Annotated in this window: 298 protein-coding genes, 3 tRNA genes and 1 pseudogene; 141 read left to right on the top strand and 161 right to left on the bottom strand. The window is 65.8% G+C overall.

Features of this window, described 5'->3' with window-relative positions; genetic code table 11:
- Positions 1–433 (bottom strand): annotated as a pseudogene (locus AC1RDJ_RS16710) (hypothetical protein); the annotation flags it as partial.
- Between the two features lie 239 nt (positions 434–672).
- Between AC1RDJ_RS16710 and AC1RDJ_RS16705 the strand changes: the two are divergent.
- From AC1RDJ_RS16705 to AC1RDJ_RS16665, 9 genes are all read left to right on the top strand, one after another.
- Positions 673–2,892, top strand: coding sequence for a TonB-dependent receptor (locus AC1RDJ_RS16705; protein WP_493028153.1), 2,220 nt, complete (start codon positions 673–675; stop codon positions 2,890–2,892).
- A 102-nt stretch (positions 2,893–2,994) separates the two neighbouring features.
- The gene (locus AC1RDJ_RS16700) at positions 2,995–3,870 is read left to right on the top strand and encodes a hypothetical protein (RefSeq protein WP_156894813.1); all 876 of its coding nucleotides are present in this window, start codon (positions 2,995–2,997) and stop codon (positions 3,868–3,870) included.
- Between the two features lie 68 nt (positions 3,871–3,938).
- Positions 3,939–5,090 (top strand): sensor histidine kinase, encoded by a 1,152-nt coding sequence (locus tag AC1RDJ_RS16695; RefSeq protein WP_071323664.1) that lies wholly within the window; start codon positions 3,939–3,941, stop codon positions 5,088–5,090.
- 149 nt (positions 5,091–5,239) lie between these two features.
- Positions 5,240–6,694: a circularly permuted type 2 ATP-grasp protein gene (locus AC1RDJ_RS16690; RefSeq protein ID WP_493028152.1), complete on the top strand. Its 1,455-nt coding sequence runs from the start codon at positions 5,240–5,242 to the stop codon at positions 6,692–6,694.
- The gene (locus AC1RDJ_RS16685) at positions 6,688–7,632 is read left to right on the top strand and encodes an alpha-E domain-containing protein (RefSeq protein WP_071323666.1); all 945 of its coding nucleotides are present in this window, start codon (positions 6,688–6,690) and stop codon (positions 7,630–7,632) included. The genes AC1RDJ_RS16690 and AC1RDJ_RS16685 overlap by 7 nt, the downstream gene beginning before the upstream one ends.
- Positions 7,632–8,441, top strand: coding sequence for a transglutaminase family protein (locus tag AC1RDJ_RS16680; RefSeq protein WP_493028151.1), 810 nt, complete (start codon positions 7,632–7,634; stop codon positions 8,439–8,441). The genes AC1RDJ_RS16685 and AC1RDJ_RS16680 overlap by 1 nt, the downstream gene beginning before the upstream one ends.
- Positions 8,442–8,531: 90 nt before the next feature.
- On the top strand, positions 8,532–9,410 hold the full coding sequence (locus AC1RDJ_RS16675) for a proteasome-type protease (RefSeq protein ID WP_071323668.1): 879 nt from the start codon (positions 8,532–8,534) through the stop codon (positions 9,408–9,410).
- A gap of 108 nt (positions 9,411–9,518) precedes the next feature.
- A complete protein-coding gene (locus AC1RDJ_RS16670; RefSeq protein WP_493028149.1) occupies positions 9,519–10,886 on the top strand; it encodes an alpha/beta hydrolase in 1,368 nt (455 codons plus the stop codon).
- A gap of 104 nt (positions 10,887–10,990) precedes the next feature.
- A complete protein-coding gene (locus AC1RDJ_RS16665; RefSeq protein ID WP_071323670.1) occupies positions 10,991–11,416 on the top strand; it encodes a Fur family transcriptional regulator in 426 nt (141 codons plus the stop codon).
- A 27-nt stretch (positions 11,417–11,443) separates the two neighbouring features.
- On the opposite strand, the gene AC1RDJ_RS16660 is transcribed toward AC1RDJ_RS16665, so the two are convergent.
- The 4 genes from AC1RDJ_RS16660 to zigA form a co-directional block, all read right to left on the bottom strand.
- Complete coding sequence (locus AC1RDJ_RS16660) at positions 11,444–11,839, bottom strand: GNAT family N-acetyltransferase (RefSeq protein WP_493028148.1); 396 nt, start codon at positions 11,837–11,839, stop codon at positions 11,444–11,446.
- A gap of 192 nt (positions 11,840–12,031) precedes the next feature.
- Positions 12,032–12,823: a HoxN/HupN/NixA family nickel/cobalt transporter gene (locus AC1RDJ_RS16655; protein WP_071323672.1), complete on the bottom strand. Its 792-nt coding sequence runs from the start codon at positions 12,821–12,823 to the stop codon at positions 12,032–12,034.
- A complete protein-coding gene (locus AC1RDJ_RS16650; RefSeq protein ID WP_493028146.1) occupies positions 12,820–13,860 on the bottom strand; it encodes a CobW family GTP-binding protein in 1,041 nt (346 codons plus the stop codon). Before AC1RDJ_RS16650 ends, AC1RDJ_RS16655 begins: the two co-directional genes overlap by 4 nt.
- Positions 13,861–13,879: 19 nt before the next feature.
- Complete coding sequence (gene zigA, locus AC1RDJ_RS16645; RefSeq protein ID WP_071323674.1) at positions 13,880–15,106, bottom strand: zinc metallochaperone GTPase ZigA; 1,227 nt, start codon at positions 15,104–15,106, stop codon at positions 13,880–13,882.
- 153 nt (positions 15,107–15,259) lie between these two features.
- Here zigA and AC1RDJ_RS16640 point away from each other — a divergent pair, with 153 nt between their 5' ends.
- The 7 genes from AC1RDJ_RS16640 (at position 15,260) to AC1RDJ_RS16610 (ending at position 23,122) form a co-directional block, all read left to right on the top strand.
- Positions 15,260–15,916 (top strand): ABC transporter ATP-binding protein, encoded by a 657-nt coding sequence (locus tag AC1RDJ_RS16640; RefSeq protein WP_493028145.1) that lies wholly within the window; start codon positions 15,260–15,262, stop codon positions 15,914–15,916.
- Positions 15,913–17,115, top strand: coding sequence for an ABC transporter permease (locus tag AC1RDJ_RS16635; protein ID WP_493028144.1), 1,203 nt, complete (start codon positions 15,913–15,915; stop codon positions 17,113–17,115). The genes AC1RDJ_RS16640 and AC1RDJ_RS16635 overlap by 4 nt, the downstream gene beginning before the upstream one ends.
- A 12-nt stretch (positions 17,116–17,127) precedes the next feature.
- Positions 17,128–17,634 carry a DUF3299 domain-containing protein gene (locus AC1RDJ_RS16630; protein WP_493028143.1) on the top strand — a complete coding sequence of 169 codons (507 nt, stop codon included), beginning with the start codon at positions 17,128–17,130 and terminating at the stop codon, positions 17,632–17,634.
- Positions 17,631–18,083 carry a TlpA disulfide reductase family protein gene (locus AC1RDJ_RS16625; RefSeq protein WP_493028142.1) on the top strand — a complete coding sequence of 151 codons (453 nt, stop codon included), beginning with the start codon at positions 17,631–17,633 and terminating at the stop codon, positions 18,081–18,083. Before AC1RDJ_RS16630 ends, AC1RDJ_RS16625 begins: the two co-directional genes overlap by 4 nt.
- A gap of 83 nt (positions 18,084–18,166) precedes the next feature.
- On the top strand, positions 18,167–20,269 hold the full coding sequence (locus AC1RDJ_RS16620; protein WP_071323679.1) for a bifunctional 2',3'-cyclic-nucleotide 2'-phosphodiesterase/3'-nucleotidase: 2,103 nt from the start codon (positions 18,167–18,169) through the stop codon (positions 20,267–20,269).
- A 65-nt stretch (positions 20,270–20,334) separates the two neighbouring features.
- Positions 20,335–21,030, top strand: a complete 696-nt coding sequence (locus AC1RDJ_RS16615; protein WP_493028141.1) for a tetratricopeptide repeat protein — start codon at positions 20,335–20,337, stop codon at positions 21,028–21,030.
- A 655-nt stretch (positions 21,031–21,685) separates the two neighbouring features.
- Positions 21,686–23,122: a catalase gene (locus tag AC1RDJ_RS16610; RefSeq protein ID WP_493028140.1), complete on the top strand. Its 1,437-nt coding sequence runs from the start codon at positions 21,686–21,688 to the stop codon at positions 23,120–23,122.
- A 272-nt stretch (positions 23,123–23,394) separates the two neighbouring features.
- Here AC1RDJ_RS16610 and AC1RDJ_RS16605 read toward each other — a convergent pair whose 3' ends face one another.
- Both AC1RDJ_RS16605 and AC1RDJ_RS16600 read right to left on the bottom strand, forming a co-directional pair.
- Positions 23,395–23,733, bottom strand: coding sequence for a hypothetical protein (locus tag AC1RDJ_RS16605; protein WP_071323681.1), 339 nt, complete (start codon positions 23,731–23,733; stop codon positions 23,395–23,397).
- Between the two features lie 163 nt (positions 23,734–23,896).
- Positions 23,897–25,078, bottom strand: a complete 1,182-nt coding sequence (locus tag AC1RDJ_RS16600) for a chymotrypsin family serine protease (RefSeq protein WP_071323682.1) — start codon at positions 25,076–25,078, stop codon at positions 23,897–23,899.
- A 237-nt stretch (positions 25,079–25,315) separates the two neighbouring features.
- Between AC1RDJ_RS16600 and AC1RDJ_RS16595 the strand changes: the two genes are divergently transcribed.
- The 4 genes from AC1RDJ_RS16595 (at position 25,316) to AC1RDJ_RS16580 (ending at position 31,996) form a co-directional block, all read left to right on the top strand.
- A complete protein-coding gene (locus AC1RDJ_RS16595) occupies positions 25,316–27,352 on the top strand; it encodes a serine protein kinase (protein WP_493028139.1) in 2,037 nt (678 codons plus the stop codon).
- 2 nt (positions 27,353–27,354) lie between these two features.
- Complete coding sequence (locus AC1RDJ_RS16590) at positions 27,355–28,662, top strand: DUF444 family protein (protein ID WP_493028138.1); 1,308 nt, start codon at positions 27,355–27,357, stop codon at positions 28,660–28,662.
- Positions 28,656–30,260 carry a SpoVR family protein gene (locus AC1RDJ_RS16585; protein WP_493028137.1) on the top strand — a complete coding sequence of 535 codons (1,605 nt, stop codon included), beginning with the start codon at positions 28,656–28,658 and terminating at the stop codon, positions 30,258–30,260. The genes AC1RDJ_RS16590 and AC1RDJ_RS16585 overlap by 7 nt, the downstream gene beginning before the upstream one ends.
- Before the next feature lie 467 nt (positions 30,261–30,727).
- The gene (locus AC1RDJ_RS16580; protein ID WP_493028136.1) at positions 30,728–31,996 is read left to right on the top strand and encodes an STAS-like domain-containing protein; all 1,269 of its coding nucleotides are present in this window, start codon (positions 30,728–30,730) and stop codon (positions 31,994–31,996) included.
- A gap of 165 nt (positions 31,997–32,161) precedes the next feature.
- On the opposite strand, the gene AC1RDJ_RS16575 is transcribed toward AC1RDJ_RS16580, so the two are convergent.
- Both AC1RDJ_RS16575 and AC1RDJ_RS16570 read right to left on the bottom strand, forming a co-directional pair.
- Entirely contained in the window at positions 32,162–33,412 is a 1,251-nt protein-coding gene (locus AC1RDJ_RS16575; protein ID WP_493028134.1) for an SDR family oxidoreductase, read from the bottom strand.
- Entirely contained in the window at positions 33,412–34,704 is a 1,293-nt protein-coding gene (locus tag AC1RDJ_RS16570) for a nucleotide sugar dehydrogenase (protein ID WP_071323683.1), read from the bottom strand. The genes AC1RDJ_RS16575 and AC1RDJ_RS16570 overlap by 1 nt, the downstream gene beginning before the upstream one ends.
- A 394-nt stretch (positions 34,705–35,098) precedes the next feature.
- Between AC1RDJ_RS16570 and prsT the strand changes: the two genes are divergently transcribed.
- From prsT to AC1RDJ_RS16555, 3 genes are read left to right on the top strand one after another with little or no spacing between them, the layout of a single operon-like run.
- Positions 35,099–37,882 (top strand): XrtA/PEP-CTERM system TPR-repeat protein PrsT, encoded by a 2,784-nt coding sequence (gene prsT, locus AC1RDJ_RS16565; RefSeq protein ID WP_493028133.1) that lies wholly within the window; start codon positions 35,099–35,101, stop codon positions 37,880–37,882.
- Positions 37,883–37,885: 3 nt separating this feature from the next.
- The gene (locus tag AC1RDJ_RS16560) at positions 37,886–40,351 is read left to right on the top strand and encodes a hypothetical protein (protein ID WP_493028132.1); all 2,466 of its coding nucleotides are present in this window, start codon (positions 37,886–37,888) and stop codon (positions 40,349–40,351) included.
- Positions 40,348–41,121: a S1 family peptidase gene (locus tag AC1RDJ_RS16555; protein ID WP_493028131.1), complete on the top strand. Its 774-nt coding sequence runs from the start codon at positions 40,348–40,350 to the stop codon at positions 41,119–41,121. Before AC1RDJ_RS16560 ends, AC1RDJ_RS16555 begins: the two co-directional genes overlap by 4 nt.
- A 3-nt stretch (positions 41,122–41,124) precedes the next feature.
- Here the strand turns inward: AC1RDJ_RS16555 and AC1RDJ_RS16550 are convergent, their stop codons facing one another.
- Both AC1RDJ_RS16550 and AC1RDJ_RS16545 read right to left on the bottom strand, forming a co-directional pair.
- Entirely contained in the window at positions 41,125–41,871 is a 747-nt protein-coding gene (locus AC1RDJ_RS16550) for an N-acyl amino acid synthase FeeM domain-containing protein (RefSeq protein ID WP_071323687.1), read from the bottom strand.
- Between the two features lie 200 nt (positions 41,872–42,071).
- The gene (locus AC1RDJ_RS16545) at positions 42,072–42,692 is read right to left on the bottom strand and encodes an XrtA/PEP-CTERM system exopolysaccharide export protein (protein WP_071323688.1); all 621 of its coding nucleotides are present in this window, start codon (positions 42,690–42,692) and stop codon (positions 42,072–42,074) included.
- A gap of 262 nt (positions 42,693–42,954) precedes the next feature.
- On the opposite strand from AC1RDJ_RS16545, the gene AC1RDJ_RS16540 reads away from it, so the two are divergent.
- The 14 genes from AC1RDJ_RS16540 (at position 42,955) to AC1RDJ_RS16475 (ending at position 63,870) form a co-directional block, all read left to right on the top strand.
- Positions 42,955–44,484: an XrtA system polysaccharide chain length determinant gene (locus AC1RDJ_RS16540; RefSeq protein ID WP_071323689.1), complete on the top strand. Its 1,530-nt coding sequence runs from the start codon at positions 42,955–42,957 to the stop codon at positions 44,482–44,484.
- 26 nt (positions 44,485–44,510) lie between these two features.
- The gene (locus AC1RDJ_RS16535; RefSeq protein ID WP_232251273.1) at positions 44,511–45,338 is read left to right on the top strand and encodes an XrtA-associated tyrosine autokinase; all 828 of its coding nucleotides are present in this window, start codon (positions 44,511–44,513) and stop codon (positions 45,336–45,338) included.
- A 16-nt stretch (positions 45,339–45,354) separates the two neighbouring features.
- On the top strand, positions 45,355–46,857 hold the full coding sequence (locus tag AC1RDJ_RS16530) for a TIGR03016 family PEP-CTERM system-associated outer membrane protein (RefSeq protein ID WP_493028129.1): 1,503 nt from the start codon (positions 45,355–45,357) through the stop codon (positions 46,855–46,857).
- 9 nt (positions 46,858–46,866) lie between these two features.
- Complete coding sequence (locus AC1RDJ_RS16525) at positions 46,867–47,715, top strand: XrtA system polysaccharide deacetylase (RefSeq protein ID WP_493028127.1); 849 nt, start codon at positions 46,867–46,869, stop codon at positions 47,713–47,715.
- Positions 47,715–48,833 (top strand): FemAB family XrtA/PEP-CTERM system-associated protein, encoded by a 1,119-nt coding sequence (locus AC1RDJ_RS16520; RefSeq protein WP_493028155.1) that lies wholly within the window; start codon positions 47,715–47,717, stop codon positions 48,831–48,833. The genes AC1RDJ_RS16525 and AC1RDJ_RS16520 overlap by 1 nt, the downstream gene beginning before the upstream one ends.
- A 2-nt stretch (positions 48,834–48,835) precedes the next feature.
- A complete protein-coding gene (locus AC1RDJ_RS16515) occupies positions 48,836–50,173 on the top strand; it encodes a TIGR03087 family PEP-CTERM/XrtA system glycosyltransferase (RefSeq protein ID WP_493028126.1) in 1,338 nt (445 codons plus the stop codon).
- Positions 50,170–51,786, top strand: a complete 1,617-nt coding sequence (xrtA, locus tag AC1RDJ_RS16510; protein ID WP_493028125.1) for an exosortase A — start codon at positions 50,170–50,172, stop codon at positions 51,784–51,786. Before AC1RDJ_RS16515 ends, xrtA begins: the two co-directional genes overlap by 4 nt.
- Positions 51,776–52,990, top strand: a complete 1,215-nt coding sequence (locus AC1RDJ_RS16505) for a TIGR03088 family PEP-CTERM/XrtA system glycosyltransferase (RefSeq protein ID WP_493028124.1) — start codon at positions 51,776–51,778, stop codon at positions 52,988–52,990. Before xrtA ends, AC1RDJ_RS16505 begins: the two co-directional genes overlap by 11 nt.
- A 10-nt stretch (positions 52,991–53,000) precedes the next feature.
- On the top strand, positions 53,001–54,953 hold the full coding sequence (locus AC1RDJ_RS16500) for an XrtA/PEP-CTERM system amidotransferase (RefSeq protein ID WP_493028123.1): 1,953 nt from the start codon (positions 53,001–53,003) through the stop codon (positions 54,951–54,953).
- A gap of 3 nt (positions 54,954–54,956) precedes the next feature.
- Positions 54,957–56,174: a TIGR04063 family PEP-CTERM/XrtA system glycosyltransferase gene (locus AC1RDJ_RS16495; protein WP_493028122.1), complete on the top strand. Its 1,218-nt coding sequence runs from the start codon at positions 54,957–54,959 to the stop codon at positions 56,172–56,174.
- Positions 56,171–58,618: a glycosyltransferase gene (locus AC1RDJ_RS16490; protein ID WP_493028121.1), complete on the top strand. Its 2,448-nt coding sequence runs from the start codon at positions 56,171–56,173 to the stop codon at positions 58,616–58,618. The genes AC1RDJ_RS16495 and AC1RDJ_RS16490 overlap by 4 nt, the downstream gene beginning before the upstream one ends.
- 44 nt (positions 58,619–58,662) lie before the next feature.
- A complete protein-coding gene (locus AC1RDJ_RS16485; RefSeq protein ID WP_493028120.1) occupies positions 58,663–60,594 on the top strand; it encodes a sulfatase-like hydrolase/transferase in 1,932 nt (643 codons plus the stop codon).
- A 484-nt stretch (positions 60,595–61,078) separates the two neighbouring features.
- Positions 61,079–62,569, top strand: a complete 1,491-nt coding sequence (locus tag AC1RDJ_RS16480; RefSeq protein ID WP_493028119.1) for a hypothetical protein — start codon at positions 61,079–61,081, stop codon at positions 62,567–62,569.
- 32 nt (positions 62,570–62,601) lie between these two features.
- Positions 62,602–63,870, top strand: coding sequence for a zinc metalloprotease (locus AC1RDJ_RS16475; RefSeq protein WP_493028117.1), 1,269 nt, complete (start codon positions 62,602–62,604; stop codon positions 63,868–63,870).
- 218 nt (positions 63,871–64,088) lie between these two features.
- On the opposite strand, the gene AC1RDJ_RS16470 is transcribed toward AC1RDJ_RS16475, so the two are convergent.
- Together AC1RDJ_RS16470 and AC1RDJ_RS16465 are read right to left on the bottom strand one after the other, a co-directional pair.
- Positions 64,089–64,568: a MepB family protein gene (locus tag AC1RDJ_RS16470; RefSeq protein ID WP_493028116.1), complete on the bottom strand. Its 480-nt coding sequence runs from the start codon at positions 64,566–64,568 to the stop codon at positions 64,089–64,091.
- Positions 64,565–64,798: a hypothetical protein gene (locus AC1RDJ_RS16465; RefSeq protein ID WP_071323700.1), complete on the bottom strand. Its 234-nt coding sequence runs from the start codon at positions 64,796–64,798 to the stop codon at positions 64,565–64,567. The genes AC1RDJ_RS16470 and AC1RDJ_RS16465 overlap by 4 nt, the downstream gene beginning before the upstream one ends.
- Before the next feature lie 127 nt (positions 64,799–64,925).
- Between AC1RDJ_RS16465 and AC1RDJ_RS16460 the strand changes: the two genes are divergently transcribed.
- Positions 64,926–65,309 carry a TfoX/Sxy family protein gene (locus AC1RDJ_RS16460; RefSeq protein WP_493028114.1) on the top strand — a complete coding sequence of 128 codons (384 nt, stop codon included), beginning with the start codon at positions 64,926–64,928 and terminating at the stop codon, positions 65,307–65,309.
- 3 nt (positions 65,310–65,312) lie between these two features.
- On the opposite strand, the gene AC1RDJ_RS16455 is transcribed toward AC1RDJ_RS16460, so the two are convergent.
- The 6 genes from AC1RDJ_RS16455 to AC1RDJ_RS16430 all read right to left on the bottom strand — a co-directional run bounded on the left by AC1RDJ_RS16455 (position 65,313) and on the right by AC1RDJ_RS16430 (position 73,937).
- Positions 65,313–66,317: a 2-hydroxyacid dehydrogenase gene (locus AC1RDJ_RS16455; protein ID WP_071323702.1), complete on the bottom strand. Its 1,005-nt coding sequence runs from the start codon at positions 66,315–66,317 to the stop codon at positions 65,313–65,315.
- 139 nt (positions 66,318–66,456) lie between these two features.
- A complete protein-coding gene (locus AC1RDJ_RS16450) occupies positions 66,457–67,647 on the bottom strand; it encodes a hypothetical protein (protein WP_071323703.1) in 1,191 nt (396 codons plus the stop codon).
- A 13-nt stretch (positions 67,648–67,660) separates the two neighbouring features.
- Positions 67,661–69,220 (bottom strand): MBOAT family O-acyltransferase, encoded by a 1,560-nt coding sequence (locus tag AC1RDJ_RS16445; protein WP_493028112.1) that lies wholly within the window; start codon positions 69,218–69,220, stop codon positions 67,661–67,663.
- Entirely contained in the window at positions 69,210–70,301 is a 1,092-nt protein-coding gene (locus AC1RDJ_RS16440) for a glycosyltransferase family 4 protein (protein ID WP_493028111.1), read from the bottom strand. Before AC1RDJ_RS16440 ends, AC1RDJ_RS16445 begins: the two co-directional genes overlap by 11 nt.
- Before the next feature lie 48 nt (positions 70,302–70,349).
- On the bottom strand, positions 70,350–71,837 hold the full coding sequence (locus AC1RDJ_RS16435; protein ID WP_493028110.1) for an oligosaccharide flippase family protein: 1,488 nt from the start codon (positions 71,835–71,837) through the stop codon (positions 70,350–70,352).
- A gap of 15 nt (positions 71,838–71,852) precedes the next feature.
- The gene (locus tag AC1RDJ_RS16430) at positions 71,853–73,937 is read right to left on the bottom strand and encodes a glycosyltransferase (protein ID WP_493028109.1); all 2,085 of its coding nucleotides are present in this window, start codon (positions 73,935–73,937) and stop codon (positions 71,853–71,855) included.
- 180 nt (positions 73,938–74,117) lie between these two features.
- Here AC1RDJ_RS16430 and AC1RDJ_RS16425 point away from each other — a divergent pair, with 180 nt between their 5' ends.
- A complete protein-coding gene (locus AC1RDJ_RS16425; RefSeq protein WP_493028108.1) occupies positions 74,118–75,428 on the top strand; it encodes a putative O-glycosylation ligase, exosortase A system-associated in 1,311 nt (436 codons plus the stop codon).
- Entirely contained in the window at positions 75,425–76,369 is a 945-nt protein-coding gene (locus AC1RDJ_RS16420; protein ID WP_493028107.1) for a polysaccharide deacetylase family protein, read from the top strand. The genes AC1RDJ_RS16425 and AC1RDJ_RS16420 overlap by 4 nt, the downstream gene beginning before the upstream one ends.
- On the opposite strand, the gene AC1RDJ_RS16415 is transcribed toward AC1RDJ_RS16420, so the two are convergent.
- The 3 genes from AC1RDJ_RS16415 to AC1RDJ_RS16405 are packed head-to-tail and all read right to left on the bottom strand — an operon-like array spanning position 76,278 to position 81,327.
- Positions 76,278–78,485, bottom strand: a complete 2,208-nt coding sequence (locus AC1RDJ_RS16415; RefSeq protein ID WP_493028106.1) for an asparagine synthetase B family protein — start codon at positions 78,483–78,485, stop codon at positions 76,278–76,280. The two genes, AC1RDJ_RS16420 and AC1RDJ_RS16415, sit on opposite strands and share 92 nt — an antisense overlap.
- Entirely contained in the window at positions 78,482–79,720 is a 1,239-nt protein-coding gene (locus AC1RDJ_RS16410) for a pyridoxal-dependent decarboxylase, exosortase A system-associated (protein ID WP_493028105.1), read from the bottom strand. The genes AC1RDJ_RS16415 and AC1RDJ_RS16410 overlap by 4 nt, the downstream gene beginning before the upstream one ends.
- Positions 79,717–81,327 (bottom strand): acyl-CoA ligase (AMP-forming), exosortase A system-associated, encoded by a 1,611-nt coding sequence (locus AC1RDJ_RS16405; RefSeq protein ID WP_493028104.1) that lies wholly within the window; start codon positions 81,325–81,327, stop codon positions 79,717–79,719. The genes AC1RDJ_RS16410 and AC1RDJ_RS16405 overlap by 4 nt, the downstream gene beginning before the upstream one ends.
- 197 nt (positions 81,328–81,524) lie before the next feature.
- On the opposite strand from AC1RDJ_RS16405, the gene AC1RDJ_RS16400 reads away from it, so the two are divergent.
- The 6 genes from AC1RDJ_RS16400 to AC1RDJ_RS16375 are packed head-to-tail and all read left to right on the top strand — an operon-like array spanning position 81,525 to position 86,286.
- Positions 81,525–82,298 carry a GNAT family N-acetyltransferase gene (locus AC1RDJ_RS16400; protein ID WP_493028103.1) on the top strand — a complete coding sequence of 258 codons (774 nt, stop codon included), beginning with the start codon at positions 81,525–81,527 and terminating at the stop codon, positions 82,296–82,298.
- On the top strand, positions 82,277–82,522 hold the full coding sequence (locus AC1RDJ_RS16395; RefSeq protein ID WP_493028102.1) for an acyl carrier protein: 246 nt from the start codon (positions 82,277–82,279) through the stop codon (positions 82,520–82,522). Before AC1RDJ_RS16400 ends, AC1RDJ_RS16395 begins: the two co-directional genes overlap by 22 nt.
- A complete protein-coding gene (locus tag AC1RDJ_RS16390) occupies positions 82,519–83,379 on the top strand; it encodes a hydrolase 2, exosortase A system-associated (protein WP_493028101.1) in 861 nt (286 codons plus the stop codon). The genes AC1RDJ_RS16395 and AC1RDJ_RS16390 overlap by 4 nt, the downstream gene beginning before the upstream one ends.
- A complete protein-coding gene (locus AC1RDJ_RS16385) occupies positions 83,376–84,263 on the top strand; it encodes a hydrolase 1, exosortase A system-associated (RefSeq protein WP_493028100.1) in 888 nt (295 codons plus the stop codon). Before AC1RDJ_RS16390 ends, AC1RDJ_RS16385 begins: the two co-directional genes overlap by 4 nt.
- Positions 84,257–85,534 carry a glycosyltransferase gene (locus AC1RDJ_RS16380; RefSeq protein ID WP_493028099.1) on the top strand — a complete coding sequence of 426 codons (1,278 nt, stop codon included), beginning with the start codon at positions 84,257–84,259 and terminating at the stop codon, positions 85,532–85,534. Before AC1RDJ_RS16385 ends, AC1RDJ_RS16380 begins: the two co-directional genes overlap by 7 nt.
- Complete coding sequence (locus AC1RDJ_RS16375; RefSeq protein WP_493028098.1) at positions 85,531–86,286, top strand: tetratricopeptide repeat protein; 756 nt, start codon at positions 85,531–85,533, stop codon at positions 86,284–86,286. Before AC1RDJ_RS16380 ends, AC1RDJ_RS16375 begins: the two co-directional genes overlap by 4 nt.
- Here the strand turns inward: AC1RDJ_RS16375 and AC1RDJ_RS16370 are convergent.
- The 10 genes from AC1RDJ_RS16370 to AC1RDJ_RS16325 form a co-directional block, all read right to left on the bottom strand.
- The gene (locus AC1RDJ_RS16370; protein WP_083411812.1) at positions 86,273–87,016 is read right to left on the bottom strand and encodes a hypothetical protein; all 744 of its coding nucleotides are present in this window, start codon (positions 87,014–87,016) and stop codon (positions 86,273–86,275) included. The genes AC1RDJ_RS16375 and AC1RDJ_RS16370 overlap by 14 nt on opposite strands.
- A 22-nt stretch (positions 87,017–87,038) precedes the next feature.
- Positions 87,039–87,476: a DUF6678 family protein gene (locus AC1RDJ_RS16365; protein WP_493028097.1), complete on the bottom strand. Its 438-nt coding sequence runs from the start codon at positions 87,474–87,476 to the stop codon at positions 87,039–87,041.
- Positions 87,476–88,711 (bottom strand): formate-dependent phosphoribosylglycinamide formyltransferase, encoded by a 1,236-nt coding sequence (gene purT, locus AC1RDJ_RS16360; RefSeq protein ID WP_083411813.1) that lies wholly within the window; start codon positions 88,709–88,711, stop codon positions 87,476–87,478. The genes AC1RDJ_RS16365 and purT overlap by 1 nt, the downstream gene beginning before the upstream one ends.
- Positions 88,712–88,842: 131 nt before the next feature.
- Complete coding sequence (locus AC1RDJ_RS16355) at positions 88,843–89,340, bottom strand: VOC family protein (protein ID WP_071326466.1); 498 nt, start codon at positions 89,338–89,340, stop codon at positions 88,843–88,845.
- A 106-nt stretch (positions 89,341–89,446) separates the two neighbouring features.
- Positions 89,447–90,895: a TolC family protein gene (locus AC1RDJ_RS16350; protein WP_493028096.1), complete on the bottom strand. Its 1,449-nt coding sequence runs from the start codon at positions 90,893–90,895 to the stop codon at positions 89,447–89,449.
- Positions 90,885–92,228 carry an HlyD family type I secretion periplasmic adaptor subunit gene (locus AC1RDJ_RS16345; protein ID WP_493028095.1) on the bottom strand — a complete coding sequence of 448 codons (1,344 nt, stop codon included), beginning with the start codon at positions 92,226–92,228 and terminating at the stop codon, positions 90,885–90,887. The genes AC1RDJ_RS16350 and AC1RDJ_RS16345 overlap by 11 nt, the downstream gene beginning before the upstream one ends.
- Complete coding sequence (locus AC1RDJ_RS16340) at positions 92,225–94,420, bottom strand: type I secretion system permease/ATPase (protein WP_493028094.1); 2,196 nt, start codon at positions 94,418–94,420, stop codon at positions 92,225–92,227. The genes AC1RDJ_RS16345 and AC1RDJ_RS16340 overlap by 4 nt, the downstream gene beginning before the upstream one ends.
- Positions 94,421–94,509: 89 nt before the next feature.
- Complete coding sequence (locus tag AC1RDJ_RS16335) at positions 94,510–97,548, bottom strand: calcium-binding protein (protein WP_493028093.1); 3,039 nt, start codon at positions 97,546–97,548, stop codon at positions 94,510–94,512.
- Between the two features lie 340 nt (positions 97,549–97,888).
- Positions 97,889–98,542, bottom strand: coding sequence for a DUF6000 family protein (locus tag AC1RDJ_RS16330; protein ID WP_493028092.1), 654 nt, complete (start codon positions 98,540–98,542; stop codon positions 97,889–97,891).
- Positions 98,539–99,432 (bottom strand): LysR family transcriptional regulator, encoded by an 894-nt coding sequence (locus AC1RDJ_RS16325; RefSeq protein ID WP_493028091.1) that lies wholly within the window; start codon positions 99,430–99,432, stop codon positions 98,539–98,541. The genes AC1RDJ_RS16330 and AC1RDJ_RS16325 overlap by 4 nt, the downstream gene beginning before the upstream one ends.
- 110 nt (positions 99,433–99,542) lie before the next feature.
- Between AC1RDJ_RS16325 and AC1RDJ_RS16320 the strand changes: the two genes are divergently transcribed.
- Positions 99,543–101,042 carry an MFS transporter gene (locus AC1RDJ_RS16320; protein WP_493028090.1) on the top strand — a complete coding sequence of 500 codons (1,500 nt, stop codon included), beginning with the start codon at positions 99,543–99,545 and terminating at the stop codon, positions 101,040–101,042.
- Here the strand turns inward: AC1RDJ_RS16320 and AC1RDJ_RS16315 are convergent.
- The 3 genes from AC1RDJ_RS16315 to AC1RDJ_RS16305 all read right to left on the bottom strand — a co-directional run bounded on the left by AC1RDJ_RS16315 (position 101,024) and on the right by AC1RDJ_RS16305 (position 103,924).
- A complete protein-coding gene (locus AC1RDJ_RS16315; RefSeq protein WP_071323721.1) occupies positions 101,024–101,560 on the bottom strand; it encodes a CPBP family glutamic-type intramembrane protease in 537 nt (178 codons plus the stop codon). The two genes, AC1RDJ_RS16320 and AC1RDJ_RS16315, sit on opposite strands and share 19 nt — an antisense overlap.
- An 81-nt stretch (positions 101,561–101,641) precedes the next feature.
- A complete protein-coding gene (locus AC1RDJ_RS16310; protein ID WP_071323722.1) occupies positions 101,642–103,222 on the bottom strand; it encodes a methyl-accepting chemotaxis protein in 1,581 nt (526 codons plus the stop codon).
- A gap of 267 nt (positions 103,223–103,489) precedes the next feature.
- Positions 103,490–103,924, bottom strand: a complete 435-nt coding sequence (locus AC1RDJ_RS16305; protein ID WP_071323723.1) for a hotdog fold thioesterase — start codon at positions 103,922–103,924, stop codon at positions 103,490–103,492.
- A gap of 141 nt (positions 103,925–104,065) precedes the next feature.
- Here AC1RDJ_RS16305 and lpxO point away from each other — a divergent pair, with 141 nt between their 5' ends.
- The 5 genes from lpxO (at position 104,066) to fdx (ending at position 106,789) form a co-directional block, all read left to right on the top strand.
- The gene (gene lpxO, locus AC1RDJ_RS16300; RefSeq protein ID WP_046685160.1) at positions 104,066–104,965 is read left to right on the top strand and encodes a lipid A hydroxylase LpxO; all 900 of its coding nucleotides are present in this window, start codon (positions 104,066–104,068) and stop codon (positions 104,963–104,965) included.
- Between the two features lie 129 nt (positions 104,966–105,094).
- Positions 105,095–105,490 carry a DUF6331 family protein gene (locus AC1RDJ_RS16295; protein ID WP_493028088.1) on the top strand — a complete coding sequence of 132 codons (396 nt, stop codon included), beginning with the start codon at positions 105,095–105,097 and terminating at the stop codon, positions 105,488–105,490.
- A gap of 69 nt (positions 105,491–105,559) precedes the next feature.
- Positions 105,560–106,192, top strand: a complete 633-nt coding sequence (locus AC1RDJ_RS16290; protein WP_099664103.1) for a carbonic anhydrase — start codon at positions 105,560–105,562, stop codon at positions 106,190–106,192.
- Complete coding sequence (locus AC1RDJ_RS16285; protein ID WP_198043925.1) at positions 106,189–106,380, top strand: hypothetical protein; 192 nt, start codon at positions 106,189–106,191, stop codon at positions 106,378–106,380. The genes AC1RDJ_RS16290 and AC1RDJ_RS16285 overlap by 4 nt, the downstream gene beginning before the upstream one ends.
- A gap of 76 nt (positions 106,381–106,456) precedes the next feature.
- Positions 106,457–106,789: an ISC system 2Fe-2S type ferredoxin gene (fdx, locus tag AC1RDJ_RS16280; protein ID WP_071323727.1), complete on the top strand. Its 333-nt coding sequence runs from the start codon at positions 106,457–106,459 to the stop codon at positions 106,787–106,789.
- A 50-nt stretch (positions 106,790–106,839) separates the two neighbouring features.
- Here fdx and AC1RDJ_RS16275 read toward each other — a convergent pair whose 3' ends face one another.
- Positions 106,840–108,882, bottom strand: a complete 2,043-nt coding sequence (locus tag AC1RDJ_RS16275; protein WP_493028087.1) for a M13 family metallopeptidase — start codon at positions 108,880–108,882, stop codon at positions 106,840–106,842.
- A gap of 211 nt (positions 108,883–109,093) precedes the next feature.
- On the opposite strand from AC1RDJ_RS16275, the gene AC1RDJ_RS16270 reads away from it, so the two are divergent.
- The gene (locus AC1RDJ_RS16270) at positions 109,094–109,315 is read left to right on the top strand and encodes a DUF7661 family protein (protein ID WP_071323729.1); all 222 of its coding nucleotides are present in this window, start codon (positions 109,094–109,096) and stop codon (positions 109,313–109,315) included.
- 55 nt (positions 109,316–109,370) lie between these two features.
- Here AC1RDJ_RS16270 and AC1RDJ_RS16265 read toward each other — a convergent pair whose 3' ends face one another.
- The 6 genes from AC1RDJ_RS16265 to AC1RDJ_RS16240 all read right to left on the bottom strand — a co-directional run bounded on the left by AC1RDJ_RS16265 (position 109,371) and on the right by AC1RDJ_RS16240 (position 116,493).
- Positions 109,371–109,940, bottom strand: coding sequence for a DUF1439 domain-containing protein (locus AC1RDJ_RS16265; protein ID WP_493028086.1), 570 nt, complete (start codon positions 109,938–109,940; stop codon positions 109,371–109,373).
- A gap of 204 nt (positions 109,941–110,144) precedes the next feature.
- On the bottom strand, positions 110,145–111,092 hold the full coding sequence (locus AC1RDJ_RS16260) for a hypothetical protein (RefSeq protein ID WP_493028085.1): 948 nt from the start codon (positions 111,090–111,092) through the stop codon (positions 110,145–110,147).
- A 45-nt stretch (positions 111,093–111,137) separates the two neighbouring features.
- Positions 111,138–111,581 carry a hemerythrin domain-containing protein gene (locus AC1RDJ_RS16255; RefSeq protein ID WP_071323732.1) on the bottom strand — a complete coding sequence of 148 codons (444 nt, stop codon included), beginning with the start codon at positions 111,579–111,581 and terminating at the stop codon, positions 111,138–111,140.
- Positions 111,582–111,685: 104 nt separating this feature from the next.
- Positions 111,686–113,041 (bottom strand): PEP-CTERM-box response regulator transcription factor, encoded by a 1,356-nt coding sequence (gene prsR / locus AC1RDJ_RS16250; RefSeq protein ID WP_071323733.1) that lies wholly within the window; start codon positions 113,039–113,041, stop codon positions 111,686–111,688.
- Between the two features lie 15 nt (positions 113,042–113,056).
- On the bottom strand, positions 113,057–115,108 hold the full coding sequence (prsK, locus tag AC1RDJ_RS16245; protein ID WP_493028084.1) for an XrtA/PEP-CTERM system histidine kinase PrsK: 2,052 nt from the start codon (positions 115,106–115,108) through the stop codon (positions 113,057–113,059).
- Positions 115,105–116,493: a TIGR03013 family XrtA/PEP-CTERM system glycosyltransferase gene (locus AC1RDJ_RS16240; RefSeq protein WP_071326468.1), complete on the bottom strand. Its 1,389-nt coding sequence runs from the start codon at positions 116,491–116,493 to the stop codon at positions 115,105–115,107. The genes prsK and AC1RDJ_RS16240 overlap by 4 nt, the downstream gene beginning before the upstream one ends.
- A gap of 229 nt (positions 116,494–116,722) precedes the next feature.
- Between AC1RDJ_RS16240 and nadB the strand changes: the two genes are divergently transcribed.
- Complete coding sequence (gene nadB, locus AC1RDJ_RS16235; RefSeq protein ID WP_071323735.1) at positions 116,723–118,336, top strand: L-aspartate oxidase; 1,614 nt, start codon at positions 116,723–116,725, stop codon at positions 118,334–118,336.
- 35 nt (positions 118,337–118,371) lie between these two features.
- Here the strand turns inward: nadB and AC1RDJ_RS16230 are convergent, their stop codons facing one another.
- The 5 genes from AC1RDJ_RS16230 to AC1RDJ_RS16210 are packed head-to-tail and all read right to left on the bottom strand — an operon-like array spanning position 118,372 to position 124,893.
- Positions 118,372–119,760: a toxin-antitoxin system YwqK family antitoxin gene (locus AC1RDJ_RS16230; RefSeq protein WP_493028083.1), complete on the bottom strand. Its 1,389-nt coding sequence runs from the start codon at positions 119,758–119,760 to the stop codon at positions 118,372–118,374.
- Positions 119,742–121,091: a toxin-antitoxin system YwqK family antitoxin gene (locus tag AC1RDJ_RS16225; protein ID WP_493028082.1), complete on the bottom strand. Its 1,350-nt coding sequence runs from the start codon at positions 121,089–121,091 to the stop codon at positions 119,742–119,744. Before AC1RDJ_RS16225 ends, AC1RDJ_RS16230 begins: the two co-directional genes overlap by 19 nt.
- Before the next feature lie 9 nt (positions 121,092–121,100).
- Positions 121,101–123,440, bottom strand: a complete 2,340-nt coding sequence (locus tag AC1RDJ_RS16220; protein ID WP_493028081.1) for a hypothetical protein — start codon at positions 123,438–123,440, stop codon at positions 121,101–121,103.
- Positions 123,437–124,195: a PP2C family serine/threonine-protein phosphatase gene (locus tag AC1RDJ_RS16215; protein ID WP_493028080.1), complete on the bottom strand. Its 759-nt coding sequence runs from the start codon at positions 124,193–124,195 to the stop codon at positions 123,437–123,439. Before AC1RDJ_RS16215 ends, AC1RDJ_RS16220 begins: the two co-directional genes overlap by 4 nt.
- Before the next feature lie 14 nt (positions 124,196–124,209).
- Positions 124,210–124,893 (bottom strand): vWA domain-containing protein, encoded by a 684-nt coding sequence (locus tag AC1RDJ_RS16210; protein WP_493028079.1) that lies wholly within the window; start codon positions 124,891–124,893, stop codon positions 124,210–124,212.
- Positions 124,894–125,169: 276 nt separating this feature from the next.
- On the opposite strand from AC1RDJ_RS16210, the gene AC1RDJ_RS16205 reads away from it, so the two are divergent.
- From AC1RDJ_RS16205 to AC1RDJ_RS16185, 5 genes are all read left to right on the top strand, one after another.
- Positions 125,170–126,096: a helix-turn-helix transcriptional regulator gene (locus AC1RDJ_RS16205; protein WP_493028078.1), complete on the top strand. Its 927-nt coding sequence runs from the start codon at positions 125,170–125,172 to the stop codon at positions 126,094–126,096.
- A 187-nt stretch (positions 126,097–126,283) separates the two neighbouring features.
- Positions 126,284–126,733: a hypothetical protein gene (locus AC1RDJ_RS16200; RefSeq protein WP_493028077.1), complete on the top strand. Its 450-nt coding sequence runs from the start codon at positions 126,284–126,286 to the stop codon at positions 126,731–126,733.
- Between the two features lie 84 nt (positions 126,734–126,817).
- The gene (locus AC1RDJ_RS16195) at positions 126,818–127,213 is read left to right on the top strand and encodes a hypothetical protein (protein WP_493028076.1); all 396 of its coding nucleotides are present in this window, start codon (positions 126,818–126,820) and stop codon (positions 127,211–127,213) included.
- A gap of 179 nt (positions 127,214–127,392) precedes the next feature.
- Positions 127,393–127,836 carry a hypothetical protein gene (locus AC1RDJ_RS16190; protein ID WP_493028075.1) on the top strand — a complete coding sequence of 148 codons (444 nt, stop codon included), beginning with the start codon at positions 127,393–127,395 and terminating at the stop codon, positions 127,834–127,836.
- A 175-nt stretch (positions 127,837–128,011) separates the two neighbouring features.
- Entirely contained in the window at positions 128,012–128,536 is a 525-nt protein-coding gene (locus AC1RDJ_RS16185) for a hypothetical protein (RefSeq protein ID WP_071323745.1), read from the top strand.
- A 93-nt stretch (positions 128,537–128,629) separates the two neighbouring features.
- Here AC1RDJ_RS16185 and AC1RDJ_RS16180 read toward each other — a convergent pair whose 3' ends face one another.
- From AC1RDJ_RS16180 to AC1RDJ_RS16160, 5 genes are all read right to left on the bottom strand, one after another.
- Positions 128,630–129,085 (bottom strand): tellurite resistance TerB family protein, encoded by a 456-nt coding sequence (locus tag AC1RDJ_RS16180; protein ID WP_493028074.1) that lies wholly within the window; start codon positions 129,083–129,085, stop codon positions 128,630–128,632.
- Between the two features lie 101 nt (positions 129,086–129,186).
- Positions 129,187–131,208: a hypothetical protein gene (locus AC1RDJ_RS16175; protein ID WP_493028073.1), complete on the bottom strand. Its 2,022-nt coding sequence runs from the start codon at positions 131,206–131,208 to the stop codon at positions 129,187–129,189.
- A 204-nt stretch (positions 131,209–131,412) separates the two neighbouring features.
- Entirely contained in the window at positions 131,413–135,462 is a 4,050-nt protein-coding gene (gene purL / locus AC1RDJ_RS16170; protein ID WP_493028072.1) for a phosphoribosylformylglycinamidine synthase, read from the bottom strand.
- 174 nt (positions 135,463–135,636) lie between these two features.
- Positions 135,637–136,686, bottom strand: coding sequence for a GGDEF domain-containing protein (locus AC1RDJ_RS16165; RefSeq protein WP_493028071.1), 1,050 nt, complete (start codon positions 136,684–136,686; stop codon positions 135,637–135,639).
- 173 nt (positions 136,687–136,859) lie between these two features.
- Entirely contained in the window at positions 136,860–137,912 is a 1,053-nt protein-coding gene (locus AC1RDJ_RS16160; protein ID WP_493028070.1) for a GGDEF domain-containing protein, read from the bottom strand.
- A gap of 239 nt (positions 137,913–138,151) precedes the next feature.
- Between AC1RDJ_RS16160 and AC1RDJ_RS16155 the strand changes: the two genes are divergently transcribed.
- From AC1RDJ_RS16155 to AC1RDJ_RS16145, 3 genes are all read left to right on the top strand, one after another.
- A complete protein-coding gene (locus tag AC1RDJ_RS16155) occupies positions 138,152–139,777 on the top strand; it encodes a response regulator (protein ID WP_493028069.1) in 1,626 nt (541 codons plus the stop codon).
- Between the two features lie 141 nt (positions 139,778–139,918).
- Entirely contained in the window at positions 139,919–141,250 is a 1,332-nt protein-coding gene (locus AC1RDJ_RS16150; RefSeq protein ID WP_493028068.1) for a S41 family peptidase, read from the top strand.
- Positions 141,243–141,728 (top strand): MarR family winged helix-turn-helix transcriptional regulator, encoded by a 486-nt coding sequence (locus AC1RDJ_RS16145; protein ID WP_156894819.1) that lies wholly within the window; start codon positions 141,243–141,245, stop codon positions 141,726–141,728. Before AC1RDJ_RS16150 ends, AC1RDJ_RS16145 begins: the two co-directional genes overlap by 8 nt.
- Positions 141,729–142,009: 281 nt before the next feature.
- Here AC1RDJ_RS16145 and AC1RDJ_RS16140 read toward each other — a convergent pair whose 3' ends face one another.
- The 4 genes from AC1RDJ_RS16140 to AC1RDJ_RS16125 form a co-directional block, all read right to left on the bottom strand.
- Positions 142,010–142,399, bottom strand: a complete 390-nt coding sequence (locus AC1RDJ_RS16140) for an immunity protein PIM1 family protein (RefSeq protein WP_493028067.1) — start codon at positions 142,397–142,399, stop codon at positions 142,010–142,012.
- A gap of 235 nt (positions 142,400–142,634) precedes the next feature.
- Positions 142,635–143,270 carry a TetR/AcrR family transcriptional regulator gene (locus AC1RDJ_RS16135; protein ID WP_493028066.1) on the bottom strand — a complete coding sequence of 212 codons (636 nt, stop codon included), beginning with the start codon at positions 143,268–143,270 and terminating at the stop codon, positions 142,635–142,637.
- A gap of 11 nt (positions 143,271–143,281) precedes the next feature.
- Positions 143,282–145,720 (bottom strand): membrane-bound PQQ-dependent dehydrogenase, glucose/quinate/shikimate family, encoded by a 2,439-nt coding sequence (locus tag AC1RDJ_RS16130; protein ID WP_493028065.1) that lies wholly within the window; start codon positions 145,718–145,720, stop codon positions 143,282–143,284.
- 453 nt (positions 145,721–146,173) lie between these two features.
- On the bottom strand, positions 146,174–147,220 hold the full coding sequence (locus AC1RDJ_RS16125; RefSeq protein WP_071323754.1) for an NAD(P)-dependent alcohol dehydrogenase: 1,047 nt from the start codon (positions 147,218–147,220) through the stop codon (positions 146,174–146,176).
- A 173-nt stretch (positions 147,221–147,393) separates the two neighbouring features.
- On the opposite strand from AC1RDJ_RS16125, the gene AC1RDJ_RS16120 reads away from it, so the two are divergent.
- A complete protein-coding gene (locus AC1RDJ_RS16120; RefSeq protein WP_493028064.1) occupies positions 147,394–148,341 on the top strand; it encodes an AraC family transcriptional regulator in 948 nt (315 codons plus the stop codon).
- On the opposite strand, the gene AC1RDJ_RS16115 is transcribed toward AC1RDJ_RS16120, so the two are convergent.
- Complete coding sequence (locus AC1RDJ_RS16115; protein ID WP_493028063.1) at positions 148,323–151,907, bottom strand: hydantoinase B/oxoprolinase family protein; 3,585 nt, start codon at positions 151,905–151,907, stop codon at positions 148,323–148,325. The two genes, AC1RDJ_RS16120 and AC1RDJ_RS16115, sit on opposite strands and share 19 nt — an antisense overlap.
- A 140-nt stretch (positions 151,908–152,047) precedes the next feature.
- On the opposite strand from AC1RDJ_RS16115, the gene AC1RDJ_RS16110 reads away from it, so the two are divergent.
- Positions 152,048–153,586 carry a bifunctional ADP-dependent NAD(P)H-hydrate dehydratase/NAD(P)H-hydrate epimerase gene (locus AC1RDJ_RS16110; protein WP_071323757.1) on the top strand — a complete coding sequence of 513 codons (1,539 nt, stop codon included), beginning with the start codon at positions 152,048–152,050 and terminating at the stop codon, positions 153,584–153,586.
- Positions 153,587–153,687: 101 nt separating this feature from the next.
- Here AC1RDJ_RS16110 and AC1RDJ_RS16105 read toward each other — a convergent pair whose 3' ends face one another.
- Positions 153,688–154,440 carry an ABC transporter ATP-binding protein gene (locus tag AC1RDJ_RS16105; RefSeq protein WP_442905922.1) on the bottom strand — a complete coding sequence of 251 codons (753 nt, stop codon included), beginning with the start codon at positions 154,438–154,440 and terminating at the stop codon, positions 153,688–153,690.
- A 61-nt stretch (positions 154,441–154,501) separates the two neighbouring features.
- Between AC1RDJ_RS16105 and AC1RDJ_RS16100 the strand changes: the two genes are divergently transcribed.
- Positions 154,502–155,152 carry an arylesterase gene (locus AC1RDJ_RS16100; RefSeq protein WP_493028061.1) on the top strand — a complete coding sequence of 217 codons (651 nt, stop codon included), beginning with the start codon at positions 154,502–154,504 and terminating at the stop codon, positions 155,150–155,152.
- 199 nt (positions 155,153–155,351) lie between these two features.
- Here the strand turns inward: AC1RDJ_RS16100 and AC1RDJ_RS16095 are convergent, their stop codons facing one another.
- From AC1RDJ_RS16095 to AC1RDJ_RS16045, 11 genes are all read right to left on the bottom strand, one after another.
- Positions 155,352–157,274 carry a SurA N-terminal domain-containing protein gene (locus AC1RDJ_RS16095; RefSeq protein ID WP_198043929.1) on the bottom strand — a complete coding sequence of 641 codons (1,923 nt, stop codon included), beginning with the start codon at positions 157,272–157,274 and terminating at the stop codon, positions 155,352–155,354.
- Between the two features lie 442 nt (positions 157,275–157,716).
- Positions 157,717–157,793 (bottom strand) — tRNA-Asp (locus tag AC1RDJ_RS16090).
- A gap of 17 nt (positions 157,794–157,810) precedes the next feature.
- A tRNA-Asp gene (locus AC1RDJ_RS16085) sits at positions 157,811–157,887 on the bottom strand.
- A 125-nt stretch (positions 157,888–158,012) separates the two neighbouring features.
- Positions 158,013–158,285, bottom strand: a complete 273-nt coding sequence (locus AC1RDJ_RS16080) for an HU family DNA-binding protein (RefSeq protein ID WP_010398442.1) — start codon at positions 158,283–158,285, stop codon at positions 158,013–158,015.
- Positions 158,286–158,489: 204 nt separating this feature from the next.
- Positions 158,490–160,901 (bottom strand): endopeptidase La, encoded by a 2,412-nt coding sequence (gene lon / locus AC1RDJ_RS16075; RefSeq protein WP_071323759.1) that lies wholly within the window; start codon positions 160,899–160,901, stop codon positions 158,490–158,492.
- Positions 160,902–161,174: 273 nt separating this feature from the next.
- Positions 161,175–162,443, bottom strand: coding sequence for an ATP-dependent Clp protease ATP-binding subunit ClpX (clpX, locus tag AC1RDJ_RS16070; RefSeq protein ID WP_010398446.1), 1,269 nt, complete (start codon positions 162,441–162,443; stop codon positions 161,175–161,177).
- A 200-nt stretch (positions 162,444–162,643) separates the two neighbouring features.
- Positions 162,644–163,261 (bottom strand): ATP-dependent Clp endopeptidase proteolytic subunit ClpP, encoded by a 618-nt coding sequence (gene clpP / locus AC1RDJ_RS16065; RefSeq protein ID WP_374106380.1) that lies wholly within the window; start codon positions 163,259–163,261, stop codon positions 162,644–162,646.
- An 85-nt stretch (positions 163,262–163,346) separates the two neighbouring features.
- Entirely contained in the window at positions 163,347–164,687 is a 1,341-nt protein-coding gene (tig, locus tag AC1RDJ_RS16060; protein ID WP_071323760.1) for a trigger factor, read from the bottom strand.
- A gap of 754 nt (positions 164,688–165,441) precedes the next feature.
- Positions 165,442–165,524: transfer RNA gene (locus tag AC1RDJ_RS16055), tRNA-Leu, on the bottom strand.
- A gap of 175 nt (positions 165,525–165,699) precedes the next feature.
- Complete coding sequence (locus AC1RDJ_RS16050; protein ID WP_071323761.1) at positions 165,700–168,798, bottom strand: efflux RND transporter permease subunit; 3,099 nt, start codon at positions 168,796–168,798, stop codon at positions 165,700–165,702.
- Positions 168,795–169,958 (bottom strand): efflux RND transporter periplasmic adaptor subunit, encoded by a 1,164-nt coding sequence (locus AC1RDJ_RS16045; RefSeq protein WP_289886852.1) that lies wholly within the window; start codon positions 169,956–169,958, stop codon positions 168,795–168,797. The genes AC1RDJ_RS16050 and AC1RDJ_RS16045 overlap by 4 nt, the downstream gene beginning before the upstream one ends.
- 291 nt (positions 169,959–170,249) lie before the next feature.
- Here AC1RDJ_RS16045 and hpnC point away from each other — a divergent pair, with 291 nt between their 5' ends.
- The 6 genes from hpnC to AC1RDJ_RS16015 all read left to right on the top strand — a co-directional run bounded on the left by hpnC (position 170,250) and on the right by AC1RDJ_RS16015 (position 175,313).
- Positions 170,250–171,131, top strand: a complete 882-nt coding sequence (gene hpnC, locus AC1RDJ_RS16040; RefSeq protein WP_289886853.1) for a squalene synthase HpnC — start codon at positions 170,250–170,252, stop codon at positions 171,129–171,131.
- A gap of 46 nt (positions 171,132–171,177) precedes the next feature.
- Positions 171,178–172,011 carry a presqualene diphosphate synthase HpnD gene (hpnD, locus tag AC1RDJ_RS16035; RefSeq protein WP_071323763.1) on the top strand — a complete coding sequence of 278 codons (834 nt, stop codon included), beginning with the start codon at positions 171,178–171,180 and terminating at the stop codon, positions 172,009–172,011.
- A gap of 7 nt (positions 172,012–172,018) precedes the next feature.
- A complete protein-coding gene (hpnE, locus tag AC1RDJ_RS16030; protein ID WP_493028060.1) occupies positions 172,019–173,383 on the top strand; it encodes a hydroxysqualene dehydroxylase HpnE in 1,365 nt (454 codons plus the stop codon).
- 130 nt (positions 173,384–173,513) lie between these two features.
- Positions 173,514–173,678, top strand: coding sequence for a hypothetical protein (locus AC1RDJ_RS16025; protein WP_156894820.1), 165 nt, complete (start codon positions 173,514–173,516; stop codon positions 173,676–173,678).
- Between the two features lie 28 nt (positions 173,679–173,706).
- Positions 173,707–174,495 carry a DUF1700 domain-containing protein gene (locus AC1RDJ_RS16020; RefSeq protein WP_493028059.1) on the top strand — a complete coding sequence of 263 codons (789 nt, stop codon included), beginning with the start codon at positions 173,707–173,709 and terminating at the stop codon, positions 174,493–174,495.
- Positions 174,496–174,506: 11 nt separating this feature from the next.
- The gene (locus tag AC1RDJ_RS16015; protein ID WP_071323766.1) at positions 174,507–175,313 is read left to right on the top strand and encodes a head GIN domain-containing protein; all 807 of its coding nucleotides are present in this window, start codon (positions 174,507–174,509) and stop codon (positions 175,311–175,313) included.
- Here AC1RDJ_RS16015 and AC1RDJ_RS16010 read toward each other — a convergent pair.
- Positions 175,300–176,574, bottom strand: coding sequence for a TIGR03862 family flavoprotein (locus tag AC1RDJ_RS16010; protein WP_493028058.1), 1,275 nt, complete (start codon positions 176,572–176,574; stop codon positions 175,300–175,302). The genes AC1RDJ_RS16015 and AC1RDJ_RS16010 overlap by 14 nt on opposite strands.
- Positions 176,575–176,737: 163 nt before the next feature.
- On the opposite strand from AC1RDJ_RS16010, the gene AC1RDJ_RS16005 reads away from it, so the two are divergent.
- Positions 176,738–176,980: a hypothetical protein gene (locus AC1RDJ_RS16005; protein ID WP_071323768.1), complete on the top strand. Its 243-nt coding sequence runs from the start codon at positions 176,738–176,740 to the stop codon at positions 176,978–176,980.
- 44 nt (positions 176,981–177,024) lie between these two features.
- Here the strand turns inward: AC1RDJ_RS16005 and moaD are convergent, their stop codons facing one another.
- The 3 genes from moaD to thrC are packed head-to-tail and all read right to left on the bottom strand — an operon-like array spanning position 177,025 to position 180,039.
- Positions 177,025–177,291, bottom strand: coding sequence for a molybdopterin converting factor subunit 1 (moaD, locus tag AC1RDJ_RS16000; protein WP_289886857.1), 267 nt, complete (start codon positions 177,289–177,291; stop codon positions 177,025–177,027).
- A 10-nt stretch (positions 177,292–177,301) separates the two neighbouring features.
- Positions 177,302–178,528: a molybdopterin molybdotransferase MoeA gene (locus AC1RDJ_RS15995; RefSeq protein ID WP_493028057.1), complete on the bottom strand. Its 1,227-nt coding sequence runs from the start codon at positions 178,526–178,528 to the stop codon at positions 177,302–177,304.
- 14 nt (positions 178,529–178,542) lie between these two features.
- Positions 178,543–180,039 carry a threonine synthase gene (thrC, locus tag AC1RDJ_RS15990; RefSeq protein WP_493028056.1) on the bottom strand — a complete coding sequence of 499 codons (1,497 nt, stop codon included), beginning with the start codon at positions 180,037–180,039 and terminating at the stop codon, positions 178,543–178,545.
- A gap of 284 nt (positions 180,040–180,323) precedes the next feature.
- Here thrC and AC1RDJ_RS15985 point away from each other — a divergent pair, with 284 nt between their 5' ends.
- Positions 180,324–181,064: an AAA family ATPase gene (locus AC1RDJ_RS15985; RefSeq protein ID WP_493028055.1), complete on the top strand. Its 741-nt coding sequence runs from the start codon at positions 180,324–180,326 to the stop codon at positions 181,062–181,064.
- Positions 181,065–181,248: 184 nt separating this feature from the next.
- On the opposite strand, the gene AC1RDJ_RS15980 is transcribed toward AC1RDJ_RS15985, so the two are convergent.
- From AC1RDJ_RS15980 to kbl, 3 genes are read right to left on the bottom strand one after another with little or no spacing between them, the layout of a single operon-like run.
- Positions 181,249–182,649 carry an L-serine ammonia-lyase gene (locus tag AC1RDJ_RS15980; RefSeq protein WP_071323773.1) on the bottom strand — a complete coding sequence of 467 codons (1,401 nt, stop codon included), beginning with the start codon at positions 182,647–182,649 and terminating at the stop codon, positions 181,249–181,251.
- A 50-nt stretch (positions 182,650–182,699) separates the two neighbouring features.
- Complete coding sequence (locus AC1RDJ_RS15975) at positions 182,700–183,665, bottom strand: NAD-dependent epimerase/dehydratase family protein (protein WP_071323774.1); 966 nt, start codon at positions 183,663–183,665, stop codon at positions 182,700–182,702.
- Between the two features lie 20 nt (positions 183,666–183,685).
- The gene (kbl, locus tag AC1RDJ_RS15970; RefSeq protein WP_071323775.1) at positions 183,686–184,906 is read right to left on the bottom strand and encodes a glycine C-acetyltransferase; all 1,221 of its coding nucleotides are present in this window, start codon (positions 184,904–184,906) and stop codon (positions 183,686–183,688) included.
- Between the two features lie 227 nt (positions 184,907–185,133).
- On the opposite strand from kbl, the gene AC1RDJ_RS15965 reads away from it, so the two are divergent.
- The 6 genes from AC1RDJ_RS15965 (at position 185,134) to AC1RDJ_RS15940 (ending at position 191,225) form a co-directional block, all read left to right on the top strand.
- Positions 185,134–185,709 carry a helix-turn-helix domain-containing protein gene (locus AC1RDJ_RS15965; protein WP_071323776.1) on the top strand — a complete coding sequence of 192 codons (576 nt, stop codon included), beginning with the start codon at positions 185,134–185,136 and terminating at the stop codon, positions 185,707–185,709.
- Positions 185,710–186,067: 358 nt separating this feature from the next.
- On the top strand, positions 186,068–186,994 hold the full coding sequence (locus AC1RDJ_RS15960) for an STM4015 family protein (protein WP_493028054.1): 927 nt from the start codon (positions 186,068–186,070) through the stop codon (positions 186,992–186,994).
- Positions 186,995–187,023: 29 nt separating this feature from the next.
- Positions 187,024–188,112 (top strand): STM4014 family protein, encoded by a 1,089-nt coding sequence (locus AC1RDJ_RS15955; protein ID WP_493028053.1) that lies wholly within the window; start codon positions 187,024–187,026, stop codon positions 188,110–188,112.
- Entirely contained in the window at positions 188,105–188,926 is an 822-nt protein-coding gene (locus tag AC1RDJ_RS15950) for an STM4013/SEN3800 family hydrolase (protein WP_493028052.1), read from the top strand. The genes AC1RDJ_RS15955 and AC1RDJ_RS15950 overlap by 8 nt, the downstream gene beginning before the upstream one ends.
- Before the next feature lie 32 nt (positions 188,927–188,958).
- Entirely contained in the window at positions 188,959–190,338 is a 1,380-nt protein-coding gene (locus AC1RDJ_RS15945; RefSeq protein WP_493028051.1) for an STM4012 family radical SAM protein, read from the top strand.
- On the top strand, positions 190,332–191,225 hold the full coding sequence (locus tag AC1RDJ_RS15940; protein WP_493028050.1) for an STM4011 family radical SAM protein: 894 nt from the start codon (positions 190,332–190,334) through the stop codon (positions 191,223–191,225). The genes AC1RDJ_RS15945 and AC1RDJ_RS15940 overlap by 7 nt, the downstream gene beginning before the upstream one ends.
- 56 nt (positions 191,226–191,281) lie before the next feature.
- Here the strand turns inward: AC1RDJ_RS15940 and AC1RDJ_RS15935 are convergent, their stop codons facing one another.
- On the bottom strand, positions 191,282–193,480 hold the full coding sequence (locus AC1RDJ_RS15935; protein ID WP_493028048.1) for a prolyl oligopeptidase family serine peptidase: 2,199 nt from the start codon (positions 193,478–193,480) through the stop codon (positions 191,282–191,284).
- 404 nt (positions 193,481–193,884) lie between these two features.
- Between AC1RDJ_RS15935 and AC1RDJ_RS15930 the strand changes: the two genes are divergently transcribed.
- Positions 193,885–195,672 (top strand): GGDEF domain-containing protein, encoded by a 1,788-nt coding sequence (locus tag AC1RDJ_RS15930; protein WP_071323779.1) that lies wholly within the window; start codon positions 193,885–193,887, stop codon positions 195,670–195,672.
- 24 nt (positions 195,673–195,696) lie between these two features.
- On the opposite strand, the gene AC1RDJ_RS15925 is transcribed toward AC1RDJ_RS15930, so the two are convergent.
- From AC1RDJ_RS15925 to AC1RDJ_RS15905, 5 genes are all read right to left on the bottom strand, one after another.
- Positions 195,697–196,146 (bottom strand): DUF6386 family protein, encoded by a 450-nt coding sequence (locus AC1RDJ_RS15925; protein WP_493028047.1) that lies wholly within the window; start codon positions 196,144–196,146, stop codon positions 195,697–195,699.
- A complete protein-coding gene (locus AC1RDJ_RS15920) occupies positions 196,146–196,622 on the bottom strand; it encodes a DUF4262 domain-containing protein (protein WP_493028046.1) in 477 nt (158 codons plus the stop codon). The genes AC1RDJ_RS15925 and AC1RDJ_RS15920 overlap by 1 nt, the downstream gene beginning before the upstream one ends.
- Positions 196,623–196,731: 109 nt before the next feature.
- Positions 196,732–198,120: a tetratricopeptide repeat protein gene (locus AC1RDJ_RS15915; protein ID WP_493028045.1), complete on the bottom strand. Its 1,389-nt coding sequence runs from the start codon at positions 198,118–198,120 to the stop codon at positions 196,732–196,734.
- A 275-nt stretch (positions 198,121–198,395) separates the two neighbouring features.
- Positions 198,396–199,025, bottom strand: a complete 630-nt coding sequence (locus AC1RDJ_RS15910; RefSeq protein ID WP_493028043.1) for a 3'-5' exonuclease — start codon at positions 199,023–199,025, stop codon at positions 198,396–198,398.
- Between the two features lie 94 nt (positions 199,026–199,119).
- Positions 199,120–200,370, bottom strand: coding sequence for an Hsp70 family protein (locus AC1RDJ_RS15905; RefSeq protein ID WP_071323782.1), 1,251 nt, complete (start codon positions 200,368–200,370; stop codon positions 199,120–199,122).
- 179 nt (positions 200,371–200,549) lie between these two features.
- Between AC1RDJ_RS15905 and AC1RDJ_RS15900 the strand changes: the two genes are divergently transcribed.
- Positions 200,550–202,610, top strand: a complete 2,061-nt coding sequence (locus tag AC1RDJ_RS15900; RefSeq protein WP_493028042.1) for an Ig-like domain-containing protein — start codon at positions 200,550–200,552, stop codon at positions 202,608–202,610.
- 173 nt (positions 202,611–202,783) lie between these two features.
- Positions 202,784–203,899, top strand: a complete 1,116-nt coding sequence (locus AC1RDJ_RS15895) for a LacI family DNA-binding transcriptional regulator (RefSeq protein WP_493028041.1) — start codon at positions 202,784–202,786, stop codon at positions 203,897–203,899.
- A 176-nt stretch (positions 203,900–204,075) separates the two neighbouring features.
- Here the strand turns inward: AC1RDJ_RS15895 and AC1RDJ_RS15890 are convergent, their stop codons facing one another.
- Positions 204,076–204,462: a YidB family protein gene (locus AC1RDJ_RS15890; RefSeq protein ID WP_198043932.1), complete on the bottom strand. Its 387-nt coding sequence runs from the start codon at positions 204,460–204,462 to the stop codon at positions 204,076–204,078.
- Positions 204,463–204,757: 295 nt separating this feature from the next.
- Here AC1RDJ_RS15890 and AC1RDJ_RS15885 point away from each other — a divergent pair, with 295 nt between their 5' ends.
- From AC1RDJ_RS15885 to AC1RDJ_RS15875, 3 genes are all read left to right on the top strand, one after another.
- Positions 204,758–204,970 carry a hypothetical protein gene (locus AC1RDJ_RS15885; RefSeq protein ID WP_034751103.1) on the top strand — a complete coding sequence of 71 codons (213 nt, stop codon included), beginning with the start codon at positions 204,758–204,760 and terminating at the stop codon, positions 204,968–204,970.
- Between the two features lie 110 nt (positions 204,971–205,080).
- A complete protein-coding gene (locus AC1RDJ_RS15880) occupies positions 205,081–205,809 on the top strand; it encodes a hypothetical protein (RefSeq protein ID WP_493028040.1) in 729 nt (242 codons plus the stop codon).
- 73 nt (positions 205,810–205,882) lie between these two features.
- Positions 205,883–206,356 carry a DUF6328 family protein gene (locus AC1RDJ_RS15875; protein WP_071323787.1) on the top strand — a complete coding sequence of 158 codons (474 nt, stop codon included), beginning with the start codon at positions 205,883–205,885 and terminating at the stop codon, positions 206,354–206,356.
- On the opposite strand, the gene AC1RDJ_RS15870 is transcribed toward AC1RDJ_RS15875, so the two are convergent.
- On the bottom strand, positions 206,353–207,255 hold the full coding sequence (locus AC1RDJ_RS15870; protein WP_493028039.1) for a LysR family transcriptional regulator: 903 nt from the start codon (positions 207,253–207,255) through the stop codon (positions 206,353–206,355). The two genes, AC1RDJ_RS15875 and AC1RDJ_RS15870, sit on opposite strands and share 4 nt — an antisense overlap.
- Before the next feature lie 102 nt (positions 207,256–207,357).
- Between AC1RDJ_RS15870 and AC1RDJ_RS15865 the strand changes: the two genes are divergently transcribed.
- The 3 genes from AC1RDJ_RS15865 to AC1RDJ_RS15855 all read left to right on the top strand — a co-directional run bounded on the left by AC1RDJ_RS15865 (position 207,358) and on the right by AC1RDJ_RS15855 (position 210,354).
- Positions 207,358–208,374, top strand: coding sequence for an aldo/keto reductase (locus AC1RDJ_RS15865; RefSeq protein ID WP_493028038.1), 1,017 nt, complete (start codon positions 207,358–207,360; stop codon positions 208,372–208,374).
- 25 nt (positions 208,375–208,399) lie between these two features.
- Positions 208,400–208,828: an SRPBCC family protein gene (locus AC1RDJ_RS15860; RefSeq protein WP_071323790.1), complete on the top strand. Its 429-nt coding sequence runs from the start codon at positions 208,400–208,402 to the stop codon at positions 208,826–208,828.
- A 308-nt stretch (positions 208,829–209,136) separates the two neighbouring features.
- Positions 209,137–210,354: an MFS transporter gene (locus AC1RDJ_RS15855; protein ID WP_083411828.1), complete on the top strand. Its 1,218-nt coding sequence runs from the start codon at positions 209,137–209,139 to the stop codon at positions 210,352–210,354.
- Positions 210,355–210,404: 50 nt separating this feature from the next.
- Here AC1RDJ_RS15855 and AC1RDJ_RS15850 read toward each other — a convergent pair whose 3' ends face one another.
- The 5 genes from AC1RDJ_RS15850 to AC1RDJ_RS15830 form a co-directional block, all read right to left on the bottom strand.
- Entirely contained in the window at positions 210,405–211,103 is a 699-nt protein-coding gene (locus tag AC1RDJ_RS15850; protein ID WP_493028036.1) for an aspartate/glutamate racemase family protein, read from the bottom strand.
- 66 nt (positions 211,104–211,169) lie between these two features.
- Positions 211,170–211,574: a hypothetical protein gene (locus AC1RDJ_RS15845; RefSeq protein WP_493028034.1), complete on the bottom strand. Its 405-nt coding sequence runs from the start codon at positions 211,572–211,574 to the stop codon at positions 211,170–211,172.
- 20 nt (positions 211,575–211,594) lie between these two features.
- Complete coding sequence (locus AC1RDJ_RS15840; RefSeq protein ID WP_493028033.1) at positions 211,595–212,116, bottom strand: hypothetical protein; 522 nt, start codon at positions 212,114–212,116, stop codon at positions 211,595–211,597.
- A gap of 43 nt (positions 212,117–212,159) precedes the next feature.
- On the bottom strand, positions 212,160–213,695 hold the full coding sequence (locus tag AC1RDJ_RS15835) for a hybrid sensor histidine kinase/response regulator (protein ID WP_493028032.1): 1,536 nt from the start codon (positions 213,693–213,695) through the stop codon (positions 212,160–212,162).
- Between the two features lie 11 nt (positions 213,696–213,706).
- Positions 213,707–214,537: an alpha/beta fold hydrolase gene (locus AC1RDJ_RS15830; protein ID WP_071323796.1), complete on the bottom strand. Its 831-nt coding sequence runs from the start codon at positions 214,535–214,537 to the stop codon at positions 213,707–213,709.
- Positions 214,538–214,775: 238 nt separating this feature from the next.
- Here AC1RDJ_RS15830 and AC1RDJ_RS15825 point away from each other — a divergent pair, with 238 nt between their 5' ends.
- Both AC1RDJ_RS15825 and AC1RDJ_RS15820 read left to right on the top strand, forming a co-directional pair.
- Positions 214,776–216,035: a PepSY-associated TM helix domain-containing protein gene (locus tag AC1RDJ_RS15825; RefSeq protein ID WP_493028031.1), complete on the top strand. Its 1,260-nt coding sequence runs from the start codon at positions 214,776–214,778 to the stop codon at positions 216,033–216,035.
- A 358-nt stretch (positions 216,036–216,393) separates the two neighbouring features.
- Positions 216,394–218,697, top strand: coding sequence for a TonB-dependent receptor (locus AC1RDJ_RS15820; RefSeq protein WP_493028030.1), 2,304 nt, complete (start codon positions 216,394–216,396; stop codon positions 218,695–218,697).
- 141 nt (positions 218,698–218,838) lie between these two features.
- On the opposite strand, the gene AC1RDJ_RS15815 is transcribed toward AC1RDJ_RS15820, so the two are convergent.
- From AC1RDJ_RS15815 to AC1RDJ_RS15805, 3 genes are read right to left on the bottom strand one after another with little or no spacing between them, the layout of a single operon-like run.
- Positions 218,839–220,722 carry a glycoside hydrolase family 15 protein gene (locus tag AC1RDJ_RS15815; protein WP_493028029.1) on the bottom strand — a complete coding sequence of 628 codons (1,884 nt, stop codon included), beginning with the start codon at positions 220,720–220,722 and terminating at the stop codon, positions 218,839–218,841.
- On the bottom strand, positions 220,706–221,500 hold the full coding sequence (otsB, locus tag AC1RDJ_RS15810) for a trehalose-phosphatase (RefSeq protein ID WP_493028028.1): 795 nt from the start codon (positions 221,498–221,500) through the stop codon (positions 220,706–220,708). The genes AC1RDJ_RS15815 and otsB overlap by 17 nt, the downstream gene beginning before the upstream one ends.
- Positions 221,500–223,773, bottom strand: coding sequence for an alpha,alpha-trehalose-phosphate synthase (UDP-forming) (locus tag AC1RDJ_RS15805; protein ID WP_493028027.1), 2,274 nt, complete (start codon positions 223,771–223,773; stop codon positions 221,500–221,502). The genes otsB and AC1RDJ_RS15805 overlap by 1 nt, the downstream gene beginning before the upstream one ends.
- Positions 223,774–224,033: 260 nt before the next feature.
- Here AC1RDJ_RS15805 and AC1RDJ_RS15800 point away from each other — a divergent pair, with 260 nt between their 5' ends.
- The 5 genes from AC1RDJ_RS15800 to AC1RDJ_RS15780 all read left to right on the top strand — a co-directional run bounded on the left by AC1RDJ_RS15800 (position 224,034) and on the right by AC1RDJ_RS15780 (position 228,032).
- Positions 224,034–225,149: a mechanosensitive ion channel family protein gene (locus AC1RDJ_RS15800; protein ID WP_071323800.1), complete on the top strand. Its 1,116-nt coding sequence runs from the start codon at positions 224,034–224,036 to the stop codon at positions 225,147–225,149.
- Between the two features lie 49 nt (positions 225,150–225,198).
- Positions 225,199–225,771 carry a cation:proton antiporter domain-containing protein gene (locus AC1RDJ_RS15795; RefSeq protein ID WP_493028026.1) on the top strand — a complete coding sequence of 191 codons (573 nt, stop codon included), beginning with the start codon at positions 225,199–225,201 and terminating at the stop codon, positions 225,769–225,771.
- 81 nt (positions 225,772–225,852) lie between these two features.
- Positions 225,853–226,494, top strand: a complete 642-nt coding sequence (locus AC1RDJ_RS15790) for a cation:proton antiporter domain-containing protein (protein ID WP_493028025.1) — start codon at positions 225,853–225,855, stop codon at positions 226,492–226,494.
- 108 nt (positions 226,495–226,602) lie between these two features.
- Positions 226,603–227,784 (top strand): serine hydrolase domain-containing protein, encoded by a 1,182-nt coding sequence (locus AC1RDJ_RS15785; RefSeq protein ID WP_493028024.1) that lies wholly within the window; start codon positions 226,603–226,605, stop codon positions 227,782–227,784.
- Positions 227,785–227,870: 86 nt separating this feature from the next.
- On the top strand, positions 227,871–228,032 hold the full coding sequence (locus AC1RDJ_RS15780) for a hypothetical protein (RefSeq protein ID WP_198043933.1): 162 nt from the start codon (positions 227,871–227,873) through the stop codon (positions 228,030–228,032).
- A 15-nt stretch (positions 228,033–228,047) separates the two neighbouring features.
- On the opposite strand, the gene AC1RDJ_RS15775 is transcribed toward AC1RDJ_RS15780, so the two are convergent.
- Complete coding sequence (locus AC1RDJ_RS15775) at positions 228,048–228,431, bottom strand: YkvA family protein (RefSeq protein ID WP_071323803.1); 384 nt, start codon at positions 228,429–228,431, stop codon at positions 228,048–228,050.
- A 100-nt stretch (positions 228,432–228,531) separates the two neighbouring features.
- Between AC1RDJ_RS15775 and AC1RDJ_RS15770 the strand changes: the two genes are divergently transcribed.
- The gene (locus AC1RDJ_RS15770; protein ID WP_493028023.1) at positions 228,532–229,641 is read left to right on the top strand and encodes a DNA topoisomerase IB; all 1,110 of its coding nucleotides are present in this window, start codon (positions 228,532–228,534) and stop codon (positions 229,639–229,641) included.
- On the opposite strand, the gene AC1RDJ_RS15765 is transcribed toward AC1RDJ_RS15770, so the two are convergent.
- A complete protein-coding gene (locus tag AC1RDJ_RS15765) occupies positions 229,601–229,831 on the bottom strand; it encodes a hypothetical protein (protein WP_156894827.1) in 231 nt (76 codons plus the stop codon). The genes AC1RDJ_RS15770 and AC1RDJ_RS15765 overlap by 41 nt on opposite strands.
- Before the next feature lie 302 nt (positions 229,832–230,133).
- On the opposite strand from AC1RDJ_RS15765, the gene AC1RDJ_RS15760 reads away from it, so the two are divergent.
- Positions 230,134–233,571, top strand: a complete 3,438-nt coding sequence (locus AC1RDJ_RS15760) for a hypothetical protein (protein ID WP_493028021.1) — start codon at positions 230,134–230,136, stop codon at positions 233,569–233,571.
- A 24-nt stretch (positions 233,572–233,595) separates the two neighbouring features.
- Here the strand turns inward: AC1RDJ_RS15760 and AC1RDJ_RS15755 are convergent, their stop codons facing one another.
- The 8 genes from AC1RDJ_RS15755 to AC1RDJ_RS15720 all read right to left on the bottom strand — a co-directional run bounded on the left by AC1RDJ_RS15755 (position 233,596) and on the right by AC1RDJ_RS15720 (position 243,344).
- On the bottom strand, positions 233,596–234,408 hold the full coding sequence (locus AC1RDJ_RS15755) for a ferritin-like domain-containing protein (protein ID WP_493028020.1): 813 nt from the start codon (positions 234,406–234,408) through the stop codon (positions 233,596–233,598).
- A 43-nt stretch (positions 234,409–234,451) separates the two neighbouring features.
- A complete protein-coding gene (dsdC, locus tag AC1RDJ_RS15750) occupies positions 234,452–235,375 on the bottom strand; it encodes a DNA-binding transcriptional regulator DsdC (protein ID WP_493028019.1) in 924 nt (307 codons plus the stop codon).
- Positions 235,375–236,709: a D-serine ammonia-lyase gene (gene dsdA / locus AC1RDJ_RS15745; RefSeq protein ID WP_493028018.1), complete on the bottom strand. Its 1,335-nt coding sequence runs from the start codon at positions 236,707–236,709 to the stop codon at positions 235,375–235,377. Before dsdA ends, dsdC begins: the two co-directional genes overlap by 1 nt.
- An 89-nt stretch (positions 236,710–236,798) precedes the next feature.
- Positions 236,799–237,461 carry a HEAT repeat domain-containing protein gene (locus AC1RDJ_RS15740; protein WP_493028017.1) on the bottom strand — a complete coding sequence of 221 codons (663 nt, stop codon included), beginning with the start codon at positions 237,459–237,461 and terminating at the stop codon, positions 236,799–236,801.
- A 353-nt stretch (positions 237,462–237,814) separates the two neighbouring features.
- The gene (locus tag AC1RDJ_RS15735) at positions 237,815–238,354 is read right to left on the bottom strand and encodes a hypothetical protein (RefSeq protein ID WP_071323811.1); all 540 of its coding nucleotides are present in this window, start codon (positions 238,352–238,354) and stop codon (positions 237,815–237,817) included.
- A 138-nt stretch (positions 238,355–238,492) separates the two neighbouring features.
- Positions 238,493–240,589: a TonB-dependent receptor gene (locus tag AC1RDJ_RS15730; protein WP_493028016.1), complete on the bottom strand. Its 2,097-nt coding sequence runs from the start codon at positions 240,587–240,589 to the stop codon at positions 238,493–238,495.
- Between the two features lie 92 nt (positions 240,590–240,681).
- Positions 240,682–241,080 carry a DUF2946 domain-containing protein gene (locus tag AC1RDJ_RS15725; RefSeq protein WP_493028015.1) on the bottom strand — a complete coding sequence of 133 codons (399 nt, stop codon included), beginning with the start codon at positions 241,078–241,080 and terminating at the stop codon, positions 240,682–240,684.
- A 119-nt stretch (positions 241,081–241,199) separates the two neighbouring features.
- Positions 241,200–243,344, bottom strand: coding sequence for a TonB-dependent siderophore receptor (locus AC1RDJ_RS15720; RefSeq protein ID WP_493028013.1), 2,145 nt, complete (start codon positions 243,342–243,344; stop codon positions 241,200–241,202).
- Positions 243,345–243,591: 247 nt separating this feature from the next.
- Here AC1RDJ_RS15720 and AC1RDJ_RS15715 point away from each other — a divergent pair, with 247 nt between their 5' ends.
- Both AC1RDJ_RS15715 and AC1RDJ_RS15710 read left to right on the top strand, forming a co-directional pair.
- Complete coding sequence (locus AC1RDJ_RS15715) at positions 243,592–247,089, top strand: DUF748 domain-containing protein (protein WP_493028012.1); 3,498 nt, start codon at positions 243,592–243,594, stop codon at positions 247,087–247,089.
- A 168-nt stretch (positions 247,090–247,257) separates the two neighbouring features.
- Positions 247,258–248,349 (top strand): hypothetical protein, encoded by a 1,092-nt coding sequence (locus tag AC1RDJ_RS15710; protein ID WP_493028011.1) that lies wholly within the window; start codon positions 247,258–247,260, stop codon positions 248,347–248,349.
- 77 nt (positions 248,350–248,426) lie between these two features.
- Here AC1RDJ_RS15710 and AC1RDJ_RS15705 read toward each other — a convergent pair whose 3' ends face one another.
- Positions 248,427–250,847 carry a membrane-bound PQQ-dependent dehydrogenase, glucose/quinate/shikimate family gene (locus AC1RDJ_RS15705; RefSeq protein WP_493028010.1) on the bottom strand — a complete coding sequence of 807 codons (2,421 nt, stop codon included), beginning with the start codon at positions 250,845–250,847 and terminating at the stop codon, positions 248,427–248,429.
- A gap of 382 nt (positions 250,848–251,229) precedes the next feature.
- On the opposite strand from AC1RDJ_RS15705, the gene AC1RDJ_RS15700 reads away from it, so the two are divergent.
- The 4 genes from AC1RDJ_RS15700 to AC1RDJ_RS15685 all read left to right on the top strand — a co-directional run bounded on the left by AC1RDJ_RS15700 (position 251,230) and on the right by AC1RDJ_RS15685 (position 253,168).
- Positions 251,230–251,883 (top strand): hypothetical protein, encoded by a 654-nt coding sequence (locus AC1RDJ_RS15700; protein WP_493028009.1) that lies wholly within the window; start codon positions 251,230–251,232, stop codon positions 251,881–251,883.
- Positions 251,884–251,965: 82 nt separating this feature from the next.
- Positions 251,966–252,586: a response regulator gene (locus AC1RDJ_RS15695; RefSeq protein ID WP_493028008.1), complete on the top strand. Its 621-nt coding sequence runs from the start codon at positions 251,966–251,968 to the stop codon at positions 252,584–252,586.
- Positions 252,587–252,598: 12 nt separating this feature from the next.
- Entirely contained in the window at positions 252,599–252,961 is a 363-nt protein-coding gene (locus tag AC1RDJ_RS15690; protein ID WP_493028007.1) for an Hpt domain-containing protein, read from the top strand.
- An 81-nt stretch (positions 252,962–253,042) separates the two neighbouring features.
- Positions 253,043–253,168 carry a hypothetical protein gene (locus AC1RDJ_RS15685; RefSeq protein WP_257786887.1) on the top strand — a complete coding sequence of 42 codons (126 nt, stop codon included), beginning with the start codon at positions 253,043–253,045 and terminating at the stop codon, positions 253,166–253,168.
- Positions 253,169–253,174: 6 nt separating this feature from the next.
- Here AC1RDJ_RS15685 and AC1RDJ_RS15680 read toward each other — a convergent pair whose 3' ends face one another.
- The 9 genes from AC1RDJ_RS15680 to AC1RDJ_RS15640 all read right to left on the bottom strand — a co-directional run bounded on the left by AC1RDJ_RS15680 (position 253,175) and on the right by AC1RDJ_RS15640 (position 265,794).
- Positions 253,175–254,395, bottom strand: a complete 1,221-nt coding sequence (locus AC1RDJ_RS15680; RefSeq protein WP_493028006.1) for an NnrS family protein — start codon at positions 254,393–254,395, stop codon at positions 253,175–253,177.
- Positions 254,396–254,552: 157 nt separating this feature from the next.
- Positions 254,553–255,215, bottom strand: coding sequence for a response regulator (locus AC1RDJ_RS15675; RefSeq protein ID WP_071323820.1), 663 nt, complete (start codon positions 255,213–255,215; stop codon positions 254,553–254,555).
- 46 nt (positions 255,216–255,261) lie between these two features.
- Positions 255,262–257,163 (bottom strand): type IV pili methyl-accepting chemotaxis transducer N-terminal domain-containing protein, encoded by a 1,902-nt coding sequence (locus AC1RDJ_RS15670; protein ID WP_289886927.1) that lies wholly within the window; start codon positions 257,161–257,163, stop codon positions 255,262–255,264.
- 26 nt (positions 257,164–257,189) lie between these two features.
- Positions 257,190–258,176, bottom strand: a complete 987-nt coding sequence (moaA, locus tag AC1RDJ_RS15665; RefSeq protein ID WP_289886928.1) for a GTP 3',8-cyclase MoaA — start codon at positions 258,174–258,176, stop codon at positions 257,190–257,192.
- 88 nt (positions 258,177–258,264) lie between these two features.
- Positions 258,265–259,011, bottom strand: coding sequence for a peptidylprolyl isomerase (locus tag AC1RDJ_RS15660; protein WP_493028005.1), 747 nt, complete (start codon positions 259,009–259,011; stop codon positions 258,265–258,267).
- A 139-nt stretch (positions 259,012–259,150) separates the two neighbouring features.
- The gene (narI, locus tag AC1RDJ_RS15655; protein WP_071323824.1) at positions 259,151–259,837 is read right to left on the bottom strand and encodes a respiratory nitrate reductase subunit gamma; all 687 of its coding nucleotides are present in this window, start codon (positions 259,835–259,837) and stop codon (positions 259,151–259,153) included.
- 28 nt (positions 259,838–259,865) lie between these two features.
- Positions 259,866–260,534 (bottom strand): nitrate reductase molybdenum cofactor assembly chaperone, encoded by a 669-nt coding sequence (narJ, locus tag AC1RDJ_RS15650; protein ID WP_232251283.1) that lies wholly within the window; start codon positions 260,532–260,534, stop codon positions 259,866–259,868.
- A 9-nt stretch (positions 260,535–260,543) separates the two neighbouring features.
- Complete coding sequence (narH, locus tag AC1RDJ_RS15645; protein WP_493028004.1) at positions 260,544–262,094, bottom strand: nitrate reductase subunit beta; 1,551 nt, start codon at positions 262,092–262,094, stop codon at positions 260,544–260,546.
- A 1-nt stretch (position 262,095) separates the two neighbouring features.
- On the bottom strand, positions 262,096–265,794 hold the full coding sequence (locus tag AC1RDJ_RS15640) for a nitrate reductase subunit alpha (RefSeq protein ID WP_493028003.1): 3,699 nt from the start codon (positions 265,792–265,794) through the stop codon (positions 262,096–262,098).
- A gap of 242 nt (positions 265,795–266,036) precedes the next feature.
- On the opposite strand from AC1RDJ_RS15640, the gene AC1RDJ_RS15635 reads away from it, so the two are divergent.
- Positions 266,037–266,408, top strand: a complete 372-nt coding sequence (locus AC1RDJ_RS15635) for a ribonucleotide reductase subunit alpha (RefSeq protein ID WP_493028002.1) — start codon at positions 266,037–266,039, stop codon at positions 266,406–266,408.
- Between the two features lie 101 nt (positions 266,409–266,509).
- On the opposite strand, the gene AC1RDJ_RS15630 is transcribed toward AC1RDJ_RS15635, so the two are convergent.
- From AC1RDJ_RS15630 to AC1RDJ_RS15620, 3 genes are read right to left on the bottom strand one after another with little or no spacing between them, the layout of a single operon-like run.
- On the bottom strand, positions 266,510–267,202 hold the full coding sequence (locus AC1RDJ_RS15630; protein WP_071323828.1) for a carbonic anhydrase: 693 nt from the start codon (positions 267,200–267,202) through the stop codon (positions 266,510–266,512).
- 56 nt (positions 267,203–267,258) lie between these two features.
- A complete protein-coding gene (locus AC1RDJ_RS15625; protein WP_289886933.1) occupies positions 267,259–268,644 on the bottom strand; it encodes a NarK family nitrate/nitrite MFS transporter in 1,386 nt (461 codons plus the stop codon).
- The gene (locus tag AC1RDJ_RS15620) at positions 268,641–269,885 is read right to left on the bottom strand and encodes an MFS transporter (RefSeq protein ID WP_071323830.1); all 1,245 of its coding nucleotides are present in this window, start codon (positions 269,883–269,885) and stop codon (positions 268,641–268,643) included. Before AC1RDJ_RS15620 ends, AC1RDJ_RS15625 begins: the two co-directional genes overlap by 4 nt.
- Before the next feature lie 287 nt (positions 269,886–270,172).
- Here AC1RDJ_RS15620 and AC1RDJ_RS15615 point away from each other — a divergent pair, with 287 nt between their 5' ends.
- Together AC1RDJ_RS15615 and AC1RDJ_RS15610 are read left to right on the top strand one after the other, a co-directional pair.
- Positions 270,173–270,619, top strand: a complete 447-nt coding sequence (locus AC1RDJ_RS15615) for a GNAT family N-acetyltransferase (protein ID WP_071323831.1) — start codon at positions 270,173–270,175, stop codon at positions 270,617–270,619.
- A gap of 84 nt (positions 270,620–270,703) precedes the next feature.
- Positions 270,704–271,081: a SirB2 family protein gene (locus tag AC1RDJ_RS15610; protein ID WP_071323832.1), complete on the top strand. Its 378-nt coding sequence runs from the start codon at positions 270,704–270,706 to the stop codon at positions 271,079–271,081.
- Positions 271,082–271,085: 4 nt separating this feature from the next.
- Here the strand turns inward: AC1RDJ_RS15610 and AC1RDJ_RS15605 are convergent, their stop codons facing one another.
- The 7 genes from AC1RDJ_RS15605 to AC1RDJ_RS15575 form a co-directional block, all read right to left on the bottom strand.
- Positions 271,086–273,557, bottom strand: a complete 2,472-nt coding sequence (locus tag AC1RDJ_RS15605; RefSeq protein ID WP_493028001.1) for a TonB-dependent siderophore receptor — start codon at positions 273,555–273,557, stop codon at positions 271,086–271,088.
- A gap of 86 nt (positions 273,558–273,643) precedes the next feature.
- Positions 273,644–274,645: a FecR domain-containing protein gene (locus AC1RDJ_RS15600; RefSeq protein WP_493028000.1), complete on the bottom strand. Its 1,002-nt coding sequence runs from the start codon at positions 274,643–274,645 to the stop codon at positions 273,644–273,646.
- Positions 274,618–275,130, bottom strand: a complete 513-nt coding sequence (locus AC1RDJ_RS15595) for a sigma-70 family RNA polymerase sigma factor (RefSeq protein WP_493027999.1) — start codon at positions 275,128–275,130, stop codon at positions 274,618–274,620. Before AC1RDJ_RS15595 ends, AC1RDJ_RS15600 begins: the two co-directional genes overlap by 28 nt.
- A gap of 325 nt (positions 275,131–275,455) precedes the next feature.
- Entirely contained in the window at positions 275,456–276,769 is a 1,314-nt protein-coding gene (locus AC1RDJ_RS15590) for a DUF3472 domain-containing protein (protein WP_071323836.1), read from the bottom strand.
- 127 nt (positions 276,770–276,896) lie between these two features.
- A complete protein-coding gene (locus AC1RDJ_RS15585; protein ID WP_071323837.1) occupies positions 276,897–278,288 on the bottom strand; it encodes a Gfo/Idh/MocA family protein in 1,392 nt (463 codons plus the stop codon).
- Between the two features lie 81 nt (positions 278,289–278,369).
- Entirely contained in the window at positions 278,370–281,411 is a 3,042-nt protein-coding gene (locus AC1RDJ_RS15580) for a TonB-dependent receptor (protein ID WP_071323838.1), read from the bottom strand.
- A gap of 89 nt (positions 281,412–281,500) precedes the next feature.
- Positions 281,501–284,851: a TIM-barrel domain-containing protein gene (locus AC1RDJ_RS15575; RefSeq protein WP_493027998.1), complete on the bottom strand. Its 3,351-nt coding sequence runs from the start codon at positions 284,849–284,851 to the stop codon at positions 281,501–281,503.
- Positions 284,852–285,203: 352 nt separating this feature from the next.
- On the opposite strand from AC1RDJ_RS15575, the gene AC1RDJ_RS15570 reads away from it, so the two are divergent.
- From AC1RDJ_RS15570 to AC1RDJ_RS15535, 8 genes are all read left to right on the top strand, one after another.
- Positions 285,204–286,340: an AgaS family sugar isomerase gene (locus tag AC1RDJ_RS15570; RefSeq protein WP_493027997.1), complete on the top strand. Its 1,137-nt coding sequence runs from the start codon at positions 285,204–285,206 to the stop codon at positions 286,338–286,340.
- Positions 286,327–287,289: an ROK family protein gene (locus AC1RDJ_RS15565; RefSeq protein ID WP_071323840.1), complete on the top strand. Its 963-nt coding sequence runs from the start codon at positions 286,327–286,329 to the stop codon at positions 287,287–287,289. The genes AC1RDJ_RS15570 and AC1RDJ_RS15565 overlap by 14 nt, the downstream gene beginning before the upstream one ends.
- A gap of 5 nt (positions 287,290–287,294) precedes the next feature.
- Entirely contained in the window at positions 287,295–288,638 is a 1,344-nt protein-coding gene (locus tag AC1RDJ_RS15560) for a D-tagatose-bisphosphate aldolase, class II, non-catalytic subunit (protein ID WP_493027996.1), read from the top strand.
- A gap of 35 nt (positions 288,639–288,673) precedes the next feature.
- Positions 288,674–289,441, top strand: a complete 768-nt coding sequence (locus AC1RDJ_RS15555; RefSeq protein ID WP_071323842.1) for a DeoR family transcriptional regulator — start codon at positions 288,674–288,676, stop codon at positions 289,439–289,441.
- Positions 289,442–289,444: 3 nt separating this feature from the next.
- Positions 289,445–290,539 carry an N-acetylglucosamine-6-phosphate deacetylase gene (locus tag AC1RDJ_RS15550; RefSeq protein WP_493027994.1) on the top strand — a complete coding sequence of 365 codons (1,095 nt, stop codon included), beginning with the start codon at positions 289,445–289,447 and terminating at the stop codon, positions 290,537–290,539.
- A 29-nt stretch (positions 290,540–290,568) separates the two neighbouring features.
- Positions 290,569–292,362 (top strand): MFS transporter, encoded by a 1,794-nt coding sequence (locus AC1RDJ_RS15545; protein WP_493027993.1) that lies wholly within the window; start codon positions 290,569–290,571, stop codon positions 292,360–292,362.
- A gap of 209 nt (positions 292,363–292,571) precedes the next feature.
- Positions 292,572–293,969 (top strand): branched-chain amino acid transporter BcaP, encoded by a 1,398-nt coding sequence (gene bcaP, locus AC1RDJ_RS15540; protein WP_071323845.1) that lies wholly within the window; start codon positions 292,572–292,574, stop codon positions 293,967–293,969.
- Positions 293,970–294,044: 75 nt separating this feature from the next.
- Positions 294,045–295,331 (top strand): DUF445 domain-containing protein, encoded by a 1,287-nt coding sequence (locus tag AC1RDJ_RS15535; RefSeq protein ID WP_493027992.1) that lies wholly within the window; start codon positions 294,045–294,047, stop codon positions 295,329–295,331.
- A gap of 7 nt (positions 295,332–295,338) precedes the next feature.
- Here the strand turns inward: AC1RDJ_RS15535 and AC1RDJ_RS15530 are convergent, their stop codons facing one another.
- From AC1RDJ_RS15530 to AC1RDJ_RS15520, 3 genes are read right to left on the bottom strand one after another with little or no spacing between them, the layout of a single operon-like run.
- Positions 295,339–296,361 (bottom strand): LLM class oxidoreductase, encoded by a 1,023-nt coding sequence (locus AC1RDJ_RS15530; protein ID WP_493027991.1) that lies wholly within the window; start codon positions 296,359–296,361, stop codon positions 295,339–295,341.
- 18 nt (positions 296,362–296,379) lie between these two features.
- Positions 296,380–297,003 carry a glutathione S-transferase family protein gene (locus tag AC1RDJ_RS15525; RefSeq protein WP_493027990.1) on the bottom strand — a complete coding sequence of 208 codons (624 nt, stop codon included), beginning with the start codon at positions 297,001–297,003 and terminating at the stop codon, positions 296,380–296,382.
- Positions 297,000–298,397, bottom strand: a complete 1,398-nt coding sequence (locus tag AC1RDJ_RS15520) for an MFS transporter (RefSeq protein WP_493027989.1) — start codon at positions 298,395–298,397, stop codon at positions 297,000–297,002. The genes AC1RDJ_RS15525 and AC1RDJ_RS15520 overlap by 4 nt, the downstream gene beginning before the upstream one ends.
- A 124-nt stretch (positions 298,398–298,521) precedes the next feature.
- Between AC1RDJ_RS15520 and gcvA the strand changes: the two genes are divergently transcribed.
- The 5 genes from gcvA (at position 298,522) to AC1RDJ_RS15495 (ending at position 304,171) form a co-directional block, all read left to right on the top strand.
- The gene (gene gcvA / locus AC1RDJ_RS15515) at positions 298,522–299,427 is read left to right on the top strand and encodes a transcriptional regulator GcvA (RefSeq protein WP_493027987.1); all 906 of its coding nucleotides are present in this window, start codon (positions 298,522–298,524) and stop codon (positions 299,425–299,427) included.
- Positions 299,428–299,489: 62 nt separating this feature from the next.
- Positions 299,490–301,283, top strand: a complete 1,794-nt coding sequence (locus AC1RDJ_RS15510) for a PHA/PHB synthase family protein (RefSeq protein WP_493027985.1) — start codon at positions 299,490–299,492, stop codon at positions 301,281–301,283.
- Positions 301,284–301,328: 45 nt separating this feature from the next.
- Positions 301,329–302,177, top strand: a complete 849-nt coding sequence (locus AC1RDJ_RS15505) for a universal stress protein (protein WP_493027984.1) — start codon at positions 301,329–301,331, stop codon at positions 302,175–302,177.
- Between the two features lie 109 nt (positions 302,178–302,286).
- The gene (locus AC1RDJ_RS15500) at positions 302,287–303,354 is read left to right on the top strand and encodes an alpha/beta fold hydrolase (protein ID WP_493027983.1); all 1,068 of its coding nucleotides are present in this window, start codon (positions 302,287–302,289) and stop codon (positions 303,352–303,354) included.
- Between the two features lie 118 nt (positions 303,355–303,472).
- On the top strand, positions 303,473–304,171 hold the full coding sequence (locus AC1RDJ_RS15495) for an alpha/beta hydrolase (RefSeq protein WP_071323853.1): 699 nt from the start codon (positions 303,473–303,475) through the stop codon (positions 304,169–304,171).
- Positions 304,172–304,402: 231 nt separating this feature from the next.
- Here AC1RDJ_RS15495 and AC1RDJ_RS15490 read toward each other — a convergent pair whose 3' ends face one another.
- Complete coding sequence (locus AC1RDJ_RS15490; protein WP_289886956.1) at positions 304,403–305,389, bottom strand: magnesium and cobalt transport protein CorA; 987 nt, start codon at positions 305,387–305,389, stop codon at positions 304,403–304,405.
- 90 nt (positions 305,390–305,479) lie between these two features.
- Positions 305,480–306,112, bottom strand: a complete 633-nt coding sequence (locus AC1RDJ_RS15485) for a hypothetical protein (protein WP_493027982.1) — start codon at positions 306,110–306,112, stop codon at positions 305,480–305,482.
- Positions 306,113–306,355: 243 nt separating this feature from the next.
- On the opposite strand from AC1RDJ_RS15485, the gene AC1RDJ_RS15480 reads away from it, so the two are divergent.
- The 3 genes from AC1RDJ_RS15480 to AC1RDJ_RS15470 all read left to right on the top strand — a co-directional run bounded on the left by AC1RDJ_RS15480 (position 306,356) and on the right by AC1RDJ_RS15470 (position 310,309).
- Positions 306,356–306,868, top strand: a complete 513-nt coding sequence (locus AC1RDJ_RS15480; RefSeq protein ID WP_493027981.1) for a sigma-70 family RNA polymerase sigma factor — start codon at positions 306,356–306,358, stop codon at positions 306,866–306,868.
- Positions 306,847–307,827: a FecR domain-containing protein gene (locus AC1RDJ_RS15475; protein WP_493027980.1), complete on the top strand. Its 981-nt coding sequence runs from the start codon at positions 306,847–306,849 to the stop codon at positions 307,825–307,827. The genes AC1RDJ_RS15480 and AC1RDJ_RS15475 overlap by 22 nt, the downstream gene beginning before the upstream one ends.
- 61 nt (positions 307,828–307,888) lie before the next feature.
- Positions 307,889–310,309, top strand: coding sequence for a TonB-dependent siderophore receptor (locus AC1RDJ_RS15470; protein WP_493027978.1), 2,421 nt, complete (start codon positions 307,889–307,891; stop codon positions 310,307–310,309).
- 41 nt (positions 310,310–310,350) lie between these two features.
- Here AC1RDJ_RS15470 and AC1RDJ_RS15465 read toward each other — a convergent pair whose 3' ends face one another.
- Entirely contained in the window at positions 310,351–311,559 is a 1,209-nt protein-coding gene (locus AC1RDJ_RS15465; protein WP_493027977.1) for a hypothetical protein, read from the bottom strand.
- Between the two features lie 563 nt (positions 311,560–312,122).
- Here AC1RDJ_RS15465 and AC1RDJ_RS15460 point away from each other — a divergent pair.
- Positions 312,123–313,220: a serine hydrolase domain-containing protein gene (locus AC1RDJ_RS15460; protein WP_493027976.1), complete on the top strand. Its 1,098-nt coding sequence runs from the start codon at positions 312,123–312,125 to the stop codon at positions 313,218–313,220.
- A gap of 118 nt (positions 313,221–313,338) precedes the next feature.
- Here AC1RDJ_RS15460 and paoC read toward each other — a convergent pair whose 3' ends face one another.
- From paoC to AC1RDJ_RS15420, 8 genes are all read right to left on the bottom strand, one after another.
- Positions 313,339–315,543 (bottom strand): aldehyde oxidoreductase molybdenum-binding subunit PaoC, encoded by a 2,205-nt coding sequence (gene paoC / locus AC1RDJ_RS15455; protein ID WP_493027975.1) that lies wholly within the window; start codon positions 315,541–315,543, stop codon positions 313,339–313,341.
- A 4-nt stretch (positions 315,544–315,547) separates the two neighbouring features.
- Positions 315,548–316,516 (bottom strand): FAD binding domain-containing protein, encoded by a 969-nt coding sequence (locus AC1RDJ_RS15450; protein ID WP_493027974.1) that lies wholly within the window; start codon positions 316,514–316,516, stop codon positions 315,548–315,550.
- The gene (gene paoA, locus AC1RDJ_RS15445; RefSeq protein WP_493027973.1) at positions 316,513–317,181 is read right to left on the bottom strand and encodes an aldehyde dehydrogenase iron-sulfur subunit PaoA; all 669 of its coding nucleotides are present in this window, start codon (positions 317,179–317,181) and stop codon (positions 316,513–316,515) included. The genes AC1RDJ_RS15450 and paoA overlap by 4 nt, the downstream gene beginning before the upstream one ends.
- Positions 317,182–317,289: 108 nt before the next feature.
- Positions 317,290–318,000, bottom strand: a complete 711-nt coding sequence (locus AC1RDJ_RS15440) for a sigma-70 family RNA polymerase sigma factor (RefSeq protein WP_493027972.1) — start codon at positions 317,998–318,000, stop codon at positions 317,290–317,292.
- Positions 317,997–330,617, bottom strand: a complete 12,621-nt coding sequence (locus tag AC1RDJ_RS15435) for a filamentous hemagglutinin family protein (protein WP_493027971.1) — start codon at positions 330,615–330,617, stop codon at positions 317,997–317,999. The genes AC1RDJ_RS15440 and AC1RDJ_RS15435 overlap by 4 nt, the downstream gene beginning before the upstream one ends.
- Positions 330,618–330,761: 144 nt before the next feature.
- Positions 330,762–331,751 (bottom strand): FecR family protein, encoded by a 990-nt coding sequence (locus tag AC1RDJ_RS15430; protein ID WP_493027969.1) that lies wholly within the window; start codon positions 331,749–331,751, stop codon positions 330,762–330,764.
- A gap of 8 nt (positions 331,752–331,759) precedes the next feature.
- Positions 331,760–332,335, bottom strand: a complete 576-nt coding sequence (locus AC1RDJ_RS15425; RefSeq protein ID WP_156894832.1) for an RNA polymerase sigma factor — start codon at positions 332,333–332,335, stop codon at positions 331,760–331,762.
- The gene (locus tag AC1RDJ_RS15420; RefSeq protein ID WP_493027968.1) at positions 332,332–333,057 is read right to left on the bottom strand and encodes a hypothetical protein; all 726 of its coding nucleotides are present in this window, start codon (positions 333,055–333,057) and stop codon (positions 332,332–332,334) included. The genes AC1RDJ_RS15425 and AC1RDJ_RS15420 overlap by 4 nt, the downstream gene beginning before the upstream one ends.
- 208 nt (positions 333,058–333,265) lie before the next feature.
- Between AC1RDJ_RS15420 and AC1RDJ_RS15415 the strand changes: the two genes are divergently transcribed.
- From AC1RDJ_RS15415 to AC1RDJ_RS15405, 3 genes are read left to right on the top strand one after another with little or no spacing between them, the layout of a single operon-like run.
- A complete protein-coding gene (locus tag AC1RDJ_RS15415; RefSeq protein ID WP_071323869.1) occupies positions 333,266–334,282 on the top strand; it encodes a M14 family zinc carboxypeptidase in 1,017 nt (338 codons plus the stop codon).
- Complete coding sequence (locus AC1RDJ_RS15410; protein ID WP_493027967.1) at positions 334,279–335,094, top strand: alpha/beta fold hydrolase; 816 nt, start codon at positions 334,279–334,281, stop codon at positions 335,092–335,094. Before AC1RDJ_RS15415 ends, AC1RDJ_RS15410 begins: the two co-directional genes overlap by 4 nt.
- Positions 335,085–336,143, top strand: a complete 1,059-nt coding sequence (locus tag AC1RDJ_RS15405; RefSeq protein WP_493027966.1) for a serine hydrolase domain-containing protein — start codon at positions 335,085–335,087, stop codon at positions 336,141–336,143. Before AC1RDJ_RS15410 ends, AC1RDJ_RS15405 begins: the two co-directional genes overlap by 10 nt.
- A gap of 82 nt (positions 336,144–336,225) precedes the next feature.
- Here the strand turns inward: AC1RDJ_RS15405 and AC1RDJ_RS15400 are convergent, their stop codons facing one another.
- Together AC1RDJ_RS15400 and AC1RDJ_RS15395 are read right to left on the bottom strand one after the other, a co-directional pair.
- A complete protein-coding gene (locus tag AC1RDJ_RS15400) occupies positions 336,226–337,317 on the bottom strand; it encodes an agmatine deiminase family protein (protein ID WP_493027965.1) in 1,092 nt (363 codons plus the stop codon).
- A 12-nt stretch (positions 337,318–337,329) separates the two neighbouring features.
- Complete coding sequence (locus tag AC1RDJ_RS15395; RefSeq protein ID WP_493027964.1) at positions 337,330–338,502, bottom strand: agmatine deiminase family protein; 1,173 nt, start codon at positions 338,500–338,502, stop codon at positions 337,330–337,332.
- 165 nt (positions 338,503–338,667) lie between these two features.
- On the opposite strand from AC1RDJ_RS15395, the gene AC1RDJ_RS15390 reads away from it, so the two are divergent.
- Entirely contained in the window at positions 338,668–339,528 is an 861-nt protein-coding gene (locus AC1RDJ_RS15390) for a LysR family transcriptional regulator (RefSeq protein WP_493027963.1), read from the top strand.
- 159 nt (positions 339,529–339,687) lie between these two features.
- On the top strand, positions 339,688–340,587 hold the full coding sequence (locus tag AC1RDJ_RS15385) for a hypothetical protein (protein WP_071323873.1): 900 nt from the start codon (positions 339,688–339,690) through the stop codon (positions 340,585–340,587).
- Between the two features lie 33 nt (positions 340,588–340,620).
- Here AC1RDJ_RS15385 and AC1RDJ_RS15380 read toward each other — a convergent pair whose 3' ends face one another.
- Together AC1RDJ_RS15380 and AC1RDJ_RS15375 are read right to left on the bottom strand one after the other, a co-directional pair.
- Complete coding sequence (locus tag AC1RDJ_RS15380; RefSeq protein ID WP_493027962.1) at positions 340,621–341,418, bottom strand: TOTE conflict system archaeo-eukaryotic primase domain-containing protein; 798 nt, start codon at positions 341,416–341,418, stop codon at positions 340,621–340,623.
- Between the two features lie 64 nt (positions 341,419–341,482).
- Entirely contained in the window at positions 341,483–342,979 is a 1,497-nt protein-coding gene (locus AC1RDJ_RS15375; RefSeq protein ID WP_493027961.1) for an MFS transporter, read from the bottom strand.
- Positions 342,980–343,154: 175 nt separating this feature from the next.
- Here AC1RDJ_RS15375 and AC1RDJ_RS15370 point away from each other — a divergent pair, with 175 nt between their 5' ends.
- Entirely contained in the window at positions 343,155–344,018 is an 864-nt protein-coding gene (locus AC1RDJ_RS15370; RefSeq protein ID WP_493027960.1) for a LysR family transcriptional regulator, read from the top strand.
- Between the two features lie 273 nt (positions 344,019–344,291).
- Positions 344,292–344,900, top strand: coding sequence for a glutathione transferase GstA (gstA, locus tag AC1RDJ_RS15365; protein WP_071323876.1), 609 nt, complete (start codon positions 344,292–344,294; stop codon positions 344,898–344,900).
- A 21-nt stretch (positions 344,901–344,921) separates the two neighbouring features.
- Here gstA and AC1RDJ_RS15360 read toward each other — a convergent pair whose 3' ends face one another.
- Positions 344,922–345,368, bottom strand: a complete 447-nt coding sequence (locus AC1RDJ_RS15360; protein WP_493027959.1) for a PaaI family thioesterase — start codon at positions 345,366–345,368, stop codon at positions 344,922–344,924.
- A gap of 178 nt (positions 345,369–345,546) precedes the next feature.
- Here AC1RDJ_RS15360 and AC1RDJ_RS15355 point away from each other — a divergent pair, with 178 nt between their 5' ends.
- From AC1RDJ_RS15355 to AC1RDJ_RS15340, 4 genes are all read left to right on the top strand, one after another.
- Positions 345,547–346,644, top strand: a complete 1,098-nt coding sequence (locus AC1RDJ_RS15355) for an acyl-CoA dehydrogenase family protein (RefSeq protein ID WP_493027958.1) — start codon at positions 345,547–345,549, stop codon at positions 346,642–346,644.
- A gap of 129 nt (positions 346,645–346,773) precedes the next feature.
- Positions 346,774–347,607, top strand: a complete 834-nt coding sequence (locus tag AC1RDJ_RS15350; protein WP_493027957.1) for an HDOD domain-containing protein — start codon at positions 346,774–346,776, stop codon at positions 347,605–347,607.
- 111 nt (positions 347,608–347,718) lie between these two features.
- Positions 347,719–348,150 (top strand): hypothetical protein, encoded by a 432-nt coding sequence (locus AC1RDJ_RS15345; RefSeq protein ID WP_071323880.1) that lies wholly within the window; start codon positions 347,719–347,721, stop codon positions 348,148–348,150.
- Positions 348,151–348,170: 20 nt separating this feature from the next.
- Entirely contained in the window at positions 348,171–349,091 is a 921-nt protein-coding gene (locus tag AC1RDJ_RS15340; protein WP_493027956.1) for a DUF2145 domain-containing protein, read from the top strand.
- Here the strand turns inward: AC1RDJ_RS15340 and AC1RDJ_RS15335 are convergent, their stop codons facing one another.
- The 5 genes from AC1RDJ_RS15335 to AC1RDJ_RS15315 form a co-directional block, all read right to left on the bottom strand.
- Entirely contained in the window at positions 349,092–349,676 is a 585-nt protein-coding gene (locus AC1RDJ_RS15335) for a flavin reductase family protein (protein WP_289886985.1), read from the bottom strand.
- Positions 349,677–350,147, bottom strand: a complete 471-nt coding sequence (locus AC1RDJ_RS15330; protein WP_071323883.1) for a GNAT family N-acetyltransferase — start codon at positions 350,145–350,147, stop codon at positions 349,677–349,679. It lies immediately after the preceding gene.
- 45 nt (positions 350,148–350,192) lie between these two features.
- Positions 350,193–350,822 carry a Rossmann-fold NAD(P)-binding domain-containing protein gene (locus tag AC1RDJ_RS15325; protein ID WP_493027955.1) on the bottom strand — a complete coding sequence of 210 codons (630 nt, stop codon included), beginning with the start codon at positions 350,820–350,822 and terminating at the stop codon, positions 350,193–350,195.
- A gap of 46 nt (positions 350,823–350,868) precedes the next feature.
- Positions 350,869–352,149: an arsenic transporter gene (locus tag AC1RDJ_RS15320; protein ID WP_289886990.1), complete on the bottom strand. Its 1,281-nt coding sequence runs from the start codon at positions 352,147–352,149 to the stop codon at positions 350,869–350,871.
- Positions 352,150–352,269: 120 nt separating this feature from the next.
- Positions 352,270–353,916 carry a DUF4394 domain-containing protein gene (locus tag AC1RDJ_RS15315; RefSeq protein WP_493027954.1) on the bottom strand — a complete coding sequence of 549 codons (1,647 nt, stop codon included), beginning with the start codon at positions 353,914–353,916 and terminating at the stop codon, positions 352,270–352,272.
- A gap of 213 nt (positions 353,917–354,129) precedes the next feature.
- On the opposite strand from AC1RDJ_RS15315, the gene AC1RDJ_RS15310 reads away from it, so the two are divergent.
- From AC1RDJ_RS15310 to AC1RDJ_RS15300, 3 genes are read left to right on the top strand one after another with little or no spacing between them, the layout of a single operon-like run.
- Positions 354,130–354,402: a 7(1) septoil knot domain-containing protein gene (locus tag AC1RDJ_RS15310; protein WP_071323887.1), complete on the top strand. Its 273-nt coding sequence runs from the start codon at positions 354,130–354,132 to the stop codon at positions 354,400–354,402.
- A 41-nt stretch (positions 354,403–354,443) separates the two neighbouring features.
- Positions 354,444–355,013, top strand: a complete 570-nt coding sequence (locus tag AC1RDJ_RS15305; protein ID WP_493027952.1) for an Hcp family type VI secretion system effector — start codon at positions 354,444–354,446, stop codon at positions 355,011–355,013.
- Positions 355,014–355,017: 4 nt separating this feature from the next.
- Complete coding sequence (locus tag AC1RDJ_RS15300) at positions 355,018–355,572, top strand: contractile injection system tape measure protein (RefSeq protein ID WP_493027951.1); 555 nt, start codon at positions 355,018–355,020, stop codon at positions 355,570–355,572.
- Between the two features lie 21 nt (positions 355,573–355,593).
- Here AC1RDJ_RS15300 and AC1RDJ_RS15295 read toward each other — a convergent pair whose 3' ends face one another.
- The 3 genes from AC1RDJ_RS15295 to AC1RDJ_RS15285 are packed head-to-tail and all read right to left on the bottom strand — an operon-like array spanning position 355,594 to position 361,336.
- Positions 355,594–356,982 (bottom strand): efflux transporter outer membrane subunit, encoded by a 1,389-nt coding sequence (locus tag AC1RDJ_RS15295; protein WP_493027950.1) that lies wholly within the window; start codon positions 356,980–356,982, stop codon positions 355,594–355,596.
- Entirely contained in the window at positions 356,982–360,128 is a 3,147-nt protein-coding gene (locus AC1RDJ_RS15290) for a multidrug efflux RND transporter permease subunit (protein ID WP_071323891.1), read from the bottom strand. Before AC1RDJ_RS15290 ends, AC1RDJ_RS15295 begins: the two co-directional genes overlap by 1 nt.
- A 41-nt stretch (positions 360,129–360,169) precedes the next feature.
- Complete coding sequence (locus AC1RDJ_RS15285; RefSeq protein WP_493027949.1) at positions 360,170–361,336, bottom strand: efflux RND transporter periplasmic adaptor subunit; 1,167 nt, start codon at positions 361,334–361,336, stop codon at positions 360,170–360,172.
- Positions 361,337–361,469: 133 nt separating this feature from the next.
- Between AC1RDJ_RS15285 and AC1RDJ_RS15280 the strand changes: the two genes are divergently transcribed.
- Positions 361,470–362,219, top strand: a complete 750-nt coding sequence (locus tag AC1RDJ_RS15280) for a response regulator (protein ID WP_071323893.1) — start codon at positions 361,470–361,472, stop codon at positions 362,217–362,219.
- Positions 362,219–363,304 (top strand): ATP-binding protein, encoded by a 1,086-nt coding sequence (locus AC1RDJ_RS15275; protein ID WP_071323894.1) that lies wholly within the window; start codon positions 362,219–362,221, stop codon positions 363,302–363,304. The genes AC1RDJ_RS15280 and AC1RDJ_RS15275 overlap by 1 nt, the downstream gene beginning before the upstream one ends.
- Before the next feature lie 9 nt (positions 363,305–363,313).
- On the opposite strand, the gene AC1RDJ_RS15270 is transcribed toward AC1RDJ_RS15275, so the two are convergent.
- Positions 363,314–364,207, bottom strand: coding sequence for a LysR family transcriptional regulator (locus AC1RDJ_RS15270; RefSeq protein ID WP_493027948.1), 894 nt, complete (start codon positions 364,205–364,207; stop codon positions 363,314–363,316).
- Between the two features lie 99 nt (positions 364,208–364,306).
- Between AC1RDJ_RS15270 and AC1RDJ_RS15265 the strand changes: the two genes are divergently transcribed.
- Both AC1RDJ_RS15265 and AC1RDJ_RS15260 read left to right on the top strand, forming a co-directional pair.
- Positions 364,307–365,305, top strand: a complete 999-nt coding sequence (locus tag AC1RDJ_RS15265) for an aldo/keto reductase (RefSeq protein WP_493027947.1) — start codon at positions 364,307–364,309, stop codon at positions 365,303–365,305.
- A 109-nt stretch (positions 365,306–365,414) separates the two neighbouring features.
- Positions 365,415–366,053 carry an NAD(P)H-dependent oxidoreductase gene (locus tag AC1RDJ_RS15260; RefSeq protein WP_071323896.1) on the top strand — a complete coding sequence of 213 codons (639 nt, stop codon included), beginning with the start codon at positions 365,415–365,417 and terminating at the stop codon, positions 366,051–366,053.
- A 57-nt stretch (positions 366,054–366,110) separates the two neighbouring features.
- Here the strand turns inward: AC1RDJ_RS15260 and AC1RDJ_RS15255 are convergent, their stop codons facing one another.
- The 11 genes from AC1RDJ_RS15255 to AC1RDJ_RS15205 form a co-directional block, all read right to left on the bottom strand.
- Positions 366,111–367,421: an ATP-binding protein gene (locus tag AC1RDJ_RS15255; RefSeq protein WP_071323897.1), complete on the bottom strand. Its 1,311-nt coding sequence runs from the start codon at positions 367,419–367,421 to the stop codon at positions 366,111–366,113.
- Entirely contained in the window at positions 367,415–368,080 is a 666-nt protein-coding gene (locus AC1RDJ_RS15250) for a response regulator (protein WP_493027946.1), read from the bottom strand. The genes AC1RDJ_RS15255 and AC1RDJ_RS15250 overlap by 7 nt, the downstream gene beginning before the upstream one ends.
- A gap of 100 nt (positions 368,081–368,180) precedes the next feature.
- A complete protein-coding gene (tssA, locus tag AC1RDJ_RS15245) occupies positions 368,181–369,374 on the bottom strand; it encodes a type VI secretion system protein TssA (protein ID WP_493027944.1) in 1,194 nt (397 codons plus the stop codon).
- Between the two features lie 2 nt (positions 369,375–369,376).
- Entirely contained in the window at positions 369,377–370,057 is a 681-nt protein-coding gene (locus AC1RDJ_RS15240) for a formyltransferase family protein (RefSeq protein WP_493027943.1), read from the bottom strand.
- On the bottom strand, positions 370,054–374,274 hold the full coding sequence (locus AC1RDJ_RS15235; RefSeq protein ID WP_493027942.1) for a type VI secretion protein IcmF/TssM N-terminal domain-containing protein: 4,221 nt from the start codon (positions 374,272–374,274) through the stop codon (positions 370,054–370,056). Before AC1RDJ_RS15235 ends, AC1RDJ_RS15240 begins: the two co-directional genes overlap by 4 nt.
- Positions 374,268–375,134 (bottom strand): DotU family type IV/VI secretion system protein, encoded by an 867-nt coding sequence (locus AC1RDJ_RS15230; RefSeq protein WP_083411838.1) that lies wholly within the window; start codon positions 375,132–375,134, stop codon positions 374,268–374,270. The genes AC1RDJ_RS15235 and AC1RDJ_RS15230 overlap by 7 nt, the downstream gene beginning before the upstream one ends.
- Before the next feature lie 3 nt (positions 375,135–375,137).
- Entirely contained in the window at positions 375,138–376,472 is a 1,335-nt protein-coding gene (gene tssK, locus AC1RDJ_RS15225; protein ID WP_493027941.1) for a type VI secretion system baseplate subunit TssK, read from the bottom strand.
- Between the two features lie 17 nt (positions 376,473–376,489).
- Positions 376,490–377,020 (bottom strand): hypothetical protein, encoded by a 531-nt coding sequence (locus AC1RDJ_RS15220; protein WP_232251287.1) that lies wholly within the window; start codon positions 377,018–377,020, stop codon positions 376,490–376,492.
- A 32-nt stretch (positions 377,021–377,052) separates the two neighbouring features.
- Positions 377,053–378,462: a cation:dicarboxylate symporter family transporter gene (locus AC1RDJ_RS15215; protein WP_493027940.1), complete on the bottom strand. Its 1,410-nt coding sequence runs from the start codon at positions 378,460–378,462 to the stop codon at positions 377,053–377,055.
- Complete coding sequence (locus AC1RDJ_RS15210) at positions 378,459–379,802, bottom strand: dicarboxylate/amino acid:cation symporter (RefSeq protein WP_198043670.1); 1,344 nt, start codon at positions 379,800–379,802, stop codon at positions 378,459–378,461. The genes AC1RDJ_RS15215 and AC1RDJ_RS15210 overlap by 4 nt, the downstream gene beginning before the upstream one ends.
- A 3-nt stretch (positions 379,803–379,805) precedes the next feature.
- Positions 379,806–380,641 (bottom strand): substrate-binding periplasmic protein (locus tag AC1RDJ_RS15205; protein WP_493027939.1); only part of this gene is annotated, 836 nt, incomplete at its 5' end.

The following is a 380,641-nucleotide window of genomic DNA, read 5'->3' as shown; positions in this document are numbered from 1 at the left end:
GCCACGGCTTGTCTTTCTGCAATTCGGCGCGCAGGGCCTTGTCGGCGGCGCCCGCCGCCAGCCTGGCGCGCGTGCGCAAGTCTTCCGTGGGCGCGGCAGGCGGCGCATCGACGGGCGCGGTGATGGTTTCCGCCGGCGCGGCGACGGATTCGGCCAGGACGGGCGGCAAGGCGGGCGGCGCCACGGGCGCAATCGCGCGCGCGCGGGGCATGGGCATCGGCAAGGGCATCGGCGGCGTGCGCGGCAAGGCCCGGGGCGGCATCAGGGTCAGGAAGGCCACTTCCGTGTATTGCTTGAGCTGGCGCGCCGGCAGCAGCAGGAAATACAGGCCCAGCGCATGCATGGCGAGGATCAGCGCGACGGCGGCACCTTTCAGGCTGAGCCAGCGCGGCAGGCGCGGGCGCGGCGCATCAGGCGGGGAATGGCGAAGCATGGGCATGCGGTGTCCTGTGGGCGCAAGGCGCGATGCTGCATTTTAGCGGGAGCGCCTGGCATGGGTTGATGAATTCGCAAGGTATCGTCTGGCGCGCCTTTTTTATGCAGAATCCGGTGCCTGACGCGTCAAGTGTTGTGCTACGCACCATTTTTTGACTGCCAGGCGCACGATTTTGCACGCTATCCCGCGCGGCGGAATATAATGATAATCATTCTCATTAATATCCAAACAACATCATGCGCAAGTTCCACCTCGCCCCCACCCCGTTCGCCCTGGCCGCCTTCCTGCTGGCCAGCACCGCCGCCCACGCCCAAACCAGCGCTGCGGCGCCAGCCAGCGGCGACGCGCAAAGCATGCCCACCGTCGTCGTGAATGCGTCGGCCGATGCGTCGGCGGAAGGCTTATCGAAGGCGTATGCGGGGGGGCAGGTGGCGCGCGGCGGGCGCATGGGTATCCTCGGTTCCGTGGACATGATGGATTCCCCGTTTGGCAGCACCAGTTACACGCAGCAGTTCATTGCCGACCAGCAGGCGCGCAGCGTGGGCGACCTGCTGCAAAGCGATCCGGCCGTGCGCATGTCGCGCGGCTATGGCAACTTCCAGGAAGTCTATGTGATCCGTGGTTTCGCCCTCGATTCCGATGACGTGGCTTACAACGGCCTGTACGGCGTCTTGCCGCGCCAGTACGTGTCGCCGGAACTGCTCGAGCGCGTGGAAGTGTTCCGCGGCGCCAGCGCCTTCCTGAATGGTGCGGCCCCTGGCGGCAGCGGCCTTGGCGGCGCCATCAACCTGATGCCCAAGCGCGCCGGCAACGCGCCATTGACAGAGCTGACGGTGGGCGTGGAGTCGGGCGGTCATGCCTACGCGGCCATCGACGTGGCGCGCCGCTTCGGCGACAACCAGGAATTCGGCGTGCGCGTGAACGCCGCCAAGCGCCAGGGCGAGACCAGCATCAAGCGCGAAGACCACGACGTGGGCATGTTCTCCGTCGGCCTCGACTATCGCGGCCGCAACTACCGCCTGTCGGCCGACGCCGGCTACCAGAATTTCGATCTGACGGCGCCGCGTCCTTCCGTCAGCACAGGCAGCCTGACGGCCTTGCCCGGCGCGCCCGACGCGGCGAAGAACTTCGCCCAGCCGTGGAGCTACTCGAAGGAGCACGATGTGTTTGGCACGGCACGCGCCGAGGTGGACCTTGCCAAAGATGTGGTGGCCTGGGCCGCATTTGGCAGCCGTTCGACGAAGGAGTCGAACAGCCTGGCCCAACCGACGTTGAACTCGCTCAATGGCGATGCCAGCGTGTACCGTTTCGACAATGCGCGCAAGCAGGAAATCCGCACGGGCGAACTGGGTATCCGGGGCAAGGTCCGCACGGGCGCCGTCCAGCATACGCTGGTGGCCAGCTGGTCCGGTCACTGGAACGAGGCGAAGAATGCGTATGCGATCAGCGATTACGCAGGCTTGCCGACGAATATCTACCGTCCGTTGGACGTGGCCATGCCGCCTACCCTGCCCGCGAACTCGGGTGGCGTGATGAGCGACCCGCGCCTGACGCAAAAAACCATCCTCAACAGTTACGCCGTGGCCGATACCATGGCCTTCCTCGACGAGCAGCTGTTGCTGACCGTGGGCCTGCGCCGCCAGCAGATCCGCGATGCGGCGTATGCCTACGGCACGGCCGTGCAGTATTCCAGCTATGACAAGAGCGCCACGACGCCCGTGGCCGGCATCGTCTACAAGGCCAGCAAGAACGTGTCGCTGTACGCCAACTACATCGAGGCGCTGGTCAAGGGACCAGTTGCCAGCGGGACCTACTTTGATGGCAAGAACGACATGCCGGTGAGCAACAAGGGCGAGGTATTCTCGCCATACAAGACCAAGCAGAAAGAAATCGGCATCAAGTACGATGGCGGCAGGCTGGGCATGAGCGCCGCCCTGTTCTCGACGGCCAAGCCCTTGCCGGCCGTGGTCGGCTCGCGCGCCACCCTGTCGGGCGAACAGCGCAACCAGGGCCTGGAACTGTCCGTCTTCGGCACGCCGATGGCCGGCGTGCGCCTGCTGGGCGGCCTGACCTGGCTCGATACGGAACAGCGCAAGACGGACAAGCCGGCCAACAATGGCAAGAACGCCATCGGCGCGCCGAAAACGCAGCTGAGCATGGGCGGCGAATGGGATGTACCTGGCGCGCCTGGCCTGTCGCTGAACGCACGCACCGTCTACACGTCGACGCAGTATGCGGATCTGGCCAACAGCAAGCAGCTGCCATCCTGGACCCGCGTCGACATCGGCGCGCGCTACCTGACCCAGGTGGCCGGCCATGACGTGACCTTGCGCGCGCGCATCGACAACGTGGCCGACCGCAGCTACTGGGCCTCGGCCGTCTCCTCGTTCGACGCGGGCAGCCTGGTGCTGGCTGCGCCGCGCACCTTTGTCGTCTCGGGCAGCGTGGCGTTCTAAATCAGCCTGCGCCGGCCTGCGATAAAGCTGCCCTTCCCCGTGGCAGCTTTTTTTTCGCGTGCGCGCCTGTGCCGGCACGCCCGGTTCGGCGACAATGCCCGCATGAAACTCTCCCCTGCCCTGCTCGTGTCACTGGCCCTGTCCCTGCCCGCAGCTGCCCAGCAGCAAGTTGCCTGTCCGTATGCTGCCTGGAAAAGCGGCTTCAAGGGCGATGCGCGGGCCCAGGCCACGTGCTTGTTACGCCCCGTCAAGCTGTATGCGCGCCTGGGCGCCAGTGCGCCGCTGCCCGCCTTTCTCGACAGCCACGTCGGCCAGCGCACGGACATCGCCCCGGCCAGCCTGCGCGCGTATCTGTCCACGCACGGCATCGATGAAATGGCCGTGGGCGGCGCCGTCGACGCGCCGCTGTCGCGCGCCGTGGGACGGCTGGTGGCGCCCGTGGCCCGCTATTTCGTCATCCACGACACCAGCTACCCGAATTTCCTGCTGGACGCGATTCCCGCCCACATCAACGACGCCAGCTGGGATTTCAACGACTTTACGCTGCGCAATCCCGCCCTGGGCGGCGGTCCGAAAGGCCATGTGTATGTGAACCGCCTCGGCGATTCGCTGGCGGTGCGCGACTTTGGCACGGCCGGCTACGCCAGCAAGCTGGAAAAGGACAAGCCGTCGCTGACGGGCCTGTTCCTGCACGTGGAGCTGGTGCAGCCGCGCCGTTCCGTGCCCGGCGGCGGCAAGGGCAACGATGGCCTGGCGCCCGACCCCGGTTTCACGCCGGCGCAGTATGACCGCCTGGCCCTGCTGTACCTGGCCGCCAGCGTGCGCAAGGGCACGTGGCTGATTCCCGCCTTCCACGCCGTGCTCGACACGGGTTTTGCGAACGGTCATGATGATCCACAGAACTTTTCCCTGGCCGATTGGTCAGCCTCGCTTGCGCGCCTGGAGGCGGCCCTGCGCCAGGCCAATACTGGACAATAATGCGTTTCCCTGACGGCTGATTTGGCGCATACTATTAAGCGCATAGCCATTCCTGCCAGGGAGTTCAGGTGAGTAACGCCACGCATCATCACGCGGATCGTCGGGCAGCCGCAGGCCCGCCGCTGGCGCGCGCGCAGCGCATCTTTGCCATGCGCGACGCCGTCCTCACTGCCTGGGAAGACCGCGTGCGCGCCTGCGTGCGCGGCGCCGACCAGCTGCTCACGCCCATCCTCATCAATACCTTGCCGGCCTTTTTCGACAACCTGGCCGAGGCCCTGACGCCTGGCCATCCGCGCGAAAACGCCGCCAGCAACAGCAATGTGCCGGCCGTACATGGCAACGAGCGGGCGCGCATGACCAATTACGGGCCGGAACAGGTGATCCAGGAATACCAGATCTTCCGCGACTGCTTCGCCGCCGTCGCCCACGAGTCCGGCATCACCTTGCGCCGCAAGGACTGGTGCGTGATCAACGAATCGATCGACGTGGGCATCCGCGAATCGATACGCGAATTTACCAGCATGCATGAAGGCTTCCGCCGCCGCATCGCGGCCGGCCTGTCGCACGACATGCGCAATCCGCTGGCCGTGATCAGCACCAGCGCCCAGTTGCTGCTCAGGCCAGCCGAACCGGAACGGGTGGCCGTGCTGGCGCACAAGATTGCCGAACACAGCAAGCGGCTCGACAGCATGATCGAGGAATTGCTCGACACCCTCAGCTACCACCAGGGCCAGCAGCTGCCGCTGGTGCTGAGCCAGTTCGACGTGCTGCCGCTGGTGCGCGCCGTGGCCAGCCAGGTCAACCTGCAGCGGCCCGATAAATGTATTGTCAATGGGCAATCTGTCGTCGGCTGGTGGTGCGAGAATTCGCTGCGGCGCGCGCTGGAAAACCTGCTCAGCAATGCCCTCAAGTACGGCGATGACGCCGCCATCGGCTTGCATGTGGAACAGACGCACGAACGCATGATCATCACCGTGCACAATGGCGGCCACCCGATCGCACCGGAACAGGCCGAGCGCATCTTCGACTACCTGCGGCGCGAAAACCATGGCCCGGCGCCAGGCTGGGGCATCGGCCTGCCCTTCGTGCAGAACGTGGCCGAAAGCCATGGCGGCAGCATCGCCGTCGACAGCTCGCCCGAGACGGGCACGAGCTTCATCTTCGACTTGCCCGTCGATTGCCGGCCCTTCGTCCATCCGGCCGACTTCCCCAGAAACTGACAAGTAACGCACCAATACGGTGCAGATGACGGATTTACGCCACAAAAGTGGTCATTTTTTACACAATTTCACGCGTGCGGCATTGCTGCGGCATTGGCACACTTCCTGCTGAGCTATAGTCAGACCAAGGCTCAAGGGGAAATCACAACATGGCAAATTTTTTCAATGAAATGACTGCAGATGACGTGGGTACGGACGGCATGGTACGTGAACACTATCGTGAATTTAATAGCTGGCTGGAGCAGCAATCCCCCGACACCATCGCCCGCAAGCGGGCCGAAGCCGACCTCACCTTCCGCAGGGTCGGCATCACCTTTGCCGTGTATGGCGACGATGCCGGCACGGAACGCCTGATACCGTTCGACACCATCCCGCGCATTATCCCGGCCGCCGAATGGGCGCAGATGCAGACGGGCCTGGTGCAGCGCGTGCAGGCGCTGAACATGTTTATCCATGATATTTATCATGAACAAAACATCATCAAGGCCGGCATCATTCCCGCCGAGCAAATCTACAAGAATGCCCAGTACCGCCCGGAAATGCAGGGCATCGCCGTCGCTTCCGACATTTACGCCCACATCGCCGGCGTCGACATCGTGCGTGCCGGCCAGGGTGAATTCTATGTGCTCGAAGACAATCTGCGCGTGCCATCCGGCGTCTCCTACATGCTGGAAGACCGCAAGATGATGATGCGGCTGTTCCCGGAACTGTTTGCCCGCAACCGCATCGCCCCCGTCGACCACTATCCGGACATGCTGCTCGACAACCTGCGCTCCGTGGCGCCGATGGGGATCGATGACCCCACGGTCGTCGTCATGACGCCCGGCATGTACAACTCCGCCTATTTTGAACACGCGTTCCTGGCCCAGCAGATGGGCGTGGAATTGGTGGAAGGCAAGGATTTGTTTGTCAACGACAACTCCGTCTACATGCGCACGACGCGCGGTCCGAAGCGCGTCGACGTCATCTACCGCCGGGTCGACGACGATTTCCTCGATCCGCTGGCGTTTCGGTCGGACTCGTCGCTGGGCGTGCCGGGCCTGCTGTCCGTCTACCGCGCCGGCAGGGTGACGCTGGCCAACGCCATCGGCACGGGCGTGGCCGACGACAAGTCGATCTACCCTTTCGTGCCCGACATGATCAGGTTTTACCTGTCGCAGGAACCGATCCTCAACAACGTGCCCACCTACCAGTGCCGCAAGCCGGCCGATCTGTCCTACGTGCTGGCGAACCTGGCGCAACTGGTCGTCAAGGAAGTGCATGGCGCCGGCGGCTACGGCATGCTGGTGGGCCCGGCGTCGAGCGCCGCGCAGATCGAGGACTTCCGCCAGCGCCTGCTGGCCAATCCGGGCGGCTACATCGCCCAGCCCACCCTGGCCCTGTCCGCCTGCCCCACGTATGTGGAGGCCGGCATCGCGCCGCGCCACATCGATTTGCGTCCATTCGTGCTGTCCGGCAAGACGATTTCCATGGTGCCCGGCGGCCTGACCCGCGTGGCGCTCGGCGAAGGTTCGCTGGTGGTCAATTCCTCGCAGGGCGGCGGCACCAAGGATACGTGGGTGCTGGAACCATCGTCCGTCTTTGCAGGAGAAAAAACATGCTGAGCCGCACCGCCGATCATTTGTTCTGGATGGCCCGCTACACGGAGCGGGCGGAAAACACGGCGCGCATGCTCGACGTCAACATGCAGACCTCGATGCTGCCGCAGTCCGAGCAGGATGCCGAACAGGGCTGGCGCGCCACCCTGGGCATTTCCGAACTGCAGAGCGCGTATGACCACAAATATGGCCGCTTCCACACGCGCGACGTGCTCGACTTCATGGTGCGCGACCCGAACAACCCGTCGTCCATCCTCGCCTGCCTGACGGGCGCGCGCGAAAATGCCCGCGCCGTGCGCGGCACCCTGACGACGGAAGTGTGGGAAATCCAGAACGCCACCTGGCTCGACATGCAGAAACGCCTGAAAAGCAATCTGCTGGAAACGGACCCCAGCCAGTTCTTCGAATGGGTGAAGTACCGCTCGCACCTGTCGCGCGGCGTGACCCTGGGCACCATGCTCAAGGATGAGGCCATCCATTTCATCCGCCTCGGCACCTTCCTCGAGCGGGCCGACAACACGGCGCGCATCCTCGACGTGAAGTTCCACGGCGCGCGCGACACGTCAAAAGACATCACGCAGCGCGATTTTTACTACTGGGCGGCGCTGCTGCGCTCCGTCTCCGGCTTTGAAATCTACCGCAAGGTGTACCGCGACGTCATCACGCCGGCCAGGGTGGCGGAATTGCTGATGCTGCGCGGCGACATGCCCAGGTCCCTGCTTGCCTGCATGGAAGACGTGGTGGAAAACCTGAAACATATCCGCAACGATGTCTCGGCCGATACGGAGCGTTTCGCCGGCAAGCTGCATGCGGAGCTGAAATTCGGCCATATCGACGACATCATGAAGGCGGGCCTGCACTTGACCCTGACGGAGTTTCTGGAAAACATCTATGACCTGGGCAACCGGGTCAGCCGCGACTTCCTCGTTCCCTTGGCGGCCTGATGCAGCTCACCATCCGCCACGAAACCCATTACGCCTACAGCGCGCCGCTGGCCTACACCATCCAGCAGCTGCACCTGACGCCGCGTATCGAGCCGCAGCAGCGCGCCCTGTCCTGGCAGATCACGACGCCGGGCCGGTGCCACGCCTACACGGATGCCTACGGCAACCTGTCGCACATGCTGACCATCAATGGCAGCCATCAATCGCTGAGCCTGGTCGCCCAGGGCGTGGTGGAAACCATCTACCCGCACAAGGGACGGCTGAACCTGGTCGATACCCTGTCGCCGCTGTTGTTTACCATGCCGACGCCGCTGACGCAGGCCAACCCGGCCATCCTGGAGCTGGCTTGCGCCAGCCTGCCGGACCGGCGCGTGACGGCCGGCACGGGCCACTTGCTGCGCCTGGCCGAAAGCATCGTCGGCAAGGTGGCCTATGAAAGCGGCGCCACCATGGTCACCACCACGGCCGGCGACGCCCTGGCCCTGGGCCGTGGCGTGTGCCAGGACCACGCGCACCTGTTCCTGGCCTGCTGCCATGCGTGGGGCATCCCGGCCCGCTATGTCTCCGGCTATATCGACCCGGAAACGACGGGCCACGCGGCCAGCCACGCCTGGGTCGATGCCTGGGCCGAGGATACGGACTTCGCGGGCTGGGTCAGCATCGACGTCACGCATGCGCGCCTGATGACGGATGCGTATTGCCGGCTGGCCATCGGCCGCGACTACGATTCGGCCGCCCCCGTGCGCGGCGTGCGCCAGGGTGGCGGCACGGAAACGTTGCGCGTCGATGTACAGATAGTACCCGTGTAACCCTGCAGGAATGAGGCTGGCCGGGCCTTGCGGCGGATCGCCTGGGCCTGGCTGGTGTAGAATGCTTCCCCTTTTACTCGATTTGCTACGATGACTTATTGCATAGGCGTGCGCCTGAACGAAGGCCTGGTCTTCCTGTCCGACTCCCGCACCAACGCTGGCGTGGACCAGGTGGGCACCTTCCGCAAGATGAGCGTGTTTGAAAACCCGGGCGACCGCATGCTGGTGTTGATGACGGCAGGAAACTTGTCGATCTCGCAAGCCATCCGCCAGCTCGTGTCCGAACACGTGGATGCGGACGGACGCAGCATCTGGAACGTGGCCAGCATGTACGACGCGGCCCGCATCGTGGGCGAAGCCGTGCGAACCGTACACCAGCGCGAAGCGAAGGCCCTGGCCGAGTGCGGCATCGATTTCAATGTCAGCATCATTCTAGGGGGCCAGATAGGCGCCGAGCGCTGCCGTTTGTTCCAGGTGTATTCGGCCGGCAATTTCATCGAATCGCACGATGAAAACACGTATTTCCAGATCGGCGAAGCCAAGTACGGCAAGCCCATCATCGACAGGGTCATCAACCCGACCACGCGCCTGGACGAGGCGGCCAAGTGCGCACTCATTTCCATGGACTCCACCTTGCGCTCGAACATTTCCGTCGGTTTGCCGCTGGATCTGCTCGTCTACGGGACGGACAGCCTGGCCGTCACGCGCTTCGTCACCATCGATGAAAAGAACCAGTATTTCCGCATGATCCGCGACACGTGGGGCGAGCAATTGAAACATGTGTTCGAAGGCATCGCCGATCCCGTGTGGAATGCCACGCCGGAAACCACCACCAACGTGCTGTCGTCGACGAATATGCACAGCAAGCCCGTGCGCGTCAGCATTCCCGGACACGTCAGCCGTGGCGGCCTGAGCGTGGCGCCCCTGCAATCGCTGGCGCAGCAATTCAGCGACGACAAGCAGCATTGATCTGCCGCGCACCGCCTGCGCGCGGTGCTGGACAAGTCGCCTTCCGCGTGCTTTTATGGCAATATGGCTAGCCAGGCTATCCATATTGCATAGAGAGGCAGGTGGCGCATGGACTTGATCACTTCCGCCGTCGTCGCGGCCATCGGGCATGGCGCCCCCAGCCACGCCGCCGAGGCCATCAGCAGCCGCTACCGGCAGCTGAAGACGGCCATCGCAAAGTTCGACAGTGCGGCCGCCATCCTGGCCGCCATCGCCGGGCTGGAAGCCGACCCCGCCTCTGCCCCGCTGCGCCTGGCGCTGGCGGCGGCCCTGTCCACGGCGAAGGTGCCGGACGACATGGAAACCCTGTTCGCCGCGCAAGGCTTGCTCGATGCCCTGCAACGCCCCGTCACCGCCATCGACATCACGCCGGCCAGTGTGCCCACGCCCGCGGACAAAAGCGCCGTCGTCTCCAATTATGCCGTCGTGAAAGTGTATTTCGCCACCGACCGCCAGCGCGACGTGGGCAAGCCGGCGGCCCTGCGTTTCAGCGGCGAGCGCAGCACAGGCGCGAGCACAGGCAGCGGCAATGGCGGCGGCGATGGCCCGCTCAGCTATGGCAGCTGCGACATCAGCATCCCGCGCGACCACCGCATGGGCCAGCTGGAATCGCCGTCGCTGTGGCGCCTGGAATTGCGCGAAGACCCGGCCAAGCACGTCGTGCTGCTGGAAACCGAGGTGCAGGACCGCGATAATTTCTTTGCGGCATTGAGGACGCAGGTACGCGCCTCGGCCGGCAAGAGCGCCTTTATCTTTGTACACGGCTACAACGTGACGTTCGAGGACGCGGCGCGGCGCACGGGGCAGATGGCCTACGACCTGGGCTTCGATGGCGCGCCCGTGTTCTACAGCTGGCCGTCGCGCGGCGAACTGGCGGCCTACACCGTCGATGAAAACAATATCGAATGGAGCACGCCGCACATCGCCGCCTTCCTGGCCGATTTCCTCGCGCACAGCGAGGCGGCGCACGTCTATCTGGTGGGCCACAGCATGGGCAACCGGGGCCTGGGGCGCGCCGTGGCCGAGCTGATGGCGGCGCAGCCGCAGCTGGCGCAAAAGATCACGGACATCATCCTGACGGCGCCCGACATCGACGCGGCCGTCTTCAGGCACGATATCGCGCCGAAACTGGCCGGCGCGCGCAACCCCGTCACCCTGTACGCCTCGTCGCAGGACCTGGCCCTGGCCGCCTCGAAAACCGTGCACGGCTACGCGCGCGCGGGCGACAGCGGCGCCGGCATGCTGATCATGGCCGGCGTGGAAACCATCGACGCCAGCGGCGTCGATACCAGCTTCATCAAGCATTCCTACTTCGCGGAAAAGCGCTCGGCCCTGTCCGACATGTTTTATTTGATACGCAACAATGCGCGTGCCGACCAGCGCTTTCTCGACCCCGTCGATACCGTGGCCGGCCGCTATTGGACATTCAAACCGTGACGCGGCTTCATGCACGGGGGCACGCATGCTAAGATACGGCCATGAGGGTGCCAAAGGCACGGCGATGACGCCGCCAGCCCGTCCACCCGTAAGCAGGCCATATCATGTTGACATCTTCTTTTACACCGCAAGCCGAATCGCTGATCCGCAACACCAACGCCCGCGTCACCAAGACGCGCGTGAAGGTGCTCGACTTTTTAATGGCGCAAAGCCGCTCGCTGACCCACCATGAAATCCAGCAGGCGCTGTCGCAGGACAGCGATATCGATTCCGTGACCCTGTACCGCGTGCTCGAGTGGCTGACGGAAAATGAACTGGTGCACCGCATCGCGGGTGCCGACCAGGTGTGGCGCTTCAGCGCGGGCGCCGGTCACCAGGCGCACGAACACGCGCACTTCCAGTGCACGAAATGCGCGAACGTCACGTGTTTCAACGAGGTCAAGCTGCCCACGCCCGTCGCCCTGCCGGAAGGCTTTAGCGGCGACGAGGTCGATTACCTGATCAAGGGCCTGTGCCCGCGCTGCAAGTAATTTCCCAAAAGACATCACCTGTAGACATCACCTGAGCAGCAAGGCCAGGTGATGCTCGTCATAGAACAGCTCGCCGACGCGCATCGAGCGCGGTTCCGTGCCATAGCCGATAAAGCCCAGCGATTCATACAGGCGCAAGGCGGCATTGTTTTCCGCGTTCACGCTCAGATGCACTTGCAGGATGGCGGGATCATGTTCGGCCAGCGCGATGCAGGCATTGACGAGGCGGCGCGCCACGCCCTGGCCCCGGTAAGCGACGTCCACGAAGACGCCCCACAGCAGGGCCTTGTGCGACAGCTGGCGCATCGGCTCGCGGCGCAAGCCCGCAAAACCGACGAGCCGGTCGCCGTCGAAGGCACCAAACGCCCGCTGCATGGCGCCGCCGGCGATGCGCTGCACGTGTTCGTCTGGCGTACGGGCCAAGTTCATCCTCGCGCGACGAGGAAAACGCACTGGGCGCCTCCTGGATCGCGCGCAGGCGCAGCGCGCAAAAGGCGGTGGTGTCGGCCGGCAACAGCAGGCGGATGGCGATATCGTGGGCGCTGGCGTTTGTCATGGCGGGATCCGGCTGTTTTTGCCCATTATACCCACGCCGCCCGCCCCTGCAGCGCACGCCTAGTGCACCTTGACGGCGCGCAAGCCGTACAGGGTCCAGCCATACAGGATCGCCATCAACAGCACCATGGCCGCGCCCAGCGCCACGGTCCAGCTTTCCGGCATGGACCACGCAGGCTCCAGCTTGCCGGCCGCCATGTAGCCGGCCATGGCCACGCAGATGGCGACGATGGGCCAGCCCAGGCGGCGCCGGAATGCGCGCACGATATCCTCCTTGCCGGTGCGCATGACCCTGGCCGTCACCCAGCCATCGAAGGTATCGGTCACGCCCATGCCCACGGCAAACACCAGCCCCGTCAGCAAGGCCGGCCCCATGCCACCGAGGGCCACGGCCGCATAGCCCCAGGCGGCCGCCTGCAGGGCCGTATCGAAGACCAGCGCGAACAGCATGCCGACGAGGATGCCGCCCAGCGGGCCGGCAGCGCCTTTCAGCCATCCGGGCAACATCCGTGCGCGCACATTGGCCAGTTGCGCGCCGGCCAGCAAGGTGCGCGCATTCATGGCGGCAATGAGCAGCAGCAAGGCGATGGGCAGCCACTCGAGCCAGCCGAACACGGCTTCCGACGGCGTGAACTGTTCCGCCGCCAAGGCGGCCACGGCGACGATGGCCAGCACGGTAATGCCATGCCCCAGCGCAAACATCGCCCCCATCCACGGCGCCCAGCGCGGGTGCGCGGGCAGGCTGCGCAGGGTCAGGCCGTCGACGGCGGCCAGGTGGTCCGGTTCCAGGCCGTGCCGCATGCCCAGCAGGAAGATCAGCGCCAGGGCGGGCAAGCCCGCTTCCACGCTCATGCGGCCACCCCGGCTGCCGCCCCCGCCACGACCTCGGCCATCATGTTGGCCGGACTGGCGGCGCCGGCCACGCAGCGGTCCAGGCCACGGATCAGCATATCCTGCGGCAAGTCGCGGCCGATGAAGATCATGGTGCTGGCGCGCGTTTCATCCTCGCGCCACGGCGCACCCAGTTCCGAACCCATCAGCATGTGCACGCCCTGGAAGTCGGCGCGGCATGGCAGGTCGGCGACATGCAGGATGCCCTTGTAGCGCATCAGCTGGGTGCCGAACAGCTGCACCACGGCATCGAGAAAATTTTCCACCTGTAGCAGGTCGAGGGCCTGGGACTGGTGATACACGAACGATTGCACGCCGTCGCCATGGCGATGGCCCAGCTCGCCGAGGAAATCCGGCTCCAGCTCGACGATGGCGTTCAGGTTGAAGCCACGGATGTCCAGGATGTCGCGCAGCGGCACATTGCCAAAACTCAGCTTTTGCATGCCGGCGCGGCAATTGATGGCCGCCAGGCGCTGGCGCAGCGCGGCCAGCTCGGCCTTGCTGACCAGGTCCGTCTTCGACAGCAGCAGGCGGTCGGCAAAGCCCACCTGCTCCTGCGCCTCCCTGTGCGCCGTCAGTTGCTGCTGCGCGTGGCGCGCGTCGACCACGGTCAGGATGGCGTCGAGCATGTAAAACTCGCTGACGGATGGTTCCGCAAAGAAGGTTTGCGCCACGGGACCCGGCGCGGCCAGGCCCGTCGTCTCGATGATCACGTGGTCGAAATCGATGGCGCCCGCCGCGCGCCTGGCGTGCAGTTCGCCCAGAATGCGGATCAGGTCGCCGCGCACGCTGCAGCAGATGCAGCCATTGTTCATTTCCACGATCTGCTCGTCGCTGTCCTGCACCAGCAGTCCATGGTCGATGCTTTCGGCGGCGAATTCATTTTCGATCACGGCGATGCGGTAGCCGTGATCGCCCTGCAATATGCGCTTGAGCAAGGTGGTTTTCCCGCTGCCGAGAAAACCCGTGATGATGGTGACGGGGATCAGTTCTGTCATGCTTTTTTCCTCTTCAAGGTTAGTCTTCCAGTTCTTCCATGCGTTGCCATTGGGGAAACGGGTCGGGCAAGCTGCGCCAGGCCGCCATGCCCTTGCGCGTTTCCGTATAGTTCAGTTGGCATTTTTTCAAGTCCGCCTCGATGGCGGCCTGGTCCATGTCCTGGCCGATGAAGACGATTTCCTGGTAGCGGTCGCCATACGTCTCGCTCCAGCCCGCCCGCATTTCCGCCAGCGACTCGGCATCCGTCGGCCAGCGCTCGCGCGGCACGGCGGCCCACCACAGGCCCACCGGTTCGATATTCATCAGCTTGCCCGCGCCGGACAGGCTGGCCACCCATTCGGGGCGGCTGGCCAGCCAGAAATAGCCCTTGCTGCGCACCACGCCGGGTATCGGCCGGGAAATGTAATCGTGCAGGCGCTGCGCGTGGAACGGTTCCTTCGCCCGGTACACGAAACTGGCTATGCCATAGGCTTCCGTTTCCGGCGTATGGATGCCCGCCAGCTCTTGCGCCCAGCCCGGCATGCTGGCCGCCTGCTCCAGGTCGAACAAGTTCGTGCCCAGGATGGCGTCCAGCGGCACGACGGACTGGTTGGTTTCGATGACCGTGGCGCCCGGATTGAGGGCGTGGAGGATGGCCAGCACGCGCCGGCGCTCGTCGGCCCCCACCATGTCGACCTTGTTGAGCACGATGACATTGGCAAACTCGATCTGTTCCGTGAGCAAGTTGGCCAGCTGGCGGTCATCGCCCTCGCCCGCGATTTCGCCACGCTGCTCCAGGCTGTCTTCGCTGTGGAAATCGTTGAGCAAGTTGGCGCAGTCGACCACGGTGACCATGCAGTCGATGCGCGCCACGTCGTTCAGGCTGTCGCCATGCTCGTCCTCGAAGTCGAAGGTGGCGGCCACGGGCATCGGCTCGCCCACGCCCGTCGATTCGATCAGCAGGTAGTCGAAGCGGTCCTCCGCGGCCAGGCGCCGCACTTCCAGCAGCAGGTCGTCGCGCAGGGTGCAGCAGATGCAGCCGTTCGACATTTCCACCAGTTTTTCTTCCGTGCGCGACAGGGCCGCACCGGCCGCCTCGGCGCTGTCCTTCACCAGCGAAGCGTCGATATTGACGTCGCTCATGTCGTTGACGATGACGGCCACGCGCTTGCCTTCGCGGTTGCGCAGTATGTGGTTGAGCAAGGTGGTCTTGCCGGCGCCGAGAAAGCCGGACAGGACGGTGACGGGGAGTTTGCGCTGGGTCATGGGTATCTTTCGGATGGGGGTGTTGATAGGGGCAAGCAAGGGGTGCAATGGATGCGGATTTTTAAATGCAAGTCGATTGCGTTTTGAATTATAATGCAGCTCACTTGCATTTGTGCGGCAATCTTTGCTTGCCTGCTACCGGAAAGAGAAACCATGCTCCACCTCGCCTCACTGACGTACGGCTATGACGACGCGTGCCCCGTGCTCGACATCGCCGCCTTCCACTTGCCCGCCGGGCGCCATGCGCTGCTGCTGGGACCGTCCGGCTCGGGCAAATCGACCTTGCTGCATCTGCTGGCAGGCATCCTGGCACCGCAGCAAGGCCGCCTGGAAGTGGCGGGCACGTCGCTGCCGGGCCTCTCGCCGCGCCAACGCGACAGCTGGCGCGGCAGCACCGTCGGCTTGCTGCCACAGCAACTGGCGCTGGTGCCCAGCTTGAACGTGCTCGACAATGTTTTGCTGCCCGCCTATGCCAGCGGCAAGCGGCCCGACCGGAACCGCGCGGCCAGCCTGCTGGGCCAATTGGGGCTGGCCGACAAGCTGGCCGCCTATCCGCACGCATTGAGCGGCGGCCAGCGGCAACGAACCGCCATCGCGCGCGCCGTCTTCATGCGCCCGCGGCTGATCCTGGCCGACGAGCCGACGGCCAACCTCGATGACGGCGCCTGCGCGGCCGTCGTCAACCTGCTGGCGCGGCAGGCGGCACAGGCTGGTGCCTCGCTCGTCATCGCCAGCCACGACGCGCGCGTGCTGGCCGCCTTGCCGGACGCCGCCGTGCTGCGCCTGCCTCGCGCCGGGCTGGCGCCATGAACGCGGTGACGCTGGCCTGGCGCGCCCTGCGCCACAAGCCGCTGGCATCGAGCCTGAATCTGCTGCTGGTGGCGATCGGCATCGCCATGATGACCTTCATCCTGGCCGTCTCCAGCCAGCTGGAGGAGCACGCCGGGCGCGATGCGCAGGGCATCGACCTCGTGGTGGGCGCGAAAGGCTCGCCGCTGCAGCTGATCCTGTCGTCCGTGTATCACGCTGACATTCCGACCGGCAACATTCCCGAGACCACGCTGGCGGCGGTCGCCGCGCAGCCATTGGTGAAGTCGGTCATCCCCCTGGCCCTGGGCGACAATTTCCACGGTTTCCGCATCGTCGGCAGCACGACGGCGCTGCTCGATCATTACGGCGCACAACTGGCGCAAGGCCGGCCGCCCTCGCAAGCGATGCAAGCCGTGTTCGACGCCCAGGCGGCGCGCGCCACGGGAGCGACCCTGGGCGCCACCTTCGCCGGTTCGCACGGGCTGGCGGCGGGCGGCGAACTGCACGACCACGCGCCCTACACGGTGGTGGGCATCCTCAAGCCGACGGGCACGGTGCTCGACCGCCTGATCGTCACGCCCGTCGCGTCCGTGTGGCGCGTGCACGAAACAGACCCCGACGAGCAGCCGGCCGAACCAGCCGCGACAACTCCCGAGCGCGAACTGACAGCCGTGCTGGTGCAATACGCGTCGCCGCTGTCCGCGATCACGCTGCCGCACTGGGTGAATAGCCAGCCAGGGTTGCAGGCGGCCCAGCCGGCGTTCGAGGCGGCACGCCTGTTCAACCTGCTGGGCGTGGGTATCGCCGTGCTGCGCGCCATCGCCGCCGGCGTGCTGCTGGTGGCGGCCTTGTCGCTGTTCGTCGCCCTGTATGGCGCGCTGGAAGAACGCAGGATGGATCTGGCCATCCTGCGCACCCTGGGCGCCTCGCCCTCCAAACTGCTGGGCCTGCTACTGACGCAGGGCTTGCTGCTGTCGTCGACAGGAGCGGCGCTGGGCTGGCTGCTCGGGCATGGCGGCGTCGCGCTGTTGCAGTGGAATATGGATGGCGAGCAAACGCTGAACTTGCAGGCCTGGCGCCTTGCGCCCGATGAAGCGTGGCTGCCCGTCATCGCCGCAGCCGTGGGCTTGCTGGCGGCCGCCCTGCCCGCCGCGCGCGCCTACCGCACCGATATCGCCGCCACCCTGGCGCGCCCGTGAAAGGAAAACGCAATGTTGCATCGCCTCTTGTTGAAACGCCTCGTACTGGGCGCTGGCGCACTGGCCGGCGCCAGCCTGCTGGCCAGCGCCTCCGCTTCCGCGCTGGCCGGCGCGCTGAACGAGCCGCCCTCGTTCTTCGCCCCCTTGACGGATATCCCGGGAGTGGTCTCGTGGAAACTGCTGGGCAAGGCCACCACCGTGAAGGCAAGCAAGGGCCGCATGGTGCCGAAGTACACGCCGGACATCCGCGCGCTCGACAATACGGACGTGAAAGTGCAAGGCTTCATGATGCCCCTGGAACCGGGCCAGAAGCAGAAGCATTTCCTGCTGACCGTCACTTCGGCCAGCTGTCCCTTTTGCCTGCCTGCCGGCCCGGAAGGCGTAGTCGAGATCAAGAGCCGCACGCCGGTCAAGTTCAGCTACGCGCCCTTCATCCTGCAGGGCAAGCTGACAGTGCTGGCCAGCGACCCCATGGGCCTGTACTACCGCATGACGGACGCCATCGTGGTGCCGCCATGAAAGCGTGGCTGCTGCCGCTGCTGATCTCCGGCAGCGCGACCGCCGCGCCGCTGCGCTTCGACCTGCCCCGCCTCGATGCGGACGGCAGCCTGGGCCTGCGCCAGTACCGGGGCCAGGCCGTGGTGCTCAATTTCTGGGCCAGCAATTGCCCGCCCTGCGTCCGGGAGTTGCCGATATTGAATGCCTACGCCGCCAGCGCGCCCCGGCAACGTCTGATCGGCATCGCCATCGATACGCGGGCAGCCGCGCAAGCGTTCCTGCGAAGCCACCCTGCCAGCTATCCCCAGGCCTTGGCCAGGCCAGACTTGTTGCCCATCTTTGGCAATCAAATCAATGGCTTGCCGTACACAGTGATTCTAAACTCTCAACATCAGGTCTGCACGCGGCGGCTGGGGCCCGTCGATGCGGCCTGGCTGGCCGGCGCCGTGGCCGCCTGCGCGCGCCCCTGATTCCATGCGCCCCGCGCGGCTGTCATGGTGGCGTCACATGGCGGCGTTACAGTCGCGTCCTTTGAATCTTTCCGAGGGCGGTAATGAAAACAAATTGGGTCATGCTGGCGGCGCTGGCAAGTGTGGGTCTCGTCGGTTGCAACGGCAGTTCGAATACGCCGGCGGTGCCGGCCATTCCCGAAGGCACGACGGTCACCGTGGCGCTGCTGGAAACGACGGACATCCATTCGAATGTCCTCAGTTATAACTACTATGCGCTGGCCGAGGACACGAGTCTGGGCCTGGAGCGCACGTCGACCCTGATCCAGGCGGCGCGCGCGGAAAATCCGAACAATGTCTTGCTCGACGATGGCGACGTCATCCAGGGTACCCTGCTGGCCGACCTGCAGGCCGTGGCCGCGCCCGTGCCTTGCAGCGGCACCCTGGCCGTGCACAAGGCCATGAACGCGCTGAAATACGACGCGGGCGGCATGGGCAACCATGAATTCAACTATGGCCTGGCTTACCTGAGCCAGATCACCAATACGGACTTCGGCATCCCCGGCGTGGTCAAGCCGACGGGCACTTGCGGCGCGCCCGCCTTCCCTTCCGTGCTGAGCAATGTCGTCGGCGTGGCCAGCGGCAAGCCCATCTTCCAGCCCTATACCGTGCTGCCCCGCGATTTCGATGCAACCGCGCCCGATGGCAGCAAGCTCAAGGTCAAGATCAATGTGGGCGTGCTGAGCTTTGTGCCGCCGCAAATCCTCGAATGGGACCAGAAGGTATTGGCTGGCAAGGTCAGCGTGACGGGCGTGCAGGAAGCGGCGAAACAGTACGTGCCGGAATTGCGCAGCAAGGGCGCCGACCTGGTCGTGGCCCTGTCGCATGGCGGCCTGGACACCAGCGCCTACAGCCCGAAGATGGAAAACGGCAGCTATCACCTGACCAGCACCGGCATCGATGCGCTGATGATCGGCCACTCGCACTTGATCTTCCCGAAAGGCAAGGAAGTGGGCGCGGCCGCGCTGGACGCCTCGTTTGCCGCCTTCCCCGCCAGCGCCAAGATCGACGCCGTCAACGGTTTCGTCAACGGCGTGCCCACCGTCATGGCGCAAAGCTGGGGCCGTCGCCTGGGCATCATCAAGCTGACGCTCGCCTACCAGGGCGGCAAGTGGGTGGTGCAGCCGGCCAAGACGACGGTCGAGTCGCGCGGCTTCAAGTACACGGATGGCACGACCCTCGTGAAAGCCGACCCGGCCATCGCGCCGCTGGTCGCCACCGAGCACGCGGCCACCATCGCCTACGCCAGGCAGCCGCTGGGCATCAGCACGGACTTCGAGATGTCGGCCTACTTCGCGCTGGTGGGCGATGTCAGCGCCATCCAGCTGGTGAACCAGGCGCAGCTCGACTACGTGAAGAACTTCATCGCCACCAGCACGGACGCCACTTTGTCGAGCTACAAGGACATCCCCGTCATCTCGTGCAGCGCGCCGTTCAAGGCGGGCCGCAACGGGCCGTCGGACTTCACGGACGTGGCCGCGGGCGCGACGCCGGCCGCGCCGATCGGCTTGCAGGTGCGCAATCCGGGCGACCTGTATTTGTATAGCAACAACAACTTGCAAGCCGTGAAGATCAAGGGGGCGGACTTGAAGGCGTGGCTGGAAACGTCGGCCAAGCAATTTGCCCAGATCGACCCGGCCAAGACGGCCGAGCAGGACCTGGTGCCGTCGTATGGCACGATCTATAACTATGACGTGTTCTATGCGGAAAACAATGCCCTGACGTACCAGATCGACGTGACGAAGCCGGCCGGCAGCCGCATCGTCAACCTCAGCTACAAGGGCGCGCCCGTGGCCGACAGTGCCGACTTCATCGTCGCCACCAACGATTACCGCGCCGGCGGCGGCGGCGCCGTGCCCGGCATCGACGGCAGCAAGACCATCATCAAGTCGCCCGATGCCAACCAGGCCGTGGTCAGCAACTACCTGGCCTCGCTCAGCACCAAGGGCGGCAAGGTGACGCTGGCGGCGAACGGCAGCGCGCGCAGCTGGAGCTTCGTCAAGACGGCCACGGCCGGCCCCGTGATCCTGCGCTCGGCGCCGGGCCACCTGGCGCTGGCGCAAGGCAGCGGCATCGTCAACGTGGCGTCCGAAGGCGGCCTCGACGCCAGCGGCTTTGCCAAGTACAACATCGATCTGTCTAAATAATCCGTTGTGCAACTCAGGCGGGCCGGGACAGCGGTGGTCCCGGCCCGCCTTGATTGAAGGTAATCATGATGAAACACGCACTCTCCCTGCCCGCCGTCGTGCTGGCCGCAGCGCTGGCCGCCTGCCAGGCGTCGCCGCCGCCCACCTCGGCCGAGATCGAAGCCGTCGCCATGCATGCGCGCCAGGCGGGCGACCACAAGGCCGAGCGCCGCGTGCGCGGCTGGGCCAGCAAGGACATGCCCGTCGCCGAGCGCGAACTGGCGCTGATTTACCAGGCCAGGCCCGAGCGCCGCGCCGATGCCCTGACCCTGTTCGAACAGGCGGCCCGCGCCGGCGACACGGAAGCCGCGTTCGAACTGGGCCAGATGCTGCGCGCGGCCGCGCCGGAACAGGCGTGGCCATGGTACCGCCAGGCGGCGCAGCAAGGCCACGCGAAAGCTGCGCTAATGCTGGGCCTGCTGGCGGCGAATGGCGAAGGCGTGCCGAAAGACCAGGCGGAGGCGGCGCGCTGGCTGGACAGATCGAGCGCGCTGGGCAATGCACACGCCATGTTTTTGCTTTACAACGCCTACCGCGAAGGCCGCGGCGTGGCGCGCGACCCGGCCAAGGGCCGCGAGTTGCTGGAAGAAGCGGCCCACCACGAATACCCGCCCGCCATCCAGGAACTGGCCATGACGCTGCAGGCCGACGATGCGCTGCGCGCCGGCCACCTGATGAAGGAAGCGACGGAGCACCGGCACAACAACTGGAACCGGTTTTAAGCCGGCTCAAGGCCAGGCCCTATTTGCGAGTGGAAAGCAGCTTGCAGGCATAAGCTGGCCCGGCACGCACAGGTGTCCGTGCGCCATCGGATCGCGAGGCAAGCATGGCAGACCAGCGGACGGGCCCGATGAAGCACGGCGACTTGCCATTCAGCTATCCGGACGGCCCGGCCCCGGGCGACGACCCGGCAGCGGCATCCCCGACAGCGCGCTGCTGAACCGCCACCATGGCATGCGGTGCGATACAGCGGCAACAGCTGGTCGGGCGGCAGCCTGCAGACAGCATTGAAATGCGAACGCCTGATCCGGCGCCACTTGCCGGCCGGAATACGCGGCCATGCGGCCGTGCCGGACTGGCTGCGAACGAACTGGGTCAACTATCCCCGACACGGCAGGCATGCTGCCGCAGCTTTGCGCTGCGTCAACGGTGTTGGGGTAGACATTGCCGAAGGGCTATGATGGACGCGCCGCCTCCACGGAGGCGGCGGGGCTGCTGCCGGCCCCGAAATGGATTACACTGAATTTGCTTTTTAGAAATTGATTGCTCTGGACCAGCCTCGGTGAGTCGGTACGTCAGTACTGCCTGCTCAACCCAGCCAGTGTTTGGGTAGGCGCCTTGGCTCGTCCGTTGACCTCCCTATAAAGAAAGAGTCCAATGAAAAAGCTGACCACCGCCTTTGGCGCGCCTGTTGTAGACAATCAAAATATCCAGACGGCCGGTCCGCGCGGCCCGGCCCTGTTGCAAGATGTCTGGTTCCTGGAAAAGCTGGCCCACTTCGACCGCGAAGTCATTCCGGAACGCCGCATGCACGCCAAGGGCTCGGGCGCACACGGCACGTTTACCGTCACGCACGACATCACGCGCTATACGCGGGCGAAAATCTTTGGCGAAGTGGGCAAGAAAACGCCGATGTTTGCGCGCTTTTCCACGGTGGCCGGCGAACGGGGCGCGGCCGATGCGGAACGCGACATCCGCGGCTTCGCCCTGAAGTTTTACACGGAAGAAGGTAATTGGGACCTGGTCGGCAACAATACACCCGTCTTCTTCATGCGCGACCCCTTGAAATTTCCCGACCTGAACCACGCCATCAAGCGCGACCCGCGCACCGGTTTGCGCAGCGCCAACAGCAACTGGGACTTCTGGACCTCGCTGCCGGAAGCCCTGCACCAGGTCACCGTGGTGATGAGCGACCGCGGCCTGCCGCGCAGCTTCCGCCACATGCACGGCTTCGGTAGCCATACCTTCAGCTTCCTGAATGCGCAAAACGAGCGTTTCTGGGTCAAGTTCACGTTTAAAACCCAGCAAGGCATACAGAATCTGACGGATGCGCAGGCCGAGGAACTGGTGGGCAAGGACCGCGAAAGCTCGCACCGCGACCTGTATGAAAGCATCGAGAACAAGGACTTCCCGCGCTGGACCCTGTACGTGCAGATCATGCCGGAAAAAGAGGCAGGCACTTACCACATCAACCCGTTCGACCTGTCGAAAGTGTGGCCGCACGGCGACTATCCATTGATCGAAGTAGGCGTGCTGGAATTGAACCGCAATGCCGACAACCACTTTGCCGAAGTGGAACAGGCGGCCTTCAACCCGGCCAATGTGGTGCCCGGCATCAGCTTTTCGCCGGACAAGATGCTGCAGGGTCGCTTGTTTTCGTATGGCGATGCGCAGCGCTACCGCCTCGGCGTCAACCACAGCCACATTCCCGTCAACGCGCCGAAGTGCCCGTTCCACAGCTACCACCGCGACGGCCAGATGCGCGTCGACGGCAACCAGGGCGGCACCCTGGGCTATGAGCCGAACAGTCAGCAGGAATGGGCGGAGCAGCCCGATTTCCGCGAGCCGCCGCTCAGCATCGAGGGCGCGGCCGACCACTGGAACCACCGCGTCGACGAGGATTACTATTCGCAGCCGCGCGCCCTGTTCCGCCTGATGACGCCGGCACAGCAGCAAGCCCTGTTCGAGAATACGGCGCGTGCCATCTCGGGCGCGTCCGACGAGGTCAAGCAACGCCACATCGGCAACTGCACCCTGTGCGACCCGGCCTATGGCGCCGGCGTGGCCGAGGCGATTAGCCGCCTGAGCAAGTAAGACCCGCACGCAAGACCCGCACCTCCTGCCGCGGCGACAGCCTGCGGCAGGAAATGCCTGCTCGCGCCTCGGGCAATACGGGACGGCGGCCAGGCGGCGGTCGGATAAGCGTCCGATGGCGATCTGATGGCTATCTAATAACGCGAGCTGGCGACGCGAGCTGACACCGGCCAGGCAAACACACGACAAGCTGCAGCGGCAGCCGCCGCGTGCAAGGACGCCGCCCGGTGCCTGACCAGGCGCCCGCGCCCGCCACGGTCCCGGAATGCTGCTTACCAGCGCTGGATATCGATCTGGCCCGTGATGCTCGTTTCCACCGGATAACCTTCTACTTGCAGCGGCACGCGCGGCTTGACGGACGAGTCGCGCAGGTACACGACGATGGCTTCCCGGCCGATGGCCGTTTGCCCAAGGCTGACGCCTTCGACGCCGTCGATGGCCATCAGTGCCCGCTCATTGCGCCGCTTTGCCGCTTCCAGCCGGCCGTGCGGCTGCGTTTGCCCGCCCAGGCCGCCGCCCGCCGCGGCCTGTCCGCCGCCGTCCGGCAGGTAAGGCATGGCCGCATCTTCAAAGACGGCGTACGGCGCCTGTACGAATTTACTGTTTGACATGACAAGCCCTCCTGATGCTGTCCATGATACACCCGGCAAACCGGCGTCGCCACCGCCGCCGCCTGCCGGGCAGCAGCATGCGCGGCAGGCGCCACTGACAAGTTCATCATCGTGCAAGGAGCGGCGTTATGCAAGGTGGCGTCACGCCGCCGCGTCACTGCACTCAGGTGTACAGGTTGATGTCGAGGGCCACCACCACCCGGCGCATCTGGTTGGCGAACGTGATGTTGCCGCCGCCGGCAAACAGCAGGCCGACGGGATTGCGCTGCTGGTTCCAGGTCCAGATGGACGAGCCGGAATCGCCGCCCGCACTGAAGGCCCCGCTGACGCCCGTGATGGCGATCTGGTCCTGGAACAGCGCGATCCTGCCGCCGCCATAGTTGACGTTGATGGTGGCGCCCAGGCCCGTGATGCGGCCCTGCGTCAGTTGCGTCGTGCGCCCTGACTTGCCGACCAGCATGCCCAAGGCGGGCGCCACCAGCGCGTTGCTGATGCGGAAATAGGCAGGCACGCCGCCGCTGAGGAAGACCAGTTCGGGACGCACGCGGTCTGGCCAGGCCCAGCCGGTGGCACAGTCGACGAAATTGACGCCGCCGCTGAAATTGATGGGCACGAAGCGCTCGAGTACCGCCACCTGGTCTTGCGGACACCTGCCGCCATCGATGGGGCCAGGCTGCACGATGCAATCGTTGAACACGGCATTGTTCGAGTTGGCCAGCACGTGATTATTGCTCAGTATCATCAGGCGGTTGTTGCGCGGCGCGCTGCGGCCCACGGCCAGGCAGCCGATGGTGCCGGCCGTGATGCGGAAATGCCCGACCGAAACCCCGCCCGGCGCCGGGCGCAGGCGGAAACGGTGCGGCTGCGCATCGATGATGCCCGTGACGACGATATTCACGGGCACACTGTCGCTGGCCACGGCGCGCACGCCCATGGCGCCCACGATGGCCGCCTTGGCGCGGTCGACGGAGGTCGGCTCGGCTACATACAGGGTCAGGGCCGGCATGCCCGGCTCGCCGGACGAACTGTCGCTGGCGCCCTCGCCCAGGCCGATCGACACGCCCTGGATATTGCCCGAATCGCTGAAGGCGTCGGCGGCGCGCACGCCCCCCGCCTGCAGGATGGCCTGGCGCATGCCGTCCTCGATGCTGCGCTTGATTTCCAGTAACTCCATGCTGACGCCGCTCAAGGCATCGGATACTTCCGATACGGACGCGCTCTCGATATTGCCGTCGCCGTCGCCGGGATCGGCAAACTGGTTCACTGCCTCTTCGTCGTCCGCACTCTGTCCCTTGCCAGCCGCGCCGCCCGGCGGCGCGCTGAAACCATTGTCATTGCCGATCATGTCGTTCTCCTCGTGGGTCGCTCTGGAAGTCCAGTGTGGGCCGGCCACGGCACCCGGTATTGATCTGGATTCAACTGTGCTGCGCAGGAGCGCCGTGCGCCACCTGTGTTCAATGCGCCGTAAATAGTTCCGTTTTTAAGCTTGAGCGAGATCAGGCGTGCGACTAGAGGCTGCGCCGTATACTGGGTCAATCAACTAGCCGCAGCGCCACCGCGTGACGGCAGGGATGGAAAAACAATGACGAGCCCAGGCAGCACTCACCAGCCCCCCGACGATGCGCGCAAGTCTGCAACGCCGGCAATGGCGCCGCTACTCGATGGCGCCCCGCAGGCGGGGCATCAGGACGATGCGCCGCGCGCCCGCTTCGCCCATGACATGGCGGCCTATGCGGCGCAACACCGCATCACGCCCTGGCGCGGCCAGTTTGCCGATTTTCTCGAGCAAATCCTGCCCACGGGCGCCACCTTGCTGGCACGCAACGCCCACCAGTACCTGTGGGACATGATGCGCTGGAACGGCCAGACGGATGGCGGCGGGCGTTTCCGTTGCCGCCTGTTCGACGACGAACTGTTCGGCATCGACGAAGCGATCGATCGCGTTGCCGCCTATTTCAAGGCGGCCGCCGCCGGTTCCGAAGTGGGCCGGCGCATGCTGCTATTGCTGGGGCCGCCGTCGGGCGGCAAGTCGACCATGGTGATCCTGCTCAAGCGGGGACTGGAGGAATACAGCCACAGCAGCGAAGGCGCGCTGTACGGCATCGATGGCTGTCCCGTGCATGAATCGCCGCTGCACCTGGTGCCGCACGGCATGCGCGCCGACTTTCGCGCCAGCTACGGCGTCGAGCTGCAGGGCGAACTGTGCCCCCATTGCCGCGCACGGCTGGAAGAACAGTATGCGGGCGACTTCCTGCGCATGCCCGTCGAACGCATCCACATCTCCGAGGCCGGCCGCTGCGGCATCGGCACGTATGCGCCGCACGACCCCACCACGGCCGACCTGGCCGACCTGGTCGGTTCCGTCGACCTGTCGAAGGTGGCGCAATACGGCGACGAGGGCGATCCGCGCGCCTGGTCGTGGTCGGGCGCCGTGTACGCGGCCAGTCGCGGCATGCTGGAAATGATCGAGATCCTCAAGGTCAAGCGCGAATTCCTGTACCTGCTGCTGACCTTGACGCAGGAAAAAAACGTCAAGGTATCGCGCTTTCCCCTGATTTACCTCGATGAAAGCATCGTGGCCCACACGAACCTGGCGGAATTTCGCAAATTCCTGCAAGAAAGTGAAAACGAGGCCTTGCTCGACCGCATGGTCATCGTGCAAGTGCCGTACACGCTCAACTATCGCGAGGAAGCGCGCATCTACCGCAAGCTGATCCTGTCGGCCGCGCCCGCCTTCCGCGGCGTGCACCTCGATCCCCACGTGCTGCATGCGGCGGCCGTGTTCGCCATCCTGAGCCGGCTGCCCGAAGCCGAAGACAAGGAAGCCGAACTGGTCAAGAAGCTGCGCATCTATGCGGACGAAGACGTGGACGACTTGCCGCATGCGGAAATCCGGCGCATCCGCGAGCGCGACAAGGCGCCCGACGAGGGCCTGGCCGGCGTCTCGCCCCGCTTTGTCATCAATGCCCTGTCGCATGCCATCATCGCGGCCCGGCGCAACAGCCTGTCCACCATGGACGTGCTGCTGGCCCTGAAGGATGGCATCGAAAGCGATGCCCGCATCGAACCCCGGCGCAAGCGCAAGTGGATCGATTATCTGGTGCTCACGCGCAAGGATTTCTATAACCGCTGGGTCAAGGCCGACGTGCACAAGGCACTGTTTGTCTCGTTCGAGCAGGAAGCGCAGGATTTGCTCAACAAGTATCTCGACGAAGTCGAGGCCATGCTCGACAACCGCCAGATCCGCGACCCCATCACCAGCGAGGAACGCCGCCCGGACGAGCGCTTCCTGCGCGCCGTGGAAGAAAAAATCCATATCAGCGACTCGGGCAAGCAGTCGTTCCGCCAGGAAGTGGTGCGCAAGGCCATGGGCGCCTTCAAGCGGGGCGAAGTGTTTGGCCTGGGCAGTCACGCGCAGTTGCACGATGCGATACAGCAATATCTGTTCGAGCAGCGGCGCGACGTGCTGCGCCTCGTCAGTTCAGCCAAGCGTCCCGACGATGACGTGCGTGCGAAAATTTCCGCCGTCGAGCAGCGCCTGGTCGACGAATACGGCTATGACGCCCACAGCGCGCGCGAAGCGCTCAACTACGTCACCACCTTGCTAGCGCAGGAGTAGCGATGCCCACCACCAACACGCCAGGCAGCGGCAAGCACGACGGGGGGCCGCTACCGGACGACGCGATGGGTGGAGCGGGTGCGGCGTTGCCGGCGGATACGAACGCCAACGCGGACGGGAACGCGGGTCTGGCGCCGGCCGGGCATGGCCGCGACTTCAGCCGGCCCTGGTATGCGCTGTTCTCGCGCGGTGCGCGCGACTGGCTGCGCCACAACCAGAAAGTGCGCGAAGCCGTGCAGGCGCACTTGCCCGAGCTGATTGCCGGCCCTGACCTGATCGGCGGAGCGCAGCAGCGCACGGTGCACGTGCCCGTACGCCTGCTCGAGCATGCCCATTTCCGCCTGGCGTCCGCGCGCAACAGCATCGGCGCGGGCCAGGGCGAAGGCCAGCCCGGCGATATCCTGCGCGCGGCGCGCCCGGCTGTCACGGGCGAAGGCGAGGCGCAAGGTGAAGGCGGCAATGGCGAGGGTGAAGTGCGGCTGCTGCTGGAATTTGCCGTTGACGACATCCTCGACTGGCTGTGGGATGAGCTCAAGCTGCCGCATTTGCAGCCGCGCCACCTGAGCGCTATCGACGAGGTGCAACTGGTGCGCACCGGCCTGGACCGGCATGGCGCCCGCTCGCGCCTGGACCGGCGGCGCACGGTGAAGGAAGCCATCAAGCGACGCGCGCTGCAAACGCAGGCCGTGCCCTTCACCAACGATGACTTGCGCTATCGGCAAGTAGCGCAGCAAGCACGGCCCAGCGCGAATGCCGTCGTGTTTTTCGTGCTCGACGTGTCGGCCAGCATGGCGCAGGCCGAGCGCAAGCTGGCCAAATCCTTCTTCTTCTTTGCCTTGCAGGGCTTGCGCCGCAGCTATGCGCGCGTGGAAACGCGCTTCATCGCCCACACGACGCGGGCCTGGGAGTTTTCCGAGGCCGAGTTTTTCCAGGTCAATGGCATGGGCGGCACTATGGCGTCGAGCGCCTTCCGCCTGAGCCGAGAACTGTTGCAGGAACGCTATGCGCCCGGCCGCTACAATGCTTATCTGTTCTACGCCTCCGATGGCGAAAATTTCAGCGAAGACCGTGACGCCAGCAACCTGGCCCTGGGCGAACTGGCCGCCTTGCTCAACTATATGGGCTATGTGGAAACGCTGCCCGGCGTGGCGCGCAGCCTGGAAACGGAAATGCACCGCCTGTGCGCCGAACTGGAACGCCGGGGCTTGCCCTTGTACAGCAGCATACTGGCCAAGCCCGACGATGTCTGGGCCGCCATCCAAACCTTCTTCCAGCACGAAGCCGCCGCGACCGGAGAGGCGCCATGCTGACGCGAAGGCCAGCGCCGGGCCACGCGCCCCAAGGTAGCAGCCATGGTGGCGACAGCCACGGCGGCGATGCCGGCGCCTTGGCCAGCTATGCGGCGCGCATCGAGGCGCTGGCGCTGGAGGCGGGCCTGGTGTTTCCCCGCGTCGATTTCGAGCTCGTACCCGACAGTTTCATGGCTGAAATCGCCATCTATGGCTTGCCTGTGCGCATGCGCCATTGGTCGTTCGGCGTGCGCTACATCCACCAGCTGGTCCACCAGAAGATGGGCAATTCACATATCTTCGAAGTCATGTTTCCCGGCGACCCCTGTCATGCGTACATGGCCGAACATAATTCCGTGGCAGAAAACACCCTCGTCACGGCCCATGTGCTGGGCCATGCGGACTTTGCCAGCCGCAACGAGCTGTTCATCCGCTTCGGCGCCATGGCGGGCCAGCACATTCTGGAACAAAGCGCGGCGCGCGCGCAGCGCATCGAGACGGCGCTGCAGCATCATGGCCAGGACCAGGTCGAAGCCGTGCTCGACGCGGCGCTCGCCCTCGAACAGCACGTGGACATCCATGCCGCCCTGCATCGCCCACCCTACCCCGATGCGCCGGACGCATCCGCTGCCACCGCCTGGCGCCACGGCCCTGCCGCCAGCGGGGGCGCCGGCGATGCCGTTAGCAGTACCGCTGCCGCCCTGCCCGGCCCGTTTGCCCGGCGTTACCAGCGCTTGCCGGGCGAAGCGGCCGCGCGCGCGGCGCAGGAGGCGGCGCGGGCGCGGTTGGCGCAGCGTCCGCTGCTGCCGCCCCGGCCGGAATACGACTTGCTGTGGTTCATCGCCCATCATGCGCCGGAGATGGCCGATTGGGAACGCGACATCTTCCTGGCCGTGCGCGAAGAGTCGTTTTACTTCTATCCCGTCTATGCCTGCCAGATCATGAACGAAGGCTGGGCTTCGTACTGGCATGCGCGGCTGCTGCGCGAGGCGGATTTTTTGCCGCCGGAACTGTATCTGTCCGCCATCAAGTCCCATTCGGACGTGGTGCGCCCGTATGCGGGCGAGCATCAACTGGCGCTGGCCGTCAATCCCTACCACCTGGGTTTTTGCATGTGGGAACAGATCATCGAACGCGAAGGATTGGCGCGCGCCCGTCAAATTTGCCAGGAAGACGATGATTTCAGTTTCATCCGCAATTATCTCGATGCGGAACTGGCCGACCGCCTGGGCCTGTTCGTGCATGAAAGCCGGCGCGATGGCGAAACGCGGCTGGCCAGCCGCGAGCTGCCATCGATCCGCGAAGCGATCCTGGCGCCCAAATACAATTATGGCGCACCCAGCATTGCCATTACCTTGCTGAAAGACGATGGCAGCCTCGTCCTGCGCCACGAACACCAGCGCGATGGCCGTGGCCTCGACCTGGAACAGGCGGAACGGGTGCTAGCCTACATCGCCCGCGTCTGGCGCCGCCCCATCAGCCTGCACACGGCCGACTTCCGCGGCACGCCACGGGTGCTCAACAGCAAGATGGATGGCACTGCGGCTCTGGCAACCAGTGCCTCCGTTTCACCATTAACCCATACAAAACACGGCAGCATGCAAAAGCCGTGCGCCTGATGCTTGCTCGACCTCCAGCACCTAAACCACATCCCCCAGCGGGCCATGTCCGCTGATACTACAAATGGTTACGGGTGTTGTGGCACGCCGTCAGAGGATATCAACTGTAAAAATATAGGGAGGCTGATAAGAATTTAAGGCCGAACGGTTAAAACCATAAAGGTTCGCGGCAAGGAACTCAGCAGCCTGGCGAGTTTGCGGCGAATTTCTGCTCCGAAAAAGTAACATTGCATCAGTCGCGCAGTTTACGACCAACGTCGCGAGATTGGAATTTCTAAATCTTCAACTTCCCTCCATATCAAAAATACCGCTAGACTTCGCTTCGCAATAAATGTGAGAATGTGTGACTATTCAAAGATTTTATACCTGTAAAATCCTTAATATTTTACAGATTAGGATGATTTTCACCAATTATTTACACCATCATAATTTAATTTATTAATTAACACTTAATTCATAATATAACAATGGCACTTACACTGACAATTGGACGAGAGCGAGAGAGAGTAACCTTTGATGGAGCCATATCACTCCAAGATCTTCGAAGGGTATATGCCGTACTCCACGAAACAGTTAATATTCGTGGCTATACAGAGATTTCACTTGATTTTACAAGATGTTCAAATGCTCAAACAAGCGCAATGGTGCCTTTATGTGCACACATTCTATCTTTAAGGCACAATAGAATTGATTTCTCAGTGATACTTCCTAGCGATGATAGAGTTAGGCGTGTATTTATAAACGCAGGATGGGCAAATTTTATGTGTCCACGGCAATTTGATGCCCCTCGCAGAAATACACTTAATAGACAATACCCCGCTGTGCAATACAAGACGCATGAAGAGCAGGAGGAACTCCTTAATGATATATTGGAAAAAATACTAGAAGTTATTCCAAATTTAAATCGATCTACTTTCGCGGCAGTAGAGTGGGCATTAAATGAAATTTCAGACAACGTAATAAATCATAGCCAATCATCCATCGGTGGAATTCTTCAAATAAATGTTTTTGATAGGACAACGAATAAAGTTGAGTTCACAATTGCTGATGCGGGGATTGGGGTTCCTGCCACTCTTCGACAAGCCAAACCAGAAATACAGTCTGATGCTGATGCATTAATGCAAGCAGTGAAATCTGGCGTCACCAGAAATTCAAGTGATTTTCAAGGAAATGGCCTTTACGGCACGCTAGAGATTTGCAGAGTAAGCAATGGGCGTTTCTCGTTAAATGCAGGGAATGGCTTCCTATTAAGATCAGTTGATGGCGTGGTTACAGCGAGAAATGAATCTGTTCCTTTTAATGGTACAAGCGTAGATGCAATAATCGACTTTTCTGAACCTGCACTTTTAGAACGAGCACTTGCAATAGAAGGGAGAATACACAATCCCGTTGACTACATCGAGCTAAAATATGAAAGAGAAGATCTAACATCGATTCCCTTCAACCTAAATGAACAGTCAATATCATATAGGTCCAGGCCGGCTGGCCGTCCAGTATTCACAAAACTTGAAAATATTATAAATGCATGTCCCGGGCAAACTATTGTCGTTGACTTTAATGGAATCGCTGTAGTTTCAAGTAGTTTTGCCGATGAAGTTTTTGGAAAGCTATTTGTTAGCTTAGGTCCAATGAAATTTATGCAGGCTATTCGAATGATAAATATCAACTCTACAGTCCAGGCCCTAGTGGATCGAGCGATCACTCAACGGATGCAAAATCCACAGCAGAGCAGATAGGGCAACCGAATACACTCCCTCCCCAAAAAAAATTTCATGCAACAATCATGACTAAATAGCGATCGACAAACGGCTCAGAAGCAACAATAGTTCAGTCCATGTATATGCGTCCTACCTTGGGCTTTCTTCTCAGCATCATCACATACACGCTATGACTCATCGATGTCACATCGGTGCGACGTGTGTGGCCTGCGCCGCGTACCAGGCGATAGTCTCCCGCAAGCCTTGTGCCAGGTCGTGCGTGGGCACGTAGCCGAGCAGACGGGCCGCCTTGGCGATGTCGGCCTGCGAGTGGCGCACGTCGCCGGGGCGAAATTCGCCATATTGGGGCGCCAGCGGCACGTGCTGCGGACAGATGGCTAGCAGCATGCGCTGCATGGTGGCGTGCAGCTGCGTCAGGCTGGTGCGGGCGTTGACGGCCACGTTGTAGACCTGGTTGACGGCGGCCTGGTCGGCGCACGTGGCGGCAAGGATATTCGCCTGCACGGCATTATTCACGAAGCAAAAGTCGCGGCTGGTGGCGCCGTCGCCGTGGATCTGCACGGGCTGGCTCGCCAGCATGGCCGCGATCCAGCGCGGTATCACGGCCGCATAGGCACCCAGCGGATCTTGCCTTGGGCCGAAGACATTGAAATAGCGCAAGCCCACGGCCCGGGTGGCGTAGCAACGCGCATACACGTGTGCGTACAGTTCGTCGATATATTTACTCAGCGCATACGGCGACAGCGGTGCGCCGATATGCTGCTCCACTTTCGGCAAGGCCGGGTGGTCGCCGTAGGTCGCGCTCGAGGCCGCATACACGAAGCGCTGCACGCCGGCGGCGCGCGCGGCGGCCAGCATGTTGAGAAAGCCGCCGACATTGACGGCATGGCACAGCAAGGGGTCTTCCAGCGAGCGCGAGACGGAGCCGAGCGCCGCCTGGTGCAACACATAATCGACGCCGTCGCAGGCGGCGGCGCAGGCCGGCAAGTCGCGGATATCGGCTTCGAGGAAGTCGCAGCGCCGCCACGCCTCTTCGCCCACGCTGGCGCGTACTTGCTCGAGATTATGCCGGTGCCCCGTCATGAAATTGTCGAGGCCGCGCACCTGCTGGCCCAGCTTCAGCAGGGTTTCCATCAGGTGCGAGCCGATGAATCCTGCCGCGCCTGTGACGAGCCAGCGTCGCGGCGCCTGCCCCAGCCCGGCGCAAGCCTGCGCATAGGCGGCAGCTCCCGCGCCGGCGCCGCTGGCCGCTGCCGCGCCGGCAACAGCGGCGGCACCGGCACTGGCCGCAATAGGGGTCGCGCTGGCCTCCCCCACTGCGGCGGCTGCGGGACCGGCAGCGCCGGCAATGCCGCCCCCTGCGGCGCCCGGTGCCCGGGAGTCCTGGCCGCGCGCCGGCAGCGGGCCGGCCGCAATGCATTGCGGAGCCGCCATCACAGCCGCCACACGTGCAAGCCTGCCTCTTCCAGCGGACGCGGGTCGAAATGCGACTTGATGTCGATGAAACAGCCGTTTTCCACCACCTTGGCCTGGTAGTCGGCCAGCGGCCGGGCCAGCAGCGCCTGGTGCGACACGGCGCTGATGATGGCTTGCGCCTGCGGCAGCTGCTCCCAGCTTTCCAGCGTCAGGCCGTATTCTTCCAGCGCTTCGCGGCCATCGGCGACAGGGTCGTGCACATGCACCTGCACGCCGTACGATTGCAGTTCATGGATCATGTCGACCACCTTCGAATTGCGCAGATCGGGGCAGTTTTCCTTGAACGTCAGGCCCAGCACGTTGACGTGCGAGCCTTTCAGCTTGAAGCCGGCGCGCACCATTTCCTTGATGGTTTTTTCCGCCACGAACTTGGCCATGCCGTCGTTGATGCGGCGCCCGGCCAGGATCACGTGCGGGTGGTAACCGAGCATTTCCGCCTTGTGCGTCAGGTAGTAAGGGTCGACGCCGATGCAGTGGCCGCCCACCAGGCCGGGCCGGAATGGCAGGAAATTCCATTTCGTGCCGGCCGCCTGCAGCACTTCCAGGGTATCGATGCCGATGCGGTCGAAGATGATGGCCAGCTCGTTCATCAGCGCGATATTCAGGTCCCGCTGCGTGTTTTCGATGACTTTCGCCGCTTCCGCCACGCGGATGCTGGAGGCCCGGTGCACGCCGGCCCCGACCACGCCTTCGTACAGGCGCGCCACTTGCTCGAGCGTCCCGGCATCGTCGCCGGAGACCACCTTGCGGATGCTGTGCAGGGTGTGCGCCCTGTCGCCGGGGTTGATGCGCTCGGGCGAGAAGCCCACGTGAAAATCCTCCTTCCAGCGCAAACCCGAATGCTGTTCCAGCAAGGGGATGCAGATGTCCTCGGTGGCGCCCGGATACACGGTCGATTCGTAGATGACGGTGGCGCCGCGCCGCATGTGGCGGCCGACGGCGGCGCTGGCGCCGGCCAGCGCGGAAAAATCGGGATTATGCGCGGCGTCGACGGGCGTGGGCACGGCGACGACGATGAAATCGGCCAGTTGCAGCTCGGCCGGGTCGCAGCCCACGCTCAGCCACTGCGCGGCGCGCAGCTGCTCCGTGCTTACCTCGCCCGTCGGGTCGATGCAATTGCGGTAGCTTTCCACCTTGCGCGCCGACAAGTCAAAGCCGATGGTGCGCTGGCGCGTGCCGAACGCGACGGCCAGCTGCAAGCCCACATAGCCCAGTCCCACCACCGCCACCACGCCCGCGTTGCTGTCCATGATATGTGCTCCGTATGGTTGCGGCCAGACTGTCGCCGTCCGGGAAATTCTACGGTCGCGGCACCGGCCATTCTTGAGCGGGAACAAGAAACCGGGCGTGGCCACGGTGGCGGCCGCGCCCATTCGCCAGCCTGTTGAGCGCAATCAAGGAGGCCGGCGGCCATCTTTTTAAGCTAGGACCTGTCGCTGCAGACAAGGTCCGCCTTGCCGGCGCACCGGCAAGGCAGCCAGGACGCGGACAGCTCCGCAGCAACAGGCCGCGCAGGATGGTGTCCTGGCCGCCGGCGGCTGGAGGCAAGGTGCCGCGCACCGCCGCAAGCAGGACAACAGAACAATGCAGGGGGCTTGCCGGCTCCCGGCCCATCGCACGTGCACGCGTTTACCGGAGACTTCCATGGCCCGTCCCTTCCCGCCCTGCCTTTCCCGCCTGCCTGCCGCCGCGCTGTGCTGCGCCCTGCTGCTGCCGGCCCTGACGGGCTGCCATGGCACGCAGGACAGTGCATCCCTGCTGGCCGACGCGCAGCAGTACCGCCAGAAGGGCGAGGCGCGGGCCGCCATCATCCAGCTGAAGAACTTGCTGCAAAAGGAACCGGAAAACGCGGCCGCGCGGCTGCTGCTGGGCAGTATCTATCTCGACACGGGCGAGGCGCTGTCGGCGGAGAAAGAATTGCGCAAGGCGAAATCGCTGGGCCTTACCCAGCAGCAGGTGATGCCGCTGCTGGGCAAGTCCTGGCTGATGCTGGGCCAGTTCGACAAGGTGCTGGCCGAGGTCGCCGACGATGCGGCCCAGCCGCCATCCGTGCAGGCCCTGCGCGGCGACGCCCTGCTGGCCCTGGGCCGGCAGGACGCGGCGCGCACCTTATATACGCGCATGCTCGACGGCCATCCCGGCCAGGTGGAAGCGCTGCTGGGCCTGGCGCGCATCGCGGCGCTGGAACAGCAGCTGACGGCCGCCGAGCTGCTGCTGGCGCAGGCGTTAAAGTCCGCGCCGGCCAGCCTCGACGCCTTGCGCCTGCAGGGCGACTTGCAGCGGTTGCAGGGCAAGAACGGGGCCGCGCGCCTGGCCTACCAGCAGATACTCAAACTGAAACCCGGCGATACGCAGGCGCATATCGACCTCGCCAACCTCGACATCGTGGAAGGCCGCTTTGCGGAAGCGGCGGCACGGCTGGCCACGGCGCGCAGGTCGGCGCCCGGCAGCCTGGGCCTGCTGCAGGCGCAGGCGCTGCTCGATTTTCGCCAGGGCAAGCACAAGGCCGCCCTGCAAGCGTTGCAGCTGGTGCTCAAGGCCGCGCCCGAGCACATGCCGTCCATCCTGCTGGCCGGCGCCGTGCAACTGGCGCTCGGTTCGCCGCAACTGGCGGAGAGCTACCTGCGGCGCTTCCTGGCCGTGTATCCGCAGCATCTGTATGCCGTCAAGATGATGGCCTCGATCGAATTGATGCGCGGCAAGACCGATGCGGCCATCGACCTGCTGCTGCCCGTGCTGACGGCCTTTCCCGAGGACGTGGAATTGCTGTCGCTGGCCGGTGAGGCGCATTTGCGGGCGCGCCGCTACGACAAGGCCACGGCGTATTTTGAGAAGGCCAGCACGCTGGCGCCGGACACGGCCAAGCTGCATGCGGCGCTGGGCATCAGCCGTCTGGGCATGGGCGAAAACAGCCGCGCCATCAACGAGCTGGAGCGGGCAAGCATGCTCGACAAGAGCACGCCGCAGGCGGGCACCATGCTGGTGATGACCCTGCTGCGCAACAAGCAGAACGACAAGGCCCTGGCCAGCGTAAAGTTGATGGAAGAGCAGCAAAAAGGCACGAATCCCGTGCTGCTGAACCTGAAAGGCGGCGTTTACCTGGCGCTGCGCGACGTGCGGGCCGCGCGCGCCAGTTTCGAGCAGGCATTGGAGATGGACCCCGTCTACCTGCCGGCCCTGAACAACCTGGCGCAGATCGACCTGGCCGAGAAAAAACCCGAGCAGGCCAAGCTGCGCTTCGAGCAGGCATTGGCGAAGTCGCCGAAAAATGCCGACCTGTGCGCGGCGCTGGCCAAGCTGGCCGCCTCGCAGGGCAAGACGGACGAGGCGCGGCGCTGGCTCGAGCGGGCCCACCGCGACAATCCCGACGCCGTCGCGCCAGCCCTGCTGCTCAGCAATTTTTACCTGAAGACGGGCGCGGCGGACAAGGCGCTGGAGCTGGCGCGCACCTTGCAGACGGGCCATCCCGGTGACGCCGATGCGCTGGCCCTGCGCGCGCAGGTGGAATACAGTGCCGGCCAGGCGCAGGCGGCGCTCGACAGCTACAGCAAGCTGACCAGCGTGCAAACCGCCTCGGCCCCCCTGCAAATGCGCATCGCCAGCCTGCACCTGGCGCTGGGCGACCATGCAAGCGCCTTGCAAGCCGTGCGGCGGGCACAGGCGCTCGACCCCACCTTGCTCGACGCGCAAGTGATCGAAGTGGCCATGCTGCTGTCGCTGAACCGCCAGCGTGAAGCGCTGGCCGTGGCGCGCAAGGTGCAGCAACAGCAGCCGAAGCTGGCGGCCGGCTACAAGCTCGAAGGCGACGTGCTGATGGAGCAGAAGCTGCCGCAGCAAGCCGTCAAGCTGTACGAACATGCGTTCCAGCTCAGCAAGATCGGCCCGCTGCAAGTACAGCTGTACCGCGCCCTGCAGGCGGCCGGCCAGGAACGCGAAGCCGACACGCGCATGGCCGCCTGGCTGAACGAGCATCCGGACGACTTGCCCACACGTACCTACCTGGCCGGCACCAAGCTGATGGCCAAGCAATACGGCGCGGCCATCGAGCAATTCCAGTACATCGTTGCCAGGGACAAGGATAATGTAGTGGCGCTGAACGACCTGGCCTGGGCTTACCAGCAGGAAAAGGATGGGCGCGCGCAGGCCACGGCCGAGCAGGCGTTCAAGCTGGCACCCGGGAATCCTTCCGTGCTCGACACCCTGGGCTGGATCGTGCTGGAGCAAGGCGATGTGAAACGCGCCACGCTGCTGCTGCGCAAGGCGGCAGGGCTGGCGCCGAAGGCAACGGAAATCCAGTACCACCTGGGCGTGGCGCTGGCGAAGTCGGGCGACAAGCCGGGCGCGCGCCAGCAACTGGAACAGCTGCTGGCCGCCAACAAGGACTTTCCACAGCGGGCCGAGGCGCAGGCCTTGCTGACCCGGCTCTAGGCCATGGCGGAGCACGCGGCGCTGGCCAAGCCCAGCCTGGCGGCGCGGCCGCTGGCCCTGGTGGCGGGCGCGGCCTGCATGCTGGCCCTGCGCCACTACCCGCTGGGCCACGGCTGGCCGGGCCTGCTGTTTGCCGTCCTGCTGCCCGCCTATTTCCTGCTGCTGTGCTGGCGCCCCGCCTGCTGGCTGTTCTGCCTGCCGGCACTGCTGCCCGTGCTGGACCTGGCGCCATGGACGGGCTGGTTCTTCCTCGAGGAAATCGACGTCTTGCTGCTGCTGACGGTGGCGTGCGGCTATTGGCGCCTCGGCGGCGGCGCCCGGCCCGCCGCGGCGCGCCTGTCGCCGGTGGCATGGGCTTGCCTGCTGCTGTGCAGCCTGGCCTGGCTGGCGGCCCTGCTGCGCGGCCTGCTGCCGCTGCCGCCGCTCGATGCGAATGCCTGGAATAATTACCTGAGTCCATATAACAGCGTGCGCCTGGGCAAGGCCTGGGCCTGGAGCCTGCTGTTGCTGCCGCTGCTGCTGCGCGACGCGGATGCGCCTGCCCTGCGCCGCTACGCGCTGCCCGGCATGCTGACGGGGCTGGCCATGGTGTCGCTGTGCGCGCTGTGGGAGCGGGCCGTGTTTCCCGGCCTGCTGAACCTGTCGAGCGATTACCGCATCACGGCGCCGTTTTCCGCCATGCACACGGGCGGCGCCGCCCTCGACGGCTATCTGGCCCTGAGCCTGCCGTTTGCCGGCCTGTGGCTGGCGCGCGCGCACAACCGCTGGCAAGGCGCGCTGGCCTTGTTGCTGCTGGGTCTGGCCCTGCATGCGGCCTTCGCCACGTTTTCGCGCGGCCTGTACGCGGCCATGCTGGCGGCCGTGCTGCTGGCTGGCTGGCAGGCGCTGGCGGCGGGCCGGCAGGCGGCGCGGCGCACGCCGCGGCGCGGCCTGCTGCTGGGCCTGGCATTGGCCGGCGCCGGCGCGCTCGCCCTGGTCTATATGTTCAGCCTGGCCGGTTACCGGGGCTTGATCGCCGCCGTCGTGCTGCTCGGCGCCACTTTCGTGCTGGCGGCGCGGCCGCTGCCATGGCGCTTGGCGCCGGCCAGCGTGCTGTGCGGACTATGCCTGCAAGGCCTGCTGGCCGCCTGGTGGCCGCAAGCGGACGGGCCGCTGGCGGCAGGCTGGATGAAAGGCCCGTATTTCCTGTTCCTGCTGGCGGCCCTGCTGCTGGCCATCGCCCTGTGGCCATCCGGCGCGGCGGCGGACAGGAGCCCCGCCCGCCTGGGCCTGGCCATGCTGGCGTGGACCATGCTGGCCTGTAACCTGGCCTGGATAGGCTGGCATTGGGCGGGGCCGGCCGCCCTGCCGGCGGCGGCCACGGTCGTGCTGCTGGCTATGCTGATGCTGGGCAACCGGCGCCTGCGCCCGCCCTTGTGGCGGCTGGACCGCGCCAGCCTCGGCGTGGCCGGCGCGGCCGCCATCCTGTTGCTGCTGGCCATCCCCGTTTCCGCCAGCTATTACGCCACCGAGCGCTTCGCCACCAGCGCGGGCGACTTGCAAGGCCGCCTGCGACACTGGCAGCAAGTGCTGGCCATGCAGCCGGCCAACTGGCACAGCCGGCTGTTCGGCATGGGCCTGGGCAGCTTTCCCGCCACGTACTACTGGCACAATCCCCAGCGCGACGTGCCGGCCAGCATCACGTACGCCGAGGAGGCGGGCAACGATTATGTGCGCCTGGCCAGTCCCGGCTACAGTGCCGGCTACGGCGAACTGCTGCGGTTGCTGCAGCGGCTGGAACTGCGCCCGGCCACGCGCTACACGCTGACGCTCGACGCGCGCCGCGCCGGCCCCATGCCCGTGCTGCAGGTGCGCCTGTGCCAGCGCCAGTTGCTGTACGCGCAGAACTGCGTCGCGCCGCCGCTGCGCCTGCGTCAACCGGCGGCAGGCACGCCCTTGACGGCGTGGCAACACTATCAGGTGCAGTTCGACAGTGCCTGGCTCGGCGCGGGCGGCTGGCTGCTGCGCGCGCCCGTGCAGCTGGAACTGGCCGCCAGCGGCACGGCCGCGTCATCCGTCGTCGATATCGACAATCTCAGCCTGCGCCCTCCCGGTGGCGACGAGCTGATCGCCAACGGCCGCTTTACGCAGGCAAGCAATTACTGGTTTTTCAGCAGCGACCACCATCACCTGCCATGGCATGTCAAGAACCTGGCGCTGCAACTGCTGGTGGAAGCGGGCTGGTGCGGCCTGCTCTCCATGCTGGCCCTGGTAACGGCGGCGGGCCTTGCCTTGCTGCGGCTGGTGCGCGAAGGCCGGCATGCCGCCGTGGCCGGCGCCGCCGCCCTGCTCGGTTTTCTCGTCGTCGGCCTGTTCGACAGCCTGCTCGACGTGCCGCGCATCGCCCTGCTCGCCTATCTGATGCTGCTGTGCGCGCTGCTGCGCCCCCTAGCTCCGCCCTCCCACCCTGCCGAAAGCGCGTCCCCATGAACTATCCATCCACCTTGCTGTTCGGCCTGGCCCTGGCCCTGGCCCTGGCCGCCGCGCCCAGCCGCGCCGATGCCACCCTGGCGCAAGCCATTGCCCGCGTCAAACCGTCGGTCGTCGGCGTCGGCAGCCTGCAAAAGACGCGCACGCCGCCGATGAACTTTATCGGCACGGGCTTTGCCACGGGCGACGGCTTGAGCGTGCTGACCTGCGCCCACGTGATCCAGAAGCTGCTCGACGCCAATCCCAACGAAATCATCGGCATCCTCACGGGCCAGGGCGAGGCGGCGCAGTTTCGTCCGGCCAAGGTATTGTCGATCGACACGGAGCACGACCTGGCCCTGCTGCGCCTGGCCGGCATGCCGCTGCCGGCCCTGGCGCTGGGCGACGCGGCCAGCGTGCGCGAAGGCCAGGCCATGGCGTTTACGGGCTTTCCCCTGGGTATGCTACTGGGCTTGCACCACGTCACGCACCGCGCCACCGTGTCGTCGCTGACGCCCGTCGTCATGCCCAGCGAAAATGCGCAGCGGCTCGATGCGCGGCGCCTGGCACAGCTGCAAAAATCGCCGTACACCGTGTTCCAGCTGGACGCGACGGCGTATCCGGGCAGCAGCGGCAGCCCGCTGTTCGATCCCGAGACGGGACTCGTTTATGGCATCGTCAACATGGTCTACGTGAAAGGCTTGAAAGAAACGGCCATCAGCGCGCCCAGCGGCATCACCTACGCGATACCGGGCAACCACATGCAGGCGATCCTGCTGAAAAATAAATGAATTTCAGTTACGTCCCTGCCGCAGGCGGTCGGTAATACCAGGCTCATCCCATGTTGGAAAAAAAAAGGGGTAAAACGACCGTTCTCCCCCATGTTGTTCCATCAGGCCGCCATATTTGCGGATCTGCGCTCCCATGTAATCGAGGTCGAGCCGCAGCAGCACGGCCGGCGCCCCCACGCGCGTGCATTCGCGCTCGCCGCCGAAGTCCTTGAAGCCAAGCATGCGCTTGTAAAACACGACGTGACGCGGGTTGACTTCGATCACGTAATCCGTAAAGCCGTGGATATTGTGGGCATAGATATAAGAAATATGAATCAGCGCGGCAAAGACGCGCTTGCTGACGCCCTTGTCGATGGCCAGGCGCGACGGCTCGCACAGGCGGCGCCCCTCTTCGCGCAGCACGTCGAGCTTGTCGCGGAAGTTTTCATCGGCGGGCAAGCCCGTCTCGTCATTGTCCAGGCACAGGGTCATGGTGCCGACCGTCGTGCCGGCCGTTTCCGCGAACAGGGTGATCTTGTTCAGCGCATGCGTGATGCCCGGGTCGACCGCATAACCGCGCCAGCCGTACATCTTGCGGATCAGCAGGCTGGCCGCTTCGCGGCGGCCGCGCGAATTGGCCATGCGGATATGGAAGCGCTGCAGGTCGAGCTCGTGCTCCATGGCCGGGTCGATCTTGCCTTCGCCCACCACCAGGTCGCTGAATTCGCCCGGCGTGTCGAAGGAAATAATAGGTTCATCTTCAAAGCTCATCTTGTCCTCGCGTTCATCGGCCGCCCGTCGAGACGGACTGAAGCCAATGCCTTGTGACAAGTAGAGAACTGGAGAAGTTCCCGCTTCCGCTGAAAAAAACAGAAGAAAGTGCTTATTCAATAGCAAAATTACATGATTAAATTTGCCCGCGAGTACAAATTTATAAATAAAAGTGCTGTTTTGACAGCACTGTTAATGTTTTAAAAAAAGCTCTCCGGTATCAGCAACACGTCGCCCGGACGCATCATGACGTTCGCCGAAATATCGCCATTCTTCAATAGATCGTCGAGCCGCACGCGCAGCTGCTGCTGGCTGCCATCGCGCAGGCGGATGATGCTGGCCTTGTTGCCCGCGGCGAAATCGGTGATGCCGCCGACGGCGATCAGCACGTCCATCAGCGACATGCCGAGCCGGTATGGCAGCGCCTGCGGCTTGGCCGCCTCGCCGATGACGCGGATCTGCTCGCCATACGGCCCCGAGAAGTTGGTGACGATGACGGTCACCACCGGTTGCTGGATGAACTTGCTCAACGCCTGCTCGATGTCGCGCGCCAGCTGGGTCGACGTCTTGCCGCTCGCTTCCAGGTCTTCCACCAGCGGCGTGGTGATCTTGCCGTCGGGCCGCACGGCCACCGTCAGCGACACTTCCGGGTTGCGCCAGACGATGATGTTGACGGAATCGCCCGGCCCGATCAGGTAGTCGTGCTGGGGCGCGCTGTCGTCGGCGGGCGCCAGCGGATGACGCGTGCCGCAGGCGCCCAGCAGGCCGCCCGCCGCCAGGGCCAGCGCGCGCAGGACTAAGGTACGGCGGAACAGATTCATGCTGGGCCTCTTCGAGTCGATGGCGCACCAGGTGGCGCACCAAGCCGCCGGCCGCGCAGAAGCAGCCTGGGCCGCGAACTCCTATGATTATTAAAACGCGGCAAGGGAACCTTGAGGAGTATCAAGAAGCAATCATCTTGGGAAATCTTGCCCGGCAACGGTCCTATACTTTGCTTACTCGACAAGCATTTGCCGCATCGGGCTGCCGTTTCCACGCCGCCGGCCCCGCTATTGCGCAGCATCGTCACCGGAAGGAAGCGACATGGAGCAATTGATACAGCAACTGCTGTCCAGCCTGAAGGGCATCTGGAAATACCGCTGGCATGCCGTGCTCGTCGCCTGGCTGGTGAGCATCGCCGGCTTCATCAAGGTCATCACCCTGCCCGACGATTACCAGACCCGGGCGCGCGTGTTTGTCGATACGCAAACCATCCTCAAGCCGCTGATGGCCGGCATGACCAGCGTGCCGAACACGGAGCAGCAGGTGGCCATCATGAGCCGCACCCTGCTCAGCCGTCCCAACGTGGAGCGCGTCATGCGCATGGTCGACCTCGACCTCGACTCGAAGACCGTGCGCGAACATGAGGCCCAGCTCGATGACCTGATGAGCCGCATCAAGATCAGCGGCACGAATGCCTACGATATCTACACCATCAGCTACAACGGGCGCGACCCGAAGCTGGTGCGCGACGTCGTGCAAAGCCTGCTGACCATCTTTGTCGAAGGCAGTTTCCAGGGGAAAAAAGGCGATTCGCAGAAAGCCGTGCAATTCATCGACGAGCAGATCAAGAATTACGAGGACAAGCTGAGCGCGGCGGAAAACCTCGTGAAGGAATTCAAGATCCGCAACAACCTGCTGCTGCCGCGCCAGGGCATCGACTATGGCAGCCAGCTGCTGATGTCGTCCGATAGCCTGAACAATGCCAAGCTGGAACTGGTCGAGGCGGAACAGTCGCGCAAGGCCATCCTCAGCCAGATCGAAGGCGACGAACCGGTGCTCGACCTTGAACCGAACGCGGCCGCCATCACGAATCCCGAACTCGACGAGCGCATCGCCTCGCTCAACAAGAACCTCGACAGCCTGCGCATGCAGTTTACAGAATTGCATCCCGATATTATTTCCTCGAAGCGCCTGGTGGCCCAGCTGGAAGAACGCAAGATCGAGGAAAGCAAGCTGAAGGCGGCGTCCGGCGATCCGGGCAAGAATTACAGCCCCATGCTGCAGCAGCTGAAAGTGGCGCTGACGGACGCCGACGCCAAGGTGGCCGCCATCAAGGCCCGCGTGCAGGAATACAGCGCGCGCAACGAGCGGCTGCTGGCGCAAAGCAATGCCGTGCCCGAGGTGGAATCACAGCTGGCGCAGCTCAACCGCGACTACATCATCAACAAGGAAAACTATGAAAAGCTGATCGGCCGGCGCGAAGCGGCCAAGCTGTCGGGCGAACTCAGTTCCACCACCGACATGATGGCCTTCAAGATCATCGACCCGCCCACCGTGCAGTACGCGCCCGTCGGCCCGAACCGCCCACTGCTGTTCAGCGCGGCGCTGGGCGCGGCCCTGGTGGCCGGCATCGCCACGGCCCTCCTGATCAGCCAGGTGCGCCCCACCTTCCTCAGTCCGGCCGAACTGCGCGAAGCGACGGGCTTGAGCGTGCTGGGCACCGTGTCGATGAACTGGACGCCGCTGCAGCAGGTGCGCCGCCGGCGCGCCCGTTATGGCTTCGGCGCCTGCCTCGGCAGCCTGTTCATGCTGTACGGCGTGGTCATGACGGCCGCGCTGCTGAAATTCTAAGCCAGGGCCTGGCCCGGGGAGCAAGCATGCATAGCAACGGCAAGGAAGAACCGAACATGGGGCGCGTGGACGAGGCCGGCGTGCCGCCAGGCGCCGATGGCGCGTCCGAAGCGGCGGCGCAGCTATCGCCGCGCTACCGCACCCTGAACCTGGCCCGGCTGCAGGAACAGGGTATGCTCACGCACGACGGCGGACGCAGTTCCGTGGCCGAGGATTTCCGCATCATCAAGCGCCCGCTGCTGCGCCAGGCGCGCGCCGGCGGCGCCGAGGCCATCCGCCATGGCAACCTGATCGTCGTCACCAGCGCCATGCCGGGCGAAGGCAAGACCTACTGCGCCGTCAACCTGGCCATGAGCATCGCCATGGAGATGGATATCACGGTGCTGCTGGTGGACGCCGACGTGGCGCGCCCGTCCGTGCTGAAAGTGCTGGGCCTGGCGCCGGAACCGGGGCTGATGGACGTGCTGCTCGACGAGCAGCTGGAAATGGCGGACGTCATCCTGAAGACGAATGTCGCCAACCTGAGCATCCTGCCGGCCGGGCGCAGCAACCGGCACGCGACGGAATTGCTGGCCAGCCGCGCCATGAGCCGCTTGCTGGCGGAGATCGCCAGCCGCTACGCGGACCGCGTCGTCGTCTTCGACTCACCGCCGCTGCTGATCACCAGCGAAGCGCACGCGCTGGTGGGACAGATGGGGCAAGTGGTGATGGTGGTGGAGGCGGAAACGACGACCCAGCATGCCGTCAAGGAAGCGCTGCGCCAGATCGAGGCGTGCGAACACATCCATTTGATCTACAACAAGACCAAGTCATTTCCGGGTAACGACTACTACGGTTATGGCTATTACGACTAGGCGCAGGCCGCCGCTGTTGTCAAGCCTGCTGCCGCTGTCCCTGTTCCTGCTGCCCGCGCCGGCCAGCGCCGTCGACTGGCTGGTGAAGCCGTCGCTGCGATTGCGCGAAAGCTATACGGATAACGCCCTGCGCGCGGCGCCCGAGCGCGCGCAGTCCGACTTCATCACGGAAATCGCGCCCGCCATCGCCCTCGTCGGCAACGGCCCGCGCCTGCGCGTGCACCTCGACTACAGCTGGCACAAATTCCTGTACGCGCGCCGCGCCGACACGGACAGCCACCAATTGCGCGCCGCCGGCGACGCCGAGCTGGTACAGGACTGGTTTTTCGTCGACGCGGCCGCCAGCGTCAGCCGGCGCAGCATCTCACCGTTCGGCCCGCAGGTGATCGACGACTTGCCCGACACGGAAAACGCCAGCACCGTGCGCACCACCAGCATCAGCCCCTACCTGCGCCACCGCTTCCGCGGCGTGGCCACGGCCGAGCTGCGCTACACGCGCAACGCGGTGGCCAGCGGCGGCGACCTGCTGTCCGTGCACAGCGACGAAGTGGAATTCCTGCTGGCCGGCGAGCCGCGCGGCGCCGGCTGGACGTGGAATGCCAGCCACGACGTGCGCCGCACGCAGGACAGCCGGCTGGCGCCGCTGCGCATGGAACGCAGCAGCGCGGGCCTGCGCTACCCGCTCAGCAGCAAATGGGCGGCCACGGCCAGCGGCGGCATGGAGCGCGAAGGCTATGCATCGGTCACGGGCAAGGCGCCGCAGGGCCGCTTCTGGTCGCTGGGCACCGTATGGACGCCGTCGCCGCGCACCAGCGTCGCCTTCAGCACGGGCAAGCGCTACTTTGGCCACACGTACAGCCTGGACGCCAATTTCCTGCAGCGCCACACGAGCTGGCAGCTCAGCTACAACGAAAACATCACCAGCCTGCCCGCGCAAATGCAGCGCCTGGGCGACCGCGACGCGGCCAAGCTGCTCGATCAGTTGTGGCGCGGTATCTTTCCCAACGCCATAGACCGCCGCCTGCGCATTGACGCCTTCCTGCGCTACGCCAACGGACTGGGACCGGAACTGGGCGCCATCAATTACTTCAGCCACCGTTATTTTCTGCAAAAGCAGGCCAAGCTCAGCATGGCGCGCGCGACGGCGAAAAGCACCGTGGTCTTCGGCATCAACGCCGTCGACCGCACGGCGCAAACGGCCAGCGGCATCGACAGCATCCTGCTGCCCGGCGTGGAATTCGGCAGCGAAGACCGCACGCGCCAGATCGGCACCAGCCTCGGCTGGAGCTGGCAGCTCTCCTCGCGCAGCAGCCTGAACCTCAATGCCGGCTACGCCAGCGTGCGCTCGCTGAGCGTGCCCCGGCGCGACGGCAACGCCACCGTGACGGCCGGCTACAGCCGCCTCCTGCAACCGAAAGTGACGGCCAGCATCGACGTGCGGCACACGCGGCATACCAGCGACCGCGGCGGCGGCTACCGCGAAAACGGCGTCAGCGCCACGCTCAACATGCAGTTTTAGGAGGCCGCCATGACCACGCCACGCCCGCGCAATGCGCTGACCATCGACGTCGAGGATTACTTCCAGGTCTCCGCCTTCGCGCCGCATATCGCCCGCGCCGACTGGCCGCGCCTCGAATGCCGCGTCGAGGCCAACATCGAGCGCATCCTGCTGCTGCTCGAGCGCCGCCGCATCCACGCCACCTTTTTTACCCTGGGCTGGATCGCCGAGCGCTATCCGGCCATGCTGCGGCGCATCGCCGCCGCCGGACACGAGGTGGCCAGCCACGGCTACGCCCACCTGCGCGCCTCGGCGCAGTCGCCGGCCGATTTCGCCGCCGACGTGCGCGTAAGCAAAACCATCCTGGAACAGTTGACGGGCCGCGCCGTGCAAGGCTACCGGGCGCCGAGCTTTTCCATTGGCGCCGCCAACCTGTGGGCCTTCGACGTGCTGCAGGAAGCGGGTTACCGCTACAGTTCCAGCATCTACCCGATCCGCCACGACCACTACGGCATGCCGCACGCGCCCCGCTTCGCCTGGCGCCCGCGCGGGCCGCAAGGCGTGCTGGAATTGCCCGTCAGTACCGTGCGCCTGGGCGGGCGCAATGTGCCGGCCGGCGGCGGCGGCTATTTCCGCCTGCTGCCGTATGCACTGTCGCGCTGGCTTTTGCGACGCATCAATTCGCGCGACGGGCAAGCTGGCATATTCTATTTTCATCCCTGGGAAATCGATCCCGGCCAGCCGCGCCCGGCCGGCCTGAGCGCCAGGACGCGCTGGCGCCACTACCTGAACCTGGGGCGCATGGAAGCGCGGCTGGCGCGTTTGACGCGCGACTTCGCCTGGGACCGCATGGACCGTATCTTTCTGGAAAGCACATGATGCACGAGGCCAGCCTTCCTCTCGACTGCCCGGCGCCACCGGCCGCCAGCGTGCTGCCATTTCCCGGCGCCATCGCGGTACGGCAGCTGCCGTCGCAGCGGCACGCGCATGCGCGCTGGGACGCCTTCGTCCAGGCTTGCCCCGACGCCACCTTCTTTCACCGGGCCGGCTGGCAAACCATCATGGAGCAAGGCTTCGGCCACGACAGCTATTTCCTGTACGCCGAACACGATGGCCGCATCTGCGGCGTGCTGCCGCTGGTGCACCTGCGCAGCCGCCTGTTCGGCAAGGCCCTCGTCTCGCTGCCGTTCTGCGTGTATGGCGGCATCGCCGGCGCCAGCGCCGCCGCGCGGCTGGCGCTCGATGGCGCGGCGCGGGCGCTGGCGCAGCGCCTGGGCGTGGGCCACCTCGAATACCGCTGGCGCGACGACGGCGCCAGCCATGGACTGGCGCAAGACGGCTGGCTGCGGCGTCCCCTGTATGCGACGTTCCGCCGAACCCTGCACCCCGACACCGAGCAGAACCTGCTGGCGATTCCCCGCAAGCAGCGCGCCGTCGTGCGCAAGGGCATCGCCAACGGCTTGCACAGCGCCATCGACTACGACCTCGAACGCTTCTACCCGATCTATGCGGACAGCGTGCACCGGCTCGGCACGCCCGTCTTCGCGCGCCGCCATTTTGCCCTGCTGCGCGCCGTGTTCGGCGCCGATTGCGACATCCTCACCGTCTATCACGGCCAGCAGGCGCAGGCGAGCGTGCTCGTGTTCTATTTCCGCGATGAAGTGCTGCCGTATTACGGCGGCGGCAGCGTGCTGGCGCGCAACACGGGCGCCAACGACTTCCTGTACTGGGAAACGATGCGCCGCGCCTGCGCGCGCGGCTGCCGCCTGTTCGATTTCGGCCGCAGCAAGCTGGGCACGGGCGCCTACGATTTCAAGAAGAACTGGGGCTTCACGCCGCAGCCGCTGCCATACGCGTACCGGCTGGTGCGCGCCACCCGACTCCCCGAGGTCAATCCCCTGAATCCGAAATACGCGCTGTCCATCCGCGTCTGGCGCCGCCTGCCGCTGCCGCTGGCCAACCTGCTGGGGCCGCATATCGTGCGGCAACTGGGTTAGCCATGCGCGATCTCCTGTACCTGGTGCACCGCATCCCGTATCCGCCCAACAAGGGCGACAAGATACGCTCGTGGCACATGCTGCAGTACCTGAGCCGGCATTTCCGCGTGCACCTGGGCTGTTTCATCGACGACGAGGCCGACTGGCAGCACGCGAACACCGTGGCCGCGCTGTGCGCCAGTTCGCGCTTCATCGACCTGCGGCGCGGCGCGGCGCGCTGGCGCGCGGCGCAGGCGCTGCTGTCGCGGCAATCGATGAGCGTGCACTACTACCGCGACCCGCGCCTGCTGCAATGGGTGGACGGCGTGCTGGCCGACGGCAAGGTGCGCCACGCGCTCGCCTATTCGGGGCCCATGGCGCAGTATGTCGACGGCAGCGCGGGCCGGCCGCTGCACCGCGTGATCGACTTTGTCGACGTCGATTCCGACAAATGGCGCCAGTACGCCGACAGCAAGCCATGGCCGTTGTCGCAGCTGTACCGGCGCGAGGCGGGCTTGCTGCTGCAGTATGAACGCCATATCGCGCAGCAGTTTACGGCCGCCAGCTTCGTCTCCCAGGCCGAGGCGGCCCTGTTCCGCCAGTGCGCGCCCATGGCGCGCCGCAAGACCGGGCATTTCAACAACGGCGTCGACGCCGCCTATTTCGCCCCGCCCGCGCCGGCGCCGGCGGGCGCGGACGCCGGCCCGTACGCACCCGGCGCGCAGGTGCTGGTATTCACGGGCGCCATGGATTACTGGCCGAATATCGACGCCGTGCAATGGTTCGTGCGCCACGTCTGGCCCGCGCTGCGGCGCCAGTTCCCGCAGCTGCAGTTCTATATCGTCGGCAGCCGTCCCGCCGCGGCCGTGACGGCGCTGGCCAGGGTGGCCGGCGTGACCGTGACCGGCAGCGTGCCCGACATCCGCCCCTACCTGGCCGGCGCGGCGCTGGCCGTGGCGCCGCTGCGCATCGCCCGCGGCGTGCAGAACAAGGTGCTCGAGGCGATGGCGATGGGCAAGATCGTCCTCGCCACGCCGCAGGCGCTGGAGGGCATCGCCGCCCAGCCAGGGTTGGAACTGCTGCTGGCGCGCGACGACGCCGAATTCATCCACCACGCGGCGCGCGTGCTGCGCAACCAGCACGGCGGCGACGGCGGCGCGGCCATCGGCACGGCGGCACGCCAGCTGATATTGCAGGAGTATGACTGGGAGAAAAACCTGCAGGCGCTGGGCGCCATGCTGGGCCTGGCGCAGGCAGACGCCGTACCCAAGCCTGGCCCCGGCCCCGACCACGGCGCCGCGCCAGCCACCGGCATCGCCAGCCTTGCCCCCTCGCGCCCGGCGCGGGAACCGTCCACATGAGTGCGCGCCTCGACAGCCTGGCGCCGCCGCCCGATGCGCTGGCCTTGCCGCCAGCGTCCAGCGTGCCCGATGGGCGGCGCAACAGCGCCCTGCCTGCCCTGCTGCTGGCCCTGGCCGCCATCGTGCTGCTGTACCACGCCACCTTCTGGTCGATGCTGGAGCTGTGGTCGCGTTCGCAAACCTTCGCGCACGGCTACCTGATCGTGCCCATCTGCGCCTGGCTGGCCTGGCGCCGGCGCGCCCGGCTGGCCGCGCTGGCGCCGCAACCGTCGGCGGCCGGCTTGCTGCTGCTGGCCGCGCTGGGCCTGGCCTGGCTGCTGGCCGACGCGGCCAACGTGCAGGTGGTGGAACAGTACGCGGCCACGGCCATGCTGCCGGCCTGCGTGCTGGCCATCCTCGGGCTGCCGGCCGTGCGCCTGCTGGCCTTCCCGCTCGCCTATCTGTTCCTCGCCGTGCCGTTCGGCGAAGTCTTCCTCGAACCGCTGATCGACTTCACGGCCGCCTTCACGGTGACGGCGCTGCAGCTGACGGGCGTGCCGGTGTTCCGCGATGGCAACAATTTCTCTCTGCCCAGCGGCAACTGGTCGGTGGTCGAGGCGTGCAGCGGCTTGCGCTACCTGATCGCCGCGCTGGCCCTGGGCGCCCTGTTCGCCCACCTGCACTTCCACAGCACGCGCCGGCGCCTGGCCATCATGGCGTGCGCGCTGCTCGTGCCCATCCTCGCCAACGGCGTGCGCGCCTACCTGATCGTGATGCTGGGCCACCTGAGCAATATGCGCCTGGCCGTGGGAGTCGACCACCTGGTCTACGGCTGGCTGTTCTTTGGCGCGGTGGCGCTGCTGCTGTTCTGGATCGCCGCGCGCTGGCGCGAATTGCCGCCTGCCCGCGTGACCGTCGCCGCCGCGCCGCTGCCACCCCAGCCGCCGGGCCGGAACCGCGCCCATCCGCGCGCCACCGTCCGCGCCGCGCTGGCCTGCCTGGCAATCGCCGCGCTGTGGCCCGCGCTGGGCTGGCGCCAGCACGACGCTGTCCTGTCCGCGCCGCCGCCCGCCGCGCTGGCCTTGCCCGATCCGCCCGCATGGCGGCGCCTGCCCGCCGTGCCGCCCGCCTGGCAAGCGCCATTTTCCGGCGCTCCCGCGCAATGGCTGGCCACGTATGCGCGCGATGACGACGATGGCGGCGCCCAGGTGGGGCTGCAGCTGGCCTGGTATGCGCGCCAGGCGCGCGATGCCGAGCTGCTGACGCACCAGGGCATGCCGTATGGCGCGCGCTGGATGGCGCTGGCGCACGGCCAGCGGCACGTCAGCGTGGGCCATGGCGCGACGGACGGCCTGCTTGCCGTGCGTGAAAGCGTGCTGGCGCACGGCGGCGAACGGCTGCTGCTGTGGCGCGTCTACCGCCAGGGCGGCGTGCTGACGGCCGAACCGGTGCTGGTGAAGCTGCTGCTGGCCAGGGCCAAGCTGCTGGGCACGCGCCAGGATGGCGCCGAAATCCTCGTCTTCGCCAGCTACGACGAACTGGCGCCGCCGCCGCGCGCGGCCCTGCACGCGTTCCTGCGCGCAGCCCTGCCTGCCATCGAACAACGCTTGCAGGAGTTGCCGCATGGCCGATGACAGCGTCGTGGCAAGCGGGATCGCGGGCAGCGGGACGGCGCGCGCCGCCCCCCTGATCGTGCACGTGATCCACCAGCTCGACGTGGGCGGCCTGGAAAACGGCCTGGTGAACCTGCTCAACCACCTGCCGCCCGGACGCTACCGGCACGCCATCGTCTGCCTGAAGAACGCCACCGCCTTCCGCCAGCGCCTGACGGCGCCCGGCGTCGACATCATCAGCCTGGGCAAGCGCGAAGGCAAGGACTGGCCCCATTACCTGCACCTGTACCGCGTGCTGAAACAGCTGCGGCCGGCGCTCGTGCATACGCGCAACCTGGGCTGCATCGAGGCGCAGCTGCTGGCCTGGCTGGCCGGCGTGCACCTGCGCGTGCATGGCGAACACGGGCGCGACATCGACGACTTGCACGGCACCAGCCGCAAATACCGGCTGCTGCGCAAATGCATGCTGCCGCTGGTGCAGCACTTCATCGCCGTCAGCGCCGACCTCGGGCAATGGCTGGTGGATGCCATCGGCGCCGCGCCGGCCCGCGTGACGCACATCGGCAATGGCGTCGACAGCGTGCAATTCCACCCGCGCCTGGGGCCGACGGCCGCCGTCGGGCCGCCGGGCTTCCTGTGCAACGGCGCCTTCGTCATCGGCAGCGTGGGCCGCATGGCCGCCGTCAAGGATTACGCCTCGCTGGTGCAAGCCTTCTTGCTGCTGCTGGCGCAGCCGGGCGCCCGTGCGCGCCTGCGCCTGATGCTGATCGGCGACGGGCCGTGCCGCCAGCAGTGCCTGGCCATGCTGGAGCGGGCCGGCGCGGCGCACCTGGCCTGGCTGCCCGGCGCGCGCGACGACGTGGCGCAGCTGCTGCGCGCGATGGACCTGTTCGTGCTGCCCTCGCTGGCCGAAGGCAGTTCCAACACCATCCTCGAAGCCATGGCCACGGGCTTGCCCATCGTCGCCACCCAGGTGGGCGGCAATGCGGAACTGGTGCAGTCGGGCTGGAGCGGCACGCTGGTGCCGGCCGGTTCGCCCGAGATGCTGGCCGACGCCATCCTCGACTATTACAGCATGCCGGAACTGGGTCCGCGCCACGGCGCGCGCGGGCGGCGCCAGGTGCTGGCCGAACACAGCCTGCCGGCCATGGCCGGCGCCTACCTGGCCGTGTATGACCGCCTGACAGGCGCGCAGCAGCCGTCGCCCCTGTCCACCTATCCCTGAAAGGCCAGCCATGTGCGGCATCACCGGCATCTTCGATCTGCAGGGCCAGCGCGACGTCGATCCGGCCCTGCTCGCGCGCATGACCCAGAGCCTGCGCCACCGCGGCCCCGATGAAGGCGGCTTGCACCGTGAACCGGGCCTCGGCCTCGGACACCGGCGCCTGTCCGTGATCGACCTGGCGGGCGGCCAGCAGCCGCTGTTCAACGCCGACCGCAGCATCGCCATCGTCTTCAATGGCGAAATCTACAACTATCGCGCCCTGATGGCCGAGCTGCGCCAGTTCGGCCACCCGTTCCGCACCAGCAGCGACACGGAAGTCATCGTCCATGCCTGGGAACAATGGGGCGAACAGTGCGTGCAGCGCTTGCGCGGCATGTTCGCCTTCGCCCTGTGGGACCGCCGGCGCCACCTGCTGTTCCTGGCGCGCGACCGGCTCGGCGTGAAACCGCTGTATTACGGCGAGGCCAGCGACGGCACCGTGCTGTTCGGCTCCGAACTGAAAGCCCTGCTCGCGCATCCGGCCATGCCGCGCGATATCGACCCGCTGGCGGTGGAGGAGTATTTCGCGTATGGCTACGTGCCCGAGCCGCGCAGCATCTTCCGCCACGCGCGCAAGCTGCCGCCCGGTCATACCCTCTCCATCCGCGCCGGTCAGCCGCTGCCCGCGCCGCAGCCGTACTGGGACATCCCCTTCGTGCCGCATGCGCCGGCCAGCGAGGCGCAGGCCGCCGACGAACTGCTGGCGCGCCTGCGCGAGGCCGTGCGCATCCGCATGGTGGCCGAGGTGCCGCTGGGCGCCTTTCTGTCGGGCGGCGTCGATTCCAGCGCCGTCGTCGCGCTGATGGCCGGGGCCAGCGCCACGCCCGTCAACACCTGCTCGATCTCGTTCGGCGACCCGGCCTGGAACGAGGCGCGCTACGCGGACATGGTGGCGCGCCGCTACGGCACCTTCCACCACGCGCGCCAGGTCGAGCAGGACGATTTCGAACTGATCGACCTGCTGGCCAGGCTGTATGACGAACCGTTCGCCGACAGTTCGGCCATGCCCACCTGGCGCGTGTGCCAGCTGGCGCGCGAGCGCGTCACGGTGGCCCTGTCGGGCGACGGCGGCGACGAAAGCCTGGCCGGCTACCGGCGCTACCGCCTGCACACGCGCGAGGAACGCGTGCGCAAGGCGATGGACCCGCTGCTGCCGGCAGGCCTGCGCCAGTCGCTGTTCGGCACCCTGGGGCGGCTGTATCCGAAGGCCGACTGGGCGCCGCGCTTCCTGCGCGCCAAGACCACGTTCGAAGGCCTGGCGCGCGACACGACGGACGCCTACTTTCACGGCGTCAGCCTGCTCGGCGACGCCATGCGCGCGCGCCTGTTCAGCCCCGAGCTGCGGCGCGGCCTGCAGGGCTACCGCGCCGTCGAAGTGCTGCGCCGGCACGCGCTGGCCAGTCCCGCGCAGGACGCGCTGTCGCAGGTGCAGTACCTGGACCTGAAAACCTACCTGCCCGGCGACATCCTCACCAAGGTGGACCGCGCCAGCATGGCGCATGCGCTGGAAGTGCGCTCGCCGCTGCTCGACCACGAACTCGTGGCGTGGATGTCGGGCCTGCCGCCGCAGTGGAAACTGCACCGCGGCGAGGGCAAGTACCTGCTCAAAAAAGCCCTGCGCCCGCTCCTGCCCGATGAACTGCTGTACCGCCGGAAGATGGGCTTTTCCGTGCCGCTGGCCGCCTGGCTGCGCGGCCCGCTGCGCCAGCGCCTGCAACAGCGGCTGCTGGGGCCAACGCTGGCGCAGTGCGGCCTGTTCGACATGGATTACGTGCGCGTGCTGCTGGAACAGCACGCGTCCGGACGGCGCGACTACAGCGCGCCGCTCTGGTCGCTGCTGATGTTCGAAGCCTTCCTGCGCCAGGTGCTGCCGCTGCAGATGCCGGCGGCGCCGGCGCCCGTGCCGGCCGTGGCGATGGAGTAAGCCATGCGCATCCTGCACATCCTCGACCACTCGCTGCCGCTGCACAGCGGCTACACCTTCCGCACCCTGGCCATCCTGCGGCAGCAGCGCGCGCTGGGCTGGCAGACGACGCAGCTGACGAGCGCCAGGCAGGGGCCGACGCCAGCCGCGCAGCAGCTGGTCGACGGCTGGCATTTCTACCGCACGCCGCCCAGCCGGCGCTGGTGGACGCGCCTGCCCGTGCTGCGCCAGGTGGCCGTCATCGCCGGCCTGGCGCAGCGGCTGCACGCGCTGGCGCGCGGCCTGCGGCCCGATATCCTGCACGCGCACTCGCCCGTGCTCAACGCCATCGCCGCCCTGTACGTGGGCCGCGCGCTGGGCATCCCCGTCGTCTACGAGGTGCGCGCCCTGTGGGAGGACGCGGCGGCCGACCACGGCACCAGCCCGGCCGGCGGCGTGCGCTACCGGCTCACGCGGGCGCTGGAAACCCATGCGCTGCGGCGCGCCGACGCCGTCACCACCATCTGCGACGGCTTGCGGCGCGAACTGCGCGCGCGCGGCGTGCCGGCCGAGAAAATCACCGTCATCCCGAACGCCGTCGACAGCGCCGCCTTCAGCGCCACGGCGCCCGCCGATCCCTGGCTCGCGCATACCCTGGGCCTGCATGGCCACCTCGTCATCGGCTTCATCGGCTCGTTCTATGCGTACGAGGGACTGGCGCTGCTGCTGCGCGCCATGCCGCGCATGCTGGCGGCGCAGCCGGCCCTGCGCCTGCTGCTGGCCGGCGGCGGCCCGCAGGAAGCGGCGCTGCGGGTCCTGGCCGCGCAACTGGGCATCGGCGGCGCCGTCGTGTTCGCCGGCCGCGTGCCGCATGCGCAGGTGGCCGCGTATTATCAGTTGCTCGACATCTGCGTCTATCCGCGCCTGGCCATGCGCCTGACGGAACTGGTGACGCCGCTCAAACCGCTGGAGGCGATGGCGCAGGGGCGGCTCGTGGTGGCGTCCGACGTGGGCGGCCACCGCGAGCTGGTCGAGCATGGCAAGACGGGCCTGCTGTTCCGCGCCGGCGATGCGCAGGCGCTGGCGCAGACGATACTCACGCTGCTGCTGACGCCCGACAGCTGGACGCCGCTGCGGCGCCAGGCGCGCGCCTTCGTGGAAACGCAGCGCAACTGGCCCGACAGCGTGGGCCGCTATGCGGGCGTGTATGCGCGCCTGGCCGCGCCCGGGCGGCCGACATGAAACTGGCCGGCCTGCGCATCGCGCTGGTGGGGCCGCTGCCGCCGCCGGCCGGCGGCATGGCCAACCAGACGCGCCAGCTGGCCGCGCTGCTGCGCGCTGACGGCGCCCACGTGCAGCTGCTGGCCGTCAACGGGCCGGCCCTGCCGCCGTGGCTGGCGCGCATCCGCTACGTGCGCGCCGCGCTGCGCCTGCCGATCCACCTGTGGCGGCTGTGGCGCGCCGCCAATACGGTCGACCTGTTCCACATCATGGCCAATTCCGGCTGGTCCTGGCATTTGCAGGCGGCGCCCGCGCTATGGATCGCCAGCCTGAAAGGCAAGCCGGCGCTGCTCAATTACCGGGGCGGCGAGGCGGCCGCCTTCCTGGCCCGCTCGCCGCGCCTGGTCTCGCTCAGCCTGCGCCGCGCCAGCGCCATCGTCGTGCCGTCGGCCTTCCTGGCCGGCGTCTTCGAGCGGCATGGCCATACGGCGCACATCGTGCCCAACGTGGTGGACCTGGCCCGCTTCGCTCCCGCGCCGGTTCCCGCTCCCGCGCGCGGCCCGGCGCCAGACGGACCGCGCATCCTCGTCGCGCGCCACCTGGAAGCGCTGTACGACAACGCCAGCGCGGTGCGCGCGCTTGCCATCGTGCGCGAGGCGTTTCCCGCGGCGCGCCTGGTGCTGGCCGGCGGCGGGCCGCAGCGCGCGGCGCTGGCGCGCCTGGCCCGCGCGCTGGGCGTGCACGACGCCGTCGATTTCGCCGGCCAGGTCGACAACGCCGCCATGCCGGCGCTGTACCGGGCCAGCGACATCGTCCTCAATCCCAGCCTGGCCGACAACATGCCCATTTCCGTGCTCGAGGCGCTGGCTTGCGGCGTGCCAGTCGTCAGCACCAACGTCGGCGGCATCCCAGCGCTGCTGGAACATGGCGTCACGGCGCGGCTGGTGGCGCCCGGCGATGCGCCGGCCATGGCGCAGGCGATCCTGGACCTGCTGCGCGCGCCGCGGCTGGCGCGCGCGCAGATCGACGCGGGCCTGGCGCACGCTGCCCACTTCGACTGGCGCGCGGTGGAGCCGCTGCTGGCCACGCACTACCGCCGCATCCGCGCCGCGCCGCGCCCTGGCGGCTACACGCGCTGCGTCGCCCGCTGGCTGTTTCCCCTGCACGAATGGCTCAAGGGCCACCACAGCGCGCGCCTGCTGCGGCACATGGAGCGCTCGCAGTGGTGGAGCGCGGAGCAACTGGCGCAATGGCAGCTGGCGCGCCTGCGCGCGCTGCTGCGCCACGCGGGCGAGCATGTGCCGCATTACCGCGCGCTGTTTGCCCGCAGCGGCTTCGAGCCAAGCCAGGTCGGCCAGCTGGCGGACCTGGCGCGCCTGCCGCTGCTGCGCAAGGCCGACATCGCCGGCGCGCGCGACAGCTTCAAGTCGGCGCGCGCCGTAGGCCTGCGCCCGTTCGCCACGGGCGGCTCCAGCGGCGAGCCGCTGCTGTTCTTCCTCGGGCGGCGCCGGGTCAGCCACGACATCGCCGCCAAGTGGCGCGCCACGCGCTGGTGGGGCGTCGACATCGGCGACCGCGAAGCCGTGCTATGGGGCTCGCCCATCGAACTGCACGCGCAGGACCGCCTGCGCCGCCTGCGCGACGCGCTGCTGCGCACCACCCTGCTGCCCGCCTTCGCCATGTCGCCCGCGCGCATCGACGGCTACATCGCGCAACTGCGCCGCCTGCGCCCGCGCATGCTGTTCGGCTATCCGTCGGCCCTGTGCCGCATTGCCAGCCACGCCGCCGCGCACGACGCGCCGCTCGACGGCCTGGGCGTGAAGGTGGCCTTCGTCACGTCCGAACGCCTGTACGACGAACAGCGCGCGCAGATCGCCGCAGCCTTCGCCTGCCCCGTGGCGAATGGCTACGGCGGGCGCGACGCCGGCTTCATCGCCCACGAATGCCCGGAAGGCGGCATGCACATCACGGCCGAGGACGTCATCGTCGAAATCGTCGATGCGCAGGGACGCCCCGTGCCGGCCGGCGGCACCGGCGAAATCGTCGTCACGCACCTGGCCACGCAGGATTACCCGTTCATCCGCTACGCCACGGGCGACGTCGGCGCGCTGGGCACCGCACCGTGCGCGTGCGGGCGCGGCCTGCCGCTGCTGCAGAAAATCGAGGGCCGCAGCACGGATTTCCTCACGGCGGCCGACGGCAGCGTCATGCATGGCCTGGCCCTCGTCTACATCGTGCGCGAACTGCCGCAGGTGCGCGGCTTCAAGATCATCCAGGAAAGCCTGCTGCAGACGCGCGTGCTGCTGGTGTGCCTGCCGCGGCTGGACGACGCCACGCGCGCAGCCATCGTGGCCGGCTTCCAGGCCAGGCTGGGCGCGCAGGTGGACATCGCCATCGAGGAAGTCGACGAGATCGCGGCCGAAGCGTCGGGCAAGTACCGCTATGTGCTCAGCAAGGTGCCGTAAATCCGTTCCGAAAGACCGCAGCAATCCACCCTGAGGTAGCCGCCATGGATCGCCACCGCATCCGCGCCAACCAGTTCCTCGTGCTGGGATTGACCGCCTGGCTGGCATTCAACCTGATCTTCCGCTGGCTGTACTGGCCCCTGTTCCAGTCGCACGGGCCATTCGGCATCGCGCAGCCGGCGCTGGCCGACCTGGCGCTGATGGTCGCCTGCACGCTGTGCAGCGCGTTGCTGTTCGCGCTCGCCGCCCTGCTGCTGGGGGCCTTGCATGCGCGCTGGGGCGACGTCATCGTCCTCGTCTACGCGGCCGTCTCGCTGATCGCGCTGGAGGCGGACATCGGCTGGTATGCGATGTCGAAATCGCATGCGACCCTCGGCGACCTGCAACTGTTCCTGACGCAGAGCTGGCGCCACCACTTCGGCATCCAGCGGCACGACATTATCCGCTTCTGCAAGATCGCGGCCGTGCACCTCGCCGTCATCGGCTTCGTATATGCGCTGCACCGCCAGCTGCGCCGCCATGCGGGCACGCACCGGGCGCTGGCGCGCTTGCAGGCGGCCTGCGCCCACCGCCACGCCCTGGCGGCGCTGCTGCTCCTGGCGCTGCTGGGTCAAGCCACGACGATGCTGCGCCGCGGCAGCGAGACCACGCGCACCGTATGGGACATCGCCGGCAACGCCAATCCGTATTACATCTCGGCGGCGGACCGCTGGCTGCGCGAGGCGCGCCTGCCATCGGCCTATGTGCGCTTCAATGCGCGCCTGCAGGCCGCGCGCGGCAGGGCTGGTGCGTCGCCGCGGCTGGCACCCGTGGCGCTGCCCGCCCGCCACACGGGCGGGCCGGCGCCGGCCGCGCGGCCCGATATCCTGTTCCTCACCGTCGAAAGCTGGAACGCCGGCCTGGCCGACCGGCACGCGATGCCGTATTTTTCCTCGCTGGAGCGGCAGTGCTATGTCGGCACCAACCACTATTCGGGGGCAAACCAGACGGAACTCGGTATCTTGAGCCTGCTGTATGGCGACCCCGCCATCTTCTTCGCTGGCTACCGCCAGCACGCGGCCGTCGTGCGGCAGTCGCCGTACGTGCAGGCGCTGGGCCAGCTCGGCTACCGCACGGGGCGCGTGGTCAGCGACCTGACGCAGCAAAACACCATACCGCGCTACCTGGCCAGCTTCAACCAGGCGGAAATCGTCAACCAGTTTGACTGGGAAAACATCCATACGATCGCCGCGCGCCTGCGCCATCCGGCGCCGGCCTTCATCCACGCGCATTACTACGGCACGCATTACCCCTACCTGCATGCGCCCAATTTCGCCACGCACCGGCCGGAAACGCCATCCAGCTTCAATTTCCAGAACAGCAACCTGGCGCTGCAGCGCGGCGCCATCATCAACCGCTACCGCAACACGCTGGGCGAACTCGACGCGTGGCTGAAGACCCTGCTGCAACAGGTGGACCTGGCGCACACCATCGTCGTCATCACGGGTGACCATGGCGAAGAGATGTTCGAAACGGGACGCCTGGGCCACGCCTCGACCCTGGACGCGCCGCAGATCCGCACGCCGCTGGCCATCTGCGCACCGGGCGCCATGGGCAGCGCCGCCGGCACGTCGGCGCAGCTGTCCTCGCACGCCGACATCTTCCCCACCGTCTTCCAGATGCTGGGCCTCGAACACCGGCTGTCCAGCATGGGACGCTCGCTGCTGGGCGAACCGGCGCCGCAGATCGCGCTGGTGGCCAAGCAAAACCACGGCAAGGCACCGCTCCAGTGGGCGGCCGTCTCGGCGGCCGGCACGCTGTACCTGAGCCTGGGCAACGACGGCGCCTTCGCCGCAACGGGCGGCGACCCGGCGCTGCACGCCATGCTGGCGGGCGGCAAGGACAATGCCGCCGGGACGGAGGCGGAGCGGCTGATCATCGGGACGGTGCTGGCGGCGGAGCGGGAGCTGGCGGCGGTGCGGCGTCTCAATCCCTGACATGGCCTGATCGTCCCGGTCGGCGCCCGCGCGCCAATCCAGCTCCGGACCAGCCGGCCTGCGTCTGCCCCGTGTCGCGGCACCGGCTGTGCCGCGACCGGGCAATTCATTTGGTGCATTGATTGTCCACGATCGTCTCTTGCCATCTCGCGCTTTGAAGCTTCGACGCCGATGCCAGCTGAAAAGGCCATCCCAGGCAAGAATCCTCCCATGCCGGCCCCTGCGGGCGACGGATGCATCATGGCAGGCAATAACCATCCCGATATACAGTGGATTAATTTCATTAATTGAAAATGAAAAATTGAAAGGTGATTTTTTAATAAGATTAATTCATTGAATTTATTTACTTGAACGGCATGCTGAAAAATGCAAAATGTGACAAAGTGAGTATTTTCAGATTGGAAAAACAATTACGCTAGCAGCATGGATTGTAGTATTTTCTTGTTTTCGAACATACCCTTCGCTTGCCCGTTTGGAGTTGAAAATGAAAACTGAGATCAGCAGGCAATTTGTTTTTTCAGCTCTTTTGCTATATTTCCTGAGCATGCCAATTAATGCCAGCGAGCTGAAATCGAAATTAACTGATAACTGCCCCAATCAGGCGCCCGATCAGCAATCCCAGATTAGTGACAGCCCCCTGCTTGCCATACTGATTCCAGAAATAATTTCGGCTGGCGTGGACATGGCTTCCGTCGCCATTGCCGAGGCAGCGAAGACAAAGACCGCGACCCTGATCACCGACAGCAAAGCATTCGATATGTACAAAGTGGCGAGCAACGCCAACTTGTCGATCAATCGCAAACCAGGCTGCCTGATTATCTATCAGCCAGCCAGCATGCCTGCGGCGGCAAACGCCGCTTCGGCAGCGGTTCCAGGCTGGTTTTCAAATGCACGGCAGTACATCCCTGAGAACAGTGCGCCTGATATCTATCTCGAAATTCAGCTGCGGCCCGGATACCAGAATTCCGGCATGCATCTCGGCCCCCAGCTGCTGGTCGTCAACCGCCGATTGCAGGACGGCTTTTTCCTTAAAAATAAGCGCGGCTATGTCATCGCCCTGTCGTTCAAGGATGCCGATTCGCGAGCGTCATATGGTGCGGCGACCCTTGCGTTTGATGATGTGCCCCTGGGTATCTGGACCAGGGATGGCCGCTCAGGCACATCGATGGCGCCGGAGTGGCCGGAAGAGACGATGCTTCCCAAAATGCCGAGCAATGCGAAAATTGTCGCCGACGTTTCCGAGCAAAAACAAGCCAGCGCTGTGGTACAGGAGGTCAACGCGCTGTTGAAACAACGCGTGGCGCAAAGAACCGCCGTCAAACGGGATGATATCGCCGACGACGCCGAATACAAGGCAGCCCTTCAGAAATTCTGCAAGGCACTGGACTCCGAAAAAGCCGGCAAAGGTGCGGACAAGCTGGCCGATGATCGCTGCCCGATCAATGTGTATATTGCAAAACGCCATCTGGCGACGGTCATTGACGCCAGATCCAGGGAACTGGGATACCAATGGGCGGACGCCTATTTCCGCAACCACTGCTCGACGAGTCCAGGAGCAATGCAAGATCATCCAGGCACATGTCCGCTTCCTGATCCGGCAATCAAGACAACAGGCGCAACCTTCGTGTCGATCAGCGTCGTCGAGACATCGGAAGCGAATGCGTTTGCCCAGTCACTGGCCGCTATCTTCGACAAAAAGAAAGGCGATATCAAGACGGCACTGAACGACAAGTACAATCCGGACCGGCGCGATGAACTCTCGGATGCCGCCGCCGTGAAGGCACGCGATGCGCGCAACGTCCATCAGCTCGCGATGCTGAATGTGCAGCAGATTGAAGCCCAGCTGCAGGAAGCATTCGACAAGCCAGAATCCGCGCGCACGGGCATACGCATTCAACTGGCGCGCGCGAAGATTGACGCGAACAAGACATCCGCCGATGCCGGCCTTGCCTTTCCCTTCCCCGAGTTCAATTAACGCGTTTGCCATCGTGATAAACCGGAGGTTCCATGAAACAGTTGAACAGGCTTTCCCTTATTCTGCTTTCCATTCCGGCCTGCGCCGGGGCGCAGGAACATGTCACGGTGGTCGACAGCTTGCCCGAGCATTTGCTATATCTATATACAACTGTGCCGACAAAAGGCGAGAAAAACTCGCTTGACCAGATGGTTGCAGGAGAAAGAAAATGGGATGCGGGACGCACGCTGCGCGTATGCCTATTTCAAGGCAATAAGGCTGTCGCCAGCCTGATCCGCAATGTCGCAAGCGAATGGAATGCATATTCGAGCACCAAGTTTGATTTTGGACCATCCGACAGCTGGTATAACTGTCTGGCGCCCAATAACGGGTATTTCCAGATCCGCGTCGGGTTTTCCTCCCAGGGTTACTGGTCCGCAGTAGGCACGCATGCCGAGAGCCTGATAGACAATATGGCGCCGACGATGAATCTGGAACGGTTCAACCGCCAATATAGCGAATCCAAGTACTCTTCCAGCACCGTGACTGAACAAGCGCAGCCGTTTCATAAGGCGGTGATCCGCCACGAATTCGGCCATGCGCTCGGATTGCTTCATGAAGCGTCCAATCCAAAGCTCAACTGCCAGGCCGAAATTCGATGGGAAGGCGATAACAATGCCTATGATTATTATGCACAACCGCCGAATTCCTGGGGAACCGAGCAGGTGAAGCGAAATCTGGGCTTTGTCGGTCAAACAGATCCCGATTATGTCGCCGGCGAAGAAGACATAAAATCGGTGATGTTCTATTCTTTACCGCCTGATATACTTATCAATGGAACCGCTAGCAAGTGTTATACAACGCAGAACCTCGTCATCTCGGAAAAAGACGCAAAGATTATCGCCAAGATTTACCCGCTGGTTGCGCCACTATCGTCCAAAGTGGATATCGATTTAAAAACGGCAAATTTGAAGGCATTGCCGCTGAACGTGAGCAATATAGCGTTCGAGGACATACAGGCGCGCATTCTGGCGGACATTGAATCCAACGATCCCTACGTTCGGCGCGACGCAAGGGTGCGCCTCAACGAACTGCTGGCAAAGGATAATTCCTTTTCCCAGACTGCCACTTTTCTTCAAAAAGTACCGCAAGGTACCTATCGCTACCAGTTGGGCGTCGCCGTGGCGCTGGCCAATTCGCCGAAACCCGTGGAAGTCGATCCTGCGCTGAAAGCGGTACTGGTAGCGCAGCAAAAGGAAACCAAAGACCAAACCTTGAAGCTACAGTTGAAAAACGCAATTGGCAAACTGGTGGAAAAATAGGGCGACTGCCATTCAGGAACGGATACAGAAACAAGATGGCCACACCCTGGCTGCCTGGGCGGCGCGGTGCTTGCCATGCGCAGCTGTATCTGGACAGCATCTGATCGGCATCCGCATGGCTGCCTCGCTGCGCGTCCGGCCGAGGCGCCGCTGGCGGCGGCAGCATCGGCCGAATGTCTGCCCATGGCTGCACCGGCAAGCTGGCCGCCGGACGCCGCTCAGCCAGCGCCGTCCGGCAGTTTCTCCAGCTGTTTTTCCAGCCCTGAGCGGTCGCCTGCCGCCACAAAACACGCCCCCTGCCAGCGCTGCGTGCGCTGCGCCTGGCTTGACGCCGGGACACACCACGGCGCATACACGCGCAACGCGCGCTTGCCGCCCATGCCGGCGCGCGACATGACGCCCCGCTCCAGCAACACGGCACGCGAAAAAATGAAGTAACCATGCCGCCCGCCGTCAGCCACGGCGACGATGACGGCATCGACCGGGTCGCCGTCGTCCAGCGGCGCGATCGCGGCGCCGGGATGGGGGCGTTTCCAGACGGTGAAGAACTGGCCGATCTTGGTCGGCGTCGTCCTGGCAATCCGCAAGACCAGCCGCAGGCCGTGCAGTTCGGCGCGGCCGGCGCCGTAGTCGGCGCTTTCCGCCTCGGGCACGGGCGCCTGCGCCAGGCCGAGGATATCCCAGGGGCGGTTCGTCATTCCGTGCTGAACTCGGCGGCAGCCTTGGCCGCCCACAGCGCTTCCGCGTGGCTGGCGAACGGGCTGTCGTAGCCGTCGATGCCGCCATCGTCATCGACGAAATACAGCCACCAGCCGTCGGCCTGCTGGCGGATGGCCGTGTGGCCCGGTGCGCAATGGCGCGCGATGTCCTCGCTGGCGGCCAGGGTGGTGATGGTGATGCCGCGGTGGTTGATGGCGTGGGTTGTCATGGCTGGCTATTCAATGCAAGATAATCAATGCGCGCAGTGTAACCGCTGCGGCAGGATAGCCGGCAAAAAAGGGGCTCCCGCGGCCATGGCTTGCGCTACACTGGCATCTGGAACCGGGGAGACAGACATGGCGTCACAGCAAGGCACGGTGGATTTTTTGCTCGACCAGATGGCGGGTGCGGGCGGCGTCAGCGCGAAGAAAATGTTTGGCGAGTACGGCCTGTATTGCGACGGCAAGATGTTCGCCATCGTCGCCGACGACCAGCTGTTCATCAAGCCGACGGATGCGGGGCGCGACTGGATCAGCGCGCAGGGCGCGCTGCAGGAAGCGCCGCCCTACCCGCAGGCCAAGCCGTATTTCCTGATCGACGGCGGACTGTGGGACGAGCGCGACTGGCTCTCCCAGCTGGCGCGGCGCACGGCCGATGCCTTGCCGCTGCCGAAACCGAAGCCGCCACCGAAGCCGAAGGCGCCGGCCAAGGCGACAGCCGCGGCCAGGACGGCAAAATAGGCGTCAGCCGGCCAGCACGCTGTTGGCGCAATCCTTGTCCTGGCGGAAACACGCAAGGTTGTGGTAAGTGATGGCGGCGATTTCGCGCAGCGCCTCGATGGTGAAGAAGCCCTGGTGGCCCGTCACCAGCACGTTCGGGAAGGTCATCAGGCGCTGGAAGATGTCGTCGTCGATGATGTCGGACGAGCGGTCCTGGAAGAACAGGTTGCTTTCCTGCTCATAGACGTCGATGGCCAGCGAGCCGAGCTGGCGCGATTTCAGCGCCTCGATGACGGCGCCCGTGTCGATCAGGCCGCCGCGCGAGGTATTCACCAGCATGGCGCCCTTCTTCATCAGCGGCAAGGTTGCTTCGCTGATCATGTGGCGCGTGCTCTCCATCAGCGGGCAATGCAGCGAGACGATGTCGGACTCGGCCAGCAGCCGCGGCAACTCCACCATCGTGCCCAGGTCCGCGAACGCGGGGGCCGGGAACGGGTCGTGGCCCAGCACCGTGCAGCCGAATCCCTTGAAAATGCGCGCCGTCGCCAGGCCGATCTTGCCCGTGCCGACGATGCCCACCGTCATGCCGTGCAAGGTGGAGCCGAGCAAGCCGTCGAGCGAGAAATTGCCTTCGCGCACGCGGGCATACGCGCGGTGCGTGTGGCGGTTCAGGGTCTGCACGAGGGCCAGCGTGTATTCGGCCACGGCTTCCGGCGAATACGCGGGCACGCGGGCGACGAACAGGCCAAGGCGCTTGGCCGCTTCCAGGTCGAGGTTGTTGTAGCCGGCGCAGCGCAGCAGGATGGCGCGCACGCCGTAGCCGTGCAAGGCTTCCAGCACGGGCGCGTCGAGCACGTCGTTGACGAAGACGCAGACGGCTTGCGCGCCTTGCGCCAGCACCACGGTTTCCTGGCTCAGCAAGGCGCTGTGGTACACCAGTTCGATGCCGGCGGCGTCCGGCTGTGACGGCAAGGCTTCATCGAAGAAACGGCGGTCGTAGGGCTGGCTGGCGAAGAAGGCGATTTTCATGGGGCGTCCTGTCAAGTGAACCGGCGAAAAACAATGCCGGATGGCAAAACGCCATCATAGCGCAGCCGTCCCGCCCCTTGCGTACGCCTGAACAGTGCATCGGCACGGCTCGCCTTTATGCCCGCCCTGCCGCCCCGCCTCAATGCGGGATGCGCGGCCCGTTGAGTATCTTTTGCACATACGCCGTCTCTTCCGCGTGCTCGACGTGGTAGCGGTCGCGCGCGGCGCGCATGGCCGCGTGGTGGGCGTCGATATTCGCCTTCGTCAGTTCGACGCCGAAATCGGCCGGCGGCACGAGGTCGCCGCCAAACAGGCGCGCCAGGATCAGGCGGCCCACGTTATCGCGGTAATGCGACACTTCCCAGTAATAGCGCATCTCGGCCCGGCCGCTGACGAGCGGGATCGGGTCCGTCGTGACGCTGTTGAAACCGGAAAAATCGTACAGGCGTACGTCGCAGCCCGCCGCGCGGTGGCGTTCGACGAATTGCACCAGGCCCCGCTGCCAGGCCTGCATGGCATCCCACTTGCCGCGCCAGTGCAGCACATCCATCGTCAGCGCGTGCGTGGGGTTGATGTACAGGCGCAGCCGCATGCTGCCCCGGCACAGCTTGCCGACGCTGGCGTCGAGCGCGGGCGTGGATGGCGGCGTCGGCCCTTCGCCATCGCCGAATTCCTGCAGCCGCAGCGGGATCGCATGGGCCGCGCCGCCCCAGCCCTTCATGCGGCTGATGACGCAGGTTTCGTCGCGCTGCCCGTACAGGGCCAGGCTGGAGCGGCAGACGTCGCCGAAGCTGCCGTTGAGGATGCGCAGGGTGTCCTGCGTCATGTCCACCGTCAAGCCCCGCTTCAGGTTGAGCAAGGCGCGCCGCGCGAAAAAGCCGTGGTCGTCGCCCGTCAAGCCGTCTTCCACGCGGGCCGAACCGAGGTCCATGGAAAAGGTGGGCGCGTCGACGCCCCACACCATGGTTTCGATGCGGCTGACCTTGGCCGCATGCTCGGCCAGGCGGATGGCGTCGCCCAGCGAGGCGCCCGAGACGGCGCTGTTGAACACGCTCTTGTCCGGGAAGGTGGCTTGCGCGCGCGTGGGCAAGCCCATTTCCGTGCGCGAATTGCCGATGTAGATGATGCTGGGCCGGTAACGGGCCACGGCATACGTCTTGCCCCAGGCGCTCAGCTTTTCATTCGTCGGGCGCAGGCGCTGCAGCAAGGGAGTGTCCCACTGGTGCAGCAGATAGGGATCGATGCGGTAATTCATGGCCGAGACGAGGGCCAGCACGAAGAAGGCGACGGTAAAGAACCAGGCCAGGTAGCGGCGGGAGATGGTATCCATGACGTGTCCCTGCTCAGAATTGAAAGTAGAGAAATTCGGTGACCCGGTTCATGCCGAAGATGCAGGCGACGAACAGCGCGGCAAACCCGAGGCTCCAGCCGCGCGTGGGCCGCCAGCTGAAGGCCCAGCGCCCTTCGGGCTGAAATATTCTTTCAAGCGCGGGCTCGTACAGAAAGAATATTTCTTGCGTATTCGGCGCCTTGAAGGCCAGCACGATGGCCAGCAGCAGCACGGGCAAGCCGGGGCCCATCAGCTCGATCCAGCGGATGCCGTCGAACGCGGGTTGCAGCCCCCATTGCGCGAGGCCGGCCGCATGGCTGGCCAGGCCGCGCGGCAGGCTCACGCCGTTCGCCCCCACCAGCGCGCCGAGGATGTCCCAGGCCGTGGCCACGTCGGGCGCGCGGAAGAAGATCCAGGCCAGCATGACGACGGTAAATGTCAGCGCGGCCGGCCACCAGCGTCCCGTGGCCGCGCCGAACGCGCGGCGCCACGCCTGCTGCACCACGAGGAACAGGCCGTGCAAGCCGCCCCAGATGACGAAGGTCCAGCCGGCGCCATGCCACAGGCCGCCCAGCAGCATGGTCAGCATCAGGTTGCGGTAGCGGATGGCCTCGCCACGGCGGCTGCCGCCCATGGCGATATACAGATAGTCGCGCAGGAAACGCGACAGTGTCATGTGCCAGCGGCGCCAGAACTCCGTGATGTTGGCGGCCTTGTACGGCGAATTGAAGTTCAGCGGCAATTTCACGCCGAACATGCGCGACAGGCCGATGGCCATGTCGGAATAGCCGGAAAAGTCGAAATACAGCTGGAAGGTATAGGCCAGCACGCCGATCCACGCCTCGAGCAGGTTCGGTTCGGCGCCGGCCGCGAAGACGGGAATGGCCAGCGGCGACAGGTTGTCGGCGATCAGCACTTTTTTCGCCAGCCCGACGACGAAAATCGACATGCCGATGGCCAGGTTGGCCGCGCGCGGGTGGCCGCTGGCCGGGTCGGCGAACTGCGGCATCATCTCGCGGTGGTGCAGCACGGGGCCGGCGATCAAATGCGGGAAGTAGCTGACGAACAGCACGTAATGGATGAAGCGGTATTCGCGCACCTCGCCCCGGTAGCAATCGACGAGGAAGGCGATCTGCGTGAAGGTGAAGAAGGAGATGCCGATCGGCAGCACGATGTCGAGGCCGGACCACGGCAGGCTGGCCGCGCCCGCGCCGGCGGCCACGGCGTTGACGCTGTCGATGAAGAAGTTCGCGTATTTATACCAGGCGAGCAAGCCCAGGTTCAGCGCCAGTGCCGCCACCAGCACGCGCTTGCGGGCCGCGCCCGCGCTCGAACCGATCAGCCGGCCTGCCCCATAATTGAGGCAGATCGAGGCCAGCAGCAGCGGCAGGTAGCGCACGTCCCACCAGGCATAAAAGAACAGCGAGGCGGCGGCCAGCCAGGCGGCGGGTGCCAGGCGGCGCCAGCCGGGCTCCGCCCTGGTGCCCGCCGGCGCCAGGCGTTCCAGCAGAAAATAGCCTGCCAGTACGATGGGCAGGTAGGCGCACAGGAAAGCAAAGGAATTAAACAGCATGGCTCCTCCTTGACGGCTGCGCGGCGGCAACGGCGGCCGCATGCAGCTGGACATAGCAATCGGCGATCTGGCCCGCCACCCGTTCCCACGTAAACCGCTCCACCAGCGCCTGCACGCGCAGGCGCGCGGGTGGCTGCGCCAGTAGTTCCGTGATAGCCAGCCGCTGCGCGGCGCCGTCGTCCCAGCGCACCTTGCGCAGCGCAAACGCGGAATCGGGCAAGTCGAGCGCGCTTTGCGCCGTCATGACGACGGGCGTGCCGGCCGCCAGCGCTTCGAGCACGCTCAGGGGAAACACTTCGCCCTGGCTCGGCAGCGCGGCCACGGCCGCCGCATGGTAGGCGCTGGCCAGCAGCGGGTCGGCATGGTCGAGCGCGCCGAGCCAGCTGACGTGGGGCAAGTCCAGCAACTGCTGCAGATAGCCCTGCTGCTCGCGTGGCGCGGCGCCGATCAACACCAGCGGCAAGCCGGCGCCGGCCAGCGCCTGCGCCAGACCCAACTGGTTTTTATACGGCGAAATGCTGCCCACCATCAGCACGAACGGCCCGGCGATGCCCGTCTCGCGCAGGAACAGGTCGCCGTTGGCCGTGAAGAAATGCGGGTTGATGCCGTTCGGGAAGACGCGGATGGACTGGGCCGGCATGCCGAAACCGTGCACGATGGCGTCGCGTTCGGCCTCGCCCAGCGCCACCACCACATCGGCCAGCAGCAGGGCGCGCCGCGTCTGCGCGTAACTCGTTTGCACCATCCATTCCGTCAGCCGCCCCGCCAGCCGGTCGGCCAGGCGCGCGCGCCAGGCGCTGGCGCGGCTCCAGCTGGGCGGCAGCAGCGGCGACAGCACCACCGGCACGCCCAGTTCCCTGGCCGTTTCCACGATGCGATAGTTGCCGTTGCTTGCCGAAAACACGTGCAGCACGTCGAAATCGGCCAGCCGCTCGTGGTTGGCGTCGACCAGCTGCACCTCGAGCGGGCGCGCCGCGTGAGTGTGCAGGCGGTTCAGCGCGGCCACGGTCTCGCGCACCTGCACCTGCAAGCCGCCGTCGCGCTGGAACAGCATCGGATAAGACAGGATACCGACACGCATGGTCGTCCTTTCGTTCCTGCGCGCCATCCAGGACCGTTGCGGGTCCGCTCAGCGCGGTGATTTGACGGGCAGCCAGCGGCTGGCCAGCTTGCGTTGCAATAACAGAAACTCGGCGGCGATCTCGTGTTTCACCAGGAAGACGCCGGCGATCCAGCACAGCAAGGTGGCCAGTCCCGTGCCGGCCAGCGCCAGCAGCGCGGCGCCATACGGCAGCTCGTCCGGCAGCCACAGCAGCATGCACAGCGGCGGCGCACCGCTGAGCGCGCACAGGACCAGACTCTTGCGCACGGCCCGCGCCAGGATGCCCCAGTGCAAGCCGTGCAAGCGCCGCAAGCAGCCATACGCGAGCCAGCTGCGCAGCACATTGCTGAAGACCACGGCCCAGGCCACGGCCACCAGTCCCAGCGGCGCCGCCAGCAGCAGCGCCGCCACCTTCAGGCTGCCGGCCCAGGCGTCGAGCCGCACCTGGGCGCGCATCTGGCCCGTCGCCACGAACAGGTAGCGCGCCATACTGAACATGCTATACACGGCCGCCGACAGGCACATGATGCGTATCAAGGGCACACAGCCCAGCCATTGCGGGCCATACAGCACCTTGACCAAGGGCAAAGCCATGCACCCGAGGAAGAGAAAAAACGGCCAGGCCAGCGCCGTCATATAGCTGATCGTGCGCAGGTAGACATCTGCCGCCCCGCCCGCCCTGCCCGTCTCGCCATCCTCGCGCGCGCGCGCCGCGAACAGGGGGAACACGACAGGTGAGATGGCGCTGGTGATGGCCTGGTTGAAGAGATTGAGCACGCTTTGCGCCTTGCCGAACAGGGCCAGGCTGTCGATGCCGATCAGCTTGCCGATGATGAGGTCCGGCGCCGCCACGCCCGCCTCGTCGACGAGACCGCCGCCCGTCGCATACGCGCCAAAGCTGGCGATGGCGCCCATGCCGCGCCGCCCCGGCAGCCATGGCAGTTCCTTCGGCCGCAGCAGCAGGCTCACCAGTAGAGATGCGACCGCGCCGGCCAGCGCCGCCCACACCATGCTCATGTAGCTGTGGCCCAGCAGCGCCAGCAGCACGGCCACCAGCAGGTTGACGACGCTATTGGCCGCGTTGATGGCATAGATGGCGCGAAAGCGCAGCTGCCGGCGCAGCATGGGCAAGGTCAGCGCGCTGAACGGGATCAGCACGAGGTTGATCGACAGCAGCCGCAGCACGGGCGTCAGGCGCGGCTCGCCATAAAACCGCGCCAGCGGCGCGCTGGCCAGCACCACCAGCGCCGCCAGCAGCCACGCCACGAGCAGGCTGGTGGCCAGCGCGGCGCGCAGTTTCACGCGGTCCAGGCGCTTTTCCTGGATCAGGTACTGGCCCACGCCGAAGTCGCGCACCACCTGCGCCAGCGCCACCAGCACGGCGCCCAGCGAATACACGCCCACCTCGGCCGGCGTCAGCAGGCGCGACAAGATCATGGTGCCGACGATGCCCAGCAACAGCACCGTGTATTTCTCGGCAAAGGAAAACAGGAAGGAATGGCGCGTGGCGTTCATCGCGGCGGCCCGCGCCTACACCAGGCCCGCATAGAACTGGCGCAGCTGGCGTTGCAGGCGCGGCATCGAATAGCGCTGCACGGTTTCCGCGCGCGCCAGCCGTCCCATGCGTTCGCGCCGCGGCGCGTCGCGCAGCAGCCCGGCCACGGCGTCGCAGGCGGCCTCCTCGTCGCCGGGCGGCAGCAGCAAGCCGCCGCCGCTGTCGTGCAGGATATCGCGCGTGCCCGGCACATCCGTGCCCACGGCCGGCACGCCGCAGGCCATCGCTTCGATGGTGGCGATGCCGAAGCCTTCGTTCTTGCTCAGCAGCAGATGCAGGTCGAAGGCCGGCATCAGCAAGTCGATGCGCGCCTGGAAGCCGGCAAACACGATGCGCGGCGCCAGCCCCAGTTGCTGCGCCTGCAGGCGCAGCATGGCCTCCAGCGGCCCCGTGCCCACGAGTATCAGATACAGGCCGGGAAACTGCGGCGCCAGGCGGGCGAACAGGGCCAGCAGCGCCTGCGGCCGCTTTTGCGGCGACAGCCGCGCCACCGAACCGAGCACCAGCGCGTCCTGCGGCAAGCCCAGCTGCCGGCGCGCCAGCACGCGCCGCTCGGGCGAGACGATGAAGGCGTCCGTATCGACGCCGTTCGGGATCACGGCCAGCCGCGTGGCCGGCTCCAGCATGTCGCGGTACAGGTCCAGGAAATGCCGCATGGCCGACGGCGACACGGCATACACGCCCTTCACGGCGCGGAACGCTTCGCGCAGGAACGGGCGCTGCCAGTCGCTGAACGGCGCCAGCGGAAACGCATTGTGCACGCTGATCACGGCCGGCAGCCTGCATTGCCGCGCCAGCCAGACGATGGACGCGCCATAACTGGTCCAGCAAAACGCCACGTGGACGAGGTCGGGCCGCAGCCGGCGCAGCCGCCAAGCGCCCGTCAGCATGGCGCGCAGCCGGTTCCAGCGCCGCCACGCCCAGTGTTCGAGAAACAATGGCGGCTCGTACACGCGCACGCGCAGCCGCTGCGCGCGCAAGCCCTGCGCCCAGGCGGCAAAGCCGGGAAAGCGCCGCAGCGCCAGCACGCTGTCGTAACCGCTGTCGTCGAGCATGCGCGCCTCTTGCGCCATGCGCAGCTCCATGCCGCCCAGTTCGCCCGAATAACTGCTGATGACGATGCGCGGCAGCCGCTTGCGCCGTCCGCGCCACGCTTCATGGAAAAAGCCGCGCAGCTTCGCCCGCTCCCACTGGTGCAGGAACAGGCTGGCAGGGTCGCGCCGCAGCCAGGCCAGCGCGGCGCCCACGGTGTCGCGCAGGTAGCGTCCCAGCATCCAGCGCGGCACGCCGAGCAATTCCACGCTGGCCTCGGGCAGGGCCAGCCGGCATTGGCCCCGCCCGAACAGCATGGCGCGCCTCAATATCCAGTCGCGCCGCACCTGCGGTGCGCGGATGATGTGGGCCACCCTGGCCTGCGGACAGAACCATGACGGGTTGCCGGCCGCGTGCATTTCCAGGTTGAGCCGGGTCTCGCTGCCCATGGCATAGCTGGCTCCCTGCGGACCGATGCTTTCGTCATAGCGTGCGCCCGCCTCGAAGATGCGGCGGCGGATGGCCATGTTGGCGCCCCATACGAGGCCCGGATAGACGGGGCCGTCGCGCAGCCCGGGGCTGGTGATGCCCCACGTCAGGCCGGCGGGCGTCAGGCGCAGCAGCCAGTCCGCCGGCCTTGCGCGCCAGGCGGGCACGATGGCGCCGCCGAACAGGGCGTAGCCGGGATGGCTGCGTGCGCTGTCCTGCAGGCGGCACAGCCAGTCGCGCTCGGGCAGGGCGTCGTCGTCGCCAAAGACGAACAGTTCGCTGCCATCGCCGCCGTGGCGCAAGGCGTGTTCGACGGCGTCGTTCAGGGCCGGACTGCGGCCGCGCCGCGCCACGTACACGGAGCTGAGAGGCAAGCGCGTGCGGAAGGCCGCGATCACGTCTGCCGTGGCGTCGCTGCTGCCATTGTCGGCGATGACCAGGCGCCAGCCGCCCTGTGGCGGGCGCAAGCCCATGTACGCCTGCAAGACCTGGGGCAAGGTGCCGGCGCCATTGTAGGTCGCCATGAGAACGGTCAACAAGCGCAAGCCTCCTTGGTCTTACTATCATCAAACTGATGAAGTGATGCTGATGTGATGGAGTGATGCCGATGCACAGCGCACGAAACCAGTGTAACCAGCCTGCCCGCCAGCCCGTTGACCGGCATCAAGACCCGGTCCCAGGGCGCCGGCGGCAGGAGACAACGAGGAGCGTCCCCCTTCATGCGCGACATCATCGTCACCATCATCATCCTGGGCTCCCTGCCCTTCATCCTGAAGACGCCGGCCATTGGCGGCCTGATGTGGGTCTGGGTCAGCGTGATGAATCCGCACACGCAGGCGTGGGGCTTTGCCACCCATTTGCCCTTCGCCTTCATCATCGCCATCACTACCATGCTCAGCCTGGTGATGACGCATGCGCCCCGCAGCCTGCCGCTGACGCCCGTCAGCGTGCTGCTGCTGCTCTTTACGGCGTGGATGAACGTCACGGCGCCGTTCGCGCTGCTGCCCGAGCCGTCGTGGGAGCAATGGAACAAGGTCATGAAGATCATGCTGATGAGCTTTGTGGTGATGATGGTGATACGCACGCGGCAAGATATCGTGCGCCTCGTGTGGGTGCTGGTGGGCTCGATCGGCTATTACGGCGTGAAAGGCGGCATCTTCACGATTCGCAGCGGCGGCACGGAGCGCGTGTGGGGGCCGGAAGAAACGTTCATCGGTGACAACAACTCGCTGGCCCTGGCCCTGATCATCACCATCCCGCTCATGTATTACCTGCAGCAAAACACGGACAGGCGCTGGCTGCGCCACGGCTTGTCGGCGGCGATGCTGCTGTCGGCCCTGGCCGCGCTGGGTTCGTATTCGCGCGGCGGCCTGCTGGCCATTGCCGCCATGGGCCTGTTCATGTGGCTGAAAAGCGACCGCAAGCTGGTGCTGGGAGCGCTGCTGTGCCTGGTCGCTCCCCTGCTGCTGGCCTTCATGCCCGAGCGCTGGAGCGAGCGCATGGACACCATCCACAGCTACGAGGACGACGTCTCGGCCATGGGCCGCCTGAATGCCTGGCGCATGGCCTACAACCTGGCGCGCGACCGCTTCTTCGGCGGCGGCTTCGACGTCTCCGAGCCGGTCGTCTTCGCCCGCTATGCGCCGAATCCCATGGACGTGCACGCGGCGCACAGCATTTACTTCCAGGCGCTGGGCGAACATGGCTTCGTCGGCCTGGCCATCTACCTGGCGCTGGGCATCGCCACCTGGCATACGGCCGCCGTGATCATCCGTTTGACGCGCGGCAACGCCGAGCTGCGCTGGGCACACGGCCTGGCCACCATGAGCCAGGCCAGCCTGATCGGCTTTGCCGTGGGCGGCGCCTTTCTCAGCCTGCTGTATTTCGACATGCCCTACTATTTGATGGCCGTGCTGATCGCCACGCGCATCGTCGTCGAGCAGCATGCGCGCGACCACGCGCCGCTGGCGCACCGCGCCAGGCCCAGGGCCGTGGAGAAGGCAAAGACTTCCGTCGCGGAGCAGCCATGACCGCCATGACGCCCTCCCTGTCGATCCTGATCTACCACCGCGTGCTGGCGCGGCCCGACCCCCTGTTTCCCGGCGAAGTCGACGCCATGCTGTTCGAGCGCCAGCTGCGCCTGCTCAAGCGCTTCTACACGCCGCTGCCACTGGCCGTGGCCGTGCGGCGCCTGCAGGATGGCAGCCTGCCCGCGCGCGCCGCATGCATCACCTTTGACGATGGCTATGCGGACAATGCGCAGGTCGCCCTGCCGCTGCTGCAGCACCACGCCATGCACGCCACCTTCTTTATCGCCACCGGTTATCTGCACGGCGGGCAAATGTGGAACGACAGCGTGATCGAAGGCGTGCGCCACGCGCCCGGCCCCAGCCTTGACTTGCACGCATATGGCCTAGGCAAGCTGCCCATCGCCAGCCTGGCGCAGCGGCGCGCCGCCATCGCCACCTTGCTGGGCCAGCTCAAATACCTGCCCTTCGCCCAGCGCCAGTGCCTGGCCGTGCAGGTTCGCCGGATGGCGGGCGCCACCATGCGCCGGCCGCAGATGCTCAGCACTGAACAGCTGCGCCGCCTGCACGCGGCCGGCATGGGATTGGGCGCGCACACGGTCAGCCATCCTATCCTGGCCACCCTGTCGCCGCGCGCCGCGCGCCTCGATATCGCGAATGGCAAGCGCCAGCTCGAGGAATTGATACAGGCGCCCGTCACCCTGTTTGCCTATCCGAACGGCAAGGCAGGCCAGGACTACGGCGCGGCCCACGTGGAGATCGTGCGCAGCCTGGGATTTACGGCGGCCGTCGCCACGGACTGGGGCGTGGCCCGCCCCCATGCGGGACTCGACATGCTGCAGCTGCCCCGTTTTACGCCGTGGGATCGAGGACGGCTGGCGTTTCTGTGGCGCATGCGGCAAAACCGTGCGCAAGCGCACCGAGCGCAGCCGGATGCTGGCTGAGCCACTGCTCCAGCATCAGCAGCAGCCACACCATGGTGCCGTGATAGGCCGGATGCTCGGCCAGCAGCCTTCCCTGCAAGTCGTCGATGAAGGCGGGCCGCACGATGCCGCGCCCACGCAGCTGCGTCAGGTTATCGAAGGCGAACTCGCGCAGCGGCGCATGGCTGTGCAGCCACAGGCCGAATGGCAAGCCGAAGCCGTGCTTTTTCTTGCGCACGATGGCCGGCGGCAGGATGTCCGCCAGCGCCCGCTTGAAGAATGGCCGCAGCCGCATGCCGTCGAGCTTGTCGCGCGGCGCCAGGCGCGCGGCAAACGCCACCATCGCGTCGTGCAGGAAGGGAAACGCCGCTTCCACGCCGGCCAGCTCGCACGCCTTGCGCACCTTCAACAAGTCGTTGTCGGCCAAAGTAAAGCGCATGTCCAGTGCCAGCAACTCGTTGATCTGGCTCAGGCCCAACCCCTGGCGCTGCCAGTACGCGCCGTTCAGGCAGCCGGACGCCATGCCGGGGTCGATGGTATCGATGAAACCGTCCTCGAGCACCGTGCGGTGGCCATGGCACAGCAGCAGGTTATGGCTGTCCAGGCGCGCCGGCAAGGGCATGCTGGCCTGTTCGATATAGCGGCGCGCCTTGTCGCCCAGCCGCCACGGCCGTTCCACGCGCCGGCGAAACAGCAGCGGCTCGATGATGGCCTGGCGCAACATCGCCGGCAGCCGCTCATAGCCGGACAGCAAGGCCTGGCGCGCGTAGCGTTCATTGCCGCCAAACAATTCGTCGCCGCCATCGCCGCCCAGCAGGCGCGTCACGCCATCGTCGCGCGCCATCTGCGCACAGTAAAAGGCGGGGATGGCCGAGGCATTGCCGAATGGCTGGTCGAATACGGCCGCCATGGCGGGTATCGCGGCCAGCACGTCGTTTGGCGTCACGTAGCGCTCATGGTGGATGCTGCCCGCATGACGGGCGGCCAGGCGCGCGTAGGCCATCTCGTCGTAGCCGGGCGCGTCGAAGCCGATCGAATACGTGCGCGCCGGCCGGCCCGTCACCTGGCCCACGACGGCGGCCACGGTGGAACTGTCGGTGCCGCCGCTGAGAAAAGCGCCCGTGCTTTCCCCATCCGCGCCCAGGCCCGCTTCCACGGCCTGGCGCAGGGTGCGCAGGAATTCCTGCTTCTTGCCCGCAAAGCCCGTGTGCGCCAGCGCGTTTTCCTGGAAGTCGAGCTGCCAGTAGCTGCCCTTGCATTGCCGGCCCGCGCGCACGTGCAGGTATTCGCCGGGCAGCAATCGCTGCTGGCCCAGGTAGGCCGTGGCGGGAGCGGGCACCATGTGGAAGAACAGATAGTGGTACAGCGCTTGCGGATCGAGGGCGCCGCGCACGGACGGATGGGCCAGCAAGGCATCGTGCGAGGAAGCAAAGAACAGGCCGTGCGCATTGCTCGTGTAGCTGAGCGGGTGGATGCCGGCCCGGTCGACGGCCAGCAGGGCCGCGCCGGAGCACGCATCGACGATGGCCAGCGCGAACGGCCCGGACAGGCAGGCGCAGGCGGCCGCGCCCCGGCTCAGCCACAGGGAAGCGAGGCGGCGCGCCACGTCGTCCGTCGAACCATCGAGCGCGGGCCGGCCCCAGATCGCCACCTGCAAGCCCTCCTGCTGGTGCAGGTGGCGGCTGCCGTCGATGGCGGCCACGGCCACGGCGCCCGCCTCGCCCGCGCTGGCGGCCAGGGGCGCCGAGTCAAAACGCGACAGCGGCGCGGCCATGCGCGACAGCGCCGCCGTCGCCACGGCATCGGCCTGGGTAGCCGCTGCGGCGCCGGACAGGCCAGCGCCGGCAGGTTCGGCTGCCGGCTGATCCGCCAGGCGGCCATCCGCGCCAGAGCCAAGGCCGGCTTGCCGGCCGGCAGCCATATGCTGCGCGGCCGGCGACGCGGCCCCAGCCATGGCGGCGGCCGGCACGGCGCCAGCATCGCCGCTGCCGCAGGCGGCACTGGCAACGCGGTCATTCGCCACGCCAGCGTCAGCATCGGTGCCATCATGCGCATGCGCGTGGTCCGCATGGGCGGCACCCGGCGCGACATTCCCGCCCACCCCGCCCAGTGTCAACCAACCGCACAGGCCGCTCATACGAGCACCTCGGCCGGCAGCGGATGGCCGAGGAAGGCCGTCGGGCTGGCCGTCAAGCCATACGCGCCCGACTGGAACACCACCACCAGATCGCCTTCCTCGGCGCGCGCCATCTCCATCTGGTCGGCCAGCAAGTCGAGCGGCGTGCACAGGGGGCCGACGACGGACGCCAGCTCGCGCGCGCCGCCGCGCAGGCGGTTGCCGATGGCGACCGGGTAATTCTTGCGTATCAGCTGGCCAAAATTGCCCGAGGCGGCCAGGTGGTGGTGCAAACCGCCATCCGTGACGAGAAACACCTGTCCATGCGATACCTTGCGCTCAAGCACCTTGCACACATAGATGCCCGCCTCGGCCACCAGGTAGCGGCCCAGTTCCAAATTCAGGCGCGCTCCGGGCGCCGCCGCGCCCAGCTTGTCAAGCTGCAACTGCAAGCCGGCGGCCACCGGTTCCAGGTCCAGCGGCTGTTCACCGGGAAAGTACGGCACGCCGAAGCCGCCGCCGATATTCAGCACGCGCAAGGGGCCGGGCGCGCACGGCGCCAGTTCCAGCGCCAGTTGCACGCTGTGCTCCTGCGCCTCGGCCAGGGCCACGCCCGACAGGTTTTGCGACCCGGCGTAGATATGAAAGCCGTGAAAGTCCAGCCCCAGCTGGCCGATGCGCCCCAGCAGCGCCGGCACGAGGGACGCATCGACGCCGAACGGCTGCGCGCCGCCGCCCATGCGCATGCCCGTGCGGCGCAAGGCGAAGTCGGGATTGATGCGCACGGCCACCCGGGCCGCCAGGCCCAGGCGTTCGCTGGCCAGTGCCGTCCTGTCCAGCTGCGCGCGCGATTCCACATTGACCAGCACGCCCGCCGCCACGGCGCGCGCCAGTTCCGCATCGCTCTTGCCCGGCCCCGCAAAACTGATGCGCCCGACCGGCATCGTCGTATCGAGCGCCGTCGCCAGTTCGCCGCCCGACGCCACGTCGATGCCGTCCACCAGTCCCGCCAGCAGCTGTACGACGGCCGGCATGGGATTGGCCTTCATCGCGTAATGCACATGCACGCCAGCCGGCAAGGCGGTGCGCAGTTCGGCCACGCGGCGCACGATATGCGCGCGTTCATACGCATAAAATGGCGTGCCGCCCACGCGCTGCGCCAGCCGGCGCAAGGGTACCCCGCCCACTTCGAGCATGTCGTCGGCCACGGCGAACTGGCGCAAAGCCGCATGCGACGGCAGTCCGGGCGCGTTCATGCGCCTGCTCCTGTTTGGACCGCATACGCGCGCGCCAGTTCCTTCGCCAGCAGCGGACGGTCGATCTTGCCGTTCGGATTGCGCGGCAAGGCGCCGTCGCGGATATCGACCCACAGCGGCACCATATAACTGGGTAGCCGGGCGCGGCAGGCGGCCAGGACGGCGTCGCGCAGCAATTCCACGCCTGGCGCCCGCGTGACGAGCAAGGCGATGGCCTGGCCCAGCACGGCATGCGGCACGCCCAGGGCGACCGCCTCGCCCACCAGGCCGCTCGCATACACGACTTCCTCGATCTCGGCCGGGCTGACGCGATAGCCCGACGTCTTGATCATGTCGTCGCTGCGGCCGACGAAATACAGATAGCCGTCCGCATCGCGGCGCACGGTGTCGCCCGACCAGACGGCCAGCTCCGGCAGCACCAGCCCGCTGGCCTGCGGCGGCAACGGCTTGAAGCGCTCGGCCGTGCGCGCCGCGTCGTTCCAGTAGCCGAGCGCCACCAGCGCGCCACGGTGCACCAGTTCGCCTGGCTCGTCGGGCGCGCAGAGGCTGCCATCGGGACGCAGCACCAGCACTTCCGCGTTTGGGATGGCGCGTCCGATGGAATCGGGACGCCGCTCCAGCTGCTCGGGCGCCAGATAGGTCGAGCGGAACGCCTCCGTCAAGCCATACATCAGGTAGACCTGCGTGCGCGGCAAGGCCACGCGCAGCTTGTCGAGCGTTGTTTTCTGCATCACGCCGCCGGAATTGGTGATGTAGCGCAAGGGCGTGGACAAGGGCCAGCTCAGCTGCGACAGCTGCACCCACAGGGGCGGCACGGCGGCCAGGCCCGTGATGGCTTCCTGCTCCACGGCTTCGACGATGTCGCGCAGCAGCAGATAATTCATCAGCACGGCGCAGGCGCCGCTGGCAAAGGCCGTCGTCAGCTGGCTCAGGCCATAGTCAAAACTGAGCGGCAGGACGCACAGGATGCGGTCCCGCGGCGTGTTGTGCAAATACCCCGACACGCTGAGGGCGCCCGCCATCATGTTACGGTGGGACAAGACCACGCCTTTCGGACTGCCCGTGCTGCCCGAGGTGTACAGGATGGCGGCCATGTCCGTGTCGATCACGGCGTGCGGCGCCGCTACGTCGCCTTCATGCTGCGCGGCCGCCTGCAGCGCGGCGTTCCAGGACAGCAGCCGCAGGCGGCCCAGGGCCGATTCCAGGCCGGGTTCGCCCACCAGCAATACCGCCTGCAAGTCCGGGCAGGCGGCCAGCGCCGGACCCAGCTGCGCCAGGCGTTCGCGCGACGTGACGAGGATGGCCACGTTGCAGTCGGCCAGGATGTACGCCACCTGGTCCGGCTTGAGCAGCGGGTTGACGGGCACGAACACGCCGCCGGCCGCCGCCGCGCCAAACATGGCGCTGACGTTTTCCGGGCGCTTTTCCAGATAGACGCCGACCCGCCCGCCGCGCGCCAGGCCCAGGGTCAGCAAGGCCCAGGCGCAATCGCGCACGGACTGTTCCAAAGCGCCATAGCTGGTTTCCTCGCCCTGCCACGACAGGGCCGGCGCCCCGGGGGCGCGCCGCGCCGTCTCGCCTATCAGCTCGTGTATCAGTGTTGCCATCGTCTCGCCCCCTGGTCGGCATGCTCGTGCATGTATCCCCTATGATTGGGATAAACGGACCCAGCGGTCTTGATTTTTATCAAGTAACGGCTGCAGTGTGACAGTTGCCATAACACTTGAGGCGGCGCAAGACCCGCGCTGGCCGCTGCGCTCTAATGGACAGCGTTGGCTGCATAGCCGCCCCATCCGTGATCGCCATGGCCTTTCTGCCCGATTCCCGCCCGTTGCGCCGCCTCGCCGCCAGCATACGCCAGCTGGGCTGGCGCGACAGCGCCTGGCTGGCCGTGGCGCGGCTGCTGGCGCGCGCGCCGGGCGGGCGCTGCGCGCTGCACCGCTACCAGTTCGTCGCGCAAGCCGTGGCGCCCGGCTCGCTGTGCCGTGGCCGCGGGCGCGCCATCACGGTCACGCCCTGCCTGGCGGAAGCGGACTTGCCGCCCGGCCCCATGCGCCGCCCCGGCGCGCTGCGCGAGCGCTACCGCCAGGGCGCGCAATGCCTGGTGGCCCGCGCCGCGCCGCAGGAACCCGGCGAAGCGCCCATGGCCGGCTGGCTGTGGCTGCTGCGCGACGGCTGCCTGGAAGACGAGGTACGCGCCCGCTATGCGCTGGCCTCGCCCGAATCGGCGTGGGACCTGGACGTGTGGGTGCATCCGCAGCAGCGCGGCGGCCTGGTCTTCGCCCGCCTGTGGGAAGAAGCCAACGCGGTGCTGCATGCGCAGGGCGTGCGCTGGTCGTGCAGCCGCATCTCGCGCTTCAACCGCGCTTCGCTGGCCGCCCATGCGCGCCTGGGCACGCACGCGCTGGGTACGGCCACCTTCTTGCGCTGCGGCGGCTGGCAATGGATGGCCGCCAGCCTGCCGCCCTATCTGCACCTGTCGCGCCATGCCGGCAGCGTTCCCCGCCTGGCGTTCGACACCAGCCGCCTGCCCCACTACCCTTCCCTGGAGCTGACATGCCGCATCTTGAAGCAGTAAAGCGCATCCTCGACACCACCCTGTGCCTGAACGGCCGGGCGCTGGAGGCGCACACGCCGCTGCTGGGCAGCGTGCCCGAGCTCGACTCGATGGCCGTGATCGGCGTCATCGCCGCGCTGGAAGAGCATTTCGGCATCGAGGTGGCCGACGAGGATATCCACGCGCGCCATTTCGCCACCGTCGGCACCCTGCACGATTTCGTCTTTGCAAAGCTGCGCCGATGAGCCATACCGTTTCCGCGGCGCTGCCCCTGCTGCCCTTCTTCATGCCCGCCAGCGGCGGCCAGCGCTATTGTTTGCTGCACCTGCCCGCGCCGGGCCAGCCCGTGCGCGGCGGCATCGTGTACATCCACCCGTTCGCCGAAGAGCTCAACAAGAGCCGCCACGTGGCCGCCGCGCAGGCGCGCGCCTTCGCCGCCGCCGGCTACAGCGTGCTGCAGATCGACCTGTTTGGCTGCGGCGACAGCAGCGGCGACTTCGGCGAGGCGCGCTGGCCCATCTGGCACAACGACCTGCACCTGGCTTGCGCGTGGCTGGCGCAGCGCGTCGACGGGCCGCTGACGCTGTGGGGCTTGCGCCTGGGCGCCCTGCTGGCGCTCGATTTCGCCAGCCGCGCGCCGCTGCCCGTGGCGCGCCTGCTGCTGTGGCAGCCCGAGCTCGATGGCCGGCGCTGCATCGACCGCTTCCTGCGCCTGCGCCTGGCGCGCCGCCTGCTGGCCAGCGGCGCCCAGGAAGCGCCCGGCCATGCGCGCGCCGAACTGGCCGCCGGCCGGCCCGTGGAAGTGGCGGGCTACCTGCTGGCGCCCGCGCTGGCGCACGCCATCGACGACGTCGATGCCGGCGTGCTGGCGCCGCGCGTCCCCGTCTACTGGCTCGACTACCAGAGGCCGGAGCAGGCGGGCGCGCCATCCGTGCCGCCGCTGGCGCGGCAATGGCGCGACCACGGCGCCGCCATGCACGTGGCCACCTTCGGCGACGGTCCGTTCTGGCACAACGGCGAACTGCTCGCGTGTCCGCAACTGCTGGACGCCACGCGGGCACTGTGCCGCGACTGGCTCGACGGGGAAAGGATGGCGCCATGAAGCGCGATGACACCGGCCTGCAGGCCGTGCACCAGCTGGCCCTGCGCTTTCGCAGCGCGGCCGACGGTGTCGATGCCGACGCCGATGCGCAGGCGCGCCTGGTCGGCATCCTCAGCCTGCCCGCCGCGCCGGGGCCGCGCGGCGTGCTGATCGTCACGGGCGGGCCGCAATACCGGGTCGGCAGCCACCGCCAGTTCGTCCTGCTGGCGCGGGCGCTGGCGCAGCTCGGCGTGCCCGTGCTGCGCTTCGACCTGCGCGGCATGGGCGACAGCGAAGGCGCGCCGCGCGACTACCGCGCCGCCGGTCCCGACATCGCCGGCGCGCTGGCGCAATTCTTCGACGCCGTGCCGGCGCTGCGCGAGGCGGTGCTGTGGGGCTTGTGCGACGGCGCCACGGCGGCCGCCTGCCATGCACCGCGCGACGCGCGCATCACAGGCCTGGTCTTGCTCAACCCGTGGGTGCGCAGCGGCACCGGCCTGGCGCGCGCCACCCTGCGCCATTACTATCTGCCGCGCCTGCTGCAAGTCGCCTTCTGGCGCAAGCTGGCCGGGGGCGGAATGCCGCTGGGCGCCAGCCTGGCCTCGCTGCGGCAGGTGACGGCCGCCACGCGCGCCGCCGCGCCGGAGGAAAGCGATGCGCCCGCGCCGGCGCTGCTGCGGGCGCTGGCGCAGTTCCAGGGCAAGGTGCTGCTGATCCTCAGCGGCGACGACCTCGGCGCGCGCGAGTGGCAGGCCCTGTTCGATGGCGATCCTGCCTGGCGCGCCGTGGCCGCGCGCGCGCAATGGGCGCAGGCGCAGGTCGACGGCGCCAACCACACGTTCGCCAGCGCCGCCTGGCGCGCCGACGTCGAGCAGCTGTGCGCGCGCTGGATCGCCTCATGGTAGCGTCCACGCCGAAACGGGTGCTGATGGTGGCCTACCATTTTCCGCCGCTGGCCGGCGGCAGCGGCATCCTGCGCACCCTGGGCTTTGCGCGCCACCTGCCCGACCGCGGCTGGCAGCCGCTGGTGCTCAGCCCCAGGCCATTCGCCTACGCGCAGCAGGGAGCGTCGCAGCTGGCGCAGATCGGCGCGCACACCACCGTGCGCCGCACCCTGGCGCTGGACGCGGCGCGCCACCTGGCCATCGGCGGGCGCTATCCGCGCTGCCTGGCCCTGCCCGACCGCTGGAGTTCCTGGTGGCTGAGCGCCGTGCCGGCCGGCCTGCGCCTGATCCGCCAGTACCGGCCCGACGCCATCTGGTCCACGTATCCGATCGCCACGGCGCACCTGATCGCGATGACCTTGCAAAAACTCAGCGGCCTGCCGTGGATCGCCGACCAGCGCGATCCCATGCTCGACGACAGCGACGCGCTGGCGCCGTATCCGCCCGAAGCGCGCCTGCACCGCATGCATGCGTGGATCGAACAGCACATCGCGGCGCGCAGCGCGGCCATCGTCTGCACCACGCCGGGCGCCGTGGCCGCGCACCGGCGCCGCCTGGCGCACGTGGCGCGCGGGCGCTTCACGCTGATCGAGAACGGCTACGACGAGGATGGCTACGGCGCAGCAGGCTTGCACGGGCCGCGCGGCCACCACAGCCGCTTCCTGCTGCTGCACAGCGGCGTGATCTACCCGTCCGAGCGCGACCCGCAGCCGCTGTTCGAGGCGCTGGCCCGTTTACGCCTCGACGGCACGCTGCACGCGCGCAATTTCCAGCTGCTGCTGCGCGCCACGGGCCACGATGCATGGCTGGCCGGCCTGCTGCGCAAGTACGGCATCGACGACCTGGTGACCCTGGCGCCGCTGCTGCCGCACCAGGACGCGCTACGCGAAATGCTGGCCGCCGACGGCTTGCTGCTGCTGCAGGCGGCCAACTGCAACGGGCAGATTCCCGCCAAGCTGTATGAATACCTGCGCTGCCGCCGGCCGGTCCTGGCCCTAACCGACCTGGCCGGCGACAGCGCGGCCAAGCTGCGCCACTGCGGCATCGACACCATCGGCCAGCTGGCCTCGAGCGGCGACTGCGCGCGCGCCCTGCTGCGCTTCCTGGAACTGGCGCGCCAGGGCCGCGCGCCGCTCGCCAGCAGCGACGCCATCGCCCTGCAATCGCGGCAAGCCCGCTGCAACGCCCTGGCCGAGTTGCTGGACCAGGTCAGCCACAGGAGTCCACCATGAAGCGTCTGTCCATCGCCTGCGTCCTCGCCGCCTGCTGCCTCGGCGCCATGGCGGCCGAGTGCCCGCCCTACGTCAAGCACACGCCGGGCGGCGACTACACGAGCGCAGAAGACCGCGCCGGCCTGGCCGTGGTCGAGAACTACCACTTTTCGCGGGCCGTGGAAACGCTCACGCACGGCATGACGGGCAGCCTGGGGGCCGACATCAGCTACACGCTCGAGCACTTCCCGAACCACCACCGGGCGCTGGCCTCGATGGCGAAGCTGGGCTTGCGCCAGAAAAGCGCGCAGCCGGGCGGCGCCCGCTACACGGTCAGCTGCTTTTTCGAGCGCGCCATCGCCTACGCCCCGCACGACGTGACGGCGCGCATGGTGTACGGTAACTACCTGCTGGCCACGGGCCAGGACACGGCCGCGCTGGAGCAGCTGGACGCGGCCAGCCGCCTGGCGCCCGAGCAGGCCACCATCCAGTACAACCTGGGCCTGATGTATGTAAAAAAGAAGGAATACGAGAAGGCAGGCGTCCATGCGCACAAGGCCTATGCGCTGGGCTTTCCGCTGCCGGGGCTGAAGAACAAGCTGAAGGCGGCCGGCAAGTGGCGCGAAGCGCCGGCGGCGCCGCCCGCCACCGAAGCGGCGTCCGTGCCCGATGCCGTGGCGCTGCCCGCCAGCGCCGCCGAACCGGCGGTGGCGCCGGTCGAGCCGGTAGCGCCGGTGGAGGAAACCGTACCGGCGCCGCCTAGCGGGGCATGACGGCCGCGCGGCCAGCCACGCTCAGATGGCCCGCCGGCGACGCGGCCAGCGCGGCAGCCAGGTCGCGGCGCGACTGCGCCTTGTCGTCGGCCTCGCTGATGAAGGCCAGTTCCGCCGGCTGCAGCACGGTGGCCGTCAGCAGCAGCACTTCGCCATACGGCGTATCGAACGATGGCGGAATCGTGCTTGCCGCCTGGTGCAGCAGCACGCCCACCTGTTCGTTCTCGTCTTCCAGTCCGGCCGGCGCATCGCGCAGGTCGAGCACCATGGAGACGCTGCCATGGCGCTGCAGCAGCAGGTCGATGGAGCCGTGATCGGCCACGTTCTGGCTCACCTGGTAGATCAGGTCGAACAGCCAGGAGCGCGACACGTCCGCGCCGTCGAAGGCGGCCAGCGGCGCTTCCACGCACACTTCCAGCAGATGGCCGCGCGGCACGAAGACGTCGTCGTCATCCTCGAACGGGTCGCTCAAGCCATCGCTGGCGAGGAGGATGGAGCCAGGCCGGCGGATCACGCGCCAGGCCTGGCGCAGCGACGGCCAGCGCGGACCGCCCATGAAGGCAGGGTTGATCGCCGGCGCCAGCACGTCGGCGTCTACCGTGCCCAGCGTGGCATAAAAAGCGTCGCGCGCGGCGCAGGCCGCGGCCAGCATCTGCGCGCCCGCTTCCTTGCCGACGACGGCGTCGTCCGGTTGCGGTACTTGCGGGATATCGTGTTCGTTGTCTGTCATGCCTATGCTCTTTGCTTATTAATTAGTCAGCAGGTGGAAAGTCATCATAACTGCGCGGCAAGTAACCCCAGATGCGCGCCACCCTGTCACGCACCTCGAAATCGAAGCCGATGCGTTCCAGCTCCGGCACGATCCACGCGCCATGGTCGATGATGGTCTTCGGCAGCAGCATGCCCACGTGTTCTTCCGAGTACAGGCCGATGTCGAACCACTCCACGCCCATGAAGGGAAACGGCGGGTGGTAATCCCATTCCGTATCCCAGCGCGAGACAAACCCGGAGACGGAGCCATAGCGGTACGACGGCACCCAATCGGTCCGTCCGCGCATGAAGGCCAGCAGTTCGTTCCACTTGCAGTCGTTGGCGGCGCCGGCCAGGTTGCGCCGCGCGATGTGGCCGCGCAGCTTGCGCTTGATGTCGTCGCCGCCGGCGTCGGCCAGCGGCAGGCCGGGGTCGGCCATCAGCGGGCGACCGGCTTGACTTTCGAGGCGGCCAGCACGGCCCGTTCGCGCGCCGTGGCAATATCGTCGGCCGTGGCCAGCGCCACGCCCATGCGGCGGCGCGCGAACGATTCAGGCTTGCCGAACAGGCGCAAGTCCGCGCCCGGCACGTTCAGGGCGTCCGCCACGCCTTCGAAGGCGATGCCCTTCGCTTCGACCTGGCCGTAGATGACGGCCGAGGCGGCCGGCGAGCGCAGCGCCACGTTGACGGGCAGGCCGAGGATGGCTTTGGCGTGCAGCTCGAATTCGCTCTGCACCTGGCTGGCCATGGTGACCATGCCCGTGTCGTGCGGACGCGGGCTCACTTCCGAGAACCACACCATGTCATCCTTGACGAACAGCTCGACGCCAAACAGGCCCAGGCCACCCAGGTTGTCCGTCACCTTGCGCGCGATCTCGCGCGAGCGCTCGAGGGCCAGCGGCGCCATGCGCGCCGGCTGCCACGATTCCACGTAGTCGCCCTGCACCTGCAGGTGGCCGATCGGCTCGCAGAACTGCGTTTCAATGTGGCCCGAGGCGCCCACGGCGCGCACGGTCAGCAGGGTGATTTCGTAATCGAAGTCGATGAAGCCTTCGACGATCACGCGGCCCGTATCGACCCGGCCGCCGCTGGCCGCATACGCCCACGCCGTTTCCACGTCGTGTGCGCCATCGAGCTTGGACTGGCCCTTGCCCGACGAGGACATCACGGGTTTCACCACGCACGGGAAGCCGATTTCCTGGCACGCCAGCTGCAATTCCTGCAGGCTGCTGGCGAAGCGGTACGGCGACGTGGCCACGCCCAGGGTTTCGGCCGCCAGGGTGCGGATGCCTTCGCGGTTCATCGTCAGCACGGCAGCGCGCGCGTTCGGAATGCAGGTGATCTGCCCGGCCGCTTCCAGCGCGGCCAGCGTATCGGTGGCGATGGCTTCGATTTCCGGCACGATCAAGTCCGGCTTTTCCAGCTCGATCAGGGCGGCCAGCGCCGCGCCGTCGCTCATGTCGATCACGTGCGAGCGGTGCGCCACCGGGTGGCCCGGCGCGTTCGGATAGCGGTCGACGGCGATCACTTCCACGCCCAGGCGCTGCAGCGAGATGATCACTTCCTTGCCCAGCTCGCCGGAACCGAGCAGCATGACCTTGATGGCGGTGGAAGACAGGGGCGTGCCGAAGGTGCGGGGCGCGATGGTGCTGCTGGTAAGGGTGCTGGTCGTCATGGCGGTTCAGTCAGGCGGTGGAAAGATGGCTGGGACTATAACAAATGCCGGCCATCTTGGACAGGGCGCGCGACTGCCGTGCGCCCGCACGCGGACGCACTCCCCCCTGCGAAACCTGTCCGGCGGGCAAGCTAGCCCGCGTAGGCGCGCTTGATCTGCTCGATGTCGATCTTTTTCATGCCCATCATAGCTTTCATCACGCGCTGGGCCTTGACGGGATCGGGATCCGTCAGCAGCCGGATCATGATGGTGGGCACGATCTGCCACGATACCCCGAACTGGTCCTTGAGCCAGCCGCATTGCTGGGCTTCCTTCGGCCCCCCTTCGGACAACTGCTTCCAGTAATGGTCGACCTCGTCCTGCGTCTCGCAATTGACCTGGAACGAGATGGCTTCGGAAAACTGGAACAGGGGGCCGCCGTTCAAGCCGGTAAACGTCTGCCCGTCCAGCTCGAACGCCACCGTCAGCACGCTGCCCGGCTCCTGGCCGTGGATTTCCCTGCCTTCCTCGCCATAGCGCAGGATTTGCCCGATCTTCGAATTGGGAAAAATCCCCGTATAAAACAGGGCCGCCGCCTCCGCATGGCCGTTGAACCATAAACACGGGGTAATCTTTTGAACGCTGTGCATGATGTCTCCCTTGGTCAAAATAGCAACACCTCCCCGCGCGGGAAGGACCAGCCCCAATATAGACATTTTCACACCGCCGTGGCGCGCACTAGCCGCCCCGGGATGGCTAGTGCGGCGCCTCCCGGCCCGCGATGGCATCGCGCCCCAGGATGCCGGCGCTGGCCAGCAGGCGCAGCCGGGACGCGCGCCATTCCGCCTGGCAACGGACGCGCTCCTGCCGCGCCTCGAGCAGCGCGGACTGCGTGGCCAGCATTTCCAGGATGTCGGCCGCACCGAGGCCGAACTTGCGCTGCACGCTGGCCAGCGCTTCCTGCGCCGCATCCTGCCACGCCTGCGCCGCCGCCAGGTTCCCCAGCGCCGTGCCAGCTTCCGCATGCGCCTTGACGAGGTCCATCAGGGTCTGCTGCTGCGCTTCCTCGGCCTCGGCCTGGCTTTGCTCGGCCTGCGCCAGCGCGCCGCGCACCTTGTAGTTGCGCGCAAAACCGTCGAACAGCGGGATGCTCAGCGACACGCCGACCAGCGTTTCGCGCGTCGCGGCCGGCGACAAGCCCTGGTTCGGACGGCCATTCTGGTAGATATTCGCCGTCAGGTCGATGCTGGGGCGGCCCTCGGAACGCGCGATGGCCACCCGTTCGCGCGCCGCCTGCAGGCGCGCCTGCGCCGCGACGATGGCCGGATGCCGCTGCCGGGCCATCGTCAGCCAGGCGTGCAAGTCGTCGCGCAGTCCCGCCGTCGCGCCGCCGGCATCCGCCTCCTCGTTCAGCACCACGTTCGTGCTGGCCGGCAAACCGAGCGTGTAGACGAGGACTGCCCTGGCCTTGCGGTAATCGCCTTCGGCGCGGCTGGCGCCCAGCGTCGCCTTGGCCAGGGCGCTCGCCGCCTGCAGGGTGTCGCTGTGGGAACCGAGCCCGCGCTGCGCCCGACGCTGCGTGGCCGCCACCGTTTCCTCGGCCAGGGCCTGGTATTCCTGCCGCACGCGCACGCCGGCCAGCGCCGTCTGCGCATCGAAATAGGCGCCGATCACGGCTGCCAGCGTCCGTTGCAGCACCGCGTCGCGGTTAGCCAGGGCCGCATCGAGCAGCGCGCCGGCCGCACGCTGGCCCGCCGCGCGGCCGCCGAAATCGAACAGGCGCCAGGACAGGCTCAGCGAGCCGGTATTGCTGCTCAAGCTGCTGGCGCCCGTGCGTGAACCGGGATAGGCCGTGCGGTCATGCACGCGGCTCACTCCCCCGTTCACGGTGGGCAGGTAGGCGGCCCTGGCCTCGCCCAGGCTGGCCGCCTGCAGCTTGATGCCGGCCCAGGCGCCGTGCACCTGCGCGTTGTGGCACAGGGCCAGGTCGACGGCCGCCGGCAGGGTCAGCGGCGCGGCCTCGTCGTAGGCGGGCGGACACGGCGCCACGCCCAGGTCGCCCGGCAGCGGCAAGCCGCCCGCCGGCACGGCCGGCTGCGCGCGCAGCGGGTCGTCCAGCTGCCCGGGGAAATCGCCGGCCTGTACCGAAACGGCGCTGAAAAGCAAGCCGGCGGCGATGGCCATGGCGCGGCCTCTAGCGTTCATGCAGGGCCTCCTTCTGGTGCCGCACCAGCGGCGAGAGCACGTATTCGATCACCCTCCTCGTCCCCGTCCGGATCTCGGCCCGCACCGCCATGCCGGCCGACAGCGGCACGCGCCTGCCGTCGATGACGATGGCCGGCTGCCGCACGCTGATCTTCACCGCATACACGAGGCCCTTCTTCTCATCCTCGATGGCGTCGCGCGAGACGCTCTTGACGACGGCCGGCACGGTGCCGTATTTCGTGTAGTCGAAGGCGTCGACCTTGATGGCGACCGCCTGCCCCGCCTGGACGAAGCCGACGTCGCGGTTGTCCAGCACGGCGTCGATTTCCAGCGTGCTGGCGCGCGGCACGATCTGCATCAGCGCCTGCGCGGCCGGCACCACGCCGCCCAGGGTATGCACCTTGAGCTGCTGCACCGTGCCGTCGACGGGCGCCGTCAGGCGCAGCAGGCTGCCGCGGGCACCGGCGCGGCGCGCATCCTGGCCGCTGGCGGCCGCCACCCGCGCGCCCTCCGTCAGCGCGTCGTACGCGTCTTTCCTCGTTTGCGCCAGCAGGGCCGCGCGTTCGCTGCGGGCCGATGCCAGCTGGCCGGCCAGGTCGATGCGCGCCTGTTCCTTGTCCAGCCACGCGTGTTCGGACACGTCGCGCGCCTGGGCCAGCGCCTGGTAATCGCCGGCGCGCTGCGTGGCCAGCGGCAGCGCCTGGGCGTAGCGGGCGATTTCGCCGTCGAGATGGGCGAGCCTGGCGCGGAAGCTCGCGTACTGGCCATCCACGTGCGCCTGCGCGGCCGCGCGGTCGGCGGCGGGGATATCCCTGAGCGGTCCCAGCACCGGCGGCGTCAGCGTGCCGATGGCGGCGATCAGCGCGCGCGAGCGGGCCACCTGCAGCGCGGCCGCCACGGCGTCGCCGACCGCCTTGTCGCGCTCGGCGTCCGGGCCACGGCTGTCAAGTTCAATCAGCAGCTCGCCCGCCTGCACGGCCTGGCCTTCCTGCACATGCAGGGCGCGCACGGCCGCCACATCGACGGAGGCGATGGTCTTGGTATTGCCGGAAGGAATGACCTTGCCGGCCGCATTGACGATGATGTCGACCCGGCCGAAGACGGCCCACAGCACGACGCAGGCGACGAGCAGCATCAGCACGCGCGCCGTGACGCGCAGCGACGGCGACACGGGCCGCTCCTGCAGCGCCAGCGCGGCCGGCAAAAAGGCCGCCTCGTCCTCGCTCAGCACGGGGCCGCCCAGCGAGGCGCGGATGCGCCAGCAGTGCCGCAACACCTGGCCGTAGCGCTGCAGCAGCTCGCCATACGCGGCGAAACGGTGGCCGGCGCTCATGCTGCGCTCCCCGCCGCGCCCTGCTGCAGGCTGTACAGATGGGCGTAGATGCCGCCCGGCTGCGCCAGCAGCGCGTCATGGCTGCCCACCTCGGCCACCTGGCCCCGCTCCATGACGACGATGCGGTGCGCCTCGCGCACGGCCGACAGGCGGTGGGCGATGATCAGCACGGTGCGCCCGGCGCAGATGCCGCGCATATTGTCCTGGATGATCTTTTCCGATTCGTAGTCGAGCGCGCTCGTGGCTTCGTCGAAAATCAGGATGCGCGGATTGGCGATGAGGGCGCGGGCGATGGCGATGCGCTGGCGCTGGCCGCCCGACAGGCCCGTGCCGTGCTCGCCCACGATGGTGTCATAGCCTTCTGGCAACTCGCAGATGAACTCGTGGGCGCCCGCCAGTTTCGCCACGGCGATGACGGCTTCCATCGGCAGCGCCGGGTCGCTGAGGGCGATGTTGTCGCGCACGGAGCGGTTGAACAGTATGTTTTCCTGCAGCACCACGCCGATCTGGCGCCGCAGCGAGGCCGTGTCGATGACGGCGATATCCTGCCCGTCGACCAGCACCTTGCCCCGCTCGGGGAGGTAGAGGCGCTGCGCCAGCCGCGTCAGGGTGCTCTTGCCGGAACCGGAACGCCCGACGATGCCGATCACCTCGCCCGGCGCGATGCGCAGCGACACATCGCGCAGCACTTCGGCCGCGTCGGGCCGGTAGCGGAAACCCACCTGCTGGAATTCGATGGCGCCGGCGATGCGCGGCATGCGCGCCTTCTGGCTGCCCGCTTCCGTGCGGGCGTTGAGGATGTCGCCCAGGCGGCTCATGGAGATGCCCACCTGCTGGAAATCGTTCCACAGCTGCGCCAGGCGCAAAATCGGCGACGCCACCTGCCCGGCCAGCATGTTGAAGGCGACCAGCTCGCCCACCGTCATCTTGCCGTCGATGACGAGAATGGCGCCCCACCACATGATGGATGCCGTCACCAGCTTGCTGACGAGGGTGACGCCGCCGCCGGCCAGCATGCCGATGTGGCTGGCCGACAGGCCCGCCGAGACATAGCCGGCCAGCTGTTTTTCCCACTGCTGCTGCCAGCGCGGCTCGACGGCCATGGCCTTGACCGTGTCGACGCCGCTGATCGTTTCGACAAGGAAAGACTGGTTTTCCGCGCTGCGGTTGAATTTATCGTTGAGGCGCGCGTGCAGGATGGGCGTGAGCAGCATCGACAGCGCCGCGTAGACGGGAATCGAGGCCAGCACGACGACGCTCAGGGTGGCGCTGTACCACAGCATGGCGGCGATGAAGATGAAGGAAAACAGCACGTCCAGCACCAGGGTCATGGCGTTGCCGGTCAAAAAGGAGCGGATGTTTTCCAGTTCGTGGATGCGGGCCACGGAATCGCCCACGCGGCGCGCCTGGAAGTAGGCGATCGGCAAGGCCAGCAGGTGGCGGAACAGGCGCGCGCCCAGTTCCACGTCGATCTTGCTGCTAGTACGGGCGAAAACATAGGTGCGGATGGCGCCGAGCACGGCTTCGAAGACGATGGCGCAGACAAGGCCGATGGCCACCACGTGCAAGGTCTGCATGGCGTGGTTGACCAGCACCTTGTCCATCACCACCTGGAAAAACAGGGGCGTGGCCAGGCCGATCAGCTGCAGCACGAAGGAAATCAGCAGCACTTCGCCCAGCAGCCTGCGGTATTTGACGATGGCGGGGATGAACCAGCTGAAGTCGAAGCGGGCCGTCTCGCCGGCATAGCTGGCCTTGCTGGTGAAAAAGATCAGTTCGCCCGTCCAGGCGGCGAGGAATGCGTCGCGGCCGAGGATTTGCGGCGGCTGGCCCGGATGCTGGATCAGCACCTTGCTCACGCCGTCATCGCCCGTGTCGACTTTGCCAAGGATAAAGAAGCGGCCAGCCGTATCGATGGCGATGGCCGGCAGCGGCGCCTGCGCCAGCCGTTCGGGCGCCTGGCGCACCAGCCTGGCCGTCAAGCCCAGCTGCCTGGCGGCCAGCACGATGGTTTGCCGCGTGAACACGGTCTGGCCAAAGGCATGCCTGAGCTGCGCGCCGTCGGCGGCGACGCCGTGCAGGCTGGCCATCAGCAGCAGCGACAGCAAGCCCGTGTCGGGCGGCGCGCCTGTCTCGGCGGTTGCGGTGGGTGGGGCGTGCGGCGTATCGTTGCGGTATGGGAGTGCGGTCATCGGGCGATATCAAAAAGTCTATGGCGCAGCCAGGCCGGGCATGCGACCCCGGCCTGGCTGCGTGATGGTGAAGCTAGCTGCTCACGCTATCAGCGCGCCGCCGCCAGCTGGATCTGCGTGGCAGCGCCGCCCTGGGCCTGCCAGTGCGCCGAGGCCGACGCCGGCACGGCAAAACCGGCCATCGCCTGCACCAGCTGCGCGGAATCGGCTTGCAAGGCGCCGTAGCCGCCCTGGCTGGCGGCAAGCGCTTGCTGAGGGACGCGCCAGTTCTGCGCCATGGCCGGCGCCAGGCTGGCGGCCGTGCCGGCAGGCAAGGTCAGCTGGCCGACCGGCGGCGGCGTCAGGCCCGCCATGGCCTGCACGAGGTTTTGCACATTGGAGCCCAGCAAGACGCGGCCATCGGCCATGCGGAATTCCTCGATGCGCACCGGCGTGTCCGCATACCAGTTGTTCACGGTGATCTTGTCCGTGGTGCCGATGGTGCTCACTTCCAGGTGCGCGCCCGCCTGGCGGAACCACAGCTGTTCGGCACTGACGCCGGCCAGGAAGGACACGACGTCGTGGCTGCCCGCCCCCACCACCTCGGCGATGATGTCGGCGCCGTCGCCGCGGCCAAAGATATAGGTATCGTTGCCCAGCGCGCCAGCCAGCGTATCGTCGCCCTTGCCGCCCTGCAAGGTGTCGTTGCCGAGGCCGCCAGCCAGGATGTTCTTGATCTCATTGCCGATGAGCACGTCATCGAATTTGCTGCCGATGACAATATTGAAATTGGCCAGCACGTCGGCGCCCGGACGCCCGACCATGGGGCCGCCGACCGGTGCGAAGGCGGCCGTCACGCCTGTCGTGGCGCTGGCGTAATTGAGCGTATTGCCGGCGCCACCGCCGTCGAGCACGTTGCCGCCAGCGGTTTCCACATAAAACATATTGCTCGTGTAGGCGCTGCCCGTCACCGTCAGGCCGGCCGCGTTCAGGCGCACGATCTCGACGTTGTCAGCCACCTTGTAATTGACGCTGGTGTACACGGTATCGCTGCCGCCATTGCCCCGCTCGACGATGAAGTCGTCGCCGTGGTTGACGTAATACGTGTCGTCGCCGCCCAGGCCTTCCAGCAGGTCGGCGCCGGCCGCGCCGTTGATGATATCGGCGCCCGTCGTACCGACAAAGTGCTGTCCGGTCGGTTGCGTGGGGCCGTTGAAGTGCCAGGCCTGGGCCAGCGCGGGCGCCAGGGCGGCGGCCGTGCCGGCCGGCAGGGTCAGCTGGCCCAGCGGCGGTGGCGTCAGGTTCGCCATCGCCTGCACCAGCAGCTGCACGTCGACGCCGCGCATGACGTGGCCGGCGGCCGTGCGGAATTCCTCGATGTTCGGCACGGCCGCGTTCCACGAACGGATGGTGATCTTGTCCGTCGTGCCGATGGTGCTCACTTCCAGGTCCGCGCCCACCTGGCGGAACCACAGCTGGTCGATATTCACGCCGGCCAGGAAGGCGATGGCGTCGTAACTGGCGTCGGCGGACGCTTCGGCGATGATGTCGGCGCCGTCGCCGCGCGCAAAGACATAGGTATCGTCGCCGAGGCCGCCAACGAGCACGTCATCGCCCTTGCCGCCTTGCAAGGTATCGTTGCCGAGTCCGCCGGACAGGGTGTTGGACAGTTCGTTGCCGGACAGCACATCATCATAGGCGCTGCCTTCCACGCGGCCGATGTTGAGCAGCACATCGCTGCCCGGGCGTGGCGCGGGGTTGTCGTTGCTGGAGATCATGCTGGCCGTCACGCCGGCCCTGGCACCCGCATAGGTGGCCGAAACGTTCGTTCCGATGCCGCGCAGCACATTGCCGCCGGCGACATCGACGTGGAATACGTTGTCGTTGCCATTGCCCGTCACCGTCAGGCCGGCCGCGCTGAGATGCACCTCTTCGATGTGGCTGGCCAGGGAGTAATCGACCGTCGTATACACCGTGTCGCGGCCGCCACCGGCCTGTTCGATGACGACGTCGCCGCCATGGTTGACATAGTAAATGTCGTCGCCCGCCAGGCCCGCCATCACGTCGGCGCCGGCCGTGCCCTTGATGATGTCCGGGTTTGCCGTGCCGACAAAGGCGCCATTGCTGGGCTGGTTCGGTCCCTCCGTGCGCCAGTTCTGCGCCAGCGCCGGCGCCAGGATGGCGGCGATGTTGGCCGGCAGGGTCAGCTGGCCGGCTGCTGGCGGCGTCAGGCCCGCCATCGCCTGCACCAGGTTTTGCACGTCGCGCCCCAGCAGCACGCGGCCGTCGGCCGTGCGGAATTCCTGGATGCGCAGCCCCGTTCCCGCATACCAGCCGTTGACGGTGATCTTGTCGGTGGTGCCGATGGTGCTTACTTCCAGGGTCGTGCCCACCTGGCGGAACCACAGCTGGTCGGCGCCGACGCCGGCCAGAAAGGTAACGACATTGCGGCTGCCCGCCTCCTCCACCTCTGCAATGGAGTCGGCGCCATCACCGCGGGCAAAGATATAGGTATCGTCGCCCTGCATGCCGGCCAGCAAGTCGTCGCCCTTGCCACCGCGTAAGGTATCGTTGCCATAACCGCCGACGAGGGAGTTCCTGAGCTCGTTACCGGTCAGCACGTCGTCGAACTTGCTGCCGACGACGTTGCTGAAATTGACGAGCACATCGCTGCCCGCCGGTGCCGTCGGGGCGCCATTCACCGCCACCAGGCTCGCCGTCACGCCCACGCTGGAACCGAGGTAATTAACCGAGTTGCCCGTGCCGCCGCCATCGAGTACATTGCCGCCGGCCACGTCGACATAAAAGAAGTTATTGGTGTTGGCGCTGCCCGTCACCGTCAGGCCGGCGGCCGTGAGGCGTACATTTTCAACGTTGTCAGCCACCGTGTAATTGACGCTGGTATACACGGTATCGGTGCCGCCGTTGGCCAGCTCGACGATCACGTCGCCGCTGTGGTTGACGTAATACGTGTCATCGCCGGCCAGGCCTTCGAGCACGTCGGCGCCCGTGGAGCCGTTGAGCACGTCCGCGTTCGGCGTGCCGGTGTAGCGCTGCGGGGCCGCCGCGATACTGTTCAGGTAAGCCTCGAGGGCGGACACACCGTCACCCGCAGCGGTGGAATTTTGCGATGCAGATTGTTGAGTCATGTTGCAGTTTCCTGTCGTTAAACGTCAAAACCATGATGGAATATGTCGGCGCAAGCTGACATGCAAGGCAAAAGTCCCGGCCGCCGCCACTTGCAGTCCAGCGTGCACCTTCAACGGTCCGGCACTTTCGGCGCATGGACGGCGCGCGGTTGAGCGTCGCCTCGCATGCACCCCCTACTGACGTTCGGACGCAAGAAACACTGTTATTTGTCATGCAAATGTCACACTGCACGCAGGTGGACGGGGGAATGGCAGGAGTGGCAGGAATGGCAATGCCGGGCCAGCCTGTGCGGCCGGACCGGGGCACGGTGGCGATGCGGGGGAGAAGGAAGCGGGCTACTTACTTGCCAGGCGCTGCGGCCTGCAAGGCGCGCAAGGTGGCCATGCGGGATGTAAATGCCGCGAGCGCCTCGTCCAGTGCCAGGCCGGGCCTGCTGGCCGCGAAATTGGCCCAGGCTGGCGCATGCCGCGCCGCCGCGTCGGTGCCGTTCTTGTCGTCAAGATAGGCGATGGCGGCCATCGCCTGCGCCTGATCAAAGTGCAGCTGCGGCTGGCGCAAATAATGTGCGAGATAGCGGTGCAGGTAGGCGCGGCTGTCCGGCGTGTCGAAAGCGGCCAGCGCCAGGCAGTAGGCGCTGCCCGCATAGCACACCTCGCTGGCCAGCAGCAGGCCGCCCAGCTGCGCCGTGAAGGCGGGCCGCTCCTTCAATGCGGCCAGGTAGGCGCCCGCCGTGCGGCTGCGCCAGTCGAACTGGCCCAGCAGGCGCGCAATGACGGCGTCATCGGCCTGCGCCAGCCGGCGCGCGCACGCCTGCGCCTGCGGCTGGTGCAAGCCCATGTACAGGGGCCGCACCCAGTCGTCGCGCAGCGCCGGCGTCAGCGGCGCCGGCGGCGGTAGCGGCATGCCAGAAGCATCGCCGAACGGATGCGCGTGGCGCACGGTGGCGCCCGCCACGTGACGCTGCAGGTCGGTCAGGCGCGGATCGTCGCTCAAGGCCAGGCTCCAAAAGTACGGTTCTGAAATTGTTCTACCAGGAAATCGATGAACACGCGCAGGCGCGGCGGCATGTGGCGGCTGGCGGGCCACAGCAGCCAGAAGCCCGTTTGCTGCTGCGTGTGCTCATTGAGCAGGCTGATCAACTGCCCCGCCGCCAGTTCGCGCTGCGCGGCAAACGCGGGCAGGTAGGCGATGCCCTGTCCCTGCACGGCCAGGTGGACGCGCATTTCCACGCTGTTGCAGACCATGCCCGGCGCCGGCGCCGTGCCTTCCATCGTCAACGGCCACTGTTCCAGCCTCCCCGTGGCGGGAAAGCGGTAGTGCAGGCGCTGGTGCTGCGCCAGATCGGCCGGATGGCCAGGCTGGCCATGGCGCGCCAGGTAGGCGGGCGAGGCCACGAGCAGGCGGCGAAACGTGCACAGTTTGCGCCGCGTCAAACCCGAATCGTCGAGCTCGCCCGTGCGCACGGCGGCGTCAAAGCCGTCGCTGACGATGTTGACGAGCGCATCGGAAAAATCGAGGTCGAGTTCGATGGCGGGATAGGCCAGCATGAAGGCGGCGATGACGGGCTCGAACAAGCCGCTGTAGCGCGGCAGGCTGATGCGCAGGCGTCCGCTCGGCGCGCCGGTGGATTCGCCCAGTTCGCGCTCGGCCGCTGCCACCTCGGCCAGGATGCGCTTGCAGCGGGCGAGGAATTTTTCGCCCTCGTCCGTCAGCGCCAGGTGGCGCGTGCTGCGCTGGAACAGGCGCGCGCCGAGCCGCGCCTCCATGCGCGCCACGCTCTTGCCGACGGCCGATGACGACAAACCCAGCAATCGGCCCGTGGCCGAGAAACTGCCGCTGTCGGCCACCTGCACGAACATGGCGATGCCGCCCAGACTATCCATATCACGCCTTATTGAAGACAAATTTGTCCAATATGCTCGTCAGTTTAGCCTGTTTTTCTTTAATCGGCGGCACGCCATACTCGTCCCTCCTTCTTTTCGAGTTGCTGTCCATGCCCTCTTCTTCCAAGCTGATGCTGACCCTGCAAGTGCTGGCCGCCTGCCTGACGGGCTTGCTCATCCCCCTGTGTTTCACGGGCCCGGCCGTCGTGCTGCCCGCGCTCAGCGCCGAATTGCACGGCAGCGCCCCGGCCCTGAACTGGGTCATCAACGCGTATATCCTCAGTTATGGCAGCGCCATGATGGTGGCCGGCAGCCTGACGGACGTGCTGGGGCGCCGGCGCGTATGGCTCAGCGGACTGGCGCTGTTCTGCGTGGCGACCCTGGCCATCGCCTGGGCGCCCACGGTGGCGTGGATCGCCGTGCTGCGCGGCGTGCAGGGACTCGGCGGCGCGGCCGCGTTTGCCGCCGCCATGTCCTCGCTGGCGCCCCTGTTCCGCGGTGCCGCGCGCAACCGCGTGATGAGCTTGCTGGGCACGACTTTCGGCCTGGGCCTCGCGTTCGGCCCGCTGGCGGCCGGCGCCATGCTGGAGCTGGCCCGCTGGCCCGCCATCTTTTACGCGACGGCCTTGCTGGGCGCCATCGGCGCGCTGCTGGTGGCGGCCAGCGTGCCGGCCGATGCGCCGCAGGCCGGTGGCCGCCTGGACTGGCCAGGCGCCATCAGTTTCAGCGCCGCGCTGGCCTTGCTGACGGTGGGCACGCTGCTGGCGCCCGAACATGGCTGGCGCAGCGCGGCCGTGCTGCTGCCGCTGGCCCTGGCCGCGCTGCTGTTCTGGAGCTTCATCGTGATCGAAGGCAAGGCGCGGCAAGCGATGCTGGACTTGCAGCTGTTCCGCCAGCGCCGCTTTGTCGGCGTGCAAGTGCTGGCCGCCTCGCCCGCCTTTTTGTTCATCGTGCTCATCGTCATGCTGCCGGGGCGTTTCATCGGCATCGATGGCGTCTCGGCGCTGGCGGCGGGCCGCCTGATGATCGCGCTGGCCGCGCCGCTGCTGGTCGTGCCCGTGCTGGCGGCGCTGCTGTTGCGCTGGTTCAAGGCCGGCACCCTGTGCGCGGCGGGCTTGCTGCTGGTGGCCGTCGCGCTGGCCTGGCTGGCGCAGGTGCTGGGCACCGGCAGCGGCGCGGCGCTGGCCTGGCCATTGCTGCTGGTCGGCATCGGCATCGGCTTGCCGTGGGGCTTGATGGATGGCATGGCCCTGAGCGCGGTGGAAACGCAGCGGGCCGGCATGGCGACCGGCATCTTCAACACGGTGCGCATCAGCGCCGACGGCGTGGCGCTGGCCGTGGCCGGCGCCGTGCTGGCCGGCCTGATCGTGGCGGCACTGGCGCGCCAGTTGCCGGCCGGGCTGCCCTTGCTGGCGGCCGCCAGCCGCGCCGCGCTGGGCGACCTGCAGCAGGCGGCGCAACTGTTGCCTGGGCACCAAGCCTTGCTGCGGGCCAGCTATGACGACGCCTTCCGCCACCTGCTGCGGCTGTTGGCTGGCCTGGCCGTGGCCCTGGCCGCGCTGCTGCTGTATTTGTTCAGGAAGGAAGCGGCTCAGGCGTCGAGGCCGTAAAACACGGCGACGAGGATGGCGATGTTATTGCAGGCGCGCGAAAAGGCCGTCGTCGTGTAGGCGGCGGCCACGCCCGGGGCGCGGTAGCGCAGGTAGACAAAGCTGAACATGGCGCCCGAACCCAGCGCGACGATGGCGTGCAGCAAGCCGCCGCTGATGTAGTGCACGACGCCCCACAGGATGGCGCCGGCAGCGATGCTCAGCTGGCGGCTGGCGCCCAGGCGCCTGAGGATTTCCAGCGGCAGCAGCTGGCCGAGGAAGGTTTCCAGGATGGGCGAATAGATGACCACCCAGAACACCAGCAGGGGCAGCGACATTTCGCGCTTGAACTTGGCCAGGCCCGTGTGCGCGCCCCAGTATTCGGGCGGCAGCAGCCATTTGGTGAGGAACAGGATGGCAAAGCACAGCACGCACGTCAGCAAGCCCCAGCCGAGGCCGGCCAAGGCCTGGTGCAGCACGGGCGGCGCCGGCGGGTCGTCATCCGGGCTGGAAACATCGTGGCTGCTGTGCACTTGCATGGGATGTCCTGGCGGTGATCCAGCTCTCATTGTAGCGCGGAATATGGCGCTTGGCGCGCCGCGCCACTGCACGGCGGGACGTCAGGCGGTCAGGCGCAAGGGGCCGTTGGCCGCCTTGGCCAGCTTGAAGATGCCCACTTCCTGCTCCAGCTGCGCCGCCTGCTGCTGCAATTCCTGCGCGGCGGCGGCCGCCTGTTCCACCAGAGCCGCGTTTTGCTGGGTCACCCTGTCCATGTCGACGATGGCGCGGTTGACCTGCTCGATGCCGGCGCCCTGCTCCTGCGTGGCGTGGCTGATCTCGGCCATGATGCCGCTGACCCTGCCGATGCCGGCCACCACCTCGTGCATGGTGGCGCCCGCCTGCTCGACGAGCAGGGTGCCCGTGCCCACCTTGCTGACGGAATCGTCGATCAGCACCTTGATTTCGCGCGCCGCGGCGCTCGAGCGTTGCGCCAGGTTGCGCACCTCGGTGGCGACGACGGCGAAGCCGCGCCCCTGCTCGCCCGCGCGCGCCGCTTCCACGGCCGCGTTCAGCGCCAGGATATTCGTCTGGAAGGCGATGCTGTCAATGACGCCGATGATGTCGACGATCTTGTTCGACGAGGCATTGATCAGGCCCATCGTGTGCACCACTTCGGCCACGGCCTTGCCGCCCTGTTCCGACACGGTGGAGGCGTCGCGCGCCAGGCGGTTCGCCTGCTGCGCATTGTCCGCATTCTGGCGCACGGTGGAAATCAGTTCTTCCATCGACGACGCCACTTCTTCCAGCGAACCGGCCTGCTGCTCCGTGCGCTGCGACAGGTCGCGGTTGCCCGAGGCGATCTCGGTCGAGGCCGTGGCGATGCTTTCCGTGCCGTGGCGCACCTTGCCGACGATGGCGGCCAGGTTGTCGCGCATGGTCTTGATCGCAAACAGCAGGCTGCTGTCGTCGCCGTGGCGCGTGTGCACGTCGATGGCCAGCTCGCCCAGGGCGATGCGCCCGGCGATGGCGGCCGCATACGCCGGTTCGCCGCCCAGCTGGCGCAGCAGGCCGCGCGTGATGACGGTGGCCACCGCGATGCAGATGAGCACGCTGAGCGCGGCCAGCACGCCGATCCAGCGCAGCGACTGGCCATAGATGGCGCGCGCGGCCGCGCTGGCCTGCTCCGATTCGCGCTGCACGCTTTTCAGGACGGCATCGATGTCGGCCACGATCTGGCGCCGCAGGGGGCTGCACTCCTCGACGAGGAAGGTGCCGTACTGCTCCATCTGCCCCGCCGCGCGGAACTTGCGCGGACGCTGCAGTTCCTGCGCCATGGTTTTCAAGCCGGCGCTGACTTTCTCGAACTGCGCATCGCCGGCGAATTTCGGCGCCAGCGTGGCCAGCGCTTCCAGGTACAGCGCCTTCTGGCTGTCGAGGATGGCCAGCTCTTTCTCGGCGGCCGCCTGGTCGTGGAAGATATACGCGTTGCGCGCCGCCAGGCCCGTCTGGTCGAGCGCTTCGCGCGCCACGTACAGCGGTTCGAGTTTTTCTTGCTGGACTCTTTCCTGCGCGTCCATGGCGTCGGCGATGGCGCCGATGCGCAGCAGCGCGAAGGCGGCCAGCACCAGCATCAGGATGACCAGCGCGGCAAAGCCCGCGCTCAGGCGTGCGCCTATCGTCAAGCGATTGAATGACTTCATTGTTGTGAATGCCCTGTTAAAAGTTGAATGTTGCCGGTTCCGCTAGAACCGGTAATGCCTGTTCGCCGTCGTGTTGCCTTTCCTGCATGGCGCAGGATGGGTATCTAACTGGCGTTTTTTGGGCAGTCAGCTTCTATTTCGGGCAATGTGTATGCACGCGGGCAAACCCGCGCGGCACATAAGCGCACTGAATTATAAGCGAACAGCGTTATTTATAATTCCACGCGTTCACTCTTAGTGCCTTGACGCATGTCAATAACGACAATATCAGCCCGCGCCAGGGGCGTCGATGACGGCCATGGTGATGCGCGAGATGCAGCACAGTTTGCCGTCATCGTCGACGATGCGGATTTCCCAGACCTGGCTCGTGCGCCCCCGGTGGATGGGCGTGGCGCGCCCCGTCACCTGGCCGCCGCGCACGCCGCGCACGTGGTTGGCGTTGATTTCCTGTCCCACGCTCACCTGCCGGCGCCCGTCGAGGCAGGCATTCGCGGCCATGCTGCCCAGGGTTTCGGCCAGCAGCACGGAAGCGCCGCCATGCAGCAGCTTGAACGGCTGCATGGTGCGGTGGTCGACGGGCATGGTCGCCTCGATCCAGTCGGGGCCGAAGGCCGTGAAGACGATGCCCAGGTGGCGCATGGCCGTGCCTTCGCTGGCCGCGTTGAGGGAGGCCAGGTCGAGCGCTGCGTGCCAGATTTCCATTGTTATTCCTTCAGTGATGAAATGAAGCTATTGTAGGGCAGCGACGGCGCGCGCGCCGCTTCATGATTCCTTCACCTGGTGCGGGGTGACGATGTCATTAACTGGTTATAATTGCCCCATTCTTAAAAAACGAGGTTGTGTATGAAGTGGGCCTTGCTGGGCATTTTTGTGTTTTCCGTTTTACATATTCATTTTCGTGGCAAGGTGCGCCTGCCGTTCCGCCGCCAGATCTTCGATCACTCCTCGTTCATGGCGCCGCTGAACCTGTTCATGCACACCTTTTCCAAGGTGCCGGCCACGCCATACCTGTCCGTCGAGCAATTTCCGGAACTGGCGCCGCTGCAGCAGAACTGGCAAATCATCCGCGATGAAGCGCTGCGCATGCAGGAAATGAAAAAGATCAAGGCGGCCGAAAAGAACAACGACGTGGGCTTCAACTCCTTCTTCAAGTATGGCTGGAAGCGCTTCTACCTGAAATGGTATGACGCCAACCACCCGTCGGCGCAGCAGATGTGTCCGCAAACCTATGCGCTGCTGCAATCGATCCCCTCGATCAAGGCCGCCATGTTCGCGGAACTGCCGCAAGGCGGCAAGCTCAATCCGCACCGCGACCCGTTCGCCGGCTCGCTGCGCTACCACCTGGGCTTGCAGACGCCGAACGACGACCGCTGCTTCATCGACGTCGATGGCGAACGCCACAGCTGGCGCGACGGCCAGGCCGTGATGTTCGATGAAACGTATATCCACTGGGCCCGCAACGATGCCGACAGCGACCGCATCATCCTGTTCTGCGACATCGAACGCCCGATGCGCTACCGCTGGGCGCAAGGCCTGAACCGCTGGCTGGGCCGCACCCTGATGACGGCCGCCGCCTCGCCCAACGAACTGGGCGACCAGGTCGGCGGCGTCAGCAAGCTGTTCCAGATTTCCTGGACCATGGGCCAGTACCGCCGCCGCTTCAAGGCGTGGAACAAGACGGCTTACCAGGTCACCCGCGTGGCGCTGGTCGTGGGCATCATCGCGCTGATTTACTTTATCTAGTTGCGGCATGGCTGCTTTGATCAAAACCGCCTTCGGGCGGTTTTTTTATTGTGCCTCGCTATCGCCGCCCCATGCGTTACAGTGCCGTGCACCTATCCGGAATCAGCACCTTGAAAGCGAGACTAGAAAATGACCGAACGCGACCGCCAGTATGATCTCCAGATCGACGATGATGAATGGATCGAACACATCAGTATCGAAGCACGCTATGGCCAGGCCGTGGACATCGATGCCCACCTCGCGGGGCTGGGGCCGCTGATCGACCGCCTGGAAAGCCATTGCGTGGCCGGCTGCTGCGGTTTCGACGCCTTCGATTTCACGCGCGACGCCATCGACGCGGCGCTGCCCGGGCTCGAGCGCGCGCCATTGCTGGCAGCGTGCGCGTCGGCCAGGAACGCCGTGGCAGCCATCGCCAGCGGCGTCGTCCTGAGCAACAGAATGAACAACGCGTGCGACAGCCGCGTCTTCCTGCGCCTGCTTGAGCATATCGAAAGCCGCATCGCCGGCCATGCAAGCCCGGTTTGACGGCGGCGCCTGCATCGGCGCCGGCAAATCGGCGATAATATCGGCTTACACCACTTTCCCCTTCTATTTATGCGCGACATCATTGCCGGATTTTTACGATTCCAGAAGGAAGTCTTTCCCGAACGCCGAGAGTTGTTCAAGACACTGGCAACGGGACAGACGCCGAAGGCATTGTTCATTTCCTGCTCCGACAGCAGGATGGTGCCCGAGCTGGTGACGCAGCGGGAACCGGGCGAACTGTTCGTGATCCGCAACGCGGGCAACATCGTGCCCTCGTTCGGCCCCGAACCGGGAGGCGTGAGCGCGTCCGTCGAATTTGCCGTGGCGGCCCTGAACGTGACCGACATCGTCATTTGCGGCCATTCCGACTGTGGCGCCATGAAAGCCATCGCCACCTGCACCTGCCTCGATCACATGCCGGCCGTCAAGAACTGGCTGCGGCACTCGGATGCGGCGCGCATGATCAATGAATCCATCGAGCATGCAACGGAACAGGACCGCATCGATGGCATGGTGCGCGCCAATGTGGTCGCGCAGCTCAATAACATCCGCACCCATCCCTCGGTGGCCCTGGGCATCACGCAAAAGCGCCTGACCCTGCATGGCTGGGTGTATGACATCGAAAACGGTTCGCTGGACGCGCTCGACGAATCTACGGGCCAGTTCGTCCCGCTGGCGGAACACCCGGCATCGAAGCTGTGACGACCTGCGACGAATGCGGCAGCGCCTACCGTGGCGCAGCCTCGGCCATGGCCAGCCTGTGTCCCGCCTGCGCGCATGCGCTGTATGGCTATCCGCGGTGCGAGCACGAGTTCGAGGCGGGCCACTGCCGGAAATGCCTGTGGGATGGCAAAACCAGCGATTTCGTACGCAAGCTGGCGTCGCGCTGATCAGAAAGGGGCTTGACCTTGCCGGTGCGGGAAGGTCCAAGGTGACGGTATTCAAGCGACTCAAGGAGAATCCCGTATGCCCAGAATCACCGTCCTGCCCCATCCCGAGCTGGCTCCCGACGGCGCCGTCTTCGACGCGCCCGAGAAGATGAGCATTTGCGATGCATTGCTATTGAACAAAATTGACATGGAACATGCCTGCGGACAGGTCGGCGCCTGTTCCACCTGCCACGTGGTCGTGGTGCAGGGTTTCGACTCGCTCAATGCACTGGGCGACAACGAGGAAGACATGCTCGACCAGGCCTGGGGCTTGCAGCCCCACTCGCGCCTGTCCTGCCAGGCGCGCCTGAACCAGGAAGACCTGACGGTGGAGCTGCCCAGGTACACGCTGAACCACGCCAAGGAATAATCCCCGGCGTGGCTGTTGCCAGCCAGGGCATGCCTGGCCGCCCTACTTCCTTACCACATGATCACGCGCTGCTCGGGCGGCAGATACATCGGGTCGCCCGGCTTGATGTCGAACGCCTCGTAGAAGCCGGGCTGGTTCTTCACCGTGCCCTTGGCGCGGAATTCGCCCGGCGAATGGGGGTCGCTCTTGATCTGGGCGATCGCCGCCTCCGGGCGCAGCTTGGCGCGCCACTTCTGCGCAAAGCCGATGTACAGGCGCTGTTCGCCCGTCAAGCCATCGAGCACGGGCGACGGCTTGCCGCCGAGCGAACGCTGGTAGGCCTTGTAGGTGATCGACAGGCCGGAATTGTCGCCGATGTTCTCGCCCAGGGTCAGCTCGCCGTTGATGTGGTAGCCCGGCACGGGGCTGTAGGCGCCATATTGCTTGACGAGGCCGGCGGCCAGCGCCTTGAAGGCGGCACGGTCCTCTGCCGTCCACCAGTTGCGCAAACGGCCCCTGGCGTCGTACTGGCTGCCCGAATCGTCGAAGGCATGGCTGATCTCATGGCCAAACGTGATGCCCAGCAAGCCGTAATTGACAGCATCTTCCGCTTTCACATTGAAGAATGGCGGCTGCAGGATGGCGGCCGGGATCGTGATGGCGTTGAGCGACGGGCTGTAGCTGGCGTTGACGGTTTGCGGCGTCATCGACCATTCGTCGCGGTCGACCGGCTTGCCCAGCTTGTCAACGTTTTGCTGGCGGCTCCACGCGCGCGACGCGCGCACGTTGGCGATCAGGTCATTCGGCTGCGTCCGCATGGCGCTGTAATCGCGCCATTTATCGGGATAGGCGATCTTCGGCTTCAGGGCGGCCAGCTTGAGCTGGGCTTCCTTCTTGGTTTCCGGACCCATCCAGTCGAGCTGCTCGATGCCATCCTTGAACGAGGCGACGAAATTGTCGAACATGGCCATCACGCGGGGCCGGGTTTCCGGCGGCAGATACATCTCCACATAGCGCTTGCCGATGGCGTCGCTGATGGCGCCATCCGTGAAACGCAGCGCCAGCTGCCACTGCGGTTCGCTTTGCGGCACGCCGCGCAGCACCGTGCCTTCGAAGCCGAAGCGTTCCTTGACGCTGGCGCTATCCAGGTAGGAGGCATAGCTTTCGATGATGCGCCAGTTGAAATAGCTCTTCCAGGCTTCCAGCGGCACGGCGGCCACCGTCTCGGAAAAACCTGTGATGAAGCTGGGCTGGCGCACCACGGCCGAGCTTTCCTTTTTCGCCAGGCCGGCGGCCGCAAAGTAGGCGTTCCAGTCGAAGGCCGGCGCCAGCGCCGCGAATTTGTCGAAACCGACGCGGTTGTACGATTTCACGGGGTCGCGCATCTGCACGCGCGTCCACTGCACGGCCGCCAGGCGCGTCTCGATGTCGAGGATCTGGCCCGCATGGGCGGCGGCGGCCTTGTCGCCGCTCATGGCCAGCATGGCTTCGATATGCTTCAGGTATTTCTCGCGCACGGCCTTGAGCTTGGCGTCGTCGTCCTTCAGGTAATAGTCGCGGTCAGGCAAGCCCAGGCCCGACTGGCTGATATTGATCGTGTATTGCTCGGGATCCTGCGCATCGGGCGCAACATAGGCCGAGAACGGCGTGGCGATGCCATTGCCTTGCAGGTAGGCAAACAGCGCCGGCAAGTCCTGCTTGTCCTTGAGCGCGGCGACGCGGGCCAGTTCGGCCTTCAAGGGCTTGAAGCCGGCCGCATTGCGCGCCTTGTCGTTCATGAAACTCGTGTACAGGTCGGCGATCTTGTGCGCATCGCTGCCGGGCTTGCCGGGGTGCTTCAAGGTGTCGGCGATCAGGCCGCGCAGCTGGCCTTGCGCGATTTCGCGCAATTCGATATACGTGCCCCAGACGGATTTGTCGGCCGGGATTTCCGTATTGCGCGTCCACACGCCATTGACGTAGCCGTAGAAATCATCTTTCGGGCTGACGGCCGGGTCCAGGGTTTTCAGGTCGATGCCGGAAACTGGCGCGGCGGCGCCCTGCTGGGCGTACAGCGAGGGCGAAGATAAGGCGAACAAGGCGCAGCAGGCGGCGCTGATAAGCGAACGTTTCACGAAGATTCCTTTAATAATTATGGTCTGACTTCATCTTGCGTCGCATGCTGTCTCCAGGCATGCGACGCAAGATTATAGTCCGCCCATCGCCAAGGCAACAGCCCCCGCTCAGGAATCGCCGTGCCGGGGCGCTACGCCATGCTTTGTATAATCAGCACAGCCGGTGCCAGGCAAGCGGGCGGCAATCCATTCAATAACTGGGAGTATTTTCATGCAGGAATGTCGATTCAATGTGTTTGGCACGCTGATTGCCGTCAGGGGGAGTCCGGGCGCCTGGCGCGCATGCTATCTCGGCGCGGAAGGCAAGCGCCGGCCCGCCGATTTCATTATTCCCGATGATATCCAGGCCGATGCGCTGGGCGAATATCTGGCCGACCTGTTCCACGAGGATGCGACGCCGCGCAATAACACGACAACCCGGCTGTTTCCCTGACTCCCGCGCCTGACGCAGAGCCTGCCCTGGCGCCGCCGGCACGTCTTCCCGCGCCCTATTTCACCGGCTCGAACGTCACCGTCAGCCCGTTGCCCGTGGTCCTGATCTGCGTCGGCACGAATTGCACGCCTGCATAGCGCAGCTCGTCCGGCTTGAAGGTGTAGATCGGCGTTTCATGCATGAGCTGGTCGGCTACCAGGCTGGCCACCTTGGCGAACTGGCGCTGCTGCGACGCATCCATGCCATCGATATTCACCGTATCCACGCTCGCTTCGCTCAGGTAGACGGCGTTGCGCTGGGCGTCGAGCACGAGGCGGCCCGACATGGCCAGCTTGCCGCGCCAGGTCTGGCGGATGAAGGGCGGCATCACGCTGGCGTCCACGCTGAGGGCCACTCTGTCGCGTTCGGGCTGCAGCGACAGCTGCGGCTGCGTCAGCTTGACGTCCAGCACGGACAGCACGCGCTTGTCGATGGGAAAGCGGCGCTCCAGCCCTTGCTGCATCTTGCTGAGCGACACGTTCACGTCGCGCGGGCCGATCAGGGTGGAGCATGAGGCCAGCACGGTGCAGGCAAGGGCGGCGATGGCGGCGGTTTTCAGCAAGGGACGGATGGCGGTCGCATTCATGGAGAGTCTCGGTGGAAGAATCGCGCCATCTTACACATGGACCCGCTTCAACACAAACGGCGCCCGGCTTGCGGCGGGCGCCGTTACTTGCGTCAACTTCTTAATGCACGAACAGGGCGATCAGGATGACGATGGGCAGTGGAATACCGAGCAACAGCAGCAGGATGGAACGCATGGCAGACTCCTTTATAGATATGTGGGGGTTCAGATGGTGACGTGGCGCAGCACGCGCTCATGGTCGCGCTGGCGGCCGCCGAAGGTTGCCGCCAGGCTCGCAACGAAGGCGCCCAGCAACAGGGCCACGAACATCCACAGGGCCGTATGGGCACCGGCCTTGCGCGCCGTGTCGGCCGCTTGCTGCGCGGCAGCCTTGGCATCGGCGGCGGCCTTGGCGGCGCGGCCGTAGACGGCGTCGACGCGCGCTTCCGCTTCGGCCTGGGTCAGGCCCGTGCGTTTGGCGACGAGCTGGCCCAGGTAGGCGCGGTCATCGGCGGCCAGGCTGCCCGTGGACAGGCCGGTGGCGAAGATCTTGCCGATTTCCACGCGCTGGTCGGCGATGGTGACGCCCGCATCGGCCACCGGTGCGGCGGGCATGCCCGCCGTGCCATTGGCGGCGGCCGGCGCCGGCGTGGCGCGCAGCAGCATGTCCGAGAAGTAATCGAGCGGATTGGCGCCGCCGCCCTCGCCCGCCTTGCCACCCGCCGCCCCGGCGCCCGCGGCTGCTGCCGGGGCCACAGCCGCGGCCACGCCGCTGCCCGCGTCGATGGCGCCGCTCAGCACGGCGCGCGTGCCGCCGGCCAGCACGGCCACCGTGACCAGGGTTGCCACGGCCCAGGCCAGCAAGCCATGCGCCGTGTCGCGGAAATGCACCTCATCCGTGTGGATCGAACTCCATTTCACGCGCAGCCGGCCCGCCATGTAGCCGCCGATGCCGGATGCGGCCAGTTGCATGAAGGCCAGCCAGGCGATGGTCGACACGCCGATGGCCGTCGCGTTGAACGACCATGGCGACACGGACGACAGGCCCAGGCCCACGCCGAGGATCAGCAGGATGAAGGACAAGGCGGCCGCCGCGGCCGCGCCCGCCAGTACGGCGCCCCAGGAAACGCCCGGTTGGTTGATGTCCGAGACGGACAGTTGCGTAGCTTGCATGAAGTTCTCCCTTGGTCAGTTGTTGTCAGTTGTTGTATGAGGCGGTCAGGCGGCGGCGCCCGTCAGCTGTAGCTTGCGCGCGGCCATTTCCTCGCCCAGCGCATCGAGGTCGACGCCCGTATGGCGCACCTTGGGGAACATGTCGCCCTCTTCTTCCTTGACGTGGTGTTCGATCTGCTCGGACAGGACCTTGACCTTGGCGTCGTACAGGTCGTCGGCCGGGTCCATCGCTTCGATCTGCGCGATCAGTTCCTTGGCGCTCGCGTGCTCGACGACGGCTTCATCCATCAAGTCGCCATCGTGGATGGGCCGGCGCACGGCAGGATAGAAGATTTCCTCTTCCAGCTGCGTGTGCACGGTCAATTCCTGGCAGATCTGGTCGGCCAGCTTTTTCTTGGTGGCAAAGGAGCGGTCGCTCAAGCCTTCATATTGGGCAAACAGGGCCTTGACGGCCTTGTGGTCCTTCATCAATAAACTGATCGCGTTCATGGCGCCTCCTCGTTGTGGATGAGGCTAGGATGCGCCGAGGCGGCGCCAGCGTATGTGCGACGCCATACACAATCTTGATATTTAATCCATATCAATACAGCGGCCTACCTGATGCCGTGGTGCCCCATCAAGTCATACAGGGTGGGCCGGCTCACGCCCAGCAGTTCGGCCGCCTTGGCGATATTGCCGTCGGCGCGGGCCAGCGCGCGCACCATCACCTTGTATTCGGCCGCTTCGCGGGCCTGGCGCAGGTTGATGGCGTCGTCCACGGGCGCGGCCTGGGCGCTGGCTGGCAAGCCCAGGTCGTCGGCCGCGATCTGCGGCCCGTCGCTCATGATGACGGCGCGCTTGATGCAATTCTCCACCTCGCGCACATTGCCGGGCCAGCCATACGCTTCGATCAGCTGCAGCGCGCCGGCGCTGAAATGCAGGTTGCTGCGGCCTTCGCTGGCGCAAAATTTATTCTTGAAATGGTGGGCCAGCAAGGCCGCATCGCCGGCCCGCTCGCGCAGGGGCGGGATGCGCAGCACGATTTCGCTGAGCCGGTAAAACAGGTCTTCGCGGAAACGCCCCTGCTCGGCCAGCACCTTCAGATCCTGGTGCGTGGCGCAGACGATGCGCACGTCGACAGCGATCTCGCCCCGTCCGCCCACGCGCTCGATGACCCGTTCCTGCAAAAAACGCAGCAGCTTCGCCTGCAGCGCCATCGGCATGTCGCCTATCTCGTCGAGAAAGAAGGTGCCGCCGTGGGCCAGTTCGATCTTGCCCAGGGTTTGCCGCGCCGCGCCCGTAAACGCACCCCGTTCATAGCCGAACAGCTCGCTTTCCAGCAGGTTTTCGGGGATGGCCGCGCAATTGATGGCGACGAAGCGCTGCGCGTGGCGGCTGGACAGCGCGTGCAAGCCGCGCGCCACCAGTTCCTTGCCGCTGCCCGAGTCGCCCAGCAGCATCACGCTGGCCGACGAAGGCGCCACCTTTTCCACGCTGCGGCACAGTTTCAGCATGCCGGGATCGCGGCTGACGATGCCGGCCAATGGCGAGTCGGCCTGGGTTTGCAGCATGCGGCGGTTTTCCTGCTGCATCGCGTGCAGATAAAAGGCGCGGGCGATGACGAGGCCCAGCATGTCGGCGTCGAACGGCTTCTGGTGGAAATCGTAGGCGCCCAGGGCGATGGCTTTCAGCGCATGGGCGCGTTCCTGGTTGCCCGAGAGGACGATGACCTTCGTGTCCGGCGCCAGCGCGAGGATCAGCTGCAAGGTGGCCAGCCCTTCCGTGGCGCCGTCGGGGTCGGGCGGCAAGCCCAGGTCCATCGTCACGACGGCCGGCTGGTGGCGCCGCACCAGCGCCAGCGCCGCCTCGCGCTCGCCCGCCAGCAACACCTCGTAGGCATCGAAACTCCAGTGCAGCTGCTTTTGCAGGCCGGGGTCGTCTTCGATGACGAGTAATTTCTGCTTGGCCATGCTTGTCCTTTCCATTCACGCGGCATGCAGCGGCAGGATCACGCGAAACGTCGTGCCCACCTGCGGCGCGCTGCGCACTTCCAGGCTGCCGCCCACTTCGCGCAGGTATTCGCGGCTTTCGAACACGCCGATGCCCATGCCGGCCGTCTTCGTCGTGTCGAACGGCTTGAACAGGCGCTCGCGGATGAACTGTTCGCTCATGCCCTGCCCCGTATCGTCAAGCTCGACCACGGCCGTCTGGCGCTCGCGCAACAGGCGCACGGCCACCTGGCCATCGCTGGCCGTGGCCTCGATGGCGTTCTGAATCAGATGACCGAGCACCCGCTCGAGGCGCGCGCGGTTGGCCAGCACCGTCAGTTCGCCATCGACGATCTCCAGCCGCGGCGCGGGCGCCAGGCTGGCCTTGGCCGCCACGGCCTGGCGCAGCAAGCCGTCGAGGCGCAGCGGCGCCGGCGCTTCCGGCGTCTCGCCGCGCGCCAGCTTTTGCAGCAGGGTCTTCATTTTCTGCACGGAATGGTCCAGGGTGCCCAGCATGTCTTCCTGGAAGGCGGGATTGGCGCGGTGCTTTTCCGCATTGCTTAACAGCAAGGACAGCTGGAACACGAGGTTTTTCAGGTCATGCACGATGAAGGTCGACATGCGGTTGAACGATTCGAACTGGCGCGACACCATCAGCGAGTCGAGCGATTCGCGGTGCGCCAGGTAACTGGCGGCCTGGCTGCCGGCAATTTTCAGCACGTCGCGGATTTCCCAGTTCAAGCCGATGGCCGTGCGGGGCCGCGCCAGCGCCACGAAGGCGAACAGCTGGCCATGCAGGGTCAGCGGCACCAGCAGCCACACATTGGGCAAGGCCAGCAGCGCCGGCGGCAAGGCCAGGCCGGCGTACTGGCGCGGATTGCCCTGGCAGTCGGGCACGTCGATCACCCACTGGCGCGCCTCGAGGAACTGGCACAGGCTGCCCGCCGCCGGTTCGCTCCAGGCCGGCGGCGGCCAGTTCCAGCTGGCGGCCGGCGCGAACAGCCCTTGCTCGCGCAAGATCCACAGCGCGCCGGCCGGGCTTTCCACCAGCTGCGCCACGGCCTGGATGGCCCGCTCGCCCAGCGCCGGACCATCCTCGGACAGGGCACGCGTAAAACGCAGCCATTCCTCGCGGTAATCGAAGATGGCGTTATAAAAATGCTTGTTGATGCTGACCTTGAGCTTGGCGCGCAAGCTGCCCGAAAACAGCACGCCGGCCAGCAGCAGGCCTGCGCCGCCCAGGTAAGCCATCTGCATCAAGGAACCCCAGGTGCCGCCGAAATAGCGCAAATAATAGGCGCTGGCCGCCATCGCCAGCAGATAGATGGCCGAGCCGAGCAAGGCGGCCGAGCGGTACAGCATCTGGCGCGAGACGGACAGGCCCAGGGCCCAGCCCGGATTGCGCGCGGCGGATACGGCCAGCATCGGTGCGCACAGGGCGTCGACGATGCCGCGCGCGGCCCAGATATCGTCGTTAATCGTGCGGAACAGCAAGGCATCGCTGTACAGGTAGAAATCGTAGGCAAACAGGCCGCCCACGCCCAGACAGGCGAACTTGATGCCCCAGCGCTTGAGCGGCGGCGTATTGCGGTACCACTGTTCCACCAGCAGCATGCCCAGCACGGCCAGCAACAGGCGGCTGACGCTGGCGATGATGCGCGCCGGCAAAGGCAACGCCAGCCACGACGAGGCCAGCGCGGACAGCGCGGGCGCCAGCGCCGTGAGGACGACGCCGGCCAGCACGAGGCGCAGGCGGGGACGCGACGGCTCGACCAGCAACAGCACGAACACCAGCCAGGCCAGGGTGCGCAGCATTTCCAGCGCATCGCCGGCCAGCACAATGCGGTGTCCCAGCAGCACCAGCACCACCGTGCCCGTCGCCCACGCGCCCGTGGCCAGGCAGGCGACGAGCAAGGCGCGCACGTTCTGCCGCGCGCGCCAGTTGCTGATGAGCAGCAAGGCCAGCGCGAAGAAGGCCAGCGACGCCAATCCATGGCTGAGCGCTGCCGCATCGGCCGCCGCCAGCCACGCCGACTGTTCCCGCATCATCGGCCGCCCTTGCCAAACAGCACCACCTGCACCGTGTCGAGCAGGATCAGCAGGTCGAGGAACAGGCTATTGTTTTTGACGTAATACAGGTCGTATTGCAGCTTTTTCACGGCATCGTCGACGGAGGCGCCATATTGGTAGCGCACCTGCGCCAGGCCCGTGATGCCGGGCTTGATACTGTGGCGAATGTTGTAATACGGAACCTGTTCCTTGAGCTGCTCGACGAAGTAGGCGCGCTCGGGACGCGGTCCCACGAAGCTCATCTCGCCGCGAAACACATTGAGCACCTGCGGCAGCTCGTCGATGCGCAGCTTGCGGATGAACTGGCCCACGCGCGTGACGCGGGCATCGTTGGCCAGCGCCCAGAGGGGCGTCCCGTCGCGCTCGGCGTCGCTGCGCATGCTGCGAAATTTCAGCACATGGAAGGGCAAGCCGTCGCGCCCCACCCTTTCCTGCTGGTAAAACACGGGGCCGCCGTCCTCCAGGCGGATGCAGGCGGCCGTCACCAGCATCACGGGCAGCGCGGCCAGGCAGATGACGCTGCTGGCGGCCAGGTCGAACAAACGCTTCGAGGCGGCGCGGAAAAAGCTCTGGTCGAAGCCGCCGCCATAGATCAGATAGCTGGGCTGCAAGGAATCGATGCGGATCTGGCACGCTTCGCGCTCGAAAAACGTGGCCGCGTCGATCACTTTCACGCCGCCCAGCGCGCATTCGAGCAATTGCTTGCCGGGAAACGCGCCATTGCGCCGGTCGCTGACGGAGACGACGATCTCGTGCGCGTCATGACGCTGCGCCATGGCCAGCAGCGACGGTCCGGATGGCAGCAGCGCCGAGGCCGGCACGCAGCATTGCTCACCGGCCACATCAATGCATCCCACCACCGTGAACTGGTGGAAACCGATCTTACTGGCCGCCAACTCCATGCATTCGCGCGCCAGCGCCCCGCCACCCACCAGGATCAGCCGGCCTTCCATCAGCGCCGATTGCGAGGACTTGAACACGACCAGGCGCGCCAGCAGCACGCCGATGGCCCCCAAGCCGAAGATCAGCACGCCGCCGCGCCCGAAATGCAGTGCGGGGATGAAGCGCACCAGCAGGCTGAGCACGGCAAAACCCAGCGCGAACGAGGGCAGGATGCGCAATAAAGTGTTGCGGATGTCGTCGCGCGAGCGGTGCTGGTACATGCCCAGGGTGCTCATGCTCAGGACGATGACCAGCGCGAAGATCGACGACGACAGGTACACCTCGCCCAGCCTTACCAGGCGGCTGCCATCCGCCAGCCACAGCAGGGACGTCAGGGTGGCCGACAGCAGCAGGATCAGGATTTCCAGCAACAGCAGGATGAATGCCGTTTTTGACACGTAATGGCTGAAGATGCGGATCATGTGGTCCCCCCTGCGGCAAGAAGCGGCCCGGACCGGCAAGCCATGCATGCGGCCATGCGCGCGGCGGTCCGATACCCGTCTTCTCATCATGGCGGACTGTTCCGCGCAAGCATTGATGCGCCACAAGCTACGGCTGCGGCTATCTTTCGCTTGCAGAATTTATCTCAACACATTACCGAATGGGGGGAAATGGAATATAGTATGCTTCCCCTAAAAAAAGATAAATGTCATGAAATTTGATGTAGCGATTGTCGGCAGTGGCCTGGCGGGTTTATCGGTTGCACTGCATTTAGCTGAGACGCGCACCGTCGCGATCATTTCCAAACGCGCGCTGCTCGACGGCGCCAGCAACTGGGCGCAAGGGGGCATCGCGGCCGTGCTGGACTCGGGCGACAGCCACCAGCAGCACATCGAAGACACCCTGATCGCCGGTGGCGGCCTGTGCGACGAGAGCGCCACGCGCTACATCGTCGAACACGGCCGCGAAGCGATCGAGTGGCTGATCGAGCAAGGCGTGCCGTTCACGCGCGACGCCACGGCCGAACTGGGCTTCCACCTGACCCGCGAAGGCGGACACAGCCAGCGTCGCATCATCCACGCGGCCGACGCCACCGGCCACGCCGTGCAAGTGACCCTGGAAGAAAAGGTGCGCGCCCACCCGAACATCACCTTGTTCGAACACCATTGCGCGATCGACCTCATCACCTCCGACAAGCTGGGCATGAAACCCACCCAGCGCAACGCCCAGCCCCATTGCCACGGCCTCTACGTGCAGGATGAGCAAACGGGCAAGGTCCTGACCTTTGCCGCCGAGCACACCGTGCTGGCCACGGGCGGCGCCGGCAAGGTGTATTTATATACAACGAATCCCGACACGGCCAGCGGCGACGGCATCGCCATGGCCTGGCGCGCCGGCTGCCGCGTGTCGAACATGGAATTCATCCAGTTCCACCCGACTTGCCTGTACCACCCGTACGCCAAGTCCTTCCTGATCACCGAAGCCATCCGTGGCGAAGGCGGCTTGCTGAAGCTGCCGCCTGAAGCGGGCGCGGCGGCCGGCCAGCGCTTCATGCTGGCCCACGACGAGCGGGCCGAACTGGCGCCGCGCGACGTGGTGGCGCGCGCCATCGACTTCGAGATCAAGAAGCGCGGCCTCGATTACGTACACCTGGACATCAGCCACAAGCCGGCCGAATTCCTCATCGAACACTTCCCGACCATTTACGCGCGCTGCCTGGAACTGGGCATCGACATCACCAAGCAGCCGATTCCCATCGTGCCGGCAGCCCACTACACGTGCGGCGGCGTCGTCACGGACCTGTCCGGCCGCGCCGACCTGCCGGGTCTGTATGCCGTGGGCGAGACGGCGTGCACGGGCTTGCATGGCGCAAACCGCCTGGCGTCGAATTCCTTGCTGGAATGCATCGTCATCGGTCGTGCCTGCGCGCAAGATATCGAAAGCAAGGAAAAGCTGGGCACGCCTTACCTGCCCGACTGGGATGAAAGCCGCGTCACCGACGCGGACGAGGAAGTGGTGATTTCCCACAATTGGGACGAGCTGCGCCGCTTCATGTGGAATTACGTGGGCATCGTGCGCACGACGAAGCGCCTGGAACGGGCCCAGCACCGCATCGCCCTGCTGAAAGAGGAAATCGACGAGTACTACCGCAACTTCCGCATCACGCACGATTTGCTGGAGCTGCGCAATCTCGTCGACGTGGCTTCGATGATCGTCAACAGCGCCCTGTCGCGCCGCGAAAGCCGCGGCCTGCACTTCAGCCGCGATTATCCGGAAACCTTACCCAAGGCGATTGCCAGCGTGCTGACGCCGCCGCACCGGTAAATGCAGGGGAATGCGTGCCGACCGCGCGCATTCCCTCACTCTTGCGGCTGCTCAGGCTGCTCCGGCATTACCACCTCAATCCCATCTTCCGTGTAGGAAAACTTGGCGGACTCGCCCGTGCATTCCCCCTGCGGCTCGTCGGCCACATAGCGGCATTCGCTTTCCACGCTGCCATCTGCGCGCCAGTGACGGGTCCAGCCCTGGCGCTCGCCATCGACATATTCGATCAGCTGCTTCGGCTTGCCATTTGCATGCCACGAGCGCAATGCGCCCTCCTCGCGTCCGCCGGCGTTCCACTGCTTCTGCACGAGCAACACGCCCTGGGGGCTGAACAGTTGTTTACTGCGCAACACGTAGTGACCGCTGTGCGTGTGCCTGCTGGCCACCTTGCCGTCCGGATAATACTCAACGCTCTCGCCCGCCGGCTTGCCATCGACATAACTGCCCGTGCTGCGCACCTTGCCATCGGGGAAATAATCTGTGCTTGGCCCCGTGATGATGCCGTTGACATACTGCCTGCGGCTTTCCACCTTGCCATCGGGATAAAGCAGCAGCAGTTCGCCATCCGTCTGGCCCTTGAGCTGCGTCATGCGCGTGCGCAGTTTGCCATCCTGGTCGAACGTTTCCACCAGGCCATCGGCGCGGGCGCCGTTGCGGTAGGTGCGCGATTCGATCAGCTTGCCGCTCTGGTGGTAAGCCTGTTCCTCCCCCTCCTGCACGCCATTGCGCCACGTGGTACGCATGGATATCTTGCCATCCGGATAATAGCGGGTCTGGATACCCTCCTGCACGCCGCGCCCGTCCTGCTCCACCTGCATTTCCAGCTGGCCATGCGGGTAATACATGCTGTAGTTGCCCACCAGCTTGCCGCCCAGGTAATCGGGGGCGTTGACCTGGCCCGTCAGCCGCTTCGGCTCGCCTTCGCGCACGTGATAGATCTCGACTTGCCAGGTGCCGGGCGTCTTGCCTGGCGGCAGCGGCACGACCAGTGCGTAGCGCGCATGTTCCATGGCCTCGCCGCGCGACAGGTTGTGGTTCAGATAGAGACGGGCCTTGCCATCGGCACAGTGCGCATCGCAGCCGCGCAGCATGTGGATGACGGGGATGGCATCGGCGCCCGTCCGGTCGGGTGCCGGACAGGCACGCAGGCGTACCAGCAGCGGGTTTCTGTCGCGTATCATGTTGGCCAGCTCGACCTTCATGACAGCATACTGTTCCTCGCTCAGTCCGATCGACGCGGCATCCATGCGCAGCTGCCGGCCGCCGCAGCCCGTGTCGTCGTCCACGGTCAGCACGTCGCCACCAATGTTGCCGGGCGCGGCCTTGAGCGCCGTGATCACTTGCCGTTGCACGATCTCGGCCTGGGCCAGCGCCGGCAACAGCAGCATGACGCCAACAAGGTAATTTAATTTAAGGCGCGCCATGCCTGCTCCTTTCGCACGATTTCCGGGGATGGCGACGCTTCGCCGCAACCGTCCTGCGCCTTGCCGGCCACATACCGGCATTCGCTGTGCAACGTGCCATCCTCGCGCCAGCTGCGGCTCCAGCCGTCGCGCCGGTCATTCACGTAATCGATGGATTGCTCGGGCTTGCCATTCTCGTACCACGAGCGCGATGTGCCCTGCTCGCGCAGCTGCGCATCCCATTGCCGTTCCAGCACCAGCACGCCCTGGGGGCTGTAGCGCTGGACGCTGAGCAGCCCGCCCTTGTCGCCATACTGCTGGCGGCTTTGCACCTTGCCGTCCGGATAGAACTCCAGCGCCTCGCCCACAGGTAAATCGTTGACCTGCGTCATCCTGGCGTGCACGGCGCCATCGGGATAATAATTCGTGCTCACGCCATTGAACTTGCCCTGCCGCATTTCCGCGCGGCTGGAAATTTTCCCATCCGGGAAGTATGTGAGCATCTCGCCTTCCATCTTGCCGTCACGCAAAGCGTAGCTGCTGCTCAGCTTGCCATTTTCATCGAAGATTTGCACGGGCCCGTCGAGCTGCTTGCCGTCGCGGTAGCGGCTCGTCTCGCTCAGCTTGCCCGTCGCGTGATAACGCTGGTGCTCGCCTTCCGGCAAGCCATGGCGCCAGTTGCCGCGCAGCTCCAGGGTGCCATCAGGAAAGTACTTGCTGCCGATACCGTCTTGCTGGCCTTTGGCATCCTGCGCCACCTGCTTCTCGATCTTGCCATTCGGGTAATACGTGACATAGCCGCCCACCAGCTCGCCCTGCGCATAGTCGGCGCGGTTGACCTGGCCCGACAGGCGCAGCTTGTGGCCGGCCACGCTGACAATCTCCACCTTCCACGTGCCTGGGAGTTTGCCTTTCGGCAAAGGCAACAGCAGCACGTTGGCGGCCTTTTCCTGCTCGATGGGGAAGAAGTTCTCGTGCAAATACAGGCGCGCGCGGCCATCGGCGCAGGCGGCTGGCGTGCAGGCGGCGATCTCCCGCACGATGGGCACGCTCGCATCCTCCGGGCATTTTTTCACGGTCACGAGCATGGGCTTCCTGTCGCGGATGCGCCGGGCCAGCTCGGCTTTCAGCGCTGCGTACGGCGCCTCGTCCAGGTTCACCGAGCGGGCATCCATGCGTATCTGCTTGCCGCCACAGGCCGTCGTACCCGCAATGGTGTACACATCGCCGCCTTCGCCATCAGGCTCGCTGGCCATGCTGGTCACCATCAGGCGCTGCATGATGTCCGCCTGCGCCATGCCTGGGTACAGCAAGGAAGCGCCAAGCACAGCGCATATCGTCTTGATTTTCATGGTATTCCTCTAATGTTCCGCCGTGACGGCGACACCGTCCGGCACGAAGCTGACCCGGCCATCGCGGTAACGCACCAGTACCACCACCTTGGCGTCCAGCAATTGGCCGTGCTGCACGGCAGGCAGATAGGTCCAGCGTTTCACGCTATCGAGCAGCACCTTGTTGAGCATGGGTTCCATCGGCAATTCCGCCGCCGCGTACGTCAGGCTGCCGTCGGCGGCAATGGTCAGGGTCAAACGGTTTTCGCCCGTCGCGTGCTGCTTGTCGAGCACGCCATAGTCGACCGTCGTCATCGTCTCGCGCTGCACGCCGCCGACCTGGTCCCGCAGGGGCGGCATGGCCTGGAGCTTTTGCGCCAGCAGCACGCCCTCGGCCAGCGTCTTGTCCCAGCGCTTCTGGTAGGCGCCCGGTTGCGCCAGGCGCAACACCCTGGCGGTCAGGTCCATGCGCTGCATCGTGCGCGCGACGCCATTGTCGGCCGGCTCGCCCGGGTCCGCCGGCAAGGCGTTCTGCACGGCATAACGGTAAGCCGTCAGCCGCGCCAGCGCCACCAGATTGACGGCATCGCGCTCGTCGCCACCGCGCAGCTGTGCAGCAGCCGCGATGCCCAGCCAGGCCGTGCCATCGGTCGGGCGCGCCCACACGGCTTGCTCGAAGTACTGGCGCGCCGCCTGCGGTTCGTTCAGGCTCAGGTGCATGCGGCCCATGGCCGCCGCCACCAGATGGTCGCGCGGGTTGGCTTGCAGCAGATCAAGATAACTGGCGACCAGCGCCGGCTCATAGCCGGGCACCCAGCCCAGGCCTTCCAGCAACGAGGCGCGCAGCTGCGCCTGCGTGCGGTCGCCACCGTAGCCGGACTGCTTTTCTTCGCCGGCACGGTACAGCAGTTGCAAGCCCCGCGTGACGGCATCGTCGTCGCCCTTGCTGATCGCTTGCGACAGGCTGCGCACGGCCTTGCGCGCGTCGGACGGCTGGAAACCGGCCGTCCTGCGCGGACGCCAGGAAAATACTTCCAGGCCTGCCGCCTGGTCGGCTTGCGCCTGCAGGCTGGCCTTGTCCTTCACTGCATCGGGCGACGAAGTCCAGGCCGTGAAGCCGATCAGGAACAGCACGATCAGCAGCACCACCACGGCCCAGCCCTTGCCGCTGATGCCGCCGCCAGTGTTGGCCGCCACGGGGATGGCGGCCGGGGCCTGCCCCGGCGCCGTGCGGCGCGCGCTGCGTTGCAGCGGCAACGATTGCTGTTGCCGTTGCAACTGTTGCGCCTGCACGGATGCCTGCGCGGCCGCAGCGATGACTTTCTCGCGCGCGCAGGCTGCGCAGCCATGGCCCGCAAAATGCTGGTGTTCGGGATTCGCGGCGCAGACGACGAGCTTGCCGCCGCTGCGCTGCGCATAGCCGCGCAGCAACTGCGCCCAGTCGGCCGCCGATGGCCGCTGCGGTTTCGGTGACGGGGAAAAGGCGCGGTCGAACATGGCCCGCAACTCGGGCGGCATCAGCGCGTGGCCGCTGGTGGCGTTGGGTGCCAGCTGCTTGTGGCGCTTGACGCCATACGCATAGCAGCCGTCGCGGATGCGGCCGGGAATGTCGCTGGCTACTTGCGCATTGCCGGGCCGCCCGCTGTACGGGTGGATGCCAAAGTTCAGCAGCTGGAAGATGACGACGGCCAGGGCAAAGCGGTCTTGCGCCATTTCCGTGCCCGCCGGCATGCCCTTGCGCTGGAACTCGGGCGCCAGGTAGTCAGCCGTGAATTGCTCGGCAGGAAAGCGCTCGGCATGGCCCTGGATGCTGAAACCATCGCAGTCGAGCATGGCGATGTACAGGGAATCGCGGTAAAAGCGCAGGTTCACGGGTTTCAGGTCGACCACGTAATGCTGCTGCTGGTGCAGCGCGTCGATCACGGCGGCCAGGTTGGCGGCCAGGGTCAGCTTGGGACCGAGTCCCGTCGGCAGGCCGGCCGCGCGCGCCTGGCGCTCCTGCATGACCTGTTCCAGCTCGGCCGTTTGCGTCATGTCCAGCAGGGGCATGACGAAGCCGGCAAAGCCGCCCTGGCCGTCGAACACGGCCGCCTGCGGCCAGGCGATCTGCACGTAGCGCTTGCCGTTTTCCAATTGGTCGGGCAGCTCGGGACTCAGCTCCAGCATCGCTTCGAGCTTGCGTCGGTTGGCGGCGCGGTCCAGGTGCGGATGGTAGAGCTTGGCGACCTGGGCGGGCGCATCGGGCAACAGGTAGACGCTGCCCGCGCCGCCGCTTTTAATTAGTTTGCCCAGGATCAAACTACGGACTTTGTCCAGCCAAATTTTCCCACCCGGACTCAGGCCCGGCGTCACGCCCTGTTTCCGGCTCATGTGCGCAAGGCCAGCAGCAAGGTCTTGTCGTCGCCCGTGATCTGGTGCGTGCGCGGGTCGGCCAGCGTGGCCGCCAGCGCCGCATTGCCTGATTCAACGCTGTCGACCGTGCGCAGATAGCCTTGCACGGCATCCATGAACGGCGCATACAGGGCCGCATTGTTCTTGCTCATGGCAAACGGCATGCAACCGTCGGACATCAGTACCACGCCGCGCACGGCTTGCGGAATCGCAAGCAGGCGCAGCTGTTCGCGCCAGCGCTCGCCGCTGAGAAAATAGGTTTCGTTCGCGTATTCGCCATTGGCCGGCAGCGAGATCAGTTCGCCGCCATTGTCCAGCTGCGCCACGCCCAGGCCATCGCCGAGGTGGAAAAAGAAACCGCTGTCCTTGCCCATGACCACGCCCACCACGGTGCTGGCGTAGTCGTCCAGCGTGGCGCCGGCGGCGCTGGCGATGTCGTCCAGCGCGGCGCGGATCTGCGCCAGGGTGCCGGCCAGCGCGCCGTCCTGTAAATCCTGCACGGTGGCGCCCTGCTCCAGCCGTCCGGCCAGCGCCTGCACGGTGTGCGCGGCAACAAACTGCGCGCCCTGCTGGCTCAAACGGGCCGAACCGGCGCCGTCGCAGACGATGGCGAGCAAGGTATCGTTGACCACGGCATGCGCATGCGCATCCTGGCAAGGTATGTCCTTGTCCAGGTGCGCCTTGCCCGTGACGGCGGCGCCGAACACGCGCCAATGCTTGTTTACTATCGTCATGGATCAGCGGGCGTTCACGTATTCACGACAGACCAGCCGTCCGTCGATGCCAGCTGCGCCTGCGCGCCCGGACGCGACTGCGACACCACTTGCATGCTGGCGCTCAGCCACAGGAACAGTTCGCGGAACTGCAAGCCTTTCAGCTGTTTCACGCCCCGTTCGCCACGGCTGGAAAACTGTCCCAGCGAGTCGATGTTCGCATTGTCGCCGACGGCGATGGGGAAGATCGCCACTTTATTGGCCTGTTCGGCCGCGCGCGCCTGCTCGGCGCCGTGCTGCCAGCGGTCCGTCGGCTCGCCGTCGGACATCAAAAACAGCCATGGCCGCGTGTAGGCCACGCCGGCCTGGCGGAAACGCTGCTTTTCCTGCTCGATCTCGGCCAGCGCCAGTTCCACGGCCGCGCCCGTTGGCGTGGTGCCGTTCGCTTCCAGGCGGGGCGCCGTGAAATCCATGGCGTCGCACCAGTGGCTGGCGACCACTGCTTCATCATGCGCGCCGTACTGGATCACGAGGATGCGCACGCGCTTGGAGGCGATCACATCGGACTTGAGTTCCTGTTCCAGCAAGGCCAGGCCTTCGTTCAGCAGCGCGACGGGCTCGCCATCCATGCTGCCGGAGCAGTCGAGCACGAGCACCAGCGGCGTGCGTTGTTCGGTGTTGTCGACCAGGGCGACGTCGGGAATCATTATTGAACTCATGGGCAATGGGTAAATGTAAAATCAGACACAGTGCGAATCTTACATCACCCGAGTGTTTTTCTCGTGCAAGTTTCCTACAGAACACTATAGCGCTCCCCTCGCAGCCGCCATTGCGGCAGCCACGCCTTTGGTCTATCTTGATAGATGCCCAGGCCAGATACCAGCGGCGAGCCCGTCCCACACGAAGGCGGCCCGGCTCCCGTTGCATCACCGCCCTTACCCAGCCACGCAACCGCATGCCCTGGCAATACTGTGCAACGAGCGAAGGGGGAAAGCATGACGGCGCCAGGCCAGGTCCGGTGCGTTTCGGGTGAGCTGATCGGCAAACTGCTGGACGCGGCCGGCGATGATACTTGCTGGCCACAATTGTGCGACGATATCGCCCGCGCCTTTGACGCCGCCTGCGCCACCCTCACCGTCTGCGGCGATGCGCCGGCCGGCCAATTGCTGGGGGGCATCGCGCCCCCGGCCGACACGGGCCAGTTGCTGGGCGCCATCGTGCCCATCTGCGCGCACCACACGGCCGTGTTGGCCATCTATGGCCACCGGACCCCGCAAGAAATCGAGTGGCGCGCCAGGCGGCAATTGCAGGCTTTCCTGCCGCACCTGCAGCGCGCCCTGCGCCTGCGCCAGCGCTTGCAGGACGACAGCCTGGCCAGCCGCTGCGGCATGGCGGCGCTGGAAGCCATGGGCGCGGCCGTGCTGCTGCTCGACGCCCGCCTGGGCGTGCTGTTCGCCAATCCCGGCGGGCACGCCCTGCTGGACGCTCCGCTGCGGATCGGGCCGCCACCGGCGCTGGCGCGCGCCGTGCGCGTGGTGATCGCCAGCATGGACGGCGCCGCGCAATGCCAGTCGCTGCGCCTGCCGCGCAGCCAGGCCTGCGCGCTGGTGCTGACGGTGGCGCCCTTCCCCGCATGGCACGTCCCCTGCGCCATCGTCATCGCGCGCGACCCGAGCTTGCAGAGCACATCCGTTCCCGCGCTGCGCCAATTGTTTGACTTGACGCAAGCCGAGGCCCAGGTGGGCCAGGCGCTGGCGCAAGGGGCCACCATCGTGGAGATCGCCACCCGCTGCGGCATCAGCGTCAATACCGTCAAGACGCATCTGCACCACACCTACCTGAAGACCGATACGCGGCGCCAGGGCGAGCTGATCGCCCTGATCCACGGCGCCACGGCGCATCTGGCCAACCTTGACGCCTGAGTCCGTGTCATCCGATCGGATGATTCGCAAGGCAACTTGTCTGCCTACACTGGCAAGACCGGCTGGCAGCGCCTTGCCAGCATGACCGCAGCGTCGCTGGCAGGCCGGCCCGACTTTCCCGTGGCACCCACATCAACCTCGCCGCGCCGGTACGGCACGGCTGCAACATGCAAGGATGGGCTGAAAAATGAAAACATGGATACTCGCCGGCACCCTGGGCGCCTGCGCCCTGCTGGCCAATGCGCAATCGCTGCCCGACAGCCAGACCGTCACCATTCCCGGCGGACGCCTGCACACGATCGAATTGCCGGCCCATAAACACTTCATGAGTCCGGAAGCGTTTGGCCAGTTCCGCGGCGCCTATGAACTGTCGAACGGCCAGGTGCTGTACCTGCGCAATGCCGGCGCCATCAGCACCATCATGTATGCGCGCATCGGCGACCAGGATGAACACCGCATCATCGCTACCGACAGCGACAGCTTCGTCGCACTCGACCGGCAGCTGGCGATACGCATCGACCTGCGCGACAATGGCGGCGTGGGTGGCGAAGTGCTGATGCAGGTACCGGCAGAGAAACTGGCCAGCGGCGCCATCGTGCCGGCCCACGTGCAAAGCCTGAGCCTGGCTGCGCGCTAGGGCGGCGGGCTGACGCGGCAGACAGGTGCCGGGCCAGTACCATCATCAATGCCGGCCCGGCCCCCTTCCCCATGCGTGGCAGCCATGAGCAAGCAATATTGCGTCCAGCAGCAAAACGCGCTGACCCTGGCGGCCATCCGCCAGACGGCGGCCTGGTGGCGCGCGCGTCCCCTGCCCGACGCCCTGTGCGAGTGCGCGGCCAGCCACGGCGTGGCGCTCGAGGCGGCCATCATGCTCGACCTGCAGCTGGCGTTTCCCGGCATGCCCGCCGTGTACGGCAAGCTGCTGAGCGCCGATGGCCACTTCATCCACTTCGAGATGGATCTCGACGACGCCCTGCGCCCCCTGCCCGGCAGCGTGGAATGGCGCGACATGAGCGCCAGCTATGACCTGGCCGAGCACAAACGCGGCACCGGCGTCGGCTACGGAGTGCTGTGCAAAAAGGTTTTGCAAGAAATGAATCACTGCGTGACTGCATAGCCCCGCTCACAGCCGGCGCGGCATAAACCGCAGCCATGCGGTGGCCCGCCACGCAAAATATTCAGGCCTTTCTCCATCGAATGGAGGATGCGCAGCGCCAAACCCGTGTCTAGACTGGTTCCTGCCCCATGCCCGCCCGCATCATGCGTCAGAGCTCATCAACCATCGAGGAAGACACCATGAAAACCATCATCCTGGGCACACTCCTGTGCCTCGCTGCCGCCAGCCCGGCAGCCACCGCACAGACCCTGCCGCCGGAGCACACCGTCACCGTGCCGGGCAATTCGCTGCGCATCGATGTGCCCGACCACCCGCGCTACATGATGCGCCAGGACTTCAAGAAATTCGTCGGCGCCTATGACCTGTCGAATGGCGACACCCTGGAACTGCGCCTCGCCGGCGCCGTCATGTATGCGCGTATCGGCAAGCAGGACGAGCACCGCATCGTCGCCACCGACCGCAACGCCTTCGTCGCGCTGGACCGCCAGCTGAAGGTACGCATCGACCACAACGATGACGGCAGCATCGACGGCGAACTGGTGATGGTGCTGCCGTCGCAGAAACTGTCGGGCGGCGACATCGTGCCTTCCCGCGTACAAAACGTCGGCCTGGCATCGCGTTGAGGCGGCAGGATAACGCGGCAGGCGCGGCGCGGGCCACGGCCTGCCGTGTAAAAAAGTCCTGCAAGAAATGAATAGCGCTACACCGTAGCGCAGTTCCAGGGAGTCGCGCGCCGCCATCGCGTGCTATCATCGCCGCCAAATTCCTTGAACGAATGGCAACGGCCCATGGAGCGCAATGCAGACACCTGGCAGTAACCCGATATTCACCGTGCTGCGGCGCGGCCTGCGCCTGCTGGCCTGGCCCCTGCTGGCCCTGGTCAGCGCCGCCTGCACCAGCACCATGCGCCATCCTGCCAGCGAGCCCACGCAAGTCATCCTGCGCTTTACCTTTGACGATGGCAAGCCGATGCGGCATGAAGATCACATGGTCATGGCGCGCCAGCAAACGTATATCAAGTACTGCAGCAAGATAGGCAGCACCCGTGTCTGCGATGTCGGCATAGATATACTCTATGCAAGCGCCGACGCGCCGCTCGATGCCACTGGCGAAGTGCGCGTCACCCTGCGTTCGACCGGCCCCATCGGCGACATGCCGACCGAACGCTGCATCAACGGCAAGTCCTACCTCTTTAATTCCGGCGACTGGATACGCGGTCCGTTTCACCATGGGCAGGTGATCGAGATCCGCTACAAGATAAGTGCTTTGAAGATGGCATGCCCGAGGTCGGAGAGCGCGCCGCCGTGGTGGGATAAAGACTAGCAGCCAGTCTCATGCCAACACCAGCGGGCTGGCAAGCGCTGGCGGCGGCCGCAAGCCGATGCGCGCCGCCACCTGCCCTGACTGACAATGAATTTACTGCAACTCGAACTCGCCGGGAGTCAAGCCCAGCTCGCGCGCGATCTTGCCCGCCACGCGCTGCTCGTTGGCATCAAAATTGCCGTCCGACGAAGCCACCGCGATAATCATGCGCACCAGCAAGCGCGACGCCTCGACATTCGACTTCATCTTGCCCAGCGCCTGATAGGCCTTGGCTTCGCCGATATCCTTGTCGAACTCCAGCTGGCCGACATATTCCTGGAAAGCCTTGATCACATCCGTGGTGGTAAACACCGATAGCGCGTCATTGCCTTCAATAAACTTCACCATCTTCTGCTTTTCTTCCGCACTGACGCTGCCGTCGGCCATGGCGATCAGGGCCGATCCCGCCATGGCGGCATTCAGGAAATCCTTGTTCTTGTACTTCAAGGCCTCGGTTTTCAGTTCGCTGGCTTTGCTCTTCAGTTTGGACAGAAAGGAATCGAAACTCATGGTACACCTCTGGGTTGGCGTGGATGCGGCTGCAATACGAGCGGCCACTTCCAGTCAACTGGGGGCGCATGCCTGGAATACAAGCGATGCGCCGCCCGCCGTCACTGCGGCCAGCGGGCCTTGGCGCGCGCCTTGATCTTGCTGGCGACCGCCGCCAGGTCGTCATATTTGCCATTGTCGACCCAGGTGGTGTACATGAAGCCATCGACGCCCGTCACGCCATCCGCTTCGGCCGCATCCAGGTTGTCGAGCCATTCGTCCGTCAGCGGCAAGTCGTCGTAATACAGGGCGATCACCTGCTTGAGGTTGCGGTCGTGGAAAAATTTCAACGAAGACTGCTGCAGCGGGATCGGCGGCGCTTTGACGTACACGTTCCTCTGCGTCCAGTTGACGATGACGGTATTCGGGTGGATGCCATCGGCAGCCCCCAGCAGGCTGCCATTGACCATGAAATACTTGTCGACGGCATTCATGTCGGGATCGAACATGTCGTTCCACACATACAGTTCCACGCCCGGATTGACCTGCTTGAGCATGGCCTGCATGGCCGTCATCGTGCCGGCCAGGTAGGCACCCGCGCTCGCGTACTGGCAGCTCGGGTCCCAGTTCATGATGCGCCATTCGTCATAATTGATGAAGAATTTCTTGCTGGATGGATACAGTTCCTTGATTTTTTCATAGCCCGTCCTTTGCCAGGCCATATACTCGGGCGGGCAAGCGCTGGCCGGCGCCGTCCAGACGGGCATCATGTTCTTCGCTTGCTGATACCACGATACCAGCAGCTGGCTTCCATCGGGAATGCGCCCGTTGAGTATGTTCAGCGACTCGTTGGCAACGGTGAAATCGAGCCCCTCCTTGTACACGGTGCCCGTGGTTTTCGACCGCACGCTGACTTCCAGGTGATTGCGCACGACGGGATGGGCCAAACCTGTTTCCCGGATCTGCATATCATCTATCCACGCTTCCCCCGGCTCGTCATTCTTGGCGTTGCTCCACGCGCCCACATAGAAATTAATGTTGCCAAACTCCCTGGTATTGAAATCGATGGTGATATTTTTCCACTCGCCATAGGCCCCCAGTGCATTCGGCTTGGCGTTCCACGCGCCATTGCTGCTTCCCCATCCCAGCGGATACAGGCTGTCATACAGGGGAATGGTGCTTGTATCGTCCAGTACCTGGACCTTTAATGGCGCCTTGTAATTTTTAACCATGATCCAGAACGAGGCGCGGTAGGACGTAAATGGCTGCAAATTGACAAAGCGGCGGTGCAAACGCGTTTGCTCGTGCCGCTTTGGCTGGGCGCCTGCGGCGACCGGGTCAAAGCCGTTGGGTTGCACCAGCTTGAGCGATCCTGGCCCGTTGTGTCCTTCCGTCGGATCATGCTGGATATTCAGGTCCCACAGGTCCCAATCGCTTTTTCCTGCGGCAAAATTATCATTTGCCAGCCAATGGGTGGCGACCCTGGCCACGCCATTGGCAACGACAAACGGCGTATCCACCACGGGAACCGCTTCGGCAAGTTCCGGTTGCAGCTGTGCCGGTATCTGCGGATGGCCGCCCATCGGTATCAGTTCGATGCCTTTATCCAGCGCCAATTGCTTGATGGCCGCCAGGTTGCCGGCAAAATCGGGCGCATCGCGCGAGTCGGAAATATATGAGTCTTCGCCGCCGATATTGACGACGATGCCGTTATAGCCCAGCGCTGCCGCGTTGACGATCAGTGCCGACAGCTTGTTGAAGTCCGCGTTCGCGGTTTTTGTACCCCAGGCAATGCCGCCATAAAAATAGATCCAGCGTTTCGTAAAACAGTTCGTCACGCAGGCGGGCGCCAGCTGCACCGTCACTTGCTGCGACACGCTGGCCCCGCCACCCTGGCACGTCACCGTATAGCTGGTGGCCGCCTGCAGCGCCGGCGGCGTGTACGACCCCGTCAGGGGCAGCGACGGCGCCCACGACGAAGCGCAGGATTCGGCGCCCAAGGCATCCCAGGCAATCGAGGTGCTCGTTCCCTTGGCCACCACCTCCGGGCTGGCGGACAAGTGCACGGTGGGCGCCGCGATGGCCAGCCCTGTCAGGCAAGTGCCCATGAGTATGGCGATACGGCTGAAAGCGAGCTGGCGCATGGCATTCCTTATCAAAGTAGAATTTTTATTTTAATAAGTTTTTGCAATTTTTGCAATTCATTCGACATGAAATAATTTGTTATTGACAATACAAAGGGAGAGATATGCAAAAAAAAGCCGCTGTCTCCCGACAGCGGCTTGCTCATTCCTACCCCGGCCGCAGCGCCTTGAACCAAGACGCCGCGCCGCAAATAGCTAAGTAAATTACCCCACAAACTTCCGCGCATTCCTGAACATGCGCATCCATGGCGAATCCTCGCCCCACGCTTCAGGATGGTAGGACTGCTGCACCGAACGGAACACGCGCTCCGCGTGCGGCATCAGCACCGTGAAGCGGCCGTCCGGCGTGGTCACGGAAGTGATGCCTTCCGGCGAGCCGTTCGGGTTGTACGGATACGCTTCGGTGGCGGCGCCCTTGTTGTCGACGAAGCGCATGGCTTTCGTGACTTGGGTGATGTCGCCCGTTTGCGAGAAGTCGGCGTAGCCTTCGCCGTGGGCGATGGCGATGCCGGCCTGGGTGCCGGCCATACTGTTGAAGAAGATCGATGGGGAATCCATCACTTCGACCATGGCAAAGCGGCCTTCGAATTTCTCCGACTTGTTGCGCGTGAACTTGGGCCAGGCGTGGGCGCCGGGGATGATGGATTTCAAATTGCTCATCATCTGGCAGCCGTTGCAGATGCCGAGGCCAAAACTGTCCGTGCGGTTGAAGAAGCGCGCGAACTGTTCCGCCAGGCTGGCGTTGAACAGGATGGTCTTCGCCCAGCCTTCGCCCGCGCCCAGCACGTCGCCGTACGAGAAGCCGCCCACGGCGATGACGCCCTGGAAGTCGTCCAGCTTGACGCGGCCGGCAATCAGGTCGCTCATGTGCACGTCGACGGCCGTGAAGCCGGCCTGGTGCATCACATAGGCCGTCTCGATGTGCGAATTGACGCCCTGCTCGCGCAGGATGGCGACGCGCGGACGCACGCCGGTGGCGATGAATGGCGCGGCGATGTTGTCGTTCTGGTCGAAGGTGACGATCGGCGACATGCCCGGATCCTGCACATCCAGCAGGCGGTCGTATTCGGCGTCCGCGCAGGCCGGGTTGTCGCGCAGGCGGGCGATGCGCCAGCTCGTTTCGCTCCACAGGCGGTGCAGGTCCGCGCGCGGCTGGGTGTAAATCAGCTTGGCGTCGCGCGTGAATTCGATCACGTCGCGGTCGTTCAATTTGCCGATGATATGGCTGCAAGCGCCCAGGTTGAAGGTGCGCAGCACGTCCATGACGAGCGACTTTTCTTCCGCGCGCACCTGGATCACGGCACCCAGCTCTTCGCTGAACAGGGCGCGCAGGGTCAATTCATTGCGGCGTTCCGCCACCTGGCCGGCCCAGTTCTTGGCGTCGCCCCAGTCGCTCGAATGCTCGCCTTCCATGGTCAGCATGTCCAGGTTGACGGACATGCCCGTGTGGCCGGCAAAGGCCATTTCCGTCAGGGTGGCGTACAGGCCGCCGTCCGAACGGTCATGGTAGGCCAGCAGCTTGTCGTCGCTGTTGAGCTTTTGAATGGCGGCGAAGAAGCCCTTCAAGTCTTCCGCGCTGTCGACGTCCGGCGTTTCATTACCCAGCTGCTGCAACACTTGCGCCAGCGCCGATGCGCCCAGGCGGTTCTTGCCGCGGCCCAGGTCGATCAGGATCAAGGACGTGTCGCCCTGGTCCGTCTTCAGCTGCGGCGTCAGCGACTTGCGCACGTCCGTCACCGGCGCGAACGAGGAAACGATCAGGGATACGGGCGACGTGACGGATTTCGCCGCGCCCGTGCTCTCGTCTTTCCACGTCGTGCGCATCGACAGCGAATCCTTGCCGACGGGGATGCTGATGCCCAGCGCCGGGCACAGGTCCATGCCGACGGCTTTCACCGTGTCGTACAGGGCCGCATCCTGGCCTGGCTGGCCGCAGGCGGCCATCCAGTTGGCGGACAATTTGATATCGGAGATGTCGCCAATGGCCGCGGCGGCGATGTTGGTGACGGCTTCGCCCACGGCCATGCGGCCCGAGGCGGCGGCGTCGATGACGGCCAGCGGCGTGCGTTCGCCCATGGCCATCGCTTCGCCCAGATAACCCTCGAAGCTCATGGTGGTGACGGCGCAATCGGCCACCGGCACTTGCCACGGTCCCACCATCTGGTCGCGCACGGTCATGCCGCCCACGCTGCGGTCGCCGATGGTGATCAGGAAGGATTTGTCGGCCACGGTCGGCAGCAGCAGCACTTTTTGCGCCACGTCGACCAGGTCCATGCCGGTGAGATCAATGGCGGGGAAATCGTTGGCCACGTGGACCACGTCGCGCTGCATCTTCGGCGGCTTGCCCAGCAAGACGTCCATCGGCATGTCGACCGGCTCGTTGCCCAGTTCCGGGTCGATCAGCTTCAGCTGGCGTTCCTCGGTGGCCACGCCCACGGCGGCGAACAAACAGCGTTCGCGTTCGCACATGGCCTTGAACAGGGGCAGGCTTTCCGGCGCGATGGCCAGCACATAGCGTTCCTGCGACTCATTGCTCCAGATTTCCTTCGGCGCCATGCCCGATTCTTCCAGCGGGATCTTGCGCAGGTCAAAAATCGCGCCGCGCTTGGCGTCGTTGGTGATTTCCGGGAAAGCGTTCGACAAGCCACCCGCACCCACGTCGTGGATGGAGATGATCGGGTTGTCGGCGCCCATTTGCCAGCAGGCGTTGATGACTTCCTGGGCGCGGCGTTCCATTTCCGGATTGCCGCGCTGGACGGAATCGAAGTCCAGGTCGGCCGTGTTGCTGCCGGTGGTCATCGACGAAGCGGCGCTGCCGCCCATGCCGATGCGCATGCCCGGGCCACCGAGCTGCACCAGCAGGCTGCCGACGGGGATGTCGTTCTTGTGCGTGTGCTGCGCCGAGATATTGCCGATGCCGCCAGCGATCATGATCGGCTTGTGGTAGCCGAACACGGCGTCAGGGGCGCCCGCTTCTTTCGCGCCGACGTTCTGTTCATACGTGCGGAAGTAGCCGCCGAGGACCGGGCGACCGAATTCGTTCGAGAACGCGGCGCCGCCCAGCGGACCTTCGATCATGATTTGCAGCGGCGACGCGATGCGTTCCGGCTTGCCGTATTGCTCCGCGTCGCTACGCGCGGCCAATGGCGCCGTCACGGAGGCGGCCGTTTCCCAGCTGCGCACGGCGTCCGGCAGCGACAAATTCGATACCGTGAAACCCGTCAAGCCGGCTTTCGGCTTGGCGCCGCGGCCCGTCGCGCCTTCGTCGCGGATCTCGCCGCCCGCGCCCGTGGAGGCGCCGGGGAATGGAGAGATGGCCGTCGGGTGGTTATGCGTTTCCACCTTCATCAGGGTGTGCGTCAATTCCGTCGATGCCGCGTATTCGTGGCTGGCGCCGCGCGGATAGAAGCGCGAGACCGTGGCGCCTTCCATGATCGAGGAATTGTCGCTGTAGGCGACGACCGTGCCCTTCGGCTGCAGTTCGTGCGTGTTCTTGATCATGCCGAACAGCGACTTGGATTGCGCCACGCCGTCGATGGTCCAGTCGGCGTTGAAGATCTTGTGGCGGCAATGCTCGCTGTTCGCCTGCGCGAACATCATCAGTTCCACGTCCGTCGGGTTGCGGCCAGCCTTGGTGAAGGCGGCATCCAGGTAGTCGATTTCGTCTTCCGACATCGCCAGGCCCAGCTCCGTGTTCGCCGTTTCCAGCGCAAGCTTGCCCTGCCCCAGCAAGTCGATCGATTCGAGCGGGCGCGCTTCCAGTGTGCGGAACAGGTCCTTGGCGTCGTCCGCGCTGCGCAGCACGGATTCCGTCATGCGGTCGTGCAGCAGGTCGGCCACGGCTTGCACTTGCTCGTCCGTCAATTTGCCGGCGCCGATGGCGCTGCCCAGGATGCCCGATTTCAGGTTGATGCGGAAGGCGATGCCGCGTTCGACGCGCTTGATGTGCGCCATGCCGCAGTTGTGCGCGATATCGGTGGCCTTCGAGGCCCACGGCGAAATCGTGCCGAAACGGGGGATGACGAAGAATTCTTCGGCAGCGCCTTCCGTATTGTCAGCGTGGGCCGGCTCGCCGTACGTCAGCAAGGCGCCCAGGCGCGTGCTGTCGTCGTTGGTGAGAGGCGCGCTGGCATCGATGAAATGGACATAGCGTGCTTGCACGGCAACAATCGCAGGCGAAACGGCTTGCAGTTGGCTTAACAGACGGTGGCTACGGAAAACGGACAGGGCATTGGAACCCGGCAGTATCAACATGATTGGAAGGTGGTTGATGCAGCGTGGCTGCGGGTTAAAGGTAGGTATGACAATATCTTTCGTACGGCAAATTTCCTTTGCGCGCATTATACCCGTTTTACCCCTGCTTTATGACCGGAACTTATGGCTTTGCCCCCGGAAAGCGGCAGTTTTCCCCAACTTGCAACAACAGCGTCAGACGATCACATAGCGGTTCTTGCCCTGGCGCTTGGCCAGATACAGCGCTTCGTCGGCCAGCCGGTAACTGTGACCCAGCTCCTTGCTGCGGTCCAGTTCGGCCACGCCCACGCTGATAGACACGAACTGGACTGCCAGGAAACCCTGGCTGACGGCCTCGACCAGGGAGCCGGCAAAGGCGCACACGGCGTCGCGGTCGCCTGCGTAGACGATGCCGAATTCCTCGCCGCCCAGGCGCCCGCACAGATGGCCTTGCGCCTTGTCGGCGATAATGGCGGCCGTGCGCATCAGCACCTCGTCGCCCGCATCATGGCCCTGCTGGTCGTTGATGACCTTGAAATTGTCGATGTCGATCATCAGGAAATGCAGCATGCCGCCATGCGGCGCGCCATGCATCTGCTGCGCGCGCTGCGTGAACATGCGGCGGTTGTTGATGCCGGTCAGGCTGTCCTGGAAGGCCAGCCGCATCAGCTCCTGCTTGGCGTGATAGTTGCGCAGACGCAATAAACTGAAGCTGACGTTCAGCGCCAGCCCGAACAGCACGCTGACGGCGATCATCAGCGGCGCCCACGATTCGTCGGGCAAGCCCGCGTTCACGGGATACAGGCCGTGGCCCACGTTCCACCACACGCCGGCCACCACGGCCAGGTAGCTGAGGCCGCCATTGAAGATGGAGGCAATGGCCAGGGTCATGAAGACGCCCACGGGCAAGACCCAGAAGCTGGCGTGCTGGACGGCGTCGGCCATGGTGCGCAGGCCGAAAGTCAGCGCCAGCACGGCGCAGGCGCCCGTAATCGTCAGCACGGGCAAGGTGGTGCAGCGGTAGCGCACCACCAGGCTGGCCAGCATGCCCAGCAGCGCCAGCACGGCATGCGTGAGGTTCGGCTGGAACGGCGCCGGCATCAACAGCCAGGTCAGGCTGTAGGCGATGATGCCCAGCACTTGCGTGACCATGCCGACGCGGTGCAGTTCCGCGAAATACGTGTGCTGCTGCTCGCTGTTGCCGCCGAACGCGAGGGGGACGGCAACGCGCCGCAGGGTACTCATGGAAGGAAGGCGCATCACGAAGGCTGGATTTTCTCTGGTAAAGGTGAAACGCCAGCGGTCACGTTACGGTGAAACTCTGCGTCTGCGCCACATGTCGCCTGCCTGCGGCTGATATATTAATACAAACAGAATACCCGCTCCCCGGCGCCTCCGCAAGACTCATGTGCATGCCGTCAGGCGATGACATACCGGTTCTTGCCCTGGTGTTTGGCCTGGTACAGCGATGCATCGGCCACGCGGTAGCTGTGCGCCAGCTCCGTGTCACAGGCCAGCTCGGCAATGCCTACGCTGATCGACACGGCCTGCGCCGGATTGAAGGCCAGGTAGACGGCATCGACCAGGCTGGCGGCGAACTGGCAGACGGCGCGCCGGTCCCCCAGGTAGACGATGCCGAACTCCTCGCCGCCCAGGCGCCCGCACAGGTGGCCGCCGCAGGCATCGGCGATGATGTGCGCCGTCTTGACCAGCACCACGTCGCCCGCGTCATGGCCCAGGGTATCGTTGATTTTCTTGAAATTATCGATATCGACCATCAGGAAGTACATGGGTTGCCGCTGCTGCTGCAATTGCTGCGTCAGTTCGGTAAAACGGCGGCGGTTATTCAAGCCCGTCAAGCCATCCTGGTAGGCCAGGCGGGTGAGCGCCTCCCTCGCGCGAAAGTCGCGCAGACGCAACAGATTGAAACTGATGTTCAGGACCAGGCCGAACAGCATGCTGTAGGCGATCAGCAAGTTCGCCCAGGCCGCATGCGCCATGGCAGGATCCAGCGGGAAATGACCGTAGCTCAGGATCAGCCAGACGACGGCGGCGACGAGCAGATACAGCGCGCAGCCGTTGAAGATCGGCGCCGCCAGCAGCACCATGAACACGCCCACGGGCTGCATCCAGAATTCCGCCTGTCCCGCCGCCTCCGCCAGCAGGCGGAAGCCACAGGCGATGGCGCACATGCCCGCCGCGCCCCCCAGTTTCAGCACCCAGATGGCGCGCGCGCCCACATTGATGCCGATGGCCAGCACGATGCCGGCCAGCGTATAGAGCAGCGCGCCCATGTCAAGCGTATTTACATGCGGAATAAAGGCCCACACCAGCAACATGCTGACCAGGGCAAAAGACTGGCTGATGACGGCCATGCGGCGCAACTCCGGGAAGTACTTTTCAGCGTGGGCCCGTCCACCGCCGGAGAGCAGATGATGCAGGGTTTGCTTGCGCGTCTCGTTCAAATACATGGCGGCTTTCCAGGCGAAGTGTCCAGCATGGTCAAACGTAAAAGGTTGCCTTCAGGATACCCCGCGCCTGCCCTGCCCGCAAGCGTACGCGCCTGCCGTGTCGCGCCGTGCGCGTTCGCCTGCATTTTGTTAGCGATTTGCACCAGCTTTGCAGTATGCTGACAAATAATAATATTATTAGGCAACTACGTTGCACCATCGAGCCGCACAGCCATATACAGATGAACGAGAGCTGAACAATGCCAGAATATAGCGACTTATCTGTCCTGATCGTCGACCCGAACCCCAGCATGCGGGGCAATCTGCACAATATGCTGAACCAGGCCGCCATCACCAAGGTGGAATACGCCGTCAATTCCGGCACGGCCATCCGCCTGCTGACGAAGAAACCGTTCGACATCATCCTGTGCGAATACGATCTTGGTAGTGGCACGGACGGCCAGGACGGCCAGCAGTTGCTGGAAGACTTGCGCCACCATAAGCTGATCGGCCTGTGGACCATCTTCATCATGCTGACCTCCGAAGCCATCCACAGCAAGGTGATCAGCGCGGCCGAGCTGACGCCGTCCGACTACATATTAAAGCCGTTTACCGTCGACGTATTGAGCGGACGCATCGAGCGCGCCATCGAACGGCGCGCCATCTTCCTGCCCGTCTACCAGCAGATCGACAAGGGCGATTTGCGCGAAGCCGTGAAAACCTGCCGCGCGGCCGAACTGCAGCACCCGCGTCTGGCGGCCGATTTCGCCCGCCTGCGCGCCGAGCTGCACATCACCCTGGGTGAATGGAAGGAGGCGGAACAGATCTACGCCGACATGCTGGCCACCCGCCCCATGGCCTGGGCCCACCTGGGACTGGCGCGCGCGCTGTTCGAGCAGCAGCGCCACGAGGATGCGCAGGACGCGCTGCTGGAACTGGTGGAAGTCAATCCCCGCTACATGGCCGCCTACGACCTGCTGGCGAAGAACCACGAAGCCATGGGCCAGCAGCTGCAGGCGAAGAAAATCCTCGAAGACGCCGTGGCCATATCGCCGCACATGGTGCGCCGGCTGCGCCACCTGGGCGGCATCGCATTCGACACGGGCGACATCGGCGCGGCCGAGCGGGCCTACAAGCAGGTCGTCACCAAGGCGAAGTATTCGGAATTCCGCGACCCGGAAGACCACGTCAACCTGGTGAAAACGCTGGTGAAGAAAGGCGACGCGCCGCAGGCGAGCGGCGTGCTGCGCGACATGGAGCGCTCGCTGCGCGGCGGCGCCAACGTGGAAGCGTGCCGCGCCATCTCGGCCGCCATGCTGCATGAACTGTCGGGCAACGACATCGCCGCCGCCAGCGAGCTGCAGCTGGCCGCCGCCGCCCTCGACGGCGCGCGCGGCCTGTCGACGCAGCTGAAGGTGGGCCTGGTGCAGAGCTGCCTGAAGAACAACCTGGAACAAGCCGCGTTCGACGTCATGATGAAACTCGTCAACGAAGCCGACAGCGAAGTGACGATGGAAGCAGCCGTGGACGTGTTTGAAAAAGCGGGACGCCATGACCTGGCGCAAGGCATGGGCCAGCAGATCACGAACCAGGTGCAGGAACTGATGCAGGACGCGGCCAGCAAGTCGGAAAGCGGAGAACTCAAGGGCGCCGTCTTCGTGCTGCGCCAGGCCCTGCGCAAGACGCCGGGCAACCTGCCCGTGCTGTTCGCCTCCGTCGACGCCATTTTGCGCCAGCTCAACATGCTGGGTTGGGAAGCGCCGCTGGCCGAACAGGCGCAGCACCAGATGCAGGTGATCCGCAAGATCGATCCCAAGCATCCGAAGCTGGAGTCGCTCAAGCAGCAATATGCGGCCACGCAGCATAAATACGGTATCGCTACCTGAACCTGTCGCAAGCCCGTGACTGCCGGGAGTATTGGACGCAAGCAGAAGTGCTTGCTCCCCAGACCGCTGCCAGCGAATTTTTCTACAACATATTGCACAATATATTGTATGCTCGAGTTTCACCGAGGGGGTAACATCAGAATGCGCCATCACCTGTTTCTGCTTCAAACGCTGTCGGCACTGTCCATCATGTGCGCATCGAGCGCTTTTGCCGGGGCGCCGGGCATCTCACAGAACGAGAAAGGCGCAATCATCGCCTCCCTCGATAGCACCCTGAATGCAAACTACGCATTTCCGGACATCGCACGAAAAATTAGGCCGGTGCTTCAGGAACATCTGAAAAAGGGAGCTTATGACTCGGCGACCACGAAGGCCGAGTTTGCGAGCAAGCTGACCGACGATCTCATCAAAGTCAGCGGCGACCTGCATTTCCTGGTGGCGACTGACCCGGAATGGATCGCGGAATTCAAGGCAAAGGCCAACCCGGCGCTCAAGGCCAAGATACGACAAGAAGAATCGAGCAGGCTGGAGGAGACCAATTTCGGTTTCGACGAGGTCTCTCGCCTGAAGGGAAATATCGGTTATCTACGATTCAGCTATTTTGCCGATCCGGAACTCGCCTATGATACGGCGGCATCCGTCATGCGCTTCCTGGGCAATACGGATGCCGTTATCATCGATTTGCGCTATAACAATGGCGGACATCTGGAAATGGCGCAGTTTCTAGCGAGTTATTTCTTCTCCAGCGAGAAAGACCAGCTACTCTTCGACTACTATTACAACGAGGACGGCAAGCGTATCCAGCGCGGGCAATGGGTACTGCCGGGCTTGCCAGGCAAGCGCATGGTGGACAAGCCCGTCTATATCCTCACCGGCTCCACGTCGTTTTCCTCCGCAGAATGGTTTTCCTATGCGATGAAGAAGCTTGGGCGAGCCACCCTGATCGGGGAGCGGACCGCCGGTGGCGCGCATCCGGTGACACGCAAGCCGCTCAACGATGATTTTTTCGTGCAAGTGCCGATCGGCCAGATCCAGGATCCCGTTGACCATGGCGACTTCGAAGGCGTCGGCGTGCAACCCGATATCCCAAGCCCCTCCATTCGCGCGCTGCCTCTGGCACACAAGCTGGCGCTTGAAAATCTGGCGAAGACCGATGACGCCAGACGAACCGAATTTGCCTGGCTGCTCCCCAGCCTGACGGCAGCGATCGAGCGCCCGCACATCGATGCCGCGATGTTGACGAAAGCGGCCGGAAAATATGAAGGCCGCCAGATCATCCTGGACAATGGCATTCTTTACTATATCTGGCGCGATCGGTTTCGGGTCGCGCTTGAGCCGATAGGTCCCGACCTGCTCGCGGTAGAAGGCGTGTCGGATTTTCGATACCGCTTGAATACTTTGGATGGAAAAGTGACGGCGCTGGAACGCGTGAATAAGGACGGCAGCATCCAGAGGTACCAGCGCCTTGACTAAGGAAACGCATTCCCCGGCCGCGATCGATGACGCCGTGTTTCTCGGCCGCGCTGTCGAACGGCTGAGCGTCCTCATCGCCGAACAATCCAAGCTTGTCTTCGATACGATGGGGATCGTCATCCCCGTTCGTTCATGTTCGCTGATGACTGTTCTTGCAACGCTAGGCGCGGCATCAGCGTCGGATCTGGCGCGCGAACTCGGACATTCGCACCAGTTGGTCATGCAAAAGATACCAAAGCTGCTCCGTCTGGGCCTCATACAGTATCGGAACGATGACAATGATGCGCGGCGGCGGCTATTTATGCCCACGGATGAAGGCTTGTCGCAGCTTGCGAAATTCGAGCAGTGCACGGTGCTGATTCGGGAAGCCTATGCCGGCTTGTTTGCCGAGGTGGGGGACGTCAGGCAATACGTGGACCGGGCCACCGATGCGCTCAACGGGAAGCCGCTGCACAAGCGCATAAAATCCCAGGCCTGACGGCGACGCTGGCCACTTGGGACCCATACTGGCGCCTGGCCGTCCAACGCCTTGAATTCTTCCCTATACCGCTTCCCGCCCATGCTCTTCTGAGCCTCGATTGTGGCTCAAAAGTGTCGACAGGACCTGTTGCGGTATCGGGCCGGCGCAGGGCGATGATCATCGGCGCGCAGGTATTCGACCACCGCCACGAGCAGCTTTTGCTGACTGCCGAAGTAGCGACAGGCGGTAACGTTTTAGCCGCCTGCCTCGGCCACGAGGGCACCGTGCCCCTCATAGATTTAACCTGGAAACTCCCCCTGCGTATAGCTTTTCCAAAGATTATTAATAAATTCAACATCAAGCTTATTCTTGAATGCCAGGGCGATCAGGCCCATATCGTCCGATACGCATGCAGCAAGATCAGCATTTTCAGTTATTCGATAAACCTTCTTGTATGCAGCCTCCCTTACCTCCCTAACCGAGCCATCTTCAGGCGGGCAAGATGAAGTTACTGTTTCATGGCTAACACTCCATGCGTTATCAAACTCAAAAGAATCCCTGGCGTCTAATTTTTCATCCCAGTCGGTGGCTTTCTTGAAAATAGGCTCAAGTAGCATATCGTCATTGATTTTGGTAACAATCTCACTGGTGGCTGCTATCGCGCTATTATCGACACTCACTTGTTTCATCACTTTTCCCCATCCTTCATCCAATCTCCATGCGGTGATTGTACTGGTGAATCCGCCACCGGTAGTGCGGGCACTGCTGGAGCATGGCGTCATGCATGACCAGGACTTCGAGGATATCGACGGCCGCCTGTGGAACCTGGCCTGGACGGCGCCGCAAGCCTGATGCGCTGAGCTGGCGCCAGCAACGTTGTCGGATGACGGCCCTGCGAGGGCTGATCCGGCCCGCGTCCCTCGCTTACTTGCGCGCCACCCGCGCCACCACCAGCTCGATCAGCTCCGCGATCAGGGGACGGAAGGTGGCCGCGTCGCCGCCCTGCCCCAGCATCACGGTGCGCGTCGTCAGATGGGAGAAAACGGCGTCAAACAGGATTTGCGGCAGGTTGGAAAACGAGGCATCGGGGGCGATGCGGCCTTGCGCGCGCTGCTGTTCCAGCAGGCGCAAAATCAGCGCGTGCCACACTTGCGGGCCGTGCTCGTACCAGGTGAGGCCGACGGCCGGCACGGCGGCCGCGCCCGTGACGACGAGGCGGTAGAAATCCGCGTGGCGGGGGCTGGTGACGACGGCCACCAGTTCATCGAGGATCAGCTGCAAGCCCTGCTCCAGGCCCGCCTGCGCCGTATCGAGCTGGCGCAGCGCGATGATGAAGTCGGCGCACAGGTACTCGACTACCGCCACCAGCAGATCCTGCTTGCTGCCGAAGTAGCGGTAGGCGGTGGCTTTCGAGCCGCCCGCCTCGGCCACGATGGCGTCCATGCTGACGCCATCGTAGCCCGAGGCGAGAAAAAGGTCCGCCGCCGCCACCAGCAGCTTGCGCCGCCGCTCCTCGCTTCGAGTACTGGGGGAAGCCGGAACGGTGCGCAACTGGGGCATGAAGCAAACTCTTACTGTGTCTTGGGAAGCGCGTATGCTATCACGTAATCCCCCCGGTCCGGGCTCTGGCGGGCGCCGCCGGCCACCACCACGACATACTGGCGCCCCGACTTGGGCGACACATACGTCATCGGCGTGCCTTGCGAGCCGACCGGCATGCGCGCCTTCCACACTTCATGGCCGGTGGCGATATCCATGGCGCGCAGGTAGTAATCCTGCGTGCCCGCATAAAACACGAGGCCGGACGCCGTGCTGACGCCGCCGCCCAGGGTCGGCATGCCCAGCGGGACAGGCAGCCGCGCGCGCACGCCGTTGATGACGGCGTCCTGCACGGTGCCGGCCGGGCGCTCCCACACCTTGGTGCGCGTCTTGAGATCGATGGCGGCGAACACGCCCCACGGCGGGCTTTGGCAGGGAATGCCCAGCGGCGAGTTGAAGGCCTTGTGGTCGATGACGAATGGCGTGCCATCCATCGGATAGGTGCTGCCCACGCCATGGCCCGACGTCAGCTTGGCCACGTCCACCGTCTCGCGCGGCACCAGTTTGACCACCTGCGGCATGCGGATATCGTTGACGAACAGATAGCCGTTGCTTTCGTCGACGGCCGCGCCGCCCCAGTTGAAGCCGCCGTAGTAGCCAGGGTAGATCAAGGTCTCTTTCGTGCTGGGCGCCGTGAATTCACCCTGGTAATTGAGCTTGCGGAAGCTGATGCGGCAGGCCAGCTGGTCGAAGAAGGTGGCGCCCCACATGTCGCGCTCCGTCAGCGTATCCGCGCCGAGGGCCGGCATGCCGGTCGAGTACGGCTGCGTTTTCGACACCCAGTCGCCGGCCGCATGCTCCTGCGGCACGGCTTTTTCGATGACTTCGGCAATCGGCTTGCCGGTGCGGCGGTCCAGCATGAAGATCTGGCCGCGCTTGGTCAGCTGCACCAGCGCCGGGATCTTGCCGCCCTTGCCGTCCGGGACGTCGTACAGGGCCGGCTGCGATGCCACGTCGTAATCCCAGATATCGTGGTGGACGGTCTGGTAGGTCCAGCGTTCGCGGCCCGTGGCCATGTCGAGGGCGACGATGGCCGACGCGTATTTTTCCGTCAGCGGCGGACGCTTGCCGCCCCAGAAGTCCGGCTGCTCATTGCCCGTCGGCAGGTAGACCAGGCCCAGTTCATCGTCGAACGCGGGCGTGGACCACATGTTCGGCGTGCTGCGCGTGTAGGTCTGCCCTTCCGGCGGCAGCCTGGTGATGGCCGGATTGCCCAGGTCCCAGGCCCACACCAGTTCGCCCGTGTCGGCACTGTAGGCGCGCACGACGCCGGACGGCTCGTCGGTCGAGCGACCGTCGAACACCCAGCCGCCGAGGATGATCAGGTTGCGCGCGATGGTCGGCGCCGACGTGTAGGCGTAGTACGGCACGTTCACCTTCACCTTGCCCAGGCCGACGGTCAGGTCCACCTCCCCCCTGTCGCCGAAGCCTGCGCACTGCTTGCCCGTCTGCGCGTCGATCGCGATCAGGCGCGCATCCATGGTCACTTGCACGATGCGTTTGGCGCACGCGCCCGCATCAGGCGCGCTGGCCGCCTGCATGCCCTCAAAACGGAACGGCTTTGCCACCTTGGCCGGCTCGTAATAAGCCACGCCGCGGCAGCGGTTCCACGTCTTGGTGTTGGCCGGTTTCGGGTCGAAGGTCCAGCGCTCCTTGCCCGTGTCGGCGTCCAGCGCGATGACCTTGCTCGTCGGCGTGCACGTATAGACGGTGTCGCCGATCTGCAGCGGCGTATTCTGCGACTCGGACGCGCCCTCGGCCAGCTCGCCCGTGCGGTAGCGCCATGCCACTTCCAATTGACCGACGTTGGCCTTGTCAATCTGCGTGTATGGCGCGAAGCGCGTGCCTTTCGGCCCATAGCCATAATGCGCCCAGTTGGCGCTGCCGTCATTGACGGCCGACACGGCATCCTGCTGCGGCTGCACCGCGGCTTCCAGTACGCCATGCGGCTTGAACATGGCAGCGAAACCGGCGACCAGCAGCACGGCAAACAGGGCCGCGAAGCCGCGCGACTGTCCCGATTGTCCCTGCTGCGGCGCGCTGCCCGCCAGCCACGGATGCACGAGGGCGGCAAGCAGGCCGATGACGAGGAACGGCGCCAGGCGCGGCACCATGGGCCAGAAGGCGAAGCCGATCTCCCATACGGCCCAGATCAGGGTGGCGATGAGCAGCACGGCGACGATGGCGCTGGCCAGCCGTTTGCGGCGCAGATACAGCACGCCGGCGAGAATCAGGCCGAGACCGGCCAGCAGGTAGTACCAGGAACCGCCGAGGGTAATCAGTTCGATGCCGCCCGCCGCCAGGGCCAGGCCGGAGAAGCCGAGAAAAACGCCAAAAACCGTGAGGGCAAGCCGCTTGCCCCTGAAGACAGCCGGGATCGCCGGCGCTCCCTTATTTACTGAAGTGTCCATTTTTTATCCATGACGCCTCCCCTGCCCAGGCCAACACGCCGGGGATGGCTGATTTTTTTAAAGCTACGTAGTGAAACTGTACTGTACGGTTTCATTTTATGCCGATTTTTGACGCAAGGAAAGAAAAATTGATGCGGGTGCTTGATTTTTGGCGCGGATGGGGGATGGACAGGGTGCTCGGATTACGCGCTTGCGCGCGAATCCGGTCTGCCGGACCGCCCGATAGGCGTCGGTTGGATTAGCGCAAAGCGCGTCATCCCCGGACCGCTGGATAAGCGTAGGTTGGATTAGCGCAAGGCGCGTAATCCAACGCGCGCAGACAGTAGACGGTTGTGCTTTTAAAGCTTACCGGTTGAAGCGCCCGAAAAATGCCCAGGACCAGGCGCCGCGGCGAAGACAGTACGCATGGTACGGCGAGACGCGGCAACAACGCCCTGGGCTTTTTCTCGGCTGTTACAAAGATGCCATATCGATGACAAAGCGGTAGCGCACATCGCTCTTCACGACGCGCTCGAACGCCTCATTGATATCCTGGATGCGGATGATCTCGATGTCGGACACGATATTGTGCTTGCCGCAGAAATCCAGCATTTCCTGGGTTTCCTTGATCGAGCCGATCATGGAGCCGGACAGGCTGCGGCGCGCGCCCACCAGGCCGAAGGCGCTCACGGGCGGCACGGCGCCGTCCGGGATGCCGACGATGACCATGTTGCCATCGACTTTCAGCAGGTTGATGTACTGGTTCCAGTCGATGGACGCGCCCACGGTGCAGATGATCAGGTCGAAGGTGCCGGCCAGCTTGCTGAACGTTTCCGCGTCGTTGGTGGCGTAATAATGGTCGGCACCCAAACGCAGGCCGTCTTCGCGCTTCGACAGGGTCTGGCTCAGCACCGTCACTTCGGCGCCCATGGCGTGGGCGATCTTCACGCCCATGTGGCCCAGGCCGCCCATGCCCAGGATCGCCACCTGCTTGCCAGGGCCGGCTTTCCAGTGGTTCAGCGGCGAGTACAGGGTGATGCCGGCGCACAGCAGCGGCGCGGCGGCGTCCAGCGGCAGGTTGTCGGGAATCGACAGCACATAGCCTTCCTTGACGACGATGCTGTCCGAATAGCCGCCCTGCGTGGCCGTCTTGCCGTCCGCTTCGACGCCGTTGTAGGTCTGGATCAGGCCTGGCATGTACTGTTCCAGGTCCACGTTGCGCGTCTTGCAGGTGGTGCACGAGTCGACGAAGCAGCCCACGCCCACGTGGTCGCCCACCTTGAACTTGCTGACGTTGGCGCCGACGGCCGTGACGACGCCGGCGATTTCATGGCCGGGCACCATCGGGAAGGCGGCGCCGCCCCATTCGTCGCGCGCCTGATGGATGTCGGAATGGCATACGCCACAGTACTTGATCGAGATGGCGACGTCGTCTTCGCGCGGGGCGCGGCGTTCGAACGTAAACGGTTGCAGTGCGGAAGTCGGGCCCAGTGCGGCGTAGCCTTTGGCGATGGTGGTCATGAAAACTCCTTGAGTGGTGATACTTGCGGGAACGCGTGCCATGCATGCGATTGCACAAGTGTGCCTCAGATGCCCGCCCGCCGTTACCGCGATCCTGCAAGACCTTTGCACGATCCTCCAAATCTGCGTAAGATCAGCCCCTGCCCTCCCTCGCCTGCCGCATACTGCCAGCCATGCCTACCTTATCCTTGCCCCAAGACGAAATCGCCGCCCTGATCAGCCGCCACGCGCCGCGCACGGGCGACTACGTGACGGCCATCGGCAACCTCACCTTCCACCGCCAGTCCTCGGTCACGGAATCGCTGTTCCATGCGGCGCGCCCCAGCGTGGCCCTCATCGCGCAGGGCGCGAAGGACGTCACCCTGGGCAGCGAAACCTTCCATTACAGCCGCATGCAATATCTGCTGACGTCCGTCGACCTGCCGGTGCAGGTGCGCGTGGTGGAAGCGAGCGAGGAAGCGCCGCACCTGTGCGTGGTGCTGGGCATCGATATCGCCGACGTGGCCGCGCTGCTCGACAGCGAGGGTGGCGGCCCAAGCGCGGCGCAGCAGAAAATCCTCCCCGCCACGCGCGGCATTTCCGTCAGCGACGTCTCGCCCGAGCTGCTCGATGCCATGCTGCGCCTCGTGCGCCTGCTCGACAAGCCGGAAGAAATCGCCGCGCTGGCGCCGCTGATCCGCCGCGAGCTGACCTTCCGCCTGCTGAATGGCCCCGTCGGCGCGCGCCTGCGCCACATGGCGCTGGCCAGCAGCCAGTCGCACCAGGTGGGGCAAGCCATCGACTGGATCAAGCACCATTACGCGCAGCCGCTGCGCATCGAGCACCTGGCCGGCATGGCGAACATGAGCATGTCCTCGCTGCACCACCACTTCAAGGCGATTACCGCCATGACGCCGATGCAGTACCAGAAGCTGCTGCGCCTGCAGGAGGCGCGGCGGCTGATGCTGGTCGAGCAGATCGATGCCGGCACGGCCGGCTACAGGGTCGGCTACGCCAGCGAATCGCAGTTCAGCCGCGAATACAGCCGCCAGTTCGGCCGCGCGCCCATGCGCGACGTCGGCCTGGTGCGCGCGCAGCTGAGCGGCGCGGGCGCCGGCACGGCTTACTCCAGCTTGCCGTAGCCGCCGCCGCCCGGCGTCTCGATCACGAACACGTCGCCCGCCCGCATGTCGGTCTTGCCGATATGCGCCAGGTGTTCCACCGTGCCGTCCGCGCGCTCCACATAGTTGCGCCCCAGCGCGCCCGCCGCGCCGCCGTCCATGCCGAACGGCGGAATGATGCGGTTGTTCGACAGGATGGCCGCCGTCATCGGTTCGAGGAAGCGCACCCTGCGCACGCCGCCATTGCCGCCATGCCAGCGCCCCGCGCCGCCGGAACCGGCGCGGATGCCGTAGCTGTCCAGGCGCACGGGGAAGCGCCACTCGAGGATTTCCGGGTCCGTCAGGCGCGAATTGGTCATGTTCGTCTGTACCACGTCCGTGCCGTCGAAGCCGGGACCGGCGCCCGAGCCGCCCGATATCGTCTCGTAATACTGGTACTTCTCGCTGCCGAACGTAAAATTGTTCATCGTCCCCTGCGAGGCGGCCATCGCGCCCAGGGCGCCATACAGGGCGTTGGTGATGCAGGTCGAGGTTTCCACATTGCCCGAGACGACGGACGCCGGGTACTGCGGGTTGAGCATGGAGCCGGGCGGGATGATCACCGTGAGCGGCTTCAGGCAGCCCGCGTTCAGGGGAATCTCGTCGTCGACCAGGGTGCGGAACACGTACAGCACGGCCGCCATGCAGACGGCGGAAGGCGCGTTGAAGTTGTTTGGCAGCTGGCTTGAGGTGCCCGTGAAGTCGATGATGGCGCTGCGCTGCGCCGCATCGACCCTGATCGCCACCTGTATCCGCGCGCCGTTGTCCAGGTCCAGCGCATACGCGCCGTCCTTCAGGGTGCCGATCACGCGGCGCACGGCTTCCTCGGCGTTGTCCTGCACGTGGTGCATATAACTTTGCACGACATCGAGGCCGAAATGCGCGACCATCTTGTGCAGTTCCTCGGCCCCCTTCTGGTTGGCCGCCACCTGGGCGCGCAGGTCGGCCAGGTTTTGCCGGGGATTGCGCGCCGGCCAGCTGGCGCCCGCCAGCAGGGCCAGCGTTTCATCTTCCGCCATCCGCCCCGTGGCGCCGTCGACCAGCTTGAAATTGTCGATCAACACGCCCTCTTCCTCGATGCGCGTGGAATCGGGCGGCATGGAGCCGGGCGTGGTGCCGCCGATGTCCGCATGGTGGCCGCGCGAGCCGACGTAGAACAGGAGGGCCGCGCCTTCTTCATCGAAGACGGGCGAGATCACCGTCACGTCGGGCAAATGCGTGCCGCCGTGGTACGGGTCGTTCAGCATGAACACGTCGCCGGGCCGCATGGCGCCCGCATTGCGCGTCATGACGGTGCGGATGCTCTCGCCCATGGAACCGAGGTGCACGGGCATGTGCGGCGCATTGGCGATCAGATTGCCTTGCGCGTCGAAGATGGCGCAGCTGAAGTCGAGGCGCTCCTTGATATTGACGGAATGGGCCGTGTTTTGCAGGCGCAGCCCCATCTGCTCGGCGATCGACATGAACAGGTTATTGAAGATTTCCAGCATCACGGGATCGGCTTTTGTCGCTGTTTGCACACCCTTGGCGCGCTGTTCGGGCAAGGCCGCCATCCTGCGCAAGATCAAATGGCCGTGCGCCGTGACGCTGGCGCGCCAGCCCGGTTCGATGACGGTGGTGGCGTTGGCGTCGCTGACGATGGCCGGGCCGTCGATGGCATCGCCGGGGCGCAGCGCCGCAGCCGCATACAGGCCGCTTTGCCGCCAGGCGCCGGCGCAGTACATGGCCACCGTCGCCAACGGCGTCAGCTCGCCAATGCGGGCCGCATACGCGGGCGCGGCCGGCTGCGGTGCGCTGGAGGCGCCGATGGCTTCGACGGAAATGGCTTCGACGATCAGCGCGCGCGCCGGCATCAGGAAGGAAAAACGTTTTTTATACGCCGCCTCGAACTGCGCCTGCATGCTGGCCAGCGTATCGAACAGCACGACGAGGGCCGAATCCGTGCCCTCGTAGCGCAGGTGCACGCGATGCACGAGCGCGATGCGGTCCGCTTCCACGCCCTGGCGCAGCAGGTCGTCGCGCGCCTGCGCGCCCAATGTCGCGAAATGGCGCGCCAGGTCGGCCCCCAGTTTCGCTTCGATGGCTTTTTCGCGCATGGCGCTCTGGTCGGCCAGGCCCATGCCATAGGCCGACATCACGCCCGCCAGGGTATGGATGAAGACCGTGCGCATGCCCAGCGCGTCGGCCACCAGGCAGGCGTGCTGGCCGCCCGCGCCGCCAAAGCTGGTCAGGGTGTATTCGGTGACGTCGTGGCCGCGCTGCACGGAAATCTGCTTGATGGCGTTGGCCATGTTGCCGACCGCGATGGCGATATAGCCTTCGGCCACCTGTTCCGGCGTCGAGTTCACCGTGCGCGCCAGCGCCTCGAACTGGGCGCGCACGGTGGCCACGTCCAGCGTCTCGTTGGCATCGGGGCCGAAGACGCGGGGGAAATGCGCGGGCTGCAGCTTGCCCAGCATGACGTTGCAGTCGGTGACGGCCAGCGGGCCGCCGCGCCGGTAGCTGGCGGGGCCGGGGTTGGCGCCCGCGCTGTCCGGCCCCACCTTGTAGCGGGCGCCGTCGAAATGCAGGATGGAGCCGCCGCCGGCGGCCACCGTGTGGATGCTCATCATGGGCGCGCGCATGCGCACGCCGGCAATCTGCGTCTCGAACACGCGTTCGAACTCGCCCGCATAATGCGACACGTCGGTGGACGTGCCGCCCATGTCGAAGCCGATCACCTTGTCGAAACCGGCCAGCGCGCTGGCGCGCACCATGCCGACGATGCCGCCGGCGGGACCGGACAGGATGCTGTCCTTGCCCTGGAAGGCGCGCGCGTCCGTCAAGCCGCCGTTCGACTGCATGAATTGCAGGTGCACGCCGGGCAGTTCCTGCGCCAGCTGGTCCACATAGCGGCGCAAAATGGGCGACAGGTAGGCGTCGACCACCGTCGTGTCGCCGCGCGCCACCAGTTTCATCATGGGGCTGACCTCGTGCGACACGGACACCTGCGTAAAGCCGGCCGCGCGCGCCAGCTGCGCCAGCCGCGCCTCGTGCGCGTGATGGCGGTAGCCATGCATCAGCACGATCGCGATGGCGCGCAGGCCGCGCGCATGGGCGTCTTCCAGCGCCGCCTGCGCGGCCGCCTCGTCGAGCGCCTCCACCACCTCACCGTGGGCGCCCACGCGTTCATTGATCTCGATCACTTCGCCATACAGCAGTTCCGGCAGGATGATCTGGCGCGCGAACAGTTGCGGACGGTTCTGGTAAGCGATGCGCAAGGCATCGCGAAAGCCCCGCGTGATGGCCAGCACGGTCGGCTCGCCCTTGCGCTCGAGCAGCGCGTTGGTGGCCACCGTCGTGCCCATCTTGATGGCCCCCACCTGCTCCACGGGCAGCGGCGCAGCGGGCGCAAGTCCCATCAGGTGGCGCATGCCGGCCAGCGCCGCGTCGCGGTACTGGCCCGGGTTTTCCGACAGCAGCTTGTGCGTGGCCAGGCTGCCGTCAGGACGGCGCGCCACGATGTCCGTAAAGGTGCCGCCCCGGTCGATCCAGAATTGCCAATCCATGTGCCGCGCCTCCGCCAATGATGATGACTATGTGAGATGGCTATTGTAGCCGCACATTTGCGCCGCACTTCAGGCGTGCGCACCTTGCCTTCCGCGTGGATCGGCCTTATGTTGACAGCATACTGACTAAGGAAGCCCCCATGACACTGATCGACTCCGCCACCCCGCTGTACGCCATCGCCGACATCCGCGCCATCGAACAGGCCGCCGCGCAAGACTTGCCGCAAGGCGCCTTGATGCAGCGCGCCGGCCAGGCCGCCGCCAGTGCCGCCCTGAAGCTGCTGCACGCGCAGGAAGACGCCGCCAGCGCGGGTCACATGCGCGTGCTCGTGCTGGCAGGTCCCGGCGACAATGGCGGCGACGCGCTGGAAGCGGCGGCGCACCTGGCCGGCAGCGGCATCGAGGTGCTGGTATGGCTGGCGCCCGAGGCGCAAGCCACGTCGCCGGAACGCGAAGTGGCCCTGAGCCGCGCCCGCAACAGCGCCGCGCGCTTCATGGACGCCGGCACCAGCACGGCCTCGGCGGCCGTCGGCGCGGCGCCATGGGACCTGGTCATCGACGGCCTGTTCGGCATCGGCGCGACGCGTCCCCTGGCGGGCGAATGCCGCGAGGTGGCGCAGCTGGTCAACAATCTCGATTGCCCCGTGCTGGCGCTCGACGTGCCCAGCGGCCTGCACGCGGACACGGGCGCCATCGACGGCGTGGCCATCCGCGCCACGCACACGCTCACCTTCATCGGCGACAAGCCCGGCCTGCATACGGCGAACGGCCGCGACGTCGCGGGCGAAGTGGAAGTGGCGTCGCTGGCCATCGCCCCCGCCCTGCTGCCGCCCGCCAAAGCCCAGCTGAGCGGCCTGCACCTGTTCGCCCGCCATCTGCTGCCGCGCCGGCAAAACACGCACAAGGGCAGCTACGGCAGCGTGGCCATCATCGGCGGCGCGCAAGGCATGGCCGGCGCGCCTGTCCTGTCGGCCCGCACGGCCCTGCATGCGGGCGCGGGCAGAGTCGTCGTCGCCTTCCCCGAGACGCCGCCCGCCTTCGACAGCGGCCAGCCGGAGCTGATGTGCCGCCGCGCGCAGGACGTGGATTTCTCGGGCTTTCACTTTGCCGCGCTGGTGGCGGGCCCCGGCCTGGGCGAACAGGCCGACACCGTGGAATTGCTGCAGCGCGCGTTCGACAGCGACAGTCCGCTGCTGCTCGACGCCGATGCACTGAACCTGATGGCGGCCGAACCGGAACTGCAATCGGCGCTGGCCCTGCGCGCGGGCGCGACGATACTCACGCCGCATCCGCTGGAAGCGGCGCGCCTGCTCGACATGACGGTGGCCGAAGTGCAGGCCGACCGCCTGGGCGCGGCGCGCCAGCTGGCGGCGCAGCTGGGCGTCATCGTCGTGTTAAAAGGTTCGGGCACGGTGATCGCCGCGCAGGATGGCGGCGTGGTGATCAACAATACGGGCGGCCCCGCGCTGGCCACGGCCGGCACGGGCGACGTCCTGGCGGGCCTGTGCGGCAGCCTGCTGGCGCAGGGCTGGCCCGAATGGGAAGCGGCCGTCGGCGCCGTCTGGCTGCACGGCGCGGCCGCCGATGCGCTGGTGGCGTCCGGCAGTGGCCCTATCGGCCTGACGGCCGGGGAGTTGATCCCGGCGATACGCAAGCTGATCAATGCCTTGTCGGCATAGGCAGGCGGCACGGGGGCGTTGGATTACGCTGCGCTAATCCAAGCTACGGCAAAGCAAGCAGGCCGGATTAGCGGAACGCGTAATCCGACAACCACCGGCAATCACACCAGCCGACCCGCCGCAATGGTGATCGTGCGGCCGCAGCGCGCCGCGATCGAGCTGTCATGCGTGACCAGCACCAGGGTCGAGCCGCGTTCGCGGTTCAGCTCGAACATCAGCTGGATCACGGCTTCGCCCGTGGCGGCATCGAGGCTGCCCGTCGGTTCATCGGCAAACAGCAGCGGCGGCTCCGTCACAAACGCGCGCGCCAGCGCCACGCGCTGCTGCTCGCCGCCGGACAGGTATTTCGGATAGTGCTTCAAGCGGCTGCCCAGGTTGACCCGGCCCAGCATCGCTTGCGCCTTCTCCTTCGCGTCCGGGTCGCCGCGTAATTCCAGCGGCAGCATGACGTTTTCCAGCGCCGTCAGGTGCGCCAGCAGCTGGAACGACTGGAACACGAAACCGAGCTTTTCCTTGCGAAAACCGGCGCGGCCGTCTTCGTCGAGGGCAAAGATATCGGTGCCGTCGAGCATGACCTTGCCCTCGCTGGGCGTATCCAGGCCGGCCAATAAACCCAGCAAGGTGGACTTGCCGGAACCGGAGGCGCCGACGATGGCCAGCGTCTCGGCCGTTTGCACGGTAAAATCGACGCGGTGCAGGATGGTCAGCTCGCCATCGGCATCGGGTACGCGCTTGGCCAGCTGGATCACTTCGATGGCCGGCTGGCCGTTTTGGCTGTTGGTTGCGGCAGGCCGCTGGGCAGCTGCTTCGGACGGAAGGAAATTGGTGGAAGTCGCTTTAGGGAATTCGGGCATGCTGATCTATCTTAAAAAAATTCGTGAACAAATAAATGTCAACGCCAGTGGCGATGCGAGCGTGAAAGCGCTCCACCGCACGCGGCGGCGCACCCTCTCCTTGCTTCCGGCGGCAGCCCTGCTCCTGGTGGCAGGCATGGCGAACGCCTATTCTGCACCAAAAACGCTGCTGGTGCTCGGCGACAGCCTGTCGGCCGAGTATGGACTGGCGCGCGGCACGGGCTGGGTGGCGCTGCTGGAACAGCGGCTGAAAGCGCAAAAGAACGATACGCGCGTCGTCAACGCCAGCATCAGCGGCGAGACCACGAGCGGCGGACGGGTGCGCCTGCCCGCCCTGCTGACGAAGCACCAGCCCGACGTCGTGCTGATCGAGCTGGGCGCCAACGACGGCTTGCGCGGCTTGCCCGTGGCGGCGGCCGAGGCGAATCTGCGCGCCATGGGCGAAGCGGCCAGGAAAGCTGGCGCACAAGTGGTACTGGTGGGCATGCGCATGCCGCCCAATTATGGGCGCGCCTATGGCGAGCAGTTTTATGGGGTGTACGGCAAGCTGGCGCGGGAATGGAAGGCGCCGCTCGTGCCGTTCATGTTCGAAGGCATCGCCGACCAGCCGCAGCTGTTCCAGGCCGACCGCATGCATCCGAATGCCCAGGCCCATCCGGCCATCCTGAAAAACATCTGGCCGCAGCTGGCGCCGTTGCTAAAAGCCAAGTAAGCAGCCCTGCACCGAACACCTGAAAGAACGGTCGCGAGCGGAAGTGCATGGTGGATGAGAAGCGGCGCCGTGCTTTGCTCGGGGCCGCCAAGGCAGTGAGCATCGCCAGACCCAAGTCACGACGCGCAGTAAGTTTTCGCTGGCGCTCAAAAAAAATAGCCGCTCGAGAGCGGCTATTTTTATGCCTGGAAGCCCAATCTTATGGCGCTTCCGGTGCGGCGGCTGGGGCGGTGACCGGTTTGACGATCTTCACCTTGGCCTTGTTTTTCAGGTACTCGACGTAATCGAACATTTCCTGCTGCGCCAGGATGCCGCTGATCTGGTCTTTCTCTTGCTGGCGGCGCGCAGCATCGACTTGCGCTGGCTGCTGCACCTTGGCGATGCGGTAGATGCCGTAGCCCAGGGCTGGCAGGTCCACGCCCACATAGGCTGGCAGCTTGCTCGTGTCGGCCTTCATGACTTGCGCGATGGCGGCACGGTTGATGCCGTCAAGCTTGCTACGCGAGACCCACTGTGCGGCGCCGAAGCCGGTCGCATCGCCCGACGCTTTCAGCGCGGCCAGTTTGGTTTCGCCGGCTTTCTTCGCCAGTTTTTCCGCTTCTTCCATCGTCACGCGCTGACGGATCATCGCTTCGACTTCGGCCAGCGGACGCTTCGATGCTGGCTTGAATTCGATCACGCGGCCGGCGATCAGCGTATTCGGCGCCACTTCCACGGCTTCCGTATTGCGTTTTTCTTTCAGCGAATCGTTGGAGAAAATCGCCTTCAGGAACTTGACGTTGTTGAACGGCGCATTGCCCAGGGCCGGCGACGGCGTGCGCGACAGGTTGGCGGCGCTTTCCACTTTCAGTTTCAGCTTGTCGGCCACCGGCTTCAGGCTGTCCGATTGCTCGTACACGGTGTTGGTGAAGGTTTCCGCCATTTCCGAGTACTTCTTCGCGGCGAACTGCTTGCGCAGGTCGGCCGTGATTTCGCCGCGCACTTCGTCCAGCGATTTCACGTGCTGCGGCTTGAGCGAGGTCACGGTCAGGATGTGATAGCCGAAATCGGAAGCGACGACGTCGCTGATTTCACCTTGCTTGAGCTTGAAGATGGCCGCTTCGACTGGACCAGGCAAGGCGCCCTTGGCCACGACGTCGAGGTCGCCGCCGAGTTCGGCAGAGGCCGGGTCTTCCGACTTGGCCTTGGCCACGGCGGCAAAGCTTGCAGGCGCCTGGCGCACTTCGGCCAGGATGGCTTCGGCCTTGGCCTTGGCGGCAGCCTTGTCGGCGGCGGAAGCGTCCTTCTTGACGGCCACCAGGATGTGGCTGGCGCGGCGCGCTTCTTCGCTGGTGTAGGCTTTCTGGTTCTTCGCGTAGTAGCTGGCCACGTCCGCGTCGCTGACATCGACCTGTTCGCCGGCAGCCGTGCCATCGAGCACGACGTATTCGACCTTGGCTTGTTCCGGGATTTCGAAGAACTTGCTGTTCTTGTCGTAGAACGCTTTCACCATGGCGTCCGTGACCTTCACTTCCGGCACGAACTGGGCGATCGGCAACAGCAGTTCCTGCACTTCACGCTCTTCCGAGGTGATGTCCGACAGGCGCTTGGACACGGTGTTCGGGGCGAAGGCCGTGCCTTGCACGGCGCCGGCCAGTTGCTGCAGGGCCAGGTCGCTGCGGCGGCGCGCATCGTACATCTGCGGCGTCATGCCCTGAGCAGCCAGCATGGCCTTGTAGCGTTCGAGGTCGAACTTGCCGTCTGGCAAGGTCAGGCCGGGAATCTCCAGCACTTCCTTTTGCAGCACGGCATCGCTGATGACCAGGTGGCTGCGGCCCACTTCGGCGGCCACGGCACGTTCGGCGATCAGGTTGTCGAGGATGCTCTTGCGCGCTTCCGGCGTGTCGAACATTTTCTGGTCGAACTGCTCGCCCATCATCTGGCGATAGCGGTCGATCTGCTGGCGTTGCGCTTCTTCATATTGCTGCTGCGTGATCACCTGATCGCCGACCTTGGCGATGGTGTTCGCGCCGTCGCCGAAGCTTTGGTAGCCGCTGATACCGACCAGTGCAAAAGACGGGACGATGACCAGCATCAAGAGAAACTGCATCAAGCGTCGATGGGTACGAATAAATTCAAACATGGTCAGCCAATTCGGGATGAGTGGATCACTATAAAAAAAGGCGAACATGCGTTCGCCTTGATTTCTTCGGCGGAATGGACGGGACAGATGTCCACTTCCCCTTTAGATTCAACAACTTGGCGCTGGAACTAAAGCAGGATTCTGACGCCCAAGCCATTATCTCCTGATTCTACAATGCCCATAGCGCTATAGCAAGAGTAAATCAGGGCCCGCGCCCTGCCCCGGCGCCGCATGCTGCGCCGCAAAGCGGCGGATGCGCTGCAAGGCGGACAAGGCGCCAGCCTGGACATTAAACCCGGCAAAGCTTAAAGGGGATTTAAATACCCGCGCCGGCCATTTAAAAACGGCAGGCGGGGAATTGAAAATGCAGAGGCGCAAAGATAATCGCGCGCATAAAAGAAAAACCCGCGCTGCTTATTCAGCAGCGCGGGTTTCTATATTCTGGCGGAGCGGACGGGACTCGAACCCGCGACCCCCGACGTGACAGGCCGGTATTCTAACCAACTGAACTACCACTCCTTGAGAGTGTATTTTTTTGGCGGAGCGGACGGGACTCGAACCCGCGACCTCCGACGTGACAGGCCGGCATTCTAACCAACTGAACTACCACTCCGAAAAATACACAGTACTACTTGCATTTGCATCCAGGATCGTCATTCGAGGAACGTCGATCCTGAAATCGCGGCACCCGGAGGCGCCGCCAAATGTTTCCGGTGATTGTCACCTCACCGAAGTCCGTTAGTTTACAGCATCCTTCAAAGCTTTACCAGCTTTAAATTTTGGAACTTTTGCAGCTTCGATCGTGATCGCTTCTTTGGTACGCGGATTGCGGCCGGTACGCTCAGCGCGTTCGCTGACCGAGAAGGTACCGAAACCAACCAGCGTCACGCTGTCGTTGTTTTTCAAAGTTTCCGTCACGCCGCCGATAACAGCGTCGAGTGCGCGCGCAGCGGCGGCTTTGGAAATGTCAGCTTTTTCAGCAATGTGGTCGATCAATTCAGTCTTGTTCACTAGCATCCCCAATTACAAAGGTATAAAACGTTTACCGTATCGTTGCGGCACTTTTGGCACCACAGCTGTCCGGCGAAAAAAATGTGCAGGCGTATTAAACAAGCCACACTGTATATGTGTCAAGCGCTTTGGGGGCGCAATTCACGTTTCAATATAAAACAAGCGCTCTAAAAGCGCTTGTTTGGGGAAAAACAGGGTAAAACGTTAGTGTTTTACTACCTCGCCGGCCGCATCAGGCTTCGCCGCGGCGGCCGTGACGGCCTCCACTGCGGCCACTTCGGTCAGCGCTTCAGGCATGCGTTCGAGGGCGATTTCCAGCACTTTGTCGATCCAGCGCACCGGCACGATCTCCAGCTTGTTCTTGACGTTGTCCGGAATTTCGGCCAGGTCTTTCACGTTCTGCTCTGGAATCAGGACCGTCTTGATGCCGCCGCGATGGGCCGCCAGCAGCTTCTCTTTCAGGCCGCCGATCGGCAATACTTCGCCGCGCAAGGTGATCTCGCCCGTCATCGCCACGTCGGCGCGCACGGGGATGCCCGTGAAGACCGACACCATCGCCACCGTCATGGCCGCGCCAGCCGAAGGACCGTCCTTCGGTGTCGCGCCTTCCGGCACGTGGATATGGATGTCGCTCTTCTCGAACACGTCCGGCTTGATGCCCAGGCGCGCGGAACGGCTGCGCACGACGGTGCGGGCCGCCTCGATCGATTCCTTCATGACGTCGCCCAGGGTGCCCGTACGGATGACGTTGCCCTTGCCCGGCATCGACACGGCTTCGATGGTCAGCAGATCGCCGCCCACTTCCGTCCATGCCAGACCGACCACCTGGCCTACCTGGTTTTCTTTCTCTGCGACACCGAAATCGTAGCGGCGCACGCCGAGGAACTTGTCCAGGTTCTTCGAGTTGACGATGACTTTCTTGTCGGACTTCTTCAGCAGCAGCATCTTGACCACCTTGCGGCAGATCTTCGACACTTCGCGCTCGAGCGAACGCACGCCGGCTTCCCGCGTGTAATAGCGGATGATGTCGCGCAGCGCCGATTCGGCCACCGAAATTTCGTCTTCCTTCAAGCCATTGTTTTTGATCTGCTTCGGCAGCAAATAACGCTGCGCGATGCTGGTCTTCTCGTCTTCCGTGTAACCGGACAGGCGGATCACTTCCATGCGGTCAAGCAAGGCTGGCGGAATATTGTACGAGTTCGACGTCGCCACGAACATCACGTCGGAGAGGTCGAAATCGACTTCGATGTAATGGTCGGAGAACGTGTGGTTCTGTTCCGGATCGAGCACTTCCAGCAGGGCCGACGAGGGATCGCCACGGAAATCGGCGCCCATCTTGTCGACTTCATCGAGCAGGAACAGAGGATTGCGCACGCCGACTTTCGACAGCGATTGCAGGATCTTGCCCGGCATCGAGCCGATGTAGGTGCGGCGATGGCCGCGGATTTCCGCTTCATCGCGCACGCCGCCCAGGGCCATGCGCACGAACTTGCGGTTCGTCGCGCGGGCGATGGACTGGCCCAGCGAGGTCTTGCCGACGCCCGGAGGGCCGACGAAGCACAGGATGGGCGCTTTCAGCTTGTCGACGCGCTGTTGCACCGCGAGGTACTCCAGGATGCGTTCCTTGACCTTGTCGAGGCCGTAGTGGTCGCCCTCGAGCACTTTTTCCGCATTCGACAGGTCGTTATTGACCTTGGATTTCTTTTTCCACGGTAAATTGACGAGCGTGTCGATGTAGTTGCGCACGACGGTGGCTTCGGCCGACATCGGCGACATCAGCTTGAGTTTTTTCAGCTCGTTGGTGGCCTTGTCGAGCGCTTCCTTCGGCATCTTGGCCGAAGCGACTTTTTTCTCCAGCTCGTCGAGGTCGGCACCATCTTCGCCCTCGCCCAGTTCCTTCTGGATCGCCTTGACCTGCTCGTTCAGGTAGTACTCGCGCTGCGATTTTTCCATCTGGCGCTTGACGCGGCCACGGATGCGCTTTTCCACCTGCAGGATGTCGAGCTCGCCTTCGAGCTGGCCCAGCAGGTGCTCGAGGCGCTTGGCCACGCTGAAAATTTCCAGGATGACTTGTTTTTGCTCAAGCTTCAGCGGCAGATGCGCGGCCACCGTGTCGGCCAGACGGCCGGCATCGTCGATGCCCGACAGCGATGCGAGGATTTCCGGCGGGATTTTTTTGTTCAGTTTGACGTACTGGTCGAACTGCTGCACGATCGCGCGGCGCATGGCTTCGACTTCCGACTCGTCGCCCGGCTCGGATTCGAGCGGCGTCAGGTCGGCGATGAAGTGCGTCGGCGCATCGCTGATATGGTTGATACGGGCACGCTGCGCACCCTCGACCAGCACCTTGACGGTGCCGTCGGGCAGCTTGAGCATTTGCAGAATATTGGCGACACAGCCAATTTCATAGATGTCCGAAGGCGATGGCTCGTCCTTCGCGGCTGCTTTTTGAGCGGCAAGCATGATGCTCTTGCCCTGCTCCATCGCAGCTTCCAGCGCCTTGATCGACTTTGGACGGCCAACGAACAGCGGTATCACCATATGCGGGAAAACGACGACATCCCGCAACGGCAATAACGGCAGTTGAGTTTGCTCAGTTAATTTGGAAGTTGTCATGGCGTACCTTATAGAAAGCGTGTTTACGATGTTGGCGCTCGCTGCCAAAACACAAGACCGGCGAGAATAAATAATTCTGTGAAACAAACATTTTGTTCATTTCGCAAAACACACCCGCATGACTGTAACAAGTGCAGTTGTAACAGTAAAAAAGCCACGCGCAGCTAAGCGCCGCGAGTGGCTTTCCGATTGAAGCCTGCACTCATTGATTTAAATTGTACTGCCATGCATTAAGGAATCAAAACCCTTTTTATGCATTTGTCTCGGCAGTAATCAATTTTCTCCGGAGGCCTTGGCAGTCTCTTGGTAAATCAACAAAGGTTTGGCGCCGCTGGTGATGGTATTTTCATCGATGACGACCTTCACCACGTTCTGTTCGCTCGGCAGTTCGTACATGACGTCCAGCAAAGCGTGTTCCAGGATGGAGCGCAGGCCACGGGCGCCCGTCTTGCGCGCCAGCGCCTTCTTGGCGATCGCATGCAGGGCGGCCGGACGAATCTCCAGTTCCGCGCCTTCCATCTCGAGCAGCTTCGAATACTGCTTGATCAGCGCATTCTTCGGCTCGACGAGGATCTGGATCAGCGCCTCTTCCGTCAATTCCGCCAGCGTGGCGATGACGGGCAGACGGCCCACCAGTTCCGGGATCAGGCCGAACTTGACCAGGTCTTCCGGTTCCGCTTGCAGCATCAGTTCGCTGGCCGAGCTTTGCGACTTGCTGCGCACGGTGGCCGAGAAACCGATACCGCTCTTTTCGGAACGGTTGGCGATCACTTTCGACAGGCCGTCGAAGGCGCCGCCGCAGATGAACATGATGTTGGTCGTGTCGATCTGCACGAAATCCTGGTTCGGATGCTTGCGGCCGCCTTGTGGCGGCACGGAAGCCATCGTGCCTTCGATGAGTTTCAGCAAGGCTTGCTGCACGCCCTCGCCCGACACGTCGCGCGTGATGGACGGATTGTCGGACTTGCGCGAAATCTTGTCGATCTCATCGATGTAAACGATGCCGCGCTGGGCTTTCTCGACGTCGTAGTTGCAGCTCTGCAGCAGCTTCTGGATGATGTTTTCCACATCCTCGCCCACATAACCGGCTTCGGTCAGTGTGGTGGCGTCGGCGATGACGAACGGCACGTTGAGCATGCGCGCCAGGGTCTGCGCCAGCAGGGTCTTGCCCGAGCCGGTAGGACCGACCAGCAAGATGTTGCTCTTGGCCAGTTCGATGTCGTCTTTCTTGCCCAGGTGCTTGAGGCGCTTGTAATGGTTGTACACCGCCACCGACAGGATGCGCTTGGCAGTCTGCTGGCCGATCACGTACTGATCGAGCAAGGCGGCAATTTCTTGCGGCGTCGGCAGGTCGGATTTGGTACCGGTCACCGTCTCGATGCTCGACGTTTCATCACGGATGATGTCGTTGCACAAGTCGATGCACTCGTCGCAAATGAACACGGACGGGCCGGCGATGAGTTTCTTCACCTCGTGCTGGCTTTTGCCGCAGAACGAGCAATACAGTAATTTTTCGCCGCTAGAGGATTTTTTGTCTGACATAAGGCATTTTGGTTGGAACTGCATTAACAATATTGCTAAATCGCAAGCCGGAGTGCGGTAGTTGCCCGCAAAGGCAGCCACCCATGGCGCAAGTCAACAACGTGCACAAGCTCCATGCTACCCGAAATAAAAGCGAAACGCCCGAACGTTTGATCGCCCGGGCGTTTACTTACTTGCTTAGCAATACCGGTAGGGGCTCATCAAGCGCGGCTGGTCAACACTTTGTCGATCAAACCATACTCGACGGCCTCGTCGGCGGACATGAAACGGTCGCGGTCGGTGTCCTTGGCGATCTGTTCGATCGACTGGCCCGTGCGCTCGGCCATGATGCCGTTCAAGCGGGTACGCAGGTAAAGGATTTCCTTCGCCTGGATCTCGATGTCCGACGCCATGCCTTGCGAACCACCGGACGGCTGGTGAATCATGATGCGCGAGTTCGGCAGCGAGAAACGCTTGCCCTTGGCGCCGGCGGCCAGCAGGAAGGCACCCATCGAGGCGGCCATCCCGGTACACAGGGTCGAGACGTCCGGCTTGATGAACTGCATGGTGTCGTAGATGGCCATGCCGGCCGAGACCGAGCCACCTGGCGAGTTGATGTAGAGCGAGATTTCCTTTTCCGGATTTTCGCTCTCCAGGAACAGCAGCTGGGCGACGACCAGGTTGGCCATCTGGTCATTGACCGGGCCGACCATGAAAATCAAGCGTTCCTTCAGCAGGCGCGAGTAAATATCATACGAGCGCTCGCCGCGACCGCTTTGTTCCACCACCATCGGCACCAGGCCGAGCATCTGTGTGTCCAGCGCTGGATTACGGTTCATACCTGTCATTTCATTTCCTTGTGAAGCAGTTAGGGGATGCCGCATATACCTTACGGCAAGAGGGGGCATCCCAATACCAACTGGTTTACGCTTGTGCGTTGCTTCCCATCAGTTCGTCGAAAGCAACTGCTTTCGTCGTGACTTTCGACAGGCCCAACACGTAAGTGACGACGTTTTCTTCCAATACAAGGGCTTCGATCTCACCCAGGCGACGACGGTCGCTGTAGTAGTACTTCAGCACTTCGCGTGGATCTTCGTAGCTTTGGGCGAAATCTTCGATCTGCGCCTTGACTTGCTCAGGCGTTGCCTGCAGGTTGTTGTCGCCCACCAGTTGCGACAGGATCAGGCCCAGGCGTACGCGACGCTCGGCTTTTTCCGCGAACAGTTCTGCTGGGAAAGGCACGTCCTTGACGTTCATGCCGCGCTGCGCCATGTCCTGGCGGGTCATTTCGGCCAGGCGCTCGGAATCCTGAGCGATCAGCGTTTTTGGCACTTCCAGCTCAGCAACTTTGATCAGCGCGTCCATGACGGCTTCCTTGTTGCGCGCTTTTACGCGGCCAGCGACTTCGCGCTGCAGGTTGACTTTGATGTCTTCGCGCATTTTGGCCAGGTCGCCATCGGCAACGCCCAGGGACTTTGCGAATTCGGCATCGACTTCCGGCAGGTGCGCCCATTCCAGCTTTTGCAGCGTGATGGTGAACGAGGCGGTTTTGCCGGCCACGTCCTTGCCATGGTAGTCCTCAGGGAACGACAGCGGGAAAGTCTTCGATTCGCCCACTTTCAGGCCCAGGGTCGCTGCTTCGAATTCTGGCAGCATGCGGCCTTCGCCCAGCACGAAAGCGTAACCTTCAGCTTTGCCGCCTGGGAATTCAACGCCGTCGATCGAGCCGACGAAGTCGACGGTCACGCGGTCGCCGTTGGCAGCGATCGGCTCACCGCCGTCGCCGTGTTCGCCCGCTTCGCCCTTGGTGTGGAAGTGCACGCGCTGCTTGCGCAGGATGTCGATGGTCTTGTCGATTTCGGCTTCCGAGACGTCGGCTTGCACGGTTTCGATTTCAACGCCGGCCAGGTCGCCGATGACGACTTCCGGGTACACTTCGAAGGTGGCGTCGAAAGCCAGCTGGCCTTCCGCGGCGTCGTCTTTCGACACGATGTTCGGGTAACCGGCGACGCGCAGGTTGTTTTCGTTGGCGGCGTCGTTGAACGCGCGGCCGACTTTGTCATTCAGCACTTCGGATTCGATTTGGTAGCCGTATTGTGCTGCGACCATTTTCAACGGCACTTTGCCCGGACGGAAGCCCGGTGCCTTAGCCGTACGGGCTTGCACTTTCAGGCGCTTCTCAACTTCCGTGCGGACGTCCGTCAGCGGGAAGGAGATCGTGATACGACGTTCGAGTTTGCCCAAGGTTTCGACTGCAGTTGCCATGTAAAAAATCGTCCAAAAAATAAGATACTGTTGGTGCGAGAAAAGAAGACCCGACCCCTTGCGCCATTAATGACGACAAGACATGGGTCCAGCTTCACTCGCTCGCATATTCATCTGTAACGTACTGCAAGCAGGATGATGGACCTGGTCTACCCGGCATGGAACAAGCCACCAGGCACCAAACAATCCGCCGCTTCCAATACTGCGACAGGGCTCCGAGCGTCCAGCCATGCTTCAAGGTAATCGCAGGGCCGGCCATCATTCGGTAAAGCGTGGCATTATAACAAAGGACTTCGGAGAAGTGGCTGGCTTTGCGGCCCGGCCACAGAGGATGCCAGCGGCGGCGAACGAGTCGCCACAGCCTGGGTCTGCCCTGTCTTTACTCTTGCCCCGGCATACTTCATTTCGCCAGAGACAGGCTTTCCAGCCTGCTTCGTTCATTAGTATATGCGAACTGTCGCTCCGTCCGAAACAAAGAAATGCGCTGACAGCGAAGTTTTCGGGCAAAAAACCATTGATTTGCCTCAATTTGGCCATTTTTCAGGCAAAACCCCGGCGGCGCCCTGTCCTGCCCGGGCATTTCAGGCGAAAAACAGCGCGGACGCAGGCGTGCCGGATAGCGGCCACGGGCGTAAATCTGTCGAAAATGAAGGACCGGGCCGGTGCTGCCGGCGGCGCGGCGGCGCATATGGCGCATGAAGAAACATGAGAACAACTCGATGGTGCTGCACCCGCGGGCTGGAGCAGCCCGGGCTGGTGCGGATGGGGAGACTCGAACTCCCAAGCCGAAGCACTGGCTTCTAAGACCAGCGTGTCTACCAATTCCACCACATCCGCAATTTGTACGCAGCTTGTACATACCACTTGACTGCTGCCCCCGATTTTAACAACTCGGGAGCATTCTGGCTACCTTGGACTTGCACTGCAAGCCGGCGGTAAAGCAAAGGCGGCATTCTACTGGATTTCCCAGAGGAATGCCGCCTTTTTTATGCCGCTAGTTTACTGCCGTATCCTAGCCCGCTTTTGCGCTCGCCGGCTCCGGCTTCCTGACCCGGAACCAGGCCGCGTACAGGGCCGGCAGGAACAGCAGGGTCAAGGCCGTCGCCAGGATCAGGCCGCCCATGATGGCGACGGCCATCGGCCCCCAGAACACGGAGCGCGACAGCGGTATCATCGCCAGCGCGGCGGCGGCGGCCGTCAGCACGATGGGGCGGCAGCGGCGCACGGCCGAGTCGATGATGGCGTCCCACGGCGCCGAGCCATCCTTGATGTCTTGCTCGATCTGGTCGACAAGGATCACCGAGTTGCGGATAATCATGCCGAACAGCGCGATGATGCCCAGGTTGGCCACGAAACCGAGGGGCCGGCCCAGCGCCAGCAGGGCAAATGCGGCGCCCGCCACGCCCAGCGGCCCCGTCAGGAACACCAGCAAGGCGCGCGAGAAGCTGTGCAGCTGCAGCATCAGCAAGGTGAAGATGATGAAGATGGCCAGCGGCAAGTTGGCCGCGATCGACGCTTCCGCTTCGCCGCTGTCGGCCGCCACGCCCTTCACGGTGATGCGGTAGCCGGCCGGCAACTTGGCGCGCAAGGCGTCCAGCTGCGGCGCCAGCTGCGTCGACACGGTGGCGCCCTGGATGCCGTCGACCACGTCCGACTGCACGGTAATGGCCCATTCGCGCTTGTCGCGCCAGACGACGCCCGGCTCCCACACGAAGTGCGCGCGGGCCAGCTGCGAAATCGGCACGGACTTGCCCGTTGCCGTCGGGATATTCGTGTCATTCAACACGGAAATCGTCGCCCGCTCTTCCAGCGGCTGGCGCACCTGGATGTCGATCAGCTTGTTGTCTTCGCGGAACTGGCCGATGACCGTGCCCGACAGGATGGTATTGGCCGCCTGCATCACCGTTTTCGAGGTGACGCCCAGCGCGCGCATCTTGTCCTGGTCCAGGTCCAGGCGCAGCACCTTCACCGATTCATTCCAGTTGTCGTTCACGCCCAGCGTGTTCGGGTTGGCGCGCAGGATGTCCTTGACCTGGTCGGCGATGGCGCGCACGCCCTCCACTTCCGGCCCCGTGACGCGGAATTGCACGGGATACGGCACCGGCGGTCCGTTCGGCAAGAGTTTCACGCGGCCCCGCACTTCCGGGAAGTCTTTCTTGAAGACATCGACGATTTGCTGGCGCAAGCGTTCGCGGTCAGCCAGGCTCTTCGGCAAGACCACCACTTGCGAGACGTTGGTCTGCGGGAAGATCTGGTCGAGCGGCAGATAGAAACGGGGACTGCCGGTACCCACGTAGCTGGTCACGCTTTCCACGCCGTCGAGCTTGCCAACGAAGGCTTCGAATTTCTTGACCTGCTTTTCATTCGCGGCAAACGTCGTGCCTTCGGGCGACCACAGCTCCACCATCAGTTCCGGCCGGCTGGAATCGGGGAAGAATTGCTTCTCGATGAAATTGAAGCCATAGATGCCCAGCGCGAAGATGGCCAGGGTGGCGGCGATCGTCGTCTTGCGCCATTCCACGCACCAGGTGACGGCGCGGCGGAAGCGGCGGAAATTCGGCGTATCGAACAATTCATGGTCGTCATGCGCGTGCGGCTTGACCTTGAGCAAGATGTAGCCGATGTATGGCGTGAAGACGACGGCCACCACCCAGGAAATGATCAGGGCCAGCGCATTGACGGAGAACAAGGAAAACGTGTATTCGCCGGCAGCCGACTTGGCCAGGCCGATGGGCAGGAAACCCGCCACCGTGATCAGGGTGCCCGTCAACATGGGCATGGCCGTCGACGTGTAGGCGAACGTGGCCGCGTCGAAGCGGGAAAAGCCCTCTTCCATCTTGCGCACCATCATCTCGACGGCGATGATGGCGTCATCGACCAGCAAGCCCAGCGCGATGATCAGGGCGCCCAGTGAAATCTTGTGCAAGTCGATGTCGAGCATGCGCATGCACAGGAAGGTGACGGCCAGCACCAGCGGGATGGTCAGCGCTACCACCAGGCCCGGCCGCACGTCGATGCGCAGCGGCTTCGTGTGCAAGCCCAGCGCGACAAAGCTGACGGCCAGCACGATCAGGATGGCTTCGATCAGGGTATGCACGAACTCGCCCACGGAGGCCGATACGGCTTCCGGCTGGTTCGACACGCGCTGCAGCTCTATGCCGACCGGCAACTCGCTCTTCATGCGCGCCACCGTCTTTTGCAGGGCCTTGCCCATGTCGATGATGTTGCCGCCCTTTTCCATCGACACGCCCAGGCCGATCACTTCCTTGCCGTTGAAGCGCATCTTGTCCTTCGGCGGATCGACGAATTCGCGCTTGACCGTGGCGAAATCACCGAGGCGGAAGGTGGTGCCGTTGGCGCGCAGCTCGAGGTTTTCCAGGTCCTTGACGGTCACCATGGCGCCCGTCACGCGCACTTGCAGGTTGTCCGTCGGCGTCACCAGCACGCCGGTGGCGTTGATCGAGTTTTGCTCGGACAGTTGCTGCACGATGGCCGAGAAAGGAATGCCCAGCTGGGCAAATTTCTTGTGGGAAAAGATAATATTGATCTTTTCATCTTGCACGCCGAATAGTTCCACCTTCGACACCTGCCCCACGGCCAGCAGTTCCTGGCGCACTTTGTCCGCGTAATCCTTCATTTCCGCATAGGTGAAACCGTCGCCGGACAGGGCGAAGATGGAGCCGTACGTATCGCCGAACTCGTCATTGAAGAACGGTCCCACGACGCCGGCCGGCAAGGTGCCCTGGATGTCGCCGATCTTCTTGCGCACCTGGTACCAGGCGGCCGCCGTTTCCTTGGGCGGCGCCGATTCGCGCAGTTCCAGCAGGATCAAGGTCTCGCCAGGCTTGGAATAGCTGGTGATTTCGTCGATATACGGCGTTTCCTGCAGCTTCTTTTCCAGCTTGTCCGTGACTTGCTCGGCCATCTGCAGGGCCGTCGCGCCCGGCCAGTACGCTTGCAGCACCATGGCGCGGAAGGTGAATGGCGGGTCCTCGTCCTGACCCAGGCTGGCGTAGCTGAGCATGCCGCCGATCAGCAGCACGGCCATCAGGTAGCGCGTCAGCGGAATGTGTTCGAGCGCCCAGCGCGACAGATTGAAGCCGCCCTTCATTTGGCGGCCCCGACTGTAATGGCGCTGGCGGACGCGGCTGCCGGCGCGGCCGTTTCCGCGCCCAGGATCGTGACTTTCTGGCCTGGTTTCAGCAGGTTGACGCCGGCCGTGACCACCGTCTGCCCCGCTTTCACGCCCGAGCTGAGCAGCAATTCATTGCCGGCCACGCCTCCGACCGTCACGGGCACCAGTTTCACGGCGCCGTTCTCCACCACCCACACGGAGCTTTGCGATTTCTCATTGAACAGGGCCGTCAGCGGCACCTTGATCTGCGGCGTGGCCGTCTGCGAGGCGAACTGCACCACGGCCGTCATGCCCAGCCGCGCTTGCGGCGCGTCGGGGATGCTGACCTTGGCCACGTAAGTGCGCGTGGCGGGATCGGCCACGGGCGACACTTCGCGGATCTTGCCTGGCAGCGCCTGCTTCGGGTCGGCCCACAGCCGCACGACGACATCCTTGACCTGGCGCAAGGTATCGACCTTGTCTTCCGGAATGCCGATCACGACTTCCTTCTCGCCGGACTTCGCCACCACCACCACGGGCGTGCCGGGCGCCACCACCTGCCCCACTTCCGCCTCGATACGCGTGACGACGCCATCGACATCGGCGACCAGGCTGGCATAGCCGGACTGGTTGGCCTGGCCACGGTAGGCGGCCTGGGCCGCTTCCACATTCGATTGCGCCGCCTTGTAGCTGGCGTCCTTGCTATCGAGCACGGCCTGGCTGACGAAGTTTTTCTCGCGCAAGTCCTTATAACGCTTCAGCTCGGCGCGCGCCAGGTCGCGGTTCGTTTCCGCGCTGACCAGCGCCGCCTTCGCCTGCGCCTGCGACAATTGCAGGTCGACGGGGTCGAGCTGCATCAGCAGCTGCCCCTTTTTCACCACGGCGCCCACGTCGACCTTGCGCGCGACGATCTTGCCGCCCACGCGGAAACCCAGCTGCGACGCCACGCGGGGCACGACCTCGCCCGCCAGCTCCGCATTCACATCGATATTGGTACTAGACAACACAATCGCGCGCACGGGGCGCACGTCTTCCACCTTGGCCGCAGGCTTGGAACAGGCCGCCATGGTCATGGCAAGGGCCGCGGCGGCGATCAGGCGCAGGGCGGGAAGAGCTGGCGCGCCGGTCTCGCGGCGCAGGGTTTTCAGGGCAAACAAGGTATTTTCCTTTACTATGCGGGCTGTTAGATTTTTACGTGAGGAAACTTTTCGCTTGGCGGCTGGCTCGAACGAAATTTTTTCGCACGCGATATCCTTAAATTTGTGACAATATCAGCTTGGTCATGGCGGAGGCTTACGCACCGTTAATGACTTTCTGGTTAGTAATTATAATCGCGGCCAAAAGTTTTTAGTGACTTTTGCGTCATTAATCTTGAGATGTACAACGTCCGGCAAAACCGCGGGTTTGGACGGCGTTCGACATCACTGCAAGACTAGAGAAGTGTGTTCATGCCTGTAGATCATTACGAAAATTTTCCTGTAGCATCATTTTTACTGCCGCGCCGCCTGGTGCCCGCCGTCGAAGCCATCTATGCCTTCGCCCGCAGCGCCGACGACCTGGCCGATGAGGGCGACGCCACGCCGGCCGAGCGCCTGGACGCCCTGCACGCCTATGTAGCGGCGCTGGCCCGGATCGAGCGCCAGGAAAGCCATACGGGCGAGAGCGCGGCCATCTTCGAGCGCCTGGCCACCATCATCGCCAAATTCCAGCTGCCAATGAAACCGTTTTACGATTTATTGTCGGCCTTCAAACAGGATGTGGAAACGACGCGCTACGCCAGCTACGAGGATGTCCTCGACTATTGCGCCCGCTCCGCCAATCCCGTCGGCCTGTTGATGTTGCACCTTTATGGGGCGGCCGATGAAGAGAATGTACGCGATTCCGACGCGATATGTTCAGCTTTGCAACTAATTAATTTCTTGCAAGACGTTGCCATCGACCAGCAAAAGGAGCGCATCTACCTGCCGATGGAAGATCTGACCCGCTTCGCCGTCTCGCCGGCCGCCTTCGAGCGCCCCGAGGCGCACGGCAAGTGGAGCGCCCTGATGCGCTTTGAAGTGGCGCGCACGCGGGCCCTGATGCTGTCCGGCGCGCCGCTGGCCCTGCGCCTGCGCGGGCGCATCGGCTGGGAATTGCGCCTCGTGGTCCAAGGCGGCTTGCGCATCCTCGAGTGCATCGAGGCCGTCAATTACGACGTCTTCCGGCGCCGGCCGAAGCTGGAGAAGCGCGACTGGCTGATCATCTTCTGGCGCGCCTTGCGCATGTCGCGCAAAAGCCTGCGTCAAGAGACGCAAGTAAAAACGGCTTTTCCCCCGTCGCCCACTCTGTAAGACGATAGAATAGCGGCTTCGATCTGCAACCCTTGCTCTTTTGACTATGTCTCCCGACGAATACTGCCAACAAAAGGCCGCCCAGAGCGGCTCCAGCTTCTACTACAGCTTCCTGTTCCTGCCGGCCGAACGCCGCAAGGCCATCACGGCCCTGTACGCCTTCTGCCGCGAAGTCGACGACACGGTCGATGAATGCACGGACGAAGCCGTGGCACGCACCAAGCTGGTCTGGTGGCGCAAGGAAGTCAAGGCCATGTACGAGGGCAACCCGACGCATCCCGTGATGCGCGCGCTGCAGCCGCACCTGGCCATCTACACGCTGGAAGAAAAGCATTTGCAGGCCATCATCGACGGCATGGAAATGGATTTGAACCAGACCCGCTACCTCGACTACCAGGCCATGAGCCGCTATTGCTGGCACGTAGCCAGCGTGGTCGGCATCTTGTCGGCCAGCATCTTTGGCGCGACCCGCCCGGAAACCCTGCTGTATGCGGAAAAACTGGGCCACGCCTTCCAGTTGACCAACATCATCCGCGACGTGGGCGAAGATGCGCGCAAGGGGCGCATCTATTTGCCGATCAGCGAGTTGCAGCAATTTAACGTGACGGCGGCCGACCTGCTGAACGCGCGCCACAGCGACAACTTTGAAAACCTCATGCGTTTCCAGGTGGCACGCGCGCAGAAAGCGTATGACGAGGCGTTCGCGCTGCTGCCGGCCGAAGACCGCCGCGCCCAGCGCCCGGGCCTGATCATGGCCGCCATCTACCGCACCCTGCTCAATGAAGTCGAGCGCGACGGTTATCACGTGTTGAAACAGCGCATCTCGCTCACGCCGATCCGCAAACTGTGGCTGGCCTGGAAGACCTGGGTCCGTGGCTGAGCATAGCGTGAAGCAACGCTACGCCGTCATCGGCGGCGGCTGGGCTGGTTGCGCGGCCGCCATGGAACTGGCGCGCGCCGGCCATGCCGTCACCGTGTTCGAAGCGGCCCGCACGCTGGGCGGCCGCGCGCGCCGCGTCGAGAAGGACAATGCCGTACTCGACAATGGCCAGCACATCCTGCTCGGTGCCTACACGGAAACCTTGCGCCTGATCAAGCTGGCGGGCCAGGATCCACGCGAACTGATCCTCACCCTGCCCCTGCAGATGCGCTATCCGCCCGGCGCGGGCGGCATGGATTTCATCGCGCCGCGCCTGCCCGCGCCGCTGCACCTGGCGTGGGCCTTGCTGCGCGCCAAGGGCTTGCAGCGCGCCGACAAGCTGTCGCTGATGCGCTTTTCCACCGCCATGCGCTGGATGGGCTGGCAACTGTATAACGATTGCACGGTCAGCGAACTGCTGCAGCGCTTCGACCAGACGGACACCTTGTGCCGGCTGATGTGGCACCCGCTGTGCCTGGCCGCGCTGAATACCCCGCCCGGGCGGGCCTCGGCCCGCGTCTTCATCAACGTGCTGCGCGACAGCCTGGGCGCGCGCCGCCGCAGCGCCTCCGACATGCTGATCCCGAAGGCGGATCTGAGCGCCGTGCTGCCCGACGCGGCCGCCCGCTACGTGGAACGGCATGGCGGCACCGTCAAGCTGGGCGCCAAGGTGGACGCCATACAAGCGCTGCCCGACGGCCGCTGGCAACTCGACGAGGCGGCCAGCTTCGACGGCGTCATCGTCGCCACCTCGTCGGTACAGGCGGCCGCCCTGCTGCAAGGCGTGCACGATGCGCGCCTGGACAGCGTAATTAGCCAGATGCAAGCCTTCACGCCGGAAGCCATCAGCACCTGCTACCTGCAGTACGACGCCGGCGTGCGCCTGGACTTGCCGTTTTACGCGCTCGTCGATGCGCCGGACAGCCAGCACTGGGGCCAGTTCGTCTTCGACCGGGGCCAGCTCGACGCCAGCCAGGCGGGCATGCTGGCCGTCGTCATCAGCGCTTCAGGCGATGCCGCAGAGCAAGGCCATGCGCCGTTGGCGCAAGCCGTCGCCGCCCAGCTGGCGCAGGTGCTGCAGCGTCCGGCGCTGGCGCAGCCGCTGTGGAGCCAGCTGATCACGGAAAAGCGCGCCACCTTTGCCTGCACGCCGGACCTGGCGCGTCCCGGCAACGCCAGCGGCCTGCCGGGCCTGGTGCTGGCCGGCGATTACACGGCCAATGACGACCGGACGCAGGACTATCCGGCCACCATCGAAGCGGCCGTGCGCAGCGGCGTGGCGGCGGCGCTGGCCGTCCGCGCCGGCAGCCAGACGGAGCGGACGCCAAAGTAGACTTGACGGTGCATCCCTCCCTGGTGTCGCTGGACCCCGTGAAATTGCATTCTGTCGCACCGCGCTGGTGCACCCGCGTGCGCTTGGGTACAGTCCGACCATAGCCAACCACCATGCCACGAGGAAGACCATGCACACCACCCTGCACTTGAAAACCAGCTTGAAAGCCGTGGCGCTGCTGGCGGGCGTGGTGCTGGCCATGCTGCTCGTCATGGACGGACAGCAAGTACAACAGGCGCAAGCAGCACCGCTGCCGCTGAGCCAGGCAAGCATGCTGCTGCCGGCACTCGGCTGATACGCGCCACGCAACGGACATGACAACCATGAATAAACAAGATTATCTCGAGGCGCTGCGGCGCGCACTGGCAGGCTTGCCACCGGACCTGGTGGCCAAGACGCTCGACTATTACGAACAGACCTTCATCGAAGGCGCGGCGGCCGGCCGCAGCGAGCAGGAAATCGCCGACGACCTCGGCGATCCGAAGAAGATCGCCCTGACCTTGCGCACCAGCACCCACCGCCAGGCCTTCGAACAGAAGAAGACGCCCGTCAACCTGCTGCGCCTGCTCATCTCGCTGATCGGCCTGGCCATCTTCAACCTGTTCATGGTGGTGCCCGCCGCCGTCTACGCGGCCCTGCTGGCCACCCTGTATGCCGTCGGCCTGAGCTTTTACCTGGCCGGCATCGCCATCACGGCCAGCGGCTTGTCGGGCGCCAACGAACTGGTGCTCGACGGCCCGCTGCGCCACATCTTCATCCACGACGACGATGGCGACAACGGCGACGACAGGCGCGAGACGCGCATCATCATCGGCGACACGGGCATCGAGGTGGACCACGTGCCCGGTCCCGTGCAGCGCGAGCCGGGCGAGACCGAGGCGCAGAATACCTCGTCGCGCATGATGGAGCGGGCCGAAGCGCTGGCCGGCAGCGGCATCCGCATCTCGACCGACATGGACCGCGATGCGCGCACCACGCAAACCGTATTCGGCGTTGGCATGTTGCTCGGCGGCATAGTCATCTTCCTGCTCAGTCTGGTAGTAACGCGCTATACCTTGATCGGCCTCAAACGCTATATCGCCATGAATATTTCCCTGCTCAAAGGTCACTAAGAAAGGCTGTCATGAAACGCTTACTCAAAGTCGGTCTGAGCATGTTCCTGCTGGCCCTGGTCCTGATCGCCATGTCGTATGCGGCGCTGCGCGCCAAGGGCATCAGCAGCCCCAGCAGCGCCGCCGGCCGCGCCGTGCGCAGCGAAACGCGCCCCATCCCCGCCGATATCACCAGCATCGACCTGGCGGGCCCCATTGACCTCGTGCTGCGCCGCGGCGCCACGCCATCGCTGAAGGTGAGCGGCGAGCAGCGCCTGCTGTCGAATGTCGACACGACGGCCGACGGCACGACCCTGCATATCGGCCCGAAAGGCATGCTGTTCCACCATCGCCAGCCGCTGCAGGTGGAACTGGTGCTGCCGGCCCTCGTCCGCGTGGAAGTGCACGGCAACGGCGACAGCCGGATCACGGGCTTTTCCGGCGACAGTTTCATCCTGGAATTAACGGGTTCGGGCGACGTCAGCTTCACGGGCCGCTACAAGCAGGTGCAAGCGACCGTCAACGGCAGCGGCGACCTCGATATCAATGGCGGCAACAGCGACAGCGTGGTGCTGGAAATGGTGGGTTCGGGGCGCATCGCCGCCAGCGGCAATACCAAGTTCCTGCGCGCCGACCTGAGCGGCTCGGGCGATATCGACGCCGAGCACCTGGCCGCCGACAAGGCCAGCGTCAGCCTGCAAGGCTCGGGCCAGAGCACGATCTTCGTGCGCGACGCCGCCAACCTGAGCCTGCGCGGCAGCGGCGACATCCACGTCTACGGCAACCCGCGCCAGCGCGATGCGCAAAAGAGCGGGTCAGGCGACATCATCTGGCATTGATGATGACAGCCGCGCCTCGGGCGCGGCACTCTTCCAGCCACGTCACCGCCTGCTCGCCGGCCGCCTTGCCTTGCGCCAGGCAGGCCGTCAGCAGGTAGCCGCCCGTCGGCGCTTCCCAGTCCAGCATTTCCCCCGCCACGAACACGCCCGGCATGGCGCGCAGCATGCTGCCATCCACGCCGTCGAATGCCACGCCGCCGGCGCTGCTGATGGCTTCATCGATGGGGCGCGGGCGCCGCAAGGTGACGGGCAGCAGTTTGATGGCGGCCGCCAACCTGGCTTCGTCGGCAAAGTCGGCCGCGCTCAGGCATTCGCGCAGCAAGCCCGATTTCACGCCCTTTATTCCCAGCCGGCTTTGCAGGTGGCTGGACATCGAACGGGCGCCGCGCGGGCGCGTCACTTCCTCGAACACGCGCTCATGGCTGTGGTCGGGCACCAGGTCGAGCCAGATGGTGGTGCTGCCCTCGGCCGCGATCTGCTCGCGCAGGGCGGCCGACAGCGCGTAGATCAGGCTGCCCTCGACGCCGCCCGCCGTGATGACGAACTGCCCCTGGCGCTTGATCGTCAAGCCATCGATGTCGCGCGCCGTGACGGCCACCGTGGCCAGGTGTTCGCCCGCATGACGGCTGCTGAAATGCCCGCTCCAGTCCACGTCGAAGCCGCAATTGGCCGGCGCCAGAGGCGCCACGGCCACGCCCTGCCCTTGCAGCAGCGGCACCCAGGCGCCGTCCGAACCCAGGCGCGCCCAGCTGCCGCCGCCGAGCGCCAGGATCACGGCGTCAAAGGCGAAACGGCGCTCGCCGTCCGGCGTGGCAAACGCCAGCTGGCCGTCCTGCCAGCCAGTCCAGCGGTGGCGCATGTGAAATTGCACGCCCGCTTCGCGCAGGCGGTGCAGCCAGGCGCGCAGCAGGGGCGCGGCCTTCATATCGGTGGGGAAGACGCGGTTCGACGAGCCGACAAAGGTCTCCACGCCCAGGCCGTGCACCCAGTCGCGCACTTTTTGCGGGCCGAACTGGTCCAGTGCCGGTTTCACGCGCTGCGCCTGTCTGCCGTAGCGCGAGACGAAGGGCTGGTAGCCTTCCGCATGCGTGATGTTCATGCCGCCGCGCCCTGCCAGCAGGAATTTGCGGCCGACGGACGGCATGGCGTCGAACAGTTCCACCCTGGCCCCCTGCTCGGACGCCGCCTGGGCGGCCATCAGGCCGGCGGGACCGCCGCCGATGATGGCGATGTGGAAGGGAGGAAGGCTGGAGTTGGACATGGCAGGCTGGGAAACGGTGAAAACCCCGGCATTTTAGTCGAGATTGGCGGTGTTCAGGCTGCCCGATGACGATCGCGCCCAAAAATGAGGCATACTGCTAGCGCATGCTGCAACGATCAGCAGTTTCATATCACCAGACGACGAGACACGAGAGGAGAAACACATGGGAGCAGGATTCTGGATTTCCCGCTATTTGCTGGCCAGCTCGATTTTATTCATCATCCTGATGGTGGTCGAGTACAGCAAGGGCACAACCAGCCAGGCCGATATCCTGAGCGCGCTGGCCTGGTCGCTGGTGGCGTCGGCCATCTTCATCGGTTCGAAGTACTGGCGCTACAAGAAAGCCGTCGCGTGTGCGACGTGCAGCGACGCCACGGGCGGCAAGCCGAAAAACAAGGCCTCATAAGACCATGGCCGCTCCAGGGAGCGGCCACTTTCAAGGCGCCTGCATCAGCCGCCCGTCACGGGCGGGAAGAACGCCACCTCGTCGCCATCCGATACGGGCGTATCGGCATCGCACATCACCTGGTTGTGCGCCATGCGCAGCGAACGCGCCTGCGCCAGCGCATATTCCCAGTTGCCGCCACGGGCGATCAGCTGGGCGCGCACGTCGCCCACGGTACGCAGCGGCGCGGCGCCCTCTTCCACCACCAGCACTTCCTGGGCCGTGCCCACCAGCTCGCGCACGCTGGCGAAAAATCGCAGATTGATCTTCATCAAGACTTCCTTAGTACAGCAATTCGTTAAACGGGATAAAGCGCAGCATGTCGCCGCGCGCGATCGACAGTCCCGGCGGGCAGTCGATCAAGCCGTCGCCCCACACGGTGGAGGTCAGCACGCCCGAACTCTGATTGGCGAACAGTTCCAGCGCGCCGTCGTCCGTCACTTTGGCGCGCAGGAATTCATTGCGCCTGTCCGCCTTCAAGCGCTCGAAATTGGCCGGCAGGCGGTAGCTGCGCGGCGCCACGCTCCCTTCCACCCCCTGCAGGCGCAGGATGAAGGGGCGCACGAACAGCAGGAAGGTGACGAAGCTGGAAACGGGATTGCCGGGCAAGCCGACAAAGAACGCGTCCTTCACTTCGCCGAAGGCCAGCGGCTTGCCCGGCTTGACGGCGATCTGCCACATGTTCAGCCGCCCTTCCGCTTCCACGGCCGGCTTGATATGGTCTTCCTCGCCCACGGATACGCCGCCCGAGGTGATGATCAGATCATTGCCCTCGGCCGCCTGGCGCAGCACGGCGCGCGTCGCTTCCAGGCTGTCGGGCACGATGCCCAGGTCCGTGATCTCGCAGCCGAGGTTTTCCAGCAGGCCGCGCAAGGTAAACCGGTTCGAGTTGTAGACGGCGCCCGGCGCCAGCGGCTCGCCGGGCATGGCCAGTTCGTCGCCGGTGAAAAACACGGCCACGCGCAGCTTGCGCAGCACGGGCAGCTGCGCCAGGCCCACCGAGGCGGCCAGGCCCATTTCCTGGCTGCGCAAGCGCCGGCCGGCGCCGAGGATCACGCCGCCGGCGCGGATATCCTCGCCCTGGCGGCGCACCCATTCGCCCGCCTGCGGCACGTGGTTCACCGTCACCACGCCGTCCGCCACCGTGCACTGTTCCTGCATCACGACGCAGTCGGCGCCGTCCGGGATCAGGGCGCCCGTGAAGATGCGCGCCGCCGTCCCCGGCTGCAGGGGCTGGCCCACGTGGCCGGCCGCGATGCGCTGCGACACGGGCAGGCTGGCCGCGCCGCTGGCGCAGTCCTGCGCGCGCACGGCATAGCCATCCATCTGCGTGTTGTCGCGCTCGGGCACGTTCAGGGTCGAGGTCTGCTGCGCCGCCAGCACGCGGCCGTTGGCGCGCATGGTGTCGACCTGCTCCACCTGCGTCACGGGGCGCGCCGCGCCCAGCATGAAGGCTTGCGCCTCGGCCACCGACAGCATGGGCTTGCGTTCTGCAGTAGGAGCGCTCATCACAGGCCCGCTCATCACAAGCCCGTGTTGGCGGCGATGTACGCCTTCATTTTTTCCACGTCGGTCCCCATCACGACGAACTTTTGCGGCAAGTCCTCGATGTTCTCGAAGCCGGCCGGGCGCTCCGCGTCCACGCCCAGCGCTTCGAGGATGGTTTCGTTGAACTTGGCCGCCAGCGCCGTTTCCAGCACGATCATCGGCACGTTGGGCTCCAGGTGCTCGCGCGCCACCTTGATGCCGTCGGCCGTGTGCGTGTCGATGGTGATGCCGTAGTCGTCGGCGACGTCGCGGATGGTGTCGAGACGGTCCTGGTGCGTGGACTTGCCCGACTTGAAGCCGTAGTTGGCCACCAGCTTGAATTCGTCGCCGTCGCTGCCAGGCTTGCCGGACAAGTCGAAGCCGCCATGCGTTTCCACTTTCGTGAACAGGGCGCGCACGCGGTCGCTGTCGCGGCCCACGAGGTCGTAGACGAAACGCTCGAAGTTGGAGGCTTTCGAGATATCCATCGACGGGCTGCTGGTATGGTAGGTCTCGGCGGACTTGCGCACGCGGTACACGCCCGTGCGGAAGAATTCGTCGAGCACGTCGTTTTCATTGGTGGCGGCCACCAGTTTCGAGATGGGCAAGCCCATCATGCGGGCGATATGGCCGGCGCAGATATTGCCGAAGTTGCCCGATGGCACCGTGAACGACACTTTCTGTTCGTTGCTGGTGGTGGCCGCCAGGTAGCCGCGGAAGTAGTACACGACCTGCGCCACGACGCGCGCCCAGTTGATGGAGTTGACGGTGCCGATCTTCTGCTTCGCCTTGAACGGCAGATCGTTCGACACGGCCTTCACCATGTCCTGGCAGTCGTCGAACACGCCTTCGACGGCGATGTTGTAGATGTTCGGGTCTTGCAGGCTGAACATCTGCGCCGTCTGGAAGGCGCTCATTTTCTTGTGCGGCGACAGCATGAAGACGCGGATGCCCTTCTTGCCGCGCATCGCGTATTCGGCGGCGCTGCCCGTGTCGCCCGAGGTGGCGCCGAAGATATTGAGTTCGGCGTCGTGCTTGGCCAGCGTGTATTCGAACAGGTTGCCCAGCAGTTGCATGGCCATGTCCTTGAAGGCCAGGGTCGGGCCGTTCGACAGCGCTTGCAGGATCAGGGTGGTCTGGCCGCCCTTGACGACGTTTTCTTCGAGCACGCGCAGCGGCGTGATGTCGGCCGCATTTTCGCCGGCGCGGGCGTTCTTGTAGACTGCCTTGGTATAGGTTTTCGCCGTCAGTGCCTTCAGGTCCGCGGCCGGGATATCGGTGGCGAACTTCTTCAGGATTTCGTAGGCCAGGTCGGCATACGACAATGTGCGCCAGGCGTTGAGCTCGGCACCAGTGACTTGCGGGTAGTGTTCAGGGAGATACAGTCCGCCATCGGGGGCCAGGCCGCCCAGGAGGATGTCGGAGAATTGCTGCAAAGATGATTGTTGCGACTGCAATGGCGCTGTATCAGCGCGGGTAGACACGTAATGCATAGATTTGAAGAGTCCAGTTGAGCTGAGAGCGGTTGATCATGAATGGCAGCGGATATTATAGTGCCAGCCGCCGTCCAAGGCGAATCGCGTGGCGCGGGCCAGGTCAGGATGTGACAATTGGAGAGCCTGACTATTATCAAACAGGCCATAATGGCATGAGATCAAGCCAGGCGGACATGGCCGGCGTACGCACTGGCGCGCGGCGCCGATTTGCGCCACACTGTGCTTTCTGCCCTGTACCGTGCCAATGATGGAATCGAGAACCATGGAATCGAAAACCGGCCATGCCGATCAGTAAAAAACCGTACCTGCAAAGCGCCGCGCTGCGCCCTGACGCCGTCGTCGACCTGGACCACTATCCGTTCACCATCCCCGCCATCCGCGATTTCGTGCACATCGATTTCCACCGCGACGTGACATTTTTCGTCGGCGAGAATGGCAGCGGCAAGTCGACCATGCTCGAAGCGCTGGCCGTGGCGCTGGGCTTCGGCAAGGATGGCGGCACGCGCAGCGTGCGCATTGCGCAGGAATCGGACCAGGAATCGGGCCTGCACGCGCATCTGCGCCTGAGCAAGAGCTACAAGAAACCGGACGACAGCTATTTTCTGCGCGCCGAGAGCTTTTTCAATGTCGCCACCTATATGGACGACATGCCCGAATACCTGGGCAGCTACGGCGGCAAGTCGCTGCACGCGCAGTCGCACGGCGAAGCCTTCATGGCCACCCTGATCAACAAGTTGCGGGGCAAGGGACTGTATCTGCTGGACGAACCGGAGGCGGCCCTGTCGCCGAGCCGCCAGCTGGCGGCTTTATCGGTGATCCACCAGCTGGTGCAGGACGATTCGCAGCTGATCATCGCCACCCACTCGCCCGTCCTGCTGGCCTACCCGCACGCGAAGATCCTGATGTTTACGGGTGGCGGCATTCACGAAGTGGCATACGAAGACACCGAGCACTTCGCCGTGACGCGCGATTTCCTGAATAATTATCCAAGAAGGCTGGAGCAGCTGTTCGAGGAGGAGTGAGGGTGATGGCTTGCTGCCGTGGTGATGTCGGCTTACGCGATGTTAAAGAGTCGCATGGGACGTCGCGGCGGCGCGATGGACAATGTCGGCTTACGCCCTGCGGGCTAAGCCGACCTACGTACACCGTGGCGTATCGTAGGTCGGATTAGCGCTCCGCGCGTAATCCGACACTACCAGCGACACATCAGCAAGCCGCGTGGTTCACCGTGATCACGTGGACCGCCAGGCCGCCCAGCGACGTTTCCTTGTACTTGTCCTGCATGTCCGCGCCCGTCTGGCGCATGGTTTCGATGACTTCGTCGAGGCTGACGAAATGCGTGCCATCGCCCTTCAGCGCCAGCGAGGCGGCCGTGATGGCTTTCACGGCACCCATGCCGTTGCGCTCGATGCACGGGATCTGCACCAGGCCGCCGATCGGGTCGCACGTCATGCCCAGGTGGTGTTCGATGCCGATTTCGGCCGCGTTCTCGATCTGTTCATTCGTGCCGCCCAGTGCCGCCACCAGGCCGGCCGCCGCCATGGCGCACGCCACGCCCACTTCGCCCTGGCAGCCCACTTCGGCGCCCGAAATCGAGGCATTGCGCTTGCACAGCATGCCGATGGCGGCCGCCGTCAGCATGAAGCGGCGCACGCCGCCCACCGGATCGCTGGGGCGGCAGTCCTGCGCGTAATAGCGCAGCACGGCCGGGATGATGCCGGCGGCACCGTTGGTCGGCGCCGTGACGACACGCCCGCCGGCCGCGTTTTCCTCGTTGACGGCCATCGCGTACAGGCTGACCAGGTGCACGGCGTCGTGCGGCAAGTCGTTGGCGCGGTTGTCCGACGCCTTGGCGTCCTGTGCCAGCCGCCATAATTTGGCGGCGCGGCGCTTCACGTTCAAGCCGCCCGGCAGGTTGCCCGTCGTTTCCAGGCCGTGCGCGATGCAGTCGCGCATGACGTGCCAGATGCGGTCCAGGCCTTCATTGAGCTCCGCGTCGCTGCGCTTGACGCATTCGTTCGCGCGCAGCATTTCGGGGATCGACAGGCCGCTTTCCACGCCATGCGCCAGCAGCTGCTCCATGGTGTCGAAGGGGAAGACGACGCGCGCGGAAGCGGCCGACTCCACTGCCGCTTCGGCCTGCGCTTCGCCGGCCTCGCGGATAAAACCGCCGCCGATCGAGTAATACACCTTGTCGACGCGGCTGCCGTCCGCCAGTTTCAAGGTAAACAACATGCCGTTCGGATGCTCGGGCAGCGACTCGCTCTTGTGCCAGATCAAGCCCGTGGCCGCCGTAAACGGCACCACGTGCGTGCCCAGCAGCGCGATTTCACCGGCCGCCTCGATGGCGGCCAGCTTGCTGTCGACGGCATCGGGCGCCACGTGCTGCGGCGTTTCCCCCATCAGGCCGAGAATGACCGCCTTGTCCGTGGCATGGCCCACGCCCGTCAGCGCCAGCGAGCCATACAGGGCCGCTTCGACGCCCACTACCTGGTCCAGCGGACCGTATTCGACCAGAAAACGCCGCGCCGCCACCATCGGCCCCACCGTGTGGGAACTCGACGGCCCGATGCCGATCTTAAACAGGTCAAATACGCTCATGTCCATATAGTGTCTCTTTGCTTGTGTTTTAGTTATTTATATTGTGTTCTACGACTTCAGGCTGCCTTGGCCGCCTGCCCGGCGTCGACATTGGCCAGCATGTCGGTGACCATCTGCTCGACGCCGATTTGCGCTTTCCAGCCCCAGTCCGCGCCGGCCGTGCTGTCGTCCAGGCTTTGCGGCCAGCTGTCGGCGATGGCCTGGCGGCTGTCCGGCTTGTAGCTGATCTTGAAGTCCGGGACCATGTGCACGATGGCCTTGGCCAGCTGCTCGGGGTTGAACGACACGCCGGCCACATTGTAGGACGAACGGATCTTGATGCGCGCCGCCGGCGCGTCCATCAGCTCGATGGTGGCGCGGATGGCGTCTGGCATGTAAATCATCGGCAAGGTGGTGTTCGCGTCCAGGAAGCAGTCATAGCGCTCGCCGCGCAAGGCCGCATGGAAGATGGCGATGGCGTAATCGGTGGTGCCGCCGCCCGGAGGCGACTTGTAGCTGATGATGCCCGGGTAGCGGATGCTGCGCACGTCCACGCCATACTTGTTGAAGTAATACTCGCACAGGCGCTCGCCGGCCAGCTTGCTGATGCCGTACATCGACGTCGGGTCCATCACCGTCATTTGCGGCGTGTTGACCTGCGGCGTGTTCGGGCCGAAGGCGGCGATCGACGATGGCCAGAAGATGCGCAGGGGTTTGCCCGCCTCGCCCCGTTCGCGCGCCAGCTCCAGGATATTGAGCAAGCCATCCATGTTCAAGCTCCACGCCTTCAATGGCGCCGCCTCGCCCGTGGCCGACAGCATGGCCGCCAGCTGGTACACCTGGGTGATGTTTTCGTCGGCGATGATCTGCGCCAGGCCGTCCTTGTCCAGCACATTCAACTGCGCATAGCGCTTGGCCTGGTACAGATTGTTGGTGCCGATGTCGCTGGCGATGACGTTGTCCGCGCCGTGCTGCAGCGCCAGTGCGCCCACCAGTTCACTACCGATTTGGCCGTTTGCGCCTATGACTAAAATGCGTTCCATCTTCTTGTCCTGAGTTCTTGTTAATTAGTAGTGGTGGTCAGCAGACCGAGTTCCTTGCCGGCCTGCTCGAAGGCGGCCAGCACTTTCACCAGCTGTTCGCGGGTGTGGGCGGCCGACAGCTGCACGCGCACGCGGGCCTGGCCCATCGGCACGACCGGATAGAAGAAACCCGTCACCAGCACGCCCAGTTCATACAGGCGGGCGGCGAATTTCTGCGCCACGGGAGCGTCGAACAGCATCACCGGCACCACCGGATGCGTGCCCGGCTTGATGGTAAAGCCGATGCGCTCGATCTCGCTGCGGAAGAACGCCGTGTTCTCATGCAGGCGGTCGCGCAGTTCCGTCGACTTGGCCAGGCGCTCGAGCACCGACAGCGAGGCGCCGGCGATCGATGGCGCCAGGGTGTTCGAGAACAGGTAGGGACGCGATTTCTGGCGCAAGGTATCGATGACTTCCTTGCGCGCCGACGTAAAGCCGCCCATGGCGCCGCCCAGGGCCTTGCCCAGGGTGCCCGTGATGATGTCGATGCGGCCCATCACATTGTGGTGTTCGTGCGTGCCGCGGCCCGTCGCGCCCATGAAGCCGGAAGCGTGGCATTCGTCGATCATCACCAGCGCGCCGTACTTGTCGGCCAGGTCGCAGATCTTGTCCAGTTGCGCGATCGTGCCATCCATCGAGAACACGCCGTCCGTGACGATGACCTTGTGGCGCTTGCCGGCGGCAATGGCCGCCTGCAGCTGCACTTCCAGGTCGGCCATGTCGTTGTGGGCGTAGCGGTAGCGGCCAGCCTTGCACAGGCGGATGCCGTCGATGATGGAAGCGTGGTTCAGCGCGTCCGAGATGATGGCGTCGTTTTCATCGAACAGCGGTTCGAACACGCCGCCGTTGGCGTCGAATGCCGCCGCGTACAAAATCGTGTCTTCGGTGCCGAGAAAGGCGGAAATCGCCTGTTCCAGTTCCTTGTGCACGGTTTGCGTGCCGCAGATGAAGCGCACGGACGACAGGCCGTAGCCGTATTTTTGCGTGGCGGCGATGGACGCCTCTTGCGTCTGCAGGTCGCCGGACAGGCCCAGGTAGTTGTTCGCACACATATTGATCAGGGTACGGCCATCGTCGCACACCACTTCGGCGCCCTGGCGCGAGGCGATCACGCGCTCGGGCTTGTACAAGCCTTGCTGGCGCAGTTGATCGAGGTTCTGTTGCAGACCGCTGAAAAAGGTGTTCTTCGCTTGCTCGCTCATGATGATCCTTGTGTGTCCCTGTTGTATGCGTGTTTGTTGTATCCGTGTGACCTCTGCCGCCATAGGGAAAAGCCGTCGCTTGACCGGTGCGCGCAGTATGCTGTACCGTGAAGCGCTGTTTGAAGTCTACACGTTTCCGTGATTTCCTTCAAAATCCACTATTTCGAACTGAAATTCAATATAGTGGATATTACCCAAGCCTTTTGAACTTTGCAAGCCACCTGCCGATGAAAACCAGCGTTTCGACCAATTCTCCCCCTGAAGTAGGTGCTACCCTGCAACGCCTGCGCCTGGCGCGCGGCCTGACACTCGAGGATTTGTCGCGCATTGCCGGTGTCTCGAAGTCCATGCTGTCGCAAATCGAGCGCGAAAAGGCCAATCCCACCATCGCCATCACCTGGCGCCTGGCCAATGCGCTGGGGGTGCAGATCGGCGAATTGCTGTCGAGCGCGGAAAAAGCCGTGGAAACCATCCGTATCACGGACGCCCACGAAACCCCCACCCTGCCCGGCGACCATGCCGGCTACGTGCTGCGCATCCTGGGGCCGATGGAACTGGCCGGCAAATACGAATGGTATGAAGTGACCCTGGCGCCAGGCGGCGAACTGGCGTCGCAGCCGCACGACCCGGGCACCACCGAGCATTTGACGGTGATCCATGGCAACCTGGAGCTGGAAGTGGGCGCGGCGAAGAAAAAGGTCAAGAACGGCGGCACGGCGCGCTATCCGGCCGACCAGCCGCATATCATCCGCAATCTGGGCAAGACCGAGGGCAAGGCTTTACTGGTGGTCATACACCGCTAGAAAGCGAATGGGACAGGCAGGCGAAAGCGCGGCCATGGCTGCGCCGCACACCCTCGCCGTGCCGTACTATGTGTACTCTTCGTACTGTCTGTACCGTCTTCGGGCACGTGCCTTGCCCTGACCGTTTTTCATCCAGGTTCGACTGCACACGGAAAAGCCGCGATACCCTACGGCAACGTTCACACTCCTGCGGTGCGCAATATGCATAGATGCCTATGCTAAGATTTTAGAATAAACAAGATTTCCAGGCCTGGATGTCTTCGCAGAGCGCCGCAGCACATCCCGGCTCGTCCCAGCGTCACGGCGCGGCCGCTCGCGTGGCATCCAGGCATCCACCGCTTACACGGAGCCCAGCGCGATGACCATTTCCGACAGCACCACCACCTTCCACAACAAAAAAGTCGTTCAGTACGATCCGGACCTGGCGTTTGACGCGTCGCCAGGCATCGTCTACCGCCTGTCGCTCGAATACGACGACAAGCGCAAGATGGCGGAACTGATCGCCGGCTTTCTCGACAAGGCCGACAAGGGCGCGCTCGAGGCACTGATCATCGGCATGTGGGGCGACCCGTACGAAGCGGGCGCCGACGAGGTGATGGCCGCGCTGATCGCGCACGCCGCCGAACTGCCCAGGTTGCGCGCCATTTTCATCGGCGACATGACGTACGAGGAATGCGAAATCTCGTGGATCGTCCAGGGCAGCTACAAGCCCCTGCTGGACGCCTTCCCGCAACTGGAGGAATTGCGCATCCGCGGCGGCAATGAACTGGTCATCGAACCGTTCGCGCACCAGCACCTGCGCAAGCTGACCATCGAATCGGGCGGCCTCGATCAAAAGATCGCCGAGGCGCTGGCGCAATCGAGCATGCCGCAGCTCGCGCACCTGGAACTGTGGCTGGGCACGGAAGAATACGGCTTCTCGGGCGACGTCGACCTGTACCGCAAGGTGTTGGCGCAACTGACCGTGCCGACCCTGCGCTACCTGGGCCTGCGCGACGCGGAAATCGCCGACGACCTGGCCGTCTGGCTGGCGGAAGAAGCGCTGGTGGCGCAGCTCGACACCCTGGACCTGTCGCTGGGCACCATCGGCGACCTGGGCGCCGTGGCCGTGCTCAATCACACGCAGCTGGGCAAGCTGAAGCGCCTGGACCTGTCGCACCATTACATTTCCGAGGAAAACCAGGCCAAGCTGAAAGCGCTGCCATTCGACGTGGTGCTGGACGACCCGCAGGAAGAGGACGAAGACGACGGCGAAACCTACCGCTACGTGGCCGTCGGCGAGTAATCGTGGGCCAATAAGCGGAGTTTCATCCCTTGCATACGCAACTCACCCTGCTGGCCACGGCCGGCAGCAAGCGCGTGCGCCTGATGCAGGCGGCGCGCGCGCAACTGCGCCTGCCGCCGGCACGGGTGCTGGAATGGCGCGACTGGCTGGCGCAACCGGCGCTGCTGGAAGAGTCCTTGCGCCAGCCCGGTCGCTTGAAGATCGAGCCGCCCGGCGACGATGCCGCCGCCCATCTGCTGTTGCTGCATGCGGGCTGCCTGCTGCAGGGCCGCCCTCCCGTGCCTGCGCCCGACCATGGCGAGCTGCTGGCCATGGATGCCTGGTTTGCCGGCTTCGCGGCCGCCATGCAGGCCCTGGCCGCGCAGCTGGCCGCCCTGCCGCACGTGCAGGTCTACAATGCGCCAGCCGAGATCATTCTCATGACGGACAAACTGGCTTGCCAGCGCCACCTGGCGGCGCACGGCGTGCCCATTCCGACTTTGCTGGGCCCCGTGGCAGGCTACGCGCATTTGCAATCGCTGCTGCATGAACACGACCTTGACCGCGTGTATTTAAAACCGCGCTACGGCTCGTCGGCGTCGGGCGTCGTCGCCTATCGCCGGAACCGCGCGGGCAGGCAGCAAGCCACCACCTCGGCGGCATTGTCGCGGGTGGAAGGCCGGACCCGCTTGTTCAACGTCAAGCGCATGGCGCGCTACGAGACGGAGCGCGACATCGCGGCCCTCGTCGACGCGCTGGCCGAGCAAGAACTGTACGCGGAAGCGTGGCTGAACAAGCCGCGCTGCGGCGACAGCCATTACGACCTGCGCGTCGTCACCGTGGCCGGCCGGCCCGCGCACCGCGTGGCGCGCATCGGCGACCGGATGATGACCAATCTGCACCTGGACAACCGGCGCGGCGACGCCGCCGGCCTGTTGGACGCGGCCGACCTGGCGGCGCTGGAGGAAACCGCGGCCCTGGCCGCGCGCGCCTTCCCCGCCAGCCACGTCACGGGCTACGACCTCGTGGTACGCCACGGCCAGGCCCACGCGCTCGAGGCGAACGCCTTCGGCGACCTGCTGCCCGGCCTGCTCTGGCAAGGCGCGGACACTTACGCGGCGCAACTGACACATGTTTAACGACACAGCAATCATCCCCGACATGCACGGCGTCGTGGGCAGCCACGACATCGTCTTCATCACGCTCGACACCTTGCGCTACGATGTGGCGCAGGCGCTGTATGAGGCGGGCGAATTGCCCGTGCTGGGGCGCTTCCTGCCTCAGGGCGGCTGGGAACGGCGCCACTCGCCCGCCACCTTTACGTATGCGGCGCACCAGGCCTTCTTCGCGGGATTTTTGCCCACGCCGGCCGCGCCCGGCCGCCATCCGCGCCTGTTCGCCTCCGCCTTTGCCGGCAGCGAGACGACCTCGAAGCACACCTACGCCTTCGCGGAGGCGGACATTCCCGCCGCGCTGGCCGCGCGCGGCTACCGCACCATCTGCATTGGCGGCGTCGGTTTCTTCAACAAGCAGACGGCGCTGGGCACGGTGCTGCCGTCGCTGTTCCAGGAGAGCCACTGGAGCGCCGGCATGGGCGTGGCCAGCCGCCATTCGACGCAAAAACAGGTGGCGCTGGCCATCGAACGCCTGGCCGACGGCGAACAGCGCACCTTTTTGTTCATCAACGTGGCCGCCCTGCACACGCCGAACCGCGCCTACCTGCCCGGCTGCCGCGCCGACAGTCTGGACAGCCACGCAGCAGCCCTGCGCTATGTGGACGGCGCGCTGGCGCCGCTGTTTGCCGCCTGCGCCGCGCGCGCGCCCACGTTCGCCATCCTCTGCTCGGACCACGGCAGCGCGTATGGCGAAGACGGCTACCGTGGCCACAGGGTGGCGCACGACAGCGTGTGGAACGTGCCGTATGCGCACTTCTTCATCGCGCCAGCCCCATAGACCTTACACCCGCATTCCCAGGAAACCCCACCGTGAACCCATACGTAGCAACGGACACCCTGGCGCAGCGCATGCGCCACACGCCCTACCAGGCGTATTCGTATTCCTATCCGCACAAGGCGGCCTACCGTGGCTTGCCGCAAGCGGCACCACTGGCGCCGCTGTGGGCGCGGCAGGACCGCTCCGCCCTCTTTGCCTACATCCACATCCCGTTTTGCGAGATGCGCTGCGGCTTCTGCAACCTGTTCGCCATGGCGCGACCCGGCGCCGACATGGTCGAGCGCTACGTGCAGCAGGTGCTGGTGCAGATGCGCGCCCTGGCCGGCGCGCTGGGCGAACGCCGATTTGCCCGTTTCGCGCTGGGCGGCGGCACGCCCACCTATCTGTCGCCGGCGCAGCTCGACACCCTGCTGTGCGGCGCGCGCGACATCCTCGGCATCGATTTGCAACGCACGCCGGCCGGCATCGAAGCGTCGCCGGAAACCATCACGGCCGAACGGCTTGCCGTGTGCCGCGCGCATGGCATCGACCGGGTTAGCCTTGGCATCCAGAGCTTTGCCGCCGGCGAAATGCGCGCGCTGGCCCGTCCGCAGCAGAATGCCACCGTGCAACACGCCATCGGCCTGATACGCGCAGCGGGCTTTCCCACGCTGAACCTGGACCTGATCTACGGCATCGCGGGCCAGACCATCGCCAGCCTGCTGGCCTCGATCGACAGCGCGCTGGCCTTCGCGCCCGAGGAGCTGTACCTGTACCCGCTGTACGTGCGCGAGCAGACGGGGCTCGGGAAAGTGGCGCGCCGCCAGGGCGCCGCCACGCTCAACCCCATCATGCTGGCGCGCGACGGCGACAGCCGCCTGGCCCTGTACGCGGCCGCGCGCGACCATCTGCGCGCGCGGGGCTACGTACAAGTCTCGATGCGCATGTTCCGCGCGCCGCATGCGCCGGAACAGGACGGTCCCTCGTACTGCTGCCAGAACGACGGCATGGTGGGACTGGGCGCGGGCGCCCGCTCGTACACGGCCAACCTGCATTATTCGAGCGAATACGCGGTGGCGCGCACGGAAACCATCGGCATCATCGAGCAATACCTGGCGCTCGACGAGGCGCGCTTCGCCCAAGCGGAACACGGCTATGTGCTCGACGCGGCGGAACAGCGGCGCCGTTACGTGATCCAGTCGCTGCTGACGGAGCCGGGCCTGGACCGCGACGCCTACACGGCCCGCTTCGGCACGGCGTGCGAGGACGACTTGCCGCAGCTGGCCGAGCTGCATGCGCTGGAACTGGTGCAGTACGACGGCGCGCTGCTGCGCCTGAACGACCGCGGCTACGCGTATGCCGACACCATCGGCCCGTGGCTGGCGTCCGATACGGTGCGCGCGCTGATGGCGGAAAGCGGCCAGGCGTGCTGACAGCGCCGCCCGGTTTCGCGCAGGCGGGAACGCTGTCCCTGCTGTACCGGGGCACGCTGGCCAGCTGCAATTACGCCTGCGGCTACTGTCCGTTCGCCAAGAAGCGCGACAGCCGCGCCGCACTGGCCCGCGACGCGCGCGAAGTGGCGCGGTTTGTCGACTGGGTGGCGCGCCAGGCGCGCCCCATCGGCATCCTGTTCACGCCGTGGGGCGAAGCGCTGGTCCGGCGCCACTACCGCGCGGCCATGCAGACACTGGCCGCTTTGCCGCACGTGCGCCAGGTGGCGCTGCAGACGAATCTGTCCGGCCCATTGAACTGGCTGGACGGCATGGATGGACGGGACAAGGTCGGCCTGTGGTGCACCTACCACCCGGACCAGACCACCGTGGCGCGCTTCCTCGAACGCTGCGCGCGCCTCGACGCCCTGGGCGTGCGCTATTCCGTCGGCGTGGTGGCCATGCAGGCGCACCTGGACGCCATCCGCGCCCTGCGCGCGGCCCTGCCGGCCCACGTCTACCTGTGGCTGAACGCGTATGACCGCCGTGGCCCCGGCTACTACAGCGCGGAAGACCTGGCCTGGCTCGACGCCATCGACCCATGGTTCGCGCAAAACCGCCGCCCGGCCCCGTCGCGCGGCAAGCCCTGCCTGGCGGGCGAGGCGTCGCTATCCGTCGACGGCGACGGCGAACTGGCGCGCTGCCACTTCGTGCCCGAGCGGCTGGGGAATTTATATACCGACGAACTAGCGGACATCCTGCGCGAAAAACCGTGCCCGCGCTTCAAGTGCGACTGCTATATCGGCTACGCGCAGCGCAAGGACTTGCCGTTCCAGTCCACGTTTGGCAACGGCGTACTGGCGCGCATCGCGCCTTTGCCACAGGCGTAAAAAAGCGCGGGCCAACAGCACCCGCGCTTTTGATCAGCCAGACAACGATGCGCTGATTACTGCGCCGCCACCTTGGCCGGTTCCGTATTCACGGCTGGCGTCATCTTCAGCGAACGGCTGAGGAAGCCCCAGCGGTCGGCCACTTCCTCGATCTGCTTGGCCGTCGGCTTGCCGGCGCCATGGCCCGCCTTGCTGTCGATGCGGATCAGCACGGGCGACGCGCCGCCTTGCGCCGCCTGGGCGGCGGCGGCGAACTTGAAGCTGTGCGCCGGCACGACGCGGTCGTCGTGGTCGGCCGTCGTGATCATGGTGGCCGGATAGCAGCCGCCCGCCTTCAGGTTGTGCAGCGGCGAGTATTTCACCAGCGCCTTGAACTGCTCGGCGTCGTCCGACGAACCATAGTCAGGCACCCAGCCCCAGCCCACGGTGAACTTGTGGAAGCGCAACATGTCGAGCACGCCCACCTGCGGAATCGCTGCCGCGAACAGGTCGGGACGCTGCGTCATGGCCGCGCCCACCAGCAGGCCGCCATTGCTGCCGCCGCCGATCGACAGTTTCGATGGCGACGTGACCTTGTTGGCCACCAGCCATTCGGCCGCGCCGATAAAGTCGTCGAACACGTTTTGCTTGTTCAGCTTGGTACCGGCCTGGTGCCAGGCTTCGCCGTATTCGCCGCCGCCGCGCAGGTTGGCCATCACGTAGACGCCGCCCATTTCCACCCAGGCCAGATTGGCCACGGAGAAGCTCGGCGTCAGCGAAATATTGAAACCGCCATAACCGTACAGGTAGGTCGGGTTCGTGCCATCCAGCTTCATGCCTTTTTTCGAGACGATGAACATCGGCACCTTGGTACCGTCGCGGCTGGTGAAGAATTGCTGGCGTGTTTCAAAGGCGTTCGGGTCGAAATCGACCTTCGGCTGGCGGTACACCGTGCTCTTGCCCGATTTCATGTCGTAGCGGTAAATGGTCGCTGGCGTCGTGAAGCTGGTAAACGAGTAGAACGTTTCCGTGTCACCACGCTTGCCGGCAAAGCCGCCCGCCGAACCGATGCCCGGCAAGGCCACTTCGCGCACCAGCTTGCCATTCAGGTCGACGATCTTGATTTGCGTTTGCGCATCTTTCAGGTAGTCGAGCACCAGCTGGTTGTTGATCAGGTTGACGGCCACGAGGGTTTCCTCGCTTTGCGGCACGATTTCCTTCCAGTCCGCAGGCGCGGGCTTGCGCGTGTCGATGGCGATCACGCGCGATTTCGGCGCCTTGTTGTCCGTCTTGAAGAAGAACACGGGGCCGTCGTTGTCGATGAACGAGTAGGAGGCATCGAACGCTTCCAGCAAGCCCACGACCTTGGCGTTCTTCTGGCGCAAGTCCTTGTAGAAGATGCGGTTCTTGCGTTCCGTGCCCTGCGTGGCCGTGATGATCAGGTAATTGCCGTCGTCGCTGACGGTGCTGCCGCCAAACGCCCATTCCTTCTGGTCGGGGCGGTCGAAGACCAGCACGTCATCGCTTTGCGGCGTGCCGATCTTGTGGAAATACAATTTCTGGAAGTAATTGATATCGGCCAGCTTGGTCGCCTCGTTCGGCGCGTCATAGCGGCTGTAGAAGAAGCCGGTATTGTCCTTGGTCCACGAAGCACCGGAGAACTTGGCCCACTTGATGTGGTCCGTCAAATCCTTGCCCGTCTCGATATCGCGCACTTTCCACTCGTTCCAGTCGGAACCGGAAGCGGCCGTCGCGTAGGCCAGGTATTTGCCGTTCGGGCTGATCGAGGTGCCGGCCAGCGCCACCGTGCCATCGGTGGACAGGGTGTTCGGGTCGAGCAGCAGGCGCGGCTCGTCCGTCAGTTTCTTCACCGTGTACAGCACGGCCTGGTTCTGCAAGCCATCGTTGCGGCTGTAGAAATAACGGCCGCCCTGCTTGGTCGGCGTAGAGAAACGCTCATAGTTCCACAGCTTGGTCAGGCGCTGCTTGATCGCTTCGCGCTCGGGGATGGTGCCCAGGTACGCTTGCGTCAGCTTGTTTTGCGCCGCGACCCACTCGCCCGTCTCGGCACTGTTGGCGTCTTCCAGCCAGCGGTAAGGATCGGCGATGGTGGTGCCGAAATAGCTGTCCTGCTGGTCGACCTTCTTGCTGACCGGATACGTCACGGCAGCGCCGTCGCCTGCCGGGCACGATGGCGTGGCGGCGCTTTGCGCCAGGGCATTGCCACCGAAGGCGGCCATCAAGCTGAATATGAGGGTTGCACTACGTAATTGCATGGGTTTTTGTCTCATTGTTGGATGTCGAGGAAAGCAGGCCGCTCAAGCACGGCTGCCCATGTTGACTTTCGCCAAGAGAAATCATAGCGCGGATTGCCACTTTTAATGCACAGTTATCCGGGCGCTTTACCGACTTTTGTTTGGGAAATTCCCGGCAACGACCATGATTTATCTCGCTTTCACCGAAATCGACAAACGGACGTTCATGCAAGCAACATTATCAAAAACAAAGTCGTTTCATCAAGCGGTCATAAATCTTCTTTACCATCGGCAACATGTTCATGGCCCGTCCAGCGGCCGTGCCGCCACGTAAGCCTATGCACACTCTCGCCCTCCCCGCCGCCACCTGCGCGCCCGCCGTCCCGCCGTCGAACGTGGCCTACCTGAAGCCGCCATCCACACCCATGAACATCGAAGGGACGGACGCCTTGCACGAGATCCTCGCCGGCCGCAAGCTCAGCGCCCTGTTCCAGCCCATCATCCACATGCAAAGTGGCGACATCATCGGTTATGAAGGCTTGATACGGGGCCCGTCCGACAGCCCCCTGCATGCGCCGATGAACCTGTTCAAGGTGGCGCGCGCGAATGACCTGACCCTGGAAGTCGAGCACCTGTGCCGCCAGGTCGTGCTCGAGCGCTTTGCCGAACTGCAGCTGCCCGGCAAGCTGTTCCTCAATGTCAGCCCCGAATGTCTGTTGTTGCGCAATGCGCGCCATGGCGAAACGCTGGAATACATCGAGCACATCGGCATCAATCCGGACCGGGTCATCATCGAGCTGACGGAAAACCAGCCCACCTACGACTACGAACTGATGCGCGAAGCGGTGCTGCATTACCGCAATATGGGTTTCCAGATCGCCATCGACGACCTCGGCGAAGGCTTTTCCAGCCTGCGCCTGTGGTCGGAACTGCGGCCCGAATACGTGAAGATCGACATGCACTTCATCCAGGGCATCAATCACGATCCCGTGAAACTGCAGTTCGTGCGCTCGATCCAGGAAATCGCGGAAAAATCGGGCACCCTGGTGATCGCCGAAGGCATCGAGGCGCAGACGGAACTGCTGGTCTTGCGCGACCTCGGCGTGGCGTTCGGCCAGGGCTACCACCTGGGCCGTCCGAATATGGTGCCGGCGCGCGCGCTGCCGGCCGAAGTGGTGCAGGCGCTGGGGCGCCATGGCGTGGCCGTGTATCCGCAGCGCAGCAACCTGGAGAAGAATGGCGCCAGCATCCGCAAGCTGCTGCACCGCGTGGCGGCCGTCTCGCCCGAGAAAAACAATAACGAGGTGTATGACATTTTCCTGAAAGACCCGAAGCTGATGATCATCCCCGTCGTCGACGCGGGCGTGCCGCTGGGCCTGATCAGCCGCTTCGAGATGATCGACCACTTCGCCCGCCCCTACCAGCGCGAACTGTACGGCAAGAAATCATGCAGCCTGTTCATGGATGCCACGCCCCTGATCGCCGACCACGAGACAAGCTTGCAGGAACTCAGCTACACCATGGTGCAATCGGATGCCCATCACCTGTTCAACGGTTTCATCATCACCGAGCACGGCCGCTATCTGGGCATGGGCACGGGACACGACCTGATGCGCGAAATCACGCAGATGCAGATCAACGCGGCGCGCTACGCCAATCCCCTCACGCAATTGCCCGGCAACGTGCCCATCAACGAGCACATCGACCGCCTGCTGCACAGCGGCAGCCGCTTCTGGGTCTGCTATTGCGACCTCGACCATTTCAAGCCCTTCAACGATGTGTACGGCTACCGCAAGGGCGACGACGTGATCCAGCTGACGGGAGAAATCCTCAGCGGCCATTGCGACCCGAACCGCGACTTCATCGGCCATATCGGCGGCGACGATTTCATGATCCTGTTCCAGAGCGAAGACTGGGAAACGCGCTGCCAGGCCATGCTGAACGATTTCGCGGCCGCCATCCTCGCCTACTACAGCACGGGCGACTGCGAACGGGGCGGCTACATCAGCGAAGACCGGCAAGGCAAGAAAGTGTTTTACTCCTTGATCAGCCTGTCGCTGGGCGTGATCAAGGTGGAAGCGCACCAGTACTACACGCACCATCAAATTGCCACGCAGGCGGCGGAAGCGAAGAAGCAGGCCAAGAAGATCCACGGCAACAGCCTGTTCCTGGACCGGCGCCAGGGCGCGGGCGTGGCGCGCATGGATGCGTAGCGAGCACTGGCAGTAAGCAGGCCGCTAGATACGCAGCAGTTCGCTGAACGCATTCGTACCGCAGGCATCGGGCGGAAAAGCCAGCGCGATGCGATCGCCAGCGCGCCGCGCCTGCACGCGGTAGTTGCCCACTGGCAGCTCCACGAACAGGCCGCCGTACGCCGTGTCCGGCTCCAGACCGCCGCCCGTCACATCCTCGCCGGCGCCGATGAAGACGCGGCCCGAAACGACGGCCAGATGCACGCTGGCATGCGGCGCGAGCAGTTCGGCGAGCAACTCGATCTCGTACGCGCCATCGCTGCCCAGATTGAAGAACGCCACCTGTCCCGCATTCACGGCCGCCAGTTCCGCGCCGGGCATGCTCCACCAGTCGCAGTCATCGGCCAGCTTGTGGCGCACGCCTGCGGGATCGAACACGCACACGGTGGCCGTGTCGGTCGACAGCGTGAACGTGCGGCCTGCCACGGCTGGCATCAGGCCAGCCGCGGCGCGGGGCCCAGCAGCGGCTGGCTGGCGACATACGCCTCGCCGGCCTCGGCATCCCACGGGAAGTGGCCGGCGCGCGACGGCCAGACGATTTGCTGCAAGGTAAAATCATTGCCCTGGTAATACCAGCGCGCATAGCCGACGTAGTCGCGGTATTGCGCCTCGGGCACGCGCACGAACGCGCAGGGATGGCCTTTCAGCAAGGCGTCCGTGGTGCAGGTGAAATCCGTGATGGCGCCGCTGCGCGCGGCATCGAGCGCCACGTCGAGTATCTGATGGGCCGTCGCCTGCGGCAAGCCCATGATCAGGAAGTCGGGCAAGCCGAAGCTATGGTAGACGCCGATCGTGAAACTGTAGCCGGGGCCTTCTTCATCGCCGCTGATATGCACGCAATGCCAGCCATGCGTGGCAATGTCATCGATGACTTTTTGCTCTGATGCATCTTCGCCTGCCTGCCTGACCATCGTCCACCTTTCACTGTACTGTATCGCAATCCATGCCCCGCGCACCGCGCTCACTTGACACGACGGACATACTGAGCGGCAATTATCGCATGGCTGCGGCAGCGCCGCATCAGGCGTGCGGTGGCGCCGGCAAGACGTGCGCCTGGCGCCATTGCCGCGTCAATTCCTGCGCCGCCTGCAAGGCTTCGGGCGCCAGCTTGCCGGCGCTGGCTTCGCGGGCGCTGCCGGCCGCGCCGTCGCCGCCTTCGGCCGCCAGCTCCAGCCACATGTAGGCGCGCACGGGGTCCTTGCCCACGCCGCGGCCGCTGTTATACATGCCGCCCAGGTTGTACTGGGCCAGTGCATGGCCTTGCTCGGCCGCGCGCGCATACCAGTGCACGGCCAGGCCATCGTCCTGCGGCACACCGTGGCCATTCGCGTACATGACGCCCAGGTTGTTTTGCGCGCTGGCATCGCCCTGCTCGGCGGCCGTGCGGTACCAGCGCACGGCGCAGACCTCGTCGCGGGCCACGCCGTGGCCGTTGGCATACATCACGCCCAGGTTGAACTGGGCGTTCGACGCACCCTGGGCCGCCGCCCTCGCATACCAGTCGAGCGCCTGGCGCAAGTCGCGGACGATGCCGCGCCCTCCCGCATACATGCCGCCCAGGTTGTATTGCGCCATGCAGTGCCCTTGCAAGGCGGCGCGGCGGTACCAGCCGACGGCGCGCGCCTCGTCCTTGTCCACGCCCTGCCCGCGCGCCAGCATCAGGCCCACGTTGAACTGGGCGTCGGCATCGTCCTGCTCGGCCGCGCGCTGCAGCCACGCATACGCGCGCAGCTGGTCGGGCGCCACGCCCAGGCCCTGCGCATACGCCACACCGAGTTGCCGTTGCGCCACGGCCAAGCCCTGCGCAGCCGCCTGGCGGAACCAGGCCAGCGCCTGCGCATCGCTTTGCGCCACGCCCTGGCCCCGCTTGTAGACGAGGCCCAGGTTCAGCTGTGCCTGGGCATCGCCCTGCAAGGCGGCCTTGCGGAACCAGGCCAGGGCCAGCGCATCGTTCTTTTTCGCGCCCAGCCCCTGCGCATACGCTTCGCCCAGCAGCGATTGCGCGCTGGCCACGCCCTGCTCGGACGCGCGGTAGAACCAGGCCAGGGCCAGCTCGTCGCTTTGCAGCACGCCGCGTCCCTTGCGGTACATCTGCCCCAGGTTCTGTTGGGCCGAGGCATCGCCCTGGGCCGCCGCGCGGCGGAACCACAGCACGGCCTCTTCGTCGCTCTGCGCCACGCCACGACCGTGGTAATACAGGGCGCCCAGGTGATTCTGCGCGAAAGCCAGGCCCTGCAGCGCCGCCAGGCGCAGCCAGACAAACGCGCGCGCGTCGTCATGCACGACGCCTTCGCCCTTCTTGTACATCAAGCCCAGATTGAACTGGGCATAGGCATTGCCCTGCTCGGCCGCCGTGCGAAACCAGATATACGCCTGGTGGCTGTCTCTGGCAGTATGGTGCTTGTCCATGTGCGCCCCCATCCACATTGCGCTTGCCGGCAGCGCGCGCAAAACGGCGGCCCAGGGCGGCGAAATCGTGTGTGTTGCCTAAATTTTAAATTCGATGCGGGCGAAGGGCTTGAGCGAACTCAAAGAAAATAACAAAATTATATCGTTTTGATGAGTCCGCTTTTGGGCAAGCGCGATGGCATTGACGCTACGCGTCTTCCGCGTCTTGCTGGCCGAAAATGTCTCGTTGAAGGATCGTGCCCGTCTGGGCTGCGCGCCAGGGCGGCGCGCGGCCGTCAGCGGCGCGACGGGTGTTTCTGCAGGAATTGCGGCACTTTCGCGGCCGCCAGCTTGTTCAGCGACACGAGCAGGTCCGCATCGACATCGGCGATGCCGTAGTTGCTGCGCAAATGGCGGCCGATATGGATCAGCACTTGCGCCGCCACTTCCGCATCGGACTCGGCCCTGTGGGCCGCGCTCTTGAAAGCGATGCCCAGCTGGCTGGACAGCAGCCCCAGCTTGTAGCTGGACATGCCGGGAAACACGCGGCGCGACAGTTTCAGCGAGCACACGAGCGACTGGTGCGCGGGCGCCAGGTTCAAGCGGGCGCTTTCCGCGCGCAAAAACTTTTCGTCGAAGCTGGCATTGTGCGCCGACAGGGCGTCGCTGCCGATGAAGTCGAGCAATTGCGGCACCACGTCGGCCACGGGCGGCGCCTTGTCCACCATCGCCTGCGTGATGCCCGTCAAGCCCGTGATGAACGAGGGAATGCGCGCATTGCAGTTGATCAGGGTCACGTAGCGGTCCGTGATCTGCCCGCCCTCGATGCGCAGCGCCGCCACTTCCGTGATGCGGTCGCCCATGTCGGGCGACAGACCGGTCGTCTCGAAGTCGATCATGACGATCGGTTTGTCAAACACATTCATGGAGCGCTCTTTCGTGGGTACGGCCAAGGGGTACGACTAGGATATCGATAAAATGCCCAGGGCAAGGGGCGGCAACGCCGCCATGGGCATTGTATCAGCCGAACTTGCGCACGGCGTCCAGCGCCAATCCCGCACCGATGCTGCCGAACAGGTCGCCTTCGACCTTGCGCGCCGCCGGCACCAGGGCCGCGATCTTTTCGCGCAGCAGGCGCACGCCGCTCGAGCCGCCCGTGAAGAACACCGTGTCGACGGCTTCCGGCGCCACGCCCGCGTCGCGCAGCAGGCGCAGCACGGTTTCTTCCACGGAACCGCACAGGTGGCCGATGGCTTCGTCGAACTGCGCACGTTTCAGCAACAGGCTTTGCGCGGGCGACAAACGGTCCAGCTCCAGCTGCACTTCGGCCGCGTCGGACAGGGCAATCTTGCCTTCTTCCACTTTCATGGCCAGCCAGTGGCCGGCCCGTTCGTCGATCAGCTTTTGCAGGCGGCCCATCTTGTCTTGCTCACGCGCATCACGGCAGACGTCGGCCAGCTGCACCCAGATCTTCTTCGTGTACGCGAGGTTGATCGTGTGCCAGGTGGCCAGGTTGAAATAATAGCTCGATGGCACTTCGCTATTGTTGTGCAGGCGGCTGCCATAGCCCAGCAGCGGCATGACGGACGACAGGCTCAGGTATTTATCGAAGTCCGTGCCGCCGATGTGCACGCCGCCGGTGGCGAGGATGTCGTCGCGGCGCTCGGCCTTCTTCGCCCGGTCGGGCGACAGGCGCACCAGCGAAAAGTCGGACGTGCCGCCGCCGATGTCGGCGATCAGCACCAGCTCTTCCCTGGCGATCTGCGACTCGTAGTCGAAGGCGGCGGCGATCGGCTCGAACTGGAAGGCCACATCCTTGAAGCCGACGGAACGGGCCACTTCGGCCAGGGTGTCCTGCGCCAGCTGGTCGGCCTGGGCATTGTCGTCGATAAAGAAGACGGGACGGCCGAACACGGCGGACGAGAATTCGCGGCCGGCCGACTGTTCGGCGCGGCGCTTCACTTCACCGATGAATTGCGCCAGCAACATGCGGAACGGCAGCGCGCGGCCGCCCACTTCCGTCTGGCCGTCGATGAGGCTGGTGCCCAGCAAGCTCTTGAGCGAACGCATCAGGCGGCCCTCGTAGCCGGCCAGATAACCGGCCAGCGCGGCGCGGCCAAAACTGACTTCCTCGTCTTCCGCATTGAAGAAGACGACGGATGGCAAGGTCGTCTTGCCATCTTCCAGGCCGAGCATGGTGCTCTGCCCTGGACGTGCCCAACCTACCGTGGAATTTGACGTGCCGAAATCGACGCCGCAAGCATTGGCCATGTCGACCCTTCCCTGAATAAAGGGGCGTTATGTTATCAGAACGGGCGCCATTGCACCAGAAAAATACGTCCGGCACGGCCAAGACAACAAGCTTGCTCTGCATCAAATACCCGCGGCGCGCAAAAGCTACTCTTGGGAAATTGACGCCGAGCAATTCGGCCAGCTCCCGGAGACCCATCGTGCCCCTCGTCCGCCTGCCCCATCCACTCCTGCCAGCTGGCTTGCTGGCTGCCGTCCTCATTGTCCTGGCTGGCTGCGGCGGCGGTGGCGGCGATGCCCAGGCAGGCGCCGGCTGCTCGCTGCACGGCACGGCCGGCTGCGGCGGCAGCCCGCCGCCGCCCATCGTGCCGCCCGTGACGCCGCCCGTCACCCCGCCGGTGACGCCCCCCGTCACGCCGCCCGAACCGGCCAGTCTGGCCAGCGCCGTCACGCTCGTCTTTTCCAGCACAGAACTGGCCTCGGCCGGCCTGGCCGGCAGCGAGGTGGCCGTCACAGCCCTCGTCAAGGATGGCGCCAACCTGGCCTTGCCGAACGCAAAGATATCGTTCAGCGCCGATGCCGGCATCCTTGGCAACGTCGATGCCGTGACGGACAAGAATGGCCGGGCACGCGCCCTGCTGGGCACGGGCGGCGCGAATGCCAACCGCAGCATCACGGTGACGGCCACAGTCGGGCCGCGCACGGGCAGCGGCACGGTGGCCGTCACCGGCAGCACGCTCGAACTGCAGGGACCGGCATCCCTGATGCTGGGCCAGGGCAGCGACCTGACCGTCACCGTGCGCGACTCGGCGCGCAAGCCCGTGGCCGGCGCCGCCATCGCTTACAGCACGGGCGCCGGCAACAGCGTGCGCGTCAAGGGGGACGGCGCGGCGCTCAGCAATGCGCAAGGCCAGCTGGTGCTGCGGCTGAGCGCTGGCAGCCTGGGCAAGGATACCGTCTCCGTCAGCGCGCTGGGCGCCGCCGCCACGCAGGCGTATGCCGTGGCCGGCAGCGACCTGCGCCTGAGCCCGGCCGTGGGCCAGGATGCGGGCGGCGCCGACGTCCTGCCGGAAGTGGCGACATTGGCCTGCCAGCCCATCGATGCGCGCTATGAGAAGGCGGGCGTGGCGCAGTCCGGCAGCGCCAGCCTGTCCACCTCGCGCGGCAGCCTGTTCAGTGACAGTGTTTGCGGCCAGGCGCTGCCGGCCAGCCTGATCTTCAACAATGGCAACTTGCCGCGCAGCTATATCCAGTCCGCGCATGCGGGCGTGGCCACCGTCACGGCGGCCGTGGCGGGCGGCCCGACGGCGCAGACGCGGCTCGAATTCGTCGCGCCGCTGAGCGGCGCCAGCAAGCTCGCCGTGCAGGCCGAGCCGGCCGTCCTGCGTGCCAATCCCGGCAATGGCGCGCCTGCCGACAACGTCAGCGTCATCAGTGCCGTCGTGCGCGATGGCGCGGCGAACAACCTGGTCAAGAACGCGCCCGTCGTGTTTACCATCTTAAGCGACCCCAGCGGCGGCCACCTGCGGCAAACGGGCCGGGTCTTCAGCGGCAGCGACGGCCTGGCGCGCAGCGTGTATGTGGCCGGCCCGGCCGACAGCGGACGCGACGGCGTAGTGCTGCAGGCCCGCATCGAGGGTGCCGCGCAGGCCGCGGCCACAGGCCTCGTGCGCCTGACGGTGGCCAGGCAGGCGCTGTCGATCAAGCTGGGCACGGGCAACCTGGTGCGCGAACACTCGGCCAGCGTGCTGCAGAAGGAATTCGCCGTCTTTGTTTCCGACAGCGCCGGCAATGCCGTCTCCGGCGTGGCCATCACGGCCGCCGCCTGGCCCAGCCGCTATGCCAAGGGCTATTATGTGTGGCAGGCGGACAAGCCCGAGTTCCCCGACACGGGCGTGTGGCGCCTGGCCCTGCCCCATTACAGCTGCGCCAACGAGGATGTCTTGCGCAACGGCATCTATGACGCCGCCTACGACCGCAATGGCAATGGCGTGCTCGATCCGGGCATCCCGCTGACCGTCAGCGCCAGCGGCCTGAGCGATGCACTGGGCATGGCCACCGTCACCGTCAGCTATCCGCGCAATTACGGTTCCTGGGTGCAACTGACCCTCACCGTCAGGGGCACGGTCAGCGGCACGGAAGCGAGCGCCACGGCGGAATTGCCGCTGGCGACCGTGGCCAGGGATTTCAGCGAGCGCCGCGTGGCGCCGCCAGGACAGACCAGCCCGTATGGCAGCGGCGCTTGCGACAGCGCCGATTAGGGGCTGGCGGCGGCCATATCCCTTGCCAATCAGTCATATTTTTTGCAACATGAATAAGAAAACAGTCTTGCCATAAGGCAATCTTTTACGCTATGCTCAGCTTTCCCGTCCTGGCCGCCACAAGCGGCCGGGCCTGCAGGAATACTTTGAGACAGGTTGCTTGCCAGACCGCTATGCGAAAAAAGAATACTGTAGCCAGGAACCCCGGCGCGGCCCCCGTCACTCGCAACGTGCCCGGTGCCGGAAGGCGCGTCACCTCGTATGACGTGGCCCTGCTGGCCGGCGTCTCGCAGTCGGCCGTGTCGCGTTGCTTCAAACCGGGCGCCAGCGTCTCGCCCGCCACGCACGCCAAGGTCATGCAGGCGGCCATCACCCTCGACTACATTCCCAACGCGGCCGCGCGCAGCCTGATCACGCGCCGCTCGAACCTGGTGGCGGTCATCACTTCCAACCTGGCCAACCTCTACTATCCGCAAGTGCTGTCCGAGCTGAGCCAGCAAATCGCGCGCCTGGGCAAGCGCCTGCTGCTGTTTACCCTGGAGCGCGAGGCCGACATCGGCAAGGTCCTCGGCGACGTCTGGCAATACCAGGTCGACGGCGCCGTCGTGGCCGCCAGCCTGTCGGACGAGCAGCTGGTCGAGTTCGGCCGCCGCGACGTGCCGCTGGTGCTGTTCAACCGCAGCCCGCGCGAGCACGCCGTACATGCCGTGCTGTGCGACCGGGCCGAGGCGGCGCGCCTGCTCGTGTCGCGCCTGGCCGAGGCGGGCCACCGCCAGTTCGCCATCATCGACGGCCCCGGCGATTCGGCCGTGGCGCAGGAACGCAAGGCCGGCGTGCTGGACCGCCTGCTGAGCCTGGGCTTGCCCGCCCCCATCGTCGTCAGCGGCAACTACGACTACGCCAGCGGCGGGCGCGGCTTGCGCAAGGTCATCGACCGCTTGGGCCGCGTGCCCGATGCCGTCATTTGCGGCAACGACATCATGGCCATCGGCTGCCTGGACACGGCGCGCCACCAGATGGGCATCCAGGTGCCGCTGCAGATGTCCGTGGCCGGCTTCGACGCGCTGGAAGCATCCGGCTGGCTCAGCTATGACATCACCACCTTGCGCCAGCCCGTGCAAAAGATGGCCGCCGACGCCGTCGCCATGCTGGGCGAACTGATGGAGCGGCGCGGCGGCCTCGCCGAGCGGCGCCGCTATTGCTCGTATCTGGTGGAAGGCAGTACGGCACGGCTGACTTGCGAGCCGGCCTACATGGCACAGCGCCTCGGCATGATGGCCGCCGCCTAGAACGCCTGAGAAAACGCCTGTGGCGTTGTTGCCGGGTCTACGCTGGTCTTGCGCCGTACTCGCGTACTGTCGTCGGGGCGGCGCCCCGCCCGGGCATTTTTCAGCCGTCCTCGTTCTCGGAGGCATAAAAAAACCTCGCACGAATGCGAGGTTTTTTCACTTCCACCACCAAACAATCAACCGAAGATCTTGCCCTTCAGCATGTTCAAACCCTGGCTGACGAGGTCATTGCCTTCCGGTACCTGGCCATCCGGCGTCAGCTTGTCGATCAGCTGCGGCAGCAGGGCCGCCAGGCCGCCGAGGGCGGCGTCCGGGGCGACGCCGGCTTTTTCCGCGATTTGCGTGACCGTGTCGCTGCCCAGTGCATCCTTGATCTGTTCGCCGGACACGGGCGCGTTCGCGCCGGTGCCGATCCAGCTGGCCACTTGATCGCCGAGGCCGCTTTCCTGGAATTTCTGCAGCAGGCCGGGCAAGCCGCCATGCTGGTTGACCAGGTCCATCACGCTACCCAGCAGTCCCGATTGCGCGTCGCCATCCGTGCCCTTATTGCCCAAAGCGCTCATCGCCTGTCCTGCAAGTTGATCTAGCAAACTCATCGTATTCTCCTGAACGCTATCCATTAGTGCCGCGTGATTGCGGCATTCGTCAAGGCCGGCACTCATTCTCCGACACACACAACCATTATACTATGAATAATAAAAATGCCATAATTACAATTTAACAGGAAGCCAAAAACAGGCTCGACTACAAGTTCGCCCACCTCCATCATATTTACTTCGGCACAACTTGCAAGCGTAAATTGACGGTTCACAAAAACGTGTAGAATTAATTTTCCTACTTACTGAGGAGTATCAAGAGATGAACATCAATAAAGCGGTAGACAAGGCCTACGAGAAAAAGACGTTCAAGGAAATCGCCGATGCGCCCGTCGATGCGCTGCAAGGCGTGAGCGAGAAGGATGCGGAGCTGCTCAAGCAGGCCTTCAATATCAAGACCGTGCGCGACCTGGCGAACCTGAAATACTCGAAATGGGCGCGCGCCATCGTCACCCTCGCCGATACGGAAGAATAAGACAGGGACATGCCCGAGGCATACCCGTCAGCACAGCCCGCCTCCGTCGGCGGGCTTTTTCATTTTGGCGCGCCAGCGGCTGGCAAGCCGATAGCCACGCGGAGGCGCGCTTGGCGACCCCATTGACGCTGCCCGGCATCTGCTGGCCATTGCAGGCGAGCACGGGCCATCTCGCCATGACGACACAGCACATCACGGGCCACTTCCGCGCCGGCGCGGGCCTGGACGCCATCGTCCTGTGCGATGTGCAACCCGCCGGCAAGTTTCGCAACGGCGCGGCGCGCCACTGGTGCCGCACCCATCAATGCTACTGGGGCACGCGGGCAGACGTCGACGGCTTGCAGGCGACGCGGCAGCTGCGCTGCCGCCAGCACGCCAGCCCCATGGGCTATGTGCTGTATCCGGAACTGTTCGACACCAGCCAGTTTCACGCCATCACCGTGCGCCAGGCTGCGACAGGCCTGCTGCAGCTGCGCGCCCGCGCCGATGCCGGCGGCGCCCTGTTCAGCCGCGACGTGCCGGCCCTGGCCATCGATTGCCGCACCCTGCCCGGCCTGTTTCACCCCGACATCGTGCAGCTGAACATCACGCCGCCGGCCGCGCACGCCTTCGCCGCCGCGCTGCAAGCCGGCGTGCCGCTCGGCTGCAGCGACTGCGCCCGCTGCGGCCACCCGCACCTGGACCTGGGCGATTTCGCGCTGGCGCCGCACCGCCGCCATACGTGCGGCCACTGCGGCCACGACGCCACGCACAGCCCCGGCGCCATCGTTTCGACGCCCCTGTGGCGCTTGCGCGAATACGCCAGACGCGCGCCCGCACGCATCGCGCAATGCTTCTGAAGGTGCGCTTGGCCACAGTCAGGGCTGGCGCCAGCGCGTAGACTGGCCGCATCACCACCACGAGGACAGCCCCATGCCACACGCGCAACACCAGGACGAGGACGGCCAGTCAGGCGACGCAGGCGATTTGTCCGATCTGCTCAGCGAATTGCGCATCCTCCTGCCCGGTGCGCAGATGCTGACGGCCTTCCTCATCATCCTGCCATTCAATGGCGGCTTCGCCAAGATCGTGCAGGCGGAAAAGATCGTCTTCCTGCTGACGTTTTTCCTTTCCATGACCAGCCTGGTGCTGCTCAGCGCGCCAGCCATCCAGCACCGCGTGATGCGCCCGCTGCAAGACCGCGAACGCTTCAAGCGCGTGGCCGACCGCATCATGATGGCCGGGGCGTTGTCGCTGGCGCTGGCGTTTATCCTGGGCACGAACCTGGTGATCTCGGAAGTCTTCGGCCACATCGCCGGCATCGTCGCCTGCGCGCTGATGGGTTCACTCATCCTCTGCATGTGGTGGTGGCTGCCCCTGCATTTGAAGCACGCCAGGAAAATCTAGGCGGCTACGCCCGCCTGTTCCAGCAAGGTTGCGCGGAAAATTCCCACCAGCGGGCGCAGGTTGACCTTGTGCCAGGCCAGCCACAGCGGCGTGCGATAGCTGAACCATGGCAAGGCGCGCACGACGACGCCGGCCGGCGCGTGCTGGCGCAGGCTGTGCTGGATCATGGCCATGCCCAGCCCGGCCGCCACCAGCCCCAGCGCCGTCAGCGGTTCCGTCGCTTCCAGGCGGATATCGGGCGTGAAGCCGGCGCGCGCGCAGGCGGCGACGAAATTATCGTGTTTCAACGCGCTTTCCTTGTGCAGCACGGCAATCCATTCCTGGCCCGCCAGGTCGGCGGGGCTCAGCTCGGCCTTGGCCGCCAGCGGATGCGTCTCCGGCAAGGCCAGCAGCATGGGGTCGCTCAGCACCTGCGCGCAATCGAGGTCGGGGTCGTTCGGCAGCGGCGGTTCGCACAGCAGGGCGATGTCGAGGCTGCGCTGGCGCAAGCCTTCGATCTGCTCGGCCGAATGCAGGTTGTACAGGGAGATGTGCACTTGCGGCCGCGTGGCGCGCAAGGCGCGCAGGCCGTCCGGCAAGACGCCCGCATGCATGGCGTTCTCGATATAGCCGATGCACAGGCCCCCTTCATCGCCGCGCCCCAGCCGCTTCGCCAGCGCTTCCAGGCGGTTGCCATGGGTAATGAAGGCGCGCGCTTCGGCCAGGAAGGTGTGGCCGTCGCGCGTCAAACGGATGCGCTGGGCGCTGCGCTCGAACAGGGTCAGGCCCAGCTTGTCTTCGAGCTGGGCGATCTGCCGGCTCAGCGGGGATTGGGAAATATGCAGGCGCTCGGCGGCGCGCCCCACGTGTTCTTCCTCGGCGACGGCGATGAAGTATTGCAACTGGCGTATATCAAGCATATCAGACCTTATAGGACTCAAGTTACGCCAATTATGTCTTGGACAGGCTTAACTTGTCCAGCTATTCTGTCTCTACTCCTCCACACATTGAAAGAAAACACCATGACAATCAAACACTTACTGACAGGCAAACTGGGTTTCGGCACGGCGCCGCTGGGCAATATGTTCCGCAACATTCCTGAAGCCGAGGCGCTGGCCACCGTCGACGCGGCCTGGGACAGCGGCATCCGCTACTTCGACACGGCCCCGTTCTACGGCGCCGGCCTGGCCGAACTGCGCCTGAGCGCGGCCCTGAAACAGCGCCGCCGCGACGATTATGTCTTGAGCACCAAGGTCGGCCGCCTCATCCTCGACGAACTGGAAGACCCGGCTGCCCGCGAACTGGGCGAAAAAGGCGGCTTGTTCGAATTCGGCCGCAAGAACAAGATCGTCGACGATTACTCGGCCGACGCCACCCTGCGCTCGATCGAAGACAGCTTGAAGCGCCTGGACACGGATCGCCTCGACATCGTCTGGGTGCACGACATCGCGCAGGATTTCCACGGCGACAACTGGCTGGCGCAGTTCGAGATTGCCCGCACGGGCGCCTTCCGCGCGCTGACCCGCTTGCGCGAAGAAGGCGTGATCAAGGCCTGGGGCGTGGGCGTGAACAAGGTGGAACCGCTGGAACTGACCCTGGGCCTGGCCGAAGCACAGCCCGACGCCTTCCTGCTGGCCGGGCGCTACACCCTGCTCGACCATGAACGGGCGCTGCAGCGTCTGATGCCGGCCGCGGCAGCGCAAAACGTCGACATCGTCGTCGGCGGCCCCTACAGTTCGGGCATCCTGGCCGGCGGCGCGCATTTCGAATACCAGAAGGCCTCGCCCGCGATCATCGCCAAAGTGGAACGTATCAAGGCCATCGCCGCGCGCCATGGCGTCAGCGTGAAGGCGGCCGCCCTGCAATTCTCGCTGGCCAACCCGGCCGTGGCCGCCGTGATCCCCGGCGCCAGCCGCCCGGAACGCCTGGCCGAAGACCTGGCGGCATTGACCAGCGTCATCCCCGCCGCCTTCTGGCAGGACATGCGCGCCGAACAGCTGGTGTCGGCCTTCGCCCCGCTGCCAGGCGACGCCATCTAATTAATATAGACACAAGGAACTCAGCATGGCACATACCACCACCTCGATCGACATTGCCGCCACGCCGGCGCAAGTATGGCAACTGATAGGCGGCTTCAATTCGCTGCCCGACTGGCTGCCCTACATTCCCAGCAGCACCCTCAGTGAGGGTGGCCGCATCCGCCACCTGGCCAACCCGGCCGGCGACGTCATCGTCGAGCAGCTGGAAGCGTACGACAATGCGGCGCGCAGCTACAGCTATTCCATCCTGCAGGCGCCGTTTCCCGCCAGCGATTACTTATCGACCTTGCAAGTGGAAGCACTTGCCGGCGGCGATGGCGCCAGGGTCACCTGGTCGGGCCGCTTTACGCCCGTCGGCGTGAGCGAGCAGGAAGTGACGGAGCTGTTCCACGGCATTTATGCGGCCGGCCTGGAAGCGCTGCAGCAATCGTTGCGCAAGTCATCCGGCAACTAGCGGCAATTCCGCCACAGAGCGACTTTCTTCACCGCCTCTGTGGCGGAATCCGGCGTTTTCCGTGTTATCGTTAACAACAAGGACAAGCGATAGCGTGTGCAGTGCAGCATATTTTGGCCGGCCGCCGGCAGAACTTGCCCGAATCTTTTACAATATTGTCTGTGGGCAGCTATTCCAGCCCGAAATGCCGGGCGGTTTCCTGCTCCTTGCCTTTCTTCACTTCGCATCCGGTGGCGCATTGCCATCCCTGCGGCTGAGCCACAGCACGCTACTTCACCCGGTTCCACCGTTACCCTACCAATAAGAACATGCACGCATCCGTAGATCCCCTGATTCCGCGCGTCACCGCGCCTTTTGGCGCTGGTTACGCCGACCTGGCCCTGGCCATCGGCGGCCTCGCCATCGGCACGGGCGAATTCGCCTCCATGAGCATCCTGCCCGTGGTGGCCGACGACCTGGGCACCACCTTGCCGCAGATGAGCCACATGATCAGCGCCTATGCGCTGGGCGTGGTCATCGGCGCGCCCCTGATCACGATCTTCCTGGCGCGCATGCCGCGCCGGCTGATGCTGATCTGTCTGATGCTGATGTTCGCTGGCGGCAACTTGCTTAGCGCCATCGCGCCCAACTACGGCTTGCTGGTCGTTGCCCGTTTCGTTGCCGGCATCCCGCACGGCGCCTATTTCGGCGTGGCGGCGCTGGTGGCGGCCGCGCTGGCCGAACCGGACAAGCGGGGCCAGGCCGTCGCGCGCGTCCTGATGGGCTTGACCGTGGCAAATATCTTCGGCGTGCCGCTGGCCACCTACATCGGCCAGACCCTGGGCTGGCGCTCGGCCTTTTTGCTGGTCGCCGCGCTGGGCCTGCTGACCATGCTGATGGTGCGCATCTTCGTGCCCATGGTCGCCGCCGGCGACTCGAGCCCGCGCCGCGAACTGGGCGTGTTCCGCCGCCTGCAAGTGTGGCTGACCCTGCTGATGGTGGCGATCGGCTTCGGCGGCATGTTCGCCGTCTACACCTTCATCACGCCAACCTTGCTGGAAATCACGAAAGTCTCGCCCCTCGTCATTTCCATCTTGCTGGCCATCATCGGTATCGGCATGACGGTGGGTAATCTGATCGGCGGCTGGCTGGCCGACCGCTCGCGCCTGTGGACTATCTTCGGCGTGCTGCTGTGGAACGTGGCCGCGCTGGCCGCCTTCACCTATACCAGCAGCAATGTGTGGTTGACGGCGATCAACCTGTTCGCCATCGGCGCCGGCATCGCCGTCGCCCCGGCCGTGCAGACGCGCTTGATGGACGTGGCCGGCGACGCGCAAACCGTGGCCGCCGCCCTCAACCATTCCGCCTTCAACATCGCCAACGCACTGGGCGCCTGGGCCGGCGGCATCGCCATCGCCATGGGCATGGGCTTGCGCTCGACCGGCTGGGTCGGCGCCATGCTGGCCTGCGGCGGCATCGTCGTGCTCGGCATTTCCGTGCTGGTGGAAAATCGCAGCCGCAACCTGGGCGGCGTACAGCCGGCCTGATGAGTTAAGCGGGCGGCGGCCTGATCAGGCTGCCGCACATTTGCCTGCGGCTAGGTGGCCAGGGCAAACGCCACCGCCGCCTCGCAATGAATGGCCGTCGTATTAAATAGCGGCACATCCACATCGCCCTGCCGGATCAGCAGCGGTATCTCCGTGCATCCCAGTATCACGCCCTGCGCGCCCTGCAGCCGCAATTTCTCGATGACGTCCAGGAAGATTTTCCGGCTGGCGTCGGTAAAGATATTCTGCACCAGTTCCGTGTAGATAATGTCGTGGAGGATGTCCTGGTCGGCCGCATCGGGCGTCACCGTGGCGATGCCCAGCTGCTCCAGCGCCTGGTGATAGAAACTGCCTGCCATCGTCTGCTTGACACCCAGCAAGCCCACCGTGCGCAGGCCCGACAGTCGCACCGTTTTCGCCGTTTCCTCGACGATGCTGATGAACGGCAAGCCGATCCGCGGCACGATGGCCGGCGCAAAGCGGTGTGCGCCATTCGCGCACAGCAGGAAGAAATCCGCGCCCATGCCTTGCAGGCGCCGTCCTTCGCCAATCAGGAATTGCTCGATGGCGTGGGAGTCCGCTTGCGCCGCATGCGCGACGAAATCGGCCTGGTCGATACTGACCAGCAGGATGCGGGCGCTGTGCGCGGGCCCGATGCGCGCCACCAGCATTTCATTGATGAGCCGGTAGTATTCCAGTGTCGAGGCCCAGCCGATGCCGCCGATGAGCCCTATCGTCTTGTCTTGCACCTTGTTTCCCCTGCGAGATGAGTTGCGAAAATTATACGGCGGCCAGCGCCGGTCATGCGCTGCCCATCAAGCGTCCAGCCACAGGAACAAGGCCTTGTCCGGCGTGGCGCACTGCTGCCATTTCGATTGCAATTCCAGCAGGAATCCGGCCAGGTCGACGGGATTGACCTCCAGGCCGGCCCACGGCGCGGTCTGCGCCCATGCCACGGCGATATCGGCCAGGTTGTCGGCCGTCATCCGCTCGAACGCCAGCGCAATCGCGGCGTTGAACACGTAAAGTTCGCGTCCCGGGATAGGCACCTGCCGGATGGCAGGTGCCGCCGAGCGGGTCAGCAATTGCCCCAGCGACGCAAAATCGAGTTCGCCGGGCAAGGTGATGCCGGTGACGGGAAAAGAATCGCAGGCGTCCTCCCAGCTGGCACATGCGCGCATCCCGGCGTGGGAACAGACAAAGATATCGATTTTTTTCATGTTGCAGTCATGCGGCACGATCACGTGCCGGTTGCGTCATGCCGGTCCGACGTCTCGCGGCGATATGCGCGTGCAAAGGCGGCCAGGCTCTCCGCCTGCGCCCACAGGCTGGCGATATAGTGAAACTCCTCCTCGAACGGCTGCTCGAAGTTCTGTACGTCCGTCGCATACTCGCAATTGCGGCTCAGCATGACCAGCCAGTCGGGATAGCCCAGCGCCGGATACAAGCGGGTCAATATGGCATCGAGCGACTGCACGCTTTCCCGGCCCGCCAGGTAGGCGGCGCGCAGTTCGGCGATGTATTTACCCGCCAGAAATTGCGCGTTCAGCCGCCCGGCGCCCCGGTAGCGCTCGATGATCACCTCCGCCAGCGGCAGCACTTCGTCGGCCCCCCTTGCGCTGGCCAGCAGCACGATTTCCAGGTCCTCGCCTTCCTGGTCCAGGCCCAGACGCTCCACGGCCCAGTCCACGCAGCGGTCAGCCTGGGCAAAGCCCATGCTGAGCTGGAAAGCGGCAATTTCAAGTTCTGTCAGTTGTTCCATGTTTTTTCATTCGAGTGCAGTGACGGCCATGCCGAGTCCGGCCTTACGCGAGATTCAGCATCTTTTGCAACACCGCATCGAGCTCATAGAAGTCCACGGGCTTGGTCAGGTGCAAGTCAAACCCCGCGTCGGAGGCCATCTTGCGGTCCTTGTCCTGGCCCCAGCCTGTCACGGCGACGAGGATGGCATCTCGACCGCACGGCTGGGAGCGCAGCAGGCGCGCCACCTCGTAGCCATTCATGTGCGGCAGGCCGATGTCGAGCAGGATGACTTGCGGCAGAAACGTTTGCGCGGCCGCCATGCCGGCCGCGCCGTCGTAAGCCGTCTGCACTGCGTAGCCGAGGATGTCGAGCGCCAGCGCCAGGCTTTCGGCGGCGTCGGCGCTGTCGTCGATGACGAGTACCTTGCCTTCGCGCGTGCCGGCCAGCAGGCGCCGGTCGACAGGGGGCGGCGGCGCCAGCGGCACGGCGGGCAGCGGCAGGCGCAACTCGAACGTGCTGCCCTGCCCCACGCCGTCGCTGTGCGCGCTGACACTGCCGCCGTGCAATTCGGCCAGGCCGCGCACCAGCGACAGGCCGATGCCCAGGCCGCCCTGGGCGCGCGACAGGGCCGGCTCCAGCTGGGAAAACATGTCGAAGACGGTTTCCAGGTGCTCGGGCGCAATGCCGATGCCCGCGTCGCGCACGCTGATGCGCACCTCGCTGGCCGTGCAGCTGACGGCCAGCCAGATCGCGCCGCCCGGCGGCGTGTACTTGACGGCGTTGGTCAGCAGGTTGGCGATCATCTGGCCCAGGCGCGTGGCGTCGGCGTCGAGCCAGATGGCTTGCGGCCATTGCTCCACGTGCACGCTGTGGCCGGACTGCGCGACCAGGCCCGCCACGCTGTGCAGCGCCGCCTCCACCACGGGCGCCAGTTCCACGCTGTCGCGGCGCAATTCCAGGCGGCCGCGCGTGATGCGCGACACTTCCATCAAGTCATCGACCAGGTGCGTCATGTGGCCCACCTGGCGCCCCAGCACGTCGCGCGCCCAGCACAGCTGCGGATCGTCCAGCTGCGCCAGCCGCAATACTTCCAGCACGTTGCGCATCGGCGCCAGCGGGTTGCGCAGCTCGTGCGCCAGGGTCGCCAAAAACTCGTCCTTGCGCCGGTCGGCGGCCGCCAGCTGCTCGTTGAGCACGCCAGCCTCGGTGCGCGCCAGTTGCAGTTGCTGCTCGTATTTGCGGCGGTCACTGGCGACAAAGACGGCGATCTCGTCATAGCGCACGCCGTCGTGCACGCGCCGCACGGCGTTGAACAGCATGGGGATGGCTTGCCCCTGGCGCTGGCGCATGTCGAGCAGCACTTCCGAGACGCTGCCCTGCACCTGCATCAGCGGCAGCCAGTGCGTCTGGTGGAACACGCGTCCGCCGATGGTCAGCAAGTCCTGCAGTTTCTTTTTTCCGATCAATTCCCCTGCGCCATAGCCGAGCCAGCCGCAAAAGGTGGCGTTCGCCTGCACGATGGTGCCGTCGCTGCTGCACAGCAGCAAGCCGCAGGCGGCATGCTGGAACAGGGTATGGGCGTCAGGCAAGGAAGGCATGGCGTCGCGCATCACAGGTGCAGTCCGTCGAGAAAGTGGCGGATGGCGCGGTAGCTGGCGTCAGGCGCACTCATATGCGGGCAATGGCCCACATTCTCGACCACTTGCAGGCTGCTGAGCGGCAACATCTCGCGCAGGTAATGTCCCACGGACGGCGGCGCGATGAAGTCGTCACTGCATTGCACGACCAGGGCCGGCGTGCTGTTGCGCGGCAAGACGGCGCGGTGGTCGGACAGAAAGGTCGCTTGCGCGAAATGCCGGGCGATGGCGGGATCGGTGCGGCAAAAGCTGCGCGCCAGGTCGTCGCCCAGCGCGGGCTGCCCCGGCGCCCCCATGATGGCGGGCGCCATGCCGGCGGACCAGCCCAGGTAATTGCTGTCCATGGCATTGAGCAAGTCGTCGATATCGGCGCGGCTGAAGCCGCCACGGTAGCCGGCCGCCTCATCGTCGATGTAGCATGGCGATGGCGCCAGCATGACTTGTGCGGCAAACAGCGGCGGTTCGGCGATACTGGCCAGCAAGGCGCTCATGGCGCTGACGGAATGGCCGACGCAAATGACGGGGCCGCCGCCGACGGCATGGATGACCCGGCGCAGATCGGCGCCATGGGCGTCGAGCCGGGCATAGCTATCGAAATCATAGGCGCCGAGGTCGGACGCGCCACTGCCGAGCAGGTCGAACAGCACGGTGCGGTAGCGCGGGCGGAACAGCGGTTCCAGGTAACGCCACATGGTCTGGTCGCAGCCAAAGCCATGCATGAATACCATGGTGGCTGCCGCGCCCGCTTGTGGCGCCTGCGTGGCCTCGCTGACGCGGACATTGTGACGATCTTCTATGCGCATGCCGGTTCAGCCTTGAATATTTCCATGTGGAATGTAAGTTAGCATCTTGCTAGTATCTTAGCATGCGCATTTTATGCAAGGCCAGCAGCATCGCTGCTGGACAAACGGGGCGCTCAGGCGGATAATGAGAACGATTCCCATTATCAAACTACCGGACCTGCGTCCGGTGTAACTCTGTGCGCCGCGATGGCGCCCGCTGGCGGCAACAAGCCGGTTTTATTTTGAAGGTTTGTACCGCATGCGCGCTTTCTGGACTGTCATACACCGCTGGGCCGGCCTGACCATCGCCCTCTTCCTCATCGTTGCCGGACTGACGGGCGCCATCACCTCGTGGGACCACGAACTCGACGAATGGCTCAACGCGGACATCATGGAAACGCCGGGCCGTGGCCCCCTGCAGCAGCCGTTTGCGCTGGCGCAAAAAGTCGCTGCCGCCGACCCGCGCGCGCAAGTCAATTACATGACCCTGGGACTGGAAGAAGGCCACGCCGCGGCCTTCATGGTGCGTCCGCTGACGGATCCGGCCACCAACAAACCGTTCGTGCTCGACTACAACACCGTCTACATTGACCCCGTCACGGCGCAGATCACGGGCACGCGCGACTCGACCGCCATTTCCCTGTCGCGCCGCAGCCTGATGCCCTTCCTGCGCCATCTGCACTACAGCCTGCACGTGCCCGCCTTCTGGGGCACGGACCGCTGGGGCTACTGGCTGATGGGCAGCGTGGCCCTGATCTGGCTGCTCGACAGCATGGTGGCGTTGTACCTGACCACGCCGCGCCGTTTGCGCCCGCGCGCGCACGACGAGGCGCCGCGCCACCGCGACGCCGCCGGCTGGTGGCAGCGCTGGAAACCGTCGTGGGTGGTGCGCTGGGCGGCCGGCGGCTACAAGCTCAACTTCGATCTGCACCGCGCGGGCGGCCTGTGGGTGTGGATCATCCTCATCGTCGTCGCATTCACGTCGTTCTCGCTGAACCTGTACCGCGAAGTGTTTTACCCCGTCATGTCGCTCGTCTCGACCACCACGCCGGGTCCGTATGAAACGCAGACGCCGGCACCGTACGGCACGTATATCGAGCCCGCCATCGGCTTCGAGCAGGCGGTAGACATTGCCAAAAAACAAGCCGTGCAGCGCGGCATCACCGCCCCTATCGGCGGCATTTATTACGGCGGCAATTATTCGTTCTACAACGTCTCCTTCTTCGACCCGGCCGACGAATTCGGCACGGCCGGCATGGGCCTGTCGAACCTGTACGTCGATGGCATGGACGGCACCATCATCGGCCAGCACAAGCCCTGGGAAGGCACGGCCGCCGACGTCTTCGTGCAGCTGCAATTCCCGCTGCACTCGGGCCGCATCCTCGGCATGCCGGGGCGCATCATGATGTCCTTCATGGGCGTGATGGTGGCGATGCTGTCGGTGACGGGCATCGTCATCTGGGAACGCAAGCGGCGCTCGCGCCGGCTGCAGGCGAAGAAGGCCGTAAAACCCGCCTGAGCCTGAAACAGCAACTTCATCCGGGCACAAACGGGCTGGCCCTCTCCCGCGCGCCAGCCCGTGCCGCCACAGCTTGCCACCGGCATGCATACGCCCGCGACGGACAAGACCATCGCACCTCTGCACTTTACTACACGGTAGCTGGCACATGCCGGCTGCTGTGCGTCCGTCATCCAGGCAACTGACCATTCCCCGCGCAGCACCCTCAAACGCAGTTAACTTGCATTAGCATTGGGCGCCAGCTATTATTGCAACTCAATTGCATTTATAGCGCCACGCGTCTGCTATTTCTGCCGCCAGCAACGCTTTCCGCCCCTTTTCAGAGAGACCTATGCGCCATCACGTATTCGCAGCCGCCATGCTGTCCACTGCCCCGATCGCTTATGCGGCGGACGACGTCACCCTGCAGACCATCAAGGTGCGGGCAGACAGGCCATCATCCATCGACAGCGTCGTCATCGTCGACAATGAGCAAGCCCAGAACCGGACCCTGGGCGGCATGCTCGAACATGTCTCGGGCGTACAAAGCAGCGCGTTCGGGCCGAACGCCGGCGCACCGGTGATTCGCAGCCTGAGCGGTAGCCGCGTGCAGATCCTGGAGGACGGCCAGTCCATCCTCGGCATGAATGCGCTCAGCGGCGACATCAACATCCCTTTCGATCCGCTCTTCGTGCGCAGCGTCACCGTGAACAAGTCGTCGGATAGCGTGCGTTACGGCGGCAATGCCATCGGCGGCAGCGTCGACGTCGACTCCGGCATCGTGTCCAGGAAGATGGAAGACCAGGAGAAGGACCTGGAACTGGTTCTGCGCAAGGGCGTCAACGATGCCGATGCCCAGGGCTTGCGCATGAACTTCAACGATGGCAAGCACTTCTCGACCAATCTGCAGATGTCATTCCAGAAGATCGGGCATTACGCTATTCCGGGCAACAGCAAGGCAGGCGTGTGCAACAGCCAGCTGTTCCCGGTGAAAGGCGGCGTGAATACCTTCCTGGCCGACAGTTGCCAGAAGGAGGCGCGGATCCAGCAGATCTATAACAAGTCCTCGCAACCGTATATCGACCAGTTCATGACGGAAAATCCGGACTGGGCGGACGGTGATTTTTCCTTTTACACCAATCACCCGACCTCCGTCTGGCAGCGCAAGACCTATGTCAATCCCGCCAACCCCGCTTACGTGCCGGGCACGCCCATGACGGTGCAGAACAAGATCAACAAGGATGTGACCCCCGATTACCACAAGAAACTGGGGAACAGCTACGCCAGCAATTCCCATTTTGCCGTCGGCACCACCTACTTTTTTGATGGCGGCTACGTGGCCGCCAGCCTCGATACCAAGGACAGCAAGTACGGCGTCCCGGGCTTTTCCATGGAAAACCAGTCGTTCGGCTCGAATTATGCCGAGGGCCTGCCGGTCGGCGTCGTGATCAAGCAGGATAAATATGCGCTGGAAGCCCATCTGCGTGACCCTGTCGCGTACCTTGAAAGCGCGCAGCTGCGCGTGTCGCGCCTGAACAATGCATCGGGAGAACGTCTCGGCGCTGCCAAGGCGAATGACTACCAGTTCGACACCAATCAGGCCGAACTGCTGCTTGCGCAGCGGCGCGCCGGCCCGTTGAGCGGCTTGCTTGGCCTGAGCCATCGGGTCCGGGAGATCACCGGCAGCGGTCCGCAGCTATACCTGCCCGATACGAGCACGGTCAGCAGCGCGCTATTCGTCAAGGAAAGCCTCGACCTCGACTGGGCCACCTTCGATGCCGGCTTGCGCCATGAAAAAGTGGAGCATGAAATACGCAAGAGCCAATTCAAGACGTCCAGGAATGCGAGCAACTCCAAACTCGAGGACAAGGCGTTCAGCCTGAACAGCTATAGCCTGGGCGCCTCGGCCAAGCTTGGCCCGCTTTTCGGTGCGAAGATGCGCTATGCCTCGTCGGAACGGGCGCCCGATGTCAATGAGCTGTATGCGAGCAACCGGCACTATTCGATCATGACCCAGGAAGAGGGAAACCAGAAACTCAAGGCCGAACGCGCCAGGAATACCGAGCTCACCGCCTTGTTCGGCCATCGCGGCTTCAACCTGTCCGCAACCGGCTACATCATGAAATACGAGAATTATCTCTACCTTGGCCACTCGGGCGCCCAGATGGCGAATCGCCTGCCCTTGAAGTACTGGAAGCAGACCGATACGACGGTCAGGGGATTCGAGGTCGACGCTTCCCAGGCGCTGCAGCTTGGCGGCTACGGCAAGCTGGACATCTCCGTGTTTGCCGACCTGGTCAAGAACAAGGCGGACAATCCGGACAAGTTGCGCGCGCACAATGACGGCGCCTACCTGCCCAATATGCCCACCAACCGCTACGGCGCCAATGTGCTGTGGGAAAACAAGGGCTGGAAAACCAGGCTTTCCGGCACCCGCTACGACAAGCAGCAGTACCTGGGCAAGAGTGTCAGCGAGGAAGTCCCGCTCGATGGCTACACCATGGTGAACTTCCAGGTGAGCCGCGAGATCCGGGTGCCGAATGCGCCGTTTGCCGGCATCGAGGTATTTATCAGCGGCACCAACCTGCTCGATGCCGATGCCCGGCCGCATAATTCCCCACTGAAATACATCGCGCCCTTGCCAGGCCGGGGTTTCCAGCTTGGAGTGAACGCCAGGCTGTAACGGGCCTTGACGCGGTGCAACATGCGGGGGTGCTGCGCCCGCACGGGCGTGCGGGCGCAGTCAGCGCGACTCTGCGACACGCCCAGGCAACGCCGCCCTGGGCGCCTCTCGGGCCCGCGATCGCGACCCGCACCGGGACGCTTAAATGGCGCTGTCCCACGGCGCCGACAGCCGCACGGCGCAGTTGATCAAGCCCACCATCGAATACGTCTGCGGAAAATTACCCCACATCTCGCCCGTCACGGGGTGCGTGTCTTCCGACAGCAGGCCCAGGTGATTGCGCGCCATCAACATCGTTTCAAATATCTTGCGCGCCTCGTCCTTCCTGCCGATGCGCGCCAGCGCGTCGATGCGCCAGAAGGTGCAGATATTGAAGGCGGTCTCGGGCTTGCCGAAGTCGTCGGGCGCTTCGTAGCGGCGCATGTAGGGGCCGTCGCACAGCGACGCTTCCAGCGCATCGACGGTGGCGATGAAGCGCGGGTCCATGGGGTCGATGAAGTTGACTTCCGCCATCAGCAGGACCGAGGCATCGAGGTCGCGCCCGCCCAGGCTTTCCGCGAACGCCTGGCGCTCTTCGCTCCACGCCTCGCGTAGCAGGCGTTCGCGGATCAGCACGGCGCGGCTGCTCCAGTGCTCGGCCCGGTCGGGCAAGCCCAGCTTGTGCGCCACTTTCGCCAGGCGGTCGCAGGCGGCCCAGCTCATCAGCATGGACGAGGTATGGACGCGGGCCCGCGTGCGCAGCTCCCACATGCCCGCGTCCGGTTCCGCATGCAGGCGGAAAGCCTGGTCGCCCACGGCTTCCAGCGCGGCAAACTCCGCCTTGCCGGCCCGGTGGAACAGCCGGTGGTCGAGGAAAGCCTGCGCCGCACCGAGCACGATATTGCCGTACACATCGTGCTGGAAGTGTTCCTGCGCCTGGTTGCCCACGCGCACGGGGCCATTGCCGCGGTAGCCGGGCAAATGGTCGAGCATGGATTCGGGCAACTGCTCTTCCAGGCCGATGCCGTACAGGGGCTGGATGTGGCCGCCCTTCGAGCGGGCGACGATATTCGTCAGCCAGCGCAAATACTCTTCCATGGTGCCCACTTCGGACAGGCTGTTCAGGGCGCGCACGACGAAGAAGGCGTCGCGCAGCCAGCAGTAGCGGTAATCCCAGTTGCGGCTGCTGCCCGGTGCTTCGGGGATGCTGGTGGTCATGGCGGCGATGATGGCGCCCGTGTCTTCATACAAGGACAGCTTCAAGGTGATGGCGGCGCGGATGACCACGTCCTGCCATTCCAGCGGCACGGCCAGCCGGCGCGTGTAGGTGCGCCAGTAATTGATGGTGTCCTTTTCGAAGATGCGCGCCGTCTCGTCGATGCCGCCGGCCAGGGTTTCATCGGGGCCCAGCAGGAAGTTGGCGGTGCTTCCCAGCACGAAATAGGTTTCGCTCAAGACATAGTTGAGCGACACGTCCGTGTTCAGGCGCAGGGTCTGTTCCGGCCCCACATAGCGGATGTGGTGGCTGCCCTGCGTGATCTGCGGCGCCAGCCGGCCCCAGTCGTAGCGGGGACGCAGGCGCACGCGGATGCGCACGGCCCGGTCCAGCGGACGCACGCGGCGGATCAGCATCAGCGGGCGGAACATGCGGTCGCGGCTGAGGAAGCGCGGCGCGAAATCCGTGATTTCCACGCCGCGCCCGTCCGTGTCGTACAGGCGCGTGCGCAGCACGGCCGTGTTCGGCTCATAAAACTGTTCGCTGCGGGCAAAGTTTTCAATATCGATGCCCCACACGCTGCCGTTTTCCGAGGCGTCCAGCAAGCTGTTGAAGACGGGGTCGCCATCGAAACGGGGCAGGCACGACCAGACGACCTGCCCTGCCTGGTCGATCAGGGCGCTGAACGCGCAATTGCCCACCACGCCGCAGTTCAGGCTGGCCTGGATGGGCGTGACGGGTGCCGACGCGGCCGTGGCCGTGACGGCAGCGGCCAGCGTGCCGGCGGCGGCGCTGGGCGTTGCATGGGACTGCTCATGGGACGTCGTCATCGGCTACTCCTGAATGGGGGGATGGGGCGGCCGGCAAGGCCGCTTGCAGCAAGACCGCGCGCAAGGCAGCGGGGCTGGCCAGGCGCAGGACGGCGGCGCTGGGGCCGCTGCCCACTTTCACGCCCTGCCCGCCCGCCTGTTGCACATGGGCAAAGCCGGCCTCGTCGGTGGTGTCATCGCCCGCGAACACGGGCTGGCGGCCGGCAAACGGCGTTTCCGCCATGAAGGCGGCGATGGCGCCGCCCTTGTCGGTGGCGGCCGGCTTGGCTTCCAGGACCATTTTGCCATGCAATAGCAAAACCCCGGGGCACGCTTGCACGGCCGCCGTCATTTCCTGCACGCACAGCGGCTCCAGCTGCGGCGCCAGCCGGTAATGCAGGGCCACGGCGCCGCGTTTCTGCTCGACCAGCAAACCCGGGTGGCGCTCCGCCAGCGCCTCGGCGCGCGCCAGCACGGACGACACGTCGGGCGTGGGCGCCAGATGCAGGCGGCCATCGGCGCTGCGCCGCTCCACGCCATGCACGCCGGCCACCGGCAGGCGCAGGGGCGCCAGCATGGCGTCGATCTGCGCCACGGGGCGGCCGGAAATGATGGCCAGCGCGCCGCCGTGGCGTTCGGCCAGCAGCGCCAGCGCGTGCGCCACGCCCGGCGCCACGCGCACGCCGTCGGGCGTGGGCGCCAGGTCGACCAGGGTGCCGTCGAAATCGAGGAAGACGGCCGCTGCGGGATTAGCCAGCAGCTGCAGCAAGGCTTGACCATCGTCACTATGCGTCGCCATCAAATCCCCTTGCGCCGCTTGATGCGGCTGTGGGCGTCGATCTTGGTCATGACCTTGTCGCGCTGGCGCAGGCGGGCCGCGTCGAGCAGCATGCGCCCGGCCCAGCGGTAGACATTGAAATGCTTGACTCTGGCCCGCATGCTCTTCATGCGCTCGCGCTGCTCCACGGGCGGCATCACGAGGGCGCGGTACAGGGCGTCGGCGCCCTGCTCGATGTGATACGGGTTGATGATCAGCGCCTCGTGCAGCTCGCGCGCGGCGCCCGTGAATTGCGACAGCACCAGCACGCCCATCTCGTCGTCGCGCGCGGCAATGAATTCCTTGGCCACCAGGTTCATGCCGTCATGCAAGCTCGTCACCATGCACACTTCGGACGCGCGGAAATAGCGCTGCAAGTCATCCTGGCCGTGGTGCTCGGCCTTCAGCAGGATGGGCACGTAGTTGCCGCTGCCGAAACGCCGGTTGATGCGTTCGACCATCTTGCGCACCCTGGCATCGAAGCTTTGATATTCATCGAGCGAAGCGCGGCTGGGCGCGGCGATCTGCACAAACGTGAAGTTCCCCACCATGCCAGGCTGCTGTTCCAGCATGCGCTCGACGGCCTGGAAGCGCTCGACGATGCCTTTCGTGTAATCGAGGCGGTCGACGCCGATGCCCAGCAGGTGGTCCGATGCCACGCCCAGTTCACCGCGAATCTGCGCGCGGCAGCTGGCCACGTCGGGCTGTCCGGGATTGTCGTCGGGCCAGGCGATGGAAATCGGGTAATCCTCGACCTGCGTCATCTCGCCGCCGTAGGAAATCACCGACGCTTCCGGCTCGATGCGCGTTTCCAGATAGCGGTCCACCGTTTCGAGGAAATTCTTGCGGTGAAATGGCGTGTGGAAGCCGAGGATGGTACTGCCCAGCAAGCCATCGAGGATTTCCTCGCGCCACGGACAAATGCCGAACGATTCCGAGTTCGGCCACGGGATATGCCAGAAAGTGATAATCGTCGCCTTCGGCAAGGCTTCGCGCACCATGCGCGGCAGCAAGGCAAAGTGATAATCCTGCACCAGCACGACGGGGTTGTCCGTCTTCGCCTCGGCGATCACGGCGTCGGCAAAGCGGCGGTTGACCTTCACGTACTGCTCCCAGTCGGACGAGCGGAACACGGGGCGCACGTGGGCGATATGGCATAGCGGCCACATGCCTTCATTGGCGAAACCATAATAATAGCCCTGCTCTTCCTCTTCCGTCAGCCACACGCGGCGCAAGGTGTAGCTGGGGTTGTCGGGCGGCACGGGCACGTGGTCGAGCTTATCCACGGTTTCGCGGTCGGCCGAGCCGGCGCCGTGCGCGATCCAGGTGCCGGAACAGGCGCGCATCACCGCTTCCACGGCCGTCACCAGGCCGCTGGCCGGGCGCTGCACGGCAATACCAGCTTCCGTTTTGGTGTGGATATACGGTTCGCGGTTCGACACCACCAGCACCTGGTCGCCCGCCAGGTCCGCTTCGAGCAGGGCGCGCAGCTTTTCCGGCGTCCAGTCCGACGACCAGCCATTGTCGCCCTGGCGCTCCAGATGGTATTCCTGCAGCAATTCGCGCAGGTCGCCGATCAGCGGCTGCATTTCCGGCGGCGGGGCCGGCGTGGCGGCCGGTGCGCTGGCCGCATCGGCGGGCGCGGCCAGGTTCTTTTTCGTCAGCAATTCACCGCGCAGGATGTCCTTCACGGCCGCCAGCCAGCCGCGCCAGCTCAGGTGCGCCACGAACACGGTCATCAGGGAAATCAGCACGGCCAGCACGGCCAGGAAGGCAAAGATGAAGCGCTTGGTATCGGTATTGCGGCGCTCGACAAAGCTCATGTCCTGCACCAGCACGAGGCGGCCCAGCTGCGACGCATCCTGCATGACGGGCGTTTCGCTGATGTGGACCTGGCCTTGCGGCAATTGCGCGAGCGATTTGTACAGGCCGCCCGTCGATGGCGTGCTCCAGCAGCCGATCGAAGCGGGGTACTCGAGGGATTGGTAGAGCAAGTGGCCCGCGTTGTCGCAAAAGCCGATGGCGATCAGGCGTTCGTCGCGCGTGGCGCCCTGGAACAGTTCGCCGATGCGGCTGGCGTCGTGGGCGGGCAGGTATTCGGTGAGCGAGGGTCGGAGCGTGCCAGCGAGCAATTCCGCCCGGCTGTCGAGGTCGCGCACATACCAGCGCAGGGTGATATTGTCCAACAGGGGTACCACGATATAAGCAAACAATCCCAGCACCAGGGCCAGCGGCAGGATGAAGCGCAAGGACATTCGGAGTGATCGTACTATCATCGTTTTCCTTTGCAAACACAAAAAGCATGGCAAGTATGACTATGTTTCCAGTACGGCGACGCCCGTTTGCTTTCCGTATCGAAACGTCAGCGTGGGATGGCGCACCGCAGCAATTGCTTCCAGTATCTACCTGCATGGCGACCTTATCCGTTCGGCAACGCACGTCCCCGCTTTCTCGTCTGCCCGTAAAATAGAACGTTCCGACATCCATTTCACTTAACTACAAGGAGTTTTCGCCTATGGATCTCAGCACGTTTCACTCGCTGATGGGAGGCCCGCTGCGCTCGGCGCTGACCGTGCTCGTTTCCGCCCTGCTCGTCACCCTGGTCGCCATCGGCGTGCACCGGGCCGGCATCGGCTTGCTGAAAAGACTGGCCAACGGCCGGCCGTTCACCACCAACGCCACGCGCGTGGCCTTCCGCGCCAGCCAGCTGTGCGTGATCGTCTTCGGCCTGCGCATGGTGCTGGCCGGCGCGCCCGACGACACGCCGGGCTTGCTGGCCATGTCGCATGTCACCAGCGTGGCACTGATCATCGCGCTGACCTGGCTGGCCATGCAATGCATCCAGGCACTCTCCATCACGATTTCCGAAGTCAACCCCGTCGACGTGGCCGACAACCTGCGCGCGCGCCGCCTGATCACCCAGGCCCGCGTGCTGACGCGCAGCGCGCACGCCATCGTCGTCATCCTGGGCCTGGCTTTCGTCTTGCTGACCCTGCCCGGCGCGCGCCAGATCGGCGCCAGCCTGCTGGCGTCGGCCGGCGTGGCGGGCCTGGTGGCCGGTATCGCCGCCCGCCCCGTGCTCGGCAATTTCATCGCCGGCCTGCAGATTGCGTTTTCGCAGCCGATCCGCATCGATGACGTGCTGATCGTCAATGGCGAATGGGGCAAGGTCGAGGAAATCAAGGGCACGTACGTGGTCGTGCGCGTGTGGGACGAGCGCCGCCTGATCGTGCCGCTGCAGTGGTTCATCGAAAATCCGTTCGAGAACTGGACGCACAGCTCGTCAACCCTGCTGGGCACGGTGTTCCTGTGGCTCGATTTCAGCATTCCGCTCGAGCCGCTGCGCGCCGAACTCGCGCGCATCTGCGAAGCGGCGCCGCAATGGGACCGGCGCGTCTGCACCGTGCAGGCGACGGACTCGAACGAACGGGCCGTGCGCGTGCGCTTCCTGATCAGCGCGCAAGATTCGGGCACGGCCTTCGAGCTGCGCTGCATCGTGCGCGAGCAGATGCTGGCCTTCATCACGGCTAACTATCCGCACGGCCTGCCGCGCCTGCGCTCCACGCACGACCCGATCGAGGTGCGCGAGATGCAGGCGCAGAACGATAGCGTCTCGCTGCACAAGGCCTGAAAAACCTGCGGCGCGCTGCCCGCGCCCACCTGCCGCTAGAATACGGCGCATGAGCACCACCGCCTGGTTCATCCTGATCGGCTGCATGATGCTGGCGCGCGGCCTCGGGGCCGCCAGCATCGCGCGCCTGCCGTTTACCTCGGCTATGGCTTATCTGGGCGTGGGCCTGCTGCTGGGCCCCATGTTCCTCGGCCTGTTCTCGCTCGACCTCGTCAAGCAGGCGCCGCTGCTGGAAACCCTGGCGGAAATTGCCGTCCTCATCTCCCTGTTTTCCGCCGGCGTGAAAATGCCCGTGCCGTTCAGCCTGGCGCGCTGGCTGCCGTCGCTGCGCCTGGCCTGGCTGTCGATGGCCATCTCCGTGGCCCTCGTGGCCACGTTTTCCTGTTTGGTACTGGGCTTGCCGCTGGGCGCCGGCGTGCTGCTGGGCGCCATCCTCGCGCCCACCGACCCCGTGCTGGCCACCGACGTGCAGGTGCGCCACGCGGGCGACAGCGAACAGCTGCGCTTTACCCTGACCAGCGAAGCGGGCATGAACGATGGCAGCGGCTTTCCCTTCGTCATGCTGGGCCTGGGCTTGCTGGGCCTGCATGAACTGGGGCCGGGCGGCGGCACCTGGCTGTGACGCGACCTGCTGTGGGCCAGCGCGGGCGCCATCGCCCTGGGCGCCGCCGGCGGCGCGCTGCTGGCCTGGCTGGGCTGGCAGGTGCGCGGCAAGGAGCCGAAACACGAAGTGCTCGACGACCTGGCGGGACTGGGCTTGATCGCCCTCGTGTATGGCCTGGCCACCTGGCTGCACGCGTGGGGCTTCCTGGCCGTGTTCTTCGCCGGCGTGGCCCTGCGCCAGACGGAACTGGTGCTGGCGGGCGCCCCGAAAGACCGCCAGGGCTTGCTGCAGGCCGAGGACGTGCATGGCGGTTCGGCCGTCAAGCCGCACGACAACGCGGCGCCGCTGACCGTCAGCGGCGAATCGCTGGTCTTCAAGGAACACCTGGAGCGCCTGTCCGAACTGACCTTGGTGCTGTTGCTGGGCGGCGCCGTCACGGCCGCCGCGTGGAGCTGGCAGGCGTGGAGCGCGGGCCTGTTCCTGCTGCTGGTGGCGCGCCCGTGCAGCGTCATGCTCGGCCTGCTGGGATCCGGCACCAGCCTGCGCCTGCGGGGCCTGGCCGCCTGGTTCGGCGTGCGCGGCATCGGCTCCATGTACTACCTGTGCTATGCGATCGCCCACGGCTTGCCGCCCCGGCTGGCGCACGAACTGGCAAATATCACCATCGTCGTCATCATCCTGTCCATCGTCGCGCACGGCCTCACCGTCAAGCCCCTGTTCGCGCGCTACTGGCGCAAATAGGCCGTCATGCGGCGCCGTTGTCATTGCTTCACAGCAATGATTTGCCAATTAGACCTATATCTTGCGGAAATGTTGTTAAGATAATTAAAAACGGCAAAGAGAGAAGCAATGAAACGTAGAAGCGTGCTGGGACTGGGCGTCTCGCTGGCCCTGCTGCAAGGCGGCTGCGCCACCGATCCGGCCAGGCTGGAATGGGAAAAGGAATTTGACAGCTTCATGCACGACGGCCTGGCGCGCACGGAGACGCCGGGCATGAGCGTGGCCGTGGTGCGCGGCGAGCAAACCCTCTTCGCGCGCGGCTATGGCTGGGCCGACATCGAGGCCGGCAAGAAGGCCGATGCCGACACGGCGTTCCACGTGGCGTCCGTCAGCAAGCTCGTCACTGCCACGGCCATCATGATGCTGCTGGAACAGGGCGCCTTCCAGCTCGACGACAAGGTGTCGGCCTACCTGGACTTCCCGCTCATGCATCCGAAGTTTCCCGACGTGCCCATCACCTTCCGCCATTTGCTGAGCCACACCTCGGGCATTTCCGACGCCGTGTATGAAAAGACGACGGCGTTTGCCGTGCAGGGCGACCCGCGCCTGCCCTTGCGCGACTTCGTCAAGGGCTATCTGTCGCGCGGCGGCGCCTGGTATGACGCGGACCTGTCGTTTGCCGCCCGCCCCGGCACGGAATGGCGCTACAGCAATGTCGGCGTGGCCCTGCTCGGTTATCTGGTGGGCCGCCTGAACCCCAACGGCCTCGACACCTATGCCTACGAGCACCTGTTCGAGCCGCTGGGCATGGACCGCACGGCGTGGAGCCTGGCCGGCTTGCCGCGCCGCGCCGTCGTGGCCCAGCCGTATGCACACAAGGAACCGGGCCTGCAACTGCTGCCGCCCGTCGGCTACCCGGACTGGCCGGCCGGCCTGCTGCGCAGTTCCGCGCATGACTACGCCCGTTTCCTGGCCATCTTCAGCAATGGCGGCCGGGTCGATGGCCACCGCTATTTGCAAGATGCCACCCTGCAACTGTTCTTTGCACCGCAAGCGGCCGCGATCACGCCAGCCGATCCCGCGCTGCGCCAGGCCCTGGTCTGGCAATTGCGCGATGTCGACGGCACGCCGCTGGCCACGCACAGCGGCTGCGACCCGGGCGCGGCGTCCATCGTCTGCGTCGACCGCGCCAGCAAGACGGCCGTGCTGGCCTTCGCCAACATCAGCGCCGACAAGGAGTTCCGCTCGTTCCAGAAAGAAGTCGTGCGGCGCCTGCTGGCGCACGGCGCCGGCAAACCGGCCAGGGTCTAGGAAGCTCGCGCTATGTGGGGCGGCGCACGGTGATCGGTGGTCGAGCCGGTATGCTGGGTCACACCGACCAATCACAGGAGAGCGGCATGACGAATCGCATCGGCAACAAGGACGTGGCGCAACAGCGCAGCAAGAGCGAAAAGGCCCGCATCAAGGCGGACAACATCGCCCGCGAAGCTGTGAAGAAAGCCGAAGCCAGGGCCAGGTACCGCAATGCCGTCAAGGGCCAGCCGGCAGCGGCCGCCTAGCCAGGGCCGCCCCGGCTAGGCGCCGAACCAGCCGCGCAGCTTCTCGGCCGCGCGCTGCTTGACGTCAGCCGTGATGTAGGTGGCCACCGTGGCGACGGCCGCCGCCAGCACGGCCAGGTCATCCGCATAGCCGACCACGGGCGTGATGTCGGGAATCGCATCGATGGGCGAAATGAAATAGCCGAGCGCGCCATAGATGGCCGTCTTGGCCCACAGCGGCGTATTCGGCTGCTGGGCGGCGTAGTACAGCCACAAGGCCTTTTCGATGACTTCGCGCCCTGCCGTCTTGGCGAACTTGACCACCTTGTCCCAGAAACTGTCATCCGTATATTTCTTTTCATACTGCTTGTCGGCCTGGGGGGCGTGGTCTTGCTCGAGATTTTTTCTTCTGCCAAACATCTGCTGCTCCTGTCTGCCGCGCACGGCTTTACGAATGCGCACCTTAGCATAAGAGCGCGCCAGTTGCGCGGCACCCCGGCAACGCCTGCATAGGAAAAACATGGATATCTCCGCCACCACCACCGCCAGGGCCGCCGGCCTGCGCTACACGGGCGACCACCAGCCCGGCCTCGTCCGCCTGGGCAAACCGGCCAAGTTCCGCTATGTGGACGCGGACGGCCAGGCCGTGCGCGACGACGACACCTTGACGCGCATCAAGGCGCTGGCCATTCCACCCGCCTGGACCGATGTGTGGATCTGTGCGCGCGCCAACGGCCACCTGCAGGCGACGGGGCGCGATGCGCGCGGCCGCAAGCAGTACCGCTACCATGCGCGCTGGCGCCAGGTGCGCGACGAAGTGAAATATGAACGCATGCTCAGCTTTGGCAAGGCCCTGCCCGCCATCCGCGCCGCCGTCGCGCGCGGCATGCAGCTGCCCGGCCTGCCGCGGGAAAAAGTGCTGGCCACCATCGTGCATCTGCTGGAATTGACGATGATGCGCATCGGCAACGAGGAATATGCGCGCACGAACAAGTCGTTCGGCCTGACCACCTTGCGCACGCGCCACGTGCAGGTCGATGGCAGCGCCGTGGCCTTCCATTTCAAGGGCAAGAGCGGCGTGCGCCACGATATCCGCCTCAGCGACCGCCGCCTGGCCAGAGTGCTGCAGCGCATGCGCGACTTGCCGGGGCAGGAACTGTTTCAGTATGTCGACGACGCGGGCGAGCGCCACGGCGTCGATTCGGGCGCGGTCAATGACTACCTGCGGGAAGTGACGGGCGAGGACTACACGGCCAAGGATTTCCGCACCTGGGCCGGCACCCTGCTGGCCGCGCTGGCGCTGCAGGCATTCGAACTGGTCGATTCTGATGCGCAAGCCAAGAAGAACATCGTGCAGGCGATCGAGTCGGTGGCGAAAAAGCTGGGCAACACGCCGACCATCTGCCGCAAGTGCTATGTGCACCCGGCCGTGCTGGAAGCGTATCTGGATGGCAGTCTGTTGGAAGGCATGCGCGCGCGGGCGCGGCAGCAACTGCAGGAGGACTTGCCGGCGCTGGCGCCGGAAGAAGCGGCCGTGCTGGCCTTGCTGCAACAACGCTTGCAGGGCGAGGCGAAGGACCAGGCCGGCGTCAGGCCGCGCGCCGCGGCTGGCACTGCGCCGACAGCTTGAACGCGTCGCCGTTGCACAACGGCATGGCGCCATGGCCCGCATCGCGCGCCACGGGCGCCGGCGCGCTCTCGCCTTCGGTCGGCTGCGTTTCGTCCGTATTGATCAGCGTAGCGGCCAGGGTCGACACCGTAAACAGGCAGATCAGCAGGAATGGCTTGTTCAAATGGCTTGGCTCGGCTCGCTTGTGCATCGCATACTCCGTCGGAATGGTTGGCTGTTGCAGCATAAACACGATCATCGCGTGTTTCCGCAAGGCATACAATCAGACGATTTCGACAAGCTGGGTAGGACAGCGCTGACAGCGCCCGGCCATCGTGACAGCCCGATAGCGGCGCGCCGCGGCCATGCGTGTCGGTACAATTGACACGCTCATGCGCAGCACGCCTCCACCAGCCTTCAACCCCTTGTTTCAGAAGGACTTTTTATTCAGGAACGCTTCCTGCTTGACCTCTTGCCTGGGCACGCTTGGCGCCAGCAAATGGGGGGACAATCATGAACGTCATCAAACAAGCGCTGCTGGCGCTGCTGCTGTGCGCGATGAGCGCCGCGCACGCCACCAGCATCGGCTACACGGCTACCGCCCTGGGCGGCACGCAGTGGCGCTACGACTATACCGTCAGCAATACCACGCTGGCCGTGCCCATCGAGGAATTCACCGTCTTCTTCAGCGTGGGCCCCTACATCAACCTGCAAAACGTTTCCACGGCGCCCGGTTGGGACTTCTTGCTGGTGCAGCCCGATCCCGCCATTCCCGACAGCGGCTACCTCGACGCACTGGCGCTGGCGGGCGGCATCGCTCCCGGCGCCACGGCAACGGGCTTTTCCGTCACCTTCGATTATCTGGGCGTAGGCAGCCCCGGCCCCCAGCTGTTCGTCGTTCTCGATCCCGTTTCCTTCATCGAACTCGACACGGGCAGCACGCAAGCGGTGCCCCTGCCCGCCACGCCCTGCCTGCTGCTGGCCGGCGTGCTGGCCATGCTGTGCCTGCGGCGCCGGCAACTGGCCGTCGTCGCGCTGGCGGCGAGCCTGTGCGCCTGCGGCGGCTCCAACGATCCGACGCAGCCGCCCACGCCGAAAGTCATGCTGGCGGCGGACATGGAGACAGCAGCGGACAGAGATGCGCTGGCAGGCCAGGATGCGGCCGCGGCCGCCACAGAGGCGACGACTGCCACGGCGCCCAGCGTTGCCGTCGGCCCTTTTGACGTCACCTCGCTGCGCAAGACGGCGGAGCGGCGCATCAACCGCAGAATCTACGAATACACGTTTCGCATCAGCATCCGCAACAATGGCAGCGAGACGGCAAACAATGTGCACGCCGTCCTTGCCGGCATTCCAGCCGGCGCCACCGTCGTTGACGGCGACGTCCAGGCCGGCAGCATCGCGGCAGGCGCGACGGTCACCGCCACCGACGTCGTCGTGCTGCGCATCAACCGCACGCGTCCGTTCGAGCTGGGCGGCCTCATCTGGAATATCACGGCCGTCGACAGCGTGGCGCTCGATGCCGTGCGGCCGGCGCAGGTGGTGGTCCTGTCGCTGGCCGAGCTGGGGTTGCCGGACGGTGCAGACAGCGTCAAGGCCAGCGGCGCCATCAGCGACGTACTGCTCAGGGATGGCACCCTGCGCTTTTCCACGCCCGGCGATACGGGTGTCGACCAGCACGCGCAATTGTTCATTAGCAAGGGCGGCGCGGTCTCGGTCTTCGATGTGTTGATCCAGACAGAATTGCCGACGGCAGTGGAAACCTATGTCGAGCCGCTCGACGATGGCAGCCTGCCGCCCACCCCGCCCCAGCTGGCCATCACGGGCCTGGGAGCGAACAATACGCTGCAGGCGGATGGCCTGGCCTTTCGCCTCAGCGGCGCGCCGGCGATGGCCCTGCAGAATGACAGCGACGGCTTCCTGGCCGCACCCGGCGGCCCCGCCATCAGCCTGAAGTCCTACTGGGTCTTCCATCCCGACACGGGCAGCTTCACCATCGGCGCCACGGCCATGCAGCAGCTGCTGGCCGTCCTGCCGTCCGGCGCGCTCGACATGAATCTCAACTTCGTGTCGGAGGATGGCGAATTTGCCGTGTCGTACGCCTTGAGCGTCATCAAATCCAATACCGTGCTGCTGGGACAGATGCGCACGCCGGCGGGCGGCAATGCGACGGGCCTGGCCGGCAAGAAAATCCTGCTCACCGGCTATAACTCCCACCAACGCCGCGTGGCCGTGATCGACGCCACGGGCGCCTTCCGTTTCGACGGCGTCATCCCGGACACCTACCAGCTGACCTTGAACGACCTCGAGCATCCGAACGTGGTCAGCATCAGCGCCGCCGTCTTTCCTGGCAGCACAACGGTCAACGTCGGCATCGTCTATCCGTTCGCGACGGCCCTGGCGCCGCCGGCCGCCGCGAACACCTATACGGCCGGCACGGTGACGCAGGATGGCGCCGCGCCGTCGGCGCGCGGCGGAACGGACGCGGGCGCGGGCGCCGCGCCGCCGGACGCCACGCCGCTCGATGACGAAGGCAGCCAGACCTTCAGCGCCACGGCGGCCGCGCAAAACAACACCATGACCACGCCCATCGTCTACACGGTACCGAAGGGCACGAAAAACGTGGGGGTGAAGATCACCGTCAGCACCGCCGAATATCCCGTGTACACGACGCAGCAAAGCCGCTACAACGATACCTGGTCGTATTCCGTGGTCGGCTTGCCCGGCGCCAACCTGGCGGCGGCCGGCGCCGTGAACCAGTCACACTTCACGCAAGGCACCATCGTCAGGACCGATTGCATCGATGTCAGCAAGCAAACGCAGAATGGCCCGCTGGCCGTCGGCGGCGGTGTCAGCGCCACGAATATCGGCGACAACCTGCTGCCGACGGTTACTCGGGTGGAGCTGAGCCTGGTGTGCAAGGGCCTGAAAATCACCAAGGCAAGATTCCTGTCGCCGAACAAGGATGCCCATCCCATCTTGCAACCGATCAGGGTAGCGGGCAACTTGCCGGGCCCCTATGTCTCCGTGTCGCAGGGAGCCACCACGCCCACCCACACGGTGCCGCTGGAACTGCAGTACACGCCGGCGGCGGCCACCATTACGGAAGTCAACATCGGCATTTCCGCCAGCGGCGGCAACCCGTCCTTCAGCGCAGACAACCTGTTGGCCCAGGCAAACACCAAGAATCCCGGCAAGGTCAAGTTCCCGGGCCTGGTGCTGCCCACCTTTGCCGGCGCCAAGATCGACAAGAAGGCCGTCGTCACCATCCGCCTGAAGGGACAGATCAACGGCACCGAAGCGACGTCCGATCCAAACGAGGGCGGACAGGTGGACTTGAAGGGCGACACGGCCTTCATCCCGCTGTACCTGGCCAACAACGAGGCGGCGCTGGCGGCGCGGCGCTACGGCTCGCGCGATGCCGGCGGCGATTCCTGGGCCACCCGGCTGACGATCGCCTGGCTGCTGAACAAGCCCTACCGTTTCGACGACATCAGCGGCCAGCACGTGACGCAAACGGCGGCAGGCCGCTCCATCCTCGGGCACAGCGGCCACAGCGATGGTCAGCAGATCGACATGCGCTACGCGGACGGCGCGGGCGGCTACGCCGATACGCTGGACGGCCAGGGCAACGGCGCCGGCATTCGCAAGCTGATCGATGATGCACAGGCGGAAGTGGCGGCCGGCCAGGTGAACAAGCCGAGACTGGCCTTGCTGGTGGCGTGGATCACGGCCAACCGCGCCATGCTGACGCTGGAAGCGGCGGCCGCCGACACGCGCGTCATCTACATCGGCCACAGTTTCGTCAAGCTGGCCCTCGTCGATGGCCGCTTTGCCAACCCGCCCAAGGGCTTGATACCGGGCGCGGGGGCCTGGGCCAAGCCGGCCAAGGTGAGCATTGATCCCGCCCACCTGAGCCATTGGCACCTGAGCCTGACGGCCCATCCCTGAGCGACCCGGCGGCGTCTGGCATGTTCAGCCAGGCAAGTCGGACAATTCGAGTTCCGAGAACCCGGCCCGGCGCCGCGCTTCCAGGTTGAACGGGCCGCGCAGGGTCGGCGCCTCGTAGCGCAGCGCCAGCTCGGCATAGGTGGCGCGCAATTCCAGGCCGCGCTGGTCGCACAGGTAGCCATACCAGCGGTTGCCGATCTCGACGTGGCCCACCTCGTCGCGCAGGATGATGTCGAGGATGGCGGCGGCCGCCATATCTCCCGCCTGCGCCAGCTTGGCGCGCAGCGGCGGAATCGCGTCCAGGCCCCGCGCTTCCAGGGTGCGCGGCACCAGCGCCATGCGCGCCAGCACGTCGCCGCGCGTCTTGTCGACCATTTCCCACAGGCTATCGTGTCCGGGAAAGTCGCCATACGTGTGACCGAGCACCTGCAGGTGCGCCTGCAGCATGGCGAAGTGCGTGGCTTCCTCCTTTGCCACGCGCAGCCAGTCCGTGTAGTACTCGGCCGGCAGGTCCGGGAAGCGCCACAGGGCGTCGAGCGCCAAGTTCATGGCATTGAACTCGATATGCGCGAGCGCGTGCACGAGCATGGCGCGCCCTTCCGGCGTAATCATCGAACGCCGCCCCACCAGGCGCGGCGGCACCAGTTCCGGGCGCTCGGGACGGCCCGGCACGGGTCCGCCTGGCGCCAGCGGCGATCGCGCATCCAGCGGGAGTGGCGCCTCGGCCATGGCCGCCACCATCGCCACCTTCGTCGCCGGGTCCGGTTCGAGCAGGCAGGCGAGCGCATACGCGCGCAATTCCTGCGGCGGCGTGGGGATCAGTGGAGATGGCTGCATGGGACTACTTTCTGGCGCGTGTCTGAGTAAGGGGCGCAGTGTATCAAATTGCCTGCCCCACCAGCCAGTCCAGCAGCGCCTGCACGCGTGCCGGCAACGGCGCGCGCGCGCTGTGCACGAGGTAATACGCTTGCGGGCTGGGCAAGGTAAAACCGCCGAACGGCAAAACAAGCTGGCCGCTGGCCAGCCACGGCTGCACCAGCTGGCGCCGGCCCATGGCCACGCCCGCATGGTGGATGGCCGCCTGCGCGCACAGGTCGGCGCGGTCGAAACGCAGGCTGCGCGCGGGCAAGGCCACTTCCGGCGCCTGCGCGTCCAGCCACAGCCGCCACTCGGCGTCGGGCGCGCAGGCGGGCCAGGCCAGGGTGTCGTGCAGCAGCGTTGCGCCTGGCAAGTGTTGCGGCATATCAAGCAAGCCGTGCTGGCGCGCATACGCGGGACTGCAGACGGGCGCCAGCCATTCGTCCATCAGCTTGCGCGCCGCCAGGCCAGGAAAGTTACCGTCGCCATAGTGCAGCGCCAGGTCCACCTGGCCGGCGCGGAAGTCCACGGCCTCATTGCCCACGCGCAAGTCGATGTTCAAATCAGGAAACTGCGCCGTGAAGCCGGCCAGGCGCGGCACCAGCCAGCACTGGGCGATCGATGGGCGCGCATGCACGGTGATGCTGCCCGCCAGCGCATCGCCGCCGGTTATGGCCGCATGCAGGCCGTCCCAGCCCGCCTGCAGGGCGGCAAAGATGCGTTCGCCATCGCGCGTCAGTTTCACCCGCCGCGTCAACCGTTCGAACAGCCGCATGCCCAGGCTGTCTTCCAGCCGCGCGATGCGGTGGCTGACGGCGCTGGGCGTGAGCGCCAGTTCCTGCGCGGCCAGCGCGAAGCTGGCGTGGCGCGCCGCCACGAGAAACGTGTGCAGGTTGGCGAACTGGCTGGCCGTGAGCGTGGCCCTGGGCGGCACGCCGGCCGGCATCAATCGGCTCCGGCCGCCAGCAGCGCGCGGCCACGCGCCACGTAGGCCACCATTTCTTCCTGCGGCACCATGCTGCCGCCCGTGCCCCACACCAGGTGCGTGGCATTCCCCAGCTGTTGCCGGTATTGCGGCGCGGCCAGCACGGCGTCGATGCCCGCGAAACCGGCCACGGCGGACGGTTCCAGGCGCAGCTGCTGCGTTTGCTCCAGCAAGGCCAGCAAGCGGTACAGTTCCTCATCGCTGACGGTGGCATAGCCGTCGATCAGCCGCTGCATGGCGCGCCCGACGAAGCCGGACGGCCGGCCCACGGCCAGGCCATCGGCCGCCGTCACGTTGTCGATGCCGATGTCTTGCACGCTGATGCGCTCGTGCAAGCCCGTATGCACGCCCAGCAACATGCACGGCGAGTGGGTCGGTTCGACGAACACGCAGTGCACGTCGTCGCCAAAGGCCAGCTTCAAGCCAAACGCCACGCCGCCGGGGCCGCCGCCGACGCCGCACGGCAGGTACACGAACAACGGATGCTGGGCGTCGACCGCCACGCCGGCCGCTTCCAGCTGACGCTTCAGGCGTTCGCCCGCCACCGCGTAGCCGAGGAACAGATCGTGCGAGTTTTCATCGTCGACGAAATGGCAGGTCGGATCGCCCTGTGCCTGCCGGCGCCCCGCTTCCACGGCCACGCTGTAATCGGTCGCGTACTCGACGACGGTGACGCCGTGGCTGCGCAATTTATCCTTCTTCCACTGCCGCGCGTCGGCCGACATGTGCACGGTGGCGCGAAAGCCCAGGCGCGCGCTCATGATGCCGATCGACAAGCCCAGGTTGCCCGTGGAGCCGACGGCGATCGCGTATTGGCCGAAAAACGCGCGTACGGCGTCGCTGGCCAGCACGCCGTAATCGTCGCCCTCTTTCAGCAAGCCGGCCTCGAGCGCCAGCGTTTCCGCATGTTTCAGCACTTCATAGATGCCGCCGCGCGCCTTGATCGAGCCGGAAATGGGCAGATGGCTATCCTGCTTGAGCCACAGCTGGCCCGGAATCGGTGCTTCCGTGCGCGCCGCCAGTGCCGCCTGCATGGCGGGCAGCGGCACGACGGGTGATTCGATGACGCCGCCGCTGGCCTGGGTTTCCGGGAAAGCCTTGGCCAGGTACGGCGCAAAGCGGGCCAGGCGCGCGCTGGCGTCGGCCACGTCGGCCGCCGTCAAGCCGACGTCAGCGAGAGCCTCGGCCGCCGGCGCGATGCCGGGATTGAACCAGCTCAAGGGCCGCAAGGCCATCAATTCTGTAATCAGGGGAAATTGCTCGCGCAGCGCGGCGATGGCAGGTGTGGGCAGCATGGCAACCTCGTCAAGGAACAAGCCATGATTAGACTCCATCCGGGCGCGGCTGGCAAAGGATGGTTAATCAGGCAATGGGTGACGGGAGGTCATGTGTGCTGCCGCTGGTCTACCTGGCTATCCGATGGTGCCATCCCATTCTCGATCTCAGCAGCATTACGCATTAAAAATTCCCTGCCGTCGGCCTTGGCCAGAAGTATATATTCATGCAAGTTCCGGGATTTGAGCTCTTTCAGCACCCACAGGACCATGATGCGTTGATATTCATGATTGCTTTCCCATGCGCGTACGCACAGGGGTTCCGCATGGGGCGATGCCATGCGGCCGAGTCCTTGCAGCGCCATCCGGCGCACATATTCATGTTCGTCCTGCACCAGTTTCAGCAAGGCTGATTCTGCGGCAAAAAAGGGGAACTTTTCCACGCCCAATTGCACGGCAAACTGCCATTTCACGTCAGGATCGTTGACCGCAAGCGCATGTGGCAGGAGGAACAGGAACCAGTCTTCGCGCCTGGCCAGTTCCCTGACCAGATATGCGGTTTCATTGTCCCTGCCAATCGCATACAGCAGGTCGGCAATGTCGCCTGCCGTGGAAGCGTGCGGAGGGCCGGTCTTGATATGCGTCAGAAAAGCAGCGTTTATTTCAGGCCATTTCGCATAGTCGCATTCCCACTCGCCACTTCTTTCATCGACAGGACGCTCCGACGCCCAGCGTCGAAATACATTTACGGCGGTGCTCAAGGCATGGTGCATCGATTAGCTCTTCAAAAAAATGTTGCTGCCATCTGCATCCGCCACGGGCCAGTTGCTGTCGTATGCGGCCTGCGCCTCGAAGACACTATGAGTGGCGCCAACGTTTTCCACCTTAGACCGGAAAACGAGGGCACACGCGCGTTCCCCATGGCGGGGGCACAATATACGCCCGGCACTCCCGGCCGACCATCCTGAATCGCGGGCCAGCCCTGCCCTTTTTGACGCCCAATCCACCACGGGATCAATCGCCGGATCCTCCAGGCTTTCTTGAAATACATGCCAACAACCTGCCATTTGGCATGCAATCAATGGCTGGGCATAGGCAAGGGCTACGATGGCATCGCCAGGAAAAATCATGTTTGATCGGCTGCATCATGCACAGGCGCAGCCGCTGCCTCGCCTTGCACAAGGGCGCGCCAGGCGCGCAATTCCCCGTCCGTCAGCGCCGGCCCCCAGCCGTTGCGGATCGCCGCATCGTGCTGCGCATAGTGTCCCGGCGCCGGCACGGCGACAGCATGTCGCCCGCAGAGGCGGAACACGGCTTCCAGCTGCCGCCTGGTCGCTGGCAAGTCATCGCCATGCCACGTGCAGGCACTCGTTTCCTGTACGTGCTGCAAAAGTTCCGTCAATGTGCCAAGAAGTGTTGCCGGTATTGCCGCGCTGACCTCTTCCGGCCAGGGATCGCCCATGCCGCTGACAGGCAAGGCGGCGAAGCCGCGTTCCCAGGAGGCAAAATTGCCAGACTCGACCTGCGCCACTTTCCAGACGTGCTCGATGAAAGCCGTCAATGCCGGATGCTCAATGGCATGACGCTGGCAAAAGCGCTGGAGACAGGTCACGGCGATACATTGCCTGGCAATAATGGAGAGCGCGTCTATCGGTATCGTCTGCATGAATCGGGAGGCTTCTCAAAATAATAGTTATCCACATCAACTATAACCGCCCGCTCGATACCTGTCGCCGATTTTGCACCCGGCAAGCGCCTTCCTCCTTAGGCATCAAGGCCGAAGGCGCTCTATTCCTGCTCGGCCTTAGAACTGCAGCTGCAAGCCCAGGTCAATCGACCTGCCCTCGGCCGGCAAGGCTTGCAGCGCCCCGCCGTTCGCCTTCAGTCCCGACAGGTAGACGCCGCCGAGCGGGTCCGCATACGCGCGGTTGAACAGGTTGCTCACGCCCGCAGTCAGGCTGGCCATCTTGGCCAGCGCCACGCTGGTGCGCAGGTTGACGAGGGCATAGCCGCCCGTTTCCCGTTCCAGCCGGCGCGCATCGACCCTGTCCTTGCGGGCAACGATCTTCGTTTCGATGCGGCTGCTCCAGGCGCCCAGCTTGTGCTCGACGGCCAGCAAGGCGTTGAACGGCATCATCCGGTACAGGTCGCCGCCATCGCTGCGCTTGCCCCGCGTATAGGCGGCGTTGCCCGTGGCCATGAAGCGGCCCCAGCGCGCGCTGCTGGCCAGCGGCAGCTGCCAGGCCAGGTTGGCGCCGTACAGCTTGGCGTCGTGGTTGGCGAAGCGCAGCAAGTTGCCGTTGGCGCCCATCTGCATGTACGGGTGGAAAGATGACAGCACGTCGACGTCGATGTAATTGTCGACCTTGCTGTAATACGGATTGACGCGCACGAACCAGCCCTCTTCGCCGCCGCCATGCCAGTCCGCCGTAAACGCCGCCGTATATGCCGTCTCGGGCTTGAGGTCGATATTGCCCACATAACCGTTGCCATCGCCAAACCAGTTGGTCATGGTCATGGCCATCGAGCCGCGGCCCCACGAGTAGCGCTCGTACAGGTTGGGCGAGCGCACCTTGCGCGCCAGCGCGAATTCATAGCTGCTGGCCGCGTCCGGCGTGTAGGTCGCTTGCGCCGAGGCATCGATATTCGTGTCGCGCTGGCGGCGTTCGCGCGCATTGAAGGCGGCCGCCGCCATGCTGTCGGCCATGTTCATCATGTTCGTGCCATACGACTGCACCTTGCCCGTATCCATGCGCACGGATTCGGCGCGCAGGCCCAGCACGCTGCTCCAGCGCGCGGCATGGCGCGTGTCCAGTTCGGCAAACAGCACGGTGCGCTCGCGCTTGCCGTCGTTGATGTTCAGATAGCTGCGCGGCCCCATCATCATGGAACCGGGCACGGCCGGCCAGTAATCGTCGAGGCGGAAACCGTGCCATTCCTGGCCCAGGCGCAATTCGCCCGTGCCCGTGGGCAGGCTGGCCTGCAAGGCGTAGCCCGTATTGCGCCCGTGCGTGAGCATCGGCATGGTGCCCGTGCGCTCGGGCGTGAAAAAGCCCATTTCATGGTCGGTCTGCTGCCAGTAGGCGCGCGCGTCGAGCACGCCCCAGCCGAACTCGCCCCGATAGGCCAGGTTGGCGAACTGGCCGTGGTTGTCCGTCATGTCCATGTACTGGTTGGGAAAACCCTGGTACGGGATATGCTGCACGCCGGCGCGCAGGGTCAGTTGCTGGCCCTTGCCCTTGGCCGACAGCACGATGGCCTGGTTGATGCTTTCCACCATGCTGGCCAGCACCGTGTTGCCATGGCCATCTTCATAACTGTGGGCGCGCGCATAGGCGCCGCTGTAGCCGATGCTGAGCACGTCGCTGGCCGCCGACGCGTTCACGCTGGTCGACACGCTGTTGTTGACGCTGCGTCCCGACACGGCAACGCTGCCTTGCGTGTGCAGGGCCGCGCCGGGCTGGGCAAACACGGGCGCGTTTGACTGCACCTCGATGGTGCCGCCGATGCTGTCGCCGCCGGCACTGACGGGCGTCACGCCCGCGATCAGGCGTATGCGCTGCACTTGTTGCGGATCAATGTACGACAGCGGCGCATTCATATGATTGGCGCAGGCAGACGTCAGTTCCATGCCGTCGATGCGGATCTTCAGCCGGTCATCGGCGAAACCATTCACGACGGGCAAGCCGGACACGCCGCCGCCGGCCGCCACGCTGTAGCCTGGTGTGCTGCTGAGCATTTGCGCCGTGTCGGCGGCGGGACGGTAGCCATCCTTGACGGCCGTGACGATGACTTTCAGTTCAGGCAGGACGGCCGTGTCGACGTCGCTGCGGGACTGTGCCACGGCGGGCATGGCGGACATGGCAAGGGCGAGGGAAATCAATAAAGGGAAATGGTTCATGCTGCTGCTTTCGAATTCTGTATGGACGAGGCGAACGGCCACGGACGCGCAAGCGGCGCGGCGCGGGGCGGTTCACGGACGGGATGGCAGTATCAGAAAGCGGCAGGCGGGCCGCGGGGCTGGACGGGCGTCCAGGCGAACAGCGGTGTGGGGGATTGGTAGAACAGCAGCGGCAGCAAGCCGGCGATCAGTTCGCCGGAAGCGAGCACGAGGGCCGTGGGCGCGATGTCCAGGGTGGCCGCATGCATGCTGCAGCACGGGCAATCGCCCATGTTCATCGCCGGCTTTTGCGGCGCGGACGGTTCCTGCACGCTCGATTTCATCGGCAGCATGCTCATGCCGCCGGCCACCGAGCAAATCTCGAAGCTGGGCACGGCCCGGCCGCTGGCGACCGTGAACGCGCGCGACACGGTCGGGGCGAGCGCAGCCAGGAGGATGGCGATACACGCGATCCACAGGACGATGACGGCGCGGCCTTGGCTGATGAACATGCCACAATTATAACCGCCGCCCTGCCCCGCGGCCAAGGCCCAGGGTCAAGTCAGCCGTTCAGGCTCAGGCCAGCAGGCAAGCCGTCGCCTCAGGCCGTCCTGCCTGCTGGCGGCGCGTCTTACAGGTCGACCTTCATCGACAGCTTGATGGCGCGCGGCGCGCCCGAAGCCAGACGCGTGCCGGCGCCGGCCCAGTAGCGCTTGTCGGCCGCGTTTTCCACGTTCAGCTGCCACACGGCGGCTTTGTTCATCAGCGTGCCCGCATAGCGGGCGCCGGCGCTGAAGAGCGTGACGCCGCCGAGGAAGGCCTGGTTCAGGTCGTTAACGGGACGGGCGCTGTAATAATACGCGCCGCCGCTCAGCGACAGGCCCGGCAGCCCATCGAAGGCATACGCCAAAAAGGCGCTGGCCGTGCGCTTCGACGCATTTTCCGGCGCCTTGCCGTTGTAGTCGGCGTTGATGTGCGCAAAGGTCGGGTCGAGGAACTGGGCCGACGTTTGCCACGACAGCTGGCGCGTCAGCTTGCCCTGGGTCGACAGTTCCAGGCCGCGGTAGCGCTGTTCGCCATCCGACGTGAAGACATTGCTGCTATTGGTATAGTAGCCGGGACGCGTGATGTCGAACAGCGCGGCGGAGACCAGGGTATCGCCCGGCGCCAGCCAGCGCGCACCCAGTTCCTTCTGCTTGCTCACGCCGGGCGCCATCTTGACGCCCTGGTTGGCCGTGCCCGTCGGGCCCGTCTCGCCCTCTTCCAGGCCGCGCGCCGTGGACGCATAGAACGACAGCTCCGGCGTCAGCTTGTAGATTAATGACGCCATCGGCGTCGTCTTGCTGACGTCGTAATGACTGGCGCCCTGGTCGCTTTGATAACTGCTGCGGCGCACGCCGACCACGCTTTGCCATTGCGGGCTGAAGACCATGCGGTCGAGCGCGTACAAGCCCGTGTCGCGCGTATCGAGCGCGGCCGTCGTCGGCGCCGTCGGCTTGGGGCCGAACACGACATTCGTCACGGGCACGGGGTTATACAGGTTTTGCGAGGCGATCGTGTAGTTGCTCTGGTAGATAGGATCTTGCGACTTGTCCGTGCGCGACACGCCCAGGGTCAGTTCATGCGCGATGACACCCGTATGGAAGTTGCCCGCCAGCTCAGCGCGCAGCAAGTCCGAGGCCGTCACGCTGTGCTGGATATTGCCCGTGATGCGGCCAGCGCCCGTGGCCAGCGCCGCCGCGTTATTCAGGCGGAAGATCGCCAGGCGGCGGTCGCGCGCCGTTTCCGAGTGGCCCGCTTCCACCGTCAGGGCCCAGCCATCCGTGATGGCGTAATCGGCGCGCAGCTGCGCGTTTTTCGTCTGCGCCTCGAAATTCGACCAGTCCGGGCCGATCAACTGGCGCGGGTCGACGGCGCGCGGCAAGCTGATCACGCCTTTCACGGCCGCGGGCAGGGCCACGCCCGCCTGCTCCGTCACCTTGCGGCGGTCGTATTCCAGGTCGGCCTTCAGCAGCAATCTGTTCGTCACGCGCCAGTCCAGCGCCGCGGAGAGGAAGCTGCGGTTGCCATTGCCGACATGCTCCAGGTAAGAACCGAGCGTGCCGCCGGCCGCGTTCACGCGCACGCCGACTTCCTGCTCGGCGCCAAACCGGCGAGCCACATCGACATTCGCCACCGCGCTGCCGCGGTCGTCGATGCTCAAGCCCAGGCTGGTGACGGGCTTGCTGCCGGCCCGCTTGGTGACGAAGTTGACCACGCCGGCCGGCGACGTGAAGCCGTAGTACAGGGCCGAGGCACCCTTCAGCACTTCCACCCGTTCCTTGTTTTCCATGGGCACTTGCGAGAAGTTCATGATGGGCATGGAACCGTTGAGGCGGTAATTCGTGCGGTTTTCCACGGCGATGCCGCGTATCACCAGCTGGTCCCAGGTCTCTCCGCCGTTTTGCTGGCGCGTCACGCCGGCCGTGTTGCGCACGGCATCGTACAGGCCGGAAACGGCTTGCTGCTCCAGCAATTCGCGCGTGATCACGTTGACGGTCGAGGGCACGTCCATGATGCTGGCGCCGCGAAAGCTGCCCGCCTCCGTGGTGAGCGGCACCAGGCCCCGCGCGCGGGCGCCCGTCACCTGCACGGCCTGCATGACTTTCTCATCGCCAGCCGTCAAGTCGTCCTGGCCATGGACTGCGTTGGCGGCCAGCGCGGCGTGCGGGGCGAAGGCCAGCGACAAGGCGGCGGCCACAGGAAGTAGTTGCAAGGAAGGAAAAGCTACGCGCATAAAGACAGGACTTTCTACAGAGAAAATAGACAGAAGGAAACTTCAGGTTACCCGGCATGATAACCGTAACGAGAATCATTCGCAAAAATAAGTGAGATTGCGTGAGTTTTGGCGCAATAAATAGCGCGCGAGGGACTCTGTTATCACATGAGCACGTTTGAATTTTGCAGATGAGCTGGCAAAGAGGCATACTGACAGTCACGGCGCGCAGGACGCGCCGTCCAACAAGATACTAAAAGGTAAGTTCGTGAACACAATCGACAAGAAAAGCGTGCAGACGAAAACATTTCGCTGGAAACGCTGGCAGCGCTGGGCCATCGGCTCCGGTTGCGCCCTCGCCGCCTACAGCGCGGCCGGCTTCTGGCTGGTGCCGCAAGTCATCAAAAACCAGCTGCCCAAATTTGCCGACAAGGAACTGGCGCGCCAGGCCAGCATCGCCGACGTGCGCTTCAATCCGTTCACCCTGCGCCTGGAAGCGGACAAGATTGCCTTGCAGGAAGCGGCCGGCGCGCCGCTGCTGTCCATCGGCGCCGTGGCCGTGCAGCTCGAATGGAAATCCATCGTGCGCCGCGCCTGGAGCCTGGCGGAAATCCGCATCACGGCACCGCAGGCCCATCTGACCATCACGCCTGACGGCAAGTTCAACCTGGCCGAAGTGCTGGCCACCTGGCAACGCAACCACCCGGACAAGAGCGAGGGCGGCATGCCGCGCCTGATCATCGGCCACTTTGCGCTGGAACAAGGCAAGGTGGCGTGGCAAGACCAGAAGGCGGGCTATGCGGACAACTTCACGCCGATCGCCTTCACGCTCGACAATATTTCGACCCTGCCCGACGCCAACGGCAGCTATACCTTCAGCGCCGATGCGGCGCGCGGCGGCAAGCTGCACTGGCGCGGCACGGCCTCGCTGAACCCGATCCGCGGCGAAGGCGAACTGGTCCTGACTGACGCCTCCCTGCCCGGCCTGGCCGCCTACCTGAAAGCCTATACGCGCGCCGAAGTGACCAGCGGCAAGCTGTCGGCGCGCCTGCCCTATCACTTTTCCTATGCCGACGGCACGCTCGACGCCAAGCTGGCGGGCGCCGGCCTGGCCCTGCGCGACCTGGCGCTGGTGCGCGACGGCAAGGGAGAACCATTTACGGCCATGACCACCCTGGCCGTCACGGGCGCGAACGTGGACCTGGCGCGCCAGAGCGTCACGGTGGAAAAGATCAGCCTGGACGGCGGCAAGCTGGCCATCCGCCGCGACAGCAAGGGCGAGATCGACCTGGCGAACCTGATGCTGCCTGGCAAGCCAGCAGCGGCGCCGGCCGCCACCGCGGCCCCTGCCGCGCCCTCGAAGCCGGGCAAGTGGAAGGTGGATTTGAAACAGGTGGCACTGGCCAATGTGGACGTATCCGCCATCGATGAAACCGTCTCGCCGGCCCTGCAGCTGAGCGCCAAACAGCTGCAACTGCAATTACAACTGGCCCTGCAGCAAGCGCCATCCGGCATGACTACCGTCATCGACGGCGCCAGTTTCGCGCTGGCCGATCTCGCCATGCAACGGGGCGCGCAAACGCCGTTCAAGCTGGCCCAGTTGGGCTTTACAGAAGGCAAGATTGACGTGGCGGCGCGCGCGGTGCACCTGGGCGCCGTGACGGCCAGCGGCGCGCAGATCGACCTGGCGCGGAACCGCCAGGGCCAGTTCGCGATCGCGCAAAAGCTGCCCGTGTTTGCTTCCAGCAAGACCGACACCGTCGCCGAGGCGCCGTCCGCACCGTGGTCCACCAGGATAGACAAGGTAGAACTGAGCAAGTTCGGCGCCCGCTTCGACGATGCGGGCACTGGCATCAAGGGCAACTTGCAGGACGCCCGCCTGTCGCTGCAGCATGTCAGCAACGACATGAAGCAGGCGTTGCCGTTCGAGCTGGGCGTGGGCTTGCGCGAAGGCGGATTGCTCACGGCCAACGGCAAGTTCGTGCCGGGCACGGGCGCCGTCGATGCGCAGCTGAACCTCAAGCAACTGGCGCTGGCGCCCGTGCAGCCGCTGCTGGCGCAACATCTGAAGCTGAAGCTGGCCGGCGGCGCCATCTCCGGCAGCGGCCGCCTGACGACAGGCGGCGGCGCGCCCAAGGCGCCGAAGCTGCGTTATGAGGGCGGCGTGGACATCGCCGGCCTGGTGCTCAATGAAACGGATGGCAAGCGCTTTGCCTCCTGGAAAAGCGTGCGTGCCGACAAGCTGACGGCCAGCGTGGGGCCCGACTTTGTCGACATTGCCGAATTGCGCGTGGTGGAACCGAACGCCCAGCTGATCATCGAAGACGACCGCAGCCTCAATGCGCAGCGGCTGCTGGTCAAAGCCCCGGAACCGGCAGCCAAAGCGGCACAGCCGGCGACGCCGGCAACGGCGACATCCACGGCCGCCACGGCGGCGGCACCGGCGCCGGACGCCGCCTTCCCCGTGCGCGTGCGCCGCGTGCGCCTGCAGAATGCCAAGCTGGATTTTGCCGACCTGAGCCTGCGACCGCAATTCGCCGCCAAGATCTATGAATTGAATGGCGTCGTCACGGGCCTGTCGACGAAACGCGATGCGCGCAGCCAGATCGAACTCGATGGCCGCATCGACGAATTCGGCCTGGCCCGCGTGCGCGGCCAGCTCAACCCGTTTGCCCCGACCGACAACACGGACTTGAACGTGGTCTTCAAGAACGTCGACATGGTTTCCGCCTCGCCGTACACGATGAAGTTTGCCGGCTACAAGGTGGCCGAGGGCAAGATTTCGCTGGACTTGCAGTACAAGGTGCGCAACCGCCAGCTCGACGGCACCAACCAGATCGTGCTCGACAAACTGACCCTGGGCGAGCGCATCGACAGCCCGGACGCCCTGAAACTGCCGCTGGAACTGGCGCTGGCCATCCTCAAGGATAGCGACGGACGCATCGACCTGGGCTTGCCCGTGTCGGGCGACATGAACGATCCGCAATTCAGCTATGGCGCGCTGATCTGGAAAGCCGTCGGCAATGTGCTGACGAAGATCGTCACGGCGCCGTTCCGCGCGCTGGGCAGCTTGCTGGGCATTAGCGCCGACAAGCTCGAATCCATCGACTTCGATGCGGGCAGCGCCGTGCTGCTGCCGCCGGAACGGGAAAAACTCAAGCAGGTGGCGCAAATCCTCGGCAAGCGCGAACAGCTGAAGCTGGCCGTGCCGGGCCAGTACAGCGACACGGACGCGGCCGCCCTGCGCGCCCAGGCCGTGCGCCGCGCCGTCGCCGCCAAGGCCGGCATCAAGCTGGAAGCGGGCGAGGAACCGGGACCGTTGAACCTGGGCGAACGCAAGATACGCGGCGCCCTGCGCGAGCTGTACGGGGAACGCTTCGGCAAGGCCGAGCTGGACAAGCAGAAGAAGGCGGCGGAATCCGCCTCTCCTGCCGCGGCATCGGCAGCGGCGGCGTCCGGGGCATCCGCATCGGCCGCCGCGGCGAAGATCCCCGTCTGGCAACGCCTGGGCAAGCTGATCGAAGGCGAGCCGCAAGTGGCCGACGCCAGCGCGTTTTATACCGGCTTGCGCGAGCAGCTGGAAGCCAAGCAGCCCCTGCCTGCCGATGCGCTCGCTAAACTGGGCGCCCAGCGCAGCGCGGCCATCCTCGCTGCCCTGCAGCAGGATGGCACGCCAGCGGCCCGGGTCAGCGCGGGCGCGCCGGAAAAAACGGACGCCGCGCCGGGCAAGCTGGTGGGATTGAAACTGGGATTGGCGGCACAATAAGGGCGCCTGACAAAACCGTCGCGAGCGGCAGTCGGCTCGGCGCCCCCTCTTGGCCAGGCAGCGCAGCTGTGCGCGCGGGGACGCCGAGTCAGCGGGCATCGGCGGCCCCAGATCGCAACGCGCGGCAGCTTATGCTGGATGCGCCAAGACACGGAGATAATCTGACGTATGAAAAACCTCGACAAGGTAGCGCCCTATACTGCGTCTATTACACAGGGCAACTTGGGTACGATGACAACGCTGCTTGCGAAGACAGCGATATCAGCAAAGGATAGCATTTCATTTGGTGAAAAAACGCTGCTGACGAGCTATGTGTACGAAAAAAATGGCACGTATCAGCTGATTTATACGACGGTTGAGATTGACGGCAGTATCGACAACTATGTCGAGGATGACGGGATCTTGCCGACACTGTTCTTGAGTCCGGATCAGGAAAACTATGTCTCCATCATTCCCTATCATCCTGATAAGGAACTGGAAATCAGCATTCCCATCTTTCATCGCGAGGATGTGGAAATGCCAAAGGGTAATCGGCCATACACGGGAAACTTCATTGGCACGACGGCGGCCTGTTCGATATTTCACGATGTGGACTTCTACGATAACAAACCTGACAAAATATTGGCCATCGAATTTATCAATGGAAAACTGAAAAAGAAAAACACTATCAAAGTTCCATTACCTGCAAATAACAGAATCACCATTTCCAACAAGGCCATTCATTTGCTGGCCAATGATGGCAGCCTGCTCCAGCACAGAGAGATCGATGATAAAGGCAATGTGACGCGCCAGCGGGAAATCGACGCGAAGGGTATAGATGTCTTGCAGATATTAAGTTCATCCTTCGACAAGGAGTCTTATCTGCTGGCGCAAGAAAAAGAAAAAATCATCATCAAAAAAATAGATGCGAATGGGGCAAGCGACATCATTGAATTGGCGGTCTTTGCCGATCCATTTTTCAATACCTGGCAGCCAGTCCAAATTGCTGACGACACTTTTGTCACGCGTTTCAACAGCGAGTTTGGAAACGGCTGGCTGACCACGAAAAATGATCAGTTGTTGGAACTATTCTATAGCAAGGGTGAGCAAGGCTACAGGAACTTGCTGACAAACGAACTGCTGCCGATACCCCGTGACAACCTGGTCATTGCAAGCATCAACAAGACGACGGACCATGCTTATGCGGTCGTGCTCTACCCGATGACCGACGATCAGGCGGCTAATGCCGAACTCATCGTCTTGAATCGCCGCTTGCAGTAGCGCCGGGCGCCAACATGGCTGCTGGCCATGTTGGCGCACACCCGCGGCATTGCCGGTGCATGCCTCGGTGAGCATCGCTACTTCGCCTTCCCCGCCTCCTTCACCGCTTCGTCCGGCAAGGCAAACGCCACCAGGCTATCGCCCATCTTCGTGCCCAATGAGCCGTGGCCGCCAGCCATCACCACCACATATTGCTTGCCCGTCTTGTCGGAGACATAGCTCATCGGCGTCGCCTGGCCGCCGGCCGGCAGGCGGGCTTTCCACACGGTTTTGCCATTGCGCACGTCGTAGCCGCGGATGTAGTAGTCCAGCGTGCTGCTGAGGAATGCCACGCCGCCGCCCGTGGTGCTGATGCCGCCCAGGCTGGGCACGCCCAGCGGCAAGGCGATGGGCACGGGAGCGCTGTCGCGCGTGGTGCCGTTCTTGTGCATCCACACTTTTTTCATGGTGCGCAAGTCGACGGCGGCGATATAGCCCCACGGCGGCGCCTGGCAAGGGAAGCCCAGCGGCGACAGGAAGGGCTTGATTTCCACGGCGAACGGCACGCCCGTCTGCGGCTGCAAGCCCATTTCCGACCCCGTGCCGCCCTTCGCGTTGGCTTGCGCGCGCGGCACCAGGCGTTCCAGAAAGCCCATATAGTCTGGATTGACCAGCAACAATTGCCGGCCAGGATCGACGGCCGCCCCGCCCCACTCGAAGATGCCGAGCGGGCCAGGCGAGATGATGGCGCCCTTGATCTTGCCCTCGGCCACCGTCTGCGGCGTGAACGGGCCTTCATAGCGGTGCTGGCGGAAGATGATGCGGCACGCCAGCTGGTCGAATGGCGTCGTGCCCCACATGTCCGTCTCGCTGATATTTTTCTCGGGCAAGAAAGTCAGGGCCGAGAACGGCTGCATGGGCGACAGGCGGTCGCCAGGGGCGGCGTTGGCTGTCGGCACGGGTTTTTCCGGCGCCGGCACGACCAGGCTGCCGTCGCGGCGGTCGATCACATAGATGTCGCCGCGCTTGGTGGTGGCGACGACGGAAGGGATTTTGCCTTTCGGCGTGTCGATGTCGACCAAGGTGGGCTGGCCGCCGATATCCATGTCCCAGATGTCGTGGTGCACGGTCTGGTACACCCAGCGCACCTTGCCGGTGGCCAGATCGAGCGCGACGATGGCGCTATTGTATTTCTCGCCATGGGGGTTGCGGTTGCCGCCCCAGGTATCGGGCGTTTCGTTGCCCATGGGGATGTACACCATGCCCAGCTTTTCATCAACGCTGGACACGCCCCACGAGTTAGGCGAGTTGTTGGTGTAGGTCTTGCCATCGGCGATGGGCGCCGTGTCGTCCGGGTTCGAAGCATCCCAGTTCCACATCAGCTTGCCCGTGACGGGGTCGTAGCCACGGATCACGCCCGAGGGTTCTTCCGTGGAAAAGTTGTCGGTCACGCTGGCGGCCATCACCACCACGTTCTGCGCCACGGCCGGCGGCGAGGTCGGCATCAGGAAACCGCGTTTCTTCATGCCCATGCCATGGTACAGGCCGATCACGCCATTTTCGCCAAAGCTCTTGCACGCTTCGCCCGTATCGGCATTGACGGCGATCAAGGTCGCATCCATGGTGGGCGCGAAGATGCGGCGCGGACACTCCATGCCGGCCGCTTCCGGCGCCGGGCTGTCCTTGGCGCGGCCCGCGTTGACGTCCCAGTACGCCACGCCGCGGCAGATCATGTGCTGGTAGCTCGAGGCGTCGCGGTTGATCTTCGGATCGTGGCGCCAGATCTCCTTGCCCGTGTCCGGATCGAGCGCGATGACGATGTTGTGCGGCGTGCAGATATACAGCATGCCGTTGACCTTCAGCGGCGTGACTTCGTTGGCGATCTCGCCCGGGTCGTTCGGCCCCTTGAAGTCGCCCGTATGGTAGACCCACGCCTCCTTCAGCTGCGAGGCGTTGGCCGGCGTGATCTGCGCGGCCGGCGCGTAGCGGTCGCCATAGCCGGAGCGGCCATACGCGGCCCAGTCATTGGGCGCCACGCCCGGCGCGTAATCGCCTTCGGGGGCGGCCGCCATGTTTTCGGCCGGCACCTCGCCATGCAGGGTGTAATAATCCTGGAACAGCGAGAACACGCCCACGGCCGCCGTCGCCACGACGGCAGCCAGCAAGGCGCTCTTGCCCGTGTCGCGCGGTTTCGCCCCGGCACGCAAAGGCGGATCGAGGCGGCGGTCGATGAACGGCAGTAGCAGCCAGACGGCGGCCGCGAACCAGATATCCAGGCGCGGCAACAATTGCCACCAGTCGAACTTCACTTCGATCACGGACCAGATCAGGGTGGCGAACAGCAGCAATGCCAGGAAAGGCTGGGCGCTGCGCCGTCCTTTCCACACGAGCGCACCGGCAACTATCATGCCGATACCGGCCACGACGTAATACCAGGAACCGCCCAGGCTGACGAGCCAGGCGCCGCCGCCGGCAAGCGCCAGGCCCAGCAAGATAAAGATGACTGCGGTGAGTAGCAACAATGGTCCAGGCCGGGATGAGGCAGTCATGATGCTCCTTTACAAGGATGTGTCGGCGGCGCGCGCCTGCGCACCGGATTGAGGGCGATCAAGAACGTTTCATTTTTTCACTAATTTGCAAAGCGTGGCACACGCCAGAAAGCAATATTTACGCGGTGTTGCTTTTCCCCACAGGCGCGCTTGCCCTTGCCCGCTAATTTATATCCACAAGGAAAAACAAATTTCCCAAATAAACCAAATATTGTTCTAAACTGGCTATATCGTGATTTTTGTTAAAAACGTTTTCTCCGCTGCCGGCACCGGGCAGCGCGACGTCTTTCAACAGGAGGTCCAGCATGCCACGCGCTTCTTCCCGCCGCGACGCCATTTGGCAGCCACTGCCATGAACGCCTTCATCTACACCTATTTATTGGCCTGCTACGACGGCATGACCCTGGTACGCCCGGGCCTGGCCTTGACGGGCCTGGCGCTGCTGCTGGCCGCCCTGCTGTGGCGGCGCCCGCGCCCACGCCGGCGCCAGCGCGCGTCCGACAAGCTGGCCGACGCCTGGCCGCACGCGGGCTTGCCGGAATTGCTGCGCGCGCGCAGCGCCGTACCGGCCGGCCCCATGGCCGGACAGGCGGCGCCAGCGGCGTCCAAACCGGCGGAACGGCGCGCGCTGCCGTTCGAGCAAGCCCGCCTCGACGCGATGTTTGGCGAAGACCGGCAATTGCAGGGCGAAATCCTGGCCCTGTTCGTGGCCGAGACGCGCGACCGCCTGGCCGGCATCGCGCATGCGCTGCGCTGCGGCCGCACGGCGCCGGCCCGCGTGCTGGCACAGGAAATCTTCGACGCCGCCACGGCCCTGGGCCTGGGCCAGCTGAAGCGCCTTTCAGGCGCGGCCGTGCATGCCAGTTTCACCGAGGATATCGAGACGCAGCGGCGCCTGCATGCGGACTTGCTGATGGCGCTGGAAGTGCTGTCGACGGCCGTCACGCAGCTCCAGCAGCCGCAGCGTCGCGAAGAGCGGCGGCGTGACGCGGAAAGCCTGCCCTGAGCCAAATTCATCAGATTTGCCGGATTTGATTTTCTGAACGGACCCGCATATGCTCTCCTCACCCTCACCGACTCTTTATTCCATGCAAGCTGACGACGTCTGTACCACGCAAAAAGCCGCCGAATTGCTCGGCATTTCCGTCACCTCGGTGCAGCAGCTGGTGGAGGCGGGCGTCATCGAGGCGTGGAAGACCAAGGGCGGCCACCGCCGCATCCCCCTGTCGGCCGTGCACGCCTACAAGAGTGGCTACACACAACATAGTCAGGAGTCGCGCGCGCCGCGTCCCGCGCGGCAGGACAGCGGCCTGCGCGCGCCTTCCATCCTCGTGATCGAGGATCATCCTATCGAGCGTGCGCTGTATCAAAAGCAGATTGCCTCATGGGGCTTGCAGGCCAGCTTGCGCTTCTGCGAAAATGGCTACCAGGCATTGCTGGAAATCGCCCGCGACCAACCCGATATTTTATTGAGCGATATCATCATGGAAGGCATCGACGGCTACGAAGTGATACGCACCATCCTGGCCGACCCGCTGCTGGCGGACATGCACATCGCCATGCTGTCGAGCCTGTCGCCGGAAGCGCTCGATGCAAGGGGCGGCGTGCCGCCGGGCGTGGTGTTCTTCTCCAAGCCCGTCAACTACGACGAATTGCGCGGCTACCTGCGCGCCTGCTGCGCCAGCCACGCGCGGCTCGGCACCGCCTGAGGCCGTCCAGCCATGCCAGCCTACCGCCATATCGACCCCGCCCTGCTGCTGCACGCCGCCTGCCAGGACGTGCCGCTGTTCCTCACGCTGTGCCAGACCTATCTCGATACGGCGCCGGCCATGTTTGGCCAGCTCGCGCAGGCCGTGCGCAGCGGCACGCCGCAAGCCATCGTGCACGGCAGCCATGGCTTGCGCGGCAGCGTGGCGCTGCTGGGCGCCACGGCGCTGGTCAGCCGCCTGGCCGAGCTGGAACGGCTGGCGCGCCTGCAGGAGCGGCCGGCGCCGGGCTGGCTCGATGAAACGGCGCGCCTGCTGGCGCTCGTGGAGGCGGAAGTGCGGCGCTGCATGGCCGAGTACCAGGAAACGCAAGCATGAATGGCGCAGCTGACTTGCTAATTAAAAATCAATTCCTTATTGGAAATGTTATACTTATCTCAATCAACCATGGAGCCTGCGATGATCGTGTGCCGTGACCTTCTGCTGAGAGCCTTCATGCTGGGCATGCTGCTCTTCGTCGTCGGCGAATCGCTGTCCTACTGGACGCCGGAAGTCAAGAAGCTGCTGGCCTGGCGCCCGTCCTGACTTCCCTCAGCCTTCACGCCCATCGACGCGCGCGCGCCACAGGTAAGGCGCATACACCAGCATATACAAGGCAAACGCCAGCGACCAGCACAAGCCTGCCGCCCACAGCGACGGCAGCACCGATGGCGTGGGGCCGACAGCTGCCAGCAGCCGCGCCAGCGCACCCAGCTGCACCAGCCAGTACATGCCCGCTTCCGCCCTGCCCGCCTTGAGGGGGCGCCCCGTGTGGCCCAGGGTCGTGCGCGTCATCATGCCGATGATCAGGCCCGCCATCGACCCCACGGTCAACGCGTGGAATGCGGCGCTGGCCGGCAGCAGCTGCCAGCTGGCCAGCGCCAGCAGCGCAAAGCCGATGCCTATCCACGCGTATGACAGGTGCAAGATCCACAGCAGCGGTACGCGCAGGGTGCGCCGCGGCTGCCAGGCCAGCAGGTTGGCCAGCGACATGGCGCTTGCCGCCAGGGCCAGCGGCGCCGTCGCCCAGGCCGGCGCGCCCGCCAGCCAGGCGATGCTGGCCAGCGCCATGCATCCCACGGCCATCAGCGCCCGCTTCGGACTGGCCACGGGCGTGCTGCCCGGTGCGCCATTGCGCGTAAACATGGGAATGACGCGCGCGCCGATCACCGATTCGATCAGCACGATAATCAGAATGGCCGCCTGCACGGGCAGGAACAGCGACAGCGACAGCCAGCCCAGCGCGGCCGCATGATACAGGCCGTTGGCCAGCGCCAGCAGGGCCAGCAAGCCGACGAGGAACAGGTTGCGCGTATTGCCCGAGCGGCGCAGCACGCGGTACAGCGGATACGTGGCCAGCGGCAGGAACAGCCAGTCCACCAGCGCCGCCATGGGCGCCAGCGGGCCGTTTAGGCACAGCATGGCCATGCGTCCGGCCAGCCACAGCCCCGCCAGCGCCATCAGCGGCGCGCCGTGCGGCGTGGGCAGCCCCGTCCAGTTGCGCCCCGCCGTGTACAGGAAGCCGACGATGACGGCCAGCGCGAAGCCGAACACCATCTCGTGCATATGCCAGCCCAGCCCGACGTGCAGACCGCCCTGCAGCAGGCTGGCATAGCTGGCCAGCCACAGGGGAATGCTGACAGCCGCGAACAGTGCGGCCAGCAGGTAGAACGGACGAAAACCCAGCTGCCAGACGGCATGGCGGGCATGCCACGGTGCGGCACCGGGAGCGGCGGCAGGAGATGATGGTTCGCTGATGGGAGTAATGGCCATGGTGGACTCGCGCTTAAAGATATATTCAATATACTACTTTAAAAGCGCAATGGCGGCCATCGGCAAAAAGGACTAGAAGGGCTAGAAGGACGGGAAGGATGGCGCGACGGCCATGGGGCCCGAGCCGAGAGGCCAGCCCCCGGCATCGCGCTGCCGGCTACTTGCCCTGGCGGTGCTCGACCGCGTACACGGCCGCCTGCACGCGGCTGGTCAGGTTGAGCTTTTTCAGCACGTTCTGCACGTGGATCTTCACCGTGCTTTCGGCCAGGTCCAGCGTGCGCGCGATGCCCTTGTTGCTCTCGCCGCGCGACAGGCAGTCGATGATTTCCTTTTCGCGCGGGGTCAGCTTGTCCAGCTCCGACACGGGTTCTTCGCGCCGCGTGCCCGCCTGCAGCTGCGCCACCAGCTTGCCCGTCATGGCTTCGGCGATGACGACTTCGCCGGCGGCCGCGCGGCGGATGGCGCGCACCAGGTAATCGGCGTCGATATTCTTGATCAGATAACCGCAGGCGCCCGCGCGCAGGGCCGTGGCCAGGTCTTCGGCGTCCTCGGAGACGGTCAGCATGACGATGGCTGTGTCCGGGCAATCGTGCTGCATCAGCTGCAGCGCTTCCACGCCGGACATGCCGGCCATGTTCAGGTCCAGCAGCACCACGTCGGGCTGCAGCTGGATGGCGCGCTTGATGCCTTCCACGCCGTCGGCCGCCTCGCCCACGACGGAAAAATCCGTATGCCGCTGCAGCAGCGAGCGTATGCCGCTGCGGAACAGCGCGTGGTCATCGACCAGCATGACGGTGATCGGTTTGACGGGAGTCTCCATTTTTTATGCTTTCAGGTGCTTGCGCGATGATGGTTCAAGTGATGGCTCATGCGGCGCGCCGCTGCGCGCGCGGCAGGTGCAGCTCGACCGTGGTACCCCGCCCTGGCGCGGCATGCACCTCGAACGTAGCCTCGATGCGCTGCGCGCGCTCGCGCATGATGTGGATGCCGACATGGCTGTCGCCCTTTTCCAGCACGGCCGCGGCATCGAAACCGACGCCGTTGTCGCTGATCGTCAGCGTAAAGTCCTGGTGATCGTCCAGCCGCACCTCGACATGGCTGGCCTGGGCGTGCTTGCGGATGTTCGACAGCGCTTCCTGCACGATGAATAATAGCTGCAATTGCTGCTCGCGTGGGAATGGCGCGCCATCGACATCGGCCAGCAGTTCGGCGTCGATGCCCGTCTGGCGACGGAATTTCTCCAGCGCCGCGCGCAGGGAGCCGATCAAGTCGTCTTCCATCAGACGGCTGCGGAAGTTCGCCAGCAGCTCGCGCACGTCTTCATAGCTTTCCTTCACGCCCGCATGCAGGGCCGGCACGATGCCGGCCACCTCGTCGAAACGCGCATTGCGCACGGAGTCGTCGAGCATCTGCACTTGCAGGTTGAGGAAATTGAGGCTTTGCGCAATGCTGTCGTGCAGGCCCTGCGCCACCAGGTTGCGCTCTTCGGAAATGGCCATCTCGCGTTCGCGCGCGGCCAGGCGCAGGTTTTCCAGCGCGATGCCCAGCAGCTGGCCCAGGGTTTCCAGCAAGGCCAGCTCGCGCGCGGAAAACACGCGCGCATGGCGGAAATGCAGGTTGAAGAAGCCCAGGTGCTGTTCATGCGCATGGATATGGAAGACGGAGACGGTGGCGAAGCCTTCGCGGTGACAGCGCAGCTCGTGCGCCTTGTCGATGCGGCGCATGTCGTGCACCTTCGCCACCTTCATTTCGACGGCCGTGCCGCACAGGCAGTCGCCCACCTTCAGGCAGTGTTCGGACGCCACCAGTTCCTCGGACAGGCCCGTGTGCACCACCATGTGCAGGTTGCCGCGCTCGGCGTCGAGCACGCGCACGGTGGAGCCATCGGCCTCGAAATAATCGACGATGCGCTGCATGAAGCCGCCGCAGATGTCTTCCAACGGCTGCGGGCGCTGCAAGAAGGCGGCGCTTTCGTACAGCAGCGCCAGTTCGCGGTTGCGGTATTCGAGGGTGGCCGTCTTGCTGCGCACGCCCTCTTCCAAATTGCCGTACAGGGCTTGCAGGCGGTCGGCCATCTGGTTGAAGCCACTGGCCAGCTGGCCGAATTCGTCATTGCTCTCGACGGCCAGGCGCACGCTGAAATCGCGCTCCTTCATGCGCTGCATGCCCAGGCGCAGCCGCGTCACGGGCTCGATGATCAGCATGAACATCAGGAAGATCATGCTGACCGTGCCGAGTATCGCCATGGCCAGCAAGACCAGCTGCGAGGCGCGCAGCCAGAACGTGCGCTGCTCGCTATCGTGCTCGATCAGGCGCACCAGCTGGTCGACCTGGCCGACAAAGGTGTCGGCCTCATGCTCGAACTGGCGCGCGCGCGCCGTGCTGTCGGCGGCCAGGGCGGCCGGGCGCAAGCCATCGCGCCAGGCGTCGCCGATGCGCTCGAATTCGGACTTGATGGCGGTGCTGGGCGGCAGGAACAAAGGACGCTGCGGGTCGCCGTGGGCGATCTTGGCCAGGGTTTCGTCGATCAGCAGCGCCTGCTGCTGCGCCTGCACGCGGGCATCGCTGGCGATCAGCAGGGTCAGACGGTAGGTCTGCATGCGCAGCCGCCCTGTCTCGTTGATGGCGGCCGAACTGCCTTCCAGCTGCCACGACAGGAACAGGGTGCAGCCGATGGCCGTCAGGGCCAGGACCAGCATGAGCAGCAGCGCGCCGACGATCTTGGTCGACAGTTTCTGCCAGGAGGAAAACATCGCTTTAAATTTCATACATCCTTTACTTGGCACCGCACCGTTCAGCCTCCGGTTTGGGCCATGAAACGGATAATCTTGTCCGGCTGCGTGTTGAAATCATGCTGCTGCGGCTTCAGTTCGATGGCCGCGCGGATCGCCGCTTCCAGCTCCGCATCGGTGGCGCCGCCACGCAGCATGGGACCGAAGGCGAATTTCTCTTCCTGTCCCAGGCACAGGTACAGGGTACCATCGACGGACAGGCGCACGCGGTTGCAGCTGGCGCAAAAATGCTGCGACATGGGCGTGATGAAGCCGATGCTCGAGCGTCCATCGGGCGTGGCCAGGTAGCGCGCCGGCCCGCCGCCCAGCTCCTGCGCCTGCGGCACCAGGCCAAAGCGGGCCGCCAGGCGCTCGCGCACGGCAGCCAGCGGCATGTAGTGGGCATCGCGCCCCGTGCTGCCCATGGGCATGGCTTCGATCAGGCGCAGGATGAACTGCTGCTCGATGCAAAACGCCGCCATGGCCTCGATCTGGCCGTCATTGACGCCGCGCATGGCCACCATATTGATCTTGATCGGGTCAAAACCGGCCGCCTTGCCCGCCATCAGGCCATCGAGGATGGGTTGCAGGCTGTCGCGCCCCGTGATCTGCTGCATGCAGGCGCGGTCGAGCGAATCGAGGCTGACATTGATACGGTCCACGCCCGCCGCGCGCAAGGCCGTGGCGTGCTTGCCCAGTTGCGTGGCATTCGTCGACAGCGACAGATCCTGCAGGCCGGGCAGCGACGACAGCTTGCGCGCCAGCTCGGGCAGCTTGCGCCGCAACAGCGGCTCGCCGCCCGTCAGGCGCACGCGGCGCGTGCCGAGGCGTACGAAAATGCCCAGCAGGCGCTCGATTTCATCGAACGTCAGCCAATCCTTCGGTTCTTCGAAGCCGCGAAAGCCCTTGGGCATGCAATAACTGCAGCGCAAGTCGCAGCGGTCGGTGACGGACAGCCGCACATAATCGATCGAACGGCCAAAACGGTCCTGCAACTTGACGCTACTCATGACGCTACTCCTGTTTCTTCCTCGATTGTAAAGGCTGGGGCACGATCTGACTGTGCCCCAGAAGGCCTAGCGGCCTACGCCTTCCGGTCTATTGCACTAACGGACTGGCTGTGCCTTCCAGCTCGATGCCGGCGATCTCGGCGCGGCCCACCAGCAAATGCAGGTACTGGTGCACGGCGCGCTGCCAGGCCGCGCGCGACAGGCGGTCGGCGATCTGCGCCTGCACCGCCTCGTAGGGAATGGCCTGGCCTTCGACCCGGCGCAGCACCTGCACCACGTGGTAGCCGAAGCGCGTTTCCAGCAAGTGGCCGGCCAGCGCGCCCTCTTCCAGGCGAAACAGCAGCGCATCGAATTCCGGCACGCTCTGGCCCGGCGACAGCTGGCCCAGATTGCCCCCCAGCGCGCCGGACGGGCAGTTCGAGTACTGCGCCGCCAGTTCCGCAAAGCGCTCGGGCGCCAGTTTCAAGGCATCGAGCACGGCTTGCGCCGTGGCGCGCAGCAGTTCCAAAGGCGCCTCGGGCGTCACCTGGAACAGGATGTGGCGCGCCTCGACCAGCGCGCCGCTGCGAAACAGCTGCGGGCGCTGCGCGTAAAACGTGCGGCAGGCCGCATCGTCGGCGGGCGGCACGCGCACTTCCTGCGCGAACAGCGCCTCGATGCGGTCATCAATGCTGGTGCCCTGCACGCCGAGGCGCTGCGCCTCGTCCAGCAGCAACCGGCGCAGCACCAGTTCATGCACGGCCTGTTTCAGCGGATTGCCGGCCCTGTCGTGATGCGGCAGTTCCTGCGCGATGTCGGCATCGTCGATATCGATGCCATTGACGGAGATTCCCATCTTACTTTCCTTCCATAAATAGCCTGAAAAATCGTCGCGAGCGGAGATGAGTTGCGGCTGAGAAGCGCAGCTGTGCGCATGCACAGTGAGTATCGCAGGCCGAAAATCGCTACGCGCAGTAGATTTTTCATGGCGTTTTTTAACGGCGGCGCACCAACTGATAGGCGCGGCCCAGGTAGCCGATGGCGCCAAAGCCGCTCCACACGTGCACCAGGCGGGTGAACGGGAAGATGACGAACAGCGACATGCCCATGAACAGGTGCAGCTTGAAGACCAGCGGCGCGTCGACGATGAAGCTGGCCGCGTCGGCGCGGAAGGTGACGATGTGCTGCGCCCATTGCATCAGCAAGACCATCATGTGGCCATCCATGTGCGAGGCGGAGACAAAGATCGACGACAGACCCAGCAGCAAGGTCAGCAAAATCCACAGCATCACCAGCTTGTCGCCGGCCGTGGTGACGGCGCGCAGCCGGTCATTGGAAAAGCGGCGCGCCAGCAGGATCAGCAAGCCGACCAGGCACAGGCCGCCCATCACGCCGCCGGCCGCCATGGCCACGCCCTGCTTCAGGCTGTGCGACACGCCCAGGGTGTCCCACACCCAGACAGGGGTCAGCAAGCCGGCCGCATGGCCGAACAGCAGGCCGATGATGCCGATATGGAACAGGATATTGCCCAGGCGCAGGCTGCCGCGGTGCAGCAGCTGGCTGGAATCGGACTTCCACGTGTATTGCTCGCGGTCGAAACGGATCAGGCTACCGAGAAAAAAGATGGCCAGCGCGATGTACGGATAGATGCCGTAGACGAATTGATGCAGGTAATGACTCATGATGTACTCCTCTTCATGCGGACGCCGTTCAGGCGGCGCGCCGCGGCTGCGGGTGAAAATGCACGGGATGGACGCCGCCCGCGACCTGGCCATGGCCTTGGCGCAGCAGCGGCTCGACGCCGTCCGCACCTGGACCGAAGGTTTCCAGCGCTTCGTCCATGTCGCGCACCGGCGGTTCGGCCAGCGTTTCTGCCGCCACGGGGCTCAGGCGTTCGAGCAGGGTGAAGACAGGCGCATACGGGCTGCCGTTGGCCGCCAGCTTGCGGCCGATATGCGCCAGCACGTGCACGGCGTCGCCCAGCAATGGCGCGGCAGCCGCCTCGTCGAGCTGCGCCAGGAACTCCAGGAACAGCGGCACGAAGTCGGGCAAGTCGTCGCCCACCATCTGCAGGCCGTGGCGCTTGTATTCCTCCATCAGGTCGACCATGGCCTGGCCCCGGTCGCGCGATTCGCCGTGGATATGCTCGAACAGGTGCAGCGAGTGCGAGGGATTGCGGTCGAAGGTGGCTACGTACTGCTGCTGCAGGTCGATCAGGCTGCTGCTTTCCAGGTGCGCCAGCAAGGGCCGCAGCAGCGCGTGCTGTTCCGGCACGGCCGCCAGCGCGGCATCGAGCTGCGGCAGGTGGGCGATCAGCTCGGGCTCCGGATACAGCAGCAGGCGCGAGAGGATGTGATAGTGGTTCATGGCGTAGTCCATATGAGCTCCTTAAGCGCCTGGCGCCGTTTTGCGCGACTTCGGCATCTGCATGAAGATGGCCGAACCGTGTTTTTTCTTGCCGAACAAGGTCGGCTCGCTGACTCCGTCCGAGCAGCCATTGCCGAAGCTGAAGCCGCAGGAACCCTTCTCGTTGAAGCTGTCCTCGGCCATTTCCTTGTGGCTGCTGGGGATGACGAAGCGGTCCTCGTAGTTGGCGATGGCCATGATGTGGTACATGTCCTCCACCTGCGCCTGGGTCAATCCCACCTGCTTGAGCACCGTCAGGCTTTCCACCTTCTCGACGGTCTTGCTGCGCATGTAGGCGCGCATGGCCAGCATGCGGTCCAGCGCCGAGACGATGGGCGGCTGGTCGCCGGCCGTCAGCAGATTGGCCAGGTACTGCACGGGAATGCGCAGGCTTTGCGTATCGGGCAGCATGCCGTTCACGCCCAGCTTGCCCGATTCGGCGGCCGCCTGGATCGGCGACAGCGGCGGCACGTACCACACCATCGGCAAGGTGCGGTATTCGGGATGCAGCGGGAACGCCACCTTCCACTCGACGGCCATCTTGTAGACGGGCGACTTGACGGCAGCTTCCAGCCACAGGTCGGGGATGCCCTGGCGGCGCGCCTCGGCGATGATGGCCGGGTCGTGCGGATCGAGGAACAGGCCGAGCTGCGCCTGGTACAGGTCCTGCTCCTGCGGCACGGAAGCGGCGGCCTCGATCCTGTCGGCGTCATACAGCAGCACGCCCAGGTAGCGGATGCGGCCCACGCACGTTTCCGAGCACACGGTAGGCTGGCCCGCTTCGATGCGGGGGAAGCAGAACGTGCACTTCTCCGCCTTGCCGGACGACCAGTTGTAGTAAATCTTCTTGTACGGGCAACCGGAAATGCACATGCGCCAGCCGCGGCACTTGTCCTGGTCGATCAGCACGATGCCGTCGTCTTCGCGCTTGTAGACGGAGCCGGACGGGCAGGACGCCACGCACGTCGGATTGAGGCAATGCTCGCACAGGCGCGGCAGATACATCATGAAGGTGTTCTCGAACGTGCCGTACATCTCCTTCTGCATGTTGTCGAACAGCTTGTCCTTGCTGCGCTGGGCAAATTCGCCGCCCAGGTCATCTTCCCAGTTCGGGCCCCACTCGATCTTTTCCATCTTCTTCCCCGTCAGCACGGAGATCGGACGGGCCGTCGGCGGCGTCTGCGACAGCGGCGCGCTTTGCAGGTGCTCGTAGTCGTAGGTGAACGGCTCGTAGTACTCGTCGATGGCGGGCAGGTTCGGGTTGGCGAAGATATTCGCCAGGATTTTCAAACGGCTGCCCTGGCGCGGCTCGATCTTGCCTGCATCCGTGCGGCGCCAGCCGCCATTCCACTTGTCCTGGTTTTCCCACTGCTTCGGATAGCCGATGCCCGGTTTCGTCTCGACGTTGTTGAACCATGCGTACTCGACGCCGTCGCGACTGGTCCACACGTTCTTGCACGTGACGGAACAGGTGTGGCAGCCGATGCACTTGTCCAGGTTCAGCACCATGCCGATTTGCGCTCTGATTTTCATACTATGCTCCTTCTTCCTGCAACGGGCCTTCGAGCCAGTCGACCTTGTTCATCTTGCGCACCAATACGAATTCATCGCGGTTGGAGCCCACCGTGCCGTAATAATTGAAGCCGTAGGCCAGCTGGGCGTAGCCGCCTATCATGTGCGTCGGCTTGGGCACGGCGCGCGTCACCGAGTTATGGATGCCGCCCCGCTTGCCCGTCATCTCCGCGCCAGGCACGTTGATGATCTTTTCCTGCGCGTGGTACATCATCGTCATGCCGGCCGGGATGCGCTGGCTGACGATGGCGCGCGCCGTCAGGGTGCCGTTCACGTTGAAGACTTCGATCCAGTCGTTGTCGACGATGCCGGCCGTCTTGGCGTCGATTTCCGACAGCCACACGTGCGGTCCGCCGCGCGACAGGGTCAGCATGCGCAGGTTGTCCGAATACGTGGAGTGGATGCCCCACTTCTGGTGCGGCGTCAAAAAGTTCAGCGCCAGCTCCTTGTTGCCGTTCGGCTGGGTGCCCAGCAGCGCTTCCGTCGTCTTCGTGTTGATGGCCGGCTTGTACACGCACAGCCCTTCGCCGAAGTCGCGCATCCACAGGTGATCCTGGTAGAACTGCTGGCGGCCCGTCAGGGTGCGCCATGGGATCAGTTCATGCACGTTGGTATAGCCGGCCGTGTAGCTGACTTCCTCGCTTTCCAGGCCCGACCACGTGGGCGAGGAAATGATCTTGCGCGGCTGCGCCTGCACGTCGCGGAAGCGGATGCTGTCATGCTCGCGCGGCAGCGCCAGATGCGTGTGCTCGCGTCCCGTGATGGCGGACAGCGCGGCCCAGGCTTTCACGGCCACGTGGCCATTCGTTTCCGGCGCCAGCGACAGGATCATCTCGGCCGCATCGATGGCCGTATCGAGGCGCGGCTGGCCCTGCGACACGCCTTCTTCCAGCACCGTGCGGTTGATACCGCGCAGCACGTCCACTTCATGGCCCGTTTTCCAGGAAATGCCCTTGCCACCATTGCCGATGCTTTCCAGCAGCGGGCCGATCGACGTGAATTTCTTGTAGACGTCGCGGTAATTGCGCTCGACCACCGTCATGTTCGGCATGGTCTTGCCGGGAATGGCCTCGCATTCGCCGGCGCGCCAGTCCTTGGGATCGAAAGGCTGGCCCAGTTCGCCGGGCGTGTCGTGCATCAGCGGCGTGAGGATGATGTCTTGCTGGGTGCCCAGCAGCTCGCCGCCGATTTCCGAGAATTTCTCGGCGATGCCCTTGTAGATTTCCCAGTCCGACTTCGATTGCCACAGCGGCTGCACGGCTTCCGACAGCGGATGGATGAACGGATGCATGTCCGACGTATTCAAGTCGTCCTTTTCATACCAGGTGGCCGTCGGCAGCACCACGTCGCCGTACAGGCAGGTGGTCGACATGCGGAAATCCAGCACCACCAGCAGATCGAGCTTGCCTTCGGCGGCCGGGCGCACCTTCACCTGCTGCGGTTTCAGGCAGTCGTCTTCGTCGCTGAGCAAGCCGTTCTGCGTGCCGAGCAGGTATTTCAGGAAGTACTCGTGGCCCTTGCCCGAGCTGCCGAGGATATTCGAACGCCAGACGAACATATTGCGCGGGAAGTTGGCCGGATTGTCCGGATCGTCGCACGAGAACTGCAGCTGGCCCGCCTTGATCTGGTCGAGCGCATACGCGGCCGGCGCCTGCCCTGCCGCCCTGGCGGCCTTGGCTACTTCCAGCGGATTGGTTTGCAGCTGCGGCGCCGATGGCAGCCAGCCCATGCGCTCGGCCTTGGCGTTGTAGTCGAGCAGGGTCAGGTCGCCCGTGCCGCCGGCCGCCGATGGCGAGGCGATGTCGCCCGTTTCCAGCTTTTCATGGCGCCACTGGCTCGTGTGCGCATAGAAGAACGAGGTGCCGTTCATCTGGCGCATCGGGCGCACCCAGTCCTGGGCGAAGGCCAAGGGCGTCCAGCCCGTTTGCGGACGCAGCTTTTCCTGGCCCACGTAATGGGCCCAGCCGCCGCCCGACTGGCCGATACAGCCGCACATCATCAGCATGTTGATGATGCCGCGGTAGGTCATGTCCATGTGGTACCAGTGATTCAGGCCGGCGCCCACGATGACCATGCTCTTGCCGCGCGTCTGGTCGGCGTTTTCCGCGAACTGGCGCGCCACGGTGATGACGTCGGCGCGTTTCACGCCCGTGTGCTTTTCCTGCCACGCGGGGGTGTACGGCACGTCGTCGTCATAGCTTTCCGCGACATTTTCTCCGCCGAGGCCACGGTCGATGCCGTAGTTGGCCAGGGTCAGGTCGAACACGGTGGTCACCAGGCCCGTCGTGCCGTCGGCCAGGCGGATGGTTTTCACGGGCACCTTGCGCAGCAGCATGTCGGCCGCATCCTTGCCGCCGAAGTAGGCAAAACCCACTTCCGTGACGGCGTCGCTGTCGTTGATCATGGACAGCATCGGCACGATGGGCGCGCCGCTGCCGCCCGCCTTCTGTTCCAGGTTCCACTTGCCCGACTCGCCCCAGCGGAAGCCGATGGAGCCGGCCGGCGCCGTGATCGCCCCCGTGCTTTCGTCGATGACGAGGGTTTTCCATTCCGGGTTGTTGGTCTCGTCGAGGTTGTTGTCCAGGTGCGAGGCGCGCAGGAAGTAGTCGGGCACCAGCGTGCCGTTATGCTCCTTGAGCAGCACCAGCATGGGGAAATCCGTGTACTGGCGCGCATAGTCGCGGAAGTAGGCGCTCTGGCCTTCCGCATGGAATTCCTTGAGGATGACGTGGCCCATGGCCAGCGCCAGCGCGGCGTCCGTGCCCTGTTTCGGCGCCAGCCAGATGTCGCCGAACTTCACCATTTCGCCGTAGTCTGGCGAGATGGCCACGGTTTTCGTGCCCTTGTAGCGCACTTCCGTGTAGAAGTGGGCGTCGGGCGTGCGCGTCATCGGCACGTTCGAGCCCCACACCATCAGGTAAGTCGAGTTGTACCAGTCGGCCGATTCCGGCACGTCCGTCTGTTCGCCCCACACTTGCGGGCTGGCCGGCGGCAGGTCGCAGTACCAGTCATAGAAGCTCAGGGCCACGCCGCCGATCAGCGACAGGTAGCGCGTGCCGGAGGCATAGCTGACCATGGACATGGCGGGAATCGGCGAAAAGCCGACGACGCGGTCCGGGCCGTATTTCTTGATCGTCAGCGCATTCGCGGCGGCGATGATCTCATTCGATTCGTCCCACGTGGCGCGCACGAAACCGCCCAGGCCGCGGATGGACTTGTATTGCTGCGAGCGCACGGGGTCCTGGCTGATCCAGTCCCAGGCCGTGACGGGGTCCATGGTCTTGCGCGCTTCGCGCCACATTTCCATCAGGCGACCGCGCACCATCGGGTACTTCACGCGCTGCGCCGAATACACATACCAGGAATAGCTGGCGCCGCGCGGGCAGCCGCGCGGTTCATGGTTGGGCAGGTCGGGACGCGTGCGCGGGTAATCGGTTTGCTGGGTTTCCCAGGTGATCAGGCCATTCTTGACATACACCTTCCAGCTGCACGAGCCGGTGCAGTTCACGCCATGCGTGGAACGCACGATCTTGTCGTGCTGCCAGCGCTGGCGGTAGGCGTTTTCCCAGGTACGGTCTTCATCGACCACGGTGCCATGGCCGTTTGAAAACGGCTCGGCGGGCTTGCTAAAAAATTTCAGGCGGTCCAGAAAGTGACTCATGCTACCTCCACATTGCGCCGCGGACAGCGGCGCCAGGTCTTAAGAAACGCTGCAAGCACGATGGCTCAAGCGTCGATACAAACAGTCTAGCGATGCGCCCTGCGCAGCGGTATTGGCAAGAAGTCGGTTTCCGGCACCAGGAATGCATAGGCGCGTAGTCACCCGGATAGTCACTATTGCCTATGGGCGGCACGCGCGCGCTGCGGTATACCTGTCGCCATCATTCAACCAGGAGGAAAGCCATGCCCATTACCGATTACGCCAGCCTGCTGCGCAGCGCACGCACCCAGGAACAGCCGCAACGGCTGCTGTTCACGTTTACCCAGGCGCAGGCCCAGCCTGGCGGCCAGGGCAAGTCGCTGACGCCCGTGATGTGCGCCGACAAGCTGCCCGATGAACTGGACAGCTTTGAAAAACTCACGGAGGAATCGAAGCAGATGCAGACGCACTGGGACGTGGTCTTCGTGGCGGGACTGGCGGGCCAGCACGGCCAGCCGCCCGCGCCGCAGGAATGCGAGGCGCCGCTGCGCGCCATGGTGACGGCCATCGAGCAAGGCCGCATCGATACATTGCTGGCGTTCGACCGCAGCGGCGATTTGCTGCGTTTCAGCTGAGGGAACTTGTCGGATGACGCCCTGCGGGCCAATCCGACCTGCCTGAAGTGTCGTCATGTAGGTCGGATTAGGGCGGCAACGCCGCGCGTAATCCGACACCTCTACCTGGCCGCATCCGGCCACGGCCGCTCGTGCAGGTGGCGCGCCCGCTCGATGGGACAGACGAGGGGCAAAAACTGCTGCTGGCGCGCCGAATAGGCCATCAGCGCCCCGCTGTCGATATCGAAATACCATCCATGCAGTTTCAATACGCCCTGCTCCACCCGGCGCTTCAGCCACGGATAGGTGAGCAGGTTGTCCAGCGACTGCAGTATGCTGGCTAGCTCGCACGCATGATGCTGTTCCGCCGACGAGCGGTGTCCGAGGTCGCGCCGCACGCGCTGCGCCACCGGTTCGGCGATGCGCATCCACTGCCCCACGAAGTCCGTTTCCTGTCCCTGCGCGCGCGGCTGGGGTTCCAGCAGCGCGCGGATGCCGCCGCAGCGCGCATGCCCGAGCACGATGACCCTGGCCACTTCGAGCTTGCAGACGGCAAACTCGATGGCCGAACTGACGCCGGGCGGCGCATCGGGGGTACACGGCGGCACCAGGTTGGCGATATTGCGCACGACGAACATGTCGCCCGGGTCGCTGCCCGTCAGCAGCATGGGATCGACGCGCGAATCGCAGCAGCCGATCAGCAGGGTCGAAGGCCGCTGCCCGTCGCGCAAGCTGTCGTACAAAGTCTGCGGCTCGCTGAAATACTGCTGCTGAAACAGGCTGAAGCCGTTGACGAATTTTTCCAGTTCTTCCATCACATACTCTCATTTCCTCAACGCCTGGCAAGACCGGCTTGCCAGGCATGCCAACTTTAGCAAGGCATAGGCGCATTCTTGCGCGCATAGCACCACCAGGTAATCGCGATGCAGCTGACGTAGAAGCCGATGAAGCACCACAGGGCCGCGTCGGGGCTGCCCGTCATGGCGATCGAGGTGCCGTAGCTTTTCGGGATGAAGAAGGCGCCGTAGGCCGCCACGGCCGACGTGAAGCCCAGCACGGCCGCGCCTTCCTTGTTGGCGTCGACGATGGCCTGCTCCTGCGCCGCCTTGCCCTTGCCGGCCGCGGCGCGCTGATGCTCGGTCAGGAAAATCACGGGGATCATGCGGAAGGTCGACGCATTGCCGATGCCGGTGCCGGCGAACAGCAGCATGAACATCCAGAAGAAGCCATTGAAGTTACCGCCAACGCCGCCTTGCGGCATGAAGTACAGCACGCCCAGCACGGCGCCTATCATCAGCAGGAACGACCACAGGGTGACACGCGCGCCGCCCAGCTTGTCCGAGATCACGCCGCCGGCCACGCGCGCCAGCGCACCCACCAGGGGGCCGAGGAACGCGTAGTCGAGCGGATTGACGTCGGGGAACTGGATCTTGATCAACAGCGGAAACGCGGCCGAATAGCCGATGAAGGAACCGAAGGTGCCCGTGTACAGCCAGCACATGAGCCAGTTGTGCTTGCGCTTGAAGATCACGGCCTGCTCGGAAAACGAGGCCTTGGCCGACGCCAGGTCATTCATGCCGAACCAGGCCAGCAAGGTGGAGAGCGCAATGAACGGCACCCAGATGAAGCCCGCATTCTGCAACCACATGTCCTTGCTCACGCCATTCTTGACCCAGGTCAGCGCATCGCCGCCCCAGGCGCCGAAGACGGCAAACGTGATCACCAGCGGCACGACGAACTGCACCACCGACACGCCCAGGTTGCCCAGGCCCGCGTTCATGCCCAGCGCGAAGCCCTTGCTCGCCTTCGGATAGAAAAAGCTGATGTTGGCCATCGACGAGGCGAAATTGCCGCCGCCGAAGCCGCACAGCAGCGCCAGGATCAGCATCGTCGGATAGCCCGTGTTCACGTCCTGCACGGCCAGGCCGATGCCGATGGCGGGGATCAAGAGCGAGCCGGTGGAAATGGCCGTCCAGCGCCGGCCGCCGAAGATCGGCACCATGAACGAGTAAAAGATGCGCAAGGTGGCGCCGGACAGGCCCGGCAAGGCCGTCAGCCAGAACAGCTGGTTGTTACTGTAGGTGAAGCCGATGTTGGGCAGGTTCACCACCACCACGCTCCACACCATCCACACGGCGAACGCCAGCAGCAGTGCGGGAATCGAAATCCACAGATTGCGCGCGGCCGTGGCCTTGCCCGTGCTTTGCCAGAAGCTCGGTGTTTCCGGCTCCCACGTATTGATCATGTAGCGGCTCATGTTTTTACTCCTGCAGGTTGATTGGTAGTGGCCGCGCGCAGCGGCTTGAACGAGAAATGCATCCAGACGAGCGAGACGCAGACGGTGCCGTACAACAGCATGAAGGCGCTCGAACGCACGCCGGTGAAGTCGACCAGGGCACCGAACATCACGGGCAGGATGAAGCCACCGAGGCCGCCGGCCAGGCCCACGACGCCCGAGACGGCGCCGATGTTGTCGGAAAAATCATCGCCGATGAACTTGAAGACGGACGCCTTGCCCACCGCCATGGCGATGCCGACGATGAACAGCAGCACGGTGAACCACAGCGGCGACAGGCCGATGTGGAAGGCCAGCGGCCCCGTGACGGTTTCCACCACCATCTGCGTCTGCGGGTACGACAGCAGGAAAAAGCACACCCAGCACACCCACATCACGGCCCAGGTGACTTTCGCCGCACCGTATTTGTCCGAAATCCAGCCGCCCAGCGCGCGCAGCACGCCGCCCGGCAGCGAGAAGCAGGCGGCCAGCAGCGCCGCGTGGCTCAGGTCGAAGCCGTATTCGGCCACGTAGTACTTCGTCATCCACAGCGCCAGCGCCACATAGCCGCCGAACACCACCGAGTAGTACTGGCAGTAGCGCCACACGCGCGGGTCCTTCAGCACCTTCATCTGCGCCGAAAAGCTCTCGCCCGATGGCGCCAGGTGCGATTTGTCCGTGTACGAGAACAGCCAGAAGATGACGGCCGTGGCCAGCATGGCCACCGCATACACCTTGGGCAGCATCTGCCAGCCAAAGGCGGCGACGATGCCGGGCGCGACGAACTTGGTCAGCGCGGAACCGGAGTTCCCGGCGCCGAAGATGCCCATGGCCAGGCCGCGGCGCTCCTTCTCGTACCAGCGCGCCACGTAGGGCGTGCCGACGGAAAACGAACCGCCCGCCAGGCCCACGAACATGCCCAGCAAGAGGAAATGCCAGTAGGCGGTGGCGTAGGCGATCAGGTAGATCGGCACCACGCTGGCCAGCATCAGCAGGAAGAAGACGCGGCGTCCGCCGTATTTGTCCGTCCAGATGCCCAGCGGCACGCGCACGAGTGAGCCCGTCAGCACGGGCATGGCGGCCAGCAGGCCGAATTGCGTTTCAGTCAAGCCCAGGCTGGTCTTGATGGGGATGCCCAGTACGGCGAACATCATCCATACCGCGAAGCAGATCGTGAAGGCAAAGGTACTGCTGACCAGCACGGACGCCTGCTTGCGCCGCATGCCCGGTTCGGCTGCCTTGTTGTTGTTACTGTTCTTGTTAGTGCCATCTAGGGTAGCCACGATGTTTCTCCATGAATGCACTGGCCGTCTGGCCAGCCGTCCCGACCAGCTTACGTGCCAGCCGCGAAAGGCACTATCGGCCACAGGGTGATTCTGGAAAGGCAATCTGGATAGCCGCATCGGCAAAAGTGACTAGGCGATGCGGGATGGACCTAGCCAGGATGGCGGGGGATTTTACAAAACGCCGCGTTTTTGGCACACTCGGCGCCTGGAGAAAAAGGAGCGGCATGGAGCACAGCGGCGCAGCAGACGAGACCATCACCCGCGCGGCGGCATCTGGCGATGTGGAAGCCATGCTGGCCTGCGACGCCTACGCGCAGGCGCACGCCGCCCGCGGCGAGGCCGTGCGCGCCGCCGTCGGCAAGGGACACTGCCTGCTCGCCACGCGGGCCGGCCAGGTCGCCGGCTATGTGCTTCTGCACGACGACTTCTTCGGCTACGGCTTCATATCCCTGGTGGTGGTGTCGCCCGCGCACCGGCGCCTGGGCGTGGGAGAGCGGCTGCTGGCAGCCGCCGTGGCAGCGTGCCCGACGGAGAAAATGTTCACTTCGACGAACCGGTCCAACCTGGCCGCGCAACGGCTGTTCGCCAGCGCCGGCTTTGTGCGCAGCGGCCGGATCGAGCATCTCGATGAGGGCGATCCGGAGCTCGTGTATGTCAAATTCCTGCGCTAGGGCCACCTTGTTCCGACGGCGTATGGCGCGCAAGGCCAAAGGCGGCTATGCTGGCGCCACTCTCAATGACGGCAGCATACATACATGGACTATCTGAGCCTCAAGCATTTCCACATGGGTTGCGCCGCCGCCAGCGGCTTTCTGTTCCTCCTGCGCGGCGCATGGATGCTGCGCGCCTCGCCCGCGCTGCAGCAGCGCTGGGTGAAGGTGCTGCCGCACCTGGTCGACACGGCGCTGCTGCTCAGCGCGGTCACGCTGGCCGTGTGGAGCGGCCAGTCGCCGGGCAGCCAGCCCTGGCTGGCCGCCAAGCTGTGCGCGCTGGTGGGCTACATCGTGCTGGGCACCATCGCCCTGAAACGCGGCAAGACGCCAGCCGCGCGCGGCGCCGCGTTCGCCGGCGCCGTGCTGCTGTTTGCCTACATCGTCGCCGTGGCCGTCACCAAGCAGGCCTGGCCATTCTGATCGATCAGAAGATGTAGCGCAGGGTGACGCTGGCATTGCGCGGCGCGCCCCAGTAAGCCTGGTTGTACATGCCGATCTGGCTGTAGTAATGCTTGTCGAACAGGTTGTTGATGTTCGCCTGCAGCGACAGCTGGCGCGACAGCGCGTATTTCGCCATCAGGCTGGCCACGGCGTAGCCGCCCTGCGCCACGCGTTCGACGCCCTGCGGTCCCGTGGCATCGCGGTAAGCGCCGCTCTGCCAGTTCACGCCGCCGCCCACCGACAATGCGCGCCACCCGCCAGGCAGCTGGTATGTGGAAAACACGCGCGCCAGGGTCTGCGGCACGTAGCTGTTCAGGCGCGCGCCCTTGTTATCCTTGGCCGCCGCGTGCGACACGCTGGCCGACACGTTCCAGCCCTGCGCCAGTTCGCCCGACACGTCCAGTTCCACGCCCTCGCTGGTGGTGCCATCCGCCGCATAATAGGCCTGCGTCAGCGAATTGCCGACGAAGTGGCCCGTATCTTCCTGCGCCAGGCCATCCTGCGCGATGCGGAACACGGCCAGCGCCGCATTCAGGCGGCCGCCGAAGTATTCGCCCTTCACGCCCACTTCCGCGTTCTTGCCCTGCACGGGATCGAGGTAGCGGCCGAAGCGGTCCTGGTTGCCCTGCGGCTTGAAGATCTTGCTGTAGCTGGTGTACAGCGCATGCTGCGCGTCGATATCCCACACCAGGCCCGCATACGGCGTGACGGCGTGCTTGGCGTAGGCGTAGCTGCCGCCCCAGTCGTCGACATGGTCCGCCTTGTAGCGGCTGTAGCGCGCGCCGACGATCAGCTTGAGCGGATCGGCCAGCGAAAAGCGCGCCGTGCCATAGATGCCGCGCTGCTGCACCGTGTCAAGCAGCTTCCAGCGGTAGAAATCCGGGTCGTTCCAGTCCGGCTCGGGTGCCACGCCCTGCCACCGGTCAAAATTGCCGTAGTCGACGCTGCCGCCCGAGATACCGGGATTGCTGGCGAACTGGTTGCTGCCCGAGACGCCGAACGCCAGGTCGTGCGTGCGCCCCAGCCACTGGACGGGCCCCTGTACATAGGCGTCGACGCTGTCCTGGCGCCGCGTGCCCGCGTAAAAACCGGGGCTGCCCGTCACGCCCTGCCCCGTGGCCTTGTTCGGCCAGGTGTAGGCGAAGGTTTCGGCGGCCGAGTAGCTGCCCCAGCCGTGATTCAGCATGGCCGTCAGATTCCAGCCGCTGCCCAGCTCCTGCTCCAGGCGCAAAAAGGCCGTCTGGCTGGTGCTGAACCAGCGGCTCCAGGTGGCGGCCGTCGTCGCGGAGCGGGAAAACGTGGCCCGTTCGCCATCCGCATACCACAGCGGCAAGCCGCCATACATGCCGCCGCGCGGGCGGTTGTCCTGGTATTCATAGCCGGCGATCAGCACGCTGCCCGGCGCCAGGTCCGCTTCCACGGTGGCATACGCCATGGCTTTCTTGCCGTGATACAGGCGCACATACGATTCGCTGTCCTGGTAGCTGGCCACGATCCTGCCACGCACCTTGCCGTCCGCGCTCAATGGCGCGGAGAGATCCGCGCTGGCGCGCGCATTGTTCCAGGAAGCGAGGCTCAGGGCGGCCGCGCCGGCCAGCTGCGTCGACGACGCGCGCTTGCGCACCAGGTTGATGGTGGCCGACGGCTCGCCCGCGCCCGTCAGCAGGCCGGTGGCGCCGCGCACGATCTCGACCCGGTCGTAAGCCGTCATGTCCAAGGTGCTGTCGCCCACGTTATAGGCATTGTCGACCGTGGTGGGGATGCCGTCGTACTGGTAGCTGGCGATGGAAAAGCCGCGCGCGAAAAACGAGGTGCGGTCGCTGTCGTAGCGGTTGATGGCCACGCCGGCCGCGTTCTGCAGCACCTCTTCCACCGTCTGCAGGTTCTGGTCGTCCATCTGCTGGCGCGTGACCACGCTGACGGCTTGCGGCGTCTCGCGCGCGGACAGGCCCAAACGCGTGGCCGAGCGCATGGTCTGCGTCGTGTACGAGCCGCTGCCTTCCGTCGCGCCATGCGCATCGGCGCTGGCGGTGACTTTCATCTCCGGCATGGTCTGGCCCGCACTGGCCGGCGCCGCTTCCAGCACAAAGCCGCCATTCGCCTGCGGCACGGCGCGCAAGCCGGAACCGGCGACGATGGCGTCCAGCGCCTCGGGCACGCTGTAGCTGCCCGCCAGGCCGGCGCTGCGCTTGCCCGCCAGCGCTGCGGCCTGGTAGGAAATCATGGTGCCCGTGTCCTGGCCGAAGCGCACCAGCACCTGTTCCAGGGTACCGGCGGGTATCGCCACCTGCATGCGGGCGGCATTGTTTGCGTTGGCGGCCATGGCGGCGGGCGCCAGCGCCACGGCGCCGCCGGCGGCCAGCAGCCACAGGGCCTGGCTGACGGCCAGCGCGGCCACGCGGCGGCGGCATGGATGGGAAATGGAAGAGACGGAAGTCGGTGGTTTGCTCGGCATGCGGACTGTTTTCCTGAAAGTGAATGGAGGTTTCACTGTGCTTGTCACGCGAAAATCGAAAACCCCTCACTTTTTCTGGAAATATTTTATGGATGCTGGCGATGCGCCACCACCGTCACCCAGAAGCGCGTGGTCTGGCGCACGTCGACGGGCAAGCTGCGCGTCAGCATGTCGAGCACTTGCCCCGTGTCGGCCAGCGGGTAGATGCCGGAGACGCGCAGGTGGGCGATGGCCGGGTCGCACGCCAGGCGGCCATGGCGGTAGCGGGCCAGTTCGCCGATGAACTCCGGCAGCGGCATGTCGTGCGCCACCAGCATGCCGGTCGTCCAGGCATCGGCGCCGGCCGGCAGGGTTTGTGCCGCAGCGATCTGCATCGACGTGAAACTGGCCAGCTGGCCCGCGTGCAGCCTGCGCGCCACAGCGGGTGCACGCTCCGGTTGAATGTCGACGGCGCCTTCGAACACGCCCAGGCGGGTGGCGTCGCTGCCGGCGCGCACGGCAAAGCGCGTGCCCACGGGCTGCAAGCGGCCATGCGCCGTCTGCACGACAAAGGGACGGCCGGCCGGATCGCGCGCCGTGGCGACCATGATCTCGCCCTTTCGTACCGTCACCAGACGCTGGCCCGCGTCGTAGCGCACGTCGATGCTGGACGCCGTATTGAGCGCGATGCGTGTGCCATCCGCCAGCACCAGGTGGCGCAGCTCGCCCGTGCCCGTACGGTAGTCGGCTAGCCAGGAAGCCGCCTGTTCGTCGCCGCCCGCCAGCCAGGCGCCGCCGCCCACGGCCAGCAGCGCCAGCAGCTTGAGCGACTGGCGCCGCGCGGCATTCGCCTGCGCATGGACGGGTTTACGTGCCAGGGTGCCGTGCGCCAGCGACGCGGGCAAGCTGCGCATGCGCGCCATGCACGCTTCCACATGCTGCCAGGCCAGTTCGTTTTCCGGATCGCTGTCGCGCCAGGCGCGCCAGGCCTGCTCCACCTCGGGCGCGCAATCGCCGGCCTGCAGGCGCACCAGCCATTCCACGGCTTGCAGGCTGGCCGCGTGCGGCGTCAGGGCGCCCGTCACGGCGCCGGATGGGAAAAGAAGCACTGGTGCATGGCTTTCACCAGGTAGCGCTGCACGGTGGCCAGCGAGACGTCCAGCTCCAGCGCGATGGCCGCCTGCGGCATGCCGTCGAGCTGCGACAGCAGAAAGGCGCGGCGCACGGGCGGCGCCAGGCCGTCGAGGCGGCGGTCGATGTCGCACAGGGCTTCGAGCAGGATGGCTTGCGCCTCGGGATCAGGCGCGCACTGCGCCGGCAGGCCGGCCAGGGTTTCCAGGTAGGCCGCCTCCAGGTCGCGCCGCCGGTACAGATTGCCCAGCACGCCCTTGGCCACGGTCGTCAGGAAGGCGCGCGGCTCGCGCGCGCCGATGGCGTCATCGCGGCTCAGCAAGCGCATGAAGGTATCGTGCGCCACGTCGGCCGCGTCGAAGGCGTTGCCCAGCTTGTGCCGCAGCCAGCCCTGCAGCCAGCGGTGGTGGTCGTGATACAGGCCGCCCACCTCCTGGTGGACGCCGGATTGGGCAGCCGACACGGCATTCCTCGCGCGCAAATAATAATGATTCGCATTCTAACTTGCGCAGCCCGTACCGTGCAACCGCCGCCATGGCCCGTGGCAGGCCGGCAACAGCAGCCCTGTCCGGCAATAGCCGTGACGGCGCGTGCGGCGTCCGTCGAAAAACGGCAAGGCCTGCACTCTTGACGGCCATTGCCGCCGGCGGTAGAGACAGGCCCCCCTCGTGCAAGGCGCCGCATCGGCGGGCATGGCGATCAGCGGCCGGCCCGCCTGCCATCGCGAACTGCGGGCGCCGCTTGAGCGGCGCCCGCACTGCTGCCCGGCTCTGCGGAGCCGGACAGGGTTATTGCATCGGCAGCGCCGTCACGTCGACGGCCGGCGCCTGGCCCGTCGCCGGCCGCGTGAAGTTCTGGTTGGTCTTCACGTAGTCGGCGAAGAAGCCGCCGTTATGCAGGTAGAACTTGCCGTTTTCCAGGCCGCCCGCGTAATCCATGCGCTGCGCATTGGTGGCCGTGGCGTCGCCCGTGAAGCGCCCTGCTGTCACTTCCGACCAGGCGCCAGCGCTATTGCGCGCCCACTGGTTGCCGAACTGGACGCGGCGCTCCGTGTACCCCAGGGTGTCGATGAAGTTTTCGAGGAAGGAATGCACGCCCGTCAGGTAAGTGCTGATCGCCGGCCGCTTCCAGGTGGCGATGTAGCGCCACTTGCCCGTTTCCGGCGCAAAGAACCATGCCGAGTAGTCGCTGCCGCCGTTGCCGTCGGGCCGCGCGCGCGTGATGAAGCGGTAGGTCGTGCCGGCCGCCCAGTTATACGACAGATAGGTCTGGCCGCCCGTGCCCTCGCCGCCGAACGCATTGTCGACCACGCCGGCGCCCTTGCTGACCAGGGTGGTCTTGGCGCCATTGTCCGCATCCCAGACGGAGAACAGGATCCAGCGCTCGCTGGGCGACTTGACCTGGATGCCCATGTAGCCCTGGCTGAAGCCGTTGGCCATGAAGTACGAGCCGATGGCGTCCTGGCCCACGGGTATCGTCATCTCGTTGTAGAAATACTCGGTATTGGCCGGCACCGTGTAGCCCATGTGCACGGACGGTCCGCGCCGCGACCAGTAGTAATTTTCCGGGTCGTTGGCGTAATTGAGCGCGGCGCCGGACGTCACCTTCAGCGCGGCAACGTCGCCAAACGTGGCCTTCACGCGCGACAGGCCCTGCATGTCCACCTTCACATAGCCGGCTGCCGCCACGTTCACCGTGCCCACGGCATAGGTCTTGCGCGCCTTGCCGGCCAGCTTGACGTCGAACGGCGTGCCGTTGATCTTCACGCGGATGGTGCTGTTGCCGCCATCGGCCAGGCTGGCGTCCAGCGCCACCTGCACCGGCCCCGCCTCGGCGACGCGGAAATACGTGCTGGCGACGGCATTCGGATTGCTCCAGCTGGCCAAGCCTTTTTCATTGATGACGGCGCCACCGGCGCCGCTGGTGATGAAGGCATTGCCGGCCAGTGCCACGGTCGCCGGCGCGCCTGGCGCGGCCACGCTCATGGCCAGCAAGGCCGTGCCGCCCGTATCCGTGGCCGTGGCGGTGCTGCCGCCGCAGGCTGCCAGCAACATCGGCATGGCGGGAAGGAATGCATAGAGTAATGAACTTCTGTGTTTCATCAACGTCTCCTGGTGGTGCTGCTTGCGACGGGCGTACAGGGACCTGCAGCCTGCGCCGCGGTTGAAAAACTGGGGATAGATGAAAAAACCCGCTACGGCAGGTGGCGCGGTAGCGGGTTGTCGGTGCTTAGTACTTGCCGTCGAAGGCGAAAATCGGCTTGCGCGATTTCCACTGGCCGCCCGTGAAGTCGGGGAAGTCCAGGGTCTGGAAGTTGGCGGCGATCGATTGTTCGGACAACGGCGTGATGGCGCTCCAGGTGACGGCATCGTAGATGTCGATCGGCATCGGCGCGTTGGCCTTCAGCGCTTCGACAAAGGCGTGGATGACGAAGAAGTCCATGCCGCCATGGCCGGCACCCTCGGCCTGCGCCGCGTACTTGCGCCACAGCGGATGCTCATACTTGTCCTGGTAAGCCTTGAAGTCGTCCCACGCGTGCGGCTTGCTGACGCCTTCGATGTGGATGGAATTGTTCAAGTCCATCCACAGGCCGTCCGTGCCTTGCACGCGGAAGCCCAGCGAGTACGGGCGCGGCAGGCTCGTATCGTGCTGCAGGATGATGGTTTCGCCGTTTTCGCACGCCAGCGTGGTGGTGACGACGTCGCCCAGCCTGAATTTCACCTTGGCGTTCGCATGCTGCGCGCCGCCCGGCTGCTTGACGATATAGTCGTGCAAGCCGCGTGCCTTGGTGGCGAAGGCGTTGATGCGCGTGAAACGGTTGCCGCGGTTGACGTTGGTGTACATGGCGCATGGGCCGATGCCGTGGCTCGGATACAGCTCGCCGTTGCGCTCGACCGAGTGCTGCGTGCGCCAATGCGCTTCGGACCAGCCCTTTTCGCCGAATTCCACGCCGCCGCCATACGGCTTGGCCGGATTGCCGCTGTTGAATTTGACGGCGCGCAAATCGTGCTGGTAGCCGCCCTGCAGGTGCAGCAGTTCGCCGAACAGGCCGGCGCGCACCATCTGCAGCGCCGCCATCACGTCGCGGCGGTAGCACACGTTTTCCAGCAACATGTACGGCGTGCCCGTCTTCAGCTGGGTATTGAGCACATCCCAGTGGTCTTGCAGGGTGATGCCGGCCACCACTTCGCAACCGACGGGTATCTTCGCCTGCATGGCGGCAATCGCCATCGGCGCGTGGAATTCCCACGGCGTGGCGATGATCACGCCATCGAGGCCGCCCGCGTCGAGCATGCGCTTGTAGGCGTTCTGGTCGCGGTCTTCGCCGTAGGTGCGCGGCCGCGGCTTGCCGGCTTTCGCCACCTGGCCCAAAGCATGCTTGAGCATGATCGGTTCGATATCGCACAGGGCCACCACTTCCACGTCGTCGCGGCGCACCAGTTCAGCCAGCAGCACCTGTCCACGCATGCCCGTGCCGATCATGCCGAGGCGGACCTTGTCGCGGCCGCCGGCGGGGGCGGCAACGGCGTCGCCGGGCAGCAGCGCGCTGCCGGCCATGGCGCCACCGGCCAGCGCTGCGCTGGCGGACAGGAAATTGCGTCGATTGAATTGTGTCGTCATTAGTCTCTTCTCACTCCGTTGGTAATTGCCGGGCGCCCGCCAGGCCGGCACGGGCGCCCATGGATCCTGCCTTACGGCAGATTAATACGTGTATTCCGCCGTGAAGCGCACCGAACGCGGCGCCGTGCGGCCAGCCACCTGCAGGTAATTGCGGGCGATGGCGCCATGGTCTTCTCGCGTTTCGTTGTAGCGCGTCACCGTCTGGCTGTTGAACACATTGAACACGTCCACTTTCAAGCTCAGGCCTTTGACGGCGCTGGGAGTATAGGCCACATTCAGGTCCAGCTGGGCTTGCCATGGCAGGCGGCCCTGGCTGCCGCGCGGCGCCGGCTTGCCGTTGCAATAGAAGTAGGAATCGCCGTAGTCGTTGTCGAACTTCAGGTCATCGGGCAGCGCGCCGATGCAGTTGCGCGGCGCACCCGAGATCAGCGACATGTTGGCGCCCACGGTCACGTCGGGCACGACCTGCATGAAGCCATACGCCTTGAACGCGTGGCGGTGGTCGCCCGGCAGGTAGCCATAGGCGTTGTACATCAGTTCCTTGTGGTCGTCGCTGACCGTCAGGCCCACGTCGCCGCCGCCGATGCTGTCGGTCTGGCCTTCCATATTGCCCTTCAGGCCGGACAGGGTGTAGGTCAGCTTGCCGTACCAGCCGTTCGTGTACGGGTGCTCGACGAACAGGTTCAGGGCGCGGTAGGTGCGCGATGGCAGCGGATTGCCCCACTCCGCCGCCGAGATGTCGACGCGGCGCAGGCCCTTGCCGTCGTCGAAGTCGACCATCAGACTGTTGTCGCGGCCCGGGTTGATGATGGCGCACTGGAAGCCGCCCCAGTTGCTCGTGTCGACGCTGTTGCGCGTGGCCCAGGCTTGCAGCGGACGCGCGTCGCAGACGTCGTCGTTGGTGTCGTTCAGCTTGCGGTACAGCACACTGGCGCCGACCACCAGCTTCTTGCTCAGGGCGCGTTCGAAGCCCAGCGAGAATTCATCCTGCGACAGCGGCTTCAGGCCGATGGCCGTCACTTCGCGCGCATCGCGGCTCTGGCCGTAGGCATTGTTGGCCGAATACGGCTTGCTGATGGCGTGCAGGCCCGTCGGCGCGCCCGTCACCGGATCGACGCCCGTGTACGTGTACATTTCGCTGGTGGCCAGGAAGGGACTGGCCATGTTGCTCGACAGATTCGATGGCACCGGCAGGTGGTAGCGGCCGCCATTGGCGAAGAATTTCAGGGTGCCGTCGCCCAGGTAATCCCAGGTGGCGCCCACGCGCGGGGCGATCATGTTGCGCTGCGAGATGAATGCCACGCCGTCGGTGCTGTAGTTGGTGAACTGTTCGCGGCGCAGGCCCAGGTCCAGCAGCACTTTTTCAGTGACCTGGTAGTGATCCTGGATGTATTGCGCCGATTGCACGCTGGTGGGACGCGCCAGGTTGGCGTTCAAGTCCTTGCTCACATAGTAACCCTGCGTGCCGTAACCGCCGCCCTGGGCCGGCGTTTCAAAGGCGCCGTTGATCGGGCGGTTCGGATCGGCGGCCTTCTGGTAGCTCCAGCGGTAGCCGCCGGCCAGGCTCAGGCCCACCTTCGATTCCACGTCGATGCGGTCGATGCCGCCGCGCAGCGAATGCTTGCCCAGCTTGTATTCCAGGTCCAGGCGCTTGGCCTTCTGGCGGTCTTCCGAGGACGGGTCGATCAGGGTGCCCGTCACCGTCTGCGGATTGGCATACGTCAGCCCTGGCACCTGGGTCGAGGAATTCGACGACGTCTGCGCCAGCAGCGGGTTGTAGCCGTTCGGCGTGCGGGTGTGCGAGGTGCGCGACTGCCCCATCATCGCCGTCAGCGTCAGGTTGTCGGTCAAATAGCCGGTGTACTTGAAGATGTCGATGTTCGCGCCCGGCGCGGCCGACGAGCCGCAGCAGTTGGTCGTCGTCTCGCCCTTGCCGGACTGGACGCCGTTGCTCGAATGCGTGTCGTAGCTGTAGCCATACGACTGGCTGTCCGTGCGGGTACGGTCATACAGCTTGGTGTACTCGAAGTGATGGTCGTCCGTCAGGTTGTAATCGAGCTTGGCCATCATGCGGTCCACCTTGCTCTGGCTGGTGCTCCAGCCGCGCGCCAGCGCCGTGCCCGAGTCGGCGGCGGCGGCCACGGCCTGGCCGTCGGTGCGCGTCTGTTCCAGCGCGACGAAGGCGAACAGCTTGTTCTTGATCAAAGGACCGCTGCCATACAGGCCCACCACCTTGCTGGTGCTGCCATTGTCGCGGTTCCAGTACAGCAGATTGCCGTCCGTCTTCGGATTGGCGCCCGTGTTCGGGTAGTAGGTGTTTTCCGGCTCGCCCTTCAGCGAGCGGGGAATGATGGAAACCTTGCCGCCGAATTCGACCTTGTTGCCGCCGCTCTTGGTGGTGATGTTGATCACGCCGCCCGTGGAACGGCCGAATTCCGAACCATAGCCGCCCGACAGCACCTGCATGTTCGAAATCGCGCCAAATGGCAGTTCCGACGCGCCCACCTGGGTCAGGATGTTCGTGATCGGGAAACCGTTGACGTAGAACGCGTTTTCCGACTGGCCCGAGCCGCCGATCGACGGCGCGTTGCCGTACACGCTGTTGGTGCCGCGCGAGACGCCCGGCGTCAGCTGCACGATGGACGCGACATCGTTGCCCACCGGCAGGGCCTTGAGTTCCTTGGCCGTGAAGATCACGCCATTGTTGGTGTTCGACACGTCGATCGGGTTGCGCGACGCCTTCACGACGACGGTCTGCTCCTGGCTGACGGGACCGGCCGCGCTGGCCGGGCCGAAGTTGGCCTCGGCGCCGGCGCCGATCAGGGCCTCGACTTCCTGCGCCGCCTCGACGGCGCCGGCGCGCAGCACGCGCACCGCATAGCGGCCAGGCGGCATGGAATTGGCCACATAGCGGCCCGACGCATCCGGCGTCAAGGTGCGCTGCACGCCTGTCGCCAGGTTTTCCAGCACCACGGTGGCGCCGGCCGGCGCGGTCACTTCGCCGAAAATGGTACTGGTGGCGTTCGACTGTGCCCAGGCCTGGCCTGGCACGCCTACCGCCAGCGCGATGACGATCGCGGCGGCGCGGCTGATGTCGCGCAATTTGAGTCGGGTGCTATGCATAATGGTCTCTCCGTCTATATATGAGGGTTATAAGCGCCCCTCCCCGGTCCGAAGAGGGGTGCGTTTTTTTATTGTTGGTGGTAGTTCGGTCAGCGCGGCTTGACGGTCGCGCCTTCCGTGCCGGTCAGTACGGCATTGGCCCAATTGCCGCAGACCTGGGCCGGTTGGGCGCCGCGCGCGCCCAGGGTGCGCAAACTGAGCTGGCTCAGGCCGCGTACATCGATTTCGGGTTTGACTACCCCGGGAGCCGTGACCAGGCCGCTGTCATACAGCAGCCGCTCACCGCTCCATACCTGGAATTGCAAGCCGCCCGCGCTGCGGCAGCTATCGTCCACGCCCAGGTCGGCGCGCAGCAGATTCCAGTTCCCCGCCAGCTGCAGGTCGATGCGGCTGGCAGGTCCCACGCCGAGGCCCTTGCGGAACCACAGCCCGTTCATGCGCATCTCGGCCGCCTTGCCGGCCGGCCGGTCGCGCCCGATGTTCTTCGGCAGCGCCAGGTCCGACAGGTAGCGCTGCACTTCCGCGCCTTCGGCCACGCGGTGCTCGAGCACGCGGAATTCGGACAGGGTGACGGGCGCCACGTCGGTCGCCAGCGCGGCGTCGAAGGCGCGCGCCACCGGTGCGGCCTGCGCCGCCGTGACCATCGGGTCCGTGCTGGCCGCGCCGTCGCCTTCCGGATTTTGCGTGCTCATGACGCGGAAGCGCAGCAAGCGCCCTGCCGTGGCCGGGAAATTGATCGTCTGCATGCCCTGCGCCAGCTTGAGGGTGCCGCGCGCCAGCGGCGCGCCCCATTCGCCGTTGTTGTCGCCGATATAAATCTCGTAGTCGCGCACCTGGCCATGTTTCCAGTGCTGGTCGTTGCGCGGCGCCAGTTCGATGCCGTCCACCAGGCGCCGCTCCGTAAAGCCGATCACCCATTCATGCGGACCGCTCTTGACGGCCGGGCTGCGCACGGTGCGGAACCAGGTCTCGGGCTTGCCGTCGAAGGCGTTTTCCAGCGCATAGCCGCTTTCTTCAAGGGGACGCGCCACCACCTGCATGGCGTCGGCCGGCAAGGCGCGGCCCGGCACGGGGGCGGCCGGGAAATCGGCATCGGTCCTGGCCACGGCCAGCGCGCCGGCGACCTGCAACATCAAGGCCTGGCGGATATCCTGCGCCGCCACCTTCACGTGCAAGGTGCCCTGGCGCTCGGCCGCATCGAAGAACCAGCCTTCGGCCGCCCGGTCGTAGGCGGCGCGGTCGGCTGCGGCGGCAAGCAGGCGCTCGCCGGCATGCACGGTCGCCGGACGCTGGCCCGCCAGCATGCGCAGCGCATAGCTGCGGCGCGCTTCCTGGCCCTGGTACTTGCCGTCGACGGCGCCAATCTCCACGCGCACATCGGCGCCGCTGGCGTGCATGCGCATCACTTGCTGGCTGAAGGCGCCGCCCTGGTACTGGCGCGTGTTGCCGTCGTCTTCATACAGGGTGTATGCCGAGTCGCCGTGCGGATAGATATCGAGCGTGAGTTGGTCCTTCGGCTTCTGGCCGTCGTACAGCATTTCCGGATACATGGGCAGGATGGCGCCGGCGCGCACGAACACGGGCAGCTTTTCCAAGGTCACCTGCAGGTCCAGGTCGCGCCCCCTGGCGCCGGCCGTGGCCTGGCGGCCATCCCAGTAGTCGTACCACGTGCCCTGCGGCAGGTGGATGCCCTTGCGCCAGCCGCCGCTGACGGCCTGGCTGCGGTAGACGGGCGCCACCAGCACGTCGCGGCCCAGCAGGAACTGGTATTTGTAGGCTTCCGTGTAGGCGGCCGGGTCTTGCGGGTAATCCCACATCAGTCCCCGCACCAGCGGCGCGCCCGTCTGCTCCGCTTCGCGCGTCAGCGTATACATATACGGCGTGAGGCGCATCTTGAGCTTCAGGTAGCGGCGGTTGATATCGCGGTACGGCTGCTCGAACCACCATGGATGCTTGCGCTCGGCCGCGGCCCAGCCGGACATGCCCATCAGCACGGGCGTGAAGCTCTTCCATTGCAGGTCGCGCAGATAGGTTTCCGGGCTGCCGCCGAAGATGGCGTCGACGTCGCCGGACGCATACGCTTGGCCGGACAGGCCCGAGCCGATCAGGGTCGGGATGTGCCAGCGGATATAGTCCCAGCTGGCGCTCTGGTCGCCCGTCCACGCCACGGCGTAGCGCTGGATGCCGGCCCAGCCCATCACCGTCCACAGGAAGGGACGGCTGTCGGAATTGTTCAGGATGCCGTCGTAGGCGGACTTGTTCGCATCCATGGCGAACTGGTAGCCCTTGCCCGTCCACGCCACGTCCAGCTTTTGCACGCGGCTGCCCGCCTGGCCCACCTCCCAGGCGATCTTGTCGACGCCGTTTTCCGTCCACAGGCCCGTGCGGAAGCCATAGCCGGCCAGGCCCTTCACGGTTTCCGGCAGCTGCGTATAGCCGCAGCCGTAGCCGTCGTTGGGCAGGATCCAGCCGCCCGGCATGTCATGTTCGCGGTACTGGCGCGCCACGGTTTCCACCACGTCCGGCGTCTTGCCCGTCGGGCCATCGCTCCAGCCTTTCGGCACGGAGCCGGGCTTTTTCACGTTGTCGCCATCGTTGTAGCAATCGGCGTCGCCGTATTCCAGCGCCCAGCGTGGCAGCATGCGCGCGCGGCCCGTCAGTTCCGTGTAGCGGGCGACGACGTCGCGCACGTCCTTGCCGACGAAGAAATAGGCGTCGAAACGGCCTTCCGCGTGCTGCAGCGAGATCTGTTCGTTGTCGCGCAAGTCGTAATTGCCGTCGGACCAGGTGTTGCGCAGCATGCCCCAGCCCCGTGAGCTCATGAGAAATGGCGCGGGATTCGGGCGGTCGCCCTCTTCCCAGCCGCCCGAATACGAGACGGGCACCTGCCTGCCCTTGAATTCGAAACGGCCGTTTTGCTGGCCGCCGCCGAAATAACGTTCGCCGGGCGCGCTGGACAGCACCTGCACGCCCTGCTTGGCGTCCAGCGACAGCGGCTGCACTTCGCGCCACAGCGGCACGCTGTCGCCGGCGCGGAACAGGGTAAAGCGCAGCGGCTTGCGGTCGATGCGCAGGCTCAGCGCCTCGGTGGAAATCAGGATATGGTCGGCCTGTTCGCTGACTTTATACGCCACCTGCGCGGCCGGCTGGCCGACGACGATGGGCGCGGCCTTGTCGCCAGGTCCCGTCAAGCCCGTTTTCGGCCCGGCCCAGATGCGCAGCACGTCCGCCTGCGGCAGGCTGATACGCAGCTGCACGCCCGTGTCGCTGCGCACATCCCAGCCCAGCCCTTCGCCCTTGGCCACGTCGGCCGCATGCACGGCGCTCAGTGCCTGCAGGTTGCCAATCGGGGCGGCATGCGCCCCGTGGAGTGCCAGGGTGGACAGGGCGGCAAGCACGCAGGCGGCGATGGCACGGCGGGGAAGCGGGAGTGGTTTCATCTGGCAGGCTTTCAGAAAAGTGCGATGCGATGGGAATACTTTAAGAAGAAAAATAAACATCGTCAATAAAAAGAAAGTTATTGCGTGAAATTATTCTAAAAAAGCCCAAATATGGCGCATTTATCTTTCGACTCACCAAAATGTCACACTACATACTTTCGTTATCGTCGTATATCGGCGACAAATCGTCTCGACATGGGCTTGTGCACTGCAAAAAACCGCCATTGCCGGACACATAAACGCAGGCATATCGCAAGCCAACAAAGTATTTACTTTCGTTTTACTTTCGTATTTGACTTTTCGAAATTTAGTATTTATGCTTTATCACAACAAACACTTTACTGACACTTCCATGACTACCCTTCTTCAGCGTGACATTCAAACCTGGCGCGACATCGGCGGCCTGCATACGGCCGAGGAGATCGCCCATCAGCCAGCCATCTGGCGCGCGCTGGCCGGCATTTTGCGCGCCGAGCAAGCCAGCCTGGCCGCCTTCCTCGGCGACGCGCTGTGCAATCCCCGGCAGCGCGTCATCCTGACGGGCGCCGGCAGCTCGGCCTATGTGGGCGAGATCGTCGTCGATGAACTCAATGCCGCCTGGCCGGCGCAGATCCGCGCCATCGCCACCACGACTTTGCTGACCCACCATGAGCTGTACCTGGAAGCGGATGCGCCCACGCTGCTCGTGTCGTTTGCCCGCAGCGGCGACAGCCCGGAAAGCCTGGCCGCCGTGGAATTGCTGCGCCAGGTCGTGCCCGGCGCGCGCTTCCTCAATATCACCTGCAATGCGGATGGCAAGCTGGCGCGCCAGGGCGCCAATGACGCCCAAACCTACAACCTGCTGATGCCGGCCGGCAGCTGCGACCGCGGCTTCGCCATGACCAGCAGCTTTAGCAGCATGCTGCTGGCGGCCCTGTCGGTGCTGGGCAAGCATACGGACCTGGCGCGCCTGGATACCCTGGCCAGCCTGGGCGAACAGGCGTTGCGCGACTGGTCGGCGCCCGTGGCGGACCTCGGCTCGCAGCCGGTGCAGCGCGTGGTGTACCTGGGCAGCGGCCCGCTGGAAGCGCTGGCCAAGGAAGCGGCCCTGAAAATCCTGGAGCTGACGGGCGGCCGCGTGATGGCGATGGCGAATACGGCGCTGGGCTTCCGCCACGGCCCGAAATCGGCCGTCACCACGGAGTCGCTGGTGATCCTGCTGCGCAGCAGCAAGCCGCTGGCGCGCCAGTACGAGGACGACTTACTGAAAGAACTGCAGCGCGACAGCGTGGCGCAGGCATGCCTGACCGTGGGCATCGGCGGCGACCTGTCGGCCGACGCGCCGGCATGGCCCGACGCCTGGCTGGCCCCGCTGTGGCTGCTGATGGCGCAGCAATACGCGCTGCACCAGTCCGCGCTGCTGCAACTGCGCCCCGACAATCCATTCGCCGGCGGCATCGTCAACCGTGTCGTGCAGGGTGTCACCATCTATGGCCATGAGCAATTCTAATCCTGAGCAGCACGCGCAGCGGCGCGGCTACCACGGCATCGACATCGGCGGCAGCAAGATGGAGCTGGTGGCGTTTGCTGACCGCGATGGCGCGCTGGAAGAAGTATTCCGCGAGCGCGTGGCCACGCCCGGCGACGATTTCCCCGCCTTCGTGCAAGCCATCGTCGACCTGGTGGCGCATGGCGACGCGGCGCTGGGCAGCGCCGCGCCCGTCGGCATCGGCTTGCCCGGCGTGATCGACAGTGCCAGCGGCCGCCAGCTCAGCTCCAACGTGCCGGCCCTGAACGGCCGCCTGGTGGCGCAGACCTTGCAGCAAACCTTGCAGCGCCCCGTCGCCATCGGCAACGATTGCCAGTGCTTCGCCCTGTCCGAGGCGCAGGGCGGCGCGGCCGGCCATGTCGCCAGCATGTTCGGCGCCATCCTCGGCACGGGCGCCGGCGGCGGCTATTGCGTGGGCGGCCAGCTGCTGCGCGGCTTTAACGGCGTGGCCGGCGAATGGGGCCACTGGAGCCTGCCGGCCGCCCTGCTGGTGCAGCACGGCTTGACGGACTACGCCTGCCCCTGCGGCAAGCAGGGCTGCCTGGAGCGCTATGTCTCCGGTCCGGCCATGAGCAAGCTGCACGCGCATTTCGGCGGCGACGGCGCCGAGCCGCTGGCCATCATGGCGCGCGCCAACATGGGCGACGCCGTGGCCCAGCGCACGGTGGCCGTGCACCTCGACATCCTCGGCCACGCGCTGGCCGGCCTGGTGCTGGCCTACGATCCGCACGCCATCGTGCTCGGCGGCGGCCTGTCCAAGCTGCCGCACCTGTACGACAAGCTGCCGGCCGCCGTCAGGCGCCACCTGTTCCCCGGCGTGCACGTGCCGCCCATCCTGCCGCCGCGCTTTGGCGACGCCGGCGGCGCACGCGGCGCCGCCCTCCTGATCCGACAACATACGAAGGCTTGAGAACGATGAACCAAGTGGAAACCCCGTCTTTTACTTTATCGCCCGTCCAGCAAGTGATCAAGGCGCACCGCCGCGGCGAAGTCGTCGGCCTGTATGCCGTCTGCTGCAGCCACCCGAGCGTGCTGCGTGCCGCCATGCGCGTGGCCAGCGAGTACGACACCGTGCTGCTGGTCGAGGCGACCTCGAACCAGGTCGACCAGTTCGGCGGCTACACGGGCATGACGCCGGCCGTCTTCCGCGACACCATGCTGGCGCTGGCGCGGGAACAGGGTTTCCCGTCCGAGCGCCTGGTGCTGGGCGGCGACCACCTGGGACCGAACGCCTGGCAGCACCTCGATGCGGCGACGGCCATGGACCACGCCGAAACCCTGATCGCCGCCTACGCGGCGGCCGGCTTCCATAAAATCCACCTCGATTGCAGCATGCGCTGCTTGGATGACCCCTTGCTGCTCGACGATGAAACCGTGGCCGCCCGCTCGGCGCGCCTGTGCAAGGTCGCCGAAGCGGCGGCCGCCGCGGCAGGCTTTACGCCGCCCGTCTACGTGATCGGCACGGAAGTGCCGATTCCCGGCGGCGAAGCGTCGCTGGCGCAGGCCGGCGCCGTCACCAGCCCGCAGGCGGCGCGCCGCACGCTGGACGTGCACCGCCGCGCCTTCCTCGACAACGGCCTGCATGGCGCCTGGCGCCGCGTGATCGCCATGGTGGTGCAGCCGGGCGTCGATTTCGACCAGAGCAGCATCCAGCACTACGACGCGGATGCCGCCGCCGAACTGTCGGCCTTCGTCGCCGAGCAGCCCGGCCTCGTGTTCGAAGCCCATTCCACCGACTACCAGCGCGAATCGGCCCTGCACGCCATGGTGCGCGACCATTTCGCCATCCTGAAAGTGGGTCCCGCCGCCACCTTCGCCCTGCGCGAAGCGCTGTTCGCCCTGTGCCAGATCGAGGAAGAACTGCTGCCGGCGGCGGCGACCTCGCAACTGATGCAGGTGCTCGACGACGTCATGCTGGCCAAGCCGAAGAACTGGATCAAGCACTACCTGGGCACGCCGGAAGAACAGCGGCTGATGCGCCGCTATGGCTTGAGCGACCGTTGCCGCTATTACTGGGGCGAGCCGGAAGTGGCGGCCGCCGTCGACAAGCTGCTGGCCAACCTGCAGGGCCTGGCGATTCCGCTGCCGCTGCTGAGCCAGCACTTGCCGGAACAGTACCTGGCCGTGGTAGAGGGCAGCCTGGCCGTGGCGGCGCCGGCCTTGATCGAGCACAAGATCGGCAGCCTGCTGGCGCAATATGCGCGCGCCTGCAACCGCAATGCGGCGGTGGCCATCGTTGCCGAAGCGGCAATCTGTTAAGCTCGGCATTTTCATTTTTTACTGAGCCCGCCACCATGCGAAATACCAGCCAACGCCGTGAATCCATCCTCCAAATGCTCGCCCAGCAGGGCTCGGTGCAAGTGACCGATTTGGTGGAAAAGCTCGGCGTGTCCGCGGTCACCATCCGCAGCGACCTCAATGCGCTGGAAGCGCAAGGCATGGCCACGCGCAGCCACGGCGGCGCGACGTTGACGCGCACGCCGCCGCCCGAGCACACGATACGCCAGAAGGACGCCATCAACCACGAGCAGAAGGAGCGCATCGGCGCCTATGCGGCGCGGCTGGTGCAACCGGGCGACAACATCATCATCGACTCGGGCACCACCACCATCTCGCTGGCGCGCCACCTGCGCGACGCCACCGGCGTGACGGTGGCCACGAACGGCCTGAATATCGCGTGGGAACTGGCCGATGCACCGGGCGTGGACCTGATCCTGACGGGCGGCCTGCTGCGCAAGCAGTCGCTGTCGATCCAGGGCAGCCAGGCCGAGACCTGCCTGCAAGCCTACAGCTTCGACAAGCTGTTCCTCGGCGTGGACGGCTTCGACCTGCAGTTCGGTGTCACCACCCACCACGAGGCGGAAGCCAGCCTGAACCACAAGATGGTGGAACGGGCAAAGAAAATCATCGTCCTCACGGACGCCTCCAAGTTCGGCCGCGTCAGCCTGCACCGCATCGTGCAGCTGGACCGCGTCGATACCGTCATCACCGATGCCAGCATCAGCCAGGAGTACCGCGAAGGGCTGCAAAAGCTGGGCATCGAACTTTTCATAGCGGAATAACACATGCTGAGCGGCAGAATCCTTACCCCATCTGGCTGGATCACGGGCACCATCACTTTTGACCAGCGTATCGTCCAGATACAGGAAGACCCTGCCGCCGACAGCGCGCTGACCATCCTGCCCGGCTTCATCGACCTGCACGTGCATGGCGCGGCCGGCGTCGACATCATGGAAGGCGGCGACGCCGGCGCCACCGTGGCGCAAGTGCATGCGCGCCACGGCACCACGGCCCTGCTGGGCACCACGCTGACGGCAAAGGAGCCGTCGATCCTGCGCGCCCTGCAAGGCCTGGCCGGCGTCATCGCGCAGCGCCCGGCCAACGGCGCGCGCATGCTGGGCGTGCACCTGGAAGGCCCGTTCCTGAATTTGCACCGCCTCGGCGCGCAGCCGCCCGACGTGGTGCAGGCCAGCCTGGCGCTGGTGCAGCGCTTTCACGCCATCGCCCCCATCAAGGTGCTGACCATGGCGCCGGAAATCCCCGGCCACCTGGAGCTGATCCCGCAACTGGCGGCGATGGGCATCCGCGTGCAGATCGGCCACAGCGCCGGCACCTATGACGAAGGCGTAGCTGCGCTGAAGGCCGGCGTCGCGGGCTTCACGCACCTGTACAACGGCATGACGGGCATGACCCATTACGATCCCGGCATGGTGGGCGCGGCGCTGGCACATGCCGAATACGCGGAAATCATCCCCGACCTGCAGCACGTGGCCAAGGGCGCCCTGCGCGCGGCTCTGCGCGCCATCCCGCGCCTGTACGGCGTGACGGACGCCACCTCGGCCACCGGCATGCCGGACGGCGAATACGGCCTGGGCACGCAGCGCGTCTACAAATGCATGGGCTGCGTGCGCCTGGCCACGGGCTCGCTGGCCGGCAGCGTGCTGACCATGGACCAGGCCCTGCGCAATTTCGTCGACCTGGGCCTGGACCTGGCCGACGCCTCGAACCGCCTGTCGCTGTACCCGGCCGACTACCTGGGCGAATCCGAACGGGGCCGCCTGGCGCCCGGCGCCTGGGCCGATATCGTCGTCCTTGACGCCAGCCTGCAGCCAGTGTCCGTCTTCGTCGAAGGCACGGCCATCGATCTTTCCACCCGCTAGACCACTTCAACCCCACCTCCGGAGTTTCCATGCACGACACGTCACACAAGGCCCCCGTGTGGGCCATGCGCTACCTGCTATTTATTGCCGGCATGGGGGGATTGCTGTACGGCATAGACATCGGCATCATCGCCGGCGCCCTGCCCTACCTGGAATCGACGGCCTCGGTGGCGTGGAAACTGACGGCCCAGCAGCTGAGCTTTATCGTCGCCGCCGTGCTCCTGGGTTCCGTCCTGTCGTCGCTGTTCGCCGGCGCCCTGGCCGACCTGCTGGGGCGGCGCTGGGTCATGTTCTGGGCCGGCGCCCTGTTCAGCGCCAGCATCCCCCTGATCGCCCTGGCCGACGGCTACACGCCGCTGCTGCTCGGTCGCTTGCTGCAAGGCATCAGCGGCGGCTTGATCGGCGTCGTCGTGCCCCTGTACCTGGCCGAATGCCTGCCCGCGCAACAGCGGGGACGGGGCGCGGCCCTGTTCCAGCTGCTGCTGACCATCGGCCTGGTGGCGGCCGCCCTGATCGGCCTGGTGCAGGCGCAGACGGTGGAAACGGCCACGCAGGTGGCGCAGGCGCTGCCCGAGGCGGGCCGCATTGCCGCCATCTTCACGGCCAAGGACCACGCCTGGCGCAGCATCTTCTGGGTCTGCCTGACGCCGGGCCTCGTGTTTACCATCGGCGCCCTGCTGCTGGCCGAGTCGCCGCGCTGGCTGGCCCGCCGCGGCCGCGTGGAACAGGCGCGCCAGTCGCTGCTGCGCACGCGTTTGCCCCATGAAGCGGACGCGGAACTGCGCGAGATCCTCGATACCCCCGAAAATGCGGCCAGAGTGGACGGCAAGGGCAAGGCCAGGGACCCGCTGCTGAGCCGCCGCTACGTGCTGCCCTTCCTGCTCGCCTGTCTGATCCTGGCCTGCACGCAGGCGACGGGCATCAATTCCATCCTCGCCTATGTCGTCAACATCCTCAACCAGGCCGGCCTGTCCGGCGCCTCGGCCAACATGGCCGACGTCCTGCTGAAAGTGCTGAACGCCGTGATGACGGTGGTGGCCGTGCTGCTGGTGGACCGCAAGGGCCGCAAGTTCCTGCTGATGCTGGGCACGGGCGGCATCATCGTCTCGCTGCTGGCGGCGGGCCTGCTGTTCCGCGGCGCCGAAGCGGGCCTGGCCGACGTGCGTCCCGCCATCGCCGCGCAGATCCAGAACGATGGCCTGGCCCTGCGCCTCGATGCGGCCACCCTGAGCGCGCTGGGCGCGGCCGCCGACGGCACGCCGCAGCAGCTGACCATCGCCTACGCCTACGGCCCGTTCACCAACGTGAAGAGCCTGCGCAGCGACGATCCCGTGCTGCGCCAGGTGACGATCGCCCGCGAGGATGCCGTGCAGGCCGACAGCGTCATCGGCGTGTTCTTCCGCAAGCTGCACCTGAATCCGTTCGCCGACCCGGCCGCCGGGCGCGAGGCGCCGCTGCGCATCGAGAAGGCCAGCCTGGGCCCCGTGCCCTCGTCCACGCACGGCTGGCTGGTGGCGGTCGCCATCTGCGTGTTTGTCTCCAGCTTTGCCGTGGGACCGGGCGTGTGCGTGTGGCTGGCCCTGTCCGAGCTGATGCCGACGCGCATACGCTCGAACGGCATGAGCATCGCGCTGCTGGTGAACCAGTTCGTCTCGACGGTGATCGCCGCCATCTTCCTGCCGACGGTGGGCTTGCACGGCTATTCGACCCTGTTCTTCTTCGGCGCCGGCTGCACCGTCGTGTACTTCCTGGCCGCCGCGTTTTTGTTGCCGGAAACCAAGGGCAAGACCCTCGAGGAAATCGAAGCGCACTTCGCCAAGTGAGTCATTAAGCAGGCAAGGCAGTCTCCTTTACGGCCCCGGTCCATCATCCCGGGGCTTTTTTTTGCCTGCTGGACAAGCTTGCAGCGCTGGCGTGCACGGCAAAGTACATATTTCCTTCTAGAATGCCTGCAGGCTGGGCTAGAATCTGGCTGCGTCGTGCTGCCCACGAGGCGGCAATGGCGCCATGACAAAAACACACAGGAGAGACAGTGAGCTTATTTAGAACCAAGAATTTGGATGATATGATCGCCCACAGCAAGAAGCCGGGAGGACTGGCAAAAGTGCTGGGCCCCTTCGACCTGGTGCTCATGGGCATAGGCGCCATCGTCGGCACCGGCATTTTCGTGCTCACCGGCACGGGCGCCCTGACGGCCGGCCCCGCCCTCTCGCTGTCCTTCGTCGTGGCGGCCGTCGCCTGCTGCTTCGCCGCCCTGTGCTATGCGGAATTCGCCTCCACCGTGCCGGTGGCCGGCTCCATCTATACCTACAGCTATGCCACCCTGGGCGAGCTGGCCGCCTGGATGATAGGCTGGGACCTGCTGCTCGAGTACGGCCTGGCCGCGGCCGCCGTCTCCGTCGGCTGGTCCGGCTACTTCCAGTCGCTGCTGTCGGGCTTTGGCATCGTGCTGCCCGTGGCCTTGACGGCCGCCCCCGGCGCCCTGCCTGGCGTGACCACCTTCATCAACCTGCCGGCCCTCGTCATCATGCTGGCCCTGACGGCCATGCTGGGCTGGGGCGTGCGCGAATCGGCGCGCCTGAACAACATCATGGTGGCCATCAAGGTGGGCGTGGTGCTGCTGTTCATCATCTTCGGCGCGCGCCACGTGCAGCCGGCCAACTGGCAGCCTTACATGCCGTTCGGCTACCACGGCATGCTGAGCGCCGCCGCCCTCGTGTTCTTCGCCTTCATCGGCTTCGACGCCGTCACCTCGGCCGCCGAGGAAGTCAAGAAGCCGGCGCGCGATCTGCCGATCGGCATTATCGGCTCGCTGGCCGTGTGCGCCGTGCTGTACGTGGTGGTCTCGGCCATCATGACGGGCATCGTGCCATACCAGAAATTCCTCGGCGTCGACCATCCCGTCTCGCTGGCCCTGCAATACGCGGGCGAAAAATGGATCGCCGGCTTCGTCGACCTGGGCGCCATCCTCGGCATGACCACCGTGATCCTCGTGATGGCCTTCGGCCAGACGCGCATCATCTTCGCCATGTCGCGCGACGGCTTGCTGCCCAAGCGCCTGTCGACCGTGCATCCGCGCTTCCACACGCCGTTCTTCGCCACCTGGCTGGTGGGCATCGTGTTCGGCCTGATCGCCGCCGTGATCCCGCTCAACATCCTCGCCGAGCTGATCAACATCGGCACCCTGGCCGCCTTCACCATGGTGTCCGTCGCCGTCGTGGTGCTGCGCAAGCGCCGTCCCGACCTGCCGCGCGCCTTCCGCTGCCCTGGCGTGCCGTATGTGCCGGCGCTGGCCGTGATCCTGTGCGTGGGCCTGATGACCTTCCTCAGCTGGGTCACCTGGGTCGCCTTTTCCATCTGGCTCGTACTGGGCCTGATCATCTACTTCGGCTACGCGCGCCGCCGTTCGCTGCTGCACCCGCCGCAGTAATCCTTCACGCCGGCGACACGTTTCGCCGCCGGCGCCTTAAGATGGCGGTCTCGCAACCCATGCAGGCCGCCATCCATGCAACGCTCCCCCGACCTCATCGAACAGCTGGACCGCAGCACGGACCAGCTTCAGCGCGCGCGCCTGCGCAATATGCAGCTGCTGGCCGCCGGCTTGCTGCTGCTGGCGGCGCTGGTGTTTGCCGTCGCCCGCGCGCAGCGCGGCGGCCACCCGGCCTGGGGCTATGTGGAAGCGTTTGCCGAGGCCGCGATGGTGGGCGCGATTGCCGACTGGTTCGCCGTTGTCGCCCTGTTCCGCCACCCGCTGGGCATTCCGCTGTGGCACACGGCCATCATCCCGAACAGCAAGATAGAAATCGGGCGCAGCCTGGGCGCCTTCGTGGAAAACCATTTCATCACCGAGCAAGGCATCGCCGAGCGCATCGCGCAAGCCGATCCGGCCGGACGGCTGGGCACCTGGCTGGACGACCCGCAGCATGCGCGCCAGCTGGGCATGGCCAGCGCCGGCGTCGCCAAGCAGCTGCTGGCGATGGCCGACCATGAAAAACTGGGCCGGCTGCTGCGCGCACAGGCCAGCGCCTACCTGGGCCAGTTGAACGTGTCAGACGTCGCGGCCGACTGCATCGATGCGCTGGTCTCCGACGGCAAACCGCAGGAACTGGTGGATTTCCTGCTCGACCGCAGCGCCGCCTACCTGGCCGACGAGCGCCACCACGCCGCCATCGGCGACTTCGCGCTGGGCGCCTTCCAGATCGAGAACGCGCTCGTGAAAAAGGCCTTGAAGGCGTATGAACCGCGCATGATCGCCTCGCTGCAAAAGTTTGCCCTCGCCGTGCGCCTCGACCCCGGCCACCCGCTGCGCCAGCGCATCGCCGGCTGGATCGCCGACAGCGCGCTGCACCTGAAGGCCGATCCGCACTGGCAGGAGACCGTGCGCCACTACCAGCAGCAGCTGGTCGCCAGCGACACCGTGCAAGCCATGCTGGGCGAACTGTGGGGCACCATCCACGCGCGCCTGCTGGCCGACCTGCACGCCGACCGGCCCGTGCTGGCGGAGGCCATCGCCGGCCTGGCGCGGAACACGGGCAAGGTGCTGGGTACGGACGCGGCCGCGCGCGCCTGGCTGAACGACGCCATCGTCGCCGGCAGCGGCGCGCTGGTGCGCCGCTACCGGGGCGAAGTGGGCGCCTTCATCGAAAACCGCCTGGCCCTGTGGAGCAAGGAAGAAATGAGCAGCCGCATCGAGCTGGCCATCGGCCGCGACCTGCAATTCATCCGCATCAACGGCACCGTCGTCGGCGGCCTGGCCGGCCTGCTCATTTACGCCGCCAGCCAGGCATTCTAGCGGCCCCTCACCACTGCGGGCCGCGCGTCGGCACGCCCGCATGCGAGGGGAAATGCGGCAGCACCTCCTCGGCCAGCTCCTGCAGCACTTGCGCCGCCGGCCGCTGCCCGTGCTGGATGCCCAGTGCCGCGTGGTTGACGCCCGCGTCGCGCCACTCGCCCAGCAGGTCGATCAAGCCCTTGCGCCCCGTGCGCAGCACATAACCGCTGCGCACTGGCGTGCGCGGGTAATCGGCGTCGTCCACCAGGTCCAGCCACTCGTTGCACATGTGCGGGCGGTAGCCGCCATCGGGGATGCAGGCGCGCCAGGCGCGGATCTTGTCCGCCAGGCGGCGCGGTCCGTCCGGCGTATGCGTCGCTTCCGGATACGTCAGCCAGCCATCCGCGTGGCGTCCTATCCATGCCAAAGGCTGGCCCGAGGAACTGGTGACGACCAGGGGAATGGCGCCGGCGGCCGGTTTCGGCAGCAGTTCGAGGCCATCGAGGCTGCCCAGCGGGCCGCTGATCTGTGCCGGGCCGGGGCGCAGCAGCTGGCGGAACATGTGCACCGCCTGCGCATAGCGTTCGCCGCGCGTCGCGTGCGGCACGCCATACGCGGGAAATTCGCTGGCGCGGTCGCCCGCGGCCGTGCCCAGCACCAGGCGTCCGCCCGACAGCTGGTCGATGCTGGCGGCAGCCTTGGCCAGGTCGACGGGATGGCGCAGCGTGAAGATGGCGCTGCCCGTGGCCAGGGCCAGCGTCTGCGTGCACGCCGCCAGGTATGCCAGGTAGGTCCACGGGTCGAACAGCTGGCCCGCATCGCCGAAGCGGCGGTCGTACAGGGGAATGTCGCGCACCCAGGCGGCGGCAAAGCCTTGCCGGTCCATGGCGGCGACAAGGTCGGCCTGGCCGGCCAGCGCCCGCATGTCGCCCTGGTAAAAGCGCAGCGGCAAGAAGATGCCGAGCGTGAGCGCGCCGGGCGCGAACATGCGGCGGTAGCCGGGGTGACGGGCAAACGCGTGCGAGGACGCGCCGGAGGTGTCAATGGTCATGGGGTTCCTTGTCGTGGATCAGGCGCCCGTGGCGGGCGCGGGAATGGAGATGCCCAGCCGGACGGCCGGACGGGCCGCCACGCGGGCGTACCAGGCACGCACGTGCGGCCAGGCGGAAAAGTCGAAGCCGACCAGCCGCGCGATGTGCAGCCAGCCAAAGCTGGCGATATCGGCCATCGAATACTCGTCGCCGGCCAGGTAGGCGCAGGCGGCCAGGCGGCCTTCCATGGTGGCGAAGGCCGCGTCGCACAACTGGCGGAAATGCGCCGCCGCGGCGGCATTCGCACCCGCTTCGGCAATCTCGAAATGCACGCGCTGGCCCAGCAGCGGCCCCATGCTGGCCGCGTGGAAGGCCAGCCAGGTGATGGCGGCCCAGCGCTGCGCGGGTTGCGCCGGCAGCAGGCGCCCCGTCTTCTCGGCCAGGTACAGCAGGATGGCGGCCGATTCGAACAAGGTGATGCCCGCCTCGTGATCGACCAGCACGGGTATGCGGCCGTGCGGATTGAGGGCCAGGAAAGCGGCTTGACGGTGCTCGCCCTGCTCGATGCGCACGTGGCGCAGCCGGTACGGCAAGCCCAGTTCGGCCAGCGCGATGGTGGCCTTGAAACCGTTGGGCGAACTGTCGGTGTACAGCTCGATCATGGCGTCGCCTCCCGGCGCGCGGCCTTGCCGGGCAGGATGGCCACGGCGCAGGCCAGGCCCGCCGCCACCAGGCAGGCGGAAACGAGGATGGCGCTGCTGTAGCCTTGCGCGGCCGTGCCGCCGCCGGCCAGCACGGCGATGCTGACGGCCACGCCCACGGCCAGTCCCACGGCGGAACCGACTTCCTGCGTGGTGGTCAGCATGCCGCCCGCCAGGCCATGGTCCGCTTCCGGCACGCCGTCGATGCCGGCCACGGTCCAGGCGGGAAAGGCCAGGCCGTAGCCGATGCCGGCCAGCACGGTGCCGGGCAGGATGGACGCGCTCCAGGCGGACAATGTGGCCAGCGCGCTGCCCAGCAGTGCCAGGCCGCCGATGAACAGCAGCATGCCGCCGACGATGACGGGCTTGGTGCCGCAGCGGGCGATCAGCGCCGGCCCGGCCCAGGCGCTGGCCAGCGTAAAGGCGATGGCCATGGGCAGCAGTCCCAGCCCCGTGCGCGTGGCGGAAAACCCCAGCACTTCCTGCATGGCCAGGGCCACGACGACAAAGGTAGGGCCCAGCGCCGTATTGGCCAGAAGCGACACCACGTTCGCACCGCCCGTCGAGCGGCGCCAGAAGACGGCCAGCGGCATCAGCGGCGCGGCCACGCGGCTCTCGACCCAGACGAACAAGGCCAGCAGGGCCAGCGCCGCGGCGACCAGGCCGAACGTGAGCGGGTGCGCCAGGCCCACATGTTCGCTGTTGGCGAAGGCAAACACCAGCATGGCCGCGCCCGCGGCCACCAGCAGCGCGCCCCACACGTCGAGCGTACCGGACGCCGCGGCGGCATCGGGTTTGCCTGCCGGCAAGGCGGGCGACAGCGCCAGCACCAGCGCGCCGACCGGTACATTGATCCACAGCACCCAGCGCCAGCCCAGCAGGTCGGTGATGAAGCCGCCCAGTATCAGGCCCGCGACAAAGCCGCTGGCCGCCACGGCCGTCCAGGCGCCCAGCGCCCGGTTGCGCTGCGCAGGCTCGGGAAAGACGGCCAGCAGCAGCGAGAATGCGGCCGGCGAAAACATGGCGGCGCCCAGGCCCTGCAGCGCGCGCGTGGCCACCAGCATGGCCGGGCTGTGCGAAAAGCCGCCGAGCAGGGACGCCGCCGTAAACAGCAGCACGCCGGCGAGGAAGACGCGGCGGCGGCCGAACATGTCGGCCGCGCGCCCGCCCAGCAGCAGGAAGCCGGCGATGGCCACGCCATAGGCGTTGATGACCCACTGCAAGCCGCCCGGGGTGAAGCCCAGGCTGTGCTGGATTTGCGGCAAGGGAATCATGGTGATGGAAAAATCGAGCAAGGCGACGAATTGCGTCGTGCACAGCAAGATCAGGCAAAGTTGCCGATGTGAAAGTAGCATAGCCATCCTATTGATATAGTTTTACTCAACGTCGAAATGAGCGTCGCAGGCCCGTATAATGCGTTGCTGTCGAATAAAACTGAAACGATGCTTTTTGCCTCGTGACTATAGAAAAACTATACCGATGAACCATCCTTTACCGCTCCAGGCACTGCGCGCCTTTGTCGAAGTGGGCCAGCGCGGCAGCATCAAGGCCGCCGCCGAGGCGCTGCATGTGACGTCGGGTGCCGTCAGCCAGCAGATCCGCTTGCTCGAAGAGCGGGTCGGCATGGCGCTGTTTACGCGCGAACGCCAGGGTTTGCGCCTGACGGAAGCGGGCGGCAAGGTTCACCCTGCCCTGCTGGCCGCATTCGCGCAGATCGCCAGCGCCAGCCAGGCGCTGGAAGACATTGCCGGGCGCCAGACGCTGACCGTCAGCACGGTGGCCACCTTTGCCGCCGCCTGGCTGGTGCCGCGCCTGGGCCGCTTCAACCAGCGCCACCCGCAGATCGAGGTGCGCGTGGAAGCCACGTCGGCCCTGGTCGACTTGCGCCGCGACCGCGTCGACGTGGCGCTGCGCCACGGCCTCGGCGACTATCCGGGCCTGCTGGTGACGCGGCTGATGGCGCCCGTGCTGGTGCCCGTCGCCAGCCCGGCCCTGGTGGCGGGCCAGCCACCGATAATCGCGCCAGCCGATTGCCTGCGCTACCCGCTGCTGCACGACACGGACCGCGCCGACTGGCCCCTGTGGCTGGCCGCGCACGGCGCGCCCGATGAGGAGCGTGCGGCGCGCGGTTCCGCCTTCGAGGACGATTTCCTGTTGATACGCGCGGCCGAGGCGGGCCAGGGCCTGGCCCTCGTGCCGCAGCTGTATGCGCAGGAGGAAATCGCCGCCGGACGCCTGGTGCAGGTGCTGGACCTGCCGTGGCCCGCGCGCTTTGCCTACTACCTGGTGGCGCGTCCCGATGCGGCCGCGCGCCCCGCCGTGCAAGCGTTCATGGCGTGGATCATCGAAGAGGCACGGGCGGCAGGCGTATCCGGCCAAACTTGATGTAGATCATAATTTTTTGAACAAGCTCTTGCTATCCTGTAAAAAAATGACGGGAGTCCCGGATGAGCAAGAGGCAGCAGGCAGCAACGGCACATGAACGCGCGGGCAGCGCCTGGCAAGGCGCGCCCGTGCCCGATTACCCGGAAAGCGCGCCGGAAGGCGCCACCCTGGACCTGCTGCTGAATGCCTGGCTGGGCAAGTTCACGGGCGGCATCTCGCCCGTCGCCCTGGGCAATGCCTATGCGGACTGGCTCGGCCACCTGGCGCTGGCGCCATCGAAACAGCAAACCCTGCTGCTGGAAGCGTGGAAGAAGATCGGCCGCTGGCAGCAGCACGCCATGCAATCGGCGCAGTCCGGCGCCGCGCTCGGGCAGCCGTGCATCGCTCCGCTGCCGCAGGACCGCCGCTTCGACGACCCGGCCTGGCAGCGCTGGCCCTACAACCTGGTCTACCAGGGCTTTCTGCTGCAGCAGCAGTGGTGGCACCGCGCCACGACGGGCGTGCGCGGCGTCTCGCCGCACCACGAGGATGTCGTCACGTTTACCGTGCGCCAGTGGCTCGACATGCTGGCGCCGTCGAACTTCCCGCTTACCAATCCCGTGGTGCGGCAGGCCACGCTGGAGAGCGGCGGCGCCAACCTGGCGCGCGGCATGGCCCGCGCGGCCGACGACTGGCAGCACGCGGCCATGGGGCCATATGCGCCCGATGCGCGCCGCTATCTAGTGGGCGGGAACGTGGCCGTCACGCCGGGCAAGGTCGTGTACCGCAACGACTTGATCGAACTGATCCAGTACGCGCCGACGACGGCCAGGGTGCACGCGACGCCCGTGCTGTTCGTGCCCGCCTGGATCATGAAGTTCTATATTCTCGACCTGTCGCCGCACAATTCGCTGGTGCGCTACCTGGTCGGCCAGGGCCACACGGTGTTCATGATTTCGTGGAAAAACCCGGGCGAGGAAGACCGCGAGCTGTCGCTGGAAGACTACCGCCAGCTGGGCGTGATGGCCGCGCTCGACGCGGTGGCGGCCATCGCGCGGGCGCCGCAGGTGCACGCCGTCGGCTATTGCCTGGGCGGCACCCTGCTGGCGATCGCCGCCGCCAGCATGGCGCGCGACGGCGACACGCGCCTGGCCAGCCTGACGATGCTGGCGTCGCAGGTGGACTTCAAGGAACCGGGCGAGCTGTCGCTGTTCATCGACGAGAGCCAGGTCAGCTTCCTGGAAGCGGCCATGTGGAAGCAGGGCTATCTCGATACGCGGCAGATGGCGGGCGCCTTCCAGCTGCTGCGCTCGAACGACCTGATCTGGTCGCGCCGGCTGAACCACTATCTGCTGGGTCTCGATGAGCAGGACAGCGACCTGATGGCGTGGAACGCGGACGCCACGCGCATGCCTTGCCGCATGCACTCGGAATACCTGCGCCGCCTGTTCCTGCACAACGACCTGGCCGAAGGCCGCTACCGCACGGCGGGCCGCCACATCGCCCTGCCCGACATCGACGCGCCCATCTTCGCCGTGGGCACCTTGACGGACCACGTGGCGCCGTGGCGCTCCGTCTACAAGCTGCAGCTGCTCACCGACACGGACGTCACCTTTCTGCTGACCTCGGGCGGCCACAATGCGGGCGTCGTCTCGCCACCGGGCCAGGCGCGCCGCAGCTACCAGCTGGCCACGCACCGCCACGACGATGCGTATATCGACGCGGACAGCTGGCAGCGGGACGTGCCGCACCAGCAGGGTTCCTGGTGGCCCGCCTGGCAGGCCTGGCTGGCGGAACGCTCGGGCGGGCGGGCAACGCCGCCAGCGATGGGCGGCGCCCTGGGCGACGCGCCGGGCAGTTATGTGCTGCAGCCTTGAGCCGAGTCCTCCCTTCCCCCTTTCCCCACTTTCCAGGACGATGCCATGCCCTACACCACCCTGCTGGTCCACGTAGACAATTCTAGCCACTGCCCGCGGCGCGTCCGCCTGGCAGTGCGCATGGCCATCGCCGAAGGGGCGCACCTGATCGGCTCGGCCATGAGCGGCATCTCGCGCTACGCGTATGGCGGCGGCGTCAACGCCTTGCAGTTCGCGCCGGCGCAAATGCAGGCGCTGCGCGGCCAGGCCAGCGACGCCTTGCACGACTTCGAGCGCATCGCCCGCGAAGAAGGCCTGTCGGCGTATGAAACGCGCTTCGTCGACGACGACGCGCAAGGCGCCCTGCTGCTGCAGGCGCGCTATTGCGACTTGCTGATCCTGGGCCAGACGGACGCGCAGGACACGCCCTCGCGCGTGATCGCCGGCACGGCCGAGTACCTGATGCTGCATTGCGGCCGCCCCGTGCTGATGGTGCCGCACGCGCCCTCGCCCACGGCGACCGCCGCCATCGGCCAGCGCCCGCTGCTGGCCTGGAACGGCAGCGCCGAAGCGCTGCGCGCCATCACCGATGCGCTGCCGCTGCTGCGGCGCGCGCAGCAGGTGACCCTGGCCGTCGTCAATTCCCACGCGCAGCCGGCCGCGCATGGCGAACAGCCGGGCGCCGACCTGGCCCTGTACCTGGCGCGCCACGGCGTCAACGTCGACGTGCTGCAACACGACACGCCGCCTGGCCAGGACGTGGGCGCGGCCCTGCTGGCCATGGCCGCGCAACGCCGGTGCGACCTGCTGGTGATGGGCTGCTATGGCCACATGCGCCTGCGCGAAACGTTGCTGGGCGGCGTCACGCGCACGGTGCTGCAGGAGATGACCTTGCCGGTGCTGGTGTCGCACTAGGAGGCGGTGCCGGCCGGCGCCGTCTTCAGCCTTCCTTCACCCCATCCTCAGCGGCGCTTCATGCGCGGCGCCGATACTGGCCATGCCCTCATCCCTACAGGAGTACCGCATGACCGGAACCGACGACGCCATCCCCCATTTCCACGCCCGCCGGCGCCTGCTGTTCGGCATGGGTGCGCTGGCCGGCCTGGCCGCCTGCGGTGGTGGTGGCACGCTGCCATTCGCCGCCGCGGTGACCGACCGGCGCATCGCCGTCGCCCCCGGCGTCAGCCTGCACGTGCGCGACTGGCGCGGCGCTCCTGGCAGCGAGGACGATGTGATCGTGCTGCTGTCCGGCCTGGGCGGCAATGCGCATGCATTCGACAGCCTGGCGCCCGCGCTGGCGCGCCGCCACCGCGTGCTGGCCGTCACGCGCCGCGGCGATGGCTCTTCCAGCAAGCCGCTGCCCGTGGACGGCGCCAGCTACGCGCCCGCCACCCTGGTGGCCGACCTGCTGGCCGTGCTCGACGCCTTGCAGGTCCGGCGCATCATCCTGGCCGGCCATTCCATCGCCGGCAACGAGGTGACCTTGTTCGCCGGCCGCCATCCGGGCCGCGTGCGCGGCGTCGTCTACCTCGACACCACGTTCGACTACAGCAATCCCCTGCCCTGGCGCGGCGAACCGGAACCCGACGAGGATGACTTGAACCCGCCCGCGCCGGCGCCGGCCGACATGGCGTCGATGGACGCCTCGATCGCCTATGCGCAGCGCATCCACAAGCAGTGGTGGCCGGCCCTCGATGCCTACTGGCGCGATACGCTGCAGGTGCAGGCCGACGGCTCGGTGCGCCCCGCTACGCCGGCGGCCATCGCCACGGCCATGGCCACGGGCGCGTACGCCCATGCCCCCGACTACCGGGCCGTGCGCGCACCGGCGCTGGTGATCGCCGCCCAGCCGGGCAGCCTGCGCGACGTCACGCCCTGGCTCACGGCGCAGAGCGAACCGCGCCTGCTGGCGGCGGCGCGCACCTTCCTGCGCATCTACCCGCAGGCGCACCAGGCCGACTTTGCGCGCACCGTGGCGGCGCTGCCGGGCAGCACGCTGCTGGTGCTCGACAACGCCGCCCACGCCGACTTCTTCATCGAGTATGAGACGGCCGTGGTCCATGCCATCGAAGCCATGCGCTGGGAAAAGTAAAACGCCGGCGGCCATGTGCGCCGGGAAGGTCTACAATGGATGAGCACCTGCCGCCGTGTCGTTCCTTCCAGGCAACTGCACGGTATACGTCCTTCCCTACACCACAAGGAGTACCCGTATGAGCAAGCAAGCCACCATCGTCCTCGTCCATGGTTTCTGGGGCGGCGCCGCCCACTGGAGCCGCGTCATCCTGGAATTGCGCCGCCAGGGCCATACGGCCATCCGCGCCGTCGAACTGCCCCTCACCTCGCTGGCCGACGACGCCGAACGCACGCGCAAGATGGTGGCGCAGGTGCAGGGACCGGTATTGCTGGTGGGCCACTCCTACGGCGGCGCCGTCATCAGCGTGGCCGGCAACGCGCCGAACGTCGTCGGCCTCGTGTACATCGCCGCCTTCGCCCCCGACGCGGGCGAAAGCCCGGGCAGCATCACCCAGGAACACCCGCCCCTCGGCGCGGCCAACCTGGAAGGCGACAGCGACGGCTACCTGTGGGTGAAGGCCGAGCAATACCACGACAGCTTTTGCCAGGACCTCGATGCGGAAGAAGGCGCCGTGCTGGGCGTGGTGCAAAAGGCGCCGCTGGCCAGCACCTTCGGCGACACCGTCAGCGACCCGGCGTGGAAACACAAACCCAGCTGGTACCAGATTTCCAGCGCCGACCGCATGATTGCCCCCGTCAACCAGGAGCGCATGGCGGCGCGCCTGAACGCGAGAAAAGTCATCACCCTGAACGCCAGCCACGCCTCGCTGGCCTCGCGCCCCGCCGAGGTGACGGCGCTGATCCTGGAAGCAGCGGGCGCCGTGGCGCCGGCATAGGCGGCACAGGCGGCACGGGCAAAAAAAAGGCTCCTGGAAACCAGGAGCCTTGTGGCGTCGGACAGACGATGTGGTCCGCACCGGCGGCTCTGGGGTGCAGCGCCGGCCGGACCGCTATCCACGCCAAGGAGGTTCAGCCACCTGCCATCAACCACCTTCACTAAGACCATTTCATCGTAGCAGCTAATTCGGCGGGAAAACTCTCCAATATTTGCATGCCGCCCGCCGCCGTTACAGCCAGCCGTCGCGCTTCAGGCGGCGGTGCAGCAGGTAGCAGCCGACGAAGATGCCGACGATCACGGCCGGGTAGCTGCCGCGCCATTTCAGCTCGGGCATGAATTCGAAATTCATGCCGTACAGGCTGAAGACCATGGTGGGCACGGCCAGGATGGCGCCCCAGCCGGCCAGGCGCTTGACGACCTCGTTCTGGCGGATCGAGATTTGCCCCAAAGCCACTTGCATGGCGGAATTGACCATCTCGCGCATCTGGCCCGCCGTGTGCGTGACGCGCTTCACGTGGTCGAGGATGTCGCGGTAATAGATGCGGTTTTCCTTGGGCACGATGTCGCCATGGAAACGGATCAGCTGGGTGCAGATTTCATGCAGGGGGTTGACGGCCGCGTCGAGTTTCAGCAGTTCCGTCTTGAGCTGGTAGAAATCCTGTAGCTTGTCTTCGCTCAGGCTGGGCTTGAACAGCTGGGTTTCATACTGCTGGAACCTGGCCTGCAGATGGTCGATGCAGGGCTGATACTGGTCAACGATGAAATCGATGATGGAATACAGCACATAGCCGGGACCGCTGGCCAGCTTGTCCGGCACGCTTTCCTTGCGTTCGCGTAACTTCGCATAGCCGGCCGAGGGGCCGTGGCGCACGGTGATGATGAAGCGGCAGCCGAGGAAGACGTGGGTTTCGCCGTAGACGATGGCGTCGCCGTCCAGGCTGGCCGTGTGCAGCACCATGAACAGGGTGTCGCCGTACTCCTCCAGCTTGGGCCGCTCGTGCGCCCCTTCCGCATCCTCGACGGCCAGTTCGTGCAGGCCGAAAGCCGCCTGCAGCGCCTGCATGGCCGTGGCATCGGGGCCGGCCAGGCCGATCCAGACGAAGCAGTCTGGGTCGCCGAGAAAGTCGCTCACCTTGTCGATATCGAAATGCGCGATCTTCTTGCCGTCGCGATACGCTTCGCAATTGACGACGGCGGCGTGGGTACTGAGGTCCATGGTGGTTTTCGGGCTACGATGTCGGGCCGCCAGTATAGCGGAATGGCCTTTGTCACTCTGTTAAGTTGACCGCTCCGCCCGCCACAGCGCTTAAAACAGGCCGAACAGCGATTTTTTCGGCGCCGCGCAGCTGGCGGTGACGGGCGCGGCGATTTCCTGTTTCGCCGCCGGGTCCGTCACGTCGAGCAACACCTGCCTGCACTTGTTGTCACCGAGGAAACGGAACTCCACCTGGTATTTCTTGCCCGCTTCCGGCGTCAGCTGCAAGGTCAAGGGCCCGCAGGAACCGGCGCGCAAGCCATGTTCGGCCGGCCAGTCGGCGTAGGCCTGCACCCACAGCGGCTCGCCCGCCGTCAGCGTCTTCTGCACTTCCGGCAGCACGCCCGTCATGCGCCGCGAGCGCTCGACCATCTTCGAAATAAATGGCAGCAATTTCTCACGCAAGGTCGTGGCGTCGTACACCTTGCCCGCCGGCGTAAAATCCTTGCACTCTTCCGCGCTGCCGCTGGTGCCGTACTCCACCACCATCTGCTCGCCCGACGATACCAGGCTCAGCTTCGCGACGACCGGCGCGGCGGCCGCTCCGGCCACGGCAGGCGCCGCCGCCGGGGTTTCCACCACCGGCGCCGCCACGACCTCGTCACCCGCCTGGCTTGCCCCGGCACTCGCGCCGGCCGCAGCCAGCAAGACACTCAATACACCACGCACACTATGTTTACGCACAAGAAATCCAGATCCAAAGTAAGTTTCATCGAAATATTAGTTGATTCAACACAATTAATATTGCCATAAAAGATAATATATTAAATATTTCCACATAGCAACTCCATGCCATCGAGCCATGCTGCCGCCCATGGCGCCTCCATTGACATTCAGGCACGTCAATGTAAAATGAGAACCATTCGCATTTAAGAAGCACCTGCACGCCTGCGGCATGGGGACTTCCGCGCCAACCTGGAGTGTGCCGTGACGTATGCCGTATCCCCCGCCGCCGATCCCGTCGCCCGACTGTACGGCGAACACCATCCCTGGCTGCTGCGCTGGCTGCGCGGCAAACTGTCCTGCACGGACCACGCGGCCGACCTGGCGCAAGATACCTTCGTCAAATTGCTGGCCACGCCAACGGAGCGCGCCGTCGGCCTGCGCACGCCGCGCGCCTACCTGACCACCGTGGCGCGGCGCCTGCTGATCGACCATTACCGCCGCCAGTCGCTGGAACAGGCCTGGCTGGCCACCCTGGCCCAGTTGCCCGCGCCCGTCACGCCGTCGGCGGAAGAGCGCTTGCTGATCCTGGAAACGCTGCACCAGATCGATATGCTGCTCGATGGCCTGGGCGCGAAGGTGCGCACGGCGTTCCTGCTGTCGCAGCTGGAAGGCCTGGGCTACGCCGAGATCGCCGCGCGCCTGAACATCAGCGAGCGTACCGTCAAGCGCTACATGGTGCAGGCGCTGGCACAATGCATCCTGCTGCTGGCATGAGCGCCGCCATCGATGCGCACGCCGCGCATGAAGCGGCGCACTGGATGATGCGCCTGCAAGGCGGCGAACTGGACGACGCGTCACGGCAGGCGCTGGCCCGCTGGCGCGCCCGCCATCCGCGCAATGAGGCGGCCTGGCAACGGGCCGAGCAGGTGTGCCGCACCTTCGGCATGCTGTCCGCGCCGCTGGCCATGCCGGTACTGGACCGCCCAGCCCGCGTCCAGCGCCGCGCCACCCTGAAAACCCTGGCCGTGCTGATCGTCGCCGGACCTGCCGGCTGGGCCATGCTGAAAGTGGCGCCGTGGCAGGAATGGACGGCCGACCTGCGCACGGCCACGGGCGAGATCCGCCACCTGACCCTGGCCGACGGCAGCCGCCTGAGCCTGAACACGGCCAGCGCCGCCGATATCGGCTTCAGCGCCGCGCTGCGCCTGGTGCACCTGCGTGCCGGCGAAATCCACGTGGCGACGGCCCCCGATCCCCATCCTGGCCGGCGCCCATTCATCGTGCGCACCAGCAACGGCAGCGTGCGTGCCATCGGCACGCGCTTCACGGTGCGCCAGGACGTCAGCCTGCTGGGCGCGCGCACCCATGTGGCCGTGGCGCAGGGCGCCGTCGAAGTGCGGCCCGCCGAAGGCCGTCCCGTCATTCTGCAGGCCGGCTGGCAAGCCAGCTTCGACGCGGCGGCCGCCAACACGCCGCAGCCGCTGGCGCCGCATGCAAACGCCTGGCTCAAGGGCTTGCTGTACGCGGACGACACGCCGCTGGCCGACGTGCTGGCGCAGCTGGCGCGCTACCGCCACGGCGTCGTGCGCTGCGATCCGGCCGTGGCGCGCCTGCGCGTCTCGGGCGTCTACCAGCTGCGCGACACGGACGCGCTGCTGGCCCTGCTGCAAGCGTCGCTGCCCATCCGCGTGCGGCGCCCTAGCCGTTTCTGGATTTCGGTCGAGCCCGCATAAAACTTTTACAAAGAATGTCCCTTTCCGCCATGTGCCTCGTCAATCCACACAGGACCAACACATGAACGAAGGGAAACACGCAATGAAGCACTACCGCAACACCAGCATCACCCTCGCCCTGCTGGGCAGCCTGGCCCTGACACCGCTCGCGCACGCGCAGCAGCTGCAGCAGGATGGCCCAGCGCGTCACTACCAGGTGGCCGCCGGCCCCCTCAGCACGGCCCTGTCCGCGTTTGCGGCCGAGGCCGGCGTCAGCATTTCCGGCGCCGCCAGCCTGTACGCGGGCTTGAGCAGCCGCGGCTTGAACGGCCATTACAAGGTGGCCGACGGTTTCGCCCGCCTGCTCGACGGCAGCGGCCTGATCGCCATCGACCAGGGCGGCGGCCACTACGCCGTACGCCAGCAGCCGTCGGCGGCGGACGCCGCCACCCTGCCCGGCATCGCCGTGCGCGCCACGGCCGAGCGCAGCACCAGCACGGAAGGCACGGGATCCTATACGACGCCGGCCACGGCCAGCGCCACGGGCCTGGTGCTGTCGCTGCGCGAGACGCCGCAATCGGTCAGCGTCATCACGCGCCAGCGCATGGATGACCAGGACTTGCTGACGGTGCGCGACGTGCTGCGCAACACGCCCGGCATCGCCGTCAACCAGTTCGACACGGAGCGCAGCACCTTTTCCGCGCGCGGCTTCGACGTCGACAATTTCCAGTACGACGGCGTGCCCACCACGTATAAAGTGCAGTATTCGGGCGGCGAGTCGGAAATGGATTCGCTGATCTATGACCGCGTGGAAGTGACGCGCGGCGCCACGGGCTTGCTGACGGGCGCCGGCTACCCGTCCGCCTCGATCAACCTCGTGCGCAAGCGGGCCAGCGCCAGGCAGTTCGAAGGCCAGCTGTCGCTGGCGGCCGGCTCGTGGAGCGATTACCGCGGCACCGTCGACCTGGCCACGCCCCTGAACGGCGACGGTTCCGTGCGCGGCCGCGTGGCCGGCGCCTGGCAGGACCGCAAATCGTTCACCAGCCACTATGCGAACCAGCGCCAGCTCGTCTACGCCACCGTCGAGGCGGACCTGGCGCCCGGCACGGTGGCCAGCGTGGGCGCCAGCTACCAGAAGAACGACCCGAAAGGCAGCAACTGGGGCGGCTTCCCGCTGTGGTACAGCGACGGCACGCGCACGGATTTCGACCGTTCCGTCTCGACGGCGCCGCGCTGGGCCGCCTGGGCCACGGAGCAGACGAATGTGCACGCCACCGTGGAGCACGCGCTGGGCCAGGGCTGGAAGGCGCAGGCGCAAGCCATGTACAGCAAGCATACGGAAGACACGCCGCTGCTGTTCCTGGCCGAGCGGCCGGACCGCATCACGGGTCTGGGCATGCTCGGCTATCCGAACCGCTACATCGGCCAGCGCGAGCAGAGCAGCGCCGACCTCAAGCTGTCCGGCCCGTTCACCCTGGGCGGACGCCAGCACGAAGTCATCGTCGGCGCCAATTACACGCTGCAGCGCGCCGAGTTCAGCGTCAAGGAAGCGCTCGATCCCGAGCCGATCGGCAATTTTCTCGCCTGGGACGGCAGCTACCCGCAGCCGGCCTGGGGCGAGCCCGTGCTGTCGGAAAAATATACCACCAAGCAATATGGGGCCTATGGCGCGGCGCGGCTGAACCTTGCCGACCACACCCGGCTGATCGTCGGCGGGCGCCTGAGCCGCTGGGACAAGGACCGCATCGGCTTCGATGGCAGCGCCCGCTTTGCCTTCGCCAAGAGCAAGTTCGTGCCGTATGCGGGCCTGGTGGTCGACTTGAACAGCGTGTATTCGGCCTATGCCAGCTACACGGACATCTTCCGCCCGCAGGAAAACCAGGACCGCACGGGCGCCTGGCTGGACCCGCTGACGGGGCAAAGCATGGAAGTGGGCTTGAAAGGCGAGTTGCCGGGTGGACAGTTGAACGGCGCCATCGGCATCTTCGAGATCAGGCAGGACAAGCTGGCCCAGCCGGACGGCGCCCACAGGATTCCCGGCACCACCACGCAAGCGTATTACGCGGCGCGGGGCGCCACCAGCCGTGGTATCGAAGGGGAACTGTCGGGTCGTCTGGCGCCGGGTTGGAACGTGACGGCCAGCGCCAGCCACTTCCGCGCCAAGGACCGCGAACAGCAGGATATCAACACCCTGTCGCCCCGCTCGACGGCACGACTGTTTACCACCTGGAAAGTGCGCCCCGACCTCACCGTGGGCGGCGGCATCAACTGGCAAAACAAGTTCTACTTTGACGACGAGGGCCCGGACGGCAAGGAAAGAATCACGCAGCAAGCCTACAGCACGGTCAGCCTGATGGCCACGTATCAGCTGTCGCGCCAGCTGACGGCCCAGCTGAACGTGGAAAACCTGCTCGACAAGCACTACATCAACATCAACACCTATGCGCAAGGCACGTATGGCATGCCGCGCAGTGTACGGGGGACGTTGACGTACCGGTTTTGACGCCCATCAATACCGATACGTCAGGCGCTGCATGGCCGCCCTTACTTGGCCTGCAGCACTCCCCACATGAAGTCGAATTTGCGGGAGCCCTTCAGGACGGCTGGCATCGGCGCGCCGGTCGGATTGAAGGGCAGCATGGCCTTGGCCCCCAGCGATGTCGCGCCTGTGGCGTCGTACGACGCATACGCATGGCAAGCGATACAGGATGACGCCGTCACCGTGCCATTGCCGACCACGCGTTCAATGACCGAATTGCCCAGTGCGGTCGGCGTGCCGTCGGCCGTCACATAGTCGACCTGGGTCGACTTCAGGCAGTAATTCTGCCAGACCGGCGACAGCTTGGCCTGGGTCATCAGCATTTGCAGCATGCTCGACTTGTCGCAGGCGCCGTACTGGGTGTTGATGGCGCGCCGGTTGGGCGCCACCACGGGCTGCTCGGCGCCAAAGCTGTCATAGCAGCCGAGGTCGTCGCAGCGGCCTGGATTTTTCTGGTGTTCAAAAGTGCCCCACACCCAGTTCGGGTTCTGCCGGCTGCTCACATGCAGGGCCACCAAGGCATATTCCACCTTCTCGGACACGCTGGTGTAGTACAGCGAGCGGATGCGTTCCGGGCTGCGCAACTCGGGTATCCATTTGAGCAAGGTATCCACGGGTACCCAGTCGCCCTTGACGGAGACGGCATCGGTCGGCATCTGCACATCGAGCGCGCGCTGGTAGGCCGTGGCCAGGCCCGCCCGCGTATGCAAGCCGTTCTTCTTGATATAGTCAAACTGCGGACGATTGCGCCTCACCTCTTCGGCGATGCAGGGCACCGGCGTGCCATCGACGGGAAAACCGCCCGCAGCGGCATTGCCCGGCGGGATGCAAGGCAAATCGACCGGACCGCCGCCGTGCAGTTTCGTCCTCAGCAACGCGCTGGCCTGGAATTTCCGCGCCGTGCCTGGACTCGGCCAGGCGGGCGTCGCCGTGAACGTGTCGGCATCCGACGCCCAGGTATCAAAGATCACCGATGGTGGCTGCGCGCCTGGCGTGGGCGCCGTGAACTTGGTAAACAGGCGCCAGATGAACTCGTCGGAGTTCATCTGCATGCCGTTCACCGGGCCGGCGCGTGCCGTGTCGACGACGCGCGCCACGCCAGGCGTCACGGCGGCCTCGGGCTTGGCCGCGTGGGCGGCGGACGCGGCCAGGGCCAGGCTGGCGCCGATGAACATCGTGGCCAGTATTGTCAACCGTTGCGGTATCTTGAACATGCATGCCTCCGTAAACTCGCTTGTCAGTCGGAAATGGGCTGGCCGTCAACGAAGGGCGCCAGCAAAGGGCGGTGCGGGGAAAACAAATGAAAATACGACAGTTTGTGCATGGATTAGCTCAACATGCTTATCACTTCAAGACATCGGATACCGAAGATTGAACGCCACCGAAAAGCCGTTCAGGCGAGGGATGTTGCTGAGTCTAGCAACTTAAGTGATGTCCAAACACTCACATTGTAACCATGAGGAAATTAGTTTCCCAACGTCATACTTGACGGTAAAAAGCCAGGCAGCATGCGCGATAGCGGCGTGCGCGGGTACTTCGCAGCCGGCCCGTGTACAGGCTGCCGGCCGGGTCGCGTCATGGGGGAAGGCAAGGCGGGCAAGCCGCCGTCACATGTCTTCGAATTTTGCCGTTCTTGTCATACACTGGCAACACTTTCCCGCCCATGCATGCAGGCGCACGAACGCATGGGCAAGGTCATCGACGACGCCGATAGCCTCATTCGCACAAGCGGCGCAGCGCTTCCTTCGACATAATCAACCAAGCCACAATATCCCCCATGAAAACTTCTTCCGCTGACAGCAAAACGATTTTTTCACGACAAATATTGACGATGTCTTTTGTATTGACCCTCTCCAGCTTCGTGCATGCCCAGGCCGGCGACCGGTCAGCGACAGCAAAGACCGATGACTACTCCGCCAAAATTGACCGCCTGGTACAAGCAACCAGTCCAAGAAATTTCAATGGCGTCATCCTCATCACGCAACATGGCGAAACGAAATACTCAAAAGCCTACGGCTATGCGGATATTGCAAATAAAACCCCATTAACACCCGAAGACAACTTCAGGATCATGTCGAACAGCAAGCAAATTACGGCGGTGCTGATTTTAAGAGAAGTTGAGAAAGGCACAATAGACTTGCGCAGTCCCGTCAGAAAGTACCTGCCTGACTTGCCGCAAGCCTGGGCCGACCAGGTGACGGTGCATCAGCTGCTCAACTTTTCAGCAGGCATCACTGACATTGACCAGCCACTGAATTTCAAGCCCGGAACGGACTTTTTGTATGGCGTGACCACCTACAGCATGCTGGGCAGTATTTTTGAAAAAGTCTCCGGCAAAACGTATATCGAGGCGGCCAATGACTTGTTCAAGGAACTGGGCATGAAAAACAGTTTTTGCTATGAGGAAAACAAAAGCAATAAGGTCATCAATGGCTATGTCAATGCGAAAAATGCATTCGAACTGCGCGAGCATCCAGTGCAGGGAAAAGACTGGATCGGCTTCATTCCAGCAGGTGGCATTGTTTCAAACGCCAGGGACTTGAATATCTGGGATGAAAAGCTTCACAAGGGAAAGATTTTAAAGCCGGAAACCTATCGACTGATGACGAGCTACGACATCTCCAGCCAGCATGTGGCTTTTGGCAGCGAAAAAAATGGTTATGGCTACGGTGTTTACGTGAGCGACAAGACGCCCGTCACATACATAGGGCACTCTGGCAAAGGCCTGGGATTCGCATCGATCAAGGTATATTTTCCTGAAAAAGATGTCGATGTGATTGTCCTGGAAAACCAGTACAGCGAAGACAGCGCCCTGCATTACTATTTTGAGATAAAAATAAGAGAAATCGTCATGAATAGCAGTCTTTTACGATAGCGCGGGCCACCCCAAGTACAGCGTTTCCCTCACGCCGCGGAGGAAAAAACACCCGACGGTGCGAAACGATGCCAGGTGACATGGCGCAGCCATCGCGCCATGCGGCCCTGGCGTCCGGTTACGCCGTCAGCTTGCCATCGAGCTTGCCAATCAGCTTGTCCAACGTTAGCGGATACTCGCGCACGCGCACCCCCGTCGCGTTGTACACGGCATTGGCGATGGCGGCCGCCACGCCGCAGATGCCCAGCTCGCCCACACCCTTGGCCTTCATGGGCGAGGACATGGGGTCCGTTTCGTCGAGGAAGATGACGTCCTGGTGCGGGATGTCGGCGTGCACGGGCACTTCGTAGCCGGCCAGGTCGTGGTTGACGAAGTAGCCGCGGCGCCGGTCGACCACCAGCTCTTCCATCAGGGCCGCGCCCACACCCATGGTCATGGCGCCGATCACCTGGCTGCGCGCCGCCTTCGGATTGAGGATGCGGCCGGCCGCGCACACGGCCAGCATGCGGCGCACGCGGACTTCGCCCGTGTCGCGGTCCACGCCCACTTCGACGAAATGCGCGCCAAACGTCGATTGCTGGAATTTCTTGTCGAGGTCGCCGTATTCCATGTGGTCTTCCGCGACGACGTCGCCATGGTAGGCGGCGGCAGCGAGCGGCACGCTGCGCTCGCCCTGGCTCACCTGGCCGTCGGCAAAGCGCGCGTCTTTCTCGTCGAAGCCCAGCTTGCCGGCGATGGCCTGGCGCAGGCGCACGCAGGCCGCGTACACGCCGGCCGTCGAGCTGTTGCCGCCCCACTGCCCGCCCGAACCGGCCGAGACGGGGAAATCCGAATCGCCGAGGCGCACCACGACCCGGTTCAGGGTCACGCCCAGCATCTCGGCCGCCGTCTGGGCGATGATGGTGTAGCTGCCCGTGCCGATGTCCGTCATGTCCGTCTCCACGGTAATGATGCCCTTGCCGTCGAGGCGCACCCTGGCGGCGGACTGCATGACGAGGTTGTTGCGGAAGGCGGCCGCCACGCCCATGCCCACCAGCCAGCGGCCGTCGCGCCGCGCGCCCGGTTGCGCCAGGCGCTCCTTCCAGCCGAACTCCACGGCGCCCGTGCGCAGGCAGTCGATCAGGCGGCGCTGGGAAAACGGCCGGCCGGGCTTTTCCGGGTCCACTTTCGTATCGTTGAGGATGCGCAAGACGATGGGATCCATTTTCAATTTCTCCGCCATCTCGTCCATGGCGATTTCCAGCGCCATCAAGCCCGGCGCCTCGCCCGGCGCGCGCATGGCGTTGCCCTCCGGCAGATCGAGCACGGCCAGGCGCATGGCCGTCATGCGGTTGGCGCCCGCGTACAGCAGCCGCGTCTGCAGCACGGCCGTTTCCGGCTGGCCGCCCTTCAAGTCGCCCGACCACGATTCATGGCCGATGGCCGTGATCTTGCCGTCGCGCGTGGCGCCGATGCGCAGGCGCTGGATGGTGGCGGGCCGGTGCGTCGTGTTGTTGAACATCAGGGGCCGCGTCAGCGCCACCTTCACGGGACGCTGCGCCGCGCGCGCGCCGAGCGCCGCCAGCAACGCTTCGGCGCGCACGAACAGCTTGCCGCCGAAGCCGCCACCGATATAGGGCGAGACGATGCGCACCTGGTCTTTCGGCACGCCCAGGGTGCGCGCCAGGTCGCCGCGGCCCCAGTCCACCATCTGGTTCGCCGTCCACAGCGTCAGCTTGTCGCCTTCCCAGGAAGCAATCGAGGCGTGCGGCTCCATCATCGCGTGCGACTGGTCGGGCGTCGCATACATGGCATCGAGGCGCACGGGGGCATTGGCATAGGCGCCGGCAAAATCGCCGGCGCGGCTGTCGGGCTTGCCGTCTTTCGGCTTGCTGGCGCCGCCCCTGGCCTTGGCCAGGTCGAATGCGCCCTGCTGTTCCACATATGTCACGTCGAGCAACTGCGCGGCCGAGCGGGCCTGCTCGAAGGTTTCCGCCACCACCAGCGCGATGGCCTGGTGGTAATGCTGGATGTCCGGGCCGCCCAGCAGATGGGCCGTATTCATCTTGCCCTTGCCCAGCTTGCCCGCCGACTCAGCCGTGACGACGGCCAGCACGCCTGGCGCGCGCCGCGCGGCGCCGGCATCGATGGACGCGATGCGGCCCTTGGCGATGGCGGCGCCGACGACATGGCCGTAGGCGGCATGCGGCGCGGCGGCGTGCTGTTCATACGCATACGGCGCCGTGCCCGTGGTTTTCAGGGGGCCGTCGATGCGGTCCGTGGGCCGGCCCACGACTTTCAGCTGGTCGATGGGATTGGTGGTCGCAGGTGTCGTGAATTTCATGGCCCTAGCCTTTCTTCGCTTGGACTGCTTGTGCTTCCCTCAGCACGGAGGCTATCGTGCGCTCGGCCAGGGTCACCTTGAAGCCATTGTCGTCCGTCGGCCTGGCACCGGCCAGCAACTGCCGGGCCACGGCGGCGGCGCCATCGGGCATGGCCTGTTCCGCGCCCGCAACCCGCCACGGCTGCGGCGCGACACCGCCCAGGGCCAGCCTGCCCGTGCCGTCCGGCAAGATCACCGCCGCGACGGACACCAGCGCGAACGCGTACGAGGCGCGGTCGCGCACCTTGCGGTACATATGCGTGCCGCCCGGCGGCCGTGGCAATACCACGCCCGTGATCAGTTCGCCTGGCTGCAAGACGGTCTCCACGTGCGGCGTATTGCCCGGCAGGCGGTAAAAGTCGGCGATCGGTATCGTGCGCACGGCGCCGTCGGCGCGTACCGTGTCGATGCTGGCGTCGAGCACGCGCATGGCCACGGCCATGTCGCTCGGGTGCGTGGCGATGCAGACATCGCTGCCGCCCACGATGGCCAGCGGCCGGCTGAAGCCGCCGATGGCGGAACAGCCGCTGCCCGGCACGCGCTTGTTGCAGGCCTGGTTTGTATCATAAAAGTAAGGACAGCGCGTGCGCTGCAGCAGGTTGCCGGCCGTCGTCGCCTTGTTGCGCAGTTGCGCCGACGCGCCGGCCAGCAAGGCGCGCGACAGCACGCCGTAATCGCGGCGCACCGTGGCATGGGCCGCCAGCGCCGTATTGCGCACGAGGGCGCCGATGCGCAAGCCGCCATCGTTTGTTGCTTCCACCTTGTCCAGGGCCAGGCCATTGACGTCGATCAGATGCGCGGGCGTCTCGATCTCGAGTTTCATCAGGTCGAGCAGATTCGTGCCGCCGGCGATGAAGCGGGCGCCCGGCGTGCGCAGCGCGGCCGCCGCTGCCTCGGCCGGCGTGGCGGCCTTCTGGTAAGTAAACACTCTCATGCCGGCCTCCCCGCCACCTCGGCGATGGCGTCGATGATGTTGGAGTAGGCGCCGCAGCGGCACAGGTTGCCGCTCATGCGCTCGCGCAATTCTTCGGGCGTCGCCTGCGGCGCCGCGTTCAGGTCCGCGCTGACATGGCTGGGGATGCCCTGGCGCAGCTCTCCCAGCGCGGCCACGGCCGAACAGATCTGCCCCGGCGTGCAATAGCCGCACTGATAGCCGTCGTGTGCGATGAAGGCTGCCTGCATCGGGTGCAGTTTGTCGGGCGTGCCCAGGCCCTCGATGGTGGTAAGCTTGGCGCCGTCATGCATCACGGCCAGGGTCAGGCAGGCATTGATGCGCTGGCCGTCGAGCATGACGGTGCAGGCGCCGCACTGGCCGTGGTCGCAGCCCTTCTTGGTTCCCGTCAGATGCAGGTGTTCGCGCAAGGCGTCGAGCAAGGTGGTGCGCGTGTCCAGTTCCATGCTGTGGCGCTGGCCATTGACCTCCAGCGTGACGTTCATCAACACGGGCGGCGGCGCCTGGCCGGCCTGGGCGGCCGTTTTTACCGCTTCCGCCGCGCCGGTGACGCCGGGCACGGCCACGGCGGTGGCCGACAGGGCGCCGGCGATCAGCAAGCCGCGCCGGCCTGTATCGATACGATGGACCTGCTTGATCTCGCTCATGTCGCGCTTCCTCCTGGCAGTTGGCTGGGTGGGCGCATGCAGGCCCGAAGTGCCAGTCTGGCGGCAGGACATGTACGCGTCTGTACGCGAACGTACGCAGAACCCCGCTTAACTCCCCATTTGCGCCTGTCCCTGGCGCACGCGCAAACTGCGCCGGGGCGTGCCGACGCCGCCCAGCGCCGCGTAGCCCGTATGGCGGGCGCAGTGGTCGAGCGCCTGGCGCAGGGCCGTATCGACGTTGCGCAGCGACATGTCGTGCCGCTCGGCCACCTCCTGCCGGGTCAGCTCATCGACGCGCAGCGCTTCGAGCACTTGCCGGTGACGCCGTGGCAACAGTTCGACGGCCTGCGCCAGGCGCCGCAGGTCCGCATGCAGCTCGGCCAGGCGTTCCGGCCCCGCCGCCGCATCGGCCAGGCGCTCGATGCCCTCCTCTTCCCCATCGCCCGCGTCCGCATACAGCCAGGCGCGGTTGCGGCGCAGGCTGTCCGTGGCCGCATTGCAGGCGACGCGGAAGACATAGGCGACGGGACTGTGCGCCAGCGGCGCGCCATTGCCCGCCCCCAGGCGCAGCCAGGCGTCGTGCAGGCTGTCGCTGGCCAGCTCGGCGCAGCCCAGGTGCCGCGTCAGGCGACGGTGCAGGCCCGCGTAATGGCTTTCCAGCACCGCCTGCAGCTGCGCGCCCGGCCCTGGCGCCGACGCCATGTCGTTGGCGGCCCGCAGACGGGGCCGCATGGCTGGCCAGCAGCGGGCCATGCGCGCATGCCCCACAGCGCCCGCTGCCATGCGCAATAGCAACATTTCCACCATGCCGGCCATCATGGCGACAGCCTGCTGCGCTCTTGCGCCGTCAGCTGGCGCGTGGCCGATTCCGGCAGCGGGCCCAGGCCCAGCACGCGCACGGCGCTGCGCGGGTTGTAGTCGGCCGCCTCGATGCGGGCGCCGTCCTGCGGGGCCGCTTGCGCGCTGTCGGACGGCGCGTCGCCGCCAAAGCCCAGCACGCGCACCGTGAACACGGATGGCTGCGCCGAGCGGGTGGCGGCGCGCTCGCGCTGCACCACGTCCTGCGCCGCCGCCGTGGCCTGGGAAGCCGCCGCGCTGGCGTTCGTCATGGCCGCCACGTTGACGGACGCCACTGTCGGCATGCCTTTCGCTTCGCCCTTGACCTGGATATTCGCCGCGTTCATCACCTTCAGCGCGGCCAGGTTGACGTTGCCCGAGACGCGGATGCCCGCCTCGCCCGCGTCGATGGTGCCCAGCGGCGCCAGCAAGTCCACGTCGCCGGCCGGCACTTCCGCGATCGGCGCCAGCGTGGCGATGCCGGCGCCCGTGCTGGGCACGTCGGACGACAAGGTCACGTTGCCCCAGTTGTCATACACGCGCTTGGGCGGCGTGTAGACGATGGTCGACTTCGAGCCACGGCCCGCGTTGATGTCGCCCGTCGACGACCAAGCGAGGATGTCGCCGCCAAACGTCGTCATGATGCGGCTCTGGCCCAGCAGGATGCTGCCGTGCGAGAACAGGTCGATATTGCCGCCGCCCTTGGTGATGACGCCCGAGGTCGACGGCGGCGCCTCGCCTTCGATGCCCAACACCTGCTGGCCGCCCGGCGTCAGCAGCGCGATATCGCCACCGAAATTCGTGTGCACGTAGCCGCTGCGGGGAACGATGCGGTCATAGTTCAGCGAAAGCGGATTGTAGGCGGCATACGTGCCGCGGTACATGACGATATCGCCCGCATACGAAATCGCCTTGCCGCTGGCGTCCGTGGCCGGCGCCAGGCCCGCGATGGCGTTGCGGCTGCGCAAGAAGCTGCCATAGCGCGAGCTGTCCGCATCGTTATACTCGCGCCCGCCTGCCTTCAGTTCCGCGAAATACACGGTGCGGGCGAACACGCGCTGCTGCGGCTCGGGCAAGGCCAGGTAAAAGGCCAGCGCCTCGGCCGCCGTGCCCTTGAAGCCGTAGCGCTCACCGAGCCAGGCTGCCAACTCACTGTCGTACGATTTCACCACCTTGCCCGCCTGGTCCGCCAGCGGCACGCCCTTCTGCGCCACGTTCGCCGGATCCAGATACGGCTTGACGAAGCGCAGGTAATCGAGGCCGGCCGCGCCCACGCCCGCCTGCATGGCGATGCCGGCGCCCGGGCGCTTGTCGCCCGCCACGACGGGACCGAGGCTGACGACGCTGCCTTTATCCTGCATCAATATGTTGCGGCCCGCGCTGATGTCGAGCGTGCCGGGACCGGCCACGTTGAAGGAACTGCCGAGGATGTCGCGCCCGGCCGAGACCACCGATACGTCATATGCATTGTTGTGCACGAAAAGGTTGCTGAGTATCCTGAAGCGCATCTCGCCGGCGGCGGTGCCATCCAGGGCTTCCAGCTGCGCCGTGCCGCTGCTGACGATATCGCGTCCCGCCTTCATCCACACGGGTTGCGCCCCCTCGTACCAGGTGATGCCCGCATGCGCGGCATCGGTGAACTCGATGATGCGGCCGCTATTCACGCCCACCAGGTCGCCCGTGGCGGCATAGATGCGGGCGGCCTGCGTACCGCCGTTCGCAGGGCCGGCCGAGGAATTCGGTCCGAAGGCAAACAGCGGGAAGTTCCATTTCGTTGCTGGCGTCCCCTTGCTTGAGACATTGGCAGCCAGGGGATCGGTCACGTAAGTCCTGATATCCCAGCCCGTAAAGCCAGGCTTGAACGGCGTAACGATGCTGTCGGCGGCGGCACCGGACTGGCTGACGGCATAGCCGCCCGCATAGATGGAATCGCCGGCAAGCCACTGCAGCTGCGCATTGGGCGATGGCGCCAGCACCAGCGGATCAGCATAACTGGTGGCGGCATTCGAGTCGACAACTGCTTTGCCGTAATACAAGCTGCCATGCGGCGCCGCGGCCCGCACGATGGACGGGTAGACGATGGCCAGGTCGGTGGCCGTGCCAAGCGACCCGCTCAGGGGAGTCATATTGCCGCCGGCAGAGAACAGGTCGAGCGCCGTGCGCGGCGTCCACAGGCTGAACCAGCTGTAGCCATAGCCCTGCTCTCCGGACGGGCCGGTGAATGGCGTGGCATTGGGCAGGGTCACGCGGCCGGGGTCGGCCACATCCTGCAGCGCCTGGTCGCCCAGGGTCGCCACGCTGAAGGTGGCGTCGCCGGGTACCAGGAGCATGCCGCCGCGCGGCGTGGCGCGCGTGGCCGTGAAGGCATCATAGGCCCGCGTTTCCAGCGGTACGTGCTGGGTAGGCTGCGAACCGTACTGCAGCGCCAGGCTGCCCAGCTGTGCGGCCGACGTTTCCGCGTGGCCCCGCAAGTCGACCAGCGCGCCATTCAGATAGCCTCCACCGGGCGTGCTGGCGGGATTGAGCGCACCGCCCACGCGCAGGTCGAGGTCGCCGCCGCCCGTCAGCAGCAGGCTGCCGTCGGCCTGCACGCGGCCCGTGCTGCCCACGGCCAGCAGCAAGCCCTGCGAACGGGGATTGATGTTGGCGTTATAAGAACTGCCCGTCAGCAGTGTCTGCACGCCCGCATCACCCGCCACCTCGGCGCGCACATTGCCGCCGCCCAGGGTACCGAAGCCCGTAAAGCCCAGCACGGTGTCGGCCAGGGTATCGCGGCGCATATAGCTGCCGAAGTTGATCCACCACGCCGTCGGCTGGGCCGGGCCGCCCGTGGCCACGCCGCCGCTGCCCTGGCGCCACAGCCAGTTGCCCACCGGCACCGAATCGGCCAGGCCATCCTTGCTGACGGGACGCTCGTTGCTGGCGCTCGACGCGTTGAGCAACGCGCCGCTCAAGTTACCCGCCACCTTCAGCAGCAGATTGCCGCCCTGGTCCGGATACCATGCCCGATAGATGCTGTCGGCGCCGCCATCGACCAGGCCCTCATGCGCGCCGTCGGGGTTGCCCAGCACCGTACCGTTCGCATTGCGCGAGCGCGGCAGGTTGTACGGGTCGCCGGCCGCCGTCGGCGAAGACGACATGCCCGCCGTGTATACGCCATACAGGCTGTCCATGCGCAGGTCGCCGCCGCTGACGAGGTCCAGGTCGCCCGTGCCCGTGCGCAGCACGCTGTGGCGCAGGCTGCTCGCCTTGTAGTCGAACGTGGGGTTCGGCGTGCCGCACCAGGTGGGATTTTCCTCGCAAATGGTGGGCCAGCCCAGCGCCACCGGATCGAGCAGGTCGCCCTCCTTGGTTCTGGGGTCGGCAAACTCTTCCGCGCCTTCTTTGGTCCACACGTAGGACACCCTCAGATCGCACCAGCTGGCGGTGTCGGCGCAGAACTTCGCAATCGTGGTGCCGTTCTGATTGAGAAATTCCTCGGAGATCGGTTCACCCGCCACGATGCCTTCGATGCCCTGCTCTCCCGCTTCCTTGCTCCAGTACTGCACGCCCTTCGGCGGCACCAGCACGCCATACATGCCGTAGTGGCTGTCGGCCAGGCGCAGGGTGCCGTGCGCGGGATGCGCCTGCACGCTGCGCGTGTCGGCCCCGTCCAGGTCGGCGCCCGCCACCAGGCGCATGCCCCACGCTTGCGAACCTTCGGCCAGCATGGGCGCGATGGCCCACAGCTTGCCCTGGCTGCCCGCCACTTCCGGACGCAGCTCGATTGCCGCCACATTGGGCAACAGCTTGACGTCGGTGCCGGACGGGATCAGGGAGCCCACGGCCAGCGCCAGGTTGCCATCGAGTACAAAGACCGAGCGTTCACCGGCCACGCCAGGCAGCGGCACGCCCTTGGGCCAGGTCATGGCGCTCACTTTCACCGCTTGCTTGAGCACGCTGCCGGCGTCGAGGCGCATGCCGGCCGTAAAGGTCTGCTCCGTGGCCAGCAAGGTGCCGGCCGCGTGGACGATCTTGCCGGCGCTGTCGCGCACGGCAGCGGCCAGCACCGTGCCGGCCGGCGCGGTCATGGCCTGGTCCAGGGTCACGGCCACGGGCAGGCGCGTATTGGCCATCAAATTGAAACCCTTGATGGGCAGGTCGTAATTGAGCGCGATTCCGCCCGGGAACAGCGTGCCATCGGCCACGGTCACGCCCTTGCCCGGCACGATGACGTCGCTGCCATTGATGTCGCGCCCCGGCAGCAGGCGCCAGCCGTTCTCGTCCTTGGTGGCGGGCGGCGGCGCGAAGCCGTCATTGATGCTGCCGTAGATGCTCAGGTCGCCGCCGGCGCGCAGCAGCAGGCTGCCCACCTCGCCCGAGCCGCGCACAGTCGTGCGCTGGAAGCGGGGATTGAGGCTGGCGTAGCGCATGCCCGACAGATCCACGTCGCCCTGCACCACCAGGTCGCCGTCCGCCGTCTTGCTGACGATATCGACGCCGGGACGCACATGCAGCGCATCGGCATACGCGGCCGTGGCCAGGCCCGCCAGTTTGCCGTTGCGCAAGTTCGTGTTGGCCAGCGCCGCGTCGATGAAGGCCGCGCTGTCCCCGTGCTTGCTGTCCAGGTAAGCCTGGTTGATCACCTGGTACGGCCGGCCGCTGGCCGACAGGTCGGGCGCCAGCACGCCATAGGCATCGGGCGTCATGGCGTAGGCCGCGTCGTCGTAGCGCTGCATGGCGTTGACGGCGATGGATTTCGCGCCGCGGATGGTCAAGCCGCCGCCGGCCGCGATGGCGATGTCGCCAAAGGTGGCGGCGTCGACGTCCGTGCGGGCACCGCCGCTGCCCAGGCGCGGCGCGCTCAATTCCAGCGTGCCGCGCGCGGCGCCGTCGTATTCGCCCTTGCCCTTGCCGGCCACGGCGGCCGTGCCGTGGCGCACGTCGATCTGCGCGCCGCCGGCCAGGTTCAATACGCCCTCGCCCGCATTCAGTTCCACCATGGCCCGGTTCGGGCTGTCGATGATCTTGCCATAGCTATCGACGCGCAAGACCGTGCCATGCGCGTCGAGCACGGCGTTGCCGGCCAACGTCAATCCATGCTTGCCGGCCAGGCGGATGCTGCCCACGCGCTCGCCGCTGGCGTCGATCACGCCAGCGACGGTGAGACGGCCATTGTCGACGGAGACCTGCACCTCGCCCGCCTTCAGCTCATTGCCTATTGTCAAGTCGCCCCGTTTCAGCTGGAAGCTGCGCCCGCCCGTCACGCCGCCTGCCGTCAGGCGCTGGTTCAGCGACGCGAACTGGCTGTCCAGGTTGCCGCCCGCGCCCAGGGTTTGCGCGCGCACGTCCACGCTGCCCTGCTTGTACGGCACCATGGTGCCGCCCGCGTCGTAGCTGCCGCTGGCGCCGCCCAGTATCTTGCCCTGCAAATCCACCATGCCGGCCCCGCCGTCGAGCGCCACCGCCTTCAGGCTGCCGGCGCGGTTGTGCTCGGCCGACAGGTCGATCACGGCACCGCTTGCTGCGCGGATGTCGCCGGCGCGGCTGTCCAGGGTGACGTCGCCGCCCCAACTGTACTTATCCACGTCGAAGAAAGTGCTCTTGCGACCCGCCAGGTCGAGGCGGGCGCCATCGGCCACGGTGATGTCGTCCTGCGCGCTGACGGTGAGCTTGCCGCTCGGCAGCACCACGGCCGTGGCCACGCTGACGCTGTCGCCCTTCAGGCTCAGCTGAGCACCGAGCCCATCGTTGTTCTTGACGGGTGCCGCCGGCGCCACGCCGGCCGGCGCCGCCACCGTCAGCGCGCCGCCCGCCGTGTAGCTGTGCACGGAGCCGGCGTCGCCCGTCAGCAGCGGCGTGATGATGTTCAGCTTGCCGCCGCTGTACTGGTAGCCCTTGCCCGTCTCATAGCCGTCCTGCGCCTGGTAGACGGACAGGCTGCCCTTGTGGTTGGCCGTGACTTGCCCGCTGGCCTTCAGGTTGACGTTGGCAAAGCCCAGTGCCAGGCGGTCGAACGAGGCGACGCCGGCCGGCTGCGTGAACGGGCCGAAGCCGAAATCGATGCGTTCCGCTTCCAGGTTCAGGGTGCCGCTGCCCGTGCCGGCGCCATGCGTGATCACATTGCCGGCCGGCGACAGGGCGCCGCCCCAGATCAAGTTGGCCGTGCGGATGGTGGCCACCGCGCCGTCGCCGCCCTGGCCATACATGGCCGGCGTGGTCAGCACCAGGCGCTCCAGGGTGGACTTGCCCGTCGTCTTGTCGTAGGTATCGAGCACCACGTCGCCATAGAAATTGACGCTGTCGGCCGCGCTCAGCATCAGTGCCTGCAGGGCCGGCGCGCCCGTGCTGGTGTCGCCGCGCAGCAGGCGCTCCAGCACGCCCTGGTTCATGGCCAGGCCGCTGGAGCGCGTGCCGCTGGCCTGGGCCGCCGCCAGCGCCTCGCTGCTGCCCATGTTGATGGCGCCCACCGCCAGGCTCAGGTTGCGCGTGCCGTAGCGGGCCGAGTTGTCCAGCTCGAAACTGCCATTCGTCGACATCAGCAAGGTGCCTTCCGAGTACAGGCTGGCCGTGCCGGCGCAGGCGTCGCCGCACACGCCGATGCTGATGCCGCCGCGCGCCGAACCGCCGACCGGGGTCACATTCATCAAGCCGTTCGAGGCGGCCAGCATGTGGATGCCCTCGTTGCTCTGGTAGATAAAACCGTCGTTGGAGTCATAGGCGGCCTTGCCGCGTCCCAGCGTGTTGATGCCCGCGCCGGGCGCAACATCGATCAGGCCGGCGGTCCATTCCGTATTCCAGGGATCGCGCGCCAGCAGCATCACTTCCGGCGCCGCCAGGATGGCGCCGCGGCGCAGGTAGATATTATGTGCCTGCGCCGTGCCAAAACTGATGTAGTTGCCGCCCTGTCCGTAATTGATGATGGGCGTGGAACCGATGACGATGCGCGCCGCGCCGATCGCGTTCAGGCTGCTGGCACGCAGCGTGACGCCGCCAAAATCCGGCGTGGCGGGCGCGCCGTCGGCGATGATTTCCAGATCCTCGGGGCCGCCCGCGATCACCGAGACGGTGCCGCCGAAGCCGCCCGTGGCCGCGCCGAACTTGCCCGTTCCCTCGAACTGGAAGGAATCGATGCCGGCGCCGGGTGCCAGCTGCAGCTTGAACGTCTTCGCATCGGCCGGCAGCAGCGGGCGGGGAATGCCCCGCGTTTGCGCGTCGGCCAGGGCAAACGCCGTATAGCCCATTTCGTTGTACTGCGAATACGTGCGCAAGACCTTGGCCGGCGTGAGTATCAGCTGGCTGGCCAGCGGCGCGCGGATATCCGTGCCCGCGATCGACAGTGTGCCGGGCGCGGCCCAGGAACCGTTGCGCAGCGGCTGCGCCGGGGCGCCGCCACTCGCCTGCCCCGCCAGGCCGTTCAGTTCCACGCGGAAGGCGCCCGGCAGCAAGGCGTAGGTCGATGGCATCAGGGTGTAGGTGCCGGCGGGCAAGCCTGGCACGCCGCTGCCTAGCGTCACCTGCCGGCCCACGGCCGGGTCGGCAGCGCCCTTGTCGCCGCCCACGGGCGCCTGCGGCGCCTGCACGCCCGGCACGATGGCGTACACGGGATTGGTCGCCAGGCCCGGCAAGACAAAGCCGCCGTTCGCCCCCACCTGCACCAGCGGATGGTAGCGCGCATCGGTGGAGCCGCCGCGGCCGGCGACAAAACCGGCGCCCGTCAATTCGCCGCCGCCGGACAGGTCCAGCAGCGCGCCCGGCTTGACGGCCACGGCCACGCTGGCGATATCGACGCCGATGCGCATGGCGCCATTGGCGCTGCTGCCGCCGACGCCGAGAAACTCCGTCTTCTTGCCGTCGACGTTCCAGTTCTGGCCATCGGCCGTGCCGCCATACGGCATGACCATGCCGGCGGCGCTGACGGAAGTGACACTGCCAGGCAAGAAATTGATGCTCAGGCTATTCTCGTCCGCGCGCAGGCTGAGACCCAGGTTAAGCAAACCCAGCGGCGCGCGCACGATGCCGCCCTGCTCGATATGGGCGGCGCCCAGCTGCAGCATGCCAAAGGCCGAGTACGGCACGGCGGGAATGCTGTCCGTGCTGCGCGCGATGGTCAGGCTGCGCTCGGGGTCGTAGACGATATTGCCATCTTTTATGTCCATGCCCACGCGCACGGCGGCGCCGGCGCCCGTGGCCGGATACAGCTGGGCCGCCTTGAGGGTCATGTCGCCCGGCGCCGACAGCACGGTCGTCGGCTGGTTGCCATCCCAGCCCAGCGGCGACAGCAGGAAGCGCAGGTCGCCACGGCTGGTCAGGCGCACGTCGTTGGCCGCGACGTCGACCATGCCGCGCACGTCGATCAGGTCGCCCGCAATGCTGATCTGGCTGGCGACCGGCGACTGTCCTGCGCTGCCTGGCGTCGTATAGAAATCGCGGCCGGCCGGCTTGATGCTGGCCAGGCGCACATACGGCGCCGCCACGCTGACCTTCGCATCGGGCGAACTGCCGGGCGAGAGCACGGGCGCGCCGTACAGCTGGAAGCTTTGCTGCATCGTCAGCGCCACGTCGCCATCGAAGCTGGCGGCGCCCAGCAGGGCCAGGTTGCCGAAACCGCCCGCTTCCACTTGCTCCACGGAAAAACGGCCATGGCCGTACTGCAGCGCCTGCGCCCCGTCGCGGGCTGTCACATTGTCAGCCAGGTCGCTGGCCGCCTGGCGCTGCGTCAGCCGCAGCTGGCGGCCCTGCAGCACCCTGGGCGTGGCCAGCACTTTCAGGTATTCGGGCGTGCCCGTGGCCACGGACAGGGTGCCGCCCGCCGCGCCCGCGCCGCCGGCCCTGGCCCGCAGCTGGCCGTCCAGATACAGGCCATTGTTCGACGCCAGCGCGATGCTGCCGCCCGCGCTGGCCACGTCGATGGCGTCGCCATCGACATCGAGCACGGCGTGCGCGCCGGACGCATCGAGCACGGCGCCGTCGCGCACGACGACGAACAGGCTGGCGGCCGAGGTGCTGCCCTGCGCATGGTCGATCTCGCCGCCGACGACGATGCTGCCGCCATCGACCACCTTGCCGTAGCGCCGGCCATGCGCATCCGTGGCGCTGACGGCGCGCGATGCCACGTCGAGCACGGCATTCTCGCCGAGCCAGATGGAGCGGCCATGGCCGGCCGCCTCCACCGCCTCGGCGACCGGCCTGTCGACGCCCACGCCGCCGAGGCTGATCTTGCCGCCCCAGGCGTTCAACCGGCCTTCCACCGTCAGCTGGCCGACGCTGGACAGCTTGATGGACTGGCCCGCATCGACGCTGAGCACGGCATTCTTGCCCACCAGCAGTTCGGCGATGGCCATGTCGGCCGCGCCGGACTGCATGTCGCCCACCTGCAGGGCCAGGCTGGCGCCCTTGCGCTGCGTCAAGATGCCCTTCAGCGGATTTTCCGTGACCTGCTCCGGCATCCACAGGGCCAGTTTTTCATTGTCCACCAGGCGCAGCATGGGCATGCGCACGTCCACCTGCGTGCCGTCGGCTACCGTCACGCCCTGCTTGCCGACCAGGCTGTAGCTGGAAAAGCCCTTGTCGAAGAAGCCGCCGCCCAGCTGCACGGTGCCTGCCTCGGGTTTTTCCATTGGGCCGATCATGATCTTGTTGGCCTGCAATTCCAGCTTGCCGCCGCCCGCCACGCCATGGCCGCGCACTTGCGCGCCTTCGCCCAGCGCCAGCTCGGCCTTCGCGCCATAGCTGGCCAGGGTCACGCTGCCGCCCTTGCCGCCCTGCTGTTTCGCCTGCGCCAGGATGGCCGCGCCGGAGCTCACGTCGACCAGGCTGCCATTGCCGACGCGCACGTCGCCAAACGCGCGCAGGGACACGCTGCCGCCGTTCACGTAAGGCAGGCCGGCGGCGGCCAGCGGATCGCGCAGCACGTTGCTGAACAAGCCGCTGGCATCGAGCGTGACGCCGTCGGCCAGCACCAGCGTGCCCGGGGGCGCGCCCGGATTGACATAGGTATCGAGCATGCCCAGCGCACCGACCTGGTTCAGCACGTTGCCGGCCGCGATGCTGCCGCCACGGCTGCGCAGGCTGGCATTGATGGCGACGTCCTTGCCGAACACGGTGATATTGCCGCCATCGGCCACCTGCAGCGCGCTGTCAATGGTGATCGCGCCTTTCGCGGCGAGGCGGATGGCACCCAGCTGCTGCTCATTGAGCAAGCCCGTGTCGAGCAGCAGCCTGCCCTGGCGCTCGGGCGCCAGCACGCTGTCCACGTCGAGTCCGGCGGCGATGCCATCCTGCACGCGCGTCAGGCGTACCTCGTCCATGACGGCCGACAGCGCATGCTGCAGCACGCCCGTGCGCTTGTCGAACATCGGCTGGTACTGGCCGACGATCAGCTGGCCGCGCTGCGCGGCCGCGAACTGCGACTGCTGGTAGCCGTCGAGCAGCGCCTGCGGCGCCTGGGTCTGGCGTTCGCCCTGGAAGACGTCGCCCGCGATGCCGCCCTCCAGCACGGCCGAACCGGTGGCCACCACCAGCTTGCCCGCATCGCGCCCCACCGTGTAGCCGTTTTCCAGCCGCTGTTGCGCGGCGATCAATGGACTGGCGTAAAACGCGCTGGCATCCTTGCCCCAGCGCGCATGCTCTTCCTCGTAGCCCTTGTACAGGCCCGCATACGCCAGGTCCGCAGGCGCGCTGCCCGCCTCGTGCAGCTTGCCGTCCGCGCCTTTCAGCCAGGTCTGGCGCAGCGCGCCCGTCTGCACGTCCAGCGTACCGCCCGACAGGTTGATGCTGGAGCCAAGCTGCGTGACGACGTCCTTGCCGCCGAAGGTCACCGTGCCGCCCTGCGCCATCCATTCGCTGACGGAGTGGCCCTGCGTGCCCAGGTAACCGGCCACCTCCAGCAAGCCGCCGGCCGTGTACCAGCGGTCGCTGTCGTAGCCGTTCGTGCCTTTGGGAAGCAGCACCAGCTTGCGGCGGTCGACCCAGATGCTGTTGTTGATCAAGGCCTTGCCGTCGCGGTTGACGGGCGCATCGCGCTGCTCGTTGCCCTGCACATTGATCTCGACATTGTTCGCCGCCATGGCCACCTTCACGCCGACGGCGCCGGCAACGTCGAGCCGGGCGCCGTCGCGCACGAGGCTGCGGCTGGCCGCGTTGACGGCGATCTGCCCGCCCGTGGCCAGGGTCAGCGAATCGCCGAGGAATTCCACCGTGCCGGCGCTGCCGATTTCGATGCGCGACTGGTCGCGGCGGTCGCTCACGGCGGCGATGTTTTCCGTCGCCACGGCCGGCCCGCGCATGGCGTCGCGCTGGCTGTCGAGCGCCGTCGTCTTGCCGTCGTCCTCGATGACGATGGCCGTGGCGGCGCCCCGTCCCAGGGTCACGCCAGCGTCGCTGCCCAGCGCGTTCAGGTGGATGGTGCCGCGCGTGGCCGTGGTGGTCGTGGCCAGCAGCACGCCGTCCTGGCGCACTTCGCGGCCCGCCAGCGTCACGTCGCCTTCGCGCGCCTGGATCAGGCCCGTGTTGACGACCTTGCCCGCCGTGCTGCCTGCCGCGAACTGGGACGTGACTTCGCTGCCGCGCGTGGTCGACAAGGGGTTGCCGTCCGTGCCCACGCATTTCTTGATGCTGAAACTGTCGCCGGCGGCCAGCAGGGCCTGACCCTTGGGTGTGCTGATCTCGCCCCCGTTGTGCACTTCCTTGCCCAGCAGCATCACGTAACCGCCGCCTTCCGTACTGCCCTTGGGCGCGCTGCTGCTGATGCGCGCGCCGGCCAGCACCTGCACCTTGCCGGCCGCCTCGGTGAACGTCGCGGCGCCGGCCGTGCCGGGGCTGTAGATGCCGCCCTTCTGGAATTGCGCGTCGCCGATGCGGGCCGCGGCCGCCACCAGGCTGCGCGTGTCGACCTGGCTCGCGCCATTGAAGACGATGCCGTTGCGGTTGACGATCAGCACCGTGCCGTCAGCCTTGATCTGGCCCTGGATCTGGCTGGGACGGGCCAGCGGATCGTTGACCCGGTTCAGCACGGCCCAATCCTTTTGCTGCTGGAAGGTCAGGCTCGTGTCCTTGCCGACGTTAAACGTTTCCCAGTTCAGGATGGCCTTGTCCGCCGTCTGCTGCACCACCACGGCCGTCTTGCCCGCCGCCACCGTCTGCACGGGCGCCTGGGCGTTGAGCCAGCCGGCCGTCAGGCTGTTGGTGTCGACCTGCAAGCCGCCTTTCACGAGGCCATCGGGCGCGCCGGGCACGCCCGCCGCCTGCTGGCGCGCCTGCGCCTGGGCCGCCTGCTGCGCGGCGATGGCGCGCGCGGCCAGGTGCAGGTTGTTGAGCGAACGCTGTAACTGCTGATTCGCCTGCTGGCCCTCGGGCCGGCTGCCCTGCGGCAGCGGCTGACCGCTCGGCAAACGGCCGGCCGTGCTAGCCGTATTTTGCGCCGCGCCCTTGGCCGCGAACCAGCCGCCGCTGAACGCCTGCTGCGCGCGCGCCGGCGTCGTGAAGGCGCCCGCCATCAGCATGGTGGTCAATGCATAGGCGAGCGGCGTGAGCCGCAAGCGGCTGCCCAGCGTGGAACAACGCTGCGCACCCATGTCAACGTGCGGGACGGGGCGCTGGGCAGTGTGAAGCTTGGTCATGGCAATGGTTTCCTGGCTAGAGAGAAGGGAACGGAGCCTGGCTGTCGCACAAGCGTCCACACCTCCATGACGTAGCTGGATGGCGGAAGGGATAATGTTTTTTGAAAAATATTTTCTATCAACCCGGCCGCGAAGAAAAACGCATCAGCTGAGCAGCACGATGCCGCCCGGCAAGCTGGTCATTTGCGCGCCGTACAGGTCGCGTATCATCGCCAGCGCGCCATCGGTCTGGCCGATGGAAAAGCGCATGCGCACGAGGCGGCGGCCCAGCTCGGCATTGCGCAGCAGCACCTTGCCGGGCCGGTAGCGGTTGATTTCATCGACGACGTGGGACAGCGGCTTGCCGGCGAACGACAGCGCCCCCGTGCGCCAGGCGCTGGCCTCGCCCGCCGGCGCCGCCGTGGCCGCCAGGATGGCCTTGTCGTCGTACACCAGTTGCTGTCCCGCATCGAGGGTCTGGCGGCGGTGTTGCCAGGCCACTTCCACGGCGCCCGCCAGGCAGGTGACGCAGACGGCATCGTCCGTGTGACGCACATTGAAGCGGGCCGATTGCGCCAGCAGGCGTCCCTCGCCCGCCACCACGGTCACGGGCGTGCTGGCGCCGCTGGCAACGATTTCCGCCTCGCCGGCCAGCAGTTCGATCGCTTCCTGCGTCCGCACATTGATGCGCGTCTGCGTGTTCATCTGCACCGTCAGCTGGCGCGACAGCGCCACTTGCCGCTGCTCGCCCGTACCCGTGCGGTAATCGGCGCTGAGCTCCTGCAGCGATGGCCAGGCGCCCAGCGGCGGCCGCAGGGCCAGCACGGCGACGCCGGCGGCCAGCGCGCCGCCGAGGAAGGCACGGCGTCCGGTCCGCACGGGGAAGGCCAGCACGGCAGCCCGCTGCGGTGCGGCCGCCTGCGCCTCCCCTTGCAGCGCCGGGTCGAGCGCCTGCCACAGCTGCCTGAGTTCGCGCCAGGCGCGCGCATGCGCGGGGCTGCGCGCGCACCAGGCGCGCAAGGCGTCGGCGTCGGCCCGCGTAAAGTCGTCGCCGCGCAGCCGCGCCCACCAGGCATCGGCTTGCCGGCCGATGGCCGCGTCGCTGTCATCGGCGCTGGCGGCGGGGCCGCGTTGATCGGGGTCAGGAGCATTCATGGGTTTCATCAATATTTACGGCGGCCCGACACATCGCTGCGCTGGACGGCCTCGGCGTCGGCCATGCACGTTTTACAGTGTTGCATGGCGGCCTGCAATTCTTTCTTCACCATCGCCACGGAAATGCCGAAGCGCTCGGCAATCTCCGCGTTGAGCAAGCCGTCGACCCGGGCCGCCGTCAGGATGGCGCGACGGCGCGGCGACAGCCCGGCCAGCGCCGCGTCCAGCGCCTGCACGTCGAGACGCGCCGAAACGATGCGCGCCGGGTCGCCGATATCGTCGCCGCTCTCGTCGGCCATGTGCATCAGCTCTTCGCGTTCGCGTTCCGTGACGATGATACGGTCGCGCCGATAGGCGTCGGTGGCGATATTGGCCGCCATGCGCAGGAGATACGCGTCGGGATTGTGGACGGGAGCGGAGGCCGGTCCCGGCGACACCATCGCTTCGAGGCGCAGCCAGGTTTCCTGCAGCGCATCGGCCGCATGGTGCTTGCAGCCGACCACGCGCTCGAGGCGCCAGCGCAGCACGGCGTAGCGTGAACTCAGATGCCGCTTCAGTTTGGTGCGCAGGTCGGGCATGCTCATGGCGCGGCCCCTCCCGGCGCGCTGGCGGCGCAATCGACTTCGCTGCCCGGACCCTGCGGCAGCAGCAGGATGGAAACGGGCTGCGGCATCGACGGCAGCGGCGCCGCGCCCACGCGCATGCCCAGCACCAGGCGCGCGATGGCCGTGTCGCGCGCGCGCAAGCCCGTGCTGTCGAGCAGTTGCACCCGGTCCACCACGCCGGCGCGGTTCAGGTACAGCTGCAGCGCCAGGCGGTAGCCGCCGGGACGCGTCTGCGCCGCGCGGCACAGCAGCCCCAGCAAAACGTGCTGCAGGCGGCTGACGTAGGCCGCATGGTCGCCGCCGCCGTGCAGGGCGCCAGGAATGTCGGCGGCCGCCACCACGGCGGCCTGCGGCAAGTCGGCGCCGGCCGGGGCATACACGATGACGGCTTGGGCATCGGACTGGCGCGCCTGCAGCCCCGTGCCCTCGAGCAAGGCTTGCAGGGCCACGCCGGTGGCATGCGCGCCGCGCACAGTGCCCGACTGGCGCTGCGCGTAGCGCTGCTCCATGAGCACGGCGATGCCCGTGCGGCGGCTGTAGAGATCGAGCGCGTCGCCGAGGTTCTGCGCGGCGATATCGAACTGGAAGACAGGGGCGTCGGCGGCCTGCGCCCGCACGGGCCCCGCCGCGGCCAGGAAGCCCAGCAGCACCAGGTATCCCGCCAGCGCAAGCACATGGACGGATGCCGGGCTGCCTGTCATATCGCTATCTTGTCGCTATCGTGTGAAGGGGGAACTGCGCAAATTGGGGTATTGCCAAGTTACAATTCTTGCGTCAACTGCAATAGACTACACAGCAAACATGACGGCTTCGTGACATGCCGGCCATCAATAAATTTCGTCATGCGGGATGTCGGGAACGCTGCTGATTTCGGCTACACTGGCTGTCACTCTCCTTTTCCGACGCCGAATGATCGAAAAGAATTTGCCCGAACTGGTCATGCTGAAACGCCTCATCGACGAGGGCGGCAAGCACCTGGAAGTGGCCGCGCCCTGCACTGTCGCCATGGACGGGCGCGAATTTCCCGTGTACACCATTGCGCTGGGCAACCCCGGTCCGGACGTGCCCGTGCTGGGCTTTTTCGGCGGCATCCACGGCCTCGAGCGCATCGGCACGCAAGTACTGCTCTCCTTTTTGGAAAGCCTGATCGCGCGCCTGCGCTGGGATGCCACCCTGCACCAGCAGCTGGAAACGATGCGCCTCGTGTTCATGCCGCTGGTCAATCCGGGCGGCATGTGGCAAGCCACGCGCTGCAATCCGAACGGCGTCGACCTGATGCGCAATGCCCCGCTGAGCGCGCGCGAAAGCGTGCCGTTCATGCTGGGCGGACAGCGCTACAGTCCGCGCCTGCCCTGGTACCGGGGCGCGCAAGACGCGCGCATGGAAGCGGAAAGCCAGGCCGTGTGCGACTTCGTCGAGCGCGAATTGCTGTCGCGCCAGTTCAGCATCGCCCTCGATTGCCATTCCGGCTTCGGCTTGCGCGACCGCATCTGGTTTCCCCACGCGCATACCAAGGTGCCAATACAGCACCTGGCCGAGATCGGCGCGCTGGAAGAGCTGTTCAGTCAAAGCTATCCGAACCACGACTATGTGTTCGAGCCACAAAGCCGGCAATACCGCACGCATGGCGACCTGTGGGATTATCTGTACCTGAACGGCACCGGCTACAGCGGACGCGTGTTCCTGCCGCTGACGCTGGAAATGGGTTCCTGGCGCTGGGTCAAGAAAAACCCGCGCCAGCTGTTCAACCGGGTCAGCATCTTCAACCCGACGGCCACGCACCGCCTGCAGCGCGTGCTGCGGCGCCACCTGGTGTGGTTCGACTTCCTCATGCGCGCCGCCAGCAGCCACGGTCGCTGGGTGCCGGAAGGCCTGGCGCACAAGGCCCAGCGCCGGCGCGCGCTGGCGCAGTGGTACGAATCATGACGCAGATCAATACGCAAGATAACTGGATCCTGCTGCGCGGCCTGATGCGCGAACAGCGCCACTGGGGCGCCTTCCCCGCCACCCTGGCGCGCGCCCTGCCCGGCGCCCATATCGTCACGCCCGACTTGCCCGGCAATGGACAACGCCATGCGCAGGACAGCGCCACGCGCGTGGCCGCGATGGTGGAGTCGTGCCGCCAGGATTTGCTGGCGCGCGCAATCGCCCCGCCCTACCGCCTGCTGGCCCTGTCGCTGGGCGGCATGGTGGCCGTGGAATGGGCGCACCGCTATCCGCAGGAAGTGGCCCGCTGCGTGCTGCTCAACACCAGCATGCGGCCCTACAGTCCGTTTTACCGGCGGCTGCGCTGGCAAAACTACGGCGCCCTGCTGCGCCAGCTGCTGCTGGGCGACCAACGCAGCCAGGAAGCGCTGATTTTGCGCCTGACCAGCCGCCGGCATGGCGCGGGCAACGCGGGATTGGTGGCCGACTGGCTCAGTTATCAGCAGCAATACCCGGTCAGCCGCCGCAATGCGCTGCGCCAGCTGCTGTCGGCCGCCCGCTACCGCGCCCCTGCCACTCGTCCCGCCATGCCGGTGCTGGTGATGGCCGGCGCGCAAGATCAACTGGTCGACCACCGCTGCTCGCTGCGCCTGGCGCGGGCCTGGCAAGCGGACTGCCTGATCCACGGCGACGCGGGCCACGACTTGCCGCTCGACGAGGGGCTATGGGTGGCGCAGTCGCTGGCACGCTGGCTCGGGGTGGCAGCGGCAGACCATGACCAGGCATGCACGACACCGTCAACATGCAAATGACACACCAGACAGATCCTGCAGACCAGCTGGCCGCGCTGGTGGAAAGCGGCGTGCACGACCAGGTTTTTCCAGGCGCGGCCTGGGCCATGGGCTCCGTCCACCACAGTATGGCGGGCGCGGCCGGGCGGCTCACGCCCGATCCCGCCAGCGCCGCGATGCGGGCCGACACCTTGTTCGACATCGCTTCGCTGACCAAGATCGTCAGCGTATGGGCGCTGACCGGCAGGCTGGTGGGCCAGAAACGGCTGCGCCTGGACAACCGGCTGGCCGACGTCTTGCCCGGCACGGCAGGCTATGCGCTGGGGCCGGTGACGATTTTCCAGCTGCTCACCCATACGGCGGGCTTGCCGCTGCGCGCGCGCCTGCGCGCCAGCTACGGCGAGGTGCGCGAGGACATCGTGCGCGGCGTACTGCGCGAGCCGCTGGAAGGCCGGCCCGGCGTGGCTGTGGACTACACGGACCGCGCGGCCCTGATCCTCGGCTTTGTCATCGAGCGGCTGCTGGGCATGCCGCTGGACGAGGCGCTTGCAGAGTACATTTTGCGGCCGCTGGGCATGGCTGCCACGGGCTTCGGCCCGGTGGCGCCGCGCCACGGCCAGCTGGTCGCGCCCACCGAGTACTGCGAGCAGGCCGGTGCCCACCTGTGCGGCATCGTGCATGATTTTTCGGCCCGGCTGCTGGGCGGCGTGTGCGGCATTGCCGGGCTGTTTTCAAACGTATTCGACCTGCAACGCTTCCTGCAGGCAATGCTGGCGACATCGACAGGGCAGCACGGCGGGGCATTCGATGCCGGCTGGGTAAGCGCTTCGCTGACAGTGCAGACGGGCGCACTGCATCCCGCGCGCGGCCTGTTCTGGCATCCGGCGGCAGGCACGGAACCCGGGGACGACATCTGGTGCCACCTGGGTTTCACGGGTACGGCAATGTGGCTCAGCCCGCGGCGCGGCCGCTATGGCGTGCTGCTGACGAACAAGCTGTATTACACGCGCGATTCCGCCAGAATCAACGGGCTGCGGCGCGACTTCATGCGCTGCGTGTTCAGCGGATGAGGCGCGACCTGCCGAGCCGGCGGCGCCGTCGCCGCCGTTCCCATGCCAGGGACGGACAACGACACGCCTGCCGGCCTGACCCTCACGCCGGCTGCTGCTGCGTGGTGCAGTGGATGCCGCCGCCACCGGCCGCGATGGCGTCGATATTCAGTTGCACGATGTCGCGTCCCGGGAATTGCTCGCGCAAGATGGCCTTGGTATTGCGGTCGGCTGTCGCATCGCCGAATTCCGGGCACAGCACGGCGCCGTTGCAGACATAGAAATTGATGTAGCCAGCGGCGAAGTCCTTGTTTTCATACTGCGGACGCACATGGCCGGGCCCCGGCAAGACCACCACGTGCAGCGGCCGGCCGCGGGCGTCGGTGGCCTTGCGCAGGATGTCGAGGTGGCGCTGCGTGACGGCCCGCTCGGGCGACGTCGGGTCGCTTTCAAAGCCGGCCGCGACGACGCCGGGCGCGCAGAAGCGCGCATAGAAGTCCGTGTGGCCATCCGTGATATCCTGGCCGGCGATGCCGGGCAGCCAGATGACTTTTTCGATGCCCAGCAGCCGGCGCAGCTCCCGCTCGCATGCGGCCTTGCTCACGCCGGGGTTGCGGTTGGCGTTGAGCACGCAGCTTTCCGTGATGATGGCCGTGCCCTGGCCATCGACTTCGATGCCGCCCCCTTCGAGCACCAGGCTGCTTTCCAGCACGGCCACGCCGGCGCGCCCGGCAACAAAACCAGCCACCAGCGCATCGTCGTCGTAATCCTGCTTTTCGCCCCAGCCATTGAAATTGAAGTTCACGCCGGCCAGCGCGCCGCCCGCCTGCTTGACGAAGACGGGCCCCGTGTCGCGCATCCACAGGTCGTCGATGGGCTGCACCAGCAGCCTGACCTTGCTGCCGCACAGGCGCGCCGCCACGTCGTAGTCTTCCTCGTTGATGAGCATGTGCACGGGCTCGACGCTGGCAATCGCCTGCGCGATGCGCGCCAGGTTCGCTTGCGCGCCCGCCTTCAGGCGCTTGCCCCACACCTCGTCGTTGGCGCCGAACGCCATCCAGGTGGCAGAGTGGCGCTCGCCTTCGTCGGGCATGCGCCAGCCCGCGCCCGCCGCCAGGGCGGGCATGGCAGGCAGGCCGCTGGCGGCGCCGGCCGCCAGGCCCAGGGCGCCAGTCAGGAAGTGTCGTCGTAGCATGCTGTTCTCCTTTTATCCAATTTCCTGCTGCGTGGTGCAATGGATGCCGCCGCCACCGGCCGCGATGGGGTCGATATTGATCTGGATCACGGCGTGCCCCGGATACAGTTCCATATATTGCGCCCTGGCCCGGGCATCGGCCTGCGCATCGCCGAATTCGGGGATGAAAATGGCGCTCCTGGTGGCATAGTAATTGATATAGCCGGCGGCGAAGGTATTTGGATTGTTTCCTGGCCGAATCTGGCCGGGACCATCGACGACGACGATCTGCAGCGGCTGGTTATCCGCATCGGTGGCACCGCGCAGGATCTCCAGGTGGCGCCGCGTCAGCGCATGGTCGTACGATTCCGTGTCCATCTCGCGGTGCGCCGCCACCACGCCGGGACGCACGAAGCGGGCGTAGAAATCCGTGTGGGCGTCCGTGATGTCCTGGTTCTTGATGCCAGGCAGCCAGATCACCTTGCGGATGCCAAGCAGGCGCAACAGTTCAGCCTCGCAATCGGCCTTGCTCCAGCCCGGATTGCGGTTGCTATTCAGCACGCAACTTTCCGTGATGATGGCCGTGCCCTTGCCGTCCACTTCCAGCGCGCCCCCTTCCAGCACCAGGCGCGTGGACAGCAGCGGCACCCGGGCCTGGGCGGCGACGATGTCGGCCACCACGCCATCCTTGCCCGACTGCTGCTTGTTGCCCCAGCCATTGAAGTTGAATTTCACGCCGGCCCGCTCTCCGTTCGGCTTGCGCACGAAGACGGGACCCGTGTCGCGCATCCATAAATCGTCCAGCTCGGCGGGAATCAGGGTGACGCCCGCATCGAGCAATTGCCGCGCACTGGCCAGTTCAAATGGACGCACCAGCATGTTGACAGGTTCATGCGCGGCGATGGCGTTGGCGATGCGCACCAGCGCCAGCTGTACCTGCGGCACTTGCGCGCGCGTCCAGATGGCGTTCGAGGCGCCGTACGCCATCCATGTCGCCTTGTGGGATTCGGCCTCGTCGGGCATGCGCCAGCCGTCGGCCTGAGGCAGGCCTCCGTTGCCGCCACTATTGATCGGCGGCAATGGCGCGGTGGGACCTGTACCCGGCCCGCCCTCGGCGCCACCGCCGCAGCCGGCCAGCAAGCCGCCCATGGCCAGCGCGCTGCCGCCCACCATGCAATGACGCAAGAAATATCGACGTGTGTGCATATCCATCCTTTATTCATTAACAAGATTGCCGCGCGCCATAGCTGGCGTCTCGGGATGGAGAGCATTGTCGGCCGATCAAGGCATGAAAACAAATGATATGATTTGCCTTAATTCATTAACTTTTCTCATATGTCAGAACATCGCATTCCTTCGCTGAAGTTGTTGATGGGCTTTGAGGCGGCGGCCCGTCACGGCAATTTCTCGCGCGCGGCCGACGAGCTGCACGTGACGCAGTCGGCCATCAGCCACCAGGTGCAATTGCTGGAAGAACAGGTCAAGCAGCCGCTGTTCCGTCGCGCCGGACGGGGCGTGGAGCTGACGGTGGCCGGCGAAGTGCTGCTGCGCAGCGTGCAGCGCTCGATGACCGTGCTGCGCAGCGGCCTGGGACGCATCGCCACCTATCTCGATCCGGGCCTCGTGGTGCTCGTGTGTCCGGCGCCCCTGCTGCACGGCTGGCTGCAGCCCCGGCTGCGCGCGCTGGAGGCGCAGCTGCCCGAGCTGTGCCTGCTGCTGTCGGTCGATGAAAGCGCCCGTTTCGTCGATGAAATCGACGTCGATCTCGCCATCGGCGAGCGCCCCATCCTGCAGCCGGACTTGCAGGAAATCCCCCTGCTGCACGATGAATGGCTGCTGGTGGCCAACAGCGAACTGGCAGCGCGGCTGGCCGGCGTGCCGCCAGACGAGCACCATCTGCACGCGGATCTGGTGTGTCTGGAAGAAAGCCTGACGGGCGACGCCACGGCGCCCCTGTTCCTGGGTCCGCTGGCACGCTTTCGCAAGCGGGCCATCTACGACGACGCGCGCCTGTTGCTGGACGCCACCCTGGATGGGCGCGGCGTCGCCTGCCTGCCGCGCCTGCTGGCGGACGCCAGCCTGGCGCGCGGCCTGCTGCACGTGCTGCCCGACTACCCGAGGGTGCCCGGCGCCACCTGGTGGCTGTCGGGCGTGGCCGAACACCCGCGCTCGCCCATCGTCAGGCAGGTATTCGACTGGCTGCGCGCACAGGGAGCGGCGCCAGCGCCGTGAGCGCTGATCTCTCATGGGGAAAAAATTTCCTTGTGGATATTTCAAGATTCATTTAATGTTATCTTGATTTCTTGGCAAGCCGTCGTGACGCCCCAAGCGGGACGCAGCTTGCCGGAAGCCATCCATCGAACATGAAGGCAAATCTGAGGGGGAGCAAGCATGCCTGACGAAGATCTGTGGGAAGTACCCGTTGAGCGCCGCGCGGGGCTGGCCACGCATAACGAGCGCGTGCGCAGCGGCGGACGCGACGAGGCCGTACTGTATTACCCGGGATCCGGCGCTGACATTCTGCACGCACTGTTCGCCACCAGCGCGAAGACGCGGTATTTCATTTTTGTCGATCCGGTAGACCTCGATCAATCGTTGCGGACCCATATCAAGGCCAAGCACAGCCGGCTGGACATGCACGAGTCGCTGCCCATTACCGGCAGGCTCGGCATCCGTTCGCGGCCAGCTAGCGGCTGGATGTTCAGCATGCAGGGCAAGATGCGCTTCTTGTTCCATTTCAATATGCAACACGACGCGTTTTGCAAGGAAAACCGCGGCTTCATCTGCGACACCGTGTTTGAAAAAGACTTCTGGGAAACCGAGGACGAAGTCGAACTGAGCGACGTACTGGCAATGCTGCGCGTGGGTGGCCACTATTCCACGAATGCCAGCCTCGGCTTGCTGATACCCATCCTGTCGCTGGTCGGGCTCGACTACGTCGATACCCAGATCATCAACGGCAACCAGTATCTTTTCAAGCGGCGCACCGCGACCCTGATGACCTGGCCCAACCTGAGACTGGCGCTGGACGAAAGCCTGAGAGTGGTGCAGGAACTGATTTGCGAGGAAACGAGCTCCCTGTACTATGGATTGCAGGCCTTCAACAGTGCGGCCATCAATATCGAGTTGCGCGCCAATCAGGCGGCCATACTCCAGCCCTTCCTGAACAAAGGCATCACCTTGACGCCGCCCATCAACACCCAGCTATGCCGCCAGCTTGCGATCAAGGCGGCAGGCAGCGAAGTGGCGCAATACCTGGATGGCATCAACCTGGCTTTCCCTACCGTGTAAGCGGCCGGTCGCCGGCACGCGGCTCGCGCACGATTACGGCAGCCGGTGGCGGAACGTCGGCTCGATGTTGCGCGCATGCAGCCAGCGCACGATGTCTTCCAGCGTGGCGTCCTGCAGCAGCAAGCCTGGCGCGGTGGCGGCAGATGCAACGGGCGATGCGGCCACCGGCACAGGCGCGGGCGAAGACGCCGAAAGTCCCGCATGCCCCTGCAGCTGCGCCAGCGCCTGCGCGAACTGCGCCGGATTGATGCTGCGCAAGCTTTCCAGGAAGCCCAGCTGTGCCGTCGGCGGCGGCGGCATGTCCAGGCCCGGCTCGTCGACGAAGGCGGCGCCCATGCTGGGGTGGATGAAGGCAGCCCACTTGCCCGACGGCTGCAAGCATGGCGGCAGCGCCGCCTGCTCCACGTAGGCGGGTGGCGCCACGGCGAGGATGTCGGTCGATGCGGGCAAAAAAGTCGCGCGCAGCAGTTGCACGAACTGGCGCGCCTGGGCGACGGGCACGGGCGTGGCCAGCGATAGCCATAACTGGAACGCCGTGCCCGAAATGCTGACGGCAGGCGCCGGCAAGTCCAGCTCATGCTGCACGGCATTGGCGATCGTGCACAGCGCGCTCCAGTGCGCCTCGCCGCCGCCCTTGCCGCCAAACTCCAGCACCAGCGCGCGCGCCAGGCCGCTATCGGTAACCAGCCGCACCGCTACCGTCTGCTCGCCCGACAGATGGCGCGCCAGCACGGCCGGCGTCAGCGGCTGCGCGCCGCCCTCCGCGTCCAGATACTGCTGCTGTGCATCGAACAGATACAGGCGGTTGAGTTCAGAAATCAGTTTGTGCATGTGCGGCTCCGTAATGACGTTGCGCAACACTTGCCAACGTGCGCAGATTATAGCCGCCCGCACGCTAGCGCATGGGCAGACCGGCCACGCGCGGTGTCCGCCCGGCGCCAAATACCAGCCAGCTGGCGGCGGCAAACAGGCAGGCGGCCACGCCGCCGTACAGCATCACGGCGCCGAAACCCTGCGTCAGCGCCAGCCGCACGGCGCCAGCCGGCAGCGTCAAGCCCAGTTCGCCAGCGCCCTTGCCTGCCGACAAGCCTTCCGCCACGGCCCGCAACGCGGCGGCGTCCAGGCCGGCAGGCAACTGCGCGCGCACGGCGGACTGGATGGCTGCGACGAGGATAAAGCCCATCAGCGCGATATTGAGGGACAGGCTGACCATGCGCGCGCTGATGTCGATGCCCGAGGCCATGCCCGCGCGTTCGTTCGGCACGGCGCCCGTCGTCGTGTTGGTGACGGGCGTATTCGTCAAGCCCAGTCCCGTGCCGGCCAGCAGGCAGCCGGGCAGGATCGTCAGCCAGCTGGCGGCGTCCGCGCGGCTGCCCCACAGCATCAGCAGGAAACCCGCGCCGATGGCCAGCAAGCCGGCGGGGATCACCGCATCGGCCCGGTAGCGCAGCGCCAGCCGCTCGGCCAGCGGCGGCACGAGCAAGGTGGGCAAGGTGTAGGCCAGCAAGGTCAGGCCCGTGCCCACGCTGCTGTAGCCGAGGCAATTTTGCACGTACAGGGGCAAATACATCATGAAAGGCCAGAAACTGAAATTCATGCCTGCCGAACCAAGCAAGGCGCCCGAAAACCGGCGCAGGCGAAACACGGCAAAATCGACCATCGGTTCCGCCCGGCGCCGCTCGATGACGGCAAATAGCATCAGGCTGAACAGTGCCACGGCCAGGCTGGCCACGCTGCGCGGATCCGTGAGACCCAGCGCCGGCCCCTGCGTGATGCACCACGCCAGGCTGAACACGCCCAGCGACAAGCTGGCGATGCCCGCCACGTCGAGCTTGCGCCGCTGCGGGTCGCGCGATTCGCTCACGCCCAGCCACACCAGCAGCAGCGTCACAATCGCCAGCGGCCCGTGCACGAGGAACACCCATTGCCAATTTGATAGTGCGACGATGGCCGCGCCGATGATGGGACCAAAGCCCAGGCCGATGCCAAAGACGATGCCCCAGGCGCCAAACGCCCGGCCCCGCGCGGCGCCCGCCTGGAATTGCTGCGACAGCACGGCCACCTGGCAGATCAGCATGGCGCCCCCGGCCATGCCTTGCAGTAAGCGCGCGGCGATCAGCACGCCGGTGCTGCCGGCCCAGCCGCACACGAGCGAACTGAGGCCGAACAGGGCCAGGCTGGCGAGAAACAGGCGTTTGCGGCCAAAGCGGTCGGCCAGGGTGCCGGTGGCCATCAACACCGTGGTGCAGGCGATCGTGTAGGCGTTCATGATCCATTGCAACTGCTTGAAGTCGCCATGCAGCACGGTTTCCAGCGTCGGCAGGATCACGGGCACGCTGGAAATTTCCAGCCCAAACATGAGCGAGGCCAGGCACACGGCGGCCAGTGTCATGCGATTTTGTTGCGTAGAAGAAAGTAGCATCGGAGCCCAGTCAAAGTCAGTGGTTAAGGCACCCGGCAAGAGATGCCTGTGCCGCGCCATTCTAGGCAGCCCCGATTCATGAGGGAAATGATAAAATTTTGTACAATTCATTCATTTTCATCATGAATCACCAGGATCACAGGCCATGGACTTCGATACCGCATTGCTGCGCGCCTTTGTCGCCGTACAGGAAACGGGCGGTTTCACGCGCGCGGCCGAACGGCTGCACCTGAGCCAGTCCGCCATCAGCCACCAGATCCGGCGCCTGGAGGAACAGGCCGGCACCGCGCTGCTCGTGCGCACGACGCGCCGCCTGCGCCTGACCGAGGATGGCGAGGATTTCCTGCGCCACGCGCGGCAGGTCCTGGCGGCCCAGGATGCGCTGTCGCGGCGTTTCCAGCGCTCCTCGATTGCCGGCGCCGTGCGCTTTGGCGTGCCGGAAAATTTCATGGGCGCCCGCCTGCCTGCCCTGCTGGCGCAATTCGCGCGCCTGTTTCCCGCCGTGCGCATGGATGTCACGGTGGGCACCTATCTTGACCTACAGAAACTGGTGGCGGCCGATGCGCTGGACCTGGCCGTTGTCATGGCCCTGGCCGGCAGCCAGGAGGACGCGGCCGTGCTGCGCCGCACGCGCTTCGTCTGGGCGGCGGCGCAGGATTTCAGCCATGACGGCGCACTGCCGCTGCCGCTGGCGTTTTCGCCGGCGCCCTGCATGCACCGGCAAGTGGGCGTCGAGGCCCTCGAAGGCGCCGGGCTCGACTGGCGCGTGGCGTTTACCTCGCCCAGCCAGCAGGGCTTGCGCGCCGCCGTGCTGGCCGGACTGGCCATCACGGCCCTGCCGCAAGGCGACCTGGAAGCGGGCATGGTGGTCATCGATGGCCAGCATGGCTTGCCCGCCCTGCCCGCCGCCCAGTTCCAGCTGCTCTGGCGCAGCGCCAGCAAGACGGCGGCAGCCGAGGCGTTCGGCCAATTGCTGCGCGAGTGGTCCGCGGCCAGCCACGCTGCCTGAGCTCAAGCCGTCCGCTGTCCCGCCTCGCCGGCGCCCTTGTCGACCGTATCCGAACCGCCCAGGTCCCCCCGCCGCCGGCCGCTGTGTCGTTCCGGTCCGGCGCCTGGCGCGCGGCGCGCACACGGTTTCCCGGCCATCACCGGCGCCGCCATCCCGCGGTTTAAGCCAGCGCAATCCTTTACTGGGCGTGAACAAAGAATTGAACGAACACGCATTTACCGTGCGGCAGCGCAGGACTATAGTGGCATCTTTCCCACCTGTTCAAGGATCGCCATGAAACTCTTTTATTCTCCGGGCGCCTGCTCGCTGGCTCCCCACATCATCCTGCGCGAAACGGGCACGCCGTTCACCCTGGTGAAAGTCGACCTGGGCCAGCACCGCACGCAGGAAGGCGGCAATTACTACGAACTCAGCCCGAAAGGCCAGGTGCCGCTGCTGGCGCTCGACGATGGGACTACCTTGAGCGAAGGTCCCGTCATCGCCCAGTACATCGCCGAACAGGCCGGCAAGCAGGAGCTGTTGCCGCCCGTGGGCAACTTTGCCCGCTACAGGGTGCTGGAATGGCAGAACTACATCACCTCCGAGCTGCACAAATCGTTCAGCCCCTTGTTCGATCCCCGCCTCGACGCGGCCGCCAAGGCCTTGTTCACCCAGCAACTGAGCAAGAAATATGCATGGGTCAATAGCCGCCTGGAAGGCCAGTCCTACCTGACGGGCGACGCCTTCACGGTGGCCGACGCCTACCTGTTCGTCATCACGGGCTGGGCGCCGCACCTGGGCGTGGATTTGTCCGCACTGGCCAATGTGCAAGCCTTCCTGGCGCGCGTGGGGCAGCGCGACAGCGTCAAGGCGGCGTTGGCGGCCGAGAAAACGGCGGCCTGACGCCGTCTTGCTGGCCGGGACTCAGGTTCTTTCCGCCTTGCCGTGCATCACCATGATGGTTTGCTGCATCAGCGCGCACAAGGTTTCCCGGCCCTCCTTGACGGCGAACACTTCGGCCTGCGTGACGATCAGGGTGCGGCCCGGCCGCACCACCTTGCCGCGCGCGATCAGCTTTTCGCCATCGGCGGGCGCCAGCAAATTCATCTTGTATTCCACCGTCAGCACGGACGCGCCGTCCGGCACCAGCGTCATGGCCGCATAGCCGGCGGCCGAATCGGCGATCATGCCCACCACGCCGCCATGCACGAAGCCGTGCTGCTGCTCGATGCCGCTCCAGTGCGGCACGTGAATTTCCGTGCTGCCATGCGCCACCACGGGCAGGCTGGCCTGGATCAAGGTCATGGCATTTTGCAAGTCAAAACTGGCGCGCACGCGCCCGGCGAAGTGCGGATCGGGAAGATGGGCCATGGTTGTATGCTTTCAGGATAGGCGCTGCGTGGCAAGAGATCATGCGACTGTACCTGCTTATGGCCCGCCGCGGCAATGCTCACCGGTGGCGGCGCACCAGCGGCGAACCACCCCGAACCACCCCGTATACGCCGCACTATGCGAAAATGCCCGCCTTTGCCATTGCCGGACCTTGCCCATGCCGCACGCTGCCATAGCCCCCCTTTCCGAGCGCGACGCGCGACGCATCGCGCGCCATGCGCCAGCGGCCGACGCCGCCCGCTTCCTGCACCCTGCCCAGCAGGCGCTGCTGCACCGGCGCGGCTGGCTGAGCATGCTGGCGCCGCGCAGCGCCGGCGGCGCCGAGCTGCCCCTGCCGCAAGTGGTGCGGCTGGAAGAAGCCGTCGCCGCCGTCGACGGCAGCATGGGCTGGGTGCTGACCCTGTGCGCGGGCGCCGGCTGGTTCGCCGGTTTCCTCGCCCCCGGGATGGCGCGCAGCATCATCGGCACGCCGCGCGTGTGCCTGGGCGGCAGCGGCGCGGCCACGGGCCACGCGGACGAGGAAGGCGACGGCTACCGCATCACGGGCAGCTGGGACTACGCCAGCGGCGCACCCATGGCGACCCACTTCACCCTGAACGCCCAGCTGCGCGCCAACGGCGTCCCCCTGCTCGATGACGCAGGAAAACCGCGCATCCGCGCCTTCCTCGTGCCGGCCGCGCAGGTACAGCTGGTGCCCTCGTGGAACAGCCTCGGCATGCGCGCCAGCGCCTCGCACAGCTACCGCATCGATGGCCAGTGGCTCGGCAAGGAACATGGTTTTACGATCAGTCCCGACACCGCGACGGCCGATGGCCCCCTCTACCGCTACCCGTTCTATTCGCTCGCGTACGTGACCCTGGCGGCGAACGTGGCCGGCATGGCCAGCCATTTCATGGAATTGGCCGAAGAGTGCATGCGCCACCGCCGCCACGCGCGCGCAGGCTTGCCACTGCTGCAGGTGCCGGCAGTGGCGGACTTACTACAAAGCAAGCAGGATGCGTTTGCGGCCGCCCGCGCGCGCTTTTACGCTGAACTCGACGGCAGCTGGGCCACGGTTGCCGCCGGCTCCTCGCTGGAGGCGGACGCCATGCAGGCCGTGCAGGCCAGCTCGCTGGCCCTGGTGGCCGCCGCGCGCGCGGCCGTCGACGATCTGTATCCGTACTGCGGCCTGTACGCGGCCCGCGAAGACAGCACCATCAACCGCGTCTGGCGCGATTTCCACACGGCCAGCCAGCATGCGCTGCTGCTGCCGTAGCTTTCAGCCGTCAACGCAAACAGCCCGGCCGCCATGCTTGACATTCATCATGGCCCGTTCGGCAGCGAAACGCGTGCCGGCGCGCATAGCCTGATAATATTCAGCATTGCTATTTCGCGGCCCCTATCCATGCACGTCAACACCCTCAGCAGCCTGGCGCAACTCCTGGCCAGTGCCGAAACGGAATCCCTGGCCTTTCCCACCAGCGTCAATACGGCCTTGCTCCTGCAAAAGGAACTGGCCAATCCCGATTGCCATTCGGCCGAGATCAGCCGTTTGCTGCTGTGCGAACCGACCTTGTCGGCACGCGCCGTGGCCCTGGCCAACTCGGCCCTGTTCGCGCCCGGCATGGCGCCCGCCATCACCAGCGTGCGCGCGGCCGTGGAACGGCTGGGCCACCGCAACCTGTATTCGCTGGCGACGGCGGCCGTCATCCGCCAGCTGAACGCGGGCATCAAGGACCCCGAGCTGCGCAGCCGGGCCACCCAGCTGTGGGCGCACACCGTGCACGTGGCCGCGCTGTCCCATGAAATTGCCAGCATCGTCACGGACACGGATGCCGATACGGCCCTGTTTGCCGGCATCGTGCATGAGGTAGCCGGCTTTTATTTGCTGGCGCAAGCCGACAAGACGCCGGGCCTGTACGCGCAGCTGGAAACGCAGATGGCGCCCGCGCTGGAAGTCATCGGCCGCGGCCTGATGGGCCAGCTGGGCGTGCCGCCGTCCGTGGCCGACGCGATCGTCGCCTTGCCCGGCTCGACCATCATGCTGCCGCCGGAAGGCTTGCGCGACACCCTGCTGCTGGCCAAGGCGCTGGCGCCCGTGCCCTCGCCCCTGCCGCAGGCGTCCGTCACCGTCAGCGCGCCGCTGCAAGCTTACCTCGACAGCGACCCCGTGCTGCAGACGCTGCGCGAGCAGCCTTCGGCCGAGGCCAGGGGCCTGATCGCGGTACTGCTCAGCTGATGGCCGATCTGCTATGATGCGCAGGCCGGGACGACCCCGGCTTGCCCCTTATTTGCAATTACTAATGCATCATCCGCTCACTGGAAAACTGCCTTGACTACCTCCTTACGCATGCTCGGCCTGGCCGCAGCACTGACCATGGCGTGCAACGCCAACGCCGACAGCTTCGTTTCCTCGGCCTCCAGCGCCGGTTCCCAGTCGAGCGGCAGCATTTCCGATTCGCTCAACGGCTCGAGCAACAGCTCGTCGCGCGACAACAAGGTGGCCAATGGCCCTTACCGCATCATCGACGTGGCCGCCATGCCGGGCCGCGACGGCATGACGCGCCTCACCCTGCGGGCCGACGCCACGCAAGCGCCGCTGGTGCTGGACTTGCCGCAAGCGGCCCTCGACAAGCAGCAGCTGGCGCAGGGCGACATGGTGTATGCGCAAAACCGCGCCTACGGCATCGAGTTCTCGCGCAACGACACGCGCGCCGCCTTCTTCCTGGTGCTGGCCGACGACTGGTACGGCGAACTGGCCACGCGTCCCGTCAGCCTTTGATTCGGCGTTTGAGGTCAAGCGTGCGCCCGCGCCGCCTGGCGCTGCTGCTGGCCGTCTGCGCCGCATTCAGCGGCGCCGGCGCGGCGCATGCAGGCACGTCGCCCGCTTCCGCGCGCTTCTGCGACCGCGCGCAGGAACTCACGGCCGAAGAACAGGACCGCCTGCTGCGCTTTGCCGCCGTCGTGCGCGAGGAGCTGGCCGCCACCGAAGGCAGCGTGGCGCTGATCAGCCGCTCGGGCCTGGACCTGGCGCGCTTCGGCATCCGCTATTCGCACGCGGCGCTAGCCTGGCGCCATGACGATGACGGCGGCTGGTCCGCGCGCCAGCTGTACTACGCCTGCGACGAAGGCCGTCCGCGCATCTTCGACCAGGGCACGGCCGGTTTCGCCATGGGCACGGACAATCCCTCGCTCGGCTACATCGCGCTGGTAAAACTGCCGGCGGAGACGGTGGCCCCCCTGCGCCGCGCCCTGCTCGACCCCGTGCGTGTGCAGCAACTGCTGGCGGGACGCTACAGCGCCAACGCCTATGCCTATGATTTGAAATACCAGAATTGCAACCAGTGGGTGGTGGAATTGCTGGCCTCCGCCTGGGGCGAGCTGGCCGCAGGCAGCGACTTGCGCGCCCGCGCCCAGGACTGGCTGCGCGCCGCGCCGTATGCGCCCGCGCCCGTCGACGTGGGATCGCGCTGGCTGATGCTCGGTTCCGTCTTCGTACCGCTCGTGCACATGGACGACCACCCGCGCGAAGCCATCGGCACGATGCGGCTGCAAGTGAGCCTGCCGGCCAGCCTGGAAGCGTTCGCGCGCCAGCGCCTGCCCGCCAGCGAACGCGTGGAAATCTGCCACGACGGCAAGCAGGTGGTGGTGCACCGGGGCTGGGAAGCCATCGCCGACGGCTGCGTGCCGGGCGCGAACGACCGCGTCATCGCCCTCGATTGATTACGTAGCCGCGTCGAGCGCCTCGCCGATCGCATAGAAGCGCCCGCCCGCGATGTAATGCAGGCTGCGCCACTCCGGACCGGCATCCTCGAAATGCCAGTGGCCGTCGCGGAACACGCGCGTATCGGCCCAGGCGCCCACCACTTCGCCGATGAACAGGTCGTACGCTCCCTGGTTGTGCGGCTCGGGGATCAGGCGGCAGGCCAGCCAGGCCGAGCATCCGGCCACGAATGGCATATCGAACCCCTCGCGTTGAAACAGCTGCACGCCGGCGCGCGCCAGCTTGTCCGGCTGCGCGTCGAGGCTGTGCGTGCCGACGGCATGCGTGAGCTGCAGCTGCGCCGCCGTCGGCACCTGGATCACGAAAGTGCCGCTGCCTTCGACCAGCGCGCGCGTGCGCGTGGCCTTGTCCAGCACCACGGTCAGCTTCGGCGGCGCGAAGTCGAGCGCGCAGGCCCAGGCCGCCGCCATCACGTTGTCCACGCCGCCATGGCGGGCCGAGACGAGGATGGAGGGGCCATGGTTGAGCAATCGATACGCCTTTTCCAGCGGCACCGCAGCGACATGGCTGTCGGCGGCGGCCATCTACGCCCGCTCCGCGGGCAATTGCAAGACCATGTCCCACTGGTCGAGGCCGGGCCCGATGCCATCCGGCGTCACCTTCACGGGCACGAAGCCGAAGCGCGCATAAAACTGCTGCGTGTGCTGGCTGGTATTCATGTTCACGCTGCTCACCTGCGGCATGGCGCCGATGGCATCGAGGCGCGCCTGCGTCAGCGCGTGGCCCAGCCCCTGGCCATGCAAGTGCTGCGCCACCATGCCCCAGGACAGGCTGGCCACGCTGCCGTCCGCCTCGAGCGCATGGCCGCCGCAGGCGACGATGCGCGCCTCACCGTCGATGACGCGCTCGATGACAAAATAGGGGTGCGTCGATGCATCGAGCCAGGCGGCAAAGCGGACGCGCTCCGAGGGGTCGAAAAAACGCGGCGTGTTGCCGTCGAAGAGGGCCAGGCAGGCGTCGCGGTCGCTGGCCAGGTAAGGACGTACTGTCTGCATAGTCTGTACTCGCAAGTCAAGGAACGGGAATTATACGGCGCGCGTTCACAGCAATCTGTCCGAGGCCACCACGTGCACGCCCGGCGCGGCGGCGATGGCCGCTTCCAGCAAGGCGCTGGCGATGCGCGGCGCCGGATTGATGCGCCAGCGCGGCGGCAGCATGGGGCCCAGCACGCGCAGGATGCGCAAGGCGGCGCCCTCGCCCGCGCGCGCCACCTCGCGCTCGCCGCCGATCAGGCCGGGACGCACGTGCGTGAGCGAGGCAAAGCCCAGCTGCTCGAGGTCGCGTTCCAGCTCGCCCTTGACGCGGTTATAAAAGATGCGCGAAGACGCGTTGGCGCCGGCCGCCGAATTCAAGACATACGCGCGCGTGCCGGCCGCCAGCGCCAGGCGCGCCGCGGCCAGCGGATAGTCATGGTCGACGCGCCTGAACACCTGCCGCGTGCCGGCCACTTTCATGGTCGTGCCCAGGGTGCAGATGACGGCGTGCGCCTGCCACCACGGCGCGTCGGCCGGCAAGCGGTCGAAGTCGACGACGGGCGCCTGCAGTTTCGGCTGCGCCGGCAAGGCCCGCCGCGACGGCGCCACGACGCCCGTCACGCGCGCATCGGCCAGCGCCAGGCGCAGCACTGCGCGTCCCACCAGGCCCGTGGCCCCTATCAGTATCAATTGCATGCTTTCCTCGTTGTGGCGGCTTCTCAAGCGCCACCATACACGGAACTCAGCCCAGGCGCAGCGCCAGCGCCGCCAAGGTCACGAGCAGCACGGGCACGGTGAGCACGATGCCGACGCGGAAATAATAGCCCCAGGAGATGTGGATATTCTTGCTGTCGAGTACATGCAGCCACAGCAAGGTGGCCAGGCTGCCGATGGGCGTGATCTTCGGCCCCAGGTCGCTGCCGATGACGTTTGCATAGATCATCGCTTCGCGCACGGTGCCCTGCGCCGTCGTCGGGTCGATGGCCAGCGCCCCCACCAGCACCGTCGGCAGGTTGTTCATCACGGACGACAGCAATGCCGTCAGCACGCCCGTGCCCATGGCCGCGCCCCACACGCCCCAGGCGGCAAAGTGGTTCAGCATGGCCGTCACATAGCCGGTCAAGCCCGCATTGCGCAAGCCGTAGACGACCAGGTACATGCCCAGCGAAAAGACGACGATGTGCCACGGCGCATGGCGCAGCACGTAGCGCGTGGAAATCACGTGGCCCTTGCCTGCCACGCCCAGCAGCAGCGCGGCGCCCACGGCGGCGATCAGGCTGATGGGCACGCCCAGGGCTTCCTGCGAGAAGAAGCCCACCAGCAGCAGCGCCAGCACCAGCCAGCCGGCGCGGAAGGTGGCCAGGTCGCGGATGGCGGCGCCGGGAAGCTTGAGCTGCGTGGCGTCGTAGTCGCGCGGGATATCCTGGCGGAAAAAGAGCAGCAAGGCCGCCAGGGTGGCCAGCACGGCCACCACGTTGACGGGCACCATCACGGACGCGTATTCGGCAAAGCCGATCTTGAAATAGTCGGCCGAGACGATATTCACGAGGTTCGACACCACCAGCGGCAGGCTGGCCGTGTCGGCGATGAAGCCGGCCGCCATGACGTAGGCCAGCGTGGCCTTGGCGGAAAATTTCAGGGCGCGCAGCATGGCGATGACGATGGGCGTCAGGATCAGCGCGGCACCGTCGTTGGCGAACACGGCGGACACCAGGGCGCCCAGCAGGACCAGCAGCACGAACAGTTTTCTGCCGCTGCCGCCGCCCCAGCGCGCCACGTGCAGCGCAGACCACTCGAAGAAGCCGGCCGCGTCCAGCAGCAGGCTGATGATGATGACGGCAACAAAGGTGCCGGTGGCGTTCCACACGATATGCCAGACGACGGGAATATCGGCCCAGTGGATGACGCCGGCCAGCAAGGCCACGCCGGCGCCGATGACGGCGCTCCAGCCGATGCCCAGGCCGCGCGGCTGCCAGATGACGAGGGTCAGGGTGGCGAGGAAGATCAGGAAGGCGGTGAGCATGCGATAAAGGTCCCGTACGATGCGGCGTCGCGGGCACCATGCGCCGCAGCCTGTGAATGTCAACAATACTTCCATGATACTGGAATTATTGAATCAAAGCAAAGCTGCGGCGGATTGACGTCACTTGAGGGCGATGGCGAGATCGGCCAGCCCCACCGCCCCGTTGCCGATGGCGGACAGGGCCGGCGTGGCCGCGCCGCCGCTCGGCACCGCGGCGCCCGTCGCCAGGTCGATGCGGTACAGCGAGCTGGGGCCCGTGGCCGACGTGCGCAGGGCCGCCAGCGCCAGGCCGTTGGCGCCGCCCGCGATATCGAAGCCGGCGTCGCCCATCACGGCCACGCCGAGCGGCCCCACGTTCGCCAGGGCGCCGTCGTTGGGCGGATTCTGCAGGGCCAGGGCAGCGCTGGCCGTGTCGATATCGAACAGCATGGTCGCCGTCGTGCCCGCATAGCTGTTGGTGTAGGCGGCGGCCGTGACGACGGGCGCCGCGCCCGCGCGGTTGATGGCGCCATCGGTGGTAGTGGCGCCCGTGTCGGCATTGATGCGCAGGCTTTGCCCCGTGTTGCTGATCACGCGCAGGCGGTCGGCGACGGGGTTGAAATCGACGCCGAAGGCCGTGCCGGCAAGGCCCGTGTAGGGCGCCGTCACGTCGGCCGCATCGGCCGCCAGGGTTGCCTTGACGGTGGCCATGCCCGTGGCAGGGTCGATGGTGACGAGGCGCGCGGCCGAGGAAATACCGTACAGCACGCCATCCTTGGGCCGGATGTCAAAACCCAGCAGGCGTTCGCCCGTTGCCAGGCCCGTCACGGCCACGTTGGCGTCGAGGGTGTTCGGCGTGGCCGTCTTGAAGGTGACGATGCGGCCGTCGTCCGTCAAGCCGTAGGCGATGGGCGCCGCCTGGGCCTTCAAGGCGATGCCGCGCAGCTCTTCGCTCGCGCCGATGGCCGCCACCAGGGTCGCCGGCGCGGCGGTCGCCGCCAGGTTCAGGGTGTACAGGTTGCGCGCGCCGGCCACCGTCATGACGGCGTAGCCCGTGTTGCTGCGCGCGTCGATGTCGAAGCCCGCCACGCTGGTGGCCGCCACGCCCAGCGGCACGGCGCCGGCCAGGGTGCCGTTGTTGGGCGGATTCTGCGTGTACAGCGTGGCGTTGGCCGCGTCGATGACAAATAAGGTCGTGCTGGCCGTGCCGGCGAAGCTGTTGGTGTAGGCGGCGGCCGTGATGGCCGTATTCGCGGCGCCGCCATTGATATTGCCGTCCGTGGTGGTGGCGCCCGTGTCGGCATTGATGCGCAGGCTCTGTCCCGTGTCGCTGACGATGCGCAGGCGGTCGGCGACCGGGTTGAAATCGACGCCGAACTGCGTGCCGGCCAGCGCCGTGAATGGCGCCGTGGCGTCGGCCGCGTCGGCCGCCAGCGTCGCTTTCAGCGTGGCGACGCCGGTCGCGCCGTTCAGGGTGTACAGGCGCCCCGTGCTGCCGAGGCCATACAGCTGGCCGTCGGCGGGCCGGAAGTCGATGCCCAGCAGGTTTTCGCCCGCCTGCAAGCCCGTGACGGTGGCCGTGGTGCGGATGGTGGCGGGCGTGGCGCGGTCGAACGACAGCAGCTTGTTGCTGGCGGTCAACACGAAGACGTCGCCGGCGACCACCGCGGGCGGCGGTGGTGTGACGGAATCATCGTGGCTGCTCCCGCCGCCGCAGGCGGACAAGCTCATGGCGACGGCGGAAACAAGCAGCAGCTTGGCAAATGGCAAGGTTGGCAAATGTGGCATGGTCGTGGCCCCTGTAAGAGTGAATGGACGTGCCGCCATGCCGCATTCGCGGCGAGCGCACCCCTGTACTACGCGCCATGCCCGCATTTGGATGCAGCGGTGCAAAAAAAGTTTTCCCTCGCCCCTATTGTGATTGTCTTTAGGCAACTAAACCGGTGTATAGTGCCAGGGCGCCCGACACGCACATCGACCCACTCACGACAGGAGAAGCAGGTGGCCCGTATCTACCATACCAGCAACATGGGCGAAGCCACGGTACGGGTGGCCCTGGTGGCGCGCGACAACGCCGAGCTGCTCGTGCACCGCCCGGCCAGCTTGGGCATGGCGCACGGCGACGCCATGTGGTTCTTCATCGACGACCGGAAAAGTGCCTCGGCATGCGTGTACTTTTGTTCGCCAGGCATGGCGCACCTGAGCATCTGCTTTGTCGACCGCGCCGCTGACGCCGGCTGGCAAGTGGCGCGCCCGAAACATATCCACCTGTAAGCGCACACCGCCCCCGAGCATCGACAAGAGAGAGCATCGCCATGGATTTGATCTTATTGGAACCCGGCAACGGGGAACTCGTATTCGGCAAGGCGCCGGACGGTGAAAGCAAGGGAATCGACGCCATCTGGCGCGACGCCGCTGCGCTGCAGGGCATGGGCCCATGCATCGAACTGGTCTCGCTGCACCAGGGCATGAAACAGCAAGTGACGACCGACGTCGGCAACGCGGCGCGCACCGCCGGCCGGCCCGTCATCACCGAATTTACCTGTGTCAAATATGTCGATGCGACTTCGGTCAAACTGTACGAGCTGTGCCTGCTGGCGCGACCGCTGGGCACCGGCGCGACCCAGCCGACCAGGCTGTACATCGCCCGCCATTCGAGCAGCACGACGGCCAACGTCATCACCATTGCCCTGCGCGACGCGCTGATCAGCGAAATCCAGCTGCAAACCCATGCCGACGACATGCCGACCGAGCAGTTCAAGCTGAGCTTTACGGAAATCCTCTGGAGCCACAGCGTGCAGCAGGCCGACGGCCAGCCCGGCGCCCAGCACACGACGGGCTGGAGCCTGGCACGTAACCGGCCGATTGCGGCCTTTACCGGATAATTACATGAACGACGCCATCCATCCGCCAGCGGCGCCCGCCGGCGCGCCCCCGGAAGTCAGCTACGTCAACAACGCCGGCCTGGTGCTGTTCCATCCTTTCCTTGAGATGATGTTGCGAAAAATCAATGTGCTGATGCCCGCGGAGCATGGCGCGATGCGCGTGCGCAGCGAGGACGGCGCGCGTGCCGTGCACTTGCTGCAATACCTGATCGATGGCAGGAGCGACAGGCCAGGCTCACAATTGGTGCTGAACAAGCTGCTGTGCGGCCTGGATCCCGACTTTCCGGCGCCACCCATGCACCTTGCGGCAGAAGATATGGCGCTCGGCGACCACCTGCTGGCCGCCGTCATTGGCAACTGGCTCAACATGCAAAAGATGTCGTCAGCGGCCTTGCGCGAAACCTTCCTGCAGCGCGAAGGCCGCCTGGAATGGCGCGACGGGCTATGCACGCTGACCGTCCAGCGCAGGACGGTCGACGTGCTGATGAACCAGCTGCCATGGAGCCTTGCCTTCATCGGGCATCCCTGGATGCCGCAGCCCCTGCACGTGAGCTGGTAGGCGCGCGCCGGCCAAAGTTCCCTATTCTTCCAGCCCGCCCCCCAGCGCCTTGTACAAGGCCACGGCCGACTTGAACTGGTCGCGCCGCACGTCGAGCAGGGTTTGCCGCGCCGCATACGCCTGGCGCTGCGCGTCGAGCAATTCCAGGCGACTGTCCTGGCCCGCGTCGTAGCGCAGCTGCGACAGGCGCTGGCGCTGCTGCGCCGCCGCCACCACGCGCTGCTGGGCGTCGATCTGCTGCGCATACGTGGCGCTGCCGGCCAGGCCGTCGCGCACTTCGCGGAAAGCCGTCTCGATCGCCTGTTCGTACTGCAGCACGGCGACGTCCTTGCGCAGCTGCGACAGGCGCAGTTCCGCGCGCAGCTGGCCGCCCTGGAACAGCGGCTGCGTGAGCTGGGGCGCGAACGACCAGCTGCGCGCGCTGCCACGGAACAGGTCGCCGAGCTCCGGGCTGGCCAGGCCCAGCTGCGCCGTCAGCGACAAACGGGGGAAGAAGGCGGCGCGCGCGGCGCCGATTTCCGCATTCGCCGCCACCAGCGCGTATTCGGCCTGCAGGATGTCGGGACGGCGCGCCAGCAAGTCCGACGGCAAACCAGGCGGCAGCTGCGTCAGCACGGGCTGGCCGTCGAGGGGATGGCTTGCCGGTAAATCGCCAGGCAGCGGCGCGCCGAGCAGCAATTCCAGGTTGTTGCGCGCCAGGGCACTGGCCCGCATGCGGGCCTGCACGTCCGCCTCCGCCGTGGCGGCCTGCCCTTGCGCTTGCGCCACGTCCAGGCCACTGCCCTGCTGCGCGCCATGCAGGCGCTGCGTCAGGACCAGCGCCTGGCGCCAGTCGGCCAGGGTTTGCCGCGCCAGCGCCAGTTGCTCTTCCGCCAGTCGCTGTTCCAGGTAGGCATCGGCCACGCCGCCGATCAGGGCCATGCGCGCGGCGCGCTGGCCCTGCTCCGTGGCCAGGTAGCGCGCAAACGCGGCGTCCGACAAGGAACGCAGGCGACCAAACAGGTCGATCTCGAACGCGCTCATGGCGACGCCGGCCGAAAACTGGCTTTGCACCGCGTGATTTTGTCCCGCGCCATCGGCAGCGCGCTGGCGCGTGCCGCCGCCGTTGAGGCCAATGGCGGGATAGCGGCCCGCATCCTGGATCTGGTACTGGGCCCGCACGGCTTCCACGTTGAGCGAGGCCACGCGCAAGTCGCGGTTGTTTTCCAGCGCCAGCGCGACGAGGCGCTGCAGGCGCGCATCGAGCAGCATCTGGCGCCAGCCCAGGTCGGCGGCGGTGCCTGCCATGCCTGCCGCCGACGGCACCGCCTCATAACTGGCGGGAATGGGCGGCGCCGGCTTGACCAGCGGCGGCGTCAATGAACACGCCGACAACAGCGCGGCGACGGGTAACAGATAAAACCAACGCATTACGACTCTCCTTCCACCGCCTTGGCGGCGGTGTGACTATTGCGTTTCTTGACATAGCTGCCCACCTTGTCGACGGCGCCCAGCACCACGACAAAGAACACGGGCACGAAAAACACGGCCAGCACGGTGGCGGTGATCATGCCGCCGAACACGCCCGTGCCGATCGCGTGCTGGGTTTCCGCGCTGGCGCCCGTGGCCAGCATCAGCGGCACGACGCCCAGCGCGAACGCCAGCGAGGTCATCAAGATCGGGCGCAGGCGCAGCCTGGCCGCTTCCACCGTCGCCTCGACCAGTCCCTTGCCCTGCGCCTGCAACTGGCGCGCATATTCGACGATCAGGATGGCATTCTTCGCCGACAGGCCGATGATCGTGATCATGCCGACCTTGAAGAACACGTCGTTCGGCATGCCGCGCATCATCACGGCCAGCACGGCGCCGAGCAAGCCCAGCGGTACCACCAGCATGACGGAGACGGGAATCGACCAGCTTTCATACAGGGCCGCCAGCACGAGGAAGACCACCAGCATCGACAGCGCCATCAGCATCGGCGCTTGCGAGGCCGATTCCTTCTCTTGCAGCGACTGTCCCGTCCACGCCAGCGCGAAGCCGGGCGGCAGCTGTTTCACGAGCCGCTCCATTTCCAGCATGGCGTCGCCGCTGGACACGCCGGGCGCGGCGCTGCCCGAGATGCGCGCCGCCGGATAGCCGAGGTAGCGCACCAGCTGCAGCGGCGATTCGCTCCACACGGGACGCACCAGCTCGCCCATGGCCACCATGCCGCCCGCGTTATTGCGGATGCGCAAGGCCAGCACGTCGTTCAGCTGCATGCGCGCGGGCGCATCGGCCTGGATGATCACCTGCTGCATGCGGCCCGCATTGGGGAAGTCGTTGACATAGGTCGACCCCATGGCCGCCGTCAGCATGTCGGCGATGGCCGTAAACGACACGCCCAGCGCTTCGGCCTTGGTGCGGTCGATATCGAGGCGCACGCTGGCGCCGGGCGGCAAGCCGTCCGGATACACGCCCGCCACCTTGCTGCTGTGCGCGGCCAGTCCCAGCAGCTGGTTCTGCGCCGCCTGCAGGGCGGCGACGCCCTGGTTGGCGCGGTCTTGCAGGCGCAGGGAAAAGCCGGACGAGTTGCCCAGTTCATCGATGGCCGGCGGCATCAGGCTCATGATCACGCCCTCCTTCGCCTGCGCCATGGCGGCCTGCGCCAGCGCCACTTCTTCCTGCGCCGTGGCGCCGTTGCGCTCCTTCCAGTCCTTCAGCATGGTGAACGCCAGGCCCGCGTTCGGCCCCGCGCCGGAAAAGCTGAAGCCGAGGATCGACTGGTTCACTTCGATGCCGGGCCGCGTGGCCGTATGCGCCTCGAACTGCTTGACGACATCGAGCGTGCGCTCCATGGTGGCGTCGGACGGCAGCTGGATCGAGGTGATGAAGTAGCCCTGGTCTTCTTCCGGCAGGAAAGCCGAGGGCAGCTGCAGGAAGGCCACGCCCAGCGCCGCGACGATGGCGCCGTACACGAACATCGAGCGGCCGGCCCGTTTCAGCATCGCCACCACGCCCTTTTCGTAGCGGGCCGTCATGCGGTCAAAACAGCGGTCGAACCACAGGAAGAAGCCCTTCTTGTCGTGGTCGTGCGGGCCGATGGGTTTGAGCATGGTGGCGCACAGGGCCGGCGTCAGGGTCAGCGCCAAAAAGGCAGAGAACAGGATCGAGACGGCCATGGCCAGCGTGAACTGGCGGTAGATCGCGCCGACGGAACCGCTGGCCAGCGCCATCGGGATGAACACGGCCGTCAGCACCAGCGTGATGCCGACCACGGCGCCCGTGATTTCGCGCATGGCCTTCGACGTCGCTTCCTTCGGCGACAGGCCCTCGGTCGCCATCAAGCGCTCGACCGCTTCCACCACCACGATGGCGTCATCGACGATGATGCCGATGGCCAGCACCATGCCGAACATGGTCAGCACGTTGATGGAGTAGCCGGCCAGCAGCATCACGGTAAATGTCCCCATCAGGGCGATCGGCGCGACGATGGCGGGAATCAGGGTATAGCGTATCTTTTGCAGGAACAGGTACATGACGAGGAACACCAGCACCATCGCTTCAAGCAGGGTGACGATGACCTTTTCAATCGAGATTTTCACGAACGGCGCCGTATCGAACGGCACCGAATACTTGATCCCGGCCGGCATGGTGTGCGCCAGTTCGGCCATGCGCGCGCGCACGGCGGCCGCCGTCTGCACGGCGTTGGCGCCCGGCGACAGCATGATGGCGGCGCCCGAAGCGGCCTGGCCGTTTTCGCGGATGCTGAAATTGAAGCTTTGCGCGCCCAGCGAGACGCGCGCCACGTCGCCGATGGTCACTTTCGAGCCGTCCGCATTCGCCCGCAGCACGATGGCGGCAAATTCTGCCGGCGTCTGCAGCTGGCCCTGCACCGTCAGCGGGATGGTCACGCGCTGGCCCTCCACGGCCGGCGAATCGCCGAGGCGGCCCGGGGCGATCTGCGCATTTTGCTGCGCCACGGCCGCCGTGATGTCGCCCATGGCGATGTTGTAGGACACCAGCTTGGCCGGGTCGACCCAGATGCGCATGGCCCGCTCGGAACCGAACAGCTGCACCTTGCCCACGCCGGGAATGCGGCGCAGCTCTTCCGTCACGTTGCGCGCCAGGTAGTCGCCCAGCGCCACTTCATCGTGGGCGCCATTGTCGGAGATCAGACTGACGATCATCAGGAAGCCGGACGACGCCGATTCCACGGTCAGGCCATTTTGCCGCACGGCCTGCGGCAGGCGCGGCTCGATGGCTTTCAGGCGGTTTTGCACGTCCACCTGGGCCATTTCCGGATTCGTGCCCGGCTGGAAGGTGACGGTGATCGACGCCGACCCCGAGGTATCGGTGGACGACTCGAAATACAGCAGGTGCTTGACGCCGGACAGTTCGCGTTCGATCAGGCCCACCACGGAATCGTTCATAGTTTGCGGCGTGGCGCCGGGATAGTTGGCGCTGATGCTGACGCTGGGCGGCGCCACCGAGGGGAAGCGCGCAATCGGCAATTGCGGTATGGCGATCAGTCCGAACAGGACGATGAAGACCGCCACCACCCACGCAAAGACGGGGCGGTTGATGAAAAATTGAGGCATGTAATTAAACTTTCAACAAGTACGCTTTCAATGAATACGGATCAACGCGTCTTGGCGGCAGCAGCGCTTGCCACGACGGCTGGCTTCCACGGTTGCGGCGCGGCCGTGGCGCCCGGCTGCAGGCGTTCCTGGCCTTCGATGACGACGGTTTCGCCCGCCTTCAGTCCGCCGTTGACCACATACTGGTGGTTGACGACGTCGCCCACGGCGATCGGTTTCAGGCTGGCCTTGTTCGTGCCATCGAGCACCCAGGCCTGCGCCTGGCCATCGCTGCTGCGCAAGACGGCCTGCTGCGGCACGAGCACGCCGTCGGCCTGCACGGCGCGGGCGATGCGCGCGCGCACGAACATCCCCGGCAAGAGCTGGCGCTGCGGATTGTCGACCAGCACGCGGATGGTGGCGTCTCCCGTGCCCGCATCGATGCTGATGCCGGAGAACAGGATGCGTCCCGTGACGGGATGCGGCCGGCCATCGGCACCGAGGATGGTCACGGGCAGCTTGTCGGCGCCGCCCGTACCGTCCGAACCTGCGGCCTGCAGCGCGGCCAGCGCGGCGGCCGGCTGGCGCACGTCGACATACACCTTGTCGATCTGCTGGATGCGCGCCATCGGCGCCGCGTCCGCTAGGCCGACGAGCGCGCCCTCGGTCACCAGTTCGGAGCCGATGCGCCCGGCAATCGGCGCCTCGATGCTGGCAAAGGCCAGGTCCAGGCGGCGCCGGGCCAGGCTGGCCCGCGCCTGCGCCACGGTGGCCACGGCTTGCTCGCGCTGCGCCACGGCGTCGTCATACGCCTGGCGGCTGATGGCGTCCGCCTCGACCAGCGGCTTCAGGCGCTCGGCCTGGCTGCTGGCGCGGTTCGCCGTGGCCACCGCATGCTGCAGGGCGGCGGTGGCCGAATCGACGTCGGCCTGGAATGGCGCCGGATTGAGCTGGAACAGCTTCTGCCCCGCCTTCACGTCGGCGCCCTGCTCGAACTGGCGGCGCAGCACGATGCCGCCCACCTGCGGGCGGATGTCGGCCGTGCGGAACGCGGCCACCCTGCCCGGCAATTCGTCGCTGAGCACCACGGGCGCGGCGTGCAGCTTGAGCACCGTCACGGCGGCAGGCGGCGCGGCCCCTTCCTCGGGCGCGGGCTGGGAACAGGCGGCCAGGCTGAGCAGCGCCGCGGTAATCAAACTATTTTTCCTGGTGAAGTACTTTACTGGCATGACTTTTCTCTATGGCTGATCCCAACCGGCGGTCCGGTCGACAGATAACCAGAGCATAAAAGGCCAGCATGGATGTTCCGTCAAAGAAATGTGGAGATTCGATGGAGAGCGCGAAGAATGCTAGACTATTTGCATGAACTATCTCCACAGCTCCAGCCAACCATCGTTCCTTGCCACCACCCCGCCCGCCGCCCTCGTCCTGATCGCCGAAGATGAACCGCAGATCGCCCGCATCCTGGCCGGCTACCTCGAGCGCGACGGCTACCGCACGGCCTTCGCGCTGGACGGGCGCGAAGCGCTGAACCAGCACCTGGCGCTGGCGCCGGACCTGCTGCTGCTCGACGTGCAGATGCCGCAGGTCGACGGCTGGGGCGTGCTGACGGAAGTGCGGCGGCGCGGCGAGACCCCCGTCATCATGCTGACGGCGCGCGACCAGGACGCCGACAAGCTGGCCGCCCTGCGCGTGGGCGCCGACGACTACATCATCAAGCCCTTCAATCCGGCCGAAGTGGTGGCCCGCGTGGCCGCCGTGCTGCGCCGTTCGCGCGTGCGCCATCACCCGGTCGGCGGCCAGCGCCTGCGCTGCGGCCCCATCGATATCGACCAGGAAACCTATGTGGCCAGCGTGCTGCGCCACGGCACGCCCGTGCCGCTGAGCCTGACCCTGACGGAATTTCGCCTGCTGGCGCACCTGGCGCGCACGCCGCGCCGCGTCTGCAGCCGCCTGGAGCTGCTGGAAGCGTGCATGCCTGAAAGCAATTCGCTGGAACGCACGGTGGACAGCCATGTCAGCAAGCTGCGCAAGAAGCTCGAGGAAGCCGGCGTCATGAACATGCCGGCCAGCCTGCGCGGCGTCGGCTACCGCCTGGAAAGCGACGCCTGATGCGCTTTACCGGCCTGAACCGGCAGATCGTGCTGTCGATGTCCGTGCTGATGGTGTGCAGCATCCTGCTCATCTGGATCGGTTCCTGGATCTTCTTTGCCGTCGCCTTCAAGATCGATCCCGGCATGCTGTCCGAGCCGGACGACTGGTCGCCGACGACGGCGGAATGGCTGTGGATCTTTGCCATCACCATCTTCGGCTTGCTGCTGGCCGCCTTCTTTGCCATCAAGCTCGCTTCGCGTATTTTAAAACCGATCAATTCCGTGATGGACAGCGTGCGCCGCGTGGCCCATGGCGACCTGTCCGCGCGCGCTTTCGCGGGCGACCGCAGCCTGGGCGAAACGGCCATGCTGGTCGATGACTTCAACAGCATGGCCGAACGCCTGCAGCGGGCGGCCAAGGAAAGCGAAACGTGGAACGCGGCCATCGCGCACGAACTGCGCACGCCCGTGACCATCCTGCGCGGCACCCTGCAAGGCGTCGTCGATGGCGTCTTCAAGCCCGAGGAAGTGCCGTTTTCCAGCCTGCTGGCGCAAGTCGAGGACCTGGGCCGCCTGATCGAGGACTTGCGCACCCTGAGCCTGGCCGACAGCGGCTACATGCAGCTGCGCATGGCGTGGACGGACCTGACCCTGGAAATCGAGGAAGTGGGCCGCCTGCTGGCGCCGGACATGGAAGCGGCCGGCTTTGTGCTGCAATTGCAGCTGTCCGACCATCCCGTCTGCTGCGACGCGGCGCGCATCCGGCAAATCGTGCTGGCCCTGCTCGACAACGCGCGCCGCTATGCGCATCCGGGGCTGCTGCGCGTGCGCACCCGCGTGCAGGCCGGCCAGTATTTCCTCAGCGTCGAGGATGCGGGTCCCGGCATCCCGGACGAACTGGCGCCGCATGTGTTCGAGGCGTTCCGCCGCGGCGACAGCGCGCGGGTCGACCTGCACGCGGGCAGCGGCCTGGGACTGGCCGTGGTCGAGGCCATCGCCCGCGCGCACGGCGGCAGCGCGGCCTGCGCCCGCGGCGCGGCGGGCGGCACCCTGTTTACAGTGAAATGGCCGGTCGAGCATGGCGCGCCGCCAGCCGCTGGCTGACCACGCCGGCTACGCGCCGCCGTCCGCGCGCAGCATGTCGACAAAGGCGCGCAACACGGCCGGCATCTGCCGCCGGCTCGGGTAGTACAGGAAGTAACGGGGCGGCGGCGGCAACCAGCCTTCCAGCACGCACGCCAGCCGCCCGGCCGCGATGTCCGCGCGCGCATCGGCCTCGTACACATACGCCAGCCCGGCGCCGTCGCGGGCCGCGCGCAGCATCAGCTCATCGTCGTCAAATACCAGCGGGCCGCCGACGGCGATGCTGACGCCCTCGCCGGCCTGTTCGAACTCCCACGCATACTCGCGCCCGCTGGGAAAGCGCCGGACGATGCAGGCATGCGCCAGCAGCGCGCGCGGCGTGGCCGGCGCGCCATGGGCCGCCAGATAGGCCGGCGACGCCACCACCACGAAAGGCTGCGGCGCACCCACGGGCACGGCGATCATGTCCGCCGCCACGTACTCGCCAAAGCGGATGCCCGCATCGAAGCCGTCGCGCACGATATCGATCATGCCGTCATCGGTGACCAGCTCGACCTGCACGCGCGGATGGCGCGCCACGAACGACGCCAGCATGGGCGCCAGCAGCAGCCGGGCGGCCGGGCGCGGCACGTTCAGGCGCAGCTTGCCTGCAGGAACATCCTGCAGGGTGCTCAAGTCCAGCAAGGCATCCGTGATTTCGCGCATGGCCGGTTCCAGCCGCGCCAGCAGCTGCTGCCCCGCCTGCGTCGGCGTGACGCTGCGCGTGCTGCGGTTCAGCAGGCGCACGCCCAGGCGCTCTTCCAGCGCGCGCAGCGCATGGCTGAGGGCGGAAGCGGACACGCCGCGCTCCAGCGCCGCCTTGCGAAAGCTGCGCAGGCGGGCGACGGCGGCAAAAGCCGTCAATTCATTCAGGTCGGCCATCATTCATGAGAAAAATTCAGTAATACATGCAGGATAAGCGATCTTATCGCATGCTGTTGCCTGCTCCATACTCATTGCATCTTTTTTTGAAGAGGAATGACCATGGAATACCGCACACTGGGCACATCGGGCCTGAGCGTCGCACCCATCGGCCTGGGCTGCATGGGCATGAGCTTTGCCTACGGCGGCGCCGACGAGGCAAGCGCCTTGCGCGTGCTGCACCGCGCCGTGGAACTGGGCGTCACCCTGATCGACACGGCCGAAGTATACGGCCCCTACGCCAACGAGGCGCTGGTGGGGCGCGCCCTGAAACAGCTGCGCGGCAAGGTCAGCATAGCCACCAAGTTCGGCTTCCGCATCATGCCGCACGGCCAGGGCGTGGAACGCATGGCCGGCGTGGACAGCCGCCCGGAACACATCGTCCAGGTGGTGCAAGCGTCGCTGTCCCGGCTGGGCGTCGACTGCATCGACCTGCTGTACCAGCACCGCGTGGACCCCGCCGTGCCCATCGAGGACGTCGTCGGCGCCATGGCCGGGCTGGTGCGGGCGGGCAAGGTGCGCCACCTGGGACTGTCGGAAGTGTCGGCCGCCACCCTGCGCCGCGCCCACGCCGTGCATCCGATCGCGGCCGTGCAATCCGAATATGCGCTGTGGAGCCGCGACGTGGAAGCGGACGTGCTGCCCGCCTGCCGCGCGCTGGGCATCGGCTTCGTGCCCTACAGCCCGCTGGGACGCGGCTTCCTGACCGGCAAGCTCGCTTCCAGCGCCGCGCTGGCGCCCGACGACTATCGCCATAGCTTGCCCCGTTTCCAGCCGCAAGCCATGGCCGCCAACGGGCGCCTGGTGGCCGCGCTGCAACGCCTGGCCGCCGCGCGCGGCGCCACGGCGGCGCAGCTGGCCCTGGCCTGGCTGCTGGCGCAAGGCGGCGACATCGTGCCGATTCCCGGCGCCCGCAGCCTGGCGCACCTGGAAGAGAACGTCGCCGCCGCGCAGATCGTCCTGAGCGACAGCGAGCTGGCCGCCATCGGCGCCGCCATCGCGCCCACCGCCGTGCAGGGCGCGCGCTACCCGCGGCATGAGCTGGACATGCTTGGCCTGTAGACAACCATGCTTGAGTGCGCTATACAAGTTTCTTTTTACCCGCCGCACTTGAAATGGCTGAATCCGCTATCATTTCCAATCTGAACTATTCATTATGAAAGGGATTTATATGTCCGATTTGCTCGAAACACTGCAATGGCGCTACGCCACCAAGAAAATGGACCCGACGAAAACGGTGCCGCAAGACAAGGTCGAGCGCATCCTGGAAGCCGTGCGCCTGACGGCCAGCTCCAGCGGGCTGCATCCCTATGAAGTGTTCGTGGTGACGAATCCGGCCCTGCGCGAGCAGATCAAGCCGCATGCGTGGAACCAGTCGCAAGTGACGGACGCCTCGCATTTGCTGGTGTTTGCCGCCTGGGACAATTACACGGTCGAGCGCATCAACAAGATGTTTGACCTCGTCAACACCGTGCGCGGCTTCAAGAACGAGGGCTGGGAAGCGTACCGCCAGCAAATCCTCGCCACGTATCCGCAGCGCGACGCCGAGACCAACTACCAGCACGCGGCGCGCCAGGCCTACATCGGCGTGGGCACGGCCCTGATCGCCGCAGCGCAGGAAAAAGTCGATTCGACGCCGATGGAAGGTTTCGACCCGGCCAAGGTCGATGAAATCCTCGGCCTGCGCGCAAAAGGCCTGCGTTCGGTCGTCATGCTGCCGCTCGGCTACCGCGCCGATGAAGGCGACTGGCTGGTCGACCTGAAAAAAGTGCGCCCGGCGCGCGGGCAGTTCATCACCGAGCTGGCGTAAGCACACCGCGCCTCTCGAAAAAGCGGATGCCGGCAACGGCATCCGCTTTTTTTTCGTTCACGCCGCCTGCGGAAAGCGCACTGTCACGCACAGTCCCCGTCCCGCCTCGCCGTCGGCCAGCGCGATGTCGGCCCGGTGGTGCTCGGCGATGTGGCGCACGATGGACAGGCCCAGGCCGCAGCCCCAGGCATCGTTGCCATCGGGCCGGAAGAAACGGTCGAACAGGCGCGCATGGTGCTGCAACGGCACGCCGGGACCGTTATCGCGCACGCGCAGCAGCGGCCGGCCATCTTCCTGCGCCGCCTGCAGGTCGACCCTGCCGCCCTGCTGCGTGTAGCGCAAGGCATTGTCGATCAGGTTGTTCAGCAAGACTTGCAAGCCATCCGGGTCGGCTTTCACCATCACCCTGGTCGGCAATGTTTCAACCACACCCAGGTCGATGTCGCGGCTGTCGGCCAGCGCGCTGTGGTCGGCCACGGCCGCTTCCAGCAATTGCCCCAGATCGACAGACTGCAGCTGGCTGGCCGTCAGCGCCGTCTCGTGGCGCGCCAGACTCAGCAGCTGGCGCACGAGGTGGGTGCTGCGGTCGAGCCGCTCGTGCAGCCTGGCCAGCGCGGCCGCCCGCGCCGCCTCGCCGCTGGCCCGTTCGGCCAGCTGCAACTGCAGCTTCAGCGCCGTCAGCGGCGAGCGCAATTCGTGCGCGGCATCGGCGACAAAGGTGCGCTGCGCCGTCAGCGCCGCCTCGAACTGTCCCATCAGTCCATTCAGCGCCAGCGCCACGGGCCGCAGTTCGGGCGGCATGTCGTCGGCCGCCAGCGGTGTGAGCGCATCCGGCGAGCGGCCCGCCACCGATGCGGCCAGCCGGTGCAGCGGCGCCAGCGCCCGACCCACCACGGCGACGATCAGCAGCGCCAGGATCAGCGCGAACACCAGCAGCGGCGCGCCGGCGCGCATGGTCATCTGCCACGCCAGCTGGTCGCGCACGGCCTGCGCCTGCGCCACCTGCACGTAACGGCCGCGCCGCGTCTCGCCGTACAGGCGCCAGTCCTCGCCCTGCACCAGGACGTCGGCAAAACCGGCCAGCGCATAGCGCGGCAGTGGTGACTGGCCCGGCAAAACGGGTAATGGCTGGCCCGCCTCGTCCCACGCCTGCAGCACGAATGCTTCTTCCGGATCCTGCGCGGCGGGCATGCCCGTCTGCGGTTCGAACTCGTCGGGCAAGGCCACGGCCAGCTGGCGCAGCTGCAAGTCGGCCAGTTCATTGGTTTCTTCCAGCAGCGAGCGGAACAGTGAAATGCCCGCACCGAGCACGCACAGCAAGGTGGCGGCCAGCAAGCCGAGCAGCAACTGGCGACGGATGCTCAGCATGGCGCCACGCGCATCTTGTAACCGACGCCGCGCACGGTCTGGATGCAGTCCGCGCCGAACTTCCTGCGCAGCTGGTACACATACACGTCGACGGTATTGCTTTCCACTTCGCTGTCCCAGCCATACAGCTTTTCGCCCAGCTGGCGCTTCGACACCACCTTGCCCGGATCGTCGAGCAAGGCGCGCAGCACGGAAAACTCGCGCGGCGGCAGCTTGATCTGCTCGCCTTCGAACGTGACGTCATGGCTGGCCAGGTCCAGCGTCAGCGCGCCGTGCTCGATGATGGAGCGCGAACGGCTGACCCTGCGGCGCAGCAGCGCGCGTATGCGTGCCAGCAACTCGTCGAGGTCGAACGGTTTCACCAGGTAATCGTCGGCGCCGCTGTCGAGCCCCTCGACGCGGGCCGGCGTGCCGTCGCGTGCCGTGATGATCAGCACGGGCAAGTCGGCGCCGCACCTGCGCGTGGCGCGCAGCACCTCCATGCCCTCCTTGCCGGGCAAGCCCAGGTCCAGCAGCATCAGGTCGTAGGCGAAGCCGGCCAGCGCCAGCTCCGCATCGTGGCCATCGCGCACCCAGTCCACGGCATAGCACTCGCCAAGCAAGCCCTCGACCATGCTTTCCCCGATCATCGGATCGTCTTCCACCAGCAACACGCGCACCCCGGTCCCTCACACAATGGCTAAAAATGCCCATATCTTACCGTGGATGACGCCAGGCCGTTGCCGTGGCGCCCGCTCGCAGGCCTCATGCCGCCGCGTTTTACAGGCGTATGCCCAGCACATTCACCAGGCGGTTCAAGTCGCCCTCCTCGCGGATGATTTCCGCGATCACCTCGGGCAGCGGCATGCGGCCCCAGTTGACGGCGCGGCGGATGAGGAACGGGGTCGGGCTGTGCGGCTCGATCTGCGCCAGGTATTCGGCCAGCGCCTCGAGCGTGGCGTAGGCTTCCGTGCGGTTGCGCCAGCGCGCGGCCATGGGCGCCGGGCTGGCGGCCGGCGCGGCCGCCGGCATCGCATCGCCGCCGTCCGGCGCGGCGCAAGCGGCCAGCTCCGCTTCCGCCTCGTCCGGCGCCGGGTCCAGCGCCTGCTCGTCCTGCAGTTGCAGCAGCACGCGCTGGACGGTTTCCAGCACGCCGCGCAGCTTCAGCAGCCGCGGCGCCTGTTCGCCCAGGCGCGTGTCGAGGAAGTCCGCCATGCCGTCGAGGCAATCGAGGCCGTGCGCGACGGCGGCGCCCACGCGCGCCAGCTCGCCGCCCATCTGCGCCGCCGCGAACACGATGTCGGCGCGCGTCAGCGGCGCATCCTCGCCCGCGCCCGCATCGGCGCGCTCGCCAGGCACGGGCGCCACGTCCTGCGCCGTCATGCGCTCCCAGTCGGCCAGGGTCAGCGGCGGCAGCTTGCCGCCCAGTACCAGCAGGGGCGCATGCAGGCGCACGCTCACGCTCAGCGACTCATTCAGCCACTCGAGCGGCGCCAGGCGCGCATCGGCGTCGCCGTCGTCGTCGATCAGCGGATGCACGTCCGGCCAGTAATCGCGCAGCAAGGCGTCGACCAGGCGCAGGCCGTGATACAGGCCGGCAAAGCCGCGCTGGCGCAGCCACGCCTCGGCCAGCCAGGCGGCGATCTGCACATCCTTCGAGCGCGCCGTCAACACCTCGCCGCAATGCTGTTCGATCAGCGCCCAGTCGGCGCGCTTGAGCGGGCGCTCCCATTGCCCCATCGGCAGGCTGGGGTCATCCTCCTCGCGCAGCAGGCGGATCTCCATGCAGACGGCGTCGTAGCGGGCCGACTCGCCGCACGGCGCCTCGGGCGACAGGGGGGCCAGCAAGGCGTCCAGGCGTTGCTGGTCGGCGGCGCTGAGCAGGAAATCAGGAATGGCGTGCATGGTCGTGTCTTTTCGGTTGAGCTGGCGTGGCAGGAACAGCCGCGCCAGGAAGGAGGAAGCGGGCGCCATTGTCAGGCGGCTGCATGGCGGGCCTGCGCGGCGTCGATCAGCCTGGCCACCTGCTGCGCCAGGAACTTGGCCGCCAGCGGCGAGGTACTCTTGTGCAGGTCGACCACCGAGGCGGCCGGCGGAAAGTAGATCTTGTCCGACAGCGCCACCAGCCGGCCCGTGTCGAAGCCGTCGTCCACTTCATGCAGGGCGATGACGGCATGGTCGGCGCCATCGTCGAGCAGGGCCTGGAACGGGTTCGGTCCCGCGTAGGCCGACGGCCAGCCATCGTCCACGCACGGGTGCAGGTTGTAGAAGCCATGGCGCGGGAAGCGGTGCAGGCGCGCGTCGAACTGCTGGCCGAAGGTGGCCGCGATGCACAGCTCGGGGCGCCACTCGCGCTCGTACAGGTGGTAAAACTCCTCGCTCTTCACGCGGCCCCGGTAGGCCGGCAAGCCGTGCGCGGCCGCCAGGCGCGCCACCATCGCCTCCTCGTCCGCGCTGTGCGGATACGACCAGACGCGCCGCTCGCGGCTGACAAAGCCCACGCGCGGATCATCGGTGGCCACGCCGACCACCTCGATGCGCGGCGCCAGCGGGCCTTTCAGCAATTCGCTGAGCACGTGAAAACCCCGGTAAAAGCTGCCGAACACGGCCACCCGCACGGGCGCCCCGCCCGCATGCCCCCGGTCGGCGGCGCTCACCGCTCGCCCCTGTCGGCCTGCATACTGAGCCTGTCGGCGGCGCCGCCCGTGGCGGGCAAGGCCGCTTCCTGCCAGGCCGGCGCCTGGACCGGAAACACGGCCGGCCAGGCCAGCGGCGTGCGCTTGCCCGGCGCGCTGACGGCCAGGCGCACGAAGACGCGGGCGCGGCTGTCGGCGGCGGGCACTCTGCCCGTGGCGTCGGTATTGGCCAACGGAAACTCGAAACGCAGCAGCGGCGCACGCCCGTCGCTGCCCGGCGCCTCTTCCTCGCGATACGCGCCGATGAACGAGAACAGGGCCCACGGGTCGTCGAAACGGTAACTGACCGTGCGCTCGGCCACGGCCATGTGCGACTGGCCCGCTTCAGCCTTCGGCGTGCCCGTGCCGTCGCGCGCCAGGCGCATGGACAGCAGCACGGCCATGCCCGGCTCCCAGCGCAGCGCGCGCGGGGCCTCGTTCTGCCGCACGCTGGCGCCGCCGATGCTCAGGGTCCATTCGATGATCTTGTTGCCTTCCGCCTCGGCACCGGGATTGGCGCGGAACTGCGCCGTCACGTCGAGGCCGCCCGCCTGGCCCTCCTCGGCCGGATACAGGGGCGCCAGCACGTCGCGCACGCGGCGCAGCTGCAGGTTGGCCTTGCGCACGGCGGCGCTGACGGCGGGCCGGCCCGGCTCGCGCTCGGCCTGCGCGCTGGCGGCGCTGGCCCGTTCATACAGCTTCATCACGGCGCCCACTTCCTCGCGGTCGGCCGGCACGGCGTCGCTGGCGCGGCCGCGCGTCCCCGCCGCGCCGGACAGCGCGACGAACGGCAGGCGCCGCCCCAGGTCGCGGTTGTAGACCTCGGCGAACCGCTCCCACTCGCCCTGGTAATGACTGGCCGACAGTTCGCGGCAGCGCGCCAGCAAGCCGCTTTGCAGGCCGTGCAGGCGCTCGGCAAACACGTCGGCGCCGCGCCGCTGCGCCATGCGCGCGCCCAGCTTGTCGGCGCAGTTGGCCAGGTCGATGTCGGCGCTGCCGTTGAGGATGAACTGTTCCACCGCCAGCAGCGAACTGGTGGGACTTTTCAGGCGGTAGCGGCGCAAATCGGCCAGGATGGCTTGCCAGCGCGCCACCAGCGGCTGGCTGGCGGCCGCGCCGGACAGCTGCGTCAGCACGCCCTCGACCTGCTTGCCGAGGATCTCGATGAATTCCTGCTGCTGCGCCAGGTAAGCGTTCAGGCCGGCCCCGTCGCCAGCCGCGAAAGCCTCGACCAGCGCGCCCTTCTCGCCCTTCCAGCCCTGGAACGCGCGGTCGCGCGGCACGAACACCTCGCCCGCCGTGAACACCTCGTCCAGGCGACGCAGGCGCGACATGGCGTCGCGCGCCAGCGCCGTATCGACTTCGGCCACGGCCTGGCGCGCCCCCATCTCCTCCAGGCGGGCGCGCACGCGCAGCACGCTCGCATAGTCGGCGTCGCTGGCGGCGCTGGGCAATTCCGCCGCCGCAATCGTCAGCGCCTGCGCCAGCGCGCCATGCACGCTGCCGGCCAGGGCCTGGTCGACGAGGGCGCTGGCCGGCTGCTGCAAGCGGCTGGGCAAACGCGTGTACGGCCCCGCCTGGAACGCCTTGCGCGCCTCGGCCAGGCTGGCGGCCCGCTCCAGCTGCACCTTGTCCCAGCGGATGGTAGCGCCGGCTGGCACGTCAGGCAGGCGCACGGGCGTCTCGGCCCGCATGTACGGCGGTGCCATCAGCGCCGACACGGCTTCATGCAAGGCCTTGCGTTCGGGCGTGAAGGCCCAGCTGGCGGTGGCGCCGGCCCAGGCCAGGCCGGGGCCGCCCGCGTCGACGGGATTGGGCACGGCCAGGATGGCGTCCCAGGCCATGACGAAGCGGCCGAAGCCCTGCGTCGCCAGCTGCCGGCTGTCCTGCGCGCCCACCTTGCCCAGCAGCGAATTGGCGCCGATGCGTTCGAGCATGGCGTCGTGCGCGGCGCCCAGGTTCAGGTTACTTTGATGCATCCAGCCGCCCTTGCCCACCATCAGCTGGCTTTGCTGCGCATCGAGCGCCGCGCGCAGGGTTTGCCACTGGCGCAGCTGGGTGTCGAGGTCGCTGCTGCGCTGTGCGCCGTCGAACAGTCCGCCCGTGCTGGCGGCCACGGCCTGCTCGGCGCGCAGCAAGCCATTCTCGTCGAACAGGCGGCGGTACATGGCGCCGCTGGCCAGGTGCAGCGAACAGCGGGCCGCCTCCTGCATCGGCTCGATGGCCAGCGACGGCACGTTTTGCGCCACTTCGCGAAACAGCGCGGCCGTGCGGGCCGGCGTGCCGTTCAATTCCGTGCCCAGCAGCACGCGCACGACGAGCGCCAGGTCGTCGCCCGAGGCCGGCACGGAACTGGGGCCCTTCAGGCGCAGCATGGCGCTGACGACGCGGTCCAGCTCATCCATGCGCGCCAGGTATTGCAGCATCGCCAGGTAGTGCGGCAAGTCTTCCAGGTTCAGCGCGCTGGGCGCCGGCACGCCCGCCTGCTCATGCCAGCGCGCCGGCAAGGTGCACTGGGCGCCCGCGATCAGGCTGCCCGTGGCCGGGTCGCGCGGCACGCCCGTCAGCTGGCTCAGCTGCGCGAAGGCGGCGCGCCTCAGCGCTTCGAAGGCGTTGTCGGCGAAGCCCTGCTCCAGGCGCTGCTGCACGCGGTCGTGCAAGTCGTCGAAGATGGGCCAGGAACCGGGCATGAAAAGGGAGCTGAAATGCGCCTCGCCCAGCTGTTCGATGTTGAGCAAGGCGTCGACGGCGCGCTGCTGGCTGCGCTGGGCATTGGGCGCGCCGCCGGCGGCCGCCGTCCAGCCAGCCGCCGCGCGGCCACTTTGCAGGCTGGCGCGGTCGTCGCCGTTCAGCGCATCGAGATAGACGATCATTTCGCCGGCCAGCCGGTGCAACTGGAAACTCGAAACGATCAGGCCCAGCGCCCACAGGGCAGGCAACAGCAGCGCCGACCAGTAGGCCAGGCGGCCGACGGCCGGCCGGCGCATGCGCTGCGACGACGCCTGCACCAGGCCCACTTCGGCAAAGATCTTGCGTTCGAAGATATCGCGCAAAAAGACGGGCATGCCGTCCTGCGGCGCCGCGACGGCCGCGTCCTGCGCCCCAGCGCCGGCCAGCGCCAGCTGCGTGTGCTCCGCCCCGTCTGTCAATGCGGGCGCCGCGGCCGCGCCGGCTGTGGCGGCCAGCAGCGCGGCTTCGTCGCTGCAGTCGCCCGTCAGGTAGATGCCGCGCAGCAGGAAGGGCTCGTGATAGGCGCTGGGCCGCATCAGCTCCTCGCAAAACACCTTCAGGCCCGCGCGCAGCCGCTCCACCTCGCTGGGCAGGAGGAAATACGCGCGGCTGTCGGCATCGGCCTGCTCCAGCGCGCACAGTTCGGCGCAGCTGTCGGCCACGGCGCCGACGATCTGGTCCATCGCCGCGTCGACCCACTGCACGCGAAACGGCGCCACCAGTTCATATGGCGATGCCCAGCCCAGGATGGAGCGGCGCATCGGCTCGGGCAAGGCCACGCCGAACGTGGAAAAGCCCGGCAGCACCTCGCACTCGGTCACCACCAGGTGGATGGGAAAGCGCAGCGCCAGACGGTTCTGCGCCAGCCACAGGCGCCGGTGGATGGCCTTGGCGCGCGCCACCAGTTCCAGCTGGCCCTGCGGATCGCTGGCCAGCAGGGCCGCGCACGGCATGGCCAGCACGATGCCGTCGAAGGGCCGCTGCGGCCGGTAGGCGCGGCACAGCCCCAGGAAATCGTCCCAGATGCCGTTGCTGGCGGCGCTGTCGGGATCGGGCGAGCCCAGGTACTCGGACTGCAGCTGCACCACCACGCCCTTGTCGAAGAAATTCCAGGCGATGCCCTGGGCGGCCGCCGTCAGGCTGCTGTCGGCGCTCAGCGCGCTGGACAGGCCGGACTGCGCCAGCGGCACGGCGCGGCCCGTGCTTTCATTGAGCAGCAAGGTCCACGACAGGTTGTAGCGCTCGGCGCGCTCGGCCAGATTGGCTTCGATCAGCTCGATCGCATGGCGGAAGGACAGGCGCAGCGATTCGGAGCCCAGCAGGCGCAGCTTGCTGCCCGCATTCGCCGTGGCGGCCTGGCCGCCGCTGCGCAGCGCCGCGCTGATGACGACGGCCAGTAGCACCAGCACCAGCAGGGTCACCAGCAGCAGCACGGCGATGGCCAGGTTATCGGAGAGGAAGTTCAGCATGGCGCCACCTCGCCCTGCGCGACAGCTTGCAGCGCCAGCGGCGGCGCGGGCCGCAAGTGCACGATGGCCGGCGAGACAGGCGCGCTGAGGGCCTTGCGCACGGGCCACGATTGCCATAGCCACAGCACTTCCGATATCCCCAGCAGTATCAGCAGCACCAGCACCAGGATGGCGCCGCGCCGGCTCAGCCGGGACAGGCGCCGCCCGCCGCTGTACGACAGGGTGCTCGCATACGGCTGCTCGGTGAGGACGGCGTCGCGCGCGCGCATGTCGGGCGCGCGCTGGTAGACGAACTGGAACAGCTCGCGCCGGTAGTCGGCGATCTGCGCCAGGCCCGCGCCGTCGCGGTAGCGGCCCTGGAAGCCCAGCGACAGCAGGTACAGGTACAGGCGCGCCACGGCCCGGCGCGCCGGTTCGCGCTCGCGCAGCAGCTGGTCGATATCGGCGAACACCTGCTGGCCGGCGTGGCCGGAATTGAACAGCGTCGCTTCGAGCAGCACGTGGCGCCAGTGCGTGCGTCCGGCCCAGTCCGTGTGCAGCAGCACTTCGTCGGCCAGGGCCGCCTTCAGGAAGCGTCCCTGCAATTCCGCCTCGGCGCCCGCCTTGCCGCCCTGCCGCCCCGCCTCCAGGGTTTGCAGCTCGATCAGCTGGCTCAGCTTGCGGCTCAGCGCTTCCGCGCCGGCGCGGCCATCCGCCTCGCCCAGGGCCGCGCCCTCGGCAACGGACTGGTTGAGCAGCGCCACGAAGGCGCGGAACTGGACGCTGGCAAGGTCGTTGCCATCGCCGCCGAGAGGGCGCGCGGCGCCTGCCGCCGCGCCGCTGGCGCCGTGCGCGCCATGGACAGTATCCTGGAGTGTCATGCTTCAGCCTTTGATGAACAAAACGACTTCCTGCGGGCGCTGTGCCTGCAGGTGTTCGTTGATGTTGCTAATGAGCAAATCCTGGCCGGCGACGATGAACTGGTCGGTGACCTCGATGGCGAACAGGCTGCAGCCCTGGCTGCCGCGCAAGCCCAGTTCCGGCGCGCCGTCGATGGGGCCGCGCGTCGCGCCCAGCACGCGGCGGTCGCCCAGCGACGCCGACACCGTGCGCGAGCCGATCACGGCGCCCGCCATCCACGCCGCCAGTTCGCGCTCGCGCTGGCCGCGCAAGCCCACCACCAGGCGCGTGCCCTGCCCGCCCAGCCATTCCGGGCGCAGCGGCAGGGAAAACACCTGGCCGTTCAGGTTGAAGGTGCAGGTCTTCCATTCCTGGCTCACTTCGCCGACCAGGTCCAGCAGGTTGCCCAGCACGCTGTCGAAAGCCGCATAGCTGTCGCCATGCGCGTAGGCGGGCGGCGCCAGCGGCACGGCGCCGGGGCGCAGCGCCGACAAGGGACCGAGCTGGGCGCACAGGGCCAGGTACAGCGGCAGCGGCTGCACCGGCCCCGCATCGAGCGCCGCTTCCAGCAGCGGCAGGTGCAGGGTCAGGCTGGACAGGCGCGCCCGCTGTTCCAGCATGGCCAGCCGGTCTTCCAGCCGCGACGAGCCCGAGGCCGTCTGGCGCGCGAGGAAGACGGCCTTGTTGCGCATCAGCGCGGCCAGCGCCTGCGCGCGCTGCAAAATGGCCGAGGCGGCGGGCACCTCGAGCTGGGCCGGCCAGAAGGCGCAGCGGCGCACGCTTTCGTTTTCCTTGCGCAAGATCATCAGCTGCAGATGCACCCAGGCCGGCCCCGGCACCTTGCCGGCCATCAGGCACAGGTTGGCGGCCATGCGCGGCACCTCGTCGGCCAGCGCTTCGGACACTTCGTCCTCGACGAGCGGGCTGTCGACGCGGCGGAACATGGCCGGCTGCCCCGGCAGGCGCAGCGAACGCGCAGTGCCGACGGCCAGGTAGACGGGCAAGTCGTGCTGCTCCATGCCGGCGGCGTACGGCGCCAGGTCCAGTTCCAGCACGTAGTCCTGCGCCTGGCCGGCGTCGTACGCCACCGCCATGCCGTTGGGCAAGATGGCTTGCAGCGCCGTGATGCGCAGCTTGCCGCTGCTCAGCCTGGCCTCGTCGATGGCCAGCACGCGCACGCCCCAGGCGGCCGGCTGGGCGGCCAGCGCCTGCCAGCCCACCAGGGCGTCCACGCGGGCGCTCTCCTGCTGGAAATGCTGCGGAGTGAGCAGCATGCCTTCATGCCACTGGATACGGTCATACAACATTGCTTCGGCCATGGCAGATGCTTCCTCGGTTAGCGGGCGGCGCCCGTCTTGATGTCGCTGGCGGCGAACCCCTGCGCGTTCAGCTGCAGCACATAGGCGCTGCTGCCGAGCAGCAAGCGCTCGCGGTGTTCGCCGGGATTGGCATAATTGGCAAAGACCAGCGCGGCCCAGACGCGCTGCTCGCCGAAGCGTTTGGCGTCCAGCTGCAGCGCCTGGCCCGGCGTGATTTCCACGGCCAGCACCGTCAGGGCTTCGGGAAAGGTGCGCTGCAAGTCGCCCTTGGCGGCAAAATAGCGGCTGGCCGGCATGGCGGCCAGGGTGTCGAGCACGGCCTTGTCCCTGACCAGCACCACGTCGACGGCCAGCGCGCTGTTGCCGTTCGCATCGTTGGCGGCCACCAGGGTCACCGTTTGCCAGTCGGGCTTGACGGGCCGCGGGTCGCCGCGCATCAGGGCCAGCGCGCCGCAGCCGGCCAGCATGCTGGCCGCCAGCAGGGCCAGCGCCAGCTGCGTCATCGCGCGGTGTGCGCCGGCCTGCGTCGATTCGGGCTTGAAAGACATGGAATATCCTGTACGTAATGAGTAAGAAAACCTTAGTAAGTCAGCATCAGCATCTTGCGCAGGCCGGCGCCCAGGCCCGCGCCAAACACCGACAGCAGGGCCGCCGCCAGCAAGCCCGCGCCGAGCCAGGCCTGGCGCCGTCCCAGCACCAGCAGCAGCGGCGCGGCAGCAGCGGCGCTGGCCGCCACCGCCTGCTGCGGCAGCGCCGCCTCGCTGCCCAGTGCGATCAGGGCGGCGGCGGCCAGGTAAGACACCAGGTTGCGCGCGCCCTCGCACAGCACTTCGAGCATCAGCAGCACGGGCAGCATGGCGTCCAGCGGCAAGCCCAGCGACGCCTGCAGCACGCCGGCCCACAGCACCGCCTTCACGCCGGGCACGCCGATAGCCCACAGGGCCGTCCAGGCAGCCAGAAACCCGATCAGGAGAATGTCCGCCGCGCCCGGCGGCTGGCCGTACACATTCGCCACGAAAACGGCCAGCACGGCAAAGAACAGCGCCTCGCCCGTCTTGATGAAGACGGGGCAGATCGAGGCCATCAGCTCCACCACGCCGCGGCTGAAACCGAGGCGCACGCTGAGCGCCTCGATGAATTCGGGCAGCGCCGCCGCGCCGACTGGCGCGAACAGGCAGACGGTGACGGGCTCGCGCAGCGCCGTCAGCACCTGCCACGGGTGCGTCTTCAGGCGCCAGGCCAGCAGCCCCACCACCAGCGCGCAGCACAGCAGCACGCTGCCGTACCAGGTGAGCAGGAAGCCCGTCAGCAGGCCGATCGACTCGCCGCCCGCGCTGCTGGTGGCGGCCGCGGCGAGGATGAAGGCCGTCAGCGGCAAGCCGATATTCACGGAGCGGATGGCCAGCTCCATGCCGCGGTACACGGCTTCGAGGATGCTGCTCAGCTGATTGCCGGCCTCCGGGCGCTGCACGGCCACGGCGGCGCCGAACAGCAGCACGCCGATCAGCACCGACGGCGCCGAGCCGAACGCCATCACGGCATACAGGTTGCGCGGCACCAGCGGCGGCGCCGCCACCGCGCCCGCCGCCGCCTCCTCGGCATGCAGGCTGACCACGGGCGGCGCCTCGGCGCGCATGGCCAGCCGGCCCAGCGACGCTTCCTGGCCCGCATCGAGGCCGGCGCCGGCCGCGCCCAGGCTGGCCAGCACGGCGCCGCCCAGGGCGCACAGCAGCATGAGCAGCAGTCCCAGCAGCGCCAGCACGCCGAGGCGGCGCCACTGCTCGCCGGCGGCCGCCATCCGTTGCAAGCCGAAATACACGGCCAGCACGAGGAAGGGCAAGGCCGCCACCTGGATCAGCGACAGATAGATGGTCGACAGGGCGGCAAACAGGGGCGCGCCCTGCGGCCACAGCATGCCGACCCAGGCGCCCAGCAGCACCGCGCCAAGCAAGGTGGCGGGCTGGTGCAGGATGTCGCGCAGCAGCTTCATGGCTGCAGGGTCACGGGACGCGCGCAGATCAGCGACACGGCCGCGCAGTTGGCGATGACGGTAAGCGCCGTGCGGGCCATGGCGCAGACGGGATCGACCGCCACGAACAGCACGAAGGCCGCCTCGAACGGCAGCGACAGGCTGGCGCACACCACGCCCATCAGCGACACCGTCACGACGCCGGCCATGCCGGACGAGGCAAAGCCCGTCAGCGCGGACAGCCCGGCCAGCAGGGCCAGGTCGGACGCCGACAGCGTGCGGCCGTACAGGGCGGCGATGAACATGCTGCCGCAGACGAAATACGCGACCGGTCCGGCGCGCAGCAGGGCCACGCTGAGCGGCACCAGCAGTTCCACGCGCGAGCGGGCAAAGCCCAGGCGCCCCACCAGCGCATTGACCATGGCCGGCATGCAGGCGGCGCTGTTGTTGGTCGCCACGCCCAGCGCGAACGGTTCGCGCATGGCCTTCATCACCGCGCGCGCACCGACCCCGGCCCGGTGGCGCACGACGGCCATGGCCACGCCGACCAGCAGTACGCTGACGGCCAGGAAGCCGCCGACGAAACCGGCCATGGCCGCCATCGGCGCCAGGCCCGTGCGCGCCACCTGGCCGGCCGCCATGCACACGAGGATCAGCGGCAGCGGCAGGTTGATCCAGCCGGTCAGGGTCTGGCACGCCTTGTAGACGGTTTCCAGCGCATCCTGCAAGCCCGTCGAGATGCGGCTCGGCACCTGGCCCACGGCAAAACCGAACAGCAGCGCGAAGACCAGCGCCTTGAGCGTTTCGCCATTCGCCAGCGCGGCGAAGATATTCGACGGGATCAGGGTGCGCAGGATCTCTTGCGCGCTGGCCGAGGCCGGCGCCGGCTCCGGCGTCAGCAGGGCCATGGCCGTGTTGCTGCCATCGGCATCGCCGCCGACGATATGCCCGAGCGCGGCGCGCGTGCCCTCGGACATGCCGCCGCCCGGATGCAGCAGCCAGGTGGCGACGGTGGCCAGCACGGCCGCGGCCAGCGCCAGCAGCACGAACACCACCACCACGCGCTGCACGATCTTGCCGGCCCCGCCCTCGCGGTACAGGTTTTGCAGGCTCAGCACCACCGCCGACATCATGAACGGCAGCACCACCATCGTCAGCAGGTCGACGTAGACGACGCCGACCAGGCCCAGCGGACGCGCCACGCCGGGCGCCGCCCAGCCGATGCTCGCGCCCAGCAGCACGCAGGCCAGCACCATGAAGGGATTGATGGCCAGCGCGCGGAAGCGGCGCAAGACGGCGCCCGGCTGCGGCGCGGGCACGGCGGCCACGGTGTCGATGTCGGCATTCACGGGGGTATGCATGGTCTACCTCGCCAGTTTCAGAGCGCTGGCCACGCTGGGCTTGTCGGCGCGCGTGCCGATCACCTCGTTGACCAGGGACAATAATGTCGTGTCGCGCACGCCCACCATCACGCTCAGCACGGATTGCGCATCGCTGAAGGTCACCGTGCGCAGGGTCAGGGCCAGGCGCGGATCGCGCTCGAGCACGGCGCGCACCTCGAGCTCGTCGCGGTAGGCGCCGGCCACCTCGCCGCGGCTGACGGCATCCACCAGCGCCGGCCAGGTGGGATACGGCTTCACGGTCGCCTGCGGGAAATGCCGGCGCGCGTATTCCTCCCACGAAGTGTGGGCGATGACGCCGATCTGGCCCTTGAAGTCGCGCATCACCTGCTTCAGCGGGCGCTCGCCGGCCATTTCCGCGAAGCGCACGCGGTTGATCAGCATGGCGTGGCCCAGCAGCATGTACGGCGTCGAGAACAGCACCATCTGGCTGCGCCGGAGCGTGCGCCCCAGGCGGCCGATGGCGATATCGGCCTGGCCGACGCCGACCAGCTCGACCACGCCGTCGATGCTGGCGCCGCTGCGGTCGAAGCGCACGGGCACGCCCAGCTCCTTGCCGATGCTGCGCGCCAGGTCGACGTCGATACCGCTCAGCACGCCATTTTTCTCCGTGTAGAACGGCGGGCTGTCGGCCTTGAACATGGCCACCACCAGTTCGCCGCGCGCGACGATGCGGGCGATGTCGGGCGCCATCAGGCGGCCATCGGCGCCGCGCACGAGGGGCGAGCCGGCCGGCAGCGGCGGCAGGCCGTCCGTGGCCAGCGCGGGCGCGCAGGCGCAGGCCAGGGCCAGCGCCAGGG

This window comes from Janthinobacterium sp. GW822-FHT07H10 (assembly GCF_058798675.1).
This window is presented reverse-complemented; position numbering and strand designations above follow the sequence as displayed.

Bases quoted from the DNA above. Each gene is read 5' to 3' on its own strand.
- AC1RDJ_RS15570 (WP_493027997.1), top strand. From the start codon at position 285,204: ATGACTACCCTTCTTCAGCGTGACATTCAAACCTGGCGCGACATCGGC.
- AC1RDJ_RS15845 (WP_493028034.1), bottom strand. From the start codon at position 211,574: ATGAAAAAAATCGATATCTTTGTCTGTTCCCACGCCGGGATGCGCGCA.
- AC1RDJ_RS16690 (WP_493028152.1), top strand. From the start codon at position 5,240: ATGGCAAATTTTTTCAATGAAATGACTGCAGATGACGTGGGTACGGAC.
- AC1RDJ_RS15740 (WP_493028017.1), bottom strand. From the start codon at position 237,461: ATGCACCATGCCTTGAGCACCGCCGTAAATGTATTTCGACGCTGGGCG.
- AC1RDJ_RS16325 (WP_493028091.1), bottom strand. From the start codon at position 99,432: ATGGATAGTCTGGGCGGCATCGCCATGTTCGTGCAGGTGGCCGACAGC.
- AC1RDJ_RS16320 (WP_493028090.1), top strand. From the start codon at position 99,543: ATGCCCTCTTCTTCCAAGCTGATGCTGACCCTGCAAGTGCTGGCCGCC.
- AC1RDJ_RS16140 (WP_493028067.1), bottom strand. From the start codon at position 142,399: ATGAAACAAGTGAGTGTCGATAATAGCGCGATAGCAGCCACCAGTGAG.
- AC1RDJ_RS15875 (WP_071323787.1), top strand. From the start codon at position 205,883: ATGCCACACGCGCAACACCAGGACGAGGACGGCCAGTCAGGCGACGCA.
- AC1RDJ_RS15685 (WP_257786887.1), top strand. From the start codon at position 253,043: ATGATCGTGTGCCGTGACCTTCTGCTGAGAGCCTTCATGCTGGGCATG.
- AC1RDJ_RS15530 (WP_493027991.1), bottom strand. From the start codon at position 296,361: ATGACCATTGACACCTCCGGCGCGTCCTCGCACGCGTTTGCCCGTCAC.
- AC1RDJ_RS15805 (WP_493028027.1), bottom strand. From the start codon at position 223,773: ATGTCCTTGCGCTTCATCCTGCCGCTGGCCCTGGTGCTGGGATTGTTT.
- tssK (WP_493027941.1), bottom strand. From the start codon at position 376,472: ATGGCCGAAGCAATGTTGTATGACCGTATCCAGTGGCATGAAGGCATG.
- AC1RDJ_RS16150 (WP_493028068.1), top strand. From the start codon at position 139,919: ATGCGCCATCACCTGTTTCTGCTTCAAACGCTGTCGGCACTGTCCATC.
- AC1RDJ_RS15545 (WP_493027993.1), top strand. From the start codon at position 290,569: ATGCACGACACGTCACACAAGGCCCCCGTGTGGGCCATGCGCTACCTG.
- gstA (WP_071323876.1), top strand. From the start codon at position 344,292: ATGAAACTCTTTTATTCTCCGGGCGCCTGCTCGCTGGCTCCCCACATC.
- AC1RDJ_RS15230 (WP_083411838.1), bottom strand. From the start codon at position 375,134: ATGACACTCCAGGATACTGTCCATGGCGCGCACGGCGCCAGCGGCGCG.
- AC1RDJ_RS15855 (WP_083411828.1), top strand. From the start codon at position 209,137: ATGCACGCATCCGTAGATCCCCTGATTCCGCGCGTCACCGCGCCTTTT.
- AC1RDJ_RS16425 (WP_493028108.1), top strand. From the start codon at position 74,118: ATGCGCGACATCATCGTCACCATCATCATCCTGGGCTCCCTGCCCTTC.
- AC1RDJ_RS15625 (WP_289886933.1), bottom strand. From the start codon at position 268,644: ATGAGCCGCTACATGATCAATACGTGGGAGCCGGAAACACCGAGCTTC.
- AC1RDJ_RS15670 (WP_289886927.1), bottom strand. From the start codon at position 257,163: ATGAAATTTAAAGCGATGTTTTCCTCCTGGCAGAAACTGTCGACCAAG.
- AC1RDJ_RS16620 (WP_071323679.1), top strand. From the start codon at position 18,167: ATGAAAACAAATTGGGTCATGCTGGCGGCGCTGGCAAGTGTGGGTCTC.
- AC1RDJ_RS15630 (WP_071323828.1), bottom strand. From the start codon at position 267,202: ATGGAAGAACTGGAAAAATTCGTCAACGGCTTCAGCCTGTTTCAGCAG.
- AC1RDJ_RS16115 (WP_493028063.1), bottom strand. From the start codon at position 151,907: ATGGATTGGCAATTCTGGATCGACCGGGGCGGCACCTTTACGGACATC.
- AC1RDJ_RS16465 (WP_071323700.1), bottom strand. From the start codon at position 64,798: ATGACAACCCACGCCATCAACCACCGCGGCATCACCATCACCACCCTG.
- AC1RDJ_RS16365 (WP_493028097.1), bottom strand. From the start codon at position 87,476: ATGGCCGACCCCGGCCTGCCGCTGGCCGACGCCGGCGGCGACGACATC.
- AC1RDJ_RS15495 (WP_071323853.1), top strand. From the start codon at position 303,473: ATGAGCAAGCAAGCCACCATCGTCCTCGTCCATGGTTTCTGGGGCGGC.
- AC1RDJ_RS15675 (WP_071323820.1), bottom strand. From the start codon at position 255,215: ATGGAGACTCCCGTCAAACCGATCACCGTCATGCTGGTCGATGACCAC.
- clpX (WP_010398446.1), bottom strand. From the start codon at position 162,443: ATGTCAGACAAAAAATCCTCTAGCGGCGAAAAATTACTGTATTGCTCG.
- AC1RDJ_RS15255 (WP_071323897.1), bottom strand. From the start codon at position 367,421: ATGCTGAGCATCCGTCGCCAGTTGCTGCTCGGCTTGCTGGCCGCCACC.
- AC1RDJ_RS16210 (WP_493028079.1), bottom strand. From the start codon at position 124,893: ATGAGTTCAATAATGATTCCCGACGTCGCCCTGGTCGACAACACCGAA.
- dsdC (WP_493028019.1), bottom strand. From the start codon at position 235,375: ATGCCGGCCGGCGTGCCGCCCAGGGCCACGCTCACGGCCAGCCAGTTC.
- AC1RDJ_RS15765 (WP_156894827.1), bottom strand. From the start codon at position 229,831: ATGCACAAGCGAGCCGAGCCAAGCCATTTGAACAAGCCATTCCTGCTG.
- AC1RDJ_RS16520 (WP_493028155.1), top strand. From the start codon at position 47,715: ATGCACGAGGCCAGCCTTCCTCTCGACTGCCCGGCGCCACCGGCCGCC.
- AC1RDJ_RS15760 (WP_493028021.1), top strand. From the start codon at position 230,134: ATGAACGTCATCAAACAAGCGCTGCTGGCGCTGCTGCTGTGCGCGATG.
- AC1RDJ_RS16540 (WP_071323689.1), top strand. From the start codon at position 42,955: ATGGAGCAATTGATACAGCAACTGCTGTCCAGCCTGAAGGGCATCTGG.
- AC1RDJ_RS16675 (WP_071323668.1), top strand. From the start codon at position 8,532: ATGACTTATTGCATAGGCGTGCGCCTGAACGAAGGCCTGGTCTTCCTG.
- hpnC (WP_289886853.1), top strand. From the start codon at position 170,250: ATGCCTGTAGATCATTACGAAAATTTTCCTGTAGCATCATTTTTACTG.
- AC1RDJ_RS16640 (WP_493028145.1), top strand. From the start codon at position 15,260: ATGCTCCACCTCGCCTCACTGACGTACGGCTATGACGACGCGTGCCCC.
- AC1RDJ_RS16225 (WP_493028082.1), bottom strand. From the start codon at position 121,091: ATGAAAATCAAGACGATATGCGCTGTGCTTGGCGCTTCCTTGCTGTAC.
- AC1RDJ_RS15995 (WP_493028057.1), bottom strand. From the start codon at position 178,528: ATGAGCGCTCCTACTGCAGAACGCAAGCCCATGCTGTCGGTGGCCGAG.
- prsR (WP_071323733.1), bottom strand. From the start codon at position 113,041: ATGGCCAAGCAGAAATTACTCGTCATCGAAGACGACCCCGGCCTGCAA.
- AC1RDJ_RS16415 (WP_493028106.1), bottom strand. From the start codon at position 78,485: ATGAGCGGCCTGTGCGGTTGGTTGACACTGGGCGGGGTGGGCGGGAAT.
- kbl (WP_071323775.1), bottom strand. From the start codon at position 184,906: ATGAGCGAGCAAGCGAAGAACACCTTTTTCAGCGGTCTGCAACAGAAC.
- AC1RDJ_RS16460 (WP_493028114.1), top strand. From the start codon at position 64,926: ATGGCGTCACAGCAAGGCACGGTGGATTTTTTGCTCGACCAGATGGCG.
- AC1RDJ_RS16120 (WP_493028064.1), top strand. From the start codon at position 147,394: ATGCCTACCTTATCCTTGCCCCAAGACGAAATCGCCGCCCTGATCAGC.
- AC1RDJ_RS15910 (WP_493028043.1), bottom strand. From the start codon at position 199,025: ATGAATGTGTTTGACAAACCGATCGTCATGATCGACTTCGAGACGACC.
- AC1RDJ_RS16370 (WP_083411812.1), bottom strand. From the start codon at position 87,016: ATGACAGACAACGAACACGATATCCCGCAAGTACCGCAACCGGACGAC.
- AC1RDJ_RS15425 (WP_156894832.1), bottom strand. From the start codon at position 332,335: ATGAGCATGCCCGACCTGCGCACCAAACTGAAGCGGCATCTGAGTTCA.
- AC1RDJ_RS15935 (WP_493028048.1), bottom strand. From the start codon at position 193,480: ATGCAATTACGTAGTGCAACCCTCATATTCAGCTTGATGGCCGCCTTC.
- AC1RDJ_RS15525 (WP_493027990.1), bottom strand. From the start codon at position 297,003: ATGATCGAGCTGTACACCGACAGTTCGCCCAACGGTTTCAAGGCCACC.
- AC1RDJ_RS16165 (WP_493028071.1), bottom strand. From the start codon at position 136,686: ATGAGTACCCTGCGGCGCGTTGCCGTCCCCCTCGCGTTCGGCGGCAAC.
- AC1RDJ_RS15905 (WP_071323782.1), bottom strand. From the start codon at position 200,370: ATGGCCAATGCTTGCGGCGTCGATTTCGGCACGTCAAATTCCACGGTA.
- AC1RDJ_RS15360 (WP_493027959.1), bottom strand. From the start codon at position 345,368: ATGGCCCATCTTCCCGATCCGCACTTCGCCGGGCGCGTGCGCGCCAGT.
- fdx (WP_071323727.1), top strand. From the start codon at position 106,457: ATGCCCAGAATCACCGTCCTGCCCCATCCCGAGCTGGCTCCCGACGGC.
- AC1RDJ_RS16665 (WP_071323670.1), top strand. From the start codon at position 10,991: ATGTTGACATCTTCTTTTACACCGCAAGCCGAATCGCTGATCCGCAAC.
- AC1RDJ_RS16670 (WP_493028149.1), top strand. From the start codon at position 9,519: ATGGACTTGATCACTTCCGCCGTCGTCGCGGCCATCGGGCATGGCGCC.
- purT (WP_083411813.1), bottom strand. From the start codon at position 88,711: ATGACGACCAGCACCCTTACCAGCAGCACCATCGCGCCCCGCACCTTC.
- prsK (WP_493028084.1), bottom strand. From the start codon at position 115,108: ATGATGCGGGAACAGTCGGCGTGGCTGGCGGCGGCCGATGCGGCAGCG.
- AC1RDJ_RS15640 (WP_493028003.1), bottom strand. From the start codon at position 265,794: ATGAGTCACTTTCTGGACCGCCTGAAATTTTTTAGCAAGCCCGCCGAG.
- AC1RDJ_RS15475 (WP_493027980.1), top strand. From the start codon at position 306,847: ATGCATCCTGCTGCTGGCATGAGCGCCGCCATCGATGCGCACGCCGCG.
- AC1RDJ_RS16025 (WP_156894820.1), top strand. From the start codon at position 173,514: ATGCACACCACCCTGCACTTGAAAACCAGCTTGAAAGCCGTGGCGCTG.
- AC1RDJ_RS15735 (WP_071323811.1), bottom strand. From the start codon at position 238,354: ATGCAGACGATACCGATAGACGCGCTCTCCATTATTGCCAGGCAATGT.
- AC1RDJ_RS16535 (WP_232251273.1), top strand. From the start codon at position 44,511: ATGCATAGCAACGGCAAGGAAGAACCGAACATGGGGCGCGTGGACGAG.
- AC1RDJ_RS15825 (WP_493028031.1), top strand. From the start codon at position 214,776: ATGCGCGCTTTCTGGACTGTCATACACCGCTGGGCCGGCCTGACCATC.
- AC1RDJ_RS15800 (WP_071323800.1), top strand. From the start codon at position 224,034: ATGGATCTCAGCACGTTTCACTCGCTGATGGGAGGCCCGCTGCGCTCG.
- AC1RDJ_RS16050 (WP_071323761.1), bottom strand. From the start codon at position 168,798: ATGAAGGGCGGCTTCAATCTGTCGCGCTGGGCGCTCGAACACATTCCG.
- AC1RDJ_RS15275 (WP_071323894.1), top strand. From the start codon at position 362,219: ATGCGCTTTACCGGCCTGAACCGGCAGATCGTGCTGTCGATGTCCGTG.
- AC1RDJ_RS16015 (WP_071323766.1), top strand. From the start codon at position 174,507: ATGAAACGCTTACTCAAAGTCGGTCTGAGCATGTTCCTGCTGGCCCTG.
- AC1RDJ_RS16545 (WP_071323688.1), bottom strand. From the start codon at position 42,692: ATGAATCTGTTCCGCCGTACCTTAGTCCTGCGCGCGCTGGCCCTGGCG.
- AC1RDJ_RS15270 (WP_493027948.1), bottom strand. From the start codon at position 364,207: ATGATGGCCGACCTGAATGAATTGACGGCTTTTGCCGCCGTCGCCCGC.
- otsB (WP_493028028.1), bottom strand. From the start codon at position 221,500: ATGGCGACGCATAGTGACGATGGTCAAGCCTTGCTGCAGCTGCTGGCT.
- AC1RDJ_RS15695 (WP_493028008.1), top strand. From the start codon at position 251,966: ATGCAAGCTGACGACGTCTGTACCACGCAAAAAGCCGCCGAATTGCTC.
- AC1RDJ_RS15680 (WP_493028006.1), bottom strand. From the start codon at position 254,395: ATGGCCATTACTCCCATCAGCGAACCATCATCTCCTGCCGCCGCTCCC.
- AC1RDJ_RS16580 (WP_493028136.1), top strand. From the start codon at position 30,728: ATGGCACTTACACTGACAATTGGACGAGAGCGAGAGAGAGTAACCTTT.
- AC1RDJ_RS15295 (WP_493027950.1), bottom strand. From the start codon at position 356,982: ATGCGTTGGTTTTATCTGTTACCCGTCGCCGCGCTGTTGTCGGCGTGT.
- AC1RDJ_RS15780 (WP_198043933.1), top strand. From the start codon at position 227,871: ATGACGAATCGCATCGGCAACAAGGACGTGGCGCAACAGCGCAGCAAG.
- AC1RDJ_RS15220 (WP_232251287.1), bottom strand. From the start codon at position 377,020: ATGTCTTTCAAGCCCGAATCGACGCAGGCCGGCGCACACCGCGCGATG.
- AC1RDJ_RS16705 (WP_493028153.1), top strand. From the start codon at position 673: ATGCGCAAGTTCCACCTCGCCCCCACCCCGTTCGCCCTGGCCGCCTTC.
- AC1RDJ_RS15925 (WP_493028047.1), bottom strand. From the start codon at position 196,146: ATGCCAGCCGTGGCAGGCCGCACGTTCACGCTGTCGACCGACACGGCC.
- AC1RDJ_RS15410 (WP_493027967.1), top strand. From the start codon at position 334,279: ATGACGCAGATCAATACGCAAGATAACTGGATCCTGCTGCGCGGCCTG.
- zigA (WP_071323674.1), bottom strand. From the start codon at position 15,106: ATGACCCAGCGCAAACTCCCCGTCACCGTCCTGTCCGGCTTTCTCGGC.
- AC1RDJ_RS15435 (WP_493027971.1), bottom strand. From the start codon at position 330,617: ATGACCAAGCTTCACACTGCCCAGCGCCCCGTCCCGCACGTTGACATG.
- AC1RDJ_RS16590 (WP_493028138.1), top strand. From the start codon at position 27,355: ATGCCCACCACCAACACGCCAGGCAGCGGCAAGCACGACGGGGGGCCG.
- AC1RDJ_RS15510 (WP_493027985.1), top strand. From the start codon at position 299,490: ATGAGCAAGAGGCAGCAGGCAGCAACGGCACATGAACGCGCGGGCAGC.
- AC1RDJ_RS15590 (WP_071323836.1), bottom strand. From the start codon at position 276,769: ATGAAACACAGAAGTTCATTACTCTATGCATTCCTTCCCGCCATGCCG.
- nadB (WP_071323735.1), top strand. From the start codon at position 116,723: ATGAAATTTGATGTAGCGATTGTCGGCAGTGGCCTGGCGGGTTTATCG.
- AC1RDJ_RS15300 (WP_493027951.1), top strand. From the start codon at position 355,018: ATGAACGACGCCATCCATCCGCCAGCGGCGCCCGCCGGCGCGCCCCCG.
- AC1RDJ_RS15885 (WP_034751103.1), top strand. From the start codon at position 204,758: ATGAACATCAATAAAGCGGTAGACAAGGCCTACGAGAAAAAGACGTTC.
- AC1RDJ_RS15420 (WP_493027968.1), bottom strand. From the start codon at position 333,057: ATGACAGGCAGCCCGGCATCCGTCCATGTGCTTGCGCTGGCGGGATAC.
- AC1RDJ_RS16515 (WP_493028126.1), top strand. From the start codon at position 48,836: ATGCGCGATCTCCTGTACCTGGTGCACCGCATCCCGTATCCGCCCAAC.
- AC1RDJ_RS15380 (WP_493027962.1), bottom strand. From the start codon at position 341,418: ATGCACAAACTGATTTCTGAACTCAACCGCCTGTATCTGTTCGATGCA.
- AC1RDJ_RS15320 (WP_289886990.1), bottom strand. From the start codon at position 352,149: ATGCTCACCGCCTTCCTGATCTTCCTCGCCACCCTGACCCTCGTCATC.
- AC1RDJ_RS15265 (WP_493027947.1), top strand. From the start codon at position 364,307: ATGGAATACCGCACACTGGGCACATCGGGCCTGAGCGTCGCACCCATC.
- AC1RDJ_RS15915 (WP_493028045.1), bottom strand. From the start codon at position 198,120: ATGGACAAGCACCATACTGCCAGAGACAGCCACCAGGCGTATATCTGG.
- AC1RDJ_RS16405 (WP_493028104.1), bottom strand. From the start codon at position 81,327: ATGGCAACACTGATACACGAGCTGATAGGCGAGACGGCGCGGCGCGCC.
- AC1RDJ_RS15470 (WP_493027978.1), top strand. From the start codon at position 307,889: ATGAACGAAGGGAAACACGCAATGAAGCACTACCGCAACACCAGCATC.
- thrC (WP_493028056.1), bottom strand. From the start codon at position 180,039: ATGCATTACGTGTCTACCCGCGCTGATACAGCGCCATTGCAGTCGCAA.
- AC1RDJ_RS15290 (WP_071323891.1), bottom strand. From the start codon at position 360,128: ATGCCTCAATTTTTCATCAACCGCCCCGTCTTTGCGTGGGTGGTGGCG.
- AC1RDJ_RS15725 (WP_493028015.1), bottom strand. From the start codon at position 241,080: ATGTTCATCAGCCAAGGCCGCGCCGTCATCGTCCTGTGGATCGCGTGT.
- AC1RDJ_RS16375 (WP_493028098.1), top strand. From the start codon at position 85,531: ATGAAGCGTCTGTCCATCGCCTGCGTCCTCGCCGCCTGCTGCCTCGGC.
- AC1RDJ_RS15720 (WP_493028013.1), bottom strand. From the start codon at position 243,344: ATGCGCGTAGCTTTTCCTTCCTTGCAACTACTTCCTGTGGCCGCCGCC.
- AC1RDJ_RS15770 (WP_493028023.1), top strand. From the start codon at position 228,532: ATGGATATCTCCGCCACCACCACCGCCAGGGCCGCCGGCCTGCGCTAC.
- AC1RDJ_RS16595 (WP_493028139.1), top strand. From the start codon at position 25,316: ATGACGAGCCCAGGCAGCACTCACCAGCCCCCCGACGATGCGCGCAAG.
- AC1RDJ_RS16295 (WP_493028088.1), top strand. From the start codon at position 105,095: ATGACCGAACGCGACCGCCAGTATGATCTCCAGATCGACGATGATGAA.
- AC1RDJ_RS16685 (WP_071323666.1), top strand. From the start codon at position 6,688: ATGCTGAGCCGCACCGCCGATCATTTGTTCTGGATGGCCCGCTACACG.
- AC1RDJ_RS16270 (WP_071323729.1), top strand. From the start codon at position 109,094: ATGCAGGAATGTCGATTCAATGTGTTTGGCACGCTGATTGCCGTCAGG.
- AC1RDJ_RS15210 (WP_198043670.1), bottom strand. From the start codon at position 379,802: ATGCATACCCCCGTGAATGCCGACATCGACACCGTGGCCGCCGTGCCC.
- AC1RDJ_RS15835 (WP_493028032.1), bottom strand. From the start codon at position 213,695: ATGCCTTCCTTGCCTGACGCCCATACCCTGTTCCAGCATGCCGCCTGC.
- AC1RDJ_RS16200 (WP_493028077.1), top strand. From the start codon at position 126,284: ATGAAAACATGGATACTCGCCGGCACCCTGGGCGCCTGCGCCCTGCTG.
- AC1RDJ_RS16610 (WP_493028140.1), top strand. From the start codon at position 21,686: ATGAAAAAGCTGACCACCGCCTTTGGCGCGCCTGTTGTAGACAATCAA.
- AC1RDJ_RS16395 (WP_493028102.1), top strand. From the start codon at position 82,277: ATGCCGCATCTTGAAGCAGTAAAGCGCATCCTCGACACCACCCTGTGC.
- AC1RDJ_RS15350 (WP_493027957.1), top strand. From the start codon at position 346,774: ATGCACGTCAACACCCTCAGCAGCCTGGCGCAACTCCTGGCCAGTGCC.
- AC1RDJ_RS15660 (WP_493028005.1), bottom strand. From the start codon at position 259,011: ATGGGAATCTCCGTCAATGGCATCGATATCGACGATGCCGACATCGCG.
- AC1RDJ_RS16350 (WP_493028096.1), bottom strand. From the start codon at position 90,895: ATGAACGCTAGAGGCCGCGCCATGGCCATCGCCGCCGGCTTGCTTTTC.
- AC1RDJ_RS16700 (WP_156894813.1), top strand. From the start codon at position 2,995: ATGAAACTCTCCCCTGCCCTGCTCGTGTCACTGGCCCTGTCCCTGCCC.
- paoA (WP_493027973.1), bottom strand. From the start codon at position 317,181: ATGAGCGAGATCAAGCAGGTCCATCGTATCGATACAGGCCGGCGCGGC.
- AC1RDJ_RS16575 (WP_493028134.1), bottom strand. From the start codon at position 33,412: ATGGCGGCTCCGCAATGCATTGCGGCCGGCCCGCTGCCGGCGCGCGGC.
- moaA (WP_289886928.1), bottom strand. From the start codon at position 258,176: ATGAGTAGCGTCAAGTTGCAGGACCGTTTTGGCCGTTCGATCGATTAT.
- AC1RDJ_RS16135 (WP_493028066.1), bottom strand. From the start codon at position 143,270: ATGCCCCAGTTGCGCACCGTTCCGGCTTCCCCCAGTACTCGAAGCGAG.
- AC1RDJ_RS15415 (WP_071323869.1), top strand. From the start codon at position 333,266: ATGATCGAAAAGAATTTGCCCGAACTGGTCATGCTGAAACGCCTCATC.
- AC1RDJ_RS16400 (WP_493028103.1), top strand. From the start codon at position 81,525: ATGGCCTTTCTGCCCGATTCCCGCCCGTTGCGCCGCCTCGCCGCCAGC.
- AC1RDJ_RS16305 (WP_071323723.1), bottom strand. From the start codon at position 103,924: ATGGAAATCTGGCACGCAGCGCTCGACCTGGCCTCCCTCAACGCGGCC.
- AC1RDJ_RS16505 (WP_493028124.1), top strand. From the start codon at position 51,776: ATGGCCGATGACAGCGTCGTGGCAAGCGGGATCGCGGGCAGCGGGACG.
- purL (WP_493028072.1), bottom strand. From the start codon at position 135,462: ATGTTGATACTGCCGGGTTCCAATGCCCTGTCCGTTTTCCGTAGCCAC.
- AC1RDJ_RS16190 (WP_493028075.1), top strand. From the start codon at position 127,393: ATGAAAACCATCATCCTGGGCACACTCCTGTGCCTCGCTGCCGCCAGC.
- AC1RDJ_RS16310 (WP_071323722.1), bottom strand. From the start codon at position 103,222: ATGAAGTCATTCAATCGCTTGACGATAGGCGCACGCCTGAGCGCGGGC.
- prsT (WP_493028133.1), top strand. From the start codon at position 35,099: ATGGCCCGTCCCTTCCCGCCCTGCCTTTCCCGCCTGCCTGCCGCCGCG.
- AC1RDJ_RS16195 (WP_493028076.1), top strand. From the start codon at position 126,818: ATGAGCAAGCAATATTGCGTCCAGCAGCAAAACGCGCTGACCCTGGCG.
- AC1RDJ_RS16390 (WP_493028101.1), top strand. From the start codon at position 82,519: ATGAGCCATACCGTTTCCGCGGCGCTGCCCCTGCTGCCCTTCTTCATG.
- AC1RDJ_RS15980 (WP_071323773.1), bottom strand. From the start codon at position 182,649: ATGGACATGAGCGTATTTGACCTGTTTAAGATCGGCATCGGGCCGTCG.
- AC1RDJ_RS15285 (WP_493027949.1), bottom strand. From the start codon at position 361,336: ATGCCAGTAAAGTACTTCACCAGGAAAAATAGTTTGATTACCGCGGCG.
- narI (WP_071323824.1), bottom strand. From the start codon at position 259,837: ATGAGTCATTACCTGCATCAATTCGTCTACGGCATCTATCCGTACATC.
- AC1RDJ_RS16600 (WP_071323682.1), bottom strand. From the start codon at position 25,078: ATGATCGGCAATGACAATGGTTTCAGCGCGCCGCCGGGCGGCGCGGCT.
- AC1RDJ_RS15335 (WP_289886985.1), bottom strand. From the start codon at position 349,676: ATGGCCGCCGCCGACAGCCATGTCGCTGCGGTGCCGCTGGAAAAGGCG.
- AC1RDJ_RS15375 (WP_493027961.1), bottom strand. From the start codon at position 342,979: ATGACACTGGCCGCCGTGTGCCTGGCCTCGCTCATGTTTGGGCTGGAA.
- AC1RDJ_RS16420 (WP_493028107.1), top strand. From the start codon at position 75,425: ATGACCGCCATGACGCCCTCCCTGTCGATCCTGATCTACCACCGCGTG.
- AC1RDJ_RS15395 (WP_493027964.1), bottom strand. From the start codon at position 338,502: ATGCACACACGTCGATATTTCTTGCGTCATTGCATGGTGGGCGGCAGC.
- AC1RDJ_RS16105 (WP_442905922.1), bottom strand. From the start codon at position 154,440: ATGCCCGAATTCCCTAAAGCGACTTCCACCAATTTCCTTCCGTCCGAA.
- AC1RDJ_RS15565 (WP_071323840.1), top strand. From the start codon at position 286,327: ATGAGCAATTCTAATCCTGAGCAGCACGCGCAGCGGCGCGGCTACCAC.
- AC1RDJ_RS15615 (WP_071323831.1), top strand. From the start codon at position 270,173: ATGGAGCACAGCGGCGCAGCAGACGAGACCATCACCCGCGCGGCGGCA.
- AC1RDJ_RS16485 (WP_493028120.1), top strand. From the start codon at position 58,663: ATGGATCGCCACCGCATCCGCGCCAACCAGTTCCTCGTGCTGGGATTG.
- AC1RDJ_RS15710 (WP_493028011.1), top strand. From the start codon at position 247,258: ATGAAAAACCTCGACAAGGTAGCGCCCTATACTGCGTCTATTACACAG.
- AC1RDJ_RS16110 (WP_071323757.1), top strand. From the start codon at position 152,048: ATGACACTGATCGACTCCGCCACCCCGCTGTACGCCATCGCCGACATC.
- AC1RDJ_RS15755 (WP_493028020.1), bottom strand. From the start codon at position 234,408: ATGCAGCCATCTCCACTGATCCCCACGCCGCCGCAGGAATTGCGCGCG.
- AC1RDJ_RS15930 (WP_071323779.1), top strand. From the start codon at position 193,885: ATGAACATCGAAGGGACGGACGCCTTGCACGAGATCCTCGCCGGCCGC.
- AC1RDJ_RS15860 (WP_071323790.1), top strand. From the start codon at position 208,400: ATGGCACATACCACCACCTCGATCGACATTGCCGCCACGCCGGCGCAA.
- AC1RDJ_RS15785 (WP_493028024.1), top strand. From the start codon at position 226,603: ATGAAACGTAGAAGCGTGCTGGGACTGGGCGTCTCGCTGGCCCTGCTG.
- AC1RDJ_RS15405 (WP_493027966.1), top strand. From the start codon at position 335,085: ATGCAAATGACACACCAGACAGATCCTGCAGACCAGCTGGCCGCGCTG.
- AC1RDJ_RS15460 (WP_493027976.1), top strand. From the start codon at position 312,123: ATGAAAACTTCTTCCGCTGACAGCAAAACGATTTTTTCACGACAAATA.
- AC1RDJ_RS16265 (WP_493028086.1), bottom strand. From the start codon at position 109,940: ATGAATGCGACCGCCATCCGTCCCTTGCTGAAAACCGCCGCCATCGCC.
- AC1RDJ_RS16205 (WP_493028078.1), top strand. From the start codon at position 125,170: ATGACGGCGCCAGGCCAGGTCCGGTGCGTTTCGGGTGAGCTGATCGGC.
- AC1RDJ_RS16155 (WP_493028069.1), top strand. From the start codon at position 138,152: ATGCCAGAATATAGCGACTTATCTGTCCTGATCGTCGACCCGAACCCC.
- AC1RDJ_RS15315 (WP_493027954.1), bottom strand. From the start codon at position 353,916: ATGCCACATTTGCCAACCTTGCCATTTGCCAAGCTGCTGCTTGTTTCC.
- moaD (WP_289886857.1), bottom strand. From the start codon at position 177,291: ATGAAGATCAATCTGCGATTTTTCGCCAGCGTGCGCGAGCTGGTGGGC.
- AC1RDJ_RS16435 (WP_493028110.1), bottom strand. From the start codon at position 71,837: ATGAACGCCACGCGCCATTCCTTCCTGTTTTCCTTTGCCGAGAAATAC.
- AC1RDJ_RS15535 (WP_493027992.1), top strand. From the start codon at position 294,045: ATGCAACGCTCCCCCGACCTCATCGAACAGCTGGACCGCAGCACGGAC.
- gcvA (WP_493027987.1), top strand. From the start codon at position 298,522: ATGAACCATCCTTTACCGCTCCAGGCACTGCGCGCCTTTGTCGAAGTG.
- AC1RDJ_RS15385 (WP_071323873.1), top strand. From the start codon at position 339,688: ATGCCTGACGAAGATCTGTGGGAAGTACCCGTTGAGCGCCGCGCGGGG.
- AC1RDJ_RS16625 (WP_493028142.1), top strand. From the start codon at position 17,631: ATGAAAGCGTGGCTGCTGCCGCTGCTGATCTCCGGCAGCGCGACCGCC.
- AC1RDJ_RS15890 (WP_198043932.1), bottom strand. From the start codon at position 204,462: ATGAGCGCTTTGGGCAATAAGGGCACGGATGGCGACGCGCAATCGGGA.
- AC1RDJ_RS16020 (WP_493028059.1), top strand. From the start codon at position 173,707: ATGAATAAACAAGATTATCTCGAGGCGCTGCGGCGCGCACTGGCAGGC.
- AC1RDJ_RS16260 (WP_493028085.1), bottom strand. From the start codon at position 111,092: ATGCAAGCTACGCAACTGTCCGTCTCGGACATCAACCAACCGGGCGTT.
- hpnD (WP_071323763.1), top strand. From the start codon at position 171,178: ATGTCTCCCGACGAATACTGCCAACAAAAGGCCGCCCAGAGCGGCTCC.
- AC1RDJ_RS15440 (WP_493027972.1), bottom strand. From the start codon at position 318,000: ATGATGGCCGGCATGGTGGAAATGTTGCTATTGCGCATGGCAGCGGGC.
- AC1RDJ_RS16380 (WP_493028099.1), top strand. From the start codon at position 84,257: ATGGTAGCGTCCACGCCGAAACGGGTGCTGATGGTGGCCTACCATTTT.
- narJ (WP_232251283.1), bottom strand. From the start codon at position 260,534: ATGGACTACGCCATGAACCACTATCACATCCTCTCGCGCCTGCTGCTG.
- AC1RDJ_RS16005 (WP_071323768.1), top strand. From the start codon at position 176,738: ATGGGAGCAGGATTCTGGATTTCCCGCTATTTGCTGGCCAGCTCGATT.
- AC1RDJ_RS15840 (WP_493028033.1), bottom strand. From the start codon at position 212,116: ATGGAACAACTGACAGAACTTGAAATTGCCGCTTTCCAGCTCAGCATG.
- AC1RDJ_RS16440 (WP_493028111.1), bottom strand. From the start codon at position 70,301: ATGCGTGTCGGTATCCTGTCTTATCCGATGCTGTTCCAGCGCGACGGC.
- AC1RDJ_RS16630 (WP_493028143.1), top strand. From the start codon at position 17,128: ATGTTGCATCGCCTCTTGTTGAAACGCCTCGTACTGGGCGCTGGCGCA.
- AC1RDJ_RS15215 (WP_493027940.1), bottom strand. From the start codon at position 378,462: ATGAAGCTGCTGCGCGACATCCTGCACCAGCCCGCCACCTTGCTTGGC.
- AC1RDJ_RS16450 (WP_071323703.1), bottom strand. From the start codon at position 67,647: ATGGATACCATCTCCCGCCGCTACCTGGCCTGGTTCTTTACCGTCGCC.
- AC1RDJ_RS15520 (WP_493027989.1), bottom strand. From the start codon at position 298,397: ATGCTACTTTCACATCGGCAACTTTGCCTGATCTTGCTGTGCACGACG.
- AC1RDJ_RS15975 (WP_071323774.1), bottom strand. From the start codon at position 183,665: ATGGAACGCATTTTAGTCATAGGCGCAAACGGCCAAATCGGTAGTGAA.
- AC1RDJ_RS15820 (WP_493028030.1), top strand. From the start codon at position 216,394: ATGCTGTCCACTGCCCCGATCGCTTATGCGGCGGACGACGTCACCCTG.
- AC1RDJ_RS15560 (WP_493027996.1), top strand. From the start codon at position 287,295: ATGAACCAAGTGGAAACCCCGTCTTTTACTTTATCGCCCGTCCAGCAA.
- AC1RDJ_RS16570 (WP_071323683.1), bottom strand. From the start codon at position 34,704: ATGGACAGCAACGCGGGCGTGGTGGCGGTGGTGGGACTGGGCTATGTG.
- AC1RDJ_RS15795 (WP_493028026.1), top strand. From the start codon at position 225,199: ATGAGCACCACCGCCTGGTTCATCCTGATCGGCTGCATGATGCTGGCG.
- AC1RDJ_RS15450 (WP_493027974.1), bottom strand. From the start codon at position 316,516: ATGAGAGTGTTTACTTACCAGAAGGCCGCCACGCCGGCCGAGGCAGCG.
- dsdA (WP_493028018.1), bottom strand. From the start codon at position 236,709: ATGCTGCCCACACCTGCCATCGCCGCGCTGCGCGAGCAATTTCCCCTG.
- AC1RDJ_RS15610 (WP_071323832.1), top strand. From the start codon at position 270,704: ATGGACTATCTGAGCCTCAAGCATTTCCACATGGGTTGCGCCGCCGCC.
- AC1RDJ_RS16315 (WP_071323721.1), bottom strand. From the start codon at position 101,560: ATGCAAGTGCACAGCAGCCACGATGTTTCCAGCCCGGATGACGACCCG.
- AC1RDJ_RS16470 (WP_493028116.1), bottom strand. From the start codon at position 64,568: ATGACGAACCGCCCCTGGGATATCCTCGGCCTGGCGCAGGCGCCCGTG.
- AC1RDJ_RS16490 (WP_493028121.1), top strand. From the start codon at position 56,171: ATGAAACTGGCCGGCCTGCGCATCGCGCTGGTGGGGCCGCTGCCGCCG.
- AC1RDJ_RS16125 (WP_071323754.1), bottom strand. From the start codon at position 147,220: ATGACCACCATCGCCAAAGGCTACGCCGCACTGGGCCCGACTTCCGCA.
- AC1RDJ_RS15815 (WP_493028029.1), bottom strand. From the start codon at position 220,722: ATGACGACGTCCCATGAGCAGTCCCATGCAACGCCCAGCGCCGCCGCC.
- AC1RDJ_RS16525 (WP_493028127.1), top strand. From the start codon at position 46,867: ATGACCACGCCACGCCCGCGCAATGCGCTGACCATCGACGTCGAGGAT.
- AC1RDJ_RS16175 (WP_493028073.1), bottom strand. From the start codon at position 131,208: ATGCGCCAGCTCGCTTTCAGCCGTATCGCCATACTCATGGGCACTTGC.
- AC1RDJ_RS16410 (WP_493028105.1), bottom strand. From the start codon at position 79,720: ATGAACGCGCCCGGACTGCCGTCGCATGCGGCTTTGCGCCAGTTCGCC.
- AC1RDJ_RS15550 (WP_493027994.1), top strand. From the start codon at position 289,445: ATGCTGAGCGGCAGAATCCTTACCCCATCTGGCTGGATCACGGGCACC.
- AC1RDJ_RS16495 (WP_493028122.1), top strand. From the start codon at position 54,957: ATGCGCATCCTGCACATCCTCGACCACTCGCTGCCGCTGCACAGCGGC.
- AC1RDJ_RS15575 (WP_493027998.1), bottom strand. From the start codon at position 284,851: ATGAAACCACTCCCGCTTCCCCGCCGTGCCATCGCCGCCTGCGTGCTT.
- AC1RDJ_RS16340 (WP_493028094.1), bottom strand. From the start codon at position 94,420: ATGACCGCACTCCCATACCGCAACGATACGCCGCACGCCCCACCCACC.
- AC1RDJ_RS15430 (WP_493027969.1), bottom strand. From the start codon at position 331,751: ATGAATGCTCCTGACCCCGATCAACGCGGCCCCGCCGCCAGCGCCGAT.
- narH (WP_493028004.1), bottom strand. From the start codon at position 262,094: ATGAAAATCAGAGCGCAAATCGGCATGGTGCTGAACCTGGACAAGTGC.
- AC1RDJ_RS15635 (WP_493028002.1), top strand. From the start codon at position 266,037: ATGCCCATTACCGATTACGCCAGCCTGCTGCGCAGCGCACGCACCCAG.
- AC1RDJ_RS15585 (WP_071323837.1), bottom strand. From the start codon at position 278,288: ATGACGACACAATTCAATCGACGCAATTTCCTGTCCGCCAGCGCAGCG.
- AC1RDJ_RS16230 (WP_493028083.1), bottom strand. From the start codon at position 119,760: ATGGCGCGCCTTAAATTAAATTACCTTGTTGGCGTCATGCTGCTGTTG.
- AC1RDJ_RS16650 (WP_493028146.1), bottom strand. From the start codon at position 13,860: ATGACAGAACTGATCCCCGTCACCATCATCACGGGTTTTCTCGGCAGC.
- AC1RDJ_RS15330 (WP_071323883.1), bottom strand. From the start codon at position 350,147: ATGCAGACAGTACGTCCTTACCTGGCCAGCGACCGCGACGCCTGCCTG.
- AC1RDJ_RS15345 (WP_071323880.1), top strand. From the start codon at position 347,719: ATGCTCGGCCTGGCCGCAGCACTGACCATGGCGTGCAACGCCAACGCC.
- AC1RDJ_RS15505 (WP_493027984.1), top strand. From the start codon at position 301,329: ATGCCCTACACCACCCTGCTGGTCCACGTAGACAATTCTAGCCACTGC.
- paoC (WP_493027975.1), bottom strand. From the start codon at position 315,543: ATGAAATTCACGACACCTGCGACCACCAATCCCATCGACCAGCTGAAA.
- AC1RDJ_RS16550 (WP_071323687.1), bottom strand. From the start codon at position 41,871: ATGAGCTTTGAAGATGAACCTATTATTTCCTTCGACACGCCGGGCGAA.
- AC1RDJ_RS15895 (WP_493028041.1), top strand. From the start codon at position 202,784: ATGCGAAAAAAGAATACTGTAGCCAGGAACCCCGGCGCGGCCCCCGTC.
- AC1RDJ_RS15730 (WP_493028016.1), bottom strand. From the start codon at position 240,589: ATGAACCATTTCCCTTTATTGATTTCCCTCGCCCTTGCCATGTCCGCC.
- clpP (WP_374106380.1), bottom strand. From the start codon at position 163,261: ATGAACCGTAATCCAGCGCTGGACACACAGATGCTCGGCCTGGTGCCG.
- AC1RDJ_RS15260 (WP_071323896.1), top strand. From the start codon at position 365,415: ATGTCCGATTTGCTCGAAACACTGCAATGGCGCTACGCCACCAAGAAA.
- AC1RDJ_RS15370 (WP_493027960.1), top strand. From the start codon at position 343,155: ATGGACTTCGATACCGCATTGCTGCGCGCCTTTGTCGCCGTACAGGAA.
- AC1RDJ_RS15390 (WP_493027963.1), top strand. From the start codon at position 338,668: ATGGGCTTTGAGGCGGCGGCCCGTCACGGCAATTTCTCGCGCGCGGCC.
- AC1RDJ_RS16385 (WP_493028100.1), top strand. From the start codon at position 83,376: ATGAAGCGCGATGACACCGGCCTGCAGGCCGTGCACCAGCTGGCCCTG.
- AC1RDJ_RS16290 (WP_099664103.1), top strand. From the start codon at position 105,560: ATGCGCGACATCATTGCCGGATTTTTACGATTCCAGAAGGAAGTCTTT.
- AC1RDJ_RS16480 (WP_493028119.1), top strand. From the start codon at position 61,079: ATGAAAACTGAGATCAGCAGGCAATTTGTTTTTTCAGCTCTTTTGCTA.
- AC1RDJ_RS15580 (WP_071323838.1), bottom strand. From the start codon at position 281,411: ATGCATAGCACCCGACTCAAATTGCGCGACATCAGCCGCGCCGCCGCG.
- AC1RDJ_RS15830 (WP_071323796.1), bottom strand. From the start codon at position 214,537: ATGCGCATAGAAGATCGTCACAATGTCCGCGTCAGCGAGGCCACGCAG.
- AC1RDJ_RS15280 (WP_071323893.1), top strand. From the start codon at position 361,470: ATGAACTATCTCCACAGCTCCAGCCAACCATCGTTCCTTGCCACCACC.
- AC1RDJ_RS15305 (WP_493027952.1), top strand. From the start codon at position 354,444: ATGGATTTGATCTTATTGGAACCCGGCAACGGGGAACTCGTATTCGGC.
- AC1RDJ_RS16655 (WP_071323672.1), bottom strand. From the start codon at position 12,823: ATGAGCGTGGAAGCGGGCTTGCCCGCCCTGGCGCTGATCTTCCTGCTG.
- AC1RDJ_RS16555 (WP_493028131.1), top strand. From the start codon at position 40,348: ATGAACTATCCATCCACCTTGCTGTTCGGCCTGGCCCTGGCCCTGGCC.
- AC1RDJ_RS16455 (WP_071323702.1), bottom strand. From the start codon at position 66,317: ATGAAAATCGCCTTCTTCGCCAGCCAGCCCTACGACCGCCGTTTCTTC.
- AC1RDJ_RS16160 (WP_493028070.1), bottom strand. From the start codon at position 137,912: ATGTATTTGAACGAGACGCGCAAGCAAACCCTGCATCATCTGCTCTCC.
- AC1RDJ_RS15490 (WP_289886956.1), bottom strand. From the start codon at position 305,389: ATGGACCTCAGTACCCACGCCGCCGTCGTCAATTGCGAAGCGTATCGC.
- lon (WP_071323759.1), bottom strand. From the start codon at position 160,901: ATGACAACTTCCAAATTAACTGAGCAAACTCAACTGCCGTTATTGCCG.
- AC1RDJ_RS15775 (WP_071323803.1), bottom strand. From the start codon at position 228,431: ATGTTTGGCAGAAGAAAAAATCTCGAGCAAGACCACGCCCCCCAGGCC.
- AC1RDJ_RS15325 (WP_493027955.1), bottom strand. From the start codon at position 350,822: ATGCAATTGATACTGATAGGGGCCACGGGCCTGGTGGGACGCGCAGTG.
- AC1RDJ_RS16130 (WP_493028065.1), bottom strand. From the start codon at position 145,720: ATGGACACTTCAGTAAATAAGGGAGCGCCGGCGATCCCGGCTGTCTTC.
- AC1RDJ_RS15870 (WP_493028039.1), bottom strand. From the start codon at position 207,255: ATGCTTGATATACGCCAGTTGCAATACTTCATCGCCGTCGCCGAGGAA.
- AC1RDJ_RS15985 (WP_493028055.1), top strand. From the start codon at position 180,324: ATGCCGATCAGTAAAAAACCGTACCTGCAAAGCGCCGCGCTGCGCCCT.
- AC1RDJ_RS16180 (WP_493028074.1), bottom strand. From the start codon at position 129,085: ATGAGTTTCGATTCCTTTCTGTCCAAACTGAAGAGCAAAGCCAGCGAA.
- AC1RDJ_RS16355 (WP_071326466.1), bottom strand. From the start codon at position 89,340: ATGCACAGCGTTCAAAAGATTACCCCGTGTTTATGGTTCAACGGCCAT.
- AC1RDJ_RS16615 (WP_493028141.1), top strand. From the start codon at position 20,335: ATGATGAAACACGCACTCTCCCTGCCCGCCGTCGTGCTGGCCGCAGCG.
- AC1RDJ_RS16475 (WP_493028117.1), top strand. From the start codon at position 62,602: ATGAAACAGTTGAACAGGCTTTCCCTTATTCTGCTTTCCATTCCGGCC.
- AC1RDJ_RS15965 (WP_071323776.1), top strand. From the start codon at position 185,134: ATGAAAACCAGCGTTTCGACCAATTCTCCCCCTGAAGTAGGTGCTACC.
- AC1RDJ_RS15355 (WP_493027958.1), top strand. From the start codon at position 345,547: ATGCCGCACGCTGCCATAGCCCCCCTTTCCGAGCGCGACGCGCGACGC.
- AC1RDJ_RS16445 (WP_493028112.1), bottom strand. From the start codon at position 69,220: ATGCTGTTTAATTCCTTTGCTTTCCTGTGCGCCTACCTGCCCATCGTA.
- AC1RDJ_RS16500 (WP_493028123.1), top strand. From the start codon at position 53,001: ATGTGCGGCATCACCGGCATCTTCGATCTGCAGGGCCAGCGCGACGTC.
- AC1RDJ_RS16345 (WP_493028095.1), bottom strand. From the start codon at position 92,228: ATGAGCGCCGGCCACCGTTTCGCCGCGTATGGCGAGCTGCTGCAGCGC.
- AC1RDJ_RS16185 (WP_071323745.1), top strand. From the start codon at position 128,012: ATGCAGACACCTGGCAGTAACCCGATATTCACCGTGCTGCGGCGCGGC.
- lpxO (WP_046685160.1), top strand. From the start codon at position 104,066: ATGAAGTGGGCCTTGCTGGGCATTTTTGTGTTTTCCGTTTTACATATT.
- AC1RDJ_RS15620 (WP_071323830.1), bottom strand. From the start codon at position 269,885: ATGCGGCGCAAGCAGGCGTCCGTGCTGGTCAGCAGTACCTTTGCCTTC.
- AC1RDJ_RS16585 (WP_493028137.1), top strand. From the start codon at position 28,656: ATGCTGACGCGAAGGCCAGCGCCGGGCCACGCGCCCCAAGGTAGCAGC.
- AC1RDJ_RS16560 (WP_493028132.1), top strand. From the start codon at position 37,886: ATGGCGGAGCACGCGGCGCTGGCCAAGCCCAGCCTGGCGGCGCGGCCG.
- AC1RDJ_RS16335 (WP_493028093.1), bottom strand. From the start codon at position 97,548: ATGACTCAACAATCTGCATCGCAAAATTCCACCGCTGCGGGTGACGGT.
- AC1RDJ_RS16680 (WP_493028151.1), top strand. From the start codon at position 7,632: ATGCAGCTCACCATCCGCCACGAAACCCATTACGCCTACAGCGCGCCG.
- AC1RDJ_RS15920 (WP_493028046.1), bottom strand. From the start codon at position 196,622: ATGGTCAGGCAGGCAGGCGAAGATGCATCAGAGCAAAAAGTCATCGAT.
- AC1RDJ_RS15950 (WP_493028052.1), top strand. From the start codon at position 188,105: ATGTTTAACGACACAGCAATCATCCCCGACATGCACGGCGTCGTGGGC.
- AC1RDJ_RS15500 (WP_493027983.1), top strand. From the start codon at position 302,287: ATGACCGGAACCGACGACGCCATCCCCCATTTCCACGCCCGCCGGCGC.
- AC1RDJ_RS16255 (WP_071323732.1), bottom strand. From the start codon at position 111,581: ATGAACGCGATCAGTTTATTGATGAAGGACCACAAGGCCGTCAAGGCC.
- xrtA (WP_493028125.1), top strand. From the start codon at position 50,170: ATGAGTGCGCGCCTCGACAGCCTGGCGCCGCCGCCCGATGCGCTGGCC.
- AC1RDJ_RS15555 (WP_071323842.1), top strand. From the start codon at position 288,674: ATGCGAAATACCAGCCAACGCCGTGAATCCATCCTCCAAATGCTCGCC.
- AC1RDJ_RS15865 (WP_493028038.1), top strand. From the start codon at position 207,358: ATGACAATCAAACACTTACTGACAGGCAAACTGGGTTTCGGCACGGCG.
- AC1RDJ_RS16010 (WP_493028058.1), bottom strand. From the start codon at position 176,574: ATGTCCAACTCCAGCCTTCCTCCCTTCCACATCGCCATCATCGGCGGC.
- AC1RDJ_RS15235 (WP_493027942.1), bottom strand. From the start codon at position 374,274: ATGCTGAACTTCCTCTCCGATAACCTGGCCATCGCCGTGCTGCTGCTG.
- AC1RDJ_RS16605 (WP_071323681.1), bottom strand. From the start codon at position 23,733: ATGTCAAACAGTAAATTCGTACAGGCGCCGTACGCCGTCTTTGAAGAT.
- AC1RDJ_RS16095 (WP_198043929.1), bottom strand. From the start codon at position 157,274: ATGTTTGAATTTATTCGTACCCATCGACGCTTGATGCAGTTTCTCTTG.
- AC1RDJ_RS15465 (WP_493027977.1), bottom strand. From the start codon at position 311,559: ATGTTCAAGATACCGCAACGGTTGACAATACTGGCCACGATGTTCATC.
- AC1RDJ_RS15700 (WP_493028009.1), top strand. From the start codon at position 251,230: ATGAACGCCTTCATCTACACCTATTTATTGGCCTGCTACGACGGCATG.
- AC1RDJ_RS15960 (WP_493028054.1), top strand. From the start codon at position 186,068: ATGACCATTTCCGACAGCACCACCACCTTCCACAACAAAAAAGTCGTT.
- tssA (WP_493027944.1), bottom strand. From the start codon at position 369,374: ATGGCGCCCGCTTCCTCCTTCCTGGCGCGGCTGTTCCTGCCACGCCAG.
- AC1RDJ_RS16220 (WP_493028081.1), bottom strand. From the start codon at position 123,440: ATGAGCCGGAAACAGGGCGTGACGCCGGGCCTGAGTCCGGGTGGGAAA.
- tig (WP_071323760.1), bottom strand. From the start codon at position 164,687: ATGGCAACTGCAGTCGAAACCTTGGGCAAACTCGAACGTCGTATCACG.
- AC1RDJ_RS15605 (WP_493028001.1), bottom strand. From the start codon at position 273,557: ATGCCGAGCAAACCACCGACTTCCGTCTCTTCCATTTCCCATCCATGC.
- AC1RDJ_RS16635 (WP_493028144.1), top strand. From the start codon at position 15,913: ATGAACGCGGTGACGCTGGCCTGGCGCGCCCTGCGCCACAAGCCGCTG.
- AC1RDJ_RS15400 (WP_493027965.1), bottom strand. From the start codon at position 337,317: ATGCTACGACGACACTTCCTGACTGGCGCCCTGGGCCTGGCGGCCGGC.
- AC1RDJ_RS16215 (WP_493028080.1), bottom strand. From the start codon at position 124,195: ATGACGATAGTAAACAAGCATTGGCGCGTGTTCGGCGCCGCCGTCACG.
- AC1RDJ_RS15690 (WP_493028007.1), top strand. From the start codon at position 252,599: ATGCCAGCCTACCGCCATATCGACCCCGCCCTGCTGCTGCACGCCGCC.
- AC1RDJ_RS16240 (WP_071326468.1), bottom strand. From the start codon at position 116,493: ATGATCCGCATCTTCAGCCATTACGTGTCAAAAACGGCATTCATCCTG.